The sequence below is a fragment of the Psychromonas sp. 14N.309.X.WAT.B.A12 genome (assembly GCF_030397575.1).
Lineage (GTDB): Bacteria > Pseudomonadota > Gammaproteobacteria > Enterobacterales > Psychromonadaceae > Psychromonas.
Window position 1 is genome coordinate 57,672 of sequence record NZ_JAPNXS010000001.1, and the last position, 461,373, is coordinate 519,044.

At 36.9% G+C, this 461,373-nt stretch carries 404 protein-coding genes, 1 tRNA gene, 1 other RNA gene and 2 pseudogenes (2 of these 408 running past the window's edge); 246 read left to right on the top strand and 162 right to left on the bottom strand.

All coding sequences use genetic code 11. The annotated features are described in order from the left end of the window. The 8 genes from OW492_RS00240 to OW492_RS00275 all read right to left on the bottom strand — a co-directional run. Window positions 1-1,690: the 5' portion of a cellulose synthase subunit BcsC-related outer membrane protein gene (locus OW492_RS00240; RefSeq protein WP_290037596.1), read on the bottom strand. 689 nt of this gene lie to the left of the window's left edge; 1,690 of the gene's 2,379 nt are visible here — the first part of the coding sequence; the start codon lies at window positions 1,688-1,690; its stop codon lies beyond the left edge, outside the window. Beyond that, complete coding sequence (locus OW492_RS00245; RefSeq protein ID WP_290037597.1) at window positions 1,687-2,730, bottom strand: glycosyl hydrolase family 8; 1,044 nt, start codon at window positions 2,728-2,730, stop codon at window positions 1,687-1,689. The genes OW492_RS00240 and OW492_RS00245 overlap by 4 nt, the downstream gene beginning before the upstream one ends. Beyond that, window positions 2,727-5,003 (bottom strand): cellulose biosynthesis cyclic di-GMP-binding regulatory protein BcsB, encoded by a 2,277-nt coding sequence (locus OW492_RS00250; RefSeq protein ID WP_290037598.1) that lies wholly within the window; start codon window positions 5,001-5,003, stop codon window positions 2,727-2,729. The genes OW492_RS00245 and OW492_RS00250 overlap by 4 nt, the downstream gene beginning before the upstream one ends. Then, window positions 5,003-7,204: a UDP-forming cellulose synthase catalytic subunit gene (gene bcsA, locus OW492_RS00255; protein WP_290037599.1), complete on the bottom strand. Its 2,202-nt coding sequence runs from the start codon at window positions 7,202-7,204 to the stop codon at window positions 5,003-5,005. Before bcsA ends, OW492_RS00250 begins: the two co-directional genes overlap by 1 nt. 2 nt (window positions 7,205-7,206) lie before the next feature. Further along, complete coding sequence (locus tag OW492_RS00260) at window positions 7,207-7,620, bottom strand: hypothetical protein (RefSeq protein WP_290037600.1); 414 nt, start codon at window positions 7,618-7,620, stop codon at window positions 7,207-7,209. A gap of 277 nt (window positions 7,621-7,897) precedes the next feature. Beyond that, window positions 7,898-8,854 carry a GGDEF domain-containing protein gene (locus tag OW492_RS00265; protein WP_290037601.1) on the bottom strand — a complete coding sequence of 319 codons (957 nt, stop codon included), beginning with the start codon at window positions 8,852-8,854 and terminating at the stop codon, window positions 7,898-7,900. Continuing rightward, complete coding sequence (locus tag OW492_RS00270; RefSeq protein WP_290037603.1) at window positions 8,854-9,852, bottom strand: response regulator; 999 nt, start codon at window positions 9,850-9,852, stop codon at window positions 8,854-8,856. Before OW492_RS00270 ends, OW492_RS00265 begins: the two co-directional genes overlap by 1 nt. A gap of 269 nt (window positions 9,853-10,121) precedes the next feature. Beyond that, window positions 10,122-11,060 carry a tRNA-dihydrouridine synthase gene (locus OW492_RS00275; protein ID WP_290037604.1) on the bottom strand — a complete coding sequence of 313 codons (939 nt, stop codon included), beginning with the start codon at window positions 11,058-11,060 and terminating at the stop codon, window positions 10,122-10,124. Between the two features lie 304 nt (window positions 11,061-11,364). Between OW492_RS00275 and apt the strand changes: the two genes are divergently transcribed. The 3 genes from apt to OW492_RS00290 are packed head-to-tail and all read left to right on the top strand — an operon-like array spanning window position 11,365 to window position 14,755. Then, a complete protein-coding gene (gene apt, locus OW492_RS00280; RefSeq protein WP_290037605.1) occupies window positions 11,365-11,904 on the top strand; it encodes an adenine phosphoribosyltransferase in 540 nt (179 codons plus the stop codon). Window positions 11,905-11,907: 3 nt separating this feature from the next. After that, complete coding sequence (dnaX, locus tag OW492_RS00285; RefSeq protein ID WP_290037606.1) at window positions 11,908-14,385, top strand: DNA polymerase III subunit gamma/tau; 2,478 nt, start codon at window positions 11,908-11,910, stop codon at window positions 14,383-14,385. A 40-nt stretch (window positions 14,386-14,425) separates the two neighbouring features. After that, window positions 14,426-14,755, top strand: a complete 330-nt coding sequence (locus tag OW492_RS00290; RefSeq protein ID WP_113818687.1) for a YbaB/EbfC family nucleoid-associated protein — start codon at window positions 14,426-14,428, stop codon at window positions 14,753-14,755. 152 nt (window positions 14,756-14,907) lie between these two features. Here OW492_RS00290 and OW492_RS00295 read toward each other — a convergent pair whose 3' ends face one another. From OW492_RS00295 to OW492_RS00345, 11 genes are all read right to left on the bottom strand, one after another. After that, on the bottom strand, window positions 14,908-16,170 hold the full coding sequence (locus OW492_RS00295; RefSeq protein ID WP_290037609.1) for a tyrosine-type recombinase/integrase: 1,263 nt from the start codon (window positions 16,168-16,170) through the stop codon (window positions 14,908-14,910). Window positions 16,171-16,222: 52 nt separating this feature from the next. Further along, complete coding sequence (locus OW492_RS00300) at window positions 16,223-16,504, bottom strand: hypothetical protein (protein WP_290037611.1); 282 nt, start codon at window positions 16,502-16,504, stop codon at window positions 16,223-16,225. Window positions 16,505-16,569: 65 nt separating this feature from the next. Beyond that, entirely contained in the window at window positions 16,570-16,758 is a 189-nt protein-coding gene (locus OW492_RS00305; RefSeq protein WP_290037612.1) for a hypothetical protein, read from the bottom strand. Then, window positions 16,758-17,096, bottom strand: coding sequence for a hypothetical protein (locus OW492_RS00310; RefSeq protein WP_290037613.1), 339 nt, complete (start codon window positions 17,094-17,096; stop codon window positions 16,758-16,760). Before OW492_RS00310 ends, OW492_RS00305 begins: the two co-directional genes overlap by 1 nt. A gap of 26 nt (window positions 17,097-17,122) precedes the next feature. Further along, window positions 17,123-17,938, bottom strand: a complete 816-nt coding sequence (locus OW492_RS00315) for a DUF2303 family protein (protein WP_290037615.1) — start codon at window positions 17,936-17,938, stop codon at window positions 17,123-17,125. Between the two features lie 34 nt (window positions 17,939-17,972). Continuing rightward, on the bottom strand, window positions 17,973-18,320 hold the full coding sequence (locus tag OW492_RS00320) for a hypothetical protein (RefSeq protein ID WP_290037617.1): 348 nt from the start codon (window positions 18,318-18,320) through the stop codon (window positions 17,973-17,975). A gap of 36 nt (window positions 18,321-18,356) precedes the next feature. Then, window positions 18,357-18,545, bottom strand: coding sequence for a hypothetical protein (locus OW492_RS00325; protein ID WP_290037619.1), 189 nt, complete (start codon window positions 18,543-18,545; stop codon window positions 18,357-18,359). A 214-nt stretch (window positions 18,546-18,759) separates the two neighbouring features. Then, window positions 18,760-19,215 (bottom strand): hypothetical protein, encoded by a 456-nt coding sequence (locus OW492_RS00330; RefSeq protein WP_290037620.1) that lies wholly within the window; start codon window positions 19,213-19,215, stop codon window positions 18,760-18,762. Continuing rightward, on the bottom strand, window positions 19,215-19,550 hold the full coding sequence (locus OW492_RS00335; RefSeq protein WP_290037622.1) for a DUF4325 domain-containing protein: 336 nt from the start codon (window positions 19,548-19,550) through the stop codon (window positions 19,215-19,217). The genes OW492_RS00330 and OW492_RS00335 overlap by 1 nt, the downstream gene beginning before the upstream one ends. Window positions 19,551-19,558: 8 nt before the next feature. Then, window positions 19,559-20,491, bottom strand: a complete 933-nt coding sequence (locus OW492_RS00340) for a hypothetical protein (protein WP_290037624.1) — start codon at window positions 20,489-20,491, stop codon at window positions 19,559-19,561. Further along, window positions 20,488-21,102 carry a S24 family peptidase gene (locus tag OW492_RS00345; RefSeq protein WP_290037625.1) on the bottom strand — a complete coding sequence of 205 codons (615 nt, stop codon included), beginning with the start codon at window positions 21,100-21,102 and terminating at the stop codon, window positions 20,488-20,490. The genes OW492_RS00340 and OW492_RS00345 overlap by 4 nt, the downstream gene beginning before the upstream one ends. 91 nt (window positions 21,103-21,193) lie before the next feature. On the opposite strand from OW492_RS00345, the gene OW492_RS00350 reads away from it, so the two are divergent. The 9 genes from OW492_RS00350 to OW492_RS00390 all read left to right on the top strand — a co-directional run bounded on the left by OW492_RS00350 (window position 21,194) and on the right by OW492_RS00390 (window position 25,619). Continuing rightward, the gene (locus OW492_RS00350) at window positions 21,194-21,355 is read left to right on the top strand and encodes a Cro/CI family transcriptional regulator (protein WP_290037626.1); all 162 of its coding nucleotides are present in this window, start codon (window positions 21,194-21,196) and stop codon (window positions 21,353-21,355) included. 65 nt (window positions 21,356-21,420) lie between these two features. Continuing rightward, entirely contained in the window at window positions 21,421-21,852 is a 432-nt protein-coding gene (locus tag OW492_RS00355; RefSeq protein ID WP_290037627.1) for a phage regulatory CII family protein, read from the top strand. After that, window positions 21,849-22,217: a hypothetical protein gene (locus OW492_RS00360; RefSeq protein ID WP_290037628.1), complete on the top strand. Its 369-nt coding sequence runs from the start codon at window positions 21,849-21,851 to the stop codon at window positions 22,215-22,217. Before OW492_RS00355 ends, OW492_RS00360 begins: the two co-directional genes overlap by 4 nt. Next, window positions 22,214-23,062 (top strand): helix-turn-helix domain-containing protein, encoded by an 849-nt coding sequence (locus tag OW492_RS00365; RefSeq protein WP_290037629.1) that lies wholly within the window; start codon window positions 22,214-22,216, stop codon window positions 23,060-23,062. The genes OW492_RS00360 and OW492_RS00365 overlap by 4 nt, the downstream gene beginning before the upstream one ends. Next, window positions 23,062-23,739, top strand: a complete 678-nt coding sequence (locus tag OW492_RS00370) for a replication protein P (protein ID WP_290037630.1) — start codon at window positions 23,062-23,064, stop codon at window positions 23,737-23,739. Before OW492_RS00365 ends, OW492_RS00370 begins: the two co-directional genes overlap by 1 nt. Next, the gene (locus tag OW492_RS00375) at window positions 23,736-24,935 is read left to right on the top strand and encodes a tyrosine-type recombinase/integrase (RefSeq protein ID WP_290037631.1); all 1,200 of its coding nucleotides are present in this window, start codon (window positions 23,736-23,738) and stop codon (window positions 24,933-24,935) included. Before OW492_RS00370 ends, OW492_RS00375 begins: the two co-directional genes overlap by 4 nt. Then, complete coding sequence (locus OW492_RS00380; protein WP_290037633.1) at window positions 24,935-25,090, top strand: hypothetical protein; 156 nt, start codon at window positions 24,935-24,937, stop codon at window positions 25,088-25,090. The genes OW492_RS00375 and OW492_RS00380 overlap by 1 nt, the downstream gene beginning before the upstream one ends. A 5-nt stretch (window positions 25,091-25,095) precedes the next feature. Then, window positions 25,096-25,227, top strand: a complete 132-nt coding sequence (locus OW492_RS00385; protein WP_290037635.1) for a hypothetical protein — start codon at window positions 25,096-25,098, stop codon at window positions 25,225-25,227. 8 nt (window positions 25,228-25,235) lie between these two features. After that, window positions 25,236-25,619, top strand: a complete 384-nt coding sequence (locus OW492_RS00390) for an antiterminator Q family protein (protein WP_290037637.1) — start codon at window positions 25,236-25,238, stop codon at window positions 25,617-25,619. Window positions 25,620-25,632: 13 nt separating this feature from the next. Here OW492_RS00390 and OW492_RS00395 read toward each other — a convergent pair whose 3' ends face one another. The 3 genes from OW492_RS00395 to OW492_RS00400 all read right to left on the bottom strand — a co-directional run bounded on the left by OW492_RS00395 (window position 25,633) and on the right by OW492_RS00400 (window position 27,459). Further along, window positions 25,633-26,595: a putative phage abortive infection protein gene (locus OW492_RS00395; RefSeq protein ID WP_290037638.1), complete on the bottom strand. Its 963-nt coding sequence runs from the start codon at window positions 26,593-26,595 to the stop codon at window positions 25,633-25,635. A gap of 39 nt (window positions 26,596-26,634) precedes the next feature. Beyond that, window positions 26,635-26,880, bottom strand: coding sequence for a BsuBI/PstI family type II restriction endonuclease (locus OW492_RS16995; RefSeq protein WP_354669205.1), 246 nt, complete (start codon window positions 26,878-26,880; stop codon window positions 26,635-26,637). 318 nt (window positions 26,881-27,198) lie between these two features. Continuing rightward, window positions 27,199-27,459, bottom strand: coding sequence for a hypothetical protein (locus tag OW492_RS00400; protein WP_290037639.1), 261 nt, complete (start codon window positions 27,457-27,459; stop codon window positions 27,199-27,201). Window positions 27,460-28,775: 1,316 nt separating this feature from the next. Here OW492_RS00400 and OW492_RS00405 point away from each other — a divergent pair. The 31 genes and pseudogenes from OW492_RS00405 to OW492_RS00550 form a co-directional block, all read left to right on the top strand. Continuing rightward, the gene (locus OW492_RS00405) at window positions 28,776-29,324 is read left to right on the top strand and encodes a hypothetical protein (RefSeq protein ID WP_290037640.1); all 549 of its coding nucleotides are present in this window, start codon (window positions 28,776-28,778) and stop codon (window positions 29,322-29,324) included. Window positions 29,325-29,491: 167 nt separating this feature from the next. Next, a complete protein-coding gene (locus OW492_RS00410) occupies window positions 29,492-29,950 on the top strand; it encodes a hypothetical protein (protein ID WP_290037642.1) in 459 nt (152 codons plus the stop codon). Window positions 29,951-30,130: 180 nt separating this feature from the next. Further along, window positions 30,131-30,472: a hypothetical protein gene (locus OW492_RS00415; RefSeq protein WP_290037643.1), complete on the top strand. Its 342-nt coding sequence runs from the start codon at window positions 30,131-30,133 to the stop codon at window positions 30,470-30,472. Between the two features lie 1,031 nt (window positions 30,473-31,503). After that, window positions 31,504-32,061, top strand: a complete 558-nt coding sequence (locus tag OW492_RS00420; protein ID WP_290037644.1) for a hypothetical protein — start codon at window positions 31,504-31,506, stop codon at window positions 32,059-32,061. Window positions 32,062-32,315: 254 nt separating this feature from the next. Beyond that, window positions 32,316-32,627, top strand: a complete 312-nt coding sequence (locus tag OW492_RS00425; protein WP_290037645.1) for a hypothetical protein — start codon at window positions 32,316-32,318, stop codon at window positions 32,625-32,627. Window positions 32,628-32,664: 37 nt separating this feature from the next. After that, window positions 32,665-33,099: a transglycosylase SLT domain-containing protein gene (locus tag OW492_RS00430; protein WP_290037647.1), complete on the top strand. Its 435-nt coding sequence runs from the start codon at window positions 32,665-32,667 to the stop codon at window positions 33,097-33,099. Next, entirely contained in the window at window positions 33,096-33,458 is a 363-nt protein-coding gene (locus tag OW492_RS00435) for a hypothetical protein (RefSeq protein ID WP_290037649.1), read from the top strand. Before OW492_RS00430 ends, OW492_RS00435 begins: the two co-directional genes overlap by 4 nt. After that, window positions 33,448-33,630: a hypothetical protein gene (locus OW492_RS00440; protein ID WP_290037651.1), complete on the top strand. Its 183-nt coding sequence runs from the start codon at window positions 33,448-33,450 to the stop codon at window positions 33,628-33,630. The genes OW492_RS00435 and OW492_RS00440 overlap by 11 nt, the downstream gene beginning before the upstream one ends. Next, window positions 33,623-33,829, top strand: coding sequence for an HP1 family phage holin (locus OW492_RS17000; RefSeq protein ID WP_354669206.1), 207 nt, complete (start codon window positions 33,623-33,625; stop codon window positions 33,827-33,829). Before OW492_RS00440 ends, OW492_RS17000 begins: the two co-directional genes overlap by 8 nt. 152 nt (window positions 33,830-33,981) lie before the next feature. Beyond that, a complete protein-coding gene (locus OW492_RS00445) occupies window positions 33,982-34,458 on the top strand; it encodes a DUF1441 family protein (RefSeq protein WP_290037652.1) in 477 nt (158 codons plus the stop codon). After that, the gene (locus OW492_RS00450) at window positions 34,455-36,569 is read left to right on the top strand and encodes a terminase gpA endonuclease subunit (RefSeq protein ID WP_290037653.1); all 2,115 of its coding nucleotides are present in this window, start codon (window positions 34,455-34,457) and stop codon (window positions 36,567-36,569) included. Before OW492_RS00445 ends, OW492_RS00450 begins: the two co-directional genes overlap by 4 nt. After that, a complete protein-coding gene (locus OW492_RS00455; RefSeq protein ID WP_290037654.1) occupies window positions 36,566-36,775 on the top strand; it encodes a hypothetical protein in 210 nt (69 codons plus the stop codon). The genes OW492_RS00450 and OW492_RS00455 overlap by 4 nt, the downstream gene beginning before the upstream one ends. Window positions 36,776-36,782: 7 nt before the next feature. Beyond that, a complete protein-coding gene (locus tag OW492_RS00460; protein WP_290037655.1) occupies window positions 36,783-38,225 on the top strand; it encodes a phage portal protein in 1,443 nt (480 codons plus the stop codon). Continuing rightward, on the top strand, window positions 38,212-40,212 hold the full coding sequence (locus tag OW492_RS00465) for a ClpP-like prohead protease/major capsid protein fusion protein (protein WP_290037656.1): 2,001 nt from the start codon (window positions 38,212-38,214) through the stop codon (window positions 40,210-40,212). The genes OW492_RS00460 and OW492_RS00465 overlap by 14 nt, the downstream gene beginning before the upstream one ends. Window positions 40,213-40,290: 78 nt before the next feature. Beyond that, window positions 40,291-40,608: a capsid cement protein gene (locus OW492_RS00470; RefSeq protein WP_290037657.1), complete on the top strand. Its 318-nt coding sequence runs from the start codon at window positions 40,291-40,293 to the stop codon at window positions 40,606-40,608. Window positions 40,609-40,613: 5 nt separating this feature from the next. After that, window positions 40,614-40,913 (top strand): hypothetical protein, encoded by a 300-nt coding sequence (locus tag OW492_RS00475; protein WP_290037658.1) that lies wholly within the window; start codon window positions 40,614-40,616, stop codon window positions 40,911-40,913. A gap of 1 nt (window position 40,914) precedes the next feature. Continuing rightward, a complete protein-coding gene (locus OW492_RS00480) occupies window positions 40,915-41,502 on the top strand; it encodes a phage tail protein (RefSeq protein WP_290037659.1) in 588 nt (195 codons plus the stop codon). Then, window positions 41,499-41,915, top strand: coding sequence for a hypothetical protein (locus OW492_RS00485; protein ID WP_290037660.1), 417 nt, complete (start codon window positions 41,499-41,501; stop codon window positions 41,913-41,915). Before OW492_RS00480 ends, OW492_RS00485 begins: the two co-directional genes overlap by 4 nt. A gap of 15 nt (window positions 41,916-41,930) precedes the next feature. Further along, entirely contained in the window at window positions 41,931-42,677 is a 747-nt protein-coding gene (locus tag OW492_RS00490; protein ID WP_290037662.1) for a hypothetical protein, read from the top strand. Between the two features lie 169 nt (window positions 42,678-42,846). After that, on the top strand, window positions 42,847-46,458 hold the full coding sequence (locus OW492_RS00495) for a tape measure protein (protein ID WP_290037664.1): 3,612 nt from the start codon (window positions 42,847-42,849) through the stop codon (window positions 46,456-46,458). An 86-nt stretch (window positions 46,459-46,544) separates the two neighbouring features. Next, window positions 46,545-46,931, top strand: a complete 387-nt coding sequence (locus OW492_RS00500) for a hypothetical protein (RefSeq protein WP_290037667.1) — start codon at window positions 46,545-46,547, stop codon at window positions 46,929-46,931. Next, on the top strand, window positions 46,932-50,165 hold the full coding sequence (locus OW492_RS00505) for a hypothetical protein (RefSeq protein WP_290037669.1): 3,234 nt from the start codon (window positions 46,932-46,934) through the stop codon (window positions 50,163-50,165). 11 nt (window positions 50,166-50,176) lie between these two features. After that, entirely contained in the window at window positions 50,177-51,361 is a 1,185-nt protein-coding gene (locus tag OW492_RS00510; RefSeq protein ID WP_290037670.1) for a hypothetical protein, read from the top strand. A gap of 3 nt (window positions 51,362-51,364) precedes the next feature. Further along, window positions 51,365-52,501 carry a LamG-like jellyroll fold domain-containing protein gene (locus OW492_RS00515; protein ID WP_290037671.1) on the top strand — a complete coding sequence of 379 codons (1,137 nt, stop codon included), beginning with the start codon at window positions 51,365-51,367 and terminating at the stop codon, window positions 52,499-52,501. Window positions 52,502-52,503: 2 nt separating this feature from the next. After that, on the top strand, window positions 52,504-52,869 hold the full coding sequence (locus OW492_RS00520; RefSeq protein WP_290037672.1) for a hypothetical protein: 366 nt from the start codon (window positions 52,504-52,506) through the stop codon (window positions 52,867-52,869). A gap of 11 nt (window positions 52,870-52,880) precedes the next feature. Next, window positions 52,881-54,923, top strand: coding sequence for a hypothetical protein (locus OW492_RS00525; RefSeq protein ID WP_290037674.1), 2,043 nt, complete (start codon window positions 52,881-52,883; stop codon window positions 54,921-54,923). Further along, window positions 54,910-55,149 carry a hypothetical protein gene (locus OW492_RS00530; RefSeq protein WP_290037676.1) on the top strand — a complete coding sequence of 80 codons (240 nt, stop codon included), beginning with the start codon at window positions 54,910-54,912 and terminating at the stop codon, window positions 55,147-55,149. Before OW492_RS00525 ends, OW492_RS00530 begins: the two co-directional genes overlap by 14 nt. Before the next feature lie 532 nt (window positions 55,150-55,681). After that, window positions 55,682-55,951 (top strand): hypothetical protein, encoded by a 270-nt coding sequence (locus OW492_RS00535; protein ID WP_290037678.1) that lies wholly within the window; start codon window positions 55,682-55,684, stop codon window positions 55,949-55,951. Between the two features lie 86 nt (window positions 55,952-56,037). Then, window positions 56,038-57,051 (top strand): phosphotransferase, encoded by a 1,014-nt coding sequence (locus OW492_RS00540; protein WP_290037679.1) that lies wholly within the window; start codon window positions 56,038-56,040, stop codon window positions 57,049-57,051. A gap of 2 nt (window positions 57,052-57,053) precedes the next feature. Next, window positions 57,054-58,001, top strand: a complete 948-nt coding sequence (locus OW492_RS00545; RefSeq protein WP_290037681.1) for an inositol monophosphatase family protein — start codon at window positions 57,054-57,056, stop codon at window positions 57,999-58,001. A gap of 490 nt (window positions 58,002-58,491) precedes the next feature. Further along, a pseudogene (locus OW492_RS00550) lies at window positions 58,492-58,976 on the top strand (DUF3427 domain-containing protein); the annotation flags it as partial. On the opposite strand, the gene OW492_RS00555 reads toward OW492_RS00550, so the two are convergent. Further along, on the bottom strand, window positions 58,973-60,097 hold the full coding sequence (locus OW492_RS00555; protein WP_290037682.1) for a nuclease-related domain-containing protein: 1,125 nt from the start codon (window positions 60,095-60,097) through the stop codon (window positions 58,973-58,975). The pseudogene OW492_RS00550 and the gene OW492_RS00555 overlap by 4 nt on opposite strands. Before the next feature lie 232 nt (window positions 60,098-60,329). Here OW492_RS00555 and OW492_RS00560 point away from each other — a divergent pair, with 232 nt between their 5' ends. The 3 genes from OW492_RS00560 (at window position 60,330) to OW492_RS00570 (ending at window position 64,445) form a co-directional block, all read left to right on the top strand. Beyond that, complete coding sequence (locus OW492_RS00560) at window positions 60,330-62,030, top strand: sensor histidine kinase (RefSeq protein WP_290037683.1); 1,701 nt, start codon at window positions 60,330-60,332, stop codon at window positions 62,028-62,030. Continuing rightward, a complete protein-coding gene (btsR, locus tag OW492_RS00565) occupies window positions 62,024-62,740 on the top strand; it encodes a two-component system response regulator BtsR (RefSeq protein WP_290037685.1) in 717 nt (238 codons plus the stop codon). The genes OW492_RS00560 and btsR overlap by 7 nt, the downstream gene beginning before the upstream one ends. Window positions 62,741-62,948: 208 nt before the next feature. After that, complete coding sequence (locus OW492_RS00570; protein WP_290037687.1) at window positions 62,949-64,445, top strand: carbon starvation protein A; 1,497 nt, start codon at window positions 62,949-62,951, stop codon at window positions 64,443-64,445. Window positions 64,446-64,922: 477 nt separating this feature from the next. Here OW492_RS00570 and OW492_RS00575 read toward each other — a convergent pair whose 3' ends face one another. Then, a complete protein-coding gene (locus OW492_RS00575) occupies window positions 64,923-65,282 on the bottom strand; it encodes a DUF3622 domain-containing protein (protein ID WP_290037689.1) in 360 nt (119 codons plus the stop codon). 74 nt (window positions 65,283-65,356) lie between these two features. Then, a complete protein-coding gene (locus OW492_RS00580) occupies window positions 65,357-65,713 on the bottom strand; it encodes a VF530 family protein (protein ID WP_290037691.1) in 357 nt (118 codons plus the stop codon). A 178-nt stretch (window positions 65,714-65,891) separates the two neighbouring features. Between OW492_RS00580 and OW492_RS00585 the strand changes: the two genes are divergently transcribed. The 3 genes from OW492_RS00585 to OW492_RS00595 all read left to right on the top strand — a co-directional run bounded on the left by OW492_RS00585 (window position 65,892) and on the right by OW492_RS00595 (window position 68,736). Continuing rightward, window positions 65,892-66,224 (top strand): YajD family HNH nuclease, encoded by a 333-nt coding sequence (locus OW492_RS00585; RefSeq protein ID WP_290037693.1) that lies wholly within the window; start codon window positions 65,892-65,894, stop codon window positions 66,222-66,224. Window positions 66,225-66,613: 389 nt separating this feature from the next. Then, window positions 66,614-68,110 (top strand): alanine/glycine:cation symporter family protein, encoded by a 1,497-nt coding sequence (locus tag OW492_RS00590; protein ID WP_290037694.1) that lies wholly within the window; start codon window positions 66,614-66,616, stop codon window positions 68,108-68,110. Window positions 68,111-68,439: 329 nt separating this feature from the next. Next, window positions 68,440-68,736, top strand: a complete 297-nt coding sequence (locus tag OW492_RS00595; protein WP_290037695.1) for a DUF1244 domain-containing protein — start codon at window positions 68,440-68,442, stop codon at window positions 68,734-68,736. Between the two features lie 207 nt (window positions 68,737-68,943). Here the strand turns inward: OW492_RS00595 and OW492_RS00600 are convergent, their stop codons facing one another. Then, entirely contained in the window at window positions 68,944-69,735 is a 792-nt protein-coding gene (locus OW492_RS00600; protein ID WP_290037697.1) for a class I SAM-dependent methyltransferase, read from the bottom strand. Between the two features lie 279 nt (window positions 69,736-70,014). After that, the gene (locus OW492_RS00605) at window positions 70,015-70,959 is read right to left on the bottom strand and encodes a hypothetical protein (protein WP_290037698.1); all 945 of its coding nucleotides are present in this window, start codon (window positions 70,957-70,959) and stop codon (window positions 70,015-70,017) included. A gap of 146 nt (window positions 70,960-71,105) precedes the next feature. Here OW492_RS00605 and OW492_RS00610 point away from each other — a divergent pair, with 146 nt between their 5' ends. Next, a complete protein-coding gene (locus tag OW492_RS00610) occupies window positions 71,106-72,062 on the top strand; it encodes a S49 family peptidase (protein WP_290037699.1) in 957 nt (318 codons plus the stop codon). A 962-nt stretch (window positions 72,063-73,024) separates the two neighbouring features. On the opposite strand, the gene OW492_RS00615 is transcribed toward OW492_RS00610, so the two are convergent. Next, complete coding sequence (locus tag OW492_RS00615) at window positions 73,025-74,482, bottom strand: aminoacyl-histidine dipeptidase (protein ID WP_290037701.1); 1,458 nt, start codon at window positions 74,480-74,482, stop codon at window positions 73,025-73,027. 546 nt (window positions 74,483-75,028) lie between these two features. On the opposite strand from OW492_RS00615, the gene carA reads away from it, so the two are divergent. The 4 genes from carA to OW492_RS00635 all read left to right on the top strand — a co-directional run bounded on the left by carA (window position 75,029) and on the right by OW492_RS00635 (window position 82,803). Next, window positions 75,029-76,177 (top strand): glutamine-hydrolyzing carbamoyl-phosphate synthase small subunit, encoded by a 1,149-nt coding sequence (gene carA, locus OW492_RS00620; protein ID WP_290037702.1) that lies wholly within the window; start codon window positions 75,029-75,031, stop codon window positions 76,175-76,177. 68 nt (window positions 76,178-76,245) lie between these two features. Beyond that, window positions 76,246-79,476, top strand: a complete 3,231-nt coding sequence (gene carB / locus OW492_RS00625; RefSeq protein WP_290037703.1) for a carbamoyl-phosphate synthase large subunit — start codon at window positions 76,246-76,248, stop codon at window positions 79,474-79,476. Between the two features lie 632 nt (window positions 79,477-80,108). Continuing rightward, entirely contained in the window at window positions 80,109-80,693 is a 585-nt protein-coding gene (locus OW492_RS00630) for a uracil-DNA glycosylase family protein (protein WP_290037704.1), read from the top strand. A gap of 838 nt (window positions 80,694-81,531) precedes the next feature. Beyond that, window positions 81,532-82,803, top strand: a complete 1,272-nt coding sequence (locus tag OW492_RS00635) for a DUF2254 domain-containing protein (protein WP_290037706.1) — start codon at window positions 81,532-81,534, stop codon at window positions 82,801-82,803. A 65-nt stretch (window positions 82,804-82,868) separates the two neighbouring features. Here the strand turns inward: OW492_RS00635 and OW492_RS00640 are convergent, their stop codons facing one another. Then, a complete protein-coding gene (locus tag OW492_RS00640) occupies window positions 82,869-84,122 on the bottom strand; it encodes an MFS transporter (protein ID WP_290037707.1) in 1,254 nt (417 codons plus the stop codon). A gap of 414 nt (window positions 84,123-84,536) precedes the next feature. On the opposite strand from OW492_RS00640, the gene OW492_RS00645 reads away from it, so the two are divergent. From OW492_RS00645 to aphA, 10 genes and pseudogenes are all read left to right on the top strand, one after another. Continuing rightward, on the top strand, window positions 84,537-85,586 hold the full coding sequence (locus OW492_RS00645) for an acyltransferase family protein (RefSeq protein ID WP_290037708.1): 1,050 nt from the start codon (window positions 84,537-84,539) through the stop codon (window positions 85,584-85,586). Between the two features lie 50 nt (window positions 85,587-85,636). After that, window positions 85,637-86,797 (top strand): alpha/beta fold hydrolase, encoded by a 1,161-nt coding sequence (locus OW492_RS00650; RefSeq protein WP_290037709.1) that lies wholly within the window; start codon window positions 85,637-85,639, stop codon window positions 86,795-86,797. A gap of 125 nt (window positions 86,798-86,922) precedes the next feature. After that, complete coding sequence (locus OW492_RS00655) at window positions 86,923-87,513, top strand: AAA family ATPase (protein WP_290037710.1); 591 nt, start codon at window positions 86,923-86,925, stop codon at window positions 87,511-87,513. 80 nt (window positions 87,514-87,593) lie between these two features. After that, entirely contained in the window at window positions 87,594-87,746 is a 153-nt protein-coding gene (locus OW492_RS00660) for a hypothetical protein (RefSeq protein WP_290037711.1), read from the top strand. Next, on the top strand, window positions 87,724-88,002 hold the full coding sequence (locus tag OW492_RS00665; protein WP_290037713.1) for a hypothetical protein: 279 nt from the start codon (window positions 87,724-87,726) through the stop codon (window positions 88,000-88,002). Before OW492_RS00660 ends, OW492_RS00665 begins: the two co-directional genes overlap by 23 nt. Window positions 88,003-88,047: 45 nt before the next feature. Next, window positions 88,048-88,176, top strand: a pseudogene (locus OW492_RS00670) (VOC family protein); the annotation flags it as partial. Window positions 88,177-88,359: 183 nt separating this feature from the next. Next, a complete protein-coding gene (locus OW492_RS00675) occupies window positions 88,360-88,977 on the top strand; it encodes a hypothetical protein (protein WP_290037715.1) in 618 nt (205 codons plus the stop codon). A gap of 10 nt (window positions 88,978-88,987) precedes the next feature. Next, complete coding sequence (locus tag OW492_RS00680) at window positions 88,988-90,076, top strand: rhomboid family intramembrane serine protease (protein ID WP_290037718.1); 1,089 nt, start codon at window positions 88,988-88,990, stop codon at window positions 90,074-90,076. A 381-nt stretch (window positions 90,077-90,457) separates the two neighbouring features. Beyond that, window positions 90,458-91,057 (top strand): YitT family protein, encoded by a 600-nt coding sequence (locus OW492_RS00685; RefSeq protein WP_290037719.1) that lies wholly within the window; start codon window positions 90,458-90,460, stop codon window positions 91,055-91,057. Window positions 91,058-91,301: 244 nt separating this feature from the next. Further along, window positions 91,302-92,012, top strand: a complete 711-nt coding sequence (gene aphA, locus OW492_RS00690) for an acid phosphatase AphA (protein ID WP_290037721.1) — start codon at window positions 91,302-91,304, stop codon at window positions 92,010-92,012. A 184-nt stretch (window positions 92,013-92,196) separates the two neighbouring features. On the opposite strand, the gene OW492_RS00695 is transcribed toward aphA, so the two are convergent. Further along, window positions 92,197-93,105 carry a LysR family transcriptional regulator gene (locus OW492_RS00695; protein ID WP_290037722.1) on the bottom strand — a complete coding sequence of 303 codons (909 nt, stop codon included), beginning with the start codon at window positions 93,103-93,105 and terminating at the stop codon, window positions 92,197-92,199. A gap of 166 nt (window positions 93,106-93,271) precedes the next feature. Here OW492_RS00695 and OW492_RS00700 point away from each other — a divergent pair, with 166 nt between their 5' ends. The 3 genes from OW492_RS00700 (at window position 93,272) to OW492_RS00710 (ending at window position 96,002) form a co-directional block, all read left to right on the top strand. Then, a complete protein-coding gene (locus OW492_RS00700) occupies window positions 93,272-93,721 on the top strand; it encodes a DoxX family protein (protein ID WP_290037723.1) in 450 nt (149 codons plus the stop codon). Window positions 93,722-94,589: 868 nt separating this feature from the next. Beyond that, complete coding sequence (locus OW492_RS00705; RefSeq protein WP_290037724.1) at window positions 94,590-95,366, top strand: class III extradiol ring-cleavage dioxygenase; 777 nt, start codon at window positions 94,590-94,592, stop codon at window positions 95,364-95,366. A 375-nt stretch (window positions 95,367-95,741) separates the two neighbouring features. Beyond that, a complete protein-coding gene (locus OW492_RS00710) occupies window positions 95,742-96,002 on the top strand; it encodes a YrhK family protein (RefSeq protein ID WP_290037725.1) in 261 nt (86 codons plus the stop codon). A 23-nt stretch (window positions 96,003-96,025) separates the two neighbouring features. On the opposite strand, the gene OW492_RS00715 is transcribed toward OW492_RS00710, so the two are convergent. Beyond that, the gene (locus OW492_RS00715) at window positions 96,026-96,592 is read right to left on the bottom strand and encodes a hypothetical protein (RefSeq protein WP_290037726.1); all 567 of its coding nucleotides are present in this window, start codon (window positions 96,590-96,592) and stop codon (window positions 96,026-96,028) included. Between the two features lie 384 nt (window positions 96,593-96,976). Continuing rightward, window positions 96,977-98,524: an alanine/glycine:cation symporter family protein gene (locus OW492_RS00720; RefSeq protein ID WP_290037728.1), complete on the bottom strand. Its 1,548-nt coding sequence runs from the start codon at window positions 98,522-98,524 to the stop codon at window positions 96,977-96,979. Between the two features lie 594 nt (window positions 98,525-99,118). Here OW492_RS00720 and OW492_RS00725 point away from each other — a divergent pair. Then, window positions 99,119-99,529 carry a hypothetical protein gene (locus OW492_RS00725; protein ID WP_290037730.1) on the top strand — a complete coding sequence of 137 codons (411 nt, stop codon included), beginning with the start codon at window positions 99,119-99,121 and terminating at the stop codon, window positions 99,527-99,529. Between the two features lie 63 nt (window positions 99,530-99,592). On the opposite strand, the gene OW492_RS00730 is transcribed toward OW492_RS00725, so the two are convergent. After that, complete coding sequence (locus tag OW492_RS00730) at window positions 99,593-100,132, bottom strand: PEP-CTERM sorting domain-containing protein (RefSeq protein WP_290037732.1); 540 nt, start codon at window positions 100,130-100,132, stop codon at window positions 99,593-99,595. Window positions 100,133-100,662: 530 nt separating this feature from the next. On the opposite strand from OW492_RS00730, the gene OW492_RS00735 reads away from it, so the two are divergent. The 4 genes from OW492_RS00735 to OW492_RS00750 all read left to right on the top strand — a co-directional run bounded on the left by OW492_RS00735 (window position 100,663) and on the right by OW492_RS00750 (window position 104,293). Continuing rightward, window positions 100,663-101,475, top strand: coding sequence for a formate/nitrite transporter family protein (locus OW492_RS00735; protein WP_290037733.1), 813 nt, complete (start codon window positions 100,663-100,665; stop codon window positions 101,473-101,475). A 39-nt stretch (window positions 101,476-101,514) separates the two neighbouring features. Further along, entirely contained in the window at window positions 101,515-103,224 is a 1,710-nt protein-coding gene (locus tag OW492_RS00740) for a bifunctional protein-serine/threonine kinase/phosphatase (protein WP_290037735.1), read from the top strand. A gap of 82 nt (window positions 103,225-103,306) precedes the next feature. Then, window positions 103,307-103,726, top strand: coding sequence for a DUF4174 domain-containing protein (locus OW492_RS00745; protein ID WP_290037737.1), 420 nt, complete (start codon window positions 103,307-103,309; stop codon window positions 103,724-103,726). A 57-nt stretch (window positions 103,727-103,783) separates the two neighbouring features. After that, window positions 103,784-104,293, top strand: coding sequence for a hypothetical protein (locus OW492_RS00750; protein ID WP_290037739.1), 510 nt, complete (start codon window positions 103,784-103,786; stop codon window positions 104,291-104,293). Between the two features lie 90 nt (window positions 104,294-104,383). Here OW492_RS00750 and OW492_RS00755 read toward each other — a convergent pair whose 3' ends face one another. From OW492_RS00755 to OW492_RS00780, 6 genes are all read right to left on the bottom strand, one after another. After that, window positions 104,384-105,160 carry a haloacid dehalogenase type II gene (locus OW492_RS00755; protein WP_290037740.1) on the bottom strand — a complete coding sequence of 259 codons (777 nt, stop codon included), beginning with the start codon at window positions 105,158-105,160 and terminating at the stop codon, window positions 104,384-104,386. 328 nt (window positions 105,161-105,488) lie between these two features. Further along, a complete protein-coding gene (locus tag OW492_RS00760; RefSeq protein ID WP_290037741.1) occupies window positions 105,489-106,067 on the bottom strand; it encodes an acyl-CoA thioesterase in 579 nt (192 codons plus the stop codon). A gap of 123 nt (window positions 106,068-106,190) precedes the next feature. Beyond that, a complete protein-coding gene (locus OW492_RS00765; protein ID WP_290037742.1) occupies window positions 106,191-106,433 on the bottom strand; it encodes a hypothetical protein in 243 nt (80 codons plus the stop codon). After that, on the bottom strand, window positions 106,400-106,645 hold the full coding sequence (locus OW492_RS00770; protein WP_290037744.1) for a hypothetical protein: 246 nt from the start codon (window positions 106,643-106,645) through the stop codon (window positions 106,400-106,402). The genes OW492_RS00765 and OW492_RS00770 overlap by 34 nt, the downstream gene beginning before the upstream one ends. A 24-nt stretch (window positions 106,646-106,669) precedes the next feature. Next, entirely contained in the window at window positions 106,670-106,906 is a 237-nt protein-coding gene (locus tag OW492_RS00775; protein WP_290037746.1) for a hypothetical protein, read from the bottom strand. 223 nt (window positions 106,907-107,129) lie between these two features. Further along, entirely contained in the window at window positions 107,130-108,233 is a 1,104-nt protein-coding gene (locus tag OW492_RS00780; protein WP_290038320.1) for an alcohol dehydrogenase family protein, read from the bottom strand. Window positions 108,234-108,849: 616 nt separating this feature from the next. On the opposite strand from OW492_RS00780, the gene OW492_RS00785 reads away from it, so the two are divergent. Genes OW492_RS00785 through OW492_RS00795 form a run of 3 tightly spaced genes read left to right on the top strand, consistent with a single transcriptional unit; the run spans window position 108,850 to window position 112,936 of the window. Continuing rightward, window positions 108,850-110,151 (top strand): cytochrome c, encoded by a 1,302-nt coding sequence (locus tag OW492_RS00785; protein ID WP_290037747.1) that lies wholly within the window; start codon window positions 108,850-108,852, stop codon window positions 110,149-110,151. 18 nt (window positions 110,152-110,169) lie between these two features. Next, the gene (locus OW492_RS00790) at window positions 110,170-110,649 is read left to right on the top strand and encodes a (2Fe-2S)-binding protein (protein WP_290037749.1); all 480 of its coding nucleotides are present in this window, start codon (window positions 110,170-110,172) and stop codon (window positions 110,647-110,649) included. Next, a complete protein-coding gene (locus OW492_RS00795) occupies window positions 110,630-112,936 on the top strand; it encodes a molybdopterin cofactor-binding domain-containing protein (protein WP_290037751.1) in 2,307 nt (768 codons plus the stop codon). Before OW492_RS00790 ends, OW492_RS00795 begins: the two co-directional genes overlap by 20 nt. Before the next feature lie 79 nt (window positions 112,937-113,015). Here the strand turns inward: OW492_RS00795 and OW492_RS00800 are convergent, their stop codons facing one another. Further along, window positions 113,016-113,705 (bottom strand): nucleotidyltransferase family protein, encoded by a 690-nt coding sequence (locus OW492_RS00800; protein ID WP_290037752.1) that lies wholly within the window; start codon window positions 113,703-113,705, stop codon window positions 113,016-113,018. After that, on the bottom strand, window positions 113,702-114,694 hold the full coding sequence (locus OW492_RS00805; RefSeq protein WP_290037753.1) for an XdhC/CoxI family protein: 993 nt from the start codon (window positions 114,692-114,694) through the stop codon (window positions 113,702-113,704). Before OW492_RS00805 ends, OW492_RS00800 begins: the two co-directional genes overlap by 4 nt. A 426-nt stretch (window positions 114,695-115,120) precedes the next feature. On the opposite strand from OW492_RS00805, the gene OW492_RS00810 reads away from it, so the two are divergent. The 4 genes from OW492_RS00810 to OW492_RS00825 all read left to right on the top strand — a co-directional run bounded on the left by OW492_RS00810 (window position 115,121) and on the right by OW492_RS00825 (window position 119,430). After that, window positions 115,121-115,747 carry a glutathione S-transferase family protein gene (locus tag OW492_RS00810; RefSeq protein WP_290038321.1) on the top strand — a complete coding sequence of 209 codons (627 nt, stop codon included), beginning with the start codon at window positions 115,121-115,123 and terminating at the stop codon, window positions 115,745-115,747. Window positions 115,748-115,889: 142 nt separating this feature from the next. Next, complete coding sequence (locus OW492_RS00815) at window positions 115,890-117,335, top strand: diguanylate cyclase (RefSeq protein ID WP_290037755.1); 1,446 nt, start codon at window positions 115,890-115,892, stop codon at window positions 117,333-117,335. 61 nt (window positions 117,336-117,396) lie between these two features. Next, window positions 117,397-118,434, top strand: coding sequence for a YHYH protein (locus OW492_RS00820; RefSeq protein WP_290037756.1), 1,038 nt, complete (start codon window positions 117,397-117,399; stop codon window positions 118,432-118,434). A 210-nt stretch (window positions 118,435-118,644) separates the two neighbouring features. After that, window positions 118,645-119,430, top strand: coding sequence for a 2OG-Fe(II) oxygenase (locus OW492_RS00825; RefSeq protein ID WP_290037757.1), 786 nt, complete (start codon window positions 118,645-118,647; stop codon window positions 119,428-119,430). Window positions 119,431-119,457: 27 nt separating this feature from the next. Here the strand turns inward: OW492_RS00825 and OW492_RS00830 are convergent, their stop codons facing one another. The 3 genes from OW492_RS00830 to OW492_RS00840 all read right to left on the bottom strand — a co-directional run bounded on the left by OW492_RS00830 (window position 119,458) and on the right by OW492_RS00840 (window position 122,360). Further along, window positions 119,458-120,408 carry an AEC family transporter gene (locus tag OW492_RS00830; RefSeq protein WP_290037758.1) on the bottom strand — a complete coding sequence of 317 codons (951 nt, stop codon included), beginning with the start codon at window positions 120,406-120,408 and terminating at the stop codon, window positions 119,458-119,460. Between the two features lie 90 nt (window positions 120,409-120,498). Next, a complete protein-coding gene (locus OW492_RS00835) occupies window positions 120,499-120,795 on the bottom strand; it encodes an HlyU family transcriptional regulator (RefSeq protein WP_290037759.1) in 297 nt (98 codons plus the stop codon). 182 nt (window positions 120,796-120,977) lie between these two features. Beyond that, window positions 120,978-122,360, bottom strand: a complete 1,383-nt coding sequence (locus tag OW492_RS00840; protein ID WP_290037760.1) for a sodium-dependent transporter — start codon at window positions 122,358-122,360, stop codon at window positions 120,978-120,980. Between the two features lie 310 nt (window positions 122,361-122,670). Here OW492_RS00840 and OW492_RS00845 point away from each other — a divergent pair, with 310 nt between their 5' ends. Next, complete coding sequence (locus OW492_RS00845) at window positions 122,671-123,315, top strand: isochorismatase family protein (protein WP_290037761.1); 645 nt, start codon at window positions 122,671-122,673, stop codon at window positions 123,313-123,315. After that, a complete protein-coding gene (gene pncB / locus OW492_RS00850) occupies window positions 123,315-124,535 on the top strand; it encodes a nicotinate phosphoribosyltransferase (RefSeq protein WP_290037763.1) in 1,221 nt (406 codons plus the stop codon). Before OW492_RS00845 ends, pncB begins: the two co-directional genes overlap by 1 nt. A 149-nt stretch (window positions 124,536-124,684) precedes the next feature. On the opposite strand, the gene OW492_RS00855 is transcribed toward pncB, so the two are convergent. Then, window positions 124,685-126,496: a DUF3413 domain-containing protein gene (locus OW492_RS00855; RefSeq protein WP_290037765.1), complete on the bottom strand. Its 1,812-nt coding sequence runs from the start codon at window positions 126,494-126,496 to the stop codon at window positions 124,685-124,687. A gap of 4 nt (window positions 126,497-126,500) precedes the next feature. Further along, entirely contained in the window at window positions 126,501-126,725 is a 225-nt protein-coding gene (locus tag OW492_RS00860; protein ID WP_290037766.1) for a DUF1414 domain-containing protein, read from the bottom strand. A 190-nt stretch (window positions 126,726-126,915) separates the two neighbouring features. Here OW492_RS00860 and yejK point away from each other — a divergent pair, with 190 nt between their 5' ends. From yejK to OW492_RS00890, 6 genes are all read left to right on the top strand, one after another. Then, window positions 126,916-127,992, top strand: coding sequence for a nucleoid-associated protein YejK (gene yejK, locus OW492_RS00865; RefSeq protein WP_290037767.1), 1,077 nt, complete (start codon window positions 126,916-126,918; stop codon window positions 127,990-127,992). Between the two features lie 67 nt (window positions 127,993-128,059). Continuing rightward, window positions 128,060-128,926 (top strand): 6-carboxytetrahydropterin synthase, encoded by an 867-nt coding sequence (locus OW492_RS00870; RefSeq protein ID WP_290037768.1) that lies wholly within the window; start codon window positions 128,060-128,062, stop codon window positions 128,924-128,926. Window positions 128,927-129,018: 92 nt separating this feature from the next. Then, window positions 129,019-129,366, top strand: a complete 348-nt coding sequence (locus OW492_RS00875; RefSeq protein WP_290037769.1) for an HIT domain-containing protein — start codon at window positions 129,019-129,021, stop codon at window positions 129,364-129,366. A 64-nt stretch (window positions 129,367-129,430) separates the two neighbouring features. Then, the gene (locus OW492_RS00880) at window positions 129,431-130,030 is read left to right on the top strand and encodes a penicillin-binding protein activator LpoB (protein ID WP_290037770.1); all 600 of its coding nucleotides are present in this window, start codon (window positions 129,431-129,433) and stop codon (window positions 130,028-130,030) included. A gap of 59 nt (window positions 130,031-130,089) precedes the next feature. After that, window positions 130,090-131,322: a hypothetical protein gene (locus OW492_RS00885; protein WP_290037772.1), complete on the top strand. Its 1,233-nt coding sequence runs from the start codon at window positions 130,090-130,092 to the stop codon at window positions 131,320-131,322. A gap of 23 nt (window positions 131,323-131,345) precedes the next feature. Further along, a complete protein-coding gene (locus OW492_RS00890; protein ID WP_290037774.1) occupies window positions 131,346-132,350 on the top strand; it encodes an LPP20 family lipoprotein in 1,005 nt (334 codons plus the stop codon). On the opposite strand, the gene OW492_RS00895 is transcribed toward OW492_RS00890, so the two are convergent. Beyond that, window positions 132,328-133,254, bottom strand: coding sequence for a 2-dehydropantoate 2-reductase (locus OW492_RS00895; protein ID WP_290037776.1), 927 nt, complete (start codon window positions 133,252-133,254; stop codon window positions 132,328-132,330). The two genes, OW492_RS00890 and OW492_RS00895, sit on opposite strands and share 23 nt — an antisense overlap. Before the next feature lie 180 nt (window positions 133,255-133,434). Here OW492_RS00895 and OW492_RS00900 point away from each other — a divergent pair, with 180 nt between their 5' ends. Further along, window positions 133,435-133,917: a YajQ family cyclic di-GMP-binding protein gene (locus OW492_RS00900; protein ID WP_290037777.1), complete on the top strand. Its 483-nt coding sequence runs from the start codon at window positions 133,435-133,437 to the stop codon at window positions 133,915-133,917. 87 nt (window positions 133,918-134,004) lie between these two features. Here OW492_RS00900 and OW492_RS00905 read toward each other — a convergent pair whose 3' ends face one another. The 10 genes from OW492_RS00905 to OW492_RS00950 form a co-directional block, all read right to left on the bottom strand. Further along, window positions 134,005-134,676, bottom strand: coding sequence for a M15 family metallopeptidase (locus tag OW492_RS00905; RefSeq protein WP_290037780.1), 672 nt, complete (start codon window positions 134,674-134,676; stop codon window positions 134,005-134,007). Continuing rightward, window positions 134,673-135,806 (bottom strand): succinyl-diaminopimelate desuccinylase, encoded by a 1,134-nt coding sequence (gene dapE / locus OW492_RS00910; RefSeq protein WP_290037782.1) that lies wholly within the window; start codon window positions 135,804-135,806, stop codon window positions 134,673-134,675. Before dapE ends, OW492_RS00905 begins: the two co-directional genes overlap by 4 nt. Window positions 135,807-135,815: 9 nt before the next feature. Next, window positions 135,816-136,166, bottom strand: a complete 351-nt coding sequence (locus OW492_RS00915) for an ArsC family reductase (protein WP_290037783.1) — start codon at window positions 136,164-136,166, stop codon at window positions 135,816-135,818. Window positions 136,167-136,291: 125 nt separating this feature from the next. After that, on the bottom strand, window positions 136,292-136,801 hold the full coding sequence (gene crr, locus OW492_RS00920; protein ID WP_290037785.1) for a PTS glucose transporter subunit IIA: 510 nt from the start codon (window positions 136,799-136,801) through the stop codon (window positions 136,292-136,294). A 68-nt stretch (window positions 136,802-136,869) separates the two neighbouring features. After that, the gene (ptsI, locus tag OW492_RS00925) at window positions 136,870-138,591 is read right to left on the bottom strand and encodes a phosphoenolpyruvate-protein phosphotransferase PtsI (protein WP_290037787.1); all 1,722 of its coding nucleotides are present in this window, start codon (window positions 138,589-138,591) and stop codon (window positions 136,870-136,872) included. 49 nt (window positions 138,592-138,640) lie between these two features. Next, window positions 138,641-138,898, bottom strand: coding sequence for an HPr family phosphocarrier protein (locus OW492_RS00930; protein ID WP_113818788.1), 258 nt, complete (start codon window positions 138,896-138,898; stop codon window positions 138,641-138,643). Window positions 138,899-139,297: 399 nt separating this feature from the next. Then, window positions 139,298-140,263 (bottom strand): cysteine synthase A, encoded by a 966-nt coding sequence (gene cysK, locus OW492_RS00935; RefSeq protein ID WP_290038322.1) that lies wholly within the window; start codon window positions 140,261-140,263, stop codon window positions 139,298-139,300. A 262-nt stretch (window positions 140,264-140,525) separates the two neighbouring features. After that, a complete protein-coding gene (sbcB, locus tag OW492_RS00940) occupies window positions 140,526-141,953 on the bottom strand; it encodes an exodeoxyribonuclease I (protein WP_290037791.1) in 1,428 nt (475 codons plus the stop codon). Between the two features lie 846 nt (window positions 141,954-142,799). Beyond that, window positions 142,800-143,792 carry a type I glyceraldehyde-3-phosphate dehydrogenase gene (gene gap, locus OW492_RS00945; protein WP_113819511.1) on the bottom strand — a complete coding sequence of 331 codons (993 nt, stop codon included), beginning with the start codon at window positions 143,790-143,792 and terminating at the stop codon, window positions 142,800-142,802. Window positions 143,793-144,156: 364 nt separating this feature from the next. Beyond that, window positions 144,157-145,050 carry a D-hexose-6-phosphate mutarotase gene (locus tag OW492_RS00950; RefSeq protein WP_290037792.1) on the bottom strand — a complete coding sequence of 298 codons (894 nt, stop codon included), beginning with the start codon at window positions 145,048-145,050 and terminating at the stop codon, window positions 144,157-144,159. Window positions 145,051-145,318: 268 nt separating this feature from the next. Here OW492_RS00950 and malQ point away from each other — a divergent pair, with 268 nt between their 5' ends. From malQ to OW492_RS01000, 10 genes are all read left to right on the top strand, one after another. Continuing rightward, window positions 145,319-147,526, top strand: coding sequence for a 4-alpha-glucanotransferase (gene malQ / locus OW492_RS00955; RefSeq protein ID WP_290037793.1), 2,208 nt, complete (start codon window positions 145,319-145,321; stop codon window positions 147,524-147,526). 38 nt (window positions 147,527-147,564) lie between these two features. Then, window positions 147,565-149,880 carry a 1,4-alpha-glucan branching protein GlgB gene (glgB, locus tag OW492_RS00960; RefSeq protein WP_290037794.1) on the top strand — a complete coding sequence of 772 codons (2,316 nt, stop codon included), beginning with the start codon at window positions 147,565-147,567 and terminating at the stop codon, window positions 149,878-149,880. Beyond that, window positions 149,881-151,983, top strand: coding sequence for a glycogen debranching protein GlgX (gene glgX, locus OW492_RS00965; RefSeq protein WP_290037795.1), 2,103 nt, complete (start codon window positions 149,881-149,883; stop codon window positions 151,981-151,983). It abuts the gene before it with no gap. Window positions 151,984-152,107: 124 nt separating this feature from the next. Next, window positions 152,108-152,392, top strand: coding sequence for a DUF1315 family protein (locus OW492_RS00970; protein ID WP_290037796.1), 285 nt, complete (start codon window positions 152,108-152,110; stop codon window positions 152,390-152,392). Between the two features lie 356 nt (window positions 152,393-152,748). Next, entirely contained in the window at window positions 152,749-153,324 is a 576-nt protein-coding gene (gene lpcA / locus OW492_RS00975; protein WP_290037798.1) for a D-sedoheptulose 7-phosphate isomerase, read from the top strand. Between the two features lie 11 nt (window positions 153,325-153,335). Next, complete coding sequence (locus tag OW492_RS00980) at window positions 153,336-154,103, top strand: class II glutamine amidotransferase (protein ID WP_290037799.1); 768 nt, start codon at window positions 153,336-153,338, stop codon at window positions 154,101-154,103. Window positions 154,104-154,210: 107 nt separating this feature from the next. Further along, window positions 154,211-154,402, top strand: a complete 192-nt coding sequence (locus tag OW492_RS00985) for a hypothetical protein (protein ID WP_290037800.1) — start codon at window positions 154,211-154,213, stop codon at window positions 154,400-154,402. Window positions 154,403-154,464: 62 nt separating this feature from the next. Further along, complete coding sequence (locus OW492_RS00990; protein WP_290037801.1) at window positions 154,465-154,617, top strand: hypothetical protein; 153 nt, start codon at window positions 154,465-154,467, stop codon at window positions 154,615-154,617. Between the two features lie 211 nt (window positions 154,618-154,828). Beyond that, the gene (locus tag OW492_RS00995; RefSeq protein ID WP_290037803.1) at window positions 154,829-155,035 is read left to right on the top strand and encodes a hypothetical protein; all 207 of its coding nucleotides are present in this window, start codon (window positions 154,829-154,831) and stop codon (window positions 155,033-155,035) included. A 453-nt stretch (window positions 155,036-155,488) separates the two neighbouring features. Further along, window positions 155,489-156,805 carry a dicarboxylate/amino acid:cation symporter gene (locus tag OW492_RS01000; protein ID WP_290037804.1) on the top strand — a complete coding sequence of 439 codons (1,317 nt, stop codon included), beginning with the start codon at window positions 155,489-155,491 and terminating at the stop codon, window positions 156,803-156,805. 59 nt (window positions 156,806-156,864) lie between these two features. Here OW492_RS01000 and cueR read toward each other — a convergent pair whose 3' ends face one another. After that, window positions 156,865-157,251 carry a Cu(I)-responsive transcriptional regulator gene (cueR, locus tag OW492_RS01005; protein WP_290037805.1) on the bottom strand — a complete coding sequence of 129 codons (387 nt, stop codon included), beginning with the start codon at window positions 157,249-157,251 and terminating at the stop codon, window positions 156,865-156,867. Between the two features lie 72 nt (window positions 157,252-157,323). Beyond that, window positions 157,324-159,705, bottom strand: coding sequence for a heavy metal translocating P-type ATPase (locus tag OW492_RS01010; protein WP_290037807.1), 2,382 nt, complete (start codon window positions 159,703-159,705; stop codon window positions 157,324-157,326). Between the two features lie 249 nt (window positions 159,706-159,954). Between OW492_RS01010 and dinB the strand changes: the two genes are divergently transcribed. Continuing rightward, on the top strand, window positions 159,955-161,070 hold the full coding sequence (gene dinB, locus OW492_RS01015; protein ID WP_290037808.1) for a DNA polymerase IV: 1,116 nt from the start codon (window positions 159,955-159,957) through the stop codon (window positions 161,068-161,070). A gap of 15 nt (window positions 161,071-161,085) precedes the next feature. On the opposite strand, the gene OW492_RS01020 is transcribed toward dinB, so the two are convergent. Continuing rightward, window positions 161,086-161,685 carry a MarC family protein gene (locus OW492_RS01020; protein WP_290037809.1) on the bottom strand — a complete coding sequence of 200 codons (600 nt, stop codon included), beginning with the start codon at window positions 161,683-161,685 and terminating at the stop codon, window positions 161,086-161,088. A gap of 111 nt (window positions 161,686-161,796) precedes the next feature. Beyond that, window positions 161,797-163,152 carry a YjiH family protein gene (locus OW492_RS01025; protein WP_290037810.1) on the bottom strand — a complete coding sequence of 452 codons (1,356 nt, stop codon included), beginning with the start codon at window positions 163,150-163,152 and terminating at the stop codon, window positions 161,797-161,799. Between the two features lie 351 nt (window positions 163,153-163,503). Here OW492_RS01025 and OW492_RS01030 point away from each other — a divergent pair, with 351 nt between their 5' ends. Both OW492_RS01030 and OW492_RS01035 read left to right on the top strand, forming a co-directional pair. Further along, on the top strand, window positions 163,504-164,523 hold the full coding sequence (locus OW492_RS01030) for a GGDEF domain-containing protein (RefSeq protein WP_290037811.1): 1,020 nt from the start codon (window positions 163,504-163,506) through the stop codon (window positions 164,521-164,523). A 181-nt stretch (window positions 164,524-164,704) separates the two neighbouring features. Then, entirely contained in the window at window positions 164,705-165,265 is a 561-nt protein-coding gene (locus OW492_RS01035) for a glutathione S-transferase (RefSeq protein WP_290037812.1), read from the top strand. Between the two features lie 80 nt (window positions 165,266-165,345). On the opposite strand, the gene pyk is transcribed toward OW492_RS01035, so the two are convergent. Both pyk and OW492_RS01045 read right to left on the bottom strand, forming a co-directional pair. Continuing rightward, entirely contained in the window at window positions 165,346-166,776 is a 1,431-nt protein-coding gene (gene pyk / locus OW492_RS01040) for a pyruvate kinase (protein WP_290037813.1), read from the bottom strand. Between the two features lie 75 nt (window positions 166,777-166,851). Next, entirely contained in the window at window positions 166,852-167,712 is an 861-nt protein-coding gene (locus OW492_RS01045) for a MurR/RpiR family transcriptional regulator (RefSeq protein ID WP_290037814.1), read from the bottom strand. 241 nt (window positions 167,713-167,953) lie between these two features. Here OW492_RS01045 and OW492_RS01050 point away from each other — a divergent pair, with 241 nt between their 5' ends. The 4 genes from OW492_RS01050 (at window position 167,954) to OW492_RS01065 (ending at window position 171,292) form a co-directional block, all read left to right on the top strand. Then, a complete protein-coding gene (locus OW492_RS01050; protein ID WP_290037815.1) occupies window positions 167,954-168,904 on the top strand; it encodes a glucokinase in 951 nt (316 codons plus the stop codon). A gap of 109 nt (window positions 168,905-169,013) precedes the next feature. After that, window positions 169,014-169,101: transfer RNA gene (locus OW492_RS01055), tRNA-Ser, on the top strand. A gap of 515 nt (window positions 169,102-169,616) precedes the next feature. Beyond that, entirely contained in the window at window positions 169,617-169,817 is a 201-nt protein-coding gene (locus tag OW492_RS01060) for a hypothetical protein (protein ID WP_290037816.1), read from the top strand. A gap of 2 nt (window positions 169,818-169,819) precedes the next feature. Further along, window positions 169,820-171,292 carry a sensor domain-containing diguanylate cyclase gene (locus OW492_RS01065; RefSeq protein ID WP_290037817.1) on the top strand — a complete coding sequence of 491 codons (1,473 nt, stop codon included), beginning with the start codon at window positions 169,820-169,822 and terminating at the stop codon, window positions 171,290-171,292. 277 nt (window positions 171,293-171,569) lie between these two features. Here the strand turns inward: OW492_RS01065 and OW492_RS01070 are convergent, their stop codons facing one another. After that, window positions 171,570-172,991 carry an exonuclease domain-containing protein gene (locus OW492_RS01070; RefSeq protein ID WP_290037819.1) on the bottom strand — a complete coding sequence of 474 codons (1,422 nt, stop codon included), beginning with the start codon at window positions 172,989-172,991 and terminating at the stop codon, window positions 171,570-171,572. Window positions 172,992-173,487: 496 nt separating this feature from the next. On the opposite strand from OW492_RS01070, the gene OW492_RS01075 reads away from it, so the two are divergent. Next, window positions 173,488-174,021 carry a DUF1285 domain-containing protein gene (locus OW492_RS01075; RefSeq protein ID WP_290037822.1) on the top strand — a complete coding sequence of 178 codons (534 nt, stop codon included), beginning with the start codon at window positions 173,488-173,490 and terminating at the stop codon, window positions 174,019-174,021. 214 nt (window positions 174,022-174,235) lie between these two features. On the opposite strand, the gene gpmI is transcribed toward OW492_RS01075, so the two are convergent. Then, a complete protein-coding gene (gene gpmI, locus OW492_RS01080; RefSeq protein WP_290037823.1) occupies window positions 174,236-175,753 on the bottom strand; it encodes a 2,3-bisphosphoglycerate-independent phosphoglycerate mutase in 1,518 nt (505 codons plus the stop codon). Window positions 175,754-176,221: 468 nt separating this feature from the next. Between gpmI and OW492_RS01085 the strand changes: the two genes are divergently transcribed. The 3 genes from OW492_RS01085 (at window position 176,222) to OW492_RS01095 (ending at window position 177,482) form a co-directional block, all read left to right on the top strand. Further along, a complete protein-coding gene (locus OW492_RS01085) occupies window positions 176,222-176,590 on the top strand; it encodes a DUF1304 domain-containing protein (protein ID WP_290037824.1) in 369 nt (122 codons plus the stop codon). A 25-nt stretch (window positions 176,591-176,615) separates the two neighbouring features. Then, window positions 176,616-176,984 (top strand): MazG nucleotide pyrophosphohydrolase domain-containing protein, encoded by a 369-nt coding sequence (locus tag OW492_RS01090; RefSeq protein ID WP_290037825.1) that lies wholly within the window; start codon window positions 176,616-176,618, stop codon window positions 176,982-176,984. Window positions 176,985-177,053: 69 nt separating this feature from the next. After that, entirely contained in the window at window positions 177,054-177,482 is a 429-nt protein-coding gene (locus tag OW492_RS01095; protein WP_290037827.1) for a GNAT family N-acetyltransferase, read from the top strand. 153 nt (window positions 177,483-177,635) lie between these two features. On the opposite strand, the gene OW492_RS01100 is transcribed toward OW492_RS01095, so the two are convergent. Together OW492_RS01100 and OW492_RS01105 are read right to left on the bottom strand one after the other, a co-directional pair. Beyond that, on the bottom strand, window positions 177,636-178,448 hold the full coding sequence (locus OW492_RS01100) for a TauD/TfdA family dioxygenase (protein WP_290037829.1): 813 nt from the start codon (window positions 178,446-178,448) through the stop codon (window positions 177,636-177,638). A 376-nt stretch (window positions 178,449-178,824) separates the two neighbouring features. Further along, entirely contained in the window at window positions 178,825-180,423 is a 1,599-nt protein-coding gene (locus OW492_RS01105; RefSeq protein WP_290037831.1) for a radical SAM protein, read from the bottom strand. A gap of 274 nt (window positions 180,424-180,697) precedes the next feature. Here OW492_RS01105 and OW492_RS01110 point away from each other — a divergent pair, with 274 nt between their 5' ends. The 3 genes from OW492_RS01110 to OW492_RS01120 all read left to right on the top strand — a co-directional run bounded on the left by OW492_RS01110 (window position 180,698) and on the right by OW492_RS01120 (window position 183,340). Further along, on the top strand, window positions 180,698-181,633 hold the full coding sequence (locus OW492_RS01110) for a 5'-nucleotidase (protein ID WP_290037832.1): 936 nt from the start codon (window positions 180,698-180,700) through the stop codon (window positions 181,631-181,633). Continuing rightward, a complete protein-coding gene (locus OW492_RS01115; RefSeq protein ID WP_290037834.1) occupies window positions 181,623-182,330 on the top strand; it encodes an AraC family transcriptional regulator in 708 nt (235 codons plus the stop codon). Before OW492_RS01110 ends, OW492_RS01115 begins: the two co-directional genes overlap by 11 nt. A gap of 101 nt (window positions 182,331-182,431) precedes the next feature. Beyond that, window positions 182,432-183,340, top strand: coding sequence for a DMT family transporter (locus tag OW492_RS01120; protein ID WP_290037836.1), 909 nt, complete (start codon window positions 182,432-182,434; stop codon window positions 183,338-183,340). 68 nt (window positions 183,341-183,408) lie between these two features. On the opposite strand, the gene OW492_RS01125 is transcribed toward OW492_RS01120, so the two are convergent. After that, complete coding sequence (locus OW492_RS01125) at window positions 183,409-185,385, bottom strand: EAL domain-containing protein (RefSeq protein WP_290037838.1); 1,977 nt, start codon at window positions 185,383-185,385, stop codon at window positions 183,409-183,411. A gap of 216 nt (window positions 185,386-185,601) precedes the next feature. Beyond that, window positions 185,602-186,555 carry a phosphate/phosphite/phosphonate ABC transporter substrate-binding protein gene (locus tag OW492_RS01130; protein ID WP_290037840.1) on the bottom strand — a complete coding sequence of 318 codons (954 nt, stop codon included), beginning with the start codon at window positions 186,553-186,555 and terminating at the stop codon, window positions 185,602-185,604. A 276-nt stretch (window positions 186,556-186,831) separates the two neighbouring features. On the opposite strand from OW492_RS01130, the gene OW492_RS01135 reads away from it, so the two are divergent. After that, entirely contained in the window at window positions 186,832-187,128 is a 297-nt protein-coding gene (locus OW492_RS01135) for a hypothetical protein (protein ID WP_290037842.1), read from the top strand. Between the two features lie 23 nt (window positions 187,129-187,151). Here OW492_RS01135 and OW492_RS01140 read toward each other — a convergent pair whose 3' ends face one another. Next, on the bottom strand, window positions 187,152-188,384 hold the full coding sequence (locus OW492_RS01140; RefSeq protein ID WP_290037845.1) for a multidrug effflux MFS transporter: 1,233 nt from the start codon (window positions 188,382-188,384) through the stop codon (window positions 187,152-187,154). Between the two features lie 299 nt (window positions 188,385-188,683). Here OW492_RS01140 and OW492_RS01145 point away from each other — a divergent pair, with 299 nt between their 5' ends. The 4 genes from OW492_RS01145 (at window position 188,684) to OW492_RS01160 (ending at window position 193,169) form a co-directional block, all read left to right on the top strand. Beyond that, window positions 188,684-190,594: a RecQ family ATP-dependent DNA helicase gene (locus OW492_RS01145; RefSeq protein WP_290037847.1), complete on the top strand. Its 1,911-nt coding sequence runs from the start codon at window positions 188,684-188,686 to the stop codon at window positions 190,592-190,594. Window positions 190,595-190,667: 73 nt separating this feature from the next. After that, a complete protein-coding gene (gene yidA, locus OW492_RS01150; RefSeq protein ID WP_290037849.1) occupies window positions 190,668-191,477 on the top strand; it encodes a sugar-phosphatase in 810 nt (269 codons plus the stop codon). Window positions 191,478-191,701: 224 nt separating this feature from the next. Beyond that, the gene (locus OW492_RS01155; RefSeq protein ID WP_290037851.1) at window positions 191,702-192,361 is read left to right on the top strand and encodes an NAD(P)H-dependent oxidoreductase; all 660 of its coding nucleotides are present in this window, start codon (window positions 191,702-191,704) and stop codon (window positions 192,359-192,361) included. Window positions 192,362-192,539: 178 nt separating this feature from the next. After that, window positions 192,540-193,169 carry an isoprenylcysteine carboxylmethyltransferase family protein gene (locus OW492_RS01160; RefSeq protein ID WP_290037853.1) on the top strand — a complete coding sequence of 210 codons (630 nt, stop codon included), beginning with the start codon at window positions 192,540-192,542 and terminating at the stop codon, window positions 193,167-193,169. Window positions 193,170-193,228: 59 nt separating this feature from the next. On the opposite strand, the gene OW492_RS01165 is transcribed toward OW492_RS01160, so the two are convergent. From OW492_RS01165 to OW492_RS01175, 3 genes are all read right to left on the bottom strand, one after another. Continuing rightward, a complete protein-coding gene (locus OW492_RS01165; RefSeq protein WP_290037855.1) occupies window positions 193,229-194,188 on the bottom strand; it encodes an SMP-30/gluconolactonase/LRE family protein in 960 nt (319 codons plus the stop codon). A 188-nt stretch (window positions 194,189-194,376) separates the two neighbouring features. Then, window positions 194,377-195,177, bottom strand: a complete 801-nt coding sequence (locus OW492_RS01170) for a phytanoyl-CoA dioxygenase family protein (protein WP_290037857.1) — start codon at window positions 195,175-195,177, stop codon at window positions 194,377-194,379. 75 nt (window positions 195,178-195,252) lie between these two features. After that, the gene (locus tag OW492_RS01175) at window positions 195,253-196,680 is read right to left on the bottom strand and encodes a PLP-dependent aminotransferase family protein (RefSeq protein ID WP_290037859.1); all 1,428 of its coding nucleotides are present in this window, start codon (window positions 196,678-196,680) and stop codon (window positions 195,253-195,255) included. Window positions 196,681-197,116: 436 nt separating this feature from the next. Here OW492_RS01175 and OW492_RS01180 point away from each other — a divergent pair, with 436 nt between their 5' ends. Next, on the top strand, window positions 197,117-197,725 hold the full coding sequence (locus tag OW492_RS01180) for a LysE family translocator (RefSeq protein ID WP_290037861.1): 609 nt from the start codon (window positions 197,117-197,119) through the stop codon (window positions 197,723-197,725). A gap of 57 nt (window positions 197,726-197,782) precedes the next feature. Here the strand turns inward: OW492_RS01180 and OW492_RS01185 are convergent, their stop codons facing one another. Continuing rightward, on the bottom strand, window positions 197,783-198,253 hold the full coding sequence (locus OW492_RS01185; protein ID WP_290037863.1) for a peptide-methionine (S)-S-oxide reductase: 471 nt from the start codon (window positions 198,251-198,253) through the stop codon (window positions 197,783-197,785). Between the two features lie 460 nt (window positions 198,254-198,713). Here OW492_RS01185 and OW492_RS01190 point away from each other — a divergent pair, with 460 nt between their 5' ends. Next, window positions 198,714-201,515, top strand: coding sequence for a bifunctional aconitate hydratase 2/2-methylisocitrate dehydratase (locus OW492_RS01190; RefSeq protein ID WP_290037864.1), 2,802 nt, complete (start codon window positions 198,714-198,716; stop codon window positions 201,513-201,515). Between the two features lie 105 nt (window positions 201,516-201,620). Here OW492_RS01190 and OW492_RS01195 read toward each other — a convergent pair whose 3' ends face one another. The 4 genes from OW492_RS01195 to OW492_RS01210 form a co-directional block, all read right to left on the bottom strand. Beyond that, window positions 201,621-202,298 carry a haloacid dehalogenase type II gene (locus OW492_RS01195; protein ID WP_290037865.1) on the bottom strand — a complete coding sequence of 226 codons (678 nt, stop codon included), beginning with the start codon at window positions 202,296-202,298 and terminating at the stop codon, window positions 201,621-201,623. A gap of 53 nt (window positions 202,299-202,351) precedes the next feature. After that, window positions 202,352-203,518, bottom strand: a complete 1,167-nt coding sequence (locus OW492_RS01200; protein WP_290037866.1) for an MFS transporter — start codon at window positions 203,516-203,518, stop codon at window positions 202,352-202,354. 65 nt (window positions 203,519-203,583) lie between these two features. Continuing rightward, window positions 203,584-204,162: a TetR/AcrR family transcriptional regulator gene (locus tag OW492_RS01205; protein ID WP_290037867.1), complete on the bottom strand. Its 579-nt coding sequence runs from the start codon at window positions 204,160-204,162 to the stop codon at window positions 203,584-203,586. Window positions 204,163-204,328: 166 nt separating this feature from the next. Beyond that, window positions 204,329-205,327, bottom strand: coding sequence for an NADP-dependent oxidoreductase (locus OW492_RS01210; RefSeq protein WP_290037868.1), 999 nt, complete (start codon window positions 205,325-205,327; stop codon window positions 204,329-204,331). A gap of 150 nt (window positions 205,328-205,477) precedes the next feature. Here OW492_RS01210 and OW492_RS01215 point away from each other — a divergent pair, with 150 nt between their 5' ends. Together OW492_RS01215 and OW492_RS01220 are read left to right on the top strand one after the other, a co-directional pair. Further along, complete coding sequence (locus tag OW492_RS01215) at window positions 205,478-206,386, top strand: LysR family transcriptional regulator (protein WP_290037870.1); 909 nt, start codon at window positions 205,478-205,480, stop codon at window positions 206,384-206,386. 111 nt (window positions 206,387-206,497) lie between these two features. Further along, a complete protein-coding gene (locus OW492_RS01220) occupies window positions 206,498-207,346 on the top strand; it encodes a M50 family metallopeptidase (protein ID WP_290037872.1) in 849 nt (282 codons plus the stop codon). A 36-nt stretch (window positions 207,347-207,382) separates the two neighbouring features. Here the strand turns inward: OW492_RS01220 and OW492_RS01225 are convergent, their stop codons facing one another. Next, window positions 207,383-208,819: an MATE family efflux transporter gene (locus tag OW492_RS01225; RefSeq protein WP_354669209.1), complete on the bottom strand. Its 1,437-nt coding sequence runs from the start codon at window positions 208,817-208,819 to the stop codon at window positions 207,383-207,385. A 220-nt stretch (window positions 208,820-209,039) separates the two neighbouring features. Between OW492_RS01225 and OW492_RS01230 the strand changes: the two genes are divergently transcribed. Both OW492_RS01230 and pepN read left to right on the top strand, forming a co-directional pair. Further along, window positions 209,040-211,742, top strand: a complete 2,703-nt coding sequence (locus OW492_RS01230; protein ID WP_290037874.1) for a bifunctional acetate--CoA ligase family protein/GNAT family N-acetyltransferase — start codon at window positions 209,040-209,042, stop codon at window positions 211,740-211,742. 390 nt (window positions 211,743-212,132) lie between these two features. Then, window positions 212,133-214,778: an aminopeptidase N gene (gene pepN, locus OW492_RS01235; protein ID WP_290037876.1), complete on the top strand. Its 2,646-nt coding sequence runs from the start codon at window positions 212,133-212,135 to the stop codon at window positions 214,776-214,778. Between the two features lie 86 nt (window positions 214,779-214,864). On the opposite strand, the gene OW492_RS01240 is transcribed toward pepN, so the two are convergent. Both OW492_RS01240 and OW492_RS01245 read right to left on the bottom strand, forming a co-directional pair. Next, a complete protein-coding gene (locus tag OW492_RS01240; protein ID WP_290037878.1) occupies window positions 214,865-215,479 on the bottom strand; it encodes a hypothetical protein in 615 nt (204 codons plus the stop codon). A 104-nt stretch (window positions 215,480-215,583) separates the two neighbouring features. Beyond that, entirely contained in the window at window positions 215,584-216,102 is a 519-nt protein-coding gene (locus tag OW492_RS01245; protein WP_290037879.1) for a DUF2062 domain-containing protein, read from the bottom strand. Between the two features lie 33 nt (window positions 216,103-216,135). Between OW492_RS01245 and OW492_RS01250 the strand changes: the two genes are divergently transcribed. From OW492_RS01250 to OW492_RS01295, 10 genes are all read left to right on the top strand, one after another. Beyond that, window positions 216,136-218,589, top strand: coding sequence for a DNA internalization-related competence protein ComEC/Rec2 (locus OW492_RS01250; protein ID WP_290037881.1), 2,454 nt, complete (start codon window positions 216,136-216,138; stop codon window positions 218,587-218,589). Window positions 218,590-218,609: 20 nt separating this feature from the next. Continuing rightward, a complete protein-coding gene (gene msbA / locus OW492_RS01255; RefSeq protein ID WP_290037883.1) occupies window positions 218,610-220,361 on the top strand; it encodes a lipid A ABC transporter ATP-binding protein/permease MsbA in 1,752 nt (583 codons plus the stop codon). Further along, the gene (gene lpxK / locus OW492_RS01260) at window positions 220,361-221,332 is read left to right on the top strand and encodes a tetraacyldisaccharide 4'-kinase (RefSeq protein ID WP_290037884.1); all 972 of its coding nucleotides are present in this window, start codon (window positions 220,361-220,363) and stop codon (window positions 221,330-221,332) included. Before msbA ends, lpxK begins: the two co-directional genes overlap by 1 nt. Then, window positions 221,326-221,505 carry a Trm112 family protein gene (locus OW492_RS01265; RefSeq protein WP_290037886.1) on the top strand — a complete coding sequence of 60 codons (180 nt, stop codon included), beginning with the start codon at window positions 221,326-221,328 and terminating at the stop codon, window positions 221,503-221,505. Before lpxK ends, OW492_RS01265 begins: the two co-directional genes overlap by 7 nt. Window positions 221,506-221,507: 2 nt before the next feature. After that, on the top strand, window positions 221,508-222,278 hold the full coding sequence (kdsB, locus tag OW492_RS01270; protein WP_290037888.1) for a 3-deoxy-manno-octulosonate cytidylyltransferase: 771 nt from the start codon (window positions 221,508-221,510) through the stop codon (window positions 222,276-222,278). Window positions 222,279-222,304: 26 nt separating this feature from the next. Beyond that, window positions 222,305-223,240, top strand: a complete 936-nt coding sequence (locus OW492_RS01275; RefSeq protein ID WP_290037890.1) for a hypothetical protein — start codon at window positions 222,305-222,307, stop codon at window positions 223,238-223,240. A 9-nt stretch (window positions 223,241-223,249) separates the two neighbouring features. After that, entirely contained in the window at window positions 223,250-224,149 is a 900-nt protein-coding gene (locus tag OW492_RS01280; protein WP_290037893.1) for a DUF350 domain-containing protein, read from the top strand. A 63-nt stretch (window positions 224,150-224,212) separates the two neighbouring features. Next, window positions 224,213-225,922 (top strand): polyamine aminopropyltransferase, encoded by a 1,710-nt coding sequence (locus OW492_RS01285; protein ID WP_290037895.1) that lies wholly within the window; start codon window positions 224,213-224,215, stop codon window positions 225,920-225,922. A 152-nt stretch (window positions 225,923-226,074) separates the two neighbouring features. Further along, complete coding sequence (locus OW492_RS01290; protein WP_290037896.1) at window positions 226,075-227,814, top strand: lysophospholipid acyltransferase family protein; 1,740 nt, start codon at window positions 226,075-226,077, stop codon at window positions 227,812-227,814. 113 nt (window positions 227,815-227,927) lie between these two features. Then, the gene (locus OW492_RS01295) at window positions 227,928-229,490 is read left to right on the top strand and encodes a SulP family inorganic anion transporter (protein WP_290037897.1); all 1,563 of its coding nucleotides are present in this window, start codon (window positions 227,928-227,930) and stop codon (window positions 229,488-229,490) included. 126 nt (window positions 229,491-229,616) lie between these two features. Here OW492_RS01295 and OW492_RS01300 read toward each other — a convergent pair whose 3' ends face one another. Further along, the gene (locus OW492_RS01300; RefSeq protein ID WP_290037898.1) at window positions 229,617-229,742 is read right to left on the bottom strand and encodes a hypothetical protein; all 126 of its coding nucleotides are present in this window, start codon (window positions 229,740-229,742) and stop codon (window positions 229,617-229,619) included. A gap of 392 nt (window positions 229,743-230,134) precedes the next feature. Here OW492_RS01300 and pfkA point away from each other — a divergent pair, with 392 nt between their 5' ends. From pfkA to OW492_RS01315, 3 genes are all read left to right on the top strand, one after another. Continuing rightward, window positions 230,135-231,097 (top strand): 6-phosphofructokinase, encoded by a 963-nt coding sequence (gene pfkA, locus OW492_RS01305; protein WP_290037899.1) that lies wholly within the window; start codon window positions 230,135-230,137, stop codon window positions 231,095-231,097. A gap of 104 nt (window positions 231,098-231,201) precedes the next feature. After that, entirely contained in the window at window positions 231,202-231,801 is a 600-nt protein-coding gene (locus OW492_RS01310; protein WP_290037900.1) for a UPF0149 family protein, read from the top strand. Window positions 231,802-231,811: 10 nt separating this feature from the next. Continuing rightward, window positions 231,812-232,525, top strand: a complete 714-nt coding sequence (locus OW492_RS01315) for a TIGR01621 family pseudouridine synthase (RefSeq protein WP_290037901.1) — start codon at window positions 231,812-231,814, stop codon at window positions 232,523-232,525. A 186-nt stretch (window positions 232,526-232,711) separates the two neighbouring features. Here OW492_RS01315 and xthA read toward each other — a convergent pair whose 3' ends face one another. From xthA to bamE, 3 genes are all read right to left on the bottom strand, one after another. Next, window positions 232,712-233,518 (bottom strand): exodeoxyribonuclease III, encoded by an 807-nt coding sequence (xthA, locus tag OW492_RS01320; protein WP_290037902.1) that lies wholly within the window; start codon window positions 233,516-233,518, stop codon window positions 232,712-232,714. A 163-nt stretch (window positions 233,519-233,681) separates the two neighbouring features. Then, window positions 233,682-233,918 (bottom strand): TIGR02647 family protein, encoded by a 237-nt coding sequence (locus OW492_RS01325; RefSeq protein WP_290037904.1) that lies wholly within the window; start codon window positions 233,916-233,918, stop codon window positions 233,682-233,684. Between the two features lie 195 nt (window positions 233,919-234,113). Beyond that, the gene (gene bamE, locus OW492_RS01330; protein ID WP_290037905.1) at window positions 234,114-234,536 is read right to left on the bottom strand and encodes an outer membrane protein assembly factor BamE; all 423 of its coding nucleotides are present in this window, start codon (window positions 234,534-234,536) and stop codon (window positions 234,114-234,116) included. 243 nt (window positions 234,537-234,779) lie between these two features. Here bamE and hemA point away from each other — a divergent pair, with 243 nt between their 5' ends. The 8 genes from hemA (at window position 234,780) to rlmM (ending at window position 241,798) form a co-directional block, all read left to right on the top strand. Next, window positions 234,780-236,045 (top strand): glutamyl-tRNA reductase, encoded by a 1,266-nt coding sequence (hemA, locus tag OW492_RS01335; protein ID WP_290037906.1) that lies wholly within the window; start codon window positions 234,780-234,782, stop codon window positions 236,043-236,045. Between the two features lie 51 nt (window positions 236,046-236,096). Beyond that, complete coding sequence (gene prfA, locus OW492_RS01340) at window positions 236,097-237,188, top strand: peptide chain release factor 1 (protein WP_290037907.1); 1,092 nt, start codon at window positions 236,097-236,099, stop codon at window positions 237,186-237,188. Next, window positions 237,189-238,016 (top strand): peptide chain release factor N(5)-glutamine methyltransferase, encoded by an 828-nt coding sequence (gene prmC, locus OW492_RS01345; RefSeq protein ID WP_290037908.1) that lies wholly within the window; start codon window positions 237,189-237,191, stop codon window positions 238,014-238,016. A gap of 82 nt (window positions 238,017-238,098) precedes the next feature. Next, the gene (locus OW492_RS01350) at window positions 238,099-238,485 is read left to right on the top strand and encodes a SirB2 family protein (protein ID WP_290037909.1); all 387 of its coding nucleotides are present in this window, start codon (window positions 238,099-238,101) and stop codon (window positions 238,483-238,485) included. A gap of 3 nt (window positions 238,486-238,488) precedes the next feature. Beyond that, complete coding sequence (locus tag OW492_RS01355) at window positions 238,489-239,349, top strand: tetratricopeptide repeat protein (protein ID WP_290037911.1); 861 nt, start codon at window positions 238,489-238,491, stop codon at window positions 239,347-239,349. 85 nt (window positions 239,350-239,434) lie between these two features. Beyond that, entirely contained in the window at window positions 239,435-240,280 is an 846-nt protein-coding gene (kdsA, locus tag OW492_RS01360) for a 3-deoxy-8-phosphooctulonate synthase (protein WP_290037913.1), read from the top strand. Window positions 240,281-240,289: 9 nt separating this feature from the next. Then, on the top strand, window positions 240,290-240,682 hold the full coding sequence (locus tag OW492_RS01365) for a DUF423 domain-containing protein (RefSeq protein ID WP_290037915.1): 393 nt from the start codon (window positions 240,290-240,292) through the stop codon (window positions 240,680-240,682). A gap of 30 nt (window positions 240,683-240,712) precedes the next feature. After that, window positions 240,713-241,798 (top strand): 23S rRNA (cytidine(2498)-2'-O)-methyltransferase RlmM, encoded by a 1,086-nt coding sequence (rlmM, locus tag OW492_RS01370; protein ID WP_290037916.1) that lies wholly within the window; start codon window positions 240,713-240,715, stop codon window positions 241,796-241,798. Between the two features lie 71 nt (window positions 241,799-241,869). Here rlmM and OW492_RS01375 read toward each other — a convergent pair whose 3' ends face one another. Then, window positions 241,870-242,784, bottom strand: coding sequence for a hypothetical protein (locus tag OW492_RS01375; RefSeq protein WP_290037917.1), 915 nt, complete (start codon window positions 242,782-242,784; stop codon window positions 241,870-241,872). Window positions 242,785-243,101: 317 nt separating this feature from the next. Next, window positions 243,102-244,316 carry a pyridoxal phosphate-dependent aminotransferase gene (locus tag OW492_RS01380; protein ID WP_290037919.1) on the bottom strand — a complete coding sequence of 405 codons (1,215 nt, stop codon included), beginning with the start codon at window positions 244,314-244,316 and terminating at the stop codon, window positions 243,102-243,104. A gap of 195 nt (window positions 244,317-244,511) precedes the next feature. Here OW492_RS01380 and OW492_RS01385 point away from each other — a divergent pair, with 195 nt between their 5' ends. The 5 genes from OW492_RS01385 (at window position 244,512) to OW492_RS01405 (ending at window position 250,464) form a co-directional block, all read left to right on the top strand. Continuing rightward, window positions 244,512-245,462, top strand: a complete 951-nt coding sequence (locus OW492_RS01385; RefSeq protein ID WP_290037921.1) for a LysR family transcriptional regulator — start codon at window positions 244,512-244,514, stop codon at window positions 245,460-245,462. Window positions 245,463-245,576: 114 nt separating this feature from the next. Next, complete coding sequence (gene moeA, locus OW492_RS01390; RefSeq protein WP_290037923.1) at window positions 245,577-246,824, top strand: molybdopterin molybdotransferase MoeA; 1,248 nt, start codon at window positions 245,577-245,579, stop codon at window positions 246,822-246,824. Between the two features lie 91 nt (window positions 246,825-246,915). Then, entirely contained in the window at window positions 246,916-247,968 is a 1,053-nt protein-coding gene (gene aroG, locus OW492_RS01395) for a 3-deoxy-7-phosphoheptulonate synthase AroG (protein ID WP_290038326.1), read from the top strand. Window positions 247,969-248,061: 93 nt separating this feature from the next. Next, window positions 248,062-249,462, top strand: coding sequence for a cobyric acid synthase (locus tag OW492_RS01400; protein WP_290037924.1), 1,401 nt, complete (start codon window positions 248,062-248,064; stop codon window positions 249,460-249,462). Between the two features lie 33 nt (window positions 249,463-249,495). Then, window positions 249,496-250,464: a Solitary outer membrane autotransporter beta-barrel domain gene (locus OW492_RS01405; RefSeq protein ID WP_290037927.1), complete on the top strand. Its 969-nt coding sequence runs from the start codon at window positions 249,496-249,498 to the stop codon at window positions 250,462-250,464. 16 nt (window positions 250,465-250,480) lie between these two features. On the opposite strand, the gene pdxH is transcribed toward OW492_RS01405, so the two are convergent. Next, a complete protein-coding gene (pdxH, locus tag OW492_RS01410) occupies window positions 250,481-251,134 on the bottom strand; it encodes a pyridoxamine 5'-phosphate oxidase (RefSeq protein ID WP_290037929.1) in 654 nt (217 codons plus the stop codon). A gap of 93 nt (window positions 251,135-251,227) precedes the next feature. Between pdxH and OW492_RS01415 the strand changes: the two genes are divergently transcribed. The 4 genes from OW492_RS01415 (at window position 251,228) to OW492_RS01430 (ending at window position 253,215) form a co-directional block, all read left to right on the top strand. Next, the gene (locus OW492_RS01415) at window positions 251,228-251,794 is read left to right on the top strand and encodes an elongation factor P hydroxylase (protein ID WP_290037931.1); all 567 of its coding nucleotides are present in this window, start codon (window positions 251,228-251,230) and stop codon (window positions 251,792-251,794) included. Between the two features lie 22 nt (window positions 251,795-251,816). Beyond that, complete coding sequence (locus OW492_RS01420; RefSeq protein WP_290037932.1) at window positions 251,817-252,275, top strand: low molecular weight protein-tyrosine-phosphatase; 459 nt, start codon at window positions 251,817-251,819, stop codon at window positions 252,273-252,275. Window position 252,276: 1 nt separating this feature from the next. Beyond that, window positions 252,277-252,678, top strand: a complete 402-nt coding sequence (locus OW492_RS01425) for a thioesterase family protein (RefSeq protein WP_290037935.1) — start codon at window positions 252,277-252,279, stop codon at window positions 252,676-252,678. A 243-nt stretch (window positions 252,679-252,921) separates the two neighbouring features. Next, on the top strand, window positions 252,922-253,215 hold the full coding sequence (locus OW492_RS01430; protein WP_290037937.1) for a PilZ domain-containing protein: 294 nt from the start codon (window positions 252,922-252,924) through the stop codon (window positions 253,213-253,215). Window positions 253,216-253,277: 62 nt separating this feature from the next. Here OW492_RS01430 and OW492_RS01435 read toward each other — a convergent pair whose 3' ends face one another. Next, on the bottom strand, window positions 253,278-254,039 hold the full coding sequence (locus OW492_RS01435; protein ID WP_290037939.1) for a 4'-phosphopantetheinyl transferase superfamily protein: 762 nt from the start codon (window positions 254,037-254,039) through the stop codon (window positions 253,278-253,280). A gap of 146 nt (window positions 254,040-254,185) precedes the next feature. After that, window positions 254,186-254,488 (bottom strand): DUF496 family protein, encoded by a 303-nt coding sequence (locus OW492_RS01440; protein ID WP_290037941.1) that lies wholly within the window; start codon window positions 254,486-254,488, stop codon window positions 254,186-254,188. A 278-nt stretch (window positions 254,489-254,766) separates the two neighbouring features. Here OW492_RS01440 and OW492_RS01445 point away from each other — a divergent pair, with 278 nt between their 5' ends. Next, window positions 254,767-256,146, top strand: a complete 1,380-nt coding sequence (locus tag OW492_RS01445; protein WP_290037943.1) for a PhoH family protein — start codon at window positions 254,767-254,769, stop codon at window positions 256,144-256,146. Between the two features lie 156 nt (window positions 256,147-256,302). On the opposite strand, the gene OW492_RS01450 is transcribed toward OW492_RS01445, so the two are convergent. Both OW492_RS01450 and OW492_RS01455 read right to left on the bottom strand, forming a co-directional pair. Next, entirely contained in the window at window positions 256,303-256,908 is a 606-nt protein-coding gene (locus OW492_RS01450) for an RNA methyltransferase (RefSeq protein ID WP_290037944.1), read from the bottom strand. An 88-nt stretch (window positions 256,909-256,996) separates the two neighbouring features. Next, on the bottom strand, window positions 256,997-257,356 hold the full coding sequence (locus tag OW492_RS01455; RefSeq protein ID WP_290037945.1) for a DUF2750 domain-containing protein: 360 nt from the start codon (window positions 257,354-257,356) through the stop codon (window positions 256,997-256,999). Window positions 257,357-257,514: 158 nt separating this feature from the next. Between OW492_RS01455 and OW492_RS01460 the strand changes: the two genes are divergently transcribed. The 5 genes from OW492_RS01460 (at window position 257,515) to cysC (ending at window position 263,858) form a co-directional block, all read left to right on the top strand. After that, window positions 257,515-258,645 carry a site-2 protease family protein gene (locus tag OW492_RS01460; protein ID WP_290037946.1) on the top strand — a complete coding sequence of 377 codons (1,131 nt, stop codon included), beginning with the start codon at window positions 257,515-257,517 and terminating at the stop codon, window positions 258,643-258,645. A 337-nt stretch (window positions 258,646-258,982) separates the two neighbouring features. After that, complete coding sequence (gene cysD, locus OW492_RS01465) at window positions 258,983-259,891, top strand: sulfate adenylyltransferase subunit CysD (RefSeq protein WP_290037948.1); 909 nt, start codon at window positions 258,983-258,985, stop codon at window positions 259,889-259,891. Between the two features lie 46 nt (window positions 259,892-259,937). Further along, window positions 259,938-261,347, top strand: a complete 1,410-nt coding sequence (cysN, locus tag OW492_RS01470) for a sulfate adenylyltransferase subunit CysN (RefSeq protein ID WP_290037949.1) — start codon at window positions 259,938-259,940, stop codon at window positions 261,345-261,347. Window positions 261,348-261,411: 64 nt separating this feature from the next. Further along, on the top strand, window positions 261,412-263,139 hold the full coding sequence (locus OW492_RS01475) for an SLC13 family permease (RefSeq protein ID WP_290037950.1): 1,728 nt from the start codon (window positions 261,412-261,414) through the stop codon (window positions 263,137-263,139). An 86-nt stretch (window positions 263,140-263,225) separates the two neighbouring features. Continuing rightward, window positions 263,226-263,858: an adenylyl-sulfate kinase gene (gene cysC / locus OW492_RS01480; RefSeq protein WP_290037951.1), complete on the top strand. Its 633-nt coding sequence runs from the start codon at window positions 263,226-263,228 to the stop codon at window positions 263,856-263,858. Between the two features lie 121 nt (window positions 263,859-263,979). Here cysC and OW492_RS01485 read toward each other — a convergent pair whose 3' ends face one another. The 3 genes from OW492_RS01485 to OW492_RS01495 all read right to left on the bottom strand — a co-directional run bounded on the left by OW492_RS01485 (window position 263,980) and on the right by OW492_RS01495 (window position 266,639). Further along, entirely contained in the window at window positions 263,980-264,501 is a 522-nt protein-coding gene (locus tag OW492_RS01485) for a tellurite resistance protein (RefSeq protein WP_290037952.1), read from the bottom strand. Further along, entirely contained in the window at window positions 264,501-265,913 is a 1,413-nt protein-coding gene (gene radA, locus OW492_RS01490) for a DNA repair protein RadA (protein ID WP_290037953.1), read from the bottom strand. The genes OW492_RS01485 and radA overlap by 1 nt, the downstream gene beginning before the upstream one ends. A gap of 66 nt (window positions 265,914-265,979) precedes the next feature. Then, the gene (locus OW492_RS01495; RefSeq protein WP_290037954.1) at window positions 265,980-266,639 is read right to left on the bottom strand and encodes a regulatory protein RecX; all 660 of its coding nucleotides are present in this window, start codon (window positions 266,637-266,639) and stop codon (window positions 265,980-265,982) included. Window positions 266,640-266,840: 201 nt separating this feature from the next. On the opposite strand from OW492_RS01495, the gene OW492_RS01500 reads away from it, so the two are divergent. After that, window positions 266,841-267,503 (top strand): 7-cyano-7-deazaguanine/7-aminomethyl-7-deazaguanine transporter, encoded by a 663-nt coding sequence (locus OW492_RS01500; RefSeq protein ID WP_290037956.1) that lies wholly within the window; start codon window positions 266,841-266,843, stop codon window positions 267,501-267,503. 83 nt (window positions 267,504-267,586) lie between these two features. Here the strand turns inward: OW492_RS01500 and OW492_RS01505 are convergent, their stop codons facing one another. Further along, window positions 267,587-267,841, bottom strand: coding sequence for a DUF2960 domain-containing protein (locus tag OW492_RS01505; RefSeq protein WP_290037957.1), 255 nt, complete (start codon window positions 267,839-267,841; stop codon window positions 267,587-267,589). A 258-nt stretch (window positions 267,842-268,099) separates the two neighbouring features. On the opposite strand from OW492_RS01505, the gene OW492_RS01510 reads away from it, so the two are divergent. The 3 genes from OW492_RS01510 (at window position 268,100) to OW492_RS01520 (ending at window position 271,516) form a co-directional block, all read left to right on the top strand. Beyond that, on the top strand, window positions 268,100-269,824 hold the full coding sequence (locus tag OW492_RS01510; RefSeq protein ID WP_290037959.1) for an AMP-binding protein: 1,725 nt from the start codon (window positions 268,100-268,102) through the stop codon (window positions 269,822-269,824). A 256-nt stretch (window positions 269,825-270,080) separates the two neighbouring features. Next, complete coding sequence (ppiC, locus tag OW492_RS01515) at window positions 270,081-270,359, top strand: peptidylprolyl isomerase PpiC (protein WP_290037960.1); 279 nt, start codon at window positions 270,081-270,083, stop codon at window positions 270,357-270,359. A 266-nt stretch (window positions 270,360-270,625) separates the two neighbouring features. Beyond that, window positions 270,626-271,516, top strand: coding sequence for a J domain-containing protein (locus OW492_RS01520; RefSeq protein ID WP_290037962.1), 891 nt, complete (start codon window positions 270,626-270,628; stop codon window positions 271,514-271,516). Between the two features lie 45 nt (window positions 271,517-271,561). On the opposite strand, the gene OW492_RS01525 is transcribed toward OW492_RS01520, so the two are convergent. Then, window positions 271,562-273,412 carry a sigma 54-interacting transcriptional regulator gene (locus tag OW492_RS01525; protein ID WP_290037963.1) on the bottom strand — a complete coding sequence of 617 codons (1,851 nt, stop codon included), beginning with the start codon at window positions 273,410-273,412 and terminating at the stop codon, window positions 271,562-271,564. Between the two features lie 347 nt (window positions 273,413-273,759). Here OW492_RS01525 and cynS point away from each other — a divergent pair, with 347 nt between their 5' ends. The 10 genes from cynS to OW492_RS01575 all read left to right on the top strand — a co-directional run bounded on the left by cynS (window position 273,760) and on the right by OW492_RS01575 (window position 295,011). Beyond that, a complete protein-coding gene (gene cynS / locus OW492_RS01530; protein WP_290037965.1) occupies window positions 273,760-274,203 on the top strand; it encodes a cyanase in 444 nt (147 codons plus the stop codon). A gap of 183 nt (window positions 274,204-274,386) precedes the next feature. Next, entirely contained in the window at window positions 274,387-275,199 is an 813-nt protein-coding gene (locus OW492_RS01535) for a formate/nitrite transporter family protein (RefSeq protein ID WP_290037966.1), read from the top strand. Between the two features lie 192 nt (window positions 275,200-275,391). Continuing rightward, window positions 275,392-276,204 (top strand): helix-turn-helix domain-containing protein, encoded by an 813-nt coding sequence (locus tag OW492_RS01540; RefSeq protein WP_290037967.1) that lies wholly within the window; start codon window positions 275,392-275,394, stop codon window positions 276,202-276,204. A 38-nt stretch (window positions 276,205-276,242) separates the two neighbouring features. Continuing rightward, window positions 276,243-283,529: a type I polyketide synthase gene (locus OW492_RS01545; RefSeq protein ID WP_290037968.1), complete on the top strand. Its 7,287-nt coding sequence runs from the start codon at window positions 276,243-276,245 to the stop codon at window positions 283,527-283,529. 2 nt (window positions 283,530-283,531) lie between these two features. Next, on the top strand, window positions 283,532-286,027 hold the full coding sequence (locus OW492_RS01550) for a PfaB family protein (RefSeq protein WP_290037969.1): 2,496 nt from the start codon (window positions 283,532-283,534) through the stop codon (window positions 286,025-286,027). Between the two features lie 9 nt (window positions 286,028-286,036). Next, window positions 286,037-291,811, top strand: coding sequence for a beta-ketoacyl synthase N-terminal-like domain-containing protein (locus OW492_RS01555; RefSeq protein WP_290037971.1), 5,775 nt, complete (start codon window positions 286,037-286,039; stop codon window positions 291,809-291,811). Between the two features lie 10 nt (window positions 291,812-291,821). Next, entirely contained in the window at window positions 291,822-293,462 is a 1,641-nt protein-coding gene (locus tag OW492_RS01560) for a PfaD family polyunsaturated fatty acid/polyketide biosynthesis protein (RefSeq protein WP_290037972.1), read from the top strand. An 8-nt stretch (window positions 293,463-293,470) separates the two neighbouring features. Then, on the top strand, window positions 293,471-293,902 hold the full coding sequence (locus OW492_RS01565; protein WP_290037973.1) for a VF530 family protein: 432 nt from the start codon (window positions 293,471-293,473) through the stop codon (window positions 293,900-293,902). Window positions 293,903-293,916: 14 nt separating this feature from the next. Next, window positions 293,917-294,372, top strand: a complete 456-nt coding sequence (locus OW492_RS01570) for a GNAT family N-acetyltransferase (RefSeq protein WP_290037974.1) — start codon at window positions 293,917-293,919, stop codon at window positions 294,370-294,372. A gap of 120 nt (window positions 294,373-294,492) precedes the next feature. Beyond that, complete coding sequence (locus OW492_RS01575) at window positions 294,493-295,011, top strand: VF530 family DNA-binding protein (protein WP_290037975.1); 519 nt, start codon at window positions 294,493-294,495, stop codon at window positions 295,009-295,011. 60 nt (window positions 295,012-295,071) lie between these two features. Here OW492_RS01575 and OW492_RS01580 read toward each other — a convergent pair whose 3' ends face one another. The 4 genes from OW492_RS01580 to OW492_RS01595 form a co-directional block, all read right to left on the bottom strand. Beyond that, window positions 295,072-295,674, bottom strand: a complete 603-nt coding sequence (locus tag OW492_RS01580) for a hypothetical protein (RefSeq protein WP_290037976.1) — start codon at window positions 295,672-295,674, stop codon at window positions 295,072-295,074. Window positions 295,675-295,887: 213 nt separating this feature from the next. Beyond that, window positions 295,888-296,457 (bottom strand): DUF2057 domain-containing protein, encoded by a 570-nt coding sequence (locus OW492_RS01585; protein WP_290037977.1) that lies wholly within the window; start codon window positions 296,455-296,457, stop codon window positions 295,888-295,890. Between the two features lie 425 nt (window positions 296,458-296,882). Further along, window positions 296,883-297,884, bottom strand: a complete 1,002-nt coding sequence (gene fbp, locus OW492_RS01590) for a class 1 fructose-bisphosphatase (protein ID WP_290037978.1) — start codon at window positions 297,882-297,884, stop codon at window positions 296,883-296,885. 242 nt (window positions 297,885-298,126) lie between these two features. Then, the gene (locus tag OW492_RS01595) at window positions 298,127-299,419 is read right to left on the bottom strand and encodes a DEAD/DEAH box helicase (protein ID WP_290037980.1); all 1,293 of its coding nucleotides are present in this window, start codon (window positions 299,417-299,419) and stop codon (window positions 298,127-298,129) included. A gap of 234 nt (window positions 299,420-299,653) precedes the next feature. Here OW492_RS01595 and OW492_RS01600 point away from each other — a divergent pair, with 234 nt between their 5' ends. Then, on the top strand, window positions 299,654-300,022 hold the full coding sequence (locus OW492_RS01600; RefSeq protein WP_290037982.1) for a periplasmic thioredoxin of cytochrome c-type biogenesis: 369 nt from the start codon (window positions 299,654-299,656) through the stop codon (window positions 300,020-300,022). Window positions 300,023-300,042: 20 nt separating this feature from the next. After that, entirely contained in the window at window positions 300,043-300,381 is a 339-nt protein-coding gene (locus OW492_RS01605) for a hypothetical protein (protein WP_290037983.1), read from the top strand. 90 nt (window positions 300,382-300,471) lie between these two features. Here the strand turns inward: OW492_RS01605 and OW492_RS01610 are convergent, their stop codons facing one another. Beyond that, window positions 300,472-301,473 carry a Gfo/Idh/MocA family oxidoreductase gene (locus OW492_RS01610; protein ID WP_290037984.1) on the bottom strand — a complete coding sequence of 334 codons (1,002 nt, stop codon included), beginning with the start codon at window positions 301,471-301,473 and terminating at the stop codon, window positions 300,472-300,474. A 138-nt stretch (window positions 301,474-301,611) separates the two neighbouring features. Here OW492_RS01610 and OW492_RS01615 point away from each other — a divergent pair, with 138 nt between their 5' ends. Next, window positions 301,612-303,798 (top strand): Tex family protein, encoded by a 2,187-nt coding sequence (locus OW492_RS01615; RefSeq protein ID WP_290037986.1) that lies wholly within the window; start codon window positions 301,612-301,614, stop codon window positions 303,796-303,798. 13 nt (window positions 303,799-303,811) lie between these two features. After that, window positions 303,812-304,507: a tRNA (adenine(22)-N(1))-methyltransferase TrmK gene (locus OW492_RS01620; RefSeq protein WP_290037987.1), complete on the top strand. Its 696-nt coding sequence runs from the start codon at window positions 303,812-303,814 to the stop codon at window positions 304,505-304,507. 122 nt (window positions 304,508-304,629) lie between these two features. Here OW492_RS01620 and OW492_RS01625 read toward each other — a convergent pair whose 3' ends face one another. Then, window positions 304,630-305,385 carry an SDR family NAD(P)-dependent oxidoreductase gene (locus OW492_RS01625; protein ID WP_290037989.1) on the bottom strand — a complete coding sequence of 252 codons (756 nt, stop codon included), beginning with the start codon at window positions 305,383-305,385 and terminating at the stop codon, window positions 304,630-304,632. A 975-nt stretch (window positions 305,386-306,360) separates the two neighbouring features. On the opposite strand from OW492_RS01625, the gene OW492_RS01630 reads away from it, so the two are divergent. Continuing rightward, window positions 306,361-306,903, top strand: a complete 543-nt coding sequence (locus tag OW492_RS01630; RefSeq protein WP_290037990.1) for an NUDIX domain-containing protein — start codon at window positions 306,361-306,363, stop codon at window positions 306,901-306,903. Window positions 306,904-306,942: 39 nt separating this feature from the next. Here OW492_RS01630 and OW492_RS01635 read toward each other — a convergent pair whose 3' ends face one another. From OW492_RS01635 to OW492_RS01665, 7 genes are all read right to left on the bottom strand, one after another. Next, complete coding sequence (locus OW492_RS01635; protein WP_290037991.1) at window positions 306,943-308,493, bottom strand: cryptochrome/photolyase family protein; 1,551 nt, start codon at window positions 308,491-308,493, stop codon at window positions 306,943-306,945. Between the two features lie 23 nt (window positions 308,494-308,516). Further along, window positions 308,517-308,714, bottom strand: a complete 198-nt coding sequence (locus OW492_RS01640; RefSeq protein ID WP_354669210.1) for a DUF2256 domain-containing protein — start codon at window positions 308,712-308,714, stop codon at window positions 308,517-308,519. Further along, window positions 308,671-310,182: a deoxyribodipyrimidine photo-lyase gene (locus OW492_RS01645; RefSeq protein ID WP_290037995.1), complete on the bottom strand. Its 1,512-nt coding sequence runs from the start codon at window positions 310,180-310,182 to the stop codon at window positions 308,671-308,673. The genes OW492_RS01640 and OW492_RS01645 overlap by 44 nt, the downstream gene beginning before the upstream one ends. 12 nt (window positions 310,183-310,194) lie before the next feature. Next, window positions 310,195-311,553, bottom strand: a complete 1,359-nt coding sequence (locus OW492_RS01650) for a DASH family cryptochrome (protein ID WP_290037997.1) — start codon at window positions 311,551-311,553, stop codon at window positions 310,195-310,197. Between the two features lie 223 nt (window positions 311,554-311,776). Beyond that, a complete protein-coding gene (locus OW492_RS01655; protein ID WP_290037999.1) occupies window positions 311,777-313,783 on the bottom strand; it encodes a diguanylate cyclase in 2,007 nt (668 codons plus the stop codon). A 68-nt stretch (window positions 313,784-313,851) separates the two neighbouring features. Further along, a complete protein-coding gene (locus OW492_RS01660) occupies window positions 313,852-315,243 on the bottom strand; it encodes a hypothetical protein (protein WP_290038001.1) in 1,392 nt (463 codons plus the stop codon). A gap of 1 nt (window position 315,244) precedes the next feature. Further along, a complete protein-coding gene (locus OW492_RS01665; RefSeq protein WP_290038002.1) occupies window positions 315,245-315,889 on the bottom strand; it encodes a DUF2913 family protein in 645 nt (214 codons plus the stop codon). 254 nt (window positions 315,890-316,143) lie between these two features. Here OW492_RS01665 and OW492_RS01670 point away from each other — a divergent pair, with 254 nt between their 5' ends. Both OW492_RS01670 and OW492_RS01675 read left to right on the top strand, forming a co-directional pair. Then, a complete protein-coding gene (locus OW492_RS01670; protein WP_290038004.1) occupies window positions 316,144-317,067 on the top strand; it encodes a patatin-like phospholipase family protein in 924 nt (307 codons plus the stop codon). A gap of 33 nt (window positions 317,068-317,100) precedes the next feature. Further along, window positions 317,101-317,640 carry a DUF1415 domain-containing protein gene (locus OW492_RS01675; protein ID WP_290038006.1) on the top strand — a complete coding sequence of 180 codons (540 nt, stop codon included), beginning with the start codon at window positions 317,101-317,103 and terminating at the stop codon, window positions 317,638-317,640. 168 nt (window positions 317,641-317,808) lie between these two features. Here the strand turns inward: OW492_RS01675 and OW492_RS01680 are convergent, their stop codons facing one another. Next, window positions 317,809-318,933 carry a conjugal transfer protein TraF gene (locus tag OW492_RS01680; protein ID WP_290038007.1) on the bottom strand — a complete coding sequence of 375 codons (1,125 nt, stop codon included), beginning with the start codon at window positions 318,931-318,933 and terminating at the stop codon, window positions 317,809-317,811. Window positions 318,934-319,431: 498 nt separating this feature from the next. On the opposite strand from OW492_RS01680, the gene OW492_RS01685 reads away from it, so the two are divergent. From OW492_RS01685 to OW492_RS01725, 9 genes are all read left to right on the top strand, one after another. Beyond that, window positions 319,432-323,154 (top strand): ATP-binding protein, encoded by a 3,723-nt coding sequence (locus tag OW492_RS01685; protein ID WP_290038008.1) that lies wholly within the window; start codon window positions 319,432-319,434, stop codon window positions 323,152-323,154. Continuing rightward, entirely contained in the window at window positions 323,147-323,770 is a 624-nt protein-coding gene (locus OW492_RS01690) for a hypothetical protein (RefSeq protein WP_290038010.1), read from the top strand. Before OW492_RS01685 ends, OW492_RS01690 begins: the two co-directional genes overlap by 8 nt. Next, on the top strand, window positions 323,770-325,011 hold the full coding sequence (locus OW492_RS01695) for a hypothetical protein (protein ID WP_290038011.1): 1,242 nt from the start codon (window positions 323,770-323,772) through the stop codon (window positions 325,009-325,011). The genes OW492_RS01690 and OW492_RS01695 overlap by 1 nt, the downstream gene beginning before the upstream one ends. Before the next feature lie 2 nt (window positions 325,012-325,013). Then, window positions 325,014-325,898: a hypothetical protein gene (locus tag OW492_RS01700; RefSeq protein ID WP_290038012.1), complete on the top strand. Its 885-nt coding sequence runs from the start codon at window positions 325,014-325,016 to the stop codon at window positions 325,896-325,898. Window positions 325,899-325,947: 49 nt separating this feature from the next. Continuing rightward, window positions 325,948-326,427: a peptidylprolyl isomerase gene (locus OW492_RS01705; protein WP_290038013.1), complete on the top strand. Its 480-nt coding sequence runs from the start codon at window positions 325,948-325,950 to the stop codon at window positions 326,425-326,427. Between the two features lie 17 nt (window positions 326,428-326,444). Next, a complete protein-coding gene (locus OW492_RS01710) occupies window positions 326,445-326,672 on the top strand; it encodes a glutaredoxin family protein (protein WP_290038015.1) in 228 nt (75 codons plus the stop codon). 200 nt (window positions 326,673-326,872) lie between these two features. Beyond that, window positions 326,873-327,652: an AraC family transcriptional regulator gene (locus OW492_RS01715; RefSeq protein WP_290038017.1), complete on the top strand. Its 780-nt coding sequence runs from the start codon at window positions 326,873-326,875 to the stop codon at window positions 327,650-327,652. Window positions 327,653-327,832: 180 nt separating this feature from the next. After that, the gene (gene putA / locus OW492_RS01720; protein WP_290038018.1) at window positions 327,833-331,006 is read left to right on the top strand and encodes a bifunctional proline dehydrogenase/L-glutamate gamma-semialdehyde dehydrogenase PutA; all 3,174 of its coding nucleotides are present in this window, start codon (window positions 327,833-327,835) and stop codon (window positions 331,004-331,006) included. A gap of 2 nt (window positions 331,007-331,008) precedes the next feature. Continuing rightward, window positions 331,009-331,746 carry a hypothetical protein gene (locus tag OW492_RS01725; RefSeq protein ID WP_290038020.1) on the top strand — a complete coding sequence of 246 codons (738 nt, stop codon included), beginning with the start codon at window positions 331,009-331,011 and terminating at the stop codon, window positions 331,744-331,746. Window positions 331,747-331,898: 152 nt separating this feature from the next. Here the strand turns inward: OW492_RS01725 and OW492_RS01730 are convergent, their stop codons facing one another. The 9 genes from OW492_RS01730 to OW492_RS01770 form a co-directional block, all read right to left on the bottom strand. After that, window positions 331,899-332,621, bottom strand: coding sequence for a YebC/PmpR family DNA-binding transcriptional regulator (locus tag OW492_RS01730; protein ID WP_290038022.1), 723 nt, complete (start codon window positions 332,619-332,621; stop codon window positions 331,899-331,901). A 184-nt stretch (window positions 332,622-332,805) separates the two neighbouring features. Next, window positions 332,806-334,494 carry a FapA family protein gene (locus tag OW492_RS01735; RefSeq protein WP_290038023.1) on the bottom strand — a complete coding sequence of 563 codons (1,689 nt, stop codon included), beginning with the start codon at window positions 334,492-334,494 and terminating at the stop codon, window positions 332,806-332,808. 103 nt (window positions 334,495-334,597) lie between these two features. Continuing rightward, on the bottom strand, window positions 334,598-336,223 hold the full coding sequence (locus OW492_RS01740) for a protein adenylyltransferase SelO (protein ID WP_290038025.1): 1,626 nt from the start codon (window positions 336,221-336,223) through the stop codon (window positions 334,598-334,600). 22 nt (window positions 336,224-336,245) lie between these two features. Beyond that, complete coding sequence (locus OW492_RS01745; protein ID WP_290038026.1) at window positions 336,246-336,596, bottom strand: RidA family protein; 351 nt, start codon at window positions 336,594-336,596, stop codon at window positions 336,246-336,248. Window positions 336,597-336,755: 159 nt separating this feature from the next. Next, on the bottom strand, window positions 336,756-337,445 hold the full coding sequence (locus OW492_RS01750) for a response regulator (RefSeq protein WP_290038027.1): 690 nt from the start codon (window positions 337,443-337,445) through the stop codon (window positions 336,756-336,758). A 9-nt stretch (window positions 337,446-337,454) separates the two neighbouring features. Continuing rightward, the gene (locus OW492_RS01755) at window positions 337,455-339,059 is read right to left on the bottom strand and encodes a sensor histidine kinase (RefSeq protein WP_290038029.1); all 1,605 of its coding nucleotides are present in this window, start codon (window positions 339,057-339,059) and stop codon (window positions 337,455-337,457) included. 222 nt (window positions 339,060-339,281) lie between these two features. Next, entirely contained in the window at window positions 339,282-340,781 is a 1,500-nt protein-coding gene (locus tag OW492_RS01760; RefSeq protein ID WP_290038030.1) for a tripartite tricarboxylate transporter permease, read from the bottom strand. Between the two features lie 14 nt (window positions 340,782-340,795). Then, complete coding sequence (locus tag OW492_RS01765; protein ID WP_290038031.1) at window positions 340,796-341,284, bottom strand: tripartite tricarboxylate transporter TctB family protein; 489 nt, start codon at window positions 341,282-341,284, stop codon at window positions 340,796-340,798. 242 nt (window positions 341,285-341,526) lie between these two features. Continuing rightward, entirely contained in the window at window positions 341,527-342,513 is a 987-nt protein-coding gene (locus OW492_RS01770) for a tripartite tricarboxylate transporter substrate-binding protein (RefSeq protein ID WP_290038032.1), read from the bottom strand. Window positions 342,514-343,123: 610 nt separating this feature from the next. On the opposite strand from OW492_RS01770, the gene OW492_RS01775 reads away from it, so the two are divergent. Next, complete coding sequence (locus OW492_RS01775; protein WP_290038033.1) at window positions 343,124-343,666, top strand: DinB family protein; 543 nt, start codon at window positions 343,124-343,126, stop codon at window positions 343,664-343,666. An 84-nt stretch (window positions 343,667-343,750) separates the two neighbouring features. Here OW492_RS01775 and OW492_RS01780 read toward each other — a convergent pair whose 3' ends face one another. The 3 genes from OW492_RS01780 to sbmA all read right to left on the bottom strand — a co-directional run bounded on the left by OW492_RS01780 (window position 343,751) and on the right by sbmA (window position 346,917). Continuing rightward, complete coding sequence (locus OW492_RS01780) at window positions 343,751-344,791, bottom strand: nickel/cobalt transporter (protein ID WP_290038034.1); 1,041 nt, start codon at window positions 344,789-344,791, stop codon at window positions 343,751-343,753. A 9-nt stretch (window positions 344,792-344,800) separates the two neighbouring features. After that, window positions 344,801-345,442 carry a DUF1007 family protein gene (locus tag OW492_RS01785; protein ID WP_290038035.1) on the bottom strand — a complete coding sequence of 214 codons (642 nt, stop codon included), beginning with the start codon at window positions 345,440-345,442 and terminating at the stop codon, window positions 344,801-344,803. 242 nt (window positions 345,443-345,684) lie between these two features. Next, window positions 345,685-346,917 carry a peptide antibiotic transporter SbmA gene (sbmA, locus tag OW492_RS01790; protein ID WP_290038036.1) on the bottom strand — a complete coding sequence of 411 codons (1,233 nt, stop codon included), beginning with the start codon at window positions 346,915-346,917 and terminating at the stop codon, window positions 345,685-345,687. Between the two features lie 496 nt (window positions 346,918-347,413). Here sbmA and OW492_RS01795 point away from each other — a divergent pair, with 496 nt between their 5' ends. The 4 genes from OW492_RS01795 (at window position 347,414) to OW492_RS01810 (ending at window position 352,432) form a co-directional block, all read left to right on the top strand. Further along, complete coding sequence (locus tag OW492_RS01795) at window positions 347,414-349,483, top strand: hypothetical protein (protein ID WP_290038037.1); 2,070 nt, start codon at window positions 347,414-347,416, stop codon at window positions 349,481-349,483. A gap of 165 nt (window positions 349,484-349,648) precedes the next feature. Further along, window positions 349,649-350,338, top strand: a complete 690-nt coding sequence (locus OW492_RS01800; protein WP_290038038.1) for a hypothetical protein — start codon at window positions 349,649-349,651, stop codon at window positions 350,336-350,338. A 207-nt stretch (window positions 350,339-350,545) separates the two neighbouring features. Beyond that, on the top strand, window positions 350,546-351,550 hold the full coding sequence (locus OW492_RS01805) for a transposase (RefSeq protein WP_290038039.1): 1,005 nt from the start codon (window positions 350,546-350,548) through the stop codon (window positions 351,548-351,550). A 357-nt stretch (window positions 351,551-351,907) separates the two neighbouring features. Continuing rightward, window positions 351,908-352,432 carry a M48 family metallopeptidase gene (locus OW492_RS01810; RefSeq protein ID WP_290038040.1) on the top strand — a complete coding sequence of 175 codons (525 nt, stop codon included), beginning with the start codon at window positions 351,908-351,910 and terminating at the stop codon, window positions 352,430-352,432. A 222-nt stretch (window positions 352,433-352,654) separates the two neighbouring features. On the opposite strand, the gene oleD is transcribed toward OW492_RS01810, so the two are convergent. From oleD to mnmC, 5 genes are all read right to left on the bottom strand, one after another. Beyond that, the gene (gene oleD, locus OW492_RS01815) at window positions 352,655-353,734 is read right to left on the bottom strand and encodes a 2-alkyl-3-oxoalkanoate reductase (RefSeq protein ID WP_290038041.1); all 1,080 of its coding nucleotides are present in this window, start codon (window positions 353,732-353,734) and stop codon (window positions 352,655-352,657) included. A 2-nt stretch (window positions 353,735-353,736) separates the two neighbouring features. After that, entirely contained in the window at window positions 353,737-355,434 is a 1,698-nt protein-coding gene (oleC, locus tag OW492_RS01820) for an olefin beta-lactone synthetase (protein WP_290038042.1), read from the bottom strand. Then, entirely contained in the window at window positions 355,435-356,316 is an 882-nt protein-coding gene (locus OW492_RS01825) for an alpha/beta fold hydrolase (protein WP_290038043.1), read from the bottom strand. 1 nt (window position 356,317) lies between these two features. Then, complete coding sequence (locus OW492_RS01830; RefSeq protein WP_290038044.1) at window positions 356,318-357,367, bottom strand: 3-oxoacyl-ACP synthase III; 1,050 nt, start codon at window positions 357,365-357,367, stop codon at window positions 356,318-356,320. A gap of 154 nt (window positions 357,368-357,521) precedes the next feature. Next, window positions 357,522-359,537, bottom strand: coding sequence for a bifunctional tRNA (5-methylaminomethyl-2-thiouridine)(34)-methyltransferase MnmD/FAD-dependent 5-carboxymethylaminomethyl-2-thiouridine(34) oxidoreductase MnmC (gene mnmC, locus OW492_RS01835; protein WP_290038045.1), 2,016 nt, complete (start codon window positions 359,535-359,537; stop codon window positions 357,522-357,524). 113 nt (window positions 359,538-359,650) lie between these two features. Here mnmC and fabB point away from each other — a divergent pair, with 113 nt between their 5' ends. From fabB to OW492_RS01870, 7 genes are all read left to right on the top strand, one after another. Continuing rightward, window positions 359,651-360,865 (top strand): beta-ketoacyl-ACP synthase I, encoded by a 1,215-nt coding sequence (gene fabB, locus OW492_RS01840; protein WP_290038046.1) that lies wholly within the window; start codon window positions 359,651-359,653, stop codon window positions 360,863-360,865. Window positions 360,866-360,956: 91 nt separating this feature from the next. Beyond that, window positions 360,957-362,096 carry a 4-phosphoerythronate dehydrogenase gene (locus tag OW492_RS01845; RefSeq protein WP_290038047.1) on the top strand — a complete coding sequence of 380 codons (1,140 nt, stop codon included), beginning with the start codon at window positions 360,957-360,959 and terminating at the stop codon, window positions 362,094-362,096. A 9-nt stretch (window positions 362,097-362,105) separates the two neighbouring features. Further along, window positions 362,106-363,119 carry an aspartate-semialdehyde dehydrogenase gene (locus tag OW492_RS01850; RefSeq protein ID WP_290038048.1) on the top strand — a complete coding sequence of 338 codons (1,014 nt, stop codon included), beginning with the start codon at window positions 362,106-362,108 and terminating at the stop codon, window positions 363,117-363,119. Between the two features lie 132 nt (window positions 363,120-363,251). After that, entirely contained in the window at window positions 363,252-365,663 is a 2,412-nt protein-coding gene (locus tag OW492_RS01855; protein WP_290038049.1) for a FimV/HubP family polar landmark protein, read from the top strand. An 85-nt stretch (window positions 365,664-365,748) separates the two neighbouring features. Next, complete coding sequence (nagZ, locus tag OW492_RS01860) at window positions 365,749-366,765, top strand: beta-N-acetylhexosaminidase (RefSeq protein ID WP_290038051.1); 1,017 nt, start codon at window positions 365,749-365,751, stop codon at window positions 366,763-366,765. A 102-nt stretch (window positions 366,766-366,867) separates the two neighbouring features. Next, the gene (gene ycfP / locus OW492_RS01865) at window positions 366,868-367,407 is read left to right on the top strand and encodes an alpha/beta hydrolase YcfP (protein ID WP_290038052.1); all 540 of its coding nucleotides are present in this window, start codon (window positions 366,868-366,870) and stop codon (window positions 367,405-367,407) included. A gap of 257 nt (window positions 367,408-367,664) precedes the next feature. Further along, a complete protein-coding gene (locus OW492_RS01870; RefSeq protein WP_290038053.1) occupies window positions 367,665-368,951 on the top strand; it encodes an NAD(P)/FAD-dependent oxidoreductase in 1,287 nt (428 codons plus the stop codon). 231 nt (window positions 368,952-369,182) lie between these two features. Here the strand turns inward: OW492_RS01870 and OW492_RS01875 are convergent, their stop codons facing one another. From OW492_RS01875 to OW492_RS01905, 7 genes are all read right to left on the bottom strand, one after another. Further along, window positions 369,183-369,641 carry a DUF2919 domain-containing protein gene (locus OW492_RS01875; protein WP_290038054.1) on the bottom strand — a complete coding sequence of 153 codons (459 nt, stop codon included), beginning with the start codon at window positions 369,639-369,641 and terminating at the stop codon, window positions 369,183-369,185. 141 nt (window positions 369,642-369,782) lie between these two features. Further along, complete coding sequence (gene sppA, locus OW492_RS01880) at window positions 369,783-371,648, bottom strand: signal peptide peptidase SppA (protein ID WP_290038055.1); 1,866 nt, start codon at window positions 371,646-371,648, stop codon at window positions 369,783-369,785. Window positions 371,649-371,923: 275 nt separating this feature from the next. Continuing rightward, window positions 371,924-372,463, bottom strand: a complete 540-nt coding sequence (gene fabA, locus OW492_RS01885) for a bifunctional 3-hydroxydecanoyl-ACP dehydratase/trans-2-decenoyl-ACP isomerase (RefSeq protein WP_113818206.1) — start codon at window positions 372,461-372,463, stop codon at window positions 371,924-371,926. A gap of 142 nt (window positions 372,464-372,605) precedes the next feature. Further along, window positions 372,606-374,303, bottom strand: a complete 1,698-nt coding sequence (locus OW492_RS01890) for an AAA family ATPase (RefSeq protein ID WP_290038056.1) — start codon at window positions 374,301-374,303, stop codon at window positions 372,606-372,608. A gap of 75 nt (window positions 374,304-374,378) precedes the next feature. After that, window positions 374,379-374,768 carry a hypothetical protein gene (locus OW492_RS01895; protein WP_290038057.1) on the bottom strand — a complete coding sequence of 130 codons (390 nt, stop codon included), beginning with the start codon at window positions 374,766-374,768 and terminating at the stop codon, window positions 374,379-374,381. A 113-nt stretch (window positions 374,769-374,881) separates the two neighbouring features. Beyond that, window positions 374,882-375,661 (bottom strand): DNA repair ATPase, encoded by a 780-nt coding sequence (locus tag OW492_RS01900; RefSeq protein ID WP_290038058.1) that lies wholly within the window; start codon window positions 375,659-375,661, stop codon window positions 374,882-374,884. 66 nt (window positions 375,662-375,727) lie between these two features. Continuing rightward, window positions 375,728-376,414, bottom strand: a complete 687-nt coding sequence (locus OW492_RS01905; protein WP_290038059.1) for a HAMP domain-containing sensor histidine kinase — start codon at window positions 376,412-376,414, stop codon at window positions 375,728-375,730. Window positions 376,415-376,673: 259 nt separating this feature from the next. On the opposite strand from OW492_RS01905, the gene cysB reads away from it, so the two are divergent. Continuing rightward, window positions 376,674-377,642 carry an HTH-type transcriptional regulator CysB gene (gene cysB / locus OW492_RS01910; RefSeq protein ID WP_290038060.1) on the top strand — a complete coding sequence of 323 codons (969 nt, stop codon included), beginning with the start codon at window positions 376,674-376,676 and terminating at the stop codon, window positions 377,640-377,642. 106 nt (window positions 377,643-377,748) lie between these two features. On the opposite strand, the gene pabB is transcribed toward cysB, so the two are convergent. Further along, the gene (pabB, locus tag OW492_RS01915) at window positions 377,749-379,170 is read right to left on the bottom strand and encodes an aminodeoxychorismate synthase component I (RefSeq protein ID WP_290038061.1); all 1,422 of its coding nucleotides are present in this window, start codon (window positions 379,168-379,170) and stop codon (window positions 377,749-377,751) included. Window positions 379,171-379,275: 105 nt separating this feature from the next. Between pabB and OW492_RS01920 the strand changes: the two genes are divergently transcribed. The 5 genes from OW492_RS01920 to OW492_RS01940 all read left to right on the top strand — a co-directional run bounded on the left by OW492_RS01920 (window position 379,276) and on the right by OW492_RS01940 (window position 385,170). Further along, complete coding sequence (locus OW492_RS01920; protein ID WP_290038062.1) at window positions 379,276-380,817, top strand: fumarate hydratase; 1,542 nt, start codon at window positions 379,276-379,278, stop codon at window positions 380,815-380,817. A gap of 84 nt (window positions 380,818-380,901) precedes the next feature. Next, window positions 380,902-382,092 carry an amino acid aminotransferase gene (locus OW492_RS01925; RefSeq protein ID WP_290038063.1) on the top strand — a complete coding sequence of 397 codons (1,191 nt, stop codon included), beginning with the start codon at window positions 380,902-380,904 and terminating at the stop codon, window positions 382,090-382,092. 218 nt (window positions 382,093-382,310) lie between these two features. Further along, the gene (pssA, locus tag OW492_RS01930) at window positions 382,311-383,660 is read left to right on the top strand and encodes a CDP-diacylglycerol--serine O-phosphatidyltransferase (RefSeq protein WP_290038064.1); all 1,350 of its coding nucleotides are present in this window, start codon (window positions 382,311-382,313) and stop codon (window positions 383,658-383,660) included. 410 nt (window positions 383,661-384,070) lie between these two features. Next, window positions 384,071-384,166: signal recognition particle sRNA small type (gene ffs, locus OW492_RS01935), an RNA gene on the top strand. Between the two features lie 41 nt (window positions 384,167-384,207). After that, on the top strand, window positions 384,208-385,170 hold the full coding sequence (locus OW492_RS01940; protein WP_290038065.1) for a lauroyl-Kdo(2)-lipid IV(A) myristoyltransferase: 963 nt from the start codon (window positions 384,208-384,210) through the stop codon (window positions 385,168-385,170). A gap of 55 nt (window positions 385,171-385,225) precedes the next feature. Here the strand turns inward: OW492_RS01940 and OW492_RS01945 are convergent, their stop codons facing one another. Continuing rightward, complete coding sequence (locus OW492_RS01945) at window positions 385,226-385,960, bottom strand: YciK family oxidoreductase (protein ID WP_290038066.1); 735 nt, start codon at window positions 385,958-385,960, stop codon at window positions 385,226-385,228. Window positions 385,961-386,084: 124 nt separating this feature from the next. Between OW492_RS01945 and sohB the strand changes: the two genes are divergently transcribed. The 7 genes from sohB (at window position 386,085) to purF (ending at window position 395,030) form a co-directional block, all read left to right on the top strand. Next, window positions 386,085-387,134, top strand: coding sequence for a protease SohB (gene sohB, locus OW492_RS01950; RefSeq protein ID WP_290038067.1), 1,050 nt, complete (start codon window positions 386,085-386,087; stop codon window positions 387,132-387,134). A gap of 185 nt (window positions 387,135-387,319) precedes the next feature. Next, a complete protein-coding gene (gene topA / locus OW492_RS01955) occupies window positions 387,320-389,980 on the top strand; it encodes a type I DNA topoisomerase (RefSeq protein ID WP_290038068.1) in 2,661 nt (886 codons plus the stop codon). A gap of 167 nt (window positions 389,981-390,147) precedes the next feature. After that, window positions 390,148-390,933, top strand: a complete 786-nt coding sequence (gene truA / locus OW492_RS01960) for a tRNA pseudouridine(38-40) synthase TruA (RefSeq protein WP_290038069.1) — start codon at window positions 390,148-390,150, stop codon at window positions 390,931-390,933. 13 nt (window positions 390,934-390,946) lie between these two features. Further along, window positions 390,947-392,230 (top strand): bifunctional tetrahydrofolate synthase/dihydrofolate synthase, encoded by a 1,284-nt coding sequence (gene folC / locus OW492_RS01965; RefSeq protein WP_290038070.1) that lies wholly within the window; start codon window positions 390,947-390,949, stop codon window positions 392,228-392,230. A gap of 12 nt (window positions 392,231-392,242) precedes the next feature. Next, the gene (locus tag OW492_RS01970) at window positions 392,243-392,848 is read left to right on the top strand and encodes an SPOR domain-containing protein (protein ID WP_290038071.1); all 606 of its coding nucleotides are present in this window, start codon (window positions 392,243-392,245) and stop codon (window positions 392,846-392,848) included. A gap of 72 nt (window positions 392,849-392,920) precedes the next feature. Further along, entirely contained in the window at window positions 392,921-393,424 is a 504-nt protein-coding gene (locus OW492_RS01975) for a CvpA family protein (RefSeq protein WP_290038072.1), read from the top strand. 91 nt (window positions 393,425-393,515) lie between these two features. Next, entirely contained in the window at window positions 393,516-395,030 is a 1,515-nt protein-coding gene (purF, locus tag OW492_RS01980; protein ID WP_290038073.1) for an amidophosphoribosyltransferase, read from the top strand. 436 nt (window positions 395,031-395,466) lie between these two features. Here the strand turns inward: purF and asnS are convergent, their stop codons facing one another. Beyond that, window positions 395,467-396,867, bottom strand: coding sequence for an asparagine--tRNA ligase (gene asnS / locus OW492_RS01985; RefSeq protein ID WP_290038074.1), 1,401 nt, complete (start codon window positions 396,865-396,867; stop codon window positions 395,467-395,469). Between the two features lie 240 nt (window positions 396,868-397,107). Next, on the bottom strand, window positions 397,108-398,406 hold the full coding sequence (bioA, locus tag OW492_RS01990) for an adenosylmethionine--8-amino-7-oxononanoate transaminase (RefSeq protein ID WP_290038075.1): 1,299 nt from the start codon (window positions 398,404-398,406) through the stop codon (window positions 397,108-397,110). Window positions 398,407-398,504: 98 nt separating this feature from the next. On the opposite strand from bioA, the gene bioB reads away from it, so the two are divergent. The 4 genes from bioB to bioD are packed head-to-tail and all read left to right on the top strand — an operon-like array spanning window position 398,505 to window position 402,251. Continuing rightward, the gene (gene bioB, locus OW492_RS01995; protein ID WP_290038076.1) at window positions 398,505-399,560 is read left to right on the top strand and encodes a biotin synthase BioB; all 1,056 of its coding nucleotides are present in this window, start codon (window positions 398,505-398,507) and stop codon (window positions 399,558-399,560) included. 2 nt (window positions 399,561-399,562) lie between these two features. Beyond that, window positions 399,563-400,735, top strand: a complete 1,173-nt coding sequence (locus tag OW492_RS02000; RefSeq protein WP_290038077.1) for an 8-amino-7-oxononanoate synthase — start codon at window positions 399,563-399,565, stop codon at window positions 400,733-400,735. Beyond that, the gene (gene bioC, locus OW492_RS02005; protein ID WP_290038078.1) at window positions 400,719-401,516 is read left to right on the top strand and encodes a malonyl-ACP O-methyltransferase BioC; all 798 of its coding nucleotides are present in this window, start codon (window positions 400,719-400,721) and stop codon (window positions 401,514-401,516) included. Before OW492_RS02000 ends, bioC begins: the two co-directional genes overlap by 17 nt. Before the next feature lie 30 nt (window positions 401,517-401,546). Next, complete coding sequence (gene bioD, locus OW492_RS02010; protein ID WP_290038079.1) at window positions 401,547-402,251, top strand: dethiobiotin synthase; 705 nt, start codon at window positions 401,547-401,549, stop codon at window positions 402,249-402,251. 21 nt (window positions 402,252-402,272) lie between these two features. Here the strand turns inward: bioD and OW492_RS02015 are convergent, their stop codons facing one another. Both OW492_RS02015 and OW492_RS02020 read right to left on the bottom strand, forming a co-directional pair. Beyond that, a complete protein-coding gene (locus OW492_RS02015) occupies window positions 402,273-403,136 on the bottom strand; it encodes a DMT family transporter (protein ID WP_290038080.1) in 864 nt (287 codons plus the stop codon). Window positions 403,137-403,349: 213 nt separating this feature from the next. After that, window positions 403,350-404,201, bottom strand: coding sequence for a tetratricopeptide repeat protein (locus OW492_RS02020; protein ID WP_290038081.1), 852 nt, complete (start codon window positions 404,199-404,201; stop codon window positions 403,350-403,352). A 327-nt stretch (window positions 404,202-404,528) separates the two neighbouring features. Between OW492_RS02020 and dapA the strand changes: the two genes are divergently transcribed. Together dapA and bamC are read left to right on the top strand one after the other, a co-directional pair. After that, the gene (gene dapA, locus OW492_RS02025) at window positions 404,529-405,410 is read left to right on the top strand and encodes a 4-hydroxy-tetrahydrodipicolinate synthase (RefSeq protein ID WP_290038082.1); all 882 of its coding nucleotides are present in this window, start codon (window positions 404,529-404,531) and stop codon (window positions 405,408-405,410) included. Then, window positions 405,407-406,525 (top strand): outer membrane protein assembly factor BamC, encoded by a 1,119-nt coding sequence (gene bamC, locus OW492_RS02030; RefSeq protein ID WP_290038083.1) that lies wholly within the window; start codon window positions 405,407-405,409, stop codon window positions 406,523-406,525. The genes dapA and bamC overlap by 4 nt, the downstream gene beginning before the upstream one ends. Window positions 406,526-406,566: 41 nt before the next feature. On the opposite strand, the gene OW492_RS02035 is transcribed toward bamC, so the two are convergent. Continuing rightward, window positions 406,567-406,740 (bottom strand): DUF2897 family protein, encoded by a 174-nt coding sequence (locus OW492_RS02035; protein ID WP_290038084.1) that lies wholly within the window; start codon window positions 406,738-406,740, stop codon window positions 406,567-406,569. A gap of 86 nt (window positions 406,741-406,826) precedes the next feature. Then, entirely contained in the window at window positions 406,827-407,930 is a 1,104-nt protein-coding gene (locus OW492_RS02040) for a phosphoribosylaminoimidazolesuccinocarboxamide synthase (RefSeq protein ID WP_290038085.1), read from the bottom strand. 171 nt (window positions 407,931-408,101) lie between these two features. Here OW492_RS02040 and OW492_RS02045 point away from each other — a divergent pair, with 171 nt between their 5' ends. Next, complete coding sequence (locus tag OW492_RS02045) at window positions 408,102-408,860, top strand: methyltransferase (RefSeq protein ID WP_290038086.1); 759 nt, start codon at window positions 408,102-408,104, stop codon at window positions 408,858-408,860. Between the two features lie 54 nt (window positions 408,861-408,914). On the opposite strand, the gene OW492_RS02050 is transcribed toward OW492_RS02045, so the two are convergent. The 3 genes from OW492_RS02050 to OW492_RS02060 all read right to left on the bottom strand — a co-directional run bounded on the left by OW492_RS02050 (window position 408,915) and on the right by OW492_RS02060 (window position 411,576). Further along, complete coding sequence (locus OW492_RS02050; RefSeq protein ID WP_290038087.1) at window positions 408,915-409,538, bottom strand: sulfotransferase family protein; 624 nt, start codon at window positions 409,536-409,538, stop codon at window positions 408,915-408,917. A 186-nt stretch (window positions 409,539-409,724) separates the two neighbouring features. Further along, window positions 409,725-410,519, bottom strand: a complete 795-nt coding sequence (locus OW492_RS02055; protein WP_290038088.1) for an SDR family NAD(P)-dependent oxidoreductase — start codon at window positions 410,517-410,519, stop codon at window positions 409,725-409,727. Between the two features lie 67 nt (window positions 410,520-410,586). Beyond that, window positions 410,587-411,576, bottom strand: coding sequence for a zinc-dependent alcohol dehydrogenase family protein (locus OW492_RS02060; RefSeq protein ID WP_290038328.1), 990 nt, complete (start codon window positions 411,574-411,576; stop codon window positions 410,587-410,589). A 124-nt stretch (window positions 411,577-411,700) separates the two neighbouring features. Here OW492_RS02060 and OW492_RS02065 point away from each other — a divergent pair, with 124 nt between their 5' ends. From OW492_RS02065 to yghU, 6 genes are all read left to right on the top strand, one after another. Beyond that, window positions 411,701-412,588, top strand: coding sequence for a LysR family transcriptional regulator (locus tag OW492_RS02065; protein WP_290038089.1), 888 nt, complete (start codon window positions 411,701-411,703; stop codon window positions 412,586-412,588). Window positions 412,589-412,796: 208 nt separating this feature from the next. After that, window positions 412,797-413,726: a TAXI family TRAP transporter solute-binding subunit gene (locus OW492_RS02070; RefSeq protein WP_290038090.1), complete on the top strand. Its 930-nt coding sequence runs from the start codon at window positions 412,797-412,799 to the stop codon at window positions 413,724-413,726. 241 nt (window positions 413,727-413,967) lie between these two features. Beyond that, complete coding sequence (locus tag OW492_RS02075) at window positions 413,968-415,866, top strand: TRAP transporter fused permease subunit (protein ID WP_290038091.1); 1,899 nt, start codon at window positions 413,968-413,970, stop codon at window positions 415,864-415,866. 173 nt (window positions 415,867-416,039) lie between these two features. Then, window positions 416,040-416,540, top strand: a complete 501-nt coding sequence (locus OW492_RS02080) for a hypothetical protein (protein WP_290038092.1) — start codon at window positions 416,040-416,042, stop codon at window positions 416,538-416,540. 192 nt (window positions 416,541-416,732) lie between these two features. After that, on the top strand, window positions 416,733-417,410 hold the full coding sequence (locus OW492_RS02085) for a glutathione S-transferase family protein (protein WP_290038093.1): 678 nt from the start codon (window positions 416,733-416,735) through the stop codon (window positions 417,408-417,410). Window positions 417,411-417,430: 20 nt separating this feature from the next. Continuing rightward, entirely contained in the window at window positions 417,431-418,291 is an 861-nt protein-coding gene (gene yghU / locus OW492_RS02090; RefSeq protein ID WP_290038094.1) for a glutathione-dependent disulfide-bond oxidoreductase, read from the top strand. A 62-nt stretch (window positions 418,292-418,353) separates the two neighbouring features. On the opposite strand, the gene OW492_RS02095 is transcribed toward yghU, so the two are convergent. The 4 genes from OW492_RS02095 to OW492_RS02110 form a co-directional block, all read right to left on the bottom strand. Then, complete coding sequence (locus OW492_RS02095) at window positions 418,354-420,069, bottom strand: bifunctional UDP-sugar hydrolase/5'-nucleotidase (protein ID WP_290038095.1); 1,716 nt, start codon at window positions 420,067-420,069, stop codon at window positions 418,354-418,356. A gap of 171 nt (window positions 420,070-420,240) precedes the next feature. Next, window positions 420,241-420,789: a carboxymuconolactone decarboxylase family protein gene (locus OW492_RS02100; protein WP_290038096.1), complete on the bottom strand. Its 549-nt coding sequence runs from the start codon at window positions 420,787-420,789 to the stop codon at window positions 420,241-420,243. A 321-nt stretch (window positions 420,790-421,110) separates the two neighbouring features. Next, window positions 421,111-421,701 carry a TetR/AcrR family transcriptional regulator gene (locus OW492_RS02105; RefSeq protein ID WP_290038097.1) on the bottom strand — a complete coding sequence of 197 codons (591 nt, stop codon included), beginning with the start codon at window positions 421,699-421,701 and terminating at the stop codon, window positions 421,111-421,113. A 121-nt stretch (window positions 421,702-421,822) separates the two neighbouring features. Beyond that, window positions 421,823-422,179, bottom strand: coding sequence for a hypothetical protein (locus tag OW492_RS02110; RefSeq protein WP_290038098.1), 357 nt, complete (start codon window positions 422,177-422,179; stop codon window positions 421,823-421,825). A 328-nt stretch (window positions 422,180-422,507) separates the two neighbouring features. Between OW492_RS02110 and OW492_RS02115 the strand changes: the two genes are divergently transcribed. The 3 genes from OW492_RS02115 to OW492_RS02125 are packed head-to-tail and all read left to right on the top strand — an operon-like array spanning window position 422,508 to window position 424,881. Beyond that, window positions 422,508-423,302, top strand: a complete 795-nt coding sequence (locus OW492_RS02115) for a metalloregulator ArsR/SmtB family transcription factor (RefSeq protein ID WP_290038099.1) — start codon at window positions 422,508-422,510, stop codon at window positions 423,300-423,302. Between the two features lie 20 nt (window positions 423,303-423,322). Further along, complete coding sequence (gene arsB / locus OW492_RS02120; protein WP_290038100.1) at window positions 423,323-424,333, top strand: ACR3 family arsenite efflux transporter; 1,011 nt, start codon at window positions 423,323-423,325, stop codon at window positions 424,331-424,333. 53 nt (window positions 424,334-424,386) lie between these two features. Continuing rightward, window positions 424,387-424,881 (top strand): tyrosine-protein phosphatase, encoded by a 495-nt coding sequence (locus OW492_RS02125; RefSeq protein ID WP_290038101.1) that lies wholly within the window; start codon window positions 424,387-424,389, stop codon window positions 424,879-424,881. A gap of 141 nt (window positions 424,882-425,022) precedes the next feature. On the opposite strand, the gene OW492_RS02130 is transcribed toward OW492_RS02125, so the two are convergent. Further along, entirely contained in the window at window positions 425,023-425,856 is an 834-nt protein-coding gene (locus OW492_RS02130) for an AraC family transcriptional regulator (RefSeq protein ID WP_290038102.1), read from the bottom strand. 226 nt (window positions 425,857-426,082) lie between these two features. On the opposite strand from OW492_RS02130, the gene OW492_RS02135 reads away from it, so the two are divergent. From OW492_RS02135 to OW492_RS17005, 9 genes are all read left to right on the top strand, one after another. After that, entirely contained in the window at window positions 426,083-427,222 is a 1,140-nt protein-coding gene (locus tag OW492_RS02135; protein WP_290038103.1) for a tyramine oxidase subunit B, read from the top strand. A 115-nt stretch (window positions 427,223-427,337) separates the two neighbouring features. Continuing rightward, window positions 427,338-427,754, top strand: a complete 417-nt coding sequence (locus OW492_RS02140) for a Rid family hydrolase (protein WP_290038104.1) — start codon at window positions 427,338-427,340, stop codon at window positions 427,752-427,754. 40 nt (window positions 427,755-427,794) lie between these two features. After that, on the top strand, window positions 427,795-429,108 hold the full coding sequence (locus OW492_RS02145; RefSeq protein ID WP_290038106.1) for an FAD-binding oxidoreductase: 1,314 nt from the start codon (window positions 427,795-427,797) through the stop codon (window positions 429,106-429,108). A 37-nt stretch (window positions 429,109-429,145) separates the two neighbouring features. Beyond that, window positions 429,146-430,540 (top strand): APC family permease, encoded by a 1,395-nt coding sequence (locus tag OW492_RS02150; protein WP_290038107.1) that lies wholly within the window; start codon window positions 429,146-429,148, stop codon window positions 430,538-430,540. A 227-nt stretch (window positions 430,541-430,767) separates the two neighbouring features. Continuing rightward, window positions 430,768-431,637: an AraC family transcriptional regulator gene (locus OW492_RS02155; protein ID WP_290038108.1), complete on the top strand. Its 870-nt coding sequence runs from the start codon at window positions 430,768-430,770 to the stop codon at window positions 431,635-431,637. 138 nt (window positions 431,638-431,775) lie between these two features. Continuing rightward, the gene (locus OW492_RS02160; protein ID WP_290038109.1) at window positions 431,776-433,929 is read left to right on the top strand and encodes a TonB-dependent siderophore receptor; all 2,154 of its coding nucleotides are present in this window, start codon (window positions 431,776-431,778) and stop codon (window positions 433,927-433,929) included. A 207-nt stretch (window positions 433,930-434,136) separates the two neighbouring features. Beyond that, window positions 434,137-434,715 (top strand): HupE/UreJ family protein, encoded by a 579-nt coding sequence (locus OW492_RS02165; RefSeq protein ID WP_290038110.1) that lies wholly within the window; start codon window positions 434,137-434,139, stop codon window positions 434,713-434,715. Between the two features lie 139 nt (window positions 434,716-434,854). After that, entirely contained in the window at window positions 434,855-435,223 is a 369-nt protein-coding gene (locus OW492_RS02170) for a DUF202 domain-containing protein (RefSeq protein WP_290038111.1), read from the top strand. Beyond that, window positions 435,220-435,552, top strand: a complete 333-nt coding sequence (locus OW492_RS17005; protein WP_354669211.1) for a DUF202 domain-containing protein — start codon at window positions 435,220-435,222, stop codon at window positions 435,550-435,552. The genes OW492_RS02170 and OW492_RS17005 overlap by 4 nt, the downstream gene beginning before the upstream one ends. A gap of 73 nt (window positions 435,553-435,625) precedes the next feature. Here the strand turns inward: OW492_RS17005 and OW492_RS02175 are convergent, their stop codons facing one another. After that, the gene (locus tag OW492_RS02175) at window positions 435,626-435,931 is read right to left on the bottom strand and encodes a hypothetical protein (RefSeq protein WP_290038112.1); all 306 of its coding nucleotides are present in this window, start codon (window positions 435,929-435,931) and stop codon (window positions 435,626-435,628) included. A 657-nt stretch (window positions 435,932-436,588) separates the two neighbouring features. Then, on the bottom strand, window positions 436,589-436,918 hold the full coding sequence (locus OW492_RS02180) for a hypothetical protein (RefSeq protein ID WP_290038113.1): 330 nt from the start codon (window positions 436,916-436,918) through the stop codon (window positions 436,589-436,591). 440 nt (window positions 436,919-437,358) lie between these two features. Between OW492_RS02180 and OW492_RS02185 the strand changes: the two genes are divergently transcribed. The 5 genes from OW492_RS02185 (at window position 437,359) to OW492_RS02205 (ending at window position 446,598) form a co-directional block, all read left to right on the top strand. Beyond that, the gene (locus OW492_RS02185) at window positions 437,359-439,386 is read left to right on the top strand and encodes a TonB-dependent receptor (RefSeq protein WP_290038115.1); all 2,028 of its coding nucleotides are present in this window, start codon (window positions 437,359-437,361) and stop codon (window positions 439,384-439,386) included. A gap of 20 nt (window positions 439,387-439,406) precedes the next feature. Further along, a complete protein-coding gene (locus OW492_RS02190) occupies window positions 439,407-439,949 on the top strand; it encodes a YfiR family protein (RefSeq protein ID WP_290038117.1) in 543 nt (180 codons plus the stop codon). 10 nt (window positions 439,950-439,959) lie between these two features. Further along, on the top strand, window positions 439,960-442,770 hold the full coding sequence (locus OW492_RS02195; RefSeq protein WP_290038119.1) for a response regulator: 2,811 nt from the start codon (window positions 439,960-439,962) through the stop codon (window positions 442,768-442,770). A gap of 30 nt (window positions 442,771-442,800) precedes the next feature. Continuing rightward, entirely contained in the window at window positions 442,801-444,885 is a 2,085-nt protein-coding gene (locus OW492_RS02200; protein WP_290038120.1) for an EAL domain-containing protein, read from the top strand. A 1,314-nt stretch (window positions 444,886-446,199) separates the two neighbouring features. Beyond that, a complete protein-coding gene (locus tag OW492_RS02205) occupies window positions 446,200-446,598 on the top strand; it encodes a nitrous oxide-stimulated promoter family protein (protein WP_290038121.1) in 399 nt (132 codons plus the stop codon). Between the two features lie 911 nt (window positions 446,599-447,509). Here OW492_RS02205 and OW492_RS02210 read toward each other — a convergent pair. Continuing rightward, the gene (locus OW492_RS02210) at window positions 447,510-447,665 is read right to left on the bottom strand and encodes a hypothetical protein (protein ID WP_290038122.1); all 156 of its coding nucleotides are present in this window, start codon (window positions 447,663-447,665) and stop codon (window positions 447,510-447,512) included. A 221-nt stretch (window positions 447,666-447,886) separates the two neighbouring features. On the opposite strand from OW492_RS02210, the gene OW492_RS02215 reads away from it, so the two are divergent. Next, the gene (locus tag OW492_RS02215) at window positions 447,887-448,252 is read left to right on the top strand and encodes a ribosome recycling factor family protein (protein ID WP_290038124.1); all 366 of its coding nucleotides are present in this window, start codon (window positions 447,887-447,889) and stop codon (window positions 448,250-448,252) included. A gap of 2 nt (window positions 448,253-448,254) precedes the next feature. Here OW492_RS02215 and OW492_RS02220 read toward each other — a convergent pair whose 3' ends face one another. From OW492_RS02220 to htpX, 7 genes are all read right to left on the bottom strand, one after another. Then, window positions 448,255-449,511, bottom strand: a complete 1,257-nt coding sequence (locus tag OW492_RS02220) for a Y-family DNA polymerase (protein ID WP_290038125.1) — start codon at window positions 449,509-449,511, stop codon at window positions 448,255-448,257. Continuing rightward, window positions 449,511-449,921, bottom strand: coding sequence for a translesion error-prone DNA polymerase V autoproteolytic subunit (gene umuD / locus OW492_RS02225; RefSeq protein WP_290038126.1), 411 nt, complete (start codon window positions 449,919-449,921; stop codon window positions 449,511-449,513). The genes OW492_RS02220 and umuD overlap by 1 nt, the downstream gene beginning before the upstream one ends. Window positions 449,922-450,267: 346 nt before the next feature. Then, complete coding sequence (locus OW492_RS02230; RefSeq protein WP_290038128.1) at window positions 450,268-454,197, bottom strand: translocation/assembly module TamB domain-containing protein; 3,930 nt, start codon at window positions 454,195-454,197, stop codon at window positions 450,268-450,270. After that, on the bottom strand, window positions 454,194-455,912 hold the full coding sequence (locus OW492_RS02235) for an autotransporter assembly complex family protein (RefSeq protein WP_290038130.1): 1,719 nt from the start codon (window positions 455,910-455,912) through the stop codon (window positions 454,194-454,196). The genes OW492_RS02230 and OW492_RS02235 overlap by 4 nt, the downstream gene beginning before the upstream one ends. Window positions 455,913-456,212: 300 nt before the next feature. Then, window positions 456,213-457,919: a PAS domain-containing protein gene (locus OW492_RS02240; protein ID WP_290038131.1), complete on the bottom strand. Its 1,707-nt coding sequence runs from the start codon at window positions 457,917-457,919 to the stop codon at window positions 456,213-456,215. After that, window positions 457,912-458,880, bottom strand: coding sequence for an ABC transporter substrate-binding protein (locus OW492_RS02245; RefSeq protein ID WP_290038133.1), 969 nt, complete (start codon window positions 458,878-458,880; stop codon window positions 457,912-457,914). Before OW492_RS02245 ends, OW492_RS02240 begins: the two co-directional genes overlap by 8 nt. A gap of 134 nt (window positions 458,881-459,014) precedes the next feature. After that, window positions 459,015-459,890, bottom strand: a complete 876-nt coding sequence (gene htpX / locus OW492_RS02250) for a protease HtpX (protein WP_290038134.1) — start codon at window positions 459,888-459,890, stop codon at window positions 459,015-459,017. Window positions 459,891-460,055: 165 nt separating this feature from the next. On the opposite strand from htpX, the gene OW492_RS02255 reads away from it, so the two are divergent. Continuing rightward, window positions 460,056-460,337, top strand: coding sequence for a peptidylprolyl isomerase (locus OW492_RS02255; protein ID WP_290038136.1), 282 nt, complete (start codon window positions 460,056-460,058; stop codon window positions 460,335-460,337). 68 nt (window positions 460,338-460,405) lie between these two features. Here OW492_RS02255 and OW492_RS02260 read toward each other — a convergent pair whose 3' ends face one another. Beyond that, window positions 460,406-461,373 carry the 3' portion of a sodium-dependent transporter gene (locus OW492_RS02260; protein WP_290038138.1) on the bottom strand. It continues 427 nt past the right edge of the window, so 968 of the gene's 1,395 nt are visible here — the last part of the coding sequence; its start codon lies off the right edge, out of view; the stop codon is at window positions 460,406-460,408.

Genomic DNA, 461,373 nt, shown 5'->3' on the forward strand with positions numbered 1-461,373 from the left:
TTAGAAAACTGTCATCGACTCTTTCTCGGTATAACGTTGCTGCTGTTATCAGGGAAGGGGAGTTGAACCATACTGCAGATAGTTTAGCAGATAAACTAGAGGCTAAATCACCGTCTGCTTTTGTATATTCAAGTTCAGCAAAGGTATTCAGGCGTTGAGTTTGTCGCTTTATAAAGCCACTAATACCAGTTTCAATAGCCTTGTTATTACCAGACAAAAAAGAGGTCAGGGTTTCTTGCCAAAAATCATCACCTGCATTAGACGTATCACTGTTGATCGTTTCATAATTAACACGCACACCGTAACGGTAATCATGCCAAAATTTAAGAAAACCTAGGTAGTAATTTAGACTTTGTAAGTTGGCTATTTCATCTTCACTGTTTTGTTTACGCCAGTCGAGCCCTGCTTCTAAAGTCAGTTGTTGTTCTGCTTTTTGCGGCGCATCTAAATGATTGAATCGATCAAACTGCTTACGTGCCCAAGCAACTTGCATATCACGTTTTTTTAATCCTGCTGCCATGGCAGGAGAGTTTAACGCTAATTGCTGAAGTTGTTGTTCATCGTTTAATAGATCCATCAATACGTTAGCATAATCAGTATTATTAGGCTGATTTGAAAGTAAAGTTGAAAATGCAGTGATACTTTCTGGTTGATTATTTAAGTTATATTGAGACCATGCATATAAAGCAAGTTGATCATCATTAAGTGCTTTATATTCTTGTATTTTTGCTGCAGCGACTAAACTGGATTGATAATGTTGTTGGTTGTATTGGTCCAGTTGAATTACCGATAATGCGTTAACACAGTAGTCAATTAATGTTGCTTGAATTGGGTTATTACAGGCTAAGCGAGTGGCTTCTGTCTGACGACCTTGTTTTTCTAATACAACTAATTGTGCATTATAATTTTCAGTAAATTCAAACCAATCAAGCGCTGTTTTATATTCAGTTTGGTCAACTGCTTGCCAAGCATGTGAATCAATCATGTCGTTAATTGGTTGGTCGGGGTATTGTTTTATCAATGCAAAAAGGCGACCTTTATCCTGTTTTTTCACAGCATCTGCAACAAGTACAGTCACGACTTTTACCTTTGCTTCGTTGGCACTCACATTATTAGGAGTTATCTGCTCAACTGTTTTTATATGTTCAAGTGCAGCACCATAATTACCTCTATAAAAAGATATCCAAGCCATTAATGTATTGCTACTCAATTTTTTATCTTTAAAAGCAAGGGTTGATGCCAGTTGATAATGAGTTTGGGGCATTTTTTGCCAGTAATTTGGACCTCTTTTAGCTAGGTTTACAAAGTTAATTATAATTGCTTCAGGTGCTTTATCTTGCGCAGTAAGCTCTGCTTTTAAAGTTTGAGTTGTTGCTCGTTTTTTATGCTGAATAGGCTTGGATAGATTATCCATTGCATTTACTAATGCTGGTTCAGCAATCCAATTAGGGTAGGACTTCTTTAATTTAGCGTATTCTTGCTGTGCTTGGTTAATAAAACGATTATTGATGTAGTACCAGATAGGTGTTGTATCGACATTAACTTGTGTCTCATTTAACGGCTTTTGGGCATCATTAGAACTTTGTACGTTAATGCTTTGCACGCTGTATTGCACCGCAATTTGTTCTGCATAAGTAAGCTGGTTAGCAACACAAAGTGTGGTCACTGCCATAACATTTTTTAATTTCATTGCATCAGATCACTTTTTAACAGAGCAAGTTGCGATAGTAAAATAAGGCTTGCTGAATAGTAATCTGTTTTATCATCTACCTCAGGTAGAGCCTCTGGCTGTTCATTAATAATGGATTGGGTTGATTTTGCAATAGCTTGCATTCCACTATTATAACTATACTCAGCTACGTCTCCATTTTCTAAATTAACGGTTGCTGGTACTGTTTGTTGTGACCAAAAAGCAATAAACGGCTCTATTAATGATCGATTTTTATCTTTTGCTAACATTAAATAAATAGGTATTCTGCAGGCGTTATAACCATAATCACTAGAAAGTGCACCGCTCAATGTCACCTGATCATCGGAAATTATTACCCAGTCAGAAGGTAGTTGCCAATCACTAAAACGAGCAAACTTTATCAAAGCAATGCCTGATTGATAGACTTCGTTCCAAATTGGATCGTTTGTCACTTCAGAAAATAGTTTAAACGCTGGAAACACCCAATAGGATAAATTAATTTGAATACTACCATCAGGGCGTTCAAAGCCAACTTCACCAGGCAATATAAGCTGATACCCAAATTTATCTTTAATTAATTTAGTTTTAATGGTTTCTAAAATAGCAATAGCTTGGTTGAGGTAAGCTGAGATTCCCCATTTCTTATTCGCTTCCAGCAAAGCCCATGCAATTAAGATATCACCATCAGTTGCATTGTTAGTGTCAGTGATACACGTATCATCACATGCTTGTTGCTTTGAAGGGGTGTATTGCCAACTGAATAGCTGATCATCTCGTTGTAAAGTTTGTTGTGTCCATTGCCATATGTTTTTAAATTGGTCTTTATCGTCAGCAAAAACGGCAAATAATAACGCATAGCCCTGACCTTCGCTATGCGATATGTTTTGATTACCTGTATCAATAACACGACCAGCATCAATGAATTGTGTTTTATAAATCGCCCAACTTTTTTGGAATGGCGTCAACTCGACTACTGTCCATTGAGTCCATGCCAATATAGTAATGGTAATTAATATAACTACGTACTTGATGCTTTTCATTCTTCCCAATCTTCCTTAATTTTTTGATGGCGTAATTTCAACAGTAACCAAGTTAAGACCATAAACATAAATACAACTGCAACGATAATCAATAATAAATACCAAGGGTGGTTAGTACCCCATGCACCTAAAGCAGTCCATGAGTCAGCCTCACCTAACATATAAGCGCTAGATACTTGCATCACAATTAAAGGTGACTTAGCGTCATCCCAAGCGAAAAAGTCTCCACCTAATTGGCTCCATAATGAACCTTGAACAAGCTCTTCTATGCGCTCTGTTAATAGTTCAGTCGTTTCTGCCGCGATAATAAATAGGGTACCTGTTTTATCTGCAATCGGATTTTTAGCCGCAAGCAACAATGAAAAATCACCTAATGTACTTTGTTGATTAGTAAATTCAGTTGCTGTATTTGGCTGAAGGTCTGAATTTTTTTTAGCGGTTACACGGTTATACAGCTTATTTTGTAAACGGTAAGGCCATCTTTTACTATTGCTTATAGCGGTTGTTAAATCACCATATAACTCAGGACTCAAATCATCTGGGGTCGCCAATATCATAGCAGTATCCGTTAAGGCCTCAGGTATTCCCATTTCAACATATAAATTAGGAATTAAATTACCCGATGATTGAGCAAGTTTACCAGCCATGGTTAAGGCTGCTGAACGCATTCCCTCTTGTGTAATATAGATTCCCGTATCATTTTGTGTTTGATATTGTGCAAAAGGGTAGCCGGTTTGCCCCATTAACTTAAGGTCGGGTTGCCTTGCGATATGAGCTACAGTTGGAATTTCAATTTCCGAGTCATTATCCAATTGGAAATGTAAATAATCGCCATTGACGCTTCGACATTCGCCAATAAGCTGTACAGAATTTTGGTTTACATTGAAAGCGAGCTCATTCTTTCCACCTTCAAATAATCTAGCTGGAATAGAAAGGGCGTAATCATGATAAAAATTACCATTTTTTATGTCCAGTTTTAGGCCATGAATGACTTTGTTATTAACCGTGATATTGAATGTAGAGCCCTCTTCATATCCAGCTCCATAACTGAAATCTAAATGTAATTTAATCGAGTCTGTTTCACTTGCATAAAAATCAGCAGGTAATCTAATTTCGACTTTTTTAGTGAATAGGCCAGGCCCATTAAAATTTATAGCTGTTACACCTAATTCAGAAAGAGTGTAAGCTCTTCCTGGCTGTAAGGTGACCTGTTGTTGTGGCAATAACCTTGTATTACTAGCAGAATTAATATTGATTGATTCATCTGGGTTTAGAATATCATCCATATAAGCAAGTGTAGTAGCTGCTCGCACAACATCTTGATCAGTAAGCCCCGATACAATTAAACGGATTTGTGAGGCAATTGGCTCTTGTCCAATCACAGTGACTGCTGGTGTTCTTTCAATTTTTAAATAAGGGCCATTAATATCAGCTAGACTCTCTTTTGGTAAGGTCTGTTGTAGCGAGGTTTTATTGCCTACCAGTATATGAATATCATCATTACTTTCACCTGAGACATACCAACTACTTTCTCTATATTTAAATACTTCCTGGTCAGTCGGCCCCATACCTATAGCGTTACTATTGATAGTTTGCTGCTCAACATTCAAAGATTGATATTGTGTTCTTAATGCAAGTGCTTGTGCCACAGTTGGCACAGCAAGCTTGTTAACAATAGAATTTGCATGATCATCTAAGGTAAAAATTTGAACATTGCGTTGACCACCAATGCCAGGGTGAAAAAATTTAGATAATTGTTGTAAATTCAATTGGTTAATAACTTTGGTTGTGTCGAAACTAATGTGTGAGTCATATAAATTGATTTCACTCCATAAGTCTGGCGCATTCGTATCTTGGCAACGATCAACATACTGGCTTGCTGCAAAGGTTAAGGTATTGTATTGCGGACGCCATAATTCACTTGGGATAGTAACATCAGCGAGTAAATTAGGTTTATTAGGGTTCAATGCGATTTGACCAATAGTGACGTTATTAAAGCGTATATTTAAAATGGAGCGCTCTTGTAACATTGCAATAGAAGAGGTCGCCTTAAGGTGTAATGTTGCAGAGCTTACCGTCAATAAAGGAGAAAGTGCGATACCTAAGTCTTGAACAGGTCTTTCACCATTAAGTCTAAGCAATGAATTACCGCCATAGAATTCACTTAAACGAAATTCGTTTGATGTTTTAGCTTGTGTTTGTAGGCTAAAAAACGCAATAAATAACAGCGTTAATAATCTAACTTGAGGTTGAATTGATTTTAAAGTTAACATTAGCTTCTCTGTTTTAATTTCATATAAATATGCAAAAATAAAGGTTTCATACTCACACTCACCACATGTTTGAGTCCGTAAAAGTACGATATTGGTCGTGTTCTGCGTTTTTGGAAACTATCCCAACGCTCGCTATCGCAAAGTGTATAAGCAATAACATTATTCTTCTCTTGATCTGTTCTGGTTAAAAATTGCAATCTGACTTCATTGGTTTCACTGTTTTGATACATTACTTTACAAGCTATTTCGACACGTTTTTTAAGTGCGCTAGCATAGCCAATTAAACGAACCTCTTCTGGTAGTGTTTGCTTAAATGTTAAAGATAGATTAGCACCAGTACGTGATAGATTTCGTAAATTACCTTCCCAAACTTGTTCAGGTACGACAATTTTCACTTGGTCGTAAGCGGGTAACCTAGAAGCTTTACGCACTTGTTTTTTTTCAATTAATACATCTAATAAACTGACACAAAGAATAAAATTAAAGGCATTCCAAGCAAATACAACAAAAGTTAACTCCCAAGATTCCGGCGTACTATAAAAATGGTAAATAGCGCCTAAATTACCAATGAAAAGCATCAGTAATAACCAATAAAATGAGTTAGCTAGGGAAGAAATATAGGTTTTACTCTGGTCTTCCCCTTTTGGTGTTACTAAGAAACTTGGATCATTAGGGTTTTTTACCACAGTGAGCAATGCTCTGAATAAAAATGTACATTGCAATATTTCGTAGAGCTCTGACACTAAAGGCCAACGGTTTTTACCGAACAATACATGAGAAAGGCGAAAACTGACGATAATATGCGGTACGGTATAGATAAGAATTTCAATGAAAGTCGCATGAATCAGTTCTAAACCAAATAATAAGTAGCCTAATGGTGATAATAAAAATACTAAACGAGCGAAGGGGAAAAACCAAAATAAAATAGAGCTCATATAGCCACACTTTTGATACCAGCTTAATCCAGCATTAAGAAATGGCTTTTTGAGAATAAGGATTTGAGCCATGCCTTGAGCCCAACGTTCTCGTTGTTGAATAAATGAAGAAAAACTTTCTGTTGCTAAACCACTGATCATAGGTTTATCTACATATACTGACTTATAGCCTAATGCATGAAGTTCTAAGGCAGTTTCTGCATCTTCAGTGATTGAATCCCCAGCGATTCCGCCTACCATATCAAGATGGCGTCTTCTTAACACTGCTGCAGAGCCACAGAAAAAAGAAGCAGACCAAAAGTCTAACCCTTTTTGTATGGTGTTATAAAACATATCATTTTCCGATGGCATACGAGTAAAAGCGGAAAAATAATTTCGTTCAATGGGGTCGGGATTATCCATGAAGTGTGGTGATTGAACTAAAAAAACGTCTTGATCTTTAATCATCCAAGGTACGGTGCGATCCAGAAAATCAGTGGTTGGTACGTGGTCTGCATCTAAAATGACCACTAGCTCACCATCCATATTCAATAAAGCGCTATTGATATTACCAGCTTTAGCGTGTTCATTTTTCTCACGAGTATGGTACACCGCACCTAAAGATTGACATAAGCCTTGTAAAGTTTGACGCCGTGTTAAAGCTTGCTGAGCTGCTACAGGGTTATCTTGAAATACCTTTTGGTCTGTACCACCATCATCTAATAGGTGAATTTTTAATTTTTCTGTAGGGTAGTCGAGCATCATTGCAGCTCGGATGGTTACTTCTAATAAATCCTCAGATTCATTATAGCTGGGGATAACTAAATCAACGGTCGGTATTTGATCTTCTTTAAATTGTTTAATGCTTTGTCTTGGACGGTTTAATGGAAAGATATTAACAAAACAGCCTAACAGATGAATAATACCAGAGTAGATTTCTGCCATAAATAACATCAACATGGCGATCAAAGAGAATATATCATCAGACTCTAATGTATTTACACCACGCCAAATTAAATAACGAACAGATAATAAGCAGCCAATAATGATTGCAAATAGGCGAAATAATTCTCTTTTTTTACTATGTTTAATAGCTTCAGAAGAAGCGGTATATACGAATACGATAACACCCATTGAGAGTGCGAGTTGAGTCGCTGCATGTAAAGGGATACTGGCAAGTGCAATCAGAAAAAATAAAGTCACTAAAGCGAATAGTTTTAATATCAATTTGGGTATGCTTGATTTTAAACTTTGCAAAGTAGTTGAAGTGCTCTCCTTAGCAACCATTTTTATCGTTCCATTTGACAATAAATCCGAGAATTACATCGATTAATTAATAAAATTTTTGAATCAGAAAACTCAATATAAAAATCTTCTTCGTAGAGCTTTTTAGACAGCTCGTTTCGGTGAGTTAAATTTAAGTTTGTTAAAGGTGTTACCCACATCAAGGTGACAATAGACACCATCAAGACAATACATAAAGCACTAAATGCCAATGCTGGGATACTTTGTGGCGTCAGAGCGTTAAAGGTAATAGCTGTTAACGATAGCGTAATCATGCTAAAGCTTAAAAGTTTGAATAATTGACAGCGACGCAATCCATACTCAGCTTTTTTCCAATACTGTAAACGCTTGGTTAGTAAAGTATATTGAATTGAAGTCGGTCCATCGGATAATGCTACCCTTTGTGATGTTTGTGTCATTACTCACTCTAATGTTAAATATTAAAATTCTGAACAGGGGGTTGTTACCTAGTACGAATTGGGTATATGTTTAGGTCTGTATTCTAAACAATACTCCTTAAAAGGCAAATTAAGTTCACATTTAAATGCTTTTAGTGTTGACAGCGCCGCTTATTTGGTATATATATTTTTTATTTGTGCGTGAGGAAATTTGATTTTTTAATCAAAAACACAACTTTATATAAAGTGGCGTTTTTGATTAGAATTAATAAAGAGGGAGGGAGTATTAATAATCTATTTAATGTTCACTAACACCAACTTGGTTTCGACCATTGTTTTTAGCTATATATAAGCCTAAATCAGCGATTTCGATCCATGACTCAAAATTAGCAATAGTGTCAGTGATTTGTGCAACACCGAAACTAGCCGTAACTTGGACTTGTTTACCTTGATACTCAAAATGGATCGTTTCAATAGCTTCTCGTAAACGTTCAGCAACTAGCTTTGCTTGTCTTAAATTGGTATCAAGTAACAATAAAGCAAACTCTTCACCACCTACACGTCCGATAATATCTTGTTTCTTACTTTTTTGACGAACTGCTTCAGCGATTCCTTTTAAGACTTCGTCACCAAAAGGGTGACCATAGGTATCATTGACTTTTTTGAAATGGTCTATGTCGAAAATAATCATAGATGTTGGACTAGCTGAGTTTTTACTGTTGATAAACTCGCTTTCACATAAGTTTCGCCAGTGGCCTTGGTTGTTAAGTTGCGTTAGGCTATCCGTATGGCTTAAATGCTTCAATTGAGAATTCGCTTCTTGGAATGCTTGTTTAGTTAAAGCAATGTCCGTTACATCGTAAACAATCATACATATTTGTGTGATTTGTCCCTGGAAGTCAGCTAATGGCAAAAAAGTAATGTTTTGATACATGAACTCTGCATTGCTGGTAATAGGACGATAACTCTTAAATTTAAACAGGTAAGGGCGCTGCTCCCAAGTGGTAAATGCCTTGTTTTTTAATAAACAAACGCTATTGATTTTTTGTTGTAACCACGTTTTTGGAATGCTAGTAAACACATCAGTGATTTTTTTATCGATCATGTGTGCCGACAGTAAACCTGAATGGTTTTCCATGAATCCATTCCAAACTTTTACTGTATAATCTTTTTCAATAATCACCAAACCCACATCGATATTATGTACCATATCAATGAGCCAATGAATGTCTTTCAAATCTATATTGGTAGCCATTAGTCTAGTAAGTATCCTATTTGAGTTTGAATAACTGGAATAGAGTCTTCAGTAAATAAGAGTAATAAATCACACTTTATATCATGATCCTGAATACGATAATTCACTTCGATTGTTAACATTTTTTGCCAGCCTTCTTGCTGGTTTTTAATGATGTCTTCAATTTTTGCATGCTGGCCTAAAACATTAGGCTGGCCTTGACTGAAAGGAATACTTAACTGCTCTGCTAAACCATTTAAAAATGCACCAATCAAAATATTAGAGATATCATTCATCACTTCAACTTCTAAATGATTGCTTTCTAAATCTTCGTATTGGAGTAATTTAGCCATATCGCTAAAACTAGCGTCGTGGAAGATGATGATAGCTTCACCATTAATCCCTGAACCAATAAAGCCTTGGCTTACCGCAGATACTTTTTCATATTGCGCAATATGATTGAGTGTCATGTGTAACTCGCTGCCCTCTAACGTATTAACGTTAGGTACAGGAAGTAAAATAAACACATCCAATAAACGACCCAACAAATCACCAGCATGTCCCATAGCGATATTAGAGACTTCTTGTAATGCATCGCGAAGTTCAACGCGCTCTACAATTTCTGGAGCTGAGTGCGAATTATAGCCACCTGGCTTGTAAATTCCATATTGCTCTAAGAGGGTGGTTAATTTTTCGTTATTAATTGGTTTTTCGATAAAATCAATTGCACCTAGTTCACGTACTCGTTTGTAGGCTTCAGATTGAACATCACCAGAAATAACAATAACAATTGCAGGTAAATCTTCACGTTTAATGGTTTCTAATACTTCGTAACCACTCATTACAGGCATGTTTAGGTCAAGAAAAACTACATCACCTTTATGCTGTCTAATACTCTCAACACCTTCTTGCCCATTTTTGGCGAAGTGTATCGAGATATCCCAATCTTTGGGTAATGATAGTGCTATTTGTTTTCGAGCTAATGCCGAATCATCACATATTAAAACAGGTGTGGACATAGTATTCCCATTGTATTTCCATATATATCAACAGTCTAAATAAAGCAAAATCAGTCTAGAGGACAAAGTTAGGGGGATCCGCGTAAAGCAAAATACAACTGATTTCTAATACTTTTTAGGTGTTTCTATAATAAGACAGAAAGGTAGGAATTACAAAGAAGAGTGGTGTTTTTTGTACGAAAATGTTGCCGAGTTATGATCAAAATATACAAATCATTACAAAAAACATGTTTATTTTGTATTACTGATGGATTTTTGCTTTTAAGTTTTTATTTTTGCGCTTGCTGCAGTGCTAACAACATCTCATCTGGATCACGAATCGCTCTCACCGATTGTAAAAAGGGAGTAGCTTCGACGTGTTGTAACTTCATAAACATTAACCATTGTTTAATACGACTCGGCATAAACTTCTCTTTATCTTCAATTTGACGTAACCATTGAAAGTATTGTTCCATTACAGCGAGGTTTTGTAACCATGAGTAGGGCGCTTCAATCCCTTTTAAAACATTTGCTAAATTAGGCATGGCTAGTGAACCGCGGCCAATCATTAAATGATCACAACCACTCATTTCCATACATTTTTGAGCATCTTCAAAGTTGAATATATCACCATTAGCAATAACTGGAATATCGATAGCTTCCTTGATCTTTTTAATCCAGTGCCAATGTGCTGGTGGCTTATAGCCTTCTTCCTTGGTGCGAGCATGTACTGCTAATTCACTTGCACCAGCTTCAGCAATCGCCTGTGCATTTTCAATAGCTAAACTTTTATCATCATAGCCTAAACGGATTTTCGCACTCACCACATGTTCACTTGGTACTGTATCTCGTACTGCTTTTACAATTTGGTGTAATGCTTCAGGATCTTTTAATAACACCGCACCACCGCGACTTTTATTTACGGTTTTAGCTGGACAACCGAAATTTAAGTCAATACCTTCGGAACCAAGTTTTATAGCTCGCAACGCATTTTCAGCTAAGCATTCAGGGTGTTGACCAAGCAATTGCACGCGTACAGGAGTGCCAAATTTAGTACGACTCGCATTTCTTAATTCTGGGCATAAGCGATGGAAAACACGAGAGGGTAGTGGCAGTTCAACAACACGAACAAATTCTGTTACACAACGATCTATACCGCCAATATCTGTCAAAAATTGGCGCATGTGAAAGTCCATTACACCTTCCATTGGGGCAAGCGTTATATGCATCAGAGTTCTCGTTTAATTCAAGCTAAATAAGGAGCGCGGATTATACCTACTCCCTTAATATAAGCAAAATAAACACGGGTTAACTAAAGCTAGTTTAATAAAGAGAGGGAGTTTGAACACATTGATAGTAAAAATATTAATAAAGCTGTTATTTCATACTATTTATTGCACCAACGATCGCTTTCGTAGACTTTTTAATCAAATATCAAAAATACTTTGCCACTTTATGACAAGACAACTTGCACTAAGGCAAGCAACTATTTAACCTTATACAATTAATATAGACAGGAAAATAAATTAGACCATGCAACCAATAGTATTAATTAAAAATAGCATTAAAAGTATTGAAGATTACCCAATTCCTGGGATTACCTTTCGTGATGTCACCAGCTTAATTGAAAATGGTGAAGCTTTTGCTGCAACAATCGACCTATTTAAAGCACGTTATAAAGATCAAAAGATTGATAAAATCGTTGGTACTGAAGCACGTGGTTTTATATTTGGCGCGCCTTTGGCCGCAGCATTAGGTGCTGGTTTTGTTCCTGTGCGTAAACCTAATAAACTACCGCGTGAAACGATACAAGAAAGCTACGAATTAGAATACGGTAATGACACATTACAACTTCATAAAGATGCCATTAAACCAGGTGAAAAAGTACTATTAATGGATGATCTATTGGCAACTGGCGGTACCGCTGAAGCATCAGTTAAGTTAATTAAACGCCTAGGCGGTGAAGTAGTTGAAGCCGCTTTTGTTATCGAACTACCTGATCTAAAAGGTAGCGACAAATTAACTGCTTTATCTGTACCTGTTTTTTCTTTGATTGAATACGCAGGCGAATAATCAGTGAGCTATCAAGTTCTAGCAAGAAAATGGCGACCACAAACCTTTAAAGAGGTGATTGGTCAGCCGCATGTACTAACCGCATTAGAAAATGGGTTAACACAGGATCGTGTACATCACGCTTATTTGTTTAGTGGTACACGCGGTGTCGGTAAAACCACCATCGCTCGTATCCTCGCAAAAAGCTTAAATTGTGAAACTGGTGTAACAGCAACACCCTGTGGCGTATGTGCAAATTGTCAGGATATCGATCAAGGTCGATTCGTAGACTTACTAGAAATTGATGCGGCTTCTCGTACTAAAGTCGATGACACACGTGAATTACTAGATAATGTACAATATAAACCAGCGCAAGGGCGCTATAAGGTTTATTTAATCGATGAAGTACACATGCTCTCTAAACACAGTTTCAATGCCTTATTGAAAACGCTAGAAGAGCCACCAGAATATGTTAAGTTTCTCTTGGCAACCACGGATCCTCAGAAGTTACCGATAACCGTATTGTCTCGTTGTTTGCAGTTCCATTTAAAGGCTATTCTACCTGAGCAAATAGAGCAGCAGTTATCGGCTATTTTAAGTCACGAAAAAGCGACTTTTGAACAGCCTGCATTACGTGTCATAGCGAAAGCGGCTGATGGCAGTATGCGTGATGCATTGAGCCTTACGGATCAAGCATTAGCCTTTGGTGCTGGGCATTTAGAATATGCCGCTGTCCTTAAAATGTTAGGTACCATTGACCAATCACACTTGCATTATCTGTTGCACTATATTGCATCGGGAAACAGCCCGAAAGTGTTTGAAAAAATTCAAGAATTTGTGCGTTTAGGTGCTGACTTCTCGGCCTTGCATCAAGAGTTAGCTAGTCTGTGTCATCAAATTGCATTAATGCAGTTACAGCTTAATGCAAACGTGACTGAAAAAACGACAGTGCAGCTATTAGCAGAGCGTTTAACACCTGAAGAAGTGCAACTATTTTATCAAATTGCAGTACAAGGCTTTAAAGACTATGCCTATGCACCGAATGGTAAAATTGCATTAGAAATGACGGTAATGCGTTTATTAGCATTCAAACCAGCGAATTATGTTGATGTTGACGAATCAATGATGACCAAAGCAGAGCAAGTGGAGCCGATTACCGCGGATCCAATTGTTGCGCAACAGACTGTACTACCAACACCATCTGCTGAAGTCACTTCGTCTATCCCTGGCAATGTTGAAACTAAAGCATCAACATCTGCGACTCCTATCTCTGTTGAGCCTATTGCTTCACCCGTTGTGGAACAGCCAGTAGAACAACAAGAACCGAAGACAACCCCGCAATCAGCACAAGTAATAACACAACAGGTTCGTCAACCAGAGGAGCCTGTAGCTGCGCAGTTTGTTCAAGCAACGCCAGCATCTCGACAAGCGGCGCCAGCAGTTACAACTGAACAGCAAACGATTGAATCACAACCAACTGTTCAACCAGAAACGGCTAACTTTGATTTATCGGCAACAAATAACTCTCGTAATATGTTACGTAGTCATCGTTTAAAGCGAGAAGCGCTAAAAAAGACTGAAGCGGCAGCTGAACAACCTGCAACACGATCACAGGTTCAGTTTGTCGCATCGGAAAGCGTATCATCTAAATCGACGCCTGCACCAGTTGAAAGCGTGCCTAAACTTGAAGCTGTTGCACCGACACAGAGTCGAGTTGATCAAAGTAATATGAATCAACAAGAGTTACCTCCTTTAGATTCATATCATGAGCAACCAAGTCAACAAGCTTATGATCAATATCAGCCTAGCGAACAAGATTATTTTACTGATGTTCAAACTGATAATTATCAACCACAACCTGAAACATCGTCTCCCTACTCAGTCCCAGAAACTGTACCAGCGCCTCAGCCTTCAACGGTTCGTGATCAGCAAGTTGTGGCGACTCCAACAGAAGTTGCAACAAAATTGGTTTCTAACCAGTTGGCAACAGCGAAGCCCGTTAGTGCCGATGATATTTCTGGAATAGGTACAAGCAATAATACGGGGACAGAGGTTACATTCGTTATTGATCCTAATATGGATGTTGCAGAAGTTGATGTGTCTAGTTATGTTGAAGATAAAATGACTGACCCTTGGTTTTTAGATATTAAGGCGATGCAGCTTGTTGGTTTTGAGAAATTGCTAGCGAAAAGTTGTGTAATGCAAACTAAAGAGCAACATATCCTTTTATCATTAGAAAGTGCACAAGCACATTTATTAAATAACCAGAGTTTATGTGAAGACTTAACAGCGAAGTTACGAGAATACTATGGCCCGCAATACACAGTAGCTATTGAACAAGGTGAGGTAGATGGTCAACATACACCTGTCCAATTAGAGAAAATAGTATTTGCTCAATATCTCGACAACGCAAAATCATCGATTAAAAACGATCCAATAATACAGACTTTGGTAGGAGATTATTCTGCAAAGGTCTATGAAAACAGTGTCGTGCCGTTATAATTGGCATGGTAAACCTTCACTAATTATAAAGAGAGAAAATATGTTTAATAAAGGCGGAATGGGCGACTTAATGAAGAAAGCCCAAGAGATGCAAGAAAATATGCAAAAAGCACAAGCTGAAATCGCCAATACAGAAGTAGTAGGTGAATCGGGTGCTGGCCTAGTTAAAATTACCCTATTGGGTAATCACAATGTACGTAAAGTAGAGATCGACCCAAGCTTACTTGAAGACGATAAAGAGATGCTTGAAGATCTTGTTGCAGCAGCAATGAACGACGCCGTGCGTCGTGTAGAAGAAGTTAACAAAAGTAAAATGAGTGGTTTAACTGGCGGTATGGATCTACCACCAGGCTTCAAAATGCCTTTCTAGGATTTTTATGCTTTCGAAACAATGCGTTATATTTTTATTGTTTCAATGGGGTCAGTTAGGGGTCAATCACCTACATTTTTTACTCTTATCACCTCCAAAGCAAATAAAGGGCCAATTAGGCCCTTTATTTTTATGTCTTATATTTTATTTGTTTATTTTGATTGCTGTTTATTAATACTTTCAAGCTGCCCTAATTTTTCTGCTAGCTCATTTCTATATTCGGGGCGTTCGTTTGGTATCCACTTACCGTAAATTTTTCTAATCATTCCCCAGTCAGTATGCCCTAATTGTTTAGCAAGCCATATTGGATCTGCTCCTATCATTAGCATTTGGCTCGCAAAGGTATGCCTTAGTTGATATGGCTCTCTGTGAATTAATTTTGCTTGCCTTAACCAGTCTGCCCATTGTTTCGGTACCGTTGATAACTCTGGTCGTATAAATGGCTTATTTTCTCTGCTTAAAAATATACGCCTTCTTATAACTGTTTGAGTTTTTCCTAACTTATAGTGAACAGTTTCTACGATTGGTGGTATTAAATAAGTTTGACTGCGTTGACGTTTTAAAACATCTAAGGCTAATGGCAATAACTCAACTATACGAATACCTGACTTTGTTTTTGGAGGCTTTAATTGACCTTGACGGTTAATGTTATACTTTATGTGTGCAATACCTCTTTCTAAATCTATGTCTTCCCATGCAAGGGCTTTCATTTCACCCGGCCGCATGCCTGTCCAAGCTAAAAATTGAATCATCTCTTTTGTTTGCTCTACGTGTACCACTGCTAACAAACGATTCAATTCATCTTGTGTAAAAGGCACAGTTTGCTCTGTTACATTGTACATGTCATCTGATTTTATACGGCGAACCCGAGTAAAAGGGCTGATTGTTATTGAACCATCATTAACTGCTTCTTGAATAATACGTTTAAATAAAATGGTGTAATCATCAACAGTAGATTGTTTTAGTGTTTTTAAGCTGGCTTTTATCGCAAACTCGATTTCTACATGGCTTAACTGAACGACTTCTTTATCAATTAGTTTATGTTTAGTAAGCCATGTTTTCAGTGATTTCATTTTAGACTGAATACTAAAGGATAACTCACCATCACGTATGCGTTTATAATAATCAATGTAATCACCAACAGTTATCTGTTGTGACAGGTTTTTTGTATCTGTTGGGAAATGTTTCCGCCAAAATTGCTTAGGGTTTATGTCATAAAATCCAGATGCTATATCTGTCTTTATTGCACCTAATCGGTTATTCGCTATATTAAGATTGTGATCGGTTGGTATTAATCCTAGCGTTTTTCTAATAGACGTTGGCGAACCTGGTAATTTAAATTGTAAACGAAGTGAACCATTGTGTATTGATACGCCCTTGGTATTTTTTATTTTGTTTTCTAATCGTTTGTTCATAAAATCAGTTTTCGCTATTAATGTCTATTGAGAAAGCTACTAGTGTAGAGATTTAAAAAATCTTATTTAACTCATGAAGGTTAATCATAATGGAGCACCCTTTGCTTTTTTGTCTCCATACCACATGCTCAGGGTATTGTTCACTGACAATACGTTGTGCAAGTGCATCTCGGCTTATTCCAACGAGAGAGGCTGCTTGCTTAATGGTCATCCAGCCTTGGTACCCACCATTTCTTTCGAGTTTTTCCACTTTTTGATGCAGTTCCTGCATTACTTCGAGTAATGTATTTATTTCAATGGAAATAGGCTCTCGGCTACTTTGTTCCGTCTGCATTATTAACTCCTTTCTGCTTGGTTTTTCTTGTCGGTTTTAACTGAACTTCATGAATGGTATTCAAACTATTGATTAATTGTGAGGTAATTACCCTCCAAATTTTCGCCATTAATTTTTAAACATTGTTCCACCGCTGCTGAGCTTTGTTTGGTGAGATTTTGGTCTATGATTCGACCACCAATGTTTAATACCCCTTTAACCGTTGTAGGCATTGTTTGAGTATCTGGTATCCAAACCACAGTAAATAGCTTCATTATTTTCTTTTCACATTCGTTGCAGGTAATGGCATCCAAGCAACTAAAGCATTTGCAGTTTCATATTCGGTGTCGAAAAAAGTATCGTTCCATTTACCCTGGTATAAATTCACTTGAACAACAGAAAATATCCACTGAGATTCTGGTTCATTCCATGTACATAAAACAGGTAAAGGTGAGCAATTAAACAAGGCTAAAAACACTTCATCTTTAGGTGCCGTTTCTGGCTTTTCCCACACAAGACAAGGTGATAACTCTGTTTGTTGGTTGTATGGTTCTATTTGTTGCATTGGGTTTACCTCAGTGTCAGGGGCGATATTTAAAATAGGTATCGTCATTTCTGACGATACCTATGTGTTAGCTATCAAATTGAACCAATAAATGTCTCAATTTTGTTTTCTTCAAAAGCATTGGTTAAGGCTTCTTTGAACTCATTGACGATTTTTTCTTGTACCGCTTCAAGTTGAATAATTCTAAATCCAAGTTGTGGTTTATCTCCACCTGTTAATATGCTCACTCGAATAGTGAAATTATATTCAGCTAACCCTGAATAAGGCTTACAGATGAATTGAATTTTATTAGGGAGTAACTCTTTACCTTTTGCTTCAATTCGCTCCATAGCACTCATGCTTTCACTAAAGTCTTCAACTTTAGAATTGATTTCACGTGCTGTTTCAATTGTTAGGTCGCGAAGGCGTTTAGCTGCAATTGGGTTTTGAATCACTTCACCATCACTTGAATACACGGTAATAAAATCTCCCCAATCTTCAATGAATTCAGAGGCGTTTTTTTGGGATAAGCGATCGCCATTTGTATTTAGTATCGCTTTATATTGAGCAGTTTTTTCTAGAGAAAGTGTTGATGAATGTTGTTGGTGACCGGGCGCTATTTCGGTACCTAAGTCAAATACGGTATTGGCTCGCATTTGTTCTGCATTAATAAAACAAGTTGCACCTTCTTGCTGATATTTTTGTGAGTATGCAATAAAGTCTGCCAAACTATTCGTGTTCATAGCTAAACGGTAATTTGTACGGTGTTCCATGTAACTTTCAAGGTTTTTAACATTAAAGTTGTCAGGAGTAACAATACAAGGTGCTTTAGTATCCAGTGCCTTTAATTGATCAATGATGGCAGGGATATTGGCAGATTCTTGAATTTGTTTAATCGCTTCTTTTTCCATTATTTTTCTCTCTTATTGAATGGTTTAAAGTGTGTTATTGACTAACGGCCGTTAAGTTAAATTGGCCTGTTAATTCTTCTTTTGGTTGATCAATAGTAAGGACACCACCTTTACCTACATACATAGGTGTTTCAGTTGTAGTTTGTTCTGACTTCATCCCTCGCTTAGTTATAGTTGTATGGCTAAGTTTGCTTGCTATTATCACTTGATTATTGTCACCGACTTGAGAAAAAGTAAGTTCAATATTTACTTTCCCTTTACGGTTACCGCCACTGTGAATGACTTGACCCAATGCCACGTCGCTTAACATGTGTGATAATTTTTCCTTGAAAATGCCACTTTCAAGTTCCCCGATAAAGTTATCTATATTTGTTTTACTCATTGCCTACTCCTGTTTTTGTGCTTTGGTTGGTGTTTTTTAGGTTTTGCTAATAGCCGATCGATTATTATTTTTTAAACCAGTTATTTGACTTCGTTGATGTGCCATTAGACGAATGAAATAAGCTTCGGTGTTATCAATACTTACAATAGGTGACGTGTTAGTTTGTTGTTCGATTGATGTTGTTTGATGCTTTTTAAGCAATGTTACTAACGATATTTGTCTCATAACTTTTTCCTTTTGTTAATTATGAGTATAAAGTTAAGTTAACTTGACTTTGGTGTCAAGTTGAAATGTAAAGAAAACTTTACTTTTGGTGTAAGGGAAACTACTTTGATTGTATTAGCGAAAGTCAGTTAGGTGAGATAAGTTGCTTTGCTGAGGGTAATGTTAATGATTTTTGGTGTGAAAAAGGGCGGTTAAGCCCTTTGAGGTGTAACTGTTATATATGTGGATATTTTCTTAGAATCGCATCTGAAATCTTTTGTTCTATATTATTTAATTCTGAATGAATTGTTTCTAAATGGGTCCTTTTAGTAGAGTCACCTTGATTTTTTATAGAATAAGAATGTAATGTGCATGATTTTCTTAAAAGAAAAGATGATATATCTGGGTTAATATCTCTTTGTTTAATTCTTATAATTAATTGATTAAGTCTCTTTATTTTGTTTAATACAAGTATTTCATAAGTTGACGGGGAATGATTATAATCACCTTTTATCCAAAAAACCTCAGAAAGCTCCTCAATATCGTATAAGAGCTTACATAACTGTTGATATAAAGCGTGTGTCTCACTTCTAGATGATATTCTTTTTGCATTCCCATATAAAACTTTCCAGCCAATTAAAACTAAGCCTGCTGAAATTAAAGAAGGTGATAGAGCAATTACCCATTCCATTATAGCTTCAACAGTTTTTCTGCTTCATGTATGTATTCCTTTATTTCCTCGATATAACTTGGGTCATCATCTGATTTTATTTTCAATAAGTTAGATAGTTGCTTTTCAGTAAAAGCTCTTTGTCTTACTAAACCTCCAAATGACTCTTCTAAAAAAGATGAGCCTATACCTATTGGAATATCATCTAAATCAATTATTAAAATATCATTTTTTTCGGTACATTCTTTTAAAAGAGGGATTAAAACAGTTCTAAATTTTTCTGCACTTCTAGGTCCATCACTAAGGTAACGACCAAACGGTGTAGGGCTAAATTTTTCGGCTACATTGTATTTCATATTATTTCTCATAATGGGAGTTGCCATTCAATAAGTGTACCATGAACACTGCATTTCATGTGATGGCATAAACTATCACCTGTTTTCTTATCTTCAATATATCGGCCATGATCACTATAAATGACTATCATTGAATTGTCTTCAATTTCATTTATTTGGAGTATGTCATGAGTACCTTTACCTCTCTCTGGCTGGTCCCTAAACCTGGTAATTCCTTTAGGCAGGACATGTTTAATACATTCTCCATGGTTAAATAAAGGCAATGATGTTGTTGAAGTTATTGATTTTGGAATACCTTGACCTTTGTCATAAATGATAAACGCGATTAAATTTTTTTCTTTATTTACAGATATTGCATGCCACCAACGTCTTCCGATACCTGTTAATGGGTCGATATGGTTGTCGTCATAAGCATGATGTATCACATTTAACATTGCTTCTTGAACCCCTCTAGAAAATATTTTTTTTTGAGGTGCTGTTAAATTAATTCCAGAAGTTTTAATTTGCTCTAAAACAATCAAGGAAAATTTATTTGGGTCCGTTCCAGATTGATATGTATTTTTAGATTTTATTAAGCCTTTTAGTTTGCTCTCACCACCAGGTTTAATTGCTTTAAAAAGCCCCGAGCTAGTAAAACGTTTACGTTGTATCTTATTTACTGGTAAAGATAATGTAATTATATCGTGTTTATTTGTAGCTAGTTGAGCCCTGGTTATCTCTGCAAATAACATGACCGATGCCGCTGCAGTAAGGTTTTCTAATTCAGAAAAATCTAAATGCAATGGCTGATTTTTATTAATTGTAAAATCACCAATTATTGTTAAGTAGTTAAGGGTTTCTACTATTTCATCACTATAGATACACAGAGTTTGAGGTGCTGTAAGGTGAAATCTACCATTTACATTCTTGGGTTTAAAAGGCAGATGCCCTGTATTACTCAAAACAATCTACCTGCGAAGATCACTACACCGACTATTGTACAGTTGCCATTAACAGGTTGTATTGGGGTTGGCCATTGTGGATTTGCCGCTTTTAAGAACTTATGGCCATCTTCTATGATTAGCTGTTTTAAAGTGGCTTCGTTTTCGTCATCTAACCTGGCAACGACATACTTTCCATTAAGGGCATCGACTTCTGGGTCGATAAATATTAATTCGCCTTCATTAAATATAGGTGCCATGCTTTGACCCCGTACTTTTAGAAGGAATGTTTTGTCGCTACATTTTACTGGGCAGGGGTAGTGATCTGCCTCATGGTAGGCTAATTCATTAATAGCAGACCAATTGCCTGCTTGTACCCAATCTAGTACTGGGTACTGCCCTTGTAGTTTATTCAATGGTGTTACTGTATTTTTTTCTGGGTTACCTTTACCGCTTACTAACCAATCGGGATCGCACTTTAATACCTTAGAGAGTAAATGCATATTTTTAGGTGAAGTATCACCTTTTTCCCACAGGCTCACTGACGCTTTACTGACATTTAATGCTTCAGCAATATCTAGTTGAGTTAAGCCTAATTCTTTCCGGCGATTTTTAATTCTTAAATTTTTCATAGTTTAGTTATCTTAACATCCAATCAATCAAGTTTACTTGACTTTAAAGTTGATTTTTCTTAACCTTTGTGGGGTTGAATAAGAGGGGTTTATGAAAAAAATTGATGCAATCAAATATTTTGGTTCAGTCAATAAGTTGGCTGAAAGCTTAAACATTACAAAGTCAGCGATTTCTCAATGGCCAAGTAAGGTGCCTAGAGGTCGTGCATGTGAGATCCAAATCCTAACAAAAGGGAAATTAAAAGCTGATTGATCTATGAGTGTCAGTATAAAACGCTGGCAATAAAAATAACTATTTGAATATAAGGAATTTAAACAATGGATGGGTTAGATATTGCAATTCACCAAAGCGCACATGCTGATTTACCAGAACTGGCTAAATCGATGGGGCTGAATGAACAGAGTTTACGGAATAAAGTTTGCCCGACTAATGAGGTGGCTAAGCTTTCGGTGCAAGAATGGCGATCAATGATGTTGATTACACGTGATGTGCAGTCTCTACGAGTGATGGCTTCTGATTTAGGGATGCAGCTAGTTAGTCAAGAGGTTAAGCAAGCATCTGTGTTTGATGCGTTATTAAGCTTTAACAAAGAGCAGGGCGATGTAGCTTTCAGCATACAGGTTGCTTTTAAAGATAACCATTTAAGCGATAGAGAGTGTGCACAAGTCCGTCGTGAGATTAATGAAGCTAGAAATGCATTGGATGTATTGGAACAGTCTATTCAAGGGCAAGTAGGGAAACAATTATGAATGATCATAGAGAGTTGCTGTTAGTGAGTGCTAAAAATGATAAAGCCCTGCTAGAACAGGGCTTAGTATTACAGCCAAAAGCACCAACCAAAGCACAAAAGGAAGTAATACAGGGAGATTACCAAGCATTTAATGAAGTTGCAATTCTGTGTTTTCAGCTTATTAATCGCGAACCTAGGCAGGCACACCTTCGAGTGAACACATGTGATCGCTATGGGAAAAGTATTCGTCTTTCAGTTAATGGAAGAGGTGGGCGAACTGATTGTCATTTAACAACAACGTCTGAGGTTGACCAATTAATTGAGCGTTTAACGCAATTAAGAGTCGGTTTGGTGATTGCTGAAAGTAAAGGAGAGTCTTCGTGAGTGTTTTCTTAATGGCCAAGGCTTGGCAAGCGAGTGTAAAAAACTCAGCACGTAAACTTGTATTGATGAAGTTAGCTGATAATGCTGACGATGATGGTATTTGCTGGCCTAGTTATAACCACCTTGCTGCTCAATGTGAAATGAGTCGTCGAACGGTTATTAGGCACGTTGATGATTTGATTTTAGCGGGTTTTATAAAAAAGACGACTCGTAAGGGGGGGATTCACTTTAATAAATCAAATATGTTTCAGCTGTTGATTGATGAAGGCGATATTAATAATTTACAGGCGAATAAAGCAGAGGCGATAGCGTTAAAACAGGTTAAAAATGATTCACCTAGTGACAATTTGTCACTAGGTGATGTGGTGACAGAAAATCACCCGACTGGTGACAGAGGATCATCCGACCTAGTGACAGAAACGACACGACCTAGTGACACAGGATCACCCAGAACCATCATAGATCCATCAATAGAACCATCATTAAAACCATTAAGTAAAAAACAAACTAAAAAGCCTGATTATATTCGAGATTTATTTGAGGCCTATCCTGCTCATCGTCGTGGTGGAACTGACGCCCAATTATGGAAAGTATGGCAGCAAGAAAAATTGGATGACCAGGATGCAGTATGGTTTTTGCATTGGGTTGTTTCTGCTGCACAAAATGACCCCGCTCAATGGGGAGTTAATTCTAATGGCCAGTTTGTACTTGGGCTAACTAAGTTTGTTCGTGAACGTCATTGGTTAACACCATTGCCGGTCACTCAAGTTCAGCCAAGCACAAGCCAACCTGCAAATTTTCACTCTGGTGATGTTCGTTGGGCGGAAAATCTGGGAGATTTGTAATGAAAAATATAAATTCAATGGTTAGACAAACTTCGCCTGAGCAGGTGATACATTCTGCCCAAGGGAGTATTAAAACGTTTGAACAAGCACCGGCACTTTCCCACGAAACATCTATGTTGGTAAATCGTTTATTTTCTGAGTTACAGGCTATTTTCCCTGCTTGGCGAAATACTTTTCCGACTGAAGAGTCGTTAAACCATGCAAAGCGTTCATGGGTGAAAGGTTTTTTAGATGCGGGAATTCGTACTCTTGAGCAAATTAGATTCGGTGTTAAGCATGCCCGGTTGTCAACTTCTCCTTATTGGCCTGCATTGGGGGCATTTATTGAATGGTGTAAACCAAAGGCTGAAGATTTTGGTTTGCCATGTCGTGAAGATGCTTATGCGGAAGCCATTGCCAATTTAGGCAATTATATTACTGCTCATTGGTCTCATGTTGCTGTGCAAGAGGCTGTGAGAAATACCACTACATATGTTTTAAAGAATAAATCTGAACATGCATCTCGTAATGAGTTTTATCGTAATTATTCGGTATTGGTTAAACGAGTGATGTCTGGTGAAAGCTTACATTTTGATGTACCTAAATCAATTGCTGAAAAACCAGCTTTTTGTGCCGCTCCTCGTGATGTTGAGTTGAATCACATTGCTAATATGAAAAAAATGGTGGGGTTGCTATGAGCAAAACACGAGTTGTTCGTATTTCTGATGCTCAAATTAAGCAGTTTATGACTGATGATTCTGTTAGCCAGTTACGTGATAGCCGCCATTCTACTTTACGTTTTCGTTTTGGTGTTAAGGGGCGGGGCTCTTGGTATTTGGTTTTGCATCGTAATGCTAAAACAGAATGGAAAAAAATTGGTAATTTCCCTGCTGTGAGAACAAGTAGTGTATTGAAGCATTTACCTGATCTTTTAACGCAATATTCGCTTATTCCTCACACGGCAGTGCAACTATCTGAATGGGAGTTAGTTAGCGATTTATTGGGCTGGTATGTTGAAAGGGTAGAGCTTAATCGCTCTATGTCTGCAAAGCGCAAAGCTTCAATTCGTTCTGTAGTGAAAGTACATTTGTTACCTAAACTAGGGGAGCTATTGATCGAGGACTTAGACCATGCATTATTAGATAGTGAGCTAGTTTGGCCTTTACAATGCGATTATGAGCTGTCGACTGTGCGTTTGATTTTATCAGTGTTAAAGAAAGCTTTTAAACAAGCTCGCACGTTAAAGCTGATCCCATTTAATCCTATTGCTGAAGTGAAGTTTTCGGATTTTACCGATGCTCAAATCATACCTAAAAGTTGTGCTATTCAGTCAAATGGGTTACCTCGAGTTATTACTCTATTAAACAAAGCGCCTGAAACTGAACGCGTTTTTGTTTTGATGATGTTATTACATGGTACTCGTATTGGTGAAACACGGCTAGCGAAGTGGAGTCACATCGATTTTGAGAATAAAACGTGGTTTATTCCTAAAGGAAACACGAAAACTAAGGTTGATTTAGTGCTGCCACTTACTGATACCGCATTGACATTACTAACGAAGTTTAAAGGTAATCAGCAAGGCTTTATTTTTAAAATTAATGATCACAGTGGTTTCTCTGAAGTTGCTGCTAATGAGGTGGTACAGCGAGTGAGTGCTCGGGAATGGCGCGCACATGATTTGAGAAAATTTGCTCGTACTACCTGGATGGATTTAGGCGTTGATTATTTAGTGGGTGAAATGCTGTTAAACCATGTTTTAAACAAAATGGATAAAACCTATATTCACACTCATGCCAATAATTTAATGCGTCAGGCGTTGGTTATTTATCACAATTGGTTATGTGAGCAGGGGATAACTGAATTATTAAATCAGAAAGCCGTAGGATGGGTTTAATGCATCCGATTCGACCAAGAGAGTACGCACACAGTATCGCTAAACTTAAAACATTAGCAGAGCGACGCAAAGCCCTTGCTGATGTGCCGATAGAATATCAATCGATGGTTAAAACACATTTAAGAATGATATTTATTTATAGAAATGCGAGGTAGGCTAAATGACAACAGGTAAATTAAAAGCTCTAGATATTACCGTGGTAGAAGTAAAACTATCCGATAATTCGGTACGAGCTGGTGTTACTGAGGCAAGTTTTTTTCATACTGTTGATGCACGTGCTTTAATGCTTTAGGAGGGATAATGGTTCAGATTTCATCTAAAAATACAGACTGGTTGTTATCACAATGGGCGTTATGGGCTAAAACAGGTGGTAATGAGCCCAAAGGTTTTGGAGAAGGGGTTATGTTTAATGATGTTGCTCGCTTAACTAAAGCTAAATCCATGTTGATTACTGATGATGAAGGTCAGTTGATCGATAAAATTGTGGCCAAGTTAAAAGTACGAGATCGCGAAATGGCAATGGCCGTTATTATTTATCATTTTAGTGAGCGTAATGCATCTCATGTTGCGCGTATATTATCAGCAAGATCTAATGAAAGTATAAATCGAAAAAGAGTGGATGTATTAGTTAAAGCAGGTACTGCTTGGGTTGATGCATGTTTGTGTATGGAAAGTGAGGTTTGAACATCAAGCCTCTTTATAGACTCTTATGTTTTTTAATAGCCTCTTTTATATTCAAGGCTGTTTCATTATTCCCGAAAGCTGAGCCATTTACTTGATCGTAATAATATTCAAAATATTTAACTGAAACTCTAGTTCTAGTGGTTAAAACAATTTCATTAGCTTCGAATTTAGAAATTCTTAAATGTTTTAGCATTTCATATTTTATAAGTAAATCTTTAAACTGCCCTCCATCAACCATTGAAGGCAAACAATTCATAAAAAGTAAAACTAATTCATCTGATGATAGTTGTGCTCGGAGAATACGCATGAAATTCTTTTTTTGAGCAAGTTTAGTTTCAGAATTTATTTCTACTTCGGTTTCCAAATCCGAATATTCATCGATGTACTTTATTATTTGATAAAGGTTACGAAAATAATGACCGAATATATGATTCTTTGTCATTTGTAATTCATGGTACTTATTATAGGTATCTAAAGGTGATACTGCTTGTATACGTTCAACTATTTTGGTGAATGCTGATCTTCCTGATGTATTGTTGTAATGTATGTTATTGACTATATTATTATGTTGTTCCAATAAGTTAAAAAACACATTGCCTATAGTTTGTGAATGCAAGGCCTCAGAAGAGCTTTCGAGTGCTTTACTGCTTACTGATAGTTCTTGAGTGTTAATTTCTAAAGCTTTTTGATTTTGTTGTAAAGACTTTGCACTTTGGTCCAATGATTTTTGTCCAAGTTTAATTGATTCATTAGCTTGGTTTAATGCTTTCTTATTTTGAAATAGTGTGTGGGCAAGTAAAATAATACTGAGTAGGGTAAAAGTAGGATTCAAAACTCCCCCAAAGAAGTCTCCAAATGCTCCCCAGTCTCCTGCTGTTGAAAAATATCCAACTCCAAACTTGTCATGATAAAAATAAATACTAGCTGCTGCTGAGCTCAGCGCGAATAAAACTATAAAAATGATTAGGTATTGCATTGATGCCCTTAGTTAAAAGTTGTTGGTTTTAATGATCCCCTAAAAATAATCACCGTTAAACTGAATCATATTACTTGGTGTTTCTGATTCCCACACATCAGTTTTCCATGAAAGAACAGCTAAATACCTACTCATTATTTCTATATTTGAGAATGCTGTTACATACACTAGACTTGGATTCAGGTCTTTACAAAGCTTGGTTACTCTTCTGTGACACTTCCCATCAACAGAGCTATTGCGTGTTAATGATCTATTAATACTATTGAATCTTGAACTACTTGCCAATTATAGGGAGCTAATAATTTTCTATATTATCTGAGTTATAAACACCTGAAAAGGTTGAAACTAGTGAATTAAAATAATTCGATAATAAGTTCAGCAGAAAAAATGAACTATATTTATATAAAATTTTGTCTATACTGTGTGTTAAATAAAAATTATCACTTTAAAAAATAAAACAAGGAGGAATTATGTTATCTGAGAAAAATAAAGCAAAATTAGAAGATGTTAGGGCTACACTAAAGCGCAGCGAAGCCCGAGTACTCCGAGAATTAGAAGTTTTAGGTATTAGCTACCAACAATTTCAGCTACTTAAAAACAGACCTAATCATAAGGTAAGTTTAAATTAAAGTCTTGTTCATCTATTTTAGTTAAAGTTTCTCTTAGTTGAACATTTAAATTATCTAAAATATTAAGAATTTCTATTCTAGAAAAATCACAAATTTTATTTTCATCTAGGATTAATTCCCAATAATGAATTGAATTTTGTAAACGCAGCGACTTTTTGTACTGATATGACTCTTCGTCAACAAGCTCGTAAATCGAGTATTTTAATTTACTGTTTATATTATTTATTTTATTCATTTAATTACCTTTTCTATTGTTAGTGTTTATTTAAACTTTTAGTTTACTAAATTACTTGACACTAACCTTATAAAGCAGTATATTTTTGTTGTCTAAACATAAATACCCCTCATAAAGTTAGTATCTACTTTATATGGAAAAGGATAGATGTTGTATCCGCAATATCTATTCACCACACAAAGTTTCATTGCATAAAATTTGCAATACCTACAATCTTAACATGCACCGCACTTAAAGTAAAGCTAAATATAAGTCAACAATTAGTTTTCCCGGTGGGTGACAAAAAAATCATAAAATATTAATCTTATTTTTTGTTGTTATTAGTTTGTCAACAAGGCGACCTGCTCGACTTGTCATGGTAGCTATATAATATTTAATGCTATTCATGCACACATCTATCAAAAACATCATACCTATCCGTTTGGACTTCTTTAAAGACTACGTTTTAGCCGAAGTTATTGGATCTTGATGAATAACTTTCATTTCACGTTACCTCCCTTGTTAATGCCCCTGATTTTTTAAAACGTCAAATCTATTTTTAGTATTTAGCTTGAGGCTATATTATGGATTACGGTTGATATATACAGCTTAGTCCGTGCATTGTTTTTATTCTTAATCACCAAGGGAAATTGATTCGCTTTGATGAAATTGAATAATTTAAAAAAATGTTGATTTTCTTTGTTCATTAGTTGGACGCCAGACGAAGAAAATCGATAATATTAAACATGTTGCAAATCTAGCTGATATTAAAAATAGCTGACTGTATTTTCTACGTTAAATAATTTTGATAATTACTTTCTCTATTCATCAATTGATTTACGTAAAAATTGACCGGGTCAAACAGTGATACCTCAGAGACAGAGTTTTTTATCCGTATTAAGCTGGCTTATTAACAGCAAGGGCTATAGCGTTTTTAGATATTTATCATAGAGGAACATATTTAAGGGCAAACGCTGGATAACTCGAATGGTAAATGCTTTATTTAAAAAGAGAACAAAGGTATAGAAAGCTATCGTAATTAAACACAGCAGCACATAATTCCGTATTTCTGTAATTAATATGAAATTTTTTAATATAACTTTATAGTTATTTTTTTTATTATGTAAAGTATTGACTTGAGAGGTTGTTAGCGTAATTTCAACGGTAATATGGGATTTTGCGGTTTAATAAATTATTTAAATTATGGATTTATTCACCATACAAGGTATTTAAACGGAACTAAAACTACAATTTTTAATTTTTAAAAATGGTTGTTAAACTATTTAAATGGCTGATTTCTTTTAAAATAAAGAAATTATATAGCCTAAAGAGGAATTATGCTGAAAGGGATATTTGGAGTCGTATCTTCTCTTGTATCTATTACTTATGTAATAGGTTTTATTTTGGATTCTGCTTTTTTAGAACAATTTAATTTTGCTCATTTTGAGTTAATTGGAAGTGCGCTTGAATACTTAGCGATTGGTGGAATCTATATCATGTTTAATTTTGCCAAACATTTTACGATAATCGGTATTTTAGCTGCGATATTTGGTATTTCATATCAAACAATAAAAACAAAATTAACAAAAAAGAATGTAGGGAAATTTATAAATTTAGATGGTATCCCTTACGTACTTTTAGGAGTATCCCCTTTACTCTTTATTTTATTCTCTCCAGTTGTTAAAGATGCTCAAAACTTAGCTTTAGAATTTAAAGAGTCTTCAGCGAAAGAGTCAATTTGTCTAATTAATGAGGATGAGTGTCAAAAAGGTAGCATTATACGATATCGTGATTCTAGGGTTATTCTCTTATCTAAAGAGGAAGTTAGTTTTAATTTAGCTAAAGTTATACCGGAAAAACAGATCAAGAGCATACAAAAATTGTAACCTTGTTATAGGCCGTTTCAACAATTTACTTTTTTAAACTGAGGAGTTATCGAGATAGGGGGCTTTACTTTTGTCACTTGGGGAATTTATTCTAAAAGACAAAAAACATCAGTATCTGTTCTGTTAAATATGGGGCTTTAAAGTTAACTTCTAACAGGAAAAACATTTTGAAACATCAAGAACATCAAGAACATCAAGAACATCAAGAACATCAAGAACATCAAGAAGCACTAGAAAACATCAAGCTAAGAGTGAAAAGGTACAATACTAATTTAAATGATTCAGGGATATGGCTTTTTCTTGGGACATTAGGCTGCTGGGGCGTACAAGGTGTGTGGTTGCCGTATGTGGCTTTTTTAACTACTTTTTTGATTTTTACTCATAAGTTATTTACTGGTTTTGATGGTTTTAAAATGTTCTCAAGTGAACTGGAAACTATAAAAAACAAAGTAGAAAACTCCACTAACCTAAATGAAATCACTAAAAAAGCAATTCAATTTGATTTGCTAGAATTTAAACGAATTCACCTCAGCTTTAAACGTATTATCTTTAATGTGCCTGCTTATTATCTTTCATTGATCTTTTTATTGATAAGTGTGGGTTTCTTGTTGGGTTTGTTAAACTAATCAATAAAATAGATAGTTATTTTCTTTTTTAATTAAGCTTTTAAATCATTAACAAATAGGTTTTGCAACAAGAAGAATAACCTTTCTATGTCTTGCAGCATTTATGCAGCATTTATGCAGCATAAATGCTGCAAAAGTATAGTCTCTTCAACACATATTCATAATATATAATGAGGTAATATGATTACATTTATTAGTGCGCTTACAATCTCAGTCATAACAGTATTAGCAATCCTTGCGTATAGGCATCCTTCAGGATTTTTGAAAATTAGCTATGTATTAAAATTTATTAGCGCCGCTTGTCTTGGGATAATTTTTGTCTGGAATCTAGCTGTATCCAGAGCTTATATTAAGTTGCTTGAGTTTATTAGTAGTGACAATATGAATTTAGCTTCAGAAGCTCTAGAGTCGATAACTCCACCCCCTGTTATTACACTCGCGATTTATTTAGGTTTTTCTATATATTTAATGATTTTAGATTCACTGCACAAGATACTGGATATTGAAAATGAAAGTAAATAGCCTTGATAAATTAAACATTTAATCATATTAACTTGCTATTTTATGTTTTATCTAAATAAATATGATGCTTCTATCTCTCGGTTAGAAGTGTGAATAAATTCTGTTTAATAATATTGTTAGGGGTCATATATTGAGTCATCCTAGAGATCATCTATTATTTAAGAATGGAAACCTTTTAGAACTTATTTTTCAAAGTCCAGTATGGGTGGTTCTTTATGGAACAGGCTTGATTTTTGTATTGAATACTTTTTCTTGGTGCATATATGGTTTAGGTTGGTATCACCACCCTAAAACTTATCCAATGCCACATGTTCTTCTAATAGATTTCTGGGCTGAAACTATGAGGTGGATTAAATTTGAATCATCGTGGAGTTGTAAAAAGAAACAATATTCTTTATTCATGTTGGGAAGTAGTAGTGTGATTCTATTTCCATTAATTTTTATCTGTTACTGTAAGTTTCTATTCGGTATATGGTTTGGTAATGACCTAGTTATATTGTGGGATATGTTTGTCGAAACAACAAATTCATAATAATAGCTTAAAAGGAACTAAAATAATTGGCTATCATTTCGCTATTATAACCAACCTTATGTTTTTTTTTTATTCGTACCCCCTAAGGAAAGCCGATTAATTTGGTCGGTGACCCTCTCTACTTATCAATTCATTGACGTAAAAAATAACCGTTTGAAATTGAGATATCTCTGAGGCAGGGTTTTTAACCCTTATTGAGCTCGCCAATTAACAGTAAGAGCTAAGGCGATTTTCAATATTTATCATGGTGGAGCATATTTTAGAATGATCGTTTTTTTGGTGCAGCTTTTTAGATTGGATTAAAAAGTCACATTTTGTCATTTTTTTGCCTATATCGGGATATTTTTTTTGATTATTTTTTTTTAGTTGTTATCCTAGCATTCGTAAAAAATGGACAGGATATTTTTTAGATTCATTAAAAACTCTAAATATATCCCTTTAATTAACTATTATACCTTTAGATGAAGTGAAGGTATTCTATTGATAAATAAGGAATGAAATGAAAAAGATTGCCGCAATTATTATGTGTTTATTTAGCTTTAATTCTTTTGCGCTTGGGGTGTATGACTCACTCGGTGAACCACAAAAAACAGTATTAAAATCAATCGTATCGCAATTAGGTTTGGTTGATAAAAATAACTCAATAAAAACCAAAATTTATAATATGTCTAGTTATGTATTTGATGGCGGTTGGAATTCTAAATGGTTTGGTTTAGACGATTTAAGTGGTTCAAGGTATGTGGATGGTATAGAGAAAGGGTTTATTGAAGTTTCAATAAATCATGCAGAACAAGGGACTATTTTTATAACGTATATATATAAACCAGAAACCAAGCAAATAATTGTATTTACTAAGCAGGTTAGACATGGTCCTAAGAACTTAACGCTGCAAATATTTGAAGACAACAAATCTGATAAAGACTCTTATGTATTAAGCCATGAAGGTGCTAACTATGCATTGTTACAAGCAAAAGGTCTTGTAAATTTTCAGTTTTACAACATACAAAGTGAAACTGGCTCTTTAGTATATGTTGCTCAGGGTAAGATCGATTTGTAGAATATAATAAGTTTCTTAATAAAATAATATAACTAGATAGATATTTAAAAAAGGATTAACCGTTTATCTAATTAAATTAATAGTTGCAAAATTGGTTCCATCAGAGTAACTTTATTTGCATATCATTAGATATACACGCCTCGACAGAGTTCGGGGCGTTTTTGTATCTAATATAAAATCATTTAAAACTATTTTAACCCTATATTGCTTCGGCGATATGGGGTTTTTTTATGCCTATTATTTAAGGAATTGAAATGAAAATTAATATGAAAGAGTTAACCATGGCAGATAAAATTGCTGTTTTTCTGCCATTTATCATTCTTATTCTCGTTGGTTTTGGACTGAAGTTTCCGCCAGGGATTATCCAGTCAGTTAGCTATAAATCGTTTGTTGCAGTAATAGCTTGCCTTAATTTATGGGTTGTTTTGAGAATCATGGATTTGCAATCAGGGATTACTTTTAAAATATGGTGGAGTAAAACTAATGAACATAATAAAGGCACTTACATTGCTTGTAGGCTTATTGCTTACGCCCTGGTTGTTTGCTTCATCTTTGCATTCGCTTAAATATGATATTCAATTTAAAACTGCTTTTAGTCGGTATATGCCAGGGCATGATTACCGGTTATTAAAAGCACAATGTTTCCAAGAAAGCCGCTTTGACGCTCGAGCGGTTTCACCTGTTGGCGCTAAAGGCTTATGTCAATTTATGCCGTTCACTTGGAAAGAAGCGCAGGCCGCGCTTAACTTTAGTGAATCAGCCTTTAGTTCAAAGCACAACATCAACGCTGCTGCATGGTATGACAGTAAGATGTTTAACTTTTGGTCTAGTCGAAGGCCAATGCAAGACCGTTATAGTTTAATGTTTGCTAGTTATAACGCTGGCGCTGGCAACCTGCATAAAGCTCAAAAGCGTTGTAATAATGCTTTGTTATTTAATGACATTATGCAGTGCTTACCTTTGATTACAGGCCTACATGCAAGAGAAACCCAAACATATGTTATTCGTATTAATCAATATTTAGAGGGTTTGAAATGATTAGAGTTTTATTGGTTGTTATTGCTGTGATGAGTGTTGCTTGTCTTGCTCTGTGGTGGAGAGTTGATCATTTAAGCTCTAATAATCAGATATTAACTGATAAAGCGAGCCAGTATGAAAAAACGATAGAGGCTAATGAGAGAGCTTTACTAGCCTTGAAAGCCTCTTTTATAAAGCAGGATAACTTGTTGGTTAAACAGCAACAATCTAATCAATCACTGTATGTGGCATTAAAACATAAGCAAAGAGAGCTAACTAAGCTAAGTGAATCTAATGAGAATATTAAAAATTGGGCTAATGAGCTTATCCCCTCTGATGTTAATCGCTTGCTCATTGATAAAGCCGAAAGTGATAATTGAAACTAAATATATCAAAGTGTTACCACCATCTGCTTTGATACAAGATAGACCTGAACCAAAGTGGTCAGGTACAACCAATCAAGATCTTGTTAACTACATCATTGAACAAGAATTAGTTATTAAGCAAAGCAATAGTGATAAGCAGTTATTAAGGGAGTTTGTAAATGAATGAGCTATTAACTAAGGTAAGTTATTCTTTCTCTGCAGTTTTATCCTTTTTATCTCTTACTAGCCTCAATGATATTGCTTTATTCATTGGCATTCTTCTAGGTATTTTTACCTTTATCATTACTTGGTTTTACAAGCATAAGACATACAATTTACAAGTGAAAACGGCGTGTTTGATGACAAAACGCTCCCGTGATTCCTGATTATTCCTTTTATCTATTTTTGTATCGAAAAGGTACTTCTGGGCCGCTGATGCACACGGGGGCGCTGAATTCCCGACAATTGGCTACTTTTCGGTTTCTAAGGGCATCAGCAGCAGGCTTATAAAACACTCTAAAATCACTTCGAGAATTCCATGACTAAGAACCAACATCAATACAATATTTCTCAGATTGGTGAGATGTTTGGATTTGGACGAAACACAGTTCGCAAAAGGCTTAAGCAAGGAAATGTTGTGCCATCTGGGCGAGAAGGTAATGCTGATTTATATTTGCTTTCTGAAGCTGGACCCGCTGTTTTTGAAAGTATGGGAACAGCTGGATCAGGTGGATCTTTAATTGATCCTAATTTACTTAAACCTGGTGATAGATTGTCATGGTATCGATCTGAAACAGAGCGCCTTAAGTTTGAGCTAGAAACCGGACAATTATGCTTAGCTGAAGAGGTAAGAAATGAAATGGCAAACCTTGCTAAACCTATGATTGCAGAGTTAGAAATTCTTCCAGATATTCTTGAGCGAGATTGTGGTTTAACTCCCGATGTCGTAATGATGGTCCAAGAGAAGGTTGATGACTTACGTAACTCTATTTCAGAAAAAGTAATGCAACTATGAATTATGCAGATGTAACCAAAATACGTTTAGATATTGCATCTAGTATTGCGGCTCCTCTACGTATGCCTGTTGCTGATGCTGCTAAAAAGTTTATGAGGGTGCCGAAAGGGGGCTCCAACTCGATTCCTTGGGATGAGAGTTTGGCACCTTATGTTATTGAACCGATGAATTGTTTAGCGTCTCGTGAATATGATGCAGTTATATTTGTTGGTCCAGCTCGAACGGGTAAAACAAATGGGTTAATTGAAGGGTGGTTAACACACGTACTAGTTTGCGATCCATCAGATATGTTGATTGTTCAATTAACAGAAGAAAAAGCCCGCGAGTTTAGTAAAAAAAGAGTGGACCGTTGCTTACGAGTAAGCCCTGAACTAAACAAACGCTTAAGCCCTTTTCGAAATGACAATAACGTACACGATAAGGTATTCAGAGATGGTACCTATTTAAAAATCGGATGGCCTTCAATCAATGTATTAAGTTCTTCTGATTATCGTTACGTAGCTTTAACTGATTATGACCGCTGGGATACAGACATTAATGGAGAAGGAGATGGATTTTCATTAGCTAGTAAGCGTACTACTACTTTTATGAGCTCTGGTATGACAATGGCTGAAAGTTCACCAGGCTTCGATGTGGATGATCCCCGTTGGAGACCTAAAACACCTCATGAGGCTCCACCATGTGAGGGTATTATTTCACTATATAATCAGGGGGATAGGAGGAAACTTTATTGGCAATGCCCTAACTCTGAATGTAATGAATACTTTCAACCCGTTTATGAAACGTTTGCTGGTTATGAAAATGCACCCGATGCAAAAACGGCTTCTGATGGTGTCTATATGGTTTGCCCTTATTGTAAAGGACGAATTGATAGCCATCATAAGCGCGGTTTAAATAAAAAGGGGGTGTGGTTAAAAGAAGGTCAAAAAATAGATAAGCATGGCGTTGTGACAGGTCACGCAAGAAAAAGCCGTATTGCATCATTTTGGATGGAAGGCCCTGCAGCGGCTTTTCAAACATGGCAGCAAATAGTTTATAAGTTTTTAAGTGCTGAAGAAGAGTATGAATTAACAGGTTCTCAAACCAAATTAAAAGCAGTAACAAATACTGATTTAGGAAAACCTTATATCCCTAGAAGTGGCGTTGATAATTGTACAGTTGAAGAATTAATGGCTAGGGCAGAATCAGGACTCAAAAGAATTGTACCTCAAGGTGTTCGTTTTTTAGTTGCAACAATCGATGTTCAAGGTGGTCGGAATTCTCGGTTTGTCGTTCAAATTGTTGGGTATGGTAAAAGTGGAGAACGGTGGTTAATTGATCGTTACAATATTAAATATTCAACACGTTGCGATGACGATGGTGTCACTGAACGCATTAATCCAGCAGGTTATGCCGAAGACTGGGATCTAATCACTTCAGATGTTATTCAAAAGACTTATAAGTTGGATGATGATTCAGGACGAAGAATGCCTATTCAATTTACAGCTTGTGATCATGGTGGTGAAGATGGCGTTTCAGATAATGCTTATAAATTTTATCGTAGGTTGAAAGTAACTGGTTTGCACCGTCGCTTTTTTCTCGTTAAAGGGGCAAGTAATCTAAGCAGTAAAATAGTGAATCAAACCTTTCCTGATAATACAAATAACTCAGCTCGTAAAGCTAAAGCGTATGGCGATGTGCCTTTATATCTATTGCAAACAAATGAATTAAAAGATCGCTTAAGTGCGTCGTTAGAACGTGATCAACCTGGGCCAAACTATATTCATTTTCCAGATTGGTTAGGAGAATGGTTTTATGAGGAATTAACTGCAGAAGTACGCAATAACGGGAAGTGGGTTAAAATTTCTGCTAGGGCACGAAATGAAGCTATTGATCTGTTTTGTTATGCAAATGCTATTTTACTGCTCAAAGGTTATGACAAAATAAAATGGGATAGCCCACCGGTATGGGCTAAAAATTGGGATGAAAACCCTAATATCATCAGTGGCCATGAATCAAATAAAACACTTCGAAAGTCAATAGATAAAAAAATAGCACCTCAAAATCACAAACGAACAACGACAACTAATAACTTTCTATCAAACACTAACAATGGAAACAGCTGGTTATGATCACTAAAGACAAATGTATCGCAATGATTGCTAAATATGAGCAAGCAGAGATAGATGTGCTCGAAGGAAAAAATGTGATGATAGGAAACCGTATGTTTCAATCAGAAAGTTTAGGCGAAATTATTAAAGGCCGGCAAGAGTGGGAACGCCGCTTATTACGTTTCAATCGTCGTAGCAATTCCCCAAAAACAATTCGCTTCATTTAAGGTATTTATGAATTTATTCGAAAAGAGCATCTTGGCTATAGCGCCTGGGTGGGCATCGTCACGTGCTGAAAATAGAAATAAAGTGAGTGCATACGAAGCTGCTCTACCCAGCCGAACACATAAAGCTAATAAAGAAAGGCGAAGCGCCAATCAGGCAGTCTTTGCATCGGGGAAATCGCTTCGTGAACAGGCTCGCTGGTTGGATGAAAACCACGATATTTCAATTGGTATTTTGGATAAATTTGAAGAAAGAGTGATCGGTCCTGCAGGGATTATGATTGAGCCACAACCACGAAAAATAAGTGGTGAAATTGATATTGAACTTGCTGAAAAGATCAGTGAGAAATTTAAAAACTGGAGTTTAAAACCTGAAGTAACAGGACGGTTTACTCGTTCGCAAATGGAGCGCTTGGTCTTACGATCATGGTTACGAGATGGGGAGGTGTTTGCTCAACAATTGAAAGGTAAAGTTGCGGGTTACCAATACTTAACGCCTACACAATATGCTATTGAATTATTAGAAGCAGATTTTGTTCCCATTGTAAGTGATTTAAGCAAACGCATTAATCAAGGTATTCAATTGAACAACTGGGGGAGAGCAATTGGCTATCATATTTTATATGACCACCCAGCTGAGGCATTCAGTACAAAAAGCAAAATAGTACCAGCAGATAAAATGTTACATCTAGCATTAATCAAACGTATTCATCAAATTCGTGGAGTTACTATTTTTCATGGAATTATTACTCGTCTAAGTGACTTGAAAGAATACGAAGAATCAGAACGTGTTGCAGCACGTATTGCAGCAGCTCTTGGGATGTATATAAAAAAGGGCTCACCAGACTTATATGATGTTGAAAATACTAAAGAAACTTCTCGCCATTTTGATTTAGCACCAGGCTCCACTTTTGACGAACTATTACCTGGTGAAGAAGTCGGGATGGTTGAGTCAAATAGACCAAGTGCACAAGTCGTTCCATGGCGTAGTGGTCAAATAAAAGCGGCTGTTGCTGGTGTTCGTGGAAGTTATAGCTCAGTCGCTCGTGATTATGGCGGTTCCTATTCTTCACAACGACAAGAGTTAGTTGAATCAACGATTGGTTATGAAGTGATTCAAGATGAATTTGTTGCGCAATGGTCGCGTCCTGTTTTTCGTAGCTGGTTAGAGATGGAGTTGTTAAATGATTTGAAACTGCCCCCTGATTTAGATCGAGATACTTTATTTGACGCCCTCTATCTAGCTCCAACAATGCCATGGATAGATCCTAAAAAAGAGGCTGATGCATGGGAAACCTTAAAATCAAACGGTGTTGCTAGTGATGCAGAGTGGATCCGTAGTCGTGGAAAATCACCTAGAGAAGTGAAGCGTCAAGTTACCGCTGAACAGTCAGAAAATTCAACGCCAGTTAATAAAAAAAACAAGAAGGAAACAAGTAATGAAGAAGAGTAAATCTGGCATGTTCCTGCCAAAAGCTAAGAAAACGGATACGCCAGCTCATTCTTGGTTTTCAATCAAAGCGCAAAGCAATAATAGTGCTGTTATCAAGCTATACGATGAAATTGGAGGGTGGGGTGTAACGGCTAGAAGTTTTGCACAAGAGCTCGCTAGTTTAGGAGATATTAAAAATATTGAGTTGCGGATTGATAGCCCTGGCGGAGATGTTTTTGAAGGTATTACTATTTATAACCTTTTAAAAGGGATTGATGCTTATGTAACTGTTTATATCGATGGATTAGCAGCCTCAATGGGCAGTGTTATTGCTATGGCTGGCGACAAAATTATCATCCCAACAACTGCTTTTATAATGATACATAAACCATGGGGTGGGCAGGTTGGAGATGCAGATGACCTAAGGGCCTATGCTGACTTATTAGATAAAGTGGAAACAACATTATCAGAAACGTACATGAAAAAAACAGGCTTAAGCGCTGAAGAGGTTGCCACTTTATTAAAAGAAGAAACTTGGTTTAGTGGAACTGAAGCTGTTGAAGCTGGTTTTGCCGATGAATTAAGTACCCAATCACAAACTACTCACTATGCAAATTCAAAAAGAATGGAGAATTACACTATGCCAGACAAGCTAAAAGCCTTATTGAAACCAAAGGCATCAGCAGCGCCTATAGCGCCAGATGAAACACCTAATGCGCCTGTCACTGAAGCGGATATTCTTGCTAAAGTCCAAGCTGCAGAAACAACACGCCGTGCAAGTATTAGTAATATCTTTGCAAATTTTGGTGGCCAACATAAAGATATTGAAAGTGAATGTTTGTTGGATATGTCTTGTTCTGTGGATGCAGCAAAAGATAAAATATTAGCGCATCTAGGCAAAGACACATCACCAGCGACTCCTGGTGACCAGTCACACGTCCACGCTGGTAATGGTAATATTGTGGGTGACAGTGTTGCTTCTGCAATTTTATCACGCGCAGGCCACCAAGCCCGTGATAACGACAATATGTATAATAACTACAACCTACGTGAATTAGCACGTGCCTCATTGGCTGACCGTGGAATCGCGTGTGCCACACAAGCGCCACTTGCAATGATTGGTATGGCATTCACTCATACTAGTTCTGATTTTGGCCAAATCTTAATTGATGTTGCTCATAAGTCATTATTAAAAGGGTGGGAAGACTCAGCAGAAACCTTTGAAATGTGGACTAATAAAGGATCATTAAGTGATTTTAAAACATCTAATCGTGTTGGTTTAGATGAGTTGGGCTCATTACGTAAAGTCAAAGAAGGTGCGGAATACAAGTACATCACAACATCAGATCGTGCAGAACAAATTGCATTAGCTACTTATGGTGAAATTTTTGCTATTACTCGCCAGGCGATTATTAATGATGACTTATCAGCATTAACACGCATTCCTACCATGATGGGACGTGCAGCAAAAGCTACCATTGGTGATTTGGTTTATGCCATTTTAACTAATAATCCAACAATGAATGACGGTAAAGCCTTATTTCATAATGATCATGGAAATATTGGCACCGGTGCGATTAGTGATATTAATGCGTTAGATAAATTACGTCAGTTAATGCGCACTCAAAAATCAGGCAAGCGCAATCTGAACATTCGTCCTGAATATATTTTAGGACCAACCGCATTAGAGGCCCAAGCAAATCAAACGATTCGTTCTGCCTCTGTTAAAGGTACTGATGCAAATAGCGGTATTGTCAATCCATTACAAAACTTTGCGACTTACATTGGCGAGCCTCGTTTGGATGATGACAGTGCTGTTAAATTCTATATGGCAGCTGCTCAAGGGCAAGATACTATCGAAGTTGCTTATCTTGATGGAATTGATACACCATATATCGAGCAACAAGAAGGCTTTACAGTCGATGGCGTATCAACCAAAGTTCGAATTGATGCCGGTGTTGCCCCATTAGATTATCGTGGTTTAGTTCGGTCATCTGGAGTTGCTTAATCCTATTGAATATCAAATTTTAGCCTCTGTTTTCACAGGGGCTTTTTATTACCTAAAATTTAATAAGTGAGAATGAAAATGGCTAAAAATTATGTATCAAATGGCATGACTATGAATGTTTTATTAGCAGCGGATGCAGCTGCTGGCGATCCTGTTGTTATTGGTAAGCAAGTTGTTGTCGCTGCTGTTGATGGTGCTGTTGGGGAAGAAGTAACCGCAAATACATCTGGTGTGTGGTCATTGCCAAAGGTAACTGGTGCGATTGAGCAAGGGGCTGAAGTTTATATTACTACTGATGGTGAGATCACGACAACAGCAATAGATAATACGTCAGCTGGTTATGCTTATGAGGCTGCAGAGGCCTCAGATTCAACTGTTAACGTTAATATTGGTTAGTGCCTATGGGGTTCAGTGAGCGTTTTACTAAAAAAGAAGCAATGGCATTAAAACGGTTAGGTGATTCAGTCCTATATTATGAATATGATAAACCGCCAGTTGATACTTTTGCCATTGTTGAACTAGATGTTGAGCACCCCGGTGAGTATGGAACTGACACTCTTACAGAAATAACTTTATCACGTGAAACTCATCCTAATGTTGCTACTAATGATGAAGTTCGTAAGGAGAGTGTCACCTATCGTTTGACTAGAAAACTGCGTGTACAAGGTAGCCTTATTACCTATAGCGGTGTGGAGGTTTAATGTGTTCGAAGATGATTTAAAACGAGCTCAATTGCAATTAAAAGCAATACCAAGTTTTGTTGATAAAGTGCAAGCTAAAGCCATTAATAGCGCTACACGAAAAGCCTTAACCCTTGCTGTTAACGGTATTAAATCTCAAGTAAACCTTAAATCGCCTTACATTCGCTCAAAACTTAAAGTTTATCATCAAGCTACTGCTCAAAATCCAGTAGGCGTATTAGGGGTGGAATCTAGAGGGGTATTGCTTGACCGTTTCGATGGTCAGCAAATCGTGACTAAATCTAAAAATCCAAGCCGCTCAAAAGGTGACCCGTTACGTGGTATTTCAGCGGGTTACAAATCCCAAGGGACTACCGTTAAAATTAAACCAAACTCAGGAAACACGTTTTTCAAAGGTTTTTATATTCCACTTAAAAACAACAATAGCATGGGCATTGCAGTACGAACTGGATCAGGGCAAAAAGATTATAAAGTGTTATATGGACCAAGCGTGTCACAAACATTTAAAACTGTACGTGAAGATATTGCAGAAGAAACCAAAGACTTGGTTGTAACAGAGCTACTAAATACATTGGAATCTATCTCATGAGTCAACCATTAAAAATATTGCAAATAAGGGAAGAAATTGAGGGGCGTTTAAACACTCTGGAAAATATTGAGGTTCGTAATGGTTATTACGCCATGTTTACAGATATAAAAGGGCGATTAGCTGTCATTCAATTTGATGCTGAAAGTATTGAGTTAAGAAATCAGCAAAGCTACAAAGCCTCTCGTTCGTTATATATAGTTTTATCAGTTCCTATGAAGATAGGGGCGTTTAATGAATTAGAGCAATTGCTTTTTGATACTCGGGTTCTTTTATTTAAAGAACGCCAAAAGAATTTAAACGGTTTGGCTATTTCATTTAAAACTGCTGGTGACTCAGTATTTGAACCAGCTAAAACGGGTAACTTCATCACGGTAACGATTCCCGTCAACGTGATTTATACACAAAATATTTAATAAATAGGAGTCATTATGACTGTAGAAACAATTAATGAACAATATATTGGATCGGGTATCGTCTATGTAGATGGCCGGGATGTAGGTAACGTAAGTACATTAGACTTCTCCCTTGAAGTAGAAACAAAAACACGTCCATCGTATCGACCTGGCGGTGGTAATATCGCTTCATCCTCTCGTGTTCGCAGTGTTTCATTATCTGCAACGCTTGACTCATTTAATAACTCTAATTTGTCGCTAGCATTACGTGGTGTTGTTGATATTAAAGAATCTAAAGCAATTACAAATGAAAGTATAACAGCGATCGTACCCGGCTTAGTCGAAACTTCTGAAATGCTTGATATATCAAAGACAATTACAGTGAAAAGCGTTGTTGAAGAAGGGAGCGAAGACATACCTGTTACTTTTGAGAAAGGTGTCGACTTTGAAGTCACCGCTGCCGGTATCAAACCATTAAGTACAGGTGATATTAAAGATGGGGATGCTTTAATTATTGATTATACCACCCGTAACGTATCAGCTTTACAGGCATTAGTTGAATCAGGTAAAGAAGTAAAAATGATCTTTGATGGTATTAATGATGATAATGGTCGTCCATCTGTTGTTAAAGTGCCGCGTTGGAAGCCTGCTCCAGCTAGTGGGCTTAGTTTAATTGGTGATGACTATGGAGAGTTCCAATTAGCTGGTGATGTATTGGCTGACGATAGTATTACTGAAACCGGTAAATCTAAGTTCTTTGTCCGAGAAGCTGCAAGCGCTTAAGTAAGCACTTAAAAATTTTAACAATATCTTGCAAATGTGGTGCCACTGACGTAATTTAAAACGTATATCGTTAGATACCCACAACCAAAGAAAACCCCAACAATGTTAGCCCGTTGTTGGGGTTTTTTTATGCCTGTAAAAAAGTACAACATCAATAAAAAGGTGCATCATGAGTATTAAAGACACGCTTATATCATTAAAAATTAAAGCGGAGAACTTACTCTCGAAAGATGCTGATGAGGCCGCTGATTCACTAGAAGTGTTACAAGGAAAAAGCAAAGAGTTACGAACTAATTTAAAATTACTTGAAAATCAAAAAACATTAATTAAGCAGTTTGAATCGCAAACTGCTGCTGTTGAGAAAAATGAAGCTGCATTCAACTCTTTAAGTGACCGGGCGGTTACATTACGTAAAAAAATTGAAGAAACAGGAGATCCCACTGGTCAATTTAATGTTCAGCTAGAAAAAACGGAGGCTGCAGCTAAGAACTCTGCTAGTGCTTTATTAACAAAGCAAACAGCATTAAATAAAGTAAAAAATAGCCTAGATAAAGCGAATATTGACACTAACAATTTAACTAAAGAAGAAAAACAGCTTGCAACGCAAATAACAAATACAAAAACAGTATTAACTAAGTTTACGACCCAAATGCGCAGCTTGGGCAATGAAACTGAAATAACAGAAGCTAAATCTAACAATTTTTCTTTGGTTAAAGCTGCATATTGGGTCGGTGGTGTGGTAGGCATTACGACACTTTGGGGAAAAATTAAAGACCTTGGCTTAGAAATGCTGACGACAGGGGATAAATTTGAGGGCTTGCGCATTCAAATGGATGCATTAATGGGCTCTGTTGAAGCCGGCGAACAAGCTACTGAGTGGATAAAAAACTTTACTCAAAATACTCCATTACAACTTGAACAAGTTACACAAACATTTGCTCGCTTAAAATCTTTTGGATTAGATCCTATGGATGGGACTATGCAAGCTATCGTTGATGCGTCTGAAAAGTTAGGTGGGGGAATGGAGCGGGTAGAAGGTATCTCCCTTGCTCTCGGACAAGCTTGGGCTAAACAAAAACTGCAAGGAGAGGAAATATTACAGCTTGTGGAGCGTGGGGTTCCTGTTTGGGATTTACTTGAGAAAGCAACTGGTCGTAATACCCTTGAACTACAAAAATTAAGTTCACAAGGTAAATTGGGTCGTGATGTTATTAAACAGCTAACAGCTGAAATTGGTAAAAGTGCTGAAGGTGCTGCGGCTGCAAATATGGGACGTTTAACAGGTATTGTCTCTAATTTAAAAGATCAATATCAAATATTTTTAGATACCGTGGCCAAGAGCGGAGCATTAGATTATGCAAAAGAGCAGTTAGGCCTATTAATCGTTACAGTTAAAGAGATGTCTGCGGATGGCTCATTAAAAAAATGGGCTCAGAATATATCAGATGCGATAGTTAGCTTTGTTGAAGGTGTAAAGTCTGCTGCAGCGTGGTTGTATAAGTTTAAAGATGCAATTATAGCGGTGGGTGAAACTGCACTAAAGATAAAGCTTGCTCAAATCTTTTTAGGTTTTGGAGTTGCTGCAACAAAAGCTGTTGCGTCTTTATTTACAGTTAAAGGGGCAGTAGAAGCTACAACTGGATCAGCAAAGTTGCTGTCTAAAGCCTTAAAGGTAACCTTGGCTGGTGCACTAGCCTTTACTGCAACTCAATTATACCGCGTTGCAGATGCATGGAAAAATATGAGAGAAGCCGAAGGTGCAGCAAATGAATCTGCAACTTTAGCGAAAGAAAAAGCTAATGAAAAAGCCACACAATTAAAAGCTATATCGGAACAACTTGGCATTAACATCAGCACTATGGAAGAGTTCTTAGCGCTAGAAGAGAAAGGTATTATTGTTTTTGATGAGGCTACCAGTAACTATATTAAATCTAATGAGCAGCTTAATCAGCAGGCCGAATTGCAAAAGCGTAATGCAGAGGTAATAGAAAATGCTTCGATACCTACATTGGAAAGGTTAAAACTAAAGTTTGAATCTCTTCAGCGTGAGGGAGTTGGTGCAGTTAGTGCTATTAGTGAGCTGGCCTCTGAAATTGATGTGGAAAGTCCTGATAGTTTACAGGCAGTTGTTGACACATTAGAGGAACTGAAAAAACAAGGTCAAGTTACAGCGGTTGATATTGAAACTGGTTTGCGTCTGCAGCTTAAAAACTTAAACGATAAAGAGCTTGCTGCTTTAAAAGAAAACGCTCCTGATACATTTGAAAACCTTGGCGTTAGTATTCATTCAATAGCTAATGAGGTTGATCCTTTACGCGCTTTATTTAGCCTTCTTGATTTGGATTTAAATGAGTTAAGAGGCGGTTTTACGGAAACGGGAATTACTGCTTTAAATGCCTTTAATAAAATTAGTGAAACAGCAACAGCCTCCTCATTAGATATAGTAGGTGCATTTGATAGCGTCATAACTAAAATAAAAACAATATCTGAAGTTGAAGCACTTCGAGAAAAAATAGAGCTTTTAGGAGAAGATGGAGCAATATCTATTGAGCAATTAGAAGAGGCTCTAGATAAAATTAATATTAAAAGTGCTGAAATCACGCCTGGTGTAAATACATTAAATGAGGCCTATAAAAATTTAGGTTTTGAATCACAATCAGCATTAGATAAAACCCTTGAAACGCTTCGGGAGTCATATGATTTAATTAAAAATAGCATAGCCCCCATTGAAGATAAAAAACTAGCATTTTTAGCTTATGCTCAGGCAACCATTGAGGCCAATGGTGGTGTTGTAACCTCTGAGCTTAAGGTTCAAGCTGCTGTCATGGGAGTGAGAGATGAACTGATTTCACAAGATAATGCTTTAAAGAATAACAAAGCTCAATGGTTAAATAGAGCTTCTGTAGTTAAAGCTGCAACTGAAACTATTTCAGAAGCTTATCAAAAACAAAAAGAGGCTGAAAAGGAAGCCCAAGACAGAGCTGCTAAAAGTTATTCTGCAATTATGGCCACTCGTGACGCAACCGACTTAAGTGCACTGTCAATCAGCGAACTTAATGATGAGATTGAAGAGCAAAGCAACCGAATTTATAACAACATGCAGGTCACAAGTGCATGGTGGAAAGTCATTGCTAAAAATCAAATTGTGTTTGATCAACAAACGCTAGCGATTGCAAAACAAACTCTTTCCTTAAGGGAGCTCGAGCAAGGGTTTGAAAGTACCGAAACTCCAACATTAGCAATGATTAATAATACTCAGAGTGCAATTGATAAACTAGATAAATTGGACGATGCAACACTAACATCCCTAAATGCACAGCTTGATTCTGCACGCAGTAAATTACAATCATTACAAGAAAATGCAGAGTCTGCATTAAGCAGTGTCCAGGATGAATTAGATTATTTAAATGGTAATTCGGAAAGTATTGAGAATAGAGCCTATGAAGCAAGCATTGCTGAACTAAAAGAGCAGTTAGCAACTGCTACAGACTATCAAAATTCAGAAGCAATTAGTGACTTAAACCAAGCTATTGCACTAACTGAACAGCTACATAATCAAAAAATAGCAGCAATAAACGCAGAATCTGAAGCCGCTAAGCTTGCCGAAGAAGAGTCTATTCTTAGTAATACTGAAAGTGATGATTCTAGTGAGTCATTAGTAACAGAAACTGTTGTAGTTGAGCTCACGTTGGGAGGGGATAGTGTATCAATCCCAACTACTACAGAAGGGAAAGACGATTTAATTTCATTATTGTTAGAAAATAAACTCATCACTTCTTGAATGGATAGTACCTAATACTAATACCGACTCAAATTTCAAGAATATCTACCTTAACTCACTTTACACAAAAAAATAGGGTGTCATTTATGATTTCATTAAATGCCATTGAGCTGCCCTCTGGCTTACGTTGGCAGTCAGATTTTAATTATTGTCCAATCAAACAAGAATCTAAAACTTCAATTACAGGTAGGGTGATACTAAATAGAGGAAAAATGTTTGATGGTCGTCCCGTTGTACTGGTTGGAAATGGGAATGCCTGGTTAACACTGGCGGAAGTCAAAACAATCAGTAGTTTACGTTTGACTCCAGCAGTAATGGAACTGAATTATCACGGTACTACATACAATGTAAGGTGGGATTATGGTGATGAATCTCATTTCGTTGCCACTCCACTTTTTGATAAAAGTGATGCCGAAAATGACGGTGACCAATACACATTAGAAACCATTAAACTAATCGAGGTACTCGAATAAATGACAATCTATCAAGATGACATCAAACTTTTAGAGTCACAGAATATGACTGATGAGTCAGATGGCGGCGGTGCAATGACCAATGTTGAAATCGTATCAGGTGAGCATAACTCTATATTCCCTGATATTTCCGATCTCGATAGAGCTTATGGTTCAGTAAATATTCGTAGTATACATTTGAAAGTAGATTCTGATACTGACGAAACCTATTACGGTTCAACGATTGGCCTGTCTGAAATGCCAGAAGATGAAGATGTATCTATCACACTGATGAGCGTTAATGATCCTTATGCAACACGTTCTGAGTCTCAAAATATCATTGAAAGCTATTTAACTAAGTCCGCTAAATACTCCGGTGAGCTATACGGTATGCAGTTGTTAGGGCAACGAGCTATTAGAATCATTCAGCGTTCGTCGGTAGCGGTGCCGTCTGTAGGTGATGTATTGGCGCTGTTTAACCCTGATAATGATGACGAACAATACGTAAAAATAAAGTCTGTTGAATCTGGAGAGCAAGATTTTACCTATTCAAATGGTAGTTCGGGTATTGATTTTTCTCGTTTGGTCGTTATTTGTGAAATAACTGAACCTCTTAAATTTGAATTTATTGGCGTTGCTGCTAGCCCATATGACCCAACCAGTAACTATTCTGCGATCTACGATACAGCAGTGGCAGATGCGGCTAGTTTCTATAGTACAAAGAAGCTAGAAGAGGATGCCGCTTTTGGGGCTAGTGCCTTACAGGTTGATTCTATTTACACTCAATTAGTGCCATCAACAACTGTACAAACAGCGCATGTTAACCAATCTGTAGTTGGCAATAAAGACGTAACATTAGATGCAGGTAATGGAGAGCTGGTTGATATTCCAATTACTATTGAAACCCAGCAGATAGACATCACACTGAATAATCAAGGTTATGTGTATACGCAAACCCTAGTACCGGTCCCTGACGCTGGTACTTTGACTATCTCATATATGGTGCAAGGTAGCTGGTATGAACTAACCGATAATGGAGATGGTACGTTAACAGGAGCTAGTGCGAGTTACGGTACGGCACAATATGACGAACTGGGAAATCTATCCATGACTCTAGGTGCTTTGCCTGATGTGGGCAGTATTATTTTGATGCAATACGCACAGGCAAGTAGTTACTTAAAATTCATTGATGATGTTAATTACACAAGAGAAATTGAGTTCGAATTTGAGTCTTACGTTAACTATCGTGATTGTACTATTACATGGGGTGAAGATGATGAGTTTACAGCCACCTCTATTGACGGAGTGATATCAGGCGATGCTACTGGAGAGATGGGGCTTAACTATTGCATTATTATTCCAACTATCACACCTGCCTCAGATACGGAATTTTATTTTGAGTGGGAGTCTTATAGCTCGCCTTTAACTTCTTATGAGCAAAACCAAATCTATGACGAGATAGTGAGTATCGAGTCGGTGAATGACCAGGTTAAAGTAAGTCTACCCGCCAATATTAGTGAGTTAAATGTCAGTTTGGAGTTTAGCGTTTCCTCTGCTGCTACTGAAGTAGTTAGTGGTACCGAGCTTTATATTCCCCGAGATGTAAAAGTTTATGACGATGGCCAGGGGGCTTTGTTTTTAGCAGCTAGCTCTAATTCCTCACAACCCCAAGTAGGCATGATTGACTATGTTAGCGGTGAAGTGCTGATTGATGAAGTCTTTGAAGTCGATTTTACAAAACGTGTTATGACGGCCTACACCTATAGTTATGGAAGTGATGCTCATGGTGGTTCTAAAGTTATTTATAAACAATCAGGGGTTGAAACCTCAAAACAAAACACAGTTAGCATTGGTGATGTCAATAAGCGCTTTAGCGTAAAATATAACGAACAATCCAGCGTTAATGAAGCATCTTCCGTTTTTGGTGGCAACTTAACTAAGTCTATGCCTGTATTTGAAGCCGTTATTGAAAATTATAACCAAACTATCATTGATAACAGTTTTTCTTTTTACTTCAACGACCGACTAATCAAAGAAAACAGTGGCATATTACTTGATATATCTACTCCAGTCGGGACGCTGGATAAAGAAACTGGCCAACTAACGCTAGACTCTTGGCCTCAAGGCAACGGGGAGCTGTCAATAAATAGCGGGCTTGTTTACAACGGCGTTGCTCCTTTAACTCAATCAGTGACGTTTTTAACTGCTGGTAACCCAGTGGTATCTCAGTCTTTAAGTGTGAACGCAAAAGACTTTACGGGCAAGACTATCAATGCAGTGACTGATGAGAGCGGTGTTATTTCTGGTGACAATTTTGAAGGTTATATTGATATAGACCTTGGTATTGTTACTGTACTTAGTGATGAACTACTGGATACCGCCTCAATCTACTACAACTGCGTTTCTTATAGTTACTTGGCATTATCGTCGGATATTTTAGGTTTAGACACGATTAAACTCCCAAGCGATGGGAAAGTGCCAATTTATAGATCGGGTGATGTGTGTGTTGTGCATCAAGATGAGTCTCTAGAAATTGAGGTCACTGAAAATGAAACACTACAACTACCTCATGTGCGCTTAGTTGAATTGTCAGCGACAGGTGTTGAATATAGCGTCGATTTAGATGCAGGCTTAGTCACCTTTCTAGAAAGTGGCACAGCCGAAATTGATTACCGGTTTGAAGACATATTCTTAGTTGCTGGCGTTGATATTTCGGGCGTTATCAAAACAGCTCGCCCACTTTCACATGCTTATGATGCAGATAAAGCTAAAGTTGCCAGTGTGTTAGTCGCTGATGATTTATTTTCCCGATATACCAATTTCTTTGATCAAAAAACTTGGACTGGTGACTTCAGCGAAAGCTTAATTGGCGATGAAGCAACCGTAGCTTATAACGATACTTTGTATCCTATTGAAGTCACTAATGATGGTTGTATTACTGAACGAATGGCCATTGTTTTTACTACTTCAACAGCATTTAAACTCATTGGAGAAAATATTGGGCAAATCGCTGTTGGTGACATCAATACGACTTTTGCACCGATAAACCCTGTATCAGGGAAGCCTTACTTCACATTGAACCATCTGGGGTGGGGAGCAGGATGGTCAGCTGGCAACGTAGTGCGTTTCGACACTTACGGAGCGGTGTATCAGTTAAACCTAATCAGAACAATACTTCAAAGCGATTCAACGACTGCTGCAAAAAGCGATCAATTCGCTATCCAAGTTCGTGGCAATATTAATAACGATATTTAAGGCAATCAACAATGAAAACATACCCAACTAAATTTTTTGGTAGCAACATGCAAGGTGCACCGCAAATTTCAGAAGATAGTGCGCAAGGACAAGTAGCCGCACTGTTGAAAGCAGTGTTAGTCGATGGTTTTGGCTCATTAGCGCCCGATTCTATTGTTTTTGATGCTGAAAGCTCATTGGCTAAAGCCACGTTCTCAAGTGGGCATTCCTATGTTAATGATTCTGTATTGTTATTTGAAGGGGTAATACCTTCCGATTACAACGGTGAGCATCGTGTCATAAGTATAACCTCAACAGAGGTTTATTTTGAGCTTGATGATGGCGTGTCGCCTATTGATGCGACAGTAACGGGCTCAGTAAAAGTAGCCCCTCTTGGATGGTCAATTAGTTATTCTGACGCTAACAATGAGGTTATTATTTTCACCTCAGCGGGTGACCTAGGTAATGTTCATTTTCGCATTGATAACAGTGCTTATGATGGGTGGTCAGGGAATTATGCCCGCCTTTGTAAAGTGTCAATGGTTGAAAATGTAACCGATATTGATACGTATGATGAGATCTACAGCCACTGCTGGCCAGCTACAGCTCGCTATTCTTCAAAAAATTGGAATTTAGTGGGAGATAATCGAATCTTCTACTACATGATGCAGTACGGTGCTAAAGATAATTTTGGCGGATTTGTCGTAGGATATATTGATTCTTTAAAAGCTGGGGATAGATATCATTTTATAATGAATCATGTTGAGAATACTAATGTTAGTGATAGTGGTTTTGGACGCTGGGATCAAAGTAACAGCTCTAATTATGATTATTACACCTTTTTAGCAAAAAATCATTCAAGTGCACAAAATCGAATAGCTAGAAAATATCATCAATTAGAAGGTGTTGATACTTGGATGAAGCTTGGAATGTCAAATAATGGTGGAGATACAATGCCTTTGCCAAATCCAGTTAATAATGGATTTTACATAAATACTCAAAAGCAAATGGTGATGGAATCTGACTCTTCTTTTAGAGGGTATATGCCATTGCTAGTAGAGCCATTATCTGAATATTCAAGTTTACACGGAAAAACTTTAGACAACTTACCCGAATTGGAAGGTAGTAAATATGTTTTCTTCAATACCACAAAGGATCATGGTAGCGATATTAGCGAATGTTTAATGGGATTTGATATTAGTACTCAAGAGGGTTAATTCATGGCTATTAATGAACTCTATGCGAAAATAACAAGTAAAGAGCCATTGATGTTTGTTAAAGGGGAGGATGTTTTAACAAATTTGGGTTCCGAAGATTTCACTTTAACTTTATTTGGGAATGCTCCTTCACTTAAGAATACCACAAATGGGGTGGTAGCCTCTTTTGATGGCGACTCTTATATAGAGCTAAAAAATAACGTCGCTAACAGATCTGGGGACCCATCTAATGGTTTTACTGTTGAAGCTTTATTTCACTGTAATGAACGTAGGACTTACGCAAGAATATTCGATGTTGGCGATGGCAATGGAAGCAATAAAAATAGCAACGACATATTTTGTGTTGCGACTTCTGGAGTTGCAGATGACTATGATACTTATGTTGCAGGTCATCATGTAGGCCGCGATTATATCGGTGAGCTTACTCATTACTTAGGAAGAATTGATTCTAACGGAAATGTCGATTGTTTTATTAACGGTGTCTTTGTTGGAACAACTAGTGGTAGAAATCCAAATATATCTTTGTCTGATGGTAATATAATGAACTCTTTAAATCGGTCTAGTGGCAGTTCAGATGAAATAGGATACGGTCATTTAGCTTATTGTGTATTGCACAGCAGAGAACTAACTGACGAAGAGGTCGACTCGCACGTTCAAGAGTTAGAAGGGTTAACTTATGATGTGTCCACGACTTATATAATATCATTACTGGGGCCTGTAGGTTTATCTGATGGCTTTTTGTGGGCTAATAAACAAACAAAAGAAGAAGCCAATAATTACTCTAATGAAGTTCAAACTCTGCATGTTGATACCGTTTCAACTTTAGTTTTGAAGAGTGGGAACTATAAAAACATAATTAATCAGGACGGTGAAAGTCGTGCCATGGGGTACTTTGAAAGTAAGGTGCTAATTCAGGACATACCAGCTCCTAATAGAAAGGTCATGTGCTTCACTCAATACGGCCAATTACTTGATGAAACGTATTCTGATAGCAGTGGGAAGTATCGTTTTGACCACCTATTGCTAGACACCAAATACCTGTTTGTGGCTCAAGATAATCAAGAAACACCTAACACTCCTCCAGAATATCAAGCTGTTGCGGCTGGATTCCAATCTGCAACCCCTTACGTTAAGGATTAACCATGGCCCTTACTTTTTCAAATGAAATTAAAACAGCTAGATTACAGGCGTTTTGTGATGCTCTAGATGCAAGCGAAAGTGTTTTACGAGTGTTTAATGCAGAGCAAGAAACTGTATGTGATTTGCTTGTACCTTCACCATCAAAATTGAGTATTGAGAATGGAGTGTTAACACTTAATAATTTTGATGAGTCAATGGTGTTGTTAAATGCGACTGCCACGAACGCAGCAATCATACAAGATGAAAAACAGCTTGTGTCTATGAACGTCGGTGATGCAGATTCAAACGCCGATTTAAAGCTACCCTCAACCACTCTTTATAGCGGCTCATTATTGCGCTTAAACGGATGGACTCTTACTGAATTATAAGAAGCTAGGCGATGAAGTTTACTAAAATTTGGACGAATACAGGAGAGTTAAACTTTGATAGTGATGTATCCATCGTTGATATCAGTGCTACTCATCGTTTATCTAAACCTGTTTCTACTGCGACACTTCAGCCTAATAATCGTTACCAGAATGATGGTCGTTTAAATTTTTATAGTAATAGTCAAAATGGTGTTCTCAATTTTGGCGTTGAAAGTACGGCAACAGTTCAGCCTACAATTGTAGATGCTATTGGAATCAGTTCTACCTCCATAGTGAAAAGCACCGCTATTTTATCGAGCATCATTGACCTTACTATTGGCGAAAGTGTATCTGTAAAAGGCCTTGCTGATGCTGTTCTAATAATTGAGTTGTCTGCTGAACACTCTTATCCATCTAATGTTTCAGAGCACACTTTCACTTTTGATATAAATGTTAATAGAGGCAATTCAACACAAATTAGTAGTAAATTTGAAAACGCGACTGGACTAAAAAGCAGTGTTTATAGTCCATTTGAAGATAATGAAAAATTTTTGGTTAAAATGGAACATGGAGTTATACAAGCATCAGGATTAGATAGAGAGGTATTATCATATCAATCGAAAATGATCGATGTAGATAGGGGAATTACAGAGCCAGTTATACATGGGATAAAAATCCATCAGAATATAAGTGACAATAACGATACTCTAATTAAGTCACAAACTGATGTGCTATTTGAGTTGCAAGAATGTGTTTATTTATCACCACCTTTATTGCGCTCATCTTACTTTCTACCACCTCGATTAACGCAAAGCTTGCAATCAGATTGGCAAAAAGCAGGTGGAGTCAATACTGATACAGCTGCCTATTTTGAAAATGGTTTGCCAATAAAAAGCACCTGGTTAAATCGCTTTGAAAACGGAATTAACCCAACATTACTAAGGCCTTATGATCCACCTACGATAGAGCCTGAACCAGAACCAATAAAAAGCACTTTAGAGTTTAAAAAACTTTGGGACTCAACAGGAATTCTTGACTTTTTACCTATAGAACTGGATGCATTAATCATTATGAATGAAATACAAATTTATATTGTCGATGATAATGGCGATAAAATAGAAATACATCCTATTAATGCATCAATCAGCTTTGATATTGATTCATTTGTCTGGACGTTTAGCGGCCAACTTTATGGCAGCGATAATTTAGCATTATTAACTTATCGTGCTGTGTTTGAAATCAACGTAAATGGCCATCAATTTTTATTCACATTACGTGAATTTAAAAAAGCTAATTCGTTTGCTCAAGACTCTTATTCATTTACTTGTGTTACAAATTCGCAGTGGTTAGGGCAACCTTATGCGACCCTTCATACAGGTGTAGTTGATGAGGTTGTTGGTGCCTGGCAATTAGTAGAAGAAAAGTTAGCGACAGAAAACTTTATGCTTGAAAGAACGCTAACACCAGAATGGACATTAGAAGCTGATTCATTTAGCTATTTAAATAAATCGGCTATAGAAATTGCACAACAAGTCGCAGAGGCAAGTGGCGCAATTATTCAACCAGATAGTTTACTTGATATCATCCACATTCAACCGCGCTATAAAGTCAGCCCGTGGAATTGGTCATCGTTAACAGATGAGGAATGCGATCATGTTATTAGTGCAGATTACATCGATACGCAATCAAGCACTGATAATACAACGCCACAAATTAATTATGCATTGATCAGTGGTGAAACACATGGAGTGATTACTGAAGCAATTAAAATAGGTACTGCGGGCAATTTGCGTGCAACTGATGTATTAAGTTCATTATCTCAAGACCATAATGTTAATGCAGAATTAGCCCGTAATTTGATGGGTGACAGTGGTGCACAAGAAGTATTAGGTATTTCGGTTCCACTATTAACTCCTGAATCATCATTTAGCTTAGTGTTGCCAGGTGAGATTGTGCGTGTCGTTTATGCAGAATCAACCATCACTGGTTTATGTCTCAGCAATGCATTACCTCTTCAGTCAATCACTGACATATCACAAAATATTTCATTGGAGTTAAATAATGGCTACGACTAATATAACTAAGCAATTTAAAAGTTTAATAACAGATACCATTCGGTTTAGAGCAACAGTTTTGCAAATAGATGAAGCATTATCACGTGTAAAGGTTGAGTGGGGAGAGTCGCAACAATGGGTAACATCAACACTTTCATTGACTGTAGGTGATCAAGTTTGCGTTGAAGATACGAACGTTATTAGTAAGTTGCCTAGCTTGGATTTTGCGAGTTTAGAGGTAAATTAATAATTTTTAGTCGAAATATTTATGGGGTCAAATAGGGGTCAAAAGTTTACATAAATACATATGATTTAATGTAATACTAAAATTGGAAAATAGCTTCAACCCTAGTGATATATAGTATCTTGTGATTTTAATAGCCCAGTTGGGACTAGGCTTCAAAATGCCATTCTAGGTTTAACCACCTAATACCCTTTAAAAAAAGCTTGGTTCGATTTGTAAAATAAACAAATCACCAAGCTTTTTTGCTTTTAAAAGCAAAATAACCCTGCTATTTTTTAGATTATTCACTCAATTAAGCGACACATCTTGTAAGGCGAGTTAGCCGACAGGGTAGCATCAGGAGCGGAAGAGTTCTGCGATTCCTTTTGTCAGCCTGCATCTTTTGAAGTCATTCCATCAATTGTCGTTGACCTTAACTATGCTAAAACATCTGTCTCAATCCCGCCTTAATCCAACAACAGCCTTTTAAATGTCATGTAATTTAGGTAACTTATTCTATGTTATCGTTAATTCAACAAACGAAAGGAACCGTATCATGCTAAAAGTCAGCTTAATGTTACTCATCGCAACACTGTCGTTTTCTGTGCAAGCTCGTCAAGGTGAATTTGTAAGATGTTTAGACGGTTTAGCTAGCTTGGGCGATATCCGCAGTAACGTTGATTCAATTTGTGGTAAACCGATACAAGTCTACAAAGTAAAACGTAATGACGGCACAAAAATCCAACAAGCTGTTTATAAAATTAAAGGTAAACTCTATACGCTTACATACCTATCAGGCAAGTTAACCAAAATAGAATCAGCATAAAGTCACAAGGATTATCAATCTATCTAGGAGTTCGATACTATTAGCAATCTTTAATTCCAATCAACCCAGCACAGATAGATGCCAATATGCCAATTTCTCAATCATTACAAATCACCTTACTATCATTAACAGAAGCGAAAAGCATCAAAGAGGTGAAGCTTATTCAAGATGTATGGGGTGGTTATGGCGAGTTATTTAGAGTGAGTTTAGAAGGTGGGAACACAAAGTCTGCCGTAGTAAAACTAGTTAATACACCGCAACCTAGTTCACACCCAAAAGGGTGGAATACCACTTTGTCTCATCAGCGGAAACTTCATTCCTATCAAGTAGAATCAAACTGGTATAAACATTATGCACACCTCCATCATCAAGATTGTTATGTGCCACGCTGTATTGCGTCCCAAAATGACAAGAAACTCAATCTATTGGTACTAGAAGATCTCGAGGAAGTTGGTTATCCCGTCGTTAAAGCAACAGCTACATTAGATGAAGCAAAAACTTGTATTAAATGGTTAGCGAATTTTCATGCCTTATATTTACAAAGCAATACGGAGCAAACATACACTGAGCTCTGGGAAACAGGCACCTATTGGCACCTTGCTACGCGCCCAGATGAGTTAGATGCATTACATGATCCGTCACTCAAAATGGCGGCAAAACGAATCGATCAAATTCTCACTGATTCACCTTTTCAAACACTAGTGCATGGCGACGCTAAACTAGCTAACTTTTGCTTCTCTACCAATGCGAAAAAAGTCGCTGCGGTTGATTTTCAATATGTCGGTAAAGGTTGCGGCATGAAAGATCTCATCTTATTTATCAGCAGTGCAATTCCGCCAGAACATTGTGCTGCGCTGCAAAATTCCTTAATCGATTATTATTTTATCTGCTTAAGTGAAGCGGTGATCAAAACACAAAAACAGATCGACCCAATACAACTAGAGCAAGCATGGCGACCACTATATGCGCTTGCTTGGGCGGATTTTCAACGCTTTGTAAAAGGCTGGTCACCGGCACATTGGAAAATCAACGACTATACCGAAAAACTCACCGAACAAGCGCTTCAATCCTTATCACAATTCCCTGTGAAGGCAGAGTAGTCATGCAATTAGCAACAGAAACACTTAATAAACTAAGTGAGTTAGCATTATTAGCGGCAAAAAAATCAGGCGAGTATATTCAAGGCTTTGATCGATCATTACTTGAAACCCACTTTAAAGCTGCAGGTAGTAGTCAAAGTTCACAAGTAGTCACGGAAGTGGACTTTGCTTGTCAGGAAATCATTCTAGATATTTTGGATGAGAGCCTTGAGCAATATGACTTAGCGGTACTCAGTGAAGAAAATTGTAGCGAAGAAAACGCACATCTTCATTCTCGTTTACATAAAGACTATTTTTGGTGTATCGACCCATTAGACGGCACATTACCTTTTATAGAAGGCAGCACTGGATATGCCGTATCCATTGCCTTAGTAAACAAGCTTGGTCAACCGATATTAGCCGCAATACATCATCCAACGAGTAACACTAGCTTCCATACCGTTATTGATAATGTAGGCATTACACGCGCTTATAAAAACGGGCTACACCTACAGCCAAAAAACTACGAAACGCACGCTTTAAATGCGGGCAAGCAAACCTTCACTTTTTACACTGATAGAAGCTTTAAATCACATGCTCAATATCAGCCACTAGTAAATGAACTAGCAAAATTAGCCGATGAACTGGGTTACCAAGGTTTTGAAATACAAGCGTGTCATGGTGCCGTCATCAATGCCTTATCAGTTATTGAAACAGACAATAAAAATGCAGCCTGTTACATCAAATTCCCAAAATCTCAGTCAGGTGGAGGCAGTTTGTGGGACTTTGCAGCTACTGCTTGTCTAGCTAAAGCAACAAACAGCTGGTGTAGCGATATAAACGGAGAGCTATTAGATTTAAACCGATCAGATTCAACTTACATGAACCATAAAGGTGTACTTTACGTATCAGACCAATTAGTAGCGAAACGTATTATCCAGATTTATAGGGAATTTGTGGGCAACTTTTAAACTTCGTTATTCACAAAGTACATATAACCAGCAACTGGTAACTAAAATTGTAATTTCAATTGCTTATTATTCCTTAAATTATTTTTTTTGTGATAAAACTAACTTAGTTTTATATTTTACGTGTGGGTAATAAGCTCGCTTTCCCAAATCTTTAGTCGTTAAAGGACCAATTCCTAAATTATTGTCAGTAGGGGTATCAATTGCATAGGTAATGCAAAGGGAAATGAGTTAAAAATGCCAGAGAGCTTTTACAATAAGAATGCAGATCAGTTAGGAAAACTGTATTTATCTAAATCTTTTGAGTAAGTACATCAAACTTGGCTCGAATATCTCGCACCCGTCTTAAAAAAGACGGATGCACGTATTTTAGATATTGGTGCTGGGCGCGACAGTAAATGCATGGTAGAGCAGGGGTCTGAACAAAATGTGTCAGTCACCACCATTGAACCTGCGACCATGTCGGCAGAGTTAGGAAAGCAACAAACTCAAGTATTAAATGGTTGCTTTTGGTGATAGTACATTCGATAAAAAATCTTCTAGTCGAGAAGGTGTATTTAATTTATCTAAACTTAATATTGAACTGCTATTTGTTACATTAAATAAATCAGATAAACAATTTTCACCGACAACTATGTACCATGACTATGCTATAACCCCTTCACTATTTCACTGGCAAACACAAAATAGTGCTAAGCCTATAGCTGGAAAGGGGCTTTCATATATTCAACAAAAACAGAATAACAAAACTGTTATCCTGTTTGTACGAGAACAATCAAAAGATGAAAATGGCCGTACGATGGGGTTTGTTAACTTTGGCCCTGTAGAATTTATTAAATATGAAGGTAGTCAGCCGATGGATATTACATGGATATTACATGGATATTACATGGATATTACATGGATATTACATGGAAGTTACTGCATCCTATGCCTTCATATTTACGGCATGAATCTGCAAAACTAGCCGTTGGTTAAATAGTGTCTTCTTGCGTGAAAATTAGGTCTTTAGCATTACATTCTGTACACAATAGGTAATAAGCGTTTTTCTTTTTACTTACTTTAGTCTTGGTACTGCTACATGAAGGACATTGCTTTTTCATTGCTGTATTTGCTTGGCAATGTGAACATTTTACGTAATAACCATAGCGTCCAGGTGAAGCAATTAGGGCGTTATTTGAGTGGCACTCTTTACATGCTAATAGTGTTGAACTTTCAAGAATTACAGCTGCTACATTTTCTACTGACTGAACTGATTGAGTAGAAGAAGCGTTTAGATTACATTTTTGTACAGGATTATGTTGATAAGCACTTTCGTTCAATGTTTCTTCAATAATATCCTGATTACTAGCATCCATGACCTGTGTTTTATTTTGGGAATATGAGGGTATATTAGTATTACTCGGTATTTCAGGTTGTTTGCTTAATATGCTCAATTGTTTCAAAGTAGATTTATGGTTATCGATCAAAAATTGACTTATCTTTTCCATATCCTTCGCTTTAAAATCTGGTCGAGTATTTATACTCAAAAAATCTGTTATTTTATTTGAGGGTAAATTCATTACTTCATTAATTTTATCTATTAGGAATTCAGACTTAACTAATTGGCTAGACACTGATTTTGGCATATTATTTCGGTCTAAAATCGCATTACTAGATACTGCACAAATATTATCCCAACATCTTCTTCCAAAACTTTGTTGTAATTTTCCAAGCAATTTTTTGGGTAATATTTCATGTCTTCTCTCAAAAAGTAGTTCTCTTAATAGTCTTTGTTGAAGTTCAACCTGTTTAATAGGTGACTTTATACCAGACCATTTTCCATGGTAACTGCGTGACCACTCTTCATTTTCATTGACTCTTACTTCACCTGTAATACTTTTGGATTCGATAAGAATAAACCCATAAACATATAAAACTAAATGGTCAATTTGCGCTACCTCATCATTATGCTCAATTCTAATATCGTTAAACACACAGATATCTTCACGGTCTTTGAAAGCTCTTCGAAGATAGAAAGCAACGTCTTGTTCTTGTTTTTCGCCAGCTTGTACCCTGATATCCTTTGAGTTGCTGATCTCTTTTTCTTTTAAAATCAATTTCAATTCCCTAGAATTACATATAAACATCAAATTTTAAGCAAAATATTGTTTATCAAGGGTACTAAAATTTTAATAAGGTTGGTATTACTAAGAGCATTTTTAAACTAAAAATTTTACTTAACTGTTATTTAAGCCTTATTTATCCTCACTTCTCACTTAAAATTTCTTCTAAATACTGTATAACAGTGCTTTTCTATCAATATTGGTTTTTGTCTACTTAGGAGTTGTTGTGGAAATTACGTTATTGTTGTTGCAGCAACTTAGTGTTTACTTGGTGATCATCTATTTGCTGAGTAAAACGCCGCTTTTTATGCCGCTTATTTTTATCTCTGGTCGTAATTCCCATCGTATTGCTTGTTATGTGCTATTTAGCTCTTTTTGTATTTTAGGTACTTACTTTAGTTTATCCATTGAAAATGCGTTGGCGAATACACGAGCAATTGGCGCTGTGATGGGGGGCTTGTTAGGTGGTCCTGTTGTTGGTTTAGCGGTGGGGTTGACTGGTGGTTTACATCGTTATTCCATGGGTGGATTTACTGATGTTGCTTGTATGTTGTCTACCACGTCAGAAGGGTTGATTGGTGGTTTGTTGCATCTTTATTATTTGCGTAGAGGGCAGATAGAGAAGATTTTTAGACCGATGAAGGCCCTTACTATCACTTTATTCGCAGAAGTGTTGCAAATGGTGATTATTTTGATTGTTGCTAAGCCCTTTGACCAAGCTTGGTTATTGGTACAGTCCATTGCGTTACCAATGATAATTGCTAACTCATTAGGCGCAGCTTTGTTCATGAGTATTATTCAAGATAAGAAAGCGATTTTTGAGAAGAATTATAATGCTTTTTCTAATAAAGCATTACGTATTGCACAGCGAGCAGTAGGGGTGTTTCGGCATGGTTTTGATGCTCAAAGTTGCCAAAAGATCGCTGGTATTATTCATGAAGAAACGGGCGTTGGCGCGGTTTCGATTACCGACAGAGAAAAGATTTTAGCTTTTATTGGTATTGGTGATGATCACCATGTTTGTGGCCGAATGATCTCTTCTGATTATACATTGAAGGCGATCGAAACGGGCGAAATGACCTATGCAGACGGTTATGCTACCGCTTATCAATGCTCTATTCATGAAGGCTGTAAGTTAGGTTCTGTATTGGTTGTGCCTTTGCTTCAAGCCGATGGTCAAGTGTTCGGTACGGTGAAATTGTATGAACCAAAGCAGAAGCTGTTTTCTACCTTGAACCGTAGTTTAGGGGAAGGGTTAGCTAAACTTATCTCTAATCAAATCTTGTTAGGTCGTTATATTCAGCAGAAGAATCTATTAAACCAATCTGAAATACGGTTATTGCAAGCACAGGTTAACCCACATTTCCTGTTTAATACCTTAAATACGATTAGTGCAGTGACGAGAAAAGATCCTAAAAAAGCGCGTGAATTGATTCAGCACCTTTCACAGTTTTTCAGAAGTAATTTAAAACAAGATATTGAGCAAGTGACCATTAAAGAAGAGTTAGCCCATGTTCATGCTTATTTAGAGATTGAACTAGCACGTTTTGCCGATCGTTTGAGTGTAACTGAGAATATTGCTGATGAGTTGTTATCGCTTAAGGTGCCAACTTTTACGCTACAGCCGTTGATTGAGAATGCCATTAAACACGGTACGTCGACTTTAATTGGTAAAGGTAAGTTAGAGATTAACGGTTATCTAATGGATAAGGATAAAGATACCTTAGTAGTGTTAGAAGTGATTGATAATGCTGGGCATTATAAAGAGCCAAGTAATGCAAAAGGCTTAGGTTTGCAGATCGTTGATAAGCGTATTAAAAATCAATACGGACAGCATTATGGGTTAACTATGACTTGTGAAAGTGATGTTTATACTAAGGCGACGATTCTAATTCCACTGCCAAAACAACAGGATGTATTATGTTAAAAGCTATTGTTATTGATGATGAACTTTATGCTCGTGAAGAGTTAAATGAGTTATTGGTAGAAACCGAGCAAGTACAGGTAATCGAGCAGTGTAGTAATGCCATTGAAGGGTTAAAAGCGATTAATAGTTTAAAGCCTGATGTGGTATTTTTAGATATTCATATGCCACAAATTACTGGGTTAGATCTATTGAGTATGCTTGACCCTGATACCATGCCTAAGGTGGTGTTTGTGACTGCTTATGATGAGTACGCGGTGAAAGCCTTTGAAGATAATGCCTTTGATTATTTGCTTAAACCCGTTGAAAGTGGACGTTTATTAAAGACGTTAAAGCGGGTTAATGCGGAAAAGTTAGAACAACCTAATTATGAGCCTATCACAGCAAATAAGTTAGAGTTGATCCCTTGCTCTGGTTTTAATCGCATTTTGTTATTAGCTCCTAACGAAATTGAAATTGCAATGTCTGAGCAGACAGGAGTACATCTATTAACAGACAAAGATAAGTTTACTGCAAGTTTGTCTTTGAAGGTGTTAGAAGAAAAAACTGATTTAATTCGTTGTCATCGACAATATCTTATTAATCCTACTTGTATTCGTGAAATCAAATTATTAGATAATGGCTCTGCAGATATTGTGACTAAGTCTAACCATCACGCACCCGTGAGTCGCCGTTATTTAAAGGTGATTAAAGATCGCTTTGGTTTGATGTGAGCTTGATCAAGTATGTAAATGCAATACTGAAGATGAAAACGCAATAAAAAGGGAGGTTAGCCTGCCATTAACAATTTGTTAAAACCGCTTAACATTCATAACAACCGTTTAAATGTGTATTTTACCGCTCAATTAATCAACTAATGTTATTTATATACAATGGATTAAAGTGCGAGCATCAAATTAATTCATTTAAAAGGACGACACCATGATTTGGTTTTTATTTTGTTTAGCATTATTAATTGGCGGTTATTTTATTTACGGTACTTTTGTTGAGAAAGTTTTCGGTATTAAAAAACAACGTCAAACTCCTGCTTACGAAAAACAAGATGGCGTGGACTATGTTGCCATGTCAACACCTAAGGTTTACCTTGTACAACTGCTTAATATTGCAGGTGTAGGTCCAATCTTCGGTCCAATTATGGGGGCGTTATACGGTCCTGCTGCAATGTTGTGGATTGTATTAGGTTGTATCTTCGCTGGTGGTGTACACGATTATTTTTCTGGCATGTTATCAGTACGTAACGGCGGGGCATCTGTTCCTTCTATTACCGGTAAGTACTTAGGTAATAATGCAAAACACTTTATGAATGTGTTTGCACTCGTATTGTTGCTGTTAGTCGGTGTGGTATTTGTATCTGCGCCAGCAGGGATGATCACTAACTTAGTGAACGAGCAAACGGATATGACGGTATCGCTGATGTCGATGGTTGCAATTATCTTTGCTTATTATGTGGTTGCTACGATTGTACCTGTAGATAAAATCATTGGTCGTTTTTATCCATTCTTTGGTGCGTTACTTATCTTTATGTCTGTTGGTTTAATTGCGGCTGTAGTGGTTTCAAGTGATCATACTTTATTAGGTGATTATGAAATGAGCCAGATGTTTACTAACATGAATCCTAATGACCTTCCTCTCTGGCCTGCACTATTCATCACTATTGCTTGTGGTGCTATCTCTGGTTTCCATGCAACACAATCTCCTTTAATGGCTCGTTGTATTGAAAACGAAGAAAATGGACGCTTTGTATTTTATGGTGCGATGATTGGTGAAGGTGTGATTGCCTTAATCTGGTGTGCATTAGCGTTATCTTTCTTTGGCTCTGTTGAAGCATTATCTGATGTTGTCGCAACAGGTGGCCCAGGTGCTGTGGTATATGGTGCATCATTTGGTTTATTAGGTGTTTTTGGTGGTATTTTAGCTTTTTTAGGTGTGGTTATCTTGCCTATTACATCTGGTGATACTGCGTTCCGTTCAAGCCGTTTGATTCTTTCTGAGTACTTCAATATGGATCAAAAATCGATGCGTAACCGTCTGTTAATGGCATTACCATTGTTTATTCTTGGCGGTATCTTAACGCAAGTTGATTTCGGGATTATCTGGCGCTACTTTGGTTTTGCTAATCAAACTACGGCAGTAATGATGTTATGGACGGCAACGGCTTACTTAGTTCGCCACAATAAATTCCACTGGATTTCAACAGTACCTGCGATGTTTATGACAGCCGTTGTTATTACTTTCATCTTAAATAATTCAAACCTTGGTTTTGGTTTATTAATGCAGATTTCAACTATTGTTGGCATTTTATCAACGGTAGCAATCACAGTGTACGTACTCACGAAATCAAAACGCGCTCTGTTTGTTAACGAGCACGGTAAAGCAATTGATGATGACGGTGTAGAAGTCGTACCGCAAAAAAGCTAAAAACAATAATGTAAGTTGTTATTATTAAAAAATTAAAAAGCCCTCTCTCGATGGGCTTTTTGGTTTTGGGAAAGGATGGACGGAGAAGTTAAAGCTGGCTGAAATGAGTCGTCATTGAAGAGGGGAGACAGGTTAGTAGCAATAGCGATTCAGCGAAGCTTGATGTTCGGGGCGCTGACTTTAGTCTGCCAGTATGCGGGTAACCGCGTAATAATATTAGTCACTATGAGCAAAGCGAACTAAAAATCCCACTCAAAAAAATTAAACACAAAAAATCAAAAGATGCAGGCTAAAAAAAGGAATCGCAGAGCTCTTCCGCTGGTAACCTTAGCTTTTTAGCTAATTCGCTCAACGGCCAAGGTTAAAAGATGTGTTGTTTAGCTGAGTCTTTTCCATCCCATCAACAAAAAGGCCAATCTACAGTGTAGATTGGCCTTTGAAATGTGTTGCTCTAAGAAGGGCTGTCAGACGTTAAATTTATTCTTCGTCGTAATCGTAGTCAAGCTCTGCGTCATCAGCTTCTAGTGCGCGAGCACGTGCTTCTTCTCTTTTTGCTAAGAATGCAGCGTTAGCAGCTTCTTTTGCTGCAGCTGCTTTTTCAGCTTGCGCGTTACGCTCTGCACGGCGTTCAGATTTACGTGCATTAGCTTCTTTTTGTTTTGTTAAAAAGCCTTCTAATTCTTTTTCAGCCCATTCAATGGCTAACGCTTCAGTGGCAAAACCATCTTGTTGCTTTGATACATTGCTTCTACGAGCACTAACACGACGGGTGATTTCTGCACTCCAGGTATTAGCGTCCTGTTTGATTTGGTAATCGAACTTTTTTTGTTGGGTCATGAGCTATTCCTAGTTTAGACGTTGTTTATTTTAGGCGCGCGATAGTAACACAGTTTGGCTATAATCTTCACCGCTTATTTGTTGTTAATTTTAGCCCATTGAAATCCATCGTTGCTTTTAATAACCGATGGTTTTTTCTCTGATTTTGGAGCGGGCGTTTGTTGCTTTTTATCTTGTGTTGCTAAGATACTTCGGATCAGTTTAGTCGTCTCAGGATGTTGACTGCAAAAAGTTTTTAAATACATAATTTCAACACGGCTTCTTGCCCAAGGAGTTTGACGTAAAAATTTTAAGCATGATTTTTGTGTGGGATTGTTTAAAAAGCATTTTATGCCTAATTTATCTCCCATCTCTTTCCATGAATATTTGGTTTGAAGGTCGGTTAAGATTTGAGCCAGCTTAACGCCGTGCAATGGGTCATTTGTTTGCATGTTTAATTGTCTTTTTTGAATCGATGTATTGCTGATGAATAATTTACTGTGTCAGCTTACAGCAAGTGAGAATTAATGCTTAATTAAATGTCAATAATCACAATTTTTATATTGAATTAGTTCACTTATCTCCGTTGAAATCATATCATGAGGCAGATTTTGATATTAAGAGGTTGAGATGGCTTACATTCCAAGTAATTATAAAAGTTTAGAAAGCGATTATCGTGATAAAGCGTTAAAGCTATTTCCTTGGGTATGCGGTAAATGTGCTCGTGAATTTCCTTACTCAAACTTGAAGGAGTTGACTGTGCACCACATGGACCATGACCACAGTAATAACCCTGCCGATGGAAGTAATTGGGAATTATTGTGTATTTATTGCCATGATCATGAGCATGATAAATACACACAAGCTGACTTATATGGCAGTCATGTTGAAGCGGGCGATGAAAACGTAGCCACGGCGACATATAACCCATTTGCAGATTTACTTTCAAAAATGAAGAAATAGTTGAAAATGTGATCTAGTACGTGCTTTGTGATAAGTATAAAAAAGGTATGTATTAGCACATTTATTCCTCTTTATATTGACCTATAACACTGATTTATCTATTTTTATTTCATTACATTTAATATTGATATTTACTCTATTAATCGTCATATTTGTATTTTGTCATTTATATGTGATTATTTAACATTCATTTTTTGTTTGTTTATTGTTAATAAATTGTATGTTTATGAGTCTTCTTTTTACTAACATCATATATATCAGTACTTTCAGCTACGTTCTCGCTATTTAATATTTTACTTTTTAACCACTAATGTTTAGTTTATTCGCCTGTAAGATCTGGTCAGTTTTTGGCTGGTTCAAGGATATTTATTTTCAGTGAGGAAAGTTATATGCAGGAGTTAGTGGATTTTTTAAATGGTCTGATATGGAGCCCGGCACTTATTTATTTGTGTTTGGCTGCGGGACTTTTTTATTCGCTTCAGACTAAGTTTGTACAAGTTCGTTTATTTAAAGAGATGTACACTTTGTTGTTATCGGGTAAGAACTCGAAACAAGGGATTTCATCATTTCAAGCGTTATCTGTTTCATTATCTGGTCGTGTAGGGACGGGTAATATTGCTGGTGTTGCAGCCGCAATTGGTTTTGGTGGTCCTGGTGCTGTATTTTGGATGTGGGTGGTTGCATTTTTAGGTGCGGCAACAGCTTACGTTGAATCAACATTGGCGCAAGTTTATAAAGAAGTGGATGGTGGCCAATATCGTGGTGGTCCCGCTTATTATTTAGAAAAAGTAACAGGCCAACGTTGGTACGCTGTTCTTTTTGCTATCGCAACTATCGCTGCTTGTGGTCTTTTATTACCTGGTATTCAATCTAACAGTATTGGTAACGGTATTGAGTTAGCCTTTGGCTCTGGTTCATTAATTGAAACAGGCATGGGTGTATTCAGCCAAGCTAAAATCATGACAGGTATGGTCATTGTGGTGATGTTAGGCTTCATCATCTTCGGTGGCGTTAAACGTATTGCTAACTTTACACAAGTGGTTGTGCCATTTATGGCTTTTGCTTATGTCTTGATTGTGTTGGTTATCATTGGTTTACACATTACTGAATTACCCTCTATCTTCATGATGATTGTAGGCGATGCATTTAGCCCAATGGCTGGTGTTGGTGCTGCAATCGGTTGGGGGGTTAAACGTGGTGTTTACTCAAATGAAGCCGGCCAAGGTACAGGTCCTCATGCGGCGGCGGCTGCAGAAGTTGAACATCCTGCACAACAAGGCTTAGTACAAGCATTTTCTGTTTACATTGATACATTATTAGTGTGTTCTGCTACTGCATTTGTTATTTTAATTACTGGTGCTTATAACGTACATGGTGTTGGAGAAACATTCTTAGTGCAAAATATTGGTGCTGAAATTGCGGCAAATGGCCCTGCTTTTACGCAATTAGCGGTTGATAAAGTATTACCAGGGATCGGTAAACCATTCATTGCATTAGCGTTATTTTTCTTCTCTTTCACGACGATTTTAGCTTACTACTATATTGCTGAAACTAACGTGGCTTACTTACGTCGTACGCTTAAATTACCTGATTTTACTTTCCTATTAAAAGTGGTGCTTATCGCAGCTGCTTTCTACGGTACAGTGAAAACAGCTAACCTAGCATGGGGTTTAGGTGATGTTGGCGTTGGTTTAATGGCTTGGTTAAACATTGTCGGTATTTTACTTATTTTCTTCATGGGTAAGCCTGCTATCAAAGCATTAAAAGATTACGAGCAACAGCGCAAGACAAATCCTGAGTCTTACTCTTTTGACCCTGTTAAATTAGGTATCAAGAAAGCGGTATTCTGGGAGCAAAGGTTAGAAAAAGAGAAAGCTAAAAAATAAACATTCGTTAAATACTTTTCTGAGTTAACTTGTTATTTTTTATAAACGCCATTTAGTTTTATCACTAAATGGCGTTTTTTTATCAGAAAAGGGAGGGGTAATTTTGCTAATTCCCTTAATTGTGTGGGCTTATTTTTACGTAGAAAAATTACTAAATTAAAGCTCTCATTTGATATGATTAGTTGTTTTTCTTTATGGAAGTGGCAACACAGAATCGAATTGCTTTAACCAGTAAGTTAGATCTGGTTGTTAATTGAATTGGTATTCATTAATGAATAATAGATACTGTGAACTTCAGGTTCATGGTTAATTTAAAAGTAGGAATAAAAATGGATAATACACAACAAGTAGAATTAGAAGCAGCAGCATTTCGTCGTTTACTAAAGCATTTAGACAGCCGTAAAGATGTGCAAAATATTGAGTTAATGAATACTGCTGATTTTTGTCGAAACTGCTTATCAAAATGGATGTTAGCAGAAGCGCAAGAGCGTAATATTGATATGACAGACGAGCAAGCCCGAGAGCATGTCTATGGTATGCCGTACAGCGAATGGAAAGCACATCATCAATTGCCAGCAACACCAGAGCAGATGGCGAAGTTTGAAGCGTTAAAAGCGAAGAAGTAGTTGTAAGTTAGATGTTAGGGAGTGTTTGTTGTGGCTAATACGAGTATGCGATGACTCGCATACTGGCAGGCTAAAGCAAACGCCCCTGAAATTAGACTTATCTAATAGTTATCGCTAGTCATTGGTGTTTATTTTGGTAATTTACCAAACATGTTCTGATTTCTGCTCAAACGAAAGCCTTCAAGTTTATACAGTAACACTGACTTTTTATTCTCTATCTAATATCAGTTGCCACATAGCTTCATAGTTGATCATGTTCAGGTGTTTTTTGGTACTTTGATGCTTTAGTTTGTCTTGCGCGTTGTTATATGGGCCGGTGGCACATAATTCACAGTAGGCTTCACCTTGATATATTGCTTCACTTAATTGTGACTTGATGGTGTGTTCTGAGTTATCACTCCATACGTAGGTAATGCCTTTGGTGTCTTTGACATGCTTATCTCGGTCGACATTTCGTACTTTGTAACCTGGGAAAGCATCAATATTAAAATCATGCCAGCCTAAGTAATCAATGTCAGTATTTCTGTGCAGCGCATTTTCAATATTCCACTCTTTATAAGGCTTTACATCTTTAGAGGTGATGTAACACAAGCGTGATCCATTTGGATCTAAAAAGTGCTCAAAGGAGTTTATTAAAAAGTGACGTAATAGTTGGCGGTTTAACGTATTGATATGCACTTCTTTGCATTTCTCTTGAAACTCTTGATGCGATTTAAAGGCTGGTATTAAGGGAAACTGAAAAATCACTAAATCAAAGCTATGCTTTGCCAATTTCGACCAAGCATTAGGATTGGTTACGTCGAATTCGCATAATACAGGGCATTGCTGATCTAATAATGTTTGGTAATCATTGTGTGCATACTTACCTAATAATACGTCACTTGTATCAAGTACGGTCGCGGTTAAACTTGCTGGCTGGTAGTGAGTTAGTAAAGAAGCAGAAAAAGACAGATCACCGTCTCCAACTGTTAAAATTCGCCATGTTTTATCGATGATCATTATCTGTTCCTGTATTATATCAATGTTACTAATTAACTGGTCTATTTTACTGGTTAAAACCACTTATTTGCTCGTTGTAATTTTCGCAAATAGAATAACTATTTAACTAAAGTTACACCTTGAACTAAGCCAATTTTCCTACGCAAAATTTAGATCTCTTATTTAATATGATTGATATTAAAATCGCGCGCAGTATAGCAAATAGGTGGCGCAATGTTGTGATATTTTTTCGAGATGAAGAGAGCCTAAATCCTGTTAGGCTCAATGGGAAAGGGCAGGTTAATTATCTGATGATGTTAACAAAGCATCAAAGGCTTCATTACCTTGTAAGTTTTCAAAATCATCTTCATCTGCTGCTAATTCTCTTAAGGCAGAACGGCCTTCAATGGCTTTCTCTAAATCGCTGATTGCTTGATCTTCTACACCTAAACAAGCGTAAGCACAGGCGCGTTGGTAGAAGGCATCTTGATTGGTATCGTCCATATCTAATACACGGTTACAAATACTTAACGCCCAATGGAACTCTTTTAATTCCATTGCTGCATCGGCCTTAGAGGTTAAGGCTTCTAAGTCACCAGGACGGATTTTTAAGATAGCATCGTACGCAGCCATTTTTTGCTCTGGCGTTTGTCCTTTTTGCGCACGTAACCAGAGATTGTGGATCTCGTTAATCTTTTCTATTTCGATATGGTTATCGGCAATACGCAAGGTTTTTCTTCGCAAGTCTTTTTCTAGGGTTTTAAACTTTTCTTCATAGGATTGTGCAATCATTTTAATTTCGGCATTGGCTTTTTTGGTGGTGTTTACACGAATTTCATGTAATGACTTCCAGCCAAACAGAGCAACTAATGAAGCAACACCAGCAATCACATAAAAGAAGAAGTTAACGGTTTGCTCTGCGTAGCTTAATGATTTATCAGCAACATCTAATTCACGATCGGTAATTTGTATAGTAAGGCTTCGCTCTAAATCTTGTAGATCATGACGTAGTACTTTTAATTCATCTAGTACATAACGCTCGACAAGGGCTTTTTCTGCAAAGATAGGGGTATCCGCTTGCGCTTGTTTTTTTGCCAATGCAGCTTGCACGGCAGCTTCTATTTTTTGCACATGTTTAACGGCAGATACAGTTTCTTCTGTATTAGGCGGTGTTGTTTCTTCCACTGCCCATGACAGAGAAGAAATGATACTGAAAAATGCAAATAGTATAACTTTAATTGGCATAAACCGATGTCCTTTGACGCGCTAAAATGAACGTGAAAGTATGAACGAAGCGCACAGTATTACAACAGTAAAGACAATCTTTTTCCTTGATATTGGAATTAATTACAGGTTGAATAGTGAGCTTATTTAATCTGTGAGAAATAATTATGCAAGAGCCTGAAAGTCATCAAGAAAAGTGGTTATCTGGTTTCATGAAAGAAACCTTTAAGGAACAAAAAAGAACACGTCGTTGGGGGGTGTTTTTTAAATTATTAACTTTTACCTATTTATTCGTTGGCCTATTTTTGTTTATGAATACTGGGTTATTAGATAAAGATACGTCTTCACAAGAAAAGCACACTGCAATGGTTGTGGTTAATGGTGTGATTGCTGCCGATGAAGAGGCAAATGCAAATAGTATTGTCAGTTCATTAAGAGCTGCATTTAAAAATGAATATTCAAAAGCAGTAATGATGGTCATTAATAGCCCAGGTGGTAGTCCTGTACAAGCAGGCTATGTTAATGATGAAATCAAACGTTTACGCGGTTTGTATCCTGAGAAAAAATTATATGCAGTGATTGCTGAGTTAGGTGCGTCGGGTGGATATTATATGGCAGTTGCCGCTGATGAAATTTATGCCGACAAAGCCAGTTTAGTGGGGTCAATTGGTGTTACCGCTTCTGGATTTGGTTTTGTAGATTTAATGGAGAAAGTTGGTGTTGAACGTCGTCATTATACCTCTGGAGAACATAAAGCATTCTTAGACCCTTTTTCCCCTGCTAAAAAGGATGAAGGGGAGTTTTGGCAAAGTGTGTTAGACAGCACTCATCAGCAGTTTATTAAAGTAGTTGAAGAAGGACGTGGTGATCGTTTACTTAAAGATAACGAAGACCTTTACTCTGGGTTGATCTGGAATGGTGAACAAGCTTTAGCAATGGGATTAATTGATGGTTTAGGTAGCCCTGGTTATGTGGCGAGAGAAGTCATTCAAGCGGAAGATATTGTAGATTATTCAATTAAACCATCACCATTAGAAAGCTTTACTGAGCAATTAGGTCTATCAATTGGTGAAGGTGTTGCCACATTATTGAATAGCTCAAACGCATCAATGGAGTTGAGATAACGCTTTCTGTTTATAGCTACTAACTCATTGCATTTATAACGCCTCTGATATCAGAGGCGTTTTTGTTTGTGGGTTAAGGGGGGCATCATTATAAAACAACCGTGGTTTGATCAGTATTGAACATCTTGAATTAGGTTTATGCTTATTCAAGGGGATAGTTGTATGCGATAACTCGCATACTGGCAGGCTAAAGCTAGCGCCCCGAATATCAGACTTTGTCTCATCACTATCGCTACTAATTTATCTTTACTCTCAATGATCATAGCTCGTTTAGTTAACAGAAACGCAATTAAGCGACACCTCTTTTGACTTTGAGGCGCATGCTTTAGCTTGCAGTTTTTTGGGTTTACTACTTAATCTTGTAAATAGATTTTTGCTTCGCTCATTATGGCTAATACTGTTATGCGATGGCTCGCATACTGGCAGGCTAAAGCCAGCGCCCCGAATATTAGACTTCGTCTAATCGCTATCGCTACTAATTTGTCTTTACTCTCAAGGTTCATAGCTCGTTTAGTTAACAGAAACGCAATTAAGCGACACCTCTTTTGACTTTGAGGCGCATGCTTTAGCTTGCAGTTTTTTGGGTTTACTACTTAATCTTGTAAATAGATTTTTGCTTCGCTCATTATGGCTAATACTGTTATGCGATGGCTCGCATACTGGCAGGCTAAAGCCAGCGCCCCGAATATTAGACTTTGTCTCATCACTATCGCTACTAATTTGTATTTACTCTCACTTACATAGCTAATTTATGTAACCCCTTTAACTAAAGCCCAATTAAACGACACATCTTTTAAGGGGCGCATGCTTTAGCCTGCAGTGTTTTTTCTTTTTGTGTTGGGGTTGAGTATTTTGAATTAGATTTTCGCTCATTCAAGAAAATAGTCATATGCGATGGCCGCATACTCGCTTCAGCCTGCTTTTTCAGGCTGAAGCGCTATCCTATTTTTATTACCTAACCATTAATCTATTGCTTTTAATGTGGCTTTTAATAATGACCAGTATTTATCCACTGAGGCTATCTCTACTTTTTCATCTGGGCTGTGTGGAAACTTGATGGTAGGGCCGAAAGAGATCATGTCCCAGTGTGGGTATTTCTCACAGAATAATCCGCATTCTAGCCCTGCGTGAATAACCATGGCTTTTGGTTTTTTACCAAACAGGTCCTCATATTGGGTTTCCATGGTTTTATAGATAGCCGAATCTTTATTTGGCGTCCAACCTGGATAGTTACCTTCTTTAGCTACGCGTCCTTCGTATTGTTCAAAGTGAGTTGTAATTTGCTTAGCGTATTTGTGTTTGTCTTCTTCTATTTGAGAGCGAATTAGTATTTGTATCGCAAATTGATTCATTAAACCACTTTGTTGGGTCACCACAGCAAGGTTACTGGAGGTTTCCACCACATTAGGAAAACTATCATCCATCGAGTAAATTCCATTTGGACAAGTTGCGAGAGCATTGATTAAGTTTTCGTGACATTGATGAGTTAATACTGAGCTTGGTAAATCACAAGGTTGAAGTGTGATCGTAAAGTTACTTTCACTCTCTCTATACTTGTCACGTAAGCTGACCTGCAAAGTATTGATCACTGTTTCTAAACTATTTTGATATTGTGCATCGCATACAATAATTGCCTGTGCTTCACGTGGAATTGCATTACGTAAACTGCCGCCAGACAGTGATGAAACAAGAAATGGTGCCGCATCGAGGTTAGTTAATACATTTGCCAATTCTTTTATCGCGTTAGCACGACCTAGGTTAATATCTACACCTGAGTGTCCACCTTTTAAACCAGAGATACTGATTTGATAAGCGCTATCAGTAATATCTGTTTCCATTTTTTCAAAGGGTAATAAGACATTCACGTTAACACCACCTGCACAGCCAACATAAAGTTCGCCTTCTTGTTCTGAATCAGTGTTAATGAATAGCTTTCCCTGTAACTGTCCTGCTTCCAAGCCAAAAGCACCGGTCATTCCGGTTTCTTCGTCGGTAGTGATTAATACTTCTAATGGGCCATGTTCAATGGTTGAATCTGCTAAAACAGCTAAACATGACGCCATACCAATGCCGTTATCAGCTCCTAGCGTTGTATTGTCTGCTCGAAGCCATTCGCCATCTATAATAGGAATAATTGGGTCGGTTAAAAAGTTATGTTCTTTATCGTTGTTTTTTTGCGGGACCATATCTAGATGGCATTGCAATATAACCGGTGTTTTATCTTCATATCCTACGAAAGCAGGTTTTGTTAGTATTAAATTACCTATTTTGTCCTTAACACAAGCAATATTATTTTCTTGTGCCCAATTAATAATCCAGTTTCGTATTTGTTCTTCATGTTTAGAAGGGCGAGGAATGGCACAGATATTTTCGAAGAATGACCAGACTGGAGCTGCTGAATGTGATTGTAATTGTTGCATAAACAGGCCTTTTGCCGAATAAAATGAAAATAACCTCAGTTTTGCTTGGTTTAATATGCAAGCTAGGACATTTTTCACAAATGCAATTTGTGTAAAAAACAGACCGAAGTTGTTGTATAAAAAGAAACCTTAAAAGCACTTAAATAATGTTGACCATGGTTAACTTGATTTGCGTTAGCTAATCAACTTCGGAATTATAATGAAAACCAATTTATTTAATTTAAAATCAATGTGTTATTTTATTTTCGTGTCATTTAAGTGTGCTGCTTTATAAAGGTTACGCTACTCGGTTTAATCAATAATTCCAATCATTTTAATGGCCAAACTCTAGAAATTTGATCTCGATAACTTTTGTGACCACCGTCATATCTTCTTAAGTAAAAATTAATAAGATATATTTTTAATAAAATGTAAAATTTGATTGGTCAATTGGACTGAAGATCTATAAAATGCACGGAATTTGCCAAATTTTACTATTTTCTGGTGAAAAAATGCTCTGCATGGCCTCACTCAGATTATATAAATTTTTATTTATTTGTTTTATTTATGGAGGTTAACTTGAGTCATTCTGCCATACTGGTGTTGGAAGATGGGACTGTCTTTAAAGGCGTATCAATTGGCGCTGATGGGAGTTCTGTTGGTGAGGTTGTATTTAATACGTCAATGACCGGCTACCAAGAAATCCTAACTGATCCATCCTACGCAAGACAAATCGTAACACTCACTTATCCCCACATCGGCAACACCGGCACCAACCAAGAAGATGAAGAATCCCCAGCAATCCATGCTTGTGGTTTAGTTATCCGTGATTTACCTCTCCTAGCAAGCAACTTCCGTAATCAAGCATCATTAAGCGAATACTTAGCATCACGTAATGTGGTTGGTATTGCTGATATTGATACTCGTAAACTAACACGTATTTTACGTGAAAAGGGTGCTCAAGCTGGCTGTATTATGGCTGGCGAGAACATTGATGAAGCGGCTGCACTAGAGCAAGCTAAAGCCTTCCCAGGTTTAAAAGGAATGGACTTAGCTAAAGAAGTAACGACTGCGGAATCTTTTGAATGGTCTGAAGGTAGTTGGACGCTAACTGACGGTTTGCCTGCGCCAAAGACAGATTGCAAATATCACGTAGTAGCTTATGACTACGGTGTAAAACGCAATATCTTACGCATGTTAGCTGACCGTGACTGTAAGTTAACAGTAGTACCAGCGCAAACACCAGCCGCTGATGTACTGGCATTGAATCCTGATGGTATTTTCCTTTCAAATGGCCCTGGTGACCCAGAACCATGTACTTATGCCATTGAAGCAATTCAAGAGATTCTAAAAACTGATATCCCTGTATTTGGTATCTGTTTAGGTCACCAGTTACTTGCATTAGCAAGTGGTGCAAAAACAGTGAAAATGAAGTTTGGTCACCACGGCGCTAACCACCCAGTGAAAGACTTAGAACGTGATGTAGTGATGATCACTAGCCAAAACCACGGTTTTGCAGCAGATGAAGCAACATTACCTGCTAACTTACGTGCGACTCATGTTTCATTGTTTGATGGTTCTTTACAAGGTATTCATCGTACCGATAAAGCGGCATTTAGTTTCCAAGGTCACCCAGAAGCTAGCCCTGGTCCACATGATGCAGCACCACTATTTGATCACTTCATTGAATTGATTGAACAGTACAAAAACGCTTAGTTGAACCGGATAACCTTGTGTTCGAAGGCTTTCGAACACATTGAACAGATATAAAAAGGTAATTTCAGATGCCAAAACGTAATGACTTAAAAACCATCCTTATCATTGGTGCAGGCCCGATCGTTATCGGCCAAGCTTGTGAATTTGACTATTCAGGTGCGCAAGCATGTAAAGCACTAAGAGAAGAAGGCTACCGTGTAGTACTTGTAAACTCTAACCCTGCAACCATCATGACTGACCCAGAAATGGCTGATGCCACTTACATCGAACCAATTCACTGGGAAGTAGTTGAAAAAATTATCGCTAAAGAGCGTCCTTGTGCAGTTTTACCAACAATGGGTGGTCAAACGGCGCTTAACTGTGCACTAGAGCTTGAAGAAAAAGGCGTGCTAGCGAAATACAACGTTGAGATGATTGGTGCAACGGCTGATGCAATTGATAAAGCCGAAGACCGTAGCCGTTTTGATGCAGCAATGAAGAAAATTGGACTTGAATGTCCACGTGCTGGTATCGCACATACAATGGAAGAAGCTTACGGCGTATTAGAGATGGTTGGCTTCCCTTGTATTATTCGTCCATCTTTTACTATGGGTGGAACGGGCGGCGGTATCGCATACAACCAAGAAGAGTTTGATGACATTTGTTCAAACGGTTTAGACCTTTCTCCAACCAATGAATTATTGATTGATGAATCATTAATCGGTTGGAAAGAGTATGAAATGGAAGTAGTTCGCGACAAAAATGATAACTGTATCATTGTGTGTGCGATTGAAAACTTTGACCCTATGGGGATTCATACGGGTGACTCAATTACGGTTGCACCAGCACAAACATTAACAGATAAAGAATACCAATTAATGCGTAACGCTTCTTTAGCAGTATTACGTGAAATCGGTGTTGAAACAGGTGGTTCAAACGTACAGTTTGGTATTAACCCTGCAGATGGCCGTATGGTACTTATCGAGATGAACCCTCGTGTATCACGTTCATCGGCATTAGCGTCTAAAGCAACAGGTTTCCCGATTGCTAAAATCGCTGCAAAACTAGCGGTTGGTTACACGCTTGACGAATTACAAAATGATATCACTGGCGGTAAAACACCAGCATCATTTGAGCCAACTATCGATTACGTTGTAACTAAGATCCCACGCTTTAACTTTGAAAAATTTGCTAACTCAAACGATCGTTTAACAACGCAAATGAAATCAGTTGGTGAAGTAATGGCAATTGGCCGTAACCAACAAGAATCTTTACAAAAAGCACTTCGTGGCTTAGAAGTTGGTGCAGACGGTTTCAGCCCGATGGTTGATTTAAACGCTGATGACGCAAAAGAAAAAGTCTTATACGAACTACGTGAAGCAGGTGCTGAACGTATTTGGTACATCGGTGATGCATTCCGCCTTGGTATGACCATGGAAGAAGTACATAACATCACTAAGATTGACAACTGGTTCCTAGTTCAAATCGAAGATCTTATCTTAGAAGAGAAGAAACTAGCAGAAGGCGGTTTACGCTCACTAGATGCTGATTCACTACGTAAACTTAAACGTAAAGGTTTTGCTGATAGCCGCATCGCTTCTGTGATTGGTTCATCTGAGACTGAAGTACGTAAACTACGTGAAAAATTTGCACTACACCCAGTTTACAAACGTGTAGATACCTGTGCTGCAGAGTTCTCATCTGATACGGCTTACATGTACTCAACTTACGATGAAGAGTGTGAAGCAAACCCAAGTGATAATGAGAAAATCATGATCATCGGTGGTGGTCCTAACCGTATCGGTCAAGGTATTGAGTTCGATTACTGTTGTGTACATGCTGCTATGGCAATGCGCGCAGATGGTTACGAAACTATCATGGTTAACTGTAACCCTGAAACTGTTTCAACTGACTACGATACTTCAGACCGTTTATACTTCGAATCAATCACATTGGAAGATGTACTTGAAATCGTACGTGTTGAAAACCCTAAAGGCGTTATCGTGCAATACGGTGGTCAAACGCCACTTAAATTAGCACGTGCGCTTGAAGCGGCTGGCGTACCAATTATTGGTACTTCACCAGAAGCGATTGACCGCGCAGAAGACCGTGAACGTTTCCAACAAGTGGTTGAGCGTCTAGGTCTTAAACAGCCTGAAAACGATACAGTAACAACACTTGAGCAAGCGGTTGAATCTGCTAAGCGCATTGGCTACCCATTAGTTGTACGTCCTTCTTATGTACTAGGTGGTCGTGCGATGGAAATCGTATATGACGAGCAAGACTTACGTCGTTACTTTAAAGAAGCAGTAAGTGTTTCTAATGAATCACCGGTTCTACTTGACCGTTTCTTAGACGACGCTGTTGAAGTTGATATTGATGCAATCTGTGACGGTACTGATGTAGTTATCGGTGGCATCATGGAGCACATCGAGCAAGCTGGTGTTCACTCTGGTGACTCTGCATGTTCATTACCTGCTTACACGCTAAGCGCTGAAATTCAAGACGAAATGCGTGGTTACATCAAAGCATTAGCACTGGAACTAGGTGTTGTTGGCTTGATGAATACACAGCTAGCGGTAAAAGATAACGAGATTTACATGATTGAAGTAAATCCACGTGCTGCCCGTACTGTTCCATTTGTTTCTAAAGCGACAAGTGTGCCAATTGCTAAAATAGGCGCAAGTGTAATGGCAGGCAAAACGCTGAAAGAACTAGGTGTGACTGAAGAAGTTATTCCACCTTACTACTCAGTTAAAGAGGTAGTATTACCGTTTAACAAATTCCCAGGCTCTGACCCAATCTTAGGTCCTGAAATGCGTTCAACAGGTGAAGTAATGGGTGCAGGTGCAACCTTTGCTGAAGCTTATGCAAAAGCGGAACTAGGTTCAACGAAAGAAGTGCCTGAAATTGGTCGTGCATTAATATCTGTTCGTAACAGTGATAAAAAGCGTGTTGCTAAGTTAGCACAACAAATGCTGGACTTAGGTTTCGAACTAGATGCAACGCACGGTACGATGATCACCTTACAAGAGTCTGGTATTGAAGCTCGCCTAGTGAACAAGGTTCACGAAGGCCGTCCACACATTCTAGACCGTGTTAAAAACAGTGAATACAAATACATTGTGAACACCACAGAAGGGCGTATATCAATTGAAGATTCGCGTCAGTTACGTCGTGCAGCATTACGTTATAAAGTAAACTACACAACAACGCTAAACGGTGCATTTGCAACTTGCCGCGCTCACACTGCTGATCCAACAGCACCAGAAGCAACAGTAAGTTCAGTACAAGAGCTACATAAACGCATTAATGGTTAATCATTAAGTTGATAATCAATAGCTAGTGATGTAGTAAATAGGAAGCCACTCAAACGAGTGGCTTTTTTGTCTTTGAGCTAGGGGAGTTTGATTCTAAAATACCTATCGCGGCAACTGATATGTATGTGTGCGAGTATCATAGAGGTGTTTTAAACACCAAAGATAAATGGTCGGCTATCATCTCTAGAAGTTACTCATAGTGCCGGTTGCCTATTAATATTTAGTAGAACTGATATTGATAAGCAAGCCGACGTGCATTTGCAGTAAATCATTGTCGAACCTAAAGGTTTTTTAAAAGCATGTAGGAAATAATACCGAACACAATAAATAACTTATCTATTTCACTTGTTAAATCAGCTCACTTCTTCGTTGTGAATTTCGTAAATAGAACATCATTTACGCCTTGAATTGAACTCCTTTTGCTGTATAAAATTCTGATAACATATTTAATGTTATCGGTATAATTATCAAAATAAGAGGCTGAAAATAAAGTGCTATATACCTATTACTTTTCGTATGAAGGGAGTTTTTTAGGTGTTGAAATTGAATCGGTGCTTTCACTAAGACCAAAATACAGTCTATCTAATTGGTTAGGCCTCACTTTAATAACAATAATAGGCTTTTAGTAAATCGTGAAAATAAAAGACTTCAATCAATTATTAACAGAGGTGGATTCGTGCACTATTTGCGAAACTAACTTAAAAGCAGGCGTTCGCCCTGTTTTACAAGTTAATCCGCATGCGAAAATTCTTATTGCAGGTCAAGCGCCTGGCTCAAGAGTTCATGCTACAGGTATTCCATTTGATGATCCGAGTGGTGACCGATTAAGAGAATGGATGGGGATTAATAAAGAAACTTTCTATGATTCACAAAAAATTGCCATATTGCCCATGGCTTTTTGTTATCCAGGAAAGGGGAAATCAGGTGATTTACCTCCTCCGCCAATCTGTGCAGAGACTTGGCGTAATAAATTGCTTGAAACGATGCCACACATACAACTTACACTTGTTATTGGACAATATGCTTTGGCATGGCATTTAAAAAATAGAGGTACAAATCTTACTGAAACAGTCAAGAATTGGGCTATGTTTGGAGATCAGGTTATGCCGCTACCACATCCAAGTCCACGTAATAATATTTGGTTAAAAAATAATCCATGGTTTGAAGCAGATGTATTAACGGTATTACAAAATAGAGTTCATAATATTCTTAAATAGATTTTACTTAGCTTTTTCATAAGGCAGTTTACCTCCATTATTTGATTATCCTGTGACTAGCTCGGCGATTTGAAATGTATTTTTGACGCCGTAAAATTTCTGTTTAATATTTTTTAAAAATAGAATACATCAGTATATGGAAAACTTTTGTTAGTAGGTTTAAATTTTTAAATCAATGGTTTATTGTTTTTATAAGGTTTTTATTGTTGGTTAAACGTCAGCACACTAAAAGTTTAGCTACACCTGTATTTGTTTTTATCGACCCGTAGTTGGTTGGTATTTCTTCCGCATATATTATTAGTTACCTTGTAACTCAAACTGCTAGTAGCCAATCAAGTATCAGAATGCTTATTCGATTATTTTCAACAACATTCCCCATAACCTATTAAAGAAAAAAACGCCATTATTGGAATATCGACACTTTGAAACTAATGGTTATCATCTATTGTATTAAAATATGAAAGTGCCTATAGCAATATTGGTAGCAGATAAAATAGCTAACGACCAAGTACTTCTGTAGCGCTGTCAATTAGAATAAGGTGATATAGGCTGTACGATTTAGGTAAAGTGAATAAGCATGTGAGCAGTATTAGGTTGTTCATAATATAGAGAAGCCAAAACATTGCTTAGATTAAGCCTAAATGGATGTTCATCGATGACATGATAAACTAATGAGACTCGTAGTGCTTTTTCACTTTAATTTAATCAATCATTTAATCAAAACCAAATAATAAATTTGAATCTCAAGTAAATGTGAATTAATGTGGTTTTTATTTCAACTGTTTAGGCTGATAGCAAGAAATTCAACAGCTTAGCTAGGTGAATATAGGGTGCCATTATGACTTCATTCATTTCGTTAGATCGCCTTCGATTTTTGTTTAATCGTTTTGCTGAACGGCTTTGGGTGCGCCCATTAGCAATCTGTTTATTGTCGGTAGTTGTTGTCTTTGCTGCGAAATTTATAGATGGCTCTCAGTTAGCGAACTTTGCGCCTTTAGTTGAAAAGGATTCGGTTGAAACCTTACTTTCCATTATGGCTTCTAGCATGTTGGTGATTGCGACGCTTTCTGTGTCATCTATGGTTGCAGCATACGCGGCTGCAAGTAACTCTGCGAGCCCTCGTTCTTTCTCGCTGGTGGTTGCCGACGATGTGTCACAGAATGCACTTTCCACTTTTGTTGGTGCTTTCATTTTTAGTGTCGTTGCAATTACTGCTGTCAAAAATACTTTCTATGATAAAGCGGGGCTTTTTACGCTTTTTGTTCTAACTGTATTTGTATTCGCTGTGGTGATTTTGACTTTTGTAAGGTGGGTAGACAGCATTGCGCGTTTGGGACGAGTGGGTTCAACTATTGATAAAGTGGAAAGTGCAACGGAAAAAGCGCTGACTAGAAGAAGAGATAAGCCGACATTGGGTGGAATATCAATTTTAGGTTCACCAACTAAAGGCCAAGCTGTGTATACATCCAAAATAGGCTATGTACAGCATATTGACATGGCAGTGATTCAAGACTGGGCAAATGATGTTGACGTGTCGGTAGTGTTGTCGGCTTTACCTGGTACATTTGCTTCACCTGATCAAGCATTGGCTTACGTTAGCATTCCATCAGGCGATTTGTCTGAATTGGATTGCACATGTTTAATGGAGGCGTTTCACATTGGTAAAGATCGTACCTTTGAAGATGATCCTCGATTTGGTTTGGTTACATTATCTGAAATTGCAGTTCGTGCCTTATCTCCAGCTGTTAATGATCCAGGGACGGCGATAAAAGTGATTGGCACATTGGTACGTTTAATTTCTACTTTTAACGCACCAGCAAAAACTGAAAATAAAAACCACGTTGAGTTTGACCGAGTCGCAGTGCCAGAGATTCTGGTATCGGATATGTTTGAAGATGCTTTTACCGCTATCGCTCGTGATGGTGCCGGTAGCATAGAGGTCTGTGTTCGCTTACAAAAAGCATTTAATTCTCTTGAGTCACTTAACAATGATGATATTCAAAAAGCTGCTCGTTATCAAAAGGATTTAGCGTTAAAGCGGGCATGTAAAGCACTTGATATAGAAGAAGACTTGATCGCTGTTAAAAATGCAGCAAACAAGCCTAGTTGATCGTTGAATAATGAACAGGCCTTTAAACCGAGGTATAACTTTAAAAGCCTGTTCAATGTATTAAATTATTGACTCTCTAAACTGGTTTCACTGTCAGTAGCGTGTTGTGTGTTTGTTTTAAACTCTGTTAACCAATATAAAAAAGCAATAACACCAAAAGAGCCGCCCAACCACGATACACCAGTCCAACCTGCTATCTCAAATACATATCCAGAAGAAGCTGAACCGACTACGCCACCAAAGAAAAAGCTGGTCATATAGGCTGTTGTAATACGACTTCTTGCAGCAGGGTTCAATGTATAAATCACACTTTGATTTAATATATGAGATCCTTGCTGCCCAATATCTAGCAGGATCACTCCAATCATGATGGCAAAAAGGTGAGTGCTGAATAAGCCCATGATTGTGAATGCAATCATGATTAATGACAACAGTAATCCCGTTCCCATACGGGTATGACCTTTATCATGAAGTTTACCAGCAAAACTTGCACTGAGAGCACCTGCTGCGCCAAGCAATCCAAATAAGCCAATCAATGAATCTGTGTAATTATAAGGAGGACGAGCAAGTAAAAAAGCTAAGGAAGTCCAAAGCACACTAAAGGAAGCAAACCCAAGTGTTCCATAAACAATTCGACGTCTTAACAAAGGCTCATCACGTAATAAGTGCAGTATTGAGCCAATTAATGCTGGATATGATAAACGCATTTCACCTCGACTTTCGGGAAGCATTTTCCATAGCACAGCGGTTTGAACAAGCATGCTAAATGTGGCAAACCAAAATACGGCTTGCCAACAATAGGCATCAGCAATGACTCCTGATACTGTTCTGGCCAATAAAATACCCAATAATAAACCTGACATCACGCGCCCAATCACTGCTCCTCGTTGTCCTTCTTCTGCTAACACTGCCGCAAAAGGGACTAACACTTGAGCTGCAACTGCTGTTAAACCAATTGCTAAACAAGAAAGTAGAAATATTCCAATGCTACTCGACAGTGCTGCACCGGCTAAGCCAATAGCAGTGCCTGCTGTGACAATCGTAATTAAACGACGTCGTTCAAGTAAATCACCAAGTGGCACGATCAACACTAAACCCATTACATATCCTAATTGCGTCATGGTAATAATCAGCCCAGTGGTACCGATAGAGGTGCCAAACATATTCGCTAAGGTGTGTAGTAAAGGTTGTGCGTAATAAAGATTAGCCACCGCCATACCGGATGCAATAGCCATTACATAGACTAATAAGTTATTGGGTTTTAAAGACGGTGTTGTCGTAGAAACTTGATCATTGTGATCACTTAATGAATTGGACAAAGTCGGTTAACCTCGAGATTTTGGATTAAACAGCTGTAAAGCAGGAAAAGTACTTTTCATTTATCATAACGTGTTGATCCATAAAATGTAACGTTCTCAATCAATAAAGATCAAGCAAAATAAAAGCCACTAAGGAGATGTCTAAATAGGCAACATTTTGTCGCTAATATGTATAGTTTAATAGTGCATATAACTATTTCGCTCTAATGAAGCTTTGGTTCGTAGGTAAAACTATGAAATATTCACGTATGCGTTATTGTTTATCATGTCTTAATTTATGCTTTGCTTGTTTAACCCTCTTCTTGTTAATTAGTGTTTATTGCTTAATAATCAGTTTGATATTTATATCATTAGCCACTTGGGTTTATATTTGTACTGTCACATATTAATTATTAATCAGACTCAGGAGTTAAATTGGAAAATATAAAAGTAGTGTGGGTTGATTATCTCCGTGTTATTGCTATCGGTATGGTTGTATTTTTACACTCAGCCTCGCCTTTATTATATAAATTCAATCAATTACCTTTGGATTACTGGTTAATTGCAAATGTCTATGATTCTATGGTGAGAGTCTGTGTCCCGCTATTTTTTATGGTATCTGGTTTTTTGTTATTGCAAAAACAGGAACCTTTAGGCTTTTATTTTTCAAAGCGATTTAAAAAACTCCTGGTACCCATTATCTTTTGGTCGTTATTTTTTATTTTATGGAAAAACATTGTTGAGAATGGTGAACTTCCAAAATTTGAGCAGTTTTACAGTTTATTACTTAAACCCAGTTACTATCATCTCTGGTTTTTATACGCGCTAATAGGTATTTACTTATTTGTCCCTATCTTAAGAATAGTGACCAATTCTACTGATAATAAATTGCTTGTTTATTATTGCTTAATTTGGTTTTTAGCCGTTTCTGTCATTCCCTTTATTGAAAAAGTGATTGGTGTAGATAGTAAAATAGATCTACATTCTATTTCTGGTTACATTGGATACTTGGTATTAGGGTATATCTTAGGGAAAAAGACTATCTCATTGAAGGTATTCATTTTTTCTGTTGCTATTTATTTACTGATGGTTATTTTTACTGCTTCGGGTACCTATTATTTAACGCTAAGTAATGATGGGAAGTTTTCAGATTATTTATACTCTTACCTTGCGCCTAATACTATTATTGCTGCAATTTCCTGTTTTATCCTTATAAAGTATGTGGCAATAAACAGCGCTGTATTTAACAATACAACTCTTTTGAAGATGGTTAAAAAACTTAGTGCTTGTAGTTTTGGCATCTATCTCATTCATCCTGTCTTCATCTATTTATTTAAAACAGGGAGCATTGGGCTTGAATTATCTGCATTTTCAGGTGACCCATTATTATTTATACCCTTAACGTCGTTGATTGTATTTCTACTATCATTTTTTATGGTTTTATTCATTAAAAAAATACCGGTAATAAACTTAATTGCGCCGTAAGTCGTAGTAAATGAATATATTTATTATTAACTTTTCAATAGGATTTTAACTTGATTTCATCATTTTTACGTCATGCTGTTCTGAGCTCTGTTGTGTTACTTGCTGCTTGTAGCCAAGCCAATCTTAACCCTAATTATCAAGTCGCCGATGCTTTACCTAGTTATTCGCAAGATACCTTTAAGCAATATATTAGTGAGACAAGAGAGTGGCTATTAACGCATAGAGTCTTTAAAACCGATGATGTTGAAAAAGAGTTACGCGCTAATTTACCTTTTGAATTAATTCCTGAAAATCCAAATGGTGACGCGGTGCTTTTAGTGCATGGCTTGGGCGATTCTCCATATTCATTTATCGATATTGCTGATCATTTAGTGTCGCAGGGGTATTTGGTAAGAACGGTTTTATTGCCTGGGCATGGTAGTAAATCTGGCGATTTAATGTTGCCTAGTTTAGAAGACTGGCAAGGTGTGGTACACCATCATATTGAGTTATTAAAAACTAAGTCAAATAAACTGTGGCTGGGAGGCTATTCTACTGGAGCAAACTTGGTAACATCTGAAGCGTTAAATGATGATGGCATCGCTGGATTATTATTGTTTTCTCCAGCTTTTAAGCCAGAAAAATCAGTGGTGAAGTGGGCTAGTTTGGCGAGTTACTTTGTGACATGGGCTGATCAAGACCCTGAAACCAATTACATACGTTATAATTCTTTACCTATGCATGGTGCAGCAGTTTATTACGATACTGCTGCAACAGTTCAAGAAGACCTACAGGATATCACTTATAACAAACCTGTGTTTATGATGATCAGTGAAGGCGACCGTGTCATTGATAGGGCATTTCCTATTGCTGTATTCGAACAACAATTTAAAAATAAAAACAATCACCTTGTATGGCTAGGTGAAGAAGACCTATCAATCTCGCAAAGTACCCGTTTTAGTATGAATCGCCCTGATTTACATATCGTTAATGGTTCTCATATGGGGTTGTTATATTCACCTAATAATACCGAATATGGTGCAAAAGCCGATATTACTATATGTAATAATGGCCAGTCTAAAGAGCGACAAAAGGCTTGTGAAGCAGGTGAAGATATTTGGTACTCTTCTTACGGTTGGCATGTTGAAGGTAAAACATTGGCTCGATTAACTTATAACCCTTATTTTGATAAAAGTATGACAGAGCTGGATCGCGTAATGGATAATCAATAATGTATAAGTACATACAGGAAGCAGACGGTGATATTTGATAGTAATACCACGCTAATTAAACCTTTTTTATTGTTTAATTTAATGAAATAAATTTTCAAAATAGCTTATATTATTAAGGATTAATAATGAAAAGACTTATTCTAGTAACCTCGCCGCCAGCAAGTGGCAAAACCTACATTTCTAAAAAGTTGGCTAAAGCACTGAAGCATGTTGTGTATTTAGATAAAGATACGTTAATAGTGCTATCACATCAGATTTTTAAAGTGATGAATGAAGAGGTTAACCGAAGCTCCGATTTCTTTGAAGAGCATATTCGTAATTACGAGTACGACGCGGTATTAGCTTTAGCAATGGAAGCTCTTGAATATGATGATATTGTACTAATTAACGCGCCATTTACTCGTGAAATTAGAGACACTGCTTTTATTGATAATTTAAAGAATCAACTCATCGAAAAAGATGCACGTTTAACCGTTGTCTGGGTGATGACAGATGTTGACGTAGTCAAAAGTCGTATGATTGAAAGAAACTCATCAAGAGATACATGGAAGCTCGACAATTGGGATGAGTATATTAAAGACGTTGATTTCTCTATTCCATTGAGCCTTGATAACCCCGATATCGTCGATGATCTACTTCTATTTAAAAACTCCAACCAAGAAGAATATGAAAACTCAATGAAAGAGGTGGTTTCTATTTTAGAAAAGAAATCGTAGTTGATTTTTCAGGTTTTCCATTCTCTTATGGCTGACCAAACAGAGACTGTATTAATAAGTCTGCACAGATTAGGCAATTGATGTTACCTAATCTGTTTATTATAAAAGGCAGCGCAGTGCTACTTTTTTATCAAGTTGTTGGTAATGCGGCAATAAACATCATTTCTACTTTCCAGTCTGGATTCGCTAGTTTGGACTCTACGCAGGCTCGTGCAGGTACCGTTAGTTCATGACAACAGTAGAGCGGTTTGGAAGCAATGGTTTATTAAATATTTGCCTAATAGCAACAGCTGGATGCATGGTTATGTTTATTCAGATTTGTCACTTGCTTTAGAAGCTGCACTAGATGGGGAAGGCTTATTCTTAGCTGATGATATTATTTGTAAACAAGGGATTGAATCCGGTGCCTTAGTTAAAGTATCTTCACCCATTCATCACTTGTCTAATAACCAAATGACCTTTCTACTTTATGTTGTTAATCGACTATAAAATAATAGTAATGTAAATATTCTATTCTTCTATTGGCAGTGTCGATTGTTTAAGCCAATTAATCATGTTGCGGTTATTTGTTCTGATTATTCAAGGTCAAAGTATTTTTATACTGACATTCTTGGGTTGCAAGTGAGTACTGAACATTATCGTGCAGAAAGGCAATCTTATAAATCTCCCTACCATTACTGATTTTTATCTTCTGTTTACAGTCTTTGCTATATAGCTATATCTTACTAATTTTTCAGGTAAATATAAAAATATTATTAATATGTGATATTATTTTTTAGGTGTTTATTGCAGTAAACATTAATACACAGATTAATTTTAACTAAACGAACAAGGAAGAAAGAGATAATGGAACCTGAAACGCCAAAAGTAGCTGAAACTCTTGATAAAAAAAATAAAAAACAACGGCCTGCAATTCGTTTTGATAATTCTGACTTAATAAAAAGCGGTTTTTGGGTTGGACAAATATTTATGGTCATTGCGACTGTGATAGGGGTTTATTTAGCTGCTCAAGAGGGTTTATCCCAAGCTTTATTATTTGAAAATTTAAATAGCAAAGAGAAGAATTTCTATTTGCAACATGCTTTGGCTGATGAACTTGGCGATAATATTAAGACACTTGATAGCTATGCTAAATTACTGAAAGAGAAGTCACCTTACAATATAAAAGCCTACCACCCTGCGATTGACGATTTTGTATGGGGTAACATGAAGTATTCATCCAATGCATTAGAAACACCAAGTTACATACTCTCCGGTGTTCGTCGTTATAATTCAGAAACTGCGCAGATCATTACAAAAATAGAAAACAATCAATTTGGTCCTAAATATGGTGCGGGTTTACTACTAGCACTTAATAAAAAAGTAAGTGATGGTGCGCTAAAAAATCTAATTAACAATTATACCCAACTACATCACGAACTTATAGAAGCTGGTATTGAAGTCGGCCCGTTGTCAAATAATTAAGGAAATTACAATGAAAAATTGCCCAAATTGCGCCAGTACTTCAATGAGAGCATATGAGTTTCATCAACAAGAAGTGGAGCAGTGTCAAGAATGTCATGGTATCTGGTTAGAACTAGGCGAGTTAGACGGTGCTTTATCTGTTGCTGATAATGGTAATTCACAGGTTTATATGGAAGAGGCCTTGGGAGAGGTATTGGGCGAATCTAAACGTCATTGCCATGTATGTGATAAAAAGCTATCTCGCTATCATCTTATGTCTGGTTTTGAGGTCGAAGTTGATACCTGTTCTAACTGTTTTGGAGTTTGGCTAGATCATGAAGAGTTAGAAAAAGTAACCCAATCTCCAGCGATTGCACAAGCTCTGTTGGAATTAGATAAACCGACACATAAACGTACTTGGTTGTTTCAATTTTTATCGCAAATGCCAGTGGAATACAATCTAAAGCCTAAAAGAACACCATGGGCAATGTACTCTTTGCTATTTTTTAATATTTTATTCTTTATCAGTTACAGTGTGGGAGTCGTTAATGAATCTTTTGCCTTTAATTACTTTGCGTTGCATTCTGACCAAGTCAGTCATGGTCAACAATTGTGGGCACTACTAACCCATATGTATATGCATGGTGGGTTAATGCATTTAGTTGGTAATATGTACTTCTTATATATCATCGGTGACAATTTAGAAGATACATTAGGCCGTGGCAAATTTATTCTTTATTACACTTTGTGTGGTCTTGGTGCAGCTGTTGCACAGATTTTAGCTGATCCTAATTCAACTATTCCAATGGTAGGTGCAAGTGGTGCGATTGCAGGCTTATTTGGTATGTATTTATTATGGTTTAGGCACGCTAGCTTGACACTGATGGTGATTGTTTATCAGAAAAAAGTGAGTCCTATGATCTTCTTTGGTTTTTGGATTGTGACTAATATTGTGGGTCTTTATTTAGCAAATGAAAGCGGTGGAGGTGTCGCTTATTGGGCTCATATTGGCGGTTTTATTGTTGGTATTGTGATTGGTTTGCTGGTTAAAAAGAAAGTATTTGCTACAAACCCTCTGTTGGCGATGCTTAATAGCCAAGAAGTGAAAGTGAAACGTTAAGTTTTTATTTATACCGACAGCCATGAAATGGGGTGTCGGCTGACGTTAATACTTTTGTTATATAAACAAGTTATATTGAGTACTTTGATGAAATGATTAAACCTTGAGTTGTTGATCGTTTACTATGGCTTTTTATATAGCAATAAATCCCTTAAGTGCACTGTTTTGATCCATTTTCTGTGATTAAGCCATCTCTCTAGTCAGCTAACACAGATTTTATCTCGGTTGATAATAGGGCTTACTTCAATATCATTTCATAAATGTATTTGGCTTATTTATTGCTAACCTATTGAGATTATAGGTGCTGGAGTTCTTTTAATTGAAACTCTATATTCAATGTTGAAAAATGTGCGTATTGCGTGACACTAGGAAGAGAATTTAATGCCAAGTAACAAACATAGTTTTATTGAAGATGTCCAAGCCATTATTATTGCCACACTATTAGCTTCATTGGGAGTAATGCTTTTTAAAACAACAGGATTATTAATTGGTGGTACGGCTGGATTGTCTTTTTTAGGGCAATACGCAACTCAGTTTAGTTTTAGTGAAATATTTTTTATTATTAATCTGCCATTTTATATCCTGTCTTATAAACAGTTAGGGTGGAAATTTACGCTAAAGACTTTTGTCGCGGTTTTATTACTGTCTGTTTTTGTTGAGTTTACACCTACATTTATTACTGTGAGCTTTTTAGATCCTATTTATTCAGCAGTGGTGGGCGGGCTTTTAATTGGCTTTGGTTTGCTGATGTTATTTAGACATGGTGCAAGCTTGGGGGGATTAATGATTTTGGCACAATTTTTAAATCAAAAATACAATATCTCTATCGGTAAGTTTCAAATGTCGGTGGATTTTATTGTGTTATTACTCGCCATTTTTATTGTGGATTGGCGAGCCATTCTATTATCAATTATTGGTGCAACAGCTTGTAATTTAATATTGGTGATAAACCATAAACCAGGACGTTATAGCGGTAAGTAGAAAAGAATGCTAACTACTATCTAAACCACCTGTATAGAAATAATAACTAAACTGGTTTTTTTGTTGGTGGAATATAGTACTCCATCATAAAAAACTATATCTCGAAAAAAATAGTTTAAGATTAATCTATTTAACGACTTCTACTTTTGTTCTGTTTATTTACCTCGTATTATCAACACTTGTGTTGTATTCAATAACGCAAAATCTTATCTAATTTCCGTTCATAAACTCAAAGGACTCTTCCATGAAAAAAAGTTTTCTGGCGCTCTCGATTATTGTTTCATCGATTTTCTCTCAAACTGCAATTGCAGATCCTAAAACACCTGGTACTCAAACTGGTTACTCTACTGCAGATTTATTAGCAAAAGGTGTTCCATCAGATATAAATACTGTTTCGGTTGAAGCATTGGCAAAGGAGTTAAAAGGCAAACCTGCAATGACGGTTGGTTTTGATATCGATGATACAGTTTTGTTTAGTAGCCCTGTGTTTTATCGCGGCCAGCAAGAATTTTCACCGGGTGGGTATTCATATCTTTCCAATCAACAGTTTTGGGACAAAGCGAACTGTGGTTGGGATGCATTTAGTCAACCTAAAACCATTGCCAGCAAGTTAATTGCCATGCATCAAGCTCGAGGTGACGATATTTATTTTATTACAGCTCGTACGCCATCTGATTGTGACTTCATGACAACTTATATTAAAAAAACATTTGATATCAATCAGATGCATGATGTTATTTTCTCTGGATCTAGTAAAAATGCTTATTTAAAAGCACCGTACATCAAACAACACAATATCAAAATTTATTACGGTGATTCAGATGGAGATATTATTTCAGCTCGCCAAGCTGGTGCTGAAGGGATCCGTATTATGCGAGCAGCCAACTCAAGTTATAAGCCACTTCCAAAAAATGGATTGTATGGTGAGCGTGTTGTATTAGATTCGCAGTATTAATTTTCTAGCAAGAAGCGTTAAAAATTCAATCGATTAGTTTAATATTCTTTTTTTCATTTGAATGTTATCGAGTTGTTTTATCGCTCTGATGAGTAAGCTTGTATTACCGTTATTGACGACGGTAATACAAGCCATTAGTAGCTATAACTTCTTAAAATATTTTCATTAACAAATAAAGTCGTGTTTAAAATTCATCCCAATAAGGCTTTTCACCGTAATATTGGCTAATAAAATCAATAAAAACAGTGAGTTTGTTTGCGGTTAATTTTCGATGAGGATAAACCACATACAAGGTCATTACATCGGGGTTAAAATCTTCTAATATGACTTTTAACTTACCTTGCTTTATCGCCTCGCTAACAATAAAAGTCGGTTGTACCACATAACCTTCTCCGGCAATCGCCGCCTCCACTAATACATCCCCATTATTAGAAGAAATACTTTGTCTTTGTGCTTTAATTGATCGCTTTAATGCGTTGATGAGGGGTAAGTGACCCCGGTTATAGTCCATGTAGTTATAATGTAAAAAATGGTCAGGGTTAAGTTGGTCAGGGTGTTCTGGAGTGCCATTTTGGGCAAGGTACTCGGGTGATGCACAAGTCACTATATGGATAGGCGCGATACGTTTAGCGATCAGGGAAGAGCTTTTTAGGTCACTAATACGCAATGCTAAATCGTAGCCTTCTTCGATAACATCAATTTTACGATCATTGAGCTGTAAATCAATTTTAACTGCGGGATGACTTTGACGAAAATCTCTCAGTAAAGGAGCGATATGTTTGGTGGCAAATGAAACGGGGGCACTAATGCGCAGTGTCCCTTGAGCTTCATTGTTAAGTTGTCCTAGGCTACCTTCCCAATCATGAACACGCTCTAAAATTTGCTGTACATGTTGCACACATTGCTCGCCTTCTGCTGTTAGACGAATAGTACGAGTGGTGCGATTAAATAACCTGACGCCTAAATGCTCTTCTAAATGTGCAACATATTTGCTGACAAGTTGATTAGAGGTATCTAATTTTTCTGCTGCCTTAGTAAAACTGCCTTCTTTTGAAACAGTGATAAAGGCTTTCATCATGTCAAGCTTATCCATTGTTATTACCCCAAAGATTAAAATGTCATACATAATATTATTACCAATATTTTGTTGGTAATAATTCAATGTTAGCAATGTTTATCATTATATTTGTTGGGAGTAAACTCCTTTTCAAATTGAACTACACATTTCTAACTCATTAAATTAATACCAAGGATAAATAATGAATAAGCAATTCATCAACAAAGTACTTAAAACAAATGCAGGTTTAGGGTCATTGATCATTCGTATTCCTGTTGGCCTAATACTCGTTGCCCACGGCTCACAAAAACTGTTTGCCTGGTTCGGAGGATATGGGCTTGAAGGGACAGGACAGTGGATGGAAAGTATTGGTTTAGCACCAGGTTTCTTGATGGCTTTATTGGCTGGTAGTGCTGAATTCTTTGGTGGTATTGCATTGATTTTAGGTTTATTGACCCGTCCTGCTGCACTATTGATCGCCTTTACTATGCTGGTGGCTATTTTTACTGCGCATATCAGTAATGGTTTATTTATAAGTAATGGCGGTATCGAGTATGCGTTGACTTTATTTGCGGCAACCTTAGCGTTAACGTTTCAAGGTGCCGGGCGCTTCTCTATTGATAACCGATTAGCAACACTATTGGGTAAATAATCAATAGGCCACAGCTCTGGATTAACAATATATTAGGCCTCTGATGAATGTTAGAGGCCTTCGTAGGAAAGGGCGGTGGTTAATAGTGTATTGGAACGCAAATGAGAGTCGCTACAGAATCAAGATAGTACAAGTCGTTTTATTAAATAACACAGGTTTTACTGGGCAAAATGATGTTCCTCATACTGCAATCGATTATGGCCTGCGCTTATAAGTGTTGGTTAATTAATAGTGAGGAAGGGGGAACCTGCGTTAACTGATTTTGCACATCGCTTTATATTATGACCATTTAGGACATGCAGGATATTCAATGGTTTCTACAATCTGAAAGTGTAAGAATAACAGCATTATTAATAATCAGTCTGACGACACTTTATGTATTTTTAATGATGATTTTTGCAATATTAATTAATTTATATCCAGTTGAATTACATCAATAGATAGACATTTTCATCGATAGTATTTGTGGCAGCCTAAATAATGGTGTTTATCGTGCTGTTTGTGCTTCAAATCAGCCAACTCATGACGAAGCTGCATTTGTGTGGTCTGTGCTAGCTTAAACTCTTTAAAGGAATATTTTGAAGCATTTCAGTGTGCGTCTAAGAATAGTTTATTGAAAGTGATATTTTTTTAATGGTAACGCTGACTCGCTTTATGTCGCTTATCCGGTTTATTTAAAGCAAACTTTAATAGCTAATGACGCTCATTTATCAATTACTTAAATGGTTATTTAAGCTCGATGCTTTTGCAAAGAATACGCGCATAGCCCATCCTAAGTTGGGTATTATTCAATTAAGGTCTCAAACCCTTCGATGATTGTGCCAAAAGGCCGCGATATGGTTTGGTTTAAGTATTGATAGGAAAGTTTATGAATTTCGCTCCTTTGATGTTTATAAGTCATGGCTCACCGATGTTTGCCATTGACTCTGGCTTAGCTGAAAAGCAACTTGCTAAACAATCGACACATTTTGATCATATACAGGCAATTATTGTTATTTCTGCTCATTGGATAACCCAAGGAAACTACATTACAACCATTGAACATCCTGAAGTTCTTTACGACTTTAGAGGCTTTCCACAAGCCTTGTATGAGTTACAGTACCCTGCGTTAGGCTCATCTGTGATTGCAAGTAAAGTGATAACGTTATTGCGTGATAATGGCATTGAATGTAAAGCTGATAATGATCGAGGTTGGGATCATGGCGTTTGGATCCCATTACGTCATCTTCGACCTGCTGGTGATAAACCTGTTATACAAGTATCTTTGAATGTTGATTATAGTGTTGATAATCTGCAACAACTTGGTGAAATATTAAAACAACTAAGAAGGCAAAACATTGCGATTATATGTTCTGGTAGTGTTACTCATAATTTATACGAGTTACGCATGACACATGATCTAGTAGCTGATTATGCACAAGGCTTTCAGGATTGGGTGAGAGAAGCAATAATAAAAAACGATATTACAGCTATTAAGCACCCTGAAACATCAAATTTTTATAGGCAATCACATCCAAGCTCAGATCATTATTTACCGTTAATTATCGCATTAGCTGCCAGTGAGCCTAATGAACAGGTTCATGTTTTAAAAAGCCCAATATTGCATCATACTATATCCATGGAAAGCTATATTTGGGGGATGTAAATCAACAAGTAGGGACCTTTTACTTATTGCCGTTATCGACTAAAAACCTAATGAAATCAGTTAACTGTTCCATTATGTAGGAAATTTTCCGTATAAATGTTTAACTTTTGACTAACTGAGATGAGCTTATAAAGCCAATTGCATTGCAGTTGGTAGTTCTATTCCTTCTCGCACCGACAATAGCGATAATAATAGGTTCTTTTTAGAGGACATATTGATAGCTTTATCTGTTCGTTAATCGTTTTTAGCAAAGCAGGGCTTAATTTGGGCTGCTTTATTTAGTCCAACCATAAATAATCTCTTTATTGCCTGCCACTTCATATTTATGATGGAAGTTAATTTCAAGCCTGTGATCAAATTATTTGAGGAGTATTAGTGGATAACAAAAATGAATTTGACCTAGATATAGGACAACGACATATAGCGATACAACGTAGGTACGAAGCTTTAGGTGCATTTAATGATCTATTTATTGCCATTTGGTTTTTGATAGGTAGTGTTTTTTTCCTCAACGATGCACTGATTGAAAGTGGCACTTGGCTATTTATTGTTGGTAGTGCTCAGCTAATTATTAAACCTGTTATTAAGCTATTAAGTTTAGTACACGTTAATAAAATTTTTAAAAAGGCTACTTAGCTAATACCGTTTGATGTGAGGCATTACAAAATGATCTCACGACGACAATCAAGCACTTCAACTCCTAAAAATAAACCTAATATATGCCCATCGTGCATTACTTGAATGAGATCGTTGTGATTTAAAATGTTAATGCGTCGGCCATGTTCTGTTAATAGGTTTAATTCATAACAGGCATAGCTGATAGCATGCTTCCGTTGAATCATTTTATTGTTGATTTGCAAAGAGACAATATGATGCAATTTTACGTTACGATCTTTGTGGTTGTTAAATACACCGGATACTCTATTAAAGGTAGCACGGCTTAAAAAGGGCTGGATTAGCGATATCCCAAAAGTGCCTATCGCAATACCAAAACCTCCAACAAAAATAGCAAGGTCATACTTGGTTGAAATGATCAGCTGGTAAGTGGCTAAGCCTATTAAAAAAATGCCCACCACAATATAAACGACACAAAACAACATAGCTGTGATAGTTGGGCGTAAATAAGCAATATCGCCATTTATAATAACTTTATGTGATAAAAACTTAGGCCCATCTTTGAGCAGGGTTCGGGTTAAATCGACGGTGAAGGTGTCATTCTGGTTCATATACTATCCTTGTATATTTATACCAAGCTTACTCATTAACTGATCTGTTTTGCTTGTTAAAATAATTTATTTTTGGTTGCAAGTTTCGCAAAGCGATAACCATTAAAGAATTAACACCATTTCGCTAATTTTCCAATAGGTGGTTAACGAAGTTAATCTTCGAAAGGATCAACTGCATGTTAAACTAATCCATTTTTTCTAGGCAAAATTTAAATTAATTATTCAATATAATTGGTGTTAACCCTGCTTATTTAGCTTTCTTTTTATAGTGATGATCAATACCAATTCACAGTGTTGGATTAAACATCATATACAAAAAAACTCACCGAAGTGAGTTTTTTATTAAGTGCGACGAGTAGGTCGCATATTTATTTTAAGCTTTGATTATTTTGTATCGTAGCTTTTTATCTCACCTGATTTAACGCGAGCGATAAATGAATGTAGTTCTTTTTTAACAACCGGCATTAAGAAGTATAGACCGATGATGTTAAAGATAGACATTGCAAAGATAGCTGCGTCAGAGAAGTCAATTACTGCACCAAACTGAATAGTTGCACCGATTACAACAAACACACAGAACATAATTTTGAATACTAATTCTGTCCCTTTGCCTTCACCGAATAAGTAAGTCCAAGCTTTTAATCCGTAGTACGACCATGAGATCATAGTAGAGAAAGCAAACATTACTACTGCTAGTGCTAATAGGTATTTAAATACACCTGCTGTTTCAGTAAACGAAGCGGCTGTTAGTGTTACACCCGTTAAGCCGCTACCATCAAATGGAGCAACGTTTAAGCCGGCGATAGTAATAACTAATGCAGTCATAGTACAGATAACTACTGTATCTACGAATGGTTCTAGTAATGATACTAAACCTTCAGTAACTGGTTCTTTTGTTTTTACTGCTGAGTGGGCAATGGCAGCAGAACCGACACCAGCTTCATTAGAGAAAGTTGCACGTTTCAAACCTTGGATTAATGCTCCAACAAAACCACCAACAACACCAGCACCTGTGAACGCACCTTCAAAAATAGCTGCGAATGCTGGACCAACTTGACCGATGTTCACACCAATAACGATTAGTGCCATACCAACGTATAATGCAGCCATCCATGGAACTATTTTTTCAGTTACAGAAGCAATCGAAGGCATGCCACCAACAATTACTGAGAATACTAATGCAGCTAATACCACACCTGTAATAATACCGTACTCACTTGGTACATCAAATGCGTAAGTTAACATTGCGTGTGCTTGGTTAGCTTGGAACATGTTACCGCCACCAAGTGAACCTAAAATACACATCAATGCAAAACCAATCGCTAATGCTTTACCTAAACCACCTAGACCTTTCTCGCCTAAACCTTGGCTCAAGTAATACATTGGGCCACCTGAAACGGCACCTGATGGTAAAATTGTTCTGTATTTAACACCTAGCGTACATTCACAGAATTTAGAAGCCATACCTAATAGGCCACATAGGATCATCCAGAATGTTGCCCCTGGGCCACCGATAGCAAGTGCTGCACCTACACCTGCGATGTTACCTAAACCAACCGTACCAGATAGAGCAGTGGTTAATGCTTGGAAGTGAGATACTTCACCTTCTTCTTTGGAATTAGGATCTGTGTATTTACCTTTTACGATATCAATCGCCATGCCTGCACGTCTAAACTGCACAAAACCAAAGTAAAGTGTGAAGATTAATGCTGCTACTAAAAGCCAGCCTACAATTAATGGGAAATTAGCTTCGCCTACTGGAACGCTTTTGAAGATCAAGCCAACAAACCAGCCTGTGTAATCATTGAAAAATCCGTCAACAGTTTCACTGAAGCTTGCAATGGTTTGACTAAATGAACCGGCCTCATCAGCAAAAGCTGTTGTGCTAAATGCTAATAAAAGGACAGATAAGAGATTGCGTGTTTTATTCATATTTACTTCCTTGTGGTTTTATTGTTTTAAAACAAATCCTTGTTCTTCTTAATAGTGTAAGTGCTTTTGTTCAGTTTCATTAACTAAAATTCAAGTTCTTTAATCGCCTAAATAGTTTTTTATGCTGTTATATTTAAAATATTAGAATAAAAAACTAAATCATTAAAACTGATAAGCGAAACTGACTTAATTTAACTTGCTATAAAGTAGATCATATTTAAGTGTTATAAGTTTACTCCTTTTTAATCATACGAGTTTTTATTGAATATTATGTGATATAGATCACGCGGATGTACTAGAGGTTGTTGTTATTTATTCAAAATATTTTTATTAGTTAATTATCGTTTATTAATTAATCACTCGTAAACTTTCTAAGCAATCTATTCGTATTACCAAAGGATGTGCAAACATCTAAGACCTTAATATTTTTTATAAATGCAAATAATACGAGGTTATGAATCGTCATTTTTAACTTAATAACAAAGAGAGGGTTGAACTTTAGTATCGCTTCTATGCTATAAGAGATATAGAAACTTTTTACTCAAACAAAAGATAGTTTAATAATAGTAAGTAGCCAATTTCAAAGGGAGTATTATGAAAGTTAATATACAAAAGAGTATTGCATTGCTATTGATAGTAGGTTTGAGTATTCAACTTTCTGGTTGTGGCACAATCCTCAAACCAGAAAGGAAAGGGCAAAGTGCTGGTCAACTCGATGCTAGTATCGTTGCATTAAATGCCATTGGCTTATTATTTTTTCTCGTTCCGGGGGTGATTGCTTTTGCTGTTGACTTCAATAATGGCACTATTTATCTACCGGGTGGTTCAGCTTCTAACGGGCTAGATAATAATAACCTAGTTAAAATTGAAGGCGAAGTAACTAACGAGAAGATTCAACAAGCTATTTTTGAGCATACTGGAAAACAAGTTGATTTAAATGATGATGGTATTCAAACCATTGCTAATACTGGTGGCGATATTAATGGCCAATTAGCCTCGATGTAACGGCGCAAATAATCCACCAATCGCACCTATTAATTGCTGCGGTTGGTGGATTCATAGAAATTGTTAACCTTGCTCTCTTTTTCTCAGTTTAACTAATCCAAGTAAACCTAATCCCAATAAGCCGATTTGTAGTGGCTCTGGTACGGAAGTCGTTTCCGTAAAAGAGATGCTTCCAGATAGTTGGTTAATTGTACCGCAACAATTTACGTCTGAGCTTGCATCAAAAGAGAAATTCAGAAAGCCATCGCTGATTAGTGATGAGAAAATAGATTCAGAGATAGTAGCGACTCCTGTTGATGTTGATACTGATTGATTACCGGTATCATTAGTAAAATCAAATAGATCATTACCGCTATCACCATCTAGAATACGTCCTAAGCTAAACCCATCTAATAGTAAATCTGCATACTCATAGCTTGAATTAAAGTCCCCATTAACATTTAACGTAAAAATAGCATCACCTGTAATAGTGGTAGGTGTAATCACGTTATCGTAAGTAATAAGTGCACCACTATTACTTGCGCTAGTTGGCTCAAAGGTTATTAATGCGGCATTGCAGTTAACTGCAAACAATAATGCTGCTAAACCGATAATTTTTTTCATTTTAAAAGTCCTTTTTAAATTGAGAATAATGTTAAGCGCTATTATCAATAGCAGTTCAGGAAAAGCAAATAACATACCACATCTTAAGTTACTGTTATTTATGGCTTTATTGGTAATTATATTTTTAGTGTAAATTTTACCGACATTAAATTTTATCGTGTTTTATTAGTTTAAGGTTTATAAAAAACACCTCTCAAGGGTTATATCTAAAGGGGGAGAGACATTAAAATTGTTGTTAATCTAATCTATTGATTTAATTGGGTAATGTTATTTTGTGTAATTTTTTCCGACACCAGATGCTTAGCACATGACTAAATCTACATTTTATTTATGTTAAACCTTAGAAGTATTTCCGCTCTGTTTTGGTGCGATTTTCACTTGTATTGGTAATAAAACTCCTATTTCACATTAGAAATTTTTCTGTTATTTAATAAATTTATTATAAATCAATGACTTATTTTTTTTGGCACTTTTTGTGCTTTGGTTAAGTGTAAGTTATTGTTTTTAAATTAATCTAAGGAAAGATAGCTATGTCGTATTTAGAGCCAAGTGAATTTGTTACCAAAATGGTTGATGCAGGTGAATCTAAAGTTTATATGTCAACAAAGGACACGTTAATTAGGGCTTTTATGGCGGGGGCTATTTTAGCCTTAGCTGCCGTCTTTGCGATTACTGTTGCCACAAAAACCGGTAGTGCGATTCTCGGGGCCTGCCTATTCCCAGTTGGATTTATCATGTTGTATCTTATGAAGTTCGATCTGCTCACCGGAGTATTTACCTTGGTACCTCTCTCGTTACTGGATAAACGCCCTGGTGTTACCTTTGCAGGGGTGATGCGTAACTGGGGGTTAGTATTTATTGGTAATTTCTTTGGTGCCATTACGGTTGCGTTTTTAATGTCATTTATTCTAACGCTAGGTTACGCCACGGACGGTGGTGCGATTGCAGCAAAAGTCGCGACTATTGGTGAGTCAAGAACCTTAGGCTACCAAGCACATGGAGCAGGTGGTTGGTTCACTATTTTTATTCGCGGCATGTTATGTAACTGGATGGTATCAATGGGAGTAGTGGGGGCGATGATCTCTACTTCAGCTGGTAGTAAAATGGCAGCTATGTGGATGCCGATCATGTTGTTCTTTTACATGGGCTTTGAGCACTCTATCGTGAATATGTTTCTATTTCCTTTTTCGATGATTATGGGGGGCGACTTTACAGTAACTGATTATCTGTTATGGAATGAGTTACCAACTGTGCTAGGTAATTTAGTAGGTGGTTTATGTTTAGTGGGTTTACCACTTTACTACACGCATGTTAAAACTTCTGCAGAACGTAAAATTCGTTAATTGTTAAGGACTTTGGAGCATTTAATACGAGGAGGTACAGTGAGTTTACCATTGAGTGTTTCTATTGGTAGTGCAACCGATAAAGGTATCAAATCGATTAATCAAGATTATATTGGTTACCGTGTACCCAAAGAGCCTTTATTAAGTACGAAAGGTATTGTACTCGCTATGGCTGATGGCATTAGCTCTAGCCAAGTGAGTCAAATAGCCAGTGAAACCGCAGTGTCTAATTTTTTGTCTGACTACTATTGCACTGCTGATACGTGGTCAGTAAAAAGCGCTGGGCAAACTGTACTTAAATCCATTAACTCTTGGTTACATGCACAAACTTTAGATAGCCCCAATCGTTTTGATAAAAACAAGGGCTATGTTTGTACTTTTACCGCGCTAGTGTTGAAGTCAAATACTGCGCATATATTTCATTCAGGCGATAGTCGTATCTATCGTCTAGTTGGCAGCAGTCTAGAACAATTAACAGAAGATCATCGATTACACGTATCAGATGATGTTAGTTATCTGACTCGTGCTTTAGGTATTGATAAAACTTTACCTATTGATTATTCAAGTTTATCAATAGAAAAAGATGATTTATTTATGCTGGCAACAGATGGCGTGTTTGAGTTTATTGATGAACGCAGGATATCGACAATTGTAAATAATAAAGAAACTTTAGAGGAAGCAGCAGAAGATATTATTGTGGAGGCTATGGCTGCGGGAAGTGACGATAATTTAAGTATTCAACTTGTAAGAATTAATAGTACGTCCGATTATCAATTAGATGAAGTACATCATTTAACACAGTTACCTATGCCACCACATTTAGCACCAAGAATGCATTTTGATGGTTATGAAATTTTACGAGAACTCTATATAAGTAGTCGCAGCCATGTTTTTCTAGCAAAAGATCTTACTAGTCATGCATATGTAGTGATTAAAATACCTTCAATTGACATGCGTAGTGATGAGCAATACCTTGAACATTTTATGTTAGAGCAGTGGGTTGCAAAGCGTATTAATAACCCACACGTTGCCAAAGCGATTATACCAAATCGTAAACAAAACTTTGTGTATTTGGTGAGTGAATATATAGATGGGATTTCGCTCAACCAATGGATGATCGATAACCCTAATCCTAGTTTAGAACAAGTTCGTATTATTATTGAGCAAGTCGTGAAAGGGGTACAAGCATTCCATCGACAGGAGATGATCCATCAAGACTTACGCCCGCAAAATATTATGATTGATAGTGATAATACGGTAAAAATTATTGATTTTGGTTCTACTTATATTGCTGGTGTTAGTTATATGGAACATGAGCAAGTGCTGCGCGGTACCATGCGTTATTCCGCACCTGAGTATTTTTTAGGGGATTGGGGTTCTGCTGCGTCGGATATTTATTCTATTGCAGTGATTACCTACCAGATGCTATCTGGACAGTTTCCTTATAAAGCGGATATTGCACAAAGTAGAAGTTTATCGGCACAGCGAAAATTGCCTTATCGAAGCATTATTAATGCAGATTCAGAATTACCTTTGTGGGTTGATGACACTTTACAACGTGCGTTACAAATAGAGCCTAAAAATCGTTATAAAGTGCTTTCTGAATTTATGTACGATTTAAGGCATCCAAGTAAACAATTTTTAGCAAAAGCACGTGCTCCTTTAATAGAGCGGCAACCCGTTGTTTTTTGGCAAGGTATGAGTGTGCTGCTGTTGTGTATTATTGTTGGATTATTATTAACCAGATAATAAGTCTTAATGTTCTTCAAATACGCCCTTAAATGTTGACTTTAGCCTATGAATATGAACCTAATTAAGAGAGAGTTTCCTGATGAAATATTTATTACTGTCACTTGTTATGGTGACTACCATTAGCTGTGCTTCTTCAGCAAAAAAATTAAATAATATCAGTGATCTAAGGTGGAAATATCGCGTTATTTTATTGTTATCAAGTGAAGACGATACACGTAACCAACAGTTGTTTACTAAGTACAATGAAGCTGTTTTGGATCGTCATATTGTATGGTTTATCGTTAAAGATAGACAAGTGATCAGCAATTATAGTGGCGGGATATCTGAGCAGTTTGTTGATAGTACAAAAGATAATTTCCCTCTGGATAAATACCCTGTTTTATTGATAGGTAAAGATGGTGGAATTAAAACACAGACTGACACATTTGAATTGCAATTACTGTTTTCAAATATAGATTTAATGCCCATGAGACAACAAGAAATGAGTCGCAATAAGTGAGTATGAATGAATTATTGATCAAGCGTATCTTTATTATTTAACGTAACAGGAAACACTATGCAACCAACAGGAAATCCTAATATTATTGATATAGAAGCCTCTGGTTTTGGAGGTGAAAGTTACCCTATTGAGGTTGGATTAGTATTAAGTGATGGAACTAAATTTTGTACTTTAATCTCTCCTTCAAAAAACTGGGATTATTGGAATGAGGAAGCAGAGCAAGTCCATAAAATTTCAAGAGAAACATTAAAACGTTATGGAAAACCTGTTGCCGAAGTCGCGCATAAACTAAATGAAATATTGGCTGGAATGACCTTATATTCAGATGGTTGGGTAGTGGATAAACCTTGGTTGATTCGCTTATTTCATGCATCAGGTGTAGAAATGAAGTTTGATGTCAGTCCATTGGAGATGATTTTATCGGAACAGCAGATGAAAATCTGGCATGAAACCAAAGATAAAATTATTGTTCAAACTAAAATTCAACGCCACAGAGCAACTAATGATGCTTGGGTAATACAAGAAACTTATCGTCAAACTAATGCGTTAGTTAAAGAAACAAATTAAATGTGCTAGTTAATTTATCTAAGTGGTTTAGTCGCATCTAATCCGGTAAATACCGGATTAGATGCTTTTAGGCTATTCCATCAATTTGTATTATTTAGCATCAGCTTCTAATTGTTTGGCAATCTCAATTAAATCTTTGCCTGTTAGGTCTGGTTTATTAGCAAGTGGATACAATGCTTTTCCTGGACGGAGAATATAAGCTGTTTTCCAGCCTACTTTATCAGCGCCTGCAATATCCCAAGCATGTGCGGCAATTAACATCGCATCTTCAGGTGCAACTTCCATCTCTTTTTCAGCCCATTGATATACTTTTAAATCAGGTTTGAATGTTTGTAGATTTTGAACCGTTAATGAACCATCAAAATATTGTGCTAGGTTTGAATTTTTAAGCTGTGCTGCAATACCTGCATCTGATGAGTTGGTTAATGTGATCATCTTATAGCCTAGTGCACGAATTCTGGTTAAGCCTTCGACGACATCAGCATGCGGTGCTAAATCTCTAAAAGGGGTTAATACCGCTGTTTTTGCTTGCTCTGGTGTTAAATCAATATTTTGTTGTTTCGCTATCATCTCCAATGAGGCAATACCGATCTCAGCGAAGCTATGGTATTCACCCGTCTCATTACTTACTAGAGAATAGTGCAACATGGTTGTAAACCAGAATGGTACTAACTCATCTCGGCCGCCAAGGGCTTTAGAAACAGATTTTCCAACGTTATCTAAGTTTAATAGTGTTTCATTAACGTCAAAAAAAATAACTTTAGGTATCATTTTTTGGTGCGATTCGGTTGGTGAGGCATGTACTAATGGAGAAGTGAAAATGGTCGAAATGACCAAGCTGAATATAAAGGACTTAAGTTTTATCATTTAATAATTACCTATTAGGTTGAAAGTTTAAAAAAGCAGTGAGCTATTAAGTTGATTACTTTAAATACGCAATCTGCACTTTTTATTGTGTAGAGCGCTGATTTAAATATGTGTCTAAACAATAGAGAAATTCTCACTACCTTTTAAAGACCGAAATAGATTTTATAAATTTCATCAATAAGTGAATATTGGTAAAAATTTAAAGTAAATAGATAGTTTTTGAACAATATTCATGTTCTTTTCATGAATTAAGTTGAATGGCTAGTATTGGCTATTTAATGTGGCGAGTTCTGTAAATAGCCATTTGTGTTTAAATTTGAAATGGTAGTTAGATATTGTTTTTTTGTTGTTGTAATTCTCGCTGCTCGCGTGCTTCTTTTATCGCTTCTGAGCGTTTCTTTTTGCGAACTAATGCCGCAGCAAAGCGGGCTTTTTCTCTGTCGGTTTCGCAGATTATTTTAGGAATTTGACGAGGTTTACTATCAGGACTAAGAGAGACAAAGGTTAAATAAGCAGAAGCGGTATGACGAACTTCTCCGGTTAGCACTGCTTCTGCCTCAACACGTGCTCCAATTTCCATCGAAGTTGCCCCGACATAATTGACACTCGCTTTGATACGTAGAATGTCACCTACATAAACAGGCGAGTGGAAATCAAGACGATCTAAAGAAGCGGTTACGGCATTACCGCCCGTGTGTCGCATTCCTACCATACAAGCCGTGTTATCAACCAGTTTCATAATTGAACCACCATGTACATTACCAGCGATATTAGCATCGGCATCCATCATTTGTTGTACCACAGTGATACTACTGAAGGCGATTGACTTCGGTTCCATATTATCTTCGACGTAAGCGTCAGTGGGTCTTACTTGTTTTCTATCAATGGGTTTGATTGATTTCATCATATTCTCCAAGTGAGAGTGCACCATTCATTGAGTCGATCCTATTGCGAATGGTATTCGTTGATCGATAAAACATCCCTATTAGTATCAAGTGAGTTATAAATAAATTTAGTTTTCTGTAACAGCTTACAGATCCCCAATATATTCTGCCATCGGGATCAGGTAAATAGCCCAAATAATTAAAACAACATGCAATACATCGTTTTCAGAGAAGCAAATGCGTTTTGCTTCCCAGAGCTTGTTTGTCCATCCTAGATAATCGTATATCCAGAATAAGATCATGGTTAACCAGATTAAAGCCCAAGATCCAAGTAAGGCGAGGTCAACCGCTGTGCCTAAAGTGAAATAGCGCCAACCATTAAGCCCCATAAAAAGAACATAATAGGGGCACAAAACCATACCATGCGTTCAAAGGTGATCCAGGATTTAATAGGTTTAAATCCACCAATAAAAGTGAGAATGATATAGATAATGCTACAGGCGACAGCATAAATAATAGAAGCGGTAAGTAGGTTACCCTCAGTGCAAGAGTAACAAACGGCCACTAACATCACGTTCATACTGACTTGTTGAAACATCATGTAAATCACTTCCCACCAACTTGTTCAACGACAAACCGAGCGATTTTGGCATTTCAATTGGTAACCAAAGGCTTGATAACTGGTACCTGCAATCAGTGCGCCAACACCCCAAAGAATCAAAGACCAGCCCCATAAAATACGTGACATATGGCCATTTTCAATTACGAGGTAATAGATGCCTACCGCAGTTGTTAACATACCTAGAAGATAAACGAGAAAAGAGGAACTAGGTTGGGTGATTACAATCTGTTTATCAAACATATTGATTCTGGAACAGGGTTGGATCTCAAACCAAGTTTGTTGATTGAGATTGGGGTTCTCATTTTTGATGGTGTCTAGCCGTTTAAAAGCTTTGCAGATAGTCGCTTTAAAAGTTGAAAGCATGTGTACCTCTGGTTGCTAATTAGCGTAGTGATCTGTGTTCTCCGATAACCTGCTTTATCACGATTGATAAAGCAGGGCTGATGGGCAGTAATAATTTTTTTTAACTAAAATGACTTTTTTGCTGCTCTGTCATTGCTGGTGGTAACAATACAAACTTACCCACATGATGTTTTTCGGTGAACTCACGTTGTGCTTGTTCAATCTCAGATAACGGGAAGCTTTTAGCTAATAATGGCTTAATTTCACCACGTTCAATGTAACCAATAAGATTTGGGAATACAGGTTCATCCCATGCTGTACAGCCTATTAAGGTCAGATCTTTAAGGTACATAGTACGCATATCTAAGTTTACCATCGGGCCCGCAATGGCACCTGAAGAGGCATAACGTCCACCACGTTTTAAGACCTCAGTCATTTCTGGGAATGCATAGCCAGCTACGTTATCGATAACCACGTCTATTGATTTTTCACCTAAAAATTCTAAAACACTGTCATTACGCTCAATAACGGTGTCGGCACCTAATGCTTTAACTTGGTCGATTTTACTTTTACCAGCAATCGCAGTGACTTTTGCTCCACGGCGCTTACACAGTTGTACAACCGCAGAACCCACACCACCTGATGCTCCGGCTACTAACACATGCGAGTTTTGATCGACACCTGCACGATGAATCATGTTTTCTGCAGTGCCGTAAGCGCAAGGGATAGTACCTAATTCAGCATCACTCCAATCACAGTCAACAGGGAATACTTCAGAAGCGGCGATGTTAACAAATTGAGCAAATGCACCATCAAAGTCAGAAGCCATCCAGATGTTTTCTAATGAATCCCAGCCGTTTGAACGAATACAAGAGCGGATTAAAATACGCTGGCCAATTAACGCAGAGTCGATACCTTCACCAACGGCAACCACACGACCACAACAGTCTGTACTTTGAATAAATGGGAAAGGTGTTGAGTCATTCCAGCCGCCATCAGCTGTTTCTGCTGCGTCGTTCATCTCATCTTCATTGCTGGTTAAGTTTTCTGTGCCTTGTGTTACTTTTGAAGAGTACCAACCTAAACGAGTATTGATCTCTGTGTTATTAACACCAGCGGCGAGGACTTGTACCAGTACTTCTCCAGCGCTAGGTGTTGGTAGAGGGACATCTCTATAATCTAATTTGTCATAGCCACCATTACCGGTTGTTACTACTGCTTTCATGGTTAATGTTGTATCGGTTAAGTCAAATCTATTGCTGTTAGCCACTGTTATATATTCCTTATATTAATACCGAGTTGTGAAAAGCTAATTATAATAAATAGCAGGTTAAATCATCACATTGGTAGACATCGGTAGTATCAATTTCACCTAATAAAAAACCGAACGGGTTGGAGTCGTTCGGTTTGTAGAAGATATTAGTCTGTTCGACTTGGATATCTTGGATAAATAGGTGTTCTCTTTTTATAAGCTTACAAGCATTGCCAGTAAGTTAACAGTGAATGGATTATTTAGTCACTTAGCACATTAGTACAACTTATTCTGCCTAATAAGCAGGCGGCTAACTGTTATATGATTCTCAGAGGTTGCTTTCACATTTTATTAACACTACCATTATACTACGTTTGTAATTTATTGTTTTTATGTGCCCATGTTTGTTTAAGTGTTCTATTTGATCACTTTCTTTTAACAACAAATATTTAAAACACTAATGGCTAATGGCCGGTATTTCTGGACAAAATACTGATGACATTACCGCTGTCTTACAAAGCCAAACAGGGAGAGTGCGCTTGAAAATTAACTCCTTATCACTATTAAATTCAAAAAAAGGCTGTGCATTATGTTGAAACGCATCGTAATAGGCGTTTGCGGAGCATCGTTGCTGGGTTTAGGTTTATTTAGTTTATATGCTTGGAACTCATCAATTGATCCCGTTACCCCGCCGTTGACCAAGGATTATTCCCCAGAAGTTATTGCTCAAGGTAAGATCTTAGCATCTGCTGGATATTGTAGTACCTGTCATACACCACCAGGTGGTCAAGAATATGCAGGTAACTATGAGATGCATACTGAGTTTGGCACCATCTATTCCAGTAATATTACCCCGGATGTTAAAACCGGCATTGGTAGTTGGTCTGAAGAAGCATTTATGCGCGCTATGCGTACAGGTGTGAGTCGTGATGGACATCATCTATTGCCCGCTTTCCCCTATGAACACTTCAACAAAATGAGCGATCAAGATATTAATGCAATTTATGCGTATATCATGACCTCAATACCAGCCGTTGAACAAGTTAAAAAAGACAATGGTATCCCATTTCCTTTAAATATCCGTGCATTACAAGCAGGATGGAAATTACTTTTTGCCGATACAGGGCAATTTGTTAAAGATAGCGCACAGTCTGAACAATGGAATCGTGGTGCTTATCTTGCTGAAGGCGTTGCCCACTGTGGTGCTTGCCATACTCCACGTAATGCATTAGGTGGTGAAAAGTATGATGAAATGTATCAAGGTGCTGCTATAGATGGTTGGATTGCACCGTCGTTAACTGAAACCAGTACGTCTCCGATCCCTTGGCGAGCACAAGATTTTTATGAATATTTAACAACTGGCAACTCGCCTTATCATGGCAGTGCCGCAGGGCCAATGGCTCCAGTGATGCATAAAGGTTTATCCGCTTTACCTGATAGTGATATTGAAGCTATTAGTGTGTATTTTGCTGCTAACAATGGAACAGATCAAAGTATCGACCCAAGTACTAGCGAGTCGTTAAAGTCAGCGATTGCAGCACAGCATAAACAAGCGGATCTTCGTATTGATGAAGGTGCTAGATTATATGCGACAACCTGTCAGGCTTGTCATTACAGTAGTGAAACTATTGTTAAAGGTCGCCCATTAATTACTTTGGGTTCATCTACTCACCTCGATAAACCAACTAATTTAGTTAATATCATGTTAGATGGTGTACGTAGTGACCAAGGAATCCATGGCGTTGTTATGCCTGGCTTCAGAAATGCATTAAGTGATCAAGATATCGCATCGATAGCCGCTTATTTACGTCAAGCGGCAGGGGAAGAGAGTTGGCCTAAGTTGCTTGAGCAAGTCGGTGAGATTCGAAACCAACCTCGATTTGAGCATTAATTCACTGGAGAAGTAATCATGGCAAAATTTATATTAAACGGTGAATTAAAGAGCGCCGATGTTGAAAGCGATACGCCTCTATTGTGGGTTATACGTGATGAATTAGAGATGACCGGTACTAAGTTCGGTTGCGGTATTGGTACCTGCGGTGCTTGTACCGTACATGTGGGCGGACGTGCAACACGTTCTTGTATCACGCCAGTTTCATCTGTTGAAGGCGCTGAAATCACCACTATTGAAGGTTTAGCTGAGAAAGATGATCACCCATTACAGATCTCTTGGAAGAAAATTCAAGTGCCGCAATGTGGTTATTGTCAATCTGGACAAATCATGCAGGCAGCGGCCTTATTAAAAGATATTCCAAACCCGTCTGACAAGGATATTGATGCAGTGATGGGCGGTAATTTATGCCGTTGTATGACTTATATTCGTATTCGTGATGCGATCCATGAAGCAGCAAATAAAATTAAGGAGCATAATGATGAGCAGAATATCTAAAGGTAAATCTGGAGGTATTACTCGTCGTGGTTTTTTAATTGCGATGACCTCAGTGGGAATGAGCTTTGGTTTTCCACGTCATTTATTAGCTGCAATGAACCCTGCGTCTCCTGATGGTAAAGTTTTACCAAGTGAAGGGGATGTTTATGAACCGTCTTTATGGTACTCCATCGATACGGCAGGAAAAATCAAAGTAAACATTATTCGATCTGAAATGGGTCAACATGTTGGTACCGCCATCGCACGTATTTTAGCTGATGAGCTTGAAGCGTCATGGGATGATATTGAAATTATTCATGTAGACAGTGATCCCCGCTGGGGTTTTATGGTAACTGGCGGCAGCTGGTCTGTGTCACAAAGTTGGCCTGTGTATCGTAAAGCTGGTGCTGCCGGTCGTATCGCCTTGATTGAATCTGCAGCTAAAAAGTGGGGAATTCCTGCTGCACAGTGTCAAGCAATAGACGGTAAGATAGTGTCTAGCAAAGGTGAGATCAGTTATGGGAAGTTAGTGGAGTTAGGGTTAACCCGTCAATTCACCGAAGATGAATTAAAAACATTACCACTTAAACCGAACCAAGATCTTAAGCTGGTGGGGAAGCAAGTCACTTCATTAGATATTGCCAATAAAACCAATGGTAAATCTATTTATGGCATCGATGCAAAAGTTGAAGGAATGGTTTATGCCAATCCAATTTTGCCACCAACGCGATATGGCTCAAAAGTAGTCAGTATTGATGATACCGCTGCACAGCAGGTTAAAGGCTACCAAAAAACCATTATTTTGGATGACCCGAGTGAAAGTGTAACTGGCTGGTTAATGGTGATTGCAAGCAGTTTTATAGCGGCACAAAAAGCATCAAAATTGGTTGAAGTAACTTGGGATGCTGGCGCAACCACCAAGGTTTCAGAAGCGGACATTATTAATCATGGTAAAACCCTGATTGATGACCAAAGCAAAGGCAGTATTTTAGATACTGGAAATGTTGATACAGAAAGTGCCTTTGCTAAAGCAAGTAGTAATATCTCTGAACAATATATTACTGATACTGTATTACACGCGCAAATGGAACCGCTGAACGCATTAGTATTTAAAAATCCTGATGGAATTTGGGAAGTGCATTCGGGGTGTCAGTGGCAATCATTAACTTTGCCTGTTTTAGCTAAAGCATTAGCTGAAGATGAAGCAAACATCGTACTGCGCAGTTATATGCTAGGTGGCGGCTTTGGTCGTCGATTAAATGGTGATTATACTGTACCTGCTGCGTTAGCCTCGAAAGCAATGGGTGGGGTTCCTGTTAAAATGATATTGACCCGTGCACAAGATATACAATTTGATAGTGCGCGTTCAGCATCGGTACAACAATTAAAAATGGCTTTTGATGAAAATAAATCTGTGATTGGTATGGAACACCACGCCGCAGCGGGATGGCCAACTCAAGCTTTAGCACCTGGTTTTATGCCTAAAGGGGTTAATGATGAGCCCTATGATCCGTTCTCGATTGCTGGTGCAGACCATTGGTATCAAGTTGGAGCTCAAAAAGTACGTGCGATTTCTAATGATTTAGCAATGGCTACCTTTAGACCGGGTTGGTTACGTTCAGTAGGGCCTGGTTGGACAGGTTGGGCAGTTGAAAGCTTTATGGATGAAGCTGCACATCATGCAGGTAAAGATCCATTGCAATTTCGGTTGGATATGTTGATCGCAGAAGGGCGTAACGCTGGCTCAACACCTGTTGCTGAAGGTGGTGCTGCACGACAAGCGGCTGTATTGAAGAAAGCTGGCGAAATGATTGGCTGGGGCAGTGAGCAGCCGGAAAATAGCGGTATAGGTATTGCTTCTACCTTTGGTCAAGAGCGTGAAATGCCTACATGGGTGGCTTGCGGTGTACAAGTTAAAGTAGACAAAGCAAATGGCTTGGTAGATGTAGAAAAGTTAGTGATTGCAATTGATGCAGGCATTATTGTTGATCCAAATGGGGCTGAAGCACAGTGCCAAGGGGCTGCTTTATGGGGACTTTCAATGGCTTTATACGAAGGGACAGAGCTACTTAATGGGCAATACAAAGATGATAACTTTGATACGTATACACCATTACGTTTAGCACAAGCCCCTGAGGTGAAGATTGAGTTTATGGTTAATCAATACCCACCTTCTGGTTTGGGCGAACCTGCGGTAACGCCTGTTGCTCCTGCGATTGCTAATGCAATTTATAATGCAGTGGGTGTACGATTACGTAAACTACCAATGAAGCCAAAAGACTTAAGAGCGGCATTGAGCCAAGCCTAAAGTAAATGACTAATGTGCTGTTAACTATTGCTAATACAGTATTTAGCAGCACACCTTTTTATTCTATTTTCTACTTTTATTAATCTTTAGTATGGCTGTCTTTTATCGTAATAGATAAAAACTGTTGTTGCCAAGCTGATAGATCTTCCTCTGTATCAATATCATGAATACCATTAGCTAAAGTTAATGTTTTCAATTGTTCGGTTTCTGCTAGTTTTTGTAACAGAGGCTTGGCTCCTTGGTCACCTTGTAATTGATTTAAATCATTGAAATGCCTTTGGTTAAAGATGGCCGGTGCAGCGAGTTGATTTTGATAATATGAACAGACGTTATGGTGGGTTTGCACCCAAAGGTCAATTAACTGTTGGTAATTATCAATACTAACTCCTATATGGTCGCCCAAGGTTAATAACATATCGCTGGCATCAATTTGGTAACTGGCTGTTATGGCTGCTTTTATTGATGTGGATAACCCTTCATGGCTGTTTTTATTAATCACAACCTGAGTGGAATTAGGTAATAAATCTTGTAATTGCTCTTGATGAGAGCCTAAGACAACAATGATTTGGCTTTCAATATTCAAAGACTGTAGATAATTAGATAGGGCCTTAAGTTTATTTAAGCCATGTAACAATAGTGGTTGAGTGACTTGTTCCCCATTATGGTCAATTGCGGTAATTGGCTGCATTAATTTGATACCCTTAAAGCGACGACTCTGGCCTGCCGCTAATAAGATTAGGCTAATTTTTTTAATGGTTAGATCTTTCATTTTGTTTTAGTTAACTTACCGTGTAAGACCGCATGAGACTCCGCTAGAATGCTTAAAGCAATAGACTCAGGTAGTTCTCCACCGATATCAAATCCAGCTGGCGCAGAGAAAAAACTAGAAAAATCCGACAAACTAACTTGTGCCTTAGCGAATACTTGATCTCTCCGATGGCGTGGACCGAGTAGAGCAATGTAAGCAGGGCTACTGGTAGCAACCAATTTTATTGCTAGTGCATCTAAACCTAGATTATGTTGCATAACAACAACCGCATCGACTTTATTAAGGTGAGATGGTTGTAATGATGAAATAGGATCTTTAATTATCTTTGCATCCACAAAATTAATGGGATGTGCATAACTACTGCGTTGGTCAAATACAGATACTTTCCAACCTAACTGTAAAGCCAATTTAGCTAAAGGTTGTGCATCTAAGCCACCGCCAAAGATAGCTAAATGAAAGCGCGGCCTAAAAGGGATATTAAGTATTTTTAACCCTGAATTGGGTACACTATTGACGGATGCTTTTAGATTCTTCTCTTTGATATCAATAGGTACGACTTGTGCGTTAACTGCTGCTGAGGGGGTACCCGTATCAACTAGCGGGATGCGAAATTCACATTGGCTGCTTTCTAATTGTTGTCGAAGTGTTTCTAAATGTAAGTATTTATTATTTGGCGTCACCGGTATTAATAATAAATCAACAATACCGCCACAACCTAATTGGTGGCTGGCATCAGTTTCATCACTGGCATCGTAAGTGACGTTAATGGCTTGATCTTGTTGAATTGAACGTTGTGCATGACGCAGTAAATCACCTTCTAAGCAACCTCCACTGACTAAACCAATACTCTTACCCAAACCATGAAATAACATCATGGCTCCAGTTTTTCGATAAGATGAACCTTGGATCTTAGTAATCACTGCAAGCACCCAATTATCATTAGGGAATAACTTCCACTGCGCTAATAAATCTTCAATATGGTGTGCCATTAAACTCCAATACACTGTTGTATATATGATGCTATTTTGCTGAATATCTATTCATTATGAACAGTTTATAATGTGTCTTCTTCTATTGATGACTTATAAATTGTAGTAAAAATAAGCATACAATTAAATATGCTTATTAACTGGTAATGTTACGATAATTCGAGACTTTTATCATGTTTTTTAGTCTACTCTTTAAATCTGCAGTAATTAAAAACGCTTAAATATTGAAAAAACTTTAATGCGGGCTATCTTTATTCATACTAATTATTTGGTATTAAAGTCATATATAGATGATATATGTTCTGTCTCTATTGCTTATTAATAATCATCACTACTTTTATGTATAATATTTAATTCGACTATTCATATAGTTAAACAAAACCTTGAACAGTCGCAATTGAAAATACAATAAAAAGGAACAAGATTATTTACACTTTATATTGGGATAAAGGCGGTGCCAATATGGCAAGCCATGCAATTTTTGAAGAATTAAATATTGATTATGAAATGGTTGAAATAGACCTGTCAAAAAAGATGCAAAAATCAGCAGAATACTTAGCAATCAACCCCAATGGTAAGGTACCTACGTTATTACATAATGGGCAAATCATTTATGAGTCAGCTGCCATTTTAATGTATATATTAGATCAATATCCCGAGTCGAGATTAGCGCCTGATTTAAATTCTCCAAAACGCGGTATTTATTATCAATATATGTCATGGATGTCTAATACATTACAAGAGGCGATTGATCGTTGGGCTCATCCTGAACAGTTTGTTAGTACTGAAAATGCGATTCAAGAGGTCGTTGAACAAGCTGCGTTAGATCTTTCTCATTGTTGGAGCATTATAGATAAGGAGTTATCAAGTAATGGTCCTTGGTTATTAGGTGATACCTTGAGCGGTGCAGATTTTCATCTGTTTATGATTGCATATTGGAGTCGATGTTACACGAGTAGAGCACAGGATTGGACACACATTAATGACCATTATCAAGCAATGTTAAAACGTGATGCAGTACAAACAATGATGCTACAAGAAGGTATAAATTAATCAATTATTTATTTATTCATTGATTGATTAAAAAAGGGCTAGCATTAAGGTAATACCATTAAGCTTATAATATATTTAATGGTATAGATTATTAAGACAGGGATCAGTTTCTTTTAGGCCTGATACTTTTTAAGGTGTATTTATGGATGAAGAACACAACAAGAGTTCAAATAAAATATTGTTTAATACGTTTGATTTTAAAACAGATATGTTACAGCTGACGTTATTAACGGAAATGTTTGATAATTTTTCTGAAGCCGTTTTAGTTGCGAATACAGAAAGAAAAATGATCTATATGAACAATACCTTTGCAGAGTTGTTTGGATACCAAAAACAAGAACTATATGGCCATCAAACAAAGATGCTTTATGCTGATGAATCAGACTTTTTGGAGCAGGGAAATAAACGTTTTAACCCTGATAGCCAAGCAACTGCCAATACTTATCGTGTTAGTTATCAACGTAAAGGCGGAGCACAGTTTCTAGGCTTAACCACTGGTGCTGCGATGCGCTCTTCTTTAGGTGAGGTGGTTGGTTATATTGCCATTATCCGTTCAGCACGTTCTGCTGAACAGTCCTTAGACACATTACAACAAATCCATAATATTACGTCTAATGTTGATTTAAATTATGACCAACGTGTAGATAGGCTATTAAATATTGGGTTAAACCATTTTGGTTTTGAAATCGCGATAATATCGCATATCACGGGGAGTGATTATATTGTTGAAAGTTGTGTTGATGTTAATGAAGAGCTGCAACCCTCTACTTGTTTTGATGTTTCAGGCACATACTGTGTTCATACATTGCAAGCCGATAAAACCATAGGGTTTCATTTTACGGCGCAAAGCGACATTAAAGATCACCCTTGTTATCAGAATTTTCAGCTGGAATCTTATATTGGAACTCCGATCAAGGTTGATGGGGAGTTATATGGGACAGTCAACTTCTCAAGCCACAAACCGACTGAACCATTTTGTATAGATGATTATATTTTGATGGGGATATTAGCGGATACTTTAAGTTTTTTAATTTATAAGAAACTCTCTGAACAAGAGTTATTATTATTAGCGAGTACTGATGAATTAACTGGCTTGTTAAATAGGCGAGCAACGTTAGAACGATTAAACGAACAAGCTAAAATGTCTAGTCGGGCAGGATACAATCTCACTATTATTTTTATTGATATTGATCATTTTAAATATATTAATGACCAATGGGGGCATATTGCAGGCGATCATGCGTTAAAAGGCTTTTCCAGTATAATTAAAGAGTTAGGCCGAGAAACTGATTTTTGTGGACGCATTGGTGGAGAGGAGTTTATTTTTGCGATGCCTGTTTCAAGTGAAGCTGGTGCTTTACAAATGGCTAATAACTTACGTAAAAAATTGCAACAGCAAAGCATTGAGATAGGCGATGATGTTTTTGTTAATTTAACGTTTAGTGCCGGCTTAGCTATATATCAAAGTGGAGAGTCAATTGAGTCATTACTGATGCGTGCTGATCAAGCTATGTATCAAGCAAAACAAAAGGGTAGAGATCAAATTTGTTTGGCAGAGGTCATTAAGCCACAGCGAAATGAAGCTTAACCCAGTATAAACCTTGTTTATGTTATGGTCTCTTTTTTAATAAATCGTTTAGGTTCAACATATGCAAAGACAGTTAACATTATTATTTAGTATTATTCTACTTACTTTAGTTTACGGTTGTTCTGATGAGGATAAAAAGAGTATAGAAAAAAATGCTGGTGAAAAAGTTATCAATGCACCAGTTGACCCTAGTTTGTTTGCTAATGGTGCTATTGTTGGTGATGTTGAAACCGTTGAGTGTACGTTAAGCGGCGGTACTGAAACCAGTTGTTATCGAATCACTATTGCCGGAGCTCCAGCCGATCCTGATTCATCTCCAGAAGGCCCATATTGTCCACCAACAATAGAGTCGAGTGCAGAAGATGGAGGTACATGGATTGATGGTGAAGGTACTGTCTATCAAGTTGACGGTGAATTTATTAAAAATTTGTCGACACTGTATAAAGATAAAAAATGGCAAATGTACGATATTAAAACAGGCGAAATTACTGTTATAGATGGTGCGAAAGGTTGTGAGATTGCTGGTGACCCTAGGCCTATTCCTGGTTTTAATAATTTCTGCTTGTCTTGCTCCTTGGAAGACTTAGATGGTGGAATTCAAAAAACAGTCTTAATCCCCAAAGTGCCTGTGCCAGCGACTAAGTCGACAACTATTAATGCTAGGTCTAATATTGGTATTGCTTTGAATGGTGTACTATTCGGTCCTCCTGCACCATTAGATATGATATTAAGCTCTTATACTCTCGGTGTATTAGATGATTGTGGTGCACATGCTAACCCACACGAAGGTTACCATTATCATTCCGCCAACGGGTGTTCTGAAATTGGTATTCAGGAAGATGGGCACTCAGCCATGATTGGCTATGCATTAGATGGATATGCAGTTTATGCGAAAACAGATAAAGATACTGTTGAGTCTAAAGGTTTAGATGCATGTGGAGGTGAAACGGATCCTATACGTGGTTACCATTATCATGCTTCCGCACCTGGAACAAATCAGATATTCGGTTGTTTTATGGGGGAAACAGGACATTTTGAAGGGGAAGCAAAAAGACCAGAAGGTGGTCCTAACGGTCAGCAAGGCCCTCCAAAAGATTAATTAAGTCATGTGTACGAGTTTCGTGACTATATTAAGCTTGTTTTCACTTTGCTTAACCTTACTCACAATAAACCTGTTAAATGTGAGCAGTTAAGTAGGGTTAGTTTGTTAGCTACTTTAGTTTAGGTGTTGAATTATTTATTAAATAATAGACCCCGTCAGTTAAGTTTATTTATAACCGTTGTTGGTTATTTAGGGGGTATTTTTAGCATGGCTTTAGCATTAACAGACATCATTAACTTAGATGGTAGCCCTTTACAAGATCAAGCCTTTATTAAGGCATGCAAGCGCACTTTAGATAAGACCGGCGTATTAGTAATAAAAGACTTTTTAAAAGCTACAGTGATTTCATTGCTACAACAAGAAGGCAAAGATAATCAACACCTTGCTTATTATACAAGCAATAAACATAACGTATATTTAACCGAAAGTGATGTTAACTATAGTGATTCTCACCCAAGAAATCGCCAAGTAGTTTCTTCTAAAGGTTGCATTACTACTGATCAGATTCCTGTTAATTCAGCATTACACAGCCTTTATCAAGCGGCTGAGTTTCGTGATTTCTTATGTGAAGTGCTGGGTGAACAAGCTTTGTACGAATATGCTGACCCATTATCATCAATTAACTTACATTATGCGGGTGAGGGGCAAGAGCTAGGATGGCATTACGACAATTCATCATTTGCCATTACGTTAATGGTTCAAAGCCCTAAAGAAGGCGGTATTTTTGAATATGTAAAAGATGTACGAGATGCTGATAATGGTGATATGAACTATTCAATGTCGGGGAAAATATTAGACGGGGTTATCGACAGCGAAAGCTTGTCAATGGCGGATGGTGCATTGGTATTGTTTAGAGGTAGGAACTCAATACATAGGGTAACACCAACCGTTGGCGAGCAAACAAGGATGTTAGTGGTATTAGCTTATAATACACAGCCTAATATTAGTTTATCTGAGTCTGCTCGTATGACTTTCTTTGGGCGCTTAGATTAATATCTAACACGCTTTATTGCGTACTAGCTACATTAATTTTAACCAGTATAGTAACGAAACACCTAGGCTACAGGTGATTAATGAGCCAATAGTCGTCATAGCAATAATATTCGCAGCTAATTCCGCACTATGCCCCATCGCTCGAGCCATCACATAGCTCGCTGCCGCCGTTGGTGCTGCGGACATAAAGAACACTAACCCTAACAATTCACCTTGATAACCTAAACAATAAGCGCCAGCAGTAATTAATATTGGTCCGACTACGATTTTTAAAATAGTTGAAAAACGACAATTAAAGCTATTATTTTTTAACGCTTGTACACTTAAACTTGCTCCTGTACACAGTAGTGCAACGGGCAGAGTCATATCTGAAAAATATTGTCCGGTATTTATGATAAGTTCCGGTACTGGGATATTTAATAAAAAGCAAACCAAACCTAACAAGATGCTAATGATCAATGGATTTTTAAGAATCGACTTAACCATATTAATAATTATCGCTAGATTAAACCCTTCCTTTTTCGGCGATAAAATAATTACCGATAGAATGTTATAGAGTATTGTGTGTGAAGCAACGTATACAGCAGCTAAACCTAAGGTTGCTTCACCATATACATTACTCACATAAGCTAAACCGATGATCGCAGTGTTACTTCTGAATGCACCTTGAATGATCACTCCATGTTGGACTTTTTCTGTTACCCAAAATTTAGTGGCGATGATGCACAGTAAAAAGAAGATAAAATTAGCGGAAATCCCAAAAGCAATTAAGTAAAAATCAATCTCTGCTTGGTGGTCCATTTTGACAATACTAAGGAAGAGAAGTGTCGGTAACGTTACTTTAAATACTAGTTTAGAGCCTACTTCAATAAAACTATCATTGATCGTACCTGTTCTATTTAAAAACCAGCCTAGAAAAAGTAATAAACAGATAGGGCCGACAATAGAAAAGGAAAATTGTAAGGATTCGAAAAACATAGTTTAGCACTCATAGAAACAGAAAATAGGAGGCAATGAAGCGCTTACGATTAAAAGTGCAATCCATTGCTATTATTAATTGATGCCGGTTTAACTAAAAATACTATCACCCATTTGATCAATAGTAATTTTGGCTTTTCTAATGGTCATATCAATACAGTCATCGCGATTAGCAACAACATCAGAACGAATGAAAGTATGCGTTTGTAATTGCTCATCAAGTTGTTTGGTGATTGCGGCAGATAAACGATATTGACCTCCTTCACTAATAGGGGAAGGAGTAATAGTAAAACCTTTGTATTCGGTACTCTCTTCAACAGGTGGTGCTTCCGGCGTGTTATTACTATCGCTTGAAAAGAGTGATGTTAGCGTTGACAAAAATCCCATTACTTTTAATCCTTATAAAAATATATTTGTTAAGACATTGTAAATCAAAGTGCTTTTAATGTGTTATTTATCTTACATAAGAATAATCAGGAGTTTTAGACATAAAAAAAGCAACTAAAGTAGTTGCTTTTTTATTGCGTAAACCTAACCGGTTAATTCAACATTTAAACATATTTAAATGTTTACAATAAACCTATTGCATTGGCGAATACTAATAAAATACCAATCGGTGCAACAAAGCGCAACAGAATCAAGATTATTACAAATGGTGTACCTGTTAAGTGTAGCTCTTCTTGCAAAATGTTTGGTTTGATAACCCAACCAGCAAAGATAGAGATAAATATACCGCCTAATGGTAACAAGATATTAGCCGTCAAATAATCTAAGAATTCAAAGATATCTCCGCCCATACCAAATGATAGCTTAGTCCATTCAGCACCTGCAAAAGAGTAAATTGAACATAAACTGAGCACCCAAATACCTACACCAGCAACGATTGCAGCTTTAGTTCTGCTCATTTTTTGACGTTCAACTAAGTACGCTGTCGGGGACTCTAACAGTGCAATAACTGAAGTGAATGCTGCAAATACAATCATGATAAAGAATAATGTACCTACAAAGTCACCAAAGGGCATTGAACCAAACGCTAATGGGATTGATTGGAATAATAACCCTGGTCCTGCACTTGGCTCTAAACCATTTGCAAACACAATTGGGTAAATAGCTAAACCCGCGATTAAAGCAACAATAGTATCTGCAATAGCGATAGTGATCGATGTCTTAACGATAGACACACCTTTAGGCAGGTAAGCACCGTATGTCATCATAATTCCCATTGCTAAGCTAAGTGTGAAAAAGGCATGACCCAATGCTACTAAAGCTCCTTCAATGGTTAATTGAGAGAAATCAACATGAAACATGAAATTAAAAGCAGCTGCAAAATCACCTACAACAGCAGAATAAAACATGATACCAACTAGCAAGACAAGTAATGCTGGCATCAAGTAAGTAATTGCTGTTTCTAAGCCTTTTTTCACCCCTTTTGAAATAACGTAAATAGCAGCAATAAGTGTTAACGTTGACCACACCATTAATTGCGATACGCTGGTAATTAATTCAGTAAATAGTGCGCCAATCACATCCGCATTAGTTGCAGGGTCTGCAGCCGCAGCACTGAACTCGCCTGAGCCAGAAAAGAATACGTAAGCAGCGGCCCAGCCAGCAATAACAGCATAGAAGCTAAGAATAAGGAAACCAGCAATAACCCCGATCGTACCAATTAAAGACCAGTGAGATGAGCGCCCTGATTCTGCGGCAACATGCGCAATAGCATTCGCTGGCGTTGAGCGGCCACGTTTACCAATGATTACTTCTGCCATCATGACAGGAATACCAATTAGTAGAATACACAATAGGTAAACCAGTACAAATGCACCGCCACCATTTTCTCCCATTATGTATGGAAATTTCCAGATGTTACCTAGACCTACAGCTGCGCCTGTTGCAGCTAAAACATACGCGTATCGACTTGACCATCGATTAGACACTTGTGTATCAGTACTCATTTAAATCCTTGAATGTAAATAAATAGGTATATTTATGTCTTATGCGACATAAAAATATCTATTATGTAAATAATGGCGTAAGAATAATAAAAGTTCGGCAAAGAGGCTACTGAAACACGCATAAAAATTAATTTAAGTCATAAAAGGCAGGACTTTTGACGTGCTATGGTCATTTTATGAACGTATAGACCTTAATTACCGAGTTCTTTACTGCTGTTAGTTGACAGTAGAGGTCACTATAAGGTTATCTAGCATTGTTTCATTAAGTTTTTGTGTTCGCTTTCATAATCATTTTAAATTGGAGAAGAAAATGGTCAAAGTTGAGAAATCTATTACTGCAAGTTTTGATGTAGATCCACAATGTGGTTTCACACCACTTTGTCCAGATGAGTTACCGGTTGAAGAAGGGCACCTTATATCTGAACAATTGAATGAACAGGCTAAGTTTGCAAGCTACCGAGTTGTTAGTAAAGATTGCCATCCTGCAGAAGCACCTTGGATGGCAACATCGGCAGAACAAGTGATGACACCTGTAGAAGGTGAGTATCCAAATTTAGATATAAAGTGGCCAGCGCATTGCGTTGTAGGTACAAAGGGGAACTCACTTATCCCTGGTCTGCCTAATGAAGTTGAATATGATTTTGTTGTTGAAAAAGGTGTTGAGCCAGAGATGCATCCATATGGCGCTTGTTATCACGATCTAAGTGAGCAGCAGAGTACCGGAGTAATTGAATGGTTAAAGGAAAAAAAGGTAAATGAAGTCATTGTTGGTGGTTTAGCAACAGACTACTGCGTAAAAACGACGGTTTTACAACTCGTAAAAGCGGGTTTTAAAGTCATTCTAAATAAAGCGGCTTGTCGAGGTATTGCAGATGATTCTATCCAATCAGCCTATCAAGAGATGCAAGAGGTGGGCGTAACATTAATCGCCAGTAGTCGGGAGTTAGCATTGTAATGCAAAATACAAAAATAGATCGTTGGTTGATTGATAGCTTAATGGATATCGATTTTTATAAAATAAGTATGTTACAAGCTTTTTACCATGCCGCAGAGTTTCGTTTAGTAAATGTGCAATGGAAATTTGCGTGTCGAAATCAAGAAGGTTTAGATTTAACGATTTTAATTCCTGAAATACAACGTCAACTTGAACACCTTTGTACTTTATCTTTTAGCGATGAAGAGTTAGATTACTTAAGCAAAATGCATTTCATTAAGCCTGATTTCATTGAGTTTTTACGTATTTTTAAATTAAATATGAAATTTATCCACCTGCATTCAGATGGTGAAAATATTAACCTCCGTTTTGATGGTCCATTGTTACATGTCAGCTTATTAGAAATTTATGCACTGTCGATTATCAGCGAATTACATACTTTTATAAACTGCGGTGGATTTGATCTATTTGTCGCGAGAGAAAAGCTTGCAGATAAAATTGCACTATTAAAAGCAGAGAAAGATTTAACTGGGCTAACTTTTATCGATTTCGGTACGCGTCGTCGGGCCAGTAAAGCGTGGCAAGAAGAAGTGCTTAGTACATTAAAATCTGAATTTCCTAATGAGTTCTTAGGCACAAGTTGCGTGCATTTTGCTCGTAAATTAGATTTACCTGCGATGGGTACCATGGCCCATGAATGGTTTCAAAGTTGGCAAGCGGTTACTCGTTTAGCCGATGCGCAAAAAGCCGCTTTAGAAGGGTGGGTAAGAGAATATCGAGGACGTTTAGGGATCGCTCTAACCGATTGCTATTCAATGGACTCTTTTATGCGTGATTTTAATGATCCATATTTTGGCAAGCTTTATGATGGGTTGCGACATGATAGTGGTTGCCCATTCGAATGGGGTGAGAAGGCGATTAGCCTTTATCATACGATGGAAATTGATCCTCTGAGTAAAACCTTAGTATTTAGTGATTCATTAGACTTTCCAAGAATGATAGAAATTTGGAAGCGCTTTAGAGGGCGTATAAAAGTTTCATTTGGTATTGGTACCAACTTGATGAATGATGTTGGTAATCGTCCCTTAAGTATTGTGATAAAAATGGTAACGGTTAATGGCAAACCAGTGGCTAAAATATCCGATGAACCAGGTAAGAGTATGTGTGAAGATTTAGGTTACTTACAATATTTAGCAAGCCAATATGGAATTGATCCAAGTATCGTTAAAGTGTCTAAATAGCTTAAATTTATGAATTAAAGTAATTAAAGTAATTAAAGTAACTAAAGTAAAAAAGCCGATAAGGTTGATGTTTTATCATCCAGTCTTATCGGCTTTTTACGTATGTGAGCTTTTTAATAAAGGGTTACTGAGGTAGATCTGCTACCTCATTATTTTTGATTAAAACGTCTTAACTTAGATAATACATCAATCAATAGGGTGATATTTAATGCATCACTATCGGCATTTTGTTCAATGTAATTACCTTGCCAATCAATACTATCAATATCGCCATTACCAGAAAATTGAGTAATGCGTCTATTTTCATAAATGATGTAGTTATTACTATCACCGGATAACACAAAGTCTCTATCTTGTTTAGCAAATAGGGAATGACCACTGCTAAATTGATTACTTGGATTTTCAACTCCAAATACGTTTTGCATCAAGGTAGGCATCAGGTCTACATGGCTTGTCATATCATAAATAGTACGCGGCAGTTTATTTGGCCACACTAATATCATTGGTACACTTGCACCACTGATCAATGAGTCGTTGTTATTTTGCTCTTTAAAAGACTGACCATTAGTACCAGTAATGACGATGATCGTATTCTGATAAGCTTGTTGTGCTTTTAAGCTATCTATTAGACGCTGTATTTTCTCATCTATTGCGTGTACCTGAGATTGATAAAGTGTTAATTGCTCTGTTTGTTCAGGAATCGTTTTTATGCTTGGCTGGGTAAACAGATGATCGTTTTTCTGTTCTAAGTAAACATAAGCAAACCATGGTGTGTCTTGTTGTTGAGTTTTAATCCACTCATCCCATTGTTGGACAACTTGGTTATTATTTGTAGCATCAGAATAATATACATTAGGTGTTTTTTTCAATTGACTAAAGCTGCTTTGTAAAAACTCTGGGTGTACAAAGCCAATACTTGAAAACAGGCCGATAGGGCGTTTATCTTCTACAACTTTATTCATAAATACTGGTGCAATATGGTTATCGGTTATATCGTCCCAATAACTATTAGGTAAACTATAGAACAGACTAAATACACCTTGGGCACTGTTGTTTGCACCACTGAAGTGGTTTTTGAAATTAATCGCTTCTGTGCTCAGTAAATCTAAATGTGGCATATTTTGCGAGTTCAGCATATCTGCGCGTAATGACTCCACATTAACCACTAAAATATTATAGTCAGCGCTACTTGTTGGGGCTGTAGAGTAAGTCAGCGCCTTTAATGGGTAATTAAGTACTTGCGGGTTTGTCCCTAACGCATTCAACTCACTCTTCTGAATAGTGTCTTCATTTAACCAGCCCTGTTTAGTCAAGAAAGTCCTTGCTGTCATTGGGTAAGATAGCGGATAAAGCGAACGTTGATGGGTAATTGGTCGGTATTGTGTTGCATCAGCCCAAATGTAAACAAGATGGCTCAGTACAAAGCTTGCAAATAGGAATAGCGCAATAGGTTTGCCGATCTGTTTTGCGTGAATATGTCTGACTTTCTTCCACAGAATGGTAGAAAAAAAAGCTTCAAGTGCAAAGGTAATCGGGATAGAAATATAATGGAGATTAATTGAATAAATTTCTTCAACTTGTTCTGGTTTTTGTAAAAACTGCCAAATCAAGGGGTTGAGGTGAAATTCATACAATCTGAATATTTGTGTATCAACAATTAAAAAAGTGATCGCCGTTGTGGCGATCAGAATTGAAATTAGGCGATAAATTAAATTATTGGATATTAAAAAGGCCAGCGGGAATAATAAAATCCCAAATACCACAGCGGCTAGGAAACTGAAATGCCCTAGTAAACTGATAAATTGGTAGGTGATGCCGAGCCCCGTATCAGCTAAACCTGAGTACGCAATATAGCGCAAGCTGATTAAAGAAATAGCAATAATATTAAAGAACGTGAACCAGTGTGCCCAAGTGACATTTTTAGCTACGTTATCGTGAAATTTATGACCTGTTTCAACCATGTTTTTATTTATCTTTTGTATTAATAGAGGCACTTAATGCTTTAACAAACTTATCGCTGATAGCTTGACGTTGTGCTGTTGGTACTTGGCTATTAATGACATGAGTAATACTATTGCCTAAAATCATTAAGCTAAGATCCACAGAAACGTCATTGTCATGAAGTACATCCATCACTTGATCCAGAATTGATTCGATTTTTTGGCTAGAGTACTTTGATTGAATTGGCATAATAAACTTCTAATGTAAGGAATGATAATTGCGTTATGATACCGCACTCGTATTATTATACCAATGACTTAACCCCTCGATTTTGAAAAGTTACACAGATAATTAAGCGAATAATTACTGTTTCAAGATTGATTGCGGTGTGTATAATTTGCCAATTAAGTTTATTTGTTTCTCACAAGGTCATATTTCTATGAACGTTTCCGCTACCAATATTATTTTACACTCTTTAAATTACAACAGTGAAGGCGTTTTATCGTGCAAAATGCGTGAAGGCGAACTGCCTATTTCACCTTCTATTGAGCAGTTGGTGATGGATTTACATCGTAGCTACCAAAGTAAATCTAATAAAGCTTTTGCATTTTTTGCTGATGAAGGTGAAAAGTCGCAAGTATTCAAACGTGCTTTAACAGAAGAGCTGAATGGCGAGTTAGATTTTGTTGGATTTTCTCAACAAGCAGCTAGTCGTTTAGTTGATGAATTAAAAGATCATGACTTTGCTGAAGGAGGGGTGTTATTAATCAGTAAGTACACTTGGACAACCAGTGATTATTTACTAGTCGCATTGCTTCAAAATAACCAATCAATCAGCGTTAACGAGAATCTTGAGCTACAAGTTAGTCAGCATATTGAAACGAGTAAAATTCAATTAGTGGCTCGTATTGACCTTACTCTACTCAAGCGTGACCCTGAAGCTAACCGTTATATCTCCTTTATTAAAGGCCGCGTTGGTCGTAAAGTCTCTGATTTCTTTTTAGACTTTATGGGAGCAAAAGAAGGCTTTGATGCAAAAGTACAGAATGAAGGTCTGCTAAAAGCGGTAGAAGAGTTCTGTGAGAAGCAAGAGCTACCAACGGAGCAAAAGCAAGAGGTCCGAGAGGTTACTTTTAACTATTGCAAAGAGCAAATAAAAGAAGGGCAAGACATTGACCTTTCTAGTTTGTCGGAAGAGTTTCAATCGACTTCAAATCTAGAAGGCAGTTTCTATGACTTCGTTAGTGAAGATTATCAATTAGAAGAGAATTTCCCAGCAGATAAAACCTTAGTGAGAAAATTAACTAAGTATGTCGGCCAAGGCGGAGGTATGAATATTAGCTTTGACCAAAAACATTTAGGCTCATCTATTCATTATGATGAAGCATCGGATACATTAACGATTCAAGGTATTCCACCTAATTTACGCGAACAATTAAAACGTGATGCGTTGATTGATGCAGGTGAAACCGTGATCACTGAAACCGTTACGGATGATGGAAAAGCCCCTTTTTAAGCATTAATACATTACACTGTTTAAATACCTGTTGATGACAGTGCTTAAACAAAAAAGAGATAAAAGAATGAAATTATTTGTACGAGACTTAACTGTTATTGATTCAACTTACTTGGACGCTAGCCGTGGGTTTGTGGGTGAAAGCTATCAAGTTGACGTAGTGTTGGATGGACAGCTAAACGAACAATCTATGATTTTAGACTTTGCTTTAGTAAAGAAACAGATTAAAGCGATTATTGATGCAGAAGTCGACCATAAATTGCTGGTTCCAAGTTTGTCGCAAGCTTGCTCTGTTATCCCAGATGATGAGCGAACTCAGGTTAATTATCGGTTATCGAAAGATGAAGTAATTCAAGTTAAAGCACCGCATGAGGCATATTGTTTACTTCAATGTGAAGTATTAACAGAGGCATTTTTAGCCGATTACCTAGAGCAAGTTATCTTAGATAAGTTACCAGAAAACGTAACTGGATTGAGTATTAGTTTACGGTCAGAGGAGATTGATACTCCCTTTTACCATTATACTCATGGTTTAAAAAAACATAATGGAAACTGCCAACGCATTGCTCATGGGCATCGTTCTAAAATTGATATTTTTATTAACGATCAATACAGTAGTAAATGGGTTGAACAATGGGCAGCACGCTGGACTGATATCTATTTAGCAAGTGACAGTGATGTGATCAAACGTAGCGATCTTTCATTTATTACCGAGAAACCGACCGCGGAAGTACATTGTTCTGCCTATCATGCACCACAGGGGTATTTTGAATTATTAATGCCGGCTAGCCGTTGCGAGGTTTTAAATAACGATACAACGGTAGAAGAGCTCGCTCGCTTTATTTGTGAAACCATTAAAGACAAAGAGGGCGAAAATAAAGTCACTGTATTCGCCTATGAAGGTATCGGAAAAGGTGCCATTGTAGAGCTTTAAACTAGGCTGGGCGCTGATTGATTATGTACATTAGCAACTTCAGTTTTAATGTACATAAGGTTAAATAATATAATGATTGATAAGGATTTAAGATGGCTGAAGAAACGATTTTTAGAAAAATAATTGATAAAGAGATTCCATCGGAAACATTGTATCAAGATCATTATGTGACAGCTTTTCGTGATATCTCCCCACAGGCTCCAGTGCATATTCTTATTATTCCTAATAAACTGATTCCAACTGCCAACGATATCGAGGTTGAAGATGAAGTGTTAGTGGGTAAGTTATATACGGTAGCTAAACAGTTAGCGAAAGAAGAAGGTATTGCAGAGTCAGGTTATCGTTTGATAATGAATTGTAATAGTGACGGTGGGCAAGAAGTTTACCATATACATTTACATTTATTAGGTGGAAAAAAATTAGGAAAGTTAGTAAGTTAACTTTCTGAATTAATATATGGTAAGTTATTGATACTATTTTATTCTTTATAAGGTGGAGTTTACGATGAAAATACATACTAGTTTGTTACTGGTGATCATGAGTAGTGTAATGCTAGCGGCTTGTTCTACATCAGTAGAGCGTTTAGATGCACAACAACAGGTCGACTTAAGTGGTGCTTGGAATGACACTGACTCTCAGTTAGTGGCACAAGAAATGATCGAAGACTCTCTTTCACGCGCATGGATCAGCAAATTTGTAAGCAGTGAAGGTAAAGACCCCGCAGTCATTGTTGGTCGTATTAAAAATCTAAGTCACGAACATATTAATACCAATACTTTTGTTGCCAATATGGAACGTGAGTTGATTAATTCAGGTGAAGTACAATTTGTTGCAAGTGCTGCAAACCGTCAAGAAATTCGTGATGAACGAGCAGATCAAGATTTAAACGCTTCTGAAGCTACCCGTAAAGAAGCGGGCCAAGAGTATGGCGCAGACTTTATGATGCAAGGTCAAATCAATACCATTGTTGATGTGGATGGTACTACTCAAGTACGTTTTTACCAAGTCAACCTTGAGTTAATTAGCTTAAAGGATAATCGTAAAGTATGGATTGGTGAAAAGAAAATCAAAAAGCTTATCTCTAACAGTAAAATTCGTCCGTAACGTTATAGATACATGATTAGGCTCAGTAATGAGCCTATTCTGTATGAAATGGAATAACTATGCATAAATTGTTACTTGCCTTTGTCTTCTTACTTTCTGGCTGTGCTCAACACAATAACAATCGACTTGCAGATGATTTACAGTTTGAAACACCAGAATCTATTCTTTCAGCATTACAAGAAACCAAGCCAGACGATAGAGATATTGCTCAGTATTACCTTAATCTAGGTTATTTACAGTTATTATCTGGGCAGTTTCCTGCATCAATCGAATCCCTATTAATCGCAAAAAAACAGATGCAATCTTTAGCTGCAACCTCTGTTTCTGAGAATATTGGGGCAGGGACCGTTAACGAAACCTTAAGAAGTTATAGTGGTTATCCACTAGATCGGGTAATGGTTCATAATATGTTAGCCTTGAGTTATTTATTTAATCGGGATATCGACGGTGCGCGGGTAGAAATGTTGCAAGCTGATGTTGCGATGAAAAAGCTAGCTGATAAGGATTCGTTGAGTGGGCAATTAGTGAGTACCCACCTGTTGTCGGGCATTATTTATGAATTATTAGATGAGCGCTCCGATGCTTTCATTAGTTACCAATTAGCTGAGAATATTCTTAACCAACGAAAAATAGCTTTACCAGAAGGGTTAACATTAGGTTTGTTAAGAATGAGTTTAAAGATGGGGAATGACCAAGCTTACGACCGCTATAGTAAATCCTATCCAAACTTGGTAAAAAAAATGAAGGGTAAGGAACAAGTATTTGTATTATATTTTGATGGCGTAGTCTCTAATAAAATACAAGCTAGCTTGACTGTCCCTAGTTTTAATGGGCAGCAATTGATCCGCATCGCGATGCCAACATACCCTGAACGATTACCTCGCTCATTACATGCCAAAATAAGTGATGGTGAGCAATTAGTGAGCAGTGACGTTGCTGAAAATATTAATGTTATTGCTCGAGAAGACTTAGACAAAGAGTACCCCTCCATTCTCTTATTAACAACCACTCGAGCGATTGCCAAATATCAAGTGGTACAAGAAACAAAGAAAAAAGATCAACTGCTAGGCACCTTACTTAATTTCGCGACATTACTCAGTGAAGTTGCAGATTTACGAAGTTGGAACATGTTGCCTGCCACCATTCAGTTTGCATATTTAGAAACCAATGCCGATGATATCGTTGTGTCAACTCCTAAGACTGTTCAAACAGATGTGGACTTAAGTTTAGGGCATCAACATGTTATTTTAGTGACTAATTTATCTGATAAAGTATGGCATTATCAACAATAATTGCCCTTTGTTAAGGAGTTAACATGAAAAAGATTACCTTACTTGTTTCACTATTAATCAGTGTGTTTTTGTTCAGTGCTTGTTCAAGCCAGTCCTCAGGCCAGTCTGATAATGAACGTCCAACTTGGATTGACCATGCACAGGTAGATTATCCTCAATCAGAATATTTAACGGCGGTTGGGCAAGCATCGAATCGTACCCGAGCTGGTAAAAATGCAGTCGCTAACCTATTAGAAATATTTTCAGTTAACGTAAAAGCGGAAACCAGAACATTAACAGAGGCTGTAAAGCAGGAAAGTGCGTTAGGTGTGACGATGGAAAGTTCTAGTACTTTGCAGCGGGATATACAAACTGAAACAGAACAGGCAATCCAGGGCGTAGAGATTAAACAGACTTGGCTAAGTCCAAGCGGTGAATATTATGCTTTAGCTGTTTTACATCGTCTTAGTGCTTCGCAAAATTTAACTGAATCAATTGTAGAGCTTGATCAGAAAAGCGCAGAGTTAATCGATTACAGTATTAACCAATCCCCTAATTCTATTGCATCAATTAATGCATTACGCTCAGCACGAGATGTACAAATAACGCGTAAAATGGCTGACTACCAATTACGTTATATCAATGGTACTGGTGTGCCTGCGGATATTTCGAGTGATAAAATTGAGCAATTAATTAAGCAAAAACTAGCTGCATTAACTATTACTGCAAAGGCAGATACCGAATCACAAGAGAAAGCAATTCAGTCTGGATTATCTTCTTTAGGGGTAAAAGTAACAGACAACGCAAACATTGAAGTCACTGGCAAAGCTGATATGACCAATCCCGCATTAATTGATGCTTGGTATTGGTTACGTGGTAGTTATGAGTTGAGCATTAGTGAAAATGGCCAAGTAATTAGTCGTAAGCGTTGGCCTATTAAGGTCTCGGCAAAACAAAAAGATCTACTTAAATTGCGCTTACAGGATAAATTAAGCAATCGAATGAACGAGTACTTACAACAATTAATTAGTGACTCTCCAACGCTTTAATTTGTTTATATAAATCGCTTAAAATAGGCGTTTCAATATTATGTTGTTGTGCCTTTTTAATTAAATACCCATTAATAAACTCAATTTCTGTTTCTCGACCGTAGTAAATGTCTCTGTTCATTGAAGAATAATTGTCTGCGGTTGCCGCAATGACATTAGCGACAGTGTCTTGTAATTCATTCAAATCGAAATTTAATTGTTCAGCTTCTGCTATTGCAAAAATTTCTAATACTAAGGGCTGGATCAATGGGGCGTATTGCGCTAAACGTAATTGACCATTTTTAATTTGATGAATGGCCGTGAGCGGATTGATGACTGCATTAATGACTAACTTTAACCAACATTTTTCAATAATACTTTGGCTAGTATGTGAATTAGGCATCACTTGTAGTAGAGGAAATAAATAATTGTTTAATATAGCTTCTATTTGTTGAGAGTTGCTAACCTGTGAGTGTCCCGGGTAAAAGCCAAAGTAACTTGGTCCAGCGCCAGTATGAGTTATTGTTAAAGTGTTAGTCAGTAAGCTAGCATTAGCAGTGCTAGCACAAATGATCGGGTTGTCAGGAAAATGTGTAGCAACTTGTTCTGCACAACCATAACCATTATGCATTAAGATAATGGCCTGTTGTGGGTGAATATGAGTTTGCTGTTGTAATAGGGCTGGTAGTACTTGATGTGCTTTAACACACACTAACAAACTACTTTTCTGTGCCTCCAGTGACGTGTTTAGTAAATACTCACCATGAGAGATATTGAATGAGTGGCTTTTACCCATTAAGTCTGTGAGCGTTAAAGTGTTTGTAGTGAGCGGCGAGCGCGATACAATATGGCATGGGTAACCTGCTTGTAATAATTTGGCTAGCCATAAGCAACCAATCGCACCAGCGCCAATTATTTGTATCATATTGTTCCCTAAACCCCTAAATGACTGCCATTATTGATATAAGCATCTATTATGCTAATTTGCTGATTTAGTTACAAGAGACAATACACCCTCTATCGTGATGCTTAGTAATAGATGATTGCTGCATTTTCTGGTAAATTCACACCCTAGAATATTTTATAGTTTTAAAAAGGAATAAAGATGCCTTCATTTGATATTGTATCAGAAATTGATTTAGTAGAAGTTAAAAATGCCGTGGATAATACCAGTCGTGAACTTGGTACACGTTATGACTTTCGCGGCGTAAAAGCATCCATTACATTGAATAAAGAAGTGGTTAAGCTAGAAGCGGAAGCTGAGATGCAAATTAATGCATTACGCGATATGTTACGTGCGAACTTAGTAAAACGTGGTGTTGATACTCGCTCTATGGATCCTGATAAATATGAGCAGTCTGGTAAGTTTTGGTCTCAAAATGTTAAGTTTAAAGTTGGTGTAGATCAACCAACGGCTAAGAAATTAGTGAAACATATTAAAGATAGCAAAATGAAAGTACAAGTATCGATTCAAGGTGATCAATTGCGTGTGACGGGTAAAAAACGCGATGACCTTCAACAAGCTATGCGCTTAGTGAAAGAGTGCGATTTAGGAATGGGTTTCCAGTTTAATAACTTTAAAGATTAAGTTTTACTATTACTCTTGTAGTTAAATAAAGCCAAGGTACAGATAATTCTATACCTTGGCTTTTTGTTTTTTAAGAAAACTCAATATTTATCTGGGTGTTAAGTTACACACATACTGTTGATAGATATTAACTAGCTCTTGTTGGATCAACGTTTTACCTAAAATATCATGAGATTGGATTGTGTCCCGAATTAAATCTAGGTCTAATTGAACTAAGCAAGTTTCAGAAATTGGGAAATAGCTTAAATGCCATGGTTCTTCCGCAACGCCGCCTTGATCTTTCTGGTAAGGGCGATAGAAGCCAAATTTCTGCATATTCTCACTTAACCAATCGGTTAATTCACTAAAATATCCACCATTTAAGTATTCATTTTTTTTCAGCTGTAGTGACTGACCTTGCGGTAATAAGCTTGGGTCGTATACATCGATATCGGTTCCCCAATGATGCCGACTGGCACCTGGTAGAGCTGACCAATGTAGTAGGTGGTAAAGCTTATCTAACTCATCCACAGATTTGATATCAATAGGCTTTTCTTGTTTATCTAAAATAGCCGTGATACCTGAATACTTATTATTCCATATTTGTAATTGACGCTCAAAACTACGGAATGCACTAGCAATATGCAAGGTAAAGCCTGCATTTTTAGCACTGTTCTGTAACCCAGTAAAGTCTGCTATTACTTGCTTATGCAGTAACCTGTTAGGTGCAAACTCAACTAAATGAGTTTGCGATTGACCTGTCAATTCAAGTAGGTTCATACTAGTAAGTTTTTCAGTGTTAACTTAAAGATATCGACTAATTCATCTAACTGTGCAATATCTGTTGATTCGTTTACTTTATGAATCGTTGCATTAATGGGGCCTAATTCAACTACTTGAGCACCTGTTGGAGCAATAAAGCGCGCATCAGAAGTACCACCACTGGTCGAAAGCTCTGTAGTGATGCCGTTTGTCGCTAAAATAGCTTGAGCAACAGCATCAGTTAATGAGCCTGGCTCAGTGATAAAAGGTTGGCCGTTATAAGTCCACTTAATATCGTATTCAAAGCCAGCCTTATTCAAAATACCTTCCACTTTTTCAGTTAACATTTCAGCTGTTAGCTCTGTTGAATAACGGAAGTTACATTGTACAACTGCATCCCCGGGTACAACATTGCTCGCACCGGTACCAGAATTGAAATTAGTAATTTGAAAACTAGTTGCAGGGAAATACTGATTGCCTTTATCCCATTCAGTTTGTACTAATTCTGCTAAAGCAGGAGAAGCTAAATGAATCGGATTGTTAACAAGGTGCGGATAGGCAACATGTCCTTGTGTACCTTTAACGGTGATGTCTGCAGTTAATGAACCTCGACGGCCATTTTTGATAATGTCGCCAACATGGCTAGTACTTGATGGTTCACCAACTATACAGTAATCAATTTTTTCATTACGCGCTTCTAAAACATCTATCACACGTGTTGTACCGTTAATAAAAGGACCTTCTTCATCACTGGTAATTAACAGGGCAATAGACCCTTTATGATCTTGATGTTCTTCGATAAATGCTTCTAAACCTAACATGAAGCAAGCGATACCACTTTTCATGTCAGCGGCACCACGACCATATAACATGCCATCGATAATTGTTGGTTCAAATGGTGGTGTATTCCATTTTTCTTCTGGCCCTGGTGGCACTACGTCGGTATGTCCAGCAAAACAAAACAAAGGAGCTTCAGTGCCTCTTCTTGCCCATAGGTTTAATGTATCTTCAAATTCCATTGTTTCACAAACAAAACCCAGTTTTTCTAAACGTGAGATAAGTAGGGCTTGGCATCCAGCGTCTTCCGGAGTAACAGAGCGACGACTGATTAAATCTTCTAATAACGATACGACTGGTGAATTGCTCATTGTATTTCCTTATACAGCAAAAAAAGATTGATAGTTTTTGGCATTAAATCCAACAATGGCTTTACCATTATGAATAATAAGAGGGCGTTTAATTAAAGTAGGTGACTCAATGAAAAGAGCACTTACGGTATGTTCACCAAGGTTTTCTTTTTGCTGATCTGTTAGTGCGCGGTAACTGGTACTGCGTTTATTTAATAGCTCATCCCATGAAGTCACTGTGTAAAATTGAGTTAATAGTGTGTCATCTAACCCATCTTTGCGGTAATCATGAAAAGTGAATGCAATATCGTTTTCTTTTAGCCATTTCTGTGCTTTTTTTATGGTATCGCAATTAGGGATACCGTACATAGTTGTTGTCATTAAGAATGCTTCTAATGTGAAATAAAAAGATAAATGATTGTAACAAGAAAGAGAAGTTAAGAACAAGGTAGGGCTAAAATGAAAAAAGCCGCAAAAGCGACTTTTTTATCGAAGGATAGTTATGATTATTTAACGATTTTAAGTACAGGGTCAGACGCCACTTCAACAGTGCCTGACATTTTCTGTAACTCTTTAATTTCATCCATGTTAGAAATAACAACAGGCGTTAAAATAGATTTTGCTTTTTCGGTTAATAAAGCTAGATCAAATTCGATGATAGTATCACCTGCTTTTACTTTCTGTCCTTCTTGAGCAATACGCGTGAAACCTTCGCCTTTTAACTCAACAGTATCGATACCAAAGTGTACGAATAGTTCAATACCATCCGTAGATTCTAACGAAAATGCATGGTTAGTTTCGAAAATCTTACCAATTTCTCCGTCACATGGTGCGACCATTTTGTTACCAGTAGGACGAATAGCAATACCATCACCAACAATTTTTTCAGCAAAAACAACATCTGGCACATCTTCAATAGCAATTATTTCACCCGATAAAGGTGCAATAATATCAATAGTATTTGCTGTTTGTGTATTACCGCTAACCGCTTTTTTTAAAGAATCAAAAAAACCCATATAACTAAACTCCAATTTAATAAAATAAAAAGGGAGGTAAGTACAAGCTCACCTCACTTATCAATCAGTTAACTAATACCTTTAGCTTTATTGAAGTCGTTAACTAAGGCTTCTATTTCTGCAGCTGTTGCCATTGATAATGCTTTATCAGCTAGCGCTTTTGCATCTTCAAAGCTAGTGCTACGGATAACTTTCTTAACCGTAGGGATTGAAATTGCACTCATTGAGAACTCATCTAAGCCCATACCAAGTAGTAATAGTGTTGCACGTTCATCACCTGCTAGTTCACCACACATACCTGTCCATTTGCCAGCTGCATGAGATGCATCAATAACTGTTTTAATGATAGTTAAAACAGATGGTGTTAATGGGTTGTATAGATCAGAAATTAGTTCGTTTCCACGGTCTACAGCTAGTGTGTACTGTGTTAAATCATTTGTACCAATACTGAAGAAGTCTACTTCTTTAATTAAGTGGTGAGCAATTGCTGAAGCTGCTGGTGTTTCAATCATTACACCGATTTCAATCTCTTCATCAAAAGCAAGATTCTCATCTCGTAGCTCAACTTTTAATGTTTCTAAGATATCTTTTAACTTGCGGATCTCTTCAACTGAAATGATCATTGGGAACATGATACGAATCTTACCAAATGCAGAGGCACGCAGTAGGGCACGTAATTGTGGATTCATAATCTCAGGGCGATCAAAACAGATACGAATTGCACGCCATCCTAGGAATGGGTTTAATTCAGTTGGTAGATCTAAGTAAGGAAGATCTTTATCGCCACCGATATCCATAGTACGGATAATACAAGCTTTACCTTCCATTGCTTCTACAACATCTTTGTATGCAAGGAACTGTTCTTCTTCAGTTGGTAATTGGTCTCTGTCCATGAATAGGAATTCAGTGCGGTATAAACCTACACATTCTGCGCCATTGCGCTTAGCACCGTCAGTGTCTTTTACAGAGCCCACGTTTGCACCAACTTCAACTTGATGGCCATCAGTCGTTGTTGCAGGTAAATCTTTTAATTTAGCTAGTTCAGCTTTTTCGTGTAAGAACTCTTCACGAACCGTTTTAGCTTCTTCTAGTTGCGCATCTGTTGGGTTGATGATTACTTTGTTGTTTAAAGCATCAAGAATAACCATATCGCCATTCTGCACTTTTTGAGTAATATCGTTAGTACCAACAATTGCAGGAATTTCTAATGAACGAGCCATGATCGAAGTATGTGAAGTACGACCACCAATATCGGTAATGAAACCTAATACTTTATCAAGGTTAATTTGTGCCGTTTCAGAAGGTGTTAGGTCATTTGCAATTAACACAACCTCTTCTGAAATATCACTAAGATTAACAATCTCAATGCCTAATACATTTTTTAATAAACGATTACCGATGTCACGGAAGTCCGCAGCACGCTCACGTAAGTAAGGATCGTCCAACTCTTGTAGCATTTGTGCGTTTTCTTCAACTACTGCGTTAACTGCGTAGTCTGCTGTACATTTATTTTTCTTGATATAGGTGATGATATCTTCTTCAAGCTCTTCATCTTCAAGCAGCATTATATGCCCTTCGAAGATAGCTTCTTTCTCTTCACCAAATGTCTCAAGAGCTTTTTGCTTAACTACTTCTAGTTGAGCTGAAGTTTTTGCTCGGCCATCAAGAAAGCGAGAAATTTCATGCTCAATATCGCTTACTTTCTCAGTATTGAGAGAAATTTCGTCTTCTTGTAATAACAATGCTTTTGCAAACGTAATACCAGGGGATGCCAGTATGCCAGATATCATAACCTATCCTTAAACTACTAAATTTTTATCTTATTGAAAGATATATGTATTAAACTAATGTTGCCATTAACTCAACAAGCGTATCAACAGCTTTTTGCTCGTCTGCGCCTTCAGCTTTAATGTTCACTGATGTGCCTTGAGTTAAACCAAGAGTTTGTAGTTTGAAAAGACTTTTTGCACTTGCAGATTTGCTACCTACTTCAACAGAAATGTCAGATGCAAAAGATTTTGCTTCTTTAACAAATTGTGCTGCAGGGCGAGTATGAAGACCGTTTGGAGCCGTGATAGTTACTGTTTTTTGATACATGGTAACACCTTAATAAATTTAAATTTGTAATGATAGCAAATTTTAATTGATGTAAAAAAAAATTGCTATTGAACGACATTGAAATTGTTAAAATGCAGCGTATAAACTTTAAAAATGAGAGGTTGGAATAAAAGAAAAAATTGATAATAGCTATTAACTAAATATTAAGTTTTTCTCTAGGCTCACTCATCTTTAAGCAACCGTTATTAAAACGTTCAATATCATATTTAATGATCCTAAATATGGGGTACTAGGTCAACGATTTTCTCCGCTTTGAGGGGGAAAACTATGTATTATTGCTGTTTTTGGGTGTTTTTTGAGCAGGCCTAAGTTTTTACAACATTTAGATATGAAAAAAGGTGCTAAAAAGCACCTTTTTTAAGCTATTTAGGGTTTTGATTATGCGAAGTTTTCGCCTTCAAATACACCTGCAAAAAGTGCAGTTGATAGGTAACGCTCACCAGAACTTGGTAAAATAACCACGATATTCTTATCTTTGTATTCAGGTTCAGCTGCCAAACGTGCTGCTGCAACAACTGCTGCACCTGAAGAAATACCCGCTAAAATACCTTCTTCTTCCATTAAGCGACGTGCCATTGCAATTGCATCTTCGTTGCTTACTTGCTCTGCACGGTCAATTAATGTCATATCTAAGTTTTTAGGGATGAAACCTGCGCCAATACCTTGGATTTTGTGAGGGCCAGGTTTAACTTCTTCACCAGCTAAAGTTTGTGAAATAACTGGCGAATCTGTTGGTTCAACAGCAACACTTGTAATCGCTTTACCTTTAATTTCTTTAATGTAACGGCTAACACCAGAGATAGTACCACCGGTACCAACACCAGCTACAAATACATCAATTTCACCGTCTGTATCATTCCAGATTTCTGGGCCAGTTGTTTCTACGTGGATTTCAGGATTTGCAGGGTTTTCGAATTGACGTAAGACTAAGTATTTTTTCGTTTCAGACTGTGCTAATTCTTCTGCTTTGTTGATTGCGCCTTTCATACCTAGAGCACCATCAGTTAACACAAGGTTTGCACCTAGTGCTTTTAATAATTTACGACGTTCAATACTCATTGTGTTTGGCATTGTTAAGGTGATTTTGTAACCACGAGCTGCAGCAACAAAAGCAAGTGCGATACCAGTATTACCACTTGTCGCTTCAACTAATTCAACATCTTTAGTTAACGTACCGTCTTTTTCTGCTGCTAAAATCATGTTTGCACCAATACGACATTTAACGCTGAAGCTTGGGTTACGACTTTCAACTTTTGCAAATACATTGCCTGTAGTTACATTGTTCAAACGTACTAGTGGAGTGTTACCAATTGCTTGTGAATTATCGCTAAAAATCTTACTCATCATATTGTTCCTATTGGTTGGGTGTTTTTTTATAGATAGCTTATAGCATATCCAATGTTTAAAAATGCGGAAGTGAAATTTTGTTATACCATATAGATTTTTGAGATATGTTGGATTATCACTCTCTTTTAAAGTAATTGTTTAGTAAGTGAAATTACATTTTATTTTATGAATCAGGCTATTTCTGATCGGGTACTGGATTGTTTACGCAGATAAAGTTATCTGCGCACACAAGTAACCTTGATATGCGCAAATGAAAACGTTAGTTGTTGGTTAAAAATTCTAAGTAATGACTGAGCTTTTGTAAAACTGCAATTTTTTCTTCACTATGTTGATGCTCAATTGCGAGTATTTCTAAGCGTGATATGTAGTTATCAACATTTTCGATGAAATAAGCCTCCCTATGACGATTCCATTTTTGCAGCTCTTCGCTGTTTAACGTTTGTGGATAGTTTCTCGCTTTGTAGCGATTCCATAATATCTCTAGGTTTGGATCATCAAAGTGAACTTGGTAGGATTCGATTTGTTGCGGCGATAATTGAGTGATCTCTTTTGCTTGCTTTTTATCGTTTGCTGAAGGAAAACCGCCTGAATACAGTTTTTGTTCAGGTTGCTGCTGCCCTGTACTTTTTGCTTCAGTATCAAAAACAGCCGTCAGCTTATCTACCAATTGCTTATTAGCTAGAAATAAATTCATTGACTCTCTGCATTGTTTGGCATCAATTCCTAATTCTTTTGCACGATCTGCCGTTAAGGTTTTTGCACTTGCAACAATTGGGCATTTATTAATATGAATCAGCTTAATTGGCGGGCGATTAATCCCTTCTGGCAAGTTGTCGGTTGCGGTATATAAATAAGATTGAATCTGTTCGATATCTAATGACAATAATTGTGATAAATCTTTGTTTAAATCAACAACAATAACTGCATTATTATTAGTTGGGTGCTGTGCGATAGGTAAAATATATGAGCAACAACCTTGTAGCGCTGGAAACATGCCAGAGATATGAACTAATGGAGCAAAAGAACCTAGCTTTAATTCATTTAATACTTTGTTTTTTTGTCTTAAGTTGTAACAGTAATCATAAAGTTTAGGGTGTGTCTCTTTGATCAATTTAGCCATGGCAATCGTGGCGTAAACATCGGACATCGCATCATGAGCCTGTTGATGCACAATATCGTTCGCTTTTGTTAATAACTCTAATTTAAAAGAGGGCGCATCATTTTCATCAAATACCCACTCGATACCTTCCGGCCTCAATGCATAACACGCTCGCACCATATCGATAATGTCCCAACGAGAACAACCATTCTGCCATTCTCTTTGGTAAGGATCATGAAAATTTCGATACAAGGTAAACCGAGTCACTTCATCGTCAAAACGAATGTTGTTATAACCCACTACACAGGTATTAGCCTGCTGGAACTGTTGTAAAATATTAAAAATGAATTGGTTTTCAAACTCACCATGTTGTAACGCATATTGCGGAGTAATCCGCGTTACAAGGCAAGCTTCAGGTGCGGGTAAATAATCATTGGGTGGTCGACAATACCATTGATATGGTTCTGAAATAATATTCAAATCAAGATCGGTTCTAATACCAGCAAACTGTGAAGGGCGATCTGTGCCTGGATTTAATCCGAAGGTTTCATAGTCATGCCATAATAGGCTTGGTGATACTTGATTCATAATATTTACCCGTAATTAATGTCGTTATATTGTGTCGAATTTACTATTAAAAAGCGAATCAATTGAGATGAATGTTACTGAAAAGTAAGTTTAATTGATTAATTTAATAGCGCTTTAGGTTTTATTTGAAAAAGCATGTCGACAATTTAATCAGCCACATAATTCTTACTGTTTAATCCAGACAGTTAACACTGCTTATTTATTTTAAATACGAGTTTTTAAACTGTAATGACAAGTAAGCTTAGAGTCTGTTGAGCATAGAACGAGTTATGCAATAAATCGATTTTGTTGCTTTTCTGTATCCATAATTACAATTTATCTTTATCAAAGAACAAATAGTAGTCGGAGATGAAAGGTTATTTTATTGTGTGCTGTTGTTGTGAAAATAAATCGCAGAACTCTTATATAATAGGTTTCTGGAGGTGTGTGATAGCTCAAAATACATTATAAATTTATCTCTCGTAGCTAACATGCTTCTTCATAATGTTACTTGAGTTACAACAAGGCAACAAAATATACAAAAATAATTACAGGTTGTTTACATAAAAATGGACAGGGATTTAATACTACTTATTTACTATTGATTCAGAGCGCGCTAGATACAAAAAATAATTGCAACACCGTAATTTTTATAAAAGTGTTTAGTTCTTTTCTTATTTAGAAATAAGAGCAACTAGGTTTAGTACTTTATTTTTTATCTAGTTCGATTTTGTTATTACTTTGAAAAAATAACATGCTTAAACCTTAAACCTTAAACCTTAAACCTTAAACCTTAAACCTTAAACTCTAGATATAAAAAAGCCCATACCGAAGTATAGGCTTGATAACAAAATTTAGTAGTTTGTCTTATTTAGAGATAAGAGCAACTAAGTCTAACACTTTGTTTGAGTAACCGATTTCGTTGTCGTACCAAGATACAACTTTAGCGAATTTGTCAGTTAGAGAAAGACCAGCAGCAGCATCAAATACTGAAGTTTGGATTTCACCGATGAAATCTTGAGAAACAACAGCTTCGTCTGTGTAACCAAGAACGCCAGCCATTTCATTTTCAGAAGCACGTTTCATTTCAGCACAGATTTCTTCGTATGTAGCAGCAGTTTTTAGGTTAACAGTTAAGTCAACAACAGAAACGTCAGCAGTTGGTACACGGAAAGCCATACCAGTTAGAAGACCGTTTAGCTCAGGAATTACTTTACCTACAGCTTTAGCAGCACCAGTTGAAGATGGGATGATGTTTTGAGAAGCACCACGACCGCCGCGCCAATCTTTAACAGATGGACCATCAACAGTTTTTTGAGTTGCAGTAGTTGCATGAACAGTCGTCATTAGACCTGATTCAATACCCCATTTATCGTTAAGTACTTTAGCGATAGGAGCAAGACAGTTAGTAGTACAAGAAGCGTTAGAAACGATATCTTGACCAGCGTACTCAGAGAAGTTTACGCCGTTAACGAACATAGGAACGTCGCCAGAAGGACCAGTTAAAACAACTTTTTTCGCGCCTGCAGTGATGTGCTTACGAGCTGTTTCGTCAGTAAGGAAAAGACCAGTTGCTTCAGCAACTACGTCTACGTCAACTGCGTCCCATTTTAGATCTTCAGGGTTACGCTCAGCAGTTACACGTACTGTGTTACCGTTTACGATTAGGTTACCGTCTTTAACTTCAACAGTACCGTTGAAACGACCGTGAGTTGAGTCATATTTAAGCATGTAAGCCATGTATTCAACGTCGATTAAGTCATTGATTGCAACAACTTCAACATCAGCACGTTCACATGCTGCACGGAATACGAAACGGCCGATACGACCGAAGCCGTTAATACCTACTTTAATTGTCATTTTATTTTTCCTTATGGATGTTTGATTTTTTTAACTTGTCATCATTATAAATGCCTTCGACACTTAGGATTTGATGTTAGTCAAGTTATAAGCTCTAAAAAACACTTTTCTTGCTCACTATTTCGTTAATCAGCTATTAGTGTTTTTTTGAACTAATATCACAGTAATTAAATTACTAGGGCATATTAAGGGCAATTCTCGATAAAATAAAGAAAAACCATCATTAAACTATTAATTCTCGCACTATTTTAGGTTTTTATTTAAGTCAATAGCTATCTGTAACCAGTTCCATAACTATATTTCATAAAATAGATTTTTTTGTTTGTGTTTTGTAACTTTTTTTAAAATTTATGAAAGTTTTGTACTATTTAATCACTGTTTTTAAAGAGTGTGTTTCACCAGCCGCCACTAATTGACCTGGGTCTGCAGTGATAGCCGATTCAATACAAAGCATGGTTTGATAACCATCATCGGGCATATCAGCAAAGGCTTTTGCACCTTCAACCCATGGGTTCCACACGACAACAGAATCATTTCCTTCGTTACTCACTGCTATTGTGCGCTGGTAAGCGCCATCGTTAACCACAATCGCAGTGTCATTGACAGCATAGATTGAATCAATAGGGTGGTCGATGTTAAGTGCTTGGTGACTTTGTTTTGCTTGATTATTTTGTAATGAATCGGTGTAGCTTGTTGCTAAACCTGTCACTGAACATTGTCGTTGATCTGCGATATGTAAGTAAGTATGTAATGCACCACTATAGTTAAAAGGCGAATCGCCGGTGTTTTCTGTGATTAATGTTAATTCAATATGATCAGTTAAGGATGCTTTTAAGGTCAGATTGAAATCATAAGGCCAGATAGTTTTAGTGTATTGGCTGGATTCTAATGAAAATTCAATATTAATGCCTATATCGGTGATATCAATTGTTGATAAAGTCCATTCACTGGTACGTGCAAAACCATGTGACGCTAATCCATTCTGTTTACTTTGTTGTGTGCTGCCAAACCAAGGCCAGCAAATAGGCACACCTCCTCGAATTGCTTTCTTTGAATCAAATATAGCGGTTTTGCTGAGATAGATGAGAGGGGCTGATTGTTTAGCTTGGAAGTGGACAAGATGAGCACCGTGTAAACTAAAGGCTGCATCGAACTTTTTATGCTTTAAAATGATAAATTCAAAATCATTTTGATCAACTTTAATACTTACATGTTCATTTAATGTTCTGATTGTCTTAAGTTTTAAATGTGAAATCATAGTGTTTCCTATGTAATGAATAATATACAGCATAGTCATTATATTTAACTTCTCACCAGCAAAATTGATTGAAAATAATAAATGCTAGTTTTCTTGCTATCAGTTAATTTTTTATATATTTATTTATCCAAAGTGCTTACTTTATCAGTTATATTTTATGCAATGAGGATATTTGAGTGATTAAGTCATTGCAAAACCGCGCCATTAGTTAAATACTCATTTTAACGTGTCAATATGACAGTAAGTTAACTATATAGATAGGTGTTTTATGAATAGTCCTGCATTAGAATCATTTATGCAACTCAAAGGAATAGACCAGCATTTTGTTGATGCATGGGGGAATCCGGCGACAGTTACCGAAGACAAAATCAAAAATCTGATTAATCACATGGGAATTAATGCTGATGATGAAGTTGCATTGATGGACTATTATCAACAACAAGAATTACAACATTGGTTATCGGTTCTTGCTCCCGTGATGGTTGTACAACAAGCACAAAGTTATGCGCTGGAAGTACATCTACCTATCGACTTTGTTACCGAGCCTCTCGTTTACAGAACTACCACTGAAGATGGTCTAGAAATTGATACGCAAATAACTGCTACTGATTTCTCTTTGGTAGGCAGCAAAGAGATAAACGAAATCGAGTTTCAACTATATGAAGTTGAACTTGCAGTCCCCCTCAATATTGGCTATCACCGTCTAACCTTATTAGAAGAAGGTAATGACGAACCGCTTGCAGAGATGTCGTTAATTATTACACCGGAACGTTGTTTTACGCCTGAAGTTATCCAACAAGGTAAAAAACTGTGGGGAACCAGTGTCCAGTTGTATTGTTTAAAAAGTGAAACAAACTGGGGGATTGGAGATTTTTCTGATTTAAAAGTGTTACTACAAAAAACTGCTGAAAATGGCGGAGATTTTATTGGTTTAAATCCTATACATGCATTAAACCCATCACAGCCTAACCAAGCAAGCCCTTATAGTCCTTCTTCACGCCAGTGGTTAAATATTATTTATACTGATATTACCGCTGTGCCTGAGTTTCAACATTGTGAGTCATTGCAAGAGCAATTCGCAGGTGATGCATTCCAATCAACATTATCTGCATTACGCGCTACAGAGTGGGTTGACTATGAGCAGGTCACAAAATTAAAACTGTCTGCATTGCGTGAATTGTTTGCAACTTTATTAAATAGTGAAGAGAACAACAGTAATATACAAAAGTTGAAGCGCCTTGATGCTCTTAAACGATATATTGCGGAGAAAGGTGACGCGTTGAAACAACAGGCTGCCTATGATGCATTACGGTTTAAATTTTTATCTGAAGATGAAAATGCATGGGGCTGGCCTGCATGGCCGGCAGGATTTCAATCTTTCTCAAGTGACGGTACACAACAATGGTGTGATGATAATGCGCAAGAAATTTTATTCTGGTGTTATTGTCAATGGGTCACAGAGAAGCAATTAGATGAAGCAGATCAATTAGCTCAATCTTTGGGGATGTCTCTTGGTTTATATCGTGATTTGGCAGTAGGTGTTGGTAAAAGTGCCAGCGATGTTTGGGCTAACCATGACTTATACTGTGAAAATATTAGTATTGGTGCGCCACCTGACGTATTAGGGCCACTTGGACAAAGCTGGGGATTACCACCTTGGGCTCCAGATCAACTTTATCAATCGGGTTATCAGCCGTTTATTGACTTGTTACAAGCAAATATGAGTTATTGTGGGGCACTGCGTATTGATCATGTGATGGCCTTGCTCAGGTTATGGTGGGTGCCAGAAGGGGAAACCGCCGATAGTGGAGCCTACGTTTATTATAATGTCTATGACATGCTTAATATATTAGCGTTAGAAAGCGTACGTAACCAATGCTTAGTGATCGGTGAAGATTTAGGTACTGTGCCAGAAGGGATGGATACTTTATTGCAAGAAGCTGGTGTCTATTCCTACAAAGTGTTCTTTTTTGAGCAAGCATCTGATGGTGGGTTTATTTCACCTAGTCATTATATACAACAAGCAATGGCGACGTTATCGACTCATGATATGCCGACTATTAAAGGTTATTGGCATTGTGAAGACCTTTATTTAGGACGTGAGTTAGGGTTATACCCAGATCAAGAGGTATTTGAACGGTTATTAAGTGATCGCGTTAATGCCAAACAACAAATTTTAAATAGTTTACATGGGCATCATTCCATTCCAGATGACCTATACCATGATGCAAATAATACCGGCATGGACAAACAGTTAAGTTTCAAATTACAACAACATCTTGCAGGGGGAAGTGCGTCACTACTCAGTTTACAATTAGAAGACTTTTTAGAGATGGAACAACCCGTTAATGTACCTGGAACAAGTGACGAGTATCGAAATTGGCAGCGTAAACTATCGCATAACTTAGAGGCACTTTTTGCCGATAAAGATATTGTCTCATTATTAAAGCAAGTGACAGAAGCACGGTCTCGCTAATAGTAAACGATTAAATAATTTCTGATTAGGTAATGAATATGACTAAGAAAAATGTGGAAAAACCGGTAGCTAACAGCAATAAAAAACAACCGAAACAGACGCTGGTTAAAGATATTGAATTGCAGAATAAGTTAGTGGCAACCCCATTAAAGTCAACGTTATTAACAAAATTAGAGAAAGCTAATTTAGCGAACCCTTTTGAAACATTAGGTTTAATTAAACATATAGATAATCCAGGCTTTCTATTAAGAGTTTGGTTACCTGATGCGAAAGCAGTTGAATTTGTTGCTATAGATGGTTCCAATAATTCTGGCCAATTAATAAAGGTCTATGACTCAGGATTATTTGAAATTAATTTACCAAATGTTAGTGAACGATTTATTTACAAACTCATCGTTACTTATGCCCGTGATACGCATCAAGTTATTGACCCTTACCAGTTTCATGAAATTGCATTTGAAGGCTTGTCGACTTTGCATGAAGCGCCACAAAATGTATATCACACCTTAGGTGCTCAACTTAAAAGTGTAGAGATTAATGGTGTTGCTATTAGCGGTGTAAGGTTTATTGTTTATGCGCCTAATGCAAGCAGCGTGAGTCTTATTTCTGAGCATAATTTTTGGAATGGACAACATCACCCAATGCAAAAAAGTTGGTGTGGTCATTGGGTACTGTTTATTCCCGATTTAAAGGCTGGGTGTGCTTATAAATATGAATTAAAAGATGCTGCTGGTCACCGTTTACCGCACAAAGCCGACCCTGTTGGTTTCCAAGCTGAACAATATCCTTCTCATGCTTCGATTGTGGTTGATCATGAACAGTATCAATGGAATGACCAAGCGTGGAGAGAATCACAAGTAGGTGACAAACGTTATGCGCCGATGAGTATTTACGAAGTTCACCTTGGCTCATGGAAACGCAAGCGTGAGAATGGTGAGGAGCGCATGTTAACTTACCGAGAGTTAGCAGAAGAGCTACTACCTTATTTACTAGGGATGGGGTATACACACCTAGAAGTAATGCCTATCTCTGAATTTCCTTTTGATGGCTCTTGGGGTTATCAGCCTGTTGGCTTATTTGCGGCAACCAGTCGTTTTGGTGATGCCGATGACCTCAAATACTTTATTGATCAATGTCACCAAGTGGGTTTAGGCATTATTATTGATTGGGTACCGGCACATTTTCCTGCAGACCCACATGGATTGGCACGCTTTGATGGCACCCCTCTTTATGAATATGAAGATCCTCGCCGCGGTTGGCATCCAGATTGGAACTCTTATATCTATGACTTTGGACGTGATAATGTTCGCCAATTCTTAGTAGCAAGTGCATTGATATGGTTAGATAAGTTCCACGTGGATGGCTTACGAGTGGATGCAGTTGCTTCAATGTTGTATTGGGATTACTCACGTGAAGAGGGTGAATGGGTACCTAACGTTGATGGTGGTAATCATAACTATGAAGCAATTAGTCTGTTGAAATGGTTTAACGAAGAAGTTTACAGCCAATTCCCAAATGCCATGACCATTGCTGAAGAGTCGACTGCTTTTGCAGGGGTATCTAAACCAACTTTTGAAGGCGGTTTAGGATTTGGCTTTAAGTGGAACATGGGATGGATGCATGACTCATTAAATTATATGTCACAGGATCCTATGTACCGTAAGTACCATCATAATGAGATGACGTTTGCCATGGCATATCATTATAATGAACATTTTATTTTGCCTTTATCACACGACGAAGTGGTACATGGTAAAAAAAGTTTATTGGATAAAATGCCCGGTGATGAATGGCAAACTGCCGCTAATTTACGTGCTTATATGGGGTACATGTACGGACATCCGGGTAAAAAATTAAACTTTATGGGTGCTGAATTTGCACAAAGCCGTGAATGGAACCATGACCATAGTTTGGATTGGGATATTCTAGAGTTTGAAAAACATAAAGGACAACAACAACTTATATCGGATCTCAATTACTTTTATAAAACCAACCCAGCGATGTATGAATCTGATTATCAACCGCAAGGTTTTGAATGGTTAGATCACAGTGATGATCACAACAGCATTATTTCGTTTGTTCGCTATAATCTAGACAAAAGCCAATATGTGATTTGTGTCTCTAACTTCACACCAGTACCTCGTCAAATGTATCGTATTGCAGTGGATGAGGTCGGTCATTACGAAGTAGTGATTAATACAGACAGTCAATATTATTGGGGCAGTAACTACCAAATGGGTGAACAAATGGGTGTGTTCATTAGTGAAGCACATCCATGGCAAGGAAAAAAACATTCGATAGTAGTTAATTTACCACCATTATCAACGGTGTATTTAAAACGCAAAGGTGCCTAAATGTCTAAACATGAGATTGAAATAGAGATAGCCAATCAGCATCATAAACAATCACTGTTTACTGCCACTAAAGGCAACTGTTTTCCCTTAGGTGCAACCTTAGATGAACAAGGATGTAACTTTGTCGTGCATAGTCATGGTGGAAGCTCCGTTGAGTTATGTCTATTTGATAAGTATGAGAAACAAATTGATAGCTACACGTTAAATTCATCACATGCACACTTATGGCATATCCATTTAGCGGGGATTAAAGCCGGCCAAGCTTATGGTTATCGTGTTGATGGTGAGTTTAAGCCTGCCAATGGGTTATTTTTTAATAAAAATAACCTGCTTATAGACCCTTATGCAAAAGCCTTAAGCAAAGTACAGCATAGCTTTGTACAAGCGCAAAGTGACCTAGATGATAACTTTGTTGCAAAGTCGGTGGTGGTGGATGACCATTTTGATTGGCAAGATACTGAAAAGCCGAATATACCAGATCAAGAACGCATTTTATATGAGTTACATGTTAAAGGTTTTACGCAAACAAACTCAGCTATTCCGCTAGCGATGCGTGGTAAGTACCTTGGTTTATCTCATATTGAAAGTATTAAACACTACCAGTCTCTAGGCGTTACCAGTTTGCAAATTATGCCGGTTTTCAGTTTTATGAGTGAACCGCGCCTAAGTGATCTCGGTTTAACAAATTATTGGGGCTATAACCCAATCAACTTCTTCTCTCCAGAGTCTCGATATAGCCAATATGATGCTGTTACGGAATTTAAAACTATGGTTAAAGAGTTACACGCTGCAAACATTGAAGTTATTTTAGATGTTGTATTTAACCATACTGCTGAATCGGGTACAGATGGCTTGGTGTTGAGTTTAAAAGGCTTTGATAACCGTCAATATTATTGTTTTGAGAGTAATAAGCAGGGGGTTGATTTCCAACGCTATAGCAATCATTCTGGGTGCGGAAACACAGTTAATATCGATTATACCTGGTCCTTAAAAATGACCCTGGATGCGCTTCGTTACTGGGTAACTGAAATGCAAGTGGATGGTTTTAGGTTTGATTTAGCAGTAACTCTAGCGCGCGAAGAAACTGGGTTTACTGAGCGTAGTGCTTTTTTTAAAGCCTTAATGCAAGATCCTGTGTTAAGCCAAGTTACATTGATTGCTGAGCCTTGGGATATCGGCCCAGGAGGTTATCGTTTAGGTGCTTTCCCAGAGCAATGGAAAGAGTGTAATGATAGGTACCGAGATACTATTCGTTCATTTTGGCGTGGTGATACGGGCAAAGTTTCAGAAGTTGCGACACGACTATTAGGCTCACATGACTTCTTCCCGAGTAAGTTTAGAACCAATACAACTAGTGTGAATTATATTTGTTACCACGATGGTTTTACCTTGGATGATTTGGTGTCTTTTCAAGAACGTCATAATCAAGCAAATGGTGAAAATAACCGTGATGGTCATGGACATAATTTATCAGCAAATTATGGTTGTGAAGGGCCGACAGAAGATCAACGTATTAATCGTCTGAGACAACAACAAAAGCGTAATATGATTGCTACTTTGTTTTTATCACAGGGAACACCCCATTTTTTATCCGGTGATGAAATGGGCAACCACCAATCTGGTAACAACAATGCATACTGTCAAGACAATCAAATTAGTTGGATCAATTGGGAACGATCTGAAAATGATCAGTTGTTGCATACCTTCACCACTAATATGATTGCGTTACGTGCTAAATCACGCTTGTTTGGTGATTTAAACTTAAATGACAGTGATCCAGAATGTGACATTGTGACTTGGTATCATCCGGATGGTTATTTAATGGAAGAGGTCGATTGGCATGCCTCAAACTCGCAAGCCATTGCATTATCTTTAAGAGAAGCAAAAGCTGATGGAGAACATTGGTATTTAATATTGAATGCTTCTAGTTATCAAATTGCCTGTGAATTACCTGATTTAGCTGATAATAAGGTCTGGTGTAAAATGCTAGATACGAGTTGCGCAGATGGTGCATTGGTAGACAATAACTCACAGGAAACATCTATTCATGCCAAAGCGCACTCGACAATATTGTTTGAAGCACAAAGCCGCAATAAAAAGTGAGTAAGCGCACTTTTATAGAGGAGCAACCCCTAAAATTGCTTTCTCTTTAAAAACAGCACTAGATAATTTTAAACAAATAAATATACTCATCGCATTGAATCTAAAGTAGTACAAGGTAAATACCGTGACCAATATTAATGAGTATGCAAAAAATATCACCCCTGAACTCTATCAAAAACTCAGTACTGCAGTGGAAACCGGAAAGTGGCTAGATGGTGCGCCTTTAAGTGAAGAGCAAAAAGCGCATTCATTGCAACTAGTGATGGCTTATCAGAAACACTTTAATATCGATCCAGACCATTTTACTATTGCACAAAATGGTGAGATCTATATGCAATCGAAAAAAGAGTTAAAGAAACAGTTTGCTCAAACTGATGAGAATGATGATCTTCATCTACTTAACTTATAAATAGTCATGCAGTTCACTATCTGATTAAATTCACATGTTATTATGCAATGTTAGCTTGCCATGATTGAATTCTACTGGATGTTACTAAACCCTTTTATGACGAACCTTATGAAATATCGTCAGTCTATTATGATAAAATAGACTTATGTAAAAATGCTTTAAGCGGCTTTTGTTAAGCAGTAAAAACCAAAGGCATCACTGATTTTCATTGACAATATTGGTATTAATTTTGGTATAAGCCAATATTTATCATTTTCTCATTAAACTGTATTTAGGCTAGTTGTTTAATGAGTTTTTCTAGCGATAAACAAACTGGTGAGTGGTTTATCAGTTTTTAATTCAATTAAGTGAGTATTATGAATTTATCATTAATCAAAGATGAGCTCCAAGAAGCACAAACTGTGTTATCTGCCTTCCTATCAGACCAAAACAACTTACAACATATTGAAGATGCTGCGACATTGTTAGCTGATTCCTTTAAAAACGAAGGTAAAGTATTAGCTTGTGGTAACGGTGGCTCGCATTGTGATGCGATGCATTTTGCTGAAGAGTTAACAGGGCGTTATCGTGAACATCGTCCTTCATACCCAGCGATTGCTATTTCAGATCCAAGTCATATCTCATGTGTAGGTAACGATTATGGTTATGACCAAATTTTTGCGCGTTATTTAGAAGGCGTGGGCCGTCGTGGCGATGTGCTGTTTTGCTTGTCGACTAGTGGTAATTCAGAAAACATTTTAAAAGCAATTGCAGTTGCCAAAGAAAAGGGCATTAAGGTAATTGCTTTGACGGGTAAAGATGGTGGTAAAATGGCTGGTCTTGCTGATGTTGAAGTCCGAGTACCACATTTTGGATTTGCTGACCGTATTCAAGAAGTACATATTAAGATCATTCATATCCTGATCTATTTAATTGAAAAAAAGATGGTTTAGGTTACTAAAGAATGTGTGAATTATTAGGCATGAGTGCCAATGTCCCAACGGATATCTGTTTCAGTTTTAGTGGTTTAATAAGACGTGGTGGCGCAACTGGCCCTCATAAAGATGGCTGGGGAATTACTTTTTATGAAGGTAAAGGTTGTCGAAGCTTTAAAGATCCTCAACCAAGTTGTGATTCAAAAATTGCCGAATTAGTGAAGCAATATCCAATAAAAAGTAAATCGGTGATCAGTCATATTAGACAGGCTAACCGAGGCGGAGTGAGTTTAGAGAATACGCATCCGTTTATTCGTGAATTATGGGGACGTAATTGGACCTATGCACACAATGGTCAACTCAGTGGTTATGAAAGTCTAGCGATGGGGTATGCCAATCCAATTGGCCAAACCGATAGTGAGCGTGCTTTCTGTTGGATTATTGATAAATTACATAAAGAATATCAACAGCAACCTGAAGATATGCTGAGCATGTTTAAAAAAGTAGCAGAGTATGCCGACCAGTTAAAAGCGTTAGGTGTATTTAATATGTTATTAACAGACGGCGAATATGTCATGTGTTATTGCACTAATAACTTACATTGGATCACACGCCGTGCACCCTTTGGTAAAGCACAGTTAATTGACGAAGATATGACCGTGGACTTTCAAGAAGAAACCTCCGATAGTGATGTGGTGACTGTGATTGCTACTCGTCCATTAACCAAAGACGAAGCATGGACAAAAATGCAAGAAGGTGAGTTTTGTGTTTTTCATTTTGGTGAACGGGTATTGTAAATATTAACTCATTGAATATTAAGCATTAGTTTTCTCAAGGTTTATTGATGCTTAATCATTTTCTTCAGAAGATAGGCCGTTTAATTAAATAACCGGCGGTGCCCTAAATGGCTGACTTATTAAAAGATGTCTACAACCAAGCTTACCTCGAACGTTCGGCGCTGCAAGTCACATTAAGTTATCCTGAATTCGCTAGCGACGCTTTTATTGCTGCTGTATTTGAACTGAGTGGCCAACAAAAGCGTAAAGAGCACGCCATCACCATATTGCATAACAGTGACGTACTTTTATTCAGTTAGATTACATATAACCCCTATCAATAATTGAAAATATTGCACCACACTTTACCAGCTAGCAAAGCATGTTTATTCCTGTTTATATTGATATACACGGTTTACATGATTTAACTGCTGCTTCAACTTCACTGGCTTATATTACTCAATTTTTGAGTGCAGAGTGTGCTATTACAGCCTTCATTGAACGTTATCCTGATAAAATGCACGTTATTTGTTAGCGTGGACAAATAACTCTAATGATCATACTAGGCGATTAGTCTCCGAAGGTGGGCGTCCTCGTTTACCTTGGGCTATGGCTTTGCCAGATTTAAAAAAAGATCCACGTTATTTGTTGCCCATTTTAGAAAATTTTAAGCAGGATCCTAGTGAATTTGTGAGGTGAGGAGCGTTAAATAACGTCAATGAAATGCAAAAGAGCATACACAATATGTGCCTGGTATTTGTAAAAGGTGGTTAGCCGAAGATGGCTCAGTGAATACTGTGCGATTGGTAAAGCAAGCTTGTCGTCGTTTATTAAAACAAGCGGTGCCCAGCGCATTATCATTATTTTTTTTACCACCCAACGATATTACAGTGGTTGGCTTTGTGGCAGGCGAGAAAGTTAAGCTTGGTGAATTGTTACAATTTTATTGTTGAATACAGCATAAAATTCACAAGTATTGCACAAACTACGCATAGAGTTCGCGATTGACTCCATGAAAAAAAATGGTCAAAAAGCACACAAAATATTTCAGCTATCAGAGTCATTGATAAAAAAGACAATAAAATGATTATTAAATCATTTAGCTTTAAAAGTATCTCTACAATGCAGTATTACTGCGGTCTACACTGTTTAGCTATTTTAATTAATGGGGTTTAAATGAATAAAATCGACTTCATACTGCATAACTAACATTTCCTTATTGCTATCTACTTATGGTATAGATAGCGCCGTTTTTAGCTTCACCTCTTTTTTCGCGATGAATATTTTGCATATTTCCAGATGTTAATAAAGGATTAAACGGCTTCGCCGCATGGCCATGATGGCTTAATTATCTGCGCAACATATCAAGATTAAGAGATCATTTTTATGGAATACAAGGAATTATTATGACAGCAATTAAGCAAAAAATGTCATTAACCAAGAAAGTTTTAATCGGCATGGGAATTGGTATCCTAACTGGATTTTTAATTCGCTCTGTTCTAGCTGATGTGGATTTTGTACAAGATTACATCGTTAACGGTTTATTTTATGTAGGTGGTAAAATCTTTATCGCTACATTAAAAATGTTAGTGGTGCCACTGATCTTCATCTCATTAGTCTGTGGTACAAGCAGTTTAAAAGATATGTCTACATTAGGTCGTTTAGGCGGTAAAACGCTTGCCTTTTATATGGCGACGACAGCGATTGCTATAACACTTGCTATCTTCATGGCAAATATATTCGAACCAGGTGTGGGTGTTGATCTAGCACAAGCAACAACCTATGCAACTAAAGATGCACCTTCATTAGGTGATGTTATTATTAACATGTTCCCAACGAACCCAATTAACGCAATGGCTGCAGGTAATACTCTACAAATTATAGTTTTTGCTATTTTATTTGGTATTGCTATTAGTGCATCAGGGAGCGCTGGACAGCGTATTTCTGCGATATTTTTTGATCTTAATACTGTGATCATGAAGCTAGTGGTTATGTTAATGAAGATTGCACCCTACGGTGTATTCTTCTTAATGGCGAAACTATTTAGTGAAATTGGTTTAGACGCGATCTTTAATTTAATTAACTATTTCTTAGTGATTACTGCTGCGCTTGTTATACATGCTGTGGTTACCTATAGTGCCTTCTTTAAGGCATTCACTGGTTTAAGCCCAATTATCTTTTTCAAAAAAATGGAAACAGCAATCAGCTTCGCATTCTCAACTTCATCATCTAATGCCACTATTCCTGCTACCTTAGAAACAACCACTAAACGTCTTGGTGTTAATAATAAAGTCGCTTCATTCACTGTACCACTAGGTGCAACTATCAATATGGATGGCACGGCTATTATGCAAGGAGTTGCGACAGTATTTATTGCACAAGCATTTAATATTGACCTAACCTTATCTGATTACGTCGCTGTAATTTTAACAGCAACTTTAGCGTCTATCGGTACGGCCGGTGTTCCTGGTGTTGGTATCATCATGTTAGCGATGGTATTGAATCAAGTAGGCCTTCCAGTTGAAGGGATTGCGATGCTACTTGGTGTTGATAGATTAGTTGATATGATTCGTACTGCCGTTAATATTACTGGTGACAGTGTGGTGACTTGTATCGTTGCTAAGTCTGAAGGTGAGATGGACGTTAATGTATTCAATGACCCAAATGCGGGTAATAAAGAAGAGTCTGATGAACTTGTTTCAGGTAAAAATATAAACGCTTAATCCGTTTTTGATTTAGTCAGTTGATAAGCCCAGTTTATAACTGGGCTTTTTATTACCTGTTAACTAAAGGCATCAATAATACTGCAATTGGCTTGTTCATTACCTGGGCATTGTTGAGTTATCTTTTTCAACTGATTAACAATCGCTTGTTGCTGTTTAATACGTAGTTCTATTTCTTGAATTTTTTGTAACGCAATGGTTTTCACATCGGCACTATTTCGGTGTTCATCTTCTGATAATAATAAAAGTGCTTTACATTCTTTAAGGTTAAAACCTGCTTGTTTAGTTTTATGAATGAAATGTAACTGTTGTATTATCTGCTCTGGATAAAATCGGTAGTCGTTTTCCTCGCGAGGAGGGGAAGAGATTAAACCGATAGATTCATAATGCCGAATTGATTTAACAGATAACCCGGTTTCTTTTGCTGCTTGGCTAATCGATAACATAATCATTTTCCTATGCTGTTTTTAACCATGTGTATTAGTAACACATGGATAATTCGCTCTGTCTTTAGTAGGTTATTTTAAACGAGTACGCTTTAATAGCAGTGAATTACTCAACACAATTAAACTTGATGCACTCATCGCGATTGCCGCAATAGAAGGGCTTAAATAACCTAATGCTGCTGCAGGTATCGCTAATGCATTAAAAATAAATGCCCAAAATAAGTTTTGACGGATCGTCGACCAAGTTGCTCGTGATATTTTCATGGCCACAGCAATTAGTCGTGGGTCATCATGCATTAAGGTCATTGAAGCGGTTTGTTTCGCCACATCACTCCCTCCACCCATTGCAATACTGACATCGGCTTGTGCAAGAGCTGGGGCATCATTAACACCATCCCCTACCATCGCCACTAAAGCGTCTTTTTGTAGGAGTGATAATTGTTGTAATTTTTGCTCAGGTGTTTGTTCGGCATAAAAGCTATTAATGCCTAATTCTGCACTCATGGCTTGTACAACACTGTATTTATCTCCACTGATTAAAGTCGTTGTTAAATCCAACTCTTTAAGTTCAGTGATAGCTGTTTGACTCTCAGGGCGAAGTTCATCTGCAATAATAAATAACCCTAATAAAGTGCCAGCATAACATACATAAATAACATTCTGATCCGCCTCTACATTGACCGTATGGATCGCTAGTTGTTGCTCAACATCAATATCAAAATGGGTTAGTAATTTACGATTTCCCACTAATAGGTCTTGTTCTTTAAAACGTCCATGTAGGCCTTCGCCATGTATGTTTTGTGGTTGACCAATTTGCTCTGCATTAATATTTAACTCTTTACAATATGCGACAACAGCTTTTGCGATAGGGTGCTTACTTGATTGTTGCATCGCTAATAAAAGAGGTAAAAACCGTGAATCAAAAGAGGTCACATCATCTATTGCGACTTGCCCTTTAGTAAGTGTACCCGTTTTATCAAAGGCGATATGCTTGAGTTTATGAGCGAGTTGTAGTGTATTAATATCTTTAATTAATATCCCTTTTTGCGCGGCTAATCCTGTCCCAACCACCATAGCTGTTGGGGTTGCTAAACCAAGCGCACAAGGACAAGCAATCACTAATACAGCAACACTGTGCATTAAAGCTTGCTCTAAATCGCCTGTAGTGAACATCCAAAGGACAAAGGTAATAACTGCAATAACTAAAACAATAGGGACAAAAATAGCACTGACTTTATCCACCAATTGTAAAATAGGTGCTTTACTCATTTGTGCTGATTCAACCAATTGAATAATATTATGTAACTTCGTTTGTTCATTGACTGCAGTGGTTTTAATTAATAATGTACCGTCACCATTTAACGTCCCCGCAAACACCTTATCATCTTGTTGCTTCTGAATAGCAGCGCTTTCACCGGTTAATAATGACTCATCAATATAGCTGCTGCCTTCTATTACAATGCCATCAACAGGGACTTTATCGCCAACTGCAACTTGGACTATGTCGTTGACTTGTATCTCTTCCATTAGCACTCGTTTAAAATTGTTGCCTTTTTTAACTAGCGCATCTAAAACCTGTAATTGACTTAATGCGCTAATAGCTTTGCTGCTAGCCTGTTTTGCTCGAAACTCTAAATATTTACCTAAACGTATTAATACAATTACTAAGCTACTGGTTTCAAAATAAAGATGTGATGGCGTATTGTTTAGTAGGTGATACAAACTGAAAAAGTAAGCCGCAGAGGTGCCTAAAACAACAAGTACGTCCATATTAGCCGAACCGCCTTTTAGGCTACTCCACGCTCCTTTATAAAAACGTGCCCCCACAATAAACTGAAGCGGAGTGGCAAGTGCAAATTCAACCCAAGGTAATAACAAAGGGGTGTCACTAAATAGCATGTTGATCATTGCAACCCAAAATGGCAGGCTGAGTAATACAGCAATAGCCAGACTAACATGTTCTCGGCGTTGTTTCTTTTGCTCTAATTTTTGCTTATTGAGCAATTGTTGTTGTGTAGTTATTGCTACTTTATGTGTTAATGGATAAGGACTTAAGTCTATTAATTCCTTAATAAATGGCTTGCTCGCTACACCCGCAAAGGTATTAACCTGTAGTGTCTTAGTGGCAAAGTTAGCTGTTGCATCGAACACTAGGTGATGTGATTTAATCGCTTTTAACGTGCTTTCTACACAGCTTGAGCAGGACCATTCTGCTTCAAATTGAATATTTTGATGGTCTGTTTGATAACCTTTTTCAGATAATACTTCCATTATCATTGGCGCTAAAGGGTGTTTATTATCGGTCTTATCAAAGGCCAAAGTGGCCTTTTCCAATGTAAGGTTAACTTGAGAGTCAATACCTTCAATCTGATTAAAGGCTTTACTTAGATTAGTGGCACATGAAGCACAGTGCATTCCATAGACAGGAAAAGTGATGTTGTTTGGGTTAGTCATTGTTACCCTCCTATACTAGTCGTGTTGTTTTGTTGAAATCATAAACAAAGACTAACCCTTACCGTAAGGGTAACGTCAAACATAAACAACAAAAAATTATTAGTTACTTTGTATATGCTTTATAATTATACTGTTTATAAAAACAGTTATTGTGTTAATTAGTATTGAGTTGCTCTTAAGTTATTATCATTGAACTATCATAGCTAAGGGCTTTTGCTTGAATTATTTTATAGATAGGATTGTTTCAGTATGTCCATAGAAGAAGTGCAATCTGTTGCTCCAACTGTTGTTGGTCAGAAAACAGTACGTAAAATTATTCATATTGATATGGATTGTTTTTATGCTGCGGTGGAGATGAGAGATAATCCTTCATATCAAGGCATCCCGCTTGCAATCGGTGGCAAAAGCCAACGCAGAGGGGTGTTATCAACGTGTAACTATCACGCCAGAGAATTTGGCATACACTCGGCTATGCCTGTATTTAAAGCAAAGCAACTTTGTCCTAGTTTATTAATTGTACCTGGTAGAATGGCGGTATATGTTGAAATATCACAAAAAATACGGGCTATTTTTCATCGTTATACGAACCTAGTAGAGCCTCTGTCTTTGGATGAAGCGTTTTTAGATGTGACAGATTGTACTTTATTTAAAGGCTCCGCTACTTATATTGCCCAAGATATCAGACAAACTATTCAAGATGAGCTTAACCTAACAGCCTCTGCAGGTGTTTCTTATTGTAAGTTTCTTGCAAAAATCGCATCTGATGAAAACAAACCCAATGGGCAATTTGTGATCAGTCCCGAGCAAGCACCAGGCTTTATTGCCTCGCTACCATTAAAGAAAATACCTGGTGTGGGCAAAGTTGCACAAGGACATTTAGCTGAAAAAGGGTTAGTCACTTGTACGGATGTCGCACAGTATCCTGAACAGGCATTATTGCTAACTTTTGGGAAACTAGGGAAATCATTGTTAGCTTTCAGCAAAGGCATAGATAACCGTGAGGTGCAGCCAAATAGAGAGCGGAAGTCAGTGGCCGTAGAGCATACCTTTGAACATAATTTATTAACGGAAGAGCAGTGCCTGTTAAAACTAGCCGATTTCTATCAACAATTAACACAACGTGTTGAAAAGCATCTATCAAAGAAGGTGGTCACTAAACTGGGAGTAAAGTTAAAGTTTAGTGACTTTACAATCAAGAGTAGTGAACGCAAATATTCACAGTTGAATCAGGGAATATTTGAGCAATTATTACATCAATTGATTGTCGCAAACCCCGATAAACCAATCCGTTTATTAGGCGTAAGCGTCGGGCTGAGTGAAAAGTCTAGCGAGCAATCCATACAGTTAAGTTTGATTGATGATTGATCGCCAGTTAGCTTTTTACATTGAAATGTTTCGTACACCTTCATAAATAAATTGAATCGCCAGTGCAGCCAAAATAACGCCCAAGAAGCGACGTAAAATCTCATCGCCAGTTTTACCAATAATCTTCTTCAAATATTTTGACCCGACCATTCCTACCATTGTAATGAGTAACACACTAATGATAGCTGCTGTCACAGATAACATGGTACTTCCCGTTTCTGGAGGTTGTGAGTATAGTAAAATAGCAAGCGTTAATGTACCTGGACCAGCCAAAAGCGGAATTGACATTGGAAAGACGGAAATATCTGCATTTTTACCACTATTAGAAAACTTCAATTCCTGTGTAATCATCATAAATGCGGTATAAAAAAGTAGTAACCCACCTGAGATACGTAGTGAATTAATATTGATACCTAATTGTGAAAACAGTGCTTCACCGTAATTACCAAATAGAACTAAAGTTAATCCACTGATAATAATAGATTTAATCGCCATTAAATTACGGTGTCTTTGGTCACTACCTGAGGTGAGGGAGTTAAATATTAATGCCGAACCAATGGGATCGATAATTACTAATAAACCAGTAATAGCATGAAGGTATAATGCAAAATCCATTTTAAACTCTCTTCTTTTTATATAATCGATGGATGCAATGACCTAATGGTCAGATATAAAAATGGCAGGTTATTAGCCTGCCATTATTAAGATTAGCCTATGATGACACATTTAGAAGATAAAGTGTGCAACACCTGCAATCACGGGTAACGTTACTAATGTACGTAGAATAAAGATAATAAATAATTCTGCGATATTAACAGGTATTTTACTACCTAATAATAGAGCACCCACTTCACTCATGTAAATTAACTGTGTTACCGACATTGCCGCAATAATAAAGCGCGTCATATCAGATTCAATTGAAGCGGCTAAAATAGACGGAATAAACATATCTGCAAAACCGACAACAATAGTCGTTGACGCTTGTTCTGCTTGAGGAATTTGTAATAACTCAAGTAGAGGAATGAAAGGCATACCTAAGTAATTAAAAATAGGTGTGTATTCTGCAATCATTAACGCAATTGTACCAATCGCCATGACCACGGGTAAAACACCAAATACCATATCAATCACATTTTTGATGCCATCTTGAATAGTACTCTTGAACCCTTTAGCTTGTTCAGCGCGTGTTAAGGCTTGATGAAAACCCCATGATAATAAATGATGACCTTCAGGCGTTTTTTCATCACCTTCTTCGCGTGCAGAGCCGTCTATATAAAGATCTTTCTTATTACGTAGTGGTGGTAATTTAGGTACGATGATCGCAGCTACAATACCGGCTAGACAAACAGACAAGTAGAAAGGCAAGAATAAGTATTCTAGTTTTACTTGTGAAATCACAACTAATGAAAAAGTTATTGATACAGCAGAGAAGGTAGTACCGATAACAGCGGCTTCACGTTGTGTGTAGAAACGTGATTCATACTGCTTGCTGGTCATTAAAATACCGACACTTCCATCACCTAACCAAGACGCCATACAATCGATAGCACTTCGGCCTGGTAAGTTAAATACAGGGCGCATGATTTTGGTTAATAACGTTCCAAATAATTCTAATAAACCAAAATTAAGTAATAGCGGTAATAATAGACCTGCAAAAATAAATACACATAATAAAACCGGCATTAAATCATTTAGTACTAACGCACCTGTATTGCCTGAGTTAATCATTTCCGGGCCAATACCCCAATAAGTCGCGACAATAAATACCGCACCCAACACACGAATGATTAACCAAATTGGGCTAACATTAAGCAAGCCATGGATAAAAGAGGAGCGTTGTAAAAAAGCAGGATTGGCTATTTTACTTATTAAGCTGAGTATCGCTGTGATTAAAACAACGATCGTGACAATAAGGGTAATAGCATCACCTAATAAAGCTTGTAACGCTTTAGAGATAATAGCAATTGGGATAGTCAACGCATCATTGTATTGAATAGGTGCCATAAACAATATCAACCCAATCAATGATGGGATAATGAACGTCAATATTGTACTTAGCGTAAATGATTTTCTTTGTGTCACTCTGTTACCTTCATAAAAATTGAGCCGTTAAAACGACTAAAATAGGGTGCAATGTTGCACAGCGGCGCAAGAGTACTTGCTTTGTATAGTCTTGTAAATCGGCAATTAGTAACAAATATTACGCAATATCAATAAAAGCTTTATTTAGATTTTTGATTCAATCATTTACAGGAAGGAAGTGTGAGTAGTAATTTTACAAAGTAATAAATAACAAAGACTTAGTTAATTATTTGATAATCGCAGAAAGAATATGAGATCGGTGATTAGTTCTCGTATATTTTAATGCATAAATACCTAATTAGGGTTTATAATTTGAGTTAATTAATTCATAAACCTAATAAGAAAGATATTATGAGCAAAGAGCTAATTGTAGAGTCTGCTAACAACCTAAAGAAAGCATTGCCATTAATGATGAAATACTCAGTGCCAACCACACCTAACAATTATGCTCTTTGGTATCACTATGTTGCTGAAAAAAATCCTGCACTTAAAGAGTCCATGGATAAATTATTGTCAGCGAGTGATATTTGTTCGCCTATTCAAGCTGAGTCACTTTATCGAGAGCATGTTTGCTCTGCAACAGAAAATGAAACATGGGAATTCCGTTCAACTCTTGAAAATATGATGACGCAACTGGACCAATTAATTGGCGATACGCATTCTGATACCACCGACTTTCAGCACTCTTTTGATAAAAATGTTTCTAATATCAGTAAAGTAGAAGAAGAGGGCTGGTCAATAGAGGAAGTGGTTGGTTTATTAAAAAGCTTAGAAAAAGATGCAAAACAAATGCGTAATGCGACGCAATTCTTTGGTAATAGTCTAGCGTTAGCTAAGAATGAAATTGGCACATTAAAAACTCAGCTAGAGGAATCACGTAAAGCTGCACTATATGATTCATTAACTGGTCTGCTTAATCGTCATGCTTTTGATACAGAGCTCACTAGTTACCTACAATCTAATAGCGGAAGTTTTTCCATCATCCTTTGCGATATAGATCACTTCAAACAATTCAATGATACTTGGGGGCACCTGTTAGGGGACCAAGTTTTAAAAGCCGTTGGTCGTAAAATTAACGAAAGTATGCGCGAGCAAAGCACCGCTTATCGCTTTGGCGGTGAAGAGTTTGTGATGTTATTACCTAAAACTAATATTCGTATTGCCCGTCATTTTGCAGAATCCATACGTAAAAAATTAGAAAAACTATCCTTAAAAGATAAACGTTCTGGACAGATGATTAACAATATTACCGCTTCATTTGGTGTGGTGGAAAGTCAGCCAAATGAAAGTATTACTGAAGTGATTGCACGGGCAGATGAATACCTTTATAAAGCCAAAAATTTAGGAAGAAATCGTGTTTTACCTATTTAATTAATTGATTTATATGTAAAATATCAATGATAGGACTCAGTGAATAGTTATATTGACTAATAATAAAGAGTTTCATAAAGTGATTAATAAGCATTGAGCTTATATAATCAGGTACTTCACGATACCATTAAATAAGTTTCATCCGAGTGGTATTACTTACTCTTACTTTAAAGGTTTACTCATGGAATTATACGGTAGCTACACTTCACCCTTTGTTCGTCACTGTCGCATTGCACTATTACAAACAGAACTTGAGTGCGAATTTCTTGAAATTGATGCAACACAAAGTGCCACATTATCACCAACTAAAAAAGTACCACTTTTAGTTGATTGTGAATTAAAACTGACTGATTCAACGTCTATTCTGACCCATCTTTATGAATTAGTTGGAGAGGGATTTTTAACTGATTTAGAAGAAGTAGAACTTTACCATATGACCAACACAGTATTAGATGCTTGTGTTAATTTAGTCCTGTTAGCTAAATTTGACGGTATAACGGCCGATCAAAGTGTTTACTTAACACGTCAGAAAGATCGTATTCAATCTGGTCTAGAAGCGATTAACAATAAAACATTTAGCCAAGCATTGCCGTTAACTCAGGCTGAAACTCGATTAGCAGTATTTCTTGATTGGGCTATATTCAGGAATCAAATTTCACTAGATGCTTTTCCAGCGCTACAACAATTATTAGATCTTGCTCAAACAGATCCTATCTTTACGCAAACTGCACCTAAAGAATAAAATAAGATTTTATTAAAAAGGCGTGTTATTCAATGAATAACACGCCTTTTTTGTAACTTAAAAAATAAGTTTAACTCAGTTTATACTTTGATGATCTTACAAGTATTAGTAAAGCCTTGATTGATATTGTCACCATGAGTTAACAGAATCAAATCACCTTCAGCAATTAAGTTAGATGCTTTTAGTGTCGTTAACGCATTTTCAATAAACTCGATGCTGTTAGTCGTTGTAGATTCAAACTTAACAGGCGTTACACCACGGTATAATGCACAGTAGTTTAATGTTTGCTGATTACTAGAAAGTGCGTAAATCGGTAAACCAGAGCTTAAACGAGACATTAACAACGGTGTAGAACCAGACGCGGTTAATGCAACAATCGCCTTAACGCCATTTGTATGGTTAGCGGCATACATAGTAGTCATTGCTAACGCTTCACCAGGATCATCAAAAGTATGGTTAATACGATGGTTTGAAACGTTAATACTAGGATGTTTTTCTGCACCAATACATACTTCACTCATCGCTCTTACGGTTTCAACAGGGTAATCACCTGCTGCCGTTTCACCCGATAACATTACCGCATCAGTCCCATCTAATACCGCATTTGCGACATCCATAACTTCCGCACGTGTTGGCATCGGTGCGCTGATCATTGATTCCATCATCTGCGTCGCAGTGATAACAACGCGGTTTAAACGACGTGCAGTACGGATCATATCTTTTTGTACGCCAACTAAACGTGCGTCACCAATTTCAACACCTAAATCCCCACGTGCAACCATCACCACATCAGAGGCTAAGATAATATCTTCTAATGCTTCTTTTGTTTCAACTGCCTCAGCACGTTCAACTTTAGCAACGATTTTAGCAAAGCTACCAGCTTCTTGCGCTAATTTACGTGCATAATGTAAGTCAGCACCATTGCGAGGGAAAGATACAGCAAGGTAATCACAACCGATTTCAGCGGCAGTGAAAATATCTCTTTTATCTTTGTCTGTTAATGCAGCAGCAGATAAACCACCACCTTGCTTATTGATACCTTTATTATTTGAAAGCGGTCCACCAATAGTAACTACGGTATGTACTTTATTGCCTTCAACTGATTCAACTTTAAGCTGAACACGGCCATCGTCTAATAATAAGACATCGCCTGTATCCACTTCTTGCGGAAGCGTCTTATAATCTAAACCAACGTGTTGTTGATTACCTTGGCCTTTTTCTACATCACTATCTAATGTAAATTTATCGCCGACAGCCAATTGAATTTTATTATTTTCAAAAGTAGATACGCGGATTTTAGGGCCTTGAAGATCGCCCATGATCGCCACTTCTTTGCCTAGTTTAACGGCAATTTCTCTAACTTGTTGTGCGCGTTTGATGTGGTCAGCTGCTTCACCGTGAGAAAAATTCATACGTACCATATTGGCACCAGCTGCAATGATTTGTTCTAAATTATTACCGCGGTCCGTCGCTGGGCCTAAAGTAGTAACTATTTTCGTACGTCTTGCCATGTTAACTCCTGTTACATATAAAAAAATATAAGGCTAAAAGGGGGTTAATAAATGCACCGTTATACTGTAATACTTTTAAAGCGCTTCATCATTAGTTTTTTCAAAACGAGAATCTTTAATACCCGCTTTTACCCTTTTTAAATTATCTCTAAACTTTGCACCACGGCGTAATGTGAAACCAGTAGTGAGTACATCAATGAGAACTAGTTGTGCGATACGTGAAGACATTGGCATATAAATATCTGTATCTTCAGGTACACCTAAAGAAAGTACTAAATTACTTTGTTCCGCTAGTGGAGAGTCTTCTGCTGTTAAGGCAATAACAAAGGCATCATTCTCTCGGGCTAATTGTGCTATTTCTACTAAAGGCTTGGTTCTGCCTGTGTGTGAAATCAATACAATTACATCACCTTCACTACCATTAATACAGCTCATACGTTGCATTACGATGTCATCGAAACAAGAAACTGGAATATTAAAACGGAAAAATTTATTCAGCGCATCATGTGCAACGGACGAAGAAGCGCCTAATCCGAAGAAGGATATTTTATTTGCTTGTGTTAATACATCGACAGCGCGATTAATGAGATTAGTATCTAAACCATTCTTGGCTGCATTTAAACAGGCCATAGTAGATTCAAAAATTTTCGATGTGTAAGCTTCTGGGCCATCATCTTCATTTACATTTCGGTTCACATAAGGCGTGCCATTGGCTAAACTTTGTGCTAAATGTAGTTTAAAATCAGGAAAGCCTTTGGTATCTAAACGGCGACAAAAACGATTAACAGTCGGTTCGCTGACCTCTGCTATTTTGGCAAGGTTGGCAATGCTTGAATGAATAGCTGTTTCTGGAGAAGCTAAAATAGCTTCAGCTACTTTTCGTTCTGATTTACTAAAAGTATCAAGATTTTTTTTAATTAACTCTAACGTATTCATTATATTTTCACTCAGCAATAAGTTGGTGTCTAGTAATGGAAAATTTGCAACTAAAAATGAAATAAAACTACATAAACGACCAGTAATATTTGTAAATCATTATAGAATAGCTAAATTTTTATGTCATTTTATTACATTCGAATAATGTTTCAGATCAAAAAATTAAAATTTAAATTAAAAAATTGAGAGGCAGATCCGCCTCTTATCTCATAAAACGATGAAAAAAGGCGGGAGTTGTACCATGTTATCAGTAGTTGTAGATGTTGGCGGCACCAATATACGTTTAGCAGTGTTAGATGTCGTAACTGGAGAAATAAGCAAAGTTCGTGAATACCCTTGTGCGCAATTTATTACCTTAGATGCCGCTTTAGCGCAATATTTTGTTACCTTGCCAGACCCTGTGAGCCATTTATGTATTGGTATTGCCTGCCAAGTTGAGCATGATCTAGTTCAAATGACCAACTTAAATTGGAAGTTCTCTAAGCAAGCCCTACAACATAAACTATCCCTTAAAACGTTACACGTGATCAATGATTATACGGCTATCTCATTAGCGGTTCCATTTGTGGAAGATAATCAGAAAATTCAAATCGGTACGGGCACAGAAGTTAAAGAAGGTGTGAAAGCTGTGTTTGGTCCTGGCACGGGCTTAGGCGTATCACATTTAATAAAACATGCAGGAAAATGGATAAGCTTAGATGGGGAAGGTGGGCATACTAGTTTTGCACCAAACACATCGCAACAAGCTGATGTGCTATTACTATTACAAGGTCAATTCGGACATGTTTCTAATGAACGATTAATGTCAGGGCAGGGGCTCGTCAATATTTACCATGCTTTATGTCGCTTAGCAGGAAAACAGCCTGAGTACTTTGAAGCTGCACAAATATCAGAAGCTGCATTGAATAGTGAATGTGAACTTGCAACACAAACTTTAAACCTGTTTTGCGAAGCATTAGGTAGTTTTGCTGGCAACTTAGCCTTGAGCTTAGATTGCAAAGGTGGAGTTTATATTGCTGGTGGTATTATTCCGCGCTTCGTCGATTTTTTCAAAAATAGTGAATTTAGACCTTACTTCGAAGCAAAAGGGCGATTGAGCCATTATTTAAAAGGCATTCCAACGTACCTGATCACGCATCCTAACCCAGGATTATTAGGTGCATCCGTGTATTTACAACAAGAATTAGCATAAATCCCTGAATTATTGGTGTTAATGGTTGATTTACCGCAACGAGTTAACTATCATGCGCATCGCTTTATTATTAAAACTATCACTTTAGTCTAATAAATGAGCAATTTACGGAGAATTGGCCGAGTGGCTGAAGGCGCACGCCTGGAAAGTGTGTAAGGGGCAACCCTTCGAGAGTTCGAATCTCTTGTTCTCCGCCACATTTAGTACCGTCAAGGTGCGTGAAAACCCGCAACACTTTATTAAAGTTTGCGGGTTTTTTTATATCTAAAATATCCAATGGATTTTATCAATCAGACTAAATAATTGATCTATTTTACTTATTAAAAATAACTCATTGCTTCGCTGTAAATTTTGTAAATAGAATAACTATTTAACTCAAATTACACCTTAAATTAAATTTTTTCCCGCAAGATTAAGATTACTTATTTAATATAATTGGTATAAGTTTTATTACTGAATATAAGCTTATTTTCGTTGGTATTTTGATTTGTTAACAATGAAAATAGTCTTATCAGGAGGGTGGCTATATATGGATATTTAATACTTTTTGATTGATGATTATGTAGAGCTAGGCTGTCATTTTCGTTTTTTTCATAAAGTTAATTTATTGATTAAATGTATTGTTATTAAAAAAACTAATCAAAAAACTAACTTTTAATTGATAAAAGAGCTATGTTTATCTTTAAGTATATAACTAATAAATGATGAGTACATGAGAACTCTTTTAGATAAAGTAAAGCCATCGCGTATTTCTACTAAATTATCCTTCTATATTTCGGTGTTTATCATCGTTGCCTTTACGCCACTTCAAATTTACAATTTTTTAATACTTAAGTCTGAAATAAAAAATCAAATTAATAAAGAGCAATATACACAAGCTAAATATATCGCAGAAGACATTCAAAAAAAATAACAATGCGTACGAAATTTTTAGCCGCTTTAGCTGATAAAATTCCTGCTAAAAAAATACAATCAGAAGGCTTCATAACCGAAACGTTGAAAAATAATATCTCCTTTACTGATTTTTTTCCCCAAGGGTTTGCAGTAATACAAACAAATGGTGAAGGTACTATAGCTGAATATCCGGTTATTCCTGGTAGAAAAAATTTAATAGTGGGTGAATTGGAATGGTTTATAAAAGCTAAGAATAGTCCTGGTGTGATTATTAGTTCACCTTTTCGATCTAGGGTAATCGATGACGTCCTTGTCGTGATCGCTACAGCCTTAAGAGATGAGAGTGGAAAGGTATTAGGAGTATTAGTTGCTCCGATCTTTTTGAATCGACCTGGATTTATGGCGTATATCTTTGATAAAGACTTTAGTGAGCAAAGCGATATATTAGTCGTTTCAAGAAAACATCAACTATTTTTAGCGTCGAGTAATCCAAATCTAGTGTTAAAAGCCACCCCAATAAAAGGGACGAATAGATTTCTTGACGAGGTAATAGGGGGCTTTAATGGATACGGTGATGCAGTGACTTCAGTTGGAGATAAAATGTTAGCTGCCACTTCTGATATTAACTCCTTGGATTGGTTTGTTATGATAAGCACTCCCTTGGAGAAGGTTTATAAAATAATAAATAAGAGTTTACGGGCTACCATTTTTAATGGAGTTATTGTTAGTTTTTTTGTTTTTTTGGCTATTATGTTTTTCTTATCCCTCTTTTTTAATCCATTAAAAAAAGCTGCGGAATCTGTTAGACAGATGGTATTGCAAAAAAGATCATTGAGTCATATTAAAGGTTATAAAAAAGATGAAATTGGTGATTTGATTATTGGTTTTAATGCCGCTATTGATATGGTTAATGAGAGAAATGATAAACTTGAGAAATCGAATGTGGCCTTAGAATCATTGTCTCAAATAGATAGTCTAACTGAGGTATTTAATAGGAGGTGGTTAGATAAAACACTTAACCATTTATGGTTGGTGAAAGCGCGCAGTCAACAACCGTTAACTTTGTTACTCATCGATATAGATTATTTTAAAAAATTTAATGATACATACGGACACATAGCGGGGGACAATTGTTTAAAACAAGTTGCAAAAACCATTCAAAAAACGGTTAGTCGCCCCACTGACTTTTTGTCTCGTTATGGTGGTGAGGAGTTTGTCATATTGCTGGAAAGTGATATTGAAGAGGGCGCATTAGTAGCAGAAAAGATAAGGCTTGCTATAAGTAATTTAAATATTATGCACAGTGAATCTTTATACAAACATGTCACAATTAGTGTTGGTGTTGCATCAGTAATTCCTCAATTAGCTATTAAGCCTGTCGAGTTAATCAAGCATGCAGATTCTGCGTTATACCAAAGCAAGGAACATGGCAGGAATCGATTCGAATGTCATGAAGATAGAGTCATTTTGAGGATCATAAAAGAAAATTCATGAACATTTAACTTCAGGCGTTTGACATTTACCATTCTACCTTTTTGTAATATTGTTCCACTTTATTATAAGCAATGAGGTCGCATAATTAGATAAAGGCGCTTCATACCAACCATACTCATTAATACCCATTGCAATAATATTTACTCATTTATGTTTGCTAAAATTGATGCCAGCTGTGTTATTGATTTTTTCATTGAAATAACTAGTTACTGCCATCAATGCCTTGCTTTCACTCTTCTTACACAACATTTAGAGCACTTTTTGAATATAATTGGTATCAGTCATTCATTAATTTTTGTAAATTGATCAGTGCATGGCTCTTTTGTAATTGGGAGATACATATCTTATAGAAGTCTATATCGAGCTTGGCTGTTACATCAAAATCAAAGTCTGCTAATTCACTCTCATCATTCACTTTACCTAAATATAACCAATGCGAAATAATATGAATACAGCTTATATCGCTTTTTTCATTGTATTCCTTAATGCCGATCGCGCCTTGATAAGGCCAACCTTTAATTTTTATTGGTGCTAATGCTTGTTGCATCCTTATTTGGTATGCGATGTCAGATTCTTGGCCACAACAGATTCCTTTACACTTTTTAAGTTGATAGGAGAAACAAGGGCCTTTTCCTTTTTCTAAACCTAATTGTATTCCACAGAGTTTATTTTCATCTTTCAATTTACGTAATGCTTCAAGTGCAGTTCGACGGTTTTTGAAAAGTCCATAGGTATTGTTTAACGACGCTTTTTTAGACTGAGTACTTAAAGTATTGATATCAATAACACTTGGTTGAGAAATTTCCTGATCAATATTATTCTCCCAATAAATGGTAAACAGTGATTTTTGTTTTCGAAGTTGTCTATTAAACAAAGGAGCACGCGACTTAACTAATTCAGATTCTAAAACCAACGCACTAAATTCACCAGCGGTGGTTACCCATTCAATGTCATATACCTGTTGGGCCATGCGCATTTCACGGTCATGACTATGATCGCTAGAGAAATGTGAAATAACTCGCGCTCTAATTTGCACACTTTTGCCGACATATAATAAGTTACCTGTTTCACCATAAAATAAATAAACGCCTGGTTCATTGGGCATAGCTGAAAAAATATCTGGGTTTATATGAGGAGGAACGCTAGAAAGCCTTTGTTGAGATTGCATTGCCTCTAGTACAGCCTGTTCATTAAAGTCACTTCTCATACGGGCCACTATTTGTGGCAGAATAGCTGCATCATCCATTGCTCTATGCCGACTTTCACAAATTAAATCAAGACGTTTAATAATACTGTCTAGGTTGTGTCTTTTAACATTGGGGTACATTTCTCGAGAGAGTTTGACTGTGCACACCACTGGATACTTAAATTCTCTATGATTTTGCTTAAAGGCGTTTCGCAGAAAGCCCACATCAAATCGCGCATTGTGTGCAACCAGCACATGACCAGCAAGTTTCTCAATAATGACAGGTAAAACTTCGTCAATAGTAGGGGCATCAGCAACCATTTCTGGCGTTATTCCAGTTAATTTCTGAATCATTAAGGGAATGTGAGTATTTGGGCAGATTAGCGATTGCCATGTGCTGACGATTACTCCATTAAGAGTCTGGACGATAGCAATTTCAGTTATTTGATCACGTGTTGGTTTAGTCCCCGTTGTTTCAAGATCAATATAGGCGAGTCGGCTAAAATCAACCATAGTTATGTGTTATCCATTTTATATTAGTAAAAGTTATGATGTCTTTGTGTATCCGATATGCTGGTTATTTATAATTATCAACATTATACAATCTTTGTGGGTATTATTTCTTATGTAGCCTGAGTCAAATGACATCAGATATCGTTTTAGGTGTATTTAACTAAATGATAAATATACTACATTTATACATGCTAGCTTCTTCATTAGATTATCAATAGAAGTAATGCCCCTTGATTTCAAGTTAATCTAAGGTAGTGGCGAGTACCTGAAATGGAGGCCATTATGCCTAGCTTTAATGGAGTACGAACGACTAAATACTAACGATCATTACAAATTTAGACTTTGTTAATTTTTGTTGTAAGAAATTGTACTGGCACTTAAATCATTTAGAAATAACTCAATGTTCGATTGTGATTGCATCTCCTTAGAAAAGTTGCTGTACTGTTTTACAAATCATTATCTAATTAGTTAGTACGGATTCAGGGAAATAACGATTATGTTAAAAGGTTTAGAAAGTACAAAATATAACGCATTACCACCTGTTCACGAGTGGACGCCTGCTTTTTGTGGTGATATGGATCTTGTCATTAAGTCAAATGGTGATTGGGTTCATGAAGGTCAGAAAATCAGTCGTACTGCCATGGTTAAAATGTTCAGCCGTATCCTATGGTTAGAAGATGAGCAATACTATTTAGTCACGCCTGTTGAGAAAGTGCGAATACAAGTGGAAGATGCGCCATTTATGATTATAAGCTGGCAATGGATTGATACCGCTCAAGGTCGCGCTGTTGAGTTTCGGACGCTTACCGATGACAATATTATATTGGGTATTGACTGTGACATTTGGCTGGCTCCCTATCAAGGTAATGAACGCCCTTATGTCTCTATGCGCTATGGTATGAAGGCCTTAATTTCCCGCCACGTTTATTATGATATGGCCAATGAGTTAGAAACGTTAACCACATCAGAAGGAACTGGGGTTGGCATCAGGAGTGCTGGGAAGACTTACTTGTTAATGAACGAGGAGTGATAGTTACTTATTCTTAGTAGAATGGAGATAATCCCCAAAAATTAGATTGAGCTTTTGGTTTAGTCGCTTTCTAAAGAATCTTAATTAAGGGTATTCAATAATTTACATTATGACTTTAATTTTCTGCAACGTAATTCTATCTTGATATCAAATATTATCTTTAGGTTAAAAGCAGGGCAGTTGTCTACCCTGCTAGTTAGTATTTATTAGGATGCTAAATTAGTGAATGTCTGGTCATTGCAGCAGGTTGCTCGATACCGATTAATTTCAGTATTGTAGGCGCCATATCGCCTAGCACACCATCTTCAATTTTCTTCAGATCTTTATCCACTAAAATCACAGGCACTGGATTTGTTGTGTGAGCCGTATGTGGGCTGCCATCTGGATTCATCATAGTTTCACAGTTACCATGATCAGCGATGATCAAGGTGGTGTAATCATTTGCAAGTGCGGCTGTTACAACATCTTTAACGCATTCATCTACAGCTTCGCAGGCTTTAATCGCTGCATCCATCATACCGGTATGACCTACCATATCACCGTTGGCAAAATTAAGACAAACAAAGTCAGCTTCGCCTTTGTTTAACTCTGGTACTAGTGCATCACGTAGTTCATAGGCACTCATTTCAGGTTTTAAATCGTATGTGGCGACTTTAGGTGAATTTTTTAAGATACGAGATTCGCCTTCAAAAGGTTCTTCTCGACCGCCTGAAAAGAAAAACGTAACGTGCGGGTACTTTTCAGTTTCCGCAATACGGATCTGTTTTTTACCATGTTTTTCTAATACTTCGCCCAGCGTGTCACTAATATTGTCTTTGTCGTAGATGACTTTTACATTTTTAAAGTCATCACTGTAATTAGTGATTGTCACGTAGTACAAGTCAAGTTTAGTAGTGTTCTGCTCTGGGAAATCTTGTTGACTCAGCATTTGTGTTAGTTCACGGCCTCGGTCGGTGCGGAAGTTAAAGAAGATAACCACATCATCTTTTTTAATGGTGGCACGAGGCTGATTTTCGTCATCAGTTAAAATGATTGGTTTAACAAACTCATCTGTGATGCCATCTGCATAACTTTGTTCAATGGCACTGATTGGATCGTTTGCTTTTACGCCAACACCATTCACTAGTGCATCATAGGCTAGTTGTACTCGTTCCCAGCGATTGTCTCTGTCCATTGCGTAGTAGCGACCAGTCATTGAAGCTATTTGTGTATTAGTGTTTTTGATGTAATTTTGTAAATCTGCAATAGAGCCTTTACCTGATTTCGGGTCTACATCGCGGCCATCGGAAAATGCGTGGACGTAAGAGTTTTCTACGCCAGCTTGTTGTGCTGCATCGATAAAGCCTTTTAAATGGCTTGAGTGTGAGTGAACGCCACCATCACTTAACAAGCCTAAAAAGTGCACATCTTTGTTGTTTTCTTTAGCGTACTGTAATGCATCAACCAATACTGGTTCTTTCGCTAGCGTGTTATTCGCAACGGCCATATTAATTTTTGCTAAGTCTTGGTACACAATGCGGCCAGCGCCAAGGTTCATGTGTCCAACTTCACTGTTACCCATTTGTCCTGTTGGTAAACCAACATGTTCACCATCGGTGCGAAGTGAGGCATTAGGGTAATCTTTATATAAAGAATCTAGAAATGGAATGTTCGCATTGTCTGGTGCTGATACTTTAGGATCTGGTGAAGTACCCCAGCCATCTAAAATCATAAGGATTGTTTTTTTATTCATAATTCACCCAATTTAATGTTTAGTTCTCATGTTCTTTTTTCTATTATTCTTACATCTCTATCAATAAGTCTAATAGGCTAATAACCCTACTTAATGATAATGGTTATTATTAATATATGTCTAATTTATGCTTAATTGATAGGTTTGTCTATGACATATCTTGTTTTTACTATGGTTATTTCCAATCAATCTGATAGGTGTAAAAGGCAAAGGTGATTATTTAAGTGATGGGGAGTGGTGATACTGAATTTAAGTACCCTAACAATTTATTTCTTGAAAGTTTTAAAAATAATATAACGCTTAACGTCGTCATTTAGTCATAGTATGCTCATACAATAAAGAAAATATATATTTTTATATTGTTGTTTTAGTTGGAATTGTTTAAGTCTACTTAGTCATGTTAATGGCAGTGAATAAACGATTTTAAAATTTTTATAGATGCGTTATTGGTTAATCCAAAGGAAAAATATGTACTCAATACCTTTTATTTTAGTACTGTTGGTTGCCCTAGAGCATGTTTATATTTTAATACTAGAAATGTTTTTATGGCATAAACCAAGAACGCTTAAGATGTTTGGTATTGAGAAAAAAGAGGCTGATGTATTAGCTGTGGTGGCCGCTAATCAGGGACTTTATAATGGTTTTTTAGCGGCAGGATTAATGTGGGGACTTGTTCATAGTAACCCCATTTTTGCACAGCAAATTCAAGTATTCTTTTTAGCGTGTATTGTCGTCGCTGCAGGTTATGGCGGTTTTACGGTGAAGAAAACAATTTGGTTAATACAGGGGCTACCCGCTCTTTTAGCTTTAGTTGCAGTGTTATTTTTTAGCTTGTAAAAGCAGGTTAATGTAATGAGGTTTTATGCAAGAGTTCGATAAATTAATGGCGATAGCAAAGCGTAAGGCTTTGCTGGATGAACACAGTCAATGGGCTAATGGCGCTGAAACTTACCTGACTGAAATAAAGAATGAAGTTGATGAAGTCATAGAGGAGATGCCTAAAAATAGACAATGTTTTCTAGAGGATGAGTTAGGTGATGTCTTGTGGGATTACCTAAATGTGTTAACTGCGCTACAAAAAGAGATGGGTATTAACCCAACTGCTGTTTTAAAAAGAGCTTGTGATAAATATGAACAGCGAGTCAGTGGTCTTGAAGCAGGTAAAACATGGACTGATATTAAGGAAGAACAAAAACAAGCGTTGCAAAAAGAGTTCTGCTCAAACAGATAATGAGCAAGTCACTTTAGACATAATATGTGTAAGCAATTTTACTGTATATAGCTATTGAGGAGTATTCATTTGCAAGGTTTTAACATAACGACCAATCCAGATGATTTAGATATTGAGTTAATCTATTCTTTTATTTCCAATACTTACTGGGCTAACAATATACCACTTGAAACATTTAAAAAATCCCTTGTTAATTCATTAGTGTTTGGTGTTTATGACGATAAAAACCAACAAGCAGGTTTTGCACGTGTTATTACTGACAAAGCGACCTTTGCGTATTTAAGTGATGTTTTTATATTAGAAGCATACCGAGGCTTAGGATTAAGTAAATTTTTGTTGCGGACCATCTGTGAGCATACCGATTTACAAGGTTTGAGACGTTTTATGTTGGTTACAAGTAGTGCGCATTCTTTGTATGCTAAATTTGGCTTTAAACCCGTTTCTAAACCTGAGATGTTGATGCAAATATGGCAACCAACAATATATGAAACAACGTAATTGCAATATTTACTGTTGAAAATAGTTATGATTAGTTGAGCAGTAACCTGTTTCTCATTTAATGTTTCTATTTATTTTTTCAAAGAAAAAGCACGATGGTCTTTTATCGTGCTTTATACCTAAAGCGTTATTTATAACTGTCTATAAATTGAATTAACTAGGTAGTTGCGAATAAATACCTCGGATCATGGTTCGTGGGTTCTCAGTACAATCTATATAAGCGGCACGACCGTGACAGATTCTACTGTTGTCCATTACCATTAATGTACCACTTTGTAATGGAAATTTAGCGGTATAAGGAGAATCTTCCTTAGCCATTTCAAAGAGGTGTTTAATGGTTCTCTGCAACCCTGGCACTTTGTCAAATCCTTCTTGCCACTGGCAGGTAATGTTTATTGCAAAACGAGCAATCAGCCTCTTTGTTTCAAGGTGGTAACCTAAGATTGGACCGGTATGACTCTCATTGATACCTTCATAGGTAGAGGCCCTTGTAAGCGCATTGGGATCAAATAAGGGCTGAATAAGAGACAAATCATTTTTGGCTAAGTGATTAATGGCTCCGATCAGATTGAACACAATACTTTCACCACCAAATTTTGCGGGTTGTTTACAGTACAAGAGCGAGGTTTGGATAGATCCTAAAGGTTCAATCGTGCCATCAACATGTAAGCCCTGGGCGTTATTACTTTCAAAACCTTCATGATTGATTTTTCCTTTTCTATTGGGCAAGTCACCAATCACGGCCATGTTGTCGGCGGTTAACTTATAATCAAAATACTTTTTGTTATAAGCTGTGGTAGCGGCTTCTCCAAGGTTTAAGGCATTGGCCACGGGAGATATTTTATCTTTAGCATTAATGGAATGAGTGTCTATTAAGACAAAACCTTGTTGATAAAACGTAGACTTTATTTCGGTTAACTCATTGATGGTATATTTATTCAGGTTTAATGCACTAAATGTAATCATTGTTCTTCCTTTCATTTTGATTATGTCAATTGAGATTGGCATAGCAAAAGGTCAGTTATTCGCTATCAATCCAATCTGATTCGCAAACTAGTTTGCATAGCTAAAGTACTGTTTTTAATAAAGACAAACAAAATGATCAGGAGGGAATATAAGTGTTGATGATTGTTTTTTTTATACTTGGAATCGGTTTCAATTAGGCAAGGAAGGTGAATTTATTTGCTGGATGAATAATACAGTTGGCTTTTACAAGTTGTATGATTGTTAGCCATTAATTAGTTTGAGGCGCAAGTTGGTTGTTTAGGCTGTATTGAATAAAATTTTGAAGGAAAATTCAGCTAATTATTCAATAACAGCTTAGTTATAGTTTTATAGTAAACTAACTCATATGTTGTTTTTGACGTTGTAAGAGTTTGCTTGGTTTATTGCTGTCTTTTTTCTGAGCTTGGTAAAGGTTAAGTGTGTTAAAGATGCTTTTTAATCCTGAAGCTTGGTAATCTTTTTCTAATTGAGGTAATACGAGCGAATGTTGCTCTGGGAAGAGAGCAAACACTGATTGAGAAATTAATTCATACAGGCGTTTCAAATTGATTTTATGCGTTTGACCTGTTTCATCAAAAATCCAGTTGGAGATAGCCATAAAGTTATCAAAAGGCTTATCTGCTAATAATAGGTCGAGTGTGTGTTTAAATCGACCTGAATTACCTATCATATCCCAGTATCGCGCAAAGCGATTAACCAGTTGCATTGTCGCAAAATCAACTCTGTCGGTACTTAATATATTAAAGGGTGGCAGTGGATTAAAGCGCAGATCGAAGTTTTCTGTATGTCGAATGATTGGGCTACCTTTAAGGCGCTTTAAAATACCCATTTGAATTTCATGTGGTTTACAAGCGTACAGTTGATCGAAGCTATCTTTAAATGTCTCAAATGTTTCGCCAGGTAATCCGAAGATTAAATCTGCGTGAATATGTGCCGTGGTGTTTTCTTTTAACCAGATTAAATTTTCTTTGGATTTTGGATTGTTTTGTTTACGACTGATATTGGTTTGCACTTCTTGATCAAAGGTTTGTATACCTATTTCAAACTGTAGGGTATTTTCTGGAAATAAAGCGAGCATCTCTTTTAGCTTTCTTGGTAAGTGATCTGGCACTACTTCAAAGTGTAGGTAAAGATCCTCTGTCATTCTATCCAAGAAGAACTGCATAATTTGTAAGGAGGTTTTAATGTCTAAATTAAAGGTTCTATCAATAAATTTAAAGTTACGAGCACCACGTTGGTACAAGGTTTCCATCTGCTTTAGAAAGGCGGTTAACTCGTAAGGGTTTGATTTTGTATCTAAAGAGGATAAACAAAACTCGCACTTAAATGGGCAACCACGTGATGCTTCTACGTACAATAATCGATTTTTTAAATCTTCATCACTGTAATACTGGTAAGGCATTTCCAAATTTTTTAAATCTACTGGCTTAGATTTGATCACTTTAATATCAGGTGCATTATCACTTAAAATATCTCTACACAGATCATAAAAACTGATGTCAGCTTCGCCAGTTAATACGTAGTCAGCAGTTTGTACGATAGGTTGTGATTCAGATTCATAGCTGACTTCCGGACCGCCTAATATAATTTTTACATGCGGGGCGATCACTTTTAATAGGCTAACTACATTAGTGGTTTCAATAATATTCCAAATATACACACCAAAGCCTACAATAGTAGGGTTAGCCGCTAGTATTTGCTCTACAATATCCAAAGGACGTGTATGGATAACAAACTCTTTAACTTCACAATTCGCTTGTAGATCCTTTAAATTAGCATATAAGTAACGTAGCCCTAAACTGGAGTGAATATATTTAGAGTTAAGTGTGGAGAGTATGATGCTGGAGGAAGATAAGCCCTCAATAACAGGCGCCACTACTTCAGTGTTAGCAGTGCGCATAATAGTGAGTTCATTATCGAATTGTTGAATAGCCATGAAAGTTCTTTTATGTCGGGAGAATATATGCGCGACATAATACATTAATCGTGATGAAGATTCAGTGCTTGATTGATTGGAACTGTGAACAACCATTATGTGAAAGTAATGAAGTGCGATTAATATTAATAATATGACTATTGCATTTGTTGTTCTTAAGGTTAAATAGAATTCATTTATCCACTATACATTTGCCATACAGCTTTACACTCGCTGTATACTAGTGTTGTTTACAGTGGCAGTATTTTACCGTTTTAATATTTGGAGTTGTTATATGCCCTATGAGCTGGGTAGTCGTTTAGTCATTGGTGTCGCATCTAGTGCGATGTTTGATTTGACTGAATCCGATACGGTTTTTCGCATCAAAGGTGAAGAAGAATACCGTAAATATCAAACAAAACATGTGGATGTACCATTACCTAAGGGACCATCATTTTCATTTGTTAAGCGTTTATTATCGCTCAATAATTTAACCGATGATGCTAAGTCTGACCCATTGGTTGAAGTGGTGTTGTTGTCACGTAATGACCCAGATACAGGGCTACGTGTCATGAAATCCATTAAGCACCATAACTTACCTATTTCTCGGGCTATTTTTATGCAAGGTAAGTCGCCTTATCAATATATACCTGCATTAAGTATCTCTCTGTTTTTATCAGGCAACTCCTCTGATGTAAAAGAAGCGATTAGATTAGGCTATCCGGCAGGGCATGTGATGAAATCTGCAATTATTGATGAAGATGATGATGATTTACGTATTGCATTCGACTTTGATGGTGTGCTGGCCGACGATGAGTCTGAAACCGTGATGCATAAAACTAATGATCTTAATCAGTTTCATGAGCACGAAACTAAAAATGTGCTACAACCTCATAATCCTGGACCATTGAAAGAATTTTTGGTGAAAGTGTCTGCAATTCAAAAAATTGAAGAGCATAAGAAGAAAAATGATCCCGAATACCGTAATCGTTTACGTGTATCGATTGTGACTGCGCGTAATGCACCTTCCCATGAAAGAGCGTTAAATACCTTAAAAGAGTGGGGCGTGATGACCAATGATGCTTTTTTCTTAGGCGGGGTGGATAAAGGGTTGATTTTGGCTGTATTAAAACCACATATTTTCTTTGATGACCAATCGGGTCATTTAAGCTCGACAAGTACCGTTGCTCCATCTGTGCATATCCCTTTTGGTGTTAAAAATGCAGGATAGCCTTAGCATTCGAGCTTATAGTAAACAACAAAAAGGACATGTGCACTCCTATCATCAGTTAGTTCTGCCTATCTTAGGGACAATTATTCTAGAGCTAGAAGGTTATACAGGTAAGGTATCGGTAGGAGAGTGTGTAGTAATACCGGCACAAGTATTTCATCTTTTTAAAGCTGATGAAGCCGCTCGCTTTATTGTGGCTGATCTCAATGAACTGCCTGACAATTTATTGAGAATGGCCTCTTTAGTATTCTCAATGTCAGCGCCGCTGCGTACTTATCTATCATTTATTGAGCAGCAATTAGAGTATAAGGTTGATAAGTCTTTAGAAAAAATGATGATTGAGATGTTTAACAAGTTGTTATCGGAACAGAGAGCAGAAGAGCAAATCGATCCACGAATACGTCGTGTATTGCAAACTATCTCTGATGATCTATCTCAGTCTTTTAATATTAATCAACTGGCTGAAATGGCATGCCTTAGCCCAACACAATTTAAAAAGGTATTTAAACAATGCACCGGACAAAGTGTGCTACAACATATTACGGTACAGCGCATGGAGAAAGCCAAAGCGCTATTAACTCACACTGATGCCCCAGTGCAATTGATATCAGAACAAGTCGGATATAGTGATATCTCTGCTTTCAGTCGTCGCTTTTCTCAATTTTACAAACTATCTCCCCGCCAAATAAGAAGTTAAGTAAGTCTTTAATGATAAAAAAAGCGTCTTAACTGCAAACTAAGTGTTAAATTATTACTTTACTATTTGAAGCATAAATCAATTCGTAAAGGAATCTAACATTGAGCCAATTAACAGTGAGCCCTAAGGCAAGTAAACAGGGAGTGTTTGCTATATTATTTTCCTCATTATTATGGGGAACAACGGGAACTGCAGCTTCTTATGCTTCTAGTATTAGTCCTTTAGCAATCGGTTCTTTTACCATGGGCATTGGCGGATTATTGCTTGCCATCAATGGGGCTAAACACATACGTTTAGATATTAACAGACTGCTTCAAGCTCGTTATGTCTTGTTGATTGGCGCAATCGCTTTAGCTATTTATCCATTAGCCTTTTATAGCGCTATGCGGTTATCCGGTGTTGCTATTGGTACGGTTGTCTCGATTGCTAGTGCACCATTCTTTGTTGCGATTATCGAGCGACTTTTTAGCAAAGAAAATAATATCGATGGTTACTGGTTATTTAGTTTGCTGTTGGGGGCAATAGGCATTGCTTTTTTAGCCAGTACAGAAACCAGTGTATCAAGTAGTACACTAGACATGAGTAATAAATATTTGGGCATTTTATTGGGCTTTGTTGCTGGCTTTACTTATGCTTTATACTCTTGGGCAGCTAAAGCTCTAATCAACCGTGGTGTTAGCTCTAAATCAGCCGTAGGCAGTATATTTGGTTTAGGTGGTATATTGTTGGTGCCTGTATTTTTATTGAACACCAATACATTTATTATTTCGTCAGTGAATACTATGGTGTTGCTTTATATTGCCATTATTCCTATGTTTATCGGTTACCTGTGCTTTGGTTTTGGTTTAAAAACAATTCATGCAAGTAAAGCGACACTATTAACCCTTTTTGAACCTGCTGTTGCTGCTATATTTGCTGTGTGTGTAGTGGGAGAGTCAATCTCATTATTAGGTTGGTTTGGTCTATTTTTGATTATGATCTGTTTATTGTTACAGTCATATAAAAGCTAAATGAGTAGCGCTATATCAGTCATGTTGTTTATTGTTTTTGTGATAGCCCATTAATTTGTAGAATCGTTTTACATGTTGGGTAAAAACTGTTCTGAAAATTCATTTGCAGGAATTGCTTTGGCATAAAAATAACCTTGTCCAAAGTGACATTGCTGTTGTTTAAGGAAATCGATATGACTTTGTTTTTCTATGCCTTCTGCGACTACTTTTATATCTAAACTATGCGCTATCGAAATGATCGCGGAGGTGAGGGCTTTATCGTAAATACCTCGGTCAATATCTAGAATAAAACTGCGATCTATTTTTAATCCATCAACTTCAAAGTGGCGCAAGTACGCTAAAGAGGAGTAACCCGTACCAAAATCGTCTAACCAGACTTCAACTCCAAGCTCTCTAATTGCATTGAGCATACTTTTAGCTTCATTTTCGTCACGCATCAATAATGTTTCAGTTACTTCTATATGTAAGTTACCTGCTTCAATTTGATATTTTTTGAGCATCCTTTTAAATATACCAGTAGGATTATTTTGATAAATTTGTCTGGCTGACATGTTGAGTGCGAGGTGGAAGGGCTGACCATTTAGTTGAGACTTCCATTGTTTGAGTTGTTTACATGCACTTTGTATAATCCAGTCACCCATTGGGATGATTAACCCAGTTTCCTCTGCAATAGAAATAAATTGATCAGGGTAGATTATTCCTAATTCAGGATGGTTCCAGCGTAATAGGGCTTCTGCACCGCAAAGGGTATTATTTGTTAAATCAAATTGCGGTTGATACCAGAGCTCTAGTTGTTCTAAATTCACTAAAGCTTTGCGTAAATCTCTTTCTAATTTTGCTCTATTTTTTATGTGTTGGTCCATCTCTAGTGTGAAGTAACTAAAGGTATTTTTACCCACTTTTTTGGCTTGAAACATGGCAATATCTGCATTTTTTATTAATTCTTCTGCATTTTTTCCGTCGTTAGGAAATTTTGCGATTCCTACACTGGCTGCAACGATCACTTGTTCTGTGTTAATTGTAATGGGAGCTCGAATTTTTCTTATAAGTGTTTGTGTAAAATGATTAATGTCTTTTTCTACTCTAATTTGAGGTAAGCAGATTAAAAACTCATCCCCACCAATGCGAGCGATTAAAGCATCATCTAAATGAGGTGGGGTCATATTATTTTTTGTTAAGTGACCTTTAATTCGCTCAGAAATTTCACATAATAGGTGATCGCCAGCTTTATGACCAAAATTATCATTGACCATTTTAAAGTCATCTAAATCGATAAATAACACCACAAATTTTTGGTGAGTCTTTAAACAGTTAGTGATTAGTTTAGAGGTGTGCTCAATGAACATTGGTCTATTAGGTAGTGAAGTTAATGAATCATGATATGCAAGGAAAGTGATCTCTTCAGTACGTGCTTTTAGCTTTTTGCCCATTTTATTAAAACTTTGTGCTAACTCGCCAATTTCATCGTTTCTTTGTACGCTGTTCACTAGATCAAACTTACCCTTACCAATCTGCTTTGCATGTAATGCTAATGCTTGAATAGGACGTACTAATGAATTGGAAATAAAAATAGAGAGTAATAAACCGATAAAACTTAATACAATGGCTGCAAGTAACAAGATAAGCGTGATACTTTTTAGACTTTGTTGGTTTTCTTGTAAGAAAATATCGGACATTTGATCAATATCGTTATTAATTTGTTTCAATGAAAGTTCTAAAGACACGCCTCCTAGTAACATATTCCCAAGTAAAATAGGTTTGGCTATGGTTAATGTATGGTTATCCACAGCAGTATAATTTTTCTTACGATTAATCACTGAATCTAATACGGCTGTGTTTTGAATAGCTACTCCAAGGTTTTTAGGATACATTTGCCCATCATGAAATAGCGCTCCTTGGCTATCAAAAACATAAATTGCTTGTATCTCTGTATTGGTTAATGCGGGAGCAAGGAGGTGATAAGTTGCATATAAATCATGTTGGTATAATGGGTTAACTAAAGATTCTGTAAGGTAGTCTAAGACACCAATATTTCTCTTTTTCATCTGTTCAAGCAAACTTGTGCTGGTGCTTAAGGTTGTTTGTTGCAATATGGTTTGCGCGTTTTTATTAAAAAAGTAAAGTTGAACACAAGATAATATGAACACAGTCAGTAATACTGTGATCATATGAATTGATACATAGCGACCTCTTAATCGTAATGAAGGAAGCTTAGTTTTAAGTATTTCTAATAATTTATAATGGATAGATATTTCCTAAGTTTATAGTTGATTAGAAACAATTTCTTGTAGTGCTTTTGTAATCACCATAATAGAGTCTTGTTCAGACAGTGGTTCATATTTTTTAGTTTCTTGATGAGCTAATAAAGCTTCTTGCCCTTTTGGTGTTTGATCTGCGTTTAGTAGCAAATTGGTGACTGCTTGTTTTATACGAGGATCGATATTTGAACGGATTAACTCTACACCGCGAGGGAAGTGCTCACTTTCATAAAATACTGAGAGAGATTGTTTAAATGTGTCTGGCATATCTTTTGGGTTTTCCCAATTTAAATTACTGAATGCACCTGCATCAACAATATTGTTATTTACCCATGCGGAAATATTAATCTCACTGTTAGCAAAAACATACCCAATCTTTCCTTTTGGAGGCTTATCTCTGATACTTTTTAAAGGATATAGCTCAAAGCCATTGCGAATTAGCGTTGCAGAAGGGATAAAAAAAGCACTAGTTGAACCAGGATCTTGAAAAGCGATTGTCTTATCAACCAAATCTGCTAGTGAATTGATGCCGCTATCTTTACGTGCAAAAATCAACGTACAGTAATTAGCCACGCCTTTTTTCCAACGTCTAAGTATTACTTCTGCATGATCGGTTTGGCTTAAAATAGTCGCAGAAAAAGCGGTTTCAGAAACTAAATCTACTTTTCCTTGTTCAATATATTGGCGCATTTGTTGATTATCTTTTGCAAATATGACATTGCCTTTTTTAATGCCGTATTGATGTAAGTTTACAGCGAGATAATCTGCTAAAGGTTTTAATGTTTTAAAATGTTTTTTTGGGTTGTCGCTAACACGCCCAATAACAAATGAGTCTCGTTCAAATGGAGTCTCTGGTGTATCGGTAGCACATACATTAGGAATAATAAGTAGTAAAGCAGGTAGGAGAATTAACCTCTTTGTAGAAAAGAAATGTAATAATATTGGTGTTAAGTTCATTGAAAATGCTCTCTTATGATTTTTAGAGCTTAAATATTTAATGATGACAAACATCAAACGACCGTAATAAATAATATTTGTAGATTAAATAGCTTAAAAATCAAACGCTCAATCAATAGAATATTAGCTTAGCTTATCAAAAATAACACCTCATAATGGTTATTATTTTCAGCTTATTTGACCTTGGTTAATTTATCAGGATTTTAACGTTTGCTTTATGAATAAGATTAAGAAAAACTGTGTCTTCTTAATCTTATTCATAAAGAGTTAAACAATATGAGTTTATGCGCTGAAGTTGCTATTTTTAAAGTTTCTAAACAAAATATCCCTGAGGTAATGCGTGTAAGTCTATTAATTTTCGAAGAGATTAATCAGCATGGTCAGTTGATTTCTTCCTACGATATTTTACAGAGTACTACTCGTGAAGATGAAGTTTGTTGGCAACTGACTTGGACAAGTGAGCAAGCTGTTAAGCAAGCGGCTGAGCTTTGGTATAGCCTACCGAGCCGTGAAGTATTAGAATCACTGGTGGGTGAAAAGCTTTATTATGGGCATTTCACTAGTATGCTATAAAGCATAAGCAATACTTCAGACGATTACAGGTTGTCTGCCTCTAAATTTTCAGCCAAACGAGCTTGTTTATTGCTGTGGATCACTGCGGTAAGTGCCACGGTTGAAGAAAGTAACATGATCAGTACCACAGGTTGTAAATACCCCATACTAATGAATGCTGCAAAGGCACTCACTGTGGCTCCCATTGCACATTGAAAAGCCCCTAACACTGCTGAAGCTGTGCCTGCATTTTTGCCAAAATATTTTAAGAAACATGCATTACAATTTGCCATTACCCCACCGTTTGCACTGATCATTAACATAAAGCCAATTACAGTGAGTGTTAAATTATTAGGTGCTAACCAGCTCGAAGTGACTAGTAAAATACCACCTGAAAATTGCATCGTTAAAAAGCATCTTGCTAAAGTTGCGGGTTCAAATCGGTTTAATAGTAGTGTGTTTAGTCGATTAATAAAGATTAACCCACCAATATTTAAGGCAAAAAGTTGAGTGAAGGTAGTGGTGCTAACTTCATAAATAGACAAGTAAATCATTGCGGAGTTAGTAACAAAGGTCATCATTACTGCAAAGGCAAAAGCTTGGGCCATCATATAGCCGATCCCTTGTTTGTGTTTAAATACTTCAATAAACTTTATGCCTTTATTACGCTCAATGGTGATTGCTAATAACTTTTTTTGCTTCTTTGATTGATGTGGAACGTATTTTTTCGCCATCAGCATAGCGACACAGGAAAACCCGGCTGTAAAGTAGAAAATCCAATGCCATGATTGTAACGATAGAATTAAATTGCCAATGGTCGGTGCAATAGATGGCGCTATCATCATTATCAATGCTACAAGAGCAAATAGTTTGGCCGCCTCTTTACCGTCAGCATTGTCGCGAATTGTTGCAGGGACTCCAACAATTGCGATACCACCGCCAATGGCTTGCATTAATCGCCATCCCCATAACCAAGCAATATGAGTGCTGGTGGTAAGTAATAAACTTGCTGAAGCAAAGATCGCTAAGCCTAGCAACATGATAGGCAATCTACCGTGTTTATCAGAAAGTGGGCCGCCAATTAGCTGACCAATAGCTAACCCTAAAATATATAAACTGACGGTGACTGACAATAAGGAGATATCAACCTGCATTTCATTGGCGATTAATGGAATAGCCGGTAAGTAACTGTCGATGGCAAAAGGTGATATGGCATAGATAGATGACAAAGTAATAATTAATCGTTTGCTGACTTTGTTAGGCTGTGGTGTTGTCATCTTGACCTCAAGTTTATATTTTCAAGAGGATGATAAGGGGCTTTTAGTTAGCAGGCAAGGTTTGTTGTGTGAAGATCGTATCTTTATAAACTTACAAGCTGGTAAAATATTTAAATTCAATTAGATAGCATTTATATTGAATAGTTGTCATTCCTTTAAAGTTGTTCTTACATTTCATTGAATCACATTTATGGACGTATCGTTTAACTATATTTTATTGATATATGTGTAGACAGATAACTACAAAACATAAGTAACTATGGTATAAATGTTTACTCATTTAGTTTTCGAGTTGTTATATGTATTCTACCTTGCAGCAATATTTTGGCTTTGATCAGTTTCGCCCTGGGCAAGAGTCCGTCATTCAATCTCTTTTAGCAGGGCACAGTGCTGCGGCTATTTTTCCTACTGGCTCAGGAAAAAGTCTCTGCTATCAATTACCCGCGTTACATCTACCGCATTTAACTTTGGTCGTTTCTCCTTTGTTAGCTTTGATTCAAGATCAACTGGATTTTTTACAAAGTAAAGGAATTCAAGCGGCGAGCATTCAATCTATGCAAACTGGCGCAGAAGCAGCTGACGTTTATAAACGTGTTAGCGAAGGTCAAATTAAGATTTTGTTTATCTCAGTGGAACGTTTAAACAGTGAACGTTTTAGAACTTTTTTGAAGCAAGTTCCTATCTCATTGATGGTGGTTGATGAAGCACACTGTATTAGTGAATGGGGGCACAATTTTAGACCCGATTATTTAAAATTAGCGACTTATCGAGAACAGTTTTCTATTGAACAAGTGCTGCTACTTACTGCCACAGCGACTGAAAAAGTGATCCATGACATGGCAGATAAATTTCACATTCAACCTGAGCATATTACGTTAACGGGTTCCTATCGTTCGAATCTGAATCTTTCTGTATTAGGTGTTGATGAGCAGAATAAATTACCTTGTTTAGTACCTTGGCTGGAAAGTAAAGTAGGTCAAGCTGGGGTCATTTATGTCACGTTACAGAAAACGGCGGAACAGGTAGCTGAAGCATTAACTCAAGCAGGTGTCAGGGCAACGGCCTATCACGCAGGGTTAGGTAATGAACAAAGGCAACAAATTCAACAACAGTTTATGAGTGGTCAGTTACCGTTAATCGTAGCAACCATTGCTTTTGGTATGGGTATTGATAAAAGTGATATTCGTTTTGTGGTGCATTATGATTTACCTAAGTCCATTGAAAACTATGCTCAGGAGATCGGTCGTGCAGGACGAGATGGCAAAACCTCAGAATGCCTGGTCTTAGCTAATAAAAATAATCTAAATGTACTAGAAAACTTTGTTCATGCGGATACACCAGAAGCCAGTGCAGTGGACTTTATTATCGAAGAGATAAGCAAGGCACAGGGGCAATGGGAAGTCGTAATGAACAGCTTATCAACCCAATCCAATATTCGCTTGTTAGCCTTAAAAACATTATTAGTTTATCTCGAATTAGAAGCGGTGATCGAGCCTGCTTATAGTTATTATGCAGAATACAAATATAAATTATTAGTATCTGAAGTTGAGTTGGTGGGCCGCTTTCATGGTGAAAAAGCGCACTTTGTACAAACAATTTTAGCCACTTCTGATAAAGCTCGTACTTGGTCTTCTTTAAATTTTGAACGTATGCAAACTAAGGTTCAATGTGACCGGAGTAGAGTGCTAACCGCATTAGATTATCTTGATCAACAAGGGTTGATCGAACTGCAAACAAAACAGATGACGCAGGTCTACAAAGTTGATAAATCCAATATTACTAAAGATTTACGTGATGAACTGATTACTCGATTTTTACAAAAAGAGAAGAGTGAAGTTCAACGTATTCACCATTTGTTAGATTTTTTTGCAAGTGATCAGTGTTTAAATTGGCAACTTGCTCATTATTTTTCAGATCGACGTTTACAAAGTCAATGCGGACATTGCTCTGTGTGTGTCGGTCAGCCTGCAGTGATGCCGCCAGTACCGACGTTAACACCTTTACAGACATATGATCCTGTTCAGTTAAGTCAGTCTATTGCAGCAAGATTAGGTGAGCACGATAGCTATATATTAAGAGCACGATTTTTATGTGGATTAACTACGCCAATATTTACGCGTTTAAAAGTACGTCAATTAACAGGGTTTGCTTCATTAGCACATTATCGCTTCTCAGATGTACTTAATTGGTTGACTAAAGAACACGAGTAAATTTAACACTAAAATTTTATTATGAACTGATGGTTAAAATAGCTTGTTTTAGCCTGAAAAAAGAGGAATTTATATGTATAAACTGATTGCCCTAGATATTGATGGCACATTAATGACGCCCGATAAGAAAATCACCGCTGAAAATAAAGCTGCTATTGATGCCGCTCGTGCTAAGGGGGTGCGTGTTGTATTAGTATCTGGACGTCCAACTAGTGGTATGAGAGGTGCATTAGAAGAGTTAGGCATGACTAGCAATGATGATTATGTCTTAAGTTTTAATGCCTCTGTGGTGCAGCAAGTTAAAAGTGGTGAGATTATTCGTAGTCAAATTTTGAAGGGCAAAGATGCAAAAAAAATAGCTGCATTAGCTGATTTACTGGGGTTACATGTACATGCCTTTTGTGCAAAAAGAGGCTTAGTAACGCCAGCACATAATGAATACACGGATTTAGAGTCTCGCACTAATGGCGAATTAATTACCTTATTCGACTTTAATGAGTTTGATGACGACGACGCTATTTTGAAAGTGATGATCATTGATAAACCAGAAAAATTAACGGATGCTATTGAAAAGTTACCCGCTGAATTATACGAGCAATTTACTATTCTAAAAAGTGCACCTTTCTTTTTAGAGTTTTTGAATAAACAAAGTAACAAAGGTATCGGTGTTAAGGCGATTGCTGAATACTTTTCAATTCCAGCTGAGCAAGTTATGTGTGTTGGTGATGCTGGCAATGACTACCATATGCTTAAGTACGCTGGCTTGGGTGTGGCCATGGGCAATGCTACCGACGATATAAAAGAGATCGCAGATTATGTCACATTGTCTAATACTGAAAGTGGTGTCGCTAAAGCGATTCAAAAGTTTGTGTTAGATGTTTAATACCAATCATACTAATTAACGGATCTATTTCACTGGTTATAATAACTTATTTCTTCGTTGTAATTTTCGTAAAAGGAAACAGTCATTTACTTTAATTTACACCCTAAACTAAGTCATTTTTCCTGCGCGAAATTCAGAGCATTTATTTAATATAGTCGGTATAAATAATCTATTGACTTATGTAAGGGTAATCGCAGTTATTAACTAACTGTAAGTGAGGCGAAATGAAGTTTTTGGTATTTTTAGGTTCGGTACGTGATAGTACACCTCCTAAACCTGCAAGATTAGGAGAAAGAGTGGCAGAGGCTTGTCTCTCCTGTTTGCAGGGGCGATATAGGGAGCATCAGTTTGAGCTAGTTGATGCCTTAGACTATTCATTAGGAACTGTTTTCAAACCTCATTTCGCCTATGCTAAAAGTCAAATGCCAGCAGATTTGGATTCATTAGCTGAAAAAATTAAACAAAGTGATGGTTATATTATGGTTAGCCCGGAATATAATCACTCTATGAGTCTAGCTTTGAGTCATTTGTTAAATCACTTTGGTAGTTCACTATTTTCATATAAACCGAGTGCGATTGTCACCTACTCTGCTGGGCAATGGGGGGGAATGAGAGCGGCCGTCGCTATGCGTACATTTTTGTCTGAATTAGGTTGTTTATCGGTTTCATCGATGATTCACATTCCCAAAGCGCAAGACGTTTTTGCCGCTGATGGTGCGATCCAGGAGCCTCAAGATCAAGATTCATGGTTTGACTATTTTACACAAACTTTTAACCAACTTATGTGGTGGGCAGAGGCGACTCATCAACAAAGACAGTTGCTTGACCCGTTAAGTATGGGGAGAACATTTAAACGTTCACCTTCAGAAAGAAATGCACCATAAATAGAGAGCTAAAATTAAGCTTAAAATATTAATTAGTTAGCTAATTTCAGTTAGAATACTCCGTATTAACTGATGCTATTTACAATAAGTAGCTCAATAAAAGCAGTGGTATATAGTATTCAGTGATGTTGTGAACAACCATTATTGAACGGCGGCTATAGTAAGGTAAATTTTAGCGATGGAACTTTTTTACAGCCACCAACAGGTGGTGGATTTTACCCGTGTTTATCTCGCGGTTTTTTACTCTTTTGTTGCTTTATTTTATACTGTTCGTATTATAAGAAAACAGCAAAAACTACAATCTAAATCAGTGATTTTTCCAGGCAAACGTTTTTGTAATACTTGGTGGAATCACATGACCTTCCGAGTGTTTAGAGCTGCGATTTGGCTTGTTTGTTTGATTCGCTTAGCATTTATTGATGTTGATAATTATCTGGGTACCATCTCTTTTTTAAATACAGCAAGTGTTATTGTCTTAGGCAATGTATTGTTAACACTTGGTTTCCTTTCTACTGTTTTTATCCATTTATTATTAGGTAAGCATTGGCGAACGGGGATTGACCCAAGTGGACCAGCATATCTACAAACTACTGGTGTTTATAGCTATTCTCGTCATCCTATGTTTGTCAGTATTATGCTATCACAGTTAGGTTTTTTCTTGGCATTACCTTCATTGTTTTCATTGGCTTGTTTAGTGATTGGTGTGATTGCATTACAACGTCAAAGCATTGCTGAAGAAAAGCATTTATTAAACATTTTTCCTGCTAATTATGCTACTTATCAAGCGCAAGTATCAAAGTGGTTATAGCAAGCATTTGATTAAAGCGCCAATCACCGACTAAGGTGTGGTTGATTGGCACTTGGCTCTTATTTTGTTAACGCGGGCAGCTCCACAGCGTAGAGATCACCACTTCGATTGGTAATATACAAGGTACTCATCGCTTTCCCTCCTAGGGCACAGTTAGTGGTGCGCAATGAATTAGGTAATGTTATTTTCCCCCAGTGCTGTCCTGTTGCTGAAAATACTTCAATACCAGTACGAGTCGCAACGTATAGATTGCCTTTTTTATCAATGGTCATTCCATCTGCATTTTGTGCAAAAACAAACTCTCGCTCATTTAATAACATCCCCTTTGAATTAACGTCATAAGCTAAAATAGGCCCAGATTGGTCATCTGAAATAGCGACATATAAGATGTTTTGTTGTGCATTAAAAAGGATGCCATTAGGTTTTTCATCTAACGGCATTTTTTTGATTAAGTTAATCTTGCCACTAGGATAACGCACATAAATGCCATTAAATCCTAAGTCAGAGGCTTTTCCTCTTAATCCAAAAGGAGGGTCAGTAAAGAATACACTGCCATCGTGAAATACTGCTATATCATTGGGAGAGTTAAACTTTTTACTCTCTCCATCGAGTTCAAGACGACTAATAAACGGCACGACCTCTGAAGTACTAAGGTCCATGCGTGATATCATTCTGGTTTTTTGCTCTGCCGCGAGTAAAAATCCTTGGTTATCTAATGCGAGGCCGTTTGCGCTATTACTGGGATTGCGTAAAACGGATAAGGTATCTGTTTCTGCCTCTAAGATATAAATAGTGTCACCAGGAATATCACTGAAGATCAACGAATTGGATTTTTTATGCCAAACAGGGCCTTCAGTGGAGATAAATCCACTGGCAACCACTTTTACTTCTCCGATGTTCTGTAATGGGTTGTGATCGGTTTCTGACTGGGTATCTTGTTGTGCATGTAAGCTTGTTAAAACAGCGCTGAAGGTTAATAAACTTAAGGTGGCCCATTTTATAGAGTTAACTATCGACATGATTAATTCCTTTATCATTTATATATATTTTTTTTGTAAAAATGTATGGCGGCTATTACCATCTTAGTCTGTAGATAACAAAATTTTGCATTAAAAGTAAACAAACTAATCCCTTTAAATAACAGACCTAGATTAGTTATAAGAGTTCACAAAGAGTTTGGATTGTTTGTTTACTGCAGAGGTATCAATTAGCAAGCTTGCTCATGACAATTTAATGACTTTAAGTGGAGTGTGTTATTAAAAATAGTTGGGTTTTCAATCTGTTTAAGCATCTGTTGGTTTGGTAAACAGTCATCATCAACATAATCGACGAAGTCACCAGAGGAGTCAAAAACAAGCGTATCAAACGCCAATCTATCTTGACCATATAAACCACGGTGGATCATATCTGCTGAAAACACTAACAAATCACCGGTATTAAGTGGGATCTTTTTACCAGAGGACAGTTCATCGCTACTGAACTTACGTTTTCTCGCTAATCGTACGTCTAATTCTTCCTGAGTATCCCAGCGTTTATGTGACCCTGGTACTAACTCCATTCCTGGTTCGTCGAACAATGGCACTCGAAAATGCACTACTTGTGTGTCTTTAATTGCTTGTTGTTGACCTGCAAGATCGTGGTCATATTGACAATCTCGATGCCAAAAATTTTCTTGTGTTGTTGTGCATGGGTTAAAGAATAGTTGAGTATTCATAAAGGCAGGTTTATGAGGAATAATGGTTTCAATTACCTGTGTCATTTTAGCTGAACTGATGAAATTAAATAGTTGTAATCTTTCAGCGGCTGCTAAGTACTGTGTACCTGTAATTAAAGATGAATTAAATGCCTCTGTTTGATAGAAATGCTGATTATCCTGTTGCCAGTTTTGGTGAAATAACAGAACGACTTGTCGTAATGGTATTAGTTCATCTGCGTTGAAATAATCTTTTAACACAAAGTACCCCTGTTGGTCATAGGTTACTTTTAAATCATTTAACGTTTCGTTCATATTGCTGCGATTACCTTAAGTCTATTTCAAGGGAGAATAGTTGAGCGCGAATAATAGCGGAATCACTGATAAACATTAATCATTATCTTGCCGTTTAATCAAATTGGCTAATTCAATAATACCTTGTTCTCTTTCTAACGCCGTTTTTTCACTAAAATTAAGACGCATGCAATGTCGGAACTTACCAGTGGCAGAAAATAAAGTGCCTGGGGCAATACTGACTTTGCTGGTTTTACTTTGTGCATATACCTTAACGGTATCGTAGCGTTTACTAAGCTCTACCCAAAGTATGTAACCACCTTGTGGAAAGCTAATACGAGTACCTGTTGGGAAGTGTTGTTTAATACATTGAATTAAATGATCTCGTCCTTGTTTATATAACAATCGGACTTTACGTGTATGACGAGCGTAGGCACCTGATTGAATAAAATCTGCTATCGCTAGTTGCGGTAAAGTAGGGCACATGGAGCTACTTACGTATTTAATGTGGGTCACTTTGTCACGATAACGGCCTGGGGCAATCCAACCAACACGAATGCCCGGTGCAACACTTTTTGAAAAGGAGCTACATAATAAGACGCGGCCATCTTCGTCAAAGGATTTAATGGTTTTAGGTCGTGGTGATTGGTAACTGATATCACCATATATATCATCTTCAATGATACTAATATCATAACTTTGTGCGAGTTGATAAAGGCGTTTTTTATCAGCTTCAGACATACTGTAACCCATAGGGTTATTGACGGTTGGAGTCACTAATATGGCTTTAATAGGCCATTGCTCTAGCGCTAATTCTAAGGCCTCTAAACTTAACCCATTTTCGGAATTGGTTGGTATTTCAATGGCTTTTAAGTTTGCTGCTTTAATTGCCTGCATTGACCCATAAAAACTTGGTGATTCAACAGCCACAATATCCGATGGTTCTGTTACTGCGCGTAAACAAACAGATAATGCTTCTTGGCAACCTGATGTGATTACCAAATCATCGGGGTGAAGTACACAACCAGAATAAGTGGCTAGCTCTACTATTTGCTCTCGTAATGCCAATGTTCCTTTTATGTCGCAGTATGGGAGGCTAAGCTCTGCTTGTTGACGCATTAACCAAGACATTTTTTTTAGCAATGGTGACAGACTAGAGGTTTTCATATTAGGCATTGCATGTTGAAGTTGTATTTTCTGTGTATCTTCTTTAGCTAACAACACTTCTAAAACATCTTGCCATTGCGATACTTCAATGGGGCGCTGTGCCGGCCTAGATGTAAAAGGTAGGCTGGGTGAATCCATCTTATGGGCAACAAAATAGCCTGATTTAGGACGTGCTTCTATTAACCCCTCCATTTCAAGTTGATGGTAGGCTTGTTGTACGGTGGAGATACTCACTTCAAATTCTGTTACTAACTGACGAATGGAGGGTAACTTGTCTCCTTCCACAAATAATCCTGTCTGTATGTTTTCACGTAATGCATTTGCAATTTTTTCGTAAAGTTTGAGTGCTGTTACCATTGTTTTCCTCCCTGAAAGCAAGTTTGATTCTACCATAGAGCCATATACTAGAATAAAAGTGCATTACTTAACCATACAGAACGGACGATTTTTATGCATACAGAGGGTATTTACGCCTATCTGTATCTAAAAAATAATATTATTTGAATCTGTATTGATTTTTTTCGTTATTTACAATCATTTGGCATTCAAAAATTGAATTAATAAATTAAATGATAAGTATCAGGAGGCTCAATGCAGTATTTAAATAGAATATTATTGTTATGTAGGCAGCATCAAACACGACAGCAATTACGTAATATACCTCGCTTAATCCTTAAGGATATTGGTAAGACACAATATCAAGTCGACAAAGAACTCACTAAAAGTAGTGCTAAAAACATTATTTATAAAGGGGTAAGTCATCTCTATCAGTTTATTGTAGGGAGGGGGTGATATGGATATCTCATCACTGTTGGCTATTTCTTTATTTGCTTTTGTTATGTCGGTAACGCCAGGGCCAAACAATGTTATGTTGTTAGCGTCAGGGGCTCAATTTGGTTATCAAAAAACATTACCACATGTTTTCGGAATTATTGCTGGGATTGCTTGCTTGTTAACCTCGGTTTTGCTTGGATTAGGCGCTGTGCTTGAACGTTTTCCTTCTTTTTATGACATATTAAAAGTATTAGGTAGTGTCTACCTTTTTTGGTTGGCGTGGAAAATAACTACTGCGTCTACTGATGGATCTGCTATGGGGAGTAAATCAGAAAAAAATAAACCCATGTCATTTCTAGGTGCAGCGTGTTTTCAGTTTGTGAACCCTAAAGCGTGGGCAATGGGAGTAGGTAGTATTAGCACCTTCACCTTAACGGGTGATCAATATCTGATTTCTGGTTTATGGATCATGTTGTGTTTTGCTGTGAACGGATTTGTGGCTATTAGCATTTGGGCTTATCTGGGTGTGGGCATTGCACAATGGTTGACCACTGCCAAACGTAAAAAGCGTTTTAATTACACTATGGGAGCAATGACAGTGGGCACGTTATTTTTTATTTTGAATTAAGTGATGAGGTTGGTAACAACCTCTTCCCTAAAATCGCATAAATAAGCTGGTATGGTATTACTTATATTTATGTAGGATTGCTTGCGGGATATGACAATAATCATCAGGATAGTGTTGTAATCTATCTTGGTGTTCCGCTGCACTTTTAATGTAGTTACTTAAAGGTAATACTTCAACGGCTATTTTAGCGCTATCGTCACGACTCTCAATGAACTGCTCTGCTATTATTAGGTGTTCAGCTTGTGTTGAGTAGATCCCTGTTCGATATTTTTCACCTTCATCGATCCCTTGTTTATTAATACTGTATGGGTTGATGATTTCAAAGTAACGTGCAATGAGCGTGTTTAAAGAGATAATATTTGGATTAAAATGCGTTTTTACACATTCAGTATAACCATCATAATCGCCGTCTAATGTTTGGGTTGCGCCATTTGCTCTGCCCACTTCAGTAAAGGTCACACCGGGTAAATGTCTTAAGTACTCTTGAACTCCCCATAAGCATCCGCCGGCTAAATAAATTTCTTGCACTGTATTTCCTATTCATTTTTTGGGTAGTTAAATAATGACAAGCAGTCTAAATAAATCATTAGTCATTTGCTAATCGTTTTTAAAATACTCATTGCTGAATTGGCACTAATATAAATTTATTTTTTGACTGTATTGCTCAAGAGTTAACTATTTCTATTGAAAAGCATAGTAAAAAGGGAGATTATCCATGCTTAATTAATGGTTATTAACACTTAATTGATAAACAAAGCGAATTGCCTAATGTAGAGCGGCAATCTAGTAAATGTAAACAATTGGATGAATTGTGTACAATTTTGTTAAATGTCGGCTTGCTACTGATAATGATAATCATATGGAGCCATTTTAGTCTCATTTTATTGAATTATATCGTTTTATCTGCGAGTTGAGTTGCTATCTATTTTTTATGTTTATAGTATATAATGTTACGTATGTTAAATTATTGTTATTATTAGAGGTATAAATGAGCCTGTATTTAGATTACTTAAATGAAATAGAAGACCGTAAAGTTCAAGGATTACATCCACTGCCAATTGATAAAGGTGAGCTATTAGCTGAAATCATCGAGCAAATCAAAGATACTGGTAATGAGCATCATAAAGACTCTCTTCATTTCTTCATCTATAACACTTTGCCTGGTACAACAAGCGCTGCGGGTGTTAAATCTCAATTCTTAAAAGACATTATCCTCGGTAAATCAGTAGTTAAAGAAATCACTCCTGAATTTGCTTTTGAACTGCTTTCACACATGAAAGGTGGTCCATCAGTTGAAGTGTTATTAGATTTAGCACTGTCTGACGACGCATCTGTTGCTCAACCTGCAGCACAAGTATTAAAAACACAGGTCTTCTTATACGAAGCAGATACTGAACGTCTTGAAGTTGCGTTTAAAGCTGGTAATGAAGTAGCTAAAGATATTCTTGAAAGTTATGCTCGAGCTGACTTCTTTACTAAATTGCCTGAAATTCCAGAAACAATCGATGTCGTTACTTATATTGCTGCAGAAGGTGATATTTCTACGGATTTATTATCTCCAGGTAACCAAGCTCACTCTCGTTCTGACCGTGAGTTACATGGTAAATGTATGATTTCACCAGAAGCGCAAGACGAAATTCAAGCGCTACAGAAGAAGTACCCTGGTAAAAAAGTGATGTTAATTGCTGAAAAAGGCACGATGGGTGTTGGTTCTTCTCGTATGTCTGGTGTAAATAATGTTGCACTTTGGGCCGGCGAGCAAGCTAGCCCATACATTCCATTTGTTAATTTTGCACCAGTTGTAGCTGGCACTAATGGTATTTCTCCTATCTTCTTAACAACGGTAGGGGTGACTGGTGGTATCGGTTTAGACCTTAAAAACTGGGTTAAGAAAGTAGATGCAGATGGAAAAACTGTTTTAAATGACAACGGTGACCCTGTACTTGAGCAAAAGTATTCTGTTGAAACGGGTACAGTATTAACGATTAATACTAAAGAGAAAAAACTATACAACGGCGATAAAGAGTTAGTTGACGTGTCATCTGCATTTTCTCCACAAGCGGTTGAGTTTATGAAAGCGGGTGGTTCTTACGCGATTGTATTCGGTAAAAAACTGCAAACATTTGCAGCTGAAACATTGGGCGTTCCACTAGAGTTGGTATACGCACCATCGAAAGAGATCTCACATGAAGGTCAAGGTTTAACAGCTGTTGAAAAAATCTTTAATAAAAATGCAGTTGGTGTGATGTCAGAAGCTGCACTGCATGCTGGCTCTGATGTTCGTGTTCAAGTTAATATTGTTGGTTCGCAAGATACAACGGGTCTAATGACTTCTCAAGAACTTGAATCTATGGCTGCAACAGTCATCTCTCCAATTGTGGATGGTGCATACCAATCTGGTTGTCACACTGCATCTGTTTGGGATGCTAAAGCACAAGCAAACATTCCTAAGCTAATGCAGTTCATGAATAAGTTTGGCTTGATCACTGCACGTGATCCAAAAGGTGTTTACCGCCCAATGACTGACGTTATTCATAAAGTATTGAATGATATTACAGTGGATGATTGGGCTATCATCATTGGTGGTGACTCACATACTCGTATGTCTAAAGGTGTCGCATTTGGTGCCGATTCAGGTACGGTTGGTTTAGCATTGGCAACGGGTGAGGCTACAATGCCGATTCCTGAGTCTGTTAAAGTAACCTTCAAAGGTGATTTAAAAGACCACATGGATTTCCGTGATGTAGTACATGCAACACAAGCGCAAATGCTAAAACAGTTCGGTGATAATGTTTTCCAAGGTCGTGTAATTGAAGTGCATATTGGCACATTATTATCTGATCAAGCTTTCACCTTTACCGATTGGACTGCGGAAATGAAAGCAAAAGCGTCTATCTGTATTTCACAAGATGAAACATTAATAGAGTCGCTAGAAATTTCGAAAAGCCGTATCCAAATCATGATTGATAAAGGGATGGATAACGAAGCGCAAACACTGAAAGGTTTAATTGCGATTGCTGACAAGCGTATCAATGAAATCAAATCTGGTGAAAAAGCGGCCTTATCTCCAGACAATAACGCGAAATACTTCGCTGAATTAGTGGTTGATTTGGACCAAATCGTTGAACCAATGATTGCCGATCCAGATGTAAATAACGAAGATGTTTCTAAGCGTTACACGCACGATACTATTCGTCCTGTGTCTTACTACAAAGGTGAGAAGAAGGTTGATTTAGGATTTGTTGGTTCTTGTATGGTACATAAAGGCGATATGAAGATCATTTCGCAGATGTTAAGAAATCTTGAAGATCAAAATGGCCAAATTCAATTTAAAGCTCCTTTAGTTATTGCGCCACCAACCTACAACATTGTTGATGAGTTAAAAGCAGAAGGCGATTGGGAGCTATTGAAGAAATACGCTGGCTTTGAATTTAATGATGACGCACCTAAGGAAGCGGCACGTACTAAATATGAAAACATCATGTATTTAGAACGTCCTGGTTGTAACCTATGTATGGGTAACCAAGAGAAAGCTGAAAAAGGTGATACAGTAATGGCGACATCTACTCGTTTATTCCAAGGTCGTGTTGTAGAAGATACTGAAGGTAAAAAAGGTGAGTCATTATTATCATCAACACCTGTGGTAGTGCTTTCAACAATCCTAGGTCGTACACCAACGATGGAAGAGTACAAAAATGCAGTGAAAGGTATCAAGCTTACTGATTTTGCTCCACCACTAGATGCAATGACAACTGAGCCAGTTGAGTTTATCCCTGTTAGTAATCTATAAACTAGTTTCTAGCTAACATTAAAAAGAGCTGTATCCGAAAGGGTACAGCTCTTTTTTATTATTTAATGTTTAATAAATAATACCGTTTTCATATTTTATAACCTGCTATTCTTGGTCTGCTAGGATGATTCTTTCTACAACAGATAACATATTATTTTCATTAATTGTCGGTGTTAAATACTGTGGATTATAGGGGGTACCAGCACGATCTATATATGCTGCTAACATGCCTGCAGACATTGCTCCGTGTGTATCCCAATCATGTGTGGCTACTAAACGTAATTCACTGATAGGCTTATTTAAATGTGTTGCAGCAAATTGATATACTGTTGGATCTGGTTTAAAACTCCCGGTTATTTCAACGGAAAGGATCTGATCAAAAGAGTCGCTTAATCCTGCGTTAGCGATCTGCTTTTCAATCAAATTAGTTGACGAGTTTGAGAAGGCAATAGTTTGATAGCCACTTTCGCGTAATTTTGCTAATGCTGGCTTAATATCATTATGTGCTTTCAAACTTGAAAAGGTTGATAAAATATCTTCTCGTACTTCTTTTGTCAGAGTAGCCTGAGTCTTTACTGCAATATTATCTAATACATTGGCGGCTAAAGTCGCAAATCCGGTTTTTAAACCAGTTACTGCGCATACTGTGGATGTGTGTAATAAGGTAGAAAACCATAGGCCCATTACTGATTCATCCCCAAATGCGTCAGCAAACTTAGGTTTTAATAAATTTAAGTTAAGCACTGTTTCATTAATATCAAATAGGATGGTATCGCGTTTCATATAAATTCCTTGGTTGTTAATTAATGGATATAGAAGGTGTTTTTATCAATGTTTTAGGTTTTAACTGTTGTTAAGTTCGGGGTTAATTTTTCCATTATTTCCGCGGCAACAAAGCCCGTAATAGTTATCAAAAACGCAGAAATATACAGCATAGTTGCCATTCCCCAATGTGTGATTACAAATCCATTAAAGGTTGTGCCAATTGCACCGCCTGTAAATAATCCAAAGGATGCTATAGACATAATAGACCCTTTCATTTCTGGAATTTGTTCTTGAATTTTGGCAATAAAAACGGGTTGGAATAGAATAAAACCTGCACCAAAACAGAATAAATATAAACAAAATAAAGCAGGACTTTGCGTATTAGCCAACCCCACCAATGCGACAGCAATTAACAGTCCATTAAATGGCATGTATCCTTTTTTCAATTTTAACCTTAGTCTCGGCATTATCTTTCCGGCTAGAATAATGCCTAAGCCAAAAGGCGATAACATTGCACCCACTGTAAATATGTCATAGTTAAAACGTTCACTGATTAATTGACCTGTGTAAGTAAAGATTCCAAAAACGGTGAAACCCATTATTATAAATAATGGCCAAAGTGCGATTACACCTTTGTTTGATAGTACTTTTTTATAGGTGGCAATAATGGTGACTTTATTACTGATTGGTTTATCCCTTTTAATGACTTTTAACATTACTAATCCAAGTATGAGCTCTAATACACCATACGTTAAATATACCAGTTTCCATGAGCCTAAATGCGCAATCGAACCACCGATCAATGTGGCAGTCGCGGTGCCTAAAAATCCATAAGACATTATTTTAGTCAGTACTTGAGGTCGCTCATTATCTGACGCTGCTTGTCCTAGGTAAGCTAACACAACAGGTAATAAGCCTGCTGCAAATGCCCCGTTTACAGATCTAAAAAATATTAATGAAGGTAAATCATAAGCCAATGCGCCTAAAATACTAAAAATGGCTGTCCCTAATGTGGAAACATGGATAATAAATACTTTTCCGTAACGGTCAGATAAAGGGCCAAACAAGATAGTAAATACACCAAAAGCTAGCATATAAGCTGTAACTGATGTTGCCGCAGCGTTGACACTAAAATCTAAATCTTCAGCAATGTTAACGATTAAAGGAGCAGCAGCGTAATTATCACCATTAGCAAAGAAAAGCAGCAAGCCTAATAAAAAGATAATTTGATTATTCATAATCTTCCAGTAACTAAACAATTGGTTAGAAACGAGGTGTGGAATTTGATCACCTTGTTTATTGGTTAATGTTTGTGAGTTGCACTTATCGCATTGAAAGTGAATTCAATATAGTCATGTACTTGTTCAATGGGGTGCACTTTTGATGCTGCTGATATAGATTGTTTTGTAATGATAAGATAATTTGCTTGCTTATTTGCTGTTGATTGGTCAAGGCCATGCTCTAGTAACTTATCAATAAATAGTTGTCGTTGATAATCAACAAAGGATTGAATTTCAGCGAGTACTTTAGTTTCTTTATGGCTATTTAATTGAGCACGAGTGTTAGACATTAAGCATCCTTTACTGCAATCCGTGTCATGATAAATATCTAAACAGTCATAAAAAAAAGCTTTTATAGCCATTAAGCCTTGATCACTTTGTTTTAATTTAATGATCGCTGGTGAATGAAGGGCTCGGTAGGCTTGTAAACTGGCAATAAATACACCTTGCTTACTACCAAAACTGGCATAAATAGAGAATTTATTAATACCCATTGTAGATTCAAGCAAGCTCATTGAAGTGTTGTGATAACCATTACGCCAAAAAAGCTGCGTCGCTTTTTCGATAACATGATTATCTTCATAACTCTTTTTGCGTGGCATATTTTACCTAAACGATCGGTTAGTTTAAATCTATTCTAGGGATCTTAAATAATTTTACAAGTGACTTTTCAAAGAGGAGATGAACTTTAGTAGGCATAAAAAAAGCACCAACGTTGATCGTCAGTGCTTTATATCAAATTAATTATTTATATATTAAATTAATCGTCTAGATTTTAACGACTAATTTACCTTTGTTAGCACCGGTCGCAAAAAGGTTTAAACCATCGATAGCAGATTCTAAACCTTCTAATACATGGGTTCTGTGTTTAATTTGGCCTGCCATCACATAAGGTGTTAGTTTTTCTAATAACGCTGGCACTTTATGGAAATGATCTGGCATGGTGAAGCCTTGTATAGTGATACGACGCTTAATCACATTTAACCAGCTTGGGCCGGGTGCCGGAACATCACTGTGATAATCAGATATCAGACCACACACTACAACGCGGCCATGTGCATTCATTTTATCTATTATCATATGCTGAATAGGGCCACCAGTATTTTCAAAGAATACGTCTATACCGTCTGGTGCTGCATCTGCTAATTGCTCTGCTAAGTTATCGCTTTTGTAATTAATCGCGGCATCAAACCCTAGCTCGTTGACGATCCAATCTGCTTTTTCTTGGCTACCGACAACACCAATCACACGTAAACCATCTGCTTTAGCTAGTTGCCCTACGATAGAACCAACTGAGCCAGCGGCACCTGTTACGATCAAGGTTTCACCTTTTTCTGGTTTACCCACGTTAAATAAGCCTTGTGTGGCAGTTAAACCTGGTAATGCAAATACAGATAAAATACTTTCATCTGGTAAGTCGGCAGTTACTTTATTTAGACCTTGGCCATCACCTAGGTAGTATTGTTGCCATCCCATCATACCCATGACACGATCACCTACAGTAAAATCTGGGTGATTACTAACGGTTACTTCACCAATACCTGAACTACGCATTACGTCGCCTAGCGCGACTGGCGGAATATAACTATTAGTATCAGGTGTCATCCAACCAAACATAGCTGGGTCAAGTGACATGTAGTTTTGTTTAACCAAAATTTGACCTGGTGCGACTTCAGGTAATGTTTTCTCAACGACTTCGAAAATTGATGAGTCCACATGACCACCCTCATGGTATTTAACGAGATTAATTGCTGTATATGTTGTCATGTTATCTTCCTCTTAATAAAAGCAAAGTTTATGTTGTTGAATCAACGAAAGTCAGTATGACAACTATTAATATCAAGATATATACCTTAATATGAGCATCTTTATTGTCTAAAAGACAATAATGTTGGTTTTTATATAGAGGAGCCTCAATTGGATCAACTACGTGCATTAAAGTATTTTGTTCAAGTCGTGGAAACTGGTAGTTTTACTAAAGCTGCAGAGATTTTTTCAGTGCCTCCTTCATCGTTATCACGTCGTATTGCAGACCTTGAAAAAAGTTTAGGCGCTACCTTATTAAAACGTTCAACACGGGTAATGGCACTCACTGAGATAGGGCAGCAATATTATCAGCAGGTAAGTGATGTATTAAGAACGCTTGAACTCAGTGATGAATCGGTCCGTGCTTATCAAACAACCCCAATGGGAGTGTTAAATATCAGTTCGACAGTGGGGTTTGGTGAAAAAGTGTTGTTACCCCTGTTGGATGAATTTTATAGTTTTTATCCGCAGGTCACGTTAAATGTGACGCTAAGCGATGAATTATCTACTCTTGCAAGAGATGAAGTGGACTTGGCTATTCGTGGTGGCTATGCACCAGATGAGCACGTGGTTGCCATTAAACTCATGGATAACGACTTTATTCCCGTTGCTGCGCCTAGTTACCTCAAAAAAACGGATAAAATAGAAGATGCACTGCAGTTGAAAGAACATCAGGGGTTATTTTTCAAAACACCTGCTGGTGCAACACCTTGGTTATGTGAAATAAACGGGCAATGGCATGATGTTTCAGCTGCACCTTATCTTATTACTAATAGTGGGGAGTGGTTATTAAGACAAACTATTGCAGGAAAAGGGATATTAATGATGCCAAGGTGGGCATTAAAGGAGCATCTTTTATCGGGTGAATTGGTCGAGTTGAATATTACGCCTCCATTAACCGTAACACAGAACCCTAACTTAGGCCTTTATCTGTTATATCAAAAACAACGTTATCAGGTTCCTAAGTTAAAAGCAGCAATCGACTTTATTGTAGCAAGAGTTAATGAACTTAAAATATAAGCCCTTTTTAAATAAGTAACTTTATCGACTTTACTTTATACGAATTATATTAAATAAGTTATCTTAATAAGCAAACTAGAGTCGTCGGTATGACTACATTAAAGGACGCATGTGGATTTACAACAAATTATTATTTCATTGCCTAATGCCGGAGATATTAGCTTTGAAAAGCTTATTACACAGAGTCTTATGGCTATTAACACAGTAAGCCTGTTCTTGACTTTAGTGATTATCCTATTCATTTTGCAACGATTGGTCTTTGCATCTAGCATGCGTTTGTTTGGCGGTAAGGCTATTTATATTAGCGCTTGGATTGGCACACCAATACATGAAATATCTCATGCTTTATTATGTCTTGTTTTTGGTCATAAAATTAAACGGATTTTATTGTTCAGTCCTGATCAGAAAGGCACGCTAGGCTACGTGACTCATTCATATAATAACCGCAATCTATGGCACATAATGGGCAATTTCTTTATCGCCATAGCTCCTTTATTCGGTGGGTTATTAGGTTTGTACCTTGCTAGTTGGTGTTTATTAGACAATGCCGATGCACTTTTTTTACTGTTATACAATGCGGTATTTGATGGTGTCAGTGAGTTGCATTACGAAAGTCTAGTAAAATTAGCTAATGCAGTGACTGAGGTTATCGAACAGGCATATATTAATGCACCTGTTAAAGTCATTTTCTGGGCGTATTGTTGTGCCGCTATCAGTTTGCATTTATCACCCTCTGCTGAAGATTTAAAGGGAATTAGTGGAGGGGTGATCGTGTTTGTTTTTATATGTTTGTTATTGATGTTAGCTAACCAATTTCTACAATTGACCTGGTTTACCCAAATAGGAAGCATGATTAACATGGTGTCTATTATTTATTTAATAGGTATTGTGTTGGCTAGTTTGCTCTTATTGCCACTGACGATAGGGTATCTATTCGTTCTCGCCTATCGTTTTAGATAATGCAAACAACTATGTTTTAGCTGTTTGCAAGTAAACTTAGAGGACAGCAAACTGTTTATTTTGAATGCTATGTAGGCGTTGACCCAATAATATAGCAGCAGTGGTTAAGCCAACCGTGATACCTATCCAGAAACCTACGGCACCCATTGGTTGGGTGAGCAAATTTGTCATTCCTAAAATATAACCTAGCGGTAAGCCTACCACCCAGTAAGAGATAAAAGTACGAATAAAGATTGCTGACATCTCTTTATAACCTCGTAATGCACCTGCTGCGACCACTTGAATAGCGTCTACACATTGATAAATAGCTGATAACAAAATTAATGTAATGGCTAATTCAATTACCTCTGAATTATGGGAGTAAAGCTCTGCTATCTGCTGTTTAAAGATGATGCTGAGTAGCGCTGTAATTATCGATAAACCTAAGCCAATAGCAAGGCCTGCATAGCTTGCTTGTTTTGCTCCGTTATTGCTTTGCTGCCCTAAGTTATATCCAACACGAATACTCACCGCATTGGCGATACTCATAGGCAGCATAAAGATCATACTTGAGAAGTTAATCGCAATTTGATGTGATGCCACTACATTTGCGCCTAATGGAGCAACTAATATTGCGATGGCAGCAAAAATAGTCACTTCAAAAAATAGGGCAACTGCAACTGGCAGACCTAATTTAGCGATATGGTAAATATGTTTGAAGTCGGGCTTAGTGAATTGTGTAAACAAAGGATAATGCTTTAGTTTTCGAGTGTAATAAACGTAAGCAGCTAATGCGATACACATGAACCAATAAACAATAGCTGTCGCAACACCACAACCTACACCGCCCATGGCAGGTGCACCCCATTCACCATAAACAAACATCCAATTTAATGGGATATTAAGTAATAAACCCAAGAAACCAATTACCATTGCTGGTTTAGTTAAAGATAACCCTTCAATATAGTTACGCAGCGATTGGAATATTAAAAAAGCTGGAATAGCAAAAATCATCGCATATAAATAGTGCGTTGTGATTTCTGCTAGGCGATCTTCTATTTCCATGATGACCATCAGAGAGCTGGCATTAAACAGGACGATGGCCACTGGAATACATAACAACAACGATAGATATAAACCTTGTTGTCCAGTTTTAGGAATGTTAATTAAATCATTAGCACCATGTGCTTGCGCCGTCAGTGGGATTAAGGCCATTAACACACCCACTCCAAAGAGAATACAAGGCAACCAAATACTAGCTGCAATTGCTACTGCTGCCATATCTGTAGCACTCACTCCACCGGCCATAACAGTATCCACAAAGCCCATTGCTGTTTGTGCAAACTGCGCGATAAATAATGGAAGGCTTAGTTTGATAATTTTTTTAGATTCAACAACAAATGGCACAGCGAACTCCGATAAAACAAAAACAGCGAGTGTATGATGACCAGCAATAGGGTGCAATTGAATTCTTACTTTAAATGTAAAAACCACATGGTTATTTGTCTTAGTTGGAAATTATAATTAATAGACTTATTTTTAATGGTGGTTTTGCTTTAAAAAAGAACAGTTGGAAGATGCTATAAAATTAGTTAAATACGTTAAAAATAGATGATAAGCCTCTTACTTTATTTAAAAAGCACAGCAACTTCTTTTTGAATAGGTAAACTATTATTTCCTCGTATTTATACTCACAGTATTAGATAGGTTAGTTATGAGTTTACAGTCACTTAAACACTTCTTTAATCCTAAGTCTGTTGCTGTTATTGGTGCATCCGTCAATATTAAGCGGGCAGGTTACTTAGTCATGAATAACTTGTTGGCGGCGGGCTTTAATGGCCCAATTATGCCGGTAACCCCAAAACATCGTTCAGTACATGGTGTCTTAGCCTATCAAAAAATTTCCGATTTACCGATCGTCCCAGACTTAGCGGTAATCTGCACTAATGAAGCCCGTATACCGGATATTCTTATTGCGTTGGCAGATAAAGGTTGTCGGGCTGCGATCATTGTCGCGACCGAAGGTCAAGCAAGCACTTCAAGTGAAATCTATCGTTTAGCAGCGAATTACCATATCCGTTTATTAGGTATGAGTAGTTTGGGGATTATTAGCCCGCATAGTTTATTAAATGCAAGTTTGGCGCATTGTAATGCATTACCCGGTAATATTGCTTTTGTCTCTCAGTCAGCAGCAGTGTGTACAACCGTATTAGATTGGGCGAGCAGCAAAGGCATTGGTTTCTCTGCTTTTGTTTCATTGGGGGATGCGAAGGATATCGGCTTCCCTGAGGTGTTAGATTACCTGGCACGTGATGCAAAAACACAGTCTATTTTGTTGTACATTGATAACATTGATAATGCCCGCGCTTTTGTATCTGCTGCACGTGCCATTGCACAACATAAAACAGTGTTAGTAATTAAATCTGGTAGCTCTTTATTAGGGGCTAAAGCGGCTGCTTTACATAGTCGAGGTTTATTTGGTCATGACAGTGTTTATGATGCAGCCATTAAACGTGCGGGGCTGTTACGTGTGCATGACTTACATGAATTATTTGCTGCCGTTGAAACTTTAGCTTATTCCAGAGCATTGCATGGAGAGCGTTTAGCAATTGTCAGTAATGGTGGTGGTTTGGGCGTTCTCGCCGTTGATAATTTGGTGGAGGAAGGAGGGCGTTTAGCAGAACTTGATGCACCGTTAATGGATAAGCTTAATGCCTGTTTACCTGCTAATTGGTCACATAACAATCCCATTGATATGATTGGTGATGCAGATCCAACACGTTATGCTACGGCGTTGAAACATCTAATGGATAGTGACCAAGTGGATGCTATTTTAATCATACATTCACCTTCAGCATTATCGAATAGTGAAGAGACTGCATTAGCAATTGTCGAAGCGATTAAACAGCACCCTAGACGTAAACAAATTAATATATTAACTAATTGGACTGGGGAAGCCGCGGCAAGGCCTGCGCGACAAATCTTTGCAAACGCTAAAATTCCTACCTTTAGAACTCCCACAGGGGCAAGTACTGCGTTTATGCATTTAGTGCAATATCGACGCAACAAAAAACTATTAATGGAAACACCAATCAGTGTTCCAGATCATATTATCTACGATGCAAAAGCAGCCACAGACTTCATCAAAGAGATGCTAATTGAGCGCAGCAAAGGAGAAAATGATCAACCCGTTAAACTCAGCACTTATTGTACAAAACCGCTATTCGATGCATACCATCTTAATACTATAGATACCCATATTGCTTTAGATATTACCGATGCTATTGAGAAAGCGAAAATCATAGGGTATCCCTTAGCGGTGAAGATAAATTCACCTGATATTCAGTTTAAATCCCAAGTCCATGGTGTGATGTTAAATATCAATAATGCGCGTGAACTTGATTCTGCCTTAAGGTCGATTAAAGAGCGTGTGAAGAAAGCCTTACCTGATGCTAAATTGACTGGATTTACACTGCAAAAGATGGTGGCTTCTGGTTTGGCCTTGGAGCTGCGCGTTATGATTAAACAGGATGCCATTTTTGGTCCTGTTATTGCTATTTCTCAAGATAGTGATACTAGGGATCTGCAAACAACATTAGAAAATGCTGTTGTAGCCTTACCGCCATTAAACATGGCATTGGCAAGGTATTTGGTTATTCAAGGCATTAAAGATAAAAAGATAAAAGTGAAGCAACAAGTTCAAGACTTTGATATGCAGGCCGTTTGCTTAATGCTCACACAACTGTCACAAATGTTATTAGATAATCCACAAATAGAAGATTTAGATTTAAATCCGGTATTAGTGTCGGGGAATAATGTCACAATCGTGGATAGCCAAATAACGTTAATACAGAGTGAGGCAAATTTACCCTGTCGGTTTGCGATTAGCCCATACCCTAAACACCTTGAAGAAATCATCGATCTAAAAAATGGACAAACTATTCTGTTGAGGCCTATTACCGCTGAAGACGAAGTTCGCCACCAACTTTTTGATAATAGCCAAACTAAAGAAGATCGCTATAAACGTTATTTCTCACAGCGTGGCTCCATGACCCATGAAGAGATGGCAATGCTGACTCAAATAGATTACGAAAGAGAGATGGCTTTTATTGCCGTTAATTATAGTCATGAAGAAGAACAAGATATTGTTGCAGTGATTCGCGCGTCTACTGATCCCGACAATATTGAAGCTGAATTTGGTATGATAGTAAGCCGAGATTTACAAGGGTTAGGTATGGGATCATTATTGTTGAATAAGATGATTGCTTATCAACAGTCTAAAGGCACTCGTTATTTAGTAGCGATGACCATGTTAAATAATATTGGTATGGCCAAATTAGCTAAAAAACTCGGTTTTAAAATAGAGCGTGATATCGAGGAGGGCATTATTAATATGCATATGGAACTTACAAAGTGAGGATAAGTCTGATACAAATATACAGCCTTGATTGATGTTAGCCGTATCACCATTGTGTAGAGTGGATAAACGGTGATCAATTTTCCCTATTTGTAATTGATTGTTAACGATAAAAAAAGAATATACGTAAATACAATGTCGTGGTTATAGCATTAGCATTAAATAAGTTGTTTTATTTTTACGTCGTAAATAATACTTAATTCTATTGGTAAGTTGCTGCAAAAAAGGATTATTCCCCTTTTGCTATTTATAAAGTAGATAAGTTGTTAACCAGTAAAATAGACAATGTAAAGAGTGTGATTGTTATTGATATACAAATAAGGCTTAGTAAATAAGTCGCCTTCTTGTATATTAACCGTATTAATTTCCCTGATTTAAGAGTGTATAAAAATGAGCCAGTCTGACTCTCTCGTAGAAGAAGTTATCGAAAGAAATCCGCAAGAAAAACACCTTAGTGATTACCGTCCATCAGATTACACTATCTCCACTATTGACCTTGAGTTTGATCTGTTTGATAACCAAACTAAAGTAAAAGCAGTAAGCCAAGTTAAACGTGTTAGCACAGATGTAACACCACTATTTTTATTTGGTGAAGCATTAACCCTCGTTTCTCTTTTGGTGGATGGTACTGAATACTCTGATTACCAATTAGTCGAAGATGGCATTATCATTAATCAATTGCCTGCTTCGTTTACCTTAGAAATTAACACTGAGATTGACCCCGTGGCCAATCAAGCATTTGAAGGCTTATATAAGTCAGGTGATGCGTTCTGTACACAATGTGAAGCAGAAGGTTTCCGACGTATTACCTATTATTTAGATCGTCCTGATGTATTAGCAAAATTCAGTACTAAAGTGATTGCCGATAAAGCCTTGTACCCGTATTTATTATCAAATGGTAATCAAGTGGATCAAGGTGATTTAGAAAATGGTCGTCATTTTGTTTCATGGGTTGACCCATTCCCTAAACCCGCTTACCTATTTGCACTCGTGGCTGGTGACTTTGATTGCTTAGAAGATAACTTTATTACCAAAAGCGGCCGTGATGTAAAACTTGCTCTGTTTGTTGATAAAGGTAACTTAGATAAAACTCAGCATGCGATGGTATCGCTGAAAAAATCAATGCAGTGGGATGAACAACGCTTTAATCTAGAATATGACCTAGATATCTACATGATTGTAGCCGTTGATTTCTTCAACATGGGTGCCATGGAAAATAAAGGCTTAAACGTTTTTAACTCTAAGTTTGTATTAGCGAATTCACAAAGTGCAACTGACCAAGATTACCTAGGCATTGAAGCTGTGATTGGCCATGAATATTTTCATAACTGGACGGGTAACCGTATTACCTGTCGCGATTGGTTCCAGTTGAGTTTGAAGGAAGGTTTAACGGTATTCCGAGACCAAGAATTTAGCTCTGACCTAGGTAGTCGTAGTGTTAACCGTATTGCTAATGTTATGACCATGCGTGACCATCAATTTGCTGAAGATGCAGGGCCGATGTCGCACCCAATTCGTCCAGAAAGTGTGATGGAAATGAACAACTTCTACACCTTAACGGTATACGAAAAAGGTTCTGAAGTGATCCGTATGATGCATACTTTATTAGGTGAAGAGAAGTTCCAACAAGGTATGCAGCTGTATGTGCAACGTTTTGATGGTCAAGCGGTCACTTGTGATGACTTCGTTGCTGCAATGCAAGATGCCAGTGGTATTGATTTATCATTGTTTAAGCGTTGGTATTCTCAATCGGGTACACCACAAGTATATGTTACTGATCATTACAATAGCAGCAACCAAACTTATCAAATAACTTTTAAACAGAAAACGTTACCAACAGCAGATCAAAAGAAAAAATTGCCGTTACATATTCCTGTTGATATTGAGTTGTTGGACAGTAACGGTAATGCCATTGAATTATTACCGGGGAAAACTAACCGTGTATTAAGTCTCACTCATACAGAGCAAACTTTCGTATTTAAAAATGTGTTAACTAAGCCTGTGCCATGTTTATTCCGTGGTTTCTCTGCTCCTGTTAAATATCAATACGCTTACAGTGATGAGCAGTTATTGGATATTATGAGTTTTGCTAGCGATGAGTTTTCTCGTTGGGATGCAGGACAAACTTTATTTAATAAATATTTAGTGAAAAACGTTAAAGCGTTACAGAATGCAGAAATGCTATCGTTACCTGAAATCTTTATTGATGGTTTCAAATCTGTATTAGTTAGCGAAGACTTAGATCCTTCTTTAGTCGCCGATATGTTTGCTTTCACCAGTGAAAATGGGGCGCGTGAATTATTCGATGTTGTAGATATTGATGCAATTCACACAGCACGTGACTTTATGCTGCAAGAGATCGCAACGCAATTACATGAACTATTTGTAGATACTTACCTGCGTCATAACGAGTTAAAAGCGTATCAGCCAGATATTGAAGATATTGCTAAACGTAAACTAAAAAATAGTGCGCTGGCATTTATTGCTCGTGTAGATAAAAAGTTAGCCAATGAGTACGTGTTAGCACAGATTGCTGCATGTAATAACATGACTGACTATCTTGGTGCGTTAAATGCGGCAAATAGCGGGTTATTAGATTGTCGTTCAACTGTGATGCAAGCATTTGATGATAAATGGTTTGAAACAGGTTTAGTGATGGATAAGTGGTTTGCACTACAAGCAAGTATGCCTTCTGATAACGTACTAAAAAATATTGAAGCATTATTTAATCATCGTAGCTTTGATTTTAGCAATCCAAATCGCTTACGTTCATTAGTTGGAGCATTTGCACAAAATAATACGTATCGTTTTCATAATCTTGATGGTAGCGGCTACGAGTTCTTAACGGACCAATTGATTAAGTTGAATAGTCAGAACCCACAAGTAGCATCTCGTTTAATTACACCATTAATTCAATTTAAACGTTTAGATGAAAAGCGTATAGAGCTAATTAAAGTGCAATTAAATAGATTGCTAGCATTGCCAGATTTGGCTGTTGATTTATATGAGAAAGTGACAAAGGCATTAGCACAGTAGATAAAATTAAGGCCAATTAGGTAATCTAATTGGCCTTAACTAAAGCAATTAATTATTGATCGTTATGTAATGATTAATCGGGAGTCTTAAAACTTATACTCAATACCAGCTAATAACTCTGCTTCAATTAAGTACCCATCTGAACAATCATCACCACTACAGAAAGACTCTGTATGTCCTTCACGTAGCAATGTCCCGTAAACTCTAAAATCACTACGAAGGGCAAAATGTTGGCTTAATTGGTAACGCATACCTACAGCAGCACTGGCAGAGAAAGCATAACTAGTATCAACTTCACTTTCTGACTCTGAAATTCTCGTACCGCCTATTCCTAGAGCAATACTGGTAGAAAATGGAGAAATATCTTGAAATAAAATACGTCCGCCAAAGTGTAAATGTTGAAGATTAAGTTCAATATCATTAACTGAACTTTTACTATTAGATAGTAATAATTCACCTTCTGAATTTTCGGCATAAGACCAATTTAATGCTAATGCTTGAGCAAAATGAGTCTCTCTCTGTGAGTCCTGTAATTCACTTCCATCATTGTACTTCAAATCAATACGCGCACCTAAAAATCCAGTGACACTAATGTAATCATTATCATAAGCAGATTCTGGCTCAACTAAACGTTCTGCAAACACTGGAGATGACAAAGCTGTTAATAGTAATGTTGAAATTACTTTTTGATGTATTTTCATGCAATATCCATATTCTAAATTAATGTACTGACAATAAGAGAGTTGTTATCACAAACAATAGAATAAAGTAAATTCTATATAAATTCGAATTATTTATTCTTATCTTAATGTTTCTTGTAATACTTTCGTTTTTTCCATTTCTGAACTGAGCTATAGCGCCAAAAAAATGTAAAGCCCCAGTAACCAAGTAAAGCGGAAATACTGCCTAAAATGACACATCCTACAAACAAAGGCGGTGCAATTGTTTCAATTGCATTCACTATCCAGTGGTAGGAAAGTTTGAAATGAAAGTCGAGCAGTGGCGCTTGTAAGATAAAAGCACCTAAGCGATAAGCGCAATAAAATAGTGGTGGCATAGTTAGTGGGTTAGATACCCAAACTAGTGCCACTGAAATTGGCAAGTTAACCGAAAAAAACATGGCCAAAAAGGCAGCAAGTAGCATTTGAAATGGCATCGGCATCCAAGCACAAAATAAGCCTACGGCAACCGCTCCGGCAGCACTACGTCGGTTTAGGTGCCATAAATTTGGATTTTGTAGTTTAGAACCAAAACGTTGTAAGTGAGGGTGGGCCTTTAACGTCTCTGGATTTGGGGAAAAACGTTTAATAAATTTTTTTGGCATATAATTAAACTTTATCTACTTAAATGGAAAGAAATGCGCATAACAATAAGTCTGTCTATTGTTACTTTTATTACTACTCTATTTTGGCCACAGTTACTAAATGGGAGTGGGCTACTTAGTTGTGCCTTAATTATAATCACTTTAATGTGCTGGCCAAGGTGTCGCTATCTAACCATTGTACCTGCGACTGCAGTATATTTTAGTCTGTTTGTTTATATCACTATGTTGGGCGTCAGTCTTCCAACAACATCCCATAATAGCACTCAAGTAGATAATTTATTAAGTAATAATCATCAATCCTTAATGAGTTTTATCTCTGAGAATAGTAAGGCAGAAGACAATACCATAACAGTGCAGGTGAAATCATTAATCAATACAAAAAATAGTGGTTATTTTGTTGCTCGTATCACCGCTCTCAATAATCAAACCTGTATTCTTTGCCCTTTAGTTGAAATGCGCTGGTTTAAACCGACATTAATGGTACAAGCAGGCCAAGTTCATCAATTTAAGGTGCGTTTAAAAGCATTACAGGGAAATGCAAATCCATATGGTTTTGATAGGCAAAAATGGCGGTATTCCCAGCACATTGCTTATATTGCTTCTATTAAACAACATTTAGAGGTTGTTCAGTCAACACAGTCATTACGATCCCGTTTATACAATAAAGTGTTAATACTTACAGAGTCAATGAGGCACCAAGGGGCTATTATAGCCTTAATTTTTGCTGATAAAAGTTTAATCAATGCCGAAGATAAAGCCGTTATTGCAGGTTTAGGTGTTGCACATCTGTTTGCTATTTCAGGATTACATATTGGTTTGTTATTTGTGTTTACCTTCATCGTACTGCATCAGCTTTGTAAATTAAGCTTACCTGTTGCTTATTTAGGTTGGGTTTCCTGGCGGATCGCGAACTTATTTGGGTTATTTGTCTGCATTCTATATGGTTATATATCTGGCTTTTCGTTACCTACTCAGCGTGCATTATTGATGTTATTGCTAGGCATTATTATGTTGTCCAGTAAACGAAAAATTAGTTTGTTTGATCTTCTGTTCTTCTGTTTTTGGTTAATGCTCTTGTTTGACCCATTAGCGATTTTAAGTAGTAGTTTATGGCTCTCTTATACTGCAATGAGTGGGATTGTCACTTTTCTATGGGTAATGAAAGGTAAAGCACTACAACGAAAAGAGCAGGTGTCTTGGTGGAAATCGTTAGTCGCCTCGAGTTTATTAGTGATCAAAAATTTACTGCTATTACAATTGATGTTAACGATATTTATGTTACCTATTCAATTGATAAACTTTTCTGCTTTTAGCGTTTTTTCATTATTGATTAATCTTATTGCTATTCCGTTATTTTCTTGGCTAATTATACCTGTTGTTTTGTTTGGTGCTTTACTAGCGTTGTTCTTTAACACTGTAAGTTATTGGGTATTAGGGATTGCAAATGAATTGCTAGTTTTGTTCTTTGACTATGCAAGTCCATTAGCAGGTGGCTACCAAGTCTTATCAAAGTCTGCCGTCGCGGTTATATTAAGCTGTCTTGTCATGTTGTTATTAATATTATTGGTTTATTCATATAGTCATTTATTGACAGTAAATAGGCTATTACAACGAGGAATAATTGGCTTCAGTTTGTTATTTTTAGCTATTCGCTGGTTTGAGATTGAATATAAAAAGCGTTCTACTTGGCAAGTGGAAGTCTTCGATGTCGGGCAAGGACTAGCCATTTTAGTGAGTAGTGAAGGGCAATCTTTTTTATACGATACGGGACCTAGTTTCGGGGAGCATTTTGCTGTAGCTAATAGTACTATTTTACCTTATTTGAGAGCAAAGGGAGTTAAGCAACTGCAGACTTTAATGGTCAGCCATAGTGATAACGACCATGCGGGTGGAGCTGCATTGATTCAACGAGAGTTTGATATCTATAGGGCTTACTCAGGGGAGGCAATGACCCTTAATAAAGGTTATCAATTGCCTACAGAGGTTAAGTACCAGCAGTGTTTAACAGGCCAAGTCATTAAGTTAGGGAAATTGACTATGACCGTTATGTCACCGAACAAAATAGGGAAAAACAATAATGATAACTCATGTGTAGTGAAAGTTAGCGATGGTCATATTAATGTCTTATTGACTGGTGATATTAGTCATAAGATCGAACAGCAGTTAGTAAAGCAACAAGATAAAACGATACCATTACTTAGGGCTGATATATTGATTGCACCACATCATGGAAGTAAAACATCATCAAGTACAGACTTCATTGAACAAGTGGATCCCAAGTGGGTGGTTTTTTCTGCTGGTTATAAAAATCGCTGGCGTTTTCCTATACAATCGGTGGTGCAACGCTATCAGCAGCGAGAGATTGCACATTTAACAACCGCTAAAACTGGATTTATTCGCTTTAATGTGCAAAATCAGCATATTGAAGTAAAAACTTATAGAGAAGATCTTGCTGCTTATTGGTATCATCAGCATCTTGCATTCTAAATCTCTTATTTGGTGTATTAATGAAAAACAATAAAGAAAGCGCTTGGTCAATTTTAAAGCGACTAATTAGTTATATTAAAGATTTTAGGCTCGCTTTAGTGGGGGCAATTATTGGTATGATTGGTTATGCCGGTGTTGATATGGCATTAATTTGGTCTTTACAACCATTAATCGATGATGGCTTTACAGGTAAAGATCCTTCTGTGTTGGAAATGATGCCTTATTTTGTAGTGATTGTAATGGGGCTTCGTGGTTTAGCTGCGTTCATGAGCTCATATTGTATGGCTTGGGTTGGTAATAATGTGGTGATGAAACTACAACGCCAATTATTTGCACAATTAATGCTGTTGCCAGTCTCATTTTTTGATAAAACCAACACCGGTGAGTTGCTATCAAAAATAACCTATGATGCAAACCAAGTATCGAACGCAGCTAGTAACGCTTTAGTTAAAATTTTCCGGGAAGGTGCAACAGCAATTGGCTTGATTGCATTGATGTTTTATCAAAGCTGGCAATTATCATTGGTGTTCTTTGTCGTTGGTCCGATCGTTGGTCTAGCCATTAATGTTGTGAGTAAACGTTTCAGAAAAATCAGTAAAAACTTACAAAATGCGATGGGCTCTGTCACAACGTCCTCTGAACAAATGCTGAAAGGCCATAAAGAAGTATTAATGTTTGGTGGTCAAAAAATAGAAAATAAAAAATTCGAAAAAGTCAGTAATACTGTGCGTGCTCAAAATATGAAAATGGCCAGTGCGAATGCGATTAGTGTCCCTGTTATTCAAACATTGTCTTCTTTTGCATTAGCTTTTGTATTATATCTTGCTACTTTTCCACAAATTATGGACACACTTTCATCTGGTACTTTTGTTGTGATCATCAGTTCAATGATGGCATTAATGAAACCGATTAAAAGTGTAACCCAAATTAATAATGAAATTCAAAAAGGTATTTCGGCAAGTACAAGTTTGTTCAATATGCTTGATATGAATATAGCTAAAGACGAAGGTACTTACGAAGTAGAGCGTGTAGCAGGTAATATTAGCCTTAACAATATTGTATTTACTTACCCTACAGGGGATAAGCCTGCATTAAATAAAGTTAGTTTTAATGTTAAAGCTGGGCAGTCAGTGGCATTAGTAGGGCGTTCAGGTAGTGGTAAATCAACGATCGCAAATTTATTAACACGTTTCTATGATATCGACTCAGGAGAAATATTATTAGACGGTAAGAATATTGAAGAGTATCGATTGACTTCTTTACGAGATCAAGTAGCGATTGTATCGCAAAATGTTCACCTGTTTAACGATACCATTGCCAATAATATCGCTTACGCTAGTGAAGATCGTTTTACAGAAGAAGACATTATCAAAGCAGCTACCACCGCCCATGCTATGGAGTTTATCAATAATTTCCCTGAAGGTTTAAACACTGTTATTGGTGAAAATGGGGCTATGCTATCTGGTGGTCAACGTCAACGATTAGCTATTGCTCGTGCACTATTACGTGATGCGCCTGTGCTTATTTTGGATGAAGCAACTTCAGCTTTGGATACAGAGTCAGAACGTCATATTCAAGCAGCTTTAGATGAACTACAAAAAAATAGAACTTCAATCGTGATTGCACATCGTCTATCCACAATAGAACATGCAGATCAAATCCTGGTGATAGACCATGGCCAAGTTGTTGAACAAGGGACCCATCAAGAGCTACTTGCACAAGGTCAGATTTATCACAGCCTAAATAAAATGCAATCATCAGGTGAATTATAATGCCTTTTTGGTATCAGCCTACACAATGGTGGGCATGGCTATTATGGCCCTTTGCATTGTTAATGCAGGTTATTAGTGCCTTTCGTCGTTTTTGTTTTCAACGCGGTTGGCTTAAAAGTTATAAAAGCCCGTTACCTGTTGTCGTCGTTGGTAATATTTCGGTAGGCGGGAATGGTAAAACACCTTTTGTCATTAGTTTATGTGAATTGTTAATTAAACAGGGATATAAACCGGGTGTGATCAGTCGTGGATATGGCGGTAAATCGACTAATTATCCCTTAGCGGTAAATACACAGACCTTAGGAAAAGAAGCTGGTGATGAGCCGGTACTTATTCATAAGCGCTTAGGTATCCCCGTTGTAGTTGACCCAATTAGAGCCAATGCAGCCGACTATTTAGCAAAACACTGCGATGTTGATGTGATTATAACTGATGACGGTTTGCAACATTATGCGTTACAACGTGATATTGAAATTGTAGTGGTAGACGGTAAGCGTCGCTACGGTAATCAGCATATTATGCCGATGGGGCCATTAAGAGAATCGCTGAGTCGTTTACGTGATGTTGATTTCATTATCAATAATGGAGCAAGTCATGAAGGTGAGTCGACTATGTTATTGGTTGCTTCACCTTGTAAAAAGGTAGATGGTGGTGAAGGAGTATTATCTACACAATCGGTTAACGCTTGTGCTGCTATTGGTTACCCACCTCGCTTTTTTAATACGTTAGTTGAGCAAGGTTTTACTGTGAATAAGCAAGTCTCTTTCGCTGATCATCATGCGTATACTTTTAGTGACTTTGAGCAATTCCCTACTGATATGCCCTTGCTTATGACGGAAAAAGATGCGGTAAAATGTACCTCATTTTCCCAAGCTAATTGGTGGTATTTACCCATTGATGGTCAACTTCCAGACACCTTTATTCAACCTTTTTTAGAAAAATTAACACAGATTAAGGAATCAAAATGTTAGATATTAAGTTATTAGATATCATTGCTTGCCCAGTATGCAAAGGAAAACTAGCTTACGATAAAGATAACAACGAACTAATCTGTAAGTTTGATCATCTTGCTTATCCTGTAAGAGATGGCATACCTGCTTTATTGTATGCAGAAGCACGTAAAATGAGTGCTGACGAGGAGTAATTATGTCGTTTATTGTGGTTATTCCTGCTCGTTATCAATCTACTAGATTACCTGCTAAACCCTTAGCTGATATTCTGGGTAAAACCATGATTGAGCGAGTCGCTATTCAAGCATTACAGAGTGGCGCTAAACAAGTGATCGTTGCAACGGATGATCAACGCATCGTTGATGCGTTAGTATCGGTGAATAATATTGAAGTTTGTTTAACCTCTAAGGACCACGAATCAGGCACTGATAGGTTAGCGGAAGTGTGTGAACAATATCAATTCTCAGATGAAGAAATTATTGTGAATGTACAAGGTGATGAACCATTAATTCCACCTAGTGTCATTAAACAAGTGGCAGATAACTTATATGTTAATCAGCAAGCGAGTGTCGCTACATTAAGTGCGCCTATCACAGATCAAGATGACGCTTTTAATGTCAATGCGGTAAAAGTAGTCACAGATAAGCATAATCTTGCTTTATATTTTAGTCGAGCGACGACACCATGGGATCGCGACAATTTTACAGAGCAAAATAGACAAGAAAAAAATGTCGATTTGAGTCATTTACAACGCCATATTGGTATTTATGCGTATCGTGTCAACTTTTTAAAACACTATGCACAATTATCGGTTTCACCTTTAGAAAGTATTGAAAAACTTGAGCAATTGAGAGTACTTTGGCATGGTTATAAAATCCATGTTGATGTTGCAAGCCAAGTGCCGCCTGCAGGTGTTGATACTGCAGAAGACTTACAACGAGTGATTGACGTTTTGTCACAAAGTTGAATTAATATTAAGGAATAATAAAGCCTATGAGAGTTTTTCTTATTTTCTGTTTCAGTGTGTTGCTAGTAGCCTGTGGCGATGATCGTCCTGAACGCTTACAAGCAAACATTAAAACAGCAGATTACCTTATTGAAAATTTAGGGACAAATTTAGATACTCAACGTGTTCGAAATGCGATTATTTTAAAGCAATATGCAACATTATTAGAGCAACAAAAGCCAGACTTAAAACCTTTGTTAACTGAACTGTCTAAAGATGCAACGAGAGAGGGACCTATGTTCCGTTCTTTAACAGACCGTTTAGCTACATTAAAAACACGACCTGATGTATTGGGTGATATTGAAGCACAATTATTTGAAAGTGAAACATTGATTGAAGCCTCTGATCCCACTTTATTTAATGATGCGCTTTCTGATCCTATTAATGTCATTGCTGATATGTCTGATGGTGAGTTTGCTCGTGTTAATGCAATCAGCCAATCACAAAGTTTACAAGCTAATGGGGCTGATGATAACGGTGCTGGTAGTCAGTTGGTAGGTAATCCTGGTTACGGTCAATGGCAAACTAACAGCAGTGGTTTCTCATTTTGGCAGTGGTATGCAGCTTATACTTTATTCTCAGCTATTTCTCCTCGTCAAATAGGTTACGACCGTTGGTCTTCTAGACGTGATTACAGTTATTACAATGATGTTGGTCGTAATCGTTACACTTCTCCTCAGCAACGTAAGTCTCAAGATGACTTAGCACAACGCACGAAGAAAAAATTTGGTAACAAAGGCGGTTTCACTAGCCCTTATGCCAAATCTAAAACAGGTGCAAGTCGCATGTCTACAGTCAGTAAACAAGCACAGAAAGCAACCAGTTTTTCAGGGAAGTCGAGTTACTCGAAGCAAAAAGCCTCTTCAAGTAGTTTTAGAAATAGCAAATCAACCACATCTCGTGGTGTTAGTCGCGGTAAATAGGATATTAATATGAACGAATTAATAACAACATTAGAAATAAATGGATCGTTGATTGGTTATTTAGCCATTGATATGGCTGTTGCTATCTTATTATTAGGTGGTATTCGTTATGCGATGGGCGTATTGGGTAAAGTGAATACGGCTGACGAGTTAGCGCATAAAGATAATTTTGCCTACGGAATTAGTATGGCGGGTGGCGTTGCTGCCATGGGGATTGCATTAAGTGGTGCCATCACTGGTGAATTAGCAGGCTCTTATGAAATAGAGTTAATTGGTATGTTAGCTTATGGTTTAGCCGGTTTAATTCTGATTAAAGCAGGACGTTATATTCATGATAAATTTGCTTTAGCATCATTTGATAAACAAGCTTTAATCATTGATCGCAATATTGCAGTTGCATTAGTGGATGCGGCTTCAGTGATTGCCACTGCGATCGTTGTACGTGCCGCTATCATGTGGGTAGAAGGCTTGAATGTTGATACCTTTATCGCGCTTGTTGCTGCTTGGGTCGTTTCACAAGTTATGCTGGTTGTGATCACTCGCTTCTTTGAATGGAAATATGCTAAAAATAATGGAATGCCATTCCAAACTGCCTTAGTTAATAACCATATTGCTTTAGCTATTCGTTATAGCGGTTACTTGATTTCTACTGCAATGTCAGTGACGGCTGCGAGCTACTTTATCATTTTTGATGTGGATTCACTGTGGATGGGACTAATGCAATGGGTTGTGATTAGTGTCATTTTAATGGTGTTATTAACCATTTTAACAGGCATTGCTAAGTTCCTTGTATTATGGGGAATTAACCGTCGTGAAGAGGTTGAAGATCAGCAAAACATTGGTATTGCTACTATTGAATTAGCAACGTCTTTCTCTATTGCCTTCCTATTAATGGCATTAATGTCTTAATTTTACTGTTTTATCTTACTAGGCCATCATTTGATGGCCTTTTTTATAAGCGAATTTAATTGTATGCGTCTTAAATCTCTCAATAGCAAGCAGATCAATTTACTCATTGATGATGCTTTTTTAATTTTAATAATGGCCACTTTAGCTTGCTGTGGTTTGATTTATGAATATCTACTATCCCATTATTCTGCGCGTATCCTGGGTAGCGTAGAAACGGTGATTTATGCAATCATTGGGATCATGATCGTATCGATGGGATTGGGAGCTTTTGCGGCTAAAAAGATAAAAGATGCCTTTCAAGGTTTTGTATTATTAGAGCTGATTGTTGCTTTGATCGGATGTAGTACAACCTTATTCATTGCTTCTGTGATTGGTTTTAGTCAAACCTTACCGCAATTAATTGCAGATACGTATCAGATTCCTAACGATGTGTTGTTAAAAGGAGACTTCCTGGCAACTTTATCTTGGTTAAGTAGCAAATTACCTTATCTGTTTGCTTTTATCTTAGGCTTTTTGATTGGGATGGAAATTCCTTTAATTGCACGTATAAGAGAAACAGTTTATGGCCAACGTTTAGCACATAATGCTGGCACAATTTATGGTGCAGATTATATCGGGGCAGGTGTAGGCGCTGCCATTTGGGTATTATTCATGCTAAAAATTGAAATCAGTCAAGCTGCCGCACTGACTGCCTCTTTGAATTTGATTGCCGGTTTTGTATTTTTAATACGCTTTAAAGAGCATCTGAAACATAGAATGAAACTCATTATTGGACATCTTTGTTTAGGTGTTTTGATCGTGTTTGTATTTATATTTGGTAACCACTGGCAAAAACAGATGCAGAATATGTTGTATTTGGACAAAGTGGTGTATCAGACTCAAACAACATACCAAAATTTGGTCTTCACTGAGCGACTTTTAGGTGGCGGTTATGATCCTATTTATAACTTCTATATAAATGGTCGTTTACAATTTTCTAGCTTAGACGAACATATTTATCATGAGTTTTTAGTTCATCCCGTAATGCAAGCTTCTGCACGTCACCAACATATTTTGATCATTGGTGGAGGTGATGGTTTAGCCTTACGTGAAGTACAAAAATGGAATCCAGAACAAGTCACTTTGGTTGACCTTGATCCAAAACTTATTTCTCTGTTTAAATATCCAGAAAAAGTCCTACCGCCTCATTTGAGCGATAAAATTAAACATCTTACTCAAGATAGTTTTAATCAAACTGGCGTAAAAGTTATCAACGATGATGCATTTATTGCGATTGATCGGTTACTCGCGAATAAACAAATCTTTGATACGATCATTGTTGATTTACCTGACCCTAGCCATCCAGATCTAAACAAAATGTACAGTGTTAATTTTTATTATCGTTTGAAAAATTTATTGAATGGTGATGGTGCAATTGTGGTGCAATCGACTTCTCCTTTCCACGCTCAATCAGCATTTATTTCTATTGGAAAAACCTTGCAAGAGGCTGGGTTTAACACCGAGCAGTATCATCAAAATGTACCTTCTTTTGGCGAATGGGGGTGGAGTATTGGTACTAAACGAGGTCAAACTGCATCTCAAAGGTTATCAAGTATTGACAGTCTGGCGATTCCGACTAAATGGTTAACTTTACCTTTATTAAAAGGGGCTTTTTCTTTTAATAAAGATTTTTATTTGAATAAAGATAAGGTAAAAGTTAATTATTTGGGCAGCAATATTCTTTATCAATACCATCAAAATGCCTGGGAAGCCGAAACAGAATTTGCTAATTAATCTCAATACTAAAAACAAAGCCGAATCTTTAAAATCAATATAGTTATATATATTACTAAAGTCATTTGTCATCAACAGGTCTTAATTTTGTAACCCTTCTGTCATTTAACCTTTCTATGCTAATTAAAATGGCATAGAGAGGTGATGATAGGATGATTTCAAGTCAAGAGATGTTTAAGAAGTATTTTCCAAAACTGGTGGAAGATTCATTACAGCATAAATTATTAAGTTCTTTGTGCAAAAACTTACTACATGAAAGTGAATTTGTTCAATTTGCAGACCGTTACCCAAATTTAAAAGGTTTTGACTTAATCGAGAAAACCCTCGATTACTTTGATTTTAGTTTTGCTACTATTGATAAACAAATCGAGCGTATACCTGTCACTGGACGAGTTGTTATTGTCGCTAACCATCCAATAGGTTCATTAGACGGTTTGGCGTTATTGCATTTGGTTAAAAAGATCAGAAGTGATGTTAAAGTTGTTGCTAATGAGTTATTGATGGAGATTAAATCGTTGCATGACGTGTTATTACCCGTCAACAATATGTCGGGTAATACCGCAAAAAAGGATCTTTTAAATATACATGACTTTTTATCCTCTGATGGTGCATTAATCATATTTCCTGCAGGTGAAGTTTCGCGCTTTACAGCAAAAGGTATTAAAGACTCTCCTTGGCAAAAAGGCTTCTTAAAAATTGCATCACGTGCTAAAGCACCTATTTTGCCTATACACATCAAGGCTAGAAATTCTTGGACTTTTTATGCGTCTTCTTTCTTTTATAAGCCACTTGCAAGCTTATTACTGGTTAAAGAGATGTTTAAACATAACGAACAAAGCATCAATGTCAGTATTGGCAAACTAATTCCGTTTGAAAGTTACGGTAAAAGTAAATTATCGACTAAAGTTAAAGTAAATCTATTACAAAAAGAGGTTTATCGGGTTGCCAAAGGGCAGCAAAGTTACTTTAAAACAGAATCAGTGATTGCACACCCTGTCCCTCGAGTCGAATTAAAGCAAGCGATTGAACAATGCCAGCTATTAGGCAGTACTTCGGACGGGAAAAACATATATCTGTTGGAGAAACCCGAACACGGCGTCATTTTAAAGGAGTTAGGGCGATGTCGAGAAGTCACTTTTAGAGCGGTTGGTGAAGGAACAGGAGAAAAACGTGATCTTGATAAATTTGATTTTGAATACTTACATATTATTTTATGGGATAAACAACAGTTAGAGTTAGTCGGAGCCTATCGCTTTATTAATACAGCCCAATTAATTAAAGGTAAAGCAATGGGGGAGTTATATAGTAGCCAACTTTTTGATTATAAAACGGAAATGCAGCCATATTTTGAAAAAGGCATAGAGCTTGGCCGGAGTTTCGTACAACCAAGGTATTGGGGAAAACGCAGCCTAGACTATTTATGGCAAGGAATCGGTGCGTATTTATCAATGAATAGTGATATTCGGTATTTATTTGGGGCTGTTTCTTTGACTGCCTCTTTACCAAAAAAAGCACATGCCTATTTAGTGTATTTTTATCAATTATATTTTCCATCACAAGCAGAGTTGGCAATAGCAAAAAATGCCTATTCGATTTCAGAAGAATTGGATAACGAGTTATTAGAATATTTTACCGGTGATGATTATGAAAAAGACTTTATGAAATTAAAAACTATGATGAATAATATGGGAGTAAACGTACCAACTCTATATAAGCAATATACTGAATTATGCCATGAAGGTGGCGTACAGTTCGTTGATTTTAATATCGATTCAGAATTTAATCATTGTATTGATGGTCTAGTCATCGTTGATTTAACTTACGTAAAGGCAAAGAAAAAATCTCGCTATATTGACCTTCACCTAAATGAAAGTCGAAGCGAAAATAAGTGATTTAAATCATCGCTTAATTAACTAGACAATTAAAATTTGTTTGTTTTGCTGTTACTTCAAATGGAGGCTATAATACGCGCCCTATATTTTACCCCTAAAAAGGAATAACAGCGGTGTTTGAATTCCCCCAAATTAATAAAAGCAGTGTTAAAAATGATGTGCTTTCAGGTTTAACAGTTGCTCTTGCACTGGTGCCCGAAGCAGTGGCCTTTGCCTTTGTGGCTGGTGTAGAACCAATGATTGGTTTATATGCCGCATTTATGGTTGGTTTAATTACCTCTATTTTTGGCGGTCGTCCTGGCATGATTTCAGGTGCAACTGGTGCAATGGCTGTAGTCATGGTGGCACTAGTTAGTTCTCATAGTGTTGAATATTTATTTGCAGCAGTGCTACTAGCCGGTTTATTCCAGATTTTATGTGGAGTATTGCATTTTGGTAAGTTTATTCGCATGGTGCCTCATTCAGTAATGATTGGCTTTGTGAATGGTTTAGCGATTGTTATCTTTTTAGCTCAGCTAGGGCAGTTTAAAGTAAAAGATGCAGCAGGAAACCTAAGCTGGTTACAGGGTAATCCGCTTTACATTATGCTAGGACTGATTGCTTTAACTATGGCGATTATCCACTTTTTACCTAAGTTAACTAATGCAGTGCCTTCTACATTAGTGGCGATAGTAGTGGTGACACTTTTGGTTTATTTCGTACCTGCACTAGAAACACGTACTGTATTAGATTTTCTACAAAGTATGACCGGTGATGAAAACGCAACAATTGCAGGAACGTTACCAACATTTGCATTACCAGTAGTGCCGTTTAATTTAGAAACATTACAGGTTATTTTACCTTACTCACTAATTTTAGCTGCGGTTGGCTTAATTGAATCGTTATTAACATTAACAGTCGTTGATGAAATGACTGGTACTCGTGGTCGCCCTAATAAAGAGTGTGTCGCACAGGGTGCTTCGAACATGGTGAATGGCGTGTTTGGTGGCATGGGTGGATGTGCAATGATTGGTCAGTCGATGATCAATATTAACTCTGGCGGTCGTGGTCGCTTATCTGGTGTTACAGCAGCATTAGCGTTGTTAGCATTTATTTTATTTGCTTCAGATTTAATTGAAATTGTACCACTCGCTGCATTAGTGGGTGTCATGTTCATTGTTGTATTAGGAACGTTTGAATGGGCTTCATTCAAAATGATGCGTAATGTTCCAGTAAAAGATGCATTTGTAATTGTATTAGTAAGCACAGTAACTGTATTTACTGATTTAGCAATTGCTGTATTTGTTGGTGTTATCGTATCGGCATTAGTGTTTGCATGGGAACATGCTCGCCATATTCATGCTAACGTTGAAGAAAATGCAGATAAAAGCGAGAAGTCTTACAGTATTAATGGCCCATTATTCTTTGGTTCAGTGAGTAATTTCTTAGAATTATTCGATGTGAAAAATGATCCGCGCCATATTGTCGTAGATTTTGCAGCTTGTCGTGTTGCTGACCATTCTGCTATCGAAGCAATCAGTGTGCTTAATGAACGTTATGTGAAAGAAGGTAAGAAACTGCATATTCGTCACCTTAGTAAAGACTGCCGTAAATTATTACATAAAGCAGGCGTATTAGTAGAAATGAACTTAATTGAAGATCCATCTTATGCTGTGGCATCTGATAAGCTTGGTTAGTATCATTGAACAAACTAATAAGTAAGATTCTAAAGCAGGTTTTATAACCTGCTTTTTTGTATCTGTTTGAAAAGGTATTACGGGAAAGGGGGAAGGTTTAAGAAACCTTGTTATATTAATAAATTTTTATCGAGTTGATTGTCTAATTGGGCGATATTCAGCATCGCATTTAGGACTAAGTTGAGTTGACTTTGGATTCCACACAGAAAACCAAATATGTTTGTTTCTTAACGTTTTCTTTTTACTTTTCATCTTCTTCTCCTTTTATTTATTAAATATAATATAGTCTACTTATTGCATATTTGTGACAATTTAAAAAAGATTACTGATCCAGATTAATAAAAAAGCAAAGAAAGACCTTTTTACAAAGAAAATGCATAATATTGTTATTCTACAGCGTTCAGATATTGTATGCTTGATATACGAAGTATCAGAGGTTGTTTACATGAAAAACCAATGATTAAATAATAGCTATTTTAATAAAGAATGATGTGGTTTAGGACGTTTACTTTCTACAGGTTGTGTAGAAAACTACATTTAATTTGAGTTAAAATAAAAAGTTTTAATTTAAAGATGACTATTATAGGTTTATTGGCAAAAGGCTTATGATTTTTATCAATTAGTGTAATTGGTTGAGGTAAATTGTGATTAAAAAAATTGGTGTACTTACAAGTGGTGGCGATGCGCCTGGTATGAATTCTGCAGTGCGAGCAGTGGTACGTACTTGTCTATCTCACAATATCGAAGTTTTCGGTATTTATGATGGTTATGCAGGATTACATGCAGACAAAATTGAACAAATGGATCGCCATTCTGTATCTGATGTTATTAATCGTGGCGGCACCTTTCTAGGGACTGCACGTTTCCCAGAATTCAAAGAAGAAAGTGTTCGTAAAGAAGCGATTAAACAATTAGAAAAACATGGTATTGAAGCATTAATCGTAATTGGCGGTGATGGTTCGTACATGGGTGCATTAAAATTAAGTGAAATGGGTTACCCATGTATTGGTATTCCTGGCACGATTGATAATGATATTGCAGGGACAGATTTTACGATTGGTTTCATGACTTGTTTAAATACAATCGTTGATGCGGTGGATCGTCTTCGTGATACTTCTTCATCTCATAACCGTATTTCTATTGTAGAAATGATGGGGCGTTACTGTGGTGATTTAACTTTATGGGCTGCTATTGCTGGTGGTAGTGAATACGTTATCGTACCAGAAGTTGATTTCGATGAAGATCAATTAATTGAGCAAATTCAATTAGGTGAAGAAAAAGGTAAAAAGCACGCAATAGTTGCAATTACTGAGCATATTACTGATGTGACAGCATTAGCAAAACGTATTGAGCAAAGAACAAAACGCGAAACACGTGCTACAACCTTAGGGCATATCCAACGTGGTGGTGCTCCGATGGCATTTGACCGTATTTTAGCAAGCCGTATGGGTGCTTATGCAGTTGATCTGTTGATGGCAGGTAAGAGTGCTCGCTGTATCGGTATTAAGTGTGGTGAGATGGTTGACCATGACATAATTGAATGCCTAACTGAAATGAAGCGTCCATTCCGTCAAGACCTTTACGATCTATCGAACGTATTATATTAGGCCTTAATAGCTAATATACATCTTTATAGTTATATCGATTAAGCCTACTTTTAAGTAGGCTTTTTTATTCATACTATTTATATTTCACATTACTAGGAGTTAATATGCCCGATAATCAAAAAAAGGTGTTATTTGATTTTATCGAACTAAATGGCCAATTAAATTCAATTAAAGGATTACATACTAGTTATTATCAAATTGGATTTATCTGTAGTGTGCAAGCCTTACCTGAGTTATTGGACTTGGAGCAGTGGTTAAGTTATCTATGGAAGTCTAATGCAGAAATGAGTTTTGATAATGAGCAGCAAGCAACTGATTATGCTCAAAGAGTTATAGCTTTAACTAATGAAATTCAAACAGCTTATCAAGAAGCGATCCCACTAAACGGATTACAATGTCATGATTGGTTAACGCCAGATAAACAATTAAGTGAGCAAGCAATACAATTTGCGAGTGGCTTTTTAGCTGCTGTTGAAATATTTAATGAACAATGGACAACGGTTGAGGGCGATAGTAATAGTGAAAATATTTTACAAACAACTATCTTATTATTAACCAAACTGGCTCCACCAGATGCAAACGATCCTCAATTCTTGGCGATTGTTGATCAATTACCTAAATACCATGAAATACTAGCAATTTTACCACAATTATTAAGTAATTTAGCTTATAGTGCGGCCCAGAATTTAGTTTTTGATGAATAACAGGGTAGCCATGCTAGGAACAGTTTCAGAAGAAAATGCATATTTTTCAGTTGTATCAGACGAAGATGATTTTGTGGTCATTAACAAACGTCCTGGTATTAACTTCCATAGTGAAGATGGTGAGTATGGTGTAGTCGTTGCTGCAGAAAAATACTTTGGGAAGAAGTTATTTAGTGTGCATCGTTTAGATAAAATGACCTCGGGTATTTTATTACTGGCTAAATCATCAGTTGCTGCAAGTCGATTCTCCGAGTTATTTGAAAATCAAGATATTCAAAAATTTTACTTAGCCATTGCAGATAAAAAACCTAAAAAAACTCAAGGATTAATTAAAGGTGGGATGGAAAAGTCTCGCCGCTCGATGTGGAAATTAACTAGAAATACTGAAAATTTAGCGATAACTCAGTTCTTTAGCTTTGCGTTAGGTGAGGGTAAGCGTTTGTTTGTGGTTAAACCTAAAACGGGGAAAACACATCAAATTCGTGTGGCATTAAAAAGTATAGGCAGTGCGATTTGTGGTGATCCTATTTATGCAACGGAAGATGCACACCGCTATGACCGTGGTTATTTGCATGCTTTTCAAATTCAATTTGTTTATCAAGAACAGGTATTTAACTTCAGCGCTACGCCAAGTTTAGGTGAGTTGTTTCATTTACAAGCTTGCCAAGAAAAATTAGCAGAGTTGGAAGATTGTAATACATTAAAATGGCCTAAGAAAACTTAGTTATACCAATTATATTAAATAAGTGATCTAAATTTTACGCAGGAAAAATGACTGAGTTCAAGGCGTAATTTAAGTTAAGTAGTTGTTCTACTTCCGAAAATTACAACGAAGAAATAAGTTATTTTAACAAGTAAAATAGATCAGTTAATTAGTGTGATTGAGCCTTTTGAGTATTAGGTTTGCGGGTTAAGCAAATTCGGTCCAGATTGGAGCATGATCTGAAGGTTTATCAATACCTCTAAGCTCATAATCAATATCTGCTTCAACAGTTTTTTCTGCTAATGCAGGCGTTGCTAGTACCACATCAATACGTAAACCACGGTTATCATCAAATCCACGTGAGCGATAATCAAACCAGCTGAATTTTTGATCTTCTTCTGGGTGTAATAAACGGAATGTATCGGTAAAGCCAAAACTCATTAGGGTTGCAAGCCATTCACGTTCTTCAGGTAGAAAACTACATTTTTTGGTTTGTAACCAACGCTTGGCATTTGCTTCTCCAATACCAATGTCTAAGTCTAATGGTGAGATATTAATATCGCCCATCACGATCACATTATCTTCAGCTGTATGGTTTTCATTTAAGTAAGTATTTAAATCTTGATAAAACTGGCGTTTATATGGGTATTTTGTTTCATGTGTTTGGTTTTCTCCTTGTGGGAAGTAACCATTAAGAATGCGCACTGGCTGCCCATCTTCATCAGGGACTGTCACCATTATCATGCGTTTTTGATGCTCGTCATTATCTGTTGGGAAACCGTATTGCACATCAGTAGGCTTTTGCTTACACAGTATAGCAACACCGTAATGTGCTTTTTGACCATGGTAGTACACGTGATATCCCATAGCTTCAACAGCTTCAACAGGAAATGCATCATTGTGTACTTTAATCTCTTGAAGCCCAATAACATCAGGTTGATGTTTATCGATAACTGCTTGTAATTGATGTAGGCGCGCGCGAAGCCCGTTAATGTTAAATGAGATAACTTTCATAGTGAGGATAGCCTTTACAGAATCAAAAACGATAAATGTACCTTGTTGTTAGCATTTACTCAACTAAGACCGTTAAGATAAACCTTAATAAATAGCCCACTTATCATCTGCTAAATAAATAAGGTAGAGATTGGTGAGTGACTAACCCACCATATTGATATTATTAATGTAATGCGATGAGTAGATGATGGAGGTGATCAGCGGTTTCTAAACCACTATCAGTCAAATAACCTCCGTCTTGTTGAGATATTAACCCTTTTTCAAACAATGATTGTGCTGCTTTAATGACGCTTGGATCAGCCTCTTTATGAATTTTTAACCCTTCCAGTTGTGAAGTTTCAGGGAATTTCGCGAGTAGTTTTATTTCATCTAACAAGGTATCAGAATAATTTTTCGTCATTATTTAGCTCACTTCTATTGTTGATATGAGTTTTCATCATAGTCAGACAGGTATAAAAGGCAAAAGCTAATAGAGGGGAGTTTGGCGTAGATCAATTCTTGAAAGGATTCCTTAATTAATAGTGATGTAGCGCACTGAAATTAAATAAGGTTAGTTATAGGAATGTTCAAAACACTCCTATAACTAGTGTGATTATTATTCGGTAGTTGGGGCTACTTTAGTATCACCAGTTTGCGCCGCTTCGTTAGGCTCTTTTTTAACTTTAGGGTTTTTGATAAGTGGATTTTCTTGATCAATATTGTCACTAGTGATGCTAGTTAGTTTATTCCCATCAAAAGTAAGCAATATCTGTGATTGCTGAATAGGCTCGCCACCTGGTTTAATATAACGTATGTAATACCACTTAGATGTATCGAACTGATCAATTAACATCGGTGATCCTAATACGAATACAATTTGCTGTTGAGTCATTCCTAATTCAACTTGTGCTAATTTTTTATCGTCTACATAATTTCCTTGTACAACATCAATCTGATATACAAAGGTATTGTACAAATAAGAACACCCTGAAAGTGAGAAAGTAATCGCAAGGCTGGCAAGTATTTTTTTAATAGTCATGGGCTCATCATTAATTAAGTGATAAATAATTTGAGTTTGATGATACCCAAGCAAAGCTAACAAGTAAAAATATTAGGGAAGAAATTTTGTGATTCTTATTTATAAAGTAAAACTTATAGCAAAATTGTTTATTTTTAAAACTAAATGTATCTTAGAAACAGAGTTCGCTTTAATTTTGTGGTAAATTTACGTAGAATTCAGCTCTTTGTTTTGCTCCATTTCTTGTTTCTGTGAATTATATAAATGCCATTATTTGCGTTAGGAATTAACCATCAAACTGCACCAGTTGAACTGAGAGAAAAAGTTGCCTTTGCACCTGACTCTTTGATGATGGCTTATGCGGATTTACTAACTCAACCTCTTGTTAAAGAAGCTGTTATTATTTCTACTTGTAATCGTTGTGAAATCTACTGTCATTACGAAGGGCAGGATATTTCACCTATACTTCGCTGGTTGACTGATTTTCATGATATCGAGCCAGGTGCATTTGACCAAAACTTTTATAGTTATCAAGATCAAGAGGCCGTTAATCACCTATTTCGAGTTTCGTGTGGGTTAGATTCATTGGTCTTAGGCGAACCACAAATCCTTGGGCAAATTAAACAAGGTTTTGCTTCTGCGGGGCAAGCTAAAGCCGTCAATAAAACACTCAATAAATGGTTTCAATACGCTTTTAGTGTTGCAAAACGAGTACGCACGGATACTCAAATTGGCGCTAATGCTATTTCAGTCGCATTTGCAGCGGTGTCTTTAGCAAGACAAATATTCAGCGATCTAAAGAAAAGTAGAGTATTACTAATTGGTGCTGGCGAAACAATTGAACTCGTAGGCAAGTATTTACTTGAGCATGAAGTGCCAAATATTACTATTGCTAATCGTACTTTAGAGCGTGCGATGGGCTTAGTTGAGCAATTTAATGCAAACGCCATTACCCTAGAAGAAATACCTAATCACCTCGCTAAATCAGATATTATTATCTCTTCGACAGCTAGTCCATTACCAATCATTGGTAAAGGTATGGTGGAATGTGCGTTAAAAGATCGCCGTCACCAACCTATGTTATTTATCGATATTGCAGTTCCTCGCGATATCGAACAACAAGTCGCAGAATTAAATGATGCCTACCTTTACAGTGTTGATGATTTACAAGGCATCATAGAAGAAAATAAACAAGCACGAGTAGAAGCCGCCATTGAAGCTGAAAAAATTATTGTTGCCAGTGTTGGTGACTTTATGGCTTGGCAAGAATCATTAAAAGCGGTAGAAAGCATTCGCTTGTATCGTCAAAACAGTGAGCAATTAAGAGATGAATTATTACAACGTGCTATTGCTTCATTAGCGAAAGGTAATGATAGCGAAAAAGTATTAAAAGAGTTGGCGTTTAAGTTAACCAATAAGCTTATCCATTATCCAAGCCAAGCATTAACAACGGTTAGTCAAACAGGTAATGAACAAGACTTAGCATTATTGAGACTAACACTTGGACTAAGCCAACAAGACGAATTATAAAGAGATAACTCGATTGGTTAACTATCGAACTATTCAAAAGAAGAGATAAAAATGAAAGCATCTATTGTTGCAAAGTTAGAAATATTAGTTGAGCGTTACGAAGAAGTACAAGCGTTATTAGGTGATCCAGATACAATTAGTAATCAAGAGAAATACCGTGAACTAACCAAAGAATATTCACAGCTTGAAGAAGTTGTACTGTGTTTCAAATCATTTCAATCGGCACAGGAAGATTTAGCCGCTGCTGAGTTAATGCTTGAAGATGATGACGAAGATATGCGAGAAATGGCGCAAGACGAGATCACTGAAGCCAAAGAGTCAGTTGAAAGATTAGCTGCTGAATTGCAAATTTTATTACTACCAAAAGATCCTAATGACGACCGTAACTGTTTTGTTGAAATTAGAGCTGGTGCAGGCGGAGATGAAGCGGCTATTTTTGCTGGTAACTTATTCCGTATGTACAGTAAATACTGTGACAGTAAAAAATGGCGAGTGACCATTATGAACAGTAATGAAAGCGAACAGGGTGGTTACAAAGAAGTGATCATGCAAATTGAAGGTGATGGTGCCTACGGCTTAATGAAATTTGAATCGGGTGGCCATCGAGTACAACGTGTACCTGAAACTGAGTCACAAGGCCGTATTCATACTTCTGCTTGTACAGTGGTTGTCATGCCAGAGATTCCAGAGTCAGAAGCAATTTCAATTAATCCTGCTGATTTAAAAGTGGATACTTTCCGTGCCTCTGGTGCTGGTGGTCAGCACGTTAATAAAACCGATTCTGCTATTCGTATTACGCACGTGCCTACTGGGACAGTGGTAGAATGTCAGGATCAACGTTCGCAACATAAAAACCGTGCACAGGCGATGTCTGTTCTACAAGCTCGCTTACAACAGGTCGAAGATGAAAAAAATAATGCTGAAGAGCAAGACATTCGTCGTAGTCTTGTCGCAAGTGGTGATCGTAGTGAACGTATTCGTACTTATAACTACCCCCAAGGTCGTGTAAGTGATCACCGTATTAATTTAACCATTTATCGCTTAAATGAAGTATTAGAAGGTGAGTTGGATGCGTTACTTGACCCTATTCTACAGGAAGATCAAGCTGACAAATTAGCGGCACTTGCGCAAGGTGCTCTTTAGTTGCGTATTGAAGATGCGTTAGCCTGGGCTGAATATACATTAGTTAATAGTGATTCCGCTCTATTAGATGCACAGGTGCTGTTAGCTTTTGTGTTAAATAAACCAACCATTTATTTAATGACTTGGCCTGAGCGTGATTTAACTATGCAGCAAAAATCTGACTTTGAAAAATTAATTGAGCAGCGAGTTAATGGTCAACCTGTCGCTCATCTAACAGGTGAGCGAGAGTTTTGGTCATTACCGTTCAAGGTCAATGCAAGTACCTTAATTCCAAGGCCAGATACTGAAATATTAGTTGAGTTAGCCTTAGCAAAAAGCAGTGCACAAGCCCATATTTTAGACTTAGGTACAGGCACTGGTGCAATTGTATTAGCGCTTGCCAGTGAACTGCCTAAAGCGACTCTTATGGCGGTAGACTTTAGCCGTGATGCAGTCGCTTTGGCCTGTGAAAACCGCAATAGCTTAGGTTTTTCACAAGTGAAGATTATACAAAGTGATTGGTTTGAAAATGTGCAGGAAAGGTTTGATGTGATTGTTAGTAATCCGCCTTACATTGATCCATCGGATATTCACCTGAGCCAGGGTGATGTTCGATTTGAACCGCTTTCTGCATTAACAGCAGAAGAACATGGACTCGCAGATATTCGTTTGATTTGTGAACAAGCAAAGAATTATTTAAATGCAGGTGGGTGTTTGTTGATTGAGCATGGCTACGATCAAGGTCAGGCAGTACAAAGAATTATGTTAGACAATGATTTTGTACAAGTAAAAACAGAACAAGATTACAGTCAAAATGACCGTGTAACATTAGGCCACCTCCCTTTATAAAGTAGGGCTACTAATATGCCATGGTTTAATTTATTTTATCTTAACAACTTAATAAGTCTCTGGGCTTAGAGCAAGGATTACAATGTATTCTATCTTAAAACATACTCACATGAGCTTTATCTTATTAGCGATTATTCTTTATATTTTACGATTTTACTGGTTAAAGTCTGGCCATGAGAATGCGCAAAAAGCGTTGTTTAAAAAAATCCATACTCATACGCATTTAACGATTGTTGTATTAGGGATTGCGTTAATGGCATTAGTACATTGGAATCCGTTCTCTTTAGGCGGATACTGGTTGTTAGAAAAAATAATCGCATTTGTTGCATACTTTACTATGGTTCAAGTGTCTTTAAACCCAAATACCAAAACGCATATTCAATGGTTATCTTTTGTTGGTGCTTTTGGCTGGCTTGCTTACATAGCTAAATTAGCATTCACCAAACAAGCTATTTTATTAGTGGGGTAAACAGTGGAACTAGATGAAAAAGGGACACTAGAAGAGTCAGTTATCAATACTAGTCTGATTCATGAAGGAATTGATTATCAAGCTTATTCGCTTTTACAGTTGGCGAGTATGGCTGAAGCTGAGATAACTGGACATTCAGCTTTAGAGTTACAGCATAATATGCGCTTACAACTAATTGTGATTAAATCTCAATTAGCGGCATACCCTGATACGAATATCGATAAACTCAGTGCAATATTGAATAATTTATATCATGTGCAAAACTTTAGTGGTGATTGGAAAGCATTTTTCAAAGTAAAAAATGCATTGCTGTCTTCAGTATTATCGCGTCGTAAAGGGGTGCCGATTAGTTTGGGTATATTATTAATCGAAACTTTAAAAGAGACGGGCTTTACTGCCGCTGGGATTTGTTTTCCAAGTGGCTTTATCGTCAAAGTAGAATTATCAGATGGGCCTGTTTATATTGATCCGTTTAATGGTGAAATTGTTGATTTGATGCAACTGGAATTAAAGGTGCGTGGTCAACTTGGTAATCATGCACGATTAACAGCTGAGATGTGTCAAGCTGATAGTAATGAAACGATTATTAAGCGTTACGTTAATGTCCTAAAAGCAGCTTATATTCAAGCCGAGAGCATTGAATTGGCATTATTATGTAGTGATATTCTATTACGACTTGATCCAGAAGATGCCTTTGAAGTGAGGGATCGTGGCTTTTTGTTTCAACAATTAGAGTGTTATCAACTTGCTTGTAATGATTTCACTTACTTTATTGAGCAATGCCCCGATGATCCCATTGTTAATTTATTAAAAAGACAAATTAAACAGATGAGTGATGAGCTAGCGGCTCAGGTCATTCATTAATTATGTTAAGTCATAGTAATCACTCTGGTGGGGTGATTACTATCAATTTTTGATCGAACTGTTCGATAAAAATAAGAGAGTAAAAATGAGCCAGAAAATTATCAAAGTCGGCAATATTGATGTTGCAAACGATCTTCCATTTGTTCTATTTGGTGGTATGAATGTTTTAGAGTCACGCGACCTAGCGATGAAAATGGTTGAAACCTATGTTGAAGCGACCAGTAAATTAAATATTCCTTATGTATTTAAAGCATCATTTGATAAAGCAAACCGTTCATCTATTAATAGCTTTCGAGGTCCTGGTTTAGAAGAAGGTTTACGTATTTTTGAAGAGATTAAATCGACCTTTAATGTGCCAATTATTACGGATGTTCATGAACCTTATCAGGCTAAACCAGTCGCCGAAGTCGTTGATGTGATCCAGTTACCTGCATTTTTAAGTCGTCAAACAGATTTAGTGCAAGCAATGGCGGAAACAAATGCAGTTATCAACGTGAAAAAAGCGCAGTTTTTAGCTCCGCATGAGATGCAACATATTATTACTAAGTTTAATGAAGCTGGTAACGATAAAATCATCTTGTGTGAGCGTGGTAGTTGCTTTGGTTACAATAACTTAGTAGTAGACATGTTGGGTTTCAGCACCATGAAAGAAACCTCTTACCCAGTTATTTTTGATGTGACGCATTCATTACAGAAGCCTGGTGCGCGTAGCGACAGTGCTGATGGTCGTCGTAGTCAAGTTGTGCAATTAGGCTTAGCGGGTATGTCTCAGGGTATCGCAGGATTATTCCTAGAGTCTCACCCAGATCCTACTAATGCTAAATGTGATGGTCCTTGTGCATTACCATTAGATAAATTGGTGCCTTTCCTAACACAAATGAAGCAAATGGATGAACTAGCGAAAAGCTTAGATCCTATTGTGACTGAATAAGTTATTGTTTTGAAAATCTCAACACAGTCACGTTGTTTTATCGCCGTTGCCGCTTTGCTTGGGGCAACGGCGGTTATGTTTGGAGCCTATGCTAGCCATGGTTTATCTACATGGGCTAACCCTGAACAAATATCACAAGTAAAATTAGCTGCACAGTATCAATTGTTTCATGCCTTAGCGTTACTAATGACTACCATACTAAGTTCACTCTTAGTCAGTCGTTTATTAACCTTAAGTCTATATTGCTTTAGTATCGGCACACTCTGTTTTAGTGGAAGCTTATACTATTGGGTGTTTTTTACTTCTAAATTGCTAGTATTAATCACTCCGTTAGGCGGCTTATTACTGATAGTGGCTTGGTTATCTATTGCTTTGGCAATGGTCTTCTCTTTAAGAAAATAAAGATTTACTGAACAGTAAATTGAGGTTTGTATGTTAGGTATTCTGTTATATTGTCGCCCCGGTTTTGAAAATGATTGTGCTAATGAGATCCAAGCAAAAGCCAGTGAGTTAGAAGTATTTGGGTATATTAAAACCCTAAAAAATAGTGGTTTCGTATTATACCATTGTTATGATCCGGCACAGGTTGAGTCTTTAGCTGAACAGATTAACTTTGCGCAACTCATTTTTGCTCGTCAAATGATTGTTGCTGTAGCAATGCTCGAAGATTTACCTGCAGAAGATAGAATTTCTCCAATTTTAGAAATAACACGTAATTTACCAATGGCAGGGGATGTCTATGTAGAGTGTCCGGAAGGAGATGAAACTAAACCTTTATTGACTTTTTGTCGTAAGTTCACCGTGCCTTTTAGACAAGCATTGAAAAAGAATAATAACTTAACCAATAAAGAAAACCCTAAACGTCGTCGTACGCATGTTTGTTTTATGGATTATGAAACAGCCTATGTTGGGTATTCTTTACCAAATAATCGCAGCGAATTGCATATGGGGATCACACGTCTACGTTTCCCTAATGAAGCACCAAGTCGTTCGACATTAAAACTCGATGAAGCTTTTCAAACCTTTTTAACTAAGGAAGAGCAAGAAGCGCGTGCTCATTCAGGCCTAAAAGCGGTTGACCTTGGAGCTTGTCCAGGTGGTTGGACTTACCAATTAGTAAGACGGGGTATGTTTGTTAGTTGTGTCGATAATGGTGCGATGGCAGATAGTCTTATGGAAACAGGGCAAGTAACCCATTACATGGAAGATGGCTTTAAATTTGAACCTGAACGTAAGAATATTCATTGGTTAGTTTGTGACATGATTGAGAAACCAAAACGTGTTGCCAAGCTAATGGCTAAATGGTTAATCGAAGGTTGGTGTAAAGAGGCTATTTTTAACCTTAAATTACCGATGAAGCAACGTTATCAAGAGGCAACAGAGGATCTTAAAATCTTAACGGATATGATTGTAGAAGCTGGCTTCAATTATGAACTTCAAGCAAAACATTTATATCATGACCGAGAAGAGATTACTGTTCATGTTCGTTTAATTGATAAAGTATATGGTCCAATCTAAGTTGTAATGATTTATTAAGACTAATAAAGGCATTTACCTTTATTAGTCTGATCACTCCATCCATCACTTGTCTACTGTAAATATAACGATGCTAAATATAAATATGTAGGAGCTTTAAGTTTATACATATAAAAATCTACTCCAGCGATACTTTCTAAATCCATTTCCCTTAATGCCACACCTTGTTTTATCTCCTCTAATGGGAGATCAATTTGGTTATATCCTGGTTTGATCTGTAATACTTTATCAAACCTGTCTTGGGGATTGGGTTTACCTTTATTGTACTGTTTATCCGTTATGATCAGGGTAACTGGTAAGGCTTGGTCATAAGGGTTATAGAAATCAAAGCTGAGTTGATTGAAGTGATGCCAATTACCTTTAAAATAACGTAGAGCGACTCCGCTGTATTTACGTTCCACAAAAGTAATCTTCATCATGTTATTTGTTGCTTCAGGCAACTGTTCAGGAGTTACTAATGATAGGGTTTGATCTGCTTTCCAGCGTGTTAAGGCAATCTCGTTATCAAAAGCTGCTAGTTTGGGATATTCGACTTGCATCTTAATTTCATCATAAGCAGTAGTGATTGAAGGTAATAAGAAATATCCCAACAAAATGAAATAGCCTGCCTTAAAAAACCAACGCACTGAGTGACGAGTGAATATAATTAAGCTTAGTAAGACACCAATGTAATTCATGAACAGATCATTGAGCTCTCTAGAGCGTCCAAAGAAAGGTTGTATCAGTTCAATTGTTGCTCCTAAACCAAAACAGCACAATGTTAATAAACACCATTGTTTGATAAGAGATGCATTTCTAATATTGGGTTGGTAAAGGATTAATAATGCTGTCCAGAAAGCAAAAACAGTGACATGACCAAGAGGCCAGATAACATAAATGACTCTTTCAGAAATCAAGTCGCCTACATCAACAAATAGCAAGGATATAAAACACAGTGAAATAATTAATAGTATCGTTTTCTTGAGCATTACGTTTCTCATTTAACATGATAATTCGGTAGATTTTATACCAATAAAACTAATTAATAGTTTTCGTTAATTTTCGACAGATGATTAACGAAGTTATTCTAGAAGGGTGATTTCTCCTATACCAAACGGAGATAGATTATTTAATTAGTAACATCAGTTTATAATAATTAGATTAATAAGTGATCAAAAATTTAAGAGGAATTATTTGTGGGGAAAAATAAGGAGGTAAATACCTAATTCAAAAGTATAATATAGAAATATTCGCAGTGCTTAACGGTTGATACTTGCTCAAACACTGCGAATTAAAGTTGTTAAACTTATTGGCTGTAACCATCTAAGAAATGTGCAATTTTGTTGATCGCTGTAGTCATTTCATCAACACGAGGTAAACACACAATACGGAAATGATCAGGCTTATGCCAGTTAAAGCCAGTACCTTGTACAATGAGGATCTTTTCTTCAATCAGTAAGTCCATTGCAAAACGTTGATCATCTTTAATGTTAAAGCGTTTTTGATCTAATTTAGGGAACAGGTATAACGCTCCTTGTGGCTTGTTACAACTGATACCTGGAATATCATTTAATAGTTTCCAAGCAGTTTGTGTTTGATCATATAAACGTCCACCTGGCACTGTTAGTTCGTTGATGCTTTGATATCCTCCCAGTGATGTTTGAATAGCATGTTGCACAGGCACATTGGCACATAGTCGCATACTAGCTAAGATTTCAATGCCTGAAATATAATCACGGGCTTGCTTTTTGGCACCGCTGATCATCATCCAACCTACTCGGAAGCCACATACTCGGTAGGCTTTTGAAAGCCCATCAAAAGTAACAATTAAAATATCATCAGCTAGCGTTGCTAATGGTATATGTACTGCATCGTCGTAGACGATCTTCGAGTATATTTCATCGGAGAAAACAATTAAGTTATGTTGTCGTGCTAACTCGACGATTTGCTCTAATAATTCTTTACTGTAAACGGCACCAGTAGGGTTGTTTGGATTGATTAAAACAATGCCTTTAGTACGTGAAGTGATTTTAGATTTAATATCATCGATATCAGGGAACCAATTAGACTCTTCATCACAGATGTAATGCACTGCTTTGCCGCCTGATAGATTTGCTGCTGCTGTCCATAATGGGTAATCTGGTGCAGGTACTAAAATTTCATCACCATTATTTAACAGGCTTTGCATCGCCATTACAATCAACTCACTCACACCATTACCTATGTAGATATCATCGGTATCTAAAGATAATAAACCTTTACCTTGATAATGTTGCATGACTGCTTTACGTGCAGAAAATAACCCTTTGCTATCACAATACCCTTGGCTTTTAGGCAAGTTCTTGATCACGTCCATTAATACTTCTTCTGGGGCTTCAAAGCCGAATGAGGCGGGATTACCTATGTTCAATTTAAGAATACGTTGGCCTTCTTCTTCCAGCTTATTTGCTTGTTTTAATACTGGACCACGAATGTCATAGCAGACATTATCTAATTTATTTGAACGAACAATAGAATACATTTAAACCCCTTAACCCCTAATTTTATGCTTGATACAGCGTGCTAAAGTACCTTATATGTTTAACATAGTGAAGATGATTTACTCAAAATCATGATGTTATTCTTTAATAATTAATTAAATTCAATTAAATTAACATTAATATGAATAAAATTAACTTGTATGGAATAATCATCTATTTCGGCTGGTAAGGTAATTATGATTGAATTTAAACACTTAAAAACATTATCAACACTAAATAAAGCAGGAAGTTTAGTAGAAGCAGCTAAGCAATTGCATTTAACTCAGTCTGCCTTATCTCACCAACTAAAGGAGTTGGAACAACGTTTAGATTGCTCTTTGTTTATTCGTAAATCTCGACCAATACGCTTTACCATTGCAGGGCTTAGAATATTAGAGTTAGCTGAGCAAGTTTTACCTCAAGTGCGACAAGCTGAGCGCGACCTATCTCGTTTCTCATCGGGTGATGCTGGCCGTTTACATATGGCCATTGAATGCCATTCATGCTTTCAATGGTTAATGCCTGCGATTGATAAATTTCGAGACAGCTGGCCTGAAGTTGAACTGGATTTCTCAAGTGGTTTTAGCTTTTTACCTTTACCTGCTTTAAAACGTGGCAATCTAGATTTGGTGGTCACATCGGATCCCCAATCTATTGAGGGAATTTGTTATATTCCACTATTTAGTTATCAATCAATGTTAGCCTTGAGCCGACATCATCCGTTAGCGAGTAAAACCTTTATTGATGCTGAAGATCTACAAGAAGAAACATTGATCACTTATCCGGTTGAAAAAGAGCGTTTAGATGTCTTTAACGGATTTTTAATGCCTGAAGGTGTGATGCCCGCAAAAATACGCCAAGTTGAGATGACATTAATGATGTTGCAGTTGGTGGCGAGTGGACGAGGTGTTGCTGCTTTACCAAATTGGGCGTTATTTGAGTATTTGCAAAAGGATTATGTGGTTGCTCGTCGACTAGGTAAAGAGGGCGTTTGGAAAACCTTATATGCAGCAGTACGAGAAGATCAAAAGTCACTCGCCTTCATTGAAGATTTTATCGGCACTGCTGTAGAAAGTTGCTTTAGCAATTTAAATGGGATCAAAACCGCAGTCCCTCTTTCTTCAAAAATATCACTTAAAGACAGTTAATTGTTTCCGCTATTTAGGTGTCATTAATCCACCATGATAAGTAATAAACACCATTGCAGAATTGAAATAAACAGGCACAATAAAAATTTAACCAATAATGAAAGAGTAATCGATATGAGTTGTTGTGATGTACCCGGTTTAATGCCTTTAGCCGAGGCCATAGATAGAATGCAAATAACGCTAAGTAATGTGTGTGGGTCAATGACATTACCGTTATCTGACGCATTAGGTTATACCTTGAGTCAGGATATTATTTCACAACAGAATGTACCTCCATTTAATAACTCAGCGATGGATGGATATGCACTAGATCGCCATGACTTAGCGGCTTGTTCATCGGAGAATCCAATTACATTAAAACAAGTAGGCAAATCCTTTGCAGGTGTTCCTTTTACCGGTGATATACAACCAGGGCAGTGCATTAGGATTATGACTGGGGCTGTCCTGCCTGAATCATTAAACTGTATTGTAATGCAAGAGCAAACTCAAGCTGAGGGGGATAACATCATATTTGTTGAAACCCCTAAGCTACATAGTAATGTACGTTTTGCAGGTGAAGATTTAAGCGTAGGTCAAACTGTACTTAAACAAGGACATAAATTGACCCCTCGAGATATTCCTTTGTTAGCTTCTTTAGGTATCGATACGTTACCTGTTTATCGTCAACTTAAAGTAGCTGTTTTATCATCGGGTGACGAACTAAGACCTTTAGGTTCTAAGTTAGAACAAGGTGAGATTTACGATAGCAATAGATATAGTATTATAGGGCTTCTATCGCGTTTAAATGTCGAAGTGATTGATTTTGGCATTATTAAAGACGACTATAGAGAGATAAAAGAAACGCTTATTAAAGCAGATCAGCAAGCTGATGTTGTGATCACTAGTGGTGGGGTTTCCGTTGGAGAGGCTGATTTCATTAAAGAAGTACTAAATGAAATAGGTGAAATTGGTTTTTGGAAACTTGCTATTAAGCCGGGAAAACCTTTTGCATTTGGTAAGCTTCAAAACAGTGTCTTTTTTGGGTTGCCAGGAAATCCCGTTTCCGCTATCGTGACACTATACCAATTAGCAGTGCCAGCAATGGCGAAAATGAGCGGTGAGCTAGTAAAACCAGCATTACGCTTGAATGCAGTATGTAACGATGCATTGCGCAAAGCACCTGGAAGAACAGATTTTCAACGTGGTAACTACTCTGTTAATGAACAGGGGCAGCTAGTTGTTACAACCACTGGAAATCAAGGTTCTGGTGTATTTAGCTCAATGAGTCAGTCAAATTGCTTTATTGTTCTGGAACAAGACAGAGGCAATATTGCAAAAGGTGAAACGGTAGAGATTGAACCGTATAGCCATTTAATGGATTAATGGGTAAGCAAAGTCGCTTAAACAGAATATTTATATAATAAACAAGAAAACTAGAAATTAACTATTAGGCACAACGGTGTGCTCAGGATATATTATGATTAAAACAGATGATTTGAAAATTACAGCGATTAAAGAACTATTACCCCCTATTGCTTTACTAGAAAAATTTCCAGCGACAGATTCAGTCAGCCAAACAGTCGCTGATTCTCGCACTGCAATCAGTAACATATTAAGCAACAAAGATGATCGCGTATTAGTGATTATCGGTCCTTGTTCAATTCACGATACAGAAGCTGCACTTGTCTATGCTGACAAATTAGTCGCATTACGTGAAAAATATAAAGATACATTAGAAGTAGTTATGCGTGTGTACTTTGAAAAACCGCGTACAACCGTTGGTTGGAAAGGGTTAATTAATGACCCTGAGTTAAACGGTACATTCAACATTAATAAAGGTCTGCGTACAGCTCGTAAACTTTTATTAGATATTAATTCAAAAGGCCTACCAGCGGCGACTGAGTTCCTAGATATGATCACGCCACAGTATATTGCTGACTTAATGTCTTGGGGCGCAATTGGCGCGCGTACCACGGAATCACAAGTTCACCGTGAATTAGCTTCTGGTCTATCTTGTCCAGTTGGCTTCAAAAACGGTACTGACGGTACTATTAAAGTAGCAGTAGATGCGATTGGTGCGGCTAACGCTTCTCATCATTTCTTATCTGTTAATAAATTTGGCCACAGTGCGATTGTTGAAACGGCAGGTAACCCTGATTGTCATATCATTTTACGTGGCGGTAAAGAGCCTAACTACAGTGCTAAGCATGTGGCTGCGATTAAAACTGATCTTAAAAAATCAGGTCTTGCTGAAACATTAATGATCGATTTCAGCCACGCCAACTCTGAAAAGAAATTTGAAAACCAAATGAAAGTACTTGATGACGTATGCGGTCAAATTGCTGGTGGTGATAAAGCTATTTCAGGTGTGATGGTTGAAAGTCATTTAGTGGAAGGTCGCCAAGATCTATGTGAAGGTGTTGCTCCAACATACGGTCAAAGCATTACTGATGCGTGTATTGGTTGGGATGCAACTGAAACATTACTTGCACAATTATCTGAAGCAGTGGCAACGCGTCGCGGTTAAGCTTAACTGAACTTCAGTTTAGAAAAAGCACTGTGTAAACGGTGCTTTTTTTTGTCTTATTAACATGCTGTAAGATGTGGATTAACTAAAATAATGACAGTAAATAAAAAGCCGATAATGGTATTAGGTTGCACCAGTGATGCAGGAAAGTCGCTGATTGTGACAGCCATTTGTCGTTTATTAACAAATCGTGGTATCAATGTTGCTCCTTTTAAAGCGCAAAATATGAGTAATAACGCAGCGATCACTGAAGATGGGGCTGAAATTGGTCGTGCGCAATACCTTCAAGCGATTGCTGCTAAAACTACACCTTCAGTACTGATGAATCCTGTTTTATTAAAGCCTAGCGCAGAAACCTATAGCCAGGTAATCATTAATGGCAAAGTCGATACTGCTATATCGAATATGCCTTGGATGGCGAGAAAAAAATTAATTTGGCCTAAAGTGTTAACGGCGTTAACCGAGCTCCAAGCACACTATGAGCAAGTGGTGATTGAAGGTGCTGGCAGCCCTGCGGAAATAAACCTTCGTGAAGGGGACATTGTTAATATGAGTGTCGCTTTAGCATGCCAAGCTGATGTTTACCTCGTGTCTGATATCGATAGAGGCGGCTCCTTTGCCCATTTATTAGGAACTTGGGCTTGTTTAGCAGAAGAAGAGCAAAAACTCATTAAAGGTTTTGTATTAAATAAATTCCGTGGTGATCCTAGTTTATTAGGTAATGCGATGGATTGGTTAGAAGAAAAAACCGGTATACCAACGGTTGCTAACTTACCTTATCATCGTCATCACTTGCCAGAAGAAGATAGTTTTAGATTAGGCACAACATGGCAATATGGTGCTATTAATGTTGCACTTATTTATTATCCCTACGCCTCTAATATGGATGAGTTTGATGCACTTACCTATCAAGATGATATTAATTTAGTTCCGGTCCAGAAACATCAAGACTTATCAGTGTTTGATGCAATTATTTTACCAGGCAGTAAAAATAGTGGTAAAAGTTTAGGTTTTTTACGGGAAGTAGGTTTAGACAGTGAAATCATTAAATTTAGTCAATCAGGTAAATTAACCTTAGGTATATGCGGTGGCTTGCAAATACTTGGTTGTCAGATCAATGATCCATTATCGCTAGAAGATGGTGATAAGAAGGGATTAGGTGTAATCAATTTAAGTACTACTTTGGCACACAATAAAGCCACAAAACAACGTAAATTAGCTTGGTTAGGTCAAACAATAGACGCTTATGAAATTCATCATGGTGAAAGTGTGCTATTAAATGATAGTGTTACGCCTTTTATTGATGCGGATATAGGTTGGCAACAAGCAAATATCTATACTTCTTATCTGCATGGTTTATTTGATAATGCTGTTTTTTATAACTGGTTTATGGAGCAACTCGGCGTTGCGCAAAATGGCATCAATTGGAAAACACATATTGATAAAGAATTAGATAGATTGGCAGATATGTTTGAACAACATGGTTGGTTATAACGTGTTAAAAGATTTTAAATAAAGGAGGGATGCTTGTTTCGTAATCATAAAAATTACTCAATTTATTTATTTTTATTGAGTTCATTTGTCAGTATTCCTATGTGTGCGGCAGAAAGTGCCTTGGACTCTATTGAAGAGTCTTTTGCTATTTCAACACTCATGTCTGACAGTGAAGCGCTAACATTTGGTTTTACTAACTTTGATATCGAATCAGATGATCCTGGTTTTGGTGATGAAGACTCGTCAAATTATAAAAATAGCCTAAATGTATTCGTTATTCCTTACACCTGGGATTTAGAGCCTAAGAGCGAAGCTTGGGACCATGCCATTACTGTTCGTGCCTTTTACATTAATACCGAAAGTGATAGTGAAATTTATGCAGGTGTTGACGATACTGCTAAACAAGAGACTATGGGGATCTATGGTAATTATTCGCAGTTTTATCATGTGACTGATAACTGGTACGTAACGTCCGCGTTAGGGTTCCATCTTACTTATTACAACAACGACTATGATTATGGCGATGGTTTTCCTGAAGATGCTATTGATGAATTAGATGGCAATACCCTAAATATTAGCGCGTGGGCAGTAATTACTGAGCCTGAAGTAGGGATCGGTTATGAGCGAGATGAAGAGTGGGGAACCTGGAGAGCACATAATAAAACCAATTACATATACGGTCAAAGTTTTGCAGGTACCATTAATGATAAATATAGTGTCAACCCTGAAGGTTGGCGTATCACTAATGGTGTCGAGTTTACTGTTGGAGTACCTGAATTATGGGGCGTAAACGATTTTTTAACCATCGACTTTAGAAGAATTGATCTGTTTGGCGACTTAGAGGCGATGGCTGATGATGGGTATTATTATGAAACGAGTGTCGGCTGGGTGATTGATACTAATAATCAAATTCCATTTTTAGATAATATCGGGATTGGTGTATCAGTAAATTATGGCAGTTCAATCAGTGGCGCAACTGTCGTACTTTATTGGAATGAATAAAGTACGACACTAGGTACTAGGGGTTTAATCTATTAATTATCCAATCTTGTCCTGATTTAGTGTAAGTGAAGCGGTCGTGTAAACGATCTGCTTTACCTTGCCAAAACTCAATTTTTTCAGGAATGACTCGATATCCTCCCCAAAAATCTGGTAAAGGCACTGTTTGACCTGCAAATTTCTCTTCGTAATACTTCACACTATCAACTAAAGTTTGTCTTTCATCTAAGACTTGGCTTTGTTTTGATGCCCAAGCACCAATTTGACTCCCTCGTCCACGAGAATGAAAATACGCTTCAGATTCAGCATGACTAACACGTTCGATTTTACCTTCGATACGTACTTGTCGTTGTAGAATATTCCAGTGAAATAATAGTGCAGCAAATGGATTCTCTTCCAATTCGCCAGCTTTACGGCTACCGTAGTTGGTAAAAAATACAAATCCCTCCTGGTCGACTTCTTTTAATAGCACCATACGTGATGAGGGGCGTCCTTCTACTGTACAAGTTGATACAGACATAGATTCAGGTAACACTACACCAGTATCTTCAGCTTCCTTTAACCAAGTGTTAAAGAATTGAATTGGATCTTTGGTGGTGATTAGTGCTTTATTTTCGATTAATACACCTTGACCTAAGGTGAATGCACAACGAAGTTTGCTCAGTAATGACATGGTTTATCTTTATTAGTTAGATTGAACATAAAGGGAAGTGTATAATTTGTATTTAGCCTTGTCGATCATATTGTTTTATGAGATTTTTATTACATGTTACACGTATCAAAAACTGAATTTTCTAGTGAAGATCTTATCCAAATCTTTAATGACCAGTTCTACCAACAATACAACACCAAGTTAGTATTAGGTGGAGATGAGCCAGTCTATTTACCCGCTAACAGTCGTTGCTCACACCATCAAATTGTTTTTGCACATGGTTACTTTTCAAGTGCATTACACGAAATTTCACATTGGCTAGTGGCTGGCGAGCAAAGACGACAACAACTTGATTATGGTTATTGGTATGAGCCTGATGGACGAGATGAGCAGCGACAAGTTGAGTTTGAAAAAGTAGAAGTATTACCACAAGCTATTGAATGGTTACTGACAGCAAGTTGTGGTGCACATTTTGATGTCAGTAGTGATAACCTGAGTGGTATTGTAATTAATCGTTTGGGTTTTAAGCAAAAAGTGTATCAGAAAGTCTTAACATTATTAGATAATGGCGTATCTGAGCGTACGCAGAAATTGATGCAAGCTTTACAGAATGCCTATCAAACGCCTACGCTGAAAATTGACGACTTTGCATACCAAGGTATGTATCAATTAGTTGATTAACTTTAACAGTAGAGAACAACACATGAAAAAAATTTTGATTGTATGCTTAGGTAATATATGTCGATCACCAACTGCTGAAGCCGTGTTGAGAACTAAATCTGTTAATCAGGGAATTAATTTACAGGTCGATTCTGCTGGTACGATTAATTATCATCAGGGGAATAAACCTGACACTAGGGCAATAGCAGCCGGTGAGAAACGTGGATACTCATTTTCTGGGATCAGCTCTAGAGGTGTAATAGCAGAGGATTTTTCTGAGTTTGATTACATTCTTGCAGCTGATCAAGAAAATAAACAAGATTTACTTAAGCGCTGTCCAGCACAATACCAATATAAAATAGACTTGTTTCTAGCATTTGCTGGTCTAGGTGAGCAGGTGATTCCTGACCCTTATTATGGTGGCGACCAAGGCTTTGAATTAGTATTAGATTTATTAGAAAAAGCCAGTGAAAACATATTAGTTAAAATAGGTTCAGATTAAGATGGAAAATAAAATATATCATCACCCAGTACAAATCTATTATGAAGATACAGATCATTCTGGTGTGGTATATCACCCAAATTTTTTAAAGTATTTTGAACGTGCTAGAGAGCACGTTATTGATAGTCAGCGCTTGGACAAGTTATGGAAAGAACAAGGTTTAGGTTTTGCAGTATATAAAGCGAATATGACTTTTCAAGATGGTGTTGAGTTTTCAGAAATCTGCGATATTCGTACCAGCTTTGTGATCGATGGAAAGTATAAAACTATTTGGCGACAGGAAGTATGGCGCCCTAATTCAACGAGGCCTGCAGTAATTGGTGATATAGAGATGGTTTGTTTAGACAAAAATAAGCAATTACAACCCATGCCTGAAGATATCATTAGTTTATTAGCAAGTTGATTTATGCATGTTTATTTTATTATTAATATTCGTTCCGTGTAATATTAACTAAGGAATAAAGCTGCTTTTTTAGTTAGTTTAAATCTCATTTTTCTGCGCACCAAATTGGTTTAATCAACCTCAACTGTTGTGAATAACTGAGAAATGTTATATCACACTCAGATTGCCATAAAATAAGTTAGCCACACTTGCAAATATGTTACTAATAAGTCATTTTATTATGACTTTTGAAGAGGGAATCTTATGTATTATGCACAAAATGAAAAACGTTCATTCCATCGTATGGAGATAAATCTACCGATAGAGATCCATAAAGGTGGTTTTTCTTATCAAGGGACGTGTAATGATTTGAGTAGTACAGGAATGCGTATTACTTTTAATGATACTGGTTTATGTACAGATGATCATGTTGAGATCTTGTTAGATACAAAGGATAACCGGTTTCTACCTTTGCATGCTGTAGCTAAATTACTACGTGTTACTGAGGGTGAGCAAGGCGGCTTTTCTGCGGCAGTCGAATTTGTTGAATTAAAATAAGTGACAGATTAAAAATCTGTATGGATGCATCACTAATATGATGCATAAACAAAGACTATCCTCTATCGTTTAGGTACCGGTATCAATTGAGCCGCATCTAAATAACATATTTTTTGTAGTGTTTTTGTTGCTCTGCATAAAGCAAATGATTGTTGTTGAAATTGGTCATGGAAACAATACCAAGGTTGTTCGATATTTAATGGGTAATGCTCATTAAAACAGACTTGGATATTTTGTTTATTATCTTTATCGTCATACAAAAAATAAAATGAGTCTAAACCTAACTTAATGCCTACCCCTGTCGCTTTAACAAATGCTTCTTTTAACGTCCATGTTTTAAAGAAGGATGCATTTTGAGCTTGCCCTTGTTTAGCCATTAACATCGCATGTTCTTGCGTTGAAAAATACCTTCTAGTAATGGGTTCAATGCTGACCTTACGTGTCGGATTTTCAATATCACAACCAACCTCATCTTTAACAGAAACAGCCATAATAATTAAATCCTCATTATGGCTTAGGTTAAATTGAAGCTGTGTAGAGTTCTTTAATAAACCAGGTTTTCCATGTTTATTACGGGAAAATTGGTGGGCCTGGGCAGGGATGTTGATATATTGACTTAATACTAGTCGGCACATTGCTCGTGATACCAGTGATGTTTTTTGTGCGCTACTACTTTTAAATGTTGCGATCCTGGTTTGTTCTTCATCTGTAATCAAAGATTTGAGGTATTTTAACTCTGAATCATTTAATTGCTTTGGTGAAATTGACCACAGATCGATATGATCATGCTGTAACTGTGAAAAGGATGAAGGCGTTGAATTCACTATTTTCCCTATCTTTTATTTATCCTAATGAAAGTCGGTTTACTCGGTATTACTAAGTAGTAGTTTGGTTTGCTAAAAACTAAAAAAGATAGCTTAGCTATCTTTTTTCATTGTTTTTGAATTCAAAAATAACGCGTATTTGCTAACTATTTAGTCGCATCTGGACGTCTAAATGAATTGATTTGTTTGTTCACTTCACGACGCTCTTTTGATAATTCTGCACCAGTGATAATGTGATCATCAACACGATCTTCATAATCAGATTGCATGTTTTTAATAATATTAACGATATCTTCATGAGTCATCGCTGGTGTAATGTACTCAAGTAAGTTGGTTAATAGGTCGACACGTTTACGGTTATCACGGATTTTTTTCTCGTTATCAATGATTTCACGTTTTAACTTGTTTTTACGACGCGTGTTTTTTACTAATTCAAGAACTGTACTCATTTATCACACCTTTTGATTGATAGTCTTACTTACTTTAAACCAACAATGAACTGCTTTGAACATTCATATAATGATTAAATTGCTGATTTGTATCATTGATTCAATTATACGCACGCTGATTATTTACGAAACACATTTTTTCAAAATTCACCGATAAATGACGGAAACTTTGACTTGACGGTTATTCTTGTAAATGTAATGGTTGTAATGAAAGTGACATAACTTATTGTTTATATAAAAAATGCAACAGCAATATTTTTTCAATAGAGGAGTTATTCATGACAGAAGCCGAACGCAAATTCTACATTTTAGATACAAACGTTTTATTACATGAGCCATTAGCACTTTACTCCTTCCAAGAGCACAATGTTGTTATTCCGATGACCGTTTTAGAAGAATTGGACCGTATCAAAGATCGGCAAAAAGATGTTAGCCGAGATGCCCGAGTGGCGATTCGGTGTTTAGAAAAACTCTTCCAAGATGCTAGCACTGAGCAAATATCACAGGGGGTGGAAATAGACCATAAGGGCGTGTTATTAGGTGGTACCATTTCAATTTTTGCTGACCACCATGCTTCCTTTCTTCAAGAGTCCTTCAGTGAGGACGAGCCCGATAACCGAATCATCAACGCCGCCCTCTATCTTCAACAAAGCAAAGCCCCGTCAAAAGTTGTTCTCGTCACTAAAGATATTAATATGCGTTTAAAAGCGAAAGGCGCAGGACTAAAATATGTAGAAGATTATCGTACTGATAAACTGATCGACGATGTTGATTTATTAAGTAAAGGTTATCAACAAGTAGAAGGGGACTTTTGGGATACGATTAAAGAGTGTGAAACCTTCAATCGTGGCGAAGATACCTTTCATCAGTTAAAAACTGACTTAATTAAACAACCTTATCCTAACCAGTATATTCTCGATGAGAATCATGACTTTGTAGGTAAAATTACTGATCAATTTATTGACGGAGTAGAGTTACTTGATATTGGTTACGATCGCATCATGGGACAACAAGCTTGGGGGGTAACACCTAAAAACATTTATCAAGGTATGGCCATTAATGCATTACTTGACCCTAGTATTGATTTAGTTGTCCTTACTGGTCCAGCTGGTTGTGGTAAAACCTTATTAGCAGTGGCTGCGGCACTGGAGCTAGTCATCGAACAAAAGCAGTATGACAAAATTATTGTGACGCGTAACACACCAGATATTGCAGAAAATATCGGTTTTTTACCAGGAACAGAAGAAGAAAAAATGATGCCCTGGTTAGCCTCAGTGACAGACACATTAGAAGTACTACACAAAAATGACAACTGTAGTAGTAGCTCAGTTAATTACATTATGGATAAAGCTAATATTCAATTTAAATCAGTTAACTTTATGAGAGGGCGCAGTATTCAAAACAGTTTCGTATTATTAGATGAATGCCAAAATTTAACGGCTTCTCAACTCAAAACGATTATCACAAGATGCGGAGAGGGGACTAAAATTGTTTGTTCGGGGAATTTAGCACAAATCGATAGTAACTATTTAACGCCTGTAACTTCCGGATTAACCTATATTGTGGAACGCTTTAAAGACTTTGAAGGAAGTGCAAATATATTCCTTAATGGTGTTATTAGAAGTCGACTTGCTGAGTATGCTGAAGAGCACTTATAATTTAAACAGAGTTAACTTAAAATAGTTGGCTTTCATCTTATTAAGGTGAAAGCCACAGAAAGCAAATTTTTGTTAGTAATATTAACTATAACAATTTGTCTTTGATAGCAATTAAACAGTGCATTTCAAATAGCTGTAATAATGTTGAAGCTTTGCTTATGATTCTTTTTCTAGTGCCGCCTGTCGAATAACTCTTTTGTCTTCTTTAATTCTATTTTTTTCATACTTTAAAGCTTTTACTTTAATCTTATTATTACGATCTCGACTTTTTTTAATTAACTCATTGTCTAACTGGTGCTGTTGAGATTTCGCTAATTTATCGTACATAACCACATTAACGGAAGCTGCTAGGTTCATGCAACCAATGGTTGGCACATATACCACTGCGTCAGCTTTATTGATCACTTTTTGTTTGATAGTGCCATCTTCTGGTCCAAACAAATACATCGCATTTTTTGGATGTACAAAATTAGGTAAAGGGATTGCACCTTCTATTAAGTCAACACAGATTAATTTCATACCGGGCTCTAATGCGTCTAATAGCTCTTCATAATGAACCAGTGGTACAATTTCATGGACTTTTTGGGTATCTGCGGCTAGTCGTACAGCACGATTAAAACGATCACCAGAGTAGACAACCTTTTGTGCATCGTAACAACCGGCCGCACGCATTGCACCGCCAACATTAGATGAGCTCTTAGGGTTTGTGAGGGCAATAATGGTACGTGAAGTCGTTGGTGATTCCGTTTTATTTTCTGGCATAGTATTTTAACGTTATAATAAAAGTGATTTCAAATGTGCTAGAGGCATGTGCTTCTGTGGTGCACATGCCTTTAATCTTTAAGTAAGTTTATAGTGCTTCTATTTGACCAAGTGCTTCAGTAAACTCTGATAAACCAAGTTCGATATCATCTTCTTCACCAACCCAGTTAAGACCGACAATTACATCGTCCTCTACTAGATCTTCTAACCAAAACTCAAACCAATCTGCTAGAGAGATAGAAGCGGGTGCATAATCTTCCCATTCTTCGATACAGTGTGTTTTTGCTAATGCTTCTGAAGACCATAAAGGCATTACTTCTGTTTCTTCGTAATTCATTGAGTCCATTACCACCCAATCACCGCTTGCTTTATCTTGTAAAGCCCATAAAAGCTGGCTTTCTTTGACATCATCTTGAAATTTTTCTAATGCAGCAACATTTTCAGTCATGGTTTTCTCTCTATTAAGTAAGGGGTGGAATTAAAAAAGCTAAGTATACGGGTTAAGCTAATAATTGAAAGCCAGAAATAGTGACCATTTGATGAAATCATCGGATAGTTAGTTGTTTTTAATTCTGTCATAATTAAAAGGACTTAAAAGGAAAAATCATGGAATTATTACAGATACAACATTTTGGTAAAATACTTAGGTTAGAGGCATCAATGGCTGGGTGGCAGCAGCTATATTGGGGCGATCAATTAGTATCACAGATTACTGCCAGTGAATCAGCCCAAGGAAATACCACACATTATTTTCAACTCTTTCAACAACAAACCATAAAAGCCGGTGAAGTGGGGCAAGCAGATGCTATCCCCGAGAAACTTGCTATTGACTGTCAACTAGATGTTTATGTTATTTGGCAGCCATTTTTGGTGTCTTATTCATTATTTGTAGACGACAAACTCATCGAAGAAACAACCAGAAATGCAAAGGATATTGAACAACAGACACCGGTTAAAATCACACAAGAGCCTAAAAAACTAAGTTTACTTGGCTTGGGATCTTTAGCATTAAAGCTATTTAAAAGCGCGAAGATTATCAAGGTCGTTCTAGCGGGTGCAAGTATTGCAGCTTACAGTTGGTTTTTCTCTTTTCAATTTGCGTTAGCATTGATCGCTTGCCTAGTTTTTCATGAGTATGGGCACATTCGAGCCATGAAATATTTTGGAATGAAAACTAAAGGTATTTACCTGATTCCATTTATTGGTGGATTAGCGGTCACCGACCAAAAAATTAATACGCGTTGGCAAGATGTTGTTATTTCGATCATGGGACCAACATTTGGTTTGTTCATGTCGATATTGTGTTTAATTGTATATTGGCTAACAGACAGTCCTTTCTTTGCCGGTTTAGCGACATTTAATGCATTGTTAAATCTATTTAATCTGTTACCTATTTTACCTTTAGATGGTGGACACATATTAAAAAGTATTAGTTTTTCAATGAATAGCTTAGTGGGGCTATTAGCTTGTGTAATAACTGCTTTAGTTGGAGTGCTAGTAAGTTATCATTTCGGCCTCGCATTACTGGGCTTCTTACTATTAATAGGCAGTGTTGAAATTGTTTTAGAGTGGCGAACTCGATTTAATAGCCATTTGCTACCCTTGGACAGATACGGACAATTGTTTTCAAGTGCATGGTATTTTCTCACTGTAGGGGCTTTGATTGCGATTATTTTTTACTTTGCAAAATCAGGTGACCAGTTATTATCGTTACCACTAATCATTTTAGGTAGTTAATATAAGCTAATAGCAATCAATAGTTAATTGAACTTATCTGTTTTATATGAAACTAATCTTTGACTATTTTTTGCTGTTTAATCATGCGACACTAATATGGATAAGAATGATTAACTCTTTGAACGCAAAATATCACTATTAGCTGTCTTTAATTGCTCTATACACAAAGTAATTAAAGAGTAGTTTTAAATAAACTTTTCTTTTTTCAATGAATTAAACAAAGGCACGTCCTTATAACAATTTTCTATATACTATCTAATTTCGTTACTGATTTTTATTAAATAACACTGCATAATAGAGAAAATTATATATATCTTGTGACTTTGTAAGGAAACACATGAACAATAAAAGACTAACTCACCTTAAGGCACTTGAGGCTGAATCAATTCAAATAATGCGTGAAGTAGCCGCTGAGTTTGATAACCCAGTAATGTTGTATTCAATCGGTAAAGATTCGTCTGTGTTATTGCACCTTGCGCGTAAAGCTTTTTACCCAGGTAAAATTCCTTTCCCGCTATTACACGTTGATACAGATTGGAAATTCAAAGAAATGATTGAATTCCGTGATAATCTTGCAAAAAAATACGACTTTGATTTATTAGTTCATAAAAATCCTGAAGGTATTGCAATGGGCATGGGGCCATTTACACATGGTTCAGCTAAGCATACTGATGTAATGAAGACTCAAGGCCTTAAGCAAGCTTTAGATCATTACGGTTTTGATGCTGCATTTGGTGGCGCCCGTCGTGATGAAGAGAAGTCTCGTGCAAAAGAACGTGTTTATTCTTTCCGTGATAAAAAACACCGTTGGGATCCAAAAAACCAACGTCCAGAATTATGGAACATCTATAACTCTAAAGTAGACCGTGGCGAAAGTATTCGTGTATTCCCACTTTCTAACTGGACTGAGCTTGATATTTGGCAGTACATCTACCAAGAGCAAATTGAAATGGTGCCTCTGTACTTCTCTGCTCCTCGCCCAGTTGTTGAACGCGATGGTTCTTTGATCATGGTTGATGACGAGCGTATGCCACTTGAAGAAGGTGAAGTACCTGAAATGAAAAATGTACGTTTCCGTACACTAGGTTGTTACCCATTAACAGGTGCGATTGAGTCTGAAGCGAAGACATTACCAGAAATTATTCAAGAGATGTTATTAACAACGACCTCTGAGCGTCAAGGCCGAGTAATCGATAACGATTCTGCTGGTTCGATGGAAAAGAAAAAAATGGAAGGTTACTTTTAGGCCATAGCTTAAATAACCCGATCCTATAAAGAGTTAAGGAAAAAACATGACTAACGATACAAATCTAATCGCATCGGATATCGAAGAATATTTACGTGTCCATGAAAACAAAGACATGATGCGTTTTATTACCTGTGGTAGCGTAGACGACGGTAAATCAACTCTGATTGGTCGTCTATTATTTGATAGCAAAATGATCTTTGAAGATCATATGGCTGCTATCGAAAAAGATTCTAAGAAGTTCAACACAACAGATGAATCATTTGACTTAGCATTATTAGTTGATGGTCTACAATCTGAGCGTGAGCAAGGTATTACTATTGATGTTGCTTACCGTTACTTTGCAACAGAGCAACGTAAATTTATCATTGCAGATACACCTGGGCATGAGCAATACACGCGTAACATGGCGACAGGTGCGTCGACTTGTGACCTAGCGATCATCCTAATCGATGCGCGTCACGGTGTACAAGTACAAACTCGTCGTCACTCTTACATTTGTTCTTTATTGGGCATTAAGCACGTTGTTATTGCTATCAATAAAATGGACGCAGTAGGTTATGACCAAGAAGTTTACAAAAAAATTAAAGACGATTACCGTGAGTTCGCTAAACAGTTAAATATTGCTGATATACGTTTTGTGCCAATCTCTGCACTGAAAGGTGACAATGTTGTAAACCAAAGCGAAAATATGACTTGGTATCCTGGTTCGCCATTATTACGTTTATTGAACACAGTTCAAATTACTAGCGATGATAACGAACAGTTCCGTCTAGGTGTTCAATATGTTAACCGTCCAAACTTAGATTTCCGTGGTTTTGCAGGCACAATTGCTTCTGGTGAAATTCGTGTTGGTGATACCATCGAAGCTTTACCTTCAGGTAAACAAAGTAAAGTAAAAGAGATCGTTACTTTTGACGGTAACTTAGAAGTAGCATACCAAGGTATGGCAGTTACATTAACGCTTGAAGATGAAATTGATATCAGCCGTGGTGATATGATTGTTCGTCCACATGAAAAACCTCAGTCAACTAAGAACTTTGAAGCTGACGTAGTTTGGATGGATGAAACTGCATTACACGTTGACCGTGAATACATTATTAAAGTGGGGAGTAACTCAACAGTTGGTACAGTAACTTCTGTTAACTACCAAACAGATGTAAACACTATTGAGCAAAAACCTGCTTCTAAACTGGGTCTAAATGAGATCGGTAGTTGTAATTTTGAAGTAGCAAAAGAAGTACAGTTTGATGCTTATTCATCAAATCGAGCTACTGGTGCTTTCATCATTATCGACCGTTTATCTAATGCTACAGTTGGTGCGGGTATGATTAAACAAGCAATTGAAGCTAAAGCTGCGCCAAAAACAGCTTACAGTGATTTTGAAGTTGAATTCAATGCACTAGTACGTAAGCATTTCCCACATTGGGAAGCAAAAGATATCCTGAAAGGGTAATTCTAAAAAGTGATCAGCAGTCAGTGATACTGACTTCTGATCACGCTTCATTGATGGCGCATTCATGACATTTCAATCTTATTTTGTACTTGCCGTTTTCATACTAACCATCATTGGTTTAATTAAATTTCAACAACGCCCAAGCCAAGTATTTGGCGTTGCACTATTAACTTTATTTTCAACTCAAATGGTCACTACTGACCAAGTTATTCAAAGCCTGTCTAATCAAGGTTTATTAACCCTTATTCTATTAATGCTGTGCTCTATAGCATTAGAAAAAACTCGATTGTTACGCTTAGTTGCAATGAAAGTGATCCAGCCTGATTACAGTGCAACTTGGTTAAGACTGTTTGGTTTAACCGTATTGTCATCGGCATTTTTAAATAATACGGCGGTTGTTTCAACGATGCTCGGGCCAATCAGAAATAATCCTAACCACTCAGCCAGTAAGTTATTAATACCTCTTTCCTATGCGGCTATTCTAGGTGGCACACTTACCCTAGTTGGTACGTCAACTAACTTAATAGTCAACAGTTTAGTACTTGATGCTAATCTTCCTTCTTTAGGGTTTTTCGATTTTACTCTTGTTGGTATATGTGTAGTCGCAGCCTGTGGTGTGACCTTATATCTATGTCGTTCTTTGTTACCCGATCGCAATATGAAAAGTGATACTGCTCAAGCTTATTTTATTGAAGCTAAGGTTAAACCTGAGTCTAGTTTAGTGGGTAAAAGTATCGATGAAAACGGCTTACGTCATTTGCAATCATTGTTCTTAGTTGAAATTATGCGTGGTGATTTACAGCTAACTGCAATTAATCCTAATCAAGTTATTCAAGCCAACGATAAATTAATTTTCAGTGGTGATATTTCTAAAGTGAGTCAGCTACATTTATTCGATGGGTTATCTATTTTTGCTGAAAGTACGGGGTTGCCCATTGGTAATCTTCGTGAAGTAGTCGTTCGACCAGAAAGCATTTTAAATGGTAATTCTCTTAAATCGGTTGGTTTCCGTTCTTTATTTGATGCTGCTGTAGTGGCAATAAAACGCGATGGTGAAAAGGTCTCCGGTAAAATAGGTAAGTTAAAAATTAAGCCTGGTGATTTTTTAGTATTAGCGGTAGGTGAAGATTTTAAGTCACGTCGTAATATTCGCAAAAATTTTATTCTATTATCTGATGTTGAATTAGATTCACGTTTGTCAGGGAAAAAAGAATTACTAGCGATTGCAGGTTTCTTTGTTGCAATTGCATTAGCCGCACTTGGTATTATTCCTTTGTTTAAAGCAGTATTGCTGTTACTCGGTGTATTACTGTTGAGTGGTTGCTTGACCAGTAGTGAACTACTACGCCGTTTCCCTACGGATATTTGGGTGATTATCTCCTCGGCTATTGTGTTGTCCTATGCCTTACAAAATAGTGGTGTTATTGACAACTTTAATGAGTTGATGAGTAGTAGTACACATCTATTTAGTCCATTAATTGCTTTGATTGCTGTTTTTGCGATTACCTTATTATTAACAGAGTTAGTGACCAATAATGCTGCTGCAGCATTGATTTTTCCTATTGCTTATGGACTTGCCAATAGTATCGATGCCAACCCAACCGCTTTTATTATGGCTGTTGCGTTTGGCGCTAGTGCTAGCTTTATTAGTCCATACGGCTATCAAACCAATTTAATGGTATTTAACGCAGGGCAATACAAGCTCAATGATTTTATTAAAATCGGCGTACCTGTCAGTCTGGTGTATAGCGTTACCTGTATTTTTGCGATTGTTGCCGTATTTGGCTTATAACAGATTCGCAGTTTATTTATATTTTATTTCAGCAATTTATCAATTGAATATAAGACTGAATATAAGTACTTTAAGAGAGAATTATTATGACTACCCCATATATAGAAAAAGAAGTTGATGGTGAAAAATCATCTGATGTTGTATGGCACCAAGCGAGTGTGTCCCACCAAGATCATTGTCAATTAAATGGTCATAAAGCCGCAGTTTTATGGTTTACAGGGCTAAGTGGTTCAGGTAAATCTACTGTAGCTAATGCTGTTGATCTTATGCTATTTCAACATCAAGCTAAAACCTATGTACTCGATGGCGATAATGTCCGTCATGGTTTAAATGGTGACTTAGGTTTTTCAGATAAAGATCGCATCGAAAATATTCGTCGTGTAGGTGAAGTATCAAAACTTTTTGCTGATGCGGGGTTATTAGTGTCAACTGCGTTTATTTCTCCTTTTGTTGCAGACCGTGAAATGGTTCGCTCACAATTACCTGAAGGTCAGTTTATCGAAGTGTTCATTGATACACCTTTAGCGGTTTGTGAATCACGAGATCCAAAAGGTTTATACAAAAAAGCGCGTGCTGGTGAAATTAAAAACTTTACGGGGATTGATAGTGCTTATGAAAAGCCAGTTAATCCTGAAATACATGTTGAGACAGATAAAAAGTCAATCGAAGCATGTGCTCAACAAGTTATTGACTATTTAAAAGAAAATAGTTACCTGTAGTAAATATTCATTACTCATCGTAGACATGAAGATCATTAATTATTTGATTTACTGAGCGACAATAGTTGACCAATCAGATGGGGGACAAGGTATTTGTCACCCATTTTACTTTTGTATTTTGCTACGGTTTTTTACACACAATCTGTGCAATTGCTCGATCAGGGTTGCGCTTTATCCCTTCAAAATAAAATAAGATTTCCCAATCTTTAAAAATTGTTTTTAACTCATTTTCTTTCAATAAAAAATCAGTTCGGTGAGGGCGGCCAAACTGTCTATTTTCAAGGGTAAAAGTTTCGTAAATTACAATCCCTCCTGATTTGACCGCTTGTTTAATATGATCAAATAGTGGGCGGTGTAAATAACGAAATACAATAACGCCTTGTAAAGTCAATTGTGCTAACTGTAATCTATCGGTATTTTGTTTTGATTCGAAATCAGCCTGCCAGAGTTGTTCTTTTAATATTTTGTGTTGGTCTTGTAACGCTGATAAAGGAGCCTGTTTTATATCGGCAAACAACACATCAATGCCTGATTGATGTAGTGCTAAACCATTTTGACCTTGACCACAAGCGAGGTCTAAGACTACTCCGTTATCTGAATTAAATAGGTGCAAATGAGCCTGAAGTAAATTTGCAATTGCCATTATTGTAGTGCCTCTATTAGGTCCCTGACATTTTTCAGGGGGATAATTTTCTGGTCACCTTTTACGAATTGTTGCATTGATGCGTGATAAGCAACGGCTGGAATAAATATCTGTTTTTTACCATGTGTTAATGCTTCGCGTACACGGGGAACGATTTGTGGAATTTGACGTAATTCACCAGTTAACGCTAATTCACCAATGAAAACAGCATCACTAGGCAAAGGTTTAGAATTAATTGAACTAAGTAAAGCTGCGGTGACAGCCATATCCGTTGATGTTTCTGAGTCAGCCATTTTAAGTCCGCCTACCAAGCTAATATTAATATCATAGTAAGTAGGGATCCCACCATGCTTCTTTAACACTGCAGTAATTAATGATAAACGGCTGTATGACACACCAATACAGTTGCGTATTGATTTCTCTCCTTCAACTTCTGTTGCTAAGGCTTGAATTTCAATTAACAAATTACGGGCACCGTCTTTAATCACCGAAATAGCTGAACCTTCGAAATGCTCTTCACTACCAGATAAAAATAAACGACTTGGATTATCTACAGAGCGCATACCTTTTTCGGTCATTTGAAAAATACCCACCTGTTCTGTATCACCAAAACGGTTTTTATCTGCCCGTAAAATACGCACTGATGCATCATTTACTTCAATATGAATGGCGGTATCTATAATGTGTTTTAAGGTTTGTGGGCCCGCCATTTGCGAATTTTTATTTACTTGTCCAACTAGAATTAGAGTAATACCATGTTGTTTACACAATCTATTGAGTATTTTGGCACAGGTTTTAACCTGTGTTACGCCGCCTGCTGAGCCATCAACAGTATTTGACTCAAAAGCTTGGATAGAATCTGCGATAAGGAATTTAACGTTATTTTCAATACATTGGTCGACAATATCTTCAATGCTATCGGTATCTGAAAGCAGAAAGTTATCTTCATTGAAGTTGAGTTGTAGGCGCTCAATGCCGCGTTTTGCCCATTGGCTAAGACTTTCTTCGGCCGTGACGTACAAAGTAGACATTGTTTGAGACATAACTGAAGCGACTTTAGTCAGTAGGGTGGTTTTGCCAGATCCGGGGTCTCCACTGATTAATACCACTGAACCTAAAGTAATGCCTTCACCTAACACTCGGTCTAATTCACTTAACCCTGTAGAAACACGTTGTGCATGTTCAACTTGTACTGAGGAAATACGTTTTACACCATTAGTGGTGACACCTGCATAGCCCCCAGATTGACTGCGGCTGATGGCTGCATTAACTGATTTGGTTGCAGCGGATGCTTCACGAAATTCAGTAATAGTATTCCAAGCTTTACACTCGCCACATTGTCCTTGCCATTTTGTATAATCCGCACCACAGTCACTGCATACGTAAGAGATTTTGGTTTTTGCTTTTGCCATGGTTTGTTCCGTTGTATGTAAATTATTTATTCAGTTTTACTCAGTCATTTCTATTAGCCGAGTTTATTATTGTTCATTCTTTTCTTCATTAAATAACTTGATAGCATCATTAGCTTTAGCATAAGCATAACCATGTGAAGTTAATATTCTTATTGCTTTCATTTTTTGTTTTTGATCGTCAATACTCACTTTGAATTTTTTTGTTAATAATTCACAGGCTTGTTGTAAATCGTTAAATGTAGGAGTAGGGAAGTTTTGATTGTGATCTTCAATGGCTGAGTTAATAATGTCGAAGCTAAAGCCTTTAGTTTGAAGGAAGCCCATGGCTTTTTGTTTTAGATGTTGGGTTACAATTGCTTCATGATATTTATTAGCTAAAAGTCTTTGTGCAGATTCGTTGTAGTTGAACTCACTTTCCTGCATTGCCTGCTTAATTAAGCTTTCATTGATCCCTTTTAGGGTAAGATCTTGTTTTATACGAGTGATACCATGACCTTTGTTTTGGGCACTACGTAAAAAAGAGTGTGCAAAACGTTGATCATCTAAATATTTAAAATCTACACACTCTTTAATAACCGCTTCGATCCATTGTTGGTTGTCTGTTTTGCGTTGCAGTTTTTTTAATAATTCTGCTTGGCTGTGGTCACGACGGGATAAATGCCAAAAAGCACTGCGGCGAACCGCTTCAATATCTTTAGCTATTTTAATTGGCTTATTAGCAAACATCAGGGCTCTCTACTAAGTGTGTTTATATACAGTATATATTCAAATCGATAAAATTTACAGTGGGCATCAAATCAGATTAATAAAATAGTTGTCCAAAAGGTTGAATTGTCTATTTATCACTCTATAATGTGCGCCCCCATTACGGGATAAATAATTAAGCGGGTTCCCTCACCCCGTTACTACATATAAAAAGGTTAAAATATGTTATCACTTACACACTCGCAAATTCGCCGAGCATTGACGCTATTGGTTGGATTTCACATTCTTATTATTTGTGCTAGTAACTACTTAGTACAACTTCCTTTTACACTTTTCGGCTGGCATACCACTTGGGGCGCATTTAGCTTTCCTTTTGTTTACCTAGCAACTGATTTAACTGTGCGCATTTTTGGTCAAGAAAGTGCTCGCCGCATCATCTTTAAAGCAATGGTGCCAGCCTTAGTTGTTTCTTATGTGATTGGTGTGTTATTTCATCAAGGTGCATTACAGGGAATGGATGCATTAGCGGAGTACAATAGTTTTGTGTTACGTATTGCATTGGCTAGCTTTGCTGCATACTTGTTTGGTCAATTATTAGATATCAAAGTATTTGCTAAATTACGTGCCACTAAACAATGGTGGGTTGCACCAACAGCATCAACTTTATTAGGTAATCTATTAGATACTTTAGTTTTCTTCTCTTTTGCTTTTTACGCATCTACCGATGTATTTATGGCTGAAAACTGGCCGGAAATTGCTATGGTGGATTACGGATTTAAACTATTAGTAAGCATCTGTTTATTCTTACCGGCTTACGGTGTGTTATTAAAAACACTAGAGAAACGCATCATTAGTGTGCCAAATAATGAATCATCTATCGCATAAATAGAATAATTGTTAGTTAATAAACAGTTCAAAGGGAGGGCTGTTTATTAACTACTCAGGTTAACTAAATTTAGCCTTATAAATTATTTTTCTTGCTCTTCATCTTTAATAAATCGAATTTCAGAAAACCCCATACGTTCAAATTCATTTGCTCGATAGTTTTTCATGATGCCTTGACCACGAGAGGTCATCTCTAATTGTTTTTCCATAGCCCAAAACGAAGTTAAGTCAACACCCTCAGCTGCTGCCACTGCTTCATAAATATCAAAGTGTTGGCTAAATGAAAATGCGATTGTTTTTTTAGTGCCTTGGTAAAAGTAGCTGACTTGACGTGCCATAACATTGTCTCAATAATTAAAAACATAATATTATCACAGCTTGTTCAATGCTTATAACAAGCATTTACGAGAACCTATCAAAATAGCGTGATTGTTTTAAATAAAAAATGTTATAAGACTCTGATTATAAGCAAACTTCAGTATTTTTTGGTCGTAATACCTAGGCTGAATACGTTACAATTACAGTATTGTTCGACCCATTAAAACCATCTTTTGAGACTTAATGGATTTACTTGTTACATATGGATAGGTTTAAATATGACGTTGACACTTCCTTATAATAATTTCATGTCTTTTGCGGATCACTCCTTTAAAGAATATGCCGATAATGATTTTGTTGGTTATGTTGATGAAGGGATGTTTACTTACCGTGAAGCGCAGCAAAAAGTCATTCAGCTGCAAGCTTTATTCAAAGATCTAGGTATTAAGCAAGGCGATAAAATAGCCATTTGCAGTGAGAATATGCCGCATTGGGGGATCGTGTATTTAGCGATAACGGCAATGGGCGTGATTGCTGTGCCTATTTTGCCAGATTTTCATACCAATGAGATCCATCACATTATCAAGCACTCTGAAGTGAAGGCGTTATTTATCTCTCAAAAGATAGCACAAAAGCTAAATGAAGATGATTTCAGTTCAGAGCTTTCATATGTTTTCTCACTTGAAACTTTTGATATTATCGAAGATAAAACACCGAAGCATTCTGAGCTACTGATTAAAAGTGCACAAGCGATTGCAATAATGAAAAGCAAGGCGATTAAATTTGCCAAGCAGAATAAATTATTAAAAATGAGTGATATTGATAATACATTAACTATAAATCCTGATGATGTGGCTGTGATTATCTATACATCCGGTACTACTGGGCAGTCAAAAGGAGTAATGTTAAGTCATCATAACCTATTGTCTCAAGTTCATCAGGCTAATGGATTAATTGAAATAGTGGCAGGAGATCGCTTCTTGTCTATTTTACCATTGGCACACACCTTTGAATGTTCAATCGGATTCCTCGTACCATTTTCAAAGGGTGCATCTGTTTATTATATTAACCGCATACCTTCACCGAAAGTGATTTTATCTGCAATGCAGAAAGTAAAACCAACTTGTATTTTGAGTGTGCCTTTGGTTATTGAAAAAATATATAAAAACAAAGTGTTAGCAGAGTTTAATAAAAATAAAATTATTCAATACTTGTACAACAATGTGAGCTTTATACGTAAAAAGCTAAATAAAATCGCAGGTAATAAATTAATTGAAAGCTTTGGAGGAGAGATCAAGTTGTTTGGTATCGGCGGTGCTAAATTATCGCGCTTTGTTGAACAGTTTTTAATTGAAGCAAACTTTCCCTATGCGATCGGTTATGGATTAACTGAGACTGCGCCGATTATTGCAGGTGCTGTTCCAGGCACAACGCGGTTAGGCACAACAGGTACATTGGTAGAAGGGATGGAATACCGTCTCATTAAACAAGCAGAAGATGATACTGAAGGTGAGCTACATGTGAAGGGACCTAATGTCATGTTAGGTTACTACAAAGAAGAAGAGCGTACCAAAGAAGTCTTAGATGATGAAGGTTGGTTTAATACTGGTGATCTGGGTAATATTGATGAAGCCGGTGTGTTAACCATTAGTGGGCGCAGTAAGAATGTGATCATCAGTGCCAGTGGCGAAAATATTTATCCAGAATCAATAGAAAGCGTTATTGAGCAACACCCACTAGTTGTTGATTCCATGGTCTATGAATTAGATAAAAAGTTAGTGGCTAAAATCTACATTGATTACGATCTATTCGATGAACAACATAATCTAAAAAAGCAAAGCGATTTTGATTTGCATAAGGATATTATTAATTTATTGGAGGAGATTAAAGTGAGTTCAAATCAGCAACTTTCTTCGTTTTCCAAAATAAATTCAGTGATTGAGCAAACAGAGCCTTTTATAAAGACACCGACTAAAAAAATTAAGCGTTATTTACATATGTAATACTGTTTAATTTTATAAGTTTACAAGTCGATAATGATGTTCAACAGTACGTGATTATCGACTTTTATCTGTGTACTGGTTTATCGTTTTTGTAAGGCAAAGTACAATATCTACATACCCTAATTTAATACTGCATTTTTAAAACTGATTTTAATTAACCTATAAGCTATTTCATTGATCATCTTTGAATATTGGATATAGTCAGTTTGAAGCGCAGTTGTTTGTTAAAAACTGCAACATAAATAGAGAAAGCATCATGGCAAAAACCGCATCAGCACTTCATATTCTTGTAAAACATCAAGATAAAGCAGAGGATATTTTAGCGCAATTGAAGAAGGGAGCTAAGTTTCAAACATTAGCTAAAAAATATTCAACTTGTCCTTCAGGTAAAAAAGGAGGTGACTTAGGTGAATTTAAGAAAGGGCAAATGGTACCTGCTTTTGATAAATTTTGTTTTACTGGTGAAATACTAACACCAACAATTGTCAAAACTAAACATGGGTATCATATTGTGAAAGTACTGTATCGAACCTAAGGCTTGTTTTTCTATCAAGTGATGCTTAAAGTTCTGTTTATGTGTCACTAAACCCTCTATCTCTAAAGGTATAAAATCAATATAAGTTGTACGCTGAAACTCTATTTTTTAGCATATTTAGTTGTTTTTTATCTATTTTTTTGATTTTAGTCGATCAGAATGTCACAATTCGGTCATTGGAGATGAAAGCTTAATCATCATCTTTGCTTCTCGGATACAATAAAGATTGATTCTATACTCCTACACATTGGAAAGTGCCTTATACGATGAATAACCATGATATTTTAGGGACAAATGATTCTTGGTCTAAAAAAGAAATCCGTAAACAATTTAAATTGTTGTCTATAAAAATTCACCCTGATAAATCAGGATCGAGTGAATTATTTAAAATCGTACACATCGCTTATAAGAAAGTCATGGCCGGAGAAGGTAATGATGCGTTTGTGTATTTACCTTCGGAAGAGATTGATCTTAACCAAGCACCTCAAGATAAAGAAGCACTACGAGTACAAGTACATCAGCTATTACAAGAAGTAAAAATCAAAACAGAATGCTTAGATGAAGCAAATGCGCAAATTCGTAAGTTATCTGTTAATTCTGATGTCGCTAAAGTTACAAGCCAACTTAAATTAGCATTAAGTGCTTTGTTTATAATGATGCTTGGCGGCGCCATGGTGCTTTTGTCCAATTTCGGTGAAAAAGAGCAAAACACCAATATCGATCCGAGATTCTTTTTAACGTCAGTTCCTCAAGTTTTGCCGGAAAAACCTAAAATTGAACTAAAGGCAATCAAACGGGATTGGAGTCATTTACCTGGTTATTCCAAGAAGGGGGATTTCGGTGATTTTATTCTTATCACAGAATTAGGCATTCCTACTTTGATGTTACAAATCGATCAAAGCTTATATAGTAGTAAGCAAAAGGCAAAATTACGTAATGATAAACATGGATCTTGTGAAGCCGCATTAACCGTAGATGGTTATCAGCGTGTTGGATTAATTAATCCTTTTGCCCGTGCAACAGTAGATAAGAACTTTATTTTTTCTATTTGGCTATTTGATAGTGTGAAATTAGATATGTTTAATGACTTCCAACAAATTACCCTGATTTGTGATGACCTTATTTTCAGCGGGCAACTTGCTAAAAAGTCTACTTAAAGCAATTTTATTGTGTAGTAATAGTTAATGTCACTTTGCTACACATTAAATAAAATCACGCCTTTGAATGACGTGTTTCTTCAACTTAGAGCTCAAAGTCGTTGGTTTTAATCCTAACAGTTCAGCGGCTCCTCCTTCACCGTATATTTTACCTCGACAATCTTTTAAAGCCTGAATCAAATTCTCTCTTTCTAGTTGTTTATGTTGCTGCGCATTGAGGACGTTACTGTGCTTTGTATGTAACAGGTTATTTACGTTACTCTTCTCATTTTTATTCATAAATTCAAAATTTAGCTTATTACTTTTTGACAATATTACTTGTCGTTCAATAATATTTTCCAATTCACGAATATTACCTGGCCAATTATAAGTAAGAAGGTGTTGCATTTGTGCAATGGAAATTTGAGGGGAAGGTTGATTTAACCTAACACAGACTTTATCGATAAAGTGTTTCACTAACAAAGGTAAGTCATCGAGACGTTCACGTAGTGGTGGAGAGTTGATAGGAAAGACGTTTAACCTAAAATACAGATCTTCTCTGAATTTATTATTTGCAACGAGTTTGTTTAGATCTTGATTCGTTGCTGCAATAACCCTCACATTAACATTACGTGTGATCGACTCACCGACTCGTTCAAATTGTTGCTCCTGTAATACCCTTAATAACTTACTTTGTAATTGTAATGGTATCTCTCCGACTTCATCTAAAAAGAGGGTAGCGCCATCGGCTAGTTCAAAACGCCCAACACGATCTGAAAGAGCGCCTGAAAAAGCGCCTTTTACATGGCCAAAGAATTCACTTTCAAAGAGCTCTGCTGGAATAGCTGCACAATTAACACGTATTAGTGGTCTGACTTTACGCTGGCTCGCCTCATGAATTGCTCTCGCTATTAACTCTTTACCTGTGCCTGATTCTCCTATAATCAATACATTCGCATCGGTGGGGGCTACTAATTCAATTTGATTCATCATATGCTTAATTTTATTGCTGTTACCAATTAAATATTGATGATTAAAGTCGGCGTTAATCTCTTCTTGTAAATATGCATTTTCCATCTCCAAACGATGTTTAAGAGCATCAACTTCTTTTAACGCATTAAGTAATTTATCTTGCGTTCGCTTGCGCTCTGTAATATCTCGGAAAATAACAACTGCACCAATTAATGTACCGTTTTCTGTTAGAGGTGTACTGGTATATTCAACGGGGATAGCTTTGCCTTGTCGAGACCAAAATACTTCATTATCAACACTGTGGATCGCACCATCATTAAAGGCCGCATATATTGGACAATTATGCACATGGTAGTGACTACCATTCACATGGGTATGGTGAATAATATCGTGAATCTTCTTTCCCATTAGTTGTTCTTTTTTCCAACCAATAATAGCTTCGGCGGCGGCATTAACAAAGGTTGTTTTACCTTCACAATCAACACCGTAGATACCGTCACCTACTGCTGTTAAGAGTAGCTGGTTTTGACGCTCAATTTGTTCAAATACTGTTTCATCTGTGTCCCATTGCGACAAACCGAGTCGATAATTAGATTCTATTCGAGATTTAAAGTGACGTTCAAAAGTGACACTGCCATCTTCACAGCTTAATAAAATATTATTAGCAAATTTAGAAGCATTAATCCCAATACTCACGTTTTTATTCGCGGTTTGTATATTTAATTCGCTAGACCAAGCTGTACCTTCTGTTAGTACTTGCTGGGTAAAGTTATGCAGTTTATCAAGACAGTCTGGGAAAAATTGGGTCACTGTATATTGAGTTAATGCTCTTCTATTTAAGGTAAATAAAGCTTCTGCTTGCTTATTAGCTATCAAAATTCGATTGGTAATAGGGTTAATTAATAGCATCGCAGTAGGGGCATTTAAAAATAGTTGCTCCAACATAGTTTACTCCATCAACAAAATGAATCGGTGGTATTAACACCAAGTTAGCGTTCGAGAATCCATTATCACTGCAAATTTGAAGCCATGACAACGAGATTTAGTTGATAGAGCAACGAAAAATCGTTTAACACGAAATATCGTGGTAATTATTTTGCGGTTTATTGTTTTATAATTACATATAAAACAAATGTTTAGGTAACTTTTATTGAGGTGGCATAGTAAATGCTATATCAGTATTGTTAGGTGGAAGTATGAGAAAAATAGTCTTTTGGTATATTTCTCTTTGCACCAATTAAGGGCAAGATTCACTCTGGTTAATGCCATTATCATTCAGTTAAGGAAATAACATGTTAAAAAAAATAGAGGTCACAGAAGCTATTTTCGCGATCAAAAAAGAAAAAAATTTAACTTGGGAAACGATTGCGGATGCCATTGGTATGTCAACCGTATGGACTACTTCAGCTTGTTTAGGCATGAACAGTTTTACGGAAGCGACTGCCGATAAATTGATCACATATTTAGGTTTACCAACAGAAACAAAATTTAGTTTATTAGAAAACCCAACAAAAGAATGGGATAAGTCAGTGCCACAAGACCCTCTCATCTATCGCTTTTATGAAGTAGTAGGAGTGTATGGAGATACATTGAAAGAGGTTATCCAAGAGAAGTTTGGTGACGGTATTATGAGTGCTATCGACTTTACTATGTCAGTTGATAAAGAGGAGAACCCAAAAGGTGACCGTGTAGTAGTGACGATGAACGGTAAGTTTTTACCTTATAACGCATGGTAGGTAGCTTATTGAAGTAGGTAATAGTTTCGAATTATTGCATTTTTAATAAAAGGGCGACCGATATTGAGAGTTACAGTAAAGACGTAATTGCTCTTTAAAAGGATGTTTGCCAACAGGAAGTTACATTAACCCGTAAGTTATTTAGCATATTAAATACTTACCAGAATAAAAGTGAGAAAAACTATGTCTTATTTAGAGCCCGCAGAGTTTGTAACCAAAATGGTTGATACTGGGGAATCCAAAGTTTATATGTCGACTAAGGACACCTTAATACGTGCTTTTATGGCGGGTGCCATTTTAGGATTGGCAGCTGTCTTTGCAATTACAGTTGCTACTAAAACTGGGAGTCCAATATTAGGCGCTTGTCTATTTCCCGTTGGTTTTATTATGTTGTACTTAATGAAATTTGACCTGTTAACGGGTGTATTTACTTTAGTCCCTTTAGCTTTATTAGATAAACGTCCAGGAGTCACTTTCTCAAGTGTTATGCGTAATTGGGGTTTAGTATTTATTGGTAATTTTGCAGGTGCTATGACAACCGCTTTTATGGTTTCTTTTATATTAACCTACGGTTATGCAACAGATGGCGGCGCATTGGCAGCAAAAGTAAGTGCGATTGGCGAATCAAGAACGCTAGGTTATCAAGAGCATGGCATTGGTGGATGGTTTACTATTTTTATTCGCGGAATGCTATGTAACTGGATGGTCTCAATGGGTGTAGTTGGTGCATTAATTTCAACTTCAGCTGGCAGTAAAATGGCTGCGATGTGGATGCCTGTAATGTTATTCTTTTATATGGGGTTTGAGCATTCAATCGTGAATATGTTTTTATTCCCATTTTCAATGATCATGGGCGGTGATTTTACCGTTTATGATTATTTATTGTGGAATGAGATTCCAACGGTATTAGGTAATTTAGCGGGTGGTTTACTATTAGTAGGATTACCTTTGTACTTCACGCATGTTAAAACCTCTAAAGCACGTGTTTTAAGTTAATGTAATAGTAAGGTGTTGCACTTAAACACATTTGGATAGCCGCCGTGTTTAAGTGTAAATACTTTTATATCACTTCATCTAAAATTAACCATTCGAAGCACAATTCACTAAATAATAAGTATCGGTTGATTGTATAGGGTGTGATACCTGTGTATATTAAGCTTACTTTTATATTTAAGTGAATTCATTATATTGAGCGCCAAGCAGCATAAAAACGCAACGACGACCCCCGAGATAAGAGCTTTTATTCATGACTCAGAGCTGCCGACCGCAGTACTAGCACGTCTGTTAAAAATCTCTGAATCCACCGTACGTAAATGGCGTAAACGGGAAACCGTTGAAGATGCTTCGCACGTACCAAAACACTTCAAAACGACTCTCTCAGTGCAGCAACAATATGTTGTTGTGCAATTGCGCACTCGATTAATGCTCTCCTTGGATGATCTGTTACAGGTTTGTCGGCAATTTATTAATGAAAACACCTCTAGGGCGGGTCTACAGCGTTGTTTGAAACGTCATGGTGTGTCTAAGTTAGCGGATATTGATCCTGCCGGCGAGTTAGTTAAATTAGAGCAGCAAGTCAGTGTTGCTATTAAAGATAACAGTTCAGACCAAGTACTCAATTCAGTGGTTAGCCCTGAGGCCATGAGCGAAGTACTAAATCAATTACGCAATGAAGCGGCTGAGAAAACCAATAGCAGTCAATTAGCAGATCATGCACGAAGTGCGAAAACACGTTCACTAACCTGTTCAGATGTAGTGCAAGTAAGTGTGACAACACTGCCTATCTTAGATAAAAAAACAACTAATCAACATCGTTTATTGATTGCCCATGACCCTGATAGCCAGTGGGTGTATGTCGATCTTTATCAAGACGATGAAGCCGATGCTGCACGACGTTATATGCGTTACGTGTTAAAGCATGCACCATTTCATATTCGTCGCTTATTAGCGGCAAATTATAACGAATTTTTGAGCCGATTCCGTTTGCTTAGTGAAGTATAAACACTAGCAAACAGATAGTAATGCCATTGGAGAACATAATGTCAAAAAAACAAAACACCAACACAGCGGCTGATAAGCGTATTAATTCACGCTTACAAGAAACGCCAATAGCAATTGTTGGTATGGCTTCGGTTTTTGCTGAAAGTAAAAATCTAGGACAGTTTTGGGAAACCATAGTTAATTCTGTGAATGGCATTCAAGATGTACCTGAAGATCGCTGGGCTATTGATGACTATTACTCTGCAGATAAAAAAGAAGCAGATAAAAGTTATTGTAAACGTGGTGGTTTTTTACCTGAAATTGATTTTGATCCGATGGAATTTGGTCTTCCACCTAATTTACTAGAATTAACTGATATTACCCAATTAATGGCATTAGTGACTGCACGTGATGTTATTGCTGATGCGGGTTTAAGTGTTGAAGGTAATGTTGATCGCGATAAAATGGGGATTATCCTAGGGGTTGGTGGCGGCCAAAAACAGGGCGGGCAGTTAATGTCCCGATTGCAAGGTCCTGTACTAGAAAAGGTGTTAAAAGCATCAGGTGTCAGTGAAGATGATACTAATGTGATCGTGGATAAATTTAAAAAAGCGTATATTCCATGGGAAGAAAACTCATTCCCAGGTATGTTAGGTAACGTTATTGCTGGACGTATTGCTAATCGTTTCAATCTTGGTGGTACAAACTGTGTGGTTGATGCCGCTTGCGCAGGTTCTTTAGCCGCTATTAAAATGGCAGTATCAGACCTATTGGAATACCGCTCAGATATGATGTTATCGGGTGGTATATGTTGTGATAACTCACCATTTATGTACATGTCATTTTCAAAAACACCAGCATTTACTGATGGTGATTGCATTCGTCCTTTTGATGATAAATCCAATGGTATGATGATTGGTGAAGGTGTGGGTATGATTGCACTTAAACGTTTAGAAGATGCTGAACGTGACGGTGACCGAATCTACTCTGTGATCAAAGGTATTGGTAGCTCTTCAGATGGAAAATTTAAATCCATCTATGCGCCGCGTCCAGAAGGGCAATTAAAAGCACTTAAACGTGCTTATCAAGATGCAGGTTTTGATCCAAAAACATGTGGATTAATTGAAGCGCACGGCACTGGTACTAAAGCCGGAGATGCGGCAGAGTTTAGAGGTTTAGAGTTATTGTTCAGTGAAAATAATGAACAAAAGCAACACGTGGCATTAGGCTCAGTTAAATCTCAAGTGGGCCATACTAAAGCGGCGGCAGGCACTGCCGGATTAATTAAAGCAGCACTAGCGTTACACCACAAAGTATTACCTCCGACGATTAATGTTGATCTACCGAATAAAAATTTAGATATCGAAAATACACCACTTTATATTAATACTGAAACACGTCCTTGGATGCAGCGTGTTGATGGTGTTAAGCGTCAAGCGGGGATCAGCTCTTTTGGATTTGGTGGCACTAACTTCCATCTAGTATTAGAAGAATACTCACAGCAACATCAACATGCTTATCGATTAAACGAGGTTGCGCAGTCATTTTTAATTGCCGCTGATAATAAAGCACAGCTAATTGAGATATTAACGGCGCAGCATCAGGCTTTAAAGGTTGGTCAAGACAATCAACCCTATGCTTATAATCAATTTATAATTGACTTTCCTGTACGTAAAATTGCTGCTGATCAAGTGCGTTGTGGTTTTGTAGCCAATGACGTTAATCATGCTAAACAGTTATTAACGCAAGCAATCGATAAACTAACAACAGATCAATCTGAACAATGGTCAATGCCAACGGGTATCTATTACCAACAGCAGGCTATCAATAGTAAAGGTAAAGTGGTTGCTCTATTTTCAGGTCAAGGGTCCCAATATGTGAACATGGGGCGTGAATTGGTTTGTCATTTCCCAACTATGATGGCCAGTCAAGTAGCCATGGATAAACAGTTTGCATTAAGTTCAACGGGTAAGGTAAGTGATGTGCTTTATCCTATTCCAGTATTTGATGCATCTAAAAAAGCGCAACAAGAGCAGACTTTACGACTAACAGAATATGCACAACCTGCGATAGGCAGTTTATCAGTTGGCTTATTTAATACATTTAAACAAGCTGGTTTTAAACCTGACTTTACCGCAGGACATAGCTTCGGTGAGTTAACGGCATTATGGGCAGCAGGTGTGTATTCAGAACATGATTATATGCAACTTGCCATTGCCCGTGGCCAAGCTATGTCAGCACCCAATCAAGTAGATTTTGATGCAGGGGCAATGGCTGCTGTTATTGGAGAAGTTGCTTTAGTAGAGATTGAAATTGCGGAGATCGCTGGAGTAAGCATTGCTAATTATAATGCTCATAATCAAGCGGTGATTGCTGGTAGTAAAATAGCCATTTTAGATGCGAGTACAAAACTCACTAAACTTGGTTTAAAAGTGATTGAGTTACCTGTTTCTGCTGCTTTCCACACGCCATTAGTTGAGCATGCTCAGCAACCATTTGCTAAGGCTATTGATCAAGTCAAATTTGCTAAACCAACGATAAATGTGTTTGCTAATGGTACTGGTGAAGCACACAGTGAGCAGCCGCAAAAGATAAAAGCTGCGCTTAAAGGGCATATTCTAGAATCGGTACAATTCAGTAAACAGATTGAGAATTTATACAAGGCTGGTGGTCGTATCTTTGTAGAGTTCGGCCCTAAAAATGTACTTACCGGTTTAGTGGATAATATTCTGCAAGATAAATCAGATGTAGTGAGCATTGCGACTAACGGTAATACCAAACAAAGTGCTGATATTCAATTACGTTTAGCCGCTGTGCAATTAGCTGTTTTAGGCGTTGAGCTAGATAACATTGACCCTTATTCCGCAGTTAGTCGCCCTACGGTTGCGCCTAAAAAATCACCATTAGCGATGAAATTATCGGGTGCTGCCTATGTCAGTCCTAAAACAAAACAGGCTTTCCAAGATGCGTTAACTGACAATTGGAAGATAGGTAACAATCAACAACCTGTCACTGAAGTCAAAGAAGTGATCAAAGAGGTCATTGTTGAGAAAGTTGTAGAAAAAATGATTTATGTCGACAGTGAAGGTAAGCCTTTAGCTGATCAATCAGCGGTGGCAACGCAGCCAACAGATACACTAAATACTCAAATTTCGGCTAATGATATTCAAGATAGTGTTAAGCGGTTAATTGAGCATCAATCACAACTATTATCCGTACATCAAGCGTATTTAGAAGGGCCTAATCAATATGCAGACACCTTTAAAACGGTATTAACTGCGCAAGCTGGCCAACAAAAATTACCTGAAGGTTTGGATAAAACTTTAAGTATGTACCATGATTTCCAAACAGAAACATTAAGAGTACATGAGACATACCTGAATAATCAGACCGAAAATATGCAGCATATGCTAAGTAGAGTGTCTGATAATAAAGGGGACAATCCTCAACAAGTAGCACCAGTTAATGAACTTCAGAAATCCCCTGACTTGCAAAGTGGTAATAAGCCATTAACAACTAATTTGAGTCTACAAGAGCAATTACAGGCAACACATGACACGGTTAAAGGTGTACAAACTAGTCCTGTCAGAAAAGTACAACAAAATACAGTTGATGACAAAGTGTCGCCACTAAGTGGTGAGGTTGCTTCAAATCAAGCGATAGCTGATACCATGCTCGCGGTTGTTGCTGATAAAACCGGTTATCCGACAGAGATGCTTGAATTAAGCATGGATATGGAAGCGGATTTAGGTATCGATTCAATCAAACGCGTTGAAATCTTAGGGGCCGTGCAAGATCAAGTGACGGATTTACCAGAATTAGACGCTGAGCAACTTGCACAAATGCGTACGCTTGAAGAAATTATGGTTTACATGAATTCAGTGATGGGCAACACACTGAATAAACCAGCAAGTGTGACAACAGCAAATAACCCCTTTAGTAACACAACGCCTAATAGCGTTGACGCTCAATTAATTGAACAAACCATGCTTGCGGTTGTTGCTGATAAAACCGGTTACCCAACAGAGATACTTGAATTAAGCATGGATATGGAAGCGGATTTAGGTATTGACTCAATCAAACGCGTTGAAATCCTAGGGGCCGTGCAAGATCAAGTGACGGATTTACCAGAATTAGACGCTGAGCAACTTGCACAAATGCGCACGCTTGAAGAAATTGTGGTTTACATGAATTCAGTGATGGGCGACACACTGAATATGCCAGTCAATGCTGCAACAGAAAATAACTCCCTTGGCAACACAACGGCTAATAGCGTTGACGCTCAAGTGATTGAACAAACCATGCTTGCAGTTGTTGCTGATAAAACCGGTTACCCAACAGAGATACTTGAATTAAGCATGGATATGGAAGCGGATTTAGGTATCGATTCAATCAAACGCGTTGAAATCCTAGGGGCTGTGCAAGATCAAGTGGCAGACTTACCAGAATTAGACGCTGAGCAACTTGCACAAATGCGTACGCTTGAAGAAATTGTGGCTTACATGAACTCAGTGATGGGCGTGACTAATGCTAAAACAGTACAAGCGACTGAAGAGGCACCGCAAACAATAGATGTAGAGCATATCGAACGCACTATGTTGTCAGTTGTGGCTGATAAAACAGGCTATCCAACGGAAATGCTGGAGTTAAGCATGAATATGGAAGCGGATTTGGGTATAGACTCTATCAAACGTGTAGAAATCCTGGGCGGTGTACAAGACCAAATATCAGCACTTCCTGAGTTAGATGCAGAACAATTATCACAAATGTCCACGTTGGCTGAAATTGTTAACTACATGCACTCGGTTCAAGCGGATAATACGTCTGTAATAACCGTTAATACATTTAGTCATGCGTCATATGTACCATTAACCGAAACCTTTGAACCTGCACCCAGTGCAACGGTGGCAATAAAAAAGCTTTCAGCACTTGAATACGATGACTCAAGTGTGAAAGGTGAAACCGATGGTAGTAAACAATTATTATTGGTTAATGACGGGCTTGATAGTTGTGTTTTAACTGCTAATGAATTAATAAAAGCTGGATGGAAAGTCACTGTTCTAACACCTCACTGGATTAAAGTGAAATTAACCAAGCAGTTTGACCAACAGATCCAACTTGTTGATTTACCATCGCTTGATGAAGCGATCATTGCAGACATTATGTCTGCTCAACAATGGCAATCTGTTATCTATTTACATCCTAAAACGAATGCACCAGGTATTGATTTTGATGAACAAGCTAAACAAGGACTGCAACTGGTGTTTTTGTTGGCAAAGTTATGTAAATTAAACCAATTAAATAATGAAGTCCGTGCATCATTTTTAGTGGTGACACGTCAAGGTGGCGACTTTGCAACAAACAATTTAGAAAGCAAAGCAGATTTAGTACAGGGTGGTTTATCTGGATTAGTAAAAACCTTAGCGCAAGAGTGGAACAAGGTTTTCTGTCGTATCGTTGATCTGCCTTGTAAATTTACAACCAGTAAAGTCTCTAAGATAGTCGTGTCTGAGCTTAATGATAAAGCTACTTTGCCTACAGAAGTGGGTTATAACAGTGAAGGGCGATTAACTTTAGTGGCACAGAAAACCGACAGCTACCAATTAACTGATGGTCAGTCGATTAATCAAGAGTCTGTTTTCTTGGTTAGTGGTGGTGCAAAAGGGGTGACAGCACATTGTGTTATCGAACTTGCTAAGCAGCATCAATCTAAATTTATTTTATTGGGTCGTTCGCAGTATCAAGCTGATGAAGGGGCCTGGTCAATGGGAATAGACACTGACGTTGATCTTAAAAAAGCTGCCATGCAACATTTGTTGAATACAGGTCAAAAACCAAACCCAAAATCAGTGAAACAGTTAATTAACACTGTATTAGCTAACCGTGAGATTAAGCAAACCTTACATGCTATTTCGTTAGCTGGTGGGGTGGCTGAATATGTTGCGGCAGATGTGTGTGATAAACAAGCATTACAGACAGCAGTCGCTCCGATTACCGCCTTGTGGGGGAGTATTACTGGGGTTATTCATGGTGCAGGTGTATTAGCGGATAAATTAATTGAAGATAAGACATTAAGCGAGTTTGAACAGGTTTATAGCACTAAAATTGATGGATTAGCGGCTTTGTTGTCTTGTTGCGAAATGGACAAGTTAACGCATCTTGCACTATTCTCTTCGGCAGCAGGTTTCTATGGTAATCCAGCACAATCTGATTACGCGATTGCTAACGAAATTTTGAATAAAACCGCTTACCGCTTTAAAGCTTTGTACCCAGCAGTACAAGTGTTGAGTTTTAACTGGGGGCCTTGGGACGGTGGTATGGTCACAGCAGAGTTAAAACATATGTTTAATCAGCGTGGTGTGTACATTATTCCAGTTGAATCGGGTGCTAAATTGTTTGCTAGTGAGCTTGCAGCAGCAGATAACCGCTGCGTACAGGTTGTGGTTGGCACAGATATGTCTGGCTCTGATAATGAACCTGAGTCGATAAAGGTTGATGGTCAAATTATCAAGGTATTTAATCATCAAGAAAGCATGCTGTTATCTGATCATCAAATCGATGGCCAGCCTGTCTTACCAACAGTATGTGCAATGGCATGGTTGAAATCAGCCTGTGAACAACAGTACCCTGATTATCAATACCAAGGTGTTAAAGATTTTAAATTGTTTAAAGGCGTTGTGTTCGATGGGGCACATGCGGAACAATTTATGCTGGACACTAAACTAGTAGAGCGATCTGACACACAATTAAATGTAGAAGTATTGGTAAGTAGCAAAACGGCACAGGGCAAATTGGTTTATCATTACCAGGGAATAGTGACCTTGGTTAAACCATTGGATGGCGGATTGTCATTGAAAGAGCACCAGACAATATTGCCTGAATTTGTTAAAAAACAATCCCAACAAGCCGCTGAATTATATGCTGACGGCAGCTTGTTCCATGGTCAAAGCTTACAAGGTATTCAACATATTCATCAATTGGATGAAACTGGTTTACTACTTGAGTGCGCTATTGAAATGGCAGCAAACCAAGGTAACGGAGAGTTTGATCTCAATGAGACTAATGTGGCTGCTAATGATTTAGTCTATCAAGCCTTATTAGTCTGGACCAGCAAACAGTTAGGGACTGGTAGCTTACCAACCAGTACAGGAAGCTGGGATGTGTTTCGTGAAGTTAAATTAGGTGAGCACTTCTTTATTAAGCTAATCGTGACTAAACAGCAAGGACAAAGCGTATTTGGTGATTTACTATTGATTGATCAAGCGAATAAAGTGATTAGTCAGATAAGCGCTGCGGAAGTAACTTGTAGCCCGAGCTTATCAGAGTTATTTAAGGCCAGCGCTTAATCATGTTAGCGGTATTGGGCATTGAGGTAAACATTAGCTCAAATAGCAATGAGCAGATTGCTATTGATGCATTTGATTACTATTTATACCAAGGTTTGAAAATAGATACTCGACCTGAACCCCGTGCTGATAAGTTGATTTCGGCACTGAATGTATTAAGTGACAAACTATTAGTGAACAATCATCTTAATCGTTCACAGGTTAAAGTGGTTATCTGTAATGCTAAAAACGATAACATTCAATCATTTACAAATACATTTTCAGATGTACTTTATTGTGAATCACTTAGTGATGCCTTGAATGTTTGTTCTCAGGTGTCCGTTGAGCAATCTAAAGCAACTATACTAATGAGTGTTGATGGTCGCGATTTAAATGCTTGTGCTGCTATTTTAATTAGCACGCAACATGCATTTCAAGATGTTAATTCACAATTAAGTCAGTGCCATTGTTATGCTTATATTAATGCGCAAAGTATCGTGAATAGTGCGTTTGATGCAACAGCGAAAAGCCAACTAATTGAACAGCATATTTATGATTTTTTCGTTCGTAATAGTTCAAATTACGAGCAAATCGAATCAATCATTATCAATCAATCCATGTCGTCGATTTCAGCTGACGAACATGCGCAACACTGCTTATCGCTAAGTTATATAGATGGGCAGCAAAGCGCCTCTACAGATAAATGCACACTGTTAACTAGTATCGATTGTTATGATAGTGAAGATGCTGACTTTATGGCCTTGCTTAGCCTAATTTCAACTGTGCTATGTGTCGATCAACAATATCGCTTAGGTTATTGTGGTGATTTGTTATCAAGATCGGAGCCTACTGACTCAATCGCTGAAAAATGCGCCGATTTACCTTATTATTTATTATCTGAATCAACAAGTTATTTACCTCAATGCGCTAATCAAATAAGGCAGTTGGTATTGAGCTTTGTAGCAGAGCATTCACATCAATTAGTATTAGTGTCTAATAGTGATTCCTCTAATAACAAGCAAATTGAGCCTAATTACAACAATGGTTTCCTAGCGCAACAAAAGATGAAACCAATTATATTTAAAAGTACTTCAGTACAACAATTAATTGAAGCGTTACACTGCTGTGAACAATCTATTTCTCGAACCGCACAGAGCTTTACACAATTTAGCGAAAATCATCTTAGACATGGTCACTTTAAACACCAAAGTCTGCAATTTAACCAAAATCAACAAGGTTATTATTGCTTAGTCTTATTAGCTGATTGTTTTGAACAGCTAATTGCACAAATAGTATTAGCTTGTAATGGACTACCAAAAGCAATTAGTAATAAACAAGTCTGGAAAACCCCGCTGGGCAGTTATTGTAGTGGTCACTTGGTTGAAGAAAATCAGTATAAAAAGCCACTCAGTTTTGTCTATCCAGGTGTGGGTGCTTTATATGTCAATATGGGAAAAGATCTATTACGTTTATTCCCGCATTCGCATCAAGCACTAAACCTGATGAGCTCTGATTTATCACGTAGCTTACAAGATCTATTGATCACACCTAGGCACCTAAAGGTTAGTGACGAGCATCCCCTTCAAGACCAACAAAATTTAAGACGAAGTTTGGCAAATATTGCTGAAGCAGGTGTTAGTTATGCCTATTTACTTACCCATATATTTCAATGTGGACTGTCCTTAAATGCGAGCAGTGCAGCAGGGTATAGTATGGGAGAAGTGAGTATGTTTGCCGCACTAGGTTGCTGGAAAAACCCAGATTTATTGAGCGAACGATTACGTCAAAGCCCTATTTTTACTGAGCAATTAGCGGGGCCTTTAAAGCGCCTGGATCTGGCTTGGGGTGAAGCAAAAAATGGTAATGAAAATGCATGGGAGTCATTTCATATTAAAGTCGGGTTAATGCAGGTCAACGCTATTATTGCTGAATACCCGCGCGTTTACATTACTATTCGTAACACGCCTGAAAGCTTAGTGATTGCAGGTGAACCCAAGCAATGTTTAGCGCTAGCTAAGCAGTTAGGGGTGAGGGCAATTGCATTGAATGTACCTAATATTATTCATTGTGAATTATCTCGGAGTGAATATCAGCGAATGCAATCGATGTACTCGTTACCTGTCCAGCAAAAATTAGCTTGTCAGCTATTTTCTACTTCTTGTTATTTACCTGTACCCATCACTGAAAAAGCGATCGCCGTTAGTATCAGCAAATGCCTAACCGAGTTTGTCGATTTTCCACGTTTAATTAAAAATATTTATGCTACTGGAGAACGTGTGTTTATTGAAATGGGGGCAGGAAAGTCGTTAAGCACATGGATTGAAAGGATTTTAAAGAGTAATCAAGGTTCTGTAACCTGTTTGTCAGTAAATCAGAAAAATTTAGACGATTATACTGCAATTCTCAAAACTGTGGCGACATTAGTCAGTCTGGGTTATCCAGTGAATTTACAGCCTTTTTATAACGGAACGCTAGTGCGTCCGGTGAATAAAATAGCTGAATCCGTATTAGTATCATAGAGAGTATTTATGGAAAACATTGCCATTGTTGGTATCGCAAATCTATTTCCAGGCTCAAGTGCGCCAGAAGAGTTTTGGCAACAATTATTACAAAAACAAGATAATCGCACAGCCATTACAGAGCATGAGTTAGGTGTTAAACCAGAGCAGTACTTAGGTAAAAAGGGCGACAACGATAAATATTACTGTCTATATGGCGGTTATGTTCGTGACTTCGAGTTTGATGCTGAGGAGTTTTTACCAGCTACAGATTCATCCTTTAGTGTTGGTGACTTGCACCAATTGGATGATTTGCATCAATGGTCTCTTTACGTGACTAAACGTGCCTTGCAAGATGCTGGTTATTGGCAAAGTGAAAAATTGAAGCAGTGTGGTTTAATTTTAGGTAATTTATCATTCCCAACAAAACGCTCTAATCATCTGTTTTTGGAATCTTATCGCCGAGTAGTTGAATTAGCTTTACAAGAAACCCTTCATCCTAAATTCCAACTGTCGGCGTTTGCAGAACAGCAAAAAGTAAAACCGGAGAATGCCCTAGTAGGCGGCTATCCAGCCGCTTTATTAGCACAAGTTAATGGCTTAGGTGGTCAATACTTTGCGTTAGATGCTGCCTGTGCATCATCTTGTTACAGTGTCAAATTAGCCTGTGATTATTTACACACAGGAAAAGCAGATATGATGCTAGCTGGAGCGGTATCAGCAGCGGATTCATTATTTGTAAATATGGGATTTTCTATTTTCCAAGCCTTTCCAGAAAACAACCGCCACGCGCCATTTGATAAGGATTCTCAGGGGTTATTTGCAGCACAAGGTGCCGGTATGATGGTGCTTAAGCGACATAGTGATGCTATACGTGATGGGGATAAGATCCATGCCGTCATTAAAGGTGGTGCGTTAACTAATGATGGAAAAGGGGAGTTTGTATTAAGTCCTAATAGCAAAGGACAAGTACTAGCATATCAAGAGGCTTACCGTAATGCCGAGGTTGATCCTAGACAAGTAGATTACATTGAATGTCATGCAACGGGGACACCTAAAGGTGATAAAGTTGAGCTTAGTTCGATGGAACAATACTTTAGCGAATATCAACATAAGCCCTTACTTGGCTCTGCTAAATCAAACTTAGGGCATTTGTTGACCGCTGCAGGCATGCCGGGTATGACGAAAGCTATTTATGCTCTAAATAATGCGCTTATTCCGGCAACCATCAATGTGGATAATGCGATAAGCACACAAAAGGGTTATTTTTCAGCAACCCAAATTCCAACGCAAACCGTGGAGTGGCCGAAAACTGCTCACCAAAGAACAGCGGGGGTTAGCGTATTTGGGTTTGGTGGAAGTAATGCTCACTTGGTGCTACAACCAGGTAATAGTGAGTATGTTGAAAACACACAGCCAATCAATCAAGTAGAAAAACTAGCTATAGTTGGAATGGATTGTCACTTTGGGCAAGTTGATAACATGCTGGCTTATCAGGAAGCGATTAACAACAAACAAGGCTGTTTCAGTGTTTTACCAACACAGCGTTGGCAGGGAATTGAAAAACAATCTTCAGTATTGAATCAAATTGGTCTAAACAATGCGCCTAAGGGTAATTATATTAGCCAGTTCGATATCGATTTTTTGCGTTTTAAAATACCGCCCAATGAGCAAGATAGTTTAATCGCACAGCAATTATTAATGATGAAAGTGGCCGATAATGCAGCAAGAGACGCAGGCTTAGTTGCGGGTGGAAAAGTAGCAGTATTAGTGGCTATGGGATTGGAGTTAGATCTTCATCAGTATCGCGGCCGAGTTAATTTAGCAACTCAAATTGAACACAGTCTTGAGCAGATTGGGGTTGAATTAACTGAGCAACAACAGTCGCAATTGATTGAAATTAGTAAACAAAGTATTAATGATCCTGCACAGTTAAACCAATATACCAGTTTTATTGGTAATATTATGGCGTCACGTATTTCTGCGTTATGGGATTTTAGTGGACCTGCTTTTACCGTTTCTAGTGAAGAAAACTCAGTTTATAAATGTGTGGATATTGCTGATAATTTATTAAAAACCTCTGATATTGAGGCAGTGATTATTGCTAGTGTAGATCTTGCTGGTAGTTTTGAAAATATCAGTCTTCGCCAACAGTTTTTACCTGTCTCTGAACAAGCGAAAGTTGCTGTAACAGCTAGGCAACAATCACAGTGGTTAGTTGGTGAAGGTGCCGGAGCATTTGTTGTCAAAGCCAGTGGTCAGGTTAAATCAGAGCAAGTCTACGCAAATATTGATGCTTGTTTGTTTGCTAATCATAGTGACCCATTTAATCAAGCACAGCTAATTAATGCTACCTTGCAACAAGCCAAAATCACTGCACAGGATATTTGCCAAGTTGAAACCTTTGCTGTTGGTGATACAGAACAACTCGCTAACGAGCATGATACATTAGCACAAGCTTACCCAACTGCTGCCTTTGTATCCTCTAAGCAGTATGTTGGTCATTGCTACAATGCATCAGGTATGGCGAGTTTATTGTCTAGTGTTATTGCGTTACATAGTCACCAAGTTAAAGTGACTGATAACCAAAACAACAAGTATGTAGCAGTGCATGGTTTAGGGCAAGATATGAGCGTTGCTCACTTGATTTTGTCTAATACACAAGCAGACAAAATGGTCAGCCTGTTACCGCAAGTTAAAACTAAATTAAGTTTAATGAAAACAGTGACTTTAGGTGGTAAATCTATCTTTAATGCAATACATGAGTTAAGAGATAGTGCTGAAATACAAACTATACAAGAACAGTTTATTAAACATTTTACCCCTGCCACAGTACAGCCAATTAAGCAGCATCAGCGCGTGCAGAATACTGCATTGCAAAACAGCTCTGTAATGGATAAAACACAAGAAGCACCAATGAATAATAAGCCAATGACCATGACACAACAATCAGGTGAAATAGTACAAACTCAGGTGAGTGAGCAGATCTGCCAACAACATCAAACCCATCAAGCTTTCTTACGCCATCGTTTTATGGCGGAGAAACACATTGCCCGTTTGATTAAATTGCAATCTCAACTAACACAGCCGAGCCCCTTCACTGAACATAACTCAAATCATGATAGTTTGGAGAGCGATTCGTCAATAAAGGCGTTAATACCTGGGTTAATCAATATCAAAGGACAAAACGGTTATACCTATCCACCTTTGCAGTTAATTGAACAATATAATCAACCAAACAAAGTGATTTTCGATACGGCTCAACTAGTGGAATTTGCTGAAGGAGATATTGGCAATGTATTTGGTGACCAGTATCGTATTATCGATAGCTACCCAAGACGAGTCCGTTTACCAACCACAGATTATTTGTTAGTTAGCCGTGTGACTGATTTACAAGCAACAACAAATCAATACAAAAAATCTTCAATGACCACTGAGTATGATATTCCCATGGATGCTCCTTTTTTAATAGATGGGCAAATTCCTTGGTCGGTGTCAGTTGAATCAGGGCAGTGTGATTTAATGCTTATTGCTTATATCGGTATCGACTTTCAAAATAAAGGTGAGCGTGTTTACCGCTTGTTAGATTGTGAATTGACCTTTTTAGAAGAGATGGCCTTTGGTGGTGAGACATTGCGTTATGAAATCCATATCGATTCTTATGCCAAGAACGGCGAGCAGTTATTATTCTTCTTCCATTACGATTGTTATGTTGGGGATAAAAAAGTACTTATTATGCGTAATGGTTGTGCTGGTTTCTTTACCGATGAGGAGCTCGCTGATGGCAAGGGGGTGATTAGTACCGCGCATGATCAGGCGCAGTTAGATAAAGCACAAAAGAGTCGATTTACTCCGTTAATTAAAAACACTCAGACCCAATATAATTACCATGATATGTTAAAACTGGTTGATGGTGATATTGCTGGATGTTTTGGTCAAGATTACGATCAACAAGGTCGAAACCCATCTTTAAAATTTTCTTCTGAAAAATTCTTAATGATTGAAAGGGTTACCAAAATAGATCCACAGGGTGGACATTGGGGATTGGGATTATTAGAAGGGCAAAAGACGTTAGCGCCTGAGCATTGGTATTTCCCGTGTCACTTTAAAGATGATCAAGTAATGGCTGGCTCATTAATGTCTGAAGGTTGCGGGCAGATGGCAATGTTCTTTATGCTTTGGTTAGGCATGAATAGTCAGGTCAATAATGCACGTTTCCAACCTATGCCAGGAGAAGCTCAAACGGTACGTTGTCGTGGTCAAGTACGTCCACAACATAATATCTTAACTTACCGTATGGAAGTAACAGCAATAGGTATGTCACCACGTCCATTTATCAAAGCTAATATTGATATTATATTAGATGGCAAAGTCGTGGTTGACTTCAAAAACTTATGTGTTGAGATTAAAGAACAAGATCAAGATAGTCCGTTCCCAGTGACGTTACCGGACACTGTGCAGCAACTTAATCACTTAGGTGACGATAAAGTGGTGTCACAAAGTGGCCAATCATTATTGGATGAAAGGGGTATCAATCCTTTTGCCCATATCGAGCGCCCATTAATGCGCGTCGAATCAGACCTTACTGCACCTACCAATAAAGGCGTGGTACCGATTAAACACTTTACAGCGCCATTTGTAGAACAACAAAATCGTACTCCTGATACTGTGCCTTTTACCCCTTGGCATTTATTTGAATTTGCTACGGGTGATATTAGCCAATGTTTTGGCCCTGAATTTTCTGTGTATCAAGGTCGCACTCCGCCCCGTACTCCTTGTGGTGATCTACAGGTAGTTACGCAGGTCACTGAAGTGACAGGCCAGCGTATGGATTTTAAAACACCATCAAGTTGTATTGCAGAATATGTTGTACCTGAAGACGCCTGGTATTTTACTAAAAATAGTGTAGAAAATTGGATGCCGTATTCATTGTTAATGGAGATTGCTTTACAACCTAATGGTTTTATTTCTGCTTACATGGGAACGACATTAAAATATCCTGAAAAAGATTTATATTTCCGTAACCTAGATGGCCATGGAGAGATAGTAAATAGCATTGATTTACGGGGGAAAACCATTGTAAATAAATCAGTATTATTATCGACCAGTATGGCGGGTGGTGCGATTATTCAAAGTTTTAGTTTTGAATTAAGTGTGGAAGGACTATGTATCTACCGTGGTGGTGCTGTATTTGGTTACTTCAGTGCTGACTCATTGACGAATCAATTGGGCATTGATAATGGACAAATTACTGAGCCTTGGTTTGTTACTAACAACACACCTGCAACGCAATTAACCCAGTTAGATTTGACTAATCAACAATCAAGCTTGTTTGTTTTAAACCCCGCCAAACCTGCTTATCGTTTAGCGGGTGGGCAGTTAAATTTTGTAGATAAAGTAACTATAGTGGAAGGTGGTGGTGACCATCAAATTGCCTATGTATATGGTCAACGTACCATAGACGCAAGCGATTGGTTCTTTCGTTACCATTTTCACCAGGATCCAGTGATGCCTGGCTCTTTAGGTGTAGAAGCTATTATTGAGTTGTTACAATGTTATGCATTACAAAATGATTTGGGACAACAGTTTACTAACCCTCGTTTTATTGCACCAGAAACAAAAGTAGCTTGGAAGTATCGAGGTCAAATAACCCCATTAAATAAACAAATGAGCTTAGATGTTCATATTAAACAGATTATCAGAAATGCGTCAGAAGTACGTATTATAGGTGATGCAAATTTATCTAAAGATGGATTACGTATTTACCAAGTTGAAGATATCGTGCTGAGTATTATAGAGGCGTAAAGAGACAGTTATGACACAAGCAAGCAAAAACACATTACTTGAAGCTAATGCTAACACCATAGATTGGAACTGGGCAGTGGCTGAAAATACCTTACAACATCAAGATGAAAGTATTAAAAGCGCATTATTAGCGATAAATAAACCACTTTACCTTGCGCAAACAGAGCAGGGGATAGGAGTTTGTCATCATATTTCTGGCGAATCGGAGCAACAATCGACTAAGCCGGTGATTGGCTTTGCGCAAGCGTTAACACCAGAGCAATTGGGGAGTGAACAATTTAAGCAAGCGCATGGTGTTAAGTATGCGTATCATGGTGGGGCAATGGCGAATGGTATCGCTTCTGTAGAGCTAGTGATTGCGTTGGGTAAAGCGGGTATGTTGTGTTCATTTGGTGCTGCAGGTTTAGTTCCCGATGTGATTGAAGCATCTATTAAACGTATTCAACAGGCATTACCAAATGGTCCTTTTGCGGTGAATTTAATTCATGCGCCAAGTGAAGAAGCCCTAGAGTCTGGTGCTGTTGAACGTTTTCTAAAACTAGGTGTTAATACCGTTGAAGCTTCAGCTTTCTTGGCATTAACTCAACATATCGTGCATTACCGTGTTGCAGGATTATCACAAAACCCCGATGGTTCGGTGAACATTAACAATAAAGTCATTGCAAAAGTTTCACGCACGGAAGTCGCAGAACGCTTCATGTCGCCACCGCCACAGAAGCTTTTAGATAAGTTACTTGCCGCAGGTAAGATCACTCCTCTGCAAGCTGAGTTAGCTTTAAAAGTGCCTATGGCCGATGATATTACTGCTGAAGCCGATTCAGGTGGGCATACTGATAATCGTCCGTTTTTGACTTTATTACCGACCATCATTAAGCAACGCGACCAGTTACAAGCTAAATATAATTATGCCGTACCGCTTCGTGTTGGCGCAGGTGGCGGTATTGGTACTCCTGAATCAGCAATTGCTGCATTTAACATGGGAGCTGCTTACATTGTATTAGGTTCGGTAAATCAAGCTTGTGTGGAAGCAGGTGCTTCTGAATATACTCGTAAATTATTAGCTAATATTGAGATGGCAGATGTGACCATGGCTCCTGCGGCTGATATGTTTGAAATGGGAGTAAAGTTACAAGTGGTTAAGCGTGGGTCGATGTTTGCGATGCGCGCTAACAAATTGTATGAACTGTATAGCCAATATCCAAGTATCGAGGCGATACCAAGTGTAGAGCGTGAAAAAATAGAAAAGCAGATATTCCGTCAGAATTTGGATCAGGTTTGGCAAACCACCATTGCGTTTTTCCATGAACGCGATCCCGCTATGTTAGCAAGAGCGAAAAATGATCCGAAACGTAAAATGGCATTAATTTTCCGCTGGTATTTAGGGTTATCTTCTCGTTGGTCAAACATAGGTGAAGTAGGCCGAGAGATGGATTACCAAATCTGGGCAGGACCAAGTTTAGGAGCCTTTAACAGCTGGGTTAAACACACCTATTTAGCTAATTATGAACAACGTAAAGCAGTCGATGTTGCCTTACATTTGTTAACCGGTGCAGTATACCTTGCACGCATTAATCAACTGAAATTACAAGGGATTAACATCCATAATAGTTTACTAAATTATCAGCCTGACACGACACTTTTAGCAAAATAAGGTATTACATGACCGCAAAAAAACAGAACAATCCACTCTTTGGTTTAAAGCTAGAAGTGTTACTTACTGAGTTATCTGATCATTATACGTGGCCAGGATTGAGTGAAGCTTTATGTATTGACCGATTTAATTTTCATACAGGAATGAAATCAACCTGTAAGTTTTTACGCAATAATCAGTGGGCGAGAGAAAAAGTAGAGATGTTTTATCTTTATGAGTTTAAGGCTTATCCCTATCCAGAGCCTAAAATTTTGGCCAAACAGCCACGTGATCATAACCTGCCAGAAGGGGCGGTTAGTGGAGAGCCGGCTGTGATAAGCGATAGCTTGATTGATCGTGTTGACATCGCTTGTAAACACCGTATCTATGAGAAAAAGGCAGAAGTAAATAGTGAGCCCGCTTATGATCCAAGTGATCCTTGGGGCATTAATAAAAAATAAGTAGGAAGTAAACTATGCAAGATTGGCAGTTTCAGTTGTTTTCAGAGTTATCAGCACAGCGCTTGTATCAAATATTAAAACTTAGACAAGATGTATTCGTACTGGAGCAAACCTGTTTATATGCTGATTTAGACGAGTTAGATCAGCAATCAGCTCATATCTCTTTGATCAATGAAGAAGATGATAGCCTATTAGCTTACTGTCGTGTATTACCTGCGGGAGTTATTTATGATGATGTAGCGATAGGACGCGTCGTGGTTAATCAACAAGCCAGAAACAAAGGCATTGCTAAGAAGTTGATAGAAAAAACAATTACATTTATTGAAACCGAAATGCAGGCGTCAGCTATTACCATTTCAGCACAAAGTCATTTACAACGCTTTTATGAATCGCTGGGTTTTTTGGTAATATCAGAACCCTATGATGAAGATGGTATTGAGCATATTACTATGCGCTTAATTTTTACTTAATTATTTAGCTAATAACAACTTAATTAATGACGATTTAACTAATATAATTGTCTGTAATGGGCTTCAAATGATGAAGCCTGCTATACTTTAATAACTAAATATATATCCTTAGGAATACAGATGTCTGCAGAGTTGCAACGTAACAATCCACTACATGGCTTAAAAACAGAAACCATGTTAACTGAACTCGTTGAGTTTTATGGTTGGAAAATATTATATGCCGCAACACGTTTTAAGTGTTTTGATGTAAATCCTACCATCAAAGGCAGTTTGAAATTTTTGCAAAAGCAAGAATGGGCAAGATTGAAGTTAGAAAGCTTCTATTTGTATCGTTTTAAACGTATGCCAAAACCAAATGATGTTGAGTTTAATCTGAATCCGCGCGAACGTGGTTTTGAACATGGTATAGTGCCATTGTCGCCAATGAAACTTACTATTGAGTCTATTGAACTATCGCAAGCCAAAGCCGCTTCAGCATTCCAAGAAAGACAAAATGAAAAGCGTCACAGTAATAATATGCGCCATCGTAAAGAGCAGGCCAGTAAACACCCAATGCGTGATGCTAAAGTTAAGTCTCAGCCTACAACTTCAAGTAAGAGCGAGCCTAAATACGATCCAAGTAATCCTTGGAATGTATAGTTTATATTCTTAAACAACAACTCAGTTAACAAAGCGGTGGTAAGCGCTGCTTTGTTATCATTACGACTCTTCTAATTGCCTTTTTAACAGCAATATCTGTTTAATTAACTTAGACTTTTCTAATTTTGCTAATTCAGTTACTTGTAGCTCAGTATTAAGTAAAGCTTGTATGTCTGCTTGATCATCTTCTGTCGAACCCTGTAATGAAGCAGAGTTGAGTTGTGCTTTTAATTGCAAGTTTTCCTGTTTTGCTTGTTTAAGTTGCTGTTGCAAAGACTGAATAGAGCGGTGACTTTCGCTTTCAGCAAAAATTAATAGTTCTAAGGTTGCATTTAAAGGTGAGTTTTTGGCAATTTTCTTGAGCTGATCACCGGCCTTTAATGACATGTTGAAGGTATAAAGTTTTTTACCGTTATCACTATCTCGGGATTTTTTGCTGCGCCAAGCTTTGAACATCTTATTTCGCAGTTCTCGTCCTTCTGCAGAAGTTTCTAATAGGTGACAAAAGTTAATAAAGTCAGCTTCATCCATAGTGTCGACATCTAGCTCATTACCGTTTATTAAAGGTGATAAAAGTGCAGATTTAGGCATTAAATAATGTTTAACCCAATTGCGATTTAGATCATTCCATTCAAAACCGGTAGGTGTTTCGACTGTGACCATATGAAGCTCCTTATGTCATATAACCTGAAGTAAAAAATTATCTCCTCACTATAAGCATAAAGCGTTTGAAAATAAAGCAGTGTAATTAGCTTGTTTTGGGATTGGAGATATTTAGTTAGTATTCAAGCGTGATATCAATAATATAGCGGCACGTTCAGTGTTTGTTTGTAGAGTGGTGCCGCTAAGTGGTACTTGTGTTTATTAAGGTAAAAACTATTTAATGTCGTTATTAATTAACCAGATTTTAAATTGTTTCTTTTGTTCTGCATCAGCTGCTTTATATTGTTCAATTAAACTGTTTGTAGTTATTTTAGTGACTGAACCTTCAGTGACTTGCAGATTATTTTTTTGGTTATATTTACTTACTAATCCTTCAATATCAGCATAGGGTGCAAAACCTTCCCCATGTAATTGGTCTGATGTTTCTACCTGGTATTCACCAGAATCGTTCTCAACGAACCAATCTAATTTTGTAGAGATTTTTTGTTCTGCTTGTGCATAACTAAGTAGTTGATTGGTAGAAATGTTAGTGTTGCCTTTTACTTCAATATTGAAGACATAAGGTCTACTTTCTAATAAACGTTCATCTCTAAATGCATTCGAGTATCTAACCACTACCTGATGAGTACCGTCTTTTACTTCTAATGAGTTATCAGTAAAAAAAGAGCTTTTTACCTTAGCACCATCAACGGCCATTAATTGTAAGTCGTTATTAGTAACAATCTCACCTGAAAAAGCGAAAGGGCTAATGGCTAGTGATAAAATTAATCCTGTGATTCTCATATGTTTTCCTAACTAAATATTTTTTGATTACGTCAATATGACAGATCATTAGCGATTTTGGTATCGTGATAAATGATTTATGTCCATAAAACGAAAATAAAGTGAATTGAGTGAGTGAAATTTAATCTAATTTAACGCGTGATTAAATTCAATTTCTTCAGACATCGAATATAACTGATTTATGTTTCATTTAAACGACCATTAACATCTTTTGAAGAATGCTGTGATTGGAACTTCATCGTAAGCAGTTTTATCTAATAAAAGTAAAAAATGGGTATATAAAAATATGAGTAATAAACAATAATGATTTATTAAATCATACAAATAGAGGTGTGGAGGGATGAGTTGATAAATAGCGTAGATAAAGAAGGGCTGAATAAAGGACAGAGGAGTTATTATTAACCCCTCTGTTTTTAAGATAGATATTATTCTGGGTTATCAGCAATCATTTTTTCTGCTGTTTTTACCATATCAGCACTACCACACATGAAAGGTACTCGTTGGTGTAGCTCAGTAGGATCAATTTCCATTATACGTTGTGTACCGGTACTTGCGATACCGCCTGACTGCTCAGCCAAAAACGCAATGGGGTTACACTCATATAATAAACGCAGTTTACCTTCAGGTGCTTGGGCAGTAGATGGATACATAAATATACCACCCTTTAATAAATTACGGTGGAAATCAGCCACTAATGAACCGATGTAACGAGACGTATAAGGTCGGTTATCTTCAGGCACGATCTCTTGACAATATTTAATGTACTTTTTAACACCGACCGGAAACTTAAGGTAATTACCTTCGTTAATTGAATAACACTTTCCTGTCTTAGGTTGCTGCATATTTTCATGCGATAAATAGAATACACCTAATGAAGGATCACAAGTAAAGCCATGTACGCCGTTACCTGTCGTATAAACAAGCATAGTTGATGAGCCATAGATAACATAGCCAGCGGCTACCTGCTTAATACCAGGTTGTAAAAAATCTTCTAATGTTACTGGTGTTCCAACAGGGCTGATACGTCTATAAATTGAGAAAATAGTCCCTACGGATACATTAACGTCAATGTTGGTTGAGCCATCCAATGGATCCATTAATACAACATATTTACTGTTCATACCGCGTTCGCTATCAAAGCTGACAAAGTCGTCTTCTTCTTCAGAGGCGATACCACAAACTTCACCACGTGCTTCTAAAGCTTGTTTGAATTTATCATTTGCGTATAAATCAAGTTTTTGTTGTGTTTCGCCTTGAATGTTTTCGATACCAGTTGCACCAATAATATTGGCAATCCCAGCTTTGTTTATTTCACGGTTAACAATTTTAGATGCTAAGCGTATTGCACCTAATAAACCTGTTAATTCCCCGCTTGCTTCTGGGAAATCATGTTGTTTTTCAATTATGTATTCGCCTAAAGTGATCATATGCTCTCCAATAAGTTTGGGAATTAATTATAAGCTAAATAATAAGCTTTGTTTGATTAAAGGTGTGAGCTACCTCTTAATAATCGACTTGCCAGTAGTATTGTATTACAAATTAAACGTTGATGTTAAATTAATAAATTGTGAAATTATCTAATAATAGGGATTGAAATAATTAAAGGAGGGTAAAAGAAAGGTAAAGTGATCACTTGATTACTTTACCTATTATAAAGCGAGTAAATAGATTATCTTGCTTTTCGAGCTTTATTTTTAGCTTTTCTGATTGCGGAAGGTTTATTTTCAGCTTTGCGTTTTGCAATTAGTTGATTACGCTCTTGTGTTGCTTTATAGCGGCTTTTCTTAAAGGCTTTTCCATCTTCTTGTACATCAACTGCACTATTAAACTCATAACCAGGGTAGACAATTCGCTCGAACTGGCGACCAATTAATGTTTCTATGTTATCTAAGAATTGCTCGTCTTTAGGGCTAACCAATGAAACAGCATGACCACTTTTACCAGCGCGTCCAGTTCTACCAATACGGTGAACATAATCTTCAGCTAAAAACGGGAGGTGGAAGTTAACTACATGCGGTAAATCTGGAATATCTAAACCACGTGCTGCTACATCAGTTGCAACCAGAACACGAACACTGCCTTCAGCAAATTGTTGAATCGCTTTATTACGTGCACCTTGTGTCTTATCTCCATGACATAAAGCAGTTTTAATACCATCAAGTTTCAGCTCTTTAGCAAGTATATTAGCGCTCTCTTTAGTGCCGGCAAATACTAAAACTTGCTTCCAGTTTTTAACACCAATTAATTCAGATAATAGCTCACGTTTACGCGCTTCACTGACCCAGTAAACTTGTTGTTTTACTTTACCAGATGTTGAGTTTTGCTTTGCTGTCTCAATATTTTTTGGTGTATGTAAAATTTGATTAGCAAGAGTTTTAACTTTATTCGAAAAAGTAGCAGAAAACATCAGTGTTTGATGTTTTTGTTTAATGATTTCGGTGATTTGTTGTATGTCCGTCAAAAAGCCCATGTCTAACATACGATCGGCTTCATCAAGTACTAAGTGTTTAATGTGTGCTAAATCAACTTGCCTCGCATTAACATGCTCGATTAATCGACCTGGTGTCGCAACTAGGACATCAACACCTGTTTTTAACATCTGTGTTTGTGGTGATATATTTGCACCACCAGTGACAACGCCTGATGTTAATGGTAAAAATTGACTATATTGTTTTACATTTTCAGCAACTTGTAATGCAAGTTCGCGGGTTGGTGTTAAAATTAATACTTTAATGGTGCGTGAAGAACCAATGTTCTCAGGCTGGTTCTTTGCTAAAATATCCAATAAAGGTAGTGTAAAGGCAGCTGTTTTACCGGTACCTGTTTGCGCACTTGCTAATATATCATGACCTGCTTTGATCATTGGAATAGCCTGCTGTTGGATCGGCGTTAGTTTTGAATAACCACATGCTTTAACTGCCTTTAATAGATTTGCAGATAAACCTGCTGCATCAACACTCATATTTATGTCCTAAATTTATACACTACAAAATAATCGCGCAGTATAACAAACTCTGTTTTGTAATGTTATGAAAAACAAAGATTGATCGGAACTAAATGGGAATGAACTGAGTGTAAAATATTTCTGATTAGCTTGCTTTGGTAAGATATTGATAACATAGGTTTTTATATTAGATTATCTGTTGTAATATAGATCAATCATTTACCATTAACTTGCCCTTTAAAAGGAATCGCTATGCCTAATCCTATTACGGTGATTAAACCTAATATGTTTTATGAAAAAATTGAACAACAACATAGCTTTGTGCTTAATGTTGTTGCTTCATGGTGTTCTGATTGTACTCAACAGCAAGAAAATATTAATCGTTTAGTAGATACGTTAGATGCAAAACTAGCAGTGTTTCAATTGGTTGCACAGAAGACTAAAGGCGCTTTTATTGATCAACAACATCAAGATTTAGTTGATGAGCTTGGTGGGCATGGTTATCCTCGCACAGTATTAGTGATAGCTGGTAAAGTGTTAAGCACGGATAATGTAGAAGTTATTAAACAACAAGATTTAATTAATTTAGCGAATAAATTCAACGCATTATTAAGTGCTTAAAGGAACCCTTAAGGAATTGTATGTCTGCACCAACAACATTACCTGCTGAAAAAAAAATGGCCGTTATATTTCGTATGGAGCCTGGGTCGTTGGGGCCCGATGGCTTACAATATATCGAAGAATTTTGTACATTTGCGCAAACCCAACTGCAAGCTTGTGCGGCTTATTATCTTAATTTTTTTATTGAAGCACGAATTGATAAAACATTACCAGAGATGAGTTTTGTATTAGGTAACAAAAGTTTAAATCAAACGCAAGTTGAGAAATACTTAGCACTATTTGACGAAGATTTTGCACATTTTGAAGATCAGTTAGAAACCAATTTAGAAGCAATTGTAGATCAATTTTTTGGTCGTTAATGCATTAAACACCTTATCCACTATCGAATAAGGTGTTTAATAATTTTGTCTAGATTCACCTGTTAGGTGAATAGTGATTTATCAAGGTTGCTACTGTTTGTCAGCTGGAAAAACCACACCTGTTTGCTGTCGAATTTCTTCTATAACTTGAGATGTTTGCAATGCTCGCTGCTCCAACACAGGGTTAATCTGAGCTTGTTTGATTTGAGCAACAAAAGCCAATGCTTCATAACACATACTGTTATCAGATTGTGGCTGCGATAGCGTTTGCTGATCTTCCCCTTTGTTGTTTTGGTAAACAACATTAAAACACTGCCCAACATGCTCTATTAATAAAGAGCCTGACTCTCCTTGAATTTCGCTTACTTGGCTTGAACCAGATATTTTGGAATGATCGATGGTCACTGCAAAGTCTTGATAATCTAATATGGCACTGCCACAACCATCAACACCAGATTCAAGCAATGTTGCTTGTGCTTTAATTGTGTTGGGTTTACCGAATAGAGCACAGGTTAATGCAACACAATAAAAGCCAATATCCATGATCGAACCATTAGAGAATTTCGGGTAGAACGTATTAGGTTTATCTCCTGCTAGGTAAGCTGGGTACCTTGATGAGTATTGGCAATATTGAATGTGGGCTTTACGAATTTTGCCTAAGCACGGCAAGTTATCTTGTATGACCTTAAAGTTTGGTAAGTGTGCTGTCATGTAGGCTTCAAAGAAGATGACATTATTATCTTTAGCTGTTTGATATAAATCTTGTGCTTGTTCAAAAGTAGAGCTCAATGGCTTCTCACAGATTACGTGTTTACCATGCGCCAACATCAATTTACTTTGTTCATAATGCAACGAATTAGGGCTTGCAATGTAAACCGCATCAATCTCTTTTGACATGGCTAAATGTAATAAATCATCAAAAGACAACGATGCATTAAACTTATTCGCAAAGGACTTCGCTCTTTCAAGTTCACGCGAATAGACTCCATGAAGCTGCATAACTTGATCGTGATTGTTTGGTGGATTATTAGTACCTTCAATAAACTTTTGTGTAATCCAGTTAGTGCCGATCACTGCAAATTTAATCATCATTCAATCCTGTATAAAAATACTGTTAGTGACCATCAAGATCACACATAAACCAAGGTTAACAATAAAATCGCATCGAACAAAGTAACAAAGTGTGATAAAAATACCGGCTAATTATCTGAACCATAAAAGAATAACCTAATGCCATTACCTGCTAATCAACTTATCGACGATCTCGCATCAGCATGCCAAATCAAAGCCTCTCAAGTTAACAGTGCCATACAATTATTGGATGATGGCAATACAGTCCCATTTATTGCACGTTATAGAAAGCATTTAACTGAATCGCTAGATGATAGTCAGCTGAGACTATTAGAAAGTAAGTTAACCTACTTTAGAGAGCTAGCATCACGAAAAGAGAGCATTATTAATGCTATTGAACAGCAAGGTAAATTAACGACAGCCTTAAAAAATCAAATCCAATCCATTAAAGATAAAGTTACTTTAGAGCATTGTTATGCGCCTTTTAAAATATCACGAATAACGAAAGCGAAACTAGCAGAGGATGCTGGTTTAGGGAGTTTGGCAGAACAACTTTGGCAATCACCGAAACAAGACCTAAGTAAATTAGCTGCTCGTTACATTAATGTTGCTAAAGGTTTTGAGAGTAAAGAGAAAGTGTTAGCAGGGGCATTGGCCATCGCTATCAATAAAATAGCACAGGATGTGAAACTACAAAGCATGTTAAAAGATCATCTTGTTGAACAGGCTGAACTGACTTCCACCGTGGTAAAATCTAAAATTGATGACGCTATTAAATTTAAAGATTATTTTGATTTTAGTGCTCGTTTAAATCGTTTACCAGCGCATAGAGTATTAGCTATGTTACGTGGTAAAGCAGAAGGCTTCTTACGTTTAAAAATTAATCCAGATCCTTTTCAAAAACATAAAAATGCCTACAGTTATTGCCAAACTATGATGGCAAAACAGTTAGGTATTTATCTTGATAAAGAAGACCATGATTCATGGCATAGGTACGTTATTGATAATGCTTGGCACACAAAGCTATTACCGAGTCTAGAAAAACAGTGCTTAGTACAACTCAAAGAGCAAGCTGACATTGAAGCCATTGAGCAATTTGCTAATAACCTAAAAGCCTTATTAATGGCGTCTCCTGCGGGTGCTAAAATAACGTTAGGGTTAGACCCTGGCTTTAGAAGCGGTTGTAAATTAGCTGTGGTTGATCAAACGGGTAAACTATTAGCGACTGAAACTATTTACCCTCATCAACCACAAGCGCACATTGATAAGGCCACACAGGTAGTGACTAGGCTAATTAACCAATATAAAGTGGAATTAGTCGCCATTGGTAACGGTACAGCCTCTCGAGAAAGTGAACATTTTATTGCTAATATCATCAAAGAACTCGGTTCTCCAATTCAGGCTATTTCGGTCAGTGAAGCGGGGGCTTCTGTGTATTCTGCTTCAGCTTTAGCAGCGCAAGAGTTTCCACAATTAGATGTAACTTTACGTGGCGCGGTATCTATTGCTCGTCGTTTACAAGATCCATTATCGGAATTAGTGAAAATTGAAGCGAAAGCGATTGGCGTCGGTTTATATCAACATGATGTTAATCAAACTGCGTTGGCCAATCGATTACAAGCTGTTGTGGAAGACTGTGTTAATAATGTAGGTGTTGATTTGAACACCGCATCCAGTTGTGTGTTAGCTCATGTTGCTGGTTTGAATGCCAGTTTAGCGAACAATATTGTTGCTTATCGTGAAGAAAATGGACGTTTCAATTCAAGACAAGCACTTAATAAAGTACCTCGTTTAGGTGCTAAAGCTTTCCAACAGGCCGCTGGATTTTTAAGAGTAGTAGACGGCGATAATTGCCTTGATCAAACCATTTTGCATCCGGAGCAATACTCACAAGCAAAAAAATTAGCGGCTCATAATAAACAAGCGTTAGCGGAGATTATTATTGAAAAACAAACGTCTAATTTAACTTTACCTCCTGCGAACGATGCACAAACGCTTGAACAATATAAAACGATTTTAGCAACCTTAACTTTAGCGCGTCTCGATCCAAGAGAAGAGTTTAAAATGGCAAGCTTTGAGCAATCAATTAATAAAATTAGTGATTTAGAAGAAGAGATGGAATTACAAGGGGTGGTAACTAATGTTGCTAATTTTGGTGCTTTTGTTGATATAGGCGTACATCAAGATGGTTTGGTACATATTTCTATGTTGACTGATCGTTTCGTGGATGACCCTCATAAAATTGTAAAAGTAGGGCAGATCGTTAACGTTAAAGTCGTCAGTGTAGAGATACAACGAAAACGTATTGCATTAACCATGAAACACGTCAGTCAGCCTAAGAATTAAGTCGAATTACATTATGAAGTTAAACAAACGTTTATTATCTCTTTCTGAAATGGTGAATGAACCTTATGATTTGGTATGGGACTGTTGTTGTGACCATGGGTTATTAGGTTTTAAAATTCTCGCTGGTGGACTTATTAAACAACTGAATTTTGTTGATGTAGTCCCAGAAATTACGGATAAACTGGCATTAAAATTACAGCAACATGGTCACCATTTACCTGCAGATGTCAGATGGAAGGTGTTATGTCAGGATGTAAGTGAAATTAAGTTAGCAGAATCAGCATTGCAGTTACCCATGACGGCTAAACAACTAGTAATTATCAGTGGTATAGGCGGAGACTTAATGATTGATATAATGAAACGCCTTGTGACGACTTGTAAGGACTTGCACCTTGACTTCCTTTTATGCCCTGTACAACACACCTATAAATTACGTAAAGTATTAAGGGAATTAGAGTTCAAATCAAAAGCTGAACGTTTAGTACTAGAGAACAAACGTGGTTATGAATTATTGTTAATAAGCCAAATAGAAGGGCAAGCAATCAGTTTAACAGGGAGTGATGGGTTATGGAAAAGTCATCCATCCGCTACGATTTACCTTAAAAAGTTGATGACTCATTATCAACGCAGTGTCATTGCTGATAAACATAATCAATTAAATCAATCAGCCTTAGATGATTACCGTCGTGTTGAACAACGATACTTATAAAAATACTTCTGTTTAATCAAATAATACGCTAATAAAAAAAGCCACATAAAAATATTATGTGGCTTACTGTTTTGGTTAAGCTAGATTTTAGATGCTAGATGCTAGATGCTAGATGCTAGATACTAGATACCTAGAGCTTGACCACCGCCAATTTGGATTGTTTCAGCAGTAATAAATGCCGCATCTTTACTTACTAAGAAAGAGATAACGCCAGAAACATCTTCAGGTTGACCTAAACGACCCAACATGATGCTATCTTTCCATGACGCAAATACTTCTGGTTTAGTTTCTTTAATTTGTGCGTGGAATGGAGTATCGATAGTACCTGGAGATACTGCATTTACACGGATGCCTGCAGGTGCTAATTCTTTAGCAAGTGCACGTGTTAAGGTATGGACAGCTGCTTTAGACGTACCGTAAATACCAGCGCCTGGGCCACCAGCGTTCCATGCGGCATTTGAAGTGTAGTTAATGATTGAACCACCTTCAGCTTTTTTCAAGAATGGAATCGCTGCGCGAGAAACAAATACAGCACTATCAAGGTTAAGTGCCATTACAAAACGGTAAAACTCAGTTGTCATCTCTTCGATTGGACTACGACCGCCTAGACCACCAGCGTTATTAACAACAACATCAATTTGACCATATTTATTACCAATTGCAGTTACATTTTCTGTTACTGCAACGTCATCAGTTACGTCAAAACCGTAGTATTCAGCTTCGATACCTTCAGCTTTAAGCTCAGCAACACGTGTTGCACCGACTTCATCTTCGATACCGTTAAGTACTACTGTGTAACCATCTTGACCAAGGCGTTTAGCTACTTGGAAACCAATTCCACCAGTTGCACCAGTGATTAAAGCAATTTTTTTAGACATATTTATATTCTCATTGACTAGTTAATTGATCGTTATGCCAGAGGCACGAAGGAGGCGATCAACAATGTTATAAAGAGGTCCTTAATTTATTATTAAAGTTTGGTATTAAAGAAGAAATTGTTTTCTATATTCACAATGTCAGTCTTGTTACTTTATAACCTTGGTGATCACCTTTAAAAGTTAATTGATATAAAGCATTCGCTGTAAATACATATCAATCTAAATCACGGTGTTATTGTATTACAAATAATGCGTTTGTAAAATCGTTTATCAAACAATAATAAGGGTAAATTAATCTAAAAATACGTTTTAACTACTGTAATTTTTGATCTAATGATGGAAGGTGAATTGTAATCAGATAAGTTATATTATTAAATTAATCTATCTTTATTATTTTATGTTATTGATTTTTATGATATTAATGTTATTCGTTGTTTTGTTTTTTAACTTTTTCTTTGACAGTGTGTTGAATTAACTTAGTTTAATACATGGATAAATATAATGATTTATAAGCTGTTTTGTATGATTTAATTAAGTGCCAAATTGTGATCGACACCTCATCACTCTATACTCTATTTGTTGTACATAATGCATTAATTTAAGTTTTTATTTTAAGTTATTAGAGCTTTTACCTCCAGATATGTGAGCAAATGTATTGTGAGAATTTAATATTTAGGTAGCTTTGTTCCCATTCAATTTTTAAGCCTCTCCCTATAAATTATCAATAAATCGATGGGTTAGTATGATGTGCAGTCAATGTTGAGTATGATGCCGCTTCATATTATTTCCATGTATAACCTCATTCTGGTTAACGGAAGCGAAACATGATTTAAAATCAGGTAGTTAGGTTTTTATTAGGCTGTAGGTAGTTCAAGTAAATTATTTAACGTAGAAATCTGCATAAATAAGAATTTTGCCTCGCTTTTGTTATCCAGTATGGAGGATATATAAGTCGTTATTTATTTAGAGATTGTTATGCAGTTATTAAAACGTGTTGTCCATCCGTCGATCACAGACATCAATTTAACACCAGAACACCCCGAAAGTTTCACTCGCCTTGCAACACGAGCTATTGTGATTAAACAAGGTAAAATTCTGTTAATGTTCACCGAGCGTTATAATGATTACTCTTTACCAGGTGGCGGTGTCGATCTGGGGGAGGCAATAACAGAAGGTTTAGAGCGTGAATTATCTGAAGAAACTGGCGCACAACAGATTACAAATATTCAGCCTTTTGGTTTATTTGAAGAGTACCGCCCACATAACAGTGCAAAACATCGCTCTGAATGCTCAATTATGCACATGCTTTCCTATTGTTATACTTGTGATATTGCTGATCAGCTTGCAGAAAATAAGTTAGAAGATTATGAAGTTAAGAATGGTATGCATGTACGTTGGGTAGATATTGAAGAAGCCATTCAACATAACTTGCATACCATTGAGCACGACCCAAAGCAGGGCCTATCTATTCAACGTGAAACTTATTTAATGCAACAGATTAAACAGCGTTTACTTTAATGATTACAAAGTAAGTGTCAGAGCATGATTAAAACATGCTCATAGCTCATTTAGATTGGCTAAAATGTTTGCTGCTTTTTCTCTAATAACGATTTTTTGGCCGTTATCTATTTTGTCCCAATTTCGCACTGGAAAGGACATTCTTGGATTTTTGGAAAACTTGTCATAGTGCTGGTCGATAAAGTTCCAATATAAACTGTTAAGAGGACAGGCATCGGCACTGACTTTTTCTTTTACCTTATAACGACAGTTTTTACAGTAATCACTCATTTTATTGACGTAATTACCGCTAGCGGCATAGGGTTTGGTGGCAATCCAGCCGCCATCTGCAAATAAAGCCATGCTTCGTGTATTGGGGAGTTCGACCCATTCAATGGCATCAATATAAATTCCCAAATACCATTCATCTACTTGCTCAGGAGCGATTCCTGCTAATAACGAAAAATTACCCGTTATCATTAATCGCTGAATATGGTGTGCATAGGCATGCTCTAAAGATTGTGAAATAGCACTCTTCAGACATTGCATTTTCGTTTTCCCGTCCCAAAAATATTTTGGTAAATCTCTACTGGCAGAAAGCACATTTTGAGATGAATAATCAGGCATATTAACCCAATACATACCTCTTACATATTCACGCCAACCAATGATCTGCCTAACAAAACCTTCAATTTGAGGTAAAGTGATCGCCCCACGTGAATGTGTAAATGCATGTAATGCAGTTTGCACCACTTCCATAGGATTAATCATTTTACAGTTCAAGGAAAAGCTTAAACGAGAATGGTATAAGCTCCATGAATATGGTGAGTTAACTGTCATCGCATCTTGAAAATTACCAAAGTTTGGTAATTGATGTTCACAAAAATAGTGTAATAATTGTAGCGATTGTTGACGATTAATTGGATAGTCCACTTGTTCAGAGGATTCACCTATGGTTTTAACTTTGTGTGCCTCAATACGTGTTAAATAGGATTTTGCTGGGTTATCAAAAATCAATGGACGAGGGATCTTTTTAAGGTCCGATACACTAAATGATTGGCGATTATTCGCATCATAATTCCAAGCGCCACCTTGTGGTTTGCCTGCTTCCATCAATATATCAAAGCGCTTCCGCATAAAACGATAGAAAGTTTCCATTCGCACATGTTTTTTAGGCGTAAAGTGTTCTCGTAACTGCTCAAAGGGCAGTAAAAAATGCTCTGTGTCCTCCTCAAACATAGGTAAAGTGATTTGCTTTGACATCTGATGTAGTTGATCTCGTAAACGATACTCATCAGGTTGCTGGTAGTGGATTGCCTCACAACCATATTGCTTGGCCAATGCCGTTAATAGATCAGGTAAATCTTGATATTCATTGGTCTCATCTAAAGTGAGGTAACACACTTGATGACCCTGCTTCTTTAAATGATCTGAAAAGTCTGCCATAGCTGCAAAGAAGGCGGTTATTTTTTTAATATGATGCTTAGTATAATCAGCCTCTTGTTGTAACTCTGCAATGATATAAACAACATCATTATCAACTTGTTGGAACCAACTGTGTAATGGGTTTAGTTGATCGCCTAATATTAATTTAAGCTGTTTTGCTTTCATTAGTTTTCCTTGTCTTGTCTGCATTATACTTGCTTAGTTGATGTTGCTTTATGGCGACGACATCGCTCCGAGCAATAACGCACTTGTTGCCAGTTAAGTTGCCATTTCTTGCGCCAATTAAATGGCTTATTGCATGTGACGCAAATTTTGCTTGGTAGGAACGGTTTGTTATGCATCTTATTGTTTACTCTTGGTAGAACGAGGGCGACGCTTTCGCACATGTTTAGCCACAATACGTTGACCCTCTTGTCGTGTGTCAATCCGTTTACGAAAACTCCATAATAGATCGCGTGCAATTTTTCCTGTTTGTTCAATATCAACCATAGGCTCAGGGTAGCTTTCGCCTATCGTAAATTGATAAAGCTGCTGTTCCATTGCTGATAAGATCCATGGAGTATGAATAATCTCATTGGGTATGTCGGATAGTTGAGGGAGCCATTTTCTGATGAAATCACCGTCGGGATCTTTTTCTTGAGATTGTTTCACTGGGTTATATACGCGGATTATATTGGTCCCAGTGACGCCTGATTGCATTTGAAATTGCGGATAATGAATACCAGGCTCAAAATCCAGAAACAATTTAGCGAGATATGTAACACCCAATCGCCAATCCACTAACAAATGGTGACACAAAAAGCTGACTAACATAGCGCGCATTCTAAAATTGATATAACCGGTTTTCATTAAGCAAAGCATGCAAGCATCAACTAATGGGTAGCCAGTTTGTGCATTCTTCCAACGTGCTAACCTTGTTGTTACAGATAGGCCACAATGTTGCTCAGGGTAATCAAAATGGTGATAAGCCGCATTGAGGTGACGCCATTGCATTTGATGCTCACTTTCAAACTTTTGAATAAAGTGGCAGTGCCAATGCAAGCGCGATGCTAAACCGTCAATGGGTTTTTTCCAACCAAATTCAGGACGCTTTTGTAAAATAGCCTGATAGCATTGTTTTAAACTAATGTTCCCCCAAGCTAGGTAAGGTGATAAGCGAGAGCAACTTTTGCGGCTTGCTAAGGGTTTAGAAATATTAAAGTGGTAATGTTTCCCTCGTCCGCCTAGAAATGAGTTGAGTATTTTATGTGCCCATTGCTCTCCACCAGTTAGCATTGATGGATCCATTATCAGCCAATCATCGGGTAGTGTTGCTTGTGGTAATGCTATTAGGGCTTTATTAGGCACTAAATTATGTGTAGAAAGTTTTGGTGAAGTGAGTTCGCCTTTGATTACTTTACGCCACTGTTTATCCCAACCTTGTCTATCTTTTCTGGCACGAACTACCGCACCAGTCGGTGTTTCATGCCATTGAACTTTATGTCGGTTACACCAACTTTTTATTTGTTTATCCCGTTCAAAGGTGACTAATAACCCCGTTTCTTCGTGGCTAAAGAGTTGTTTAATAATAAATTTTTTTTGTATCTCATCTAATGCCGCTACAGCATCCCCAAAGAAAACATAAACTTGCGAATTAAATGCCGCGAGTTGTTGATTTAAATCTTGTATTGATTGCCATACAAAACGCCAATGGCGAAGATCATAATGTGGATCATTCACCAAGCAAGGTTCAAATACGTAATAGAGTAAAGTTAAACCAGACTCAACAGAAGATGCTAAGGGTTGATGATCACTCAATCTTAAGTCACGCTTTAACCAAACTAAGTTAATGGCTTTACGTTCTATTATTGACACGTTATTCATAGATTATGATACAGGCCAGTCATCTGCAGTGACTGAATCTAGAGGTGGTTGTGTTTGTTGCTTACCTTGTTCAGCCCAAATTGCTTGGTATTCACCATTAGGATCATGTATTTGAGTCTGTTTCTTTAAGTTAAAGTGCCTGCCTCCACGTGGGTCAACTCCAACGCCTGCGATATACTGCCAATTTCCCCAGTTGATGGCAGCATCATAGTCGATTAAATGTTGTTCAAACCATGCCGCACCGTATCGCCAATCGACACTTAATTCATTCACTAAACAACTAGCGACAATCTGTCTACCTCGGTTACTTAGGTACCCGGTTTCAACTAATTCATTAATGCAAGCATTAACCAATGGGAAAGGGGTGTTAGCGGTACACCATTTTTTAAAACGCTCAGGGTAAAAAGAAGTTAGAGGATTTGAACTTGCTAAGCCTTTAAACTGATATAATTTATCTTGTATTTTATAATGTAACCACTGAAAGTATTCGCGCCATAACAGTTCATGATAAAGGCTTTCTGTTGATGCACTTTTGCCATGTAGTTGCTCAAACTCATTAATGTAATTCGTTACTTGCGTTACAGAGATAAAACCATAATTGATCCAGGACGATAACTTACTGCTATTATCCCAACCATCAAGTTTGTTTCTGACTTCTTTGTACCTTGCTGGTGCCGATGATGAAAAGTATTGTTGAAGTTGTTCAAATCCAGCTTGCTCGCCGCCAGTGAAGTAATAACCTCGTTGCTGAGCATTCATTTTAATATTTTCAGATAGATGTTTTTCGACAAATAATTCATTCCAACACCTATGATATTCGTCTAACGGTTGGTTAAATTGCTTTGGCAATTGGTAAGTAGCAGTTTGTGGAATGGCAGGTGAGATACTAGCAACCGCTTTTCTAAATTTAGAGTAACTTGCTGGTAAATCTGATAAAGAAAAGGGCAACGCTTGTTCGGTGAATAGGGTAAATTGCTCTACTAAGTGTATGTCTAGTTGTGGCTGATGCTGTTGTAATTGCTTGGTAATATCGCGTTCATAGGATCCAGGTCTTTTAGTTGTAACTAGATCTGTAATCGCATATTGACGGCATATAGCATTCAACGAGCTAATAGGATCAGCATTAATGATGTGCAGTCGCTGACCTAATTTCTGTAAGTTTTTATTAAGCTCATGTATACCTTGTAATAAAAAGGTAAGACGGGTTTTACCCAAGGGAAGTGCTTGTTGTTGGTTAACAGCAAACCATTTAGGGTCAATAACAGCTACGCAAATTAGCTGTTCACTTTGACTTGCTAGGTTCAGTGCCAAGTTATCATTAATTCTTAGATCTTTGGTTACCCAATATAATGTGCGTCGCATTAAAATTATCCCATAAATAGCAAAATATACGAACAATCAGTATATTGAGATCAATATCTAGCGCTTAGATTGAATGCTTTAATAATAAAACGTGAGTAGGGATAAGTGTATTGAAAAGGTATTAAGTAGGTTAATAGTCGGATCAAATGGCTTAGCCACACAATTGTGTTCGTTTTGCTAAGCCATTTTTGCTTCGAGTTTAAGGCTTCTAAGGTATGGTTTGTTAACTTAACTGAATTGCTTTATTTCTACCGGTTGCTTTAGCTTGATATAGTGCAATATCAGCTCGCTTTAAGATCTCATCTATCTCTTCACCATAAAAGTTACGTTGTGCAGTACCAATCGATAAAGTGATGGATATATCCTCTTCACCATTAACAGGAATTAGAGTATTTTGCATTTGTGTACAAATGTTTTGCGATAGATGTAAAGCTTGCTTTGCATTGAGTCCTACGGTAATAATGACAAATTCTTCGCCACCTAATCGAGCTAATACCACTTCCTTTGGTAATGCTGCTCTTAATGTAATAGCAATTGCTTTCAATACTTCATCGCCGACATCATGGCCGTAAACATCATTGACCTTTTTGAAGTGGTCGGCATCAAGCATTAATATAGAAATATCTTGCTCAGATTGTAAATATTGTTCAGCTTCAATAAAGAAGTGGCGACGGTTACTAATTCCTGTTAATACATCTGTGTTAGCAATGTACGCTAGGCGTTCTTCTAACTCAATACGGTCGGTAATATCAAAGGCAGATGTACGAGCAATAGCAAAATGTCCCTTTTCTAAAATAGAGGTAGCAGATGTAGAAACAAAGAAGGTATGACCATCTTTGCATTGTATCTCTAGTACAACACCTTCAATTTGATTATCTAATTGCAATTGCGCTAGAAAACGCTCAAATGTTGTGATGCTAGACGGGGTCAGAAAATCTGTAAAAGGTCTCCCTATTACTTCTTCATGTTGATAACCAAGCCAGTTTAATTCAGTTTGATTAATTTTTAGAATAATGCCTTGTTTATCTAGGCTGTGGTAGCCACAAGGTGAATTTTCATAAAGGTCATTAAGTTCTTCTTTAATGATGCCATCATATACGATTTCTCTGCGTTTTTGCTCGGAGATAAATAGCAGTAACAGTAAAATAGCCGCCGCTGCCAGATAAAGTAATACAATGACAACTTTTGCAAAGTGCGTATTAAATATAGAATGCTCATTGATGGTTTCATTAGGCAAAAAGATAACTAACTTCCAATCAGTTACTTTTTTAGATTGGTCAACCACAGTTAAATTAACATTTTGTTCATTTTGAAACATACCAATGCTATCAAGGTTAAAAGGATTGATAGAGACATAGCGAAATATGCCTGATTTAGAGTGATAAATACCGTCACGATTTTGATTAATGGTTGGCCAAGCATCTGGATATAAATCTTTGAATTTTTGGTCTACATTATCAAGGCTTGCACCCCATTCATTATTTCTATCGTGGTTGCTTAACCAATAACCTTGTGGGTCGATTAACATACCTTGGCCACTAATACGCAGCTCCATTTGCTTTCGAAAATCTTCAAGTAATTCATTAGCAAAATAGTTCATGACCATTAATCCGAGTTTTTCTCCTTTTGAATTAAAAATAGGCGTCGCAAAACGGATCACTGGTTTGTAAGGAACTTCCACTTTCCCATACTCCATATTAAGTTCCATTGCAGAGACATACACCTGACCTTTTCTTAGTTTTTTACTTTCTTTAAAGTAAGAGGAGTCTTGTTTATTCTGTAGATTATCAGCATTGACGATAGTAGGTTGACCACTATTATAATTCATTCGGATTTTTTCATTACCTTGCATGTCGATTAAACGAATTTGATCGTATCGATTAAAAGTAACGGCAAGGTTGATGAACAAGGTTTCTAAGCCTTTACGACTGATTGGGCTGCCGTACTCAAGGAAGTTAGCTAATACGTTAGAGCGAGTACTCATCTGCAATACCATTAATTGCATTTGCATCTCTTTTTGTAGTACTTGCGTAGTAGAAGAAACAAAGGCTTCTTCTTGATTTAGCATAGTTTTAGCTACATTTTGCGTATATTGCTGGTAAGCATAAGTTAATAATAACGTTATTGAGATCGCTAATAACGCATAACTCCAAATGAATCGCTTAATTATAACGGGCCAGATGGAGGTTAATTGTAACTCAGAAGTTGACGGTAATTGTGTTAATGTCATAGATTGCTCTTGTTATTATATTTTATGGCTGTTGTATTAGTTACTAGTAGTTTGACCTGCATTGTTGATTAAAATTCGCTAGTGTGTGGGTCAAGTGTAAATTCAATGCCATGCAACGATAGGGCATCAATACTGACTTTATTAAATTCCATAACCGCCCCTAAACGGATTGTTTGTTGTTGTGCAGCTTGGATAAAATCAAATAGATATTGAGAAGGTGTGTCAAACAATTGTAATGCGAGTGTTTTACTAAAAATAATGTCTGAAATAGGCAATGACATTAACATATCAATGGATAGCGATTGTGTATCTTCAATAAACCAATAGATTTTTGAGTTGTTTAACCTTGCCATGACGATTAATGAGAAAAACGGCGAAGGTTTAGCGATAGATTGAGGGTACTTTATGTACAAATCAATTTGATTTTTACCACCACTTAAGCGCTCAGCCAACAATAACGCACGATCGTAATTCACTCCATCAGGAAACCAATCGAATATGCTTTTTACATTGACTATTTTATTGGCGTCACTGTCTAGTTTAATTGACGAGATTTGTTTTTGGCTCATGCCATAGGGACAAAGTAGAGCACTAGGTTTATTACCGATCTGCCCGGTATGATGGTCGATCAAAAATAATGGGTGGGCTGAAATATCAGTTTTTTGTTGTTGAATTAAGTGCTTTAAATAAATTTTAGAAAATAAACTAATCAAAATTTGACGTGATTGCTGCGTATTTGGGATATGGCTTAAACTTGCTAAAATAGTAAATCCTAAGCTATTAGTTAGATCATATAACGCATGGCTTAAGTTAGCTTGCATTTTTCCATAGAGCATTAAAAAAGGGCGTTGTTTAAGATTCATTAAGTTGTTTAAGACTTCCATTAAACGCAAGTTTGGCGTGTTTAAATCTATAATCAACAATTGTAAGTCATGAATATTAGTGAGAGATTGTTCTGCTGTGTAAATATACAGGTTATCTAATCCCTGCAACTGTTTAGGCCTTTTTGCTGGTGGATACTCCGATATTAACCCTGTCTTGTAGTGTTTTAACCAACGATTGAACAATGTAAGGCTATTATGCTGCCATTCTTCTGTTGCCTGCTGTAAGTGTTGGGTAGATTGACAATGATCAAAACTGGGTAGGTCTATCGCCATACTAGGTAACTCACCTAGCCAAAATATTTGTAGGTCTTCACGTTCTTTTAATAGTTGTATTAGGGAGTCACATTGAACATGTGACTCAATACTATTATCCAAAATAACGGCACTGCCTAATGGCGATGAACTTAATTGTAAGATGAGAATAGAGAGGTCGCTGATCTTTTGTTTAATATCAATGTTTGCCACAGCAATCAGGCTATAAAGGGGGAAAATACCTCCATAACCTGTCTGCTCAGAGCTTAATAAAAGGTGTAACTCTTGTTCACTTAATATAGAACTCTGTTGAGAGTTAAACATCTTATGCTTCTAGTAGCTCTGGTAAAAATTCGCCACTGTTTTCAGGGTATATAATATACTCGCCATGGTATTTCACTTTGGACTTATAATCCGTCACCTTGTGTAATAACAGTGTATGTTGGTAAGCCGCAGCTAGCGCTTCAGGAATATCTCCTCGAATATATAAGCTTAATGGTTTCACTAGCAAGCCATCTTCAAAGTGCGATTCAAATTGTTCAGTGCAAATTATTAAAGATGCTTGGCCACCGCTATGACGATTTAGTTTTTCGCCAACAACAAGATCAGTATTTACCATCCATTGTTGTGCAATCAATTGTTCACAGAGTGCAGAAACTTGTGTTTTATAAACAGGTTTTGCACTCAGGCTTTCATCAAACACATGTTCATAGGTACGTTTAATCGCGGCGAAGGTCGTCACAAGAGCTGCATTTTTACCTAAACTACGAGCTTTGCGTTGCCAAATCGTCAAAGTGGGTAATACATCACTTTCATAGCGTTTTTTCTTGATTGCATTGGTTGTCCATGCTGCTAAGAAATGTGTTTCACTAAGTGGGTTTTTAGGAATTTTTCCTTTCGTTTGTGCTTCGTTTAAATCTGCTAATGCATCGCTAACCACTTGATGAACTGATGTTGAAAAACTTGTCATGACGATCCTGCTATTAAAAAGTGTAATAACAAAATTATGACAGGCTAACTAGAAACGAACAAGTAAAGTTAAAGTAAATTACACTCATATTCAGTATAAATACAGCTGATAGGGAGGTGATTGATTTGAGGGCAAAAAAATCGTATAAAAAACAACTCTTTGATATGAAATAGGTGAATTTGCTTTAATAACATCAATGCAAAATAATGCAAACTTGATTACACTCTTACTATGTTCGATTAACTAGGTTTTATATGTCTAATTTCAGTCTAAAATTGGTACCGCCTTCTAACAAGAAAATATCACTGGTTTTAGGTAGTGGTGGTGCTAGGGGAATGGTACACATAGGTATTATTAAGTGGTTAGTTGAACATGGTTATGAAATTCAATCTATTTCTGGTTGTTCTATCGGTGCGTTGATCGGTGGGGTTTATGCCGCTGGAAAGTTAAAAGAGTTTGAACAATGGGTATGTGGATTAGATAAATTATCTATTATCTCGTTATTGGATATCTCATGGACCTCTAGTGGATTATTGCGTGGCGATAAAATCATTAATACCCTAGTCGGCTTATTAGGTGACCAAACGATTGAAGAGTTGCCTTTAAAGTATACTGCGGTGGCTGCTGATATTAAAAATGAAAAAGAGGTTTGGATTAATTCAGGTTGTTTGTTTGATGCGATCCGCGCCTCTATCTCATTGCCCTTATTTTTTACACCTGTAGAAAAAGATGGTGTGCAATTGATAGATGGTGGTGTACTAAACCCTGTGCCGATTGCGCCAGTGTTTGGTGATAATACAGATGCTATTATTGCAGTGAACCTAGCTGGTGAGTTTAATTATAATTGTGATGAAGTTGATACGTTAAATGATGTTATTAATGAGGTTGAAGATCTTGCTTTCCACCAAAAAATCGGTCACTACATTAAACAGTTAAGTGAGAATCTTAGTATCACAGAAGCTAAACCCTCGACAATTGCTGCCTACGATGTTGCCGACCAAGCTTTTGATGCGATGCAAGGCACCATTGCACGTTTAAAGTTAGCAGCTTATCCTGCCGATTATAATATCGTGATAGCACGTAACGCCTGTGGGACGTTAGAGTTCGATCGCGCCAAGGAGATGATTGACCTTGGCTATCGAAGTGCAGATAAAATATTAAAGAATATTCAACCCTAACCCCCTGATTAGTTACCGTTTAAAGGATAAAAAGTGAACGCCATTAGTAGTACTCAAGCTTGGGTAAATAAAGTCATCGTCAAATATAACATTTGTCCCTTCGCACGTAGGGAAGTTGATAGAGGCAGTATTCGTTATGTTGATGACAATAGTACAGATGTTGAAACGGTGTTAGATAAATTGTTAGAGGAGTGCCGGTATTTAGATGAGCACCCAGAAGTAGAAACAACCTTATTGATATTGAGTGAAGCTTGTAGTGATTTTGAAGCCTTTTTAGACTGCGTGTACTTAGCTAATCATTACTTACAAATGAATCGTTATGAAGGTGTTTATCAATTGGCTCATTTTCATCCTGATTATTGTTTCGAGGGAGACCCTGAAGAAGCAACCTCAAATTATAGTAATCGCTCGCCATTACCAACCTTGCATATTATTCGAGAAGCCAGTATGGAGAGAGCGATTGAAGCTCACCCTGATGTGGATGCTATACCTGAAAGAAACATTGAGTTTTTGAATAAAAAGGGGACTCCTTTTTTTGCTGATTTATTAGCTAGTTGTATGCTAGCTAAATAGAAAATAGAAAATAGAAAATAGAAAATAGAAAATAGAAAATAAAAAATAGATAGATATGAGGGTATTGACTTAAGTCGAGCGAATGTTTTTTATTAAAAATAAAGTCGAATGACATGCTTATTAAATATGTCATTCGACTTAACTTAACCATTATAAATTACCGATATATTAAAAAGTTAATGCTAAATTAGCAGATACACCCACTTGATTCTCACCGGCATAAGACCCTGCAATATCTAAACTCACAAGATCAAAGGGGCTAAAACCAATACCCGCGGTGATTGAGTTATCAAGCGTCTCTTCTAAATCGATTTCATAACCTGCACGTAATTGAGCCCAACCCCAAGCATTACCTTCAAGACCTAAACGCACGAATTGAGTGTCATCGTCAGTACCAATGCCTTCGAAACGCTTTTGCTTAGTTAAGTCTGCATCAATGGCTGCAACAAAATAATCCGAACTGTAAGCAACACCAAGGGTTACTTGCGTATCAAGATGATAGCTACCATTGATTGCACCACTTGTATCAATCACATCGATCTCTTGTGCTATAAGATCTTTAACCGCAATCGCAGTACGGAAGTTATCCAAATACCAAACGGCTCCTAAATCGAAGTTAAAGGCGCTCTCTGATGTTTCACTTTCATCGTAATCATCTAAATCAAAGTTTTCTACAGTTGCTATTTGTGCATAGGTTCGCATCTGTTGATATTTGGGAGTAATACCGAAGGAGAACTCTTGACCTGCTATTGTATATTGTTGAGCCAAGGCCAAACCGGCTTCTACATAACCAAAAGCAACAAAATCAACGTTAGATGTTTCATAATCATTTGTAACGTCTGTTTGTGCAATTATTTCAGCATAACCACGCACAAATAAATTAGAAGAAACAAGCTTAGTAGGTAAAGCAATGGCGATGCCTGTACCTGCACTCACTTGTACAGGCTGTGAGCCATCTAACTCAGTAAGATTGGCATCAATAGCCGTGGTGTCGTTTGAACCGGAATCATTTAGTTCATCAATATTATCTTGAAGATCATCAAGTTCACTGATCGCATCATCTTTGTCACTGGCAGCAACATCTATACCTATAAAAACACCAAAATCATCGTGATCACGATAATTGGCAGCTAATGCTGGGTTGTAAAAGGGAGCCGTCAAATAATCCGCGGATGCAACACCTGTGTTACCCATGGCATTCCCTCGAGCATCTGCAATTTTATTTGATGCACTGGCATTCGATGCGGCTAATGAACTCAAAATAGCTAAAGCCAATAGTGATTTTTTACTCATGTTTAGTTCCTTCTAATTTAAATAGCATCGTTAGCATGGCGCAAAGGCCTTGTTAGTGCTGTTAGTCCCAGTACGCTATAAGTTATATAACTTTATGATTTAAATATAATAATACAATTAATTGAGGTGCATTATATTTTCTAAAATTTGCAGTGTATCCATAAATGAGTATTTAGTTTAATTTACATACCTAAATAAGGGTAGTTTAATTTTCAATAAACTAGAAATAATTTAAAAATATTAATTAATCTAGTCGTTTGGTGGACAATGTTAAAAGTGCATTTGTATTGCATGATGTCTGCGATTAGAATGCGCAACTCTGTCTGTTAATTCGATATGCTGTGAATATACTGGTTGGCACTGCATTAGTCTGAAAAGCAGTCGACAAAATAGTTTAACAACTATAAATTGTAGTCTTTTATGTTTTGCTTTTTCTCTGTACAGAATATCGCGTAATTTATCTTATTTTTAACCATTTCTCGTTAACAAGGAACCTTCATGGCACACCAAGCTTATCAATTATTACGTATTATTATTATCGATAGCTTTTGGAAGGGGCAAGTGAATGAACTGGATCTGTCTGGACATACTCAATTAGAAGGTACAAATGGTGCTGGTAAAACATCTTTGATGCGTTTATTGCCACTTTTTTACGGTATGCGCCCAAGTGATATAGTGAGTAAAGTAGATCAAGCTAAAAACTTTGCTGATTATTACTTACCAAGAGACTCAAGTATGTTGGTTTATGAATACCGACGTCCGGGCGGTCAAACCTGTATGGCATTAGCCAGTTCTGACGGTCGTGGAGTACAGTTTAAATTTATCGACAGTGGATTTGATAGCAAGATTTTCATTGGCGAAAATAAAATACCGTTAAGCGTTGCAGAAGTAGAACGTGTATATCGTTCATTGGGTGTCGAGTGTTCAGTTTACTTGGGCGTCGATAAGTATCGCCAAGTCATTCAAAACCTGCGTATCGGTAGAAAGGTTAAAGAGATTCGTCAGCTACAAAATCGTTTTTCATTCAGTGATTTGGCAACACCACACCTGGATAAAGTTGTGAACGGCACAATAGAGAAGAATCTTGACTTTGATGCTGTTAAACAAATGCTGGTGGCTATTGCGGGTGACCATATTGCACGTAGTGTAGGCCAGGAAAAAGAGCAGATAACACTGAATAAACAAGATATCAGTTTATGGTTAGCGGATATTCAAGCTAGTCGTTCAATTCAAAAGGTCAGTGATAAAATCACACTATGGCAAACAGATTTTAATCAGTTAGATAACTTATTAATTAAGCTACAGCACTTACATGTTGAGATGTTAGCGCATCAAGAGAGCATTAATCTTAAACAAACAGAGCGTAGTCAACAGAAATCCCAACTTCGTGATGAAATAACTCAATTAGATAAACAACTCAAAGATCAAACTTTATCATTACAAACCGATATCAATAAGTTATTGGTTAAAATTGAAGCTGATCAAAGTCGCATCGATCTGTTAGATGAAGATAAGCTTAAGTTTGATGAAAATGATGCAGCAAGTTTTCAATTACAAGCTGATAATGCGCCACGTTACCAACAGGCTTTAAATGATGTTAATGAGATCATTGAAGCTTTTGAAGGAAATTTAAACAAAGTACAGGCTAAGTTCGAATCCTTATTACAAACCTTAACCTTACAGAAAGTGAAAGATGAAGCACGTAACCACGAGCAGGTCGCTAACGTTAAAGAACAGGCTAATACCCAATTATCAATCATTTCTGAAACCTATCAAGGTCAACTAGGTAAGTTAAATGAACAGTTGAATGATAGCTTTTTGAAACTCAATATGGATCTGCAGTTATTACAAAATGACTTGAAGATCACGGAGTCTGCACAGAAAAACATCAGTGTCGAGCCTGCTTTACAAGCAGAGATTGAGAGCAATCAACTTAATATGTCTGATGTCAAAGACCGTTTGAGCGACTTATTACAAGTGTTAAGTAGTGATAACGAGCAGCTCAATACTTTAGAGAAACAGCGTACTTTGGTCTTGGAGCAACATACTAAAAATAATCGCCAGTTAGATGAACATAAAAAATCACGTCAACAACTGCATTTACAATTGTTACCAGAAGCGAATTCATTACATCATTTCTTAAGCCATGAAAATGAAGCGCAAGGCTGGAAAGACAACATCGGTCGTGTCTTATCTGCAGAGCAGTTAGCACGTAAAGATCTCAATCCACAATGGGTAGCTGAACAAGGCGGTGTATCTAGTTTATTTGGTCTACAAATAGATTTAGATCAGTTACAGGATAACGACCTGCAACTTAATGAAAATGAGTTACGCGAAAAGTTAACCAACATAGACGATAAAATAGCATCACTCAGTGATAAATCAGAGCAGTTTGTTAGTCAAATAAGTGATTTAACTAAACAAATTGAACAACAGAAATTAGTGATCAGTGAGCGTAAACAAGCATTACAAAAAACTGAATTACAACGTCAACAATTTAAAACACAACAAGATAATCTTCTTATCAAGAAGCAACACTTTCTGAAACAAGCGGCTGCGTCCTATGAAGATGATATTAAAAAGTTAAATACCAAAATTAAACAACAACAAGCCAAATTAACTGAGTTTAAAGAGTTGCAGCAGGAACAACGCTTTGAATTAAATAATCAAATGTTAGATCAACGTATGGTGGTTGAGTCAGATCGTGATAGTCAACTGGATCAATTGGCTGAACAGTTTGCTGCTATTCAAGAAAGTGCTAAAAATCGCCAAAAAGATTATAAGCAACAACGTGACCAAGCTTTAGATAAATTAGACCCTGATGGCGAAGTAGATAAACGAATTAAACAACGTGCTGAATTAATGCAACAGCTTGAAGAGTGTGCGGTGTGGGCTCGTAAAGCGCGTGAATACGAAGACTTCATGAATAACCGTTATATCAATCGTGATCAATTGGTTGAACAAAATCAAAACCGTGAAGTACAAAAACGTAGTTTAGAAAATAGCTTGTCAGATTTAACCATTGAGAAAACAAGTTTAATTTCTGAAAAACAAAAACTATTGAAAAAAGTATCGCAGCAACTAAATGATGATGCGGACCTGCTACTGCAACTAAGTTTGGCACAACGAGAGTGTGAGCAATATGGTATTGAACCATTAGCGTCCAGTTCTGAGCCAAGTAATAATGCAGAATTAACAGTGACTTTCTGTGGAGATTGGGTCAAGCAGTTTAAAACTATCGATAAACGTTTACAGTCGCAGATTACCCAATTTAATACTGCCTTTGCTAAAAATAATGCAAATAGTGAACTATACGAAAACTGGATCAAGTTGGTAGCAGATAATGATATTTATAAAGGTGCAAGAAGTCTCTTTAAATACCAAAATCCTATTGCTGACTTGTTGAGTAGTGCTGCGCAAAAACAAAAAAATACTTATCAATTAGTGACAGTCAACGCCAATATGATCAATGAGTTTTACCAACATATTGAGCATTTTGCTCGCCGTATTAAAAGTATCGGTAAACAACTATCTAATAACGTTACCAAGCTTGCACATTTTGAAGCGCTTGCCGATATCAATGTAAACACGGTGATGAAACAGGAAGAGTTAGATTATTGGGGACCGTTGCAACAGTTCGCTAAATTATTTGATAAATACCGCGATGATTTGCGCGAAGGAGTGGGTGATATTCCTGATGATTTGATTGTTGCTATGCAAAAACTATCAGCTTATTTACCAAGTGAAGGCTTTGCTTTAGCACATCACCAATTGTTTGATATTGAGTTTACAATCTCAGAAAAAGGGCAGTTAAAGCATGCGCGAAACGCAAGACAGCTTAAAAAGATCAGTTCAACAGGACTTTCTTACTTAGCGATGTTGTCGTTGTACGCAGGTATTCTTGGCATGTTACGTGGTGAGAGTGATGCTCAAACACAAATTATATTACCCGTAGATGAATTAGGTGAACTAGCCGCTGAAAATATCGACCTGCTATTAACTATGTTTAATGACAATGCGATCACTATGTTATCAGCATCTCCTTCAACGGATCGTCATATATTATCGCTCTATGAACGACATTATAAGATTAAAGATAACAAAATATTCCATGCGCATATTCCAACATCACGATTAGATGAGCTGTTAATGCAACGTAAACAAGTTGCAGAGCAAGCAAATCAGACACAAACAACTGAATTGGAGAGCCAAGATGTTTAAGCAAACCGTTCAAAAACTATTAACAGGTGAAGTGATTTGTGAAACAGGTTTTGCAGATGAATTTTTATTCCTGCAGGCTCAAGATAACCAAGATCGTGTTAGTGACTTTTTAAGTAATTTAGATCGTCAATTAACCTTTTTGGATAGTGCTGATGCCTTTTATTGCACTTTTAACGAAGTAGATAGTGACAACACGCCGGAATTAACCGCATTGTTCACTGACATTCGTGGCATGTTCCGTCCATTAGTTGAGTTTTTAGAGCTAATCCTAACGGCTAGTCAAACTGATTTACCAATCCATGCAAAGTCAATTATTAATATCAATGAATTATTTGACCCGTTCGAGCATGATCAAACCTTACGTGAGCAATTGCGCCACTTAACATCGATTCGACCTTTTAAAACTAATAAATTAGAAAGCCGTGAACAACTGGTATTCGTTTTTCATAAATTAGAAGAAATGGGGTATTTCGTACGTAAAAATGCAGGGAGTAGCCGTTATTTTGCCACTGCTAAGTTTGATCTAATCTATCTGTTAATTGAATTTTTAAATGATTCTGAACGTATTGAATTACCGGAAACAGTTGAGCAGCAACAAGAAGAGTTATTGTTCTAATGGCTGGTTACGATACGAAAGACGTTGCAGAGTTATTACGCCAGTTAGGAGCTCATGACCAATTATTAGCAGAGGCTTATGTATTTGGCTCTGTACAGGGAGATGGTGATGAGGCAAGAAAGATTGCAGCCCTTCATAAGAAATCACTACTAAGACCAGATGATGAGCCTGGTGATTATCGCGTCAGTGCTGAACTTAAACGAATGTTAAACCGTTTAATGCGCAAGCAGAGTAGTTACCGTCAGCTTACCGATATGGGTAAAGTGATTGATGTGTTGGCAGACACTGTTAACGATTATCGCTTGTCGGTGATCAATGACCAACAGGATGATGCTGAATATTACTTAGATCAGTTAGATGATCTTCTCTATGAAGCAAAAGATAACCTGAATGTTAGTCTTGATAATATGCATTATGCTATCTCTAGTCAGTTTGGTTTTGTTACTACAATCAGTGCTAAAGTGCGAGAAAATGAACGTGCATTAAGCTACGCGCAAAAGCTATTGACGGAATTACAACAAATTGATCCTGAAACCTGTTATGAATGGATGGATTGGGCTTGTCCTGTTGAATTAGCCCGAAAAATAAGTGGTTTCATCTATTGGTTTAACCAAACGCTACCACGTTTACGTTATATCATTGATAGCATGCGATTGAGTCTATTTAAGCTAAGACGTGATGAGAAACAAGCGAGCCTGTTACGTAACATGGCACGTTACCTCCAAAAACACCCTGAGTTTGAAATTAACGAAAATATATTCGAAGATAAAAACTTACCTGAAAGCTTACGGTTTGCACCCGCAATGCCGATCAAGTCATATATTAACGTTAAAGAAACGGCTCATGAATATGCCTTAGTGGGCATAGTTCAGTCATTACGCAAACTAAACTCGGTCACCAAACCGAGTGCACGTGAAACCTCGTCAGTGGAAGTGATTGAAAATGTCGCCATGAGTTTTAGTTATGATTACTTCGAAGAACAAACAGAGCGTTTGTTTGAAATGGCGATCACTACTGGTGATGCTGTTTCAGCAGTCTCATATTGGCAAAATGCTTTAGCTGATTGGCATCAATTACAACAACATATCGAACCTGTAGCTTGGGTTGAATTAGTGTTTAGTAGCTACTGTAAATTAACTAATGCACAACAAGCGTTAATTGACATCAAGCCAAAAGGGAAGCAGCTTGAAGGTATTTCCCATAACTGGTCTTACAGTGACATTGTTGTCAAAGTGAAATAACGATGTCCGGGTATCTTTTTAATAAAATCCAATATAAGTTCTTTGCTGAACAACTAAGACAAGGTCTTAACCGGGTCAAAAAGAATAAATCCTGTGAATGGATTGTCGATGTCCATCGTTTAGGTAAGATTGAGTATGGAGATTGGGTTTACACTGAAAAAGAAAGATCTGCCATTATTGCTTTAGTGAAGTCGCAATTAAAAGTAGATCTATTGCATGATGATTTTCCTGAGGATACCTCTCGTATTGCTCGAGCTAACACTTTTAATGAAGAAAAATCTCGCACTGTGGCTGTTAGCCATGATTTTGTTTTAGTTAATAGCTTAACCATTTTGAAACTTAATCAACAAACTATCGAGATTAACGCATTTCAATCCCTAGGGTTTTATGTCAATGCAAACACTGTAGAGAGCGTAGAGCACGATTGTATTGTATTAGTAGAAAATTTAAGTGTAATGGCTAATTTATCATTACTAAAATTCAGTGCGAAATGTGCATTTTTAAAAAATGCGCTATGGGTATATCGAGGCGATATTAGAGCACAACAAACTACAGCGATGGCCTATCAGTTTTTCAGAGGTTTTAAAGAATCTCATCAATTAGTCTGTTTTGCTGACTTTGACCCTAAAGGTTTAGAAATTGCGTTAACGAGTGGTGCTGATTACGTTATAACTCCCACCGTTGATAGTATTAAAGCATTTCAGACTGATGGTGCCGATACTGATTACTTTAAGCAGGCCAGCTCAAGAAACTATATTGCGGAACACCTAGTTGATTCATCAAAAATACAACAGCTATTCAGGTTAATGTCTGAACAAAGAAGAACAATCAAACAAGAGCACATGCTGGCAAAAGCGTTAACTTTGTCGGTATCTAAAATTAATTAACATACAATAAAGACCAATTAACAAGTAAATACAAAAAGCAGGAATAAACATGCAAATAGCAAAAAACAGTGTAGTTGAATTTCATTATCGCGTTAGTGAAGGTGAAACGTTATTAGAAAATAGTCAGGGTAATCATCCATTGCTTTATCTCCACGGTCACGGTGGTTTATTTGAAACCATGGAAGCCGCTTTCGTGGGTAAGTCAGTAGGTGATGAATTCGAGGTGACATTAACACCGGAACAGTCATACGGTGAACGTCGAGAGTCTGCTATTCAACGCATTCCCTTAAAACACTTACAGGGCGCTAAAAAATGGTCTGCAGGCATGGTTGCAACGGTTGAGTCTAATCAAGGTAAACAAGAAGTAATGTTAATCAAAGTAGGTCGCTTTAACGCCGATTGTGATTTAAACCACCCATTTGCAGGTAAAACACTAACATTTAATATTCAAGTTGCAAGTGTTCGTGAAGCAACAGCAGATGAAATTTCTCATGGTCATGCCCATGCTAAAGGTGGTTGTGGTCATTAATCGTAAAGGTTAATCAAATGAAACGTATTACGTTATATACCATGGCTAATTGTCCACACTGTAAAACAGCGAAACAATACCTTGAACAACAAAAAATTACTTTTCGTTCTGTGGACGTAAAAAGTCCGACAGGGCAAAAAGAGTTTGCTAAAACAGGCTTTAGAGGTGTTCCTATTTTAAAAATTGGCGATCAATTTTTAAATGGCTTCAGCGTGAAAGGCTTTAATAATTTGTATAATAATTAAAGTAAATCCTGTGACTAATTGAGCGATTCAGTGGCACTGCAGATACTAAGTAGTGTCACTTAGTGTTTAATAAAGCCTCCATATCAACTAACCCTTAATCATACCCGTAAAAAATGACACTTATGTGATACATTTTTCTTGCCAGAATCTGAATAAATGCATAAAGTGAAATCATCATATTTTCTTGTTATGGAGTGCTAATGAAAGTATTTGATTCAGTTGGCTTACCGCCTGCGCAAGTGATCACCTTACCCAACGAAGTAGAAAACCATGATCATGATCATCATCAATTGGTGATTGCATTAAAAGGTTACTCCGAATTTTGTATTGAAGGAACACCCAACTTTATTGTGCCTGGCCAGGGTTGTATTGTAACGACTAGTTCGGAGCATGCCTTTAATGGTGTCGGAGAGTCGGAAATATTAACCTTAAACTTACCCTATGAGTTAAGTGTTGATACTCAAATTGTAAAAAGAATCGAGCCCCTATTCAGCAGCAATCAATATTTTCGTTTAGATAGACAATTTCAATCAATTTTACAGTTACTTGTATTGGAGATGAAGGAGTCACCTGACGATATCCTTTTAGCTGAAGCCTGTAAGAATACTGTTATAGCGATGCTTCATCGTCATATGCATTTAGATTTCCCAAATAAACTCAGCTTAAAAAACAGAATAAATATGACTATTATTGATAATTATATTCTTCAACATATTGCTAACAAGATAACGGTTGCGCAATTGGCTGGCTGTGTTTTTCTGGGCGAAAGTCAATTTCACTTATTGTTTAAACAGCAAGTTGGAATGACACCACATCAATATATTTTACAAATGCGTTTAAACCTTGCTAAGAAGTTGTTAGCTGATCATTCAATGAGTCTTTCAGCTATTGCTACTGCCAGTGGTTTTGCCAATCAAAGTAGTTTTACACACAGTTTTACTAAAACACAGGGCACGTCTCCTTCTAAATATCGCCATTAATTTGGCGCTCATCAACGCATATATTATTGTGATCTAGATCACATCGTAATTTCAGTCGTACTTTTTGACATATTAATCGTAGTTTTTGATAAAGCGTTTTATACGATTTCGAAATACTATCGAGTTTTAATCACATTGCAAACATAGACCGATTAAGGTTATGTTTTTAGAGGGATATCTATGTCGTTATTGAATGCTGCAGACGTGCTACGTAAAGATTTTATGGATACAGAATTATCTGTGTTGTGGTCGTACATTTCGCCATTGTATATGGTAGATGAAAGTGAATGGCTAAGTCAGCTATTACCTTTAGCGACACCAAGTACTGAACAAATGGCTAATATCGATCATGATGCAACTGACTTGATTGAGCGTGTACGCAAAGATAAAAATGCAGTGCATATGATAGATGCGCTGTTAGCTGAATACAGTTTAGATACAAAAGAGGGCATTTTACTAATGTGCTTAGCTGAAGCGTTAATGCGTATCCCTGATAAGCAAACAGCAGATGCTCTGATCAAAGATAAATTAAGTGTAGCAGATTGGAAAGCACATTTAAAAAACTCTAGTTCACTGTTCGTTAATGCCTCAACGTGGGGATTATTATTAACGGGTAAAATTGTTAACTTAAAGAAAGCTAGTAAAAAGAACTCTGCACATCTCGTCAATGGTTTAGTGAATAAATTAACGGAGCCCGTTATACGAGAAGTGATGCAACAAGCGATGAAGATCATGGGACATCAGTTTGTTTTAGGTCGTAACATTAATGAAGCGCAATCAAACGGCAAAACCTTTACCAACAAAGGCTGTAGTTACTCATTTGATATGCTTGGTGAATCGGCATTAACTGCAACCGATGCCAAAAAATACTTTGATGCGTACATGACCGCAATTGAGTCAGTGGGTAGTAAAGCACTAAATCAGAAAAACCAAGATAATGCAGCAACGGTTTCAATTAAATTATCGGCTTTACATCCTCGCTATGAAGTGGCAAATACTCAACGTGTTCTCACTGAAATGTACGACACAGTAATCCAACTGATTAAAAAAGCACGCGAAGTAAATGTAGGGTTAACCATTGATGCAGAAGAAGCTGATCGCTTAGAACTATCTTTATTATTATTTGAGAAGTTACTCGCTGCACCAGAAACCAAAGGTTGGGGTAAATTAGGCATAGTGGTACAAGCATACAGCAAACGCGCTTTACCTGTACTTGCATGGTTAGCTGGGTTAGCAAAACAGCAAGGCGATATTATTCCATTACGCCTAGTAAAAGGTGCGTACTGGGATAGTGAAATTAAAATATCTCAACAAAATGGCTTTGCGGCTTATCCCGTTTATACTCGTAAAGAAGCGACAGATGTTTCATATTTAGCCTGTGCTAAATTCCTATTAAGTCCTGCAATAAAAGGATTAATCTTCCCGCAATTTGCGAGTCACAATGCACATACAGTAACGACTATTACGCATATTGCAGAACATCAAGAATACGAATTCCAACGTTTACACGGTATGGGTGATGCTTTGTATCACCACGTGATGAAAATGTTTAATAGCCATGTTCGAATTTACGCACCAGTAGGAAATCATAAAGATTTACTGCCTTACTTAGTGAGACGTTTATTAGAAAACGGTGCTAATAGTTCTTTTGTGCATCGTTTAGTTGACGCTAAATGTGCTATTTCAGAATTGACTGAGCATCCTGTCGTTACTTTATCTAAACGTAAAACTTTGCATAATAGCTTAATTGAATTACCACCGGCTATCTTTAAGGATCGTCAAAACTCGTTCAGCATCAATATTGATATTGAAAGTGAAGTCGCACCATTACACGAAGCTATCGAGAGCTTTAAAGGTTACTATTGGAAAGCGGGCCCGATAGTGAATGGGGTACATTACACTAATGCTCAGCAATTAGATGAGCCAGAAAGTGATATCACCTTACAAACTGTTACAGCACCCTATGATCGCTCTATTGAAGTTGGAAGCGTATTATTTTCAACACCTCAACTCATTGAAAATGCATTATTAAATGCACAGCAACACTTTTTAGAATGGGATACTACAGCGGTAACTGAAAGAGCTCAGTGTCTCTATAATCTAGCTGATCTACTTGAAAAGCATATGCCTGAATTAGTTGCACTTTGTCACCATGAAGCGGGTAAAACGATTCATGATTGTATTGATGAAGTTCGTGAAGCAGTGGATTTCTGCCGCTACTACGCGCAACAAGCAACGGATATGTTAGTCGATAACGAAGCTAATGTAAGCTTTGATAACATTATTCAGCAAGTAACGCATCAAGGTAAAGGTGTGTTTGTATGTATTAGTCCCTGGAACTTCCCATTAGCAATCTTTCTAGGGCAGATTACAGCCGCACTAGTCATGGGCAATACAGTCATTGCTAAACCTGCTGAACAAACCTCTTTAATCGCAGCACGTGCAGTGGAATTGATGCTAGAAGCAGGCTTCCATGATCAAAGCATCCACTTATTAACTGGCAGTGGCGCAGAAATTGGTAATGCCTTAACCTCTGACGATCGTATCGCAGGTGTGGTCTTCACAGGTTCAACTAACACGGCACAAGTGATTAATCGAAGCCTAGCTAAACGTGATGTGTTACCTGCGACTTTTATCGCGGAAACTGGCGGTCAAAATGCAATGATCGTGGACAGTACTGCATTACCCGAGCAAGTTGTAAGAGATGTAATACGCTCAGCATTTGCATCTGCGGGACAACGTTGTTCGGCACTACGCGTATTATTCATCCAACAGGATATAGCGCCGCGTGTAATTGAGTTAATTCAAGGGGCAATGGATGAATTATCTGTTGGTTTGCCTTACTTACATAGTACAGATGTTGGGCCAGTAATTGATAAAACAGCCAAAGATAAACTGACTGGTCATATTAATAAAATGATTGAACAACATAAACTATTGGCACAAGTATCATTAAGTGAAGCATGCCAAAAGGGGGATTTTATAGCACCTACCGCAGTTGAAATAGACAGTTTAGATCAATTAAGTGAAGAGCAATTTGGTCCTGTTTTGCATGTTATTCGTTACAAGGCATCGCAGTTAGAGGAAGTGATTAATCAAATAAACGGTTCAGGTTACGGTTTAACCATGGGTATCCATAGTCGTAATGAGTCTACTTACACGCATATTGCAAAAGCGAGTCGAGTAGGCAACTGCTATATTAATCGCGATCAGGTCGGAGCCGTAGTTGGTGTGCAGCCATTTGGCGGACAAGGGTTATCAGGAACAGGTCCAAAAGCAGGTGGACCACGTTATTTACAACGTTTCAGCAAGCAAGTTGTGACCGTTGATGTTGAAATGAGTGAAGGGGTTTAATCATGAGAGAAACAATCGAAGTAGCACCAAATGTAAGTGATTTACGTGTTATCAATCAAGCTGCCGATGCATGGTTACCATGGAATGCCATTGGTGTAGAGGAGAGACTGGCGGTACTAGACCAATGGAGCGCGTTATTAAAACTACAACAGGGCATTGATTTACTCGTGTCACAAGTGATCGAATATCACTGCCAACAAGCAGCTAAACTGATTGCTGAGCCATTGAATATGCCAGGGCCAACGGGAGAAAGTAACATTTTAAGTACTTCTGGACGTGGTGTTTTTCTTATTATGGCTGAAGAAAACTCATCGGTTATCGCTTTTTCTGCCTTATTGAGTTGTGCATTAGTGGCTGGGAATAGTGTGATTGTCTCTGATACAGTAGAGCATAAAGCGTTATTTGATGTATTGCAGCAAGCCTGTGATCTATCTGCTGTTGCAATGCCTGTATGTTTTGTAAAGGATAATCAAGCATTAGAGAATCTATTAGATGACGATGTTGTTGCTGGTGTTGGTTACGTGGGAGATGAGCAAAAAGTAATTGAGTTAAATCGTGTCATTGCTGCAAGAACAGGGCAGATTGCAACTTTTATTACAGAGACGGATCTATTACAACTAGAAACATCTCGTGATCAAAACCTAGTATTACGTTTTATTACTGAAAAGACCTTATCCACCAACGTCACTGCCGTAGGAGGCAATGCAACCTTATTAGCATTAGGTTGCGGTGATGAATAGTCTATAGTGTTATCACTTAGTCATTAAATAAAAACCCGTGCTAGACAACTAGCACGGGTTTTTATATTTAAACTGATGTTTTACTAATCCATACTCATATTATTAACTAAGTTATTTTAACAACGAAAATAGCTTAGTTAATTGGTACTAGATTATTCAGGTAAAATAGCGTTGTGGTAGATGTTTTGCACATCATCACAATCTTCAAGCATCTCTAAGAATTTTTCAAACTTCTCAACATGCTCTTCAGTAACTTCAGTATCTGTTTGCGGTACGTAAGTGATCTCTTCCACTTCTAATTCAACATCTGGGTAACTTGCATGTAATGCAATTTTAGCGTTGTTAAATTCTGTATGAGGACAAAATACTGAGATTTTACCGTCTTCACTCACTACATCAACAACGTCAACGTCTGCCATCATTAACTCTTCTAATACTGCTTCATCATCTTCACCAGCGAAAACAAATACGGCTTGATGTTCAAACATGTGAGCAACAGTACCTGGAGAGCCAATTTTAGCACCAGTTTTGTTGAAACAGTTACGTACTTCAGTCCAAGTACGGTTACCATTATCTGTTAAACAGTCAACGATAACAGAACAACCACCTGGGCCAAAACCTTCATAGCTAGCGCGTTCATAATCTTCACCGCCACCACCTTTTGCTTTTTCAATAGCACGTTCAATAACATGTGCTGGTACTTGATCTTTTTTTGCACTATCGATTAAACGGCGAAGTGATAAGTTACCATCTGGGTCAAAACCACCATTTTTTGCACAAACATATATTTCTTTACCGTATTTTGAGTAAATTTTAGTTTTAGCGCCGGCTGTTTTTGCCATGTCTAATTTTTTGTTCTGATATGCTCTTCCCATCTGAATGCTCTCTTTTTTTGAAATGGATTGTCCGGAAAAAATAATGGTCAGGATTTTAGCCTGTAATGAGTCTTGGCGCTAGAGGGCGTAAGGGATTTTACTGAGATAAGTCATTAAAATGTTGTATGAAGCTTGGGTTTTGACCAAAATTTTCTATTCATAAAACAGTTTAGCTGTCAGAAACTTAATTATTTTCAAAGCCATTAAACACTGTAACACCTAAGACATGGTTGTTCATTGAGACTTTACTAGGACCTAGTTCTGTATTGCTACACCATTCTTGACCGGCAGAGTGAACAATGGTTTCACTGAATAATGTTTTAGTCGCAATTAAATAAAGATTTTCATATCCTTTAATTAATTTCGCTTTGATGGCTTTTAATTTTGTTTGAGCCAGGTCGCTTTGATTTCGGTATAGCTGTTTTTCTTGGGCTAAGTGTGATTTTTTTTGTTTGCGTAACTTAACATCAGCAATTGCATCCGCTTTAGTTTCTGCTTGTTTAAACTGATTAATCATCTTATCGAGTGTTTGTATCTCTTTGATACGTTTTGTTTTGTCTTTTTCTAATTGTTTGACATTACCGGTCAAATGAATTTCTGTTCTTGTATTGCCAGAAGTACCTACACTAACAGAGGTAATACCATGGTTACTTGAAGTAATACCACCGATAATCGCACCTTGAGAGAATGTTTCATTATGTACATCAATGGTTCCTTGGCACTCAGTTAAACAGTGTATTAATTGACTACTAAGGGTAATGTTTTTGGCAATAGTAAGGTTTGCATATTGAGCAATAGTACCGGTGAGATTACCACCACAAATAATATCGCAACTATAAGTACCGTCATCCTTATTTAAATGACCAATTATTGGCATTTCTACTGTTAGGTCACCACCACACGTTACATGCGCTGATTCGATAACCCCCATTACGGTAATATCACCACTAGCATTGACTTTCATATGGTCATGGATATCACCACTGATGACAACAGTACCATCATAAATAATATTGCCGGTTTTATTATTTACGTGTTCTAACAACATCACATCGTCTACTTTAATAAAATCATCTTGATCAATTGGAATTCCGTAACTGGTTGCGATTAGTTGTAATGGATTGTTAGGGTCGATACACACGTTTTTATGGACAACAAATTGTGCATCTTTACCTTCTATTTGTGGGATAACCTCTGCAGTCACTGTCTTACCTGGCGTACCGGTTTGCATAGGAATTTTTTTCATAAGCACTGTGCCAGCTTTAACAGTAATTGATTGACCTAAATCATGCATATCAACTTTTCCATTAGGCAAAAGTTTAGGCGCTGGTTTACGGTGAGATTCTGTATCGACTGCCTTTATGAAAGCGGCATCCTTACCATTAATCGGAGGAACACCATGAGCTATGGCTATCTTTAGAGTTTCTCCTGGTTTGGCATTTTTGCTGGCATTTAATAGACCTAAGACATTTTTAGTCGCTAGTCCATATTTTAAACCTAATTCTGTACACTTAGCTTTGACCATATCTAGTGAAATATTTTGGCCGCCATAAGCAGATGTGATTGTTGCAAACGCATCCATTTTGTCATCAGAAATAAGAATATTTAATTGTGCGTCTTGTTTTTCAGCAACCATGACCAGCTCAACTACCGGTTGTGAGTCGACACCACTCTCTAGCAGTATTGCAAAAGCATCAACTGCTTTATTGATACCATCAAGGTTGAGTTTGAAAGAAGGTAAAGAGGGGGTTTTTAACAGGGCAATGATATCTTCTGCACTAATCTCTGCATATAAATGACTAATTTTTAATAACAGGGATTCACTATCGTTAGATAGCACAACATGTTCAATACTTAGCTTGCCCTGAGCCATATAACCCCATTAAATAAGTAATTAAATTAATATCAAATAAACCTTGTTTAGTTATCTCAGAAGCACTTGTAAAAAGCAAGGTTTTGTTAATAATATCATGTTATTAAGAGCTACATGACAATGCAGAACAACCAAATTTATTTCTCGCCCAGTCAGGACGTTTCATTTCAAATTGTTGATATTCTGCTTGCTGCCTATAAGGAGATTTTATTAGTTCAGCAAGTACTAATACTTTTGAATAATCACCTTGTTCTGCTGACTCTATTGCTTCCTGCACCTGGAAATTGCGTAAAATATAACAAGGATTGACAGCATCCATATGTATTTTACGTTGTTGATCATCCAGCTCCGTCAATAACAATCTTTTCTGGTAACGTATTAACCACTCTGATAGTTGTTGCAGATAACTTTCCGTTACCTCTTCTTGATTATAAAAGCAGTTACTGAAATGCGCTTGTAATTGTTGTGAGTTTTGTGGGCAAGCACGCATTGGGTAATCTGCCAGTGTACGATAAAAAAGTGTCATATCAGTATTAATGGCTGAAAGCAGTGTTTCTAGGTCTTTACAAAGCTCTTGGTCAGATTTTATTAATGTGCTGTCATTAATATTTGTATTTTTAACAATACCTAATTTTTCACGCATCATCTTCAACCATTTTACGTTGTATAAGTGGTTATAATGATTAAAAATATTTTGTAACGGTTCAGCCTCATTAATAAGTGGATAAATAGCATTCGCTAATTGAAATAAATTCCATTGTCCTATGTAGGCCTGTTGTCCGAAACGATATCTACCTTCAGTGGCGTCTGAAGTGTTTGGTGTCCAATCCAAATCGAAGTTATCTATCCAACCATAAGGCCCGTAATCAATAGTTTCGCCTATTAACGACATATTGTCAGTATTGAGTACACCATGAACAAAACCCACACGCATCCACTCAACAATCAAATGTGCCGTACGTTTACAAAGCTGTTCGAACCAAGCTAAATAAACATCTTTGTCAATGATTCCTGACTTTGGGACTAATGCTGCATAGTCATGTCGAATACAATAGTCTAATGTTTGCTGTAACGTTTCTATATCACCACGAGAAGCCGGTAGTTGAAGTGAACCAAAGCGTAGGAAAGAAGAGGAAACTCTAGCAACAATGGCACAAGGCTCATACGCTGCATGACCATCATAAAGCTTGTCTCTAATCACTTCTTCACCGGTAAGTGTTAAGGTCAGTGCTCGTGTGGTTGGTATACCTAAGTGATACATAGCTTCTGAACATAAGTATTCACGTATAGAAGAACGCAATACGGCCTTGCCATCACCGCGACGGGAATAGGGCGTTTTACCTGCACCTTTTAATTGTAAGGTGACATGTTGCTGGCTATCGAGTAATTGATATTGACCAAGGTTGATTGCTCGACCATCTCCTAACTGTCCAGCCCATTGGCCAAATTGATGACCACCATAATTCATAGCGTAAGATTTTATGTTTGGATCGCGAAGATTCCCAGAGACTAAGTCGGCAAAGTTTTGTGATTTAGTTGCTTGTTGATCAAATCCTAATGATGTTGCTAGAACTTGGTTACAACAAATAATCTGTGTGGCTTTGGTGGTACAAGGAGTTACCCAAGAATAAGCTGCTTTTTCTATGCTTCGGCAGCTATTACTGCCATCTGGATCCGCTGGTAATTCCGAAACAAATGTCGTAAGCGGGATGGGTAATAAATGATTCATGGGTAACCCTAACAAATCGCTATTATTTAACTGCAGCGATAACTGAGATTTCTACTAATAATGCTTCTCTTGCCATGCTTGCTTCAACACAGGCACGAGCAGGTGCATGACCTTCTGGTACCCAAGCATCCCAAACTTCATTCATACCAGCAAAGTGTAATGCCATATCTTTAACATAGACTGTTGCAGATAAGATATGTTCACGTGAACTGCCTGATTCGATTAACAGCTCATCGACTTTATCTAACATCGTTTGAGTTTGTTCTTTAATCTCTTTAGTCGCATCTGCGCATACTTGACCACATAAGTAGATAGTACCGTTATGTTTTACTACGCGGCTCATACGTTGTTTAGTTTGTTGACGTTCAATCATTGTTTCTCTCTTCATTAGTTATTTAAAAAGAAATAATTGTAACGTGTCAGTATAAAAAGGCGAGTGTTTTAGTTTAACTGGCTGAATTACTGAATAAGTTTAAGTAAGAAATACTATAAAAATTCTTACTAAGTAGGATACGCAATAACGTTCATTTACTTATCCGTTTTTAACGTAAACCCTTTCTGGTCGTCCTACTTTTCCATATTCATTTTCTGCGGTTAATAAACCATTTGCAGAACAATACTCTAAATAACGGCGAGCTGTAGTTTTACTAATACCTGTCTCAGTCACTAAACGATCTACCGTATATCGAACGCCGATATGTTGAGAAAATACGCGTTTAATGGTTTCTAAAGTTATGCTTTCTATTCCTTTAGGAAGTGATTGTTGGTGTTTATCGCGTAATTGGATATTAAATAGCTCATCAATATGTCGTTGCTCAAGGTTATCGTATGCTCTCATCGCAGTATTGAGTGTTATGTAACGATCAAGCGTTTCTTGTAAACGTTCATAGGAGACTGGTTTAAGTAAGTAGTCAAAGCAACCTAATTTCATCGCTGTTTTGATGGTGTCTATTTCATCTGATGCCGTTACTAATACCACGTTGGTTTTATGACTTGATTTGTCTGCGATAATTTCTCGAAATAAATCAATGCCTGTACCATCTGGTAAATAGTTATCTAATATAATCACGCTAGGTTTGTGAATTTTAATCATAGTGCGAGCCATTTGTAGTGTCTCAGCAATACCGATCGGATTAAAGCGTGTTGTTTGACGTAATATCTCACTGTGTGTTTGTGCGATTTTGGCATCATCTTCAACAATTAATACATCAATTAAATCCATTGTTTACCTTTAACCTTTATTTGGGATAAATACAGAGAAAATACAACCTAATGTGTCGCCGTTATCTACGATGATAAAACCATTTGCGTGCGTGACATGACGATGTACTAGATATAAACCAATGCCATGGCTATGATTATCATGCTTAATCGTGACGCCTTTTTTCCAAATATCATCAATTAAATCAAGAGCAATCCCTGGGCCATTATCAGTAACCTCAATCACTAAATCATTCCCAGCATCGGTTATTAATATATTGACCACTGATTCAACATCCGGGTTTTGTTGCGTCGCTTCAAAGGCATTGTCTATTAAGTTACCAATGATCGCACACAGCTCAGTTTCACTTAACTTTGAGTGAAGTGGGGATAATTGGCAAGTTGGATCAAGAGTTAATGAGACGTTTAACTCTTTTGCCCTCAAAGACTTACCTAATAATAAACCGGCCACTTGAGGTAAATGTATTTTCTGATGAATAAAATCCAGTAGTTTTTGTTTATTGGTATTTTCATTAGTTATGAGTTGTTGAACTTCATCAAATCGTTGCAGTTGAATCAGGCCAGAAATTGTCGCCAGTCGATTCGAGAATTCATGGCGCAGGACACGTAACGTATCTGTGTGTTGTTGAACTTGGCTAAGTTCATAAGTCAGAGCATCGATGTCACTTTTTTCCCTAAAGCTGATCACCCAGCCAATCAGCTCTTTTTGTTCAAAAATCGCAACGCGATTAGCAATTAAATAGTGTTCATTAAAAAGAAACATTTCATCTTTAATATTTTCAACTAATGGATGTCGAAAAAAGAACTCTGAGTTTGAAACGTATTCAATAATATTTCTGGTTTTAAGATAGGTAATATCATGCTCTATGTTAAGTAATTGGCGGGCGGAGTGGTTAATAGTTAGAAAATTACCTTTAAGATCAATAGCAATCACTCCTTCGTATACAGATCTTAAAATAGATTTTTGTAAATTCAGCGCAAGCGTTATAGCTTCTGGTTCCATGTTATTCATTTTCTTCTGGATATGGCGTGAAAATCCCCATGCAGCGAATAACGTTAGTACAAGAATACTGAGTATTTCAATCAATAATGGCGTCATATACACATCGATCCATTGGTCGAATCGATTAAGTAAATAACCGACAGAGACCACACCAATAATCTTTTGGTTCTGATCAAAAATAGGCGTTTTACCACGGAACCCATAGCCTAAACTACCTTTTCTCAAACTAGTATAAGATTCGCCGCGTTCTAATACTCCTGCATTATCGCCACCTGTCATAGGAAAACCAATACGTTTTTTTACCGGGTGAGCGAGGCGAATACCATTTTTATCACCTATCACAATAAAACTGGCATCTGATATTGTTGATAAACGGTCTATATTTTTTTGTAATGCAGTTAAATCGTTGCTTTGAATTTGTTTGATTAATGAAGGATCACTGGAAATTTCTTTTGCTTGTATTAGTGCTCGAGTACCAACTTGATGCTTAATTGACTCATATAAAGTACTTTCAAAATGCCATACCATCACAGACATTTGAAGAATCACTAATCCAAATAACAGTAGGAAAATTTTAATGCGAAAACTTAATTTAGATAATGGAAAGTACATGTTTTCATTGTGCCTAATGGATGTATATAAATAATGATGTGAAAAGTGTGTTAATGAATCGAATGAACAATGTTAAATGTAAACGTTAATTAAACAATGCTGCTTTGTCTGATTTTACAACCTCCATCAATATTTTTACTTTAAAAAAAGAAGCATACAATTAAGTATGCTTCATAAGCCATTGTTATAAATAATTATTTCCTAAAATAGCATTTACACATGTTAAGCGGGTTTAGTTGTCGTTTTAGACCGGATTGCCTTTATAAGTGGCAGCAGCACAGATAATACAGTGACCGCTAATAACCCTTGGGCAATACCTGAATCCATAAACACACCTAAATCTTGATTAGAGATTCGGTAACCTTGTCGAAATGATTGCTCCATTTGGCCGCCAACAATAGCGGCTAAAATCATTGGTGAAGTTGGTATATCAACACGCGCCATAAGTACACCAGCAACACCTAGGATGATTAAAATATAAAAGTCGACGACCGAGGCACTAATCGCAAAACAACCTACAAAAGCCAAACTGAGTACAATCGGGTAGAGAATCTTTGGTGGAATCGCTAATAATCTAACCAACACACCAGCTAGGGGTAAATTAACAACCGCAAGGATCACATTAGCAACAAACATACTAGCAATCAGTCCCCAAGCAGTGTCTGGGTGTTGAGCAAATAATAATGGCCCAGGTTGTATACCAAGCATTAGTAATGCACCCATCATTACCGCGGTAGTACCTGAACCAGGAACGCCGAGAGATAACATTGGGATCATCGCACCAATAGACGCTGCATTATTAGCAGACTCTGGAGCTGCTAATCCTTCGATAGCGCCATGACCAAACTCTTCTTTATTTTTAGATAATTGTTTCTCATTGTTGTAACACATTAACGAAGCCATTGTGCCGCCTGCACCGGGTAATGCGCCTATGATAAAACCAACAGGTGCACTACGAAGAATAGGCCATTTAGAGCGTTTCCAATCGTCTTTACTTATCCAAATCTTTTTAAATTTAGTTTGTGCTTTTTTGCCGCCTTCTCCTAGTGTACTGAAACTTTTAAATACTTCTCCAAGTGCATAAATACCAATGATAACCACCAAGAAATCAATACCTGTTTGAAGTTCTAACACACCAAAAGTAAAACGTTGCAAACCAGATTGCCCATCAATGCCAACGGTAGAAATAGCCAAGCCAATGCACATTGATAAAAAGCCTTTAAGCATGTTTCCCTTTGACATCGACACCGTCATAGAAAGCGCTGCTACCATTAATAAACAATATTCGGCTGGACCAAATTTAATCGCTAATCCTGCAACGGGCTCAGCCATTAATGTCATCAATATTGCGGCAATAGTGCCGCCAATTAATGAAGCAATTGCGGATATTGCTAATGCCGACTCAGCACGGCCTTTCATTGCCATTGGGTAACCATCAAAGGTTGCTGCTAATGCAGCGCCATCACCGGGAGTGTTAATCAATATTGAGCTTCGAGAACCGCCGAACATAGCGCCAATATATACGCCCATCATAGTAATCAGAGATGCAGTAGGGCCCATAGAAAAAGTCATAGGTAATAAGATAGCAACACCTGTCGCAGGACCAAGACCGGGTAACATACCGATAACGGTTCCTAAAATGCCACCGACTAGAATTAAAAATAAGTAATACGGTTGAAGTGCGACACTAAAACCGTCCATCAAACTGTTTAAAATATCCATAGTTGTTCGACCTTTTAATTAAAAAATGGGAATGGAGGAAGGTTAACTGACAGCATCTCATTAAAAGTTATGAATATGCTCACCGCGAAAATCAGTGAAATTAAAAGGCTTTTTTTCCAAAAAACTAACCCACAAGTGACGGTTAACATCGCAAACATAAATACAGATGTACTCACCACATAACCAGCATGCTCAAAAAACATGGCATAAAAAAGACAAATAATAGCCGTTATTGCAACTTTTCTACGGTCACTTTTACGTTTTGGATTCTCGTTTAATAGTGCTTTAACTGCATTGATAGAAGGTGCCATTCCACCCGTAATGATAAGTAACACTCCAATGAATATCGCAATAGCCGATACAGTCAACGGGAGGAATATTGCTTCTAATGGGTTGCCAAACATAGGCTGAGGTAAACTGTAGGCATACCCGCCGTAGGCCAAACCAAATACGATACTAAATAACCCTGTTAGGCCATCCCAATTAGATTTTATATTTGACATTTTTCACCTCTACCAAATAATTGAGTTTATTAACTTATACCGATATTCACGCGTCGTTTAAGATTTGCGGATACATGATTCGATATACTTTCAGGAAGTAAGCTTTGCTTTTTACACAAAGCTTTAATGCGTTTTGAATGAAACTAATATTGAATAAACAGCAATATCTTGTAATACACCTTGTTGGTGAAGTCCTAAGTAGATGGATTGCTGTTTATATCGTTAAATAGCGTTACAGTCATTTATCGGCCAAATACACTTTTAATCAGTGTTTTGTATTGAGTATTAGTGTCACCTAAAAATTCAGTGAATGCTTTTTCATCTTGGTAAGCGTCATCCCAACCGTTACGTTTTAATGCGGCTTTCCATTCTGGAGTAGCGACCATTTTTTGTAGCGCATCGTGCCAATATGCAACCGCTTCTTCAGGCATATCTTTAGGTCCAAACAGACCACGCCAGTTTTCAAAGATCACATCAATACCTTGTTCTTTTACTGTCGGAATTTCACCTATCAATCCAGTGCCGATACGTTTGTCTGCTGTTTGTGCTAATGCGTGTAATTTTCCACTTTGTACAAGACCGGCAACATCACCTAAACCAGTAGATATAAGATCAACATGCCCGCCTAATGCTTGTGCGATTAAACTCCCGTTTTGAAATGAGACATAATCAATATTGCGAAGGTTTTCAACACCAGCAGCTTTAGCGACGAGCAAAAATTGAATGTGATCCATTGAACCTGCGGCAGAAGTGCCACCAATTTTAACGGATTTAGGATCTTCCTTAAGGGCGTCCATTACATCTTTAATGGTTTTATATTTTGAATTTTCAGGCACTACAAAAGCGGCATAATCAGTGATCAGACGTGCCAGAGGAGTTGTATCTTTATAACTGTATTGCGTTAAGCCAGTTAAGTTAGTTAATAAAATAGGTGGGGAGTAAACAGAGATAAGATCACCTTTACCCGTTTGCGTTTGCATGTATGAAAGGTTAACAGCGCCACCGCCGCCAGGTCGATTAACCACCGGCATATTAGATTCGACAAGGCCTGTATCTTTTAACGTTTTAGCAACCGTACGAATAGTTAAATCCCAGCCACCGCCAGCACCAGCAGGAGCGACCATATTTATAGTATGCGGAGGATAATCTGACGCTATAGCAGCATTGATCGAAATAAGTGAAGTGGTCGCAATCACCATACCGGTGAACATTCTTTTTAATCTAATCATTAACATACATCCTTTGCTTATTTTCTAAAATAATGAGTTTGAGTTAACAGAAGCTCATTCTCACCTTGTGTTTTGTGTTCAGTTGACTTGAGGGGGGAACCTCTATTTCATCAGTTTTGTTAAAATAGTGTTTTGCATTTGTTAAATGAAATAACTGAGGGGCTAGCATACTGATCGTGGAATATTGGAAGTGTGAATTGAAACAATTAAACGTGATTAATCAATGGTGCTTATGGTTTTTATGACGTTAATTATTTTAAAGAGCAACTGTAATACTATTTATTTTCAATAAAAACAATTGCTTATGATTTTATTTTTTCAGTTTATAATCAGGCGTATTCGGCAATGAACTTAGTTGGATATGATTAACTCTGTGCACAGCTACACATTTATTGACTTTTATTTAAGGATTAAAAGGGCAGGTTCAAAATTAATAACAAAATAGCTTTTTGAGTTAATTGTAAAATTTTAGACAGAATTTTTACCTAGTTATCGAATAGCATTATTTAACCTCTTTTTTGATATAAACTATCCAAATTTTAAATAGTGGTTCGGACTAACATTCTTCAAGCCACTCACAAATTAGAGCGTTACTTTAAGGAAAATTATTATGAAACTGCAAGAGCATGTTTATTTGATGGCTGATTATAATCAATGGATGAACCAGAAGATCTACGAAGCGGTGAGTGCATTGCCACCAGAAATATTGCATGAAGATAAAAAATCGTTCTTTGGTTCAATATTTGCCACCTTAAATCATATTTGCGTGGGCGATACTATGTGGTTAAAAAGGTTTAATAGTGTGTTGAGTCATTATGATGCCTATACACCCATCGCCGAGTTGCCTATGCCTGAATCGCTTGATGTATTCCTTGCTAATAACTTTAATGATCTTAAAGATAGACGTGTAATACTTGATGAAGCATTACTTGAGTTAGCTGGTATGTTAAGCGATGAAGAATTATTACAGCCTGTTACTTATCAAAATAGTAAAGGTGTGACAGCAAGCAAAACATTGTTCAACCTATTAATGCACCTTTTTAACCATCAAACACATCACCGAGGTCAAATTACCACGTTATTAAGTCAATCAGGTGTTGATGTTGGGATCACTGACTTAGTCTTCATACAGCCTAATGTGGAGATACATTAAACCCTTAAAACCGAGCTAAATTAGTTGATTAACTTAGCTCGGTTTTAACTGAGAGCAAATATTTAATGAGTGGAGTTGTAGTTATTAGAATATTGGAGACATTCCAACAGGTTGAGATTGTAATAAAATAGCCCCCGTTAACACGATTAAAATACCACCGGTAAACTTAACAAATACTTTAATGTTCTCTCCGCTGATACCGGTTGAAATACTACTTTTTGACGTTTTACTGTTTTTATCACCAACAGTTAGGTATCCCTGTATTAACTTCGTGCCTAACGTTGTCATAACCGCAATACTTGATGTGGTTAATGCAGTCCCAATCGACATGAAAAATGCACTTACAATACCCAGCCAGTACAAACCCAAGGTATTAGAAAATAGCAATACCATGATTGCACCAGTACAAGGGCGTAATCCCACACTAAAAATAATCGCTAAATATTCTTTAAGTGAAGAGGCCCTATTAACTTCTGCAGCGCCTGCAAAATGTACATGACCACAACCACAGACGTTATAAGACCCATGGTGATGAACGTGTTTGGTTGGCTGACTTTTATTAACACTAGTGATAATAGGTTTAATCGTATTTATTTTGATAGGAGTAGGACGAGAATAAAAAGACTTAATTAACGATTTACCATTACGCCAAATAACGATCAAACCTAATATAACCACTGAGTAAAAACTTAAAGAGATTAAATTGTTTGCTTCATCATTCACTTCACGCATGGTTGAATTAAACAGCATTAACAATACAGAAACGACAACAATGGCGACGATCGCTTGTAATAACGCCGATAAAATAGTTAGTACTAAGCTAATTTTTACCTTTGTTGGGTGAGTTGCAAGATAGGTAGTCACAATTAATTTGCCGTGACCTGGGCCAAGAGAATGCAATATCCCATATATAAAGGCTAAAGAAACCAAAGATATGCCCGAAGCTAACAATTCAGTTTGTGCGGAATACAAAAGCTCAATGATCTGCTCATTGATGCCTTTTTGCCATTGCATACTAGTAATGATCAACGAAGGCCAAGCTTGCCAGATAGCATATCCAGCACTAATAAAAATCAAGCTTACAAAATATAACCAATGCTTGTTGAACCTAATGTTACTTGTCACTATGAGTCCTTATTTAAGGCAATTAATGATAACCGTTTGCGTAAATAGCTGACCAAGAGCATCATCTGGATCTTCATCAACACCTAACGACATCGCATAAGAGACTTGCTCTGGTGATGGGTTTGGAGGAATGAGTTCAAAAGAACAACGTTTACTTAATGCTGATGATAATTGAATATCGTTTTTACTATCCCAACTCATATCGACATAATAACTTGGCTCAAAGATAGCAAGCTTTAAAGGGCGGTCAGATATGGCTTTAGGTTTTGAAAGAGGAACGTAAAAGTCCAGCGTCAATTTTGAACCCTTTTGCGTTAATGTACCTTTGTTAGAAAAGGCATATTTGATCGGAGTCTCACCATCATAAAAGTAGGTAAAGTAATGCTCTACATTGATATTTTCCATTACCGAATCTTTTATTTTATTTAACGTCGCCACTTTATTTTCCGCTGATAAATCTTCTCCATCAAGCATGTAAGCAGAGGTAATTGAATCAAAAGTCCAAGACATGGTAAAGCCAGTGATTTGGCTTTCATCACCTTCGATTTTTGTTTTCATGTCGATCCATGAGTGAGGGTGAGCTTGTGCATTGATTGGAGCAAATAGACTAACAATGAGAATAAAAGGTAAGAGCTTAAGATTTGTTTTCATGTTGTTTCATTCTTTTTAACTATTACGTATTTATATCACTAACAAAAATTATGTTATAACATAACAAATAAAGGAGGCGATTTAAATACTAATTTTAATGAGGCAGTTTATTAACTCGACATTAACACATTAATGTAGCGGAAAAGTTAAGCGTTACACCGCAATATAAGCTCTGACTTAATATAAAAAACACCCCTATACAGCTATGTATAAATCACAAAGTGAAATAGGGGCTAATAATATTAATTTTCTAATGTTGATTCAAATGCAGTAAGACGCTTGCGCACTGATAAAAGTTCAACAATGGTGGTCCAAGAATTGACCAAATATTGGAAGGAACTACTTACTTGGCCGAAGGCCGTTAGAATTTGTTGCAAAATACCGAAGGTGATGGCACCAACAACAATAGTAGGGACTAACAGTATAAACACAAAGATATTATCCGCTTGTAAATACAACATACGCGCTACATTAAAGTACATATAATGGAAGTATAAACGGAAGTAGTTTTTACGGACATTGGCAAACAACTCGTTTAAAGCGATAGGTGACGCGCGATCTGCATTATCCTCACCATAAACTAACTCTTTACGGAAAGCAGCTTCAACTTTCTGATTATTAAATTCTAAGCCTGGTAATTTGATGCCAATTAACGCTAATAATCCTGTGCCAAATATTGACCAGAATAAAGCTGCATAGAAAAGAGGATGTGCAATTTCACCAACGATGGGTAATTCAGAAACATATTCAGACAGCGCCCATAATACAGGTAAGAAGGCAAATAAGGTCATAATCGCTTCCACTAATGCCACACCTAAGCTTTCCATAATAGACGCAAAGCGCATCGTATCTTCTTGAATACGTTGTGAAGCACCTTCAACATGTCTTAACTTTTGCCAATGTGCTGTGTAGTAATCATTCATCGCTGTACGCCAGCGGAAAATGTAGTGGCTGACCAAGAAACGGGTTGCCACATAGATGAAGATAGCCAAGAAAGCGATTTCACCAAACACAATTAACAGGTCAAACAACTGAGTTGTTGCAGAGCTGGCTGCTTCTGCATCGACGGCTCCCGGTACAGTATCGTTGCCTATAGGCTTCAATAAAGATTGGATCAAATCGAAGAAAGGGCGACGCCAATTATTAATGGCAACGGATACTTGTACTGAAAAGTACGTAGAGAATAAAATAGTCGACGAACCAATGATCGACCACCACTGCCATTTATGTGGCGATACCTTAAACCACACCAAGGCAAACAGCGCAGTACAAGCAAAGTAGTAAGCATAAAACAGTAAAAATGAATCGGTTACAAAATGCTTAAGCCCGATAACAGGTTCAGACTGCGATATATCTAAGCCAAGTAACGCCGCCATTTGTTCATTGTATCCATACCAAATAGCGCAAGTAAGCCCAGCAAAAATCAATGCCGAGATGAAGAAAATCTTAGGATTGGGAAAGAACGATTTAAACATAGAAGTGTAAGCCCTTTATTATTTTTTCACTGATTGTACATTGATACCCAAATTCATCATTATGTTTTCAATAAAAAATAAGTAAAAGAAGATGATAGAAGTAAGGACTTAGCTTGCCCTAGATGTGTAGAAACCTCATAAAGTTAATTTGAATAAATAACTGAGGGCGTTAAGTGTCCACTCATTGCAGTAGATAATGTTAGAAGAATATATGAATTGTTATTCCAATGTTCGATATCAGTGAGTGGGGTGTCTTTTTATACAGCGCTCTCTATTTGCCATCTTTCCGCCGTAAATATTGCATTCTGTCGTCTTTCTACATGACTTATATTTCACTTTTTATTTTAAATCGTTGATTAAAATGATAATTGCAGTAATCTAAGTCTATTATTAATCATTAGATATTTGCCATCTTTCCACGCGAAAGGTGACATTTTGTTATCTAATATGCTGTTATATTTTACTTACATTAGCTTTTCACATTTAGGAATGTTTTATGAGCAGTAATGCAGGAGGCGCGGCTACAAATGGTGGCATTGATTTTCAACAAAGAGTATCAGCTCTATTCTTAACCCATATGTTTATGGACGTTGTCTTCATTGATGACTTGGGTTTAGTAAGAAACTCGAAAATCATAGATCTTAAATTTGAATCTTCTCATGATATAGATGACTTAGTCGTAAGCACTGATAAAGCTAATATTTTTATACAGGCTAAAAGGTCGATAAGTCTATCTACCTCTAAAACCTCAGAGTTTTATAAGGTAATCAAACAATTTGTTTCCCAGTATCTTTCAGGTGTAAATGGAAATGATAGGTTTGTACTTGCGACATCCTCAAAAGCATCTTCGCCAATAACTAAAGATCTGAAAAAAATATTAGAAAGCATAAAACTCAACGGAGGAGGTTTTGATGAGAACCCCCTAAATCAGGCTGAGGAAAGAGCTTTTAACGTTATTAAAGATTCAATCGAAATAAATTATGAAGATTTATCAGGCAATAAAGCTTCAAATGAAGTTACCAATGAAATTTTAGAAAAAATACATATTTCTGTAATAGATATTGAAGCAGGAATGCCTCTTGAAAAGGCCATATTAACCTTGTTGTCTGGCAAGGCCATCAATGCCCCTGAGTTACTTTGGGCTAATTTAATTAGCATAGGGTTAACACTATCTAAAAATAGATCGTCAATAGATGAAAAAGGTTTAAGAGATAGAGTCGGTCGGTTTATAGATGAAACAGTGAGTGATAAAAAGGAATTAGATCAAACAAACCTTTTTGATATTGAGGTTAAAAGAAGCCTGTCTTCTGGTAGGGAAGTGTTAGTCATTGAATCTTTTTCTGATGATGCTGATTATATGATCGTGGAATTAATTAGATTCGAAGAAGATGGTAAGAAAAGACTCTCTTTTCATAATGGAAAAGTTGAACTGCTTAATGGAGAGACTTGGAATTTAATATATCGATCCGCAACATATGTTGGAGTTGAAAGATATATTACAGAAAACCAAGAGATATTTAGAGATACTCGAATAGCGATTCTCGAAATTAACTCTGATGAAGATTTCGATGAAATGAGTTTTTCAAAAAGTCACTCTGAATTATGCCTTCATCTAATACATGAAAATGAAGAACCTTTTAATTGTATACATTGTGGCGAACACATATCGGATGATAGCTCCCCTTTAGTAGAAGTTGATGAAATCGGTGTCACGCATCAAGTTGGTTGTATTCACAATAATTGTCTGAATATAACAGATAGGGTCATAGGTATAATTGATTCCGAATTATTCCGATCAAATACGAACTTGAATAATTTTGATTATGAAGGCTGGTATAAGGCTATTTGTAAAGGTCAAGCTCTAATTTCAGGTATTGCAACTTTACCTAGAGGTGTCAATCCAGTCTTTTGGAAACCAGATTATAGTGATATATCTAAAGGTCGATATTGCGTAAAAATAAATTTAAGTGATGGCAGTTCGAGGTATGTTCAAGATAGAGGGCGTGTCGCTAGGGAAAGTAATGATAGTGCACTTGAAAAGTGTATTTTTTTCAACGAATCTTTTGAAAAGGCAGCTAAAAATAAAGATCCACATTGCTACACATCTGAAAGTAATTTGTTTACAACTTACTCACAAGGTCTGGAGTATAAGGATGCTGATGAAGAGCTTCTTATATGTGAGGTAGCTGAACCTGCCTTATTTACTCGTGCGATAGACAAAACATATTCAATTTTTGAGAATTATTATGCTCCATTATTAGTATTTCTTGACCAAGAAAGTGGTCTTCCACTTTTGATTGAAGGTGCAATGATTTTCATATCAAACCCATTGAGGTTAGACAATTTTATCAATAACTGGAAACGTGCTGGTGTAGATTTACCTTTATTTACCACTTCAATCATTAAGAATGATGATGCGTTTGATAAATTAGTTTCTGAACTTAAATCTGATGATATTGAAGTAATGATTGACCCAGAAATGGATATGAAAGGACAACTCGTGTCCTGTCTTATTATTGAAGACTTTAATGATAAGGAAAATATAATAGCTAGATATGCATCATAATAATGTTAAAACTCTTAAATAAAATTGCTGTAGACGTAAAATATAACAAGGCGCTTAAAACGGAACTAAAACAGTGGGTTAGGTTTCGCTTCGCTACACATTATAACCCACTGCTTTAGTCCGCTTAGCGCGGCGTTAAGTTTTAAGTAATCTAAAGAGTATAATATGGAAAAAATTGGTGGTGGATGGTCAAAAGTAACAGTTTTAGAGCCAGATACAAAAAAGTTTTATAATAGATATTTTTATAAAAAAAAGCCGGCTCATCGTGTTTTAGTAGAAACACCCAAAGCTAATATTCTTTCTGGTTATACTTTAATTGAAAAAGATCTTCGAACTGTATTGGTGTGGTTGGAAAATATTAATGAATTATTAGCGGAAGATGAAAATGAGAAGTCTATTAAAGGAAATAGAAAATCTACTTCAGATCGGAAGAAATATAATATTATAAAAGGGTTATTTGTAGCTGCTCTTACATTTTATGGTAAAAGTTTTGCTAGTTGTGAAGGAAGAAAAGTTAAGCTTGAAAAATCAAATTTAGATACTGATTTTCATGAAGATCATAATGATGTAATCGAAATGCGTCATAACTTTGCCGCACATAGTGGTGCTAAAAAAGTTGAACAGGTGCATGTGGTATTAGCTTTAGACAAAAAAAAGAATAAAGGTACATCTCCGTATTTTGGTAGAGAACTTGCACAACCAGATTCAATGGTTGCAGATGATATCGAGAAGTTTATTAACCTTGTTAACCACGTTAAAACATTTGTTGATAATAAAATTGAAGTATTAGCTAAAAAAATCTTTAAAGATGATGTCGTAGCTAAAGGCATTGATTATTGGTATGAAAAAACTTAACAAGCGCTTCAAAACGGAACAAAAATAGCGGGCTATGTTTCGTTCCTCAACAAATTTTAGCCCACTATTTTAGTCCGCTTAAGCGGGCGTTAACTGTCATCTAGGAGTCTCGTGAAATAAAGTCGTGGACAGCCATTAATTTTGACGAATCATAATTACTCTTCTACTTTTTAGTGATGTAGTTTTACACGTTAAGAGGTCATTGTTATGACGCAGTCACGCCAATCTCAAGTATCGTTATCTGATACCCCTTATTACCATTGTATTTCTCGCTGTGTTCGTCGAGCTTATCTGTGTGGAGAAGATAAATACACGGGAAAATCATTTGAGCATAGACGCCAATGGGTTGTTGAGCGTATGCATTACCTAGCCTCTCTGTTTAATATCGACATTTGCGCTTACGCTATCATGTCGAATCATTATCACCTTGTACTACATATCGACGAAGCGCTTAACGAAAGCTTAAGTCATGAAGAGGTTTGTGAACGTTGGTGTTTGCTTTATTCAAAACCTATACTCGTTGAACGTTGGCAATCAGAGCAAACAACCTCTGAGGCTGAAAAGAAAGCTGCATTAGCTATTATCGAAGGGTGGAGAGGGAGATTAGCGGATATCTCATGGTTTATGCGTTGTTTAAACGAATTCATTGCGCGTAAAGCCAATAAAGAAGATGAGTGCTCTGGGCGCTTTTGGGAAGGTCGATTTAAATCTCAAGCACTATTAGACGAAGATGCGCTATTAACTTGCATGGCTTATGTTGATTTGAATCCAGTGCGAGCAAAAATGAGTGTCAGTATAGAAACGTCAGAATATACATCCGCTTACGAACGCATTCATGGTGTTGCCCAACAGCAAGAAAAGCCACTAGAATACACTTTTACTAAAAAGCCCTTATTTGGCTTTGTGGGTGATGAAAGCCAACATAATGCTGAAAACAACATTCAAGGTCTTCCATTTTCATTATTAGATTATATTGAATTAGTAGATTGGAGCGGGCGAATAATAAGGGAAGATAAACGTGGTGCAATATCAAATCAACGGCCTAGGCTATTGTCAATGCTTGCTTTAGACGATGAGACTTGGTTATCACTAGCGAGTAGTTTTGGTAAAGATTATCACGGGGCAGTGGGTTCGCTAGAAGCATTAGCGGCTTATGCAAGTAACACAGGTAAACGCTGGATAGCGAGTAAGAATCAATTACGACTGCATTAACCAGTGCACTTTTTTTATTCACAACATAATAAACGCTTCATTTAGCTATCGCTAAAACTTTGCATATTTGAAAAAGCCATTATTTGCCTTAAACACCCTCAAATTTATCTATTTTACGATTAAATAAACTATTTTCTCATTTATTTTATTTTTCACTCATAAAAATAGCTTTGTTTTTTGGTTGTATAAATAAATGGATGTCCACATATATTATAATTATGGATGTCCACATATATTATAATGTGTTGTTATAATGTAACATTAATTTAATGGTTTTTGTGCAACGCTATAAACAATTCCTAATCATTTAAAGCATCTGAGTTATAATCTTTACTCATTTTTATTCAAGAAGTTATTATGTCCAAGCCTCAAAACAACCTTAACCAACTTAAATATCTTTCTGCTTATTCACCACAAGTACAGACGCAAATTCAAACCTTATTGGATCAGGATAAGTTAGGGGATTTTTTACTTAAAAAATATCCTAAACAACATTCTATTAATAACGATAAGTTGTTACGTGATTATGTTATGGATATTAAGAACCGTTATTTACGTAAATCATCACCACTAAGCAAAATTACTTACGATAAAAAGATTCATGTAGTGAATAACGCGCTTGGTTTACATACCTTTGTGTCGAGAGTGCAGGGTAGTAAGTTAAAGAGTAAAAATGAAATTCGCATTAGTGAGATGTTTAAAGTTGCACCTGAACCTTTTCTAGAAATGATCGTGGTTCATGAGTTGGCGCATATACGTGAAAAAAATCACGATAAAGCTTTTTATCAACTTTGTGAGCATATGCTGCCTGACTATCATCAGTTAGAGTTTGAGATGCGTTTGTATTTAACGCAGTTGGAACTTAAAGGTGGGATTTATTAGGTTGGTAGGTGTTAGATACGAGATGCTAGGTGTAAAGTACAAGGTGCTAGATGATAGGTACAAGGTACAAGGTACAAGGTACAAGGTACTAGATGATAGATATTAGATGCAAGGTGTAAGGTACAAGATGTTAGATACTAGATACTAGGTACTAGGTACAAGGTACTAGATGTTAGATGTAAGGTGCTAGGTACAAGGTGCTAGATGTTAGATGCCTCGCGATTAGCTATCGTTTTTTGTTTGTAAAGCGTGTTTTAAGTGCTTCATGCCTTGATCCATTGATACTAATACTTGGTAATTAAAGTCTTGTTTTGCGGCGTCTAGGTTAAAGTAATGGCTGGTGGATAATTGCTTTGCTACGAAGCGGGTCATGATTGGTTCATCCTGCTTACCTGTTTTTAAATACCACCATTCTAAAATAGTACCCACAAAGTAAGCGAGGCCACTTGGTACACGCGCAGTTACTTTGTTTAAATCAGCTACAGCTAAGATGTTATTTAACATCTCGGCCATTAAAATAGGTTGGTCATTACTGATAAAGTAGGCTTTTCCTGCACAGGCTGCATTGTCTTCACTGAGTGTGACCGCCGCCATCAGGTGTGCATATACGGCATTGTCGATATAAGTGGTGTCCACTAGTTTATCTTTCTTGCCTACCAGCTTAAGTTTACCAGCTTTTGCTCTTTCGATAACACGCGGTACAAGATGTGGATCGCCTGGGCCCCAAATAAGGTGAGGTCTTAAAGCTACGGTTTTGAGTTTTCCACTGTTAGCCTCTAACACTTTTTGCTCAGCAACTGCTTTTGATAGCCCATAGAAGTTTAAGAATTGTTTGGCGTAGGGCTGAGATTCATCGATATAGTCTTCATCTTCACCTGCAAAGGTTACACTGGGCGTGCTGGTGTAAATAAATTTGTCGATATTATGGTGATGACAGGCTGCAATGGCGTTCTCTGTACCTACTACATTTGGCTTGAAATAACTGGCTTTATCTCCCCAAACGCCGGCTTTAGAGGCAACATGAAAAACCATATCGCAACCTTGCATAGCATTGATGACAGCTTGTTTATCTTGAAGGTCACCTTTGATCACGGTGACACCTAACTCTTTGAGGTGAGGGTAGTCACTACGGGCAAAACCAACCACTTTAATATCTGCCGCACGTAAAAAACGGCATAAAGCGGTCCCTAAGAATCCACCTGCACCTGTGACAAACACACATTTGACTTGTGAGGCTAAAAACTTGAGTACCGTTTGTTGTTCTATCAATAGGTCAGAAAAGTTCAAGTCGGGTGTTTGCATAGTTAACTCTGTTGTTGTGCCCAAATGGCTAATTTTTCGCGGAATATTTTAGCGTTGTGGCGAATATCCATAGGAAACTGCTTATGGATATAAAATAGGTCAATCCCTTGGGTATGGCTATGCTTCTCAGCTAACTCTTGTAATTCAAAGAACAAACGGGTGTTATCTAACCTATTTTCTTTATTCACTTCGATGCAGATTGCGGGTGTTGATTTTCCGTTACGTTGAACGGTTACTAATGCACTGCGTTTGATGCTGTTATGTGTATTGAATATACGCTCACAAGGAATCGAATAATAAGTTTTATTTGTTTGGAGGTGGTTAGAGTCAACACGATGTGCTTTTCGACCACACATCCAGAGTTTTCCTTGGTCATCAATATAACCTAAGTCACCCATACGATGTCTAATGACATCGCCATCTTTAATTTTTGCTAATTCAGTAGCACTTTCACGACGATAATAAGCAGCACTGACTTGTGGCCCTTTAACTACTATCTCACCAATTTCAAAAGCGGGTAAGGTTAAGTCCGAATGCCAATCTTGAATAATCTCTTCATCTATATTGATAATCTTGATTTCAACATTATCAATAGCATAGCCGACACAAATACCGCCACCTTGTTCGGTAATTTGAGACGTTTTAAGCATTTGTTTACTGCCAATTTTACTGATCGGTAATGACTCTGTAGCACCATAGGAGTTAATCACTTCTGCATTGCCAGTTAGCATTTCACTGAAACGATTTATCGCCTCTAATGAAGCCGGCGCGCCTGCCGATATCACTCGTTTTAGGCTGGGTAAACTATGTTGTTTGCTTTGACCTGATTTACCTAATACTTCTAACAATGCAGGATTCGCAAATAGGTTAGTACATTGGTATTTTTCAATGGCAGCAAAGATGAAATCTGGATTAGCTTTAATCGGCTGACTGGCATCCATATCTGGCACAATGGAAGCCATGCCTAATGCAGGGCCAAATAAAGAAAATAGTGGAAAAGTGGCTAAATCCATTTCACCGGATTTTATTTGGTAGTCGTGCTTTAGCACTTTGATTTGTGCTTCAAACATTCTATGAGTATAAACCACACCTTTTGGTGTACCTGTACTACCGCTAGTAAATAAAATCGCCGCTAGTTTATCTAATGGCAGTTCCTGCATTTTAAAACGTGCAGTACGTGGGTATTTTTTTAACAAGCTGGTCAGTTGTTTGCCGCCGGCAAGTACAGTGCCACCAACATTAATCACATGCTTAATGGTTTGTTTACCCCAAGCAAATAACAAGCGTGCTATTTGTGCCTTAGGAATGCCAATAAAGGCTTCAGGCTGCGATTCTTCAAAACATTGTTTTAAGTTTTTTATACCCATGCCTGGGTCAACTAAAATAGGTACAATACCAGCTTTAAATAGCGCAAAGGTCAGATTAAAAAAAGCAATACTGGGTGTCACCATCAACACGGCTTTAGTGCCCGGTTTTAGTCCAAACTCGGTTAAAGCAAAAGCGATATCGTCACTTTGTTGGTGCAGTGTTTTGAAGTCTATCTCTTGATAAGTGAGGCCACTGCGTGTGCTTTTTTGTACACTTACTGCCAATTTATCGGGGATTTTTTGTGATGCTATAACTAAGTGGCGACACAAGTTTCCTTTTGTCGCCTTAGCTTGTTTTTTAAGACTTCGTTTAGAAGGTTTGGTGTTGGCCATTTATGGGTTAGTCGTCATAAACTTTTGTACAATATTAATCACTTCATTACTCGCATCTTCGAGAATGTAGTGCCCGCAGTCTGCAAATTCATGGACATCTGCATGAGGCATTTTTTGTTTCCAAACGGCTAAGAAGTGCTTATCAAATACAAAGTCTTGCAACCCCCAGCAGATCACTGTCGGTATGTTTTGAAAATGTTGTAAACTATGATCAATACTTTCCACTAACTTATAGTTTCGGTCTGTTTTTACTAATGGAATATCTTGCACAAAGCGTAATGTGGAGATACGGTTTTTCCAAGAGTTGAATGGTGCAACATAAGCTTCACGGATCGTTTTCGACATCGGTTTACGTTTTACACCGACATAAGAAGCGATTGAAGAGAAGGCGTTTAATCCTCGAACTAATACGGTACCTAAATAAGTATTACGACAAATCCATAATGGAATTGGGAATTTTTTAGTCTTTGGTAGATTAAAGGCTGCAGTATTTAATATCACTAAACGTTTAATTCTCTCTGGGTACCGAGCTGCATAGCCCATTCCAATCATGCCTCCCCAGTCGTGAACCACTAAGGTGATGTTTTGTTTGATATCAAGATGGTCTAATAAAGACTCTAGATCATTAATACGCTGATTTAAGGTGTAATCGTAATCTTTATCTGAGGGTTTATCAGATAAACCACAACCGATGTGATCAGGCACGATACATTGGTATTGATGACTAAGTTCCGTCACTAAGTTTCGGTAGTAGAATGACCAACTTGGATTACCATGTACCATTACAACAGGCTCGCCTTTACCTTCGTTAAGGTAGTGGTATTGCTGTCCATTAAGTGTTAAAAAGTTACGTCTAAAAGGGAATAAACTATCAAAATTCATCTTACCACTCCAATCCAAGCATCATGCAGTTTAATCCACTGCCTATTCCTAAAAAGCTGACGTTGTCGCCTTTTTGTAAAAATCCATTTTCATCGGCTAATGCTGCTGTCACAGGAAGCGATACAGTGCCCATATTGCCCAAATATTGATAAGTTGGGTACTCTTTTTCAGCTGGGATATTAAGTGCAGTTAACACTTGTTTTTGATTTGCTGAGCCTACTTGGTGACAAATCACTTTATCAACACTGTCTACTGACCATTGTTGTTGTGATAAAAAGTCTTTCCAAGTATCTAATGCTAACGCAACACCTTCTTTAAGTAGTGGTACGGCATTAGTACGCATGAACTCACGATGCAATTTAAGTCCTACTTCCTGCAGGCCCCATTTACACAGGTCATGATGCTCTGGTGCAGATAGGTGGCTTGCACCTAGTAATTTATGTTGGCGTTGATTTTTTAAAGGTAGGCTACCATCTGTAAGTAATACAGCAATCGCGCCTGAACCACCGGTTAATGTTGCCAGTGATTGAGAAAAATTTTGGATCGTTTGGTCTGACAGCATGTTGTCGATAGTGATATCAACAATGTGGCGTGCTGATTCACAAGAAACCACTAAGCCAGCTTTAATTTGACCAAGTTCGATACGGTTAGCAATATCTAATATGCCTGATAACACGCCCAAACATGCATTACTAATATCGTAAATAGCTGTGCTTTTATTAACCCCTAATTCAGCGGCAATACGACAAGCTGTTGCTGGCTCATGTTGGTCGCGACATACGCCGGTATAAACGACAGCACCAATATCATCAACATTAACACCTGTTTCATCTAATGATTTTTTAGCGGCTTCGATTGCACCGTCAGAAAGACGATGGTCTTTTGGCCACCATCTTCTTTGTTCAATACCCGTTAACGCAGCAAGTTGACCTGTTGGAATGCGCAATTTTTGATACAAAGGTGCAAGTCTAGATTCTAGCTCTGTACTTGAGACCACTTCAGGGGCTAATTCATAAGCCATACTATTGATATAAACGCGGGAATATTTCATTAAGCTGTAATTTTTCTCTTTAATTTTTTAAAAAGGACTTTTTAAATCAACCCTCAAACCGGAGCGCTAGATTACCGTAATTTATCCGGTTAACAAAGTCCAATAGAGGTTGTGTTTCTAATAACTACTGATTTTTTGCAAAAGCGTTTGTTTTTTACTCTTTTAAGGGCTTATTTTTAGCCATGTAATTGAGCCATTGACGCGGTATTTGCATCTTTTTATAGATTTTATTGGCAATGGGCAAGCTTTCATAGTTTATTCTACTGGCTAAGATTTCAGCTAACAGAGGTGCACTACATAATCCTCTCGAACCTAAGCCGGTAATTAGATAGGCGTTGGGTAACGTAGGTAGATTTGAATGCGACACTGTGCCAGCCTGATAATCTTTCTTGAGCTGATCATAGTCTGTTAACTCACCTAAATAAGGGAAATGATCTCGGGTTGTTGTTCGCGTAGCAATATGAGCTTGGTCATTAGTTAGAATAGTGTCTACCCAAGCTTTACCTGCGATACACTTTTTAAGTTTTTGATGATTTTCTTGTTGTTCACTTTCTCGGTAATCAATATTTTCATCATGACGTTTGAAAGTTGCGCCCATGCAATGTTCACCTTGCATTGCTGGTGTTAAATATCCTTCATGGCACAGGGGTAATTTTAACGTAGTTAAAGCGTCGTTACTTGGAACATGACTGACTTGTCCTCTTGTTGCGGACAAAGGTACTGCTCTGCATTGTTTAAACTTGAGTGTGTCCATACCAGCCGCAATTACAATGTATTGATGATTAAATGTCGATGCTTGATGTTGACCTGTAGTGACGGTGGTTAATGTCCAATTACTTGAGGTATCCGATGTTTGCAGTTCAACATTATCAACACGACGATCGCAATGTATTTGCACATTAGGATATGTCGCTAATAGTGCACTCAGGGAGTTGATTAACTCTCTTGGGCTTAACCAACCTGCATTTGGATAATATAAACTTTGGTGGCCAATATCTAAGCCTGCTAATACATCTGTTTGCTGCTCTGTTAACCATTTTACTAGCGTGCTAGGCAGTTGCGCTTGGTTGATTTTATTTAATTTCCGATGTGAAGTCTGGTCGTAAGCAAGTTGCAGCAGTCCATTAAATTGGTGAGAAAAGGGAACCTGTGAATCAATGTCTTTATAAAAATTTAATGCATACAGGTAGGCATTAGCAAATAACTGACTGAGTTCATCATGTTGCTGATTAAGCAATGGATACAATGCACCTTGTAAGTTACCAGAAGCTCCAGAACCTAGCGTCTTATCAGCACAATATACAGTGACTTTGTTATCTCGTTTGGCAAGAGACAATGCTGTGCATAATCCTGCAATGCCACCACCTATAATTGCCACATCGGTTTGTTGAGTTTGTGCTTTTTTAGTTTTTTCAACTTCGGTTGGCTGAACAACTCCCACTAACATTTCACGCTTTTTACCATAGCCTTTTCGTTTTGACATGATGAAGCCGGATTCGATTAATGCGCGCCTTACAAAACCTGCTGCAGTAAAAGTTGCTAATGTGGCTTCAGGTTTACTTAAGTTAAACATTTTTTGAAACAAAACCTGATGCCACATCTCTGGATTTTTATGTGGATTAAATCCATCTAAATACCACGCATCAACAATGCCTTTTGGGTCACCAATTATGTTGTCTAGTTGCTGGTTAACATCACCAAACCATAGGTCTAGTAGTATTTGCCCATGGTTAAATGAGAGACGATGACAACCTACTAACGGTAAAGGATATTGGTCGACCAGTTGCGTTGATAGATCGGAAAATTGTCTAAACTGACTAAGAGTAGTGCGTAATGCTTCTATCTCTAAAGGATATAATTCGAAGCTGATAAAGTGTAAACGTTGTAGCTTAACTTCCTTGTTATTGGCTTTAAATTCATTGAATTTTAATGCTGTAGTGAGGAAATTAAGTCCTGAACCAAATCCAGTCTCTGCGATACAAAATTCTTCAGAATTAGAGGCTTGCCATCTATTTAATAGATCATTGCCTGAAAAAAACACATATTCTGATTCATCTGCACCATGGTCATTATTGAAGTAAATATCATCAAATTGTGTAGAAAATGGCTCAGACTGATCTGACCAGTCAAGTTGTGCATGGTTAATTATATTGTTTTTGTCTTGAGACAAGTTATATTCCTTGTATATTAGATCATAATTTAGAGCAGTCAGGTTGATTTAGGATAAATCACTTCACACTTGATGATCATATAATTAGTCCCTCAAGCAATAAAGGCTTAATAATGAAAAGAGCAGTAATTACAGGTATTGGCATTGTTTCTAGTATTGGTAACAATAAAGATGAAGTTTTAGCATCACTCAAAAGTGGCCAGTCAGGCATCACATTTTCTGAGCAATTTAAAGAAATTGGTATGCGCAGCCAAGTTTGGGGTGATTTAAAAATCAATCCTTCAGAGCACATTGACCGTAAAGTAATGCGTTTCATGGGTGATGCAGCAGCATACACATATCTTTCAATGCAGGAAGCTATTGAAGATGCGAAACTACCTGAAGAGATGGTTTCTAACATTCGTACTGGTTTAGTTGCTGGTTCTGGTGGTGGTTCTTCAAAAAACCAAGTTGACGCATGTCAAATCATGAAAGACAAAGGCGTTCGCCGTGTTGGCCCTTACATGGTGCCACGTACTATGGCGAGCACTACATCAGCATGTGTAGCAACACCTTTTAAAATCAAAGGTATTAACTACTCAATGAGTTCGGCTTGTGCGACAAGTTCACACTGTATTGGCCACGCTCTAGAGCAAATCCAACTGGGTAAACAAGACATCGTTTTCGCTGGCGGTGGTGAAGAGCTAGATTGGACAATGGCCTGTGAGTTTGATGCGATGGGTGCATTATCAAGCAAATATAACGAAACGCCTGAAAAAGCGTCTCGTACTTATGATCAAAACCGTGATGGTTTTGTTATTTCTGGCGGCGGCGGTATGGTTGTTGTTGAAGAGTTAGAGCATGCACTTGCTCGTGGCGCTAAAATCTATGCTGAAATCGTAGGTTACGGTGCAACTTCAGACGGTTACGACATGGTTGCTCCATCAGGTGAAGGTGCAGTTCGTTGTATGCAACAAGCATTATCTACTGTTGAAGGTAAAGTTGACTACCTAAATACACACGGTACTTCTACTCCTGTAGGTGACGTGAAAGAGTTAGAAGCAATTAACATCGTATTCGGTGATGACGCTCCTAAGATTAGTGCGACTAAATCACAAACTGGTCATGCACTAGGTGCAGCAGGTGTGCACGAAGCTATTTACAGCATGTTAATGATGGAAAATGACTTCATCTCTGCTTCTTGTAACATTGAAGAAGTTGACGAGAAAGCGGTTAATCTACCTATCGTTAAGAACAAACCTGAGCCTGCAAAACTAAACATTGTGATGTCTAACAGTTTTGGTTTTGGTGGTACAAATGCAACATTAGTATTTAAACGTTACGAATAAGTTTTAATTATTGATGTTAAAAAGGAGCCTTGGCTCCTTTTTTTGGTTCTATGATAATAGAACTAATATAATTGGGATAAGTAGAAACAAGATGAAGATTTATATCGACGAAAACATGCCGCATGGTAAATCGTTCTTTGAATCATTTGGTGAAGTCACTACCTTCTCTGGTCGTGATGTTACAGCTGAACAAATTCAAGATGCAGATATATTATTAGTACGTTCTATTACCAAAGTGAATCAATCTTTATTGGCGTTAAACAATAAAATTCAATTTGTTGGCACCGCGACCATTGGAACCGATCATATTGATATTGAGTATCTACGATCTAGAAACATCGCATTCAGTAGTGCCCCTGGTTGTAACAAAATATCAGTCGCTGATTATGTGTTAAGCGCTTTGTTAGTGGTGATCGAACAACGACAATTAGTATTGTTAAATCAAACTGTCGCGATTGTTGGTGCAGGTAATACGGGGACAGCGGTTTATGATTGCTTAACGGCGATTGGCATTAATTGTTTATTATATGATCCACCTTTGCAGGATGCTGGAGACCCTCGTCCATTTTGTAGCTTTGAAGAGGTGCTGTCTGCAGGTATCATTTCATTACATGTTCCCAAGACCATGGTTGGGCTTCATAAAACATTCCACTTATTTAATCAGTCAGTATTGGAAAAATTAACTCCACAACAAATTTTGATTAACGCATGTCGTGGTGAAGTGATCGATAATAAAGCCTTATTAAAGCTAGCAATTGAAGGGAAAGTACCGACACTAGTCCTTGATGTATGGGAAAATGAACCCGATATAGACAAACAATTGTTGTCTTATGTCACGCTAGCAACACCTCACATTGCAGGATACAGTTTAGATGGCCGAGCTCGCGGCACTGAAATGTTGTACATTGCACTTTGTGAAAAATTACAGGCGCCAGTGATGTTAAAAAGTACTGACTTTACTGAGAAGCCAAATATTAGTGATATCACCTTAAGTGGTGATTTGACACCAGAATTATTAAAATCATTAGTCCATTTGATATATGATGTGCGTAGAGATGATGCTTTATTTAGAAAAAAAGTAAATGAAGTGAACGGCTTTGATAATATGCGCAAAAATTACCCAGAAAGACGAGAATTGTCTACTTTAACGGTGGCAACCTCTGATAAGCGGCAAATTTCGCCACAAATAATCGATTTAAAGAAAATTGGTTTTACTGTTAAAAACAAATAAAAGGTCAACATGAACAAAGAATACAATATTGCATTAATCGGTGAGATTGATGGTTGCATCGAAACAACGTTAGAAGTGTTATTAAAACGTGATTTCGCAATTAATAATATTTTTCCAATCAGTAGCAGTGAGTGTGATACCACTTCGGTTATGTATTCAGGTAAGCCTGTTGACGTTGTTGAGCTAGAGACATTTGATTGGCAACAAGCTGATATCGCGCTATTCCTATCGGATAGAGAAGTCGCACAAGCTTGGATCCCTATTGCGAAAGAACATTGTGTTGTTATCGATATCAGTGGTTATTATCTTGAGTCGCCAGAAGTGCCTTTAGTACAAGTTGGTGTGAATGATGAAGATATCGCTCGTTATAGTGATGCGAATATTATCGCAATACCAAGTCCAGAAACTGCGCAGCTAACACTTGCGATTAAGCAAATTCACCAAGAAGTGGGTATCAAGCGAGTAACTGTTGCTGGTTACCAATCTGCATCTACTATCGGTAAAAAAGGTGTTTCGGCATTAGCTGGCGAAACGGCACGTTTATTGAATGCTAAAAGTGTTGAGCAACACAAATTTAAACAGCAAATTGCGTTTAATGTGGTGCCACAAATTGACGAGTTTAATGAAGATGGTATCGACTTTTCTGAATTACGTTTAGCTGCTGAAACACGCCGCTTATTAAATGACCCTGAAATGGTAGTGTCTACAACACAAGTGGTTGTGCCTATGTTTTACGGTTGTTCACAGGCGGTTCATATTGTTACTCATTACCCAGTAGAGCTAGAGGAAGTCGCTAATGCACTTCATCATAGTGATAACATTGTATTAGCAGGTTCAGTCACTGAATATGCAAATATGATTGATGATGTAGTGGGTAATGTTGAAGTACACGTAGGTCGTTTACGTAAAGACACATGTGATGCCGCTGGTATTAACATGTGGGTATCTGCAGATAATGTACATTATGGTATTGCGACGAACGCAGTGCTGGTAATGGAAAAGTTGGCCTATACCTATTTATAGTAAGATAGTTTAGGTATTACAGTGGGCTAGGTCTCAATTCTAGCCTACACGTTTGTTTTAAAAGATCTGCTATTGCTTGTCCTGGTTTATTATAATTAATATTATTTTGCAATTCCCTTACAAGGATCGTTTATGAATCGCATGTTGCTTGCTGTTGTTTCTTGTCTTCCATTATTACTTACAGCTCATAATGTACAAAGTGTTGAGTTAGTGGGCCCAAATGAAGAGCCTGAACTTATTCGATCACCAACTCCGGTGACGGCTTCAAATACAACATCACCCGTATCACCATCTCGATATGGTCCGGTATCGGCCAATGAAACATTATGGTCAATTTCAAATAAGTTGCGTCCTAATACCGATGTCAGTGTTTATCAAACATTAGTTGCTATCTACAAAACTAATCCAAGTGCTTTCCGCAACGGTGACATTAATAAAATAATCGCATCTTCTGTAATTGACGTACCTAGTTTATCGGTTATTTCTCAACAAACTAACGCAGAGGCTTTTCGTTTACTAAGAATAACCAATACCCCAGCTCCTAGTACGCCTAGAAATCCAACACCTAAACCTGTAGCAACTGAAGTAGAAAAACAGGTAGAGACGGCGAAAGCAGAACAAACAAAAATAGAACCTGAAGTTGAAGAAAAAGCATCAATTGCTCAACAAATTGAACAGCCAACTAACGATCAATTGCAAAAATTAGAAGCAGAATACGCGCTACTTAATGAGCAATTAATTGTCGCTACTGAATCTAACCAACGTTTAAAACTCAAATTACAACCGTTAAGCGATCAAATAAATACTTTGTCTGATCAAGTAGAGCAAGATATCAATGTTCAAATTCAACTACAGGCATTAATTGATCAATACAAAGCTGAAATAGATGCATTCGAAGAGCCACCATTTAGCGGCCCTGGTTTATTAAATAAGATTCTAAGTTCTATTACAGGATCTGCCTCTACGCTATTATTAACGATTCTAAGTCCATTATTGCTATTAACAGCACTTTTTCTTTTAATATTACGTATCAAATCTAAACGTGAATTAGCATTAAAAGAACAAGAGCTTGCTGAATCAACCTCTATCATGGATGAAGATGAAAATGAATTTGATTCTTTATTTGCCGCTGAAATTGCTAATGAAGAAGTACCGGTTGCAGAGGATGAGTCAGCAACAGCTGAAGAAGAAAGTAACCTGACTATTATCGAAGAGGAAGTAGATAATAGCGAAACAATCACTGCAAATGCAGAAACAGAATTAATCGAAGATAACGACGAACCATCAGTAAATGATGATGTTGATATGGATGCCGTTATCAATGGTGATGAAGAAGTTATTGAGTTATTAGAGTCTGATTTAGTACTAGATGATGATATTTCTCAAAAAGACCTGGATCTTGCAGCGCAATGGGAATCAGAACTTGCAGGTTTAGAGGATAAACAAGAAGATCAAGTTGATCTGGATGACTTCCAATTTGATGCTCCAGAAGTCACACCTTTAGAGCCAATTCAATTAGATGATATTGAGCCTGAGTCAGTTGATCAAGACGTTACTATTGAAGAAGATAGCTCACCAGAAGCCATTCCCGAAGTAGAAGAGTTATTAACTGAAGAACCAGTTGAATCTGATGAAACAACTAGCGCTCAAGATGATACAGATATTGACCAGATACTAGCTGAAACACCACCTGATATTGAAGAGGATCAAATACCTGAAGCGATCCCTGAAGTAGAAGAGTTACTGGCAGAGCCTCCTGTTAAAACAGCTGAACAAGTTATTACTGAGACCGCTGATGTTGATGAACCTTTAGCTGAAGCTAGCTCAAAGTCTACACCTGACGTTGAAGAGTTACTTGCAGAAACAGACTCTGAACAAGCAGTATCGGCTGATGACCAAACAGATATTGATGAAATATCGGAAGAGACCGATTCTGAATCTGAAGCAGTTATTGATATAGATGAGTTGTTATCGGAATCAACAAATGAGATTGAACAAGAAAATCTAGATGAAGTTTTAGCAGAAACTGATATTCAAGATGTTGAGAAAGATGAAGAACTTGAGTTGATTGACGAAGAGCCACTGACACTCGAATCAGACAATGATGTTGAAGATGTTGTACCTGAGCAAGATGCTACAACGAAGGAAGCCGATGAAGAATTTGATTTTACTGACCCAGATTCACTCGCTAAGCAATTAAGTAGTAATGCCTTTAATGAAGATGCTGAACTACCTAAGTTTGATAAAACGGACGATAAGGGATTCATTGATATCGATACATTGTTGACTAATGAAGAAGGTAAAGAACTGACTGAAGAAGAGTTTGACCTTGATTTTGGTTTAGATGAGTTTCCTGATGTTGTTGATTCATTTACAGACTTTGATACTGATGCGGATGGAGTTGCAGCGCAATTAGACCTAGCTAGAGCGTATTTGGAAATAGATGAAAAAGAAGGTGCAAAAACAATATTAACTCAACTGTTGGAAACTGCACCGGAAGATAAATTAAAAGAGGTAAAAAAACTGTACGATAGAATCAGTTAATCACCTTTTTACAAAACCATTACATCGGTTTTTACATGTTTTACCTAAGCCAGCATTGCTGGCTTTTTAAATTGGAAGAAGATATATGCGCCCGATTATTTTGGATGTTGCTGGATATCAGTTAACAACCGTTGAACAAGAGTACTTAGCTCATCCGTTAGTGGCAGGAGTTATTTTATTTACCCGTAATTTTGACAATGTGGTGCAATTAAAAGAGTTAGTACAGCAAATTAGATTACATGCTAAACAACCGATACTGATAGGTGTAGATCACGAAGGAGGGCGAGTACAACGCTTTCGTAATGGCTTCACGACCTTACCTGCTTGTGGTGATTTATTAAATAAAGCAGATTCATTTGAGCAAACTTTATCATTAGCTAAAGCGAGCGCCTTTGTAATGGCAAGCGAACTGCTATCCTGCGATATCGATTTAAGTTTTGCACCCGTATTAGACATTAATGGCATTTCAGATGTCATCAAAGAGCGTGCGTTTAGTAGTGATAAACAGCAAGTAACAAAAATTGCTATTGCTTATATAGAAGGGATGAAACAAGCTGGTATGGCATCAACAGGGAAACACTTCCCTGGTCATGGAAGTGTTAAAGCTGATTCGCACATTGCATTACCTGTTGATGCTCGTCCTAAAGAGGAAATATTCAAGCAGGATATGTTGCCTTTCATTGAATTAATAAACGCCAATAAATTAGATGCCATTATGCCATCACATGTTGTTTATTCTGATTGTGATAGTTTGCCTTGTGGTTTTTCAGACTATTGGTTGCAACAGATTTTAAAATCTAAATTAGGTTTTAAGGGCGCGATAATTAGTGATGATATTTCCATGCATGGCGCTAGTTTTGTAGGTAATCATCTTTCTCGTGCTGAAGGTGCACTTAAAGCTGGTTGTGATTTCATTTTAGCCTGTAATGATGCACCGGCAGCGATGACTATTTTAGATGGATTATCCGCCCAGGCTAAAAATAGTGTATCTTTAATCAAGCGCTTAGCCGCAGATAAAGGTAAGTTAGCACAGCCTTTAGCAAATAATACTCTGTGGCAGCAGTCTAAGCATATGATTGAACAGTTTAACGATACAATCTAAGGTTTCGTCTTAAGCGTGTTCATTTAGCAGTGACTGATAATAGAATAAACAAGACTGAATGACTTGTTTGCATAGTTTTAAAATATAAAGGTGGATAATAAGATGATCATCTATTTACATGGCTTTGATGCAACAAGCCCAGGTAATCATGAGAAAGTGATGCAATTAAAATCGATTGATCCAGATGTGCGTTTTGTACATTACAGTACCATTCACCCTAAACAAGATATGGCTCATATTCTTAAGGAAGTTAATCAACATATTAATTCTACTGATGATTCGGCACCGCTAATTTGTGGTGTGGGTTTAGGTGGATATTGGAGTGAACGAATTGGTTTTTTATCGGGTATTAAACAAGTGATTTTTAACCCTAACTTACACCCTGAAGATAATATGGTTGGACGTATTGAATGGCCTGAAGAGTACTTTGATATAGACACTAAATGTGTTGATGATTTTAGACGAGAAAATGCAGCAAACTGTATTTGTATTCTTTCTACAGTGGATGATGTTTTAGATAGTGAAGTCAGTAATCATGAACTAGCAAATTATTATCCAATCATTTTTGATCAAACCCAGGGTCATAAATTCAAAGATATCACTGAGCACTTACCAACAATTAAACAATTTAAAGCTGGATAGTGTTACCCATTTGTTAAATCGATCAGATTTATGTCTGTATAAATAGCTAATCTGATCGAAAACCCCTATATTTAATCTGGTAAATTCCAACAACCTTACTTCATTCACATTCAAAGATAAAAAAAGGTGACTTGAAGCCCATTTTTTTATAACCTTTGTTTTCTAAAAGTGCAACCTAGATCAATTTTTTTATAAAGATGATATTTGACAGCCCGTTAAGCATCTTTTTTGTAAAAAATTTAATTTATGAGGACGTTATGAAAAAGATAGTAATAGTTGGTGGTGGTGCAGGTGGTCTAGAGTTAGCTACAAAATTAGGTAACAAATTAGGTCGCAAAGAAAAAGCACATATCACTTTACTTGATAAAAACAGCACCCATTTATGGAAACCTTTACTGCATGAAGTCGCTGCAGGATCGTTAGATGATGGTATCGATGCAGTGAGTTACCGTGCTCATGCTACGAATCATGCTTTCCACTTTAAACTAGGTGCAATGCGCAACCTAGATCGTGTTAATAAAACAATTACTATTGACCCTTTATATGATGCTGAAGGTTGCATGATTTTGCCTGAAAGCCATCTTCACTACGATATTCTAGTGATGGCTCTAGGAAGTGTTAGTAACGACTTTAATACCAAAGGTGTTGGCGAGCATTGTATCTTCTTAGACAGCCCGCAACAGGCGAAAAAATTCCATCACCGTATGTTGAATAAATACTTGCAACTTGGTGTTAAGGAAACAAACTCAGTTAATGTTTCTATCATTGGAGCTGGTGCAACAGGTGTTGAACTATCTGCTGAGTTATATAATTCACTTAAGCAAGTTTCTAGTTATGGTTTCTCACATATTAAAAGTGCAGACTTACGTGTTAGCTTAATTGAAGCGGGTGACCGTATACTGCCTGCTTTACCAAAACGTATCTCTGCGTCTGCACATCAAGAGCTAGTCAAGTTAGGTGTTGATGTTCGTACTAATACTATGGTGACTGAAGCAAACGAAGAAGGTCTATTAACTAAGTCTGGTGAATTGATTAAAGCTGACTTAATCGTTTGGGCTGCAGGTATTAAAGCCCCAGATTATTTAAAAGACTTAGCAGGCTTAGAAACTAATCGTATTAATCAGTTGATCGTTAAACCAACATTACAAACTACACTTGATGATGACATTTATGCGATTGGTGATTGTGCAAGTTGTGCGTTACCTGATGGTGGTTTTGTACCTCCTCGTGCTCAATCTGCGCATCAAATGGCCACACAAGTTGGTAAGAACATTATTGCAACTTTAAATGGTAAAGAGTTAAGCGATTACAAATATACTGATTACGGTTCATTAGTCTCTTTAAGTAACTACAGCACGGTAGGTAGCTTAATGGGTAACTTGATGAAAGGGTCGATGATGATTGAAGGGCGTTTAGCGAAAGTAGTTTACGTTTCTTTATACCGTATGCATCAGGTTGCTTTACACGGTTATATCCGTACTGGATTAATGACAGTAGTAGAAAAAATTAATCGCGTATTACGTCCGCGTTTAAAATTACACTAATTCACTTAGTTGGTTAGTTAAGTACTGAAAATGCCTCACTTGTTGAGGCATTTTTGTATGCATCATATTAATGGGATTGTTGATAACAACGACACTAATTAATAGAGATATTTTATTTTTAAAAATAATTTATTTCTTGGTCACTTCTCCGGTTACTGATTAACCAAGTTACGCTTAAAGTGGCCCTATGTGCGCCTTAAATTATGTGATTTTTGCTACGTAAAATGTAATCTAATTGGTATTAAAACTGTCCTTCAAGTGTTTACTCTTAAACACGTAAATCGTTGCCCAGCACACCATCACTAATTGAATTGATGCTGACAGTGAATATTGAAAATGCTCTATATTCAAGTAGTACAGTTGTAATCCAAAGTCTGCCAGTAAACTGGCCACGATAAAATAATAGCAAATTGGCCAACTTTTAATTGCCCAGTGCTTTTGCGCATGGCGACGCCCGGATATTAAAAATACAATGATTGGTAATAGCCCAATGATCAACCCAGTGTAAAAATGAAATTTTTCAGGATAAAAAAGCATCAGTAATTTATCACCGGTTTGTTGTGATGCCAGTGAAATAATTAGTAACATCCAAGTACGTGATAGAAACAAAAGAAGGTAAAGAAAAATAGGAGGGGATTTCAAATCGCCAGCTTCAGTATAATGCTGAAGTGCATATAAACGTGTTTTCATTGAGTTACTCGTTTTAAAATTGTATTTAGTTTATTCGGTATTAGAAATAAAAATGCCATTTTACATGCTTCATATTAAGAATATTAACAGTTGCAATCGCTCAATGGCATAATGAATATTTTGACTAGCTACTGATACATTTTATTCAACATAGCATTGGGTACAGTATACAAAACGACTTTGTGGATCATTAATCCTAGCAATAAAATTGCTCTGCTTTTCAATTGTTTCAAAAATGCTGAATATAGCAGGTTGTGTGATTAACCCGCTTGGTAAAAACTGAATCGTTTTCGTAAATAACTGATTAAAGAAAACTTGTTTAGAAGATAATCTTGGCTCAATAGAGATTACATCAAAATCTTCAATATTCGCTAATTCAGCAGCTTTTAGCACAGCTGAATGCAGATCACCTAACTCATCTACTAATCCATTATTTAAACCGTCTGCACCAGTCCATACACGACCTTGGGCAACCTTATCTACTTCTTCTATAGTCATGCCACGACCTTCTGCTACTATTTGTAAGAAATTAGCGTAACCATTCTCTATACCCATTTGGAATATTTCTGCTAATTCAGGGGTTAATGCTTGAGTCACACCAATATTAGACAAGGGGTTTGTAGCTACGCCATCTTGTTGTATGCCAATTTTATCGAGTGATTTATCAAAGGTAGCAAACATACCGAAGATGCCAATTGAGCCTGTGAGAGTGGTTGGTGAAGCAATAATTTGGTCTGCTGCTGAGGCAATCCAATAGCCACCAGATGCGGTGACAGCGCCCATTGAAACGACAACTTTCTTACCCGCGTCTTTCAATGCTAATACTTGTTGTCTGATGTTCTCTGAGGCAAAGGCACTACCACCAGGTGTATCAAGACGAATTACTACGGCTTTGATTCGAGGATTATTTTTTGCCTCTCTTAATAGAGTATTAAAGCTTTTATCAGCAATCGATGTTCCATCATTAACACCTGAAATGATTTCACCTGTGCCATGAATAACGGCAATTTGTGAGTCCGCACCTGTGTATTGATATAATAAAGGTAAAGTCGCCTGATAAGCACGGTAATCAATCATGTTCGGCAAGTCATTACTTTCTTGTTGCGCATCTTCTGATAACTCATTGATGAATTGGTCGTGGAAGGCTAACTGGTCAACTAATCCCATTGATAATGCGTATTGGCTAGTATCTCCACTCACTGCTTTTAGGTTTTCTTTGACCTGCTGCAATGTTGGGTTAATTGATTCCGCAGTTAGTTTTGGATTGTCTTTACGTTGTGTTAACACACGGTCAATATAGGTTTGCCATAATTGATTTAACCAATGTTGGTTTGCTGTTTTACTGTATTCAGACATGCGTGTTTCAGTGAAGGGTTCAACAAATGATTTATAAGTACCAACTTTAAAGATATGTGGCGTTACTAATAGTTTGTCCAGTAAGTTTTTAAAGTATAAACGATTGACCGCGTAACCTTGCAGCAATACAAAACCATTGGGTGGTAAGGTAATTTTATCTGCATAAGAAGCTAAATAATATTGAGATTGAGAGTAATTATCTGCATATGCGTACACCGGCTTACCTGAATCTTTAAAGTGATTAATGGATGCGCCAATATCAGTTAATTGATTTAGATTTGCAGACTGTAATCCTGTTAATTCGAGCACCAACCCTGTTATTTTTGGATCATCCTCTGCAAACTGAATTGCTTTAATTATCTCTTGTGCCTCAAACTCTTGCGGTGCCTCATTATCCATACCTGAAAGTTGTTTTGATATTTCTTGAGAGAGGTTCATTGGTCGTTTCTTTTCGACAATGAAACCATTTAAATCGAGTCGTAGGTAAGAGTTGTCAGCTACTTCTACCTCCATTTCATCGGTATCGTAGGAAGCTACTATGAATAGCACTATCATAATAAAAATGACATTGAGTAAAACTAAGCGTATTGCGTTAATAAATTTAAAACTGTTGACCAGTATTGATTTAATGAGTCGAAATAAGAAGGCCATAAAATTTCCTTGTCAGAGAGGGGTATTATGCTAATCACACTAATGAACTAATCTATTTTACTTGTTAAAATAACTTCTTTTTGGCGCATTCCCCGATAGATTATTATCGGAGTTAATCTTTGAAAGGCTTAAATTACGCCTTAAATTAAGTCATTTTTTTTACGCAAAATTTAGTTCACTTATTGAATGTAATTGGTAATACAAAATTTAAGCAAAAAAAAAGCACTGATTACAAACATAATCAGTGCTTTCTAAGGAATAATCAATCTTTAAGTTTAAAAGCTTGATGTATCAACAAATAGGCCAACTTTAAGATCTTCAGCGGTGTAAATAACTTTACCGTCAACTTCCACAACACCATCAGCAATACCCATTACTAATTTACGCATGATTAAACGCTTCATCGTGATGCGGTAAGTTACTTTCTTAGCTGTTGGTAATACTTGGCCAGTAAATTTAACATTACCTACACCTAGTGCACGACCTTTACCAGGACCACCGCTCCAACCTAGGAAGAAGCCAACTAATTGCCACATTGCATCTAGACCTAGACAACCAGGCATTACAGGGTCATTAGGGAAATGACATTCGAAGAACCATAATGCTTTGTCGATATCTAGCTCAGCGATTAATTCGCCTTTACCATGTTCGCCACCATCTTCTGTAATAGAGATGATACGATCTAACATTAACATATTGTCTACTGGTAATTGACAATTGCCTTCACCAAATAGCTCACCTTGACCACATTTGATTAATTCTTCTTTATTGTAAGAGTTTTTACCCAACTCTTTTTGGGATACGGTTTTAGTCATAATCACTTTTCTTAAGATAATTGATAAGGTGAGGCATTAAAATGCATATAATTAACACCACGAAATAATGAGCGCCATACTTTATATGAGGCGCTATGAACAATCAAGAATAATAAAAACCTTGTCGTTTGTTTTAACTATCCTAATGAAAGATAGAATGTTTTAGCCTAGAAAACAAGCTAGACGATGATTCTTCCATCTCTTCCTTGTTCGCTAACTCAATTCTGCAATTAATTACTTTAATTACATCTTCAAACTGTTTGTTTAACAATAAAGGAAAAGCTTGATGGCAGTGTGCAATTGCATGAATCAGTATTTTTCCTTGCTCAATTAAGCGTAATGTTTGATCGTTTAAGGTTAAGTTAATGATATTTGCCTTAGGCATCACAATCGTCACTGAATCGGTTATTAAACCTAATTCAAATAAACGAGAAACAGATTCAATTTTTTGATTGATACCGCCAATTGGTAACACGTTGCCATGTTGATCTAATGAACCTGTCACGAATACATTCTGCTTAACCGGAAACTTAGCGTAACAAGAGCTAACAGCTAACAAGATGGCTAAGGAAGCACTATCACCATCACTTTCTTGATATGATTGTTCGAATACAAGATTACAAGAGTAGGGGAACGCATTAATATGGCTAAAAAAGTGATTTAGATAGCCTTGAACAATATGCGTGCTCTTAGCGTGAATGTTACCTGCTAATTCGACTTTTCGTTCTACATCAATAATTTCACCGTCGCCAATCATATCACTGGCTGAAATCCTAAATATCTCTCCAAATTCGCAAGGATACCCCAACAATTCAACGACAGATAAACCATTAATTTGGCCAATTTTTTCGCCGCTTAATTGTAAGTTAACTTGGCCTTCTAGAAGAGATTGTTCACTGTATTTACGGGCTAAAGACTGTGCTTCATTTATCTCTTGAAAATAGTCTGTTAGATCTGTTTTGGTAATTTTTTTATCGCTACAAAACAAGTTAGCATAACGTATTGTTTGTTGAATAAACTCAGGGTCAAACAATAGCTGTTGTTGATGCTGACACTCCACTGCCAAGGCTTTAAAAAGTGTGTTTAATGTTTCGTTATCAAGTGGTTCAATTGCTAGTTGTTGAGTTACTTGATGGCAATAATTGATGATGGTATCAGCTGCATTTTGTGTTGCAGGTACCTGACTTGCTAATTCACAGAATAACGATGAAATTTGCGTATACTCAGGGTCTATCTGGATCAATTCTTCTAATTGCAAACGTGTCGCTACTAAAATTAATTTGATATTTACTGGTTGTGATTGCAGGTCGGGTAAGACTTGTTTTATTTTTTCAGCATTAACTGCATCGCTGGCTAGTAGATAACCACGCTGTAATACTGATTTAAGTTTAAACCATAAACTAGGCTCAACTAATACGGGGCTAATATTTAACACTAGCGCACCATTATTTAGTTTAGTTAATAAACCTTCTGATAGTGTGAGATCATCATTACCAGTAAGAGATAATCGACCAAACAAACTTTCTTGATTATAACTTAACAAATAATCAGCAGGTAAATCACTAGGGATGACTTCCTTCAATACTTGTTGAGCATTTAACCAGTAGCGACTATTTACCAATAATAAAGGTGTCGGCAGCTTAAGATATTTGGATACAATAGCCGTTGCGTTTGGAAATAATTGAGAAAATGAGAGTCCCTTAGATGGCGAATATTGCTTTATATACTCGCTAAAATCAGTACTACATTGTGATACTGACAAAGGTAAAGTTTTCTCAAGTTCATTATGTTTGGTGCTAGAGGCATTATCTAAAGTTACAGGGGAAATATTATCGGTCAAAATCTCAGCTCTAGTTAAGTAAAAGGAAGGCAATTTAGCATATACCTTCCTATAAAGTTAACAATAAATTATCTTTTATAACTTATATCCCTTAACTTTTTGCTGTTGGTATTTTAATTCGCAAGCTGAACAGCGTTGCTGAGTAGGGCATTCAAATAGTTCTTCGGCAGATAGCTCTATTTCACAATCTGAGCATAACCCGTATAAACCAAGTTCAATACCCTGTAGTGCAGCATCAATGCTCTTTATTTGCATTTTATAAATATTAAGAGAGTGGCTTTCACTATGCACTAAACTTTCAATTAACAAATCAGCATTCATTGCATCAACTTTGTTAACAAGCTCATTCAAGTAAGGTTTGGAAGAGACTGCAAGGCGAGTTTTTACCTTTTCTTTCACTTGTGAAAATTCAGCAAGTAAATGCGTTTTTAATTGTTGTTGTTGTTCTGAAGTGATGGATTGCATAACTGATGCCTCATTATTATGATGATATTTTATAATAATGAGGATGTGATTAAAGTTATTGATTTATATCAAAATTATATACGTTAATAATTATCAAGCAAATGTTTACAGGGTTACCATTTTTGTTTGTCGGCAAATAATCTTTCTAGGTCTTTCTTTTTACTATCTTCTTTTTTGTTCTGTTGTTGATTATCCATAGCAGCATTTTGCTCACTGGTTAAATAAGAAGAAACTTCAATTTTTACATTTTCTAATAATGCTTGTTTATTCTCTAAATCATTATCTTTGTGTGGAATATTACTTAAGATCTTGAGAATCTTGTCGGTCATTTGTCTTGCTGTATTATATTGTTTTTGATTTTTTGCATCATTAATACGTTTAATACTGATTTCGATATTAATTTTTAACTGCATCATTTCTAGCTGTTGGTTCTCAGAAACAAATAGGTCTGTATTAATTTTTTGTTTTGCATGCTCAGATCGCAACACTGCACGTATTTTTTTAGTCGCTTGTACCAATGCTAAGGCATCTTTATCATTCGGCGGTACTTGTAAACTGCTTGGTGATGGTGCGACATAATTTTCTTTGATTTGTTTTATTTGCGCTTCAGTATCAGCAAAGTGTTCTCTGTAGCTGGCAGTGGTTGGCGATATATTAATCATGATATATAAGGCATTACGAATTCTATTTTTTAGAATTAATAATAACGCTTTACTGAACGGAATTTTAGTTGAAAACAACAACAATTCGTCAACTTCTGTAATAGTGGCGTGCTGTTTGGAAACCGAGATACGTCGCTCTGTTTCCGCTTTTTGTTTGTATTGTTGAATGATGTTATAACCGATCATAACAATCAATAATAAACCGACTAAAGATATAATTAATGGATACAAGTTAGATGCTCTTTTATATGATTAAAGTAAAGCAGGGTATCTTAAACTGACCATGCCATTAAAAAATTAAGGTAATCGTAAAGTGAATATACTGCCACTTTGTTCAGGTTTATTGGTCAAAGTAATATTCCCAGACAGAGCTTTAAGCTTATGGGCTGCAGCGATTTTTTTAGCAAATAGTAAACCCAATCCACTTCGCCCTTTATTTGCATTAAATGATGCAAACTCATCATCATTCACATTCAACATATAATGCGGGTATCCTTCGCCATCATCTTCTATTTCAAATATTAAATAGGGATCTTGATGATGGGCTGAAATAATGACTTCACTTTTTGCATGACGTAATGCATTAATTAAAATATCACTTAATAAATAACTGATTAAGTCAACATCATAATAGCCGTATAGGTTATTTTCAACTTTAACACTTAACTTGATATGATGACTGTTTAAATATAAGCGATTGCGCTCCAATACATCTGTTAATAATTCATTTACTGAATTTTCTTCAATTAATACAGGTAACTGTTTTCGCTCATCCCTATATAGAGCCAACAATTGCATCAAGGTACTGTTGATACGTGATGTTTGATAATGTAAGTTAGATACTGATTTATGTTGCAGACTCGTCAAATTGTCTGCTAGATCTAAATCTTCAATCGATTGCAACACCATTGCCAGTGAGTTTTTCATATCGTGTATGCTAGTAGCTAATATAGTACTGAAATCAAGTTGATCACTATTTTTCATTATTTCTCCATCAGCGTAAATGCTATGTACCTCATTCTAACTATAAAAATGCGAAGGTGTTAGCATTGCTTTTATTTGCTCGCCTTTTAGAAAATAGTTGAATATTTATTGTTTTGTATCATTTTAAGAGCGATTTAGACACTTTGATTACTTTTATACAGGTATAGTGCTATGTGTTAAAAGTATGACTTTGTAAATTTTAGAAGTCTGATAGAATAAAATGGAATAAGCATTAACCTAAACATAAGCTGATAACATTATGAAATTGCAACAATTACGTTACATTGTCGAAGTACTCAATCATAACCTAAATGTATCTGCCACCGCTGAGAACCTTTTTACTTCTCAGCCTGGTATCAGTAAACAGGTTAGAATGCTGGAAGATGAACTAGGGATTCAAATTTTTGAACGTAGCGGTAAACACTTAACTAAAGTGACGCCTGCAGGGCAGGAAATAATACGTTATTCAACTGAGATTTTAGGTAAAGTTGAAAGTATTAAAGCGGTAGCCAACCAATACACTATGCCAGATCAAGGTAAGTTAAATATTGCTACGACTCATACGCAAGCTCGCTACGCTTTACCTGAAGTGATTAATGGTTTTATTAAACGCTACCCGAAAGTGTCTTTACATATGCACCAAGGTACGCCAACGCAAATAAGTGAATCCGTTGTAAAAGGGAAAACAGACTTTGCAATTGCTACCGAAGCTTTACATTTGTATCAAGACTTGATCATGTTGCCGTGTTATCACTGGAATCGTTCGGTAATTGTGCCTAAAGACCATCCTTTAGCGAAAATTGAAAAACTGTCAATCGATGATATTGCTGAACACCCAATTGTAACTTATATCTTTGGTTTTACTGGTCGATCTGAATTAGATGAAGCTTTTAACGCTGCTGGTTACAAACCTAATGTAGTGTTTACTGCAACCGATGCAGATGTGATTAAAACTTATGTTCGTCTTGGCTTAGGTGTGGGTGTTATTGCAACAATGGCTATTAATGAAGATGATGATTTTTGTGTGTTAGATGCCAGTCATATCTTTAAGTCTAGTTTAACCAGTATTGGGTTTAGAAAGGGCTCTTTCTTACGTGATTATATGTATGATTTTATGGTTCGTTTTGCCCCACATTTAACTCGTCCTTTGGTGGAAAAAGCAATACAACTTAAATACACCGCGGAAGTGAATAAACTGTTTGAAGATATAGAATTACCGACCAGGTAAGGTTAGAACAACAATATTACATTCTGTCACAAAAGACATTAAACAAAAAACCAACTTTTACAGTTGGTTTTTTATTGTCTGAATGCTTGCTATTACTTTTTGTAAATTATTGATTCAATGAAGCCAAGAGAGGTAATATTTTACTGACTTTATCAAAACACTCTTTGTATTCACTCTGAGCATTCGAATCCGCTACAATGCCTCCGCCTGCCCAACAATAAATTTTTTGCTGATGACATACTAAGGTACGAATCGTAATACTGCTGTCCATATCCCCGTTACCATTAATATATGCGATACTGCCACAGTAGATTTGACGTTGAAATTTTTCTAATTCACATATCACTTCCATGGAGCGGATTTTAGGAGCTCCAGTGATAGAACCTCCCGGGAAACAGGCCCTGAGTAAATCTTCCGTAGTATATTGCTCTGCTAATTTACCTGTTACTGTGCTGACTAAGTGATGTACTGCTGGGAAACTTTCTATATCAAATAATTTAGGAACAGCAACGCTGCCAGCTTCACTTACACGACCTATATCGTTACGCAATAGATCCACAATCATTAAGTTTTCAGCTTGATCTTTTTCTGAGTTGATTAGCTTTTGCTTGTTGGCTAAATCTTCAGCTTGGCTCAAGCTTCTAGGCATAGTACCTTTAATCGGTTTTGTTTGGATAATTTGATTTTTTAATAATAAAAAACGCTCAGGAGAAACTGAAATAATGGTTTGATCGGGTAATACAAAGAAAGCGGCAAAGGGCGGTTTATTATCTTGCAATAATGCTTGGTACGCTTGATATTCACTGCCTACATAAGGTGCCTGGAAACGTTGTGCTAAATTGACTTGGTAACAATCACCACTAAGTATATATTCTTGAACTTGATTGAATGCCGCTTGATACTGCTCTTCAGAGGTGTTCGCTTGCCACGCTTCTGTTAATTTGAAATCAAATTCGGTGGTAGACTGCTTAATAAGTAAATTACTTAACCATTGAAAACGTGTCTCCCATAATATATCAAGCTGTTCAGTTCGGTTTTTACTGCGATGCTGCATTAAATAAAATTGGTCATCGTGTACATTGTGCAAAATTGCCCAGTCATAAAAACCACAGTGGAATGCCCCTATGTCTAGACCTGTATTTTTTGATGTTTTATGTAAAGATTCAAATAACTCACCCATTTCATAACTATATGCTGCAATTGCGCCACCATGGAAAGGAAAGTCATTATCAGTTTCTGCATGGAAAAATGCTTGTCGGATAGCTGTTTGCGCAGTTAAGGGGTCTTTTCCCATGTCCTTATAACTATTTAATAAACAGTCATGGAATAATGTCCCATCAGTTGATTCTGTTAATGTCGCGATAGGATCACTGGTGAAAATAGACCAGTTGCTGTCAACATGATCAACACTGCTTGATTCTAAAAATACAGTCCATTGTGCAGCGGATAGCTCGGACTTAATGATATTGATTATCTTTACGGGAAAAGATAGCGGTTTTATTACGGTATTATCTGATATATAAGTCATTTTTTCGTATTTAGGCAACATTTTTTTAACAAAAAATTAGGCGGTTGAGGCCAATAATATTACCATTGTTTTTATAAACTGTTTACTAATTACTGGGAGCGACTGATGACAGTCATTAAAGAGCTTGATTTCATTAATAGTGTAAAAAATTCATTACAATTCATTTCTTATTATCATCCACTAGATTTTATCCAAGCGATGGATAAAGCTTATCAAGCAGAGCAGAATCCTGCTGCTAAAGATGCCATAGCACAAATTCTTATTAATTCTCGTATGTCAGCAGAAGGGAAGCGCCCAATTTGTCAGGATACTGGCATCGTAACTGTATTTGTAAAAATTGGTATGAAAGTTACTTTCGATACAGAATTAACGGTTCAAGAGCTTGTTGATGAAGGGGTTCGTCAAGCTTACAACGACCAGACAAATCCTTTACGTGCGTCGATTGTTGCTGACCCAGCTGGGGCTCGTAAGAACACTAAAGACAATACACCTTCTGTTGTACATGTTGAAATGGTTAAAGGTAATAAAGTTGAAGTGATGGTCGCTGCAAAAGGCGGTGGCTCTGAAAACAAATCTAAAATGGCCATGTTAAATCCGTCAGACTCTATTGAAGATTGGATTGAAAAAACATTACCAACAATGGGGGCAGGTTGGTGTCCACCGGGTATGCTTGGAATAGGTATTGGAGGAACGACAGAAAAAGCTGCAGTAATGGCAAAAGAATCGCTAATGGAACCTGTAGATATTTTTGAATTACAAGAAAAAGCAAAATCCGACCCAGACTCGTTAAATACTGATGAAAAACTTCGTTTAGAGATTTACAAGCGTGTCAATAATTTAGGTATCGGGGCACAAGGGCTAGGTGGTTTAACAACTGTCTTAGACATTAAAATTAAAAGTTGCCCAACTCATGCTGCGTCTAAACCTGTTGTGATGATTCCAAACTGTGCAGCTACACGTCATGCTCACTTTACTTTAGATGGCTCAGGTGAAGCTTATCTGACACCGCCATCGTTAGACCAATGGCCAGAAATAACACGGGAAGTCGGTGAGAATGTTAAACGTGTTAACGTCAACAATATAACCAAAGCTGATATGAGTGATTGGAAAAGCGGTGATACTTTATTGTTAACGGGGAAAATTTTAACAGGCCGTGATGCAGCACATAAACGTATTAATGAATTAATCACTAGTGGTAAAGGCTTACCTGAAGGCGTTGACTTTAAAGGGCGCTTTATTTACTACGTTGGACCTGTTGATGCTGTACGTGATGAGGTAGTAGGGCCTGCTGGACCAACTACTGCTACACGTATGGATAAATTCACTGATTTTATGTTAGAGGAAACTGGCTTATTAGGCATGATTGGTAAGTCTGAGCGTGGCCAAAAAACAGTTGATTCGATTGCTAAACATAATTCAGTGTATTTGATGGCCGTCGGTGGTGCTGCATATCTTGTTGCTAAAGCAATTAAAAAATCGCGTGTTGTTGCATTTGCTGATTTAGGAATGGAAGCAATTTACGAATTTGATGTTGAAGACATGCCTGTAACTGTTGCTGTTGATAGTCAAGGAAATAACGTTCATGAGCAAGGTCCTGCGATTTGGAAGGCTAAAATTGCTGAAATAGACAGCAAAATGTCACAATAGTTATTAAATTGATTGCTTGATGAAGTAAGGATGGTATAAAAGCAATCAAATTAACTATTTTTCAATATCAACAAAGGAATAAGTATGTTTGAACAAGTGAGTATGGCACCTGCAGATCCTATCTTAGGCTTAACAGATGCATTCAAAAAAGATAGTCGTGAAGATAAAATCAACCTAGGTGTTGGTATTTACAAAAATGAGATGGGTCAAACACCTATTTTAGCGACTGTTAAAGAAGCTGAAAAACGTTTACTTGCTGAAGAAACTACCAAAAGCTACCTGACCATTGAAGGTATTGCTGCTTACGGTGAAGCTGTTCAAACATTATTATTCGGCAAAAATGCTGAAATCATTACGTCAAAACGTGCTCGTACAGCGCAAGTACCTGGTGGTACTGGTGCATTACGTACAGGTGCAGACTTTGCTGTGCAGAAATTAGGTATCAAGAAAATTTGGGTGAGCAATCCAACTTGGGCTAACCACGGTAATGTTTTCAAAACATCAGGTCTTGAAGTAGTGACTTACGATTACTACAATGCTGAAACTAAAGATCTTGATTTTGATGCGATGATTGCCTCACTTCAATCTGTTGAAACCGGCGATATGGTCTTATTCCACGGTTGTTGTCATAACCCAACGGGTATTGATCCTACTCCTGAACAATGGGAAATTTTAGCGAAACTAGTTGCTGAATTAGGTGCGATACCATTCTTTGATTTCGCATATCAAGGTTTTGGTAATGGTGTTGAAGAAGATGCTCAAGGTTTACGAGTATTTGCTGAATACAACAAAGAGTTATTAATTGCCAATTCATTCTCTAAAAACTTTGGTTTATACAATGAACGTGTTGGTGGTATTACTTTGGTAGCTGAAGATAGCGACATCGCTGATGCAGCATTTAGCCAAATTAAAGCGGGTATTCGTTCTAACTACTCTAACCCACCATCACATGGTGCTGCGATTGTAACAACTATTCTTAATGATGCAGTTTTATATGAGCAATGGGTTCAAGAAGTTGCTGATATGCGTAACCGTATTCAAGAGATGCGTGATCTGTTTGTAGCTACATTGAAAGAGAAAGGTGTTGAAGGTGACTTTAGCTTTATTAGTCGTCAATTAGGTATGTTCTCATTCTCTGGTTTAACGGTTGATCAAGTAAATCGCTTAAAAGAAGAGTATGCTGTTTATATCGTAGGCTCTGGACGTATTTCTGTAGCTGGTATGACTAAAAACAACATGCAACCTTTGTGTGATGCATTAGCTAAAGTTATTTAATATCTAATTAAATAGTTGAATTTTTAAACCTTAATGAGTAATCATTAAGGTTTAATTATATTTATTACATTAACTTTAATAAACTGTTTAAGGTTAATTTAATTGATATATAACCGAGTCTATATCTAACTTTGTATTGTATTTATTAATGGTTTACTGTGACCATAGTGTAACGTAAAACAATATGAACTGAGACTGGTAACACATGATAGAGAGCTATGAGTAAAAAAATTAATCAAAGTCTTTCATTTTTAACAAAATTGAAAAAACTGCCTGTTACTGCAAGTGATATTAAATGTTTGCTAACGACAGAAGCATTTAAAACTGAATTATTTGCACAAATCAATAACGCAACTCAGCGTATCTATATTGCTGCTTTATATCTTGAAGCTGACCAAGCTGGTGAAGAAGTCTTAGCGGCTTTATACCAAGCGAAACAAAACCATCCTAATTTAGATATTACCGTGTGCATCGATTTTCATCGGGCTCAACGTGGTTTGATCGGTGCTGCAAAAGGAGGGGATACCAATACTACTTGGTATCAGAAAATGGCAGAGATAAATGGCCAGGGTGTTAAGATTGTTGGTTTGCCAGTAAAACGTAAAGAATTGTTTGGAGTTCAGCACTTAAAAGGCTTTATTTTCGATGATTTAGTTTTTTATAGCGGTGCAAGTATTAACAACATCTATTTACATCAACAAGAGCGTTATCGTTTTGATCGTTACTGGCTGATTAAAGATAAAGCGCTAGCGGATACTATGGTGGATTACTTGAAACAGGTGATCGTAAATAGTGAGGCAGTGGTTCAACTAAATTCTCCCTATGTTCCACGCTTTAATGAACTGAAAAAAGAACACAAAAACTTAAGCAGGAATTTAAAGTTATCAGGTTATCATTTTGATCCTGAAACAACTGATTGTGTTGCTATTAGACCGCTTACTGGAATAGGCACTAAGAAAAATTTATTAAATAAAGTCATTCGCGCTATTTTCCATTCTACCGAGCAGGAATTAATCCTGTTCACTCCTTACTTTAATTTGCCGACGGCATTGTCTCGCGATATTTCTTCATTACTAAAACGTAAAGTCAAAATAACTATTGTAGTAGGGGACAAAACGGCCAACGACTTTTATATTCCTGAAGATAAACCATTTAAAACCATTGCGGCTTTACCATATTTATATGAAGTTAATTTGCGTAACTTTGCTAAAAAACATCACACGTCTATTTTACAAGGCAATCTCAAGATACATTTGTGGAAACATGACTCCAATAGTTTTCACCTAAAAGGTATTTACTCCGACCAGCGTTTTTCTTTATTAACTGGGCATAATTTAAATCCTAGAGCGTGGCGTTTGGACCTTGAAAATGGTTTGCTGATTGATGACCCTAAAAAACAGTTGAGTGAACAGATACATACGGAATTAGATAATATACTGGTTCACACTCGTTTAATTGAGAGTTACCAAGATATTGATGATATGGCTACTTATCCAGACAAAGTTAAACAGCTTATTTCTCGACTGAAACGTGTTAAAGCAGATCGAATAATTAAAGGTATTATTTAGCCTGGCTATTCAGCGAATCATGACAGCTTATCATTTTTCAAAAGATGAGCTACAGTGATCGATAGATACACCGAATACTTGGATTAAGTATTCGGGATATTTCAATCTAATTACACTCCATTATATTATTTTGTTTGTAATTCCTCATAACAGTCTATCCTCGCTTCACAAGAGATCTAGGTTATTGTTCAAATAGATTGTTTTTTATCTTTATCAATCTATTTTCGTATTTGACAACAAAAATAATGTACATATTTTTTAAATAGTGTGGTTTTTAATCATCCAAGTAAAAACTGTCGACTATTTAAGCGCTTAGATATAAAATAACTAATTATCTATTGAATTATATCGGGGCTTACGTATAATCGCTCGCATCAAGTCAAGGCTTGATGCAGTGACAATGGTAGGCCTCTTGGTTTCTCGCATTGATAACTTATTAACCTGGTCAGAGCCGGAAGGCAGCAGCCATAGTAGGTGATTCAAGTGCCGAGAGTTTGCTGGGAGGTCTACCACCCAATCACTCAACACCCTGTAAAAAGCAACATTTATGACTCAATACAATTCCCAGTTTGATACATCGCTTAAAGCAAAACATTTTTTACCAAAGTATTGGGGAACATGGAGCTTACTCGCATTATTATTTATCTGTAGTTATATACCTGTTAGTATTCGAGATCGTTTTGCTTCTTGGTGCGCAGATAAACTTTATTCTGCAAAATTTTTACAAAAGCGTAAAAAAATCGCCTTTACTAATATTGGCCTGTGTTTCCCCGAGTATTCAGAGTCAGATAAATGTGCGTTAATGCAGAAGAACTTTCGCTCTATGGCGCAAATTGCTTTGTCACTGGGTGAGATTGCATTTCGTAGTCAATCTTTTCTTCATAAGCGCATTAATTTCATCGGTGAGCACTTTGTAAAAGAAGCAGAGCAAGCTGGAAATGCGATTATTTTTTTAGCACCTCATTGTTATGGCCTTGATTTCGCTGGCGTTGCTGCGATATCTGCAAGAGGCTACCCTTTATCAAGTATGTTTAAAGATTATAAAAATCCAATATTTGATTGGTTTGTTACAAATTACAGAACACGTTTTAGCCGTTTACACGAAAAGGGCACTTTATATCACCGAAGTGAAGGCTTGAAGCCCTGCATCAAAAGCTTAAGAGATAAAGCACACTTCTATTATTTGCCAGATGAAGATCATGGTCGCGAAAGCAGTGTGTTTTCCCCCTTTTTTGCTACAGAAAAAGCGACATTGCCTGTGATTGGGCGTTTGGCTAAATTAGGAAAAGCCGTGGTTATTCCTACTTATACTTCATATAATGCAAAAACAGGTAAGATTGATGTTATCTGTCACTCACCATTAAACAACATTCCAAGTGGCTGCGAACAGCATGATACAGATTTAATGAATCAAGCTATTGAGCGTGTTATTGCAGAAAATAAAGCGCAATATATGTGGACGTTAAAGTTACTCAAAACTAGACCCGAAGAAGGGCAGAGTATCTATTAACGTTTGTTTTCATTGGTGAATGACATTATTAATATTCACCAATGAATAAGTATTTTTACTGTGCGTTAAAACGTTGTCCAGTAACTTCTGAGCTATCATCGCCTAATAGGTAAAGATATGTATCTAAAATCTCTTCCGGTGTCTTCAAACGCTTTACATCTTCCTCTGGATACGCACTAGCGCGCATAGATGTTCTTGTTCCACCTGGATTAACAGCATTAAAACGCATTACAGTGTCCGAATATTCATCTGCAAGTACCTGCATCATGCCTTCTGTAGCAAACTTCGATACACTGTAAGTCCCCCATAATGCTCGCCCTTTATGGCCAACACTTGAGGTAGTAAAAATAGTGCTCGCACTCGGTGCTGCCTGTAATAGCGGTAGTAAGTATTTGGTCAGGAGAAATGCTGCATTAACGTTGGTTTGCATGACTTCATGCCAAGTCTGATTATCTATCTCAGTAAATTTACAAAGCTTGCCAAGTTGGCTCGCGTTATGAACCAAACCATCTAAATTAATGTAGTCCTTAGTTAATTGATTCGCTAAATTAACATATTGCTCTTCAGTGGCATCATTAAGGTCTAGTTGTATCGTTTTAGCTGGTTGTTTATTTAATTGTGCAATCTGTTGAGCTACAGAATCTAATTTACTGTAAGTTCTACCTAATAACACCAGATTAGCGCCTAAGTCTGCACATTTTATGGCTAAGGCCTTACCAATACCATCTCCGGCACCTGTAATAAGAATTGTTTTATTATCTAATAAGTTAGTAGGGGCATTGTAGTCCATAACCGTTTCTCTGTTTGTAAAAAAATCGATCATATCGTTTTTTTTAAAAAAAGGCTTAAACTCTTTTGTAGGTTGCGACATTTTTTGTCATTATGAGCGAATTATTTTATAACGAGGAATTATTTTGGAATATTTAATGCAGTATGGGCTATTTTTAGCCAAAGCAGTTACGTTTGTGATCACTATTGTTGCAATTTTAATTGCTGTGATAGCTTTGACTAGCAAACAAAAAGCTAAAAAAGGTGAGTTGGAATTAACTGATCTTTCTGAACAAATTAATGAGACAAAAAAATCTATTTCAGAACAGCTATTAAGCCCTGTACAACTTAAAGCAAAACATAAAGAAGATAAAAAACGCAAAAAAGAAAAAACTAAAAAAGATAAAGCAGAAGCTAAGGAAGCAACTAAGGTTGAGTCTCAATCTCAACTTTACGTAATTGATTTTAAAGGTAGTATTGATGCTAAAGAGGTATCTTCTCTACGTGAAGAGGTGACTGCGATTATCAGTGTCGCCACTGAGAAAGATGAAGTCTTCGTACGTTTAGAAAGTGGCGGTGGTATGGTACACGGTTACGGACTAGCTGCATCACAATTACAACGATTAAAAGACAAAAATATCCCGCTAACAATTTCTGTTGATAAAGTCGCTGCAAGTGGTGGTTACATGATGGCGTGTGTTGCTGACAAAATTATTGCTGCTCCATTTTCAATTATTGGTTCAATTGGTGTTATCGCACAAATTCCAAATTTCAATAAAGTGTTAAAAAAACATGATGTTGAATTCGAACAATTAACTGCAGGACAATATAAACGTACGTTAACTATGTTTGGTGAAAACGATGAATTGGGACGTGAAAAATTCAAACAAGAGCTGGAAGAAACACATCAATTATTCAAACATTTTGTCAGTGAGCACCGCCCGCAATTAGATATTGATAAAGTGGCAACAGGTGAACATTGGTATGGCTCACAAGCCTTTGATTTACAATTAATTGATAAAGTACAAACCAGTGATGATTACTTACTTGATCAATTCGAAGATAAACATATAGTACAAGTGCGTTACCAAAAAAGTAAAAAACTTGCTGAAAAGATCGGCAAAAGTGTAGCAGCCTCTGTACAAACAAGTTTAATGACAATTATGCAAACTAATATTTCAAGAATGTTTAAGTAACGTTTTGATTAAAAATATGTTAAAAAGCCGGCTATTATTCAAGTCGGCTTTTTATTACCTATATTTTAAAAATATAAAAAATAGGTTGCTATTCGTCAAAACTTTGGATTATATAAAAAAGAGAAACTCAATGGACGAGTTAACATTCTTTCTAACACAGACTATATATTAGGTATCAAAGCAATATGAGCAAATCTCTGGTTATCGTGGAATCACCTGCCAAAGCAAAAACAATCAATAAATATTTAGGTAAAGATTTTATTGTTAAATCGAGTGTTGGACATGTTCGTGACCTACCAACAAGTGGTAGTGCGAAAAAATCAATCGATGCAAAAAAGAAAAAATCTTTAGCTGGTTTAACCCCTGCTCAAAAAGCGAAAGAGACAGCAAAACGTACACAAGCTGCACTAGTAACAAGAATGGGTATTGACCCAAAAAATAATTGGGCTGCTAATTATGAAATCTTACCTGGTAAAGAAAAGGTAGTTGATGAATTAAAGAAGTTAGCCGTTGATGCGCCCACTATTTATCTCGCGACCGATTTGGATAGAGAGGGTGAAGCGATTGCATGGCATCTGAAAGAAATTTTAGGTGGCGATGATGATAAATATCAACGCGTTGTATTTAATGAAATTACAGAATCAGCTATTCAAGAAGCATTCAAACACCCAACAGAACTAAATGTTGATGGCGTTAATGCACAACAAACACGTCGATTTTTAGATCGTCTTGTTGGTTTCATGGTGTCTCCTTTGTTATGGAAAAAGGTGGCCAGAGGTTTATCAGCAGGCCGAGTGCAATCCGTAGCAGTAAAGTTACTGGTAGAGCGTGAGCGTTTGATAAAAGCATTTAATCCGGTTGAATATTGGGATTTACATGCACAAACCCTTGCTCAAGATAAAACTGAATTACGTTTAGAAGTATTTAAGCACAATGACAAAACCTTTGCGCCTGTAAACGAACAAGAAACACAAGTTGCGGTTGATGCGTTAAAAGAAGAAACCTTCTTACTAGATGCTCGCGAAGATAAACCGACAAAAAGTAAACCAAGTGCGCCTTTTATCACTTCTACTCTGCAACAGGCAGCGAGCACGCGTTTAGGATTTGGTGTCAAAAAGACCATGATGTTAGCGCAACGTTTATACGAAGCGGGTTACATTACTTATATGCGTACCGATTCTACCAACTTAAGCAAAGATGCTGTGGCTTCTGCACGTGATTTTATTACTAAAGAGTTTGGCGAAAATTATTTACCAGAAGCACCTGTATCTTATAGTAGTAAAGCCGGTGCACAAGAAGCCCATGAAGCGATACGTCCATCAGATGTGTTACAACGTGCTGAGTTAATTGATGTTACTGATAAAGATGCAAAACGCTTGTATGAACTTATATGGCGTCAATTTTTAGCATGTCAGATGCTACCTGCATTATATGACTCATCTACTTTAGTGATTGCGGCAGGTGATTATAAATTACGTGCTAAAGGCCGTACTTTACGCTTTGCTGGTTGGACAAAAGCACAACCAGTGACCAAGAGTAAAGCAGATGAAGTGCAACTACCCGACTTAAAGGTAGGTGAAGAAGTTAGTTTAGTAGCATTAGATCCGCAACAGCATTTTACTAAGCCACCTGCAAGATTTACTGAAGCGGCCTTGGTTAAAGAGTTAGAAAAGCAGGGCATTGGTCGTCCATCTACTTACGCTAGTATCATTTCAACGATCCAAGATCGTGGTTATGTGAAAGTAGATAAACGTCGTTTCTTTGCAGTGAAAATGGGTGAAATCGTTACTGACCGTCTAACTGAAAACTTTAGTGAGCTCATGAGTTATGACTTTACTGCTGCGATGGAAGAAAATCTTGATGCGATTGCTGAAGGTAAAGCTAACTGGCATAGCGAACTAGATCGTTTTTATAAAGATTTAACAACGCAACTAGATAAAGCTGACTTACCCGAAGAAGAAGGCGGTATGCGTCTTAATGATCCTGTCATTATTGATGATGTAGCTTGTCCGACTTGTGAGCGTCCAATGGGTATTCGTACCGCGAGTACGGGAGTATTCTTAGGTTGTTCTGGTTATGCATTACCTCCAAAAGAGCGTTGTAAAACCACTATCAACTTAGTTGATGGTGAAGAAGTTGAAGACATTTTAAGCTCTGAAGATTTAGAAACAGCTGCATTAATGGCTAAACATCGTTGTCCTAAATGTGACACTGCGATGGACAGTTACTTGATTGATGAAAAACGTAAGTTACACGTTTGTGGTAACAATCCAATCTGTGATGGTCATATTGTTGAATCTGGTGAGTTTAAGATTAAAGGCTACGATGGTCCAGTTGTTGAATGTGACAAGTGTGGGTCTGATATGCAGCTAAAAGATGGTCGCTTTGGTAAGTATATGGACTGTACTAATGAAGAGTGTAAAAACACGCGTAAGATATTACGTAGTGGTGAAGTCGCTCCGCCAAAAGAAGATCCAGTACATTTGCCTGAATTAGAGTGTGAGCAAAGTGATGCATACTTTATTTTACGTGATGGTGCGGCAGGTATTTTCTTAGCAGCAAGCACTTTCCCTCGTTCGCGAGAGACACGTGCTCCAAAAGTAGCTGAATTAGCACAGTTTAGAGATAGAATCTCTGAAAAATTCTATTACCTAGCTGATGCTCCTCAACAAGACCCAGATGGTAATTTAGCCATTGTCCGTTATAGCCGTAAGAACAAAGAACAATATGTCATGACGGAAATAGACAAAAAAGCAACGGGTTGGACGGCTAAGTTTGTTGATAATAAATGGGTAGAAGAGCTTCCTAAAAAGAAAGTCGCTAAAAAAACCAAAGCGAAAAAGTAGAAAATTAGATCAATCCATAATGGCAGCCTTCGCTGCCATTTTTGTGTGTGAAATTTATTGATCACTTTTTCAGCAACCAATGCCGATCTTAATCTGCAACATAAGGTTGTTTGTTTAAATTTTTAAACATTTGTATATACTAGCGTTTTTTAAAAGGATGATCTGAAATGCGCATAGCTTTAGGTATTGAATATGATGGTGCTAACTATTACGGTTGGCAAAGACAAAAAGAAGTAAACTCTGTTCAAGAAGAGCTAGAAAAAGCGTTATCTAATATTGCTAATCATCCTGTTACAGTTAATTGTGCTGGTAGAACCGATGCGGGTGTTCACGGAACGGGGCAAGTTGTACATTTTGACACTGATTCAGAGCGTCAAGTTGGTGCATGGACATTAGGTGTCAATGCTAAATTACCCGATGATATTGCTGTACGTTGGGTTAAAGAAGTTGATGATAGCTTTCATGCAAGGTTCAGTGCCACTGCAAGGCGTTACCGTTACATTATCTACAATGGTGTTTATCGTCCGGGTATTCTAAGTAAAGGTTTAAGCCACTATCATTGTGATTTAGATGCATCAATAATGCATCAAGCAGGTCAATACCTAGTAGGTGAACAAGATTTTACTTCATTTAGAGCATTACATTGTCAGGCTAATAGTCCAATAAGAACTATTGAATATTTAAATGTGTCTCGACATAGTGATTTTATTGTTATTGATATTAAAGCAAATGCTTTCCTGCACCACATGGTACGAAATATCGCAGGTAGTTTGATTGAAATAGGCCAACAGAAACAACCTGTTGATTGGTTACAAACTTTACTGGGTTACAAAGATCGTGCAAAGGCAGCTGCGACTGCGAAGCCGGGTGGTTTATATTTAGTAGAAGTTGATTACCCAGAGCAGTTTGCATTACCAAGACCCGCATGTGGCCCTTTATTCTTAGATATTTAATGTGATAAATACAATGATAACACCAACAACTAATAACATATTTTCTGCCGATACACTTAATGAATGGTTAGCACATTTAGAACAGTTACACCCGAATGCGATTGAATTAGGCCTAAAGCGAATTACTGAAGTAGGTAAACGTCTTAACTTAATACATTTCGATGCTAAAGTTGTCACCGTAGCAGGTACTAATGGCAAAGGCACCACCTGTGCTTATTTAGAAAAAATATTATTAGATGCTGGTTTTAAAGTAGGAGTTTATAGCTCTCCACACATCCATCGTTATAATGAACGCTTACGTATTAATGGGCTTGAACTTGATGACCAGGCACATTGTGATGCATTTGCTATCATTGAAAATGCCCGTGAAACCATTTCTCTGAGCTATTTTGAATATGCTACCTTGTCGTGTTTGTATTTATTACAACAGGCAAATTGTGACTATATACTCTTAGAAGTCGGTTTAGGTGGACGTTTAGATGCTACCAATATGGTGGAATCAGATGTAAGTGTCGTCACCACCATAGGCATCGATCATATTGATTGGTTAGGCTGTGATAGAGAAAAAATAGGTTTCGAAAAAGCCGGAGTATTTAGAGCCAATAAACCCGCTATTTGTGGAGAGTTAGATGTACCACAATCGATAATCGATCATGCTCAATCAATCTCTGCACAATTAAAGTTAGCCACAAAAGACTTCGCATTTAAGATGCTAGATGAACAACATTGGTCTTGGACTGGCCAGAAAACATTATTACCAATTAAACAAACTTTGATGCCGATGCAAAATGCATCAACCGCGTTAGCAGTGATTGAAGCGTTAGATATTACGATTGCACCAGAGAAATTAATTGCTTCAGTTGAAAACGCAACATTAGCAGGGCGCTTACAAGCTATTGAAGGATATGGTTGTGACTTTTATATTGATGTTGCACATAACCCTCAATCGGCGCAATATCTAGCAACACAAATAAAGCGCTTAAAACAATTAAAACCAGCATGTTGTAAAGTGCATGCCGTTGTCGGTATGTTATCTGATAAAGATATGACTGCGACATTGTCCGCTATTAATAGTGAAATTAGTGAGTATCATTTCGCAGATTTACATTGTTATCGTGGGGCACCAGCATCATTATTGTTAGAGGCTTATCAAAGCAGTGAGTACAATAACCATAATGTGACCTGTTATGAAAATGTACTGGGCGCGGTCGATAAGGTAGTTCAGAATATCAGTGCATCTGATATAGTCATAGTATTCGGTTCATTCCATACTGTTTCCGATATTTTAACCAAATAGCAAGGGTATAACGTGGCATCTCAGTTTAAAAATCGTTTAGTCGGCATTACTATATTAGTCGCATTAGTTGTGATCTTCTTGCCTTCATTGATTGACGGTAAAAAAAATACCTATCAGCAAGAGTTTGCTGCAACGCCTATTAAGCCTGAACTAAAAGAGCATTCTCAATCCTTTTCAGATTCAACGCCTTCTTCGAAGGAAGAGTTAGTCATTGAAAATGAAGAAGCTGAAGATGCTCCAACTGAGGTCACATCTGAATGGAAAGTGGAAGAGGTTGCATCTGCGGTTGTTGTAGAAGATAACAAAGTAACAAATCCAAAAACAGTAACACCTGCACCACCTAAAGCTGTTAAGGCGCCGGTGTTTGATGATCCAGCTTGGACAATTCAATTAGGTGCCTTCCAAAACAAAGCTAATATTAATAGTTTATTAAAGAAATTAAACAAAGCAGGTTTTCAAGCGCATACTATCCCTAGGGAAGTCATGGATGGTCAATTAACACGTGTTTTTGTTGGGCCGAATGTTTCTAAACAAAAATTAACCGATATGTTGCCACGATTAAAAAGCTTAACCAATCTAAACGGAAAAGTTATTCCTTTTAATCCAATTGAACCTTAGTTTTTAAAGCGTTTCAAAACATTCTCTGATAGAATGCGCGCGTTATAGATTTACATTAATTTAGGGATAAGTATGAATTGGTTTGATTTCACCATTCTTGGTGTTATTGGTTTGTCGTCTTTAATTAGCTTAATTCGCGGTTTCACTAAAGAAGCTGTCTCGCTGGCCACTTGGTTTGCTGCTTTTTTTATTGCCAGCAATTTTTATCCCGAAATGGCACAATTCCTTACTGGTATCGAAGATTTGAAACTTCGTAACAGTGCTGCCATCGCTATTCTCTTTATTGCTACCTTACTGATAGGTGGCCTTGTCAATTACATCATCAATCGCTTAGTCGCAGTCACTGGATTATCTGGTACTGATAGACTGTTAGGTGTTATTTTTGGTGCGATCCGCGGTATCTTAATCGTGAGTGCTTTACTCTTCATCACTGATTACATGACATCATTTGATGAAACGCTATGGTGGAAAGAGGCGCAATTACCGCCTCATTTTGGCATAGTTATAACCTGGTTCTTTGAACATTTAGAAAGCTCATCTAGCTTCCTAAAAAATATACAATCAACAAAGATTTAAGCGTTGATTAGCAAAAATTAGTCACTACATTAAAAGCACATTCGTTTGTGCTTTTTTGTGAACTCTCTTAAAAATAGAAAGGCTTCAATTTATGTGTGGAATAGTAGGTATAGTTGGTTCAACTCCTGTCAATCAAAGTATTTATGATGCATTGACTGTATTACAACACCGCGGGCAAGATGCCGCTGGTATTGTAACGACTTACAACGGCAACTTTAAACAACGCAAAGCTAATGGCTTAGTAAAAGATGTGTTTGAAACAAAACATATGCAGCGTTTAAAAGGGAATAGCGGAATCGGTCATGTTCGTTACCCAACAGCAGGTAGTTCAAGTGCTGCAGAAGCACAACCATTCTACGTAAACTCACCATGGGGCATCTCTTTAGCGCATAACGGTAACCTGACTAATGCGAAAGATTTACGTGCTGCTTTAGTGAAGTCTCGCCGCCACATTAACACGACTTCAGACTCAGAATTGTTATTAAACACATTTGCTGCAGAATTAGGTAAAACGAAAGCGGATCATCTTTCTCCGGATGATATCTTCGCAGCTATTTCTGAAGTACATAAACAAATCAGTGGTGCTTACGCGGTAACGGCATTGATTATTGACCATGGTTTAGTCGCTTTCCGTGACCCAGATGGCATTCGTCCATTAGTATTGGGCTCTCGTCAGACTGACGAAGGCGATATTGAATATATCGTTGCCTCTGAAAGTGTTGGCCTTGATACTATCGGTTTCCGTTTCTTACGTGATGTTGAACCAGGTGAAGCCGTTTACATTACTGAGAACCGTAAATTGTTCACTCAACAATGTGCTGAAAAAACAACATTAACTCCTTGTATCTTTGAGTATGTTTACTTTGCTCGTCCTGATTCAACATTGAACGGTATTTCAGTTTATGAAGCTCGTTTAGAAATGGGGCGTAAGTTAGGCGCGAAGATCAAACGTGAATGGGCTGATGTAGAAATTGATGCTGTTATTCCTATTCCAGAAACGTCTAACGATATTGCTTTAGAAATCTCAGTGGAACTTGGCTTACCGTACCGCCAAGGTTTTGTTAAAAACCGTTACATTGGTCGTACCTTTATCATGCCAGGGCAAACTCAACGCCGTAAATCTGTTCGCCGTAAACTGAATCCTATTTCAGCTGAGTTCAAAGGAAAAAATGTATTATTGGTAGATGACTCAATTGTTCGTGGTACTACTTCTGAACAGATCATTGAAATGGTTCGTGAAGCGGGCGCTAAAAAAGTTTACTTAGCTTCTGCTGCGCCAGAAGTTCGATACCCTAATGTATATGGTATCGATATGCCAACACCTGAAGAGTTAATTGCGCATAATCGCAATGCGGAACAAATCAGCGACTGTATCGGAACAGATAAATTAATCTTCCAAGATATTCAAGATTTAAAAGATGCAGTGGGTAAACAAAATCCAAATATTAAAGCGTTTGAGTGTTCAGTATTTGATGGCCAATACGTCACTCCTAATATCAATAAAGAGTACTTTGATTACTTAGCAAGTCTACGAAGTGAAGACGCTAAAAAAATTCAAACTCAAAAAGAAGAGATTGCTAATCTAGAGATGTACAACGAAGCTTAAACTTTATTGTTACACCAGTTGTAGTCAATAAGTGATCTAAATTTTACGCAGAATAAATGACTTAATTTAAAGCGTAATTTTAGTTAAATAGTATGATTGGTATAAGTCATTTCTTAAAAGCACAGCAATTACGCTGTGCTTTTTTTTGCCTATTGTTTAAATTGTATATATTTATACCAATGATATTAAATAAGTGATCGGAATTTTATGAAGAAAAATGACTTAGTTTAAGGCATCACTTGTGACTTTCAAAGATTTACATCGTTAATCTAATATTTAATAGTTATTCTTTTCGCTAAAATCACGATCAATAAATAAGTTATTTTAACAACTAAAATAGATTAGTTAATTCCTGTGAATGCTATTATAGCTGTTACTGTAGGCATAAAAAAACCAGCCAATAGGCTGGTTTTGTGTATCACAATTTTAAGCTTGATTAGAATTCAGCTGTGCCAGGAGCACGTGGGAAAGCAATAACGTCTCGAATGTTTTGTACACCAGTAACATAAGAAACTAAACGCTCAAACCCTAAACCGAAACCAGCATGCGGAACAGTTCCATATTTACGTAAGTCGCGGTACCAACTGTAATCTTCTTTATCTAGACCCATTTCATCAAGGCGTTTGTCTAACGCAGCTAGATCTTCTTCACGTTGACTACCGCCAATGATTTCACCAATGCCTGGTGCAAGTACATCCATTGCCGCTACTGTTTTACCATCTTCATTTAGTTTCATGTAGAAGGCTTTAATATCTTTCGGGTAGTTTTGAAGAATGATTGGTGCACCAACATGTTCTTCAGCAAGGTAACGTTCATGCTCAGATTGTAAATCTACACCCCATTCAACTGGGTATTCAAATGTCTTGTCACATTTTTGTAGAATGTCGATTGCGTCAGTGTAATCCATACGTACGAATTCAGAACTCACCATGTTTTGTAAACGAGTGATTGCTTCTTTATCAACACGTTCAGCAAAGAAAGCCATATCATCTGCACGTTCTGTTAGCACTGCGTTAAATACATATTTCAACATATCTTCTGCAAGTTGTGCTGCATCTGCTAAATCAGCAAAAGCGATTTCAGGTTCAACCATCCAGAACTCTGCTAAGTGACGCGTCGTGTTTGAGTTTTCAGCACGGAAAGTTGGGCCGAATGTGTAAACGTTACTTAGTGCACACGCATAAGTTTCAGCGTTCAACTGACCTGATACTGTCAAGAAAGTCTCTTTACCGAAGAAATCTTTTTTGTAATCAATTTTACCTTGATCATCACGAGGTAGGTTTTCTAAATCTAACGTACTAACTTGGAACATTTCTCCCGCACCTTCACAGTCACTCCCCGTGATGATAGGTGTACTGATCCAATTAAATCCACGCTCATAAAAGAAATTATGAATTGCATGTGATAAACAGTTACGAACACGAGTGACTGCACCAAACATGTTAGTACGCGGACGCAAGTGAGCATGTTCACGCATGTACTCAATACTATGTCGTTTTGCAGACATTGGGTAAGTCTCTGGATCTTGTACAAAGCCGTACACTTCAACTTTAGTTGCTTGAAGCTCGAACTGTTGACCTTTTCCTGGGCTTTCTACTAGTTCACCTGTTACAGCAACACTACAACCTGCAGATAGATTTAGCACGTCTGCTGTATAATTTTCTAATTCAGCAGGCACAACTGCTTGGATCGGATCAAAACATGAACCGTCGTAGATATTTAAAAATGAGATGCCAGCTTTTGAATCACGACGTGTACGGATCCAGCCTTTTACTGTTACTTGGCTGCCTAGTGCAAATTTGCTGTTGAAAATATCAACAATGGGTGTTTTTGACATCTTAAATTGTGCTCCATAATCACAGGGTTAACTGTTTTATACTAAAAATATTGATAGCTGCATATCTTACCTTGGATAGATTCAGATACAAGCCTCTGACCTTATATTAATAGCACTATTAATAGTGAAATAAGTACATAAATATACGGACAGGCTATTTTTTTATCGATAGTCATTGTTGATGTCTTTTTTCTGCCAAATGATTTACTTAATAAATGATTGGCAGTTGCTTGCTGCCTATTATTTTATTTGCTCACAAATGTTATAAATAGCCTCGCATAACTTATTTAATTGTGCTGCTGTGATTACATAGGGGGGCATAATATAGATAAGTTTTCCGAAAGGGCGTATCCAGACTCCGGCATCGACAAACTGCTTTTGGATGGTAACCATCTCCACGGCTTGATGCATTTCCACTACGCCAATAGCGCCTAATACTCTTACATTTTTGACGGAAGGTAATTGTTCACAACGAGTCAGTTGTTGTGATAAATGCTTAGAAATAGTTTCAACTAAATTTGACCAGTCGCAGCTCATTAATAAAGCTAGGTTGGCGTTAGCTACCGCACAAGCTAATGGATTTCCCATAAAAGTAGGTCCATGCATGAATACGCCAGCTTTACCTCGGCTAATAGTATGAGCGACTGTATCTGTTGTTAAAGTGGCTGCAAAACTCATATAACCACCGGTTATTGCCTTACCTAAACAGAGAATATCTGGACTAATTTGTGCGTGTTCACAAGCAAATAGTTTACCGGTACGCCCAAAACCCGTTGCGATTTCATCTGCAATCAATAAGACATCATATTGATCACACAATGCACGCGCTGCTTTTAGATAGTTAGGGTGATAAAAATGCATACCCCCTGCACCTTGTACAATTGGTTCTAGTATTAATGCGGCAACATGCTGATGATTTTCAGCTAACAATGTACGAAGTTCGTGCATTTCTTCCTCATCCCATACTTGATCAAAAGAGATAGAGGGTTGTTTAGTGAAATAGTTTTTAGCAACAAAGTCTTGATATAACTCGTGCATTGAGCCATCAGGGTCAGTAACACTCATGGCTGCAAAAGTATCTCCATGGTAACCTTTTTTGAGTGCAATAAATTTGGTTTTATATTTCCCTAATGATTGCCAGTATTGTAAAGCCATCTTCATTGCCACTTCGACGGCAACACTTCCTGAGTCACTAAAAAAAACTTTATCTAACCCTTTTGGCGTTATTTCAACGAGTGTTTTAGCTAAGTTAGTTGCAGGTTGGTGTGTTAGGCCACCAAACATTATGTGTGACATTTTATCTAATTGCTGCGTGGCAGCTTGGTTTAACTCTTGAACATTATAACCGAACAAACATGCCCACCACGAAGACATGCCATCAATTAATTGATTACCTGACTCTAAAGTAATTAAACAGCCATTAGCACTTTGAACAGGATAGCAAGGTATCGGATCTGTCATTGAAGTATAAGGATGCCAAATGTGATCTTTATCAAAATTAAGGTCAATGGATGTACTGCTAAATACTTTATTGTTCATTTATTCACCAATTGTAAAGTTAAACTGTGCTTTTAAGTTGACAGTGTAACTTTCAATATTAAACTATCCAAATATTTTTCAATTCAGGTCGACACAATATGCAATCTCAAAATCAAATCCGTCATGATTGGACTGTTCAAGAAGTTAACGATCTATTTGCCTTACCATTCATGGATTTAATGTTTAAAGCACAAACAGTTCACAGAAATAATTTTCCTAATAATCAGGTGCAGGTGAGTACATTGTTATCGATAAAAACCGGTGCATGCCCTGAGGACTGTAAATATTGTCCACAAAGTGCACGCTATGATACTGGTTTAGAGAAAGAAACCTTAATGGAAGTCGAAAAGGTCATTAAGGCAGCTAAAGAAGCCAAAGCAACAGGTTCAACGCGTTTTTGTATGGGAGCTGCTTGGAAAAACCCAAAACAACGTGACATGCCTTATTTAGTTGAAATGATTAAAGAAGTGAAATCATTGGGTTTAGAGTCCTGCATGACACTAGGCACCTTAGATAATAATCAAGCTGAGCAGTTATCTAATGCAGGTTTGGATTATTACAATCATAACCTAGATACTTCACCAGAGTATTATGGTGAGATAATTACCACGAGAACATACCAAGAACGTTTAGATACATTGGATAATGTGCGTAACTCTGGAATGAAAGTGTGCAGTGGTGGTATCGTGGGCTTGGGAGAGCAAGGAAAAGATCGATCGGGGTTATTAGTGCAATTAGCGAACATGGCTGTTCAACCTGAAAGTGTGCCAATCAATAAACTGGTAAAAGTAAAGGGGACACCATTAGATAACGTCGATGACTTAGATGATTTTGAATTTATTAAAACCATCGCTATTGCACGTATTCTTATGCCCAAATCACATGTACGCTTATCTGCTGGTCGTGAAGATATGTCTGAGCAAACACAAGCATTATGCTTTATGGCAGGAGCTAACTCTATCTTTTATGGTTGTAAATTATTAACCACTGCGAACCCTGATGAAAATTCTGATATGCGTTTGTTTAATAAATTAGGTATCAATAAAGAAGAGATTAATCTATCTCCATTCGAAACAGAGAAAAGCGTAGATGCCGCGATTATTCGTCATGCTGAACAAGGTGAACTTTTCTATGATGCAACGAGTAAGCTATAAAAATGAGTTTTTCATTTATATCAGATCAACTCACGCAACAAAAAGCACAACACCTATATCGAAAAGCAGTGCCTGTTACTGGTAAGCAAGGCCGCTATATCGAGGTTAATGGTAAGTCATTCGTTAACTTTTCCAGTAATGATTATTTAGGACTAGCCTCTGAGCCTGCATTAATAAATGCGTGGAAGAAGGGCGCTGATCTTTTTGGTATCGGCAGTGGTGGCTCTTATCTTGTCACTGGCTACAATCAAGTTCATCATGATGTAATTGAACAGCTAAAAAGTTGGTTAAATGTGGATGCCATCTCCTTATTTAACTCAGGCTATTCAGCTAATCAGGCGATGATTAAGTTGCTATTAACAAAGGATGATTTACTGATACAGGATAAATTAAATCATGCCTCTTTAATGGAAGCAGGTATTTATAACCAAGCTAAAATGCAACGTTTTAAACATAATGATATGACGCATTTATCTCATGTCTTAAGTCAAAATATTCAAACTGATAATAAGTTAATTATATCTGAAGGGGTGTTTAGCATGGATGGAGATACCGCGCCAATCGCTGCGTTAAACTCCTTAGCTAAACAAAATAATGCTTGGTTAATGATAGATGATGCTCATGGTATTGGGGTTCTCGGAAAAAATGGCCAAGGTAGTGTAGCGCATGCAAATCAACATCAGCCAGATATCGACATTTACATGGCTACTTTTGGTAAAGCCTTGGGTGTCGGCGGAGCGTTAGTCGCTGGCTCAACTGAGCTAATTGAATATGTTAACAATTTTTCTAAACCTTATGTGTATAGCACGGGTTTACCACCTGCCATGGTGTATTGCATTGGTGAAGCAGCAAAACTCGCTGAATATCAACAGTGGCGTCGTGACCATTTATCTGAATTGATTGCTTATTTTAAAGACTTATCTTACCAATATGATATCCCGTTAATGCCTTCTAACACGGCGATTCAACCAATATTAATAGGGAGTAGTGAACAAGCTCTGCATACCAGTCTATGGTTGAAGAAACAGGGAATTTGGACCACTGCAATTCGTCCACCCACCGTACCTAGACATGCTGCTCGGTTACGCGTGACATTAACAGTTAACCACCATAAATCAGATATTCTTTTTTTAGTGACGAAATTAAAGCAGGCCATTGATGCAAATCATCATTGATAAAGAAGCTGTAAAAGCCTCATTTTCTAAAGCGGCTTATCAATATGATATATTCGCCGACTTACAACGGGAAGTAGGCCATCAATTGATGTCGTTAATGAATTTGAATGTTAGCAATAGTCATGTCCTTGATTTAGGTTGTGGCACGGGTTATTTCTCAAATTTGTTAATCAATTTAGACAAAGTCTCACGTTTAACTTGTTTTGATCTATCGCCAGCGATGTTAGCGCAAGTCAGCGATAAACTAAGACTGAACCAAGAAGCAAATACTTATCAGTTACGACAGGGAGATATTGATCATTTGCCTTTTACCGAACCACAGTTTGATTTGGTTTTCTCTAGTTTAGTGTTGCAATGGAGTCAGGATTTAGCGCACTGTTTAAAACAGATAAAAGGTACGTTAAATGGACAGGGCAAGTTAGGCTTTTCAACCTTGTTAAGCGGTTCATTATTTGAATTAGAAGAAGCTTGGTCAGAGGTTGATAATAATAAACACATTAATCAGTTTCTATGCCAACAAAATGTGTTGGATGCTGTTAAACAGGCGGGTTTTAATCATATTAACCTAACCACAGAAACACGGGTTAAACGTTATCCAGACTTATTGTCAGTGATGAAAGCATTAAAAGGAATCGGTGCAAATCATGTTCACGGTAGTAAACATACTAGCTTGTCTGGTAAGCAACTACTGAACAAATTAGATCAAGGCTATCAAGCATTTGTTGATAATAATGGGATGTATTGTCTCAGCTATCAAATCTGTTACGTCGTTGCGCAGTAAATTAATTAAGTTAAACGGGGATTGTTCATAATGAAACTAGTCAACAAAGTATTACTTAACCGATCGACCTATTTTGTAACCGGGACTGATACGGATGTTGGAAAAACTGTATGTACTCGCGCATTATTGCAAGCTGCTAATAAACAAAATAAAACGACTATTGGCTATAAACCCATTTCAGCGGGCTGTGAATTAACAGATTCAGGTTTGCGTAACCAAGATGCCTTGATTTTACAAGCAAATAGCTCTGTCAACTTAGCTTATCAAGATGTCAATCCTATTGCTTTCAAGCAACCAATTGCGCCGCATATAGCAGCTATAGAAAATGAATCTTTTATAGATATCGATATTATTGATAATGGATTACAACATTTACAATCCATGAACAGTGATTTGGTTTTTGTAGAAGGGGCGGGTGGCTGGCATTTACCGATTAATAATCAGCGACTATTATCAGATTGGGTAATACAAAAGCAGTTACCTGTGATATTAGTAGTCGGGCTTAAATTAGGCTGTTTAAATCATGCATTGTTAACTGCTAAAGCGATTGAACAAAGTGGATTAGTTATTGCTGGTTGGATTGCTAATCATTTACAACCTGAGATGCCCTATGTTGTAGACAATATAGAGACATTAAAAACCATGGTTAATGCACCTCTCTTAGCTGAAATTAAATACATGAATGATATTGAATCCATGGATTTAGCTGAGTTTGTTGATGTGACCTTTATCTAAAAAATATTTATCCGACGCATTTTATGACTGTTTTATCTTTAATAGCCATTTTTTCCAAGGTAAAGGCATCATAGGGATTACAATTAATAAAATGCCAAGTCCGGTTAATAAGTCAGGTATTTCATCAAACCAAATAATACCAAACAAAGTGACAAAGGCTAAACCGGAATATTCTGCTAAAGCAATATGACTCACATCCGCTTTTTTATAGGCAATCACAACTAACGCATGATAACCCAAAACAAAAACGTTAATCGCTACAATCCATAATAGATTGACGATTGATATTGTTTGCCAATTAAATAACGATAATATTAAGGCCAAAGGCAATGTCATTGCAGTTGTCCAGAATAATGTTGAAATCAAATGCTGACCAGTGGGTATTCGGCGAATAAATACATTACAAAATGCTAAAGTTAGTGCACTGCCTAATGCAATAATTGCAGCCCAATGAAATTGCTCTGGTCTCAGTACAATCAATACTCCGATAAAGCCAATACCTGTTGCGATATATTTACTTAAAGGGGGTGTTTCTTTAAGGATTAAAATTGACATTGGCAGCATCATTAAAGGAGCAACATAAAACATTGCGTTTGCTGTTGCTAAAGTGAGGTGTGTAATAGCCACCATCGCACAGGCGCTACCACCAACAATAAATTGTGCCCGCCAAAAGGTAATTTGATCACAGCCATCTTTATATTTTTTGGGGGGTAATCTCAACCATAGCGGTGTAATGAACAATAAACTAATCACCTGACGTATAAAAACATACTGAAAAGTAGGCACTTCACCATTAAGCACTTTTAGGGACACATCAGATAAAGAGGCTAATAAATTAGCTAATATCAGTAATAAAATAGCTTGTGTGACTGACTTTTGTTGCATAGGTGATACATCAATGGGTGAATAAAATGGTGATGCATTATACTCAATTAGACTTATTCAACTAGTGTTATTTGTATGACTTATCTATTTTTAACTTAGCGTTGAGGTGAGCAAAGGAGTTGATTTGAATGCGTGACTGCTGTGTATTTAGCTTGTCACGCACTTTTCTTTCTAAAGGGGCTTTTAAGAAAGGAGAATTAGCGAGTAGATTAATTAATAAAGTAGGCTGTAGAGTTTACGTCGGTATTCAGACACCAATGCTTTATCATCGGTGGTTTCTAATATATCCAACATAATTTTTTTGGCTTCACCATTGTCGTAACCCAGATCTGTTGAAAGCACAGTATATAGAAGATTGAGAGCTTCCTTGTAACGCTTTACTAGCTGATACTGTAATGCTAATTGGTATTGTACACTTGGTAGGACTTGCGCAGTGTCTAATGCCTTCTCTAATGCTGTTATTTCAGGCGTCTGAGATGATTGTTCAGTGGCTGCTAACTCTGATATCAAACTATGATAAAGCATACTTTGATCGGCTTCTGGAATAATTGTTAGAATTGGTTTAGCATTTTCAAACTCACCAAGAGCCAAATAAACCTGCGCTAAAGCCAATTTTATTTGACTGTCTTGTTCATTTAACGTCTGTGCTTGGAGTAATGTCTCTTTTGCTTCAACTAATTCACCTTTTGCGAATAACGTTTGGGCATCAGTTAAAAGTGATAATGCAGGATCTGGTAAATGCTTTTTAATCAATTCATTTAGAAACTCTGGCGTTTGTTCGCCTGCAAATCCATCTACACCTTGCCCATTAACAAACATGTAGGCTGTAGGGACACTTTTAATCTCAAAATGTTGAGTGATTTGATGTTCAGTATCACAGTTAACTCTAGCAAGTGTAAATCCATTGCCATAGTCATGTTGTAGCTGGATAAGTGCTGGTAATAGTGTGTTACAAATATTACATTGGCTAGACCAAAATACGACAAGCACAGGTTTGTTTTTTGAACCTTCTGCTACCACAGTTTGAAAGTCTTGAGCAGTGATGTCGAAGATATCTGCTTGCATATTTACCTCATTGATTTTAAAAGTTGTCATAATAATACGTGAAGATTGAAACTCATCAAGCTTTAAGGTGTCTCTATTCAATACTCAAGGTCAATAAAGAAATAGTGAGTAAGAATACAAGTAATATTTTATAAATCATCAAATTACAGCACACTGTTTTGTCTCTATAACAACTTGCTGCAATTAAAGGTTAATAAATCAGCAATTAACGTTTGTATTGTAAGAAACTCATGAATATTTGAATTGAGCGTGAATCTGTTGGTTTTTCTTCTTGTTTTTAAAGGCTTGCAAAAGTAACATTACACGCTCAATAAAAGGAGCATTTACATGTTAACAGGTAGTATTGTAGCACTCGTGACACCAATGGATCAGACTGGCGAAATTGATTATATTGCATTGAAAGAACTCGTAGAGTTTCATATAAAATCAAAGACGGCAGCCATTGTAGCAGTAGGTACGTCAGGAGAATCAGCAACGTTCAGTGTTGATGACCATGTTAAAGTAGTTGAGCGAACGATTGCTTATGCTGCTGGGCGTATTCCTGTTATTGCAGGTAATGGTGCTAATTCAACATCAGAAGCGATTGCATTAAGTAAACTTTTCATTAACAGTGGTATTGTTGCTGGATTAAATGTGACTCCTTATTACAATAAACCAACGCAAGAAGGTTTATACCAACACTATAAAGCGATTGCAGAATCTTGTGAATTACCACAAATTTTGTATAACGTACCAGGTCGAACTGCAGTTGACATGTTGCCAGAAACGGTTGCACGCCTCGCAAAATTACCAAACATCATTGGTATTAAAGAAGCGACAGGTGATCTGCAACGTTTAGCTGATATTAAAGCAATTGTTCCTGAAGACTTCTTACTTTACAGCGGTGACGACGCAACAGGTTGTGAATTTATGCTACAAGGTGGTCATGGTGTTATTTCTGTGTCGACTAATATTGCCCCTGTAGAAATGGCTCAAATGTGTGACCATGCACTTGCTGGTGAAAATCAACAAGCATTGGCAATTAACAAACAATTAATGCCAATCCATACTAATTTATATCATGAAGCGAATCCAATCCCAGTTAAATGGGCTTGTGCGGAACTGGGTTTAATTCCAACTCCTACATTACGCTTACCATTGACCACATTATCAGAACAATTCCATCCAGTTGTTCGTAATGCATTAATTGAAGCAAAACTACTTTCATGAATAGACAAAAAGCATTAACCCAAATCGCCAGTGTTGTTATTTTAGCGACAGTTGTCACAGGTTGTACGCGTTTCGAAAAAAGAACACAGGCGAGTGGTGAGTTTGATTATCAAAATGTCGAATTAAAAGATAAATTTGATCATGGCGACATACCGCAAATTGAACAAAGAAGTGTCTTCGATATAAAACCGCTAACTGAAGACCAACAAACACTTGGTTTGATGGGGGAGGATGTAGACGTTCGTCCACCTGCTCAATTAATGCCAGTATTAGAAGGTGTTATTTTAGATTCAGGTAAATCGCAGACTAAAGTTTGGTTTAATACTTTTAAAGCAGATACTGACCACAGTAAAAAAGTTGAAGACTTAGTCCTGCAGTTCTTGGCTTATAAAAATGCAACGCCTACTATACAATCAGAATCACCTATTATTATTGACTCAGGTTTAGTAAAAAGTGAACGTACATATGGTAGCTTAAGTAAAAGCACGGTACTTGAAGAAGGGCAGTATCAATTAAAAATTGCTACTGCCCCTGATAACCACAGTGTATCTTTAACGGTTGATGTACAAAGTTATCAAGAAAAAAACGATGATTATCAAGTGCAAAACACCTTGCAAGCTCGTGCTAAACGTAATGTTGAAATTCGTTTTATCAATGAAATGTTACAATTTGCTAATATAAAACAACAATTAGAAGCAATACAAGCAACTGATAATAGTCCATTGCCGATAAAATTAGGCTTTGATGACAATCATCAAACAGCTTGGATTGTTGATGCGGAGTTTCTTGAAACATGGGCTAAATTACCTTCATTATTAAACCTAATGAGTTTCAAACTAGTTGATAGTGATAAAAATCTTGGCTATTTCCTTGCACGTTTTGTAGAGCAGGATACAGAGTACTGGCAAGAAAATAAACTTAACCCGATTACATTAGAGGGCGGAGAGTACTTTATTCAACTTGGTGAATTAGTGGGGGGAGATACTTCGATTACTTGGTTAGATGAAGATAAGAAACCATTAACTAATCAGCAAGTTACGGAGTTGTACCTCAGTATCACTGATAATGTACGTAGTGTTATTTTAGATAAAGATAGTCAAACAAAACCGCTTTAATTTATCGACTACCGTTATTTATTACTAAGCCTGAGTCATTGTTACTTAGGCTTTTTTTTATCTTCATTTTCTGCTTCGGCTGCTTCTCTTTCTTTAATTGCCTTTAATACATGGTCTGGTACTTTCATTTTTGCACTTTGTTTCAGTAATAAAATATTGCTAAGTATAATACCTAGTACTATAACAATGATAAATATAACCCATCCGATAGACATAACGTCACCATTTATTTTTAGAGGGTACAAAAAAGCAGGACCCAAGTCCTGCTGATGTTATCTCGATAACTTGCGTTTATCTAATACTAATCTATTAAATTGTATTGTTTGCGTAAAATATCGATGATCTCTTGTTTTGGATTATCTGATAATACAATTGGCTTACCAATAATTTTTTCAGCTATACCTGTGTATGTATTAGATATTTGCATCAGTACTTCTTCCGGTAATGCATTATCTTTAGCTAATGCTGCACGTTCAGGCATACGATCTTTATTTAATAGAATATCAGGATCTGGGAAGTGTTTTAATAGTAATTGACGAAAATCTTCTTTCGAATTTTCAATGATCTTACCTTCACGATAAGCTGCACCATCCCATATACGTGATGAATCAGGGGTACCCACTTCATCCATATAGATAAGTTTTTCATTACCAGCTTTATCTGTGACATAACCAAATTCAAATTTTGTATCAACAAAGATTTGATCCAACTTTGCTAATTCGGCGCTGATTAAATCAAAACCTTCTTTTAATAATTTCTCATAATCTGAAATGTGTTCTTTGGCCGTAAAGTTAAAAGCAGCAAAGTTGTCTTCGATATTTTTACGAGTTACGTTAACGTCATCAGCTTCTTGAACACCTGGGATCCCTTTTAGAATACCTTTAGAAGAAGGGGTGATTAATAACTCAGGCAATTTTGCGTTATTTTGTAAATTATTAGGAATAGTAATCCCACAGAACTCACGATCACCATTTGCATATGCACGCCACATAGAGCCGGTAATGTATTGACGAGCAATAGCTTCAATCATCACAGGGCGAGCTTTTTGTACAATCCAAATAAATGGATGTGGTATATCTAAAATATGGCTATCTGCTAAGCCTTGTTCTTTAAACAGTTTGAACCAATGATTTGAGATTGCATTTAATGCTGCCCCTTTACCAGGAACACCATTCATGCCTCCTTCACCGTGCCAAATGCAATCAAACGCTGAAATACGGTCACTGATAACCATGATTGCTAACGGTGCATCCGCAGCAACATCGTAACCTTTTTCTTCAATTAAACGTTTGCTATCTTCGGCGGTTAACCAATAAACTGAACGCACTTTACCACTGTGGACTGGCTGATCTGTACGAATTGGTAAGTCGTTGTTTACAGCTAATACTTTATCGGCAAGACTCATAAATATATCCTATAAAAAGTCAAAGTGAGCAGAAATTTCTGCAAGAAATGATAAGGCGCGAATAATAACAGATTCACTGTGAGTATTCATGCCAAAAAGCCGTTATATCAGTATAATAACGCTTTTCTATATTATTTCTATGTCGATCAAAATGAACAAGGGTGTGGCTGAATGAGTAAAGGTTTTACTTGTAAACAATTCCATATTAATACAGAACAATGTGGAATGCCTGTGAGTACAGATGGAATATTACTTGGTGCGTGGGCTAATATTTTACAATCAGACAGTATTTTAGATATTGGTTGTGGAGCTGGCTTATTAAGTATTATGTGTGCTCAACGTAACGCTTATGCATCTATAATAGGTCTTGATATTGAGCAAAATGCAATTAAAGCAGCCATTGAAAACGTTAATCAAACACCTTGGAATGAACGTATAACGATCAAGCATCAATCTTTACGATCATTTGTTGAAGGTCACCTCAATACTCAACCTAGCATCAACTCCGAGATTTCATCGATTATTTGTAATCCTCCTTATTTTAATAGTGGCGAACATTCGTTTAATACACAACGCGCATTAGCACGACATACTTCCAGTTTATCCCATTACAATTTACTAAATGATTGTCATCAAGTCTTAAAATTAGGTGGAACAGCCAGTTTTATTTTACCGGCGAAGGAGGGATTAGCCATGATAGATTTATTAGGTGAGGTAAACGAAAAATTTGAAACGTTTTTAAGTTTGTCTAGGCTAACCATGGTTCATACCAAGCAAAATAAACCAGTCACTCGTTTATTAATAGAGCTCACTAAACATAAATCTAACCTTTTGATTAACGTTACAAAAAACAGCTTAATTATTCATGAAGGTGGTAACTACAGTACTGATTTTGTTGAATTAACTAAGGCATTTTATTTAAAAATGTAAGGTAGAAAGTGCCACAAATTGCCTAAATTATATCAAGAGGTATAGTAACATTGCTCAATAATTAAAAAACTGTCGGTGCTCTGGTCCAGCACTAAAGCTGCTTATTTTATTAACATGCTTAACTGCTTTCCAATGTGCGACTTGTTGGCCTTGATTGACATGTGGAAAGGCATTTTTATCAGATACTTTAATGCTTAAAAAATCACATAACAATCGGTAACTTGACTGTTGGCTAATATCAATTGATAGAAAATCAGAACGGTCAGAAAAATACGCTAACACAGCTTGTTGGTGACGCTGATAACAATTTGTAAGATGCGTTTCAGTGAGCAATTGTGAATGAGTTAATTCGAAGGTTTCCTCAAAGGAGCGTTTTAAGACCGGGCTAAAATTGCCATTTTTTAAACCAAGCTCGGGAAGCATTCTAGTCAACAGACGTTGCATAGAGGGTAACCAAACGTTTAAGTTTCTTGTCAAATATATAAAACGTGCATCAGGAAATAGTTTATCTAACTCTTGGTAGTCAGAAAAACACGGGCAATCAGTAACCACTTCCGCTAAATTAAAGGCTTGTTTTGTGAAAGCGGTATGAGCCACTTTATACCCCAAACTCAAGAACGCGACACTAATACTCGTTGTACCCGTTCGAGGTAACCCAATAATAAATATTTTACTCAATGTTTTACCCGTTCTTAATAGATGAACTATCGCTTACTGTATCGACTTATCCTCAAAGTATAACAGTTGCATTGTTTAATAGTTCGATATCAAAAAAGAGAATATAAAAAAGGACTCTACTTATAGTGAGTACATGACCCATATAAGTAGATAATCTATTAATATTACAAACTAATTAGCTTAGGTTTACGCATTAAGAATTGAATGCATAGATTCAATGAGCAGGTTTGCCATCTCGTCATATGAATCAGACATAATACCCTCTGAGAAATGACCTTGGTCATTATCAAAGTACTGGCCATTATGTGTAAGCATTTTAGGAGATAGAGCGATTTTAGTAATAATATCTGCACCAATATTTAAATCGCTACCGGCAATACCAAAACCTTCCCTTACCATTTTACTTGCTAGTAATGAGCCCGGGTTAACCGAAATACATACTGGGTTACCTTCGGTTTTACTGAAAGTAGCACTCCATAAACGAATCGCTAATTTACTTTGAGAATAAGCTTGCATATGGTCTAAATCAACCTTACCTAATAAAGCATCAATATTTACTGGTGATTGTGCTGCTGAAGATAAGTTCACAATCCGCCCATTAGTACCTAATATTGATGAAAGTGCTTCACTTAAATAGAAAGGGGCGATGGTATTAACCATGAATCGGACATCTAAGCCTTGGGCATTTTTAGTTTCACTAGTTTTAAACACGCCTGCGTTATTAATTAAAACATCAATACTATCGTATTTTTCTAAAATATCTTTAGCGAGTTTTTTTACATCATCAAGATCTGATAGATCAGCTAAAAAGCTATCAACCGATGCTGTATCAGATAATGCTAATAACTGTTGTTTGCTTGATGCTAACTTTTCACTGTTACGTCCATGAATGATTAAATGATGGCCTAAGTTGATTAGTTTTTTCGCTGTTTCGAAACCAATACCATCTGTTGTGCCTGTCATTAAAATTGTTTTACACATGACCATACTCCTTAAATTAAAATGCTAACGCATATATGATGAGTTAGCATGTTGCGAAAGTTAACAATTAGATTTCTACAACGACTTTACCCATACCTTGACCACTAGTAAGGCGAGCATATGCGTCTCCTACTTGCTCAAAAGAATAATGGTTTTCATCCAAGACCGGTGTTAAACCACCAGCTTCAACTATATTAGTTAAATTAGCTAAGATAATGCCGTGCTCTTCACGTTTCGTATTGTGCAGCATTGGGATCAGCATAAACACTACATGCAGTGACAAACCTTTCATATGTGCTGGTAATAAATCAAGCGATAACATAGAGGTCGTTGTTGCGATTTGTCCGTTTATTGCCGCTGCTTCAAATGAGTTTGATAAGTTATCACCACCAACAGAGTCAAAAATAATATCAAACCCTTTAGCATCAGTATGCTTTTCAACATAATCAGCTACTTTTTCTGATTTATAATCGATACCTGTTGCGCCTAGTTTTTCTATAAGTGCAATTTGCTTGTCGCCACCACCTGTAGAATAGACATCACTTCCAAAGTACTTAGCGAGTTGAACTGCAACATGACCAACGCCACCTGAACCACCATGCACTAGAACTTTTTTTCCAGCAGAAATATGCGCACGTTGTAAACCTTCGTAAGCCGTAATTGCTACTAGAGGTAATGCGGCAGCTTCACGCATTGATAAATTTTTAGGTTTAAGCGCAATTAAATTTGCATCTGCAAGCATGTACTCTGCTAACGCACCCGGTAAGTTTGCTAAACCACCAGCACAACCATAAACTTCGTCGCCTACTTTATAATTTTCTACATCTTCACCTATTTCAGTAATAGTACCGGCAAAATCCATACCCAATAAAGCAGGCAAGGCAGGAGATAATCCAGCTAATGTTTCCCCCATAGTTTTAATCATAGTATCGACAGTATTTACACTACTTGCAGATACTTTCAGAACAACATGTCCTGCTTTTACTGTTGGTTTTGCAATCTCTGCTTGTTCAAACACAGCTTGCTCGCCATAACTATTCAATATCATTGCTTTCATCATTTCACCCTTTATTGGTAGATACTTGGTAAGTGAAAGAAGTATATTATCTAATGACATAGTTGATAATATGGCAATATAATGAATCACTTTATATTTTTATTTGATAATAGGTTGGTCTAAGTTGAATATTGAACATTTAAAACTCTTTGTACGCATTGCTAACACAAATAACATTAGTGCAGCTGGTGAGGCCTTGGGATTATCTGCTGCAGTAGCGAGCAATCATATTAATAAGCTAGAAGCATCGTTAAAAGTTAGATTGATTCATCGAACCACACGTAAAGTTTCATTAACTGAAGAAGGTAAAGCTTTTTTACCTTATGCTGAAGATGTCATTGCTAGCGTATTATCCGCGCAAGCTTCTTTAGGTAATGAAGCAAATATATTGCAAGGTCGATTACGAGTATCTGCGCCCGCGTCATTTGGTAAAATACATTTGATTCCAGCATTAACGGCCTTCCTAAAAGCTCACCCTCAGTTAATCATTGATTTGAAATTATCAGATTCTATTGTTGACCTCGTTGAAGGTGGGTTTGACATTGCGATTAGAAACTCAAAACTAAAAGACTCTAGTTTAATTGCTCGAAAATTAACTAACGATCAACGCATTATTTGTGCTTCTCCTGATTATTTACAAAAACATGGTGTACCAACACATCCTGAGCAATTAAAACAACATCAATGTTTAACCTTAACCGGACTCGATCATTGGGTTTTCGATGATAAGGGTAAAGAATTTAACATAAAAGTAAAAGGCAACCTAAGTGCTGATAATGGCGAAGCTATAAGAGATGCTTGTATCAATGGTTTAGGAATTACTGTTTGTTCAAAGTGGATTGCCCATCAACAATTAAGTGATGGCACACTGGTAGAAATTTTGCGTGATTACCCGTTAACCAGCGATACTTCTATTTGGGCAATTTACCCAAGTTCTCGCCAAGTTGCGCCTAAAGTCAGGGTATTTATTGATTACTGTAAAGAACATTTTCAAAAAAATAGTAACTGGTAAATGTAATTTTTTAACTAACTCATTAATATTTATAAGTTATTTTGTGTAATTTTTATACTTAAATCTGAAAGTTGTAGTATAAAAACATTTTTAAAGTTGACTTTGTGAAGTCAAGCATTGCTAGATTTAAGTTAAATGTTAATGTTCTTCGGTTACACATACTTAACAAATTCATAACAAGAAAATGTATAAAAATGAGGTTATCACAATGAATAAAACTTTAAAAAATGGAATCCTAGGGTTAGCGTGTTTATTCTCTTTTAATGCACTTGCTGAAAACTACACAATAGGGACAGGTAGTCAGAGTGGGACTTATTATCCATTAGGTGGGATTTTAGCTAAAATTTGGAGTGAAAACATTGATGACTTCGATATGCGTGCTGAAGTAACAGCTGCTTCTGTAGAAAATACGATTAAAGTCGCTGCCAAAAAGCAACTTGCAGGTATTGCAATGGGTAATGTTGTTTTACAAGCGAGTGAAGGTGTGAAACCTTTCCCGCGTAAAATGGATGTTGCACCGTTGTTCGCACTGTATCCAAATGTAGTGCAATTTATTGTACCTGCAGATTCAGATATTAAATCAATTAAAGATTTAAAAGGTAAAAAAGTATCGCTAGGTGCACCAGGTTCAGGTACACGTGTGAGTTCAACTAATATATTAGCGGCGTTAGGCATTAATGATAGTGATATTGAAGCTCAATCTTTGAATTATACGGCAACCACAAATGCGATTGCAGCAGGTCAAATTGATGCTGGGGCCATTGTGGGAAGCGTTGGTGTTGGTGCTATCACTGAACTTGCTTTTACCAATAAAATTCGTATTTTATCTTTTACAGCAGATGAGTTAAAAGCTGTTTCTGAGAACAATGCGTCTTATCAAGCAATAGATGTTCCGGCGGAAAGTTATAAAGGTGTAAATGCATTTAGCGCTCCAGCCGTTTGGAATATTCTAGTGGTTAATAAAAACATGGATACAGACTTAGCGTATCAAATGACCAAGGTTGCTTTTGAGCACATGGATGAAATAAACCAGGTAATTAGTGTGACTAAGTTTACCACTATAGAAAATATGAATAAGTTAGAAGGTGTCGATCTACACCCTGGCTCAATGAAATATTTGAAAGAAAAAATGCAATAAAATCGATGGCATTAACTGATGCCATAGAGTAAAAATAAATACTGCAGCTAGTGATTAGTTGCAGTTTTTTTGGTTTTACGACCTTCATAAAATAACCAAAACCCCAATTATTAACAACCTGATTACTTTCTGTTTAATAAAAAATGCAATGTTTATCAGATATATTGAACTGTAAATTAATAAGCTATACCGATTTGATGACACAAAGGATTGGTATTAAATTTTCGCTTCGGAGTAAAGCATGACAGAATCAACAACTCGCTGGTGTTCAGACAAACTAGTTTTAATTGCTGCATTAGCAGCTATTTCTCTTTCTGTATTTCAAATCTGGCTGGGTATTACCGCTGACTTATCTGCCCCTGTGTTTAGACCTATCCATTTGAGCTGGGTACTTATTTTGGTCTTTTTAACCTTACCCTTAATCAAGTCTGAAAAATCGACGGCTATTTATCTACTTGGGCGTATCTTTGATATTATTTGTATTACAGCCATTGCATGGGCTTCTTATAAGATCGTCTCTTTTGATTACGATGACATTATGTTCTTAATGGATGGATTAACCTTCTTAGATCAACTTTCTGGGTTAATTATTATGGTGTTATTGCTTGAAGCAACACGCCGTACAGTAGGAATGGTGATGGTGATCATTGCTGCATTATTCCTTGCTTATGCTATTTTTGGTAACTATTTACCTGGTTCAATCGCCAGCAAAGGGTTTTCAATTGAAGAGATTGTACGATTTCATATCTTTTCTACCAACGGTATCTATGGAGCACCCTTAGCGATTGCTGCAGGTGTGGTATTTATCTTTGTGCTATTCGGTGCTTTTTTACAAGTAACAGGCGCAGGTAAGTTCTTTATTGATGCATCATTTTCATTAGCTGGTAAATATCGAGGTGGTCCAGCGAAAGCCAGTGTATTAGCTTCAGCTGCACTAGGTTCAATTTCTGGGTCTGCGATTGCAAATACAGTAACCACAGGTGCATTGACAATCCCAATGATGAAAAAGCTGGGTTATAAATCTGAACAAGCAGCTGGAATAGAAGCGGCTGCATCAACAGGTGGACAAATTATGCCGCCGGTAATGGGAGCGGGTGCCTTTGTAATGGCACAGTTTACTGGTATTCCTTATAGTGAAATTCTTTTAGTGTCTATTGCGCCAGCTATTTTATATTTCGGGTGCACCTTGCTTTACGTTCATTTAATGGCTTGTAAACTCGGGCTTAAAGGCATGGATGTTACACAGAAAATATCCGTCGTATTGAAAGATGGATGGCACTTTTTGGTACCTCTAATATTGATAACCAGTTTATTATTAATGAGCTATTCACCTATTTTAGTTGGTATTACTGGTTGTGTAGCAATCTTAGTCGCTGCAATGTGTCGTAAACATAGCCGAATTACTGTTTCAGTTTTTTTTGAAGGGATGAAAGAAGGTGCAATTCTAGCGCTTCCAATTAGTGTTGCTTGTGGTACTGCCGGTATTGTTGTTGGTGTTGTTGGTCAAACAGGCATTGGGCTTCAATTTACACAATTTTTAATGGCGCTATCGGGTGGATATCTTTGGTCTGTTTTAGGTTTAATTGCCATTGCAGCAGTTATTCTTGGCATGGGATTACCCGTTACTGCGGCTTATATTGTGTTATCAATTATGGCGGTGCCAAGTCTAACAGAACTAGGTGTCGGTTTATTAGCAGCACATATGATCGTATTCTGGCTTTCACAAACCTCTAATGTAACCCCTCCAATTGCACTTGCAGCTTTTGCTGCCGCAGGTATTGCCAATACGTCTCCAATGAAATCCGCAGTGCAAGCCTTTAAGTTAGCACAAGGGTTCTTCATTATTCCTATCATGATGGCTTTCTCAGGATTAATTTGGATGGAAGGTGAAAATATAGACTTCGCTGTTGCGATTGTATTAACGATTGGATTAATCGTTGCTTTTGCCGGTTGCATAGAAGGGCGTTTAGCTACCAAGTTACCTGTAGTTTATCGAATACTTTTATTGGTCTCTGCTTTTGCTATGTTAGTACATTACCCGTACATTAATGTCATTGGATTAGTGCTGATTGTGATGATCACACTGCTTAATATACGCACATCAAAAAGCGAGAGAGTATTAACCAGCGAAGAAGTATAAATAGTAGACAAATTTTTTTAAAGTAAGTTAAGCTGTTGTAAAGTTAATAAATGTTACCTAATGCAGCTTAACTTATTGATTTATGATCTCATAACCCCATCTTAACGTAAGAGTAGTTAACATTAATATGCCACAGGGCATGAATAAATAATGACATCAAAAAAGGAGTTTTTATGAAATATAAATTGTTAGCAACGACTTTTCTAGCCAGTTTTTTTTCTACTTACGCTTCAGCGATTGAAGTTAAACTAACTGATTCAACATGGGATGGCGTTAAGATACCAGAAGGACAACAATGTCAGAAGTTTGGTGGACAAAACCCGATGACGCCGGCATTACAGGTTTCATCAATTCCTGCGGGTTCAGACACTCTTGTGTTAGCTTACAGTGATAGAGACTCAGAAAAAATGAATAACGGTGGTCATGGGATCATGAGTTATCAAATTGATTCGACATCATCAACTGTTTCAATTCCAAAAGTACCAGGTCACTCTTATAATTTGCCTGAAAAATTTACCATGATCGAAGCACACCGTAGCCCTGGTTGGGATAAAGAAGGAGCTTACATGCCTCCATGCTCAGGTGCAAAAGATCATGCTTACTACGTTACAATCAAAGCAATGAAAGGTGATCAAGTCACTGCAACTACTGTACTTGAATTGGGTAATTATTAATTAATGTTTCATTAATCAATACAAAATATGCGTGGTCATTATAAATTCACTTTAAAGCAATTTTTAGTGAATTTTTTTTACCTCGCATTTGGTAACTTCAACGTTATTAACACTCATTAGATAATATCAAAACAACTTGAACGATCGTTATAATTGTGTTTGAATGAGTGTTCAATTAATGAGGAGTTTCACATGATTAAATTTTATTTTCACCATACACCTAACCCAATGAAAGTTGCACTTTTCCTAGAAGAAACTGGTTTACCTTACGAAGTGGTTCCTCTTGATACATTAAAAGGTGAGCAGCATACACCTGAATACAAAGCAATTAATCCAAATGCTAAAGCACCTGCTATTACTGATGGTGAAACACGTGTTTTTGATTCTAACGCTATCTTAATGTACCTTTCTGAAAAATCAGGTAAGTTGACTGGTAAACCTGAAGACCGTGGTGAAATGCTTTCATGGTTGATGTTCATTGCATCAGGTCTAGGCCCATACTCTGGCCAATCTGTACATTTTAGACATGCCGCTCCAGAAGGCTTAGACTATGCAGTTAACCGTTACTTACGTGAAGCTCAACGTCACTATGAAGTACTAGATACTCACATGGAAGGCCGAGAGTTTATTGTAGGTAATGAATTCTCTATTGCAGATGTGTCTGCATGGGGCTGGGTTGATAAAGCAGCTGTTGTACTAGGAGAAGAGGGACTTGCACCTTACCCTAACCTAAAGCGCTGGTTTGAAAGTATTGATAGCCGTCCTGCTGTGGCACGTGCGCGTAATATCGCATCTGATGTGGAATTTAAAAAAGAGTTTGATGAAGAAGCTAAACGTGCTTTCTTCCCTTCAAATTATCCAAAAGCTTAATTTACCAATAAGGAGTGAATATGACTGATCAATATGTCCCACCTAAAATTTGGGTACATGATACTAATGGCGGCAATAAATGGGCTAACATTAATCGACCGGAGTCCGGTGCTACTCATGAAAAAGAGTTACCAGTCGGAGAGCATAAGTTGCAGTTATATTCCTTAGGGACTCCTAATGGTCAGAAAGTGACTATTATGCTTGAAGAACTATTAGCTTTAGGCATTAGTGAAGCTGAGTATGACGCTTATTTAATTAACATTGGTGAAGGTGACCAATTTTCATCTGGCTTTGTCGGTGTCAATCCTAACTCAAAAATACCAGCATTAGTTGATAAAACAGCTGATCAAGATCTCAATGTATTTGAGTCTGCTTCTATCCTTGTGCATTTAGCTGAGAAGTTCGGTCAGTTTCTACCTGCTTCAGGTGTTGCCAGAACAACTACGTTTAACTGGTTATTTTGGGCACAAGGTTCTGCTCCATTTTTAGGTGGTGGTTTTGGTCACTTTTATGCTTATGCAGATGAAAAGTTTGAATATCCAATTAATCGATTTGCGATGGAAGCTAAACGTCAACTTGATGTATTAGACAAACAACTAGCTAACAATACTTTTGTTGCTGGGGAAGAGATCTCTATTGCTGACATGGCTATTTGGCCTTGGTACGGTAACTTAGTATTAGGTAATTTATACGATGCTGCTGAGTTCTTACAAGTTGAAACTTATACACATGTGATGCGTTGGGCTAAACTACTTGAACAACGCCAAGGTTTTCAACGTGGTCGTACAGTAAATCGTCCATTTGGAGAAGAATGGGAAAAAGTAGAAGAGCGACATTCTGCAGCGGATATAGATAAAGTGTTAGCCAAAAAGCCTCAATAAAGTTTGGTTGATAACATTTAAAAGTGGGTTAATGAAAGTTTCATTAACCCACTTTTTTGTATTTATCCAAGATTTAAATTTAATTTTTCTGGATATTGTTTAATCATCTCAATAAAACAGTCCGCCATTGAACATTGGGTAATTGTACCTTCACCTTCCATCATGGTTAAAGCATCATAACCTTCTTTTCCTTTCATGGTATAGGCGGAAGAGGTACCACGATAAAAAGTGTCAGGTTGCACTTTTATCCAGCCATTGCTTTTGTCAAATATCGCTAATTCAGTAATGCGTTTGCCAACAGGGCGTTCTGCACAATAGGTGAATGTTAAGTTATTTGTGTAGGGATAACTTCCTGTGCCACTGCCTACAACACCATTATTGGTTGCATTATTAATTGCACCTTCGAGTGCTTGTTCAATATATTTACCTTGAATTTGATAGACCCCGATAGGTACTACAAAAGGCAGTAACTTCCCTGCAATGTCTGCGACAGAAATATCACCTTGATTTAATGATGAGCGAATACCGCCAGCATTATGGATCGCAAAATCGACTTTATGACCTAATTTATTCATCATGAAAGAAAATGATTCTGCAACGAGAGGAACAAGGTCGCTGCCTCCTTTTTCATCAGGAATACGAATATGGCGCATATCCTGCGGTAAAGTAGCAATAATGGTATTTTGTAATTTTCGTACCCTTGGTATGTATTTATCCAATAAAAGACTCTGTAATAAAGGATCCTTTTTACAAATTATAATATTGTCATGATGAGTCAGGCGTTCACCGGCTTTAGCAGCAATGTCTCCATCGAGTGTGCTTAGTAAGCTTTTATCGTGACATAATCTACGACCAAAAAGTAATTCGTTTTTGCCCGCAAAAGAAGTGACTCTGCCATCTTCAGCAAAATCAATATTACAATGACCTATGGCCTGAGCATGACACCCTGCTTGAACAATATAAGTATCATTAATACACTCACCATAGTCTGCTTCGTGTTTAAGTCCAATATCACTAAAATCTCCTTGCAATACATGCGTATGCCCACCAACGATTAAACTAATGCCTGTTACCGCCTTTGCTAAATCTTTATCTCCCTCATAGCCTAAGTGACTTAATAGGATGATCTTATTTATCCCGGCTGCTTGAATTGCTTTAACGGTGTTAATAGCGGTTTCAATGGCATTAGTAAATGGTGTATCAGGATCAACATTAGCAATATCCATCATCTTATCGATAGAAAGGCCAAATAAAGCAATGTATTCACCATCTACTTTTTGGGTTATCCAGTTCGCTGTTTTGTGTTCAGCTTGGTATGTGAAGAGGTTATCGCGGTTACTTAATTGATGTGACTTTGTGGGTAATTCATTTGAAAGGTCCCAATTACCCGCTAACAGCGGAAACTCGATACGGTCAAGAAAGTCAGCGATAGGTTGATTACCCATATCCAATTCATGATTACCAATGGTCATCATATCAATACCTAATGCATTAAGCATTTCAGCATTTGCTTTACCTTTAAATAAGGAAAAATATAAAGTACCTTGGAAACAATCACCCGCGTGTAAGAATAGAAAATGTCTCTGTTGTTCTTTCGCTGAAGCTTTGAGTTGTTTTACTCTGGTCGCTATTCGAGAAAATCCACCATTACTCACGTATGGCGAGATACTTTTCCCTTCTATATTTAACTGTAATTGTAACGCATGAGGTTCAAAGTAGGAGTGAGTATCATTAATATGAGCAAGTGTTAATGTCACTGCTTTATTGTTTTTTATCATAAGCCTTCTTAATTGATATTTATCTCAATTATAATCCACTAATAGGATAGGCTAACACTATGATTAAAAGTTATAAATAATTATTAATAAAATCATTAACAATAAAAAAGGGGCCTTGTTATTACTACAAGCCCCCCAAAGCGGTTAAACCTAATAATTAAATATTAATTATTATTTTTCCCAAGCAAATGATTCAAACATTGGATCAACGGGTGTTTTTGCTACGTGGTTAACGTAGTTACTGATTGTTTTTTGTGACAAGCCAAGAATGACTTCTAATACTTGTTGTTGTCCATAACCTGCCGCAAAAAATGCATCCATATCAGTTGCTGGCACATTACCACGGTTACGTACCATGCTTAATGTGAAGTCATGTAAAGCTTGTAGCTTCGCTGTAGGCATTTTATCACCATTACGCAGGGCTTCTGTTAATGCTGCATCTACATTCATCGAATGTGCAATGCCTGTATGAGCAGGTACACAGTAATGACATTCATGTTCCACATTGATTGTTTGCCATACAACTGTTAACTCTTCTGCATCGAAAGAAGTGTTTGTGAATTGTTCATGTAGTTGTGTGTAAGCTTTTAAAATGGTTGGTGCTTCAGCCATTGTACCGAATAAATTTGGCACCACACCCATTTGTTTAATAGCACCTTCAAGAATTGGCTTACTTTGTGCTGGAGCTGTGTCTACTGTATGAATTTGAAATTTGCTCATTAATTTACTCTCTCTAGTGAAAAATGAATTTTGAAGATTACTCTTCAATCAGTAAATCCATCATAGTTCATTGTGAACGAGTGTTCAAGTATTTTGTAACGATCGTTCAAATTTATTGAGATATAAAATTAAATAAAAGATAGGGTTAAATACGACAATATAAAGAATGCAATGTCTGCGTGATACAAGCAGTCTATGTAGTTGTTATAAACAAAAGATTTGTGAAGAGAAAAGAGGGAATTAGCTATTATATTGTTACTGAAATTATTAGTATCAAACTAATATTGTAAATCTTATATATAATAGCTATTGGTGGTTAGATTAGTGAAATGGAGAACCGATGAAAATTTCATTTACAAATTTGTTAATCGTCTCGACATTGCTATTAACACGCGCATAAGTTCTTAAACCTATGATTTGTACTTGAATATAACTGGCTAATTCTTTGGCATCTTTATCTGATGCAATCTCGCCAAGTTTAATAGCTTCAGTAATGATCTCTGCAAATTTATTTTCAACATTGGCCAATAATAGTTTAGCTTCATCTAATAATTCCTTATTATCTGCGTCAGTTAATTCGGAGATAGATTTAACTATCATGCACATGCAACTTGGTTTGCCTTCTAAATTCTCAATAACCAGTTTTCTGATAAACAGTTTGAGGCCTTCTAAAGGAGAACTTGTTTCTGCTAAACAGTTTTCTAAGACTTCACCAGTCTTGTTGGCATAATACTGAATCGATTCTTTGAATAGATTGTCTTTACTACCAAACGTTGCATAAATACTGCCAGGACGAAGATCAATAGCTGTCTGTAAATTGCGCATAGAAGTACCGTGATAACCTTTACCCCAGTATAAATTTGTCGCTTTTTGTATTACTTCTTCTCGGTCAAACTTGGCAACTTTACTCATAAACAATCTTTTTATTTTTAATGGAACACTCGTTCATTATACAACTAAACACAAAGCTTACCAAGCGTTACAGGGTATTTGTTAATAACAGAGTGAATGGACAGGGGACAATAAAGATGGGTTATTTATCTTTTTTACTATGAAATGCACTAGGCATGACTTCTACACCTACCATTTTTCCTAATTTAATAATAATAGGAATAGTAATCGGTGCAAAGGGTAACAATGCAAATACACCTAAACCCAACCCTTTCAAAATATCTAAAAACTGCTCGTTAGCGATTTTCATTTCAGATTTTGTAGCTTGGCCCTTTGTATAACGTTTATAGATAACTAACATTAATTTTGTTTCTTGTTTTTCTTGTGCCAGCGCTATTTTCAATTTAAGCATAGCTCTTTTTGTTTTTAGCCTTGCTGCTAATTTTTGAATTCGAATAACTCGAATGGGGGCCTTGTGGATTTTGTGTAATGTTTTCATTATTTACTCATTATGAATGTGTTAATAACAGTAAATGTGAAAAGACGTTACTGATAAAAATAGTGGTTAGATATAAGTGATAGCAGTCTACCGTTTAAATGTAAAAACAAATACAGCGTTTTGCTTAATTTATCATAAAAATAAATTGGTTAATTCTCAAGTCTGTAAGTACTAGCTAAGCAATTACTGACAGACCTTAGTTAAACGCAGAATATTTTAATAGGGTTTTACAGAAGTGAATGGTGCAACTTATGATAACCATCACTTTACATATAGTTTTTCATATATATTATTGTTCGTATGTTTTTAGCTTATATGGTCATAAATAATGAATAATTCAACAAAACCTAGAGTACTGTTTCTTTGTACAGGTAATTCAGCTCGTTCACAAATGGCGGAGGCATTATTACGCCATAAAGCTGGCAACAGATTCGATGTGTATAGTGCAGGAACTCATCCCGAGACTGTGGATCAAAGAGCATTAGATGCGCTAGCAAAATATGGCATTGAAACAAAAGGAGTGATGTCCAAAGATGTTGACTCTTTTACTGGAGAAGCTTTTGATTATGTTATTTCTCTTTGTGATAAAGCTAGCGTGGAATGCAGAAGTTACCCAAATGCTGGAAAACAACTTGCGTGGGATTTTCCAGATCCTAAAAGCCGCTCAGGTGATCAACCTTTCTACTTGACATTAAATGAACTCAATACGCGCCTAGCAATGTTTTTATTAGTTGAAGAAAAACAAATAAAACAACTTGAAGAGCAAGCTAATGAAGCGTCTTTGAACGAGTTTTTTAAGTGTTTAACGGACCCAATAAGGTTAAAAACCTTGATGCTTTCTCATTATCACGGTGAGTTATGTGTCTGTGAGTTAATGGAAGCGCTACAAGAAGAGAGTCAACCTAAGGTATCACGTAATTTAGCAGTACTTAAAAAATCCAACATTATTAAAGATAGAAAACATGGACAATGGGTATTTTATCAAATTAACCCAAACCTACCTTTATGGGCTAAAACTGTGATTGCTCAGACAACTGAAAATAATATAGGGACGATCACCAGTGAATTACATCGATTAGATATTATGAAGAATCGCCCTAATCGCGCTAGTTTTTGTAAATAAAAGATAATAGGAATAAGTTAATGGGTATTTTTGAACGTTATTTGTCTGTTTGGATTGCAATCTGTATTACTACCGGTGTGATACTGGGCTTATGGCAGCCAAGTGTATTCGAAACGTTAGCAAGTGTAGAGTTTGCTCACGTCAATATTATTGTGGCTGTATGTATCTGGGTGATGATTTACCCAATGATGGTACAAATTGACTTTTCATCTATTAAAGATGTTGGTAAAAATCCAAAAGGATTAATATTAACGGTCATCATTAATTGGCTGATTAAACCTTTTACTATGGCCGGATTAGGTTGGTTGTTTTTCAATTTGTTATTTGCCGATTTAGTGGATCCTGCTTCTGCCCAAGAATATATAGCGGGTATGATCTTGTTAGGTGTTGCTCCTTGTACTGCAATGGTTTTTGTTTGGTCTCAATTGACTAAAGGTGATCCGAACTATACCTTAGTACAAGTTTCTGTGAATGATGTGATCATGATTTTTGCTTTTGCACCTATCTCTGCACTATTACTGGGTGTTAGTGATATTCAAGTACCCTGGGAAACATTGATAATTTCTGTTGTGCTTTATGTGTTTTTACCTTTACTCGCAGGGATCATCACAAGGTATTTATTATCCTCCAGCAGCCATTCTGTTGATGGCTTTTTATCAACAATGAAACCCTGGTCTGTTATTGGTTTATTAGCGACGGTGGTTTTATTATTTGGATTTCAAGCTAATACCATTATTGCTGAACCGCAAACCATACTATTAATCGCTATCCCACTTATCTTGCAAACCTACGGTATCTTTGCCGTTACCTATTTTATCGCTCAAAAAATGAAACTACCGCATAATATTGCTGCACCAGCTTGTTTGATTGGTACTTCAAACTTTTTTGAATTAGCAGTGGCTGTTGCAATCTCATTATTTGGTTTACATTCTGGTGCTGCGCTAGCTACTGTAGTCGGAGTACTGGTAGAAGTGCCTGTGATGTTATCATTGGTAGCGATCTTAAACAGAATAAAAAGTAATCGTATTTAATAGCACCAATACCTAATGTAAGAATTTAACCTTAATTATAAATGGAATAGATTATGCAAACACATCCTTATGATATTTTACCTTTAGACAATGGCGCTCAACTTATTTTCACTCCTTGCCCGGGGACTAAAGAAACGACTGTTGATGATGCATTAACAACACTAAAAGAGGAAAAAACAGCGATGTTGATTACCTTAATGTTTGACCAAGAGATGGAAAAAAATGCAGTCACAACACTACCTCTATATTGTAAAGAACAGGGTATTCAATGGGTGCAACTACCAATTTTGGATGATGATGCCCCCGGTGGTGATTTTGAAAGTCAATGGGCGAAACATAAACCAGAGATTATTGAGCTAATTAACAATAAAGGTACCATCGCTGTACATTGTAAAGGTGGCTCTGGTCGAACAGGTTTAGTAATAGGGCTAATCTTATCAACGCTAGGCTGGCCCGCGAAAGAAGTAATTAAAACGGTACAATCAATGAGGCCGAAAGCACTATCACATCCTGTTCAGCTTGATTATTTTAATCGTTACACTAATTAATATAATCAAGAGTTAAAGTAACAATTAAAAAGCACCTACTGTTCAGGTGCTTTTTTGCTATTTAGAGGGATTATTTTATTAATCTAGTACTTATTTATTAACAAATGCGCTATTTAGATGCACTTATTGCACCTCTTCAGCTCACACATATTGTATTTTGTTTAGGTAAGATTCGTCTTTAACACGATGTTGATAGTTCAATGGCGTGGCCTTTACCAGTCTTTTAAACTCTCGTAAAAAGTGTGGTTGGTCAGTAAAACCTAGATCATATGCAAGGTTTGCAAAAGTTACATTTTCGCTGTGATTTATTTGATAAATCGCAGATTGACAACGAATAATCCGACTGTAAGTTTTAGGTGACATTCCCATATCATTGTGAAAATTTCGCTGTAAGGTTCTAATACTGTAACCAGTTAAATCCTCTAAATCCTTTATTTTAATATTACCTTGGTGTTGGCAAATATTCTGGATGATTTGAGTCGTTGTACAAGTTTGTTGTCGTTGTGATTTTTCCATCATAAACTGATTAAAAAGATCAACTTGATGATTAAAACTATTACTGTTTGAAACCTCTTCAACTAATTGATTTGCTTTTGGAATTAGATCTAATAAATTATAGTGGTTATCAATTAATTCACTTGCAGAGACATTAAGAAAATCTGGCATCACTCCTGATTTAAAGCGGATACCAAAGTAACGATTATGTGCTGTTAATTCGATGTTGATGGCTTCTAATGGTGTGCCAAATACTTCTGCATTAGGGCTACTATCGTTGCAATCAAATAGCACATCAATGCAACCATCTGGAATAGCAAATGGTGCTTCACTACTATCGCTCGCTTCAAAGGTATAAAAGTGAGAAATAGTGTCATTATTCGCACCTGCTAACGAGAATTTTTGCTCTGCATTCATCACTAACCAAGGTTGCTTATGATGGATATGCGCCAGTTGATTCACTATGGATAAATTAGCCATAACATGCTCAGAATTGTTAATAAGATAATTAATACTCAGCAAGCTTGATGCCAAAATTCTGCTCCGATAAATAACAGAATATATGCTTAAAAAATATTCAATCGTGTCGTAAATATACAATACCCCCCCAAAACAGTGCTCTATTATCGTTTGCAACAGCTGAAATGTAAGCTTCAAAAATCGAAGCATGTTCAGCAATCTATCACTTTCAATAATAGGTACTGAAATGGACAACGATACGAAAATTGATTTTATTTATTTATCTGAGCAAGACATGATTAAAGCGGGTGTTACTGATATGCCGAGTTGTGTCGATACAATGGAAGATATGTTTAAGTTACTTTACAAAGGTGACTACCGAATGGCTGGTGAAAATAATGATTCTCATGGTGCCATGATCACTTTTCCTGAAAAACCAAAATTCGATACTATGCCCCGTCATACAGCCGATCGTCGTTTAATGGCAATGCCTGCTTATTTAGGTGGAGATTATCAAACCTGTGGAGTTAAGTGGTACGGCTCTAACATTGAAAATAGAGAAAAAGGCCTCCCTCGCTCGATCTTGATGTTTATTCTTAATGATGTTCATACCGGTGCTCCATTAGCTTATATGTCGGCAAACCTGTTATCGGCTTATCGTACTGGTGCTGTACCTGGTGTTGGTGCTCGTCATTTAGCCCGTAAAGACGCCAAAGTTATTGGTTTACTAGGACCTGGCGTAATGGGGAAGACATCTGTTGCTGCATTTATGTCTGTTTGCCCTGATATCGACACCCTCAAGATAAAAGGCCGTGGCCAAAAAAGCTTAAACGATTTTATCGAATGGGTTGGTAAAACATTCCCACAAATCACTAATGTATCAGTTGTCGATACGTTGGAAGACGTTGTCCGTGATTCAGATATTGTAACTTATTGTAACTCTGGAGAAACGGGGGACGTATCAACTTATCCCGAAGTAAAACGTGACTGGGTGAAACCTGGTGCATTCCTATCAATGCCTGCTTATTGTCGTTTAGATGAAGCATTAGAAAAAACAGATGTTAGAAAAGTGTTAGATAACCCTGGCCTTTATGAAGCTTGGTTTAGTGAAGTGCCAAAACCTGCACACCAATATATCCCTATTATAGGTGTTCGCTTCTTAGACATGGTCGAGCAAGGGACCATAGACGCTGATTCACTAGAAGATCTCGGGAAAATAACTGCTGAAGAAGCTCCTGGACGTCAAAATGATGAAGAAATCATTATCTTATCAGTAGGTGGTTTACCTGTAGAAGACGTAGCGTGGGCAACTAAAGTTTATCGTAATGCATTAGCCAATAAAATTGGTGTGCCGTTAAACCTTTGGGAAACACCTGAACTTCGCTAGCACTAGCTTAATCATCAGATTTGTCACTATTTTCAGTGTCAATATTTCAAGTTTAATGATCATTTGTTCAGCTTAAAACTGAGCAAATAAATTATACACATTAACAGGTAACAACATGACTAACATTATTAAAGTAAACACCGCATCACCATTAGAAAAAGTAGCCAGTTATTCACGCCTCATAGTCGTTGATAATTGGATATATGTGTCAAATACAGCGGGAAGAAACCCTGAAACTAAGCTTATTCCTGATGACCTTATCGAACAAACAGAGCAAGTATTTAGCAATATCGAAAAAGCTTTAAAGGTGGTCAATGCAAGTCTACAAGATGTGGTTATGTCACGTGTATTTATTCAAAACCCTGCAGATACACATCAAGTCATGGAATATATTGGCACTAAATTTAAAGGAGTAAACCCTGCAACAACAGTGACTAATCCTTCATTAGGCTCACAGGCTTATAAAGTTGAACTTGAAGTCACTGCTTACCGTGGCGCTGGTAATGCAACAGTACAGCAGATTTCAATCTAATTTTAGATATTAAATTCGCTGCGTCACTGCCAGGAGAGTCATGATGACAAAAACACTAGAAAGATTAACCACACAACAAAGATTAACCACACAACAAGCAATGCCAGAGGCTACTAAAGTAGTGATTATTGGTGGTGGGATTGTTGGCGTATCAGCTGCTTTAACTTTAGCGGAACGAAATATTCCGGTTGTATTGATTGAAAAAGGGCATATTGCAGGCGAACAGTCTTCTCGTAATTTAGGCTGGATACGAAAAACTAGCCGCCATTTTGATGATGTGCCCTTGGCATTAGCAGCAGACAAATTATGGGCAGATATGCCTGACCGAGTCGGACATGACCTCGGTTATAACCAGTGCGGTATTATGTTTCTTGCGAAAACTGAGGAACAAATGGCCACGCATGAAACTTGGCTTAGATCTGTTCAAGATCTAAATCTTGATTCTCGCCTTGTTTCAACCAAAGAGGTCAATAATCACGTACCAGGTGGAGAACAACAGTGGGCAGGTGGCATTTATACCCCTTCAGATGGTCGTGCTGAACCTGCAATAGCAACTACGCAAATGGCCAAAGCAGCTATTGCCAAGGGCGCTACTATTATTGAACATTGTGCTGTACGAGAAATTACCACGTCTGGCGGACAAGTTTCAGGCGTAATGACTGAACATGGAGGGATCAAGTGTGAACAAGTGCTGCTGGCTGGTGGTGCTTGGTCAAGAAGACTGTTAGGTCACCATGGCGTGTCTTTACCTACTTTACCATTGATTTGTTCAGTGATGCGTACTAAAGAGATGCAAGGGCCAACGGATATTTCTGTGGGTGGGCCAGACTTCTCCTTTAGAAAGCATCAAAACGGTGGTTTTATTATCACGCAACGTGGCGCGTTAGATGCTCACATCACCTTAGATCATTTAACGATCGGCTGGAAGTACTTAGCACAACTACGTACTCAACGGAGTTTTTTGCGTGTGTCGATGGGTAAACACTTTTTTGATGACCTGGCGATAAAGCGCCGTTGGAAGTGCAATCAGATGTCTCCCTTCGAACAAATTAGGATCTCTAACCCAGCCGTCAATTCTGCATTAAATTTGGAAGCATTAACTAACTTAAGTAATGCGTGGCCAGCCTTTGAAAAAGCAGAGCTTGACGAAGAATGGGCAGGGATTATAGACGTTACACCCGACTCAAACCCAGTCATTGATCATATTAGTCAGATTCCCGGTTTAACTATTGCCACAGGATTTTCTGGTCATGGTTTTGGGACTGGGCCTGCTGCAGGGTATTTAGCCGCTGATCTCGTTGCTAATACTTCACCAATTATTGATCCAACCCCGTACCGTTTTAGTCGTCTCTAAGACGGTCAATATTTAACACTATAAAAGGAATTTAGATATGAATGATATAGCACATTCTGCATTGGCCTTTACAGCCAAGCAGCATAAACCTAAATCTAACAAATTGGGTTTACCAACCATGATGGGTATTTGTATTGGTTTAGTGATAGTACAAGGCGCAATGATTTCGGCAACTCAAGGGATCGGTATTGGAGGTACATCCTTTATTGCTGCGATGTTTGTTGCTTTAATTATCTCTCAGTTTAATGCAATGAGCTTTGCTGAATTATCACTTATGTTCCCACAGGAGGGGACACTAGCCACTTATACTCAAAAAGCAATTGGTCACTTTCCTGCCATTGTGTCAGTTTTTGCTGGTTACGTTGTTGTTGCTGTTTTAGCAATTCCAGTTGAAATGTTTTTAATTGATGCCATGTTAGGAGAGTTGATTCCTGGTGTGATGCCTGGAAAAATAGTCCCGCTCATTATTTTAGCGGTATTAACAGTTACTAATTTAATCGGTACAGATATCTTTGCTAAAATTCAAAACTTATTAGCCTTTGTTTTGGTTACAGCTTTAGTTTTAATTGGTGGATTATCTATCACGGGTATCGCTGAACCCCACCCGCAATTAACAGGTACTATAGTGGATTGGAGTTTTGATGGTGTTTTAGATGGAAGCTTTATTGGTTTAGTTGCATTAGCAATGTGGTTAATGGTTGGAGTGGAATATATCTGTCCTATGATCAATGATGTTAAAAATCCTGAAAGAAATATCCCTAAAGCCATGCACGGATCTTTATTTTTAATCTTTACTATCTTCTTAGCATTTGTGTACGGCGCAAGTTTGTACTTAGATGTCGAAACATTAACGGGGTCACCTATCCCATATCTTGATTATTCAAGCGCGGTGTTCGGGAAAAGTGGTTTATTAATTGCGACTATCATGGGTATTGCTGCAACCTGCAGTACGATTAATACCGTTTTAGCGTCAGTACCAAGAATGTTGAGTGGTATGGCTGACAATAAACAAGCATTTCCGCAATTAAATATTAAAAACCGTTACCAGGCACCATGGGTGGCGATTATAATGATTGCCGTATTAACATCAATTCCATTTTTATTATTAGGCATAGATTCATTAATCCTGCTGGTAATTGCTGCAACTACAAGTTGGCTACTGGCTTATATCGTTGCCCATATTAATGTGATGGTTTTACGCAAACGTATGCCTAATCATAATCGTCCGTACCGTAGTGCTTTTTTTCCTATTCCACAGGTACTGGGTATTGTCGCTATGGTTTATGTGGCTATTAATAACTCGCCATCGCCTGAAATGACGCAAGCAGTATTTACTATCAGCGGTACTATTTTATGTATTATCAGTATCATAGGTGCATTATGGGTTAAGTTTTATATGAAACGTGATTTATTTACACCTGACATGGATTAAGAAAAGTCGTTTAGCCTTTATTAATTATAAAGATAAGGGCTAATTTTCTTACTCCGCTTATAATATTCCTTGATTATTACCATAGGTAACCCTCCTAGATTAAAATTTTATTTAACCCTGCTAACCTTAGCCTGTATAGTTAACAAGTTATAAATGATAGTTATTTGTATTTATGTTTTTAATTCATTACAAATGCTATTGATGTTAATAAGGAAGCTAGGTTTCTCGTGAAAGGATCAACTAACAATTCATTGAATCGTATTGAGTCGGTACTTGAATATATCGAAAACTCATTACACTTGCCTTTGTCATTAGAAGATCTCGCTAGTAAAAGCTGTTGGTCACGTTGGCAATTACAACGCATCTTTCAAGAATATACCCAACAAAATGTCGCTCACTATGTACGCCAACAGAAGCTATCTAAAGCAGCTGAACTTGTATTACTAAATAATAAGAGAATGATCGATATTGCCTATATGCTTGGCTTTGGTTCAGAAATTTCATTTAGTCGAGCATTTAAATCCTATTTTAATATGAGCCCTAAGCAATATCAGAAACGCGGTTTACGGATGGGCATAAAAAAGCCATTAATTAAAAGCCCCTTCACTGAAACTGAATTAAACTCCTTATTTGTTCAAATCCGAATTGATCATCTACCTAAAATGACTATTTATGGTGTGCAAAGTAAAATTAAAGGGATTGCTTCCGTTGTTCCTGATTACATGCAAACCGTTCCGGATACTTGGCGACAATTCGAAACATTTTCTAATGCACAAAAAATCGATGTTGAACAATACTTTGGAGTGATCAGTGTTGATGAGTCAGAACAAGAAGGGCAGTTATCCTACCTTGCAGGTACGCTACAACCGATAAAAGGAGCGAGTCAAATTGACTTATCGGATCAACATTACGCGGTTGTTTCTTTTGAGGGGCCTACCAATAAGTTTGCAAAGATTGTCGAGTGGTTTGTATTTTTTTGGTTACCTAACTCTGAATACGAATTGTGCGAAAGCCATGAGTTGGAGGTTTATAAGAAGCAAATTGATAAATCGAGGTTAGAAGTAGAGTATTGGCTTCCTATCTCACAAAGAAGTTAGAGAAAAAAGTGATATAACAAAAAATAAAATAGAGCATTTAAAAATGCACTTTGCACCAAATTGTTAAGTTTTTCATTTTTAAATTGGTAATATCTAAATAATAATCATTATCAATTTAAATGGAAGAAACAGATTATCATGACCACTTCAAATGGAACCAAGTATTTCAAACCAACTACCTTAGCTTCAGTGATTGCCATTGCACTATTTAGCCCTCATTTAGCGGCCGATGAAGAGTATGATAATGCAACCGAGTTAGAGACAATGTCTGTAATGGGAAAAGCATATCGTAATACGGCAACCAAGACTTCTCTTGCTCCAGAAGAAACACCGCAAGCTATTAATGTTATTGATGGTGAGTTATTACAAGAGCGTGGAGCTCAGTCATTGAATGAATCTTTACGTTATACACCCGGTGTTGTTACTGAAACGAAAGGTGGTGCTGTGACTATGTACGACACCTTTACTATCCGAGGCTTTTCTACTAGTCAAAGTTATTACGACGGATTAATACTTCAGCAATTAAATGGTTGGAATCTACAACCGCAAATAGATCCTATCGCCTTACAACAAGTTGAAGTGTTTAAAGGTCCCACATCAGTATTATATGGTTCTATGCCACCTGGCGGTATGGTGAATATGATAGCTAAAGCCCCACAAGTTGAATCTAAAACAAAGCTTGGATTAAAAGTGGGCACGAGTGATTTAAAACAAATATCTATTGATTCTACAGGTCAAATTTCCAATAGCGATGTTTCTTATCGTTTTATTGGTCTTGCCCGTCAAAAGGGTGGCCAGGTTGATACAACAGATGAAGAACGTTACTTATTAGCACCTTCGATTACTTGGGACATGACTGATAGAACATCACTTAATTTGAACGTGTATTATCAAAATGATCCAGATATGGGGATGAATTCAGCCATACCTTCATCTGGCTCTGTATTCGACAATGTTAACGGGACCACCAGTGCAAGTACATTTGTGGGAGATGATAACTGGAGTACCTTTGAACGTGAAGTACTTATGTTAGGTTATAAATTTAGTCATGACTTTAATGACAACTGGACTTTCTTGCAAAATGCACGTTATACCAAAGCGGATTTGTACCAAGAAAATACTTATCATTATGCGAGTTATGATGAAACAACAGGAGATCTTGACCGCTATATATATTCTACTGATGAAAGCTCTGAAGCTTATGCTATTGACAATCAATTAGCTGGTGTGATTGATATTTCAGGTATCAAACACAATGTATTGTTAGGTATCGATTATCGTCAATTGAAAGGGGATTCAGCATATGATTACTATGGCACGACGAGTCAGTTCGGCACTTTTAATATCTTTAGTCCTGACAACAACTTAATTGATCGTGATGCATTAACTTCATTAGCTACTTATAATGATGAAATCTCTGTTAAGCAGTTAGGAGGTTACTTCCAAGATCAAGTACGCTTGAATAAATTAGTGTTGATTGCTGGTGGACGTTTAGATACTTATAAAAGTAAAAGTGATTACTCTGGATCTGTTACTGAAGCGGATGAAACAGAGTTTTCTTACCGCTTAGGTGCATTATATGAATTTGATAATGGACTCTCTCCATTTATTAACTATGCAACTAGCTTTGAACCTGTTGCAGGTCAAAGTGATTTTGGTGAAGCTTTTGTTGCCGAGACAGGTGAACAGATTGAAGTAGGTTTAAAATTCAATTCATCTGATTTCAGTAAAACAGCTACTGTATCTGCTTTCCAAATTATCAAAAGTAATGTTGTTATTTCTGACCCGAGCTCAGCAGATTATCAAGGTCAATTACAAGTGGGTGAAGTACGATCTCAAGGTGTTGAATTTGAAGGGAATTGGTTTATCACTGATAATGTAGACGTTTCTGCATCGTACACTTACACTGATATGGAAATAACCAAAGACAGTGATAATGGTTTAGAAGGTACAACACCAATTTATGTACCTACACATGCGGGTAACCTATGGGCAAATTACCACTTTGACGATCAATATTTACGTGGGACTCGTTTAAGTGCAGGTTTACGTTACGTGGGTGAAATGCAAATGGATGCGACCAATACACAAGGTAAAGTGCCAGATTATACCATTGCGGACTTATCTATTGGTTACGATATGAGTAATATTAGCAAATCACTATCAGGTATGAATGTAAACCTATCTGCTAATAATGTATTTGATACGGAATATTTCTCTTGTTATGACGATCAAAACTGTTGGTACGGTGATGAAAGAACCATTGAGTTGGGTGTAAACTTTACACTTTAAATGAATAATAGCCTCTAATATAAACCTCATAATATTTATCTATTATGAGGTTTTTTTATATCCATTAATTAATCTTAATTGTAATTATAATTAAGATTAATTATCATTTAAAAATAATTTTAACCTTGTAATAACCTTAATAATGTAAAATATAGTCGTGAATATTTAGATGTTTTAACGATAATAATAATAATAATAGGAACTTCAATGAAAAAGTCAGTATTGGCTATCTTAGCCATTTTATTAACCCTTCCCAACTTAGCTTATGCACACGTTATGCCTGGCGGAGGTGGATTCATGTCAGGTTTTTCACATCCTGTTTTAGGTCTTGATCACTTACTGGCTATGTTAAGTGTCGGTATTTTAAGTGCTCAAATGGGCGGGAAAGCAATTTGGAGAGTACCTGTTACATTTGTTATTGTTATGCTGATTGGTGGCATTCTAGGTATTAAAGGCGTTGAAATGTTTTCTGTGGAATTAGGCATAGCCATTTCAGTACTTGCACTAGGTATCTCTATTACTACTGAGAAAAAGCTACCACATTTTATCGCTATGTTATTCGTTGGCTTTTTTGCTATTTTCCACGGTTTTGCTCACGGGGTAGAAATGCCATACCTAGCGAAACCTGAAATGTATGCAGCTGGTTTTGTTGTCGGTACTGCCACTATCCATATTGCAGGTGTGTTTATTGCGCTTATATTAAAAAGAATCAAGCAAGGTGATCAATTACTTCGGTATCTAGGTGCTGGTATTGCGGGTGTTGGTTTCCATCTAGTAATGATGTAAAGCAAATATAACAGCGCTTTAATCTTCTTAAAGTGCTGTTCAATTACTCATCTTTTATTTCTTTACATATTTTTCCTTTCTAAATTAATTGTATACGTTATATTTAATTCATTACTTACTGCGTTGAAAAGTTTAATTAATGAATAAATTACCTAAAGAGATAAAAAAAAATTGGCGTAAACAGGGGGAAGCGCCTGATTATCGTTTTTCTCTTGCCAATGAACGAACTTACTTAGCTTGGATCAGAACTGCTTTAGCGTTATTAGCTGGTGCAATTGGCTTAGACCAATTGACACCTGATCTAGCAAATCCTCAAATACGTTATGCTTTGTCTGCATTTCTTTGTATCTGCTCAGCATTGTTAGCTATTTTTGCATATCGACGTTGGGCAGCGAATGAAGCTTCTATGCGACATAAAAAGGCATTGAGTTATACCAGCTTCATCAAGGTAATTAGTAGCGTGGTATTTATTTTTAGTGGTGTGGTGATATTGGCTGTATTTTTATGAGTATAGAAGTAGGGGATCCAGGTCTACAACCAGAAAGAACCTTGATGTCATGGTTCAGAACCTATCTCTTACTTATTATTATCAGTTTTATATTGTTGTTTGTTAGTGTAAAAGTTGATTTATTACTGTTTAAGTTATTTGCTTTAGGCTTGATTTTATTCACTACCATTAGTTTGATTTTACAAATTAAACGATTTAAACATTACGCTATACGAAATGAGACTGTTACATATCACGAAGTCATCGCTAAAGTTATACTTTCTTGTTGTGTTACTTTGACTTCATTGAGTTATTCAATATTTCTAATGATTAAAATATTCTCTAATTAACAGTCAGTCATAATATTAAATATAATAAAGTGTCTAGACAATTTAGACACTTTACCTATTTAGCTGATAAATCTTAATGACCACGATGGCCATGATGTTTTCTATTATGTTGTTGACTATGTCGAGGCGAAAAGAATAAAGATATAACAGGCCCATGCAACCCTAATTGAATAACAGGCCCTGGGGAACGGTGTTTCACTCTATTTTTAATTGCTCTTCTTTTCTTAATTTTCTGTACTTGACGAACATTTTTCTGGTGGCTAACTTTATGTTTATGATGAGCAGATGCTCCATGATGATTACTTGCATAAGCAGGTGTTGTTAATGCAAAACTAAAGGTAAATAGACCTGCCGTTAATAATGATAATGTCTTTTTCATGTTAATCTCCTCGTAAAGTCAATATTGACTTTGTTTCAGTGACTAAACTATAAAAGGTAACTATGTAGTAAATTTGCAGAAATTATGGAGATTAAATAACAAATTTAAAATATTAAAAGTCGTTTTATTTCAATACCCTAATGATTTATTGTTAAGGTAAGCATATTTAAAGAGATAAAATGTTATCAAAAAACCATAAGATTACCGTTAAAAAATACTTATTCTATTGCCCTTAAATACTAAAAATTCCTATTAATCGACCTTATATTAGTCTGCTACCTATCTTTATAATTTGAATCAATATTTAAGAGTAAGACACTTAATAGTATATTTAGTTTGAATCACCAACATATCGATTTGCCAGAGGAGTTGTTAGTTTAGTTTTAGAAGGTTAAAAGAGAGCTTTTAAATCGTATGATTAAATTTCATCTTTAATATTATGTGGTGATCCTAGCGTCTCAGCATGTGAATACTTTTCTTACTCCTATTTAAAATAATACTTTTCTCATTCTTACTTTTTATCTGTTTTATATTATCTACACAAAAAAAGCATGTTAGCCTTAAGTTAACATGCTTTTAGATTCATCAATCCTAGTGAATTGATTCTTTTATGCGGTTTATTATCTACAGACATTTAGGTTGATTGAGCCTTGCCAATTAATGAGCATTCGCGATGATAATTGATGTGTTTACACCGTTACCAAATGAAATACTAAAACTAGTACTTGGTTGGCTTTTAACTCCTTTTTGGTGTGTTTTTTTAGCATGATTGTTATGCTTTACTATCACAATCTTCTGATTTTTTTTATCTTTTCTGTTTTGTTGTTGTTTATCATTATGCTTAACGGTATTTGTCACTACCGTTACATGCTGTGTATTTTTTTGATGTGAAGACTGTTCATGTCCTCTTGAGTTTGCCGATGCACTAAATGAAAAACTTGCAGCTACTAATAGGGCAGTTGCTAATACTAATAATGGCTTTTTCATCATTTTCTCCAAGTGTTTTACTTTATTTTTAAATTCAAAGTTTGTTTCAATAACTAAACTATACTGCTCAAATATGGAGTAAGTTTGTAGAAAGTATGGAGTTTGAAAATACCGAATTTATTAAATTTTAATATCACATCACCGCTCTTTATTGAAATCTGCTAAATCATTTATGCATTTAACTTTATTAAATAAACGTTAATTTATGAGGTCAGTATTAATAATGAATAGGAAAATTCTAGGATTGTTTGATTAAACACCCATATCTTGATCTTATTAGTATTAATCAAAGATGAAAAATCATATAGTTTATACCTAGTAATGGTCATAAAAATCACTTTTAATTTTTAAAGTGATTCATTACTAATTTTAATTACCCTGGATAAGTAATTAATTTGTGCTGAATACTTTCTATTTCGGATTTTAATACAAGGATGTGTATGAATATCTTAAACCGATTTATTTTATCTTTTTCTCTTATTTCTTTACATAGTCAAGCTGATTCTGTTGATCAGCAGTTCATTGATATTGATTTTGAGGAGTTAATGGAAATTGAAGTGATTTCTGTTAGTAAAAAAAACGAGAAACTATCAGAATCAGCAGCCGCTATTTATGTTGTAACAGAGGATGAAATTAGACGGTCAGGGGCAACTAGTATACCTGAAGCTTTATTTTTAGTACCTGGCGTGGATGTCGCTAAAATTGATACGAATAAATGGGCTGTAACTATTAGAGGATTTAATGGTCGTTTTTCTAACAAATTATTAGTAATGATTGATGGTCGCAGTATTTATACACCCACATCATCTGGTGTTTTCTGGGAAAATTTGAACTATTTAATGTCTGATATCAGCAGAATTGAAGTAATAAGAGGACCTGGTGCTACGCTTTGGGGAACCAATGCTGTTAATGGTGTTGTTAACATAATAACTAAACAATCTACTGGTAATGAAGGTGAGATAGTTGCCTCTATAGGTAATCAATATCAGGCTTTGGGCGTTAAACAAGGTGGTGAAATTGGCGAAAAGAGCAAGTTTAGGGCTTATGTTAACAGTAAAAAATTGGATGAATCGAAAGATCTTAGTGGAAAAAGTCAGGATAACGAAGGGAGATATTTACAGACAGGTGCTCGTTTCGATATAGATTACGGAGATGGTGAATGGCTCACTTTACAAGGTGATTTATATAAACATGAACTTCGTCAACAGTTCTCTATCTCTAACTATTCTGAACCGTACACATCATCCATTGTAAGTGATGATGTAGACCTTATGGGTGGAAATATCGCTTTACGATGGGGTATGAAAACAAGCATTGATTCAGAGGTAAACATCCGTGCTAGTGTTGATTTTTACGAACACAATGATCTGCAATTTGAAGAATTACGCACGACTTTTAATCTCGATATAGAGCATCAACTAACACCAATCAAAAACCATTCACTAATATGGGGGGCTGGGTATCGAGTAAGCCAAAATGACCTGGATGGTTCAGACTCTTTTACTACCTCTTCTTCTATTGAAACGACCCGAATTTGGAATCTATTTATCCAAGATACATGGAATATTCCAGAAAAAAAATTGTCCTTAACCTTCGGCGCAAAAGCAGAGGGGAATAACTATAGTAGTACAGAACTACAACCTAATATCCGTCTAAGTTGGTTGGCCACTAAAGAAATGACGTTATGGGCTGCTATTTCTCGGGCGATTAGAATCCCTTCGCAAGTTGAGAATGATTCAACTATTAATATTCAAGTGCTAGCTCCAAGTGCCTTTGACCCATCAGGTACACCAGGTTTATTACAATTAGTTGGTAATAATCAATTTGAATCAGAAGAGTTAACTGCATACGAAATTGGTTATCGTTGGTTAGCATCTCCTTATGTATCATTTGATATAACCGCATTTTATAACCAATACGATAATTTATTGAGCTATGACATAGGTGATGCTGAAATCAAAACAGTTAATGGGAATACCTTCTATGTTATTCCTATTAACCTTGATAATAATATTAAAGGGTACAGTTATGGCACAGAATGGTTAGCAACATGGCAAGTCACGCCTAATTCTAGATTACGATTTACCTATAGTTATTTAGATATCAACTTAGAAGATACTCAATCTAACGCCTATACTAATAATGTGATCTCATTATCGGTTGATCGTTCTTTAGAACACCAAGCCTCTATTTGGGCGAGTACAGATTTGTATGATTCTGTCGAACTAGATCTACGTTTTTATTATACCTCAGAGCGCAGTTGGGATAGCAATAATGGTGACCAATATATATCAGATTCAGTTGATAGTGATTTACGTATTGCATGGCAAGCCACTCCTTCATTGAATTTATCAATCATCGCTCAACACCTTTTACACGATGATAACCAGCAATTCATTACAGAGTCATCAACCACTGACTCACTGATAGAGCGTAGCATCTTTTTTAATGCGCTTTATCGTTGGTAACAGTGTTTAGATATATCCATATGATAAGTAGCTTATTAATCAGATACCTATTTATACTTTTATTTTTTAGCTTGTTTTCGAACAATGCAGCGTTAGCTGAAAAAAATAAAATAAGTAGTTTAAAAGTTGCCTATATATATAACATTGCGAAGTTCACTCGATGGCCGGATTCGTCTTGGAATAATACAAATGATCCATTTATTTTATGTACTTATGGTCAAGATGAAGTGATTAATGAATTAAGTATTTTAACTAATAAAAAAATTGATACACATCCAATTTCAGTTATTGAAGTTAAAAATGATCAAGACTATCAACATTGTAATGCATTTTATATCAGTACTGACGACCGAAATCTATATCGTTATTTACTTTCAAAAATAAACCTTCAGGTAGTTTTAACGATAACTGATCAAAGTCCATTTTTTGAATCTAGTGGCTTTATTAATTTAATTGAAAAAAATAATAGACTACGTTTCCAAGTTTCCAATCAACAATTGTCGACAACTAAATTGGTTTTAAGCTCAAAGTTATTAAAACTTTCTATTCTTGTAGATAATTAAAGGTGTGTTTGTGTTTAAAATAAAAAATTTTTCATTAAGAAGTCAGCTTATAGCAATAGGTTTATTACCAGGTGTAATAGCAACTATTGTTATTATTATATTTATAAGTTTTGTTCAAAACCACTATAGCCATCTAGACTCTGAAAGTGAACTAAAAACGTTAGCAAGGTTAATGGCTAGTCAAAATACAGCAACGGCTCAATTCAAAGATCGAGAAGCAGCTAAAGAAAGTTTGGACAGTCTTTATGCTAAAAGAGAAATTATATTGGCTAGAATTTATGACCAAAACAAACAGATCTTGGCGGAGTATATCCAACCAGATTTTGATCAAGCTCTGTATTCTTCATTAATAAAAATGAATGTAACTGAGTTACAAAAAGGGCAGTTAGAAGAGGTTTTAACACATGTTGAACCGATAATATATGAAGGAAATATATTAGGTTATATATTATTAGTTGATGACTTTAGTGTATTGAATCAACGGCTGTTAAAACAATTAATTATCATACCTGTGATGTTTATTTTAGGGACACTATTTGCTTTATTAATTTCTTTACGCATGCAAAAGTTTATATCAACTCCTTTACTAGTGATCACCAAGGTTATCGATAAAGTTTCAACACAAAAAGATTACAATTTGCGTATTCCAGGTCGTCGGTCTGATGAAATCGGAGTGTTGATTAATGGATTTAATCTAATGCTAGATCAAATTGCAAAAAGAGACAAATCCCTACAAGATCATAGAGATAACCTTGAAACAAAAATTTTAAAACGTACTGAAGAGTTGACCATTGCAAAAGAAAATGCGGAGGCGGCAAGCAAAGCAAAAAGTGAATTTTTGGCAACAATGAGTCATGAAATACGTACACCAATGAATGGCATATTAGGTATGACTGAGTTGTTGCTCAGTACTTCGCTGCAACCAAGACAAAAACGTTTTACAGAAACAGCACATCAGTCTGGAATAAACTTGCTGAGTATTATCAATGATATATTGGATTTTTCTAAAATAGAGTCAGGCAAGATGGAACTTGAATTAATTGAATTTAATTTACGTTCTTTGATAGAGGAGTTTGGCTCATTATATGGCGAAACCGCTTATAATAAAAATATAGAGTTAATACTTTCTATACCGCCTAGTTTTGCCGATACCTACATAGGTGATCCTGTAAAATTACGTCAAGTGTTAACCAATTTATTGAGTAATGCGTTAAAGTTTACTGAGCATGGACAGGTAACTTTAAGAGTGCATGAAATTGCAAAAGGACAAATACACTTTAATGTTATCGATACTGGCATTGGTATTGATCAATATAAAATTAGCCATATATTTGAATCTTTCGTTCAAGAAGATAGTTCAACGACAAGGAAGTATGGGGGTTCAGGTTTAGGGCTTCCTATTGCAAAACAATTAGTTAGTTTAATGGGGGGAATATTGTCCGTCACCTCTGATAAATCTGTTGGTAGTTGTTTTTCATTTGAAATTGAACTTAAACCCGTCGAAAACAATTCCAACAGTTTAATCAATAAAACATTTGATTTGTTACCAGAATCCTCGAAATTACAGAACAAACATATTCTTGTTGTAGACGATAACTCAACAAATCGTTTTATTATTAAAGAACAACTTAAAGAAATTAATCTTTCATGTGATTTAGCGGAAGGCGGTGAGCAAGCCTTGTCTCTATTAGAAATAGCACATTCCCGAAATACACCTTATGACTTATTAATACTAGATATGCATATGCCAGGTTTTAATGGATTAGAATTAGCGAATGCAATTAGAAAAAATCCAATATGGAAACAACCCATCATGATTATGTTGAGTTCCGTTACAACCGATTCTAATTTATTAAAACAAAATAAGATAACTTATTTTCTAAATAAACCTGTTCTACAAAAGGAATTTTATCAGTGCTTAAGCTCTGTGTTCACAGTGTCACAGGATAAGAGTATTAATATAGAACCTCAGAAAGATCAAAATGAAGCCTATCATTTTAATTACCCATATAGAGTGTTGATTGCTGAAGATAACCCAGTAAATCAACAAGTTGCATCTTTCATGTTAGAGTCATTTGGGTTGCATGTTGAACTTGCTGATAATGGATTAATGGCAGTCGAGTCAGTTAAAAACAAAAATTTTGACGTCATACTAATGGATATGCAGATGCCAGAAATGGATGGCTTAGAAGCGACTCGTACGATTAGAGAAATGGAATCAACAGGCGTAATTTCAAAAGGAAATATCATCATCGCTTTAACAGCCAATGCAATTGATGGAGATATGCAACGTTGCCTTCAATCAGGTATGGATGCTTATCTGAGTAAACCATATTCTGTTATTCAGTTATATGAACAGTTAGTTCCATGGTTGCACATTCCTCGTCATGATGAGTATGACATAAATGAATGTAATGAAAGTGATGAGATTGTGGCGAAAAAGAGTAATGTTATTTTGAGTAATATCTCAGTCGACCCAACTTTATTAGATAATTTATCGATGTTACAACAAGGTGATTCATCTGTTTTGATTAATAAAGTCATTAACCTTTATCTAGAAACTTTAAAAGAAAGCTTAATTGTATTTAAAGACCCAAGTTCCAATAATGATGACATTAGAAAGTCAGCTCATAGCTTAAAATCCAGTAGTGCACATGTAGGGGCAAATCAACTTGCAAAATTAACGAGCAGCTTAGAAAAAGCGCTAATTTCTAGTTCATTAACTTCTGTTTCAGAGTTGATCAAAGAGATAGATTTAGAATCCATCAATGTTATTGCTTATTTTAATACAAAACAATTAAATAATATAAATGAAATATAGCAATTATTAAGACCAGTAATGAGGTTTTCTATGAATATGAAATCAATATTAGTGATTGATGATGATGAAATGACTCGGTTATTAATAAACCAAGTACTTTCATCTAATAACTATCATGTTATTGAAGCTAAAGATGGTGCTGAAGGTGTTTTCTTATTTAATAAATATTCGCCGGACTTAGTTTTACTTGATGTTGAGCTCCCTAAATTAAATGGCTTTGAAGTTTGTCAGTTAATCCGAGCATCTGAGAAGTCAGAAAGGGTACCTATCATTATGGTAACAGGAATGGATGATACAAAATCGATAGAGCATGCATATAGTTTAGGCGCGACTGATTTCATGATTAAACCGATTAATTGGTCTTTATTTAGTCATAATTTACGCTATATATTACGTAACAGTCATTATTATAAGTCATTGAAAAAAAGTGAAATGCGTTTAGAACATGCTCAAAAGATTGCGCGTTTAGGGTACTGGGAGTTAGAAGGTGAGAAAGGGCATCTGCTATTATCAAAGCAACTTTCTGGAATGCTTGGCTTAACATCTTTAAAATTTGAGCATGGGAAATCATTTTTTCTTAACCTTATTCATCAATCTGATCGCTTTTATGTCCAAAATATTTTATTAAAAGCATTCGAAGACGGTGAAGCTTTTAACTTAGATATACGCGTACAGTTACCTAATAATGATTTATTATATTTGAAATTACAGGGGAAGTTATTAGAGAACACTAATGATACAGTACCTATTATTTCTGGTGTGATGCAAGATATAAGTGAGCTGAAAGAGTCACAAAAAAAACTGATACATGTTGCCCACCATGATGCGCTTACTAATCTTCCCAATCGAGTCCTTTTTACCCAAAGGTTAGAGCGTTCAATACAACGGGCTGATCGTAATGGAAATAAAATTGCACTTTTATTTATTGATTTAAATAGATTTAAACAAGTTAATGATTCTCTTGGTCATGAAGTTGGTGATTTTTTATTAAAAGAAGTCGCTGAACGTTTTAGTGCTGTGACTCAAAAAGCAGATATTGTTGCAAGATTTGGTGGAGATGAGTTTGCAATATTACTGGATTCTATAGATAACCTAGATAAAATTCCTGTATTTGTTAATCGCTTTCAAAAACTTTTTAACGATGCTTTTTATATAAATGACGAAGTTATTTATATTGGTTCAAGTGTGGGTATTAGTATATATCCAGATAATGGAACAGATAGTAGTGATCTGTTACGAAATGCAGATACTGCTATGTATCAAGCTAAAAAATCTGAACAAGATAATTTTTATTTTTATTCTAGTGATTTAACAGAAAAAACAATTAAACGTTGGTCATTAGAGAACAGTCTTAGAGAATATTTAGAAAATAATAATTTTATTCTTTTATATCAACCTAAAGTTTGTAGCAAAACTCAAGTCATAGTAGGAGTTGAAGCGTTAATTCGTTGGCCTCGTGGAAAAGAAACTCCAGTATATCCATCAGAATTTATTCCCATTGCAGAAGAAACTGGTTTAATTATTCCTCTAGGTAAGTGGGTTATTGAACAAGCGATCGAGCAGTTAAGAAAATGGAAAAATACTGACTGTCATAAATTATCAATCGCAGTTAATGTTTCCAGCCGTCAATTATATAGCGATGGTTTTACGGAGTATGTAATAGGGGCCTTAAAAAAATATAATATTCCTGCTAGTAAGTTAGAGATGGAAATAACTGAAGAACATTTGGCGCCGACTAATCAACAGAAAACGATAAAGAATACATTAAGCATACTAACTAATATTGGTATTAAGATTTCAATTGATGATTTTGGAACAGGTTACTCATCATTATCACAGTTGAAGGAAATGCCCATTTCTACTTTAAAAATAGATAAGTCATTTATAGATTATATTCCAGAAAATAAACAGAACGTTGCTATTATCAAATCCATTATCAGTTTGGCTAAGAATCTAAATCTACAAGTAGTTGCTGAAGGCGTTGAAACTATTGAACAACTAGTATCTTTGCGTGAATATGACTGTGAAATGATTCAAGGTTATTATTTTTCTAAACCAATTAGTCATATTGAAATAGAAGAATTGGTTGTTAATAATCCATGGAATACAGATTAAATTTTTTATTTCACTGTTAAATAGACGGCTCTATATTTATTAATTAGACCAAATACCTTGTTATCTTCACAGATTACAACACACAGCGTTTAATAAACGTGCTATAAGCTTGTTTTAATAATATTAATCAATACTTTATGGGTTTTTAAATAATGTTAAACGAGATAACACCGGATTATCTTTAATAAACTTAACCTTCAAATTGTTGTTTAAGGTAATTTAATATTAATTTCGTATTTATTCCTATTAATAAAATTCTATATATTATTCATAATGCAGCACTAAACTTTAATATTTTCATGCTTTACATAAAATGTGAAAACCGCATAAAGGATAACAGTATGTTATACATTTTATGTTAAATAGAATTATGGTAAATCCCATGTTATTTATTATCTTTATGTAAGCGTACTTCTATATTAAATATTCTATTTAACATAATATACATTATGCGTAGTTGTGTTTGTTGTATTAGATCAGTCATATTTAATACTATTCACTTATATTATTTAGTTTTTACTATTGGTTACTATTCCTGGTATCACAATTTATTATATGTTCTTTAATTTTATTAGCTCTAAGTTCTTTTAACTCTTAGTTCACTTAACTTTTAGTTTCTACAACTGTATCTATTATCTCTTACTACATAATCTTTTGGGTTTAGTTACTATTATTCCTTAAGCCTTATTTAACTAGTTTGTTATTCTGTTAACCATTAAATTCATCGTTAATTACTTTCCAATTTAAATTACTTCATTAAGTATCTGCTCATCAGCACTTGGTCGTTTATCTGATACTTTCATTTATACCTATGAACCCCGTAACTAATTGTTTTATAATAAAAACCGAACCAAATTTATAATATTTGTAGTTATACATGGCACGTCATGAATTAATGTTTTTAACTAATTTAACGTTGTTAAGTTACTTTTAACTGTTAACAACCTTAATTTGAACGTTATTTAGGCGTTCTGTGTTAAAATATGAGAGTTTTTTAAGGTATTTCCTTTAACTATAAAATCTCAGACGCCTATTTAAATCATGTTTTGGACTGATTTAATTTAACTAATCTATGTAACTTGGCATTTTATATCTCTATAACCACTTACAGCTAACTTTTACCTTATTACTTTTACCTTATTACTTTTACCTTGTTACTTTTACCTTGTTACTTTTACCTTTTATTATATTTCTATTTCTATTTCTATTTTAATTAACCTTAATCAACTAACATGTAATCACTTGTATCTCTATTCAATATAGATGTTAACCTTATTAAGGTTACTAATAACAATTACATCAGTGAATTTATCTATGTCAGGCTTACATTTATTATCAGGAAAATTAGCTTTAGAATTTAAAACTATTCAGATGATGATTAAGATTTATTGTAAACATCATCATCATAGCTCAATTAAAATAAACGATATGTGTAATGAGTGTGCTGACTTTATTCGTTATGCCTACGAAAAATTAGATCGTTGTCCTTATGGAAAGATTAAGCCGACATGTAATAAATGCCCTATACATTGCTATAAAACGGAAATACGTTCACAAGCTAAAAAGATAATGTTATTTTCTGGCCCAAGAATGATTTTCTATCATCCATTATTGGCAATAAGACATTTATTATCAGAACGAAACCCAGTTCCAAGTTCTGTTCCTAAAGAGCAATCAAACAGGCATATAAGAATAAAGCGTATTAAAAATTAGATTATTTTTGTTTATAAATAATCGCCTTCACTTACTAAGCATTTAAATCAACCATATATTTATGAGTAACAGAAATAATTAGTTTTGTTATAAAGTATATTGTAAGTGTTTATTATGAAGCATAATATGCTAACCATTCACAAGCAGCCTATTTATATATATTCTACTTAATTCATTGATTTATAAATATTTTTAAAAATTTTTAGTGTTGAATAATGCTATAAAAGCATTCGGTTTAATTTAATTTTAGGTGTTGAATGCCCTTTTATCTAACTAATCTAGAAATCTAATATAAAATTTATAGTGTTTTTATTGCATATAAAACAATCATTTTTTGTTATTTATCAGTTATATTTTTTGATTAAATAGAGCAATTTTACGTTTATCTTGTGTTTAAATTTCATATCTCTAGCTTAAATAAAGGCCTATTTCTAATTATGGCGACTTTAAATATTCTATCTTAGTATTATATAAATCAACGCTGTTAACTGTTTTTTACTCCACGTAAAAGATATTTACATGATGTTTTACACTCGATATTATTTTAATTTTTAACTACTTTTAGCCTGTAAGTTGCTTTATTTACTCGATTAAATATCAATTTCAATTGGTTTTTTCTCAAACCTAACACATTCTATTTATATCTTTTTATTTGTAGTTATTGTTCAATCAATGAATTGGGTTAGATAAATGCATAGTGTTTCACTATTAATAAAAACCACCTAAGCATCTGTTATAAAATATTTTTATTGGTGTTTTTTTATATATTCACATCTAAAAACGCTTTTATTTCTTTATTTAATTGTTTATGAAAATCGACTCTATTGAAACCTACTGGATCTGTAGAAGGTAGAAAATGAGGGCTAGAGATTGATTTTGGAAATGGGCTTAAAAATCAAAAATGCCCTGCATTAACCACCGTTTAAAATGATTTTTTGTTTGCCTATAATTCTATTTATGACTACATCAACTGTTCTTTTGTGCCAGCCGTTTTCTAATGGAAAATCATGCTCAGCAGTTAACATTAAGATAGGTAAATTGATGTTATGACCGACATAATGTTTCAATTTATTCTCCTTATAGTATAAATAAGCTTCATGTTAACTTGTCAATTCAGGTTCTTAACAGATCAAGCAATGACCAATTTATTACTGAGAAAAACAGTTATCAAATCACTCATTTGGCCGTTATAAATCCTTTACAGTATAACGATACACTTATATCTACTTGTTCATGATTTATCATTGAATCTGTCATTATTCGCCTTTTAATTGGAGATTGCTTGTTAGTGAGTCACTCTAAAATACTATCAATACAGTTAAATAGTTTCGTGCGTCGTGTTGATGATAAACAACAAGTTTTAGCATTAGTTACCCAACAGCAATGTACTTTAAAACGTATTCGTCGTTCTAAAAACTGGTTACTAAGTGGCAGTGAAACACAATTAACATCGTTGATGCTTTTTTTAACCGATCTTCAATTACTTTGGATTAACCAGGCAATTGTAAAAGGTCTCCCTAAGCCTAAAGTTAATTTACAGCAGTTGATTAGCTCTCATCTTGATATGACATTAAATAAATTAATTGCACAAACAGGCTGCTCCCTGAGCGAGGTTCGAATTGCTTTTGATCTTGCAGAGGATTTTAGTGATTAGTATCAGCACCCTATTTTCGGAATATGCGGCCATTGAGTAGTGTATTGAGGTGTCAATAATTCTCTGCGCATTGCCCAACTTTCTTGTATTCCCTGCGCTGCAAAAAATACGCTATTAGTACCATAACGCTGGTTAATTCCATCTACTACATTCATTAAGGATGGGTTATGAACAGCATTAAACAGATCAAATTGTTGATGCTTTGCGCTGCTTAAATTTAACAATCCAACACCCACTTTATAGTATCGAACACTGGCATTAAATAGCTGCTCTATGCATTCACTTAGGGCATTAAGCAATTGTGAAGTATCATTTGTTGCGTGGCAAAAATGAATAATTACTTTATAACTTGCTGGCGTTTGGTCAAAGGGGCTGCTGGATGCAAAGGTTAATAATGTGCCGCATAAGGAACCTTGTTGCCTGGCTTTTGCTGCTGCAATGGCAATATGTTTAGCTAAGGCTTGATGTAAATCCTCGATATCCGTAATGCGTTTTCCCATACTACGTGTTGAAAAAATTTGTAGCTTATCGGCTCTTATCCCATCCCACAACTTGCAAGGAATCCCATTCAATTCATTGATGGTCCTTTGTAACTCTACATTAAATAAGGATCTAGGTAGTCGTTTTAGATTAGCTTCTCTGAGTTTTTGTATGGTGTTAATACCTTGTTCGAGGAGTTTCTTATTAGTTTTACGACCTATTCCCCAAACATCAATAGGAGATAATTGATTAAAGACTTGTTGTATAAAGCTAGAGTCATCAAGTACACATACACCTTGAAACCCAGGCCATTTTTTAGCAACGTGGTTCGCTACTTTTGCTAGGGTAAGGGTTTTTCCTATACCAACGCAAACAGGTAATCGTGTTTCTTTCCAAACGGCTCGGCGAATTTTTTGTGCATGAAGCGCTAAGTTTGGTATTGTTTGAACGCAGTGATTAAAATCTAAAAAAGTTTCATCAATGGAATAGATATGTTGTTCAGGAGCAAACCGCCCTATTACTTGCATCATTTTATGCGAGAGATCGGCATATAATTCATAGTTTGAGGAGCAAACAATAACGCCAGATTGTTCGCACAGAGCGCGTGCTTTAAAATAAGGTTGAAACTTTTTAACACCTAATGCAATTGCAGCTTTATTGGCTGCAACGATACAGCCATCATTATTAGATAAAACAATGATGGCTTTGTCTCGCCACTCCGGACGAAAGACTTGCTCTGCGCTGCAATAAAAGGAATTGGCATCGACTAAGGCAAACATTAAAAGGTTGTCGCTAATAACAGGCTATCACGGTGACAGCGAATAGAGCGAATGACGACCCCTTCTATGGTAAATTGATCATCTTCATTTATCGCAATAGCTTTATATCTAGGATTGGCAGATAATAATTGGCGACCGACAATATCAATGAGTTTACAGATGAACTCTCCATTGTAATTTGCCACGATCACATCATTATTTTTGGCTGTCAGGTGCCTATCTACAATCAGAATATCACCACTGTATATACCAACACCTTGCATAGAATGACCATCTGCTTTGCCAATAAAAGTTGCACTTGGATGCTCTATTAATAAAGCATCCAAGCTTAATGGCAGCTGTAAGTAATTACTTGCAGGACTTTCGAATCCGGTAATACCGGCACTTGCTGTAATGGGGATAAATTTCATAACTATCTTAATATAATTTAACTGTATAAAAACACAGTTAAATTATAGGCGACTTTAGTATAAGTACAAGTAGAAGATGAAATGGTGGGTTTAAATGGGAAATTTTTCATTACTTTAATTAAAGTATCATTCACTTATATAACTTAGTCTTTAAACTAAGCGATATAAGTGTGAAAAATATAGAATATTTAATGTAATTAAATATTAACTAAGAAATAAAATTACTAGGTAAGTACTTTGTGTAGTAGCGAGTTTGATTCATGTTGTAGTTATAAGTTGAATGATTATTCACTAGCAAGAAAACAATATCTTGCTAGTGATTTTTTAATCAAAAAGGACTATTCGATTAGTCCCAATCCCATTCATAGTAAGCATCTACGGCTTGCGATAGCCCGCTTGATGCTTCAATATAGAACTGTTTGAATAACTCATAACGAATAGCAAATATAGTAAAAGAGTCAAAAACGCCTACGCCGTAACTTACTTCCACACCAGGTGCAATAGTACCTTTCAAACCAACTGATTGTTCACTACCTTGGCCGCTGGATGCAAGAGACAGATCTTTGATCCCGACGCTTTCACCAATATTATTCATCACACCGTCTGTTTGTCCCGCGCCTAAGTCAATTAATATCGCAGCTAGTTGACTGGTACTATCATCACCCGAAGCACTTTCAATGGAGTAACCACGAGTAATATACGAGAGTGCATTCTGTTGCGACATCGATGGATCAGAGAAAATCGTTAACTGAATTCCGTCGGGAGTACCTGTTACACGCACGCCGGCTGTGACATTATCTTCGATATCTGAAGGATCTCGAATGGCTTCGATATTTAAATAGGGTGCATCCGCTAGCCCCTGAAATACAACACGACTGTTCTGTAAAACTAGCTCCTGTGAAAAAGCACGATAACTCCCTTCCGAGAAAGTTAATTCACCATTTACCGTCAACTCTTTGGTTAGTTCCTTACGAACTAGTAAATCACCTTTAATCAATGAGTCTAAACCTAGTGCTTGAATACGTAACTTATCCCCCATTGATACTTTTACATTAAGTTTCATAGGTAGATCAGCACTATCGGTTGTTTCTTCTGCATCAACAACAATCACATCACTAGAAGTACTTACTGCACCTTCAGGTAATTCTTTTACCGTTATCTTACCTTTGTCGATGTTAATGACACCGTCTACGCTGATACTTTTATCGTAAATCAGGTCAATATTAGGACTAATATACAACTCAATTTGAGAATAATCTTGGATCAACATTTGGTCAGCTTCTAGATGTACATCAGCTTTAAACTCATCTGCCCAATCTAATACTCCTGAAATATCTACGCGACCGTTTGATTGTTCTTTTTTGTCATCGTTTTGGATATTAGCAATACGTTGCGGAATGCTAATGGTGTTTTTGATGGCTGTATCTTTAATGGCTACTAAAGTATCCACGAAACTATTAGATTTTTTCTTAGGTGTCTTTTGGTTATTAGTGAAAAAGAATCCAGCGATATCAGCCTTATTTTGTTCAATTTTAATTTGTGTATTTAGGTCAGATACTTGTACTGGTGAAGACGGTGCCTTCATGGCGGTATCTGCAATTAATATCTGCCCTTCTAAAACGGGCTTATCTAATGTACCAGTTACATTAATATCTGACTCAAGATGTCCCGATAGTTGTTCAACTTGCGGAATCAATATCGAAAATGCATTAAAATTTGGTACTTGTAGATTCAATTTAGCATCGATGGAAGGTGAACTGTCATAAGGGCTCACTTGACCAGATATATTTGCATTAATTAAACCGTCAGAGATAGCTTGAACAGAAAAATCAGCATTTTTTTGATCTGCTTTAACTTCAATATGTAACTGCTCTACAGGGTAATTTATTGGTTGTTGCTGTACCTCTGTATCTTGAATATTTAGTGCTATTTTGTTGCCATCGACCGATAGATCAATATTTGGCTTCTCATTATTAACCCAAGATAAATTAACATCTGCGTCTAACGAACCTTCAAGCGTCAAAGTATCTGGTATGAATGGATTAATGCTAGCCATTAAGAACTCATTAATACTGATATCAATATCACCGTCTTCACCGGCACTTAGTTTGTTAACACAAAGTTGACCATTTTTCGACTCTGCCTTATCACTAGCTAACCAACAATGCTCTGTCACGTTCACTGTTTGTTGCTCTATTGTCACAATAAATGGAGACTCAAGTATTAATTTACCCTGCTCGCTATCGATTACTGCTTCTTTTAGTTGTGCTTGCCAATCATTAATGCGTTGCGTAAATGCCAGTGTTAAATCACTGTTCGCCATACTGCTTTCAAGGTCAACATTTATACTATGTGTGACTGCTTTGTTAGACACATTTTCAGGGCTGATAGAGACATTAACAGATTGAATTTTTTGCTCACTAGCAACAATATTATTAGCACTTACCTTTAAGTTTGCAAAAGGCAATTCGGCAATGGTTGCATCACCTTGTACAGTAAGATTTCCCACACTGTCTTTTAAATAGCTTAGATTTTTAGCGGTAAGGTTGGTATTGACTTTAATATTATCGAAACTACCTGCTAAATTAACTTGGCCTTGAATCTTACCTGCGCTATCGACCAATATTTTACTTAAATCTTGTACATCTAAGGTCAATGCTAAATCATTGACTTCAGCAACTTTACCATTTGCTGAAATTCGATTATCTCCATTAATGATGTTTAAATTGTTAACATTTATACCATTAGATGCTGACCCATTTGCAGCCCCATTAATAGTTAATGGTCGTTCTAAAAACTCTCCTGCTAAGTCGATAATAGGAAAATCAAATACCCATTGCGTAGGATCTTCAAGAGACACCTTAACAGATTGCTTAATATGACCGTTCAACGTAGCTGGGTAATCTTTACTTAACTCTTTAAAATCGAGGCCTTTGAGGTTAAGATCTCCTAACCAAGTTATTTGCTCTTTCCAATTTAACTTGCCTGCTAACAAGACTTGTCCTTGCAAAGTTTCAACCAATAGTTGAGATAATGTTAAACCACTAAGACTCCCTTGGCCCTTTAGCGATAAATCACCTTCGGGTAAATCAGGTATCGCATAATCGGCAGCAATATCGATAGTGTAATTATTTAAGTTACCTTGACTGGAGATATGCCCATTATTTGTGGTAATTTGAGGTTCTCCGGTTAATGGCCAAGCTAATTTATCCCATTGCACTTCAAGTTGGTGTGGTAAATCAGGGCTATACAAATCTACTTGATTATCGATAGTAGCGTTAATTAAGTTGCTTAAATTAATCTGAGTTGCTAAATCGCTCAAGTCCCCTTTTGAAGTTAAAGTGACTTGCTGCCCCTTTAATAAGGTAACGGGATCTAATTGCTGCACTTCCTTAACTTCAATGGCAGCTTGCAAGTCCATTGGATAGCGTTTGCTGATGTCAATATTACCCTTTAAATCTAAATTGGCTTCTGGTATGTCTAATGCAAACTTATGCACTGAAATCGCTGATCCAATATAATCAAATTGACTTTGCAGGCTGTTAATCTTTGCCAGATTTTGCTGGTTTTGAATCAGAGTAAATCGATTAACATCTAGTTTCTTAACTAATAAATTAACGGGTAAAACAATTTCGGGAAGGTCGCCCTCTTTTAAAATAGCAGGTATTGTGTCAGGAATAACCAGTGGTTCATTGGTGCCACTGTTAGCCTTCGTCGGTTCTTCTTCGCTATCAGCTAAAGTAACCGTTAAACCGTCAATAATGGTATCAATAGTTACATCGCTATTTTCACCGTCAACGGCTAAGAGTAATTTAGATAATTCTATCTTAAGGCCAGCCACACTAACCAAGGTGTTGTTAATATCTAAGCCACGAATATGTACGGGAATAGGAAACTCAACGACTAAAGGCTCCGATGCTTCTTCTTCAACAGCAGGATCAGTCGATTCTGGTATATTAACTGTTGCACTACCTACTTTAAGTGAATCTATACAAAATTCTTCAATAATACATTGCCAATCAAATTGATAACTCACATCGTTTAATTCAATTAGCGTTTGTTCATCTTGCCAACGAATTAATTCATAGGTTGGTGAGTATAATAGGCTGCCTTCACTGAGTATTACTTGTAAACGAGGCTCAACTTTTTGTGCAATGTTGATAATTAAACTATTACCTGAATGTGTATTCAATAACCAAATAACTAAAACAATCAATACAAAGGTAATAAAAAACAGATATTTAAATATTTTAAAAGAGGAAGAAAGAATACTCATAACTCAGGCCCAATCATGAAATGAATTTTATAGGAATCACCAGTATCGGTTAGCGGAGCTGCAACATATAAACGAATTGGGCCAACAGGCGAGGCCCACACAACCCCAGCACCTACACTTTTAGAAAGTTCTTCTGAAAAATCATCTGTTGCAGTACCGATATCAGAGAAAACAGCAAATTTCCAACTATCTGTTAAAGGGAAACGATATTCCAAACTAGCTGTTGCTAAATAAGAACCACCAATTAAATATCCATCGGAGTCTTCTGGTGCAATTTCTTCATAATCATAACCACGAATACTTTGGTCTCCCCCAGTGAAAAAACGCATAGATGAAGGAACGTCATAAATAGACTCAGAAAGAATAGCTCCGACCTCCGCCGAAGCAACCAATTGATGTCCAGAATAGGTTCTAATAAACTTAGTTTGCCCATAAACCTTAACCACATCATCTGTAGACAACAGGCTATCTTCGGCAAATTCAAAGAACACCAATTTTTTATCACCCCAATCGATATTAATTCCACCACGACTCCTGGTTTTGCTAAAGCTAATACCAGGTAGTACTAAAGCAGTAGAAAAGTCTTGCTGACCTTGTATACCAGATTCATTATCGTATCGAATATAAATAGTACGTAACCAGTCATTATCTAATCGCCAATGGCGATTAAAGCTGACTACATACTGTTTAGTATCAGTGTCATTTTGGTCAAGCATTTTATAGCCACTTTGAATGGAATAATAATTGTAAAGCGGGTCGTCAATGGGCATTTTATAAACGATAGAAGCTTCTTGTTTTGGCTCTGATGCTGTTAAGCTGGCTTCAATCGAGTGTCCATATTGATTAATCCAAGGCCGTTTCCATCCAAATGTGCCCCTTATCCCTTCATCAGTACTAAAGCCTAAACCTGCAGTAAACGAATCTTCTGGGTTCATATAGGTAATAACATGTAATGGAATACTTCTACCTTGCTTCTTCTCCATATTAGGTAAAATAGAAATACTTTTAAAGTAACCGGTTTGGTTCAGTTCTTGGTTATAGCTGTTCAGAATATTAGTGTCAAAAGGGTCATTAACATTAAAGTTAACTAAAGAACGGATATATTTTTCTGCAGGTGTATCAAGGTCAAAGATTAATTCACCAAATTGATAGCGAATACCACTATCAAACCATAGATGAACGATTGCGGTGTTATTTTTTTGTGTCACCTCTACGGAAGATTTACTAAATTCAGCATCAAAATAACCATAACGTTGGGCTAAACTATTAAAACGACTTTTAGCAGCGGCATATTCACTGTGATTTAAATAACTCCCCTCTTTGAGTGGGAAATTTAACATAAACTGTTGGAAGTTCTTATCTTGAAGTGCTTCGCCGGTAATACGTAGATCAACTTCAGTGATCTTAATTCGATCGCCTAAATCTACTTTAAGTGTCACCGTCTGGTTATCGCCATCTTCATTAATGCTGGTTGTAAATTGTGACTGATAATAACCTAGAGCAGTAACACTCTCTTTAGCGGTCTCTATGACTTCACTCAAATAACTTACATTATCAATACTTTCAGGTGCAGAAATACCGCTTAAATAGACTTTTATGTTTGCGGTGGCTTGTTCGTCGTCACTTCCTTTAATATCATAATTAACTGCTGCGTTAGCAGCTAAAGAGGAAGACATTAATAAGCTATAAAAGCATAGTCTGTGTAATTTTTTCATTAACTCTCTAATTTTCATGTCGACAGAGTGGCTAGAATATATCCATAACATAAAATAGATGAACTAAAAGTTGCACTGTAAAATAACTTACTGGATAAAGTTAATAAGAGTAAGCTGTGCAGCTTTACATTCACTATCAACAAAATTAGTAAGTCATTACAACAAGTAAGTTAGAACATTTTTATTAGTGTTATTGGTTTTCTTATGACTAATAGCAATCCATAAAGTTTTTACTATTGCAAAATCTATAATGCAGTTTGACAGAAACTATATCTTAATGACAATTTCTTTGGCGTAAGATCAATCAACTAGTTTTGATAACGACTTATCATAAAACTGAATGTTATTGTCCTTTCCCTGTTCTACTAACTTTAATGCTCTAACAGCTTGATGCAGTATAGTTCTGGCTTCAAGATCTTTACTTGGGAGTAACGTTAATCCAAAAGCACAATTAACAATAAATTGCTCATCCAATACTTTAAAAGGTATCTGTAAAGCAAACTCTAATTGCTTGGTTAATGCTAAAGCAACATCAGCCGCTTTTTCATATTCAGTGGCAATATCTTCATAAAAGATGGCAAATTGAAATTCTTGAATATGAGCAACAAAGTTTCCATCTAGCTTATGTTTTTCTAATCTACGTGCAACAAGGTAAAGAAGTTCATTAATTTTATTTGAATCAGACAGTTGAGCAATATGTTTAAAGCGGTCACAATTGAATGCAATTAACACCCCTTGCTGTCCTTGTTGGTATAAACGTTTATTTTCTACCTCAATATGTAACAACAATTGCTCACGATCAGGCAAGTCAGATTTTTGTTCAATGATTTCACTCTCGACTTTAATATCCGCTAACATATCTTTGTATAAAGAAAGATCTATATGCGTACCAATTACACGTTTAGGGTTACCTTGAGTATCCCATGATACAGTTTGTCCACGACTTAGGATCCAACGGTATTCGCCATTGTAACATTTCATTCGATGGATATTTTCGAAGAAAGAATGAGAACCTGAAAAGTGTGCAGATAAATCTTCAAAAACTTTATATAAATCATCGGGATGAACGCGATGTTCCCACTCTGTAATATCATTAGAAATATTTTCTTTATGAAATCCAAGCATCTCCTTCCAACGTTTTGAAAAGTAAACTTCACCACTATCGACATCCCAATCCCATACGCCGTCTCTTGCACCATTTAAGGCATTCGCCCAACGTTGTTCGCGAACTTCTAAACGGTGAGTATTACTAGAAACATCTGCCACTAGCCGTATAAAAGCACGTTGCAATAAGCCAACTTCACCTAAGCCGGAAACATCGATACTACCTGGATTGTTAATATCGATGGAATTAACCGAAGCGATAAAACGCTTTAATGGAGTAACCACTAAAATATTAATGAGATAGACAAATAAACATAGGGTCGCCAATAATACCAAGGTAAATTTAATTAACCTTAAAATACTCTCATATGCTAAGGCACTGAATGCACTTTTAAGAGAATAACGAATAAATATCACACCATTAAATTTACGGTTTAAACTATTACCTTTGGATATCATCTGTAGTGGTGCGTATACTACTAACTCTTCATTTTCTTTGAATAGTTTAACTATAATTTCATTTTTATTAATAACCCGATCTAATAACTCACCTTGATATTCTTGCAGTTGCAGCTTTGCAAACATGTATTTTTCACGGAAACGATTACTCAAAACTACTTGTTGATTGTTATCAACAACAGCAACGGTTTTAACGTTTTCATTCAGTGCTGCTGTGGAAACAAAATCTTGTGCCTGAGACTTTTCTAATCGCATTAATGAGTTAGATAACGAGGTTTGTAACTGACCGGCAAGGCCTTTTAAATCCTGTTCTGACTTTATATAAAGGTTGGCTTGTTGTTGACGATACTCCATAAACAACACACTGCCCTGTAGCACAATAAAGATAACAATTAACAGTGCTGGCAATAGAATAATCAAAGAAAGGGAACGTAATTTATTCATAAATCGCTCTCTCTAAAATACGTGTTGAAATAAGGCTAGAGATATCTGTTTTAAAACTACCAAGCATACGTTTTTCAATCATGAGATCGCTCAGTTGTTGTGCTTGTAATTCAATACTTGAAGGGGAACCTGATAAACGGAATAAGGCTTGTTTAGCATCAATAAATTGGGTGTTAGCCAACGCATTTTTAAGAATATAAGGATACAACTGTAAGCGAACTGACATAGACGTTAGTGCTTCTGCTGTATGTTTTTGATAAAACAGATGTGCACGATAAAACTGCCTTAAGAATTCTGAAATTTGTAGCTCTTTTTCATTAAATAGATCACCACGTGCAACCAGTACATTAACTATTGGCAAAGATAATTGATTTGAATTAATCAGCTCATGTGCTCCTAAACTAATCAATTGTTGCTTCACTGGCTCTCGCACGATGAGTGCATCAATATTACTGAGTAAATAGGCATCTTTTACTTCATTTTGTTTAACTTCATAGAGTTGAACAGTTTGATTATTAAGGTCTGTCAACGTAAACACTTCATCAAGCAACAATGCCCCAGCCGCTTTATTTTCATAACCAATAGAATGCCATTTTAAATCGTTTAATGATTTAATATCGGGTTTGGCCATCATCGCATCGCCACCTTTAGAACGATCAATCACTGATATTATTTTTAAATCGATACCGAGTGCAACCAAAGTTAAAACTTCATCTAAAGATAAAAAAGCCAAGTCTAACTTTCCTGTCTGAAATGCTTGAATCACACTAGTAGAAGAAGTTAATTCTAATAATGAATATTGTCGCTCATCCAAGTACCCTAATTCATCTGCCAAAAAGGCAAATTCAAAATTTGGCCAAGGGGCTGCGCCCACTGTTAATGGCTTTTGATATGGAGCACAACTTACCAAGGTAAAAAACAAAATAAAAGTCGAGATTAATCTATAAGTAATAAAGTTCATAAAACCATTAGTAATAAAGATGTTTAATAGAGGAAGGATGATTTTACATAGTAATGCGCATAAAAAATAGCGTGTAAAGATTTACACGCTATTTTAATAAATTATTGAGAGTTAAACCGTGTTATGGAGAATAATTACATCATTTGACTGTTTTGCAACGCTTTTATGCGATCTTCCAAAGGCGGATGTGACATAAATAAACTACTTTTCTTCTTACCTGAAATACCAAAGGCCATTAAACTGCCTTCTAATTTAGGCTCTGAATTAAGTTGTAATCGTTTTAACGCCGCGATCATTTTTTCTTTACCTACCAAAGCAGCAGATCCTGAATCAGCACTAAATTCACGTTTACGAGAGTAATACATGACAATGGTACTTGCTAAAATACCGAACACCATCTCTAAGATGAATACAATAATAAAGTAAGAGAAACCGTGACCAGAACTTTCATCGTCATTACTACGCATCGCGTTATCGATAAACCCACCAATTACACGAGCTAGGAAGATAACGAAGGTATTTACTACACCTTGAATTAATGCAAGTGTCACCATATCGCCGTTGGCAACATGACTAATTTCATGTGCCAATACCGCTTCAGCTTCATCTTGAGTCATTTGCTCAAGCAACCCAGTACTCACTGCTACTAATGCACTATTTTTCTTCATTCCTGTTGCAAATGCATTCATATCTGGTGCAGGATAAATAGCAACTTCTGGCATAGCAATGCCTGCTTTAGATGCTTGCTGTTTAACTGTATCGAGTAACCAACGCTCTCTCGCGTTGCTTGGATTAGTGATGACTACTGCACCAGTGCTTTTTTTCGCCATCCATTTTGACATCGCAAGTGAAATAAAAGAACCACCAAAACCAAATACTGTCGCTAATACTAATAAACCGCCCATGCTTCTAGAGTTTAATCCAGTAACAGAGAAAACAATACTTAATACAATACCTAGCACTAATACCACGGCTAAGTTAGTTAATAGGAATAATGCAATACGTTTCATGTTGACCTCAACTTATAAATAACGATTTATCGACATAATATGACTTTATTAAAAAGATGCAAGTAAATATTTATCAAAAATGCGCAGATTTGTCAGTGGAATTTGCACCTTGTAAATTCTGCCGTTACAATCCCTTCCCACTTTTTTAATACTTAAGGAATTACCATGGCTTTAGCTCAAGCGCGTCATATTTTAGTAAGCTCAGAAGAACAATGCATTGCATTAAAAAATGAGATTGAAGCAGGCACTGATTTTGGTTCAGCAGCAAAACAACACTCTTCATGCCCATCTGGTGCGCAAGGTGGTGATCTAGGTGAATTTGGTCCAGGAATGATGGTACCAGAGTTCGATAAAGTTGTTTTTAGTGCACCAGTTGGTGAAGTACAAGGTCCAGTAAAAACACAATTTGGTTACCACTTATTAGAAGTAACTAAACGTAACGATTAATATTTATCGGATATGCAATATAAAAAAACCGCCATTGGCGGTTTTTTTATAAAATTAAATTCTAAGTATTAGTTAACAAAATTAAGTAACCCAATAGAGTTAACAAAAACACATAAAATAGCAACCGGTGCGATCCAACGTAATAAATTAATGACTATAGTAAATTGAACACCACTCAAATTGAGCTCTTCTTTAACCATCTCTTTATTCATTTTCCAACCGACAAACAACGCAATAAATAAACCGCCTAAAGGAAGTAAGATGTTAGCAGTAACATAATCTAAAAATTCAAATAGATTATTGCCCATACCAAAAGATATTTTAGTCCAGTCTTCTCCTGAAAAAGAAAATATCGTGAGTAGCGAGACCAACCAAATACACAGACCCGCAACACAACCAGCTTTAAAACGGGAAAGTCCTTGCCTTTCTGCTAGATAAGCTGCAGTGGGTTCAAGCATTGCAATTGCTGAAGTAAATGCTGCAAACACAATCATGATAAAAAATAGCGAGCCAAACAGATCGCCAAAAGGCATGTTACCAAAAGCCACTGATAAAGATTGGAATAATAAACCAGGGCCAGCAGTGGGCTCTAATCCACTGGCAAATACAATTGGATAAATGGCTAAACCTGCAATGAGTGCAACAATAGTATCTGCAATGGCAATCATCACTGAGGATTTAGCAATTGAAACGTTCTGAGGTAAATAAGCACCGAATACCATCATGATACCAGAAGCCAAGCTCAAGGTGAAAAATGCATGTCCAAGAGCAACTAACACACCTTCAATGGTTAGTTTAGAAAAGTCGACATCAAACATAAAGGAGAATGCTGCATTGAAGTTTCCTACTATCGATGAATAAATCATTATACTAACCAGTAAGAATAAAAGTGCAGGCATTAAATAGCTTACCGCTTTCTCTAAACCTGCTTTTACACCTCTAGTAATAACTATTACCACGCCAATCACAATCAAGGTAGTCCAGAACAGTAATTGATGACTATCAGTAATCAAACCAATAAATAGTTGTTGAATTG

Excerpts from the sequence above, each read along its gene's own strand:
- OW492_RS00245 (WP_290037597.1), bottom strand. The coding sequence starts at position 2,730 with ATGAAAAGCATCAAGTACGTAGTTATATTAATTACCATTACTATATTG.
- OW492_RS00250 (WP_290037598.1), bottom strand. The coding sequence starts at position 5,003 with ATGTTAACTTTAAAATCAATTCAACCTCAAGTTAGATTATTAACGCTG.
- bcsA (WP_290037599.1), bottom strand. The coding sequence starts at position 7,204 with ATGGTTGCTAAGGAGAGCACTTCAACTACTTTGCAAAGTTTAAAATCA.
- OW492_RS00260 (WP_290037600.1), bottom strand. The coding sequence starts at position 7,620 with ATGACACAAACATCACAAAGGGTAGCATTATCCGATGGACCGACTTCA.
- OW492_RS00265 (WP_290037601.1), bottom strand. The coding sequence starts at position 8,854 with ATGGCTACCAATATAGATTTGAAAGACATTCATTGGCTCATTGATATG.
- OW492_RS00270 (WP_290037603.1), bottom strand. The coding sequence starts at position 9,852 with ATGTCCACACCTGTTTTAATATGTGATGATTCGGCATTAGCTCGAAAA.
- OW492_RS00275 (WP_290037604.1), bottom strand. The coding sequence starts at position 11,060 with ATGCATATAACGCTTGCCCCAATGGAAGGTGTAATGGACTTTCACATG.
- apt (WP_290037605.1), top strand. The coding sequence starts at position 11,365 with ATGCAACCAATAGTATTAATTAAAAATAGCATTAAAAGTATTGAAGAT.
- OW492_RS00290 (WP_113818687.1), top strand. The coding sequence starts at position 14,426 with ATGTTTAATAAAGGCGGAATGGGCGACTTAATGAAGAAAGCCCAAGAG.
- OW492_RS00295 (WP_290037609.1), bottom strand. The coding sequence starts at position 16,170 with ATGAACAAACGATTAGAAAACAAAATAAAAAATACCAAGGGCGTATCA.
- OW492_RS00300 (WP_290037611.1), bottom strand. The coding sequence starts at position 16,504 with ATGCAGACGGAACAAAGTAGCCGAGAGCCTATTTCCATTGAAATAAAT.
- OW492_RS00305 (WP_290037612.1), bottom strand. The coding sequence starts at position 16,758 with ATGAAGCTATTTACTGTGGTTTGGATACCAGATACTCAAACAATGCCT.
- OW492_RS00310 (WP_290037613.1), bottom strand. The coding sequence starts at position 17,096 with ATGACGATACCTATTTTAAATATCGCCCCTGACACTGAGGTAAACCCA.
- OW492_RS00315 (WP_290037615.1), bottom strand. The coding sequence starts at position 17,938 with ATGGAAAAAGAAGCGATTAAACAAATTCAAGAATCTGCCAATATCCCT.
- OW492_RS00320 (WP_290037617.1), bottom strand. The coding sequence starts at position 18,320 with ATGAGTAAAACAAATATAGATAACTTTATCGGGGAACTTGAAAGTGGC.
- OW492_RS00325 (WP_290037619.1), bottom strand. The coding sequence starts at position 18,545 with ATGAGACAAATATCGTTAGTAACATTGCTTAAAAAGCATCAAACAACA.
- OW492_RS00330 (WP_290037620.1), bottom strand. The coding sequence starts at position 19,215 with ATGGAATGGGTAATTGCTCTATCACCTTCTTTAATTTCAGCAGGCTTA.
- OW492_RS00335 (WP_290037622.1), bottom strand. The coding sequence starts at position 19,550 with ATGAAATACAATGTAGCCGAAAAATTTAGCCCTACACCGTTTGGTCGT.
- OW492_RS00345 (WP_290037625.1), bottom strand. The coding sequence starts at position 21,102 with ATGAAAAATTTAAGAATTAAAAATCGCCGGAAAGAATTAGGCTTAACT.
- OW492_RS00350 (WP_290037626.1), top strand. The coding sequence starts at position 21,194 with ATGAAAAAAATTGATGCAATCAAATATTTTGGTTCAGTCAATAAGTTG.
- OW492_RS00355 (WP_290037627.1), top strand. The coding sequence starts at position 21,421 with ATGGATGGGTTAGATATTGCAATTCACCAAAGCGCACATGCTGATTTA.
- OW492_RS00360 (WP_290037628.1), top strand. The coding sequence starts at position 21,849 with ATGAATGATCATAGAGAGTTGCTGTTAGTGAGTGCTAAAAATGATAAA.
- OW492_RS00370 (WP_290037630.1), top strand. The coding sequence starts at position 23,062 with ATGAAAAATATAAATTCAATGGTTAGACAAACTTCGCCTGAGCAGGTG.
- OW492_RS00375 (WP_290037631.1), top strand. The coding sequence starts at position 23,736 with ATGAGCAAAACACGAGTTGTTCGTATTTCTGATGCTCAAATTAAGCAG.
- OW492_RS00380 (WP_290037633.1), top strand. The coding sequence starts at position 24,935 with ATGCATCCGATTCGACCAAGAGAGTACGCACACAGTATCGCTAAACTT.
- OW492_RS00385 (WP_290037635.1), top strand. The coding sequence starts at position 25,096 with ATGACAACAGGTAAATTAAAAGCTCTAGATATTACCGTGGTAGAAGTA.
- OW492_RS00390 (WP_290037637.1), top strand. The coding sequence starts at position 25,236 with ATGGTTCAGATTTCATCTAAAAATACAGACTGGTTGTTATCACAATGG.
- OW492_RS00395 (WP_290037638.1), bottom strand. The coding sequence starts at position 26,595 with ATGCAATACCTAATCATTTTTATAGTTTTATTCGCGCTGAGCTCAGCA.
- OW492_RS00400 (WP_290037639.1), bottom strand. The coding sequence starts at position 27,459 with ATGAATAAAATAAATAATATAAACAGTAAATTAAAATACTCGATTTAC.
- OW492_RS00405 (WP_290037640.1), top strand. The coding sequence starts at position 28,776 with ATGCTGAAAGGGATATTTGGAGTCGTATCTTCTCTTGTATCTATTACT.
- OW492_RS00415 (WP_290037643.1), top strand. The coding sequence starts at position 30,131 with ATGATTACATTTATTAGTGCGCTTACAATCTCAGTCATAACAGTATTA.
- OW492_RS00420 (WP_290037644.1), top strand. The coding sequence starts at position 31,504 with ATGAAAAAGATTGCCGCAATTATTATGTGTTTATTTAGCTTTAATTCT.
- OW492_RS00425 (WP_290037645.1), top strand. The coding sequence starts at position 32,316 with ATGAAAATTAATATGAAAGAGTTAACCATGGCAGATAAAATTGCTGTT.
- OW492_RS00430 (WP_290037647.1), top strand. The coding sequence starts at position 32,665 with ATGCCAGGGCATGATTACCGGTTATTAAAAGCACAATGTTTCCAAGAA.
- OW492_RS00435 (WP_290037649.1), top strand. The coding sequence starts at position 33,096 with ATGATTAGAGTTTTATTGGTTGTTATTGCTGTGATGAGTGTTGCTTGT.
- OW492_RS17000 (WP_354669206.1), top strand. The coding sequence starts at position 33,623 with ATGAATGAGCTATTAACTAAGGTAAGTTATTCTTTCTCTGCAGTTTTA.
- OW492_RS00445 (WP_290037652.1), top strand. The coding sequence starts at position 33,982 with ATGACTAAGAACCAACATCAATACAATATTTCTCAGATTGGTGAGATG.
- OW492_RS00450 (WP_290037653.1), top strand. The coding sequence starts at position 34,455 with ATGAATTATGCAGATGTAACCAAAATACGTTTAGATATTGCATCTAGT.
- OW492_RS00455 (WP_290037654.1), top strand. The coding sequence starts at position 36,566 with ATGATCACTAAAGACAAATGTATCGCAATGATTGCTAAATATGAGCAA.
- OW492_RS00460 (WP_290037655.1), top strand. The coding sequence starts at position 36,783 with ATGAATTTATTCGAAAAGAGCATCTTGGCTATAGCGCCTGGGTGGGCA.
- OW492_RS00465 (WP_290037656.1), top strand. The coding sequence starts at position 38,212 with ATGAAGAAGAGTAAATCTGGCATGTTCCTGCCAAAAGCTAAGAAAACG.
- OW492_RS00470 (WP_290037657.1), top strand. The coding sequence starts at position 40,291 with ATGGCTAAAAATTATGTATCAAATGGCATGACTATGAATGTTTTATTA.
- OW492_RS00475 (WP_290037658.1), top strand. The coding sequence starts at position 40,614 with ATGGGGTTCAGTGAGCGTTTTACTAAAAAAGAAGCAATGGCATTAAAA.
- OW492_RS00485 (WP_290037660.1), top strand. The coding sequence starts at position 41,499 with ATGAGTCAACCATTAAAAATATTGCAAATAAGGGAAGAAATTGAGGGG.
- OW492_RS00490 (WP_290037662.1), top strand. The coding sequence starts at position 41,931 with ATGACTGTAGAAACAATTAATGAACAATATATTGGATCGGGTATCGTC.
- OW492_RS00495 (WP_290037664.1), top strand. The coding sequence starts at position 42,847 with ATGAGTATTAAAGACACGCTTATATCATTAAAAATTAAAGCGGAGAAC.
- OW492_RS00500 (WP_290037667.1), top strand. The coding sequence starts at position 46,545 with ATGATTTCATTAAATGCCATTGAGCTGCCCTCTGGCTTACGTTGGCAG.
- OW492_RS00505 (WP_290037669.1), top strand. The coding sequence starts at position 46,932 with ATGACAATCTATCAAGATGACATCAAACTTTTAGAGTCACAGAATATG.
- OW492_RS00510 (WP_290037670.1), top strand. The coding sequence starts at position 50,177 with ATGAAAACATACCCAACTAAATTTTTTGGTAGCAACATGCAAGGTGCA.
- OW492_RS00515 (WP_290037671.1), top strand. The coding sequence starts at position 51,365 with ATGGCTATTAATGAACTCTATGCGAAAATAACAAGTAAAGAGCCATTG.
- OW492_RS00520 (WP_290037672.1), top strand. The coding sequence starts at position 52,504 with ATGGCCCTTACTTTTTCAAATGAAATTAAAACAGCTAGATTACAGGCG.
- OW492_RS00525 (WP_290037674.1), top strand. The coding sequence starts at position 52,881 with ATGAAGTTTACTAAAATTTGGACGAATACAGGAGAGTTAAACTTTGAT.
- OW492_RS00530 (WP_290037676.1), top strand. The coding sequence starts at position 54,910 with ATGGCTACGACTAATATAACTAAGCAATTTAAAAGTTTAATAACAGAT.
- OW492_RS00535 (WP_290037678.1), top strand. The coding sequence starts at position 55,682 with ATGCTAAAAGTCAGCTTAATGTTACTCATCGCAACACTGTCGTTTTCT.
- OW492_RS00540 (WP_290037679.1), top strand. The coding sequence starts at position 56,038 with ATGCCAATTTCTCAATCATTACAAATCACCTTACTATCATTAACAGAA.
- OW492_RS00545 (WP_290037681.1), top strand. The coding sequence starts at position 57,054 with ATGCAATTAGCAACAGAAACACTTAATAAACTAAGTGAGTTAGCATTA.
- btsR (WP_290037685.1), top strand. The coding sequence starts at position 62,024 with ATGTTAAAAGCTATTGTTATTGATGATGAACTTTATGCTCGTGAAGAG.
- OW492_RS00570 (WP_290037687.1), top strand. The coding sequence starts at position 62,949 with ATGATTTGGTTTTTATTTTGTTTAGCATTATTAATTGGCGGTTATTTT.
- OW492_RS00575 (WP_290037689.1), bottom strand. The coding sequence starts at position 65,282 with ATGACCCAACAAAAAAAGTTCGATTACCAAATCAAACAGGACGCTAAT.
- OW492_RS00580 (WP_290037691.1), bottom strand. The coding sequence starts at position 65,713 with ATGCAAACAAATGACCCATTGCACGGCGTTAAGCTGGCTCAAATCTTA.
- OW492_RS00585 (WP_290037693.1), top strand. The coding sequence starts at position 65,892 with ATGGCTTACATTCCAAGTAATTATAAAAGTTTAGAAAGCGATTATCGT.
- OW492_RS00590 (WP_290037694.1), top strand. The coding sequence starts at position 66,614 with ATGCAGGAGTTAGTGGATTTTTTAAATGGTCTGATATGGAGCCCGGCA.
- OW492_RS00595 (WP_290037695.1), top strand. The coding sequence starts at position 68,440 with ATGGATAATACACAACAAGTAGAATTAGAAGCAGCAGCATTTCGTCGT.
- OW492_RS00600 (WP_290037697.1), bottom strand. The coding sequence starts at position 69,735 with ATGATCATCGATAAAACATGGCGAATTTTAACAGTTGGAGACGGTGAT.
- OW492_RS00605 (WP_290037698.1), bottom strand. The coding sequence starts at position 70,959 with ATGCCAATTAAAGTTATACTATTTGCATTTTTCAGTATCATTTCTTCT.
- OW492_RS00610 (WP_290037699.1), top strand. The coding sequence starts at position 71,106 with ATGCAAGAGCCTGAAAGTCATCAAGAAAAGTGGTTATCTGGTTTCATG.
- OW492_RS00615 (WP_290037701.1), bottom strand. The coding sequence starts at position 74,482 with ATGCAACAATTACAATCACATTCAGCAGCTCCAGTCTGGTCATTCTTC.
- carA (WP_290037702.1), top strand. The coding sequence starts at position 75,029 with ATGGAGGTTAACTTGAGTCATTCTGCCATACTGGTGTTGGAAGATGGG.
- carB (WP_290037703.1), top strand. The coding sequence starts at position 76,246 with ATGCCAAAACGTAATGACTTAAAAACCATCCTTATCATTGGTGCAGGC.
- OW492_RS00635 (WP_290037706.1), top strand. The coding sequence starts at position 81,532 with ATGACTTCATTCATTTCGTTAGATCGCCTTCGATTTTTGTTTAATCGT.
- OW492_RS00655 (WP_290037710.1), top strand. The coding sequence starts at position 86,923 with ATGAAAAGACTTATTCTAGTAACCTCGCCGCCAGCAAGTGGCAAAACC.
- OW492_RS00660 (WP_290037711.1), top strand. The coding sequence starts at position 87,594 with ATGTTACCTAATCTGTTTATTATAAAAGGCAGCGCAGTGCTACTTTTT.
- OW492_RS00675 (WP_290037715.1), top strand. The coding sequence starts at position 88,360 with ATGGAACCTGAAACGCCAAAAGTAGCTGAAACTCTTGATAAAAAAAAT.
- OW492_RS00680 (WP_290037718.1), top strand. The coding sequence starts at position 88,988 with ATGAAAAATTGCCCAAATTGCGCCAGTACTTCAATGAGAGCATATGAG.
- OW492_RS00685 (WP_290037719.1), top strand. The coding sequence starts at position 90,458 with ATGCCAAGTAACAAACATAGTTTTATTGAAGATGTCCAAGCCATTATT.
- aphA (WP_290037721.1), top strand. The coding sequence starts at position 91,302 with ATGAAAAAAAGTTTTCTGGCGCTCTCGATTATTGTTTCATCGATTTTC.
- OW492_RS00695 (WP_290037722.1), bottom strand. The coding sequence starts at position 93,105 with ATGGATAAGCTTGACATGATGAAAGCCTTTATCACTGTTTCAAAAGAA.
- OW492_RS00700 (WP_290037723.1), top strand. The coding sequence starts at position 93,272 with ATGAATAAGCAATTCATCAACAAAGTACTTAAAACAAATGCAGGTTTA.
- OW492_RS00705 (WP_290037724.1), top strand. The coding sequence starts at position 94,590 with ATGAATTTCGCTCCTTTGATGTTTATAAGTCATGGCTCACCGATGTTT.
- OW492_RS00715 (WP_290037726.1), bottom strand. The coding sequence starts at position 96,592 with ATGAACCAGAATGACACCTTCACCGTCGATTTAACCCGAACCCTGCTC.
- OW492_RS00720 (WP_290037728.1), bottom strand. The coding sequence starts at position 98,524 with ATGAATAAAACACGCAATCTCTTATCTGTCCTTTTATTAGCATTTAGC.
- OW492_RS00725 (WP_290037730.1), top strand. The coding sequence starts at position 99,119 with ATGAAAGTTAATATACAAAAGAGTATTGCATTGCTATTGATAGTAGGT.
- OW492_RS00730 (WP_290037732.1), bottom strand. The coding sequence starts at position 100,132 with ATGAAAAAAATTATCGGTTTAGCAGCATTATTGTTTGCAGTTAACTGC.
- OW492_RS00735 (WP_290037733.1), top strand. The coding sequence starts at position 100,663 with ATGTCGTATTTAGAGCCAAGTGAATTTGTTACCAAAATGGTTGATGCA.
- OW492_RS00745 (WP_290037737.1), top strand. The coding sequence starts at position 103,307 with ATGAAATATTTATTACTGTCACTTGTTATGGTGACTACCATTAGCTGT.
- OW492_RS00750 (WP_290037739.1), top strand. The coding sequence starts at position 103,784 with ATGCAACCAACAGGAAATCCTAATATTATTGATATAGAAGCCTCTGGT.
- OW492_RS00755 (WP_290037740.1), bottom strand. The coding sequence starts at position 105,160 with ATGATAAAACTTAAGTCCTTTATATTCAGCTTGGTCATTTCGACCATT.
- OW492_RS00760 (WP_290037741.1), bottom strand. The coding sequence starts at position 106,067 with ATGATGAAATCAATCAAACCCATTGATAGAAAACAAGTAAGACCCACT.
- OW492_RS00765 (WP_290037742.1), bottom strand. The coding sequence starts at position 106,433 with ATGGGGCTTAATGGTTGGCGCTATTTCACTTTAGGCACAGCGGTTGAC.
- OW492_RS00770 (WP_290037744.1), bottom strand. The coding sequence starts at position 106,645 with ATGATGTTTCAACAAGTCAGTATGAACGTGATGTTAGTGGCCGTTTGT.
- OW492_RS00775 (WP_290037746.1), bottom strand. The coding sequence starts at position 106,906 with ATGTTTGATAAACAGATTGTAATCACCCAACCTAGTTCCTCTTTTCTC.
- OW492_RS00780 (WP_290038320.1), bottom strand. The coding sequence starts at position 108,233 with ATGAAAGCAGTAGTAACAACCGGTAATGGTGGCTATGACAAATTAGAT.
- OW492_RS00785 (WP_290037747.1), top strand. The coding sequence starts at position 108,850 with ATGTTGAAACGCATCGTAATAGGCGTTTGCGGAGCATCGTTGCTGGGT.
- OW492_RS00790 (WP_290037749.1), top strand. The coding sequence starts at position 110,170 with ATGGCAAAATTTATATTAAACGGTGAATTAAAGAGCGCCGATGTTGAA.
- OW492_RS00795 (WP_290037751.1), top strand. The coding sequence starts at position 110,630 with ATGATGAGCAGAATATCTAAAGGTAAATCTGGAGGTATTACTCGTCGT.
- OW492_RS00800 (WP_290037752.1), bottom strand. The coding sequence starts at position 113,705 with ATGAAAGATCTAACCATTAAAAAAATTAGCCTAATCTTATTAGCGGCA.
- OW492_RS00805 (WP_290037753.1), bottom strand. The coding sequence starts at position 114,694 with ATGGCACACCATATTGAAGATTTATTAGCGCAGTGGAAGTTATTCCCT.
- OW492_RS00815 (WP_290037755.1), top strand. The coding sequence starts at position 115,890 with ATGGATGAAGAACACAACAAGAGTTCAAATAAAATATTGTTTAATACG.
- OW492_RS00820 (WP_290037756.1), top strand. The coding sequence starts at position 117,397 with ATGCAAAGACAGTTAACATTATTATTTAGTATTATTCTACTTACTTTA.
- OW492_RS00825 (WP_290037757.1), top strand. The coding sequence starts at position 118,645 with ATGGCTTTAGCATTAACAGACATCATTAACTTAGATGGTAGCCCTTTA.
- OW492_RS00830 (WP_290037758.1), bottom strand. The coding sequence starts at position 120,408 with ATGTTTTTCGAATCCTTACAATTTTCCTTTTCTATTGTCGGCCCTATC.
- OW492_RS00835 (WP_290037759.1), bottom strand. The coding sequence starts at position 120,795 with ATGGGATTTTTGTCAACGCTAACATCACTCTTTTCAAGCGATAGTAAT.
- OW492_RS00840 (WP_290037760.1), bottom strand. The coding sequence starts at position 122,360 with ATGAGTACTGATACACAAGTGTCTAATCGATGGTCAAGTCGATACGCG.
- OW492_RS00845 (WP_290037761.1), top strand. The coding sequence starts at position 122,671 with ATGGTCAAAGTTGAGAAATCTATTACTGCAAGTTTTGATGTAGATCCA.
- pncB (WP_290037763.1), top strand. The coding sequence starts at position 123,315 with ATGCAAAATACAAAAATAGATCGTTGGTTGATTGATAGCTTAATGGAT.
- OW492_RS00855 (WP_290037765.1), bottom strand. The coding sequence starts at position 126,496 with ATGGTTGAAACAGGTCATAAATTTCACGATAACGTAGCTAAAAATGTC.
- OW492_RS00860 (WP_290037766.1), bottom strand. The coding sequence starts at position 126,725 with ATGCCAATTCAATCAAAGTACTCTAGCCAAAAAATCGAATCAATTCTG.
- yejK (WP_290037767.1), top strand. The coding sequence starts at position 126,916 with ATGAACGTTTCCGCTACCAATATTATTTTACACTCTTTAAATTACAAC.
- OW492_RS00870 (WP_290037768.1), top strand. The coding sequence starts at position 128,060 with ATGAAATTATTTGTACGAGACTTAACTGTTATTGATTCAACTTACTTG.
- OW492_RS00875 (WP_290037769.1), top strand. The coding sequence starts at position 129,019 with ATGGCTGAAGAAACGATTTTTAGAAAAATAATTGATAAAGAGATTCCA.
- OW492_RS00880 (WP_290037770.1), top strand. The coding sequence starts at position 129,431 with ATGAAAATACATACTAGTTTGTTACTGGTGATCATGAGTAGTGTAATG.
- OW492_RS00885 (WP_290037772.1), top strand. The coding sequence starts at position 130,090 with ATGCATAAATTGTTACTTGCCTTTGTCTTCTTACTTTCTGGCTGTGCT.
- OW492_RS00890 (WP_290037774.1), top strand. The coding sequence starts at position 131,346 with ATGAAAAAGATTACCTTACTTGTTTCACTATTAATCAGTGTGTTTTTG.
- OW492_RS00895 (WP_290037776.1), bottom strand. The coding sequence starts at position 133,254 with ATGATACAAATAATTGGCGCTGGTGCGATTGGTTGCTTATGGCTAGCC.
- OW492_RS00900 (WP_290037777.1), top strand. The coding sequence starts at position 133,435 with ATGCCTTCATTTGATATTGTATCAGAAATTGATTTAGTAGAAGTTAAA.
- OW492_RS00905 (WP_290037780.1), bottom strand. The coding sequence starts at position 134,676 with ATGAACCTACTTGAATTGACAGGTCAATCGCAAACTCATTTAGTTGAG.
- dapE (WP_290037782.1), bottom strand. The coding sequence starts at position 135,806 with ATGAGCAATTCACCAGTCGTATCGTTATTAGAAGATTTAATCAGTCGT.
- OW492_RS00915 (WP_290037783.1), bottom strand. The coding sequence starts at position 136,166 with ATGACAACAACTATGTACGGTATCCCTAATTGCGATACCATAAAAAAA.
- crr (WP_290037785.1), bottom strand. The coding sequence starts at position 136,801 with ATGGGTTTTTTTGATTCTTTAAAAAAAGCGGTTAGCGGTAATACACAA.
- ptsI (WP_290037787.1), bottom strand. The coding sequence starts at position 138,591 with ATGATATCTGGCATACTGGCATCCCCTGGTATTACGTTTGCAAAAGCA.
- OW492_RS00930 (WP_113818788.1), bottom strand. The coding sequence starts at position 138,898 with ATGTATCAAAAAACAGTAACTATCACGGCTCCAAACGGTCTTCATACT.
- cysK (WP_290038322.1), bottom strand. The coding sequence starts at position 140,263 with ATGAGTAAGATTTTTAGCGATAATTCACAAGCAATTGGTAACACTCCA.
- sbcB (WP_290037791.1), bottom strand. The coding sequence starts at position 141,953 with ATGAATCAAGTATCACCAAGCCTATTATGGCATGACTATGAAACCTTC.
- gap (WP_113819511.1), bottom strand. The coding sequence starts at position 143,792 with ATGACAATTAAAGTAGGTATTAACGGCTTCGGTCGTATCGGCCGTTTC.
- OW492_RS00950 (WP_290037792.1), bottom strand. The coding sequence starts at position 145,050 with ATGATTTCACATTTAAAACTTAAGACAATCAGAACATTAAATGAACAT.
- malQ (WP_290037793.1), top strand. The coding sequence starts at position 145,319 with ATGAATAGTCCTGCATTAGAATCATTTATGCAACTCAAAGGAATAGAC.
- glgB (WP_290037794.1), top strand. The coding sequence starts at position 147,565 with ATGACTAAGAAAAATGTGGAAAAACCGGTAGCTAACAGCAATAAAAAA.
- glgX (WP_290037795.1), top strand. The coding sequence starts at position 149,881 with ATGTCTAAACATGAGATTGAAATAGAGATAGCCAATCAGCATCATAAA.
- lpcA (WP_290037798.1), top strand. The coding sequence starts at position 152,749 with ATGAATTTATCATTAATCAAAGATGAGCTCCAAGAAGCACAAACTGTG.
- OW492_RS00980 (WP_290037799.1), top strand. The coding sequence starts at position 153,336 with ATGTGTGAATTATTAGGCATGAGTGCCAATGTCCCAACGGATATCTGT.
- OW492_RS00985 (WP_290037800.1), top strand. The coding sequence starts at position 154,211 with ATGGCTGACTTATTAAAAGATGTCTACAACCAAGCTTACCTCGAACGT.
- OW492_RS00990 (WP_290037801.1), top strand. The coding sequence starts at position 154,465 with ATGTTTATTCCTGTTTATATTGATATACACGGTTTACATGATTTAACT.
- OW492_RS01000 (WP_290037804.1), top strand. The coding sequence starts at position 155,489 with ATGACAGCAATTAAGCAAAAAATGTCATTAACCAAGAAAGTTTTAATC.
- cueR (WP_290037805.1), bottom strand. The coding sequence starts at position 157,251 with ATGTTATCGATTAGCCAAGCAGCAAAAGAAACCGGGTTATCTGTTAAA.
- OW492_RS01010 (WP_290037807.1), bottom strand. The coding sequence starts at position 159,705 with ATGACTAACCCAAACAACATCACTTTTCCTGTCTATGGAATGCACTGT.
- dinB (WP_290037808.1), top strand. The coding sequence starts at position 159,955 with ATGTCCATAGAAGAAGTGCAATCTGTTGCTCCAACTGTTGTTGGTCAG.
- OW492_RS01020 (WP_290037809.1), bottom strand. The coding sequence starts at position 161,685 with ATGGATTTTGCATTATACCTTCATGCTATTACTGGTTTATTAGTAATT.
- OW492_RS01030 (WP_290037811.1), top strand. The coding sequence starts at position 163,504 with ATGAGCAAAGAGCTAATTGTAGAGTCTGCTAACAACCTAAAGAAAGCA.
- OW492_RS01035 (WP_290037812.1), top strand. The coding sequence starts at position 164,705 with ATGGAATTATACGGTAGCTACACTTCACCCTTTGTTCGTCACTGTCGC.
- pyk (WP_290037813.1), bottom strand. The coding sequence starts at position 166,776 with ATGGCAAGACGTACGAAAATAGTTACTACTTTAGGCCCAGCGACGGAC.
- OW492_RS01045 (WP_290037814.1), bottom strand. The coding sequence starts at position 167,712 with ATGAATACGTTAGAGTTAATTAAAAAAAATCTTGATACTTTTAGTAAA.
- OW492_RS01050 (WP_290037815.1), top strand. The coding sequence starts at position 167,954 with ATGTTATCAGTAGTTGTAGATGTTGGCGGCACCAATATACGTTTAGCA.
- OW492_RS01060 (WP_290037816.1), top strand. The coding sequence starts at position 169,617 with ATGAGAACTCTTTTAGATAAAGTAAAGCCATCGCGTATTTCTACTAAA.
- OW492_RS01065 (WP_290037817.1), top strand. The coding sequence starts at position 169,820 with ATGCGTACGAAATTTTTAGCCGCTTTAGCTGATAAAATTCCTGCTAAA.
- OW492_RS01070 (WP_290037819.1), bottom strand. The coding sequence starts at position 172,991 with ATGGTTGATTTTAGCCGACTCGCCTATATTGATCTTGAAACAACGGGG.
- OW492_RS01075 (WP_290037822.1), top strand. The coding sequence starts at position 173,488 with ATGTTAAAAGGTTTAGAAAGTACAAAATATAACGCATTACCACCTGTT.
- gpmI (WP_290037823.1), bottom strand. The coding sequence starts at position 175,753 with ATGAATAAAAAAACAATCCTTATGATTTTAGATGGCTGGGGTACTTCA.
- OW492_RS01085 (WP_290037824.1), top strand. The coding sequence starts at position 176,222 with ATGTACTCAATACCTTTTATTTTAGTACTGTTGGTTGCCCTAGAGCAT.
- OW492_RS01090 (WP_290037825.1), top strand. The coding sequence starts at position 176,616 with ATGCAAGAGTTCGATAAATTAATGGCGATAGCAAAGCGTAAGGCTTTG.
- OW492_RS01100 (WP_290037829.1), bottom strand. The coding sequence starts at position 178,448 with ATGATTACATTTAGTGCATTAAACCTGAATAAATATACCATCAATGAG.
- OW492_RS01105 (WP_290037831.1), bottom strand. The coding sequence starts at position 180,423 with ATGGCTATTCAACAATTCGATAATGAACTCACTATTATGCGCACTGCT.
- OW492_RS01110 (WP_290037832.1), top strand. The coding sequence starts at position 180,698 with ATGCCCTATGAGCTGGGTAGTCGTTTAGTCATTGGTGTCGCATCTAGT.
- OW492_RS01115 (WP_290037834.1), top strand. The coding sequence starts at position 181,623 with ATGCAGGATAGCCTTAGCATTCGAGCTTATAGTAAACAACAAAAAGGA.
- OW492_RS01125 (WP_290037838.1), bottom strand. The coding sequence starts at position 185,385 with ATGAAAAAGAGAAATATTGGTGTCTTAGACTACCTTACAGAATCTTTA.
- OW492_RS01130 (WP_290037840.1), bottom strand. The coding sequence starts at position 186,555 with ATGAACTTAACACCAATATTATTACATTTCTTTTCTACAAAGAGGTTA.
- OW492_RS01135 (WP_290037842.1), top strand. The coding sequence starts at position 186,832 with ATGAGTTTATGCGCTGAAGTTGCTATTTTTAAAGTTTCTAAACAAAAT.
- OW492_RS01140 (WP_290037845.1), bottom strand. The coding sequence starts at position 188,384 with ATGACAACACCACAGCCTAACAAAGTCAGCAAACGATTAATTATTACT.
- OW492_RS01145 (WP_290037847.1), top strand. The coding sequence starts at position 188,684 with ATGTATTCTACCTTGCAGCAATATTTTGGCTTTGATCAGTTTCGCCCT.
- yidA (WP_290037849.1), top strand. The coding sequence starts at position 190,668 with ATGTATAAACTGATTGCCCTAGATATTGATGGCACATTAATGACGCCC.
- OW492_RS01155 (WP_290037851.1), top strand. The coding sequence starts at position 191,702 with ATGAAGTTTTTGGTATTTTTAGGTTCGGTACGTGATAGTACACCTCCT.
- OW492_RS01160 (WP_290037853.1), top strand. The coding sequence starts at position 192,540 with ATGGAACTTTTTTACAGCCACCAACAGGTGGTGGATTTTACCCGTGTT.
- OW492_RS01165 (WP_290037855.1), bottom strand. The coding sequence starts at position 194,188 with ATGTCGATAGTTAACTCTATAAAATGGGCCACCTTAAGTTTATTAACC.
- OW492_RS01170 (WP_290037857.1), bottom strand. The coding sequence starts at position 195,177 with ATGAACGAAACGTTAAATGATTTAAAAGTAACCTATGACCAACAGGGG.
- OW492_RS01175 (WP_290037859.1), bottom strand. The coding sequence starts at position 196,680 with ATGGTAACAGCACTCAAACTTTACGAAAAAATTGCAAATGCATTACGT.
- OW492_RS01180 (WP_290037861.1), top strand. The coding sequence starts at position 197,117 with ATGGATATCTCATCACTGTTGGCTATTTCTTTATTTGCTTTTGTTATG.
- OW492_RS01190 (WP_290037864.1), top strand. The coding sequence starts at position 198,714 with ATGAGCCTGTATTTAGATTACTTAAATGAAATAGAAGACCGTAAAGTT.
- OW492_RS01195 (WP_290037865.1), bottom strand. The coding sequence starts at position 202,298 with ATGAAACGCGATACCATCCTATTTGATATTAATGAAACAGTGCTTAAC.
- OW492_RS01200 (WP_290037866.1), bottom strand. The coding sequence starts at position 203,518 with ATGAATAATCAAATTATCTTTTTATTAGGCTTGCTGCTTTTCTTTGCT.
- OW492_RS01205 (WP_290037867.1), bottom strand. The coding sequence starts at position 204,162 with ATGCCACGCAAAAAGAGTTATGAAGATAATCATGTTATCGAAAAAGCG.
- OW492_RS01210 (WP_290037868.1), bottom strand. The coding sequence starts at position 205,327 with ATGACAACATATACAGCAATTAATCTCGTTAAATACCATGAGGGTGGT.
- OW492_RS01230 (WP_290037874.1), top strand. The coding sequence starts at position 209,040 with ATGAGTTTACAGTCACTTAAACACTTCTTTAATCCTAAGTCTGTTGCT.
- pepN (WP_290037876.1), top strand. The coding sequence starts at position 212,133 with ATGAGCCAGTCTGACTCTCTCGTAGAAGAAGTTATCGAAAGAAATCCG.
- OW492_RS01240 (WP_290037878.1), bottom strand. The coding sequence starts at position 215,479 with ATGAAAATACATCAAAAAGTAATTTCAACATTACTATTAACAGCTTTG.
- OW492_RS01245 (WP_290037879.1), bottom strand. The coding sequence starts at position 216,102 with ATGCCAAAAAAATTTATTAAACGTTTTTCCCCAAATCCAGAGACGTTA.
- OW492_RS01250 (WP_290037881.1), top strand. The coding sequence starts at position 216,136 with ATGCGCATAACAATAAGTCTGTCTATTGTTACTTTTATTACTACTCTA.
- msbA (WP_290037883.1), top strand. The coding sequence starts at position 218,610 with ATGAAAAACAATAAAGAAAGCGCTTGGTCAATTTTAAAGCGACTAATT.
- lpxK (WP_290037884.1), top strand. The coding sequence starts at position 220,361 with ATGCCTTTTTGGTATCAGCCTACACAATGGTGGGCATGGCTATTATGG.
- OW492_RS01265 (WP_290037886.1), top strand. The coding sequence starts at position 221,326 with ATGTTAGATATTAAGTTATTAGATATCATTGCTTGCCCAGTATGCAAA.
- kdsB (WP_290037888.1), top strand. The coding sequence starts at position 221,508 with ATGTCGTTTATTGTGGTTATTCCTGCTCGTTATCAATCTACTAGATTA.
- OW492_RS01275 (WP_290037890.1), top strand. The coding sequence starts at position 222,305 with ATGAGAGTTTTTCTTATTTTCTGTTTCAGTGTGTTGCTAGTAGCCTGT.
- OW492_RS01280 (WP_290037893.1), top strand. The coding sequence starts at position 223,250 with ATGAACGAATTAATAACAACATTAGAAATAAATGGATCGTTGATTGGT.
- OW492_RS01285 (WP_290037895.1), top strand. The coding sequence starts at position 224,213 with ATGCGTCTTAAATCTCTCAATAGCAAGCAGATCAATTTACTCATTGAT.
- OW492_RS01290 (WP_290037896.1), top strand. The coding sequence starts at position 226,075 with ATGATTTCAAGTCAAGAGATGTTTAAGAAGTATTTTCCAAAACTGGTG.
- OW492_RS01300 (WP_290037898.1), bottom strand. The coding sequence starts at position 229,742 with ATGAAAAGTAAAAAGAAAACGTTAAGAAACAAACATATTTGGTTTTCT.
- OW492_RS01310 (WP_290037900.1), top strand. The coding sequence starts at position 231,202 with ATGCCCGATAATCAAAAAAAGGTGTTATTTGATTTTATCGAACTAAAT.
- OW492_RS01315 (WP_290037901.1), top strand. The coding sequence starts at position 231,812 with ATGCTAGGAACAGTTTCAGAAGAAAATGCATATTTTTCAGTTGTATCA.
- xthA (WP_290037902.1), bottom strand. The coding sequence starts at position 233,518 with ATGAAAGTTATCTCATTTAACATTAACGGGCTTCGCGCGCGCCTACAT.
- OW492_RS01325 (WP_290037904.1), bottom strand. The coding sequence starts at position 233,918 with ATGACGAAAAATTATTCTGATACCTTGTTAGATGAAATAAAACTACTC.
- bamE (WP_290037905.1), bottom strand. The coding sequence starts at position 234,536 with ATGACTATTAAAAAAATACTTGCCAGCCTTGCGATTACTTTCTCACTT.
- hemA (WP_290037906.1), top strand. The coding sequence starts at position 234,780 with ATGCCATTATTTGCGTTAGGAATTAACCATCAAACTGCACCAGTTGAA.
- prfA (WP_290037907.1), top strand. The coding sequence starts at position 236,097 with ATGAAAGCATCTATTGTTGCAAAGTTAGAAATATTAGTTGAGCGTTAC.
- OW492_RS01350 (WP_290037909.1), top strand. The coding sequence starts at position 238,099 with ATGTATTCTATCTTAAAACATACTCACATGAGCTTTATCTTATTAGCG.
- kdsA (WP_290037913.1), top strand. The coding sequence starts at position 239,435 with ATGAGCCAGAAAATTATCAAAGTCGGCAATATTGATGTTGCAAACGAT.
- rlmM (WP_290037916.1), top strand. The coding sequence starts at position 240,713 with ATGTTAGGTATTCTGTTATATTGTCGCCCCGGTTTTGAAAATGATTGT.
- OW492_RS01375 (WP_290037917.1), bottom strand. The coding sequence starts at position 242,784 with ATGCTCAAGAAAACGATACTATTAATTATTTCACTGTGTTTTATATCC.
- OW492_RS01380 (WP_290037919.1), bottom strand. The coding sequence starts at position 244,316 with ATGTATTCTATTGTTCGTTCAAATAAATTAGATAATGTCTGCTATGAC.
- OW492_RS01385 (WP_290037921.1), top strand. The coding sequence starts at position 244,512 with ATGATTGAATTTAAACACTTAAAAACATTATCAACACTAAATAAAGCA.
- moeA (WP_290037923.1), top strand. The coding sequence starts at position 245,577 with ATGAGTTGTTGTGATGTACCCGGTTTAATGCCTTTAGCCGAGGCCATA.
- OW492_RS01400 (WP_290037924.1), top strand. The coding sequence starts at position 248,062 with ATGACAGTAAATAAAAAGCCGATAATGGTATTAGGTTGCACCAGTGAT.
- pdxH (WP_290037929.1), bottom strand. The coding sequence starts at position 251,134 with ATGTCATTACTGAGCAAACTTCGTTGTGCATTCACCTTAGGTCAAGGT.
- OW492_RS01415 (WP_290037931.1), top strand. The coding sequence starts at position 251,228 with ATGTTACACGTATCAAAAACTGAATTTTCTAGTGAAGATCTTATCCAA.
- OW492_RS01420 (WP_290037932.1), top strand. The coding sequence starts at position 251,817 with ATGAAAAAAATTTTGATTGTATGCTTAGGTAATATATGTCGATCACCA.
- OW492_RS01425 (WP_290037935.1), top strand. The coding sequence starts at position 252,277 with ATGGAAAATAAAATATATCATCACCCAGTACAAATCTATTATGAAGAT.
- OW492_RS01430 (WP_290037937.1), top strand. The coding sequence starts at position 252,922 with ATGTATTATGCACAAAATGAAAAACGTTCATTCCATCGTATGGAGATA.
- OW492_RS01440 (WP_290037941.1), bottom strand. The coding sequence starts at position 254,488 with ATGAGTACAGTTCTTGAATTAGTAAAAAACACGCGTCGTAAAAACAAG.
- OW492_RS01445 (WP_290037943.1), top strand. The coding sequence starts at position 254,767 with ATGACAGAAGCCGAACGCAAATTCTACATTTTAGATACAAACGTTTTA.
- OW492_RS01450 (WP_290037944.1), bottom strand. The coding sequence starts at position 256,908 with ATGCCAGAAAATAAAACGGAATCACCAACGACTTCACGTACCATTATT.
- OW492_RS01455 (WP_290037945.1), bottom strand. The coding sequence starts at position 257,356 with ATGACTGAAAATGTTGCTGCATTAGAAAAATTTCAAGATGATGTCAAA.
- OW492_RS01460 (WP_290037946.1), top strand. The coding sequence starts at position 257,515 with ATGGAATTATTACAGATACAACATTTTGGTAAAATACTTAGGTTAGAG.
- cysD (WP_290037948.1), top strand. The coding sequence starts at position 258,983 with ATGAACAATAAAAGACTAACTCACCTTAAGGCACTTGAGGCTGAATCA.
- cysN (WP_290037949.1), top strand. The coding sequence starts at position 259,938 with ATGACTAACGATACAAATCTAATCGCATCGGATATCGAAGAATATTTA.
- OW492_RS01475 (WP_290037950.1), top strand. The coding sequence starts at position 261,412 with ATGACATTTCAATCTTATTTTGTACTTGCCGTTTTCATACTAACCATC.
- cysC (WP_290037951.1), top strand. The coding sequence starts at position 263,226 with ATGACTACCCCATATATAGAAAAAGAAGTTGATGGTGAAAAATCATCT.
- OW492_RS01485 (WP_290037952.1), bottom strand. The coding sequence starts at position 264,501 with ATGGCAATTGCAAATTTACTTCAGGCTCATTTGCACCTATTTAATTCA.
- radA (WP_290037953.1), bottom strand. The coding sequence starts at position 265,913 with ATGGCAAAAGCAAAAACCAAAATCTCTTACGTATGCAGTGACTGTGGT.
- OW492_RS01495 (WP_290037954.1), bottom strand. The coding sequence starts at position 266,639 with ATGTTTGCTAATAAGCCAATTAAAATAGCTAAAGATATTGAAGCGGTT.
- OW492_RS01500 (WP_290037956.1), top strand. The coding sequence starts at position 266,841 with ATGTTATCACTTACACACTCGCAAATTCGCCGAGCATTGACGCTATTG.
- OW492_RS01505 (WP_290037957.1), bottom strand. The coding sequence starts at position 267,841 with ATGGCACGTCAAGTCAGCTACTTTTACCAAGGCACTAAAAAAACAATC.
- OW492_RS01510 (WP_290037959.1), top strand. The coding sequence starts at position 268,100 with ATGACGTTGACACTTCCTTATAATAATTTCATGTCTTTTGCGGATCAC.
- ppiC (WP_290037960.1), top strand. The coding sequence starts at position 270,081 with ATGGCAAAAACCGCATCAGCACTTCATATTCTTGTAAAACATCAAGAT.
- OW492_RS01520 (WP_290037962.1), top strand. The coding sequence starts at position 270,626 with ATGAATAACCATGATATTTTAGGGACAAATGATTCTTGGTCTAAAAAA.
- OW492_RS01525 (WP_290037963.1), bottom strand. The coding sequence starts at position 273,412 with ATGTTGGAGCAACTATTTTTAAATGCCCCTACTGCGATGCTATTAATT.
- cynS (WP_290037965.1), top strand. The coding sequence starts at position 273,760 with ATGTTAAAAAAAATAGAGGTCACAGAAGCTATTTTCGCGATCAAAAAA.
- OW492_RS01535 (WP_290037966.1), top strand. The coding sequence starts at position 274,387 with ATGTCTTATTTAGAGCCCGCAGAGTTTGTAACCAAAATGGTTGATACT.
- OW492_RS01545 (WP_290037968.1), top strand. The coding sequence starts at position 276,243 with ATGTCAAAAAAACAAAACACCAACACAGCGGCTGATAAGCGTATTAAT.
- OW492_RS01550 (WP_290037969.1), top strand. The coding sequence starts at position 283,532 with ATGTTAGCGGTATTGGGCATTGAGGTAAACATTAGCTCAAATAGCAAT.
- OW492_RS01555 (WP_290037971.1), top strand. The coding sequence starts at position 286,037 with ATGGAAAACATTGCCATTGTTGGTATCGCAAATCTATTTCCAGGCTCA.
- OW492_RS01560 (WP_290037972.1), top strand. The coding sequence starts at position 291,822 with ATGACACAAGCAAGCAAAAACACATTACTTGAAGCTAATGCTAACACC.
- OW492_RS01565 (WP_290037973.1), top strand. The coding sequence starts at position 293,471 with ATGACCGCAAAAAAACAGAACAATCCACTCTTTGGTTTAAAGCTAGAA.
- OW492_RS01570 (WP_290037974.1), top strand. The coding sequence starts at position 293,917 with ATGCAAGATTGGCAGTTTCAGTTGTTTTCAGAGTTATCAGCACAGCGC.
- OW492_RS01575 (WP_290037975.1), top strand. The coding sequence starts at position 294,493 with ATGTCTGCAGAGTTGCAACGTAACAATCCACTACATGGCTTAAAAACA.
- OW492_RS01580 (WP_290037976.1), bottom strand. The coding sequence starts at position 295,674 with ATGGTCACAGTCGAAACACCTACCGGTTTTGAATGGAATGATCTAAAT.
- OW492_RS01585 (WP_290037977.1), bottom strand. The coding sequence starts at position 296,457 with ATGAGAATCACAGGATTAATTTTATCACTAGCCATTAGCCCTTTCGCT.
- fbp (WP_290037978.1), bottom strand. The coding sequence starts at position 297,884 with ATGATCACTTTAGGCGAATACATAATTGAAAAACAACATGATTTCCCA.
- OW492_RS01595 (WP_290037980.1), bottom strand. The coding sequence starts at position 299,419 with ATGAGTGTTGATGCAGCAGGTTTATCTGCAAATCTATTAAAGGCAGTT.
- OW492_RS01600 (WP_290037982.1), top strand. The coding sequence starts at position 299,654 with ATGCCTAATCCTATTACGGTGATTAAACCTAATATGTTTTATGAAAAA.
- OW492_RS01605 (WP_290037983.1), top strand. The coding sequence starts at position 300,043 with ATGTCTGCACCAACAACATTACCTGCTGAAAAAAAAATGGCCGTTATA.
- OW492_RS01610 (WP_290037984.1), bottom strand. The coding sequence starts at position 301,473 with ATGATGATTAAATTTGCAGTGATCGGCACTAACTGGATTACACAAAAG.
- OW492_RS01615 (WP_290037986.1), top strand. The coding sequence starts at position 301,612 with ATGCCATTACCTGCTAATCAACTTATCGACGATCTCGCATCAGCATGC.
- OW492_RS01620 (WP_290037987.1), top strand. The coding sequence starts at position 303,812 with ATGAAGTTAAACAAACGTTTATTATCTCTTTCTGAAATGGTGAATGAA.
- OW492_RS01625 (WP_290037989.1), bottom strand. The coding sequence starts at position 305,385 with ATGTCTAAAAAAATTGCTTTAATCACTGGTGCAACTGGTGGAATTGGT.
- OW492_RS01630 (WP_290037990.1), top strand. The coding sequence starts at position 306,361 with ATGCAGTTATTAAAACGTGTTGTCCATCCGTCGATCACAGACATCAAT.
- OW492_RS01635 (WP_290037991.1), bottom strand. The coding sequence starts at position 308,493 with ATGAAAGCAAAACAGCTTAAATTAATATTAGGCGATCAACTAAACCCA.
- OW492_RS01640 (WP_354669210.1), bottom strand. The coding sequence starts at position 308,714 with ATGTGCGAAAGCGTCGCCCTCGTTCTACCAAGAGTAAACAATAAGATG.
- OW492_RS01650 (WP_290037997.1), bottom strand. The coding sequence starts at position 311,553 with ATGCGACGCACATTATATTGGGTAACCAAAGATCTAAGAATTAATGAT.
- OW492_RS01655 (WP_290037999.1), bottom strand. The coding sequence starts at position 313,783 with ATGACATTAACACAATTACCGTCAACTTCTGAGTTACAATTAACCTCC.
- OW492_RS01660 (WP_290038001.1), bottom strand. The coding sequence starts at position 315,243 with ATGTTTAACTCTCAACAGAGTTCTATATTAAGTGAACAAGAGTTACAC.
- OW492_RS01665 (WP_290038002.1), bottom strand. The coding sequence starts at position 315,889 with ATGACAAGTTTTTCAACATCAGTTCATCAAGTGGTTAGCGATGCATTA.
- OW492_RS01670 (WP_290038004.1), top strand. The coding sequence starts at position 316,144 with ATGTCTAATTTCAGTCTAAAATTGGTACCGCCTTCTAACAAGAAAATA.
- OW492_RS01680 (WP_290038007.1), bottom strand. The coding sequence starts at position 318,933 with ATGAGTAAAAAATCACTATTGGCTTTAGCTATTTTGAGTTCATTAGCC.
- OW492_RS01685 (WP_290038008.1), top strand. The coding sequence starts at position 319,432 with ATGGCACACCAAGCTTATCAATTATTACGTATTATTATTATCGATAGC.
- OW492_RS01690 (WP_290038010.1), top strand. The coding sequence starts at position 323,147 with ATGTTTAAGCAAACCGTTCAAAAACTATTAACAGGTGAAGTGATTTGT.
- OW492_RS01695 (WP_290038011.1), top strand. The coding sequence starts at position 323,770 with ATGGCTGGTTACGATACGAAAGACGTTGCAGAGTTATTACGCCAGTTA.
- OW492_RS01700 (WP_290038012.1), top strand. The coding sequence starts at position 325,014 with ATGTCCGGGTATCTTTTTAATAAAATCCAATATAAGTTCTTTGCTGAA.
- OW492_RS01705 (WP_290038013.1), top strand. The coding sequence starts at position 325,948 with ATGCAAATAGCAAAAAACAGTGTAGTTGAATTTCATTATCGCGTTAGT.
- OW492_RS01710 (WP_290038015.1), top strand. The coding sequence starts at position 326,445 with ATGAAACGTATTACGTTATATACCATGGCTAATTGTCCACACTGTAAA.
- OW492_RS01715 (WP_290038017.1), top strand. The coding sequence starts at position 326,873 with ATGAAAGTATTTGATTCAGTTGGCTTACCGCCTGCGCAAGTGATCACC.
- putA (WP_290038018.1), top strand. The coding sequence starts at position 327,833 with ATGTCGTTATTGAATGCTGCAGACGTGCTACGTAAAGATTTTATGGAT.
- OW492_RS01725 (WP_290038020.1), top strand. The coding sequence starts at position 331,009 with ATGAGAGAAACAATCGAAGTAGCACCAAATGTAAGTGATTTACGTGTT.
- OW492_RS01730 (WP_290038022.1), bottom strand. The coding sequence starts at position 332,621 with ATGGGAAGAGCATATCAGAACAAAAAATTAGACATGGCAAAAACAGCC.
- OW492_RS01735 (WP_290038023.1), bottom strand. The coding sequence starts at position 334,494 with ATGGCTCAGGGCAAGCTAAGTATTGAACATGTTGTGCTATCTAACGAT.
- OW492_RS01740 (WP_290038025.1), bottom strand. The coding sequence starts at position 336,223 with ATGAATCATTTATTACCCATCCCGCTTACGACATTTGTTTCGGAATTA.
- OW492_RS01745 (WP_290038026.1), bottom strand. The coding sequence starts at position 336,596 with ATGATTGAACGTCAACAAACTAAACAACGTATGAGCCGCGTAGTAAAA.
- OW492_RS01750 (WP_290038027.1), bottom strand. The coding sequence starts at position 337,445 with ATGGATTTAATTGATGTATTAATTGTTGAAGATGATGCCAAAATCGCA.
- OW492_RS01755 (WP_290038029.1), bottom strand. The coding sequence starts at position 339,059 with ATGTACTTTCCATTATCTAAATTAAGTTTTCGCATTAAAATTTTCCTA.
- OW492_RS01760 (WP_290038030.1), bottom strand. The coding sequence starts at position 340,781 with ATGGATATTTTAAACAGTTTGATGGACGGTTTTAGTGTCGCACTTCAA.
- OW492_RS01765 (WP_290038031.1), bottom strand. The coding sequence starts at position 341,284 with ATGTCAAATATAAAATCTAATTGGGATGGCCTAACAGGGTTATTTAGT.
- OW492_RS01770 (WP_290038032.1), bottom strand. The coding sequence starts at position 342,513 with ATGATTAGATTAAAAAGAATGTTCACCGGTATGGTGATTGCGACCACT.
- OW492_RS01775 (WP_290038033.1), top strand. The coding sequence starts at position 343,124 with ATGAAACTGCAAGAGCATGTTTATTTGATGGCTGATTATAATCAATGG.
- OW492_RS01785 (WP_290038035.1), bottom strand. The coding sequence starts at position 345,442 with ATGAAAACAAATCTTAAGCTCTTACCTTTTATTCTCATTGTTAGTCTA.
- sbmA (WP_290038036.1), bottom strand. The coding sequence starts at position 346,917 with ATGTTTAAATCGTTCTTTCCCAATCCTAAGATTTTCTTCATCTCGGCA.
- OW492_RS01795 (WP_290038037.1), top strand. The coding sequence starts at position 347,414 with ATGAGCAGTAATGCAGGAGGCGCGGCTACAAATGGTGGCATTGATTTT.
- OW492_RS01800 (WP_290038038.1), top strand. The coding sequence starts at position 349,649 with ATGGAAAAAATTGGTGGTGGATGGTCAAAAGTAACAGTTTTAGAGCCA.
- OW492_RS01805 (WP_290038039.1), top strand. The coding sequence starts at position 350,546 with ATGACGCAGTCACGCCAATCTCAAGTATCGTTATCTGATACCCCTTAT.
- OW492_RS01810 (WP_290038040.1), top strand. The coding sequence starts at position 351,908 with ATGTCCAAGCCTCAAAACAACCTTAACCAACTTAAATATCTTTCTGCT.
- oleD (WP_290038041.1), bottom strand. The coding sequence starts at position 353,734 with ATGCAAACACCCGACTTGAACTTTTCTGACCTATTGATAGAACAACAA.
- oleC (WP_290038042.1), bottom strand. The coding sequence starts at position 355,434 with ATGGCCAACACCAAACCTTCTAAACGAAGTCTTAAAAAACAAGCTAAG.
- OW492_RS01825 (WP_290038043.1), bottom strand. The coding sequence starts at position 356,316 with ATGAATTTTGATAGTTTATTCCCTTTTAGACGTAACTTTTTAACACTT.
- OW492_RS01830 (WP_290038044.1), bottom strand. The coding sequence starts at position 357,367 with ATGAAATATTCCCGCGTTTATATCAATAGTATGGCTTATGAATTAGCC.
- fabB (WP_290038046.1), top strand. The coding sequence starts at position 359,651 with ATGAAAAGAGCAGTAATTACAGGTATTGGCATTGTTTCTAGTATTGGT.
- OW492_RS01845 (WP_290038047.1), top strand. The coding sequence starts at position 360,957 with ATGAAGATTTATATCGACGAAAACATGCCGCATGGTAAATCGTTCTTT.
- OW492_RS01850 (WP_290038048.1), top strand. The coding sequence starts at position 362,106 with ATGAACAAAGAATACAATATTGCATTAATCGGTGAGATTGATGGTTGC.
- OW492_RS01855 (WP_290038049.1), top strand. The coding sequence starts at position 363,252 with ATGAATCGCATGTTGCTTGCTGTTGTTTCTTGTCTTCCATTATTACTT.
- nagZ (WP_290038051.1), top strand. The coding sequence starts at position 365,749 with ATGCGCCCGATTATTTTGGATGTTGCTGGATATCAGTTAACAACCGTT.
- ycfP (WP_290038052.1), top strand. The coding sequence starts at position 366,868 with ATGATCATCTATTTACATGGCTTTGATGCAACAAGCCCAGGTAATCAT.
- OW492_RS01870 (WP_290038053.1), top strand. The coding sequence starts at position 367,665 with ATGAAAAAGATAGTAATAGTTGGTGGTGGTGCAGGTGGTCTAGAGTTA.
- OW492_RS01875 (WP_290038054.1), bottom strand. The coding sequence starts at position 369,641 with ATGAAAACACGTTTATATGCACTTCAGCATTATACTGAAGCTGGCGAT.
- sppA (WP_290038055.1), bottom strand. The coding sequence starts at position 371,648 with ATGGCCTTCTTATTTCGACTCATTAAATCAATACTGGTCAACAGTTTT.
- fabA (WP_113818206.1), bottom strand. The coding sequence starts at position 372,463 with ATGACTAAAACCGTATCCCAAAAAGAGTTGGGTAAAAACTCTTACAAT.
- OW492_RS01895 (WP_290038057.1), bottom strand. The coding sequence starts at position 374,768 with ATGCAATCCATCACTTCAGAACAACAACAACAATTAAAAACGCATTTA.
- OW492_RS01905 (WP_290038059.1), bottom strand. The coding sequence starts at position 376,414 with ATGAAAAATAGTGATCAACTTGATTTCAGTACTATATTAGCTACTAGC.
- cysB (WP_290038060.1), top strand. The coding sequence starts at position 376,674 with ATGAAATTGCAACAATTACGTTACATTGTCGAAGTACTCAATCATAAC.
- pabB (WP_290038061.1), bottom strand. The coding sequence starts at position 379,170 with ATGACTTATATATCAGATAATACCGTAATAAAACCGCTATCTTTTCCC.
- OW492_RS01920 (WP_290038062.1), top strand. The coding sequence starts at position 379,276 with ATGACAGTCATTAAAGAGCTTGATTTCATTAATAGTGTAAAAAATTCA.
- OW492_RS01925 (WP_290038063.1), top strand. The coding sequence starts at position 380,902 with ATGTTTGAACAAGTGAGTATGGCACCTGCAGATCCTATCTTAGGCTTA.
- pssA (WP_290038064.1), top strand. The coding sequence starts at position 382,311 with ATGAGTAAAAAAATTAATCAAAGTCTTTCATTTTTAACAAAATTGAAA.
- OW492_RS01940 (WP_290038065.1), top strand. The coding sequence starts at position 384,208 with ATGACTCAATACAATTCCCAGTTTGATACATCGCTTAAAGCAAAACAT.
- OW492_RS01945 (WP_290038066.1), bottom strand. The coding sequence starts at position 385,960 with ATGGACTACAATGCCCCTACTAACTTATTAGATAATAAAACAATTCTT.
- topA (WP_290038068.1), top strand. The coding sequence starts at position 387,320 with ATGAGCAAATCTCTGGTTATCGTGGAATCACCTGCCAAAGCAAAAACA.
- truA (WP_290038069.1), top strand. The coding sequence starts at position 390,148 with ATGCGCATAGCTTTAGGTATTGAATATGATGGTGCTAACTATTACGGT.
- folC (WP_290038070.1), top strand. The coding sequence starts at position 390,947 with ATGATAACACCAACAACTAATAACATATTTTCTGCCGATACACTTAAT.
- OW492_RS01975 (WP_290038072.1), top strand. The coding sequence starts at position 392,921 with ATGAATTGGTTTGATTTCACCATTCTTGGTGTTATTGGTTTGTCGTCT.
- purF (WP_290038073.1), top strand. The coding sequence starts at position 393,516 with ATGTGTGGAATAGTAGGTATAGTTGGTTCAACTCCTGTCAATCAAAGT.
- asnS (WP_290038074.1), bottom strand. The coding sequence starts at position 396,867 with ATGTCAAAAACACCCATTGTTGATATTTTCAACAGCAAATTTGCACTA.
- bioA (WP_290038075.1), bottom strand. The coding sequence starts at position 398,406 with ATGAACAATAAAGTATTTAGCAGTACATCCATTGACCTTAATTTTGAT.
- bioB (WP_290038076.1), top strand. The coding sequence starts at position 398,505 with ATGCAATCTCAAAATCAAATCCGTCATGATTGGACTGTTCAAGAAGTT.
- OW492_RS02000 (WP_290038077.1), top strand. The coding sequence starts at position 399,563 with ATGAGTTTTTCATTTATATCAGATCAACTCACGCAACAAAAAGCACAA.
- bioC (WP_290038078.1), top strand. The coding sequence starts at position 400,719 with ATGCAAATCATCATTGATAAAGAAGCTGTAAAAGCCTCATTTTCTAAA.
- bioD (WP_290038079.1), top strand. The coding sequence starts at position 401,547 with ATGAAACTAGTCAACAAAGTATTACTTAACCGATCGACCTATTTTGTA.
- OW492_RS02015 (WP_290038080.1), bottom strand. The coding sequence starts at position 403,136 with ATGCAACAAAAGTCAGTCACACAAGCTATTTTATTACTGATATTAGCT.
- OW492_RS02020 (WP_290038081.1), bottom strand. The coding sequence starts at position 404,201 with ATGCAAGCAGATATCTTCGACATCACTGCTCAAGACTTTCAAACTGTG.
- dapA (WP_290038082.1), top strand. The coding sequence starts at position 404,529 with ATGTTAACAGGTAGTATTGTAGCACTCGTGACACCAATGGATCAGACT.
- bamC (WP_290038083.1), top strand. The coding sequence starts at position 405,407 with ATGAATAGACAAAAAGCATTAACCCAAATCGCCAGTGTTGTTATTTTA.
- OW492_RS02035 (WP_290038084.1), bottom strand. The coding sequence starts at position 406,740 with ATGTCTATCGGATGGGTTATATTTATCATTGTTATAGTACTAGGTATT.
- OW492_RS02040 (WP_290038085.1), bottom strand. The coding sequence starts at position 407,930 with ATGAGTCTTGCCGATAAAGTATTAGCTGTAAACAACGACTTACCAATT.
- OW492_RS02045 (WP_290038086.1), top strand. The coding sequence starts at position 408,102 with ATGAGTAAAGGTTTTACTTGTAAACAATTCCATATTAATACAGAACAA.
- OW492_RS02055 (WP_290038088.1), bottom strand. The coding sequence starts at position 410,519 with ATGTGTAAAACAATTTTAATGACAGGCACAACAGATGGTATTGGTTTC.
- OW492_RS02060 (WP_290038328.1), bottom strand. The coding sequence starts at position 411,576 with ATGAAAGCAATGATATTGAATAGTTATGGCGAGCAAGCTGTGTTTGAA.
- OW492_RS02070 (WP_290038090.1), top strand. The coding sequence starts at position 412,797 with ATGAATAAAACTTTAAAAAATGGAATCCTAGGGTTAGCGTGTTTATTC.
- OW492_RS02075 (WP_290038091.1), top strand. The coding sequence starts at position 413,968 with ATGACAGAATCAACAACTCGCTGGTGTTCAGACAAACTAGTTTTAATT.
- OW492_RS02080 (WP_290038092.1), top strand. The coding sequence starts at position 416,040 with ATGAAATATAAATTGTTAGCAACGACTTTTCTAGCCAGTTTTTTTTCT.
- OW492_RS02085 (WP_290038093.1), top strand. The coding sequence starts at position 416,733 with ATGATTAAATTTTATTTTCACCATACACCTAACCCAATGAAAGTTGCA.
- yghU (WP_290038094.1), top strand. The coding sequence starts at position 417,431 with ATGACTGATCAATATGTCCCACCTAAAATTTGGGTACATGATACTAAT.
- OW492_RS02095 (WP_290038095.1), bottom strand. The coding sequence starts at position 420,069 with ATGATAAAAAACAATAAAGCAGTGACATTAACACTTGCTCATATTAAT.
- OW492_RS02100 (WP_290038096.1), bottom strand. The coding sequence starts at position 420,789 with ATGAGCAAATTTCAAATTCATACAGTAGACACAGCTCCAGCACAAAGT.
- OW492_RS02105 (WP_290038097.1), bottom strand. The coding sequence starts at position 421,701 with ATGAGTAAAGTTGCCAAGTTTGACCGAGAAGAAGTAATACAAAAAGCG.
- OW492_RS02110 (WP_290038098.1), bottom strand. The coding sequence starts at position 422,179 with ATGAAAACATTACACAAAATCCACAAGGCCCCCATTCGAGTTATTCGA.
- OW492_RS02115 (WP_290038099.1), top strand. The coding sequence starts at position 422,508 with ATGAATAATTCAACAAAACCTAGAGTACTGTTTCTTTGTACAGGTAAT.
- arsB (WP_290038100.1), top strand. The coding sequence starts at position 423,323 with ATGGGTATTTTTGAACGTTATTTGTCTGTTTGGATTGCAATCTGTATT.
- OW492_RS02125 (WP_290038101.1), top strand. The coding sequence starts at position 424,387 with ATGCAAACACATCCTTATGATATTTTACCTTTAGACAATGGCGCTCAA.
- OW492_RS02130 (WP_290038102.1), bottom strand. The coding sequence starts at position 425,856 with ATGGCTAATTTATCCATAGTGAATCAACTGGCGCATATCCATCATAAG.
- OW492_RS02135 (WP_290038103.1), top strand. The coding sequence starts at position 426,083 with ATGGACAACGATACGAAAATTGATTTTATTTATTTATCTGAGCAAGAC.
- OW492_RS02140 (WP_290038104.1), top strand. The coding sequence starts at position 427,338 with ATGACTAACATTATTAAAGTAAACACCGCATCACCATTAGAAAAAGTA.
- OW492_RS02145 (WP_290038106.1), top strand. The coding sequence starts at position 427,795 with ATGATGACAAAAACACTAGAAAGATTAACCACACAACAAAGATTAACC.
- OW492_RS02150 (WP_290038107.1), top strand. The coding sequence starts at position 429,146 with ATGAATGATATAGCACATTCTGCATTGGCCTTTACAGCCAAGCAGCAT.
- OW492_RS02160 (WP_290038109.1), top strand. The coding sequence starts at position 431,776 with ATGACCACTTCAAATGGAACCAAGTATTTCAAACCAACTACCTTAGCT.
- OW492_RS02165 (WP_290038110.1), top strand. The coding sequence starts at position 434,137 with ATGAAAAAGTCAGTATTGGCTATCTTAGCCATTTTATTAACCCTTCCC.
- OW492_RS02170 (WP_290038111.1), top strand. The coding sequence starts at position 434,855 with ATGAATAAATTACCTAAAGAGATAAAAAAAAATTGGCGTAAACAGGGG.
- OW492_RS17005 (WP_354669211.1), top strand. The coding sequence starts at position 435,220 with ATGAGTATAGAAGTAGGGGATCCAGGTCTACAACCAGAAAGAACCTTG.
- OW492_RS02175 (WP_290038112.1), bottom strand. The coding sequence starts at position 435,931 with ATGAAAAAGACATTATCATTATTAACGGCAGGTCTATTTACCTTTAGT.
- OW492_RS02180 (WP_290038113.1), bottom strand. The coding sequence starts at position 436,918 with ATGAAAAAGCCATTATTAGTATTAGCAACTGCCCTATTAGTAGCTGCA.
- OW492_RS02185 (WP_290038115.1), top strand. The coding sequence starts at position 437,359 with ATGAATATCTTAAACCGATTTATTTTATCTTTTTCTCTTATTTCTTTA.
- OW492_RS02190 (WP_290038117.1), top strand. The coding sequence starts at position 439,407 with ATGATAAGTAGCTTATTAATCAGATACCTATTTATACTTTTATTTTTT.
- OW492_RS02200 (WP_290038120.1), top strand. The coding sequence starts at position 442,801 with ATGAATATGAAATCAATATTAGTGATTGATGATGATGAAATGACTCGG.
- OW492_RS02205 (WP_290038121.1), top strand. The coding sequence starts at position 446,200 with ATGTCAGGCTTACATTTATTATCAGGAAAATTAGCTTTAGAATTTAAA.
- OW492_RS02220 (WP_290038125.1), bottom strand. The coding sequence starts at position 449,511 with ATGTTTGCCTTAGTCGATGCCAATTCCTTTTATTGCAGCGCAGAGCAA.
- umuD (WP_290038126.1), bottom strand. The coding sequence starts at position 449,921 with ATGAAATTTATCCCCATTACAGCAAGTGCCGGTATTACCGGATTCGAA.
- OW492_RS02230 (WP_290038128.1), bottom strand. The coding sequence starts at position 454,197 with ATGAGTATTCTTTCTTCCTCTTTTAAAATATTTAAATATCTGTTTTTT.
- OW492_RS02235 (WP_290038130.1), bottom strand. The coding sequence starts at position 455,912 with ATGAAAAAATTACACAGACTATGCTTTTATAGCTTATTAATGTCTTCC.
- OW492_RS02240 (WP_290038131.1), bottom strand. The coding sequence starts at position 457,919 with ATGAATAAATTACGTTCCCTTTCTTTGATTATTCTATTGCCAGCACTG.
- OW492_RS02245 (WP_290038133.1), bottom strand. The coding sequence starts at position 458,880 with ATGAACTTTATTACTTATAGATTAATCTCGACTTTTATTTTGTTTTTT.
- htpX (WP_290038134.1), bottom strand. The coding sequence starts at position 459,890 with ATGAAACGTATTGCATTATTCCTATTAACTAACTTAGCCGTGGTATTA.
- OW492_RS02255 (WP_290038136.1), top strand. The coding sequence starts at position 460,056 with ATGGCTTTAGCTCAAGCGCGTCATATTTTAGTAAGCTCAGAAGAACAA.